Below are 461,373 nucleotides of genomic sequence, written 5' to 3'. Positions count from 1 at the left end.
TTTCTTCTATTAACGCTATGTCAGAAATATGTGAAAAAACAGGTGCAGATATTAATGAAGTCGCACAAGCCATAGGAATGGATTCGAGAATAGGGCCAAAATTTTTAAAAGCTTCTGTTGGATTTGGTGGATCTTGTTTTCAAAAAGATATTCTTAATTTGGTATATATTGCTAAGAGTTATGGTTTAGATGAAGTAGCAGATTATTGGGAACAAGTAATTATTATGAATGAACACCAAAAACAACGATTTTCTGATAATATTGTTCAAACATTATTTAATACTGTATCAGGAAAAAAAATTGCTTTTTTAGGTTGGGCATTTAAAAAAGACACAAATGATACGAGAGAGTCTGCTGCTATTAAAGTGGCCGATAACCTATTAAGTGAACGCGCATTGGTTTCAGTTTATGATCCTAAAGTTAAAAAAGAAAGAATTTATGCCGATTTAGAAAACTTAAAGACTCGTTCAGATGAAGAAAATAAAACATTGTTAAAAGTTCACACCAATGCTTATGAAGCTTGTAAAGATTCACATGCAATTGCAGTGTTAACAGAATGGGATGAATTTGTAAACTACGATTGGGCCAAAATACATAAGGCTATGCAAAAGCCAGCTTTTATATTTGACGGAAGAGGAATTTTGAATAAAGACTTATTAGAAAATATAGGATTTTCATATTACAAAATAGGAAGTGGATATTAAAAATAACAAATGAAAAAAATTCTAATTACTGGAGCCGCAGGTTTTTTAGGCTCTCATTTGAGTGATCGGTTTATAAATGAAGGTTTTAAAGTTATTGGTATGGATAACTTTATAACTGGAGATATAAAAAATATTGCTCATTTATTAGAACATCCAAATTTTCATTTTATTGAACATGATGTTACCGAATTTGTAAAAATTGACGGAGAGTTAGATTATATTTTACATTTTGCATCACCAGCAAGCCCAATAGATTATTTAAAAATTCCAATCCAAACCTTAAAAGTAGGTTCTTTAGGAACGCATAACTTATTAGGTTTAGCCAAAGCTAAACAAGCACGTATTTTAATAGCATCTACATCTGAAGTATATGGCGATCCTTTAGTACACCCACAAACAGAAGACTACTATGGCAATGTAAATACAATAGGCCCAAGAGGGGTTTATGATGAAGCTAAGCGTTTTCAAGAATCAATCACTATGGCTTATCATAGGTTTCACGGATTAGAAACACGTATAGTTAGAATATTTAATACCTATGGCCCACGAATGCGGCTTAATGATGGTCGTGTTATACCAGCATTTATGGGGCAAGCTTTACGAGGTGAAGATTTAACCGTTTTTGGTGATGGATTACAAACACGTTCGTTTTGTTATGTTGACGATCAAGTAGAAGGTATTTTCAGATTACTATTTAGTGATTATTCATACCCTGTTAATATTGGAAATCCTCACGAAATAACAATAAAAGATTTTGCAGAAGAGATTATTAAACTAACAGGGACAAATCAAAAACTAGTATATAAAGACTTGCCTGTTGATGACCCCATGCAACGTCAACCAGATATTAGTTTGGCAAAAAAGTTATTAGACTGGGAACCTAAAACACACAGGGCTGAAGGAATGAAGATTACTTTTAACTATTTTAAGGGGCTATCTAAAGAAGAACTATATAAAAGCGAGCATAAAGACTTTACTAAACACATAAAAATTTAAGGTGAGTTTATTTAAACAAGGAAGATATTCAGGGTATTTAAGACCAATTTCATACTTAATCGATTTAAGTATTATTAATGGTTTGGCTATTTTCTACTTTATAAAAAATATCGACCCTCTTATTTTTATCCCTATTATATCTATCGCTTGGATTATATTATCAATAGCATCAAAATTTTATGAAGTTTACAGATATACAAGAGAGGTTACTATTTTCTCATTAATTTTCAGGCAACTTGTTTTGTTTATCTTAATTATGTTTGCTTTTTCTGGATACCATTATACTTTAAACATTTATCCAGCAACAATTTTTAAGTATGTTTTTTTAGTGTTTTTAGGGATTACTATATTTAAGTTTGCACTATATTATCTGCTTCAAAAATATAGAACGTCTTTCGGAGGTAATTATAGAACAACTGTAGTATTTGGTGCAAACAAAAAAACGCTGGCTTTAGAACATTTTTTTAACAAAAACCCAGAGTATGGATACATACATAAAAAGACTTTTAATTTTAAAGATAAAAATGAAATTGATCTCGATGAGTGTTTTGAGTTTATTTTGAATAATTCTATTGATGAAATATACTGCTCAATTACAGAATTAACTAATAATCAGATAAGCGAAATTGTTGATTTTGCAGATAACAACTTAAAAATTTTAAAATTCTTACCAGACAATAAAGACATTTATTCAAAAAAACTTAAATATGAGTATTATGATTATATACCTATTTTGTCTTTAAGAAACATACCGCTAGAAGACTCTATAAATATGGTTGTTAAGAGAAGCTTTGATATTATGTTTTCTAGTTTAGTTGTCATTTTTATTTTGTCTTGGCTAACCCCTTTAATTGCAATACTTATTAAGTTAGAATCTAAAGGTCCAGTTTTTTTTAAACAATCTAGAAATGGGTTTAACTACAAAGAGTTTGATTGTTATAAGTTTAGGTCTATGACGCCAAATAAAGATGCGAACATTCATCAAGCTACTAGAGACGATCAAAGGGTTACTAGAATTGGGAAATTTATTAGAAAAACAAGTATTGATGAGTTACCTCAGTTTTTTAATGTTCTTTTTGGGGATATGTCTGTAGTTGGACCAAGACCACATATGGTAAGTCATACAAATATGTATGCAAAAAAAATCGATAAATTTATGGTAAGACATTTTGTTAAACCAGGAATAACAGGTTTAGCACAAATAAGTGGTTTTAGAGGAGAAATAGAAACAGATAAAGACATTATTGGACGAGTTAAGTATGATATTTTTTATATCGAAAACTGGTCACTGCTATTAGATTTAAAAATTATAACTAAGACTTTTTTGAATGCAGTAAGAGGAGAGGAAAAAGCCTATTAAAGTTTTTTTTCTAGTCCATCTAATTGATTATCAAAATCAAAATTATTTACAGCAATGCTTTTTATTCTATTCATCAAGTCTAGATTTAATTCATCTTTTTTTATTTTAGAAAAAACAGAGTTTAATTCTTTATAATTTCCTGCTTCTGCAACCCAACCCAATCTATTTTTATTAATAATAGTTTCACCTTCTCCACCACCAAAATAAAGCATTGGAAGCCCTAATTTTGCATATTCAAATATTTTTGATGGAACAGATCCATAAATTCTATTTAACAACGGAATTATAGCTAAATCGTATTTTAATAACGCTTTATGAAGTTCTTCTCTTGATAGTTCGCCATGATATACTATTGGCAAGTTTGGATTATCTATAATAAAGGACTCTGTTTGCTTTTGCTCTGCTCCTGAGCCATAAATATGAAATTCAACATTACTATAATCTAGCTCTTGGCACAACTTATAAATGCCTTGCGCAACTCCCAACAAACCAGCATAAACTAATTTTATTTTATTTGATGAACTTTGTATAGGTTTAAGCTGTGGTGCTTCAAAATTTGGATAATTTCGATACAAAAAGGTTTCTTTTTCAGGAAACAATTTGGTTATATGAGTGAGAATTTCATCACTTTGTCCCAAAACTAAATTTGCTTTTTTATAATTAAAACGTTCAATTTTTTCTAATAGTTTGTAGCTATAATTCTTTTTAAGAGCACCTAATTCTAAACCAGCAATTGGCCACAAGTCACTAACATTTAAAATGAGTTTTCTTTTTTTTGAGCGCAAAAAAAGCATTGAAATAAAGGCAACTAACAAAGGAGGAGATTGCACAATGACAGTTTTTGGAATTCTATTCCAAAGGAAAAACCAAAACAGACTAAAACCGTAAGACATCATAGCAAATAACCTTAAAAGCTTGTTTTTAGAGTTGCTAGCAAAAATCCATAAACGATGAATAGTAATATTATCTTTTAATGTTGAATCCTTAAACTTTCCTTTATAAGCATCAAAAATCTTACCTGTTGGGTAGTTAGGTAAGGGTGTAATCACTTGAACTTTAAACCCTCTTTTTTCTAACCCCTCAGCTAAATGATAAATACGATTTGATGCCGCTCCAATTTCAGGAGGAAAATAACTTGTTATAATAAGTATATCCTTCTTCATTTAAAGCTTTACATTTATTAATGATGAAAACTGTTTCAATTTACCACTTTTTGAGCGTTGTAGCTGGTTTTGGCGTTCAAAAATAATTTGAAGCCCTTTTTCTAGGTAACGCTCCATTTCATTTGAAATAATAAGTTTATTTTCTTCTGATAATTCTTCAGAGCTCACATAAATAATTTTGAATGTGTCTTTTTTATGCTGTTCAATTACAAACTCTTTTACATTGCCATCATCTTCAATAATACTTTTGGTGATGTAGTAAAAAGTTAAACCAGCTGCTCTTTTCCCACTTGGTAAAATTGCAATATCGTTAGTTCTTCCTATTAATGTTTCTAATACAGGTTTTTTAGCTGTACTTTGTTTAGACAGCGTCCCAATATCTCCAATATCATATCTAATAAAAGGATGTGCTTTATTATAGAGAGAAGTGATAACAACTCGACCTTCTTCACCTAAAGGAAGAATATTGTCATTTTTATCTAGTATTTCTACAAACAAAGTTTCGCTATTAATTTGCCATTCGCCTTTTGGATTTTGAAATGCAATTAAATCAAGTTCTGATGCACCATACTCGTTAATTACAGGAACTCCAAATTGTGTTTCCATAAGAGTCTTGTCATCATCAAACAGCATTTCTGATGTAACAACACAAGCTTTTAATGATGGGCAAATTAAGTTTAAAACTATGTTTTTTCGTTCTAAAAATTTTGCAAATTGTACAATGGCACTTGTATAACCATTAATGTAATCGAACGAAGTAGACGAAAATTTCTTCAATAGATTATCAAATGCAGCATCACTTAAATCAAAAACCGAAAATCGAAAACGATTACTTAAAGCATCTTTAACTCTCTCTTTATAATAGCCTTTTTTGTCTAGCGGAATTCCGTAAAAGCGAGCTTGTTTAGATGCGTTAAAATCTAAATTAAACCATCCAAATCTATCTTTAATAATTGCCCAAGTCAATGCGTGACAAAACTTATCTTTTGCAAAAATAAATGGGTCACCAGATGAGCCAGAAGTTTTATTTATGTAAACATTATTAGTGCTAAACCCTTCAGACAAACGTTCGTTTAGAGGTTGCTGTAAATTACGCTTTGTCATAATTGGAACAGTATTCCAATCTTCAAGGTTAATACTTTTGGCAAGTGATTTGTAAAATGGAGTATGCTTTAAGTGGTAAGCTACAATCTCCTGTTTTTTATAAATTATGTAATCCTCAAATGCAACATCATTTTTTTGCTGAATTTCTTCTAAGGCAATTTCAGCTTTTCTTATAGGAAAGCCATTTAAACGTAATGAAAGATCAAATAAATTCAAGCTAAAACATAATTTATGTAAAGTAAATAAAAATTATTCGTGTATTAGTGGCATTAGTTTTATTTTTGCGGCAAACAACACACAACATGACAATTTTAATTCTTGGTTCAGGTGGAAGAGAACATACTTTCGCGTGGAAAATCGCCCAAAGCCCTTTATGTGAAACACTTTATGTTGCTCCAGGAAACTCTGGAACTGCGCAAATTGCAACAAATATTGAGATAAAAGTTACCGATTTTAAAGCCATAAAAGATTTAGTAATATCTAAAAAAATAGATATGGTTGTGGTTGGGCCAGAAGACCCTTTAGTGTTAGGTATTCATGACTACTTTTTGAATGATGATGATTTAAAGCATGTTTCAGTAATTGGGCCACAAAAAGCTGCCGCAGAACTAGAAGGAAGCAAAGAATTCGCTAAAGAGTTTTTGTATCGTCATAATATTCCAACAGCAGCATATAAAAGTTTTAATAAGAATAATGTTGAAGAAGGCTATAAATTTTTAGAAACATTAAACCCTCCATACGTTTTAAAAGCAGATGGATTAGCTGCTGGTAAAGGCGTTTTAATTTTGAATGACTTAAACGAAGCAAAATCAGAACTAAAAAACATGCTGATTAATGCTAAATTTGGCGAAGCTAGCACTAAAGTAGTTATTGAAGAATTTCTTGACGGTATAGAGTTAAGTTGTTTTGTGTTAACTGATGGTAAAAATTACAAAATTCTGCCTACAGCAAAAGACTACAAGCGAATAGGCGAAGGTGATACAGGATTAAACACAGGAGGAATGGGAGCAGTATCTCCAGTCCCTTTTGCAACAGATGAGTTTTTAACTAAAATTGAAGAGCGTATTGTAAAACCAACAATTATTGGTCTTCAAAAAGATAATTTACCGTACAAAGGTTTTGTGTTTATAGGCTTAATTAAAGTTGGCAATGACCCTAAAGTTATTGAGTACAACGTACGAATGGGAGATCCTGAGACGGAAGTTGTTTTACCTAGGCTTAAAAATGATTTAGTTGAAATTTTTCAAGCGATTTCAAACCAAACATTAGATAAGATTAACATAGAAATTGACCAACGAGCTGCTACTACAGTTATGTTAGTGTCTGGTGGATATCCTGAGGCTTATGAAAAAGGAAAAGAAATTAAAGGAATTGATAGTATAAAAGACTCAATACCATTTCATGCAGGAGCAGTACTTAAAGATGGTAAAGTTATAACTTCAGGAGGCCGTGTTATGGCTATAACGTCTTATGGAAATACTTACCAAGAAGCCATAAAAAAATCTTATCAAAATATAGAAAAACTACATTTCGATAAGATGAATTATCGTAAGGATATTGGTTTTGATTTATAAATATGAATGAGAAGAAATACTTTTATCTTCTTCTCCATTATCATTGTATTTTTTAAGTTGTAACATCCAATAAACAAATGCAACCATTCCAATAACAATAAAAAGCCAAGACATAAAATTTGCAGACCACCAGTTTGTTAATTCTAAAGAACGTAGTGCATCAAATGGAGCAAATAAAACATTTACAAATAAATCTTGTATAGCGTAAAAGAAATCTTTCATAGTATAATTATATATTTACACTGCAAAATTACATATTTTTTATTTTAAATATTAAAAAGATTAATAGTAATTTCCTCATGTTTTAGGTAATTCGTTTAAATTGAATATATGATTTCAAGTTTTTTTAGTAAAGCAAAACCTATTCACATTGCAACTATATGTGTGTTATTGCTTTTTGTTTTTATTATTACTAAAACAAATACATTAAGTGAGCCTCTTACTTTTCAATTATTTTTTGAACAAACACTGTACTTTTCATTTGTTTTAGCATCTTTATTTTTATTAGATTTTTTAGTAAGCAGAAATAACCTCACTAAAAAAAATAGCTATAAAATATTGATGTTTGGACTGTTTATTACTGTTTTACCAGAAACACTATGTAACACAAAAATACTATTAGCCAACCTTTTTATTTTATTAGCATTCAGAAGAATTATTAGTTTAAGATCACAAAAAGAAATAAAAAAGAAGCTTTTTGATTCTGCGTTTTGGATAAGCCTTGCTGCTCTTCTTTATTTCTGGGCATCATTATTTTTTATTCTCATTTTTGCCGCAATGATTTTATATTCAATAACAGGTGTTAAAAACTGGATAGTTCCATTTACAGGTGTAATTGCTGTAGCTGTAATTACAATGTCTTTAATGATGATATTTAATATAGATTTTGTTGCATATTTAAACGATTTCTGGGCGTATAGTTTCGATTTTACAGGGCTAAATTCTAAACGAATAATAATAGCAACTACAATTTTAATTTCTTACGGAACTTGGGCATCATTCTTTTTTATAAAGCATATAAAAAATAAGGCTAAAACTTACAGACCTTCTTTTGTGCTGGTTATTATATCGTCATTAATTGGGCTATTAATTATAGCTGTTTCTCCAAACAAAACTGGTAGTGAGTTTTTATTTCTTTTTGCACCATTAGCTATTATAATGACCAATTATTTAGAAGTTATTGAAGAAACTTGGTTTAAAGAAGTTATTGTTTGGGTTTTGGTAATAACTCCAATTATAGCACTAGTGTTGTAACTTATTCCCAAACGCTAAATCTCCAGCATCTCCAAGTCCAGGCACAATATAACCTTTGTCATTTAACTCATCGTCTATTGTTGCTATCCAAAGATGTGTGTTTTCATTAAAATGTTTTTTAACATAATCAACGCCTGGTTTGGCGCCAATTACACTTACTAAATGTACTTCTTTTGGTGTTCCATAAGGCTTTAAAGCTTTGTAGGTAGAAACTAAAGATTGACCTGTTGCTAACATTGGATCGGCTAAGATTAACGTTTTTCCATCAAGATTTGGACACGCTAAATACTCAACAATAATTTCAAAATCTTCAGGATTATCCTTATGATGTCTATATGCTGAAATAAAAGCATTTTCAGAGTTGTCAAAATAATTTAAAAGCCCATTATGCAAAGGCACACCAGCTCTTAAAATAGAACAGATAACAATATCATTTTGAGGTAAATTGACACGACTTTTTCCTAATGGAGTTTTTACATCAGATGGTGTATAATTTAAAACTTTGCTTAACTCATAACCTAAAACCTCACCAACACGCTCAATATTTCGTCTAAAACGCATTCTGTCTTTTTGAACATTAACATCTCTTAATTCAGAAATAAAAGTATTTAGTATTGAATTTTTTTCAGTTAGATTATGAATTTGCATAAGGCAATTGTTGAGGTTTTGAGTGGTAAAGTTAATTAATTTAGGCTTATATTTGTGCTCTAAAATTAATATCATGTTTACGAGTAAAGCCAATAGTATTTTTCAAGACGTTATTAAAACGTATCATATAAAAAACACTGTAGACCAGCCGTTCACAAACATTTACGACAAGAGCACCAATTTGTTAGAGCACTTATTGTATCGTAAATGCTGGATAGATACAGTGCAATGGCATTATGAAGATATTATTCGCGACCCTCAAATAGACCCTGTTGCTGCTTTAAAACTTAAACGCCAAATAGACGCATCTAATCAAGATAGAACAGATATGGTTGAGTATATTGATAGTTATTTTCTTGAAGAATATAAACATGTAACTCCAAAAGAAAATGCAACTATTAATACCGAAAGTCCAGCATGGGGAATTGATAGATTGTCAATTTTAGCTCTTAAAATATATCATATGAATGAAGAAGCAACGCGTAAAGATGCTTCTGAATCACACAGAAATGCTTGCCAGAAAAAATTAGACATTTTATTAGAGCAGCGAGTTGATTTATCGACTGCGATAGATACTTTGCTAAATGATATTAAAAAAGGAGACAAGTATATGAAGGTATACAAGCAAATGAAGATGTATAATGACGATGAACTTAACCCAGTTTTAAGAAGTCAAAAATAATCTTATAATTCTGAAGCTACTTCAGAAACTCTTCAAGCGAAGTTGAGATGCCTAAAACAATAAAACATATATTAGTTATTCGTCTTTCGGCAATGGGAGACGTGGCAATGACTATTCCTGTTTTAAGAGCCTTTACACAGCAATATCCTAACGTAAAAATTACAGTTTTAACAAGAGGTTTTTTTAATCCATTTTTTAGAGATTTACCAAATGTTACTGTGTTTTCTCCAGATTTAAAAGGAAAACACAAAGGCATTTTTGGACTTTTAAAATTATCAAGAGCATTAGCAAAACTTAATATTGATGCAGTAGCCGATTTGCATAATGTATTGCGAACAAATATTTTAAAATTCTTTTTCTTTGGAATTAATGTTGTACAAATAGACAAAGGAAGGGAAGATAAAAAAGCCCTCATTAATGGTAAAAATTTTGTACAACTTATAACAACTCATCAACGATATGTTGAAGTTTTTAAGCAATTAGGTTTCCCTATAAACTTATCAAAACCTAGTTTTCCAAAACGAAAAGAGTTGGCATCAAAAACACTTGCTATTGTAGGAAACGATTCAAAAAAATGGATTGGAATAGCTCCTTTTGCAACGTATGAGTCTAAAATGTATCCTTTACATCTTATGGAAGAAGTAATAAAGGAGTTGTCTAAAAACAACAAAGTGTTACTATTTGGAGGAGGAGAACATGAAATCAAAATTTTAAATGATTTCGAATCTAAATTTAATAATGTTGTAAATGTAGCTGGAATGTTAAGTTTAGATGAAGAACTAGATGTTATTTCTAATCTTGATGTAATGTTGTCTATGGATTCTGGGAATGCTCACATAGCAGCAATGTTAGGAATTAATGTTGTGACACTTTGGGGTGTTACACATCCTTTTGCAGGTTTCTATCCCTTTAATCAGAATCCCGAAAACGCGCTTTTAGCAAATAGAAATATATATCCAGAAATTCCAACCTCTATATATGGCAACAAATTCCCAGAGAGTTACAAAAATGCCATGAAGTCTATTTCGCCAGAGTTAGTTATCAATAAAATTAATAGCTTAATATAAAAAACCCTACTCCGAAGAGTAGGGCCGATTTATCGCTTTGCAATAGATAATCCCTAAATTACGATTAAATCTGCTCTAAAATATTTTGTTTAAAACGATGCGCAATGTTTTTGTAGGAAAATGTTATGCATTTTCGACAAAAGGCTGCTTAAATGCGATAAAAAACAAATTTATTCGACAAGCAACATTAAATATCATCGTAATCTACTTTAATTGTTGAGGTTGTTGGATGAGCCTGACAAGTTAAAATTAAACCTTCTGCAAGTTCACTATCAGTTAAAATATTGTTTTGACGCATTTTAACTTCTCCTTCAGTTAGTCTAGCCAAACAGCTACTACAAATTCCGCCTTGGCAAGAATAAGGTGCGTCAAGGTCTTCATCTAAAGCAGCTTCAAGTATAGATTGTTTTTGAGACATTTCGAAAGTAGATGTTTCTTCATCTAAAATAATAGTAATCTTAGTTTTACCATCAGATACCGAAGTTTGTTCTACATCTGTTGTTTTTGCTGCTTTAAACAGTTCAAAATGAATTCTTTCTTTATCAATATTACTGTCTGTTAACACATCTTTTACAGCATAAATCATTGCTTCTGGTCCACATAGGTAATAAGCGTCAACATCGATATTCTTGTGCTTGTTTTTCATTACATAGTTAACAGTGCTTTTTTCTATTCGTCCAAAAATAGCTTCATCTTCATCTGCCTGGCTAAATACAAATTGAATTGAAAAACGATCTTTATATGCATGTTGAAGTTCTAGTAACTCGTTTAAAAACATAGTATCACTAGTTGTTTTGTTGCCATAAACAAGTATTACTTTACTATAAACTTCTTCTTCTAAAGCACATTTTATAATGCTTAAAACAGGAGTAATTCCACTACCTGCAGCAAAGGCAGCAATGTTTTTTGTTTTATTATCGTTAGGCTCAAAAACAAAACGACCTTTTGGTATAGCAACCTCTAAACTATCGCCAACTTTAAGGGTATTATTTACATAAGACGAAAAGGTTCCGTTTTCAACTTCTTTAACAGCTACTTTTAAATCACCACTTTTAGGAGACGAGCAAATAGAATAATCTCTGCGCACTTCATTTTCTTCGATGGTTGTTTTTAAAGTGATATACTGACCAGCTTTAAACTTAAATTCGGCTTTTTTGTCTTGAGGTACATCAAAACTTAAAACTACAGCTTTGTCTGTTTCTCTATGAATATCTTTTATTGTAAGTTTATAAAAATGTGACATTACTTTTTTTTTTGCAAAAATAAGAAAGTATAATGCCATTTAAGATTTGATTGTAACAAAAAAGAGAATATTATTACTAATGCTATAAACCCAACCAAAATTATGATTAAACATTTTTTAAGATTAGAGTGGAAACAATACTTCCGATCGTCTTATTGGCAAAAGAGTCTTGGATTAAATATACTATTGGTGTTTTTTGCACTTTATTTCATTGCAATGTTTTTATTAGGCGGACTTGCACTTTATCCAATTCTTAAAAAAATGTATCCAGATAATGATCCGTTTGTGATTGTTAATGGTTTTATATTCTATTGGATTATTGCTGATTTACTCATGCGTTTTTTCTTTCAGAAACTGCCAGTAATGAGTGTAAAACCCTTGTTAACACTTCCAATTAAAAGAAGTAGTGTGGTTAATTTTGTTTTAGGCAAATCTGCACTTTCGTTCCTTAACTTTTTACCTCTTTTTGCAGTAATTCCGTTTGGGCTAGTATTAATTTCAGAAGGTTATAACGTATCAACAACAATCGTTTGGATGTTTGTTATGTTATTGATAACACTTATTATCAACTTCTTAAATTTTATTATTGAAAGTCTTACAGCAGAAAGCGACTTATCGTTTTTACCATTAATAGCGACAACATCAGTTTTGTTTGCTCTTAATTACTTTAATATTGTTTCTTTTTCAGAAATTGTGTCAAAAGCAGTTTTAAGTATTGCTGAAAACCCTTTATTGCTTTGTATACCTATTCTTCTATTGGTTGGATTATATCTTTATAATTATAGAATATTACGAGCAAAACTGTTTTTAGATAGTTCATTAAAATCTAAAACTCAGGAAGTGAAGGTTGCAGATATGGCTTGGACAAGACGTTTTGGCAAAGTAGCACCTTTTATGCAACTCGATTTAAAACTAATCTGGAGAAATAAAAGACCCAGATCGAGTGTATTTTTAATAGTTGTTGGATTGCTTTATGGGTTGTTCTTTTATCCAAATCCAGTCTACCAAAATATGCCTTGGTTTTTTGCCTTTGTAGGGATTTTTGTAACAGGTATTTTTCTTATCAATTTTGGGCAGTTTGTTCCTGCTTGGGATAGTGGTTATTACAAAATGCTAATGAGTCAAAACATCACTTATCAAGATTATCTGAAATCTAAATTTACTTTAATGTCACTAAGTGTTATAATCCTTTTTGTATTGAGTATACCTTACGTGTATTTTGGTTGGGATATTTTACTTGCGCATTTTGCTGCAGCTATTTATAATATTGGTGTTAATACACATGTTATTTTGTTTGGAGGATCTTTCAATCGAAAAAAAATAGATTTAAACCAAAGAGCTGCATTTAACTACCAAGGCACAGGTGCAATGCAATGGCTTATTGGGTTTCCTTTAATGTTTTTGCCAATGGGAATTTTTGCATTGTTTTATTACACTATCAATTTTGAAAGTGGTATTGCTGCACTTACTATTTTAGGATTATTAGGAATGGTTTTTCACCAAAAACTAATGAAATTCATCACAGAAAAATATTTAGATTCAAAATATAAAATGATTAACGCTTTTAGTCAAGATAATTAATACACATAACACATGATAACGACTTCAAACCTTTCAAAAAAATATAACGACAACATTGTTTTACATATCGATAATTTAGATATACCAAAAGGACAAAGTTTTGGTTTAGTTGGTAATAATGGAGCAGGTAAAACCACTTTTTTTAGTTTGCTGTTAGATTTAATTCAGCCTACATCAGGACACATTAAAAACAATAATATATTAGTTCACCAAAGTGAAGACTGGAAACCATTTACATCTTCATTTATTGATGAGAGTTTCCTTATAGGCTATTTAACACCAGAAGAATATTTTTATTTTATTGGTGAATTAAGAGGGCAAAATAAAGCAGATGTTGATGCATTAGTTTCACAATTTGAAGACTTTTTTCATGGCGAAATATTAAATCAGAAAAAATACCTTCGTGACTTAAGTAAAGGAAACCAGAAAAAAGTGGGAATAGTATCTGCATTATTAGGCAATCCAGAAGTTATTATTCTAGACGAACCTTTTGCTAATCTCGATCCAACAACACAAATTAGACTTAAAAAAATTATTAAAGATTTAGCCGAAACAAAAGGCGTAACTGTCCTTATATCTAGCCATGATTTAATGCATGTTACAGACGTTTGTGAGCGTATAGTGGTACTCGAAAAAGGGAAAATAGTAAAAGATTTAGCTACAAGTGAAGCTACATTAAAAGAATTAGAAGCACATTTCTCTGGAGAGTAACTCGGCTAAAAGTCATTCATTTTTTCTCAATAATTCAAAAAGATGCTTATTTTTACAGCACTACATAATATTTGTAGACGTTTTTAGTTATCTATTAACCAAATAACAACCACGTTGAATACATCTTTAAAAGCCATACTTATAATATTTTGCACTGCGTTAATGGTAACAAGCTGTTCGCGAAAGAAGGATAAGTTTATCAATCGTAACTTTCATGCTCTAGGTACAAAATATAACATTCTTTATAATGGTAATATTGCTTTAGAAAATGGGAGAGCAACTGTTGATGATGCTTTTACAGATAACTATTGGGAGTTACTTCCAGTAGAGCGCATGCAGTTGTCGGATGAAATTTTATTGCCAGGACAATCTAAAAACGCAGATTTTGAACGTGCAGAAGAGAAAGCTGTTAAAGCAGTTCAAACACACGGAATGAATATTCAGGGGAAAGAAAAAAATCCTCAAATAGATGAGGCGTATTTGCTTCTAGGCAAAGCACGTTATTTTGACCAAAGGTTTGTTCCTTCATTAGAGGCATTTAATTATATACTTTATAAATATCCTGCTAGCGACAAAATAAATGAAGCAAAAGTTTGGAGAGAAAAAGCTAATATTCGTATGGAAAATACCGATTTAGCTATAAAAAATCTAAAGCGTTTATTAGAGCAAGAAGTATTGGACGATCAAGATTTAGCAGACGCTACATCTAGTCTAGCTCAAGCCTACATAAACACAAAATCTAAAGATAGTGCTTTAACCCAATTGGAAATAGCAGCTAGCTACACGAAAAAAAACAACGAAAAAGCACGTTACAATTACATAAGAGGTCAATTATATAATGAGTTTGGTTATAAAGACAGTGCTAATTTAGCATTTGATAAGGTTATAGAACTACATCGCAAAATACCTAGAGCATATTATATTAATGCGCATTTAGCAAAAGCAAATAACTTCGATTACGAAAATGGTAATAAACTTGAGTTTTTGGAGTATTTAACCGATTTAGAAGAAGACAGAGAAAACAGACCATTTTTAGGTAAAATTTATTATCAAATAGCAGAATATCATAGAACCAACAAATCGGACTCGTTGGCAATTGCGTATTATAATAAATCACTCAGATCGCCAACAAGTGATAAGCAATTAAAGGCTTTTGATTACTCTATACTTGGTGATATGAGTTTTGATAATTCTGAATATAAAATTGCAGGAGCCTATTATGATAGCACAATGAATAATATGGTGCTAAATTCAAAACCATATCGTACAATTAAACGAAAAAGAGACAACTTAGAAGATGTAATTTACTACGAAACAATAGCTCAGGTTAATGATAGTATTCTCAATTTAGTAAACCTTTCTGCAGCAGATAAATTAGCATATTTTACAACGTATACAGATGAGTTAAAAGCAAAAGCTCAAGAAATTAAAGACAAAGAAGAAGCAAGAAAACTCCAAAACACAGGGTTAAAGACAATTGATGAAGTTAATAAAGGAATAAACAGAGCTGAAGCATCATCAAATCAAGGAAAGCAACAATTTTACTTTTATAACCCAACTACTGTTGCGTTTGGTAAAAATGAGTTTTTAAAAATTTGGGGAGAGCGCTCATTAAAAGATAATTGGAGACGTTCTGACACTAGAACAATTTCTAGAAACGATGAAGTGATAAACACATTATTTACTGATGCTACAGAAGAAGAACTTTTTAATCCAGAGTTTTATATTGCAAAAATTCCGACCGATCAAAAAGTAATCGATAGTTTATCAAAAGATAGAAACTTTGCCTATTATCAATTAGGTGTTATTTATAAAGAAAAGTTTAAAGAACTTAACCTTGCTAAAAACAAACTTCAGCAATTGTTAAAAAACAATCCTGAAGAGCGTTTAATCCTTCCTGCAAAATATAATTTATATAAAATATACGAAGAGCTTAATTTAAGCGACGAAGCTGAAATAGCTAAAAACGACATAATATCTAATTACCCAGACTCTCGTTATGCAGAACTGCTTAAAAACCCTTCTTCAGGCTTAGCAAAAGATGAAAAAAGCCCAGAAAGCCTTTATGAAAAACTTTACGAGCAATATGAAGGACAAAAGTTTCAAGATGTAATAACTCAATCTGAAAAATATATTTCTGATTTTGAAGGCGATCCTATAGTTCCAAAATTTGAAATATTAAAAGCATCTGCAAAAGGACGCTTATATGGCTTTGAAGCCTATAAAGAAGGCGTAAGTTTCATTTCATTATCATACCCAAATTCGCCAGAAGGAAAACAAGCTCAAGAAATAATGCAAGTGGTTATACCAATACTTGAAAACAAAGCGTTTGTTGATAATAATCAAGGCAAAAACTTCAATGTAATTTATCAATTTGATAAGACATCAGGTGAAGATATTAATGAATTTATAAAAAAGCTAAACGAAGAAATAGAACAGATAAAATATTTTGACCTTTCATCTTCTGTAGATGTTTACAACAACACTACTACTTTTGTTGTTGTTCATGGTCTAAAAAGTATAGAAGGAGCAAAAGGGTTTGGAGAGTTGCTTAAAGAACGCAAGTCTAAAATAGTCAGACCTTATTTTGCAATTTCATCTCCAAATTATGAGATACTACAAAGGCATAAAAACCTAAGTGAGTATCTAGAATCTCAATAAACTTAATAATCCCTATGTTTTCAGGTACTAAAAAAGGAAAAATGGCAACAGAAACTTTAACTCAACAAAACACAATAGCGCATGGCACAAATATTACAGGTGATATTGTTAGTGATGGCGACTTTAGAATAGAAGGAACTGTACAAGGCAACGTAAAAACACCAGGTAAAGTTGTTTTAGGAAAAACAGGCTATATAAAAGGTACATTAACAAGTGCTAATGCCGATATTGAAGGTAAATTTTCTGGAAAATTAAGCCTTTCAGATACATTAACTTTAAAATCGTCAGCTTATGTTGAAGGCGAAGTTGAAGTTGGAAAATTAGCAGTTGAGCCTGGCGCAACATTTAATGCCACATGTGTAATGAAAGGGTCTATAAAAGAGCTTAATAATGGCGGAGGACAAAGACCACAAAAAGAAGAGCAATCAGCTTAATTCTTACGCAAAATATTCAGGCATAGCTATACAAATGATTATAATTATTGGTATTGGTGCTTTTGCAGGTGTAAAACTAGACGAAAAGTTTCCAAACAACCATAATCTATTTACTTTAGTATTATCTTTGACCTCTGTAATAGTGTCTATGCTATTTGTTATTAGGCAGATTATTGCAGCTTCAAAAGACGATAAATAATATGAATCAAGCATTTAAATCAAGACAACTATCATTTTTAGTTCAGAATATAATTTTCACTTTAGTTGTATTCGCAATACACGCGTATTTAGTGTCTTATTTCGCTGATTCTAGTGCTTTTTTCTTTCCTTTATGGCAAATTTATACATTTCATTTTGTGATTACTACACTATTATACACTGTTATTAATTACAAATACTCTAATGGAAAAAAAGATATTTTCAATACGTTTATGGTAAGCACTTTTTTAAAAATGGCATTAGCTATTTTGTTTTTACTACCATTATTAATGTCTGATTTAGAAAAAAAACAAGCAGACGTGTTTAATTTTTTTATTCCTTACTTCTTGTACTTGTTTTTTGAAGTCTATTCCCTTACTCTTTTTCTTCAGAAAAACGCTTAATAAAACACATCTATACCCTTAAAAAATAAGGCTTTTAATAATCATTAAAAAAGTGTTTGACAATTAATATAATGTACGTACATTTGCACGGAATTTAGAGCAAGGAATTTTTAAGCAATTCATAATGACATTAAACACTTTAAGAACCGTATTATTTTTAGTTTTTTCTACAGTAATCACAACAGTTGGGTTTGCTTCAGAAGATAATAAAGACCAAGAAAAGGAAGGGTTCAATGCTAAAGAAATGATTATGCATCACGTTAAGGATGCTCATGAATTTCATGTTTTTGATTGGAATGAAAAACCAGTAACTATTGCTTTACCTATTATTCTTTATACTGATAATGGGTTGACAGTGTTTATGTCTAGCGAATTTCATCATGATGATTCGGGTCACCATATAGTTAAAAAAGATGGTCAAAAATTCGTGAAGTTTCACGAAAAAATATATCAATTAAATGCAGATGCTAATGAAGTTGCTTTTGATGATGAGCATCACCCAACAAATGCATCAATGCCTTTAGATTTCTCAATAACAAGAAACGTCTTTATGATGTGGGTGTCTGTTTTAGTATTACTATCAATTTTTATTTTATCAGCTAGACGCTACAAAAAAACTGAAGATAATGTACCAACAGGAATCGCAGGTTTCATAGAGCCACTTATTGTTTTTGTAAGAGATGATATTGCTAAACCAATGATTGGTGATCATAAGTACAAAAAGTATATGCCATTTTTGTTGACAATCTTTTTCTTTATCTGGGTTAATAATATTTTTGGGTTAATACCTATTTTAAATGGTGCAAACGTTAGTGGTAATATTGCATTTACTCTTACGTTGGCAGTATTTACTTTTATAGTTGTCAATGTTAGCGGAAATAAAAATTACTGGAAACACATTTTCTGGATGCCAGGAGTTCCAATACCAATGAAAATATTTTTAATGCCTATAGAAATTGTAGGAATGTTTGTTAAACCTATCTCTTTAATGATTCGTTTATTTGCCAACATTACTGCTGGACATATAATTATATTAGCGTTAATGTCTTTAATATTTATTTTTGAGACTATTGCAGTAGCGCCAGTATCTGTAGCATTTTCATTATTTATCGGATTAATAGAAATTGTGGTTACCGCAATTCAAGCCTATATATTTACCGTGTTGTCTGCCTTGTATATTGGTATGGCGACCGAAGAAGCACATCATTAATTAATTTAAATTTTATAACTATGACTATTACAGGAATCGCAGCAATCGGAGCTGGTTTAGCAGCAATCGGAGCAGGAATGGGAATTGGAAGAATTGGTGGATCAGCTATGGATGCCATGGCACGTCAACCAGAAATCCAAGGAAAAATCCAAACTTCAGCGCTTATTTTAGCAGCTTTCGTAGAAGCGGTAGCACTATTTGGTGTTGTTGCTGCATTAATCGTTTAATTATGATTATTAAATACAGAGGTAACGGTTGGTTGCCTCTGTATTTTAAACTAAAATTTAAATTATAAATAAATAAAGAAAATGGAGTTAATTACACCAGGTTTTGGACTTGTATTCTGGACAGCAATTACATTTTTGTTTTTGCTTTTGATTTTAAGAAAATTCGCTTGGAAACCAATTTTAGGAGCCGTTGAAGACAGAGAAGAAGGGATTAAAAGCGCTTTAGCTTCTGCTGAAAATGCTCGTAAAGAAATGGAAAATCTTAAAGCTGATAATGAGCGTATTCTTAATGAAGCACGTGCTGAGCGTGAAGCTATGTTAAAAGAGGCGCGCGAAATTAAAGCTAAGATGATTGCTGATGCAAAAGGGGAAGCACAAACTCAAGCGGCAAAAATGATTGAGCAAGCACAAACAGCAATAGAAAGTGAGAAAAAGGCAGCTATGGCTGAACTTAGAAACCAAGTTGCTAGCTTATCAGTTGATATTGCAGAAAAAGTAGTGCGTGAAGAATTATCTAACAAAGACAAACAATTGAAATTAGTTGAGTCTATGTTAAGTGAAGCAACACTAAACTAAATTTAAGAAATGGCACAAACAAGAGCAGCAATACGATACGCAAAAGCAATTTTTGATCTAGCAAAAGATCAAAAATCAGCAGAAATTGTTAATACAGACATGAAAGCTATTGCTAATGCTGTTTCGACGAGCAAAGACTTAAGCGATATGCTACAAAGCCCTATTGTTCGTACTGCAACAAAAAAATCTGCTTTACTAGCAGTATTTAAAGATTTAAACAAGTTAAGCGTTAACCTAATAGATACACTTATTGAAAATAAGCGTATTAATATTTTAGGTGATGTCGCTCAAAAATATAATCAGTTATTTGATCAGTCTCAAGGAACTCAAGTTGCAAAAGTAACAACAGCAGTAGCTTTAACAGACGATTTAAAAACTAAAGTATTAGCTAAAGTTAAAGAACTAACAGGTAAAGACGCTGAGATTGAAAGCATCATTGATGAATCAATTCTTGGAGGCTTTATTTTACGTGTTGGAGACATTCAATACAATGCTAGTATTGCTAATAAATTGAGTAAACTAAAAAGAGAATTTACATTAAACTAAAATGATTCAGATTTTTCAATTCTGAATTTAAAATTAATAAAAATGGCAGAAGTAAAACCAGCTGAAATTTCAGCAATCTTAAAGCAACAACTTTCAGGTTTTGAAGCAAGTGCTTCATTAGACGAAGTAGGAACAGTACTAACTGTTGGAGATGGTATTGCACGTGTTTATGGATTATCAAACGTTCAATATGGAGAATTAGTTGAATTTGCTGATGGTCTTGAAGGCATCGTATTGAATCTTGAAGAAGATAACGTAGGTGTTGTATTATTAGGACCTTCAAAGACAATTAGCGAAGGATCAACAGTAAAACGTACTAATCGTATCGCTTCTTTAAAAGTTGGAGAAGAGATTGTTGGGCGTGTTGTTGATACACTTGGTAACCCAATAGATGGTAAAGGACCAATTGGAGGTAAACTTTATGAAATGCCTTTAGAGCGTAAAGCGCCTGGAGTTATTTTTCGTCAGCCAGTTACTGAGCCATTACAAACAGGTATTAAGTCAATCGATGCGATGATTCCTGTAGGTCGTGGTCAACGTGAGTTGGTTATTGGTGACCGTCAAACTGGTAAAACAGCGGTTTGTATTGATACCATTTTAAATCAAAAAGAATTTTATGATGCAGGTGAGCCTGTATATTGTATATATGTTGCAGTAGGTCAGAAAGCATCTACAGTAGCTTTAATTGCAAAAACATTAGAAGAAAAAGGAGCTTTGGCTTATACTACAATAGTAGCAGCAAACGCATCAGATCCTGCACCTATGCAAGTATATGCGCCTTTCGCTGGTGCTGCAATTGGTGAGTATTTTAGAGATACTGGTCGTCCTGCATTAATTGTTTATGATGATTTATCTAAGCAAGCTGTAGCTTACCGTGAGGTATCTTTATTATTACGTCGCCCACCAGGACGTGAGGCATATCCTGGAGACGTTTTCTACTTACACTCTCGTTTATTAGAGCGTTCTGCAAAAGTTATTGCAAATGATGAGATTGCTAAAAACATGAACGATTTACCAGATTCATTAAAATCTATCGTTAAAGGTGGTGGTTCGTTAACTGCATTACCAATTATCGAAACTCAAGCAGGTGACGTATCAGCATATATTCCAACCAACGTAATTTCTATTACAGACGGTCAAATTTTCTTAGATGGTGATTTATTTAACTCTGGTGTTCGTCCAGCAATTAACGTAGGTATTTCAGTATCTCGTGTAGGAGGAAATGCTCAGATTAAATCAATGAAAAAAGTAGCAGGTACTTTAAAATTAGACCAAGCACAATATCGTGAATTAGAAGCATTCGCTAAGTTTGGTTCTGATCTTGATGCGGTTACTTTAAATGTAATTGAAAAAGGAAAACGTAACGTGGAGATTTTAAAACAAGCACAAAATGATCCATTTACAGTTGAAGATCAAATTGCAATTATTTATGCAGGATCTAAAAACTTATTAAGAGATGTGCCTGTTGAAAAGGTTAAAGAATTTGAAAGAGATTACATTGAGTTCTTAAAAGCTAAGCATGCAGATGTACTTAGCACTTTAAAAGCAGGAAAACTTACTGATGAGGTTACAGATACATTAACTACTGTAGCTAAAGAATTATCAGCTAAGTACAGAAAGTAAGACCTAATCAATAAACCAATACTTCTTTTCTTAAGAAAAGATTTAGGATAGTAAAATGGCAAACTTAAAAGAAATACGTAACAGAATATCATCGGTGTCATCTACGATGCAGATTACTAGTGCCATGAAAATGGTATCTGCTGCAAAGTTAAAAAAGGCACAAGATGCTATTACAGCAATGCGTCCTTATTCTGATAAACTAACTGAGCTTTTACAGAGTTTAAGTGCAACGTTAGATGCAGATTCAGGAAGTAAATTTGCTAATCAAAGAGAAGTTAAAAAAGTTTTGATAGTTCCTATCACTTCTAACAGAGGTTTAGCTGGAGCGTTCAACTCTAACATTATTAAGCAAGTAAATACTTTAGTGGCTACTACCTATGCAAATCAGGAAGTATCATTTTTAGTGTTAGGTAAAAAAGCTAATGACGCTTTTAAAAAATCTAACAAAGTAATTGCAAATAAAAGTGCTATATATGATGATTTAACTTTTGATAATGTTGCAGAAATTGCTGAGTTATTAATGGATAAATTTATATCTGGTGAGTTTGATAAAGTTGAACTTGTTTACAATAAATTTAAAAATGCTGCAACTCAAGAAGTAATGACTGAGCAGTTTTTACCAATTGTTCCTGTGGCAAATGACGCGAATGTTAATTTAGATTATATTTTTGAACCTTCTAAAGTTGAAATAGTTGAACAATTAATTCCTAAGTCTTTAAAAACGCAATTGTTTAAGGCTATAAGAGATTCTTTTGCTAGTGAGCATGGTGCACGTATGACAGCGATGCATAAGGCAACTGATAATGCGACTGAATTAAGAGATCAATTAAAATTAACTTACAATAAGGCGCGTCAAGCTTCTATTACTAATGAAATCTTAGAGATTGTTGGTGGTGCTGAAGCATTGAATAACTAATAAATTTTTTAATTTCGCTGTACTGCGAGATGTAATATAAATTAAGCCTCACTTTTTAAAAAGTGAGGCTTTTTTGTTTGTAATAAATTAATTTTCATATATTTAGAGTCCAAATCTTAACCAATTACCAAATGAAAACAATAAAAAAAGTAACCTACTTACTCTTTTTTACTATTGCTGTTATGAGCACATATCAGTGTTCTAGCACAAAGTATAAATTACAAGAAAAAACAACTTTGCAATTAGATCGTGTTTACTTTCAAGAATGGTATGCAGGAATTAAAGTTGGTGGTACAGGAATTAATATTTACTTCCCTAATCTTAACAGTAACAACAAAGTAGTTGTAGATAGTGTGTTTTTTAGAAACCTAAAAGGCAAGCTTACTAAAGAAAGATCAATGTATTCTGCAATTTTAAAAAACAGATCTCCATACGATTCTACACCAATAACCAAAGCGGTTAAATATCCATTTAAATTATCTGGTAATGAATGTGTGATTAGCTATATTGAAGATGGTGAAACTAAATATTTTAAAATTGTAAATGTTACAGAACGAGAAGGTATTTACTATGAAAATGGTCCTCCATCTAGAGTAGTAACTGTAGACATAGAATAAAAGCACTAAAGTTTTATTAGGGCCTTACTTTTAGTAAGGCTTTTTTTATGGAACACTATTTGATTTATTATCTTTATAGAACAATAAATTGCCATATAATGAAAGCTTTTACAACATTAGTCTTTAGTATAATTATCTTAATTAGTTTTACGAATTGCTCATCAGCCCAGAAGTTACAAAAAGCAGCACCAATAGTGTTTGATGAAGTATATTGTCAAAGTTGGGTTGCGGGAGTACAAGGAGGAGGATCTGGAATAAATTTATTTATTTCAACACCATCAGAGCTACCTAATACTATTCAGTTAGACTCAGTGTATTTTCGTGACAAAGTGGCTAAAATGCAGCGTAAAGGAGGTGAAAAAATTATATATGTAGCATATTTTAGAACTGAATTTAACCAGAAAACAGACATAATAATGAGTGGTAATGCTCAAGAAGAGTATGGTAACGCACTTCCAAAAAAAACCACGAAAATTCCTTTTAAACTTAAAGAGAATGAATGCGTTATCAGTTATAAAAACGGAAACAAAACACAGTACTATAAAATTGAAAATATAGTTGAAATTCAACCAGAACACTACCCAAGTGCTCGCCCAGACAAACAATAAATTATGCATTGCATATAGGTTTATAAAACTGTATATTTAGCATAACAAAAAACAACTCTTGGGTACAATAAAAACCTTCTTTAAGGATACAATTATTTATGGTTTGGCAACTGTATTGCCACGACTAATGAATTTTATTTTAGTACCACTTCACACAGACACATTAGAAACGGCAAGTTATTCAGATAACACCACATTTTATGTGTATGCAGCATTTTTTAATGTGCTTTTAACCTACGGAATGGAAACGGCTTTTTTTAGGTTTTTTAGTAAAAGCGAAGAGAAGGGCAAGGTGTTTTCTACTACGCTAATAAGTTTAACAGTTACAACTATTGTGTTTTTACTAATAGTGGTTTTATTTAATGAACAATTAGCGGCTTTAGTAAATTTAAATCAAACATATTTTAATTTATTAATAGGAGTTTTAGTTTTAGATGCTCTTGTGGTAGCTCCTTTTGCATATTTAAGAGCTACTGGAAGACCAATAAAGTTTACAGCAATTAAATTATCTAATATTTTAGTATACGTTGCTCTAAACTTCTTTTTTCTTTGGGCAATCCCAAGGTTTGCTTTAAACTTTCCCAATTATGATAGTAACGACTTAGTCAAGTATATATTTGTGTCTAATCTTGTAGCGAGCATTATTACACTTTTGCTATTATCTCCATATTTTTTCAAAACAAAACTGCAGTTTAGCATAACTATTTTTAAACAACTATTAAATTATGGTTGGCCTATAATGGTGGCTGGTTTAGCGTATGTTATAAATGAAAATTTTGACAAGTGGTTATTACCTGAGATGCTTGGAAAAGATATTAATGGCGCTTATAGTGGTTGTTATAAGATAGCAGTGTTTATGACTATTTTTATTCAAGCATTTAGGTTAGGAGCAGAACCTTTCTTTTTCAATCATGCCAAAGAGCTAAATGCAAAAGAAACGTATGCCAGAATTATGAAATACTTTGTAATTCTTGGAAGCTTAATGTTTGTTTTTACTGTTGTATACTTAAACCTTTTTAAAGAATTAATAGTTAGAGACGAATCGTACTGGATTGCTATAGACATTGTACCTATTGTATTACTTGCAAATTTATGCTTAGGAATTTATTTCAATTTGGCAATCTGGTATAAACTTACCGATAAGACACGATATGGAATGTATATTTCAATAGTTGGAGCAATAGTAACTATTATTTTTAACTATGTTATGATTCCAAAAATAGGGTTTATGGCTTCAGCTTGGGCAACACTTTTAGCTTATGGAAGCATGATGCTAATCTCTTATCAAATGGGCAAAAAGTATTATCCTGTACCTTATGACATATTTAGAATTTCAGGCTATTTAGTTTTCTCAACAATTATTTCGGCTGTATCGTATTACTTTTTTAATGAAGATTACTTCATAAGTACAGTTTTAGTTTTAGTATTTTTGACTATTATTTTCTTATTAGAAAGAAATGAAATAAAACAGTTATTAAAAAAATAGAATGAATATTAAAATTATCAATAAGTCAAACCATGCATTGCCAAACTATGAAACCATAGCTTCAGCAGGAATGGATTTACGCGCAAGTTTATCAGAATCAAGAATTTTAAAACCTCTTGAAAGAAGTATTGTTGGAACAGGTTTATTTATTGAGCTTCCAATAGGATATGAAGCCCAAGTAAGACCGCGAAGTGGCTTAGCGGCAAAAAAGGGAATAACAGTTTTAAACGCTCCAGGAACTATTGATGCTGATTATAGAGGTGAAATAGGTGTTATTTTAGTTAATCTGTCTAATGAAGACTTTGTAGTTAATAATGGTGAGCGTATTGCGCAGCTTGTTATTGCAAAACATGAACGTGCAGAATGGATTGAAGCAGAACAACTCTCGGAAACCTCTCGTGGAGAAGGTGGTTTTGGAAGTACAGGAACAAAATAAAACTATAAATGGATTTTCTACTTTTGAAGAAACCAAAATATAAATTTCAATGAAAATAATAGTACCAATGGCAGGACGAGGTTCTCGTCTTCGTCCACATACATTAACAACACCAAAACCATTAATTCCTGTTGCAGGCGAGCCTATTGTACATAGACTTGTAAAAGACATTGTAAAGGTTCTTAATCAACCAATTGAAGAAATAGCCTTTATTCTTGGCGATCCAGCATTTTTTGGTGATGATGTAGTTAATAGCTTAACAAAATTAGCAGAAAACCTTGGTGCAAAAGCATCTATATATCGTCAAGACCAACCTCTAGGTACAGGTCATGCCATTATGTGTGCAAAAGAATCTTTATCTGGACCAGCAGTAATAGCATATGCAGACACATTAATTAGAGCAAACTTTAATCTAGATCCAGAAGCTGATGCAGTTATTTGGGTAAAACAAGTTGACCAACCTGAAGCTTATGGAGTGGTTAAGTTAAATGAGAAAAATGAAATTATTGAACTGGTTGAAAAACCTAAAGATTTTGTTAGCGATTTAGCAGTTATTGGCATATACTACTTTAAAGATGTAAACGTTCTTAAAAATGAGCTGCAGCACGTTTTAGATAATAATATAGTTAATGGTGGAGAATATCAAATTAATGATGGTATTAAAGGCATGATGGCAAAAGGAAAAATATTTAAAACAGGTGAAGTTAGTGAGTGGATGGATTGTGGAAACAAAGCAGTAACTGTCGAAACTAACACACGTATGCTAGGGTTTTTAAAAGCTGATGGAGAAGAACAAATGATAGCATCAACAGTAAAATTAAACAACTCAAAAATTATTGAACCTTGCTTTATTGGTGAAAACGTGGTGTTAAACAATTCTACAGTTGGCCCAAATGTATCTATTGGTAATGACTGTACTTTAAGTAATGTAATCGTTAAAAATAGCCTAATACAAAGCCAAAACACAATTAAAAATACTAATTTAGACCAAGCAATGATTGGTAATCATGTACAATACGATGGTAATTTTAAAACTGTAAGTATTGGCGATTATTCAGTATTGGAATAGTTTTTGTCCATTCCCTTAAAAAATGGAATATTTTAAACTTAATTACAGTTGTTTTTATAATTAATCACATTGAAAAGAAAGCTTAACATTGTAATTCTTCTTTTAGGAATACTAATCATTCCTCAGGTGAATTATGCTCAGGTCGATTTTAATAAACGTCCAAACGACGACCTTGGCGATGTTGAAGACATGTTTCAAGAGAATTTTTTTGAAGCTCTAAAACAATCAGGAATTGAAAATCATCAAAGGGCTATCGATGCGCTTTTAAAATGCGAAAAACTCGACAACTCTAAAACAGTTGTGTATTATGAGTTGGGTAAAAATTATATAGCACTCAAAAATTTTGGAGCTGCTGAAGATGCTCTAAAAAAAGCAACTTCTAAAGAGCCTGAAAATGAATGGTATTTAGATCAGTTGTATGAAGTATATAATCTTCAAAATGATACAGATAAAGCAATAAAAACAGTTAAGCAACTTGTTAAATATCACCCAGATTACAGACAAGATTTAGCTTCATTATACATCAAAGCAAAAAAATATAAAGACGCACTCAAAATTTTAGATGATCTAGATGCAGAGTTTGGTGTAAACCAAGATAGAGATTACTTAAGAAATGAGATTTATAACCTTACTGGGAATGATGATGATAGAATAGAAAATCTTGAAGAGCGCGTAAAAGCAAATCCAGGTAATGAAACTAATTATTTAAATCTCATTTACAGATATAGCGAAACAGGAGATACAAAAAAAGCTTTTGAAACAGCAAAAGAGTTATTAAAAATTCATCCAGAATCTAGATTGGTGCATTTAGCGTTGTATAAGTTTTACCTAGATGCTAATGAGCCAAAAAACGCTATACTATCTATGAAAACTGTGCTTCAAAGCCCAGAAATAAACCCAGATGCTAAAGCAAAGGTGTTTAACGACTTTGTTAATTTTGTATCTAAAAATCCTGAATACGAAAAAGATTTAATAGAAATCACAGCGCTTATTGACACAGATAAAAGCACCAAAACACTTACAGAGTTAGGACAGTATTATTTAAAGCTTAACGATAAGCCAAAAGCACTTCAATATTTTGAAGAAGCATTAAAACAAGACACTAAAAACTTTGCTATTATTAAAGATGTTTTATTGCTTCAACTTGATTTAAATATGGATGATAAGGTGGTTGCAAAAAGCAAAGAAACCATTGAGTTGTTTCCTGCGCAACCAATATTATATCTCATTAATGGCGTAGCAAATAACAAGTTAAAACAACCTAAAAAAGCAATAGAAAGTTTGGAAACAGGTTTAGATTATGTTATTGATGATGCTAAAATGGAAGCAGATTTTTACACACAATTAAGCCTTGCTCATAAACTCAACAATAATATTACCAAATCAGAAGCGTTTACTAAAAAGGCCGAAGCATTAATAAAACAACAACAATAAGTGTCTAAAAAACATTTTAATTATATGAATCTTCTAAGATTATGAAGTTATTAAAAACGCTTTTATTATTATTCATAGTTACTTCTTTAGTTGGCTGCAAATCAGCTAAAAGCTTAACATCTTCTGGGTCAATAAAAGAAGGTATAACTGCAAAGCAATTAATTAATGATAATCATAAACAAACAGCAAAGTTTAGAACTCTACAAGCAAGAGTAAAAATAGATTATACAGAAAACAATAAATCTAATGGTGTTTCTGTAAATCTACGAATGGAGAAAGATAAAATCATCTGGTTAAGCGCTCCATTATCTGTTGCAAAAGTAATGATAACTCCAGACAAAGTAAGTTATTACAATAATTGGGAGAATGTATACTTTGATGGCGATTTTTCGTTATTAAGTGAGTTATTAGGAACCGAATTAGATTTTACAAAAGTTCAGAATTTGTTATTAGGTGAAACACTATTCGACTTAAAAGAACAAAAACATGTAGTGTCTAATAATGAAGCTTCATACATCTTATCACCAGAAGATCAAAATACCCTTTTCGAAATCTTTTATTTATTAAATCCTGGGCATTTTAAACTAGATTCACAACAATTAGCTCAGCCTTTAGAGAAACGATTTTTAGAAATAGACTATAAATCATATCAATTGGTAGATAAACAAATTGTGCCAGAAATAATAAATATAATTGCAGTTGAAGACAACGAAGAAATACTAATCGATTTAGAATTTAAATCAGTAAGTCTTAACGAAAAATTACGTTTCCCATTTTCAATTCCTTCAAACTATAAAGAAATTACTTTTAAATGAAACATCAATATCTAATTTTAAACTCAAAACGATATGATAATAAGGATGTTCCATGTGACCATTTAAAAAACAATAAATATTAACACATGAAATTTACCAAACCAACATATTTTAGTTTAATTACACTCCTTCTTTTGTGTATTTTAAACACTAATGCTCAAAGTAAAAAACAACAAGAGCTAGAGGAAAGACGACAAGAAATACTAAAAGAAATCAATCAATATAACCAGCTAATTTCATCTAATAAGAAAAAGGAGAAATCGATTGTAACTGTTGTTGAAGATTTAAATTACAAAGTTAAAGTGCGTCAAAATTTAATAAAAGTCACTAACGATCAGGCTAATTTATTAAGCAGAGAAATTAACACTAACCAAAAAGAAATTTCTCACCTTAGAGATCAATTAAAAGATCTTAAAGAAGATTATGCAGCAATGGTGGTAAAGTCTTATAAAAGTAAATCTGAGCAAAGCAGAGTTATGTTTTTATTGTCATCAGAAAATTTTAAACAAGCCTATAAGCGTTTACAGTATATCAGACAATACACAAAGTACCAAGAGCAACAAGGCGAAGAAATAAAGAATAAAACTCAAAAATTACAAGAACTTAACACATCATTACTTCAACAAAAGAAAGATAAAGACAGACTTATTCAAGAGAATAGACTTGCAAAAGCCAAACTTGAAGAAGACATGAAAGAACACCAAGCCTTAGTTGCTTCTATTAAAAAAGACTTAAGTAAATACACTTCGCAGATTAAAACAAAACAACAAGAAGTCGATAAAATCGATAGAGAGATTGAGCGTTTAATTAGAGAAGCTATTGCAGAGGCTAACAGAAAAGCTTTGGCGGAAGCCAATAAAAACGGAAACACAAATACAAAAGAAACTAAAGCATCGTCATCTGGTTTTGCATTAACTCCAGAAGCTAAAATTTTGGCTGCTAATTTCGAATCTAATAAAGGTAAATTTTCTTGGCCTGTAGAGAAAGGGATAGTAAAAACTCGATTTGGCACACAACCATCACCAATAGACCCATCTTTAACAATAAAGAGTAATGGTGTTCGTATAGCAACCGAAGAAGGCTCTAAAGTGCGAGTGGTATTTGAAGGAACTGTAAGTGCGGTAATTGCAATTAAAAATAGTAATCCAGCAGTTCTAATTGAGCATGGTAATTATTTTACTGTTTATAAAAACTTATCAAAAGTATATGTAAAAAAAGGCGATAAGGTGAGCACAAAACAAGTGATTGGTGAAGTGTTTACATCGTCTAATGGCGAAACTATTTTAAGTTTTAGTATTTATAAAGTAGACTCAAAAAACTCAGAATACCAAGACCCTTCAGGCTGGATTTATAAAATGTAATTACAGTCTTACGATAACGTATCCTTTTCGAGTTTTTTTGTGGTAATTACCATTCCAAAAATAATAACGTTTACCTTTTAAATAAACTACTTTATGATTTTTAGGGGCAACAGTAATTACTTTAACATTAGGATTTGAAACTACTACTCTACTTCTACAAGAAGTAATGTTCATAGTAAATAGTATTCCAAGTAATATTATTAGTACTCTCATAGCTTTGGGATTTACTATAAGACTAAAAAAAAGTTTAAAAGTTTAATTATTAAGAAAACAACGCTTTTAATTCAGTAGCTTCGTTAGGTTTCATTTTACCTGCTAAAACTAAACTTAATTGTTTACGACGTAAAGCAGCAGCATATCGTTGTTGTTCTAATTCGGTTTCTGGATTAATTTCTGGAACAGTTGTTGGGCGACCTGTTTCATCTACAGCAACAAAGGTATAAATGGCCTCATTAGCCTTATCTCTTAAGCCAGATTCTCTATCTTCTATCCAAACATCAATAAACACTTCCATAGAGGTCTTAAAAGCTCTAGAAACTTTAGCCTCAACAGTTACAACACTTCCTAATGGGACAGAACGATTAAAGGCAACATGGTTTACAGAAGCTGTTACCACTATACGACGCGAATGGCGACGTGCTGCAATACTAGCACATCTGTCCATACGAGCTAATAACTCACCACCAAATAAGTTGTTTAACGGGTTAGTTTCGCTTGGTAATACCAAGTCGGTCATTATGGTTTTAGATTGTTCTGGAGTTTTTGCTTGCATCTGTCATTAATTTAATGAAGTGCAAAGGTAAGTTGCTTTTAAAAATTAAAGAAAGAAAACAATTAATTTAATTCTTTAACTAGTAGCCAAGCATCAGGATTATGATTAATACGTATTTGGCGTAATTCTTTTAAAGCTTCTTCAGCAGTATCAAAAGTTGAATAAACAACTTCATGAAGACCATATTTATTCTCACCAATAGTTCTAGCCTTGAAACCTAAATCTTGCAATTGCTTTACTTTTTTATCTGAATTAGCTTCTACTCGATAAGCACCAGCAACAATATGGTAAATACCAACTTGCTTATCTACAGTTAAAGTTGCAGCTGGCAAAGGGTTGCTAATTACAAAAGTAGCTTCTTGCACTTTAGTATCTAATTGCTCGTTTGCTTTTTCTTGTGCTATTTTATTTTGAGATTCAATTTGATTAACATAATAATTAGAAGCTGCAAAACCACCAAGTGTTAAAGCTACTACAGCTATAGCAGCATACTTAAGATAAGGACGAGATTTACGTTTCTCAGGAGTAATTGTTAAAGGAATTACTTTTTCAATAGCCTCTACCTTTTCTTTGTGAGCTTCTCTGCTAACAGAAGGAGAAACAAATTGAGTAAGTCCGAAAGCATCTGTTAAGTAATTGATATGATAAGAAGGCTCAAAAATAATTTTACCTTCATTATTTAGCATCAAATCACCAATATTTTGAAAAGTGATAGTTTCACCTTCAACTAAATATGATTTTATCGACTTAACATGTTTGCTAATTTTCTGAACAGCAACTTCATAAGGAATTTTTTCAACCTCAGCAATATAACTAGATAGTAATCCATCGTTATGCTGTAATTGCTCGTTAAAAGACAATACTTTTTTTGGAGGATAAAAAGAATTTGTAGTTTCGTGTACTTTTGCAGACACACGATTGGTTAAAAAAGCACCAAATTCTGGTATCGCTACACAGTCGTAACGGTATAATAAATCGCTTATGTAAGTTTCTAATTGCATTGAAACAAAGTTAAAAATTTTTGATTTGGAATAAAACTTAAGCACTAGTATTTATTAACATTGCAAAGATTTTATGTTTTACATCTAAAAATCAGTACAATATAATGACAGAACACAATTTACTTTATGTATTAGCACTTCAAAATGTAGCCAGAATTGGAGATATTACTGCCAAAAAGCTAATTAATAATTGTGGTTCTGCTGAAGCAATCTTCAAAGAAAAGAAGAGTAACCTTTTAAAAATAGATGGCATAGGAACTACAACCATTAGTGATGTTTTTAGCACATATCATTTTGAAGAGGCAGAAAAAGAATTAAAATTTATTAAAGACAATGATATAAAGTGCCTGTATTTTATGGATGAAAACTATCCTGAAAAACTAAAGCATTGTATTGATGGACCAATATTATTGTTTCAGTCAGGAGAGATTAATCTTAAAAAGCAACGTATTATTAGTGTTGTAGGAACACGTAAAATTACAACCTATGGTACGGCTTTTTGTGAGCAATTAGTTGAGCAGTTAGCTCCTTTTAATCCAGTAATTGTATCTGGTTTTGCTTACGGAACCGATATTACAGCACAAAAGGCAGCCTTAAAACATAACTTGCAAACAGTAGGTTGTTTGGCACATGGCTTAAACCAAATATATCCTAAAGTACATAAAAAATATGTTGCAGATATAGAGAAACATGGTGGGTTTTTAACAGAATTTTGGAGCACTTCAAATCCTGATAGAGAAAATTTTTTAAAACGAAATCGAATTATCGCTGGACTTAGTGAAGCTACTATTGTAATTGAGTCTGCCGAAAAAGGAGGAAGCTTAGTAACAGCAGATATAGCAAACTCATACAATAGAGATGTGTTTGCGGTTCCTGGTAGAACAACCGATAGTCAAAGTGTTGGTTGTAATAATTTAATAAAATACCAAAAAGCACAAATGCTTACTAATCCAATGGATATTCCATATATATTAAATTGGCAACTAGAAGACGACAAAAAACCTGCAATACAAAAACAGTTATTTGTTGAGTTGGAGGTTGATGAAATAGCAATTTATAATTACTTAAAAGACAACAGCAAACAACAATTAGATACTATTGCTTTAGAATGCGAGATGCCAATTTTTAAAGTTGCAAGCTTGCTTTTAAACATGGAGCTTAAAGGTGTAATCAGACCACTTCCTGGTAAGTTGTTTGAGGTTATTTAAAATTATTGCATAAATTACGTAAGTATATTTATTTTTTTAGTATATTTGAAAAAGAGAATAATACCTACGTGAAATGTTAAAAATAATAACAGCTGACGATCACCCTTTAATTTTAAAAGGTCTTTCAGATTTCTTAATTGAAAAGATTAAAAACGTTGAAATATTTCAAGCTAGAAATGGTGAAGAAGTTTTAAAAATACTTAAGGGAAGAGACATAGACTTAGTCATATTAGATTTAGAAATGCCTATATTAAGTGGGTTAGAAACACTTAAAATAATTACAACAAAGTTTCCCAAAACAAAAGTTATTATTATGACTTTTGATAAAGACATTAATTCGGTTAAAGCCACTTTACTTGAAGGAGCGTTGGGTTATATTTATAAGGAATTTGCTTTAACAGAAATTTTGCAAGCTATTGATGAAGTTAGAAAAGGAAAATTTTATTATCAAAAAGAAATTAGCGACGCTTTAATTAACGAATACAAGAATTCTTTAAAAAATGAATTTGAAAACAAATTTACCAGTAGAGAAGTGGAAGTCTTAAAGTTAATTTCTGAAGGATTAAGTGGTAAAGAAATTTCTGAAATTCTATCGATATCTCCAAGAACAGTTGAAACTCACAAAAGAAGTTTAATGACAAAAACAGGGACTTCAAATACCATATTGCTTGTTAGATATGCAATTGAAAATAAATTGTTGTGATGAATAAAGAAATCTTTGAAATATTAATTGATTCAAAATATGCAGAAATTGCTTTAATTATTACTATTTCAGGAGTTTTAATAAAATTAATTCTTGTTATTTGGAAAATCATCAAAGAGAACAGAATAATTCTTTCTGTTATTAATGACAATAATCTCGAGCAATTAACCATAGATAAAAAAGGCTCAATTTTTATAAAGAAAAAATTAAAGAATCAAAAAACAAGGAAGAGTTAGAATTTATTAATAACCAACTTTATGTCTCACTCTGTTTAAAACCTCATTAGCAACAAGTTTAGCTTTTTCTGCACCAACAGCAAGAGCAACATCAATTTCGTTGAGGTTATTCATATAATAATGATAACGCTCACGCTCGGTTTTAAATTTCTCGACAATCAACTCAAATAAAGCTTGTTTGGCATGTCCATAGCCATAACCACCTTTTTCGTAATTAGATTTCATGGCGGCAACTTCTTCATCAGAAGCAAGTAAACTATAAATAGCAAAGCAGTTACATGTTTTCCAGTCTTTAGGATCCTCTAAAGGAGTACTATCTGTTTCAATAGACATAATTTGCTTGCGTAATTTTTTGTCGTCTAAAAAGATATTAATGATGTTTCCTCTACTTTTACTCATCTTTTCGCCATCAGTACCTGGAATTAGCATTGTGTTTTCTTGTATTTTTCCTTCTGGTAAAACAAAAGTTTCGCCCATTTTAGCATGAAAACGAGAAGCGACATCACGAGTCATTTCAATATGTTGTAGTTGATCTTTTCCAACAGGAATAATTTCTGCATCATACAATAAAATATCTGCAGCCATAAGCATAGGATAGTAAAACAATCCTGAATTTACATCTTCTAATCGGTCAGCTTTATCTTTAAAACTATGTGCTAAAGTTAATCGTTGATAAGGAAAAAAACAGCTTAAATACCATGACAATTCAGTTACCTGCGGAATATCGCTTTGTCTGTAAAACACCGTTTTTTCAACATCTAATCCAAAGGCTAACCATGTTGCAGCAACAGAATATGTGCTATTGCGTAAAGTTTCAGCATCTTTAATTTGTGTTAATGTATGCATGTTTGCAATAAACAGGTATGAATCATTTTCTGGGTTGTTAGCCATTTCTATTGCTGGCATTAGTGCGCCTAAAATGTTTCCTAAATGTGGTGTTCCTGTACTTTGTATGCCCGTAAGTATTCTTGCCATAGTATTTTATTTCAACAGTCACAAAGGTAATTTTTTTAGTATAATAGCTCAATAAAATTAATTAGTTTTGGCGAGCATGATTGTTATTAAATATATTTTCTGGCTTTTATATCGTATTTGGTTCTACATACTTGTTGGGCTGCCAATAGTTATATTGTTTCCTATACTTTTAATTTCTATTTTAAAGGAAGAGTGGTACCCATTCTTTTTTAAGCTTGCTAGATTTTGGGCAAAGTTTATTTTAATTGGTATGGGTTTTAGGTGGATTATAGAAAGAGAACAAACACCAGATCCTTTAAAAAGCTATATGTTTATTGCTAATCATACTTCAATGGCAGACATAATGCTTATGTTGGTTAGCGTTAAAAACCCTTTTGTTTTTGTTGGTAAAAAGGAGTTGGCAAAAATTCCTCTTTTTGGATTTTTCTATAAACGCACTTGTATTCTGGTAGATAGAAGTTCTGAAAAAAGCAGAAAGGCAGTGTTTTTAAGAGCTCAAAAACGCTTAAAGCAAGGGTTGAGTATTTGTATTTTCCCTGAAGGTGGAGTACCAGAAGAGCATATTATTTTAGATGACTTTAAAGATGGTGCTTTTCGGTTAGCCGTCAATCATCAAATTCCAATTGTTCCAATGACTTTTGCAGATAATAAAAAGCGTTTTTCATATACGTTTTTTAGTGGTGGTCCTGGGAAAATGAGAGTTAAAATTCATCATTTTTTAAACACAAAAGATTTAACAACAAAGGATACAAAAACAATAAATGAACAATCTAGAAGTGTTATTTACAACCAACTTCAAAAATATAACACATAAAAAGCTGCTCTTGGCACAGAGCAGCTTTTCGTCATCATTGCGAGTTTGCAATAACTATCTAACCAACTAAAAAAACCTAAAACTTAATACTTAAGCCTGTGTAAACGCCAATAAAATATGGCTGAAAATCACCAGACGTGTCATTAAATGTGTTTATTTGATACTTGAATTTTGGTTCAAGATTTAATTTTATTTTATCTGAAACATTATAATTTATTCCTACACCAAAATTAGCACTATAGCTAACATCGTTAAGGTTATTGGCTTCACCAATAAGAATTCTATTGCCTTCTACTACAGAATAAACTTCATTTTTATCTGTAAAAAAGGTACTAAAACCACCTATAACATTAAGCCCAATTTTTTTATCTACAACTGTATATTCAATTTCTAAAGGCACTTCAATAAAACCAAATTGTTGGTCTAACGAACCTTTTTCTTTAGTATTTAAAATTTCTGGAACATCATTTCTATTAAAACTTTGAGCACTTATAAACGTTGTGTTTTGAGCATTTTGATTAATGTTTACATGACTCAGTTGATTAGAGCTGGATACATTAATTGACCCTAAGGCAGATGTTTCATTAATATCTGTATAAGAAATAACATTATTGGTAGCATATCCTAATTCAACTTTATTAACTCCTGCTCTAATTTTAAATTTCTTATTAATGGCATAACTACCCTCAATACCATAACTCATATTTATGTCACCTTTTTTTGAATTATTTACAAACTGATTATCTATTGGAGACCCTTTACCAATAGTGTTGAAATAAACAGGCGCAACATTTGGTGTTATGTTCCACCTGTTAAGTTTCTCTTCTTTTTCTTTTTCTTCAGTTGTATTAGTTTCAGCAATAGCGTCTTCTATAGTTTTTTCGTTTGTAATGATTTCTTCTTCTTTATTGACAGAATCTTCAGTTTTTTCATCACTACTAGCAACTGCATTTTTAGATGCAGATTTAAGATAGTCTGGAATTATATTGTCTTCAGATTTAGTTTTTGAATTCTTTTCTGAATTAAATGGGTTTGAAGAATTATCTGCAACAACATCCTTTTTATTATTTAAGGTGTTTGATGTATTGTTTTTACTTAACTCTTTTTGTTTATTATTGTTTTTATCAAATATTTTTGATGACAAATCAGGTTTCGTTGAAGCTATTTTGCTTTGGTTGTTTACTGATGAATTTATTAGATTTTTTCCTGATGAAGAGGCGTTATTAAGGGTTTCATCAGAATTTGTTTCTTTATCTGAAACGTTATTATTAGAATCGAAATCAACCTCATTAGACGCATTTTTATCTGTAGAGTTGTTTTTAAATGCATCACTATTAGAATTGTTTTCTGTATCTACAACTGTGTTTATAGAGTCATTATTTTCGTTATTGTTAAACACAGTGTTACCAATAGCAAGCATTAGCAATAAAATTGCTGCTGCACCACCAAGTTTCCACCAGATTGGGATTATTCGGCGTTTTTTGCGTTTCTCATCATGCAAACTACTGTGAATGTTTTCCCAAACTGCATCGCTAGGATTGGCTTCAAAATCTTTTAGCTTCTCTTGAAAGAGTCTGTCTATATGTTTTTTGTCGCTCATTATAATGTTTGCGAGCTTATGCTCGCTTTGTAATGTTCAATTTTTTCTTTTAAAATCATTCTTGCACGCGCAAGATTAGATTTTGAGGTTCCGGTTGTAATATCTAGCATTTCTGCTATTTCTTTATGCGAATAATCATCTAAAGCATATAAATTAAAAACTAACCTATATCTATCTGGCAATTCTTGAATAATGCCTAATAAAAAATCTATACTTACTGCATCTTCATCAATTTCTACAGATACGTCTTCTATTTTATCTTCATTTACAATATCAAAAACACCTATACTTCTATAACGCTGTAAAGCAGTATTAATAGTTATTCGTTTCATCCAACCTTCCAAAGAACCTTTACTTTTATATTGTGATATTTTGGTAAAAATAGTCACAAAAGCATCTTGCAGATTATCTTCAGCTTCTGCATAGTTTTTAGAATACTTTAAGCAAAGCGAAAACAATTTACTCGCATAGAGTTTATATATTTGGCTTTGAGCTTTAGCATCATTTTTTTTACACTGTTCTATGAGTTGTTCTAAACTCAAACATTTAAAGTATTAATTATCCAAATTTTTATATTAATTCACTACAGGAACTTCTACAATATAATATAAATCATTTCCATTATCATCTTGACCTTGCCAAAACCTAAATACATAAGTTCCATTGTTATTTACCATAAAGTTAAAAGAAACTTCTACTAATTCATTTTCAAAAGTTTGACAATTTTGATTTGGGTAAACTGCATTTATTATTGCAACTGTTCTTTGGTTAAGCTCGCTTGCATAATAGAAATCACTAAAAATGTAACACCCAGAAGGCCTATAATAGCCAACAGTAATTTCATAAGTCTCACCTAAAACAAATTCTGTTGGAATATCAACACTCTCAACAGGTAAAATTTCATAATAAAAATCGTTAGAATTATCGTTATCAATACTACACGATACTAACGAAAGCACTATAACACATAAAAAACATAGTTTTTTCATAAAATAAAATATTTTGATATAAATACCTTTATAGGTTGTAGATGCATTAATATTATAAAGGTTGCGTGTAAAAACAAAAAAACTCGAAAATTTCGAGTTTTTTTGTTTTTTAATCATCAGATGACGAGGCTGCTTTTGCAATTACTCTAACCTTAGCCTCGAGCTCATCCATAAGCTCTGGATTGTCTTTTATAAGTGCTTTTACAGCATCTCTTCCTTGCCCTAATTTTGTGTCTTCATAACTAAACCACGAGCCACTTTTTTTTATGATTTCGTTTTCTACTGCTATATCTAGTATTTCACCAACTTTTGACACACCTTCACCATACATAATATCAAATTCTGCTGTTTTAAATGGTGGTGCAACTTTATTTTTTACAACTTTTACTCTGGTTTTATTACCAGAAACACTACCATCTGTGTCTTTAATTTGTGTAGATCGTCTTATATCTAAACGAACAGAAGCATAAAACTTTAATGCATTACCACCAGTTGTTGTTTCAGGATTTCCAAACATAACACCAATTTTTTCACGTAATTGGTTAATAAAGATTACGGTACAATTGGTTTTGCTTATCGATCCTGTTAATTTTCTTAATGCTTGAGACATTAAACGTGCATGAAGTCCCATTTTAGAATCTCCCATTTCACCTTCAATTTCACTTTTTGGAGTTAACGCCGCAACCGAGTCAATAACAACAATATCAATAGCTCCTGAACGAATTAAATTATCAGCAATTTCTAATGCTTGTTCTCCATTATCTGGCTGTGAGATAATTAAGTTGTCAATATCTACACCTAGTTTTTGTGCGTAAGTTCTATCAAAAGCATGCTCAGCATCAATAAACGCAGCAATACCACCAGCTTTTTGTGCTTCAGCAATAGCATGTAATGTTAATGTGGTTTTTCCTGAGGATTCAGGACCATAAATTTCTATTACCCTACCACGAGGATAGCCACCAACTCCTAAAGCAATATCTAAACCTAACGAGCCAGAAGAAATGGCATCGACATCAACCACTGCTTGGTCGCTCATTTTCATTACTGTTCCTTTACCATAGGCTTTGTCTAACTTATCTAAAGTTAGCTTTAATGCTTTTAATTTTGCTTCTTTTTCACTACTCATTTTATTCGATCTTTTTCTTATTTCGGATAGCTAAAATACTACTTCTTTTTGCATCTTACAATTTTATGACGCAACCTTTTTATACTTTTTGCATCTACATAATAAGATTGGGAAATCTTGCTATGAAAAAGGTCATTTTAATGACAATCTATTTTATCTGATGATATTAACTAATAAAAGTTTTACAGATGAAATTTTTTAGAAAAATTATTTTTAATAACGCATTAGGCGTTTCAGTTGCTATTACTGTTAATAGCAATTGTAAAGCCGATGGAGGGTAACTCGTGTAGTATTTTTAAGAATGAAAATTTAAAAAAATATTAATAACGAGTTAGTCCTCAAAAAAGCACTTTAGAGATATCTTTGGTGCTTTTTTTGTTTTTAACAAGCTTGTAATTATTCAAAAATTGTAACTTTGCAAAAAATTAATCTTTAACCTTATAAAATTAGTATAGCATGCAACTGTACAATAACTTAAGTGCTAAAGAAAGAGCAGAACTTATTGAAAAAGCGGGAAAAGACCGTTTAACTATCTCTTTCTATAAATATGCCAAAATTGGCAATACCGAAATCTTTAGAAACCATATGTTTTTAGCTTGGAATGAGCTAGAAGTTTTAGGAAGAATATATGTCGCTCACGAAGGTATTAATGCACAACTATCCATTCCTGCAGATCACTTTCATCAATTTAAAAACCATTTAGATACCATTACATTTTTAGAAAACGTGAGATTAAACATTGCCATAGAGCATGATAATTTTTCATTTCTAAAACTAAAGGTAAAAGTGCGTGACAAAATTGTCGCTGACGGGCTTAACGATAACACCTTTGATGTTACTAATAAAGGAATTCACGTTGATGCAGAAAAATTCAATAAATTAATTGAAGATGAGAATACGGTTTTGGTTGATATGCGTAATCATTATGAAAGCGAAATAGGGCATTTTAAAAATGCAATAACTCCAGATGTTGACACATTTAGAGAATCGTTAGATATTATTGAAGAAGACTTAAAAGACCACAAAGAGGATAAAAAACTGGTGATGTATTGTACTGGTGGAATTCGTTGTGAAAAAGCTAGCGCATATTATAAACATAAAGGGTTTAAAAATGTATATCAGCTCGATGGAGGAATAATCAATTATGTAAGACAGGTCAATGAAAAAGGGTTGGAAAACAAATTTATAGGAAAGAATTTTGTTTTTGACGAGCGTCGATCTGAGCGTATTTCTGATGACGTCATTGCTCAATGTCATCAGTGTGGTAGTCCTGCCGATTTACATACAAATTGCGCAAATGAAGCATGCCATTTACTATTTATTCAATGTGATGATTGTAAAGAAAAAATGAATAATTGTTGTTCTTCTACCTGTATGGAAATACATCAATTACCTTACGAAGAGCAAAAAGCGTTACGAAAAGGACAAGGAAATAGTAATGATATCTTTAAAAAGGGAAGAGCAGATCATTTACCTTATAAAAAGGATTTAAGAAACATTTTTGAAACTCTGAAGAAATAAAAAAAGCTTCCAAATTTGGAAGCTTTTTTGTCAATCTTTTATAAGCTTAATTGTTTTTTTCTGACCTGTATCACTTTCTAAAGTTAAAAAGTAGAGTCCATTAGAAACTGTTTCTAGGTTTACCTCTGTAATATTTTCAGATTGGCTTTCAATTGTTTTTACAGTTTTGCCAAGTATATCTACAACAGTGGCTTTTTTTATAAAACTATTAGAAGAAATTGTTACTGCATCATTGAATGGATTAGGATAAACGGAAGTTGTATTAAAATCTTCATCATCAATTCCTAATGCTCCTGAAACATTAAATGTATGTGTAATTGTTTGTCCATTATAAGTTGCTTCCCATTTCCATTGACCATTCATATTATATACTCCAGAATAGTACCAATACCAATAAGAAGCAGCATAATTTGCTGTGAAGTTATAATTCCAATTATATAAAACAGAATTATCAGGTCTTATAATTTTTAAGTTAATACTTGTTCCGTTAGCCTGATCCCTCATGTAAATTGCAAAGTAAATTGTTGCTGAGGCATCAAAAGTGTTGCTTGTATTAGTTGTTTCACTATTTGGACATGTAGGAAAAACAGGAGGAGCAGAATGTGTTAATACAGCATTAATATTAGGATTTGTATATGGTTTTTGTGTTTGCCACCAAGTGTCAACATTTAAACTATTACATGCTCCTGTGTATGGATCAATTAAATTTGTATAGGTATCATTTTGGTAAACCTCAAAATGCAGATGTGGCCCAGTTGAGTTTCCAGAACTCCCAACTATGCCTAAATATTCTCCTAAATTAACAAAGTCACCAACATTTTTTGTGGTTAATGAACCGTTTTTCATATGTCCATACCAAGCAACACTTCCATCACCATGCCTTACGTATACAGCATTCCATGGATTGTTATTAAAACCACAGCTTCTATCAAATTGCCCATCACCTTTAGCAATTATTTGACCAGGTGCAGCTGCAATTATTTCAACACTATTATCATCAACCATTTTCCAAGTAAAAGGCCATGTAAAAATGTCTATACCTTGATGATTATAACCAGAACTAGTATCGTAAGTTTTGGTACCACAGTTATAGTCTTGTAATTGGTTTGGATAAGCAGAATTATGGTCAACATAGTTAGAAATAGACCACACATCGTTATAAGTTACTCCAGCAGCTTTTTGAACAGGCCAGATAAAAAGAGGATGAGCACCTCTTAACGAAATAGGTGCTAATCTATTTTCTTGTTGTAATTGTCTTACATTGTTTATTAATTCAGCCTTAATAACCTCTCGCTGTGAATCAGTAAGACAAGGAGTCTTGCTTCTATTAAATTGATATTCATCACCAATAGGCGAAAAATTAACCTCTTGAGCAAATACGTCATAATTATTTGTAACAAAAGAAAGAATGTAAATGAGTAAAGTAATTTTTAATTTCATAAAATAGAAGTTTTAAAGTGTTAGACTAATACATCGCTTGTTTATTAGATATAGATACAATTACTTTAGACAATGTATCTGATTAATAGCATAATAAAAATAGCAATTTATTTTATTATATTAATAATCAAGTAATTATAAATTTATTCTTTTTAGAAAAAGCAGATTGTTGTTATCTATTTTTTGCTCGATAAATAATCTTATCTTTACATTTTAAAATTCAGTATTAATCATCATTCGTTATGAGAATAACGAATTTTATATAACATACATAGTATGAGTTGTAACAGTTGCTCAACTGGAAAAGATGGTCAACCAAAAGGATGCAAAAACAATGGAACTTGTGGCACAGATAGCTGTAATAAGTTAACAGTTTTTGATTGGTTGGCCAATATGTCGCTTCCTCAAGGAGAAGAGCCTTTTATTGGAGTTGAAGTTCGTTTTAAAAACGGAAGAAAAGAATATTATAAAAATACCGAAAACTTAACATTAAGTATAGGAGACATTGTAGCTACTCAAGCTCAATCTGGTCATGATATTGGTATGGTAACGCTTACAGGAGAATTAGTTAGAATTCAAATGAAGCGTAAAAAAGTTAATATTGATGACGAAGAGAATGTTCTAAAAATTTATCGTAAAGCATCTCAAAAGGATATAGATATTTGGTCTGAAGCTAGAGATAAAGAAGAGCCTATGAAAGTTAAGGCTCGACAATTTGCAATAGATTTAAAATTGCAAATGAAAATTTCTGATATCGAATATCAAGGTGATGCAAGTAAAGCAACCTTTTATTATACAGCAGAAGAACGCGTAGACTTTAGAGAGCTTATTAAATTGTTTGCTAAAGAATTTCGCACACGTATTGAAATGAAACAAGTTGGCTTTCGTCAAGAGGCTTCTAGACTTGGTGGTATTGGTTCATGTGGACGTGAATTATGTTGCTCAACATGGTTAACAGATTTTAGATCTGTAAGTACATCTGCAGCTAGATATCAGCAATTATCTTTAAACCCATTAAAACTTGCAGGGCAATGTGGTAAGCTAAAGTGCTGTTTAAATTACGAGTTAGATGCTTATTTAGACGCTTTAAAAGAATTCCCAAAAACAGACACAAAACTTTATACTGAAAAAGGAACAGCAGTGTGTCAAAAAACCGATATTTTTAAAGGGTTTATGTGGTTTGCTTATGAAGGAGAGTGGATGAACTGGCACAAATTAACTACTGCTCAAGCCAGAGAAATAATTGAGCTTAATAAGAAAAAACAAAAAATTGCCAGTTTAGAAGAATATGCTTCAGAGCTTGTTGAAGATACTAAAGCAGACTTCGAAAACGTTGTTGGTCAAGACAGTTTAACTCGTTTTGATAGTCCAAAACGTAAAAATAAACGTAGAAATAATAGAAACAAAAAAAAGGGAAATAACCCTCAACAACATAAATCTCAAAAGAATAATGCCAAGTAAAGGTTATTGGATTGTTTTAATTGCAGGTATTGTATTGAGCTCTTGCGACTCTAATCAAGTGTTTGATGAATATAAAACTGTGCCAAATCAATGGAATAAAGATTCAATTATTTCGTTTAATATAACACCACCAGATTCAACTAAAGCATATAATTTGTTTGTCAATATTAGAAATACAAGTGCTTATAAATACAGAAATTTATTTTTAATTGTTGACATGAATTTTCCTAACGGAAAAGTTATTAAAGACACTTTAGAGTATGAAATGGCAAAACCTAATGGAGAATTATTAGGTACTGGTTTTGCAGATGTAAAAGAGAATAAACTATGGTATAAAGAGTCTGTTATTTTTAAAGAAACAGGAGAATATAAAGTAAATATTCAACATGCAATGAGAAAAAACGGAGATGTTGAAGGAATTGACGAACTAGAGGGTGTTACAGATATAGGCTTTAGAATTGAGCCTGCAAAAAATTGATTAGTATTATATTATGGCAACAAAAAAAACTGCAGTAGAAGATTTTTCTAAGTACATACGTTGGTTTTGGAAACTATTTATAGGAGGAATTCTATTTATAGTTTTAATATTTTTATTGGCGTCTTTTGGCTTATTTGGTGAGATGCCAGACCATACGGTTTTAGAAAACCCTAAAACTAATTTAGCAACCGAAATTATTTCTTCTGACGATAAAACTTTAGGAAAGTTTTATTTAAACGACAATAGAACTCCAGTTGATTATAGTGAATTACCTCAAAATTTAGTAGATGCATTAATAGCTACTGAAGATGCTCGTTTTCGTGATCATTCAGGTATTGATGCAAGAGGAACATTAAGAGCTATTTTTAAGCTTGGAAGTGGTGGAGGTGCTAGTACAATATCTCAACAGTTAGCAAAAAACCTGTTTCATGGTGAAGGCTCTAAAAACATAATTGAAAGAGTACTTCAAAAAGCAAAAGAGTGGATTATTGCCATACGTTTAGAACGACAATATACCAAAGATGAAATTATAGCAATGTATTTAAACATTGTCGATTTTAATAATAATGCTGACGGAATACGAAGTGCTGCTAGAATTTATTTTGGAAAAGAGCCAAAAGATTTAGACGTAAAAGAATCTGCAATGATTGTTGGAATGTTAAAAAATCCATCATTGTACAACCCAAGACCTCATCGAAATCCTGTAGGAACAAGAAACAGACGTAATGTTGTCTTGAGTCAAATGGAAAAATATGATTTCATAACTGAAGAAGTTAGAGATTCTATTCAAAAGTTAGAACTAGAACTAAACTATTCTCCAGAATCTCATCGTGAAGGAACAGCAACCTATTTTAGAGCCTATCTTACAGACTTTATGAAAAAGTGGATTGATGAAAACCCAAAGCCAGATGGTTCAAAATACAATTTATATAATGATGGTTTAAAAGTGTATACAACTATAGATTCTCGTATGCAAAAATATGCCGAGGATGCCGTTGAAAAACACATGCCAAGACTTCAAGCTGAATTTTTTAATCAAAATACACCAGAAAGAAATAAAACAGCTCCTTTTTTAGATTTAAAACCAGATGAAATCACATCGATATTAAATAGAGGAATGCGTCAATCAGAAAGATGGAGAATAATGAAAGCTAACGGGAAATCTGAAAGTGAAATTATAGCCTCATTTAATAAACCAACAGCAATGACAGTGTTTTCTTGGAAGGGCGAAATAGATACCATAATGAAGCCAATGGATTCTATGCGTTATTATAAATCATTCCTACATACAGGAATGATGTCAATGGATCCACAAACCGGTCATGTTAAAGCTTGGGTTGGAGGTATAAATATGAAACATTTTCAATATGACCATGTTAAGCAAGGTAAGCGACAAGTAGGTTCAACATTTAAACCATTTGTTTATGCAACAGCTATAGACCAATTACACTTATCGCCTTGTGATACTTTCCCAAATACTAAAGTAACTATCGAAGCTGGTAAATTTGGAAACCCTGAAGCTTGGAGTCCAGAAAATTCAGATTTTAAATATGGTGGATTTAAAACCTTAAAAAACGCATTAGCTAATTCTACAAATACAATAACGGCAAGATTAATGGATCAAGTTGGCCCTCAACCAGTAGTTGATATGGCTAAGAAGCTTGGTGTAGAGTCTGATATACCTGCTGTGCCAGCAATCGCGCTAGGCACACCAGATTTAAGTGTTTACGAAATGGTTGCTGCTTATGCAACGTTTGCAAACAAAGGCGTTTATAATGAGCCTGTTTTAGTAACGCGTATTGAAGATAAAAACGGAACAGTTTTATATCAATTTACACCTAAAACGAAAGATGTTTTGAGTGAGGAGGTTGCTTATGTTACCACAAACCTAATGCAAGGAGTAACCGAAGATGGTTCGGGAGCACGATTAAGAACAAAAGGAGCTGACCAATGGAATGTAGTTTATAAAGAAATAATTACAGGTTATCCTTATGAGTTTACTAATCCAATTGCAGGTAAAACAGGAACAACACAAAATAATAGTGATGGTTGGTTTATGGGTATGGTTCCTAATTTGGTAACTGGAGTTTGGGTTGGAGCCGATGATAGAGCTGCACATTTTAGAAACACAGCATATGGACAAGGAGCATCTATGGCATTACCTATTTGGGGATTATATATGAAAAGCTGTTATGACGATAAAACTTTAGATGTATCAAAAGCCGATTTTGAGAGACCTCAAAACCTTTCAATACGAGTTAATTGTGGTGCACCAATTGAAGGACCAACTTCCGATACTGAAGGAGGAATAATTGATGAATTAGATTTCTAATACTAATTGTATATAAATTGTTTAAAAAGCCAATCTAAAATTTGTTTAACATTTTAGATTGGCTTTTTTATTTTGTATTTTTCAAATTCAAAAAAGGCATAACATGATTAATAAAAAAGTAGCTAATATAAACGAAGCTATGCATGGGGTTACAGATAACATGACACTTATGTTGGGAGGTTTTGGACTCTGTGGTATTCCTGAAAACGCAATAGCTCATTTAGTAAAAACTGGTGTTAAAGGGTTAACATGTATTTCTAATAATGCAGGAGTTGATGATTTTGGATTAGGATTGCTATTACATAAGCATCAAATAAAAAAAATGATTTCGTCGTATGTTGGAGAGAATGATGAGTTTGAACGTCAAATGTTAAGTGGTGAGCTAGATGTAGAACTTGTGCCTCAAGGAACATTAGTAGAACGTTGTAGAGCAGCACAATCAGGTTTTCCAGCATTTTATACACCAGCAGGATTTGGCACAGAAGTCGCTGAAGGAAAAGAAACAAGAGAGTTTAATGGTAAAATGTATGTTTTAGAAAAAGCTTTTGAAGCAGATTTTGCCTTCGTAAAAGCTTGGAAAGGTGATGAAGCTGGTAACCTTATTTTTAAAGGCACAGCAAGAAATTTTAATCCAGCAATGTGTGGAGCAGCAAAAATTACAGTTGCTGAGGTTGAAGAGTTAGTGCCAGCAGGCACGTTAGACCCAAACCAAATACACATTCCAGGAATATTTATACAACGTATTTTTCAAGGAGAAGTATATGAAAAGAGAATCGAACAACGAACTGTTAGAAAAAAGTCTTAATTATGTTAGATAAAACAGGAATAGCAAAACGTATAGCAAAAGAAGTTAAAGATGGTTACTATGTTAACCTAGGTATTGGTATACCTACTTTAGTTGCAAATTATGTTAGAAACGATATAGAAGTTGAATTTCAAAGTGAGAATGGTGTTTTAGGCATGGGACCTTTTCCGTTTGAAGGAGATGAAGATGCAGATATAATTAATGCAGGAAAGCAAACTATTACAACATTGCCAGGAGCAAGCTTTTTTGATTCTTCAATGAGTTTTTCAATGATTCGTGGTAAGCATGTCGATTTAACTATACTTGGAGCAATGGAGGTTTCAGAATCTGGAGATATTGCTAATTGGAAAATACCAGGAAAAATGGTAAAAGGTATGGGAGGCGCAATGGATTTAGTAGCAAGTGCTGAAAATATAATTGTTGCTATGATGCACACTAACAGAGAAGGAGAGTCTAAATTGTTAAAAAAGTGTAGCTTACCTTTAACTGGTGTAGCATGTGTAAAAAAGATTGTTACAAATTTGGCTGTTTTAGAAGTTACAAAAGATGGATTTAAATTAGTAGAACGAGCCCCTGGAATTTCTGTTGAAGATATAATTAAAGCAACCGAAGGTAAATTAATAATTGAAGGAGATATACCAGAAATGAGTATCTAATTTTATAACATATTGAGCATAATGAAGACCACTTTTTAAGTGGTTTTTTTGTTATTATAGTTTTTCTTATTTAATTAAATTTGTAGGAAAATTATCTAAAATGAATGTTAAATGTTAAAATTTAATGTATTTCATCGATTAATAATGTATTTAAACTGATAAATCAAAAATTTGTTCCATATTTACAAAACCAAATCGAAACAACCAAATTTACCATAAACCTAATTTAAGAGAGCCCCAAATCTATCCTAAATTTGACTTATGAAAATTTACCCAAATTAACCATAAACTTGATTTATGATTTGCCCCAAATCTATCGTAAATTTTAACTTATGAACACAGCCCCAAATCTACCAAAACCTACTTTTTTTGAAAATAAGTTTTTAGCTGGTTTTCAAAAAACATTTAAATTGTTAAAAAACATTTTAACCTTAACTAAAAAAATATTCATGCTATAACCCTTTAGGTATAGCATGAATTAATTTTTTAGTGTACTCTTGTACTGGATTGTTGTATATTTTATCAGCATCTGCAATTTCTTCAATTTTCCCTTTGTTCATTACAACTAATTGGTCAGACATATATTTCACTACAGATAAATCGTGTGAAATAAAGATATAAGTAAACTCAAAATTGTCTTTTAAATCATTCAATAAATTTAATACTTGAGCTTGTACTGAAATATCTAAAGCTGAAACCGACTCATCACATATAATAAGTTTTGGCTGCAGAGCAATAGCTCTAGCAATGCCTATTCTTTGGCGTTGACCACCAGAAAACTCATGAGGATATCTACTAAAAAAACTTTCATCTAAACCTACTTTTTGAAGTAAATCTAAAACCATAGTTTTTCGCTCCTCATTAGATTCTCCTATATGATGTACTTTCATAGGCTCCATTATAGCTTTCCCTACAGGAATCCTAGGGTTTAAAGACGCATAAGGATCTTGAAATATTATTTGAATATCTTTTCTTAATTTTCTTACTTCAGAAGATGGAAGCTTATTAATATCTATCCCTCTATATAATATCTGCCCAGAAGTTGCTTTATCTAATTGTAAAATTGCGTTTGCTAATGTAGATTTTCCACAACCAGATTCTCCTACTAGCCCAAGAGTTTCACCTTCATATAACTTAAAGCTAATATTATTGACAGCCATAAACGATTCTGGTTTACCAAACCATCCAGATTTTGAAATGTATTCTTTTTCAAGATTTATTACTTCTAATAGAGGTGTTTTTGCATATAGTTTTGAGTGAGAATTTTCACGTTCCTTTTTGGTTATAATATCAGATTTTGTGATGTTTTCCATAAAATCCTTAATAGTAGGTAAACGTTTTAAACGCACACTTAATGAAGGTTTAGAACTTAATAAGGCCTTAGTATATATATGCTCTGGAGTCTTAAAAATTTTTAAAACTTCACCTTGCTCTACAATATCACCTTTATACATTACCAATACTCTATTAGCAATTTCTGAGACTAATGCTAAATCATGAGAAATAAAAATAATACTCATTTCTTCTTCAGATTGAAGTTGTTTAAGCAATAGAATAATTTCTTTTTGTACAGTTACATCTAATGCTGTTGTAGGCTCATCAGCAATTAAAATTTTTGGTTTACAAGCTATAGCCATAGCAATCATAACACGCTGTTTTTGCCCTCCAGAAATTTCATGCGGATATGCATTGTAAATACGTTGAGGTGAAGGCAATTTCACTTTTTCAAAAAGAGAAAGGGTTTCTGTTTTGGCTTCAGACTTTGATAAATTGGTATGTTGTAATAATATTTCTTCAACTTGCTGGCCACATTTCATTGATGGGTTTAATGAACTCATTGGTTCTTGAAAAATCATTGAAATTTCACTCCCTCTTATGTTTTGAAAATCTTTAGTATTTAACTGTGTTAAGTCTTTTTCATTAAAAAGGATGCTTCCGCTAGTAATTTTAGAAATTTGCTTTGGGAGTAATCCTAAAATTGCCAAAGTAGATACTGATTTTCCTGAACCAGATTCACCTACAATTCCTAATATTTCATTTTTATTAAGTGTATATGAAATATGATGAATAATCTCTTTGTCAATTCCATCAGATTGAAACGAAATTGATAAATTATTTACATCAAGCAGTTTTTTTTGTGTCATAATAATAAGTAAATGTAGTCATTTTCTTCAATAGTGTTACGGTAAAACCGTATTGTTAATAAATAGTTAAAAAAAGCTATTATTTTTAATAATAACACAACAAAATTTTTAAAAATTTTTCTAAATTCGGATAAATTCCCTCAAAAAAATAATAATAATTTAAAAATCAGATTATGACAAAAAAACTATTATGTATTATCATGTTTATGAGTGCTACTCTGGCTTTTTCGCAAAAGGACAACTTTTGGCAAAAGCAATCATTAGCTAGCAGTTCTAAAGTTAAAGCTGACAAAGCTAACTTACCAAAATCTCAAGTGTTTAGCCTTAATATGAATGCTTTTAAACAAGCACTTATTCAAGCGCCAAAGAGAGAGAATGTTTCTAGAGTTTCTAGTGTTATTTTATCGTTTCCAAATTCTGAAGGGAAAATGGAACGTTATAGAATAGTTGAAGCATCTAATATGTCTCCAGAACTTGAGGCTCGATTTCCTGAGATTAAATCTTATGCTGGTCAAGGTATAGATGATCCATCTGCTGTGATTCGTTTTAGTGTTTCTCCTCTTGGGTTTCAAAGTATGAGATTATCAGCTAACCAATCAGCAACTTTCATTGAGGCATATACTAACGATTTATCACAGTATGTTGTTTATAAAAGAGCTGATAAAGTTGCTACACCTGATGATTTTGAGTGTTTAGTTACTGACTCAATGAGTAAAAACATAGATGGTGATGCAAGTACATTAAGAAATGCAGATGACGGAATACTTCGTCGATACAGATTAGCTGTATCAGCAACTGGAGAATATACTGCATATCATGGTGGTACAAAAGCACTTGCTTTAGCGGCAATTAATGCAACTATGACTCGTGTAAATGGTGTTTTTGAAAATGATTTTAATGCTACAATGGTTTTAGTAGGTAATACAGATAGTGTTATTTATACAAGTACTAGTAGTGATCCTTATGGGAATAATACTTCAGGCTATAATAGCCAATTACAATCTACTTTAACAAGTGTAATTGGAGAAGCAAATTATGATATTGGTCATTTATTTGCTAACCTACAAAATAATGGTAACGCTGGCTGTATAGGTTGTGTTTGTACAAACAATCAAAAAGGAAGTGGTTGGACTTCACACACAGTTCCTACTGGAGATAATTTTGATATAGATTATGTTGCTCACGAAATGGGACATCAATTTGGTGGTAATCACACATTCACATTTAGTAATGAAGGTGGTACAGGCGCACAAATGGAACCAGGAAGTGGTTCAACAATTATGGGTTATGCAGGGATTACAGGCTCAACAGATGTGCAAGCGCATAGTGACCCTTATTTTCATGCAAGAACAATAGAACAGATTACTAATTATATAAAATCTAAAAGTTGTCAAACTAATATTAATACAGGTAATGCAGTTCCTACAGCTAATGCAGGTAGTGATTATACAATTCCAAAAGGAACTCCATTTGTACTAAATGGTTCAGGAACTGATGCTAACTCAGGGGACGTACTTACATATTGCTGGGAACAGTATAATACAGGAACGTCATCAACGACAAACCCAAGTGTAACTGCTACTTCTGGCCCAGCGTTTAGATCATTTAGTCCAACAACAGATACGAAGCGTTATTTTCCTAGACTTGAAACTATTAAAGCGGGTTCGACTTCATGGCAATGGGAAGCAGTGCCAAATGTTGCTAGGTCTATGACTTTTAGAATGACTGTTAGAGATAATAAAGCAGGTGGAGCAGCAAACAATAGTGATGATATGGTTGTAACTGTAAATGGAACAGCTGGACCTTTTGTTGTAAACTCACCTAACACAAATGTTACTTGGAATGCAGGAACTTCTCAAACAGTAACTTGGAGTGTAGCAGGAACTACAGGGAATGGTGTTAATGCAGCTAACGTAGATATTTTTCTGTCTACTGATGGAGGTAATACCTATCCAATTACGCTAGCAACAAATACACCTAATGATGGGTCTCATGTAATTACTGTACCAAATAATCAAGGTAATCAAAATAGAATTATGGTTAAAGGGTCTAATCATATTTTCTTTGACATTTCTAATACAAACTTTACAATAGCTGGAACGGTTGTATGTAATGCAACTGTGCCAACAGGTTTAGCTGCTTCAAATGTAGCATCGAGTTCAGCAACATTAAGCTGGAATTCAGTACCTGGAGCAACTTACGATTTACAATACAGAGTAGTAGGATCATCAACTTGGACAACAGTTGCTGTTGCTGGAGTTTCTACAAACTTAACAGGATTGAGCACTTTAACTCAATACCAAGCTCAAGTAAGAAGTAAGTGTAGTGGTGGAAGCAATTCGGCTTATAGTAGTCCAATTACATTTACAACTACAGATGTTCAATTAAACTATTGTACCTCTGCTAGCACAAATGTTAACGACGAATACATTAGCAGAGTTCAATTAAATACTATTAACAATGCTTCTGGAGCACAATTTTACTCGAACTTTACAAACATATCTACGACATTAACTAAAGGAACTCAATATACAATTACTGTAACTCCAACTTGGACTGGAACAGTTTATAATGAAGGGTATTCCGTTTGGATTGATTATAATAGAGATGGTGATTTTGCAGATGCAGGTGAACAAGTATGGACACAAGCAGCTACAAATGCAACACCAGTTAGTGGAAGTTTTACAATACCTGCAAGTGCTGTTGAAAACTCAACTAGAATGCGTGTTTCTATGAAATATAATGGTATACCTACATCTTGTGAATCGTTTACTTATGGTGAAGTTGAAGATTATACAGTTGTTATTCAGGCTTCAGGACCCGATACTACACCTCCATCTGCACCAACAAGTCTTGTTGCTAGTGGAACAACTCAAACGTCAACAAATTTATCTTGGAATGCTTCAACAGACAATGTAGGAGTAACAGGATACGATGTTTATCAAGGAACAACTGTAATTGCAACTGTAACAGGAACAACACGAAGTGTAACAGGATTAACACCAAGTACAGCTTACAGTTTTAGTGTAAGAGCTAAAGATGCTGCAGGTAATGTTTCAAGTGCAAGTAATACGGTTAATGTAACAACTTTAGCACCACCAGACACAACAGCACCTACTGCACCAACAAATTTAGTTGCTAGTGGAACAACTCAAACGTCAACAAATTTATCTTGGAATGCTTCAACAGACAATGTAGGCGTAACAGGATACGATGTTTATCAAGGTGCAACAATAATTGCAACTGTAACAGGAACAACACGTCAAGTTACAGGACTTACACCAAGTACAGCTTATAGCTTTAGTGTAAGAGCAAAAGACGCAGCAGGTAACGTTTCAAGTGCAAGTAATACGGTTAATGTTACAACACTTACACCACCAGATACAACACCACCAGTTATTACTTTAAATGGTGCATCAACAATAAATTTAAATGTTGGAGATACTTATACAGAACAAGGCGCAACAGCAACTGATAATGTTGATGGAAACATAACTGCTAACATCGTTATTACAGGAACAGTAAACACATCTGCAGCAGGAACATATTTAGTTAACTATAATGTAAGTGATGCAGCAGGTAATGCAGCTACACAGGTTACGAGAACAGTTATTGTTACTCAACCTTCAAGTGGATGTTCTGGAGGAATTTCGTCTTTCCCTTATAGTGAAGGATTTGAAAATACTTTAGGAGCTTGGACGCAGTCAACAGCAGATGACATTGATTGGACTGTTGATGCTAATGGAACACCATCTAGTAATACAGGACCATCAAGTGCATCACAAGGTAGTTATTATGTTTATGTTGAAGCATCTAGTCCTAATTATCCGAGTAAGCGCGCAATTTTAAATTCACCTTGCTTTAATTTAAGTGCTTTAAGCAGCCCAACGTTTAATTTTATGTACCATATGTATGGCGCTTCTGATATGGGAACGATTGCATTAGAAGTTAGTACAGATAATGGTGCGACTTGGACAAGCATTTGGAACGAGTCTGGTAATAAAGGTAATGCTTGGCAATCTGCAAGTGTCAATTTATCAGCTTACGCAGGAGGATCTATACAATTACGTTTTAACAGAAATGTTGGAAGTACATGGCAAGCAGATATTGCAATAGATGATGTGAGTTTAGTAGATGGTTCTACACCTCCACCAACTTGTAACACTGGAAACGTATCATTAAGTATTACTTTTGATAACTATCCTGAAGAAACTGCTTGGACACTTAGAAATGCGTCAGGTACAACAATAGATTCAGCTTCATATTCAACTGCAAATCCTGATGGATCAACAGTTACAAGAACATTCTCAGGCTTAGCTCCTGGTGATTATACTTTTACTATCACAGATAGTTATGGAGATGGTATATGTTGTTCATATGGAAGTGGTTCTTATACATTAACAGGTTCATTAGGAACAATAGTTTCAGGCGGCAGTTTTGGTTCATCTCAAGCAACAACTTTCTGTATTCAAAGTTCAGCTAGAGGAGAAGAAACAGAGGTCTCTAATGCTATATCAGATATAAAACTATATCCTAACCCAGTTAGAGGGAATATACTTAATGTAGTTTCTAATTTCAGAGATGTAAATTATGAGATATACAACGGAATTGGTCAAATAGTTGCCAAAGGCAAAGTTATTAACGAAACTATAGATGTTAGCAAACTAGAGTCTGCTGTTTATCAAGTTCGTTTCATTGCTGACGGAGAAACGTTTACCAAGCGCTTTATTAAGCAATAATATAGTTATTTTAAATTTGAAAAGTCCAGATGTAATGTCTGGACTTTTTTGTTTTTATTATTTGGCAAATTTATAGCATTGCTATAAAACAGGCTTTCAGCACTCGCTTTCTGGTTAAAAACCAAAAGAGCTCAAACAAATGCTTTAATCCTTTTTGCAAAAATTATATATGAATAATTTCACTGTCGTGTAGTATCGCATCACCTCGTAATCTTAAAAAGATCTGTGCGACAGCTATTGTATCTTTTTCACAGTAAGTAACAATCCTATCAATATCATTATCTTCATAAAACACTTTACAAACCTCACTACCATCAATATCATCTTTAGGAGAAGGTATTCCTAAAACGTTGGTTAAAAGCTTTAAAGAGGTATAAGTTTTATAGTCGCCAAACTTCCACAGCTCTAAAGTATCTAGATGAGGTACTTCCCATGGTTTTTTGCCAAATAAATTGAGTTTGTAAGGCAATTCAATATTATTAATAATCATACGTCTTGCTATATAAGGGAAGTCAAATTCCTTACCATTATGAGCACACAGCAAATGTTTTGCCTGACTAAAATGAGACAATAATAAGTTTTTAAAATCTTTTAAAATTTTAATTTCTTCACCATGAAAAGAGGTGACTCTAAAGGTTCTTATATCACCTTGAATATTAAAATAACCAACCGAAATACAAACAATTTTACCAAACTCTGCCCAAATTCCTGCACGTTCATAAAACTCTTCGGCAGTTATATCTTCCTTACGTTGGTATTGTGATTTGTGCTCCCAAAGATCTTGTTTGGTTCTATCTAAATCAGAAAAATGTTGTGTTTCTGGAACTGTTTCTATGTCCAAAAACAATATGTCTTCAAGATTGAGTTTGGTTATCATAATTATTTTTCAAGCATTTTATAAGCCTCATCAATATAAGTAGTTATATCATCTGTAAACGTTGCAATAGCGTCACCAGCGCCTTTAGAATGTCCAAGTCTAACAATAATTACATTGTCATTTGGCTCAACAATAACGTATTGTCCAAGATGACCACGCATCATAAAAAATTGTTTATCACCAACATTTTTAAGCCACCAACCATATCCATATTCTGGACTTGCAGCAAAACGAGGCGTAACAGATTTAGCTATAAAAGCAGAATCTAAAACCTGTATGCCATTCCATTTTCCATGATCTTTATAAAGTTTTCCAAAACGCGCAAAATCTTTTGCATTACTTGCAATACAGCAATAAGCTTTTACTAAATCATGTGCTTCGCTATCAACCTGCCATAAAGTAGAGTTTTCAGAACCAAGAGGTTTCCAGAAACTTTCAGTTAAGTAATCGTATAGTTTTTTACCTGTCGCTTTTTCTATTACCATAGCTAGTAATTGAGTATCACCACTAGCATATTTGTAAGCTGTTCCTGGCTCATTAACAACTTTAAGCCCAAGAATTACTTTTTCTAAATCATCATCAAAATAAGCTCTAGTAGTAATTGATAGTGGTGAGTAATAGGCTTCATCCCAATTAGTGCCAGAAGCCATTGACGATAAATCGCCAACAGTCATTTTTGCTGCCAAACCTTCACTAAATTCTGGAAAGAAATCGCCAACAGGTTGATCAAGACTTTTAATATATCCTTGCTCTATTGCTTTTCCCATTAATCCAGAGACATAACTTTTTGCCATGGAAAAAGAGTTGCTTTTTGAGTCTTCACCAAATCCATCATAATAGTTTTCAAACCAAATACTATCGTTTTTGATAATGACGTATGCTATGGTTCCGTTGGCTTTATTAATCTCGTTTAGCTTATCAGTTTCTTTAACTGAGTTATAATTTTTATGATTAGGCCAAGGTTGAGGCGTTCCGTTATTGACAACTTCATTATCAAACTCTTTATAATCTTCTAAATATGCAGTAGTATAACCTTTAAGATAAATGGTTCTAACCGCTTTAAGCAAATAATCTGTATCTGTAATGTATAATGTTGCTACTATTAGACCTACTATAATTATGGTCCATTTCAAGAATTTTTTGAAGAATTTCATTTCATTTATTTTAAGGAATTAAATATAAGAAATTAAAATAAAGATTGTTGCTTATAAGGACTCTCGTGTTCTAATAGCCATTGTTTGCGATGCAATCCTCCAGCATAGCCAGTAAGACTCCCATCACTACCAATGACTCTGTGGCAAGGCACTATAATCCAAAGAGGGTTTTTACCATTAGCATTGGCAACAGCTCTTATAGCTTTAACATCACCAAGTTGTTTTGATAGTTCTAAATAAGACAATGTTTTTCCATAAGGGATGGTTTGAAGTGCATTCCAAACTTGTTTTTGAAATGTAGTCCCTTCAGGATTGAGTTTAAGATCGAAAAGTGTTCGGTCTCCTGCAAAATATTCATTAAGTTGAATGACACAATCTTCTAATTCTACAGGAATAATATCAGTTTCTTTTTCTTCAGAATTTAAAACAACAACAGAAGAAACACCTTCTTCATCACCGACAATTTTAGTGTATCCTAATGGCGATTTGATAATGCATTCTACCATTACTTTTTAGTTTTCGATTTGATGTCATCATCAATCATTCCCAATCGTTTGGCTCTTGCTTCCCAGTTTTGCCTTGCAAGCGATTGTAAATCGGCAACACTATCGCTTTCGTCCATTATCTCTAAACCTAAAAGTGTTTCTATAACATCTTCCATTGTAACAAGACCACTAACAGAACCAAATTCGTCAACTACCAAAGCCATGTGGTTTTTACTATCAACAAGTTTTTCAAACAATTTTGGAATTGCAATACGTCTGCTAACAATAATGATGTCTCTTTTAATATCTGATAATGTTTTTTTACCATTTTTATAGGCCATTTCTTTAAAAACATCATCTTTTAAGACCAATCCTGTTACGTTATCAATATGTTCTGAATATACTGGAATTCTGGATACTCTAAGGTTAGGATGTTCTAAAAAAAACTTTTCAATGGTTTGGGTTTCGTTTTCGGTAATCATCATCGTACGAGGTGTCATGATGTCTTTTGCCAAAACCTCTTTAAAATTTAGTAGGTTTTTTATGACCTTACTTTCTGATTCATGAAAAACACCTTCTTCGTGAGCAATATCTGTCATAGCAATAAAACCTTCACGACTTAAACCGCTTGCATGTCCTTTACCTCCAATTAGTTTAGTGGTAAGCTGTAATAACCAGAGTATTCCTGTGTATTTTAAAGGAAAAATAAGAACATTTAGTGCTGTTGATGAAAAACCGGCTAAACTTTTCCAGTAGGTAGCTCCAATGGTTTTTGGAATGATTTCAGAAAGTACCAATATTAAAAAGGTCATTATTGCAGAGACTATCATTATAGAATTATCTCCAGTACCAAAAACTTTTTCTGCCTGTACACCAACTAAAATGGCACCAACTGTATGAGCAATGGTGTTTAGTGTAAGAATAGCAATTAGTGGTTTGTCAACATCTTTTTTAAGAGCTTCAAGGGTTGAAGCATAGCGCATTCCTTCTTTTTTTTTGAGGTTGATAAATGTTGATGTAACACTTAAAAGTACTGCTTCAAGAATGGAGCAGAGAAAAGAAAAAAATATAGAAATAAAAGCGTAAAATATAAGTAGCGTCATTAGATTGTTTCGTTTGATGCTAATTTACGGAATATATGATATAGTTATATATGTTTTCTAATTCTTCCTGTTTTAGATTAGGAAAAGGCATACATTCTGTTGGCTCAAATATATTTTCTCTATTTCGTTCTTCATTATGAACGAATTTTTGAAAACTTTCAAGTGAATAATTTTTGATGTTATTCTCAAGAATCGGAGGGTCTGAAATTTTATTCAATTTATGACAAGCAGCACAATTTATATTGAATAAATTTTTCCCCTCTGATAATTCTTCAGGGAATGAGTCTTCTGTACCACAAAAAAACTCTGGATTCTTCATATTAGAACTTAACTGTTGATTTTCTTTTAAAACAAAATAAGTCAACGCACTACCCAAAACAATAATCAGACTTGATATGAATAGTACTTTTTTCATTGATTTACGAAATCAATTTCACAACATCTTTAGCAAAATAACTTGCAATAACATCTGCACCAGCACGTTTAATTGCAGTGATTTGCTCCATCATAACAGCATCGTGGTCTAACCAACCTTTTTCGGCTGCAGCTTTAAGCATTGCATATTCTCCAGAAACTTGATATACAGCCACAGGAACATCAACTTCGTTTTTAATTTCGCGAACAATATCTAAGTAGCATAATCCTGGTTTTACCATTACGATATCTGCACCTTCATCAATATCCATTTCGGTTTCTCTGATGGCTTCAAAACGGTTGGCATAATCCATTTGATATGTTTTTTTATCCTTCGGAATGTTTTTCATATTCACAGGAGCAGAATCTAAAGCATCACGAAAAGGGCCATAAAAAGCAGATGCATATTTTGCTGAGTAACTCATAATTCCTGTATCGATAAAACCTTCGTCTTCCAAAGCTTCACGAATGGTTAAAATACGTCCATCCATCATATCGCTTGGTGCTACAAAATTAGCTCCTGCTTTAGCGTGAGAGACACTCATTTCGGCTAAAATGTCTGCTGTTTCATCATTAAGGATAATGCCATTTTCTATAATACCATCGTGTCCATAAGAAGAATAAGGGTCAAGTGCTACATCAGTCATCACAAGCATATCTGGACATACATTTTTCACAGTTTTTATAGCACGTTGCATTAATCCGTTTGGGTTTAAAGCTTCAGTACCTTTATTATCTTTTAAATTACCTGGCACTTTTACAAAAAGTAACACCGATTTTAAACCAAGTTTCCATAGTTCTTTCACTTCTTTTTCTAGCAAGTCTAAACTATACCTGTAGTAATTAGGCATTGAAGCAATTTCTTCTTTTACACCTTTGCCTTCTACTACAAATAATGGTACTAAAAAGTCGTTTGGTGTTATGATTGTTTCCCTTACTAGTGAACGAATTGCTTCATTAGTTCTTAATCGTCTATTTCTTCTTAATGGATACATTATGAAAATGTTTTAGTTTTTATTTATTAATCCAATCTATAGGGTTCTTTAATACATTTAAAAGTTTTTCTTCTTCACTTCCAATTTCTGGTTGATGGTCATAAACCCATTGTACATGTGGAGGTAAACTCATTAAAATACTTTCTATTCGACCATTGGTTTTGAGCCCAAATAAAGTGCCTTTATCATGTACTAAATTAAATTCTACGTAACGACCTCGACGAATTTCTTGCCAATCGCGTTGTGCTTCAGTAAATGGTAAAAGTTTACGTTTTTCAACAATTGGAACATAACCTTCTAAAAAGCTATTGCCAACTTCAGTTACAAAATCATACCAATTTTCCATTGTCATTTCGTTGGTAGCTTTACAATAATCGAAAAATAATCCACCTACACCTCGTGCTTCATTACGATGTGTATTCCAGAAATACTCATCACATTTCTTTTTATATGTGTCATAAAATGTTGGATGATGTTTATCGCAAGATATTTTACAAGTTTTGTGAAAATGAATAACATCTTCTTCAAACAGGTAATAAGGAGTTAAATCTTGTCCGCCTCCAAACCAACTATCTACAATTTCTCCTTGATTATTATACATTTCGAAATAGCGCCAATTTGCATGAACAGTTGGAACCATTGGATTTTTAGGATGCAATACTAAACTTAATCCGCAGGCAAAAAAGTATGCATCTTTAACTCCGAAATACGCTTGCATAGTTTCTGGTAACTTACCATGAACAGCAGAAATGTTTACACCTCCTTTTTCAAAAACATTACCATTTTCAATCACTCTAGTTCTTCCGCCACCACCTTCAGGACGTGTCCAAAGATCTTCTTTAAACGTTGCTAAACCATCAACAGCTTCAAGTTTTGATGTAATTGTACCTTGTAATTGTTGTATATATTGATAAAATTTATCCTTCATTTCTTAATTCATAAAGCTCCATATCTATTGGAGATTCATTAATTGGTGTAAAAACCGATTTCAAAGTTTTTCGCCATGAGAAGCCCGATTTTTCGGCAACTTTTACACTACTATAATTTTTTTTGTGTGCAATTATTTGAAGGTGTGTTAAACCTAAAGTATGAATTGCATATTTAGAGGTTGCTTTTACAGCCTCACTCATCCAGCCTTTACCTTCAAATTTTTCACCTATGCAATAGGCGAACTCGCCTTGTTTTTTATCCCAATCGAGGTTTTTAAGAATAACTAATCCAGCAATATTTCGGGTGTATTTATCTTTAATTGTAAAGACAAATTCTGTGTTAGATTGCATGGCTTCAATTTTACTTATGATGTAAGATTTAGTGCTTTCTAAAGTTCTGTTTGCCGCTAATGTTTTTGGTAAAAATCGCTTTAAACGCTCGGTATTTGATACTAATAGTTTGTTCAGATGAAGTGCATCGTCATATTGTAAGTGCTCAATATAAAATGTATCTGAACTATACGTCATAGGTTTTTAGTTTGTTTTGCTCTTTTAGCAATTCAATAGTTTCAGTTGTTGATGCTGTTACTGATAGTGGCAAGACAAGGATAATCCCAATAACAGGAATTAATAAAAACAAGATAAATACAATACCATTTCCTATTGCCAAACCACGATGTTGTTTAACAAACTTAATGCTATCACTATAATTAAAGTGACGCTCTAATGTATAGTCCATGTTTCCAAAACCAGCATAATAACCTTGAGTTAGAATTAGTAATACGGTTGAAACAAACCCTAAAATTGGTACAAACCCAATAATTAAAATAGGAATAGTTAATAGGATTTCCATTCCTAAATTTCTCATATTAATACGAACACCTCTCATTAATTGTTCGCTAAAACTAGTCACTCTATGTTTATGATTATCTTCACCAAGAATATAAGCCTCTATTTTTTCTGAAACAGGAGCCATAAAAGGAGCAGATAACGCCATAACGACGTGTTTATAAATAGAAATACCAACAAGTAAAATCAAAATACCACTCAATATCTTACTTAAAAAGAAGAAAGTCTCTTTTCCCCAATCCCAAATCCAAAGTTTTGAGAAATAATAGCCAAAATCATCTGCCAATGCATAAGCAGAAATCAGCACAAGTGCTGCAACAACAATACTAATTAAGATAGGAATTCCAAAATACTTCCAAAGACCAAGTTTTGAAATTAATTGAAGAGATCCTGCGTAGGCTTTAATGCCTTTAAAAATGTCTTTAAACATAAAATTTAATATTTAACATCACTCTGTACATTTATTTCTAATACTTTTAATAAGTTCTCAAATCCTTTCCAAACACAACTTCCATCTTTAAAATGATAGGATTGTTTTAAATTTTCGTTTACAAGCTCATAATTATCTAAAGTAGAACAATCATATGAATGATTGCTTCTTAATTCTATTTCAAATTCTCTTATTAATTTAACTTGAGCATTGTTTAAATTATATTCAATTCCATCAAACTTACATATAAAATTATTATCAATTTTAGAAATCAATAATTCTTTCTCTGAACCACTAAAGCAGGCCATTGATTGGAAATAAATCATTAATGATTCATCATTTTTTAACTCATCAATAAGGAGCACATTTTTGTTAGATTCATAATCTAAAAAGTCAAAACATAGCGATACTGTTTTATGCTCATCTTTTGATAAATTAATTTCAATTTCGTTCTTATGATTGTAGATGGTGTTATATTCAATAATGTAAGAACCTACTTTTAAATTAGAAATTGTATTAATATGTTCAAATCCTTCTTTAACATCCATAATCATTAAACCGTCTTTAAATAACTTAAAATTTGGGCTCAATTTTCTAATATCATTATCATACTTACAATATGAAGCGGTAATTATTAATTGTGCATATTCTAATTGAGGGATAACTTTTTCTTTACAACCAATTAATATGAAAAAAACAATTAATAAAGAGTATTTCATAATTAAACATGATATTCTTTTACTGCGTCTATAAATGCTTTTGCGTTATCTAGTGGAATGTTTGGTAAAATTCCATGACCTAAATTTACGATATATTTGTCTTTCCCAAACTCGTTAATCATTTGGTGTACCATTTTTTTGATTTCTGCAGGTGGAGATAATAATCTTGATGGATCAAAATTACCTTGAAGTGTTATATTTCCGCCAGTTAAATAACGAGCATTACGCGCAGAACATGTCCAATCTATTCCTAAAGCAGATGCGTTAGATTTTGCCATATCACCAAGAGCAAACCAACAACCTTTACCAAAAGCAATAACAGGAGTATCGTCTTTTAAAGCTTCAATAATTTGATTAATATATTGCCATGAAAATTCTTGATAATCAGTTGGAGACAACATGCCTCCCCAAGAATCGAAAATTTGTACAGCATTTACACCAGCAACAACTTTTGCTTTTAAATATGCAATTGTCGTATCTGTTATTTTTTGTAATAATTGATGAGCAGCAATTGGGTTTGTAAAACAAAATTCTTTGGCTTTATCAAAATTTTTACTGCCTTGACCTTGTACAACATAACATAAAATTGTCCATGGTGAACCTGCAAAACCAATTAATGGAACTTCATCATTTAGCAATTCTTTAGTTGCTTTAATGGCTTGCATCACATAATCTAATTCAACATGTACATCTGGGACAATAACATTATCTACTCCCTTTTGATCACGTACTGGATTTGGTAAATATGGACCAAAATTTGGTTTCATTTCTACCTCAATATTCATAGCTTGAGGAATTACCAAAATATCACTAAATAATATTGCAGCATCCATACCATAACGACGAATAGGTTGTACTGTAATTTCACTTGCCAACTCTGGAGTGCGACAGCGTGTAAAGAAATCGTATTTTGCTTTTATCTCTTGAAATTCTGGTAAATAACGACCTGCTTGACGCATCATCCAAACGGGTGGACGCTCAACAGTTTCGCCTTTTAATGCTCTTAAATATAAATCGTTCTTAATCATTTTTACTTATAATTTTCATTAACCAACTCAATAACACTTTCTACAGTTGGTATTTTTGCAACTCTTACGTCTTTAAAATATTTTTTAGCTTCTGTTGCTGTAGTGTCGCCAATGCAATACGCAATTTTATCAGCTTTATTATTTTGCATATAACTTTCAACCGTTGATGGACTATAAAACATAACACCTTCTACAGTTGCATCTATTTTTGCAGCATCTAAAATGGTTTTGTATGCTTCAACTTCATTAACTTTTATATTGTTTTCTTCAAGAATAGCTGGTAATTCGTCTAAACGAATATCGCTACAAAAGTAAGTGACTTCAGTACCATCTATAAAGTCAACTAAATAATCTGCCAAAGCTTTAGCATTGTTTTCAGAATGTTTCACTTTTCCGATTTTACTTTCAATCAATTTTTTAGTACGTCTTCCTACACAATAAATGTTTTTGAATTGTAACTCTTCTTTTGGAAATACTCTTGTAATGGCTTCAACTGCATTCTGACTTGTGATAATAACATTATCGATTTTCGATTTCAGAACTGGTTTAGGGATTCGGTTTAAACTAATTTTTAAAAAATCAGAACTATCAACCTTTATGTTTTTGAATAAATGACGCTGTGCTTCAGTAAGAGTTTTGGTAGAATAGATTTGAGTTTGCTTATCAACATTTTTTAAATCATCCATTAAGCGATTACCACCTCTATCTAAAATATAATTGGCAGCAAATTGAGCAATGTTATGGTGGCTTCCTAATTTTTCTTTTCGATTAACTTCTATTTTTTTAGATCCATCTAAACTTAATAACACACCTTGAAATGTCACCTCTTCATTTTTTATAAATGCAAGAGCTCCAATTGGAGCAGAACAGCCACCTTCTAAAAGGTTTAAAAACTGACGCTCAATTGTGGTACAAATTTCGGTTTCTTCATGATTTATTTCGCTACAAATAGCTCTAAAATCTTCATCTTCTTCGCGAGCTGTTATCATAATTGCACCTTGAGCTGGAGCGGGAATCATCCATTCTAAATTTATAGCTTCCTCTGGTGTAAGACCAATTCTTCCAATTCCAGCTGCTGCGAAAATGGCACCATTCCAATCGCTTTCTTCTAATTTTTGAAGCCTTGTGTTTACGTTTCCTCGCAAGCCAACTACAGTATGAGTTGGGTAGCGATTGAGCCATTGTGCTTTTCTGCGCAAACTTCCTGTGGCAATAACCGCATGTTTTTGTGATAAAAACTCTTCGTTATTTTTATAAACCAATGTGTCTCTAACATTACCACGTTTTAGCACAGCAGCTTGTACAATGCCCTTTGGTAATAATGTGGGCACATCTTTGAGGGAATGTACAGCAATGTCAATTTCATTATTAAGCATAGCAACATCAAGAATTTTAGTAAAAACTCCTGTAATACCAAGTTCATAAATAGGTTTGTCGAGTTTTAAATCGCCATCCGATTTTACAGGGACTAATTGAGTTTTGTGACCAAGATGCTCTAACTGGCTTTGTACAGTTTTGGCTTGCCATAATGCTAATTCACTATCGCGCGTACCAATTCTTATTATTTTAGACATGCTTTGTAGTTGTTTCTAATTGAAACACTTTTTTTATGAGTTCAAGACTTTCGTCAGTAGAAATATCGTCATCTTTTAAATGATGAGCAAAGTGATTTGTAATTTTTTGAATGATATTATTACTAATTATTTCTGCCTGTTCTTCGTTAAAATTACTGATTTTTTTGCGTTGAGTATCTAATTCGGCAATTTTAAAATCATTTAACTTTAGCTTTAAAGCTTTAATAGTTGGAGCAAATTTTCTGGTTTCTAACCAATCATTAAATTCGGTGTTTACTTCTTTAATAATTTGCTCTGCAACAGGAATATGTTGTTTACGTTTTTCTAAAGTTTTATCTGTAATTTGAGATAAATCGTCCAAATGAATTAGAGATACATTATCTAATTCGGTAACATTATCATTAACATTTTTTGGTATAGATAAATCTAAAATTAACAACGGTTTTTTAGTTTGTATACAATGTTTGTCAACAGTTGGATTTTGTGCTCCAGTAGCAACAATTAATATATCAGAGTTATTAATTTCTTCTTGAAGATTTGAATAGTCTTTAACCAACAGGTTAAACTTTCCAGCAATAGCCTCAGCTTTATCTTTGGTTCTATTTATAAGAGTAATATGTTCGTTTTTGGTGTGTTTTACCAAATTTTCACAAGTATTTCTGCCTATTTTTCCTGTTCCGAAAAGCAAAATATTTTTGTTGGTAACATCTTCTACAGTATTCAAAATGTATTGAACTGAAGCAAAAGATACAGATGTTGCTCCTGATGATATATTTGTTTCAGTCTTTATTCGCTTGCTAGCTTGTATTACTGAGTTTACTAAGCGTTCGATAAACGGATTTAATAAAGCAAACTTTTTTGAAACTCTTGCACTGTTTTTTAGCTGACTTATAATTTCAAAGTCACCTAAAATTTGGCTATCCAATCCAGAGCCAACTCTAAACATGTGTGCAATTGCCTCTCTGTTTTTATATATATAAGCTACTTCTTGGAATTCTTCAACTGTTCCTTTTGTGTTATCACAAAGCAGTTTTATAAGTTGGTAAGGATGCTCAGCAAAGCCATAAAGTTCTGTTCTGTTACAAGTAGAGGTAACCAATAAACTTTCAATATTGCTTTCTTTGGCTTGTTTTAGTAGTGCTAGCTTAGCATTTTCGTCTAAACTAAAATGACCTCTTATCTCGGCATCAGCCTTTTTATAGCTTAAACCAATGGCATAAAAGTAAGTTCCTTTAGAAATATGATATTGCTCCATTACCTGATTTGGAAATTCGAAAACAAAAATATGTAGGTTAATCGTAAAAAAGTAACGCTAAAAGAACTTTAAGTGTCGCTATTGGTTTTTTATATGTTTATTTTTAAAAACTATGATAAATATCATACTTTTGCAGGTATAGTAATGCTTTTGAGAACATTTGTTTAGAATCAATCTAAATAACAGCAAAAATATTCTTATGAATTCAGATGTAAAAAATGTCGCTAGAGGTACTTTTAGTGAAACAAAAATTGATGATGGGTTTTTTGTATTAACCTATCAAAATGAAAATATTTATACAGAAGTCATTGAAAGAGCGATAGATAGTAGTTTTATTCAGTTTCATTTTTGTTTAAAGGGATCAAGTAAATTTATTTTTAATGAAGGACGTTATGCTTTAGATATTCTTGAAGAAAATTCATTACTACTTTATAATCCTCAACGAGATTTACCAATCCATTTAGAACTAAATCCTAATTCATGGCTAGTTTCTGTATTAATTTCTATTAAAAAATTCCATAGCTTATTTTCACAAGAAGCAGATTATATCACCTTTTTAAGTGACGATAATAAGGATAAGAAGTATTATAAAGACGGAAAAATTTCGCCTTCAATGGCTATAGTACTTACACAACTTATTCACTATAATCTTAATCAGTCAATTAAAAATCTATACTTTAAAGGCAAGGCATACGAACTTTTAAGCTTGTATTTTAATAGAAGTGAAGATGCTAATATTGAGCATTGCCCTTTTTTGGTTGATGAAACTAATGTGATAAAAATCAGGAAGGCTAAAGATATTATTATTGCTCGCATGGCAGAGCCTCCAAGTCTTCAAGAATTGGCTGATGAGATTGGATTAAATTTAAAAAAGCTAAAAGAAGGCTTTAAACAAATTTATGGCGATTCAGTGTTTAGTTTTTTGTTTGACTATAAAATGGAAGTTGCTAGAAAATTATTAGAGTCTGGCGAACATAATGTTAATGAAGTTGGATTAAAAGTTGGCTATAGTACATCAAGTCATTTTATTGCAGCATTTAAAAAGAAATATGGTACAACACCAAAAAAATATTTAATGTCACTGACATCATAATTTATATATATGAGTAAAGGCGTATTATTAGTAAATCTTGGTTCACCAGATAGTCCTGAACCAAAAGATGTAAAAAAATATTTAGGCGAATTTTTAATGGATGAACGTGTCATTGACGTTCCATTGTGGGCAAGAAACCTATTAGTTAAAGGAATTATTTTAAATACTCGACCAAAAGCTTCTGCGGCAGCTTACAAAAAAATATGGTGGGAAGAGGGTTCTCCTTTAATAGTAATTTCAGAACGTTTAAAAAGTAAGGTTCAAGAGCAAGTAGACTTTCCTGTAGCATTAGCTATGCGATATGGAAGTATGACAATTAAAAAAGGTTTACAAGAGCTAGTTGATAAAGGTGTTGACGAGGTGTTTTTAATTCCACTATACCCTCAATTTGCAATGGCAACAACTGAAACTATTTTAGTTCTAGCTGAAGACATAAGAAAAGAGCATTTTCCTGATTTAAAAATTTCAGATTTGCCTGCCTTTTATAATGATGATGATTACATAGAAGTGCTATCAAACTCTATAAAAAAGAATCTTGAAGGTAAAAACTACGACCACTTATTGTTTTCATATCATGGTGTTCCTGAGCGACATATTAGAAAAAGAGATATTACAAAATCACACTGTAAAATTGATGGGAGTTGCTGTGTAATACCTTCACCAGCTCATGAATTTTGTTACAGACATCAATGTTTAGAAGTCACTAGGTTGGTGGCTAAAAAATTAAGTTTAAAAGATGACACTTACTCTTCATCGTTTCAATCTAGATTAGGATTTGATCCTTGGTTGCTTCCATATACAGACAGAACTATTGAGAGATTAGGTAAAGAGGGTTTAAAAAATATGGCAATTGCAACACCTGCATTTGTTAGTGATTGTCTAGAAACATTAGAAGAAATTGCTATGGAAGGTGAAGAAATTTTTCATGAAATGGGAGGAAAAGAATTTACAACTGTTCCTTGTCTAAATGATGATGAAGAATGGGTAGCCTTACTTGCAAAATGGATAAAAAAGTGGAGTAATTAATAGTTGTTTTTAGTTTAGTTAAATTTATCAAAGAGTTAAATCTAAAAGATATTATGACTATTTTTATTGCTCTATAACCAAACCACAATCGATATGAAATTTTCAATCATCGCTTTAGCGTGTTTTCTATTTTCTTTTTCTATATCAGAAACCAATGCGCAAACCTTCAGTGAAAATCAATACAATGCCTTAGAATATAGACTTCTTGGGCCTTTTAGAGGAGGAAGAAGTGCAGCAGTAACAGGAGTACCAAATCAACCTAATTTATTTTATTTTGGATCAACTGGAGGAGGTATTTGGAAGACTAATGATGGAGGTCGATCATGGGAAAACATTTCTGATGGTTTTTTTGGAGGAAGTATAGGTGCGATTACAGTATCTAAAAGCGACCCGAATGTTATATATGTTGGAGGAGGAGAAAAAACCGTTAGAGGGAATGTTTCATCTGGATATGGGATTTGGAAAAGCGTTGACGCAGGAAAAACCTGGACAGAAGCAGGACTTAAAAACTCACGTCATGTACCACGTATAGCTGTAGACCCAACTAATCATGATGTAGTTTACGCAGGTGTTTTAGGTAATATTTATAAACCAACTCAAGATAGAGGTGTATATAAAAGCACTGATGGTGGGAAAACGTGGAGAAAAACTCTTTTTGCAAATGAAAACGCAGGTGTTGTTGATTTATTAATAGACCCAACAAACCCAAGAATTTTATATGCTTCAACTTGGAGAGTACAACGTACGCCTTATAGTTTAAGTTCTGGTGGCGAAGGCTCTGCTCTTTGGAGAAGTACAGATAGAGGTGAAACTTGGACTGAAATTTCAACTAAAAAAGGATTTCCTGAAGGTACTTTAGGAATTATAGGAGTAACAGTTTCTCCAGTAAATAATCAACGTGTTTGGGCAATTGTAGAACACAAAGATAAAGGAGGTTTATATCGTAGTGATGATGGTGGAGATACTTGGAAGCAAGTTAACAGTGAACGCAATTTACGTCAACGCGCTTGGTATTATACTCGTGTTTATGCTGATACTAAAAATGTAGATGTTGTTTACGTACTAAATGTACGTTATCATAAAAGTACTGATGGAGGTAAAACATTTGATACCTATAACGCTCCTCATGGAGACCATCACGATTTATGGATAGCACCAGAAAATCCAGATAGAATGATTATTGGAGACGATGGTGGCGCACAGGTTACCTATGATGGTGGAGAAACATGGAGTACATATCATAATCAACCAACTTCACAGTTTTATCGTGTAACAACAGATAATCATTTCCCGTATCGTATATATGCAGCTCAACAAGATAATTCAACAATAAGGATTTCGCATCGTACTGATGGATGGTCAATTTCAGAAGATGATTGGGAAAGCACAGCTGGAGGAGAATCAGCTCATATTGCTGTCGATCCTAAAGATAATGATATTATTTACGGAGGAAGTTACGACGGTTTTTTAACTCGTGTAAACCATAAAAGAGGAACTGTTAGAGCTATTAATGTTTGGCCAGACAATCCAATGGGTCATGGAGCTGAAGGGATGAAATATCGTTTTCAGTGGAATTTCCCTATTATATTTTCTAAACATAATCCAAACAGGTTGTACACATTTTCACAAAATGTACATGTTACAGAAAATGAAGGTCAATCTTGGACAATCGTAAGTCCAGACTTAACTCGTAATGATCCTGAAAAATTAAAATCTTCAGGAGGACCAATAACACAAGATAACACATCTGTTGAATATTATTGTACCATTTTTGCCGCTCAAGAATCACCTTTAAAAGAAGGCTTACTTTGGGTTGGTAGTGATGACGGATTAATCCACGTTACCCAAAATGGAGGTAAAACTTGGGATAATGTAACACCTAAAGGAATGCCAGAATGGATGATGATAAATAGCGTAGAGCCAAGTGCTTTTGATGCAGGAACATGTTATGTGGCTGGAACAAAATATAAAACAGGAGATTTTGAACCTTACTTGTATAAAACTACAGACTATGGTAAAACTTGGACTAAAATTACAAACGGAATTAACCCAGAGCATTTTACAAGAGTAGTTAGAGAAGACCCAAAACAAAAAGGATTACTATATGCAGGAACAGAAACAGGAATGTATATTTCATTTAACGACGGTAAAAACTGGCAACCTTTTCAGTTGAATTTACCAATTGTTCCAATTACAGATTTAGCTATTAAAGACAATAATTTAATTGTTGCAACACAAGGGCGAAGCCTATGGATTATTGATGATTTAACTGTTTTACACCAACTTTACAAAGCTAACGCTAACGAAACAATGTTATTTAAACCAAAAGACACCTATCGTATGGATGGAGGTGGAAGAGCTGGAAGTAAAACTTCTGGAACAAATCATCCAAGTGGTGTAATTACCTATTTCAATTTAAAAGAGTACGATGAAAAGAAAGATGTTATTTCTTTAACATATTTTGATAGACAAGGAGATACAATAAAAACGTTTAGTACAAAAAACAAAAAGAAAGATAAATTAGAAGTAAAAAAAGGAATGAACCAATTTGTTTGGGATATGACTTATGATGGTGCTGAGGAATTAGATGGAATGATTTTATGGTGGGCAAGTTTAGATGGTCCGCAAGCTATTCCTGGAGTATATAAAGTTAATCTTAAAGTTAATGATGATATAAAATCACAATCATTTACTATAGTCGCAGATCCAAGAGCCGAAAGCACTCAAGCTGATATGGAAAAGCAATTTAAGTTTATTACAGATGTTAATAAAACTATGGATGACGCACACAAATCCATTAAAAAAATCAGAAATATTAGAGAACAATTAACTGCTTTTGAAACCCAATATAAAGACAACGAAAGCGTAAAAGATCTTCTTGAAAAATCTAAAACCCTAAAAGAAGAGTTTACAAAAATTGAAGAGGCTTTATATCAAACACAAAACAGAAGTGGTCAAGATCCTTTAAACTTCCCAATACGTTTAACTAATAAATTAGGACATTTAAATGCATTAGTAGGTATGGGAGATTTCGCGCCAACAGACCAAGATATTGCTGTTAAAGATGAATTGACTACTCAAATAAAAACACAATTAGACGCCTTTAATAAACTAATAAGTGATGAAATTATAGCGTTTAATGCAGCATTCAACTCTAAAAGCCTGAATTATTTATTTATCGAAGATTAATGGAGTATTACAACTATATAAAATCTTTGCATCTCATTTTTGTTATAACATGGTTTGCAGGATTGTTTTATATTCCTAGGTTATTTGTTTATCAAATAGAGGCGTTTCATAAACCGTCTCCTGATAAAGAAATTTTAGGTGCTCAGTTAAAACTCATGGCTAAACGTTTGTGGAATATCATCACATGGCCATCGGCAATTCTTGCCACTGTTTTTGCTGTATGGTTACTTGTTTTGCAACCATTTTGGTTACATCAACCTTGGATGCACGTTAAGTTAACTTTTGTTGTACTCCTAATACTATATCATCTTAAAACACATCAATTTTACAAACAGTTACAAAGAGATGAGGTTACTAAGACCTCAAATTTTATGCGACTTTGGAACGAAGGCGCAACATTTATACTTTTTGCAGTTGTTTTTTTAGTGATATTAAAAAGTGCTATAAATTGGGTGTTTGGTGTTATAGGAATTGTAGTTTTAGGACTATTATTAATGCTTGGTTTTAAAATATATAAAAACATCAGAGCTAAAAATCCAGACGCGTAAATGACTTGGCGTGATTATTGTTATATTTAATCGTTTTTAAATCACTTCATGAAGTTAAACAAACTGTCTTTAAGAGTTCGAATTTTTATAGCAATGATACTATTGGTATTAATTGCATCAATATTAATTGCAGGAGTCACCATCTATCAATACAATGAAGAAGCTCACGATTATCATAAAGAACGTTTAGAACGTAAAGAAGAAAACATTCGTAGAAGTATAGATTTTGTAATAAGAGAAACAACTTGGGAAGTTAAAACTGAAAAAGTCCCTTTAATTTTCAAGGATGAGATATACAAAATCGCAGATATTCACCAACTTCAAATTAACTTATATGATTTAGAAGGTGGATTATTAAAATCCTCTAGAGCAACAATTGAAGCAGATTCAATTACTAAATGTTTAGATGCAGAAATACTTAATGCATTATACAATACTGCCGAACATAGGTATGTAAAGAAAACTCAGGTTAATGAAGAAACGTTTCAATCTTCTTATACTTATATCACAGACACAAAGTTTAAGCCTATTGCTATTTTAAATTTACCTTATCTCGAAGACGATGACTTTTTAAATAAAGAACTTAAAGAGTTTCTAGAGCGTTTAAGTTATGCCTATGTTTTCATGTTGTTCATTGCTATTGCATTAGCATATCTTTTATCAAAATATATTACAAAATCTCTTAAAACAATAAGCGATAAAATTAATGCTACAAGATTAGAAAAGCGCAACCAAAAAATTGATATAGAGTCTTCAAGCGAAGAAATTGCAACTTTGGTTACCTCATATAACAGCATGATAGACGAGCTCGAAGAAAGTGCTGTTAAACTAGCAACAAGTGAGCGTGAACAAGCTTGGCGAGAAATGGCAAAACAAGTTGCACACGAAATAAAAAACCCATTAACACCAATGCGTTTAAGTGTGCAAAATTTTCAACGTAAATTCAATCCCGATGATCCCAATATTCATCAAAAAGTAGATGAATATACCAAAACATTAATTCAGCAAATCGATACGATGAGCTCTATTGCATCAGCGTTTTCAAACTTTGCTAAAATGCCTGCTCAACAAAACGAAACGCTTAATGTGGTTAACATTGTTAAGCTTGCTTTAGATATTTTTAGCGAAGATTATATTTTCTTTTTAGCTGATGAAGAAAAGATAATTGCTAAATTTGATAGAACTCAACTTATTCGTGTAGTCACCAACTTAGTTAAAAATGCCATTCAGGCGATTCCTGATGATAGAGAACCTAAGATTATGGTCAATGTTAAATCAGAAAAAGACAATGTTAGCATTATTGTTGTAGATAATGGTAATGGTATTTCTGAAGAAAACAAAAACAAAGTTTTCGAGCCTAAATTTACCACAAAAACAAGTGGTATGGGACTTGGTCTTGCAATGGTTAAAAATATTGTTGAAACGTATAATGGAAGCATTACTTTTACTTCAGATAAAGATACAGGAACTGTTTTTAAAGTTACTTTCCCAAAAGAAAATTAAACACTTATGAAAAAGCTATTTTTTGTTTTATTGTTTTTTATTTGTGGTAATATGATTGCTCAATCTGGAGTGTATGTAAACGAACCTAAAAATTCCGATGGAACAAAAATAAAATGGACACTTACTTTAGAAGAAGATGGGACTTTTTTATATCATTTTTTAAGAGATCTTTCAGCCATTTCAAAACCAAATAAAGAAGAAAATTTTTATGGAAAAGGAACTTGGATTTTAGAAGGAAAAATTGTCACTTTATTATCTGAAAATGAAGATTTAAACGAACATTACACTGTAAATTTAAACAATTCCAAAGCAAGATATATTACCAAATCACCTAGAGATAAATCAGATAAAATTGTTAAAACAGCATTGCGTTTTTATGAATCTGAAACATCTTATATTAAAGGATTAGAGTTATATAAAGAATAATACAAATTAATTTACAAAATGAGTTACAACAATATTTTAGTTAAAGAAAATAATGGTATTACAACCATAACAATTAATCGTCCAAGTAAGCTTAATGCACTAAATAAAGCAACAATTGAAGAACTGCATGATGCATTTGAAGAAGCTGATAACGATACAAATACTCGAGTTATTATTGTTACAGGAAGTGGCGAAAAAGCTTTTGTTGCAGGAGCAGATATTAGCGAATTTGCTGATTTTGATGTTGAAAACGGAGCTAAATTAGCAGCTAAAGGACAAGAATTATTATTCGACTTTGTTGAAAATTTATCAACTCCTGTTATAGCTGCTGTAAATGGTTTTGCTCTAGGTGGAGGTTTAGAGTTAGCAATGGCTTGCCATTTTAGAGTAGCAAGTGATAACGCTAAAATGGGATTACCAGAAGTATCACTTGGAGTTATACCAGGTTATGGTGGCACACAACGTTTACCTCAATTAGTTGGTAAAGGGATAGCCATGGAAATGGTTATGACGGCTGGTATGATTGATGCCAATACAGCAAAAGAATATGGTTTGGTAAATCATGTAACTACACAAGAAGACTTATTAGAATTCTGCGAAAAAATAGCCAGCAAAATTATGCGTAATTCTCCAGTTGCTATTAAAGGCGCCATAAAAGCAATTAATGCTAATTTTAAAGATGGTGTTGATGGTTACAAAGTTGAAATAAAACAATTTGGGAAGTGTTTTGGAACTGAAGATTTTACCGAAGGCACCACAGCATTTTTAGAAAAACGTAAAGCAGAATTTCCTGGAAAATAATCTTAAGGACCAACAATTAAATGAAAACAAATAATCAATTGAAAAAAACGGTTCTATTTCTTCTAATTATTTTTAGAATATTTAATGTTGTATCTCAAAACGAGAATGTACTCTATATAGTAGATTCTATTCCTATAATTGAAGAGCCAAAAAAAGGGTTTGGAATTTTAACTGAAAATGATATTGATAATGTTGTTGTTATTAAAAATAAAAAGACAATTGATTCAATCGGTTATAAAAATTTAGATGGAATTATTTATGTTTTTACTAAAGATTATATTCAAAGGCCTGATAGTATTAAAGCTATTCCAACAACTAATAAGATGACCAAAATAAATGGTGTTTGGTGTCTTAAAAATGCAACTCCTTATTCGGGAAAATTTATAGATTATTATTTAAATGGAAAAATTCAGGGAGAAGGAGTGCTATTTAATGGAAAACTGAAAGGAAAACGATTAAAATACCATCTTTCGGGAAAGGTTTCAGACGAAATCGAATATGATAACGGAATTTCTAATGGGCTTGAGCAAAGATTTTATGCTGATGGCACTTTAATGCAAAAAGGGGTTCTAAAGAATGGGAAAGAAGTTGGTGATTGGGAGATGTATCATCCTAATGGACAATTGAAACAAAAAGCTCATTTTACAGACGAAGGAAAAATGGATGGAGAAGTAGTTTCATATTATTCAACAGGTAAAATTAAAGGAACAAGTTATTATGAAAATGGAGTTTTTATTAAAGATAAATTAAGTGAAAAGTTATTTGATTATTATAATGAATCACAAGAACTATACAAACAGGTTAATTATAAAGCAGCAATAAAAAAACTAACCAAGGCTATTGAGTTAGATTCGACTTGGGCTGATGGTTATTTTGCAAGGGGAACAATGAAATTAAATGATTTTCAATTTGATGAAGCTTTATCAGATTTTAATAAAGCATTAGAAATTGAACCTTATTTTACTAATGCATATTCTAATAGAGCGTTTACAATAATTAGAAAACATGAATTTAGTGATAGTAGAACTATATCTAAATCAAATGATTTTCAAATATTAGCCACAAAGGAAGTAGAAATTCCAAAATCAGAAATGACTAAAATATGTCAAGATCTAAATAAAGCTGTTTCACTAGGTGATGATAATCATATGGTTTTAGATGCCTTAGAAAAGTATTGTAAAGAATAAATCGCTCACAACAAATTTACTAAAGTAATTCCTACACAATTTGTTTATAACCAGTTTTCAATTTAACAGTATTAAAACTTATAATTAATTAATTTTAAAGAGTAGTTTTTCAAATAACCACCTTTTAATTTTAGTATTATGAACCCAAATCCTGCCATAAAAGGTCGTGGAGCACAACTCAACACTCCTAATCGATTTTTCCAATTAAGTCATGAAATGCGTGACGATTTCCTCGAATTTTGTGCTAAAGAAGGTGAAGAAGCCGATAAAAACAAAACGCTTTATCTGGAAGTGTTTCCTAAAACCATCGTCAATAAAGTTGATAGTCCAGATGTTGGTATGATGTATTCTATGAATATGTATCAAGGCTGCGAGCATGGTTGTATATATTGTTATGCACGCAATAGTCATGAGTTTTGGGGTTATAGTGCAGGCTTGGATTTTGAGCGACGTATTTTGGTTAAAAAAGATGCTCCAAAATTACTCGAAGAATTATTAAAAAAGAAAAGTTGGCAAGCACATCCAATTGTGATGTCTGGTAATACAGATTGTTACCAACCAGCCGAACAACAATTTAAAATAACAAGACAATGTTTAGAGGTGTTTTTAAAATATAAACACCCAGTTGCTATAATTACAAAAAACGCATTAATTCTTCGAGATTTAGATATTTTAAAAGAGCTTGCCAAGGACAATTTAATAAATGTAAATGTGTCTATTACTTCGCTTTCTGAAGATACTCGTCGAGTTTTAGAGCCTCGTACTGCAACCATAAAAAAAAGATTAGAAACCGTAAAAATATTAAGCGAAAACGGAATACCAGTAAATGTAATGTTAGCTCCAATAATTCCATCAATTAATAGCCATGAAATATTACCATTGGCAAAGACCGTTTCTGAAGCTGGAGCCTTGGGTATTGCTCACACTATTGTGAGACTTAATGGTGCAATAGGAGAAATATTTACCGATTGGATTAAGAAAACTATGCCAGATAGAGCAGATAAAGTATTGCACCAAATAGAAAGCTGCCATGGAGGGAATTTAAACGATTCTCGTTACGGAACACGAATGCGTGGTGAAGGTGAAATAGCTAAACAAATTAATGATTTAGTAAAATTGGCCAGACTGAAATATTTTAAAGGTAAGTCAATGCCTAAACTAAATACTACTCTTCACGAGCAATACAAAGTTGGGCAGTTAAAGCTGTTTTAATTGTTTTTCAAATACAATTTTTGTTTGCCCTTTTGTATTGGTGTAGACTTTAGTAATATTAAATCCGTTTTTTAAGTTTAAAATCATCATTGGTTTAAACCTATTCATGGACTTGGTTTTTAATACTGAAAATCCTTTTTGAATAGCATAATTTTCTTGCAAAGTAGCAAGCTGTTTTCCTATTCCAATATTTCTAAATTCAGAGTTTACGCCTCCAATCCAACTATAAAAAGTATTGTTTTCAATAGGATATCCAATTTTAAATCCAATAAGCTGCGTTTTTTTAAAAGCTAAAACAGAACAAATGTTTGCTTGTGTTGTAAAGCGAGTTTTAAAAAATTCTAAATCGGCATCTTCAAAAAGTTGATTATAAAGATGAAGTAATTCTGTGAAAAGATTGTTGCTTAAATCACCTTCAAAAATGTTATATGATATATTAACGTTTCCCATCCCATTCAGCATAAAATTGTTCTAAATACAATTCCATAAACTTATGTCGTTTTTCAGCAATTCGTTTTCCAGTTTTTGTGTTCATTTTATCTTTTAACAATAATAACTTCTCATAAAAATGATTAATTGTAGGAGCAGATGAAGCTTTGTATTCTTCTTTGCTCATATTTAGGTTGGGCTTAATATCTGGATTAAATAGTGTTCTGTTTTTAAATCCACCATAATTAAATGTTCTTGCAATACCAATAGCACCAAGCGCATCTAATCGGTCTGCATCTTGTACAACATCAAGTTCTGGAGACTTAAATTTTTGAATTTCGTTTCCTCCTTTAAAAGAAATGTTTTCAATGATTTTTATAACATGCTCAATAGCTTTACTATCTACATTAATATTGAATAAAAACTCACGAGCTACTTTTGGACCAACAGTTTCGTCTCCATTATGAAATTTACTATCAGCAATATCATGTAATAAAGCACCTAGTTGAACAATAAAAACATCTACATTTTCATTTTTTGAAATGAGTAATGAGTTTTTATACACTCTTTCAATATGAAACCAATCGTGTCCACCTTCGGCATTAGTAAGTTGTTCTTTTACAAAAGCTATGGTTTTATTAATTTGTTCTTTTGAAGTCATAGTTTAAAAATAAAAATTCCTTTCAAATAATCGAAAGGAATTTACTTATAAATATTAAAAGAGTTCTACCTTAAAACAGCAGGCTCAACCCATTTAAACTGGTATGAGTTTTCAGGAATTTTCATTCGTTCTGATAAACGTCTCATACGATCAGGTAATTTCATTAAATAATCGCGTGCTTTTTCTGCTTCATCAGATAGGTTTGTGATGTTACCTATTTCCCATCGTTTAACAAGCTTTTCTAAAATATCAACATAATCCATTGATGTGTAAACACCAATGCGCTGTGCTGTATTAGAAAATTCTTCAAAAGCAGTACTTATTTTATCTCCAGATTCTCTTAAAAAATGTGCTGGCATGGTAATTTTTTGTTTCATCATGTATTGAAAAGCCAACATCATCTGACTAGGATCGACTGTAAAAATACGTTCCACAAACTCTGAATATGCATGATGATGGCGCATCTCGTCTCCAGAAATTATATTACACATTTTAAAGAGTTGTTTGTTGCCTCTCTCTTTAGCCATCTTTGCAACTCTATTATGAGAAATATAAGTTGCCAACTCTTGAAAACTAGTGTAAATAAAGTTTTTATAAGGATCTCTATCTGTGCCTATATCAAAACCATCAGCAATTAAATGCTGCGTAGTTTTTTCAATTTCTCTCATATTAACACGACCAGATAAGTACAAATATTTATTTAGTACATCTCCATGTCTGTTTTCTTCCGCAGTCCAATGCCTAACCCATTTTCCCCAAGAGTTTCCACCTACTTGATCGACACCTTCAACATCCATTAACCAAGATTCGTATGTTGGTAAGGCCTCTTCAGTTATCATATCACCAACTAAAACCACCCAAAAATCATAAGGCAATTCTTTGGCTAATTCTCTAATTTCGGCAACTTCTTCAAAAAAATTATCACCTTCCGAATTAGGCAAAAAATCGGTTGGTTGCCATATTTTATCTACAGGAATAAGATATTTTTCTATTAAGGAATCGACGTCTTTTTCCAGATGCTGCATTACCTCCAATCGTACATTTTTTAAAGACATAATTTATTTTTAGGGATTAATATTTGAAGAAATAGTATGTTCAATAGTACGTATTAATTCTTCTCTATTTGTAAAGGTAGCTAATTTGATAGGCTGATGCACTGTAAACTTCAAATGATTTCCAATTCCCATAGGAAATTTACCATATCTTAACATTTTCCATGAGTTATTAATACTTATTGGAACAATTGTAGCAGACGGAATTTTTTTAAATAAAACCTCTAGCCCTTTAGTTTGAAACGGTTTAGGCTCTCCATTTTTACTACGTGTGCCTTCAGGAAAAATAACAGCAGCTCTTTTTGTTTCTTCAATATATTCTCCAAATTTCATAATAGCTGGTAATGACTGCCTCGGATTTTTTCTATCAATTAAAACAGAACCTCCATGACGTAAATTGTAAGAAACACTAGGAATTCCTTTGCCTAGTTCTTGTTTGCTAATAAATTTTGGATGATGCTTACGCATGTACCACATTATTGGCGAAATGTCGTACATACTTTGATGATTGGCTACAATTATTAAAGGTTGGTCTGTATCTATTTGGTAAGGGTTAGTAAACGTATAACGAGTTCCCAATATATTTGTTGAGCGCATGATAAAAAACTGTAACCAATCGACGCTAGTTTTGTGTGCCTTATAACCTAGCACATTAAAGCAAAACCACTGTATGGGATGAAACACAACAAGTGTTAATCCAAAACAAAGCAAATAGATAACAGTTAAAGGGTAAGCTAAGATTTTATTCATAGCCCAAAAGTAATAAAAACTTAATGCAAAACTATATTAATATATAGGAATACATTGATTGTTTTCGCAACTAAAATCTATTGGAGGAATTGGTGTAGAACAGTCTGAAACTGCGTCACAATTTTCGTTATAGTCTGCTTCAAGAGCATTGTATGAAGCAACAAGATTTTCTAACTCCATTGTGTCTATTGATGTTGTATAAAACAAAAATTCCCATGGTCCACCACATGGTTTACTTCCAAAAGCAATGTAACGACATTCAAAATTTTCGTTACAAATAGAAGTTGCAGCAAGACCTTCAATATTGGCCTTAAGTGAGCTTAAATAAATAAGTTGGCTATCACAAAATGAATCAGAATCGTCTTCAATACAGCTAGATGTAGTTAAAGATAGAATTAGAGTAAGTACTAAAAATAGATTAAATGTTTTCATAGCAAGAGTTTTTACAGTAGATGCGTGTTTGCAAAAAAGGTTGCGTTTAAACACAAAAAAAGCCACATACATTTATGTGGCTTTTAGTTATCAACTTAATACTTTTTAGCAATATTCGTTGTAAGCATCTACAAGGTTTTCTGCAATCATTTCAGCTGGACGACCTTCAATATGATGACGCTCTAGCATGTGTACTAATTCTCCATTTTTAAATAAAGCCATACTTGGTGAGCTTGGAGGAAAAGGAATCATGTGTTGTCTTGCTTGGTCAACAGCTTCTTTATCTACACCTGCAAAAACAGTAACAATATGATCAGGACGTTTTGCATTTTGTAAACTTATTCTAGCTCCTGGACGAGCATTTGCAGCTGCGCAACCACAAACAGAATTTACAACTACTAAAGTAGTGCCTTCTTTTGCTAAAGCAGCATTTACAGCTTCTGCAGTATGTAATTCTTCAAAACCAACTTTGGTTAAATCTTCACGCATTGGTTTTACTAATTCTGCTGGATACATATATTTTAAATTTTATAATTAATATTTAGACTGCAAAGATACCAATTGTGTAACAAAGTACCTATGTAATCTACTAACAAATAGTATATTTACCCATAAATAAAATCAATAGTTTACATGAGTTTTTCAAAATGGATAGGAGCATCGTTAGGTTGGTCGGTTGGTGGACCAATTGGTGCAATTATAGGATTGGCATTAGGTAGTGTTATAGATGCAATGTCTGATGGTAATAGAAGCCCTTTTTTAGGACAAGGCAATACTAAGCAACAAAGACGACAAACAACTTATAGAACAAGACCACAAGAGCGCCCAAAAACTCAGTCTGGCGATTTTGAAGTGAGCCTACTTATATTAGCTTCTATTGTAATTAAAGCAGATGGAAAACAAGATCAACGAGAATTAGATTTTGTACGTCAACAGTTTATTAACATGTACGGAAAAGAGCGTGCAGATCATGCTTTTAAATTGTTTAAAAATATTAATCAGCAACAAATACCAACGCGTCAGGTTTGTATGCAAATACAGCAAATGATGGATCATCCATCGCGTTTACAATTGCTTCATTTTCTTTTCGGAATAGCTAAAGCAGATACTATGGTTACTGAAAACGAAGTAACACAGATTTATACAATTTCTGGTTATTTAGGTATTAGTTCTCGTGATTTTGAAAGTATTAAAGCTATGTTTTATAATAGTAGCGATAATGCCTATAAGATTTTAGAGATTACTAAAGCTGCAACAGTAGATGAAATTAAAGCTGCTTACCGAAAAATGGCAAAAAAATACCATCCTGATAAAGTGATTCACTTAGGTGAAGAACATCAAAAAGGAGCGGAAGAAAAATTCAGACAAGTACAACAAGCTTACGAGCAATTGCAGAAAGAGAGAGGGTTTTAATCTGCAAGCAATGAATCAATTAGTTTTACTTTTAAACCAAAAAACGTTTTATCTTTTTTAATAACCGAATTATAATGTGGGATTGAGTAACTCCATATATGTTTCATTGGAGTAGCATTTTTTATAGAATCAGACTCACTTTTTGTTAATTTAACATACGATTTCCCATATTTAAGTTGTGATTTTTCTTCTCTTACTTTCATATAAACAGAGTTGATTGTGGCATTCATTTCAATAAAGGAACCATAATTTGAGTTTAAATCATATAAACTTAATATAATTTGATTTTCCTCGATAAAACTTTTAACTATTGAGAACAATTCTTCTTTTTCTATTATTTGATTTTTATAATAAAACTGATTTTCAATAAGTAAGATATAGTTGAGTTTTGAATTATCATTTTCAAACCAAGGGGAAAATGGTGGTAGAGGTGGAGTTGAATAGTCAAAAACTAAATCAACATAATCTTTGTTTATTTGAAATGGTGGAAGCTTTTTATTTAATGTTACATACTCATAATGGAAGCCTAATGAATCTGAATAATTTAAATTAATATCAATTACTAATTCAATTTGTAAAAAGTTAATTTTTTGATGTTCGAAAAACAGCTTTTCTATATCATTTAATTTTGCTGACTTATCAATAAAAAGTAATGAAACAGGTAAAGGTAAATGTCCACTACGATGTCCAATGGCAAGGAAACTTGGAATATCATTAAAGTCAGCATAGCTATCATTCAATTGTAGACTAAATTCTCCATTATCTAATCGCTTTCCATAGTTTATATAAATGGTTGCATTGTTATCTTGTTTGGATGGATTTAACAAATGTGAAGTTTTTGGCAAATCGATAGATAATAATATTTTAGCTCCATATAAAGTATCAGCTTTATCTCTTATGAAATAGATAGAATCGTTTAAGGTCAAAGTATCTCTGTCAATTATACTTTTTAATGTTAAGCCATTGAAATTTAAATTATTGTTTTTAATGGATAAAGGATACTTGTGCCAATATTCAAAATAAGGATAACAAATTTTTATAGAATCGTTTTCAATGACAAGGTTTCTCGCCTCATTATAACCACTGTACTTTAACATACTATTTGTCCATCTTCCTTGATACTTCTCTTTATTCTCACAAGAATAAATGATTATAAATAAAATAAATAACGGAAATAGGTTTTTCATAAAGACCAATATTTAAGACAATAGCCATATAAAGATACCAAAGTTACCCTCTAAACAAAAAGAAATCGTCTTTCATGTCTTCAATTTGTGCGTCTTCATTAGTGATAATATAATCGATAGCTTGAGATGTAAATTCATCACCTTTTTCGGTGAGTGAGACAATTTTATTATCAATTACAATCATGTTGTTTTTAAGCGCTAAATCAAGAACTGTTTTACTACGTACTTTTTGCCAATTAATATGTTCGTTAAGGTGATTAACATGACGTTCAGTTTCTTCATTATGATTTTTTAAATGCAATAAAAACGTTAGTAATGACACTTCTATACGTTGCTGTTTTTCTCTGTACATTACTGCAATGAGTCCTTTACTTGGTGCAAACAAATACACTAACAAAAACAACACACCAAGCATGGTAGTAATTGAACCAGCAATAGATGCATCAAGCCAATGCGCAAACCAATAGCCAGAAATAGCACTCAAAACACCAAAAACAATAGCAAGTCCTAGCATTTTCTTTAAATCTGTAGTCAATAAATAGGCACTTGCAGCAGGCGCAATCATTAAAGCGACGACTAAAATAGCACCAACAGCATCAAAAGCACCAACCGTTGTGACAGATGATACTGTCATTAATCCATAATGAATTAAAGCAGGTGAAAAACCAAGTGAAGCCGCAAGTCCAGCATCAAACGTACTTACTTTTAACTCTTTAAAAAAGGCAATTAATAATCCAACAGTAATAACTAAAATAGAACCTATAATCCATAATGATTTTGGACCAACATCAGTTCCAGAAATAAAGAGTCTATCAAAAGGCGCAAAAGCCAATTCACCTAATAAAACCGCATCTACATCTAGATGCACATCATTGGCATTTTTAGCAATCATAATCACACCAATACTAAACAATGCAGGAAACACTAAACCGATAGCTGTGTCTTCCTTTACTAATCCTGTTTTCTGAATTCGTTCAACTAAAACTACTGTTATAACTCCAGTTAAAGCTGCTAATAAAATAAGTAAAGGTGAGTTGAGGTCTTGTGTGATAAAAAACCCAACAACAATTCCTGGTAATATAGAATGACTAATAGCATCACTAATCATTGCCATTTTACGAAGTACTAAAAATGTACCTGGAATAGCACAAGCAATGGCAACTAAACTTGCAATAAGCTGTATTTCTATTTGAGCATTACTCATCTTCTTTTGCTTGTTGGTTATACAAATTTGAAGCTTTGTCAAAGCCTTTTTGAGTTAAACTCCACATAGTTCCATCTAGTACCACATATTCTTTATCTACTAATTTTTGAAGCGTTTTTCGAGTAAACCCTTGAAAATTGTTTAATATTTTAATAGTATGAGGATGCGAAATATTGTCGTGTGTTTCTGCAATGTGATACATAAACGCTAACGTTTTTTGCTGCTCTAAATCACGTCTGTTGGCAATAAATCTGATTTGACGGAATAGTAAGCCTCGACTAGGCGAAAATATAAAGGAGAATATGACAAATACTGAAGCCACCAAAACAATTACAGGACCAGTAGATAAATTATTTTGGCTAGAGCTTATTGCTGTTCCAAATACACCAGAAAATGCTCCAAAAACTGCAGCTAAAAACACCATTTTGCTCAAACTGTTAGTCCATTGTCTTGCAGCAGCAGCAGGAGCTAAAAGCATAGCACTCATAAGCACAACACCTACTGTTTGTAAGCCTAAAACAATAGCCAAAACAATAAAGCTTGTTATTAAAATATCAATGGTTTTGGTATTAAAACCAAGGGTTTTAGCGTAATCTTTATCAAACAATAATATTTTAAATTCTTTCCAAAAGAGTAGTAGTACAAACAAACAAAGCCCTGTAACAATTGCCATTAACCAGACGTCACTTTCAACTAATGTTGCAGCTTGTCCAAATAAATATTTATCTAATCCTGCTTGATTTGCGTTTGGTTGCTTTTGAATAAAAGTGAGTAAAAGCATTCCAAAACCAAAAAACAACGAAAGAATTAATCCTAAAGCAGTATCTGATTTTAAGTGTGTTTTGGTAATAATACCTCTAATCCAAAACGTGCCTAAAAGTCCACTAACTAAAGCGCCTAATAGCAATGTATTACTGTCTTTTGCTCCAGTAATTAAAAATGCAATAGCAATTCCAGGTAATGCAGCATGCGAAATAGCATCACCTAGTAAACTTTGTTTACGAAGCACAGCAAAGCTACCAAGCATACCAGTAACTGCTCCTAAAATAGCAGTTCCTAATGTGATGGTACGAAGCGTGTAATCACTAAATACTAAAGAAAAATACTCTTGTAAATCCATTACTCTTGAATACTCACTTTATAGTTAATTCCGTAGGTTTTGGTTAGATTATCATCATTAAAAATGTCTTTAACAGGACCAGTTGCAATTTTTTTCACGTTTAAAAACGTTACCCAATCAAAATATTCTGGAACGGTTTGCAAATCATGATGAACAACGATAACTGTTTTTCCTGCTTTTCTTAATTCTTTTAAAATATTAATGATGGCAATTTCGGTTGTAGCATCTACACCTTGAAACGGTTCGTCCATAAAGTATATGGATGCATCTTGAACCAAGGCCCTGGCTAAAAAAATGCGCTGTTGTTGTCCGCCAGAAAGCTGACTAATTTGTCTGCTCTTAAAAGGCAACATTCCTACTTTTTCTAAAGCTTCGAGTGCTGCTTTTTTCTCTTTTTGACCAGGACGTTTAATCCAACCCAAACTTCCATAAGTTCCCATCATAACAACATCTAAAGCTGTAGTTGGAAAATCCCAATCTACACTTCCTTTTTGTGGGACGTAAGCAACAAGTGAGCGTTGTTTTTCATAAGGCTTTTCGTAAATACTAACACTGCCAGCAATAGGTTTTAAAATACCTAATATAGCTTTTATAAGGGTAGATTTTCCTGCGCCATTTGGTCCAACAATAGCCATAAGCACGCCTTCTGGAATTTCTAAATCGATATCCCAAAGCACAGGCTTGTAGTTGTAAGCAACCGTTAAATCGTCAACTTTTACTGCTATTTTTTGTTTCATAATTTTCTGTCATTCCGCACTTGATGCGGAATCTATTATTTTAATCGAATTCTGCGTCGTAGCGCAGAATGACAAATGAGTTCTTTATTTAAGTGCGTTTACAATTGTGTTTACATTGTATTCAAACATACCAATATAAGTGCCTTCAATGGTTCCTGCATTTCCTAAAGCATCTGAATATAATGTGCCTCCAATTGTAACTTCATGACCTTTAGATTTTACAGCGGCTTGTAAGGCTTCAATAGTACGTTTTGGAACAGAACTTTCTACAAAAATGGCTTTTACATTTTTTTCAATAATAAATGCTGCCAATTTTTGTACGTCTTGTACTCCAGCCTCAGTTGCTGTTGATAATCCTTGTAATCCAACCACCTCAAAACCATAATTTTTCCCAAAGTAATTAAAAGCATCATGTGCTGTAACTAATATTCTTTTTTCTTGTGGGAGTGTTTCAATAGTCGCTTTTATTTGTTCTTGTAAAGCATCTAATTTAGATAAGAAAATCTTCTCGTTTTCAATATAATTTGCAGCATTTTCAGGATCTTTTTCTGAAAGTACTTTAGTTACTTTATTAGCAAATAGTTTGAAGTATTCGATATTAAACCATACGTGAGGATCGTAATTTGATGCAAAATAGTCTGAACCTATTAAGGTGCTTTTGTCAATTTCTTCAGCTAAAGCAATTGGTGTTTTATTGCTCTTTTCCATTTTTTCAAAGACTTCAACCAATTTACCTTCCAAATGCAATCCGTTATAGAAAATAATGTCTGCGTTTACAAGTTTAGATACGTCTCCTTCACTGGCTTTATATAAATGCGGATCAACACCACTTCCCATTAAACCTTGAACATTTACATAATCACCACCTATGTTTTTTGCCAAATCGGTAATCATAGTTGTAGTGGTAACAATGTTTAGTTTTCCGTTATCTTTCTTGTCATTTTTACAGCCAAAAAAAACTGATATAATTGAGAATATTAGTATGTGTTTTTTCATTGTATTAATTGTTTTTAGTAGGTAATCTGAAACTAACTCCAGCGCTAATTAATATATCTTGTCCCTTGGTAATGCTTGAACCAACTGTAGCATCTAATTGCACATTGTTTGAGACTAAATAAGTAAGACCAGCATCCCAAAGATGATTTGCTTTACTGTTTTCTGGTAAATCACCATAAAGTTCTGCGTAAGCACCTAATTTATCAGTAATACTGTGACCATATGCTATAGTGTAAACATACGATGCTTCTGGTGAATCGTCTCCCCAAGCTGCACCAAGATTATATGATAAGCTAGAGTTTTCACTTAAGGTGTGTGCAAATGAAAATCTAAAGTCTACTCCTGTGGTTTCTGGTTTGTAATCGTTACTTGCAGTAAATGGCAGGTATAAATGACCAAGAAATCCAATTTCTGGGAAGCAACCATTTTCTTGTGCTATACTTGTTTTAAAACCAAATAGCAAAGGATTAAAGCCACTGGTGACATCGTCTAAAGTTGTACCATTTACTTTTGTTTTGCCCTCAACAAAATCCCATCCTAATCGAAGTTCGAGATTATTTAATAAACCGTAACGAACCAAAGTAGTATTGTAAGTATAGTTTTCATTTTTAATGTTATTGTCTTCAAAAGATTCGTAAAATGATCCTGTTTCTACTTGAAGGAAACCTTTTGGCATTGGTGTTGGAGATTCTGTTGCATCTGGTCTGTCTGTTATTAGCGCTTCAAGAGATTCATCTTCTTGAGCAAATGCCGAAGCAGAAATTAGACTTAAAAAAAGCGCAAATATGTTCTTGTTAAATTTCGTTGACATAGATAATGTTTGTAAAATCTTCATTAAGAAGAATAGTGTTATTATTAATTGAGATTTGTGTCATTTTGTTTTTACTGAATTGCTTTGTAATAGTAATAGTGTTTCCATATTTCAATCCATTTTGTGCACAGAAATCGAAAAACTCTTTATCATCACTCATTAATCTAGATATAATGTATGTTTTGCCTTCTTTAGATTGTGACAAAGCAATAGATATATCTTCAGTAGTGATTTCGCCATCAGCATTTGGAATTGGGTCTCCATGAGGATCAAATTTTGGATTTCCTAAATACTCACTTATTTTATTAGCCAAAAAATCTGAAGTTTCATGTTCTAACAGTTCAGCTTCACGATGAATTTCATGTAAGCTCATATCAAACATTTTGAATAGTAAAGCTTCCCAAAGGCGATGTTTACGCACAACATTTAGTGCCATTTTTGTGCCTTTTTCTGTTAACTGAAGTGCTTGATATTTTTCATAATGTAACAAATCTTTTGTCGCTAATTTCTTTGCCATATCTGTTGCTGCAGCATTAGAAATACCCAGCTTTTTGGCAATGTTACCAGGCTTGGTGTCATTATTATCTTGTATGTCGTTTTTGTAAATGGCCTTTACAAAGTTTTCAATTGCTACTGACATTTTTTATTACTTTAATTAATTTTTAAGCTTACTTAAATATTTTTCAAAGATAACTAAAATATTGAATTTTGAAAGTGATTTTATTAATTTTAGATAATAGCCAGTGCTTAATTAATTTAACATTACGTTAACGAATTTATATATACTTTTACCAAGATTTATTCAATGTTGCTTTAAGCATTCTATTGATGTAAAATCTTTAATTTATTTATCAATAGTTACTTCTGCGTTAATGAAAAAAGAAGTGTTTTTTGCTTATTTAAAAGTTATATTTTGCGTCTTATTATTTAGTATAAGCTCTATTAGTTTTGCTAATTCTGAGATAAAGACTCAATCTCAAATTAAAAGCGAAAAACAGGATTTAGTATTCAAAAACGCTAATCATTCTACTTTTTTATTAGTTGAGTCAGAGCTAGATGTTAATACTGTTTTAATTTCTGGATTTAAGAAAACAAGTAGTATTTATTGCCTTAGAGTTAATTCAATTCTTAAGCATAATAATAAAACAAATAAGCTTACCTATAATTTTATTCATTTAGTAACTCCTAGTCTAGAGAGTACTAAAATGATCTTTCCATTCCATTCATTTTATTAAACGTTTTATTTTTTTAGTAAGACTTTGACTAAGTTTTAGTCATTAGGATTTTTAATATAAAATAATTTAAAACATAAAAAAATGAATACACAAGTAGCTATCATAACTGCTATAATTTTTATTAGCATCTTTTTACCAATATTTTTAATGATTAAATCTGGAAACACAGATTTTAATAAAACAATTAAACTTTTTAATAGTGTTGCTATTAAAAATAATTTAAAAATCAATCAGAAAGAGTTTTGGGGAAATACTTTTATTGGGATAGATGAGTCACAACAAATACTTTTATATAAAAAAGGGTTTGATAGTGATGATTTTAATATTGTAAATTTAAGTGGAATTAATCAATGTGAAATTTTAAAAAATGTTTCGCAAAAACGAATTGATAAAGTGGTTGTTAATATTTTAGATACTATAGATTTAAGGTTAACTTCTACAACAAATAAATCTTCTTATCTTTTTAATTTTTATAATATTGATAATGATTATAGAGAGGATTTTGAATACAAAAGAGCCGAGAAATGGGCTCAAATTATTAACAATAACTTGGCTTCAGTAGCCAAGAAAAAAGCAGCTTAAAGGTTATAATGGAACTAATGATCATTTTTTTTGTTGTTGGATATTTATTTATTGCATTAGAGCATGTAGTTAAAATAGATAAAGCAGCAACAGCCTTGTTTACTGGAGTTACGTTGTGGGCTATATTAATTTTTATAGGACATGACGCTATTGAAACAAAGCTACATCTGTCTGAGCATTTTGAAGAAATTGCTGAAATATTATTTTTTCTTTTAGCAGCTATGACCATTGTAGAGCTGATTGATTCTCATAATGGGTTTAGTATTATTAACAAGGTTATTACCACAACAAAAAAGATAAAACTATTATGGTTGTTATCGATTCTCACATTTTTTTTATCAGCTGTACTAGATAATTTAACAACAACCATTGTTATGGTTGCATTAATAAAAAAATTCTTCGACGACAAATCTGACCTTTGGTATTTTGCTGGTTTTATTATAATAGCAGCAAATGCTGGAGGCGCATGGTCGCCAATAGGAGATGTGACTACAATTATGCTGTGGAACGGAGGGCAAGTTTCAACTAACGCTATAATTCTTGGTCTTTTTATACCAAGTTTAATGTGTTTGTTAGTTCCATTAACTGTTGTTTCTTTTTATATAAAAGGAAATATAGATAATAATGCAGAGCAAACTGATAACAATCACTCTCAAATAAGTACAAAAGAGAGTTATTTTATTTTAGCTTTAGGAGTTGGATTGTTATTGTTTGTTCCTGTTTTTAAAACCATTACACATTTACCTCCATTTGTTGGAATGCTGTTTAGCTTAAGTGTTTTGTGGATTGTAACCGAAATATTGCATAGAAAAAAACCAGAAGATGTAAGACATTCGTTTTCTGTAGCAAGAACTATTCAAAAGATAGATACGCCAAGTGTACTTTTCTTTTTAGGGATATTACTAGCTGTTGCCTCGCTTCAGTCTAACGGAACATTAACATTATTAGGAACAACATTAGAAAACTCTTTCAGTAATATATATATTATAAATATTGTTTTAGGATTGCTATCTTCTATTGTTGATAATGTACCTTTAGTAGCAGGAGCAATGGGAATGTATCCTTTAGATATATTTCCTCAAGACCATAATTTCTGGACATTTTTAGCGTATTGCGCTGGTACTGGAGGTAGTGTTCTAATTATTGGCTCAGCTGCTGGAGTTGCTGCAATGGGAATACTTAAAATAGATTTTTTATGGTATTTAAAGAAAATGTCATGGTTAGCTTTGCTAGGATATTTCGCAGGAATTGTTAGCTATTTAATAATGAAATAATGGACAAATCAGGTATCAATAAAGTATCATTAGCGTCATTATTAATGACTTTAGGGATTGTATTTGGTGATATTGGTACCTCGCCATTATACGTATTTACAGCAATATCACAAGGCAAAATTTTTGACCACATACTTATAATGGGAAGTATGTCGTGTATATTTTGGTCGTTAATACTAATAGCTACTCTTAAGTATTTGTTTTTAGCTTTAAATGCAGATAATCATGGAGAAGGAGGAATATTCTCATTATATGCATTGTTAAGAAAAACGAAGTCTAAATGGATAATAATTCCAGCACTCATAGGTTGTGCAACATTATTAAGTGACGGATTTATTACACCTGCAATTTCAATTTCTTCTGCTGTTGAAGGATTAAGTTTAATTTATCCAGAGTTACCAACGCTACCAATAGTTTGTGTTATTGTGATTATGCTGTTTTCAATTCAGCAATTTGGAACCAAAAAAATTGGAGGTTTTTTTGGCCCAGTAATGCTTATTTGGTTTTTAACCTTAGGTGTTTTAGGGCTAAATCTAATAATAAAAAACCCAGATGTATTAGCTGCAGTTAATCCAATGTATGCATTATCATTTCTAAAAACATATCCAGAAGCACTTTGGGTTTTAGGAGCAGTTTTTTTATGTATAACAGGAGCAGAAGCTTTATATTCAGATTTAGGACACTGTGGTAAACGAAATATAAGAATCACTTGGGTGTTTGTATTAAGTATGTTATTACTTAGTTATTTTGGGCAAGCCGCATTTTGCTTATCTCTTCAGCCAAATGTAACAGTAGAATCTGTTTTCTACGAAACTGTTCCAAAATCTATTTTACCTTATATTATTGGCATTGCAACTTTGGCTACCATAATTGCAAGTCAAGCTTTAATTACAGGAATTTTTACACTAGTTAATGAAGCCATAAAACTTAAATTATGGACCAATCTTAAAGTTAAGTATCCATCAACGCATAAAGGACAAATTTATATTCCGTTTATTAATTATTTCCTATTAGCTGGTTGTTTACTAGTTATAGTTATTTTTCAAAAGGCCTCAAATATGGAAGCCGCTTATGGATTAGCAATAACTATTGATATGTTAATGACAAGCTTATTGTTAGGTTATTTAATGTTGATAAGACATAAGAAGGCAAGAGTTTTGATAGTGATTTTATTTGTCATCTTTTTTGTAATTGAATTTACTTTCCTAACATCAAATCTAAACAAAATCGTACATGGTGGTTGGTTTACACTTTTACTAGCAATTATTTTCTTTACGCTTTTGTATTTTCATCATAAAGCAAAATTATTGAGAAATAGTGTAGCCGAATATGAAGACATTGACCACATAAAACCAATGTTAGAAAGTGTTATTGCGAATAAAAAATTACCATATACATCTACCAATTTAGTATATCCAGCAAGATCAAGGCGAATTAATTTTATAGATAAAACAATAGTACATTCATTGTTTTATATGCAGCCCAAAAAAGCCGAAGTATATTGGTTTTTGCATATTGATATCACTGATAAACCTTATGGTATGGATTATAGTGTTTGTACTATAATACCTAAAAATTGCTTTTTTGTAAATTTAAAATTAGGGTTTAAAGAACCTCATTTAATCGATCAGGCAATCAAAAAAATTCATGCTGATTTAAAAGAATCTGGAGATATAGAAGGCGTAAATGTTTTTTATGAAAATTCTAATATTCAAGTACCACCAGATTTTAAATATATACTTATAAACTCTAGAGTAGCATCTGATAATAAACTTTCAGTAATTGATATGTTTACAGTAAGAATTTATAGATTTTTAAAATCTGTAGGTTTAAGTGCAATTGAAGACTTTGGGCTAGATGTTACCAATACCATTGAAGAAAAAATCCCTATTAATGTGTCTAAAATAGAGTAGTATTAATGGCATCCACAATCGCCTTCTTTGCTACCACAACTTTTATCTGCTTTTGTTTTTTTAAAAAAGTACTTTTTTACTAAGAAACCAACAGCTAATACGAGAGCAGAAAAAACAAGTATATTTTGAAGTAGAGTATTCATAGAGTCTTAGTCGAAAATTATGTTAAAACCTGATACGCAATTAAAGCAACAATATATGCAAAAGCACTCATAATAGTTAATTGCAAAATTGGCCATTTCCAGCTATTGGTTTCTCGCTTTACAATTGCTAAAGTACTCATACATTGCATTGCAAAAGCATAAAATAGCAACAATGATATACCTGAGGCAAAGTTAAATAAAGGGCCTCCTAAAATAGGATTTACCTCTCCAGCCATTCTGTTTTTAATAGTATCTTCATCATCATTTCCTACGCTATAAATAGTAGCTAAAGTGCCCACAAATACTTCGCGAGCAGCAAACGAACTTACTATAGCGATTCCTATTTTCCAATCATAACCTAAAGGTCTAATTGCTGGCTCGATAGCTCTACCAGTGATACCAATAAATGAATGTTCTAATTTGTATGATGCAATATGTTGTTGTAGTTCTTCTTCTGATAAATTTTGAGAAGCATATTCTTTAGCTACAATATCTTCAGCTTTATTAAAGTCATCACCAGGACCATAAGAAGCCAAAAACCACAATACAATTGAAATAGCCAAAATGATTTTTCCAGCACCAAAAACAAATGACTTTGTCTTTTCTAGAACTGTTAATGCAACATTTTTAAGCATTGGCCATTTATAATTTGGCATTTCAACCACAAAAAAAGTTTTGCTTTTTATTTTAAGCACTTTATTTAAAATCATAGCCGAAATTAAGGCTGCTCCAAACCCAATTAAATACAAAAGCATCAAAGTCAATGCTTGATAGCCCAAACCGAAAATTCTTCCTTCAGGTATTACTAAAGATATAATTATTAAATATACAGGAAGCCTTGCCGAACAGGTTGTAAAAGGTGTTACCAGAATAGTAATAAGGCGTTCTTTCCAACTTTCTATATTACGAGTTGCCATAATTGCAGGAATAGCGCAAGCAGTACCTGAAATAAGAGGAACAACACTTTTACCACTTAATCCAAAGCGACGCATGCCTCTATCCATTAAAAACACAACACGACTCATATAACCACTTTCTTCAAGAACTGAAATAAAGAGAAATAAAAATGCGATTTGAGGTATAAAAATAACAATACCACCAAGCCCAGGAATAATACCTTCAGCCAATAAATTTGTAAAAGCACCACTTGGAAGCACGTTTTTAGTCCATTCACTTAATGATGCAAATGCACTATCGATAAAATCCATTGGTACACTTGACCAATCATAAATAGCTTGAAAAATTGTAAGTAATATGATTAGAAAAATGGCATAACCCCATACTTTATGTGTTAGAACTCTATCAAATTTAATACGTAAATCTGTAGCTGTATTTAAGTCAATAGTTTGACCTTTTTTAAGTGTATCATTTATAAATTGATATCGCTTAATAGTTTCTTTTTGCTGTAAACGTTTTAAATCGGCTTTAGATTTGGTTTTAAAATTGGCAACTGGATCTATTTCGTTTCTATCAGTTTTTCCGAAGTTAACATCTTGAGTAATTACCAGCCAAAGCTTGTACAATAATTGGTTTGGGAATGCTTTTCTTAAGCCATCAAAATAATCTTTATCAATTTCTGAAGCATGCATACATGGCTCAACAGACAACTCTTTATAGTTGGAAATTAATTCTTTTAGTTCGTCAATACCTTTGCTTTTTCGAGTACTAACTAGAGCAATTTTTGTGTTTAGTTGCTGTTCTAAATAATCAATATCTAAAGAAATTCCTTTTCTAATCATTCTATCTGCCATATTTATAACAAGAATAACAGGAATTTCTAAATCTTTAATTTGGGTAAACAGTAAAAGGTTGCGTTTTAAGTTTTCAACATCACTTACAACAACAGCTACATCAGGAAAATCTTTATCGTTTTTATTTAGTAAAAGTTCAATAACTACATTCTCATCAAGCGATGATGCATTAAGGCTATAAGTTCCTGGTAAATCAATTATGTGAGCTTTAACACCTCTTGGTAATTTGCAAATACCTTCCTTTTTTTCGACAGTAATACCAGGATAATTTCCAACTTTTTGGTTTAATCCTGTTAAAGCATTAAAAACTGAAGTTTTTCCAGTGTTCGGATTTCCAATTAAGGCAACATTAATCTGCTTACTCATTTATAATATCTATTAAAATATGAATAGCAGTCTCTTTTCTTATGGCTAAATGCGTTCCGTTTACATTTAGGTACATTGGGTCAGCAAATGGAGCAACTTGCACAAGCTCTACCTCATTGCCTGGTAAACAGCCCATTTCGAGTAATTTTAAAGGAATATGAATTGACGAAACATCAATGATTATTCCTCGTTCTCCACGTTTAAGATGTGCTAATGTTACTTCCAAGCTTATTTAGATTGATTTTAAAGAAGCAAAAATAATGTAAAAATTTAGGGTAAAAAAATTGTAAGCAGAAAAGTATGATTAGTCTTCTTTTTTAAGAATTTTAATATCATTAAGCAAGCGTTCAATATCTTCAGGTTTAGTGCCATCATAGTAGCCTCTAATTTGACGCTTTTTATCAATTAGCATAAAATTTTCAGTATGAATCATATCATATTCATCACCATTTCCATCAGTTTTTACAGCTAGATAACTTTTACGAGCTAATTCATAAATTTGTTTTTTATCGCCTGTTACCAAATTCCATTTAGTATCATTAACTCCTTTTTCAATCGCATAACGCTTTAGTTGAGCAACGCTATCAATTTTAGGAGTAACAGAGTGTGATAGTAACATTACTTCTTTATCATTTAAAATCTCTTTTTGAATTTTTACCATGTGATCAGTCATTATAGGACATATGGTTTGGCAAGTTGTAAAGAAAAAATCTGCCACATAAATCTTATCTTTATAATCATTTTGAGTTATGGTTTTTCCATTCTGATTAATGAGGCTAAAATTTGCAATTTTATGGTATTTACTTACATGCTGAATGGTACTATCAACCATTTCAAAATTCACTTTTGAAGGTTGATAAACTGGAAGAGGTTTTTCAACATTTAATATTGAATAAAAAACAGAAATTATAATTACAGAAAGAATTAATAAAGCAATTCCGAAAAATTTATACTCTTTAAAAAAAGATAGCATTAGTTTATAATTTAAGGCGTTATGTAAGATTTGAGTGCAAAAATACGACAGAATATACAAAAAATGGGTATTTTTAACCTGCTAAATGGAATGCTATGAAAAGAATTTTACTACTTGTTTTTTGCTTTATTACGACCTTAACTTTTGGTCAGGATTTTAATGAAACACTAAATAGCATAAGAGAAGCTGAAGGTAAATCAGCATTACATCAAATGTTGTTTAGAGCTAACCCAAATACAGGAAATTATAATGTTACCTATCACAAGTTAGAGCTTACAGTTGACCCTTCAGTAGCATTTATTTCTGGAGTTGTAACCACTCATTTTCAAGCTAAAGAAAATATGAGCGAAGTGACTTTTGATTTAGCTGATAATATGACTGTATCACAAGTTATGCAAAATGGAAACAGCTTATCTTTTACTCAAAACGCAAATGATGAATTAATTATAACATTATTTCAAACCTTAAATACTGGACAAACAGGAATTGTAGAAATTACATATAGCGGAAATCCAATAAGCTCTGGTTTTGGTAGTTTTGAGGTTAATACACATAATGGCAAACCTGTATTATGGACACTTTCTGAGCCTTATGGAGCAAAAGGTTGGTGGCCATGCAAACAAGATTTAATAGATAAAATTGAGTCAATTGATGTTTACATTACAACACCTCAGTTTAACTCTACTAGCGACGAGTATGTAGCTGTATCTAATGGGTTGGAAGTTAGCCAAACTATAAATGGCTCTAATAAAACCACGCATTACCATCATAATTATCCAATTCCAGCTTATTTAGTTGCAATAGCTGTAACTAACTATTCAGTATATTCTCATACAGTACCTAATAACGGAAACCCTTTTGATATTGTAAATTATGTGTATCCTGAAGATCTTGGATATGCTCAAACTAATACGCCAGTAACAGTTGATATTATGAACTTATTTACCAATTTGTTTGAGGAATATCCGTTTGCAAGTGAAAAATATGGTCATGCACAATTTGGATGGGGAGGAGGTATGGAGCATACCACTGTTTCCTTTATGGGAAGTTTTGATCGTAATTTGATTGCGCACGAATTGGCACACCAATGGTTTGGTAATAAAATTACATGTGGTAGCTGGAAAGACATTTGGCTAAATGAAGGGTTTGCAACGTATCTGTCAGGTTTAACAATAGAAAATTTAGATGGGAACTCAGCCTTTACAACTTGGAAACAACAACGCAATAACTCAATTACCTCTCAACCTGGTGGCGCTGTATATCTAACAGATACAGACACATTAAGCGTTAATAGAATTTTTAGCGGTAGACTTTCATACAATAAAGGCGCAATGGTTTTGCATATGTTGCGAAAAAAAGTAGGTGATGCTAACTTTTTTCAAGGATTAAAAGATTACTTAAGCGATACAGATCATGCATACGCATACGCAAAAACACAAGACTTTATTCCAATTATGGAAGCTGCGAGTGGTCAAAGTTTAACAGAGTTTTTTAGTGATTGGTTATATAACCAAGGATATCCTAGCTACACAATAGAGTGGAATCAAATTAGTCCAACAGAGGTTAAAACAACCATAACTCAGACTCAAAGTGATGTTTCTGTATCATATTTTGAAGCTCCAGTACCATTGCGTTTTCTCGGGACAATGGGAGAGGTTTTAGATGTTACATTAAATAACACAACCAATACAGAAGAGTTTTTTAACACTGTAAATTTTACAGTTGCTAATGTTGTTTTCGACCCAGAAAGCGATTTAATATCAAAAAACAATAGTGTTCAGCTAGGGCTTTATGAGCCACCAGTAGACTTAGAGTTTCGCATTTACCCAAATCCAACATCGCAAAGTTTTACTATTCAAAAACCAGAAAGCCTTATAGTTAATGAAATAAGAATATTTAATGCATTAGGGCAATTACTTCATCAAACACCTTGGTCGTCAAATATTGATGTGTCTACACTAGCATCAGGCTTGTTGTTTGTTCAGTTTCAAACTAATGAAGGCACAATTAATAAATCGTTGTTAAAAAATTGAGCGAGTATTAATAATTGTTTTCTAAATGGTGTTAAAACATTACTTTTGTGCCTTATAATTTTTTTGATTTAGAGACACATGGAGTTTGTAATAAAAATTGGGCAATTCTTATTGAGTTTATCGTTACTAATCGTATTACACGAATTAGGACATTTTATACCAGCAAAGTTGTTTAAAACACGAGTAGAGAAGTTCTATTTGTTTTTTGATATTAAATATTCACTATTTAAAAAGAAAATTGGCGATACAGTTTATGGTATTGGTTGGCTACCACTTGGAGGTTATGTAAAAATTTCTGGGATGATAGACGAGAGTATGGATAAAGAGCAAATGGCTCAGCCACCACAACCATGGGAGTTTCGTTCAAAGCCAAGCTGGCAACGTCTTATTATTATGCTTGGTGGAGTAACCGTTAATTTTATTCTAGCATACGTTATTTATGTGTTTTTGTCATTTGCTTATGGAGACAAAGACACAAATGTTAACAGCTTAAAAGATGGTTATTGGATAGAGAGCCCAACATTAAACGATATAGGTTTTAAAACAGGAGATAAGATTCTGGCAATAAATGAGAATCCGATAATTAAAGATTCAGATATTGGCAAAAATATTATCAGTGCAAAAACTATCACTATTGAAAGAGACAATGCAGAAAAAACAATTGCCTTACCTGAAGACTTTTTAGGACAATTATCTACAAGACAAAAAAGAGGATTATTTGAATTTAGAATACCTTTTATGATAGGTGAAGTTGCAGATTCATCTGTAAACAAATCGGTAGATTTAAAGAAAGGCGACATTTTGGTTTCTTTTAATGGCGAAGAATTAAAATATTATGATCAATTAGAGTCGAGAAAAAAAGATCTTAAAAATGCGTCTATCGAAGTAGAGATTCTTAGAGGAGAAAACACTTTAAAAAGAACTTTAAAAACTAATGAAAGAGCTGAGTTAGGTATTAGACCAGCTTATGATGAAAGCCGTTTTGCAGAATTAGGATATTTTGATTTAATAACTACTGAATATACGTTTGGAGAGAGTTTTGGTGCTGGTTTTTCAAAATTCACAGGGCAAATTTCTTCATATGGTGAACAGTTAAAAGCTATTTTTACACCAAGTACAGGTGCCTATAAAGGTGTTGGAGGCTTTAAGGCTATTTATGATATTTTTCCAGGAACATGGAGCTGGCAAGCATTTTGGATTTTAACAGCCTTTTTGTCTATTATGTTAGGAGTACTTAATTTATTACCTATTCCAGCTTTAGATGGTGGTCATGTTATGTTTTTACTGTATGAAATTATTTCTGGTCGTAAACCATCAGAGAAGTTTTTAGAACGCGCTCAAATGGTTGGATTTTTCATTTTAATTGCTTTGGTATTATTTGCTAATGGTAACGACATTTTCAGAGCGATATTTAAATAAAAATAATTTTTAAAAATATATTTGTTGAAATTAAAAAATACAATATATTTGCAACCTCAAAAAAGGTAAAACACCTTCCTCCTTAGCTCAGTTGGTTAGAGCATCTGACTGTTAATCAGAGGGTCCTTGGTTCGAGCCCAAGAGGAGGAGCAACTTGAGAAAAGAAGACTTACATGAAAATGTAGGTCTTTTTTAATTTTATGAGTTTAAAACTAGAAACAGGATAAGAAATAAAAAAGGCTTTACGTTGTGTAAAGCCTTTTTTATGTTATTTAAAAAAACTTATTTTTTACTAAGTTGTGTTAGCATCTCTTTAGTCATTAGTTTTAAATCAAAATTATGATTCCAGTTCCAGTCTTTTCTTGCGTAGCTATCGTCTATAGATTTTGGCCAGCTATCAGCAATTTGTTGCCTAAAATCTGGTTTATAGGTAATAGTAAAATCCTTTAGCTCACTTTTAATAGACTCGGCAATTTCTTTTGGAGTAAAACTCATTGCTGCTAAATTGTATGAAGACCTAATGCTTATATTATCTGCTTGAGCATCCATTATTTTAATAGTAGCATCAATAGCATCGTCCATAAACATCATTGGTAATTCGGTGTTTTCAGATAAAAAAGACTCGTAAGTACCATCCTTTAATGCTTTGTGGTATATTTCTACAGCATAATCGGTAGTTCCTCCACCTGGTAATGTTTTCCAGCTTATAATTCCTGGATAACGAATACTACGAACATCAACATCATACTTTTCAAAATAATATTCGCACCAACGTTCACCAACTTGTTTAGTTATTCCATAAACTGTTGAGGGCTCCATAACTGTATGTTGAGGTGTGTTTTCTTTAGGAGTTGTAGGCCCAAAAACAGCAATACTAGATGGCCAGAATATTTTACTTATATATTTTGCTTTGGCAAGGTTTAGTACATGAAACAGTGAGTTCATATTTAAATCCCATGCTTTCATTGGGTACTTTTCACCTGTGGCGCTTAGCATAGCAGCCATTAAATATATGGTATCTATTTTATGTTTTTCAACACAAATAAGTATTGAGGCATAATCTTGAGCATCGACAATTTCAAAAATTCCTGAGTTTACAACATCAAGATTATTATAACTAATATCACTAGCAATTACATTATCGTCTCCATGAATTTCACGCAATTTATAAGTTAATTCCGACCCAATTTGACCACATGCTCCTATAATTAATATTTTAGACGCCATTATATGTTTAAATTTTAACCAAAAATAAAAAGAATAAAAGGTTTATAAAACATAATAAACCCAAATTATACTAAAGCAATAACAATTAAGTTTAATTATATTTACACCATATTACTCTTTGTAAACTATTGAACAGTATTATACCTATGAAGTTTATTTATTTTTCTTTTTTCATTTTTTTAGTTTCTAGCTGTAATCAAGAGCCTAAAGCTGTTGACACTACCATAATTGAAACAACCAAAGAGGAACAGAAAATAACCAAAGAGGATATTGAAAAAATTAAATATGTTGAGTATTTACTTAGTGCAGATTCACAAAATGCTGTAAGTACTTGGCAAAAATATCAAGATCTTTCAACAAATATTGACTTACTTAAAAACGCAAACTTCTCTTTTTTTAAAGACGAAGAAGCAATTTTTAAAACATTTATAAACGATTTTAAAGCTGAAACTCCTGCAACAATAAAATCGCCAGCCATAGATTCTAGAATAACAGTTTTAGAAACTAAACTTTTAAAACTCCATGATTCTGCAAATCTTGATAATATTGACAAGAAGGTAGTGTTAAAAGATATTAAAGACCTTTTGGTTGCTTTTACTAATTTGAATCTTCAAATTAATAAAAAACTAGAGTTTGAATCTCAAGTTATTGAAAAACCTTACTAATCAGTAAGTTCTAATTTTCATTTTTCTTAATGTTTTGTTAAGATGTAACAATTTAGAGGTTTAACCTTCTAATAAATAACTAATTTTATATAAATCAAATATTTAATAACTATGAAATGCTTCGCATTCATGAAATCCATTAAACTATATAAATTATGAATAAAACCAATATTAAAATGATGTTGGCAGTTTCTGGTTTTGCTTTTATTGCTTTAGTTGCATGTAAAGAAGAGCCAAAAAAAGATACTGCAATGACAGAAAAAATTCCAGGAATCATTCTAGAGAATATGGACACTTCGGTAAGTCCAAAAGACGATTTTTACAAGTATGTAAATGGTAATTGGGAGAAACACACTACCATACCAGAAGATGAATCTACTTGGGGAGGTTTTGGCGTTTTACGTAAATCTACAAGACAAGATGTATTAGACATTGTAAAGACTTCAAAAGAGTTGGGAACATATGCTGATGGTACAGATCAAAAGAAAGCATTGTTATTATTTGAATCTGAATTAGATACTGTTGCTAGAAATAAAGCAGGAATTACTCCATTGCAACCTTATCTAGATAGAATTAATGCTGTTAAAAACTTATCAGATTTACAAACAGCAATTGCATCTAGTAATGCTATTTCTGCACCATTTATGGGATTAGCTTCATTTCCAAACTTAAGCAATAGTAAGGTTAACGCAGCTTATATAGTGCCTGGTGGTTTAGGTTTACCTGATAGAGATTATTACTTAGATCAAGATGATAAATCTAAAGAAATACGCCAGCAATATGTTGATCATATTGTTAGAATGTTCAAGTTTATTGGTGTTGATGAAGCTAAAGCTCGTGTTGATGCACAAAAAATATTAGCATTAGAGACTAAGCTTGCTAGCCCAAGATTAGACAAAGTACAAAGCAGAGATGCACGTAATTTTAATAACCCAAGATCTATGAGCGAATTGCAAAGCATGACCTCAAGTATTAATTGGAAAAAATTTATTGCAGATTTAGGTGTTGAAAAACAACTAGATACAGTTATAGTTTTGCAACCAAAATATATGACTGCTCTAGAAACATTTTTAAAGGAAACAAATGTTGAAGACTTAAAAACATTAACACGTTGGTCTACTTTAAATGGAGCAGCTGGCTTATTAAGTACACCAATTGAAAAAGCAAACTGGGATTTTTATAGCAAAACTTTAAATGGAGATAAAGCAATGCGTCCTGCTGAAGAAAGAGCTTTAGGAACTGTTGATAATTCTGTAGGAGAAGCAATTGGGCAATTATATGTTGAAGCTAAGTTTCCGCCAGAAGCTAAAGCTAAAGCTGAAAAAATGATTAAAAACATTATTGCAGCATTCCAAGATAGAATTATGGCTTTAGATTGGATGACTGATGAAACAAAGAAAAAAGCAGTTGAAAAATTAGATAAATTCACTGTTAAAATTGCTTACCCAGATGAATGGGAAGATTATTCTAAACTTCAAATAAAAGAAGGTAATAGCTATACAGAAAATATTTTAGCAGTAACAGATTGGGCAACTAAAAAGAGTTACTCTGAAATAAACGAGCCAGTTGATAAAAAGAAATGGGGAATGGCACCACAAACAGTGAATGCTTATTTTAACCCATTAAATAATGAAATTGTATTTCCAGCAGCAATCTTACAACCACCTTTTTATAATTATACTGCTGATGATGCTGTAAATTATGGAGGAATTGGAGCCGTTATTGGTCATGAAATATCTCACGCATTTGATGATTCTGGAGCACGTTTTGATGCTAATGGAAACTTAAAAAATTGGTGGACTCCAAAAGATTTAGAAGAGTTTACTAAACGTGGTGATGCTTTAGCAGAACAGTATAGCCAAATTGAAGTTTTAGATAGTGTTTACATTAATGGTAAGTTTACACTTGGAGAAAACATTGGAGATTTAGGAGGAGTTCTTGGTGCTTATGATGGACTACAAAGAAGTTTTAAAGAGAATGGAAGACCAGAAAAAATTGATGGTTTTACTGCAGAGCAACGTTTCTTTATGAGCTGGGCAACTGTATGGAGAACTTTAATGAGAGAAGAAGCTCTTAGAACACGTATTAAAACCGATCCACATTCTCCAGGAATGTATAGAGCTACACAACCGTTAAAAAACATTGATGCGTTTTATGAAGCGTTTGATATTAAAGAAGGAGATAAAATGTATTTAGCTCCAGAAAAACGAGTTAGAATTTGGTGATAACCAAAATATAGAGAACAAAAAAAGCAGCCTATTGGCTGCTTTTTTTATATAAAATCTATTATTTATTCTCCTTTTTGTCTTGCTAATAATGCGTTTTTAGTTAATACAGCCATATTAAAATTAGGGTCGATAACTAAAGCATGGTTTAATGTAGCAAGTGCAGTTTCAACATTAGCATCTTTATCTTCATTAAAGATAACAAGCGCTTTTAAATAGATAAAAGCCGCTTTTAATGAAGTTTGATAAGGTTGTTGTGTTTCATAAAAAGTACGTTTCATATCATCTTTAACATTTGCTAAACCATACTCAATTTTAGTTTTAGCAGTAGCAAAATCTCCAGTTTGAGCGCTTAAATCTGCAATTTCATAAGCTAACTGAGGTCCTGGTTTTCTTTCAAATAAAAGATTATAAAATTCTAAAGCACGTGCAGGTTCATTTAACGCATTTAATGCTATAGCTTTAACTTCGAGATTAATGTTAGAATCTGTAGCTTTTTTTTCAATACCTATTGTATTTAAAGCTTCTAAATTTCTTCCTTCAGACACATAAATGTAAGCTAAAGTATCTTTACGAGCCTGACTAGGTTCTAATACATCTAAGTGTGTCATAGCATTTATTACACCTTGTATGTCTCCTTGAGATTTCATTTGTTTATAATAAGCTTCAAAATGCTTTTTAAGCTCTGTTTTGTTTTGTGCTGTTAAGCTAAATGAAGACATAACAACAAGTAAAAGTAAAATCTTTTTCATCTGTTTAAATTTTAATGGGCTAAAACTATAAAAATTAATAGTATTAAATCATAAAAGGATGCAAATATTATAGTTTTATTTTGAAGCTATAATTCAAAAGTTGTACCAGTTTATCTGAGTTTATAATTTTTCCTTTGTTTATCATACTTTCATCAAATTTAGGAACAGGTAAATTTAATGAATTGCAGACTGATGTATAATAATTTTTTCTTGAAGGATGTGGTGTAGTAGATGCATTAAACTTGTTGTTCCAAACATTGTTTTTTATAACCGATTTAATAATGCCTATGCAATCATTCAAGTGGATTAAATTTACTGGAGCTTCAGGATTTTTAAGATTAATTTTTCCTGATAATGATTTTGCTGGATGTCTGTCTCCACCATACAAACCACTAAAACGGATAATAGTTGTTTGAAAATGCGTATTATTTTGAAGCAAATTTTCTATAATTAAAAGCTGCTTTCCAGATTCTGTTTCTGGTTTTGGGATTGATTTTTCAGTAATTATTGGAATTGATTCTTCATCAGAATAAACAGAGGTAGAGCTTATAAAGATTAACTTTTGTATTGATGAATTTTCAATATACGGAATTAGATATTCAATTTGGTTTACAAAATTTGTCTCAGGCTGTTTCCTCAATCCAGGAGGCACATTTAAGATTAAAATATCACTGCCAGAAAGACAATTTTTTATATCACCATTAATACCATCTTTGGTAAACTCTATAATATAAGGTTCAATGTTTACTGCTTTTAACAAGCTTAATTTATTGGTTGTAGTTGTTGAGCCTTTTACTTTAAATGAGTCTTTTATTAATTCTTTAGCTAGAGGCAAACCTAACCAGCCACAACCAATTATACTTATTTGTTTATTCAATAGTAATTTTCTTTTTAATAATTACTGCATCATTTAGTACAAATGGTTTTGGAATCATTGTTTTTGGTCGTTTAGTAACATTAAACATGTCGTTTTCTAACATATCAAATGAAGCTTCATATAACATTATCTCAGTTTTTTGAGAAGCTGGAGTTGTAAACTCTAACTCTAAATGATTATCATCAGCCACATAAAAACCAAACAACCTGTTACTTTTTCGCTTTTTAAATACCGAGTTTTCACCTTTGGCTTTTTGCACGTCTAACCCATTTATATTAAATGATAAAAATTGATTAGTTGAATCTGCAAAAAACTCTAAACGATTTACATATCGTTGAGGTGAAATAAATAATTTTATATGTCTAACATTATCAATAATTGTGTCTTTTTGCTTGTCTATATAAGGTTGATCTAATGGTTTTATGTTAGCTTTTTTACTAAATGTAAAACCTGTATCATATTTACTTCCAAAAGTTGTTTTCTTTATATTATCAGAAGTATCAGGATTATCTGTTAAATATGTTTTTGTCCAATCGTCTAAAATTGTATCGTAAGTTCCCCAAATTGCAGAGTCATTATCAGCATCTAAAATATAAACCAAACTGTTAGGTTTTGGTCTTTCTTCATTAAATCCAGACTGAAAATGTGCAGTTATAAAAAAGCCTAGTGAGGCAAGAAATAGTGCATAAGCCCATCTATTTTTATATCTAGAAAATCCAAAAACAGAAATACATAAAGAAAATATTAATGAAACTAAAAGTGTAGTTGCTATTAGCATTTTTAAGCCTAACCCAACAGGAAACATTTTTATAAATGGCGATAAAATCATTAATGCAGGGAACAGCAGTAATGCCATAAGTATAATGTTAGGATGCTTTTGTCTTACTAAAACAAACAAGCTTATTAATCCAAAGTATACTGGAATAATAAAAAAGCTTGCGCCTTTAAGTTTAAAAGCTATAACACCACATATTACCAACCATAAAAATAAAGGAGGCACAACTAAGCTTGCAGTGTTTTCGGGCTTATAAACCTTGTTATAAAGCCACATACAAACACCAGTTGAAAACAAAGCAAAAGCCCAAATATATAAATGTCCATTATAAGGGAAACCATGTAAAATCTCACCATATTGTGGGTAGATTGCTAATAAAACCTTCCAGCCAAAATAGCCAACTAGTCCATTAATTAAAACCGCAGCAATTCCTGGAAGAAACGCAGCAGCCATATGCTTTGAGTCTAATGTACGTTTATTAATTCCATAAAAAACCAATGCGATAAATATTAATATTGCTAGAATAAGCATAGGTAAAATCCAAGAAAACGGATAACTAATAGTTTTAAACAATGGCACATTAAAGTAAACATCGTCAGCATCACTTTTTAGATTATTTAAATTAGCATTAGAAAAATGGTGAAGTAATGGCATTAAATAAGAACCTTGATGTTCTAGTGTGTTTCTATCTAAACGATCATAATTATCTAGTGCAGTATGATAATCGTAATGGTCATCAATAAAAGCGAAATTAAATCCATCTATATCTCCATCTTCTCTAAAGCGAGTTAAATCTGTATCGTTAGGTAGCATTTTATAAATACTATAGGCTAAAGAATTAGCTACAGGATAATCTGGATTAGCTTTTACAAATTCATTAACAAGATTTTGATTTCCACCATTGGTTTCAATTAGCATATAACTTGGTCCTCCACTTCCACGAGCTTCAAAATTTAAAGCTAGTCCTACATCTTTAGCCCAAGGGTGTTTGTTTACAAAAGTATCTGCGCCATTTAAACCAAGCTCTTCGGCGTCAGTAATAAGAATTATAATATCATTTTTAGGTTGTTTATTTTCACTTAAAAAAGCACGTAAACCTTCTAAAATAGTCACAACTCCAGAGCCAGCATCACTTGCCCCAAAGGATGAATGCGGATTACTATCGTAATGTGTGAGTAATAATAAAGCTTTAGAATTATCACTACCTTTTATTCTCGCTAGTATATTTTTTGGTTTGGTAATTGTTCCCCAATCGGTAAACGAATATTCATCTTGTATTTCTGTTTCTAAGCCTAAATCATTTAGAGATTTTACAATATAGTTTCTAACATTTTCATGCTCAGGAGAACCTATATAATGTGGTTTTTTACTGATGGCTTTAAGATGAACTAAAGCTCTTTCAGTAGAAAATGAATTTTTTGGAGCATCTAAACCAGAAATTTTACTTGGCATTAAAGCTGAATAACTTAAATAGATTGCTAAAATAATTAGAAGGAAAGCAGTTATTTTTTTAAGCATAGTTGGAAGTGTTAGTTGGTTTTATAAAAATACAAAATAATCTCATAGATATTAATGTTAGTTTAATTGCCTTATTTTCAGTAAATTTAAGTTCACTAAAACATGTTTATTATGGGAATTAAAAGTTTTCAAGGCGCAAGAAAGCAACAGCAAAAGGAGTCAGAATCTATTCCTTTTAAGGTGAGAGATTATATGACTACTAACCTCATTACATTTAAGCCAGAGCAGTCTGTTGAAGAAGTTATTGATGGATTAATAAAAAATAAAATTTCTGGAGGACCAGTTGTTAATGAAAATAATGAGCTTGTTGGAATTATATCTGAAGGAGATTGCCTGAAACAAATTAGTGATAGCAGATATTATAATATGCCTATGGCTCAAGATAATGTTGAAAATAGAATGATTAAAAACGTTGAAACTATTGATGGAAACATGAATGTTTTTGATGCTGCAAATAAATTTTTAGAATCTAAAAGACGACGATTTCCAATAGTTGAAAACGGAAAATTAATTGGCCAGATTAGTCAAAAAGATATTTTAATTGCCGCCTTAAAACTTAAAGGTCAGAATTGGAAATAATATTATTCTCGTTTAACCAAAGCAAAATAATCATCTTCTAAAGGTAAATAGCCTTGATCATAAACGAAGTAATAAACAGTTCCTGCTTTAGTAGTATAAATGCTTGTAAAATAATTAAAGTCAAAACCCTTTTCAATTAGTTTTGATCTTGATGTTTTTGTTTTTTTATCAGGATTTAAATCTTCTAATATTCTGTAATTTTTGCGTAATCTATTATTAGTGTTTCTAATTAAGTTTTTACTGTCTTTATTTACTCGATTGTTGTAAGAGTTTCGGCAAGCATCACTACAGAATTTTTTATCAATTCTGCCAACAATTTTTTCACCGCATTCTGGACATTCTTTTTTCATGATTTATCATTTTGTTAAAATAGGAAGAAATTCTACCCAAGGTCCAACTTCATTTTTATATTGTTTTGCCATGACTCTGGCTATTTGTGCAATATGACCTAAATCGTGTGCTACCCAACAAGCCAATAATTCCTTTAAGGTTACTTCGCCTAATTCAGGATGTTTCCCTTTTAGGTTTAATTGCGCTTCTGTTATAGCTAGGGACTTTAAGTATTCTATATTTTTATGTCTTAAATCTGAAAATTCGTTTAGCAATTGTTTTAGATGTTTACCTTTTGAGTTTTCAAATTGAGCAAATCTATCATAGGGTTGAAACGTTTTATTTTCTGAATGACTTAATATAATATTCATTCTAGGAATCCAATCTGTTTTTTCGCCATGAATTAAATGTCCAACAATATCAAAAGCACTCCAAGTATTATCACCTTCAGTACAAAAAATCCATTCATCAGATAAATTAGACAAAAATGAATTTAATGTTTTGGGAGTTTGTTTTAAAATCTCAAGACTTTTCTCAATGCTATATTCCATAGAGGTTTGTTTATGGTGTACCTGTTATAAGGTTTCGTTTATTATTTATAGTATTCAATTTTTCTAATCCATTTATACAATTCAATTCCATCTACTTTTTTAACTATTTCGTTCCAATTTCCCTTCTTATCATAATTGTATTTAAATTCAATTTTATAAGGTCTTAATTCTTTGGAAGACCAATCTTCTTCTGTATATTCTAAAAACTTTAATTCAACATTTTCATAATCATACTTTTCAATTCTTCTTGTATTTGAATCTTTTTCGGTATAGTAATATTTTTTCGTTAATCTATTTTCTTTATCATATTCGTAATTAGTGTAGTAAGGTCTATCGCTTGAGTAGCCTTTTATCTCTTGAATTAAATTATGGTTTTTGTATTTGAAAATCGTGTGTTCGTTTAATTTTATTCCTTTATGGTCACCATCCGAATTTAATCCATAGCGTTTTCTCTCTATGAGTTTATTCGATTCATCATATTTATTTACCAAATCTTTATAAATATTACCTATTGTGTCTTGTATACCCCAAGACCAAGTTCTTTCTCCAACTTTTCTATAGCTATTAGGGTTTTTATAAATTCGGTAAAGTAGTTTACCTCTATCATTGTATTTGAAAATATACTCATCTATTGTTCCGTATTCGTCAATACTTTTTTGCCTAATTAATTTTCCGTTTTCGTCATATCTTTTATATTGATAATTATAAAAATCTAAACCCGAGTTTTGACTTATGATAGTTTCGTGCCTATCGCTTTCATAGTAATGTGTGTCAATGTAAACTAAATCGTAAATGGAATCAATTTTTCTAATTAGTCTATCTTTATTATCATACTCATATCTATAATAGTTTTCAAGCGAGTCTTTTTTGTTGTACCAAATATCTTCAATCAAAAATCCATTTTCATTAAAATGTCTTTCATAATTGATGTAGTAACAAAAATTAGTTGAGTACCATATATCCTTAAATTGAGAAATTGTAGATTCAGGCCCTATAAATCCAGAGTGCCCATAGTCACTGTCAATTTCATTCAATTTAGGATTATCTCTTTCTGTTAGAAATATAACTTTTTCTCTAATAGATTTGACCTTTCCATAAATTGTATCTTTTTGTTGTCCATAGGAAAATGAAAGCAGCAAAAATGAAACAGATAAAATTAGGTTGGCTTTGTTCATTGTTTTTTTGGTTAATCTATTAATTTTTATTTCGGTAAAAAAGTATTAATGAGTATAGTAATTAATTCAATTAGTAATTCAGTTATCTCATTTAGACAAATGCATTTCACTTGTAATATACAAAATATTCGTTTACAAACGACTACAAACATTTACAAACGAGTTTAAATAGTTAATAACCGAATAAAATTTGGTGGCTGTTTCATATTTGCAGTGTTGAATCGATGAAGGTTCAATAGTATTAACTGTTTAACATTAAAATTTATAATTATGAACACGCTAAAAAACAAAGTACAGTTGATTGGAAATCTAGGAAACGATCCAGAAATTATCAATTTAGAATCAGGAAAAATGCTTGCAAAATTTTCTATAGCTACAAATGAAAGCTATAAAAATGCACAAGGAGAAAAGGTAACAGACACTCAATGGCATAATGTAGTTGCCTGGGGAAAGACAGCTAGTTTAGTTGAGAAATATTTACAAAAAGGTAAAGAAATTGCCATAGAAGGGAAATTAACTACGCGTTCTTGGGAAGATAAAGAAGGTATGAAACGATATACAACCGAAGTTGTTTGCAACGAATTGCTTATGTTAAGTAAATAATCATTTTGATTATTTGGTAAAGGCTCACAATTGTGAGCCTTTTTTATTTAATTACAAATCAGAAAATAATCATATACTTCATAATAACATTAATTAGTACTTTTATAAGTAAATAAAATTATATGTCTACTCAACCAAAGCTAGTAAGGTTTCAACAAAATGTATTATCAAGATACCAAATTTATAACAGTATCTTTATGACACTTCCATTCGATACGATTACAAAAACTGGAGTGTTATTGCCATTGTTTCATGAAACTTGTCAAAAAGGGTTTACACAAGGTGACAACCCAACAACAATAGTAGATACGTTTTTCAAGAAATACCAAGCACGACGAAGCAAAGAAAGTCAATTGAGTTTGCTGTTTCGTTTTATTCAATACATAGAAAGACAAGTAGTATTGTTCGATGCTATTGAAGATGCTTCTTTTCCAATCGTAAATAATATGGATGGAATAGGAACCTTAAGAAGTTTAAAAGAGTCTGCTAGTTCCGAACAAAAACTTGAAATTTTGCGACAGTATTTAGAAGAATTTAAGGTTAGAATTGTTTTAACTGCTCATCCAACACAGTTTTATCCAGGAGCTGTTTTAGGAATTATTACAGATTTAACTGAAGCTATTAAGAAGAATGATTTGTTAACCATTAACGATTTGTTAGCACAATTAGGGAAAACACCTTTTTTCAAACATCAAAAACCCACGCCTTATGATGAAGCTGTGAGTCTCATTTGGTATTTAGAAAATGTATTTTATAAATCCTTTGGAACAATTTTCGATTATATTCAACAAAACATTTTTGAAGACAAACCATTATCAAATGATATTATTAATATTGGATTTTGGCCAGGTGGCGACAGAGACGGAAATCCGTTTGTAACACCAGAAATTACCTTAAGGGTTTCACAGCGTTTAAAGCATACTATTTTAAAAAACTATTATAGAGACATTCGACAGCTTAAACGAAAATTAACCTTTAGAGGTGTTGAAGAGCGTTTATCTTATTTAGAAACCAAACTCTATGAAAGTAGTATTAGTCAAACAGCACAACACTACATAGAGTTACATGATTTTGTAGCTGAACTCGAAGCTGTAAAATCGATTATTATAAAAGAACATCAATCATTGTATCTCAATGATATTCAAAGTTTAATAAACAAAACGAAGCTCTTTGGTTACCATTTTGCCATTCTAGATATTAGGCAAGACAGTCGTGCACATGACTCGGTTTTTAATGCAATGGTTAATGTTTTGATAGATTCTGGAAGTCATATATTTCCAAAGAATTATCATAAATTATCAGAAAAAGAGCAGGTTAAATTACTCTCAAATGTAAAGGGTAAAATTGATTTAAACTTAATAAAAGATGACGATGTTTTAAAGGCTCTTAATACAATGAAAGTCATAAAAACCATTCAAGAATCTAATGGCGAACAAGCATGTTGTCGATATATTATAAGTAATAATCAAACTACACTCAATGTAATGCAATTATATGCTATGTTGAAATTAGTTGCCTTTGAAGATGAATTGACAGTAGATATTGGACCTTTATTTGAAACTATAACCGATTTGGAAAATGCACCAGCGGTTATGGAGGAATTATATACAAATCCAACTTACAGTAAACATCTAAAAAAGCGAGGCAATAAACAAACCATTATGTTAGGATTTAGTGATGGTACTAAAGATGGAGGCTATTTAATGGCAAATTGGGGCATTTTTAAGGCTAAAGAACGCCTTACTGAAGTGTCTAGAAAATACGGTGTTACAGTTCTTTTCTTTGATGGTCGTGGTGGTCCACCAGCCAGAGGAGGCGGAAAAACACATCAATTTTATGCATCTTTAGGACCAACTATTGAAGATAAAGAAGTGCAATTAACAATACAAGGTCAAACCATAAGCTCAAATTTTGGGACTTTAGATTCATCTCAATATAATTTAGAACAGTTAATAAGTTCTGGTATTTTAAATCGATTGAATGAAACCAACTTACAAATGTCTAAACAGAATGTAAAGGTTATGGATGATTTAGCTCATAAGAGTTATGAAGCCTATGTAAACTTTAAAAGCCATCCGATGTTTGTGCCGTATTTGGAGCGAATGAGCACATTAAAATATTATGCTAAAACCAATATAGGTAGTCGTCCATCTAAAAGAGGAAAATCTGACGCATTAGTATTTGAAGATTTGCGTGCTATTCCATTTGTTGGCAGTTGGAGTCAATTAAAACAAAACGTCCCTGGATTTTTTGGTGTAGGAACAGCATTAAAACACTATGAAGATAAACATCAGTTTGATAAAGTAAAACAGCTATATCAAGAATCAAGTTTCTTTAGAACTTTAATTGAAAATAGTATGATGTCTTTATCTAAATCCTTTTTTGATTTAACAAAATATATGTCAGAAGATGATGAATTTGGTGAATTTTGGAATATTATTTATTCAGAATATGAAACCACTAAACGCTTGCTTTTAAAATTAACAGGCTACAAAAACTTAATGGAAGAAGAACCAGCAGGTAAAGCTTCGATTGATGTTCGTGAATCTATAGTTTTACCATTACTGACGATTCAGCAATATGCTTTAAAGAAAATTCAAGAGCTTCAGAAAGAAAAAACTCCAGATAAATCACAAATTGAAATTTATGAAAAATTGGTAACACGTTCACTCTTTGGAAACATCAATGCGAGTCGTAATTCGGCGTAATTATTTATGTAACTTCAGCTGAATTCGCTTACGTGGAATATCGACTTCTAAAACTTTAACAATCACTTGCTGATGTAAACTTACATGCTCATTAACATCGCTTACAAATGAGTCAGATAAATTAGATACGTGAATTAGTCCGCTTTCCTTAATTCCAATATCTACAAATGCCCCAAAATTGGTTACATTGTTGACGATTCCTGGTAATAGTTGTCCTTCTTGTAGGTCGTTTATACTTTTTATATTCTGATTAAAAGTAAACACTTTGGCTTGTTCTCGAATGTCCAAACCTGGTTTCTCTAATTCTTTTACAATATCCTGAAGTGTTGGTAATCCAACTGATTCTGTACAGTATTTTTGTAAATCTATTTTCTGTAGTTGCTCTTTACTACCAATTAAATCAGATACGTTTTTACCTATATCTTTAGCAATTTTTTCAACGATGTTATAACTTTCAGGATGAACTGATGAATCATCTAATGGATTTTTGGCAGATTTAATTCTTAAAAACCCTGCGCCTTGCTCAAAAGCTTTTCCTCCCAAACGAGGCACATTTTTTATATCATTTCTTGATGCAAACGCACCATTTTCATCTCTATAGGTCACAATGTTTTCTGCTAATTTTGGCCCAATTCCAGACACATAACTTAACAACGAAGTACTTGCAGTATTAATATTAACACCAACAGCATTCACACAACTTTCAACAACAGTATCTAACTCTTTTTTAAGTTTCGTTTGGTCCACATCATGTTGGTATTGCCCAACGCCAATCGATTTTGCATCTATCTTTACTAATTCTGCTAAAGGATCTTGCAAACGTCTTCCAATAGAGACAGAACCTCTTACTGTGACATCATAATTAGGGAATTCATCACGTGCAATTTTTGAAGCCGAATAAATACTTGCTCCAGCTTCGCTCACAACAAATACCTGAATGTCGTTTTTAAAATGAATACGTCTAATCAACGATTCTGTTTCTCTTGAAGCAGTTCCGTTACCAATAGCGATAGCTTCAATTTGATAAGCTTCGGTTAACGAGCTTATTTTTTTTATGGCTCCAGCACTGTCACTTTTTGGAGGATGCGGATAAATAGTTTCGTTATATAATAATCCTCCTTGAGCATCTAAACATACCACTTTACAACCTGTTCTAAATCCTGGATCGATTGCCAAAACACGTTTTTCTCCTAAAGGCGAACCTAGTAAAAGTTGTTTTAGGTTTTTTGCAAACACAGTAATTGCTGAAGCATCTGCTTTTTCTTTAGCTATTTGTAGAGCTTCGTTAGATAACGCAGGAAGTAACAATCGTTTATAAGCATCTTTAATAGCAATTTCTAATTGTTCTGCACAATCATTACTAGAACGAATGATTCGGTCTTCAATTTTTGCTATTGCTTTTTCGTCGTCAATAGCTATTTTTGTTTTAATATATCCTTCGGTTTCGGCACGTAAAATAGCCAATAATCTATGCGACGGAATTCGGCTTAATGATTCTTCCCAATCAAAATAATCTCTAAATTTTTGAGCATTTTCATCATCAGTTTTCGATTTTACTACTTTGGTTGATATCATTGCAAAGCGTTCTAACTGATGACGAATATTGTTTCTAATATCTGTACGTTCGTTAATCCATTCAGCAATAATATGTCGAGCACCTTCTAAAGCATTAACTACAGAAGTTATTTCGCCTTTTACATATTTAAAAGCAATTGATTCGACATCATTTGCATTTTGTGACATAATAATTTTCGCCAATGGCTCTAATCCGTTTTGTCGTGCAGTATCTGCTTTTGTTTTTCTGCTTTTTTTGAATGGTAAGTATAAATCTTCAAGTGTTGTTATATCTGGTGCAGCTACTATTTTATGCTTTAACTCATCTGTTAAAGCATCTTGTTCTTCAATAGCTTTTAAAATGGCAATTTTTCGCTTTTCTAAAGTTTCAAAAAGCTCTTTATATTTTACGATCTCGCCAATTTGAACTTCGTCCAAATTTCCTGTACGTTCTTTTCGGTAACGAGAAATAAAAGGAATTGTACAATCTTCGTTTAATAAATCAACAGTGTTTTTTATTGACGTTTCAGGAAGTTGTGTATTAGTCTTTATATAGGAAATCAAATGCATTAATTGGGATACTTTTAAATTGAAAGCGTAAAGATAGTTAGTTTAAAATATACGACATTCATCGTATGGTGTGAAATACGTTTGAATAATAATTTTGTTATAAACAACAATAAGATTTTTATGAAAGCTATTCTTACTTTAATCGGACTTTTTATTTCTATGAGTATATATTCCCAAAAAACAGATTGGGTTAATGCTCCTTTAAACCCAATAGCATTTAAATATAAACTTGAACATTTTAACTTAAAAGGGGATGTTTATTCATATGGGAAGCAAATGTTTTCTAAAGATGGGTTAATGATTTTTGAAAATCAATTTAGTACAGATAGGTTTTTATATAAAAACAATCAGCTTTATGCAGATACGTCTGGTAGATTGTTTGAGTTTAATAGCCAAGGCTATATTTCAAAGATGACATATGCTTCATCAGGTGTGCATACACAATCATATACATATAACAATAAAGGATTACTAACTAATGTTACAAATACCAAAGGCTATAATGCGGTTTATGATTATGATACTAATAATAGACTCATTAAAAGTGTGGTAAGCGGAGTAACTAAAGAGTATAGTTATCAGAAAAAAGGAGAAGAGTTGCTTATTACAGAAAAAGATTTATCAAAATCACCAATAACACAATCAATCTTAATTTATAAGAATGGACATTGTATAGGGAAAGATGATTATAGGTTTAATAACGACCATGATAAATTTAACAACTTAATAGCTCCTTTTCAGGGAGAAACTTTGTTTTATAGTGAAGTTGAAAACAAGACAAATGAAATTTCTCTAGTTTATGAAAAGCCAAGCTATGGCTCAATTAATTTTCTTTATGATTGCAAGTTTTACATTAATAATAAACGTGTAGGGATTTTGTTTACAAAAGTGATTAACCGAAAAGATTTAATGATTTATGATCCTTTTAAAGAAAAATACTTAATTATAGAAGATGCATTTAACGATACAAAGTCAGGAAAAAAACAAGTATTCTCAAAAGTTTATATAGATGCACATTCATTTTTGGATTTCTCAGAATCTTTTGAGCAACTATGTTACAAAGGCACATCGCTTGTAAATGCATTATATTTAAGAAAAAGCAGCCTAATAGTTTATAATCAATATAATAACTACATATGTTATGATGAGTTTATTGATAAAACATTGTTTTGTAAATTCAATCCTAATGAAAAATTTAGTTTTTATCCTTTACAAGAGGTTAACTCCAAAGAAAATTTATTTTTCTTAAAAGGTAATGACGGCATTTTTTATGTTGAAAAAGGGAAGATTTTGTCAAGTGCTGAACATACTTTTGCTTACAACAATAATGATATCGTTCTTTTTAAAAACAATGAGCCTAAATATTATTTTCCTAATTATAAAAATGCACTTGATGCAACTGTATATCCAGGAAGAGCTTATAATAATAAAACAGATACTTACACATTAGAGCAATCAAACTCTAATCAAAATAATGTAACAGAAACTAATGTAAAAGCACCAATAACTCCAGATTCTTATTGCGTTTCGGGCAATTGCACTGATGGCTATGGCGAACTAAAATTGTCAAAATCTAATATTGTTGGGTTTTTTAAAAACGGGAAAGCCAATGGTTACGGAAAAGAAGTATTTAATGATGGATCTGGATATTATCAAGGCACATTTAAAGATGGATTTAGAGATGGATATGGTTACTATGAATGGTTAAAATTAAAGCAAAGCTACATTGGTTTTTGGAAATCAGGTTATCAACATGGCTATGGCTATTATATTGAAAAAGGAATAGTGTTTCAAGCTGGATATTACGAAAATGGAAAACAAACAAGAAATATGCTTACTCAAGATTTTAAGGATCAAAAATTAATTGGCAATTGTATTGGTGATTGTGTTAATGGTTTTGGTTCTTATAAATATTCTAATGGTGATATTTACACTGGATTTTTTTCAAACAATAATAGAAACTATGTTGGTGGTTATACTTGGGCTTCAGGAAATATATATACTGGTGAGTATTATAACAATTTAGGAAATGGCCAAGGTGAAGAGTATTACGGTTCTTCTGGCACTATTTATAGAGGTGCGTTTTCAAACGGTAAACGACATGGTTTAGGAGCTTACTTTAATAAATCTGGAGCAATACAAAGTAAAGGTTATTGGGAAATTGGAGAACTAAAAACCACCAATTAAAACTTATTTTTAAGCCTCTTTTGAATTGTATTTTATTTCTTGTATCTCAAAATACAACTTTAACAATAAAAAAGGGATAATAGCAAATACAGCTGCATAATTTTCAAAAACAACAAATTCCTTTTTAATTAAAAAAGAGAGCATTATTCCTAAAATAAGCGATATATGAAGTGTAATAATACCACTTGAAAGTAGGTGATGAGAATTTAAAATTAACTGATTGTTTTTGTACAAATAAATTTCACGTAACAAGAATGTAATTAAGCTAATATTAAAAAGAGTATTCTTAAAAAAGAATACTTCAAAATTGCCTAAAATTAAATCAGTATTGTTCCAGTCTAGTATTAAACCAAAACAGACTATAATAAATACTAAATAAATTAAAAGCATAAAAAATCTGTTTTTAATATTTAAAATATAGTTTGTTGGGTTTTGTATTTGCTCTTTTTTAAATCGATATCGAAAACCATCAAAAATCGTTTTTAAAAACTCATCACACCAAAACAAATAAATAATATAAAATACAGTAATTTGTTTACTATAAATAGCCATAATGGTAATACAAGTCATTACAATTAATGATAAGTATTCACCAAGTATCTTATGCTTTTTGTTTACCACAAGGAAAAGATAAGTTTCTATTTTTAAATAATTACTAACTTATATGTAATCCGTTAGCAACAGATTTGTCATCAGGATTTACAAATACTAATTTGCCTTCAGCATTTTCAGTCATTAAAATCATACCTTGACTTTCAACACCACGTAAAGCTCTTGGAGCTAAATTCACCAAAACAGTTACTTTTTTACCAATAACTTCTTCGGCAGAAAAACTTTCTGCAATACCTGAAACAATAGTTCTTACATCTATTCCTGTATCTACTTTTAAAACCAGCAGTTTATTAGCTTTAGGCATTTTTTCAGCTTCTAAAATAGTACCAACTCTAATATCTAATTTTGAAAAGTCATCGTAAGTTATTGTGTCTTTTTGAGGCTCTACAGTTTTGTTTGCAGCTTCATTAGCTTTTTTACTAGCGATAAGTTTGTCTAGTTGTTGTTGGATAGCTTCATCTTCAATTTTTGAAAAAAGTAACTCAGCTTTTCCAATTTGATGACCCGTTGGGAGTAACACATTTTTAGTGCTAATATCTTCCCAAGACATCTCGATTGCGCTCGATGTGACAGATAGAATATTCTTTAATTTATCTGATGTAAACGGTAAAAAAGGCTCGCTTAAAGTTGCTAAGGCACTTGCAATTTGAAGAGCAACAAACATAATAGTTTTGGTGCGTTCTTCATCTACTTTGATGACTTTCCAAGGTTCTTCATCTGCTAAGTACTTGTTACCAAGTCTAGCTAAATTCATTAATTCTTGGCTTGCTTCTCTAAATCTGTATCTTTCAATAGAGCTTGCAATAACATCTGGATATGCTTTAATAGCAGCCAATACTTCTTCGTCAACTTGAGTGAAATTAGAAGGAGATGGCACAATTCCGTTGTAGTATTTATCAGTTAATACCACAACACGATTAATAAAGTTTCCAAAAATGGCTACAAGTTCATTATTATTTTTTGCCTGAAAATCTGCCCAAGTAAAGTCGTTATCTTTTGTTTCTGGTGCATTTGCAGTTAATGCATAACGTAACACATCTTGCTGATTTGGAAAATCTTCTAAATATTCTGGTAACCAAACAGCCCAATTTTTAGAAGTTGACAATTTGTTGCCTTCTAAATTTAAAAACTCATTCGCAGGCACATTATCTGGTAATATATAACTTCCTTCAGCTTTTAACATTGCTGGGAAAATAATACAGTGAAATACAATATTATCTTTTCCTATAAAGTGAACTAATTTAGTGTTTTCATCTTTCCAATAAGGCTCCCAATCTTTACCTACACGTTCTGCCCATTCTTTGGTTGCAGAAATATACCCAATTGGTGCATCAAACCACACGTAAAGTACTTTTCCTTCAGCACCTTCAACAGGTACAGGAATTCCCCAATCTAAATCTCTGGTTACTGCACGTGGACGTAATCCATCATCAATCCAAGATTTTACTTGTCCGTACACATTAGGTTTCCAATCTTTTTTATGTCCTTTTAAAATCCATTCTTTTAAAAAAGCCTCATGTTTGTCTAAAGGTAAAAACCAGTGTTTAGTTTGTTTAAGAGTAGGTACGTTTCCAGTAATTGCAGACTTTGGGTTTATTAAATCGGTAGCATTTAAACTGCTTCCGCATTTTTCACATTGGTCACCATAAGCTTCTTCATTACTACATTTAGGGCATGTTCCAGTTACAAATCTATCTGCTAAAAACTGATCAGCTTTTTCATCATACAATTGTTCAGTGACTTCTTCAATAAACTCACCTTTGTCGTAAAGCGTTTTAAAGAAATTTTGAGCAGTATCATGATGAATTTTTGCAGATGTACGTGAGTAATTATCAAAAGAAACTCCAAAATCTTCAAACGATTTTTTAATTATAGCATGATATTTATCTACAATATCTTGAGGTGTTACACCTTCTTTTTTTGCTTTAATAGTAATTGGCACTCCATGTTCGTCACTTCCACAAATAAAGGCTACATCATTTCCTGTTAAGCGAAGGTAACGTGCATAAATATCTGCTGGCACATAAACACCTGCTAAATGTCCAATATGTATTGGGCCATTGGTGTAAGGTAATGCAGCTGTAATGGTATATCGTTTTGACATTTTTGTTTCTTTTTTGAAGCCACAAAAGTACACATTTTGAAAGGGATTTAGAAAAAAAATGTACATTTACAATATGTCAAAAAGCAGAATAATAATTGCGTTATGCTGTGTTGTTTTTTTCTTTGGGAAGATGAATATTTCAGCACAAGCTAAATTAGCAACTAAACAAGAGAATAAATTGATACAGCCACCATATTTAAAAGCAGGTGATACAGTCGCTATTGTTGCACCTTCAGGAATTTTAAAAAACAGAACTGATGAAATTGAGCAAGCTAAGGCTTTACTTAAAAGCTGGAATTTAAATGTTGTAGTTGGTAAACATGTGTTTAGTCAAGCCAATCATTTTGCAGGTACAGATGATGAGCGTTGTGAAGATTTTCAGAAGGCTTTAGATGATCCTAAAATTAAAGCTATTTGGTGTGCTAGAGGAGGTTATGGAACGGTTAGAATTCTTGATAAATTAGATTATACTAAATTCAATAAAAAACCAAAATGGATTATAGGTTATAGTGATATTACGGCATTACATAATCAAGTGCATAATGAAGGATTTCAGTCTATACATGCTATGATGTGTGTAAGCTTAACAGATGATAAAGTTGGTTTAGAAGACACTATTTCTACTTTTAAAGATGCCATTTTTGGCAACTCATTATCATATACATTAAAAGGCTCAAAGTATAACAGAGAAGGTAATGCTACTGCACCATTGGTAGGTGGAAACTTAACCGTTTTGCATACCATGTTAGGTTCAAAAACAAGTATAGATGTTTCTGGAAAAATTTTGTTTATTGAAGAAATTGGTGAGTACGAATACCATATAGACAGAATGCTTCAAAGCTTAAAACGCGCTGGCTATTTTGATAATTGTAAAGGTGTAGTAGTTGGTGATATTACTAAAGTGAGAAAGAATACAACTTCATGGGGAAAACCTGTTGAACAACTTATTATTGATGCTCTTGCAGAATATAACTTTCCTATTGCGTTTAATATGCCAGCAGGACATGAGAAAGATAATCGCGCTATGATACTTGGCAGAACGGTTGAATTAAAAGTTGGTAAGGATAATTCAACATTAAATTTTAAACAATAATTTTATTACTCCAATCCGTTTACAGTAACACTTATTTGTCCGTTTATTTTCATAAATGCTAGAATGGCATTATTTGTTAACTGTATTTTTTCAAATTCAAAAGCATCCATTTTTCCGTTAACAAAAACACCAGGCATTGGCGAATAATTATTAAGATAACTTAATATGGTTTGTCTGCCTTCATCAATATTTGGTTGAATAGAATATCTGCAACTTTCCTGAATTCTTTTTAATATTAACCCTTTAGCTAACCAATTTGCTGTACTAATAAGTTTGTTTTTTGTGTCTAAAACATATTCTAATTGTTCAAAATATATTTCTCTTTTTTGTTCGTCGTATTTTGGAATTCCTGAAAGATAAATAGTTCCATTAACCGAGCCTACAACATCTAAAGCAATTACCATACTTGCATTTTTATGCCAAATATTTACTTTTTGTACAACAATTTTTTTAGATCCAGAGCTAAATTCTTGTCCGTTAAAATTTTTGGTCATTATTTTAGATGCATCCTCATAAGTTGATATAGCTATTATGTTTGATGTTACATGATTAGGCATTTTAATAACTGGCTTCAAAACAATTTTGCCTGCATCAAATTTAGATTTTGGTTGCTGTCCAATTATAGTTTCCATTTGGCATTTCATGCCCATTTGTAGCAATACATTATCTTTTTCTAATTTGGCATCTGTAGCATATATTTCTATAGGAACAATTCGTAGCCAGCTCTCATAATCGTCACTCATTTTAAACGGCTCTGTAAGCTTTTCGATTGCTGATAAAACGTTTGGTTTAAAATCCATAGACTCTTCAATCGATGTATCAATACTCTTTTCTATTTTTGACTTAAATATTGTTATTGCTGGATTTATAAGATAGGTTACAGGTACGTTTTTTCCAAAAACTACCATTGAAGGGCTTTCAACCCACTCAAGAGATTTTAAGTCTGTTTTTGATTTTAGCTGCCAATTTGTTAATCCTAAATCGCTAGTTAAGGTAACTACTCCGTTAAGATTAAATTCGTTTGTTTTGTAAAGATTCATGCCCAAAGTTGATGTTCCAACTCTATATTTAATTTTTGCTTTTAGTGGTAATGTTATCTTTATTTTATTTCCTTTAGAATTTTCATCATTTTTAATTGTAATAGGCGCTAATTTCCAGATTTTTATCTCTATGTCATCATCTTCAATTGTATTGTCTTCGTAAATTAACCCTTTTAGCAATGCATTAGTTTGATTTTCAATGTCTTTTAATTTTACAGATATAGGAATATTTATAAAAGACGGACTGTGTTCATAAACTAAAGGACTGGCTTCACTAGGTTCGGGTTTTAGTGTCATTAATTGTTTTTTAGTGCCACAAGAAGAATTTAAAATAAGCATAAAAAGCACTAAAATAAACGCACTATTTTTCATTATACTGTTCAGTAAATTGTTAGCGACAAAAATAGCAAAAGTGTGTTTTAATTATAATGCGTTTTAACATATCGTGTAAATTTTTTTTAGTTGAATAATAGTAATATTTTAGACCATAGGTTTTACAAATTAAATAAGAAAGATTACTAAACATGGCTCAACACAACGAACTTGGTAAGAAAGGCGAACAAATAGCTGTCAATTTTCTATTAGAAAAAGGATATGATATTGTAGCTCAAAATTATAGGTTTGATAAAGCTGAAGTAGATATTATTGCTCAACAAAAAGATACTCTTGCCATAGTTGAGGTTAAAACAAGGTCTTCAACAGATTTTGGAGACCCTCAAGATTTTGTAAAACCAAAGCAAATTCAACGTCTAGTAAAAGCGGTTGATGAATATGTAACTGTAAATAAGTTAGATGTTGAAGTGCGATTTGATATTATTGCAATTGTAAAAACAGGAAAACAGTTTGATATTGAGCATATTGAAAATGCTTTTTATCATTTTTAATTTTACTTATAAAAATTCATCTCATCAACATATTCCCAAACATGTTCAGGAAGCATTGGCCTTACATTTTTACCTTTTTTGATAGATTTTCTTATAAAAGTAGATGATAATTCCATTATTGGAGCATCAATATGATGAATTTTAGGATGCTTATCAAATTGTGTTTCTATTGTTCCTTCAGATAATCGTGGATATACATAAATATTATAACCTTCTAATATCAGCTCATAGTTTTTCCACTTATGAAAACTCTTTAAATTATCTTCCCCCATAATTAAAGCAAACTCATAGTTAGGATGCTTTTCTTGTAAATAGGTAAGTGTGTTTATGGTGTAATTAGGCTGTGGCAAACCAAATTCAATATCGCTAGGTTTTAGCTTTAAGTAATCTTTTGTTGCTCTATACACCATTTCTAATCGTTGATGATTATCTAGCATTGAGCTTTTAACTTTAAAAGGGCTTTGAGGCGTAACTACAAACCATATTTGGTCTAAGTCACTGTATTCTGCCATATGATTTGCAATGGTTAAATGCCCAACATGAATTGGATTAAAAGTACCAAAATACAAGCCGATTTTCATTTGTTTATTTTTTAACTTCTAAAAAATTAGACACTAGTTTATAAGCTTCGTCTAGAGCAATATCTAAATCATCATTTATTACAATTTTATCAAATAAAGGCGCAGTTGCAAGTTCGGCTGACGCTTTTGCAATTCGCATATTAATTTTGTCGCTGCTTTCTGTTTTTCGATTTTTAAGCCTAATTTTTAACTCATCAATACTAGGTGGTTTTACAAAAATGGCTAATGTCTCTTTTGGAAATTTGCGTTTTATACGCAATCCACCAGACACATCAATATCGAAAATTACATGCTTACCTTTTGCCCAAATACGCTCAACTTCGGTTTTAAGCGTGCCATAAAAATTATCCCGATATACCTCTTCCCATTCTAAAAATTCATCGTTTTTAATTTTTTTCTTAAACTCTTCAAACGATAAAAAATAATAATCTTTTCCATCAACCTCTTCTCCACGTCTTTCACGAGAGGTCGCAGAAATAGAGAATTCTAAATCTAATTCCTTTTGTTTTAATAGGTGTCTTACAATGGTAGTTTTACCTGAACCTGAAGGTGCTGAAAAGACAATTAATTTTCCTCCACTCATTATAAAACATTTAAAAGTTGCTCTTTAATTTTTTCAAGCTCATCTTTCATCTGTACAACTAGTTTTTGCATAGGAGCATAATTAGATTTTGAGCCTATGGTGTTAATTTCTCTACCCATTTCTTGTCCTATAAAACCTAATTTTTTTCCATTTGAATCAGCCGATTTTAATGCTTTTAGAAAGTAGTCTAAATGGTTTTTAAGACGCACTTTTTCTTCAGTAATATCAAATTTTTCGATATAAAACACTAACTCTTGCTCAAAACGATTCTCATCAACTTTTTCTTTTAATTCAGCAACACCTTTGTGAAGACGTTCTCTAACACCTTCAATACGTTCTGGATCCATAGCAATAACCTGATCTAATAAATCAGAAATATTCTTTACACGATCAAAAAATTCAGATTCTAAACTTTTACCTTCGTCTAAACGATATTGATGTATTTTCTCTAAACTATTATCAATTTCTTTAGCTATTTGAGACCATTCATTTTCATCAATTTCATCACGTTCTGTAGTTACAGCATCTGGAAGACGAATAGCCATTTTTAGCATTTCTGTTTCGTCACCATCAACTACCTCTTTTAGTTGTTTGATGTATTGCTTAACAACAGTTTTATTAATTTGAGTTGAAGTTTCTTCTCCAGTAATTTCCATGTACAACGAAAAATCTATCTTACCTCTTTCTAATTTTGTAGCAATAAGTTTTCGAATGTCTAATTCCTTTTCTCTATACAAAGAAGGCATTCTAGTATTTAAATCTAAATTTTTACTATTTAAAGATTTTATTTCTATTGATATTTTTTTTGTTGGAAGCTGTATTACAGATTTTCCATAACCTGTCATAGATTGTATCATGGACTTATTTTAAAAGTTGAACAAAGGTAAGCAAAAACATAAAGTTTTAAGCATTGAAAATAGTTTACATCTATTATGCAGACCTTGTTAAAAGTTTTAGATTTGTATCCTTAAAATAAAAATGATGTATAAAAAACAATTTGAAATACGTTGGAGTGATGTTGATGCTAACAGGCATCTAGCTAATTCTGCTTATGTGAATTTTATGAGTCACACTCGTGTGGCATTTTTTGAAGACCATGGTTTTTCGTTGTCAAACCTAGCAAAGTTTTATATAAGCCCTGTTATTTTTTATGAGCATATTTACTATTTTAAAGAAGCCTTTTTAGGCACACCAATAACTGTTAGCCTAGAGGTTTCTGGATTGAGTGAAGATGGAATGTTTTTTAAGATTATTCATAATTTTTATAATCATAAAGGTGAAAATCTTGCACATTGTGAGATTTTAGGCGCATGGATTAATTTAAAATCAAGAGCACTTACACAATTGCCTGAAGATTTTATAAAAGAAATGGACACGTTTCCGAAGTCTGAAGATTTTAAAATTTTAACCAAAGAAGACACCAGAAAATTTGGCAAAAAACCTATTAATTTAGTCTGAGTTTTTAGGTCTTTTAGTTACTAAATATACGCCACAAAAGATAAGGCACATCGCTATTACTTTTACGTAGCCAATATCATCTGCTCCCATTATTAGTGCAAAAAGCCCAGCAATTACTGGTTGAAGATAAATAAATATACCAACTGTAGACGCTTTTAATTTACGTAAAGCTAAAGGGTTTAATAGGTAAGTACCAAATGTTGCTCCTACCACTACAAAAAGAACAGAGAATGTAACATAAGGTGTAAAAGTATGCCATTCAATTTGCTTAAACTCACCATAACCAAAAGGAAGAATTAAGAAGAAACCAAACAAAAACAGCCATTTTATAAATGTAAACGGATGGTATTTTTGTGTTAATTTTTTAATAAGAATAATATAGATGCTATAAGAAATTACATTTATAAAAATAAAGAGATTGCCTAAAGGGAGATTGTCTCCAACTCGTGTTGATTCTCCTAAAATTGTGAGTAAAACGCCGCCACCAAACCCTAAAATAACGCCAAAAACTTTAAGCCCTGTTATTTTTTCATTTAAAAAGAAAGATGATAATATTAAAATAATTATAGGTGTTATAGTAACAATTACAGAGGCGCTAATAGGAGTTGTTAGTTCTAAACCTTTTAAAAATAAAAGCATATTTATTGCAACACCAAAAACGGCTGCAATAAAGAATTTTAAGAAATCTTTTTTATCTATTTTTTCTTTTGGTAAAAAGAAGCTTACCAACCAAAACAGAATTGCTGCACCACCAACACGTAAAATAACAAAAGCAAATGGCTGAACAAAATTTTCGTTGATTACTGTTTTTGCAAAGGTATAGTTAAGTCCGTAAAGTAATTGAACTAAAAAAAGCGCGACAATTGCAAACGTTCTACTATTCATGTATGGCTAATTTTGCTAATTCTATTGTTTTAGCACTATTGCCAATAAAAATTTGATTTTTAAATACAATTACTGGTCTGCTTAAAAAGGTATAATGTTCTAAAATGTAGTGCTTATAATCTTTTTCAGTAAGATTCATGTCCTTTAAGCCCATTTCCTTGTAAAGCTTAGCTCTTTTACTAAACAAAGCCTCATAGCTTCCTGAAAGTTTATAAAGTTCTTCTAATTGCTTTACAGTTATTTCTTCTTCCTTAATATCCTGAAACACAAAATTTGAAGGTAATTGTAATGACTTTATAATTCTAACACAAGTGCTGCAAGTTTTTAAATAGTAAATTTTGTTCATTATAAGGAATTATTGTTCAATTTTTAAATAAGGATTAGCTTCAGCATAAGGAATTGTAAACTCGGTTACACCTTGTACGTACGACGCTATTTCATAAACATTATATAATAAAATAATACCATTTTCATTAAAGCCTATATTCTCTGGGAGTTTAAAACCTTCGCCAAAAAAATAATCTTCAAGATTATCACCATTGTTAATTGGTTCAGCTTCTTTTAAGAAATACTCTTCAGCAATCTTTTTAAAATCTTCTGGGGTTTTAATTAAATCATTTTGTTTTAAGAGCTTACCAGTTTGAGCATCAAAATTTAAAAAAGTAACATGACTATTGCCATGTGCTCCACCAGTATCTAAATAAGTGTTAACACTAAAGCATATTATTTTCGAAGACTCATAAATAACTTCAGCATTAACTGAAGCTTTCCATTGTTGTGTAACATTTTCAAAATCTTTTTTAAATGTTTTAAACTCGTTGTCAAATCCTTTAATAGCCTCATTAAGAGTTACACTTTTAACCACATCCTCACTCATATTAATTTCATTAGCAATAAAATTTTCTAGAGTTGAATTTATAGATTCAGCAACATTTTTTGTGCCTTTTGCTTTTGGGTAATTTATTTCGACTATAGCATTTGCGGTTTGCTCTATATTTTGCTCTTCAAAATCTAATTTTACATCTTTTTTACAAGAAAAAATCATAAAACTAACACATAGTAGAAGACTAATTTTTTTCAAAGTTTACAGGTTTTGTTAAACATTCAATAAAGGTATTACATACTTTTGAAACCAACGAAATAAAAGAATAAATTTGTGTTAAAATAAACTAGATATGAAGTTTAATACAAAAACTATTCACGGAGGACAAGAACATGATAAAGCTTATGGCTCTGTAATGCCTCCTATTTACCAAACATCAACATATGCACAATCAACACCTGGAGGACACAAAGGGTATGAATATTCAAGAACGCACAATCCAACAAGGAATGCTTTAGAAAATGCTTTTGCTAGTATAGAAAATGGTAATTACGGTTTGGCATTTGGTTCAGGTCTTGCTGCTATGGATGCTGTTATTAAGCTTTTAAAGCCTGGTGATGAAGTTGTTTCTACTAATGATTTATATGGAGGGTCTTACAGGTTATTTACAAAAATATATGCGGATTTTGGAATTAAGTTTCACTTTGTTGGAATGCAAAATGCAGCTAACATTGAAAACTATATAAATAAGAACACAAAGCTAATTTGGGTTGAAACGCCAACAAACCCAATGATGAATATTATTGATATTAAAGCGATATCAAAAATTGCAAAAGCACATAATGTTTTATTGGCAGTCGATAATACGTTTGCAACACCTTATTTACAATTACCATTAGACTTAGGAGCTGATATAGTAATGCATTCTGCAACAAAATACCTTGGAGGACATAGTGATGTGGTTATGGGAGCATTAATTGTTAAAGACAAAGATTTAGCAGACAGATTGTACTTTATACAAAATGCTAGTGGAGCTATTTGCGGACCACAGGATAGTTTTTTAGTGTTAAGAGGAATTAAAACTTTACATATTAGAATGCAGCGTCATTGTGAAAATGGTAAAGTAGTTGCAGAGTATTTAGTAAATCATCCAAAAATTGAAAACGTATATTGGCCAGGGTTTAAAAGTCATCCAAACCATAATATTGCCAAAACTCAAATGAAAGATTTTGGAGGAATGATATCATTTACAACAAAAGGGAACAATTATGAAGAGGCTATAAAAATAGTAGAAAGGCTTAAAATTTTTACTTTAGCTGAGTCTCTTGGTGGTGTTGAATCATTATGTGGTCATCCTGCAAGTATGACTCATGCTAGTATACCAAAAAATGAAAGAGAAAAAATAGGTGTTGTAGATTCTTTAATTAGACTTAGTGTTGGTATTGAGGATAAAGATGATTTAATTGCTGACCTAAAGCAAGCTATTGGATAGATGTAACAATAATAAAAGTAAAAAGACCTAACTTTAAAAATTAGGTCTTTTTTTATGTTTTGTAAAATATGTTTAATCTAAATAATAAATATAACCGAAGTTAAGCCAAACTAACCAATCGTTAGATTTATTAGAAGGCAATTGATGATTTAACCCATCAACCCAGTTGTTAAAAAAGTGTTGCCATCTTAAGTCTACCATCAAATCTGATAAAATAGTAAGCTTATATCGTGTACCAACACTACCTACAACAGACCAAGTTGTACCACTTGATGGGTCAACAGAACCTGGATCCCAAAATGAGTAAAAGTTATTAGGATTATTTATGTTTCCGTCACCATAAGTAGTATAAACTTTAGGGTTATATGAAGTAAAATGCGCACCTAAACTCACAAATGGAGCAAATGATTCTTGTTGAGCAGAAAAAGATCTAATACTTAAAGGAAAGTATTCTAATTGCATACCAATATCAAAATTATTGGCTTCGCCAGTATGGGCTCTTAATTGATCTGCCTCTATAGATTGTCTAGATTGGTCAACCCATTTCCCAAAGTGTTCTAATTTGGTTTTATTCCACGAAATTTCACTTCGTAATTTAAAGTGGTCATTAAAGTAAGTATCTGTTGAATAACAATTACAATCTGCTCTATAAGAGAAATTGATATAGTGAATAATACCTATACCTATACCTGTATTGCCTGCATTGGTCTCAAAGTCGTTTCGAACTCCAAAATCAGACTGAAAAGCTACTGGACCAGTAATCACGCCTATTTCATGAGAAAAGCCGAGTTGAGAAAAGCCACTATTTATACTCGCAACGAATACAAAAAGATAGGCTAACTGTTTAAAATTAAGCGTCATATAGGTGCTTTTTTTGAGGCAAAGTTATTAACAAATATATAAAAACTCATTCAACAAACAAATAAAAGAGATATAACGTGTCTATAAACTTAAAATTATACATTTGTTAAATAAAATATCTCAATAGCATTATTTTGAGAATATGAAAAAAAAGATTTTAAATTTTTAAAGATAATGTATCTTTGTTGCGCAAAATTAAGTTTAAAAGATTCTTAATAAACAAAATAAATGAAAAATAAAATTGAAGATTTTTTAGATCTTGTTAAAAAAACAAATGGGCATGAACCAGAGTTTTTACAAGCTGTACATGAGGTTGCTGAAACAGTAATACCATTTATTGAAGAGAACCCAAAGTATAAAGGTAAAATGTTATTGGAAAGAATGGTAGAGCCTGAGCGCACTATTATTTTTAGAGTGCCATGGATTGACGACAAAGGGAATACTCAAGTTAACAGAGGGTTTAGAATCGAATTTAACTCTGCTATTGGTCCATATAAAGGAGGTTTACGTTTTCATCCATCAGTAAACCTTAGTATACTTAAGTTTTTAGGATTCGAACAAACATTTAAAAACTCGTTAACAACTCTTCCTATGGGTGGAGGTAAAGGAGGATCTGATTTTGACCCTAAAGGTAAAAGTGATAATGAAGTGATGCGTTTTTGTCAATCATTTATGAACGAATTATTCCGTCATATTGGTGCAAATACAGATGTTCCTGCAGGAGATATTGGTGTAGGTGGAAGAGAAATAGGTTACATGTTTGGTCAGTACAAAAGATTACGTAATGAGTTTACAGGAGTATTTACTGGAAAAGGAATAACTTATGGAGGTTCATTAATTCGTCCAGAAGCTACTGGTTATGGTTGTGTGTATTTTGCAAAAAATATGCTAGCAACTAAAGGTGATTCTTTTAAAGGAAAAACTGTAGTTATTTCAGGTTCTGGTAACGTTGCTCAATATGCTTGTGAAAAAGCTACTGAATTAGGAGGAAAAGTTGTTACAATGTCTGATTCATCAGGATACATTTATGATAAAGATGGAATTGATGCTAAAAAATTAGCAAAAATCATGGACATTAAAAATGTTAAACGTGGTAGAATAAGCGATTATGTTAAGACATACAAATCGACAACTTACCATGAAGGTGAGCGTCCATGGTCAGTAAATTGTGATATCGCATTACCATGTGCTACTCAAAATGAATTAAATGAAAAAGAGGCTAATGCTTTAATCAAAAATAAAGTAATTGCTGTTGCAGAAGGCGCCAATATGCCTACTACACCTGAAGCTGTTACTGCTTTTCAAAAAGCCAAAGTATTGTTTGCTCCAGGTAAAGCATCAAACGCAGGAGGAGTTGCAACATCTGGTTTAGAGATGAGTCAAAACTCTTTACGTTTAAGTTGGACAAGAGAAGAAGTTGATGAGAAACTTAATAGAATTATGGATGATATTCACCAATCTTGTGTTACCTATGGTAAACAAAAAGATGGTTATATAGATTATGTAAAAGGTGCAAATATTGCTGGTTTTGTAAAAGTTGCTGATGCAATGTTGGCACAAGGCGTAGTATAAAAGTCACTTATTGATTAATAAATAAAAGCTCTCATAAATTTATATGAGAGCTTTTTTATTGAAGTTATATATGATAACATTATTTTTTTCGTTTGTTATAAATATATTTGACACATAATAAAAACGTATGCTAAAGAAGATTACTATATTTTTAATAATGTTAATTTCTTTAACCAGTAAAGCACAAAATTTTTCTGCTTTATGGGAAGGTCATTTTTCGTATTACAATATAAAAGATGTAGTACAAGGAAATGATAAAATTTATGCAGCTTCAGAAAATGTGGTTTTTAGCTATGATTTAATTACGAATGAGTTGCAAACTATAACAACTGTTGATGGTTTGTCTGGAGAATCTATAACAACAATTGAGTATAGCGAAACTTATGAATCGTTATTAATTGGATATGAAAACGGATTAATAGAAATAATTTCTGGTTCAGATAATGAGGTTTTAAGAGTAGTTGATATACGTGATAAAGAAACAATATCACCAGTATTTAAAAGAATTAATCATTTTAATGAGCATAATGGTTTAGTTTATATTTCAACTGATTATGGTATATCAGTATATGATTTAGATAGACTAGAATTTGGAGACTCTTATTTTATTGGAGCAGGAGGTAGTCAAATAGTAGTAAAACAAACAACTATTTTTAATAATAGTATTTACGCTGCATGTGGCAGTAATAATGCTGTTAAGAAAGCGCTATTATCAAATCCAAATTTAATTGATTACCAACAATGGCAAACATTAAACAACGGTAACTTTTTAGCAGTACAAAGTGTTGAAGGTAATTTATACGCTGTTAAGTCTGATAATGGAATTTATCAAATTATTAATGATACATTTATTGGCTTGTTTACTTACCCAAATCAGCCATTAGATGTAAAAGAAGCAAATGGTAGCTTGATTATAACCACTCAAAGTAGTGTTTTTGTTTATGATTCTAGTTTTTTATTACAAGCGACTGCTTCAGGAAATCAGGAATATAATACCCTATTTAGTTCGGCAACTATTTCAGATGAACATATTTATATTGGTACTAGTGATTTTGGAGTTTTAAAAACAGAAATTACAAATCCTTTAGATTATATTGTAATAAGGCCTGATGGACCTTTAAGAAATAATGCGTTTAAAATTGAAGCAGGTGATAATAATTTATGGGTAACTTATGGTGAATATGATCAATTTTATAACCCTTATCCTTTAAGGACTTATGGCTTAAGTCATTTAGTTGATGACGAATGGAATAACATACCTTACGATAGCTTGTTAACAGCAAGAAATCTCACATATATAGCTATCAATCCGCTTAATCCAACACAAACATATATAAGCGCTTTTTTTAATGGGTTATTAGAGATTAATGATGATATAGCTACAAATTTATATGATCAAAATAATAGCGGATTAGAATCAACGCAATTTCCTAATACAACATATACAGATTTAAGACTTGGACCATTAAAATTTGACAGAAATGGATTGCTATGGTCTATGACGTGTTTTGTTGTAAGACCATTAAAATCTTACAATCCGTCTTCAGGACAATGGCAATCTTATAGTTTTGAAGAAATTATTCCAAACCCTTTTGGAGATGAACTTGGCTTTTCTGATTTAGAAATTGATACTAATGGTACTAAATGGACAGGTTCTTTTTTTAATGGAGTTATTGGGTATAATGAAAGCGGTAGCAGAGTCAAAAGATTGTATACCCAAGAACAAAATATGCCGTCTAAAAGTGTTAAAGCTTTAGCAATAGATAATAGGAACCAATTATGGATTGGTACAGAAAAAGGGTTAAGGGTTTTGTATAATACATCCAATTTTTTTGATGAACCTAGTGTTGAAGCTAGTGAAATAGTTATTTTGGATGACGGTATTCCAAAAGAACTATTATCCAATCAATTTATAACCGACATAAAAGTTGATGGCTCTAATAATAAATGGATAGGGACTTTAGATTCTGGAATTTTTTACTTTTCCCCTGATGGACAACAAACAATTTATCATTTCACTAAAGATAATTCGCCTTTACCTTCAAATACGATAAGTGATATTTCTATTGATTCTCAAAATGGTAGAGTGTACATAGCTACTAATAAAGGATTAGTTTCATTTTTATCTGGAGGCTCAAAACCTGAAGACGAACTAAAAGATGCATATGTATATCCAAACCCAGTTAGACCAGAATATAATATACTTGGCGCTAATGATTTAAACAACATTAATAATGGTGTTAAGATTAAAGGGCTAACCAAAAACGTAAACATTAAAATTACTGACATTGAAGGAAATTTAGTAGCCGAAGCCCAATCTAAAGTCAATTCAAGAGCGTCACAAGCGAATTATAATTTTGCTATTGATGGAGGAACTGCTATTTGGAATGGTAAAAATCTAAGAAATAATATTGTGGCTTCAGGAGTGTATTTAATCCTTATCTCTGATTTAGATTCATTTGAAACTAAAGTGTTAAAGCTATTAATAATAAGATAATAAAATTAACAAAGCTAAGATGTTAGTTAAAACAAATGCCATTGTTCTTTCAAAAATTAAATATCGAGATAACGATTTAATTGTAAAATGCTACACTTATAATAGAGGAGTTGTTAGCTATCTACTAAGGGGAGTTTTAAAGTCTAATAGAGGAAACTCAAAAGTCGCTTATTATCAGTTATTATCTCAACTGCAAATAGAAGAACGATATAAAGCTAACCAATCACTTCAATACATCACTGATGTTAAATTAGATGTTGTTTACAAAAGTCTTCATACTAATATTATAAAAAGCTCTATTGTAATGTTTTTAGCTGAGGTATTATCTTCTGTTTTAAAAGAAGAAGAAGAAAACACATTACTCTATAGTTATTTAGAAACAGCATTTAAATGGTTAGACTATGAGCAAGAGTTTTCAAATTTTCATCTAATGTTTTTGCTTAATCTAACTAAGCACCTTGGGTTTTACCCAGACGACACAAATATCGATGCAAATTATTTTCACTTAAGCACAGGACAATTTGAAACAATTAAGAGAGATTATTACTCAATTTCTGGTGAAAATTTAACAATCTTAAAACAACTATTAGGCATAAAATTTGATGCACTAAATACTGTCAAATTAAATTCGAAACAGCGACAATCATTTTTATCAATGCTATTGCTTTATTTTGAATTACATTTGGGGGATTTTAAAAAACCAAAGTCCCTAGTTATATTTAATCAAGTATTTAATTAACCCATTATTTGTTACCCTTTATGAAGTATACTTTTTTATTAGGTATATGGTTGTTTTTTTCAACTTCATTACACGCTCAAAATATTTTAGTTTTAGAGCAAGACACTAACTTACCCTTGGCTGGAGTTTTAATTTATAATACTAAAAAAACTAAAACAGCAACAACAGATATTGATGGACATGCTAACATAGATAAATTTTCATCTGATGAGGATATTCATTTTCAACATATGTTTCATAAAAAAGCACACTTTACAAAGTCTGTTATTTTAAGTAATAAAAATATTGTGTATTTGCTATCAAAGATTGAAGATTTAAATGAAGTGGTAATATCTGCTTCAAAATTTGAGCAAAGTAAAAGAGACATACCACAAAAAATTATAAATATTAGCGCAAAATCCATTCAGTTTTCTAACCCTCAAACAAGTGCAGATTTATTGGAAAGCTCTGGAAACATTTATGTACAAAAAAGTCAACTAGGAGGAGGAAGCCCAATGATTAGAGGATTTTCAACCAATAGGTTGCTTATTACTGTTGATGGCGTTCGTATGAACAACGCTATTTTTAGAGGTGGAAATTTGCAAAATGTCATTTCTATCGATCCTTTTGCAATTCAAAATACAGAGGTTACTTTAGGTGCTGGTTCTGTTGTTTACGGTAGCGATGCTATTGGTGGTGTTATGAGTTTTTATACACAAAAACCACAATTATCGTATTCAGATTCTTTATATTTTAAAGCAAATGCAGTAACTAGGTATGCAACTGCAAATAAGGAAAAAGCAGGTCATATAGATTTAAACTTTGGGCTTAAAAAGTGGGCATTCCTTACAAGTGTTAGTTATACCGATTTTGACGATTTACGCATGGGAAGTCATGGTCCTAATGAGTATTTAAGACCAGAATACGTACAAACAATTAATGGGCAAGATGTAATGATTGCAAATGATAATCCATTAATACAAAACCCAACAGGATATAATCAAGTTAATGCAATACAAAAGGCTCGATATGAAGCGTCAGACAACCTCTTTTTTGATTTTGGATTATACTATAGTACAACTTCAGATTATTCTAGATACGACAGATTAATAAGATATAGAGGAGCCAATTTACGTTCTGCAGAATGGAATTATGGTCCACAACGTTGGTTTATGGGAAATGCTCAAGTGACAAAACTGAGTAGTAACTCTAATTTATACGATAAAATACAAACAACTGTTGCTTTTCAGAATTTTCAGGAAAGCCGAATGGATAGAGACTTTAATAAAACAACAAGAAACATTCGTGAAGAAGCTGTTGATGCCATATCTGTAAATTTAGATTTAGAAAAACAGCTAAGTTCAAAAACTGAACTTTTTTATGGACTAGAATATGTATTTAATAAAGTAAAATCTTCAGGAGATGAAGAAAACATCTCTACAAATGAAATTACTCCAACAGTCTCTAGATATCCTAACGGATCTGATTGGCAATCAATAGCAGCATATACAAGTTTAAAGTATAAGCCAAATACCAAGTTTACGTTTCAAACAGGATTACGTTATAATCATATAATAGCAAATGCCAATTTTGAAGCTAATAACCAATATTTAAATTTGCCTTTTGATACTGCCAAAATTAACTCTGGAGCTTTTACGGGAACAGCAGGAATAAGCTGGATACCTAGTGAGATGATAGAGTGGAAACTAAATGCTTCATCTGCTTTTAGAGCGCCTAATATTGATGATATTGGTAAAGTATTTGACTCAGAGCCTGGCTCTGTTGTTGTTCCTAATAATAATTTAAATCCTGAGTATGCTTATGGAGGCGAACTGGGTTTAAAACTTAATTTCGACAATGCGCTTATTATAGATATGGCAACCTATTATACCTTTTTAGATAATGCATTGGTACGTAGAGATTTTACATTAAATGGACAATCACAAGTTATGTATGATGGCGAGTTAAGTAATGTACAGGCTATACAAAATGCATCTAAGTCGTGGATTTATGGTTTTGAAGTTGGTGTAAGAGTTAATTTTAATAAACAATTAAAACTTACCTCTCAGTATAATATTATTGGAGGAGAAGAAGAAGACGATTTTGGAGCAATAACTCCACCAAGACATGCAGCACCAAATTTTGGGAATACGCATTTAGTATGGCAAAACTCAAAATTTTTAATAGATGCTTTTGCAAATTATAATGATGAATTATCATTTTATCAACTTGCACCATCTGAGCAAGAAAAAGATTATATCTATGCTTTAGATGATAATGGAAATCCATATTCACCATCATGGTACACTTTAAATTTAAGAACTCAATATAAAATTACTGATGATGCTACAATTGTTGCTAGTTTAGAGAACATCACAGACCAACGTTATAAAACATATTCTTCTGGTATTGCATCAGCAGGACGAAATTTAATTGTGTCTTTAAAGTATAGCTTATAAGTAATCTTTAAGCATAAAAAAAGCCTCAACTATTTGTTGAGGCTTTTTTATTATAGAGGTTTAATTAGTTTCTTTTAATAGCGCGTTTGGTAATTACCTGTCCATTAGACAGCTCAACTTTAGCAATATATACTGTATTACTTAAGTTAGAAAGATTGTAAACTTCAGAATTACTTTGACCTTCAAATTGATAAAGCGTTCTACCTAAAAGGTCTAAAATAGCTACAGATTTAATATCAAAATTATTACTAACAGTAAACTTAACATTGTCATCGTTAAGCTCAATAATTGTTAAACTATTAGCATTTAAATCATTTTCCCCAATTGATAAGGTTTCTGGTTGAAATACGATTTCAAAACGACTTTCAAACTCACCAACTTGTGAAGTAAAATTATAAGCAGAAGTTGATAAATTATGTATGGTATTTAATACATTATCTTTAAGATAAACAGGATTGTTAGTCATAAAATCACCTTCAAATTGAGAGATAGATAATGTATAAACCGTAGGTACATTAATAGATGTATTAAATCCTAGCGGAATAACTTCGTCTAAAGTTAAGCTATTTGAAGCTTTACCTTGTATCACAAACTTTTTAGTATTCCCTTCAATTGATGTGTAAATTGAAGAAGGTAAGTTAGCTGATAAATTTCTAGGAGCATCATAAAATGTACCATCAAAATCATTAGTTGCACCATCAATATATGCTATTGCAATTTGATTAAATACACCATTATCTGAAGTTAAATTAACCCAAAGTTTATTATCAGAAGTTGTATTAGAATTCCTGAAAAACTGTGTATTACTAGCAACAACTCTCATAGAGTTATTAAACACTACATTACCTGAAGGCAAAGCAGGAGAATCTGAAACCGACACAAAAAAGGCTTGTCCAGAAGGGATAAATCTAACAGGAGTTAAGCCATCTCCACCAGCGGTTTGAGCAGCTCCATTAATTGTAGCATAATCTGAAGCAGAAAAATTCTGACCTTCATTACCATTTGTTGAGTCGCTAGGCGCTATGTTTTGAGACCATAAATATATGCTTCCATCAAGCTTACCACTTGTAGGGTTTAAAGCATAAGAGTTTACACTAAAAAAAGTATCTGCACTTATAGCAGATGGGTAAGGATTACCTATCAAATTCCAGTTATTATCATTAGTTTCAGTGTCATTTCTAACAACATTTACATTAATTATCCCATTATTAAAAGGACCAGTAAATGTGTAATCAAATTGATATGGAGGAGAACCAGGACCAACAAATCCAGCTTCATCATGTGTAGCAGCATAACCAACACCTGGTTGCATTACTGTAGCTCCATTTACTAGAGTCCAATCATCACCATTATCATCAACATCATCTTGACCTGCAACAAAAGTATTATTGTTAGCTGTTTCTCTTAAAGCGTCTAAATAGTTATTAGCATTAAACCTAAAACGTCTATCTACATCAGATTCTGATAAACCACTTCCGATAGTTTCACCTGAAACAGGCGAACTCCAATATGTGTATTCATACCAAGCATTTAAAGGTGCTGTTGTTTTTGTAACACTAATAGTTCCATTTTCAGTTACTTTAGCAGTATTACTATTTTGTTTAACCGAGCCTCTTGGTCTTACGTTAATTGCACCATCAACAGTTATATCGTTTTGAACTTCAACATAATAATTGTTATTTACAGTAAGGGTTGAGCCAGTATTTACAGTTAGGCTACAAGCACTAAAGCTTGGATTAGCCACATTTGTAAAATAGTTACCATTTATAATCGCATTTGTACCAATGTTTGGTACTCCAGCACTCCATGTCGCACCATTCCAAGTTGTACTTGGCGCACAATAAGCTCTCACATCACCACGTATAATAATACCTTGATTTGCAAGTGTTGCTGTGCTTGTTTGCTGTATTCTAAAGGTTCCATTACCTGTTCCTGAACGATAAGCATATAGCCTGAAAGTTATTGTAGAAGTTAAAGATGTATATGCAGATAAATCTATTGTATGATCTTCTCCATTTACAGAAACAGAATTTGTGCCATCATCATTAAAAATTGTAACATAACCAGAACCTGTATTCATTCTAATTAACATTTTATCTGGACCAGTATTACTTCTGTTATAACGAATGTCCATATTAGTTAAATCAATTTGATAATTTGCATTAGGTGATAAAGTCCATTCTAAATAGTCATTTACATCAAAGGTACTAGCATTATTTGTCCAGTTTCTCGAATTATATTCTAAAGAAGCATTATAAGCAATGCCTGGACCTCTACAAATACCTGCAGCTGATACGTTAGTGTTATTAGCTATAATACCACTACATCCTGTATTATTAACTGAACTATATGATGCTAATTCAACTTGCCCAAACCCAAAAGAAATGGCACATAAAAAAGCTATAAAAAAAGCAGAGGGTTTACTAAGAGTAAATATTTTTTTCATAATGTTAAGTTTAAATTTTTTTAGACTTGGTTATAAAAATCAAACGTTTGTTTTAATAATCTTTTATTTTTGATACATGTTAAATAACAAAAAGACATACACAGTTACAGAAGCTAAAAGCAAGCTAGAGCATTATTGTGCATATCAAGAACGTTGTCATAAAGAAGTGATTCAAAAACTTAAGGATATGCAAATGATACCAGAAGCTATAGATGTTATTGTTGTACACCTTATTGAACACAATTTTCTTAATGAAGAACGTTTTGCCAAAGCATACGTTAGAGGTAAGTTTAAAATGAAGAGTTGGGGGAAACTCCGTCTAACTTCGCAATTAAAGTTAAAAGACATAAGCAAAGTTAATATAAATCAGGCACTTAACACTATAGATTATGATGAGTATATCGATGTTTTTAATGATTTAGCCGAAAAAAAAGCAAAAAATATAACCGAAGCTAATATTTGGAAGAAAAAAAAGAAGCTAGCTGACTATTTATTATATCGTGGTTGGGAAAGCAATTTGGTGTACGATAAAGTAAACCAACTTATAAAATAAGACATTAAAAAAGGCACTTTTTATCGATTTAAAAAGTGCCTTTTTTAATTTTTAAAGATTAAAAGTAGCTCCAAAATTTACAGCAAACTGATTGTGTAATTTTTCGGAAGGTGTAAGTGCATCTGAAGTATATTTTGCAAATGGCACATTAAACTCTGTATACACACCAAAACCATCAGTAAACAAATAACGCATTCCTAAATGTCCACCAAAGTTTTTTAAACTGATATCTAAACCAGGATACACATCAAAATTTTCATCAATTTTAAGTACGTTACCCAAATTTGCATTAAAACGCGCTTTTAAATCAAACCTATCAGTAAAATCTTTACTTATTTTATCATCAATACCTAATGCGTAAGATGTAGAAAAACCTAACGATATGTTTTCGCCAACACCATAATCGTAACTTAAATTAATACCTGTTGCATTGTTTTGAACATTAGCACCTACTTGTAACTTAGTATCTCCTTTGCCTTTAAATGCTTGTGCACTTATTAAAGATGTGCTTAATATAGCTAGTAATAAAAATATTTTTTTCATGATTTGAGTATTATGGTTTATTTTAAAATCTTATTAGTTTTTGTAATAGCTTGTTCGTTTTTCCAGTCAATCCATTTCTGACCTTTAAGACGACGCATTGCATTATCAAAATAACGCATTATAAAGATATTATAAACTGCTTTACCTAAATTTTTTGGATTTCTAGCAATTGCTCGCAAACTCATTGAAAATCCAGGTGTTAAATATTTCATGTAATGCCAATAGCCTTCTGGCATATATAATACTTCACCATGATTCAGCTCTGTAATATACCCTTTTGCTTTTTTAAGAGCAGGCCATTTGTTTAAATCTGGACTAGACATATCTATATCTTCTCTGTTAATTAGCGAATACGGAATTTTATAGAGGTATTTATTTTGTTTCTGGTCAAATAATATACATTGCTTTTTGCCTTCAAAATGAAAATGAAAAATGTTAGCTAAATCAATATCATAATGCATAAAAGTATGCGAATTTGTTCCGCCAAAAAACAACATTGGCAACCCTTTCATGAGTTTTAAACCAAAATCTGGAAACTTAAAATCTTTTTGAAGCTGAGGTACTTCCTTTAAAACATTCCAAAGAAAAATACGATATTTAGTAGGTTCACTTTTAAGCAAATCTACATATTCGCTCATTTTCATTTTAGCATGAGCTTCATTAAAACCATCTTTATAATCTACAGGTCTATCATCATAAAGCGGAACAATTTTGTCGCCAGCCACCTGTTTCATGTAGTCTAAACTCCACTTGTTATAAGCAGGCCAATCTGTTATACATTGTTCAATAACCACAGGTTTTTGTGGCTTAAAATAATGTTTTATAAACTCCTCTTTGGTAATAGTCTTTACACGAGGAATGTCTTGTAGGTCTAATGCCAATGCTATAAAATTTTAACGTGTAAAGTTAACAAAACGTTATATAATCAAACAAATTGTATGTTAAAATTTGGGTGTTCCGCTTATGCTTTGCAGCAAAGCGTCAGGCTTTCAGCTTTATCTTTTTATAGCAAAGTAACTATAAAAAGGATATCGCTTCAATCCTTAACACAAGTACTTACTACTTTAAAGCTTTAGCTTTTTGTTTAGCCTCTTCGTTACGCTCAATTTTGTGTTCTGGACGTGACCATTTTGGTTTTTCGCCTAAAGCTTGAAATTTAGAATCTTTAGCTTCAACCGTTTCTGGTTGCATTTTTTTAATAAAAGGCTTTTGCGGATTAAGCCCTAATAACTCAAACATTTTCATGTCTTCATTAACATCAGGATTAGGAGTTGTTAATAATTTATCTCCTGCAAAAATTGAATTAGCACCAGCAAAAAAGCACATTGCTTGACCTTCTCTACTCATATCTGTTCTACCAGCACTTAATCGTACTTGAGTTTCTGGCATTACAATACGTGTTGTAGCAACCATACGAATCATATCCCAAATCTCTATTGGTTGTTGCTCTTCTAAAGGTGTACCTTCAACTGCAACTAAAGCATTAATTGGCACAGATTCTGGTTGTGGATTTAATGTAGAAAGCGCCACAAGCATTCCTGCTCTGTCTTCAATTTTTTCTCCCATTCCAATAATTCCACCACTACAAACAGTTACATTGGTTTTACGAACATTATCAATTGTTTGCAGTCTGTCTTCAAAACCACGTGTAGAAATAACTTCTTTATAATACTCTTCAGACGAGTCTAAATTATGATTGTAGGCATACAAACCAGCTTCAGCAAGGCGTTGCGCTTGGTTTTCGGTAATCATACCTAAAGTGCAGCATACTTCCATATCAAGTTTGTTAATAGTACGTACCATTTCTAGCACATTATCAAACTCTTGACCATCTTTTACATTACGCCAAGCGGCTCCCATACATACACGTGAGCTACCTGAAGCTTTAGCACGTAAGGCTTGCGCTTTTACTTGTTGCACACTCATTAAATCATTGCCTTCAACATTGGTGTGGTAACGTGCAGCTTGCGGACAATAGCCACAATCTTCTGGACAACCTCCTGTTTTTATAGATAAAAGTGTAGATACTTGTACAGTATTTGGGTCGTGATGCAGCCTATGAATTGTTGCTGCTTCATAAAGCAACTCCATCATTGGTTTATTATATATATCTAAAATTTCTTGTTTTGTCCAATTGTGTCTTGTCTCGCTCATAAAATCATTAGTTTGGGTAAAAATAGAAAATTCCACCTTTGCGGTGGAATTTTATCTTACTTTTTATCGTTAGAATTATCAACAGCTTTTTTATCTGGCTCAGCTTTATTTTCTATCTCTTTACCTTTTAAATAATCTGGTAATTGCATTCCAGCCATATTAAACATTTCTTGTAAAGGCGGAACTGATTGATACATTCCAGAAAGAAAGTTTGCAGTTGAAGATTTTCCGTCTTTTCCACCACCATTTTCCCAAACAGTAACTTTATCTATCTTAATATTTTTAATAGCTTCAGCTTGTGTTTTAACTAATTCAGGTAGCTTATCAGCAATTAATAGTAATACTGCATCCTTAGAATTATTACCAGCAGCTTTAACAATTTGCTCCATACCAGCAGCTTGTTTAGTTAAAATTTCAAACTGACCTTGGGCTTCGGCTTGTGCTTTAAATAATATAGCATCAGCCTCACCTTTAGCACGTCTTCTAATACGTTCAGCTTCAGCTTCAGCATCTATTTCAACTTTACGTTTATCAATTTCAGCAGGAACTATAATATCTGCTACTTGAGAAGATCGCTCGCGTTCAGCTCTTGCAATTTCGGCATCTTTTTCAGCAGCATAAGATTCCTCTAAAGCTTTTGCGCTTTGTACTTTTTCTGAAGCAATTGCTACGCGTTCTGCTTCTGCTTCTCGTTGACGACGTAAAGAATCGGAATTAGCAACTGCAATTTTAGCTGTATTTTCTCCTTCTACAGCTTGGGCATTAGCAGCGGCAACTTGAGTTCTTTCGTCTTGTACAGCATTTGCTTCACCAATAGAACCATCTCTAGTTTTTTCGGCAACAGATTTACGAGCAGCATTTATTGCATGAGCCGCAGCTTCTTTACCAAGTGCTTCAATATATCCAGACTCGTCAACAATATCTGTAATGTTTACGTTAATTAATTTAAGACCAACTTTCTTTAATTCTGACTCAACACTTTCAGAAATATTAGTTAAAAATTTATCACGATCGTTGTTAATTTCTTCAATATCCATTGATGCCACAACTAAACGTAATTGACCAAAAATAATTTCTTGTGCTAATTCTTGAATTTCATTTTGCCCTAAACCTAATAAACGTTCAGCAGCATTTTGCATTACTCCTGGTTCTGTAGAAATACCAATTGTAAAGCGTGAAGGTACATTAACACGAATATTTTGTTTAGAGAGGGCGTTTACCAAGTTTACTTCAATAGAAATTGGTGTTAAATCCAAGAATTCATAATCTTGAAAAACAGGAACTATAAAAGCAGCTCCACCATGAATACATTTGGCAGACTGACCTCCACCGACTTTTCCGTATACAACTAAAATACGGTCTGATGGACAACGTTTATATCGCTTAATAAGGATAATAAAAAAGACAAAGACAAAAAGTATCGCAAAAATAACTGCAATAGGAAAACCTAAATCAAAGGTTTGTTGTGTTAGGAGGTAGTTCATATGTTTCTTGTTTAATTGGTTCTATTGGTTTCTTAGTTTGTTCAACTATTAAAATGCCATTGTTTGTAACATCTATAACTTGAATAATTGTGCCTGATTTCAATTCAAATAATGAATCAGTTATTGCTTCTAACTCTCTTAAAGTACTTTGAACTCTGATGCTTACTTTTCCCATTTTAGAGCGATTTGCACCTATAGTTAAATAGACTTCTCCAGTTGCATTAATTGCGTTTTTATAGTTTAATGTTCCACTATCTGCTAGTTTTTTCATTCCATAAAACATAGCAGCCATAATAAGCATCATAAGAATTCCGCCGACTAAAGCAGCAATAACAGTTACAAGAATTGAAAAGCCAGCATTAATGCAAGCAATTCCTATCCATCCAAAAATGGTAAAAAAACCAACCAAATTTTTGAAAGTGATAAATTGAAATTCTATTCCAGCGTCTGCATTAATACTTGAATCGACATTATCAAAATCATCTCCACCATCAACACTTAAAAATGTTGTTATGATTACAAAAACGAATAGCAATGATCCAATAAGTGCTATAATCCAAAAAAATTGGGAGAACCCATCTAAAGCTGAAAACCATTCCATCATAAGTAGAAATTTAAATTTTATGTTTGAAATATAAGACCTTTAAAAATGTCTCACAATATTATTTTGAAAGAAGAATAGACACAGCATTTCCACCAAACCCAACAGCGTTTATCATAATGTTTTTGATGCGTTTTGGTTTTATTTCTTCAATAAAAGGAACCGAAATAAATTCTTGATACATTAACATTAAAACAGCCATTTCTACACTTAACATTCCAGAAGCACCAAGGCTGTGGCCAATCTTCCATTTATTAGTAGTAAATGAAGGAATCTTGTTACAAAATATTTTTTTTATAGCATTGTATTCAGATAAATCTCCTTTTATTGTTCCAGGAGTATGCGTAATTATAATGTCTATTTCATCAGGATTTAAATTACCTAAAGCCATTACCATAGACTTTTGAAAACAATCAGCATTTGTTGAAAGTGATGCATTATGCTCTAATATTTCGGTTGCATAACCCAATCCTATAATTTTTGCAATCGCATTTTCTTTTTCACCTTGCTCTAAACATGCCACAGAAGCTGCTTCACCTAGAATCATTGTGTTTTTTGTTTTATCAACATCTAATGCAAGACAAGGATATGAAGCTTCATTTTTATTTTCTTTAGCATAAATTTTTAATGCTTGCATTTGAGCAATAGTAAAAGGTGTTAAAGGCGCTTCGCTACCTCCAACTAAAAACTTATCACACATACCAGAATTTATCCAAGCTATACCATTAAGTAATGCATGTAATGCTGTTGAGCATGTAATAGAATGACTTATTTCTGGACCTTGAGTTTGTAAATCGTGAGCTACCCAAGATGATATGTTTCCTAATGTTGTTGTTGGAGAGCTAAGTGTATTGGCTTTATTTGTTTTAAGAAATGCTTCATGGTGTTTTTCAAACAATTGTGTTGCACCTCGAGAAGAACCTATATTAATTCCGAAGTTATCTGAAGGTTTCCAACCTACTTGTTCAACAGCTTTTCTTGAGGTATAAATTGCAAATAACACAGAGTCATCAAGCGATTTATATTTAGAATCTGAAGCTCTTAATGCTTTAATTTCTTTTTTAGCTGAAACAGGTAATTTCGATACTAAAACTTCTGTGTCAAACAATGACGTTTTACTAAAGCAATGATTGCTATTTAAGTAGTTATTCCATATATCGTCTAAAGAATTACCTAAAGGCGAAATTGATGAAATTGATGTTATTGAGATTGGATTTTTCACTAAAAATTAAAGCTTTTGACAAAGGTATGTTTTATTAAAATGTAACAAAAGCTTGAAGTCAATTACTTATATTTATAAAACAATTTATAGAATGGAAGAAGTAAAACAAAAAAGTTGGTTTGGAAGAAACTGGGTTTGGGTAGTGCCACTAGGAGGATGTTTAACAATTATAGCATTTTTTGTTTTAGGTATTGGAGCATTAGTTTTTGGAGTTTCAAAAGCTATTTCAGGCTCAGCGCCTTATGAGTATGCTGTTGAACAAGCGTCTAATAGCCCTAAAGTTATTGCAGCACTCGGAAGTCCTGTAGAAACAGATGGTATTATGCAAGGCAACATATCTCTTGAAAATGGTGATTCTGGTCACGTTGATATTACAATTCCGCTAAAAGGGTCTAAGCGCAAAGGCTATGTTACTATTATAGGAGAAAAAGTAAATGGAGATTGGGTTTATGAAGAGTTATATGTATTAATAAAATCAACAAATGAAGAAATTAACCTACTAGATAAAAGTTTAGAAGGAAATTAAATCATTTAAAAATATTCATGCTTTCATCATAAATAGGGCTTTCTATTGCTAAAAAGTTTAAGACACTATGAAAAACATGATTTTGTGACAAGGTTTCAGTTTTATTATATTTAAGTTGTTTTGAATTATCAGACATCCATACAATAAAAGGTATTTCTAATTGCTCTTTTGGTGCAAAAGCTACTGGAATTCCATGCATATATAAATTGTTTTCTCCCAATGATTCTCCATGATCTGAAACAAACATCATCATACTATTATAATCTTTTAATTCCTTTAAATTTTCTATTAAACTAGATAGTATGTAATCTGTGTAAACAATAGTATTATCATATGCGTTTATAAGCTCTTCTGAAGTGCATTCGCCTAGTTCAACACTATTGCAAACTGGTTTAAAATTTTCAAACCTAGATGGATATTTTGTGTTATAGGATGGTCCGTGACTTGTACTGGTGTGTAGTACAATTAGTATTTTATCTTTTTTACTCGCTAAAATTTGCTCCTGTAACCCTTTTAAGAGAATTTCATCATAATTACACTCTTCTCCTTCGCAATCTTTTCTTAATTCAGTTTTATTATAGAAATTTTTAATGTGTATTGGTGGTTCTCCCCAATTTGTTGTTTTCCATATAACTTCAACATTATTTCTATGTAGATAATTTGGTAGTATTTCGTACAACTTATTTGTGCTTTCATGCTCCAAAATACATTTTACTCCTGCTGTTGTGTAAGTAGCACAAGCTGTTGCTTTATAACTATGAAGATTCTCTATTTTAGATAATAACGGATTTGTAAGTTTTTCATAACCATATAGTGAGAAATTCTGGCTTCTTGCTGATTCTCCAATTACTAAAACTGCAATAGACTTTTCATTGTCTTTTATGGTTGCGTTAGGTAATAAAATTTCCTTTTCATTTTCTTTACTTTTTTTAATATAGTATCTTGAAGTATTTACAATATAAGACCAAGGCATTGCTAATGCACCTAATTTGGTTGAATTTTTATCTATCCATCTCCAATTGCCACCATTTACAAAAACCATGCATATTATAAAAAGTAATGTTAACGAAAAACTGATTAAAAATCTTTTGAGTGATTCCTTTATAATTTTCGCTTTAATAATAAAAAAGGAAGGTATCAATCCAAATAGAATTAAATACATAATTAATCCCCAAGAAAAGAAACTACTGGCCTCTTCATAATCGGTATTAATAACATTACCAATCATGGTTATGTCAATTAAAACATTGTAGGTATTAATAAAATATAGAGCAATTGCGTTAATGATGAAAAATATGACCAATAGCAATTTTCCAACAAATCGAGAAAGAAAAAATATAAGGTATAATACAAAAGCGTTTACAACCAGCATTATTATTACCAAACTTACTATAATGGTAATTCCACTTAAACTTTTGTAATCTAGGGTGTTAAAAACGAATTTAAAAAAATGGAAATGATATAATAAAAAATTAATTAAGCTAGCTATTAATACAAAATGGCTTAATTTAATATTGTTTTTTAACATAAATAATAGAGGTTACATATAGTGTTGCTAACAAGCTTGCTAAAGAAAAATAAAACACTATCAAATTTAAAGTAATTATTTTATTAATTAACACAATGACCCAAATTGAAAACAAAATCATCGAAATGAAATAGTATTTTTTGTTTGCTAACCAAGACAGAAGATTAAATTTTCTACTAAAAAAAATGCCTATTAGAGCAGATATATAGCCAATTATACTACCAATTACAACATCTAAAGGGTAATGTGCACCTATAGCAACTCTAGTAAAAGCAATTATTGCACCTAAACTTAAAATGATAGAGAACCACATTACTTTAAATTTTAATTTTTTTGGCATAAAAGCAAATAGTACTGATGTTAGAATTGTAAAAGTTGCTATTGAATGTCCAGAAGGCAAACTATTATAAGATATAATTGACTTCCCAGTAATAACAAAAATATCATTGTCAAAAATAGCAGCTGGTCTTGGGACTGCAAAAAACCTTTTCAGTACGTTAGTCAAAATACATGATACTATTAATGAAGCTAGTATTGACTCCCATAATTTAGGTGCATAAATCATAAAAATAGCTAAAAAAGGTAAAAATATAATTACGTCACCTAATTGAGTTAAGTTATATTGTAAGTTAGGTTGATGTGATAAGATGGAGTTAATATATAAAAACAAATCTTTTTGAATTAATATATATGCGTCAACTGAAAAGTCATTTTCAATAATTAAAAAAGCAACAATTAGAATCATTAAAAACAAAGGAGGAAAAAATACACTTAACCTTAATTTTTTAAAATTATTAATTACTTGGGTATTTAATGTTTGATTGGTTATTAAGGAATTTTTAATGATAGATAGGTTCATAATAGTAATCATAAAAAAATTACAAATGCTATTATAAATTAAGTTTCAGTTGTTACAGGTTTGAAGGTTAAGTATAACCACAAACTAACAATTAGAATTTTAAAATAAGTAGAGAAAAATGAGGAGTGTATTAATTAAAGCCTTTTGGGTTTTAACACTTCTTCCATTTTTAAAATACGTTATAGGCATTTGTTGATACAAATAACGAGAGATTAAAAACGGATGTTTTATCATATAAGTGCAGAATAATTTATCTGCACCTATTTATTGTTTTTGAGAATAGTCTTATTATATTCAGTAGGCGTTAACCCTTTGAATTTCTTGAAAATAGCATTGAAAGAAGATTTTGAGTTGAATCCTACATCTAAAGCTATTGCTAGTAGAGTAAATTGGTTGTCTTGATTGTTTTTTAATCTATTTATAAACTCTTCAACTCTATATTCATTAACAAAATCCTGAAAGCTAGTATTCATATACTCATTTAAAACTTCAGAAATATACTGACGAGGAATGTTATTTCTTTTTGACAAATCATGAATTGACAATTTCGGGTTAAGATACATTTTATCATTTACCATTGAGTTAATCAAATCTGTTTTGTATTGAGCAATAGCTTCTTGGTTAAGGTTAGAGTTATTATACTTGTCTTTTTTTATTTTAGGTAAAATATCATTCATTTTTTTATTCATTAAAGTCAAGGAAATAAAATAAAAAAGGAAGGCAATAATTAGAAGTAAATAAGTATTAAAATTTTGATCGTTAAATATTTCAAAAGCATCATAACCAAATGCCAATAAAAAATCATTTATAGAAGCAAACCCAAATAAAATAGAGATAGGGATTACAAAATATAATATCCAGTGCTTTCTCTTTGTTGTAATTATAGAATAAAATAAAATACAGAGGTATGCAAAAAAAGTAAACTCAATAAGCACCTCAATAATTTCAACAATAAAATTTTCTGATTGTGAGTTTATTTCAATTAGCTCAATAATAAAATAAATCAAATTTGGAATAAAAAAAAGATAGTCAAGCTTAGCAAAACTCTCTTTGCCATTATTATAGTATCTAAAAAACAGAAAAAGAAATGTGATAAATAATGAGCTATCAAACAAAAATAAATCTACGCCTTCAAAAAACAAGTTATTTTCATCATCACCAATAATATAAAGTATAATCGAAACAAGAGCACCAAAAATTAATCTGAATGTCATTTTTTTGTACTCTTTTCTATTAGCAAACAAAACTACAAGAACAAATAAGCCTTGAAATAAGGCTATAATTTGAAGTGTTTTAATCATTTTTAGTATTTAAGTATCCTCAAAATTACAATTATTTAAGCTTAACAAAAAAATGAATAAAGGATTGAGTAATCATTTAAATTGTAACTAAAACGTCTTCAATGGTTTTATATACTTTTTCTAATTGTTTTTCACTAATTACATAAGGTGCTAAAATATATATTGTATTACCTAAAGGTCGGAGAAAAACACCATTACTCATAAAAAAGCTAAAGAGTTTATCACGTAAATTTCCGTAACGCTCCATTTCTATATTTAAATCGAGAGCAAAAATTATCCCTGTTTGACGTGTCGATTTTACTTTCGGATGATTTTTAATTCTATTATTAAAATCTTTATGAGAATTTATGATACGTTGAATATTATCTTGAATCTCTTTAGATTTAAGTAACTCTATTCCTGCAATTGCAACTGTACATGCTAACGGATTTGCCGAATAAGTATGACCATGGAACAAGCCCTTACTTATATCTTCGCTATAAAATGCATCATACACATCTTGAGTACATGAAGTAATAGCCATAGGCAACAAACCAGCTGTAAGCGCCTTACTTAAGCACATAATATCTGGCTTGGTATGTATATAATCTGACGCAAAGTATTTTCCTGTTTTACCAAAACCCGTCATTACTTCATCAGCAATAGTTATTATTTTGTTTGCCTTGCAAAATTTTAAAATGAGCTCAAGTCCTTCAGCATTGTGCATTTTCATAGCTGCTGCACCTTGTACTAGTGGTTCGTAAACAAATCCAGCAATGGTATTGCTTTTAGCAATTTCTTTAAGTGATTCTAAAATAGCATCGTGATTATTTCCGTTTGGTGTAGGAATACGTTTTACATCTAAAAAAAAATCTTCAAAAGGACCATTATAGACTGATAAACCAGACACACTCATAGCTCCGAAAGTATCACCATGAAATCCGTCTTCAAAAGCAATTAATATATTGCGTTTATCACCTTTATTAAAGTGGTATTGTAACGCCATTTTAATACCAATTTCAACACTTGTCGAGCCATTGTCACTAAAAAAAATCTTGTTTTGATTTTGTGGTAAAATGGTCATCAATTCTTCAGAGAGTAGTATTGCAGGCTCGTGAGTAAAACCACTAAACACAACTTGATCTAAAGTTTTCATTTGTTGGCTAACACGATTTGTTATAAACTCATTACAATGGCCATACATACATGTGTACCATGAGGCAATAGCATCTATATATTCATTTCCGTTTTCATCTGTTAACACACAGCCTTTCGCTTTTGTAATGGCTATAGCTTCAGGATGTAATTTATGCTGTGTTAATGGATGCCAAAGGTGTTTTTTATCACGTTCTTTTAATGTCATAATTTTTTTTTAAACAATTCAGCATATTCTCTAACAACATTTTTATCAAAATAGGGTTCGTCATTAATTCTACCAATAACAGAAGCATTAGTCATCTTGGCAATAATGTCTTCTGTAGTTTTATGCTCATTACCACTATAAATAAGTGAAACATCAAAACCTTTTTCTTTTAAAAAATTTACGGTTAGTAAAGTGTGATTAATACTGCCTAAATAATGTCTAGAAACTACAATAACTTTATAGCTAGGTTTTATAATATCGAAAACCGTTTGCGTATTGTTTAAAGGAACAAGTAAACCTCCAGCACCTTCTATAACTAAATTATTTTTAGTTTTAGGTTCAACTATCTGTTTAATATCAATAGAAATATTATCAATTTCTGCCGCAGCATGAGGACTCATAGGCGTTTTTAGAGCATAGGAGTTAGCATGAAATTTAGATGTTTTGTTAGATACTAATTGTTCTACTTTTTTAGTATCACAAAAACTTAATTCTCCTGCTTGTACAGGTTTCCAATAATCTGCTTCTAATGCTTCAACAAGAATTGCTGATGCTATTGTTTTACCAACATCTGTTGAGATTCCTGTAACGAAATATGTTGTTTTCATTTTAAATCAAATTCAGTTAAGCATAGTTCACATTTATACTTATGCTTCGTGTAAAAAGGAAGAGAGCTAAATAATACTCCAAAAATAAACCAGAACAACGATTTGAAATCTTTAATAGTTGAAAAGAGTTCGATTTGCTCACTCTTACAATTTGGACAATGTATTGAGTTGCCCTCATCATCTAGCGAATATTTTTCAATAGAACTTAAAATTTCTTTTGCTTCTTTAGCTTGATGAGATAACACCTTTAGCTTAACTCCACCAATTGCGTTACTAACTAATGGATCTGTATCAATTGTAAGGTTGTCTGTTAAAAACACTTCGATATTTTCAGATTCTAACCTGCCTTTTATTATTTGAGCTTCAGAAGAATATTGAAATATTGCAACAGTTGTAAACTTTCCTTTTTTCATTTTACAAAAGTAGCTAACAACTGCAAGACTTCCGAGATTTCTTTATGTGAATTATAATTGTGTAAACAAAAGCGAAGTCGTTCATGACCTAGTGGAACTGTTGGAGATAGAATAGGCTTTACATCAAACCCTTTTTTGTTTAACATGTTAGAAACCGATTTCACGTTTTCATTACCTCTAATAATGCAACACTGTATTGCAGAATTGCTTTCTATAAAGCGTGATTTTAATTGATGTATTTTAAGTTGCAATTTAAAAAAATCAATGTTTTCATGAAGTTTTTCAATGTTGTGTGTATGTGCTAATTCTTTATAAACCGATTTTAATGTCATTAAAGAATGTGGTGGTAAAGCAGTGGTATAAATAAACGGACGAGAAAAATTAATTAAGTATTGTTTTAAATCTTCACTGCCTAAAATTGCTGCGCCATGAGATCCAAAAGCTTTACCAAAAGTAATAATACGTGCAAAAATATTGGTTTCTAAACCTAATGCTTGTATCAACCCAACACCTTTATTGCCAAAAACGCCTACTGCGTGAGCTTCGTCAACAATAAAATGATACTTGTTTTGTGAGCAAAATTCAGCGAATGCTTTTAAATCTGGTGAGTCTCCATCCATCGAAAAAACCGATTCTGTAACGATATAAACCTCTTCATTGTTTTGAACACGATTAAGTATTGCTACAATATCTGATAAATCATTATGATTAAATTTATAAGATTTTGCATTACTCATAGTAATACCATCGCGAATAGAAGCATGAATATACTCATCATATAAAATGATATCGCCTCGTTGAGGTACTGATGAAAAAAAACCAAGATTAGCATCGTAACCTGAATTAAAAATAAGCGCTGCTTCAGTATTGTGAAAGCTGCAAATAAAATCTTCTATATCATCATATAACTGATGGTTTCCAGTTAATAAGCGTGAGCCTCTGGAGCCATTTTGTTTAATAAAATTTTCTTCCAAAAAATGATGCGTCAAATCAAAAATATCTCTAGATATAGAAAACCCTAAATAATCATTTGATGAAAAATCTACCAGATTATGTTGAGTGCCTAATTGGCGCAATGTGTTTTGAGTTTTGCGCTGTTCTATTTTATCTTGAAGTTTTTTAGGAATCATAAAACAAAGATACTTAAGTAGTAATATTATCATATTAAAACACCATCAAAAATATTATCTTAGAGGCAAAAATTGGTTTTATGCAAAAGTCTATTATTGGTATTATAACATTGTTTTTTTCGTTTGTTATTAATGCTCAAGTATCTTCAAAATATGTTATCTCTTTTGAAAATGCTATTCATCATGAAGCAACTATTAAAGCTACCTTTTCAGATTTAAAATCTGATGAGGTTGAGTTTACCATGAGTCGATCATCTCCTGGTAGATATGCTTTACACGAGTTTGTAAAAAATGTTTACAATGTTAAAGTTACAGACAGTAAAGGCAATAGTTTAATTGCAACACGGCCTAACCCTTATTCTTGGCTTGTAAAAGGACACGATGGGACTATAAATGTTACTTATACATTATATGGAAATCATGGTGATGGGACTTATGCGCAAATTGATGAGACGCATGCACACCTTAATATTCCTGCTACTTTTATGTATGTTCCAGAATTATCTGAAAATGAGTTTGAACTTATTTTTAATGTAAGAGAAGATTTAAATTGGAAAGTTGCAACACAATTAAAACATGTTTCTGATTTCAAGTATTATGCTAAAAATCTTCAATATTTTATGGATAGCCCTGTAGAGATTAGCAATTACAGAAAGCGCTCATTTAAAGTTAAAAATCAAACCATAAATTTTGTGTTGCATGATGATAAAGCTACAGATGCTAATTTAGACACCTACTTTGATAGTGTTAAAAAAATAGTACTCCAACAAGAGCAAGTATTTGGAGAGCTTCCAACTTATGATTATGGAGAATATACTTTTTTAGCATGTTATATGCCTAATGTAGATGGTGATGGTATGGAGCATCGCAACTCAACAGTAATAACTAGTACACGAAGTTTAGCACAAGGAGGAATAGAACAAAACATAGGCACAGTTGCGCATGAGTTTTTTCATTGCTGGAATGTAGAACGCATTCGACCACAAGATTTAGAGCCTTTTAATTTTGAAGAAGCTAATATGAGTGGTTCACTTTGGTTTGCTGAAGGATTTTCAAACTATTATGATGCTTTATCAATGTGTAGAGCAGGCGTGTGGAGTCATGAAACCTATTTAAACGATATGGCTAGAGGGTTTAATTATGTTTGGACTTCACCTGGACGTCAGTTTTTCAATCCTATTGAGATGAGTTATCAAGCACCTTTTGTTGATGCAGCAAAATCGGTAGATGAACAAAATAGAGGCAACACATTTATCTCATATTATAACTATGGCGAAATACTTGGTTTAGCATTAGATTTATCATTAAGGGAGCAAAACTTAAATCTTGATGACTATATGAAATTAATGTGGACTAATTTTGGAAAGATTAACAAATACTATTCTGTTGAAGAGCTACATCAAACACTTAATAATTATGCTGGGAAAGAATTTGGAGATGCTTTCTTTAATAATTATATCTATAAAAGTGGGATGCCAGATTTTGAAAGACTTTTTAAAAATGTTGGGATAGAATTAAAAACCGAAAATGCTATTACATTCGGAGCTTTTGTTAGAGACCATAAACTATTAAGCAATCCAAAACTTAACTCTTCGGCATATAATGCTGGTCTTCAAGTTGGAGATAAGCTTATAAAAGTTGGCGATTTTACCCTAAATAGCGTTGTAAATATTGATTTAGCTTTAAACAAATATAATATTAATGATGAGGTTGTTTTAATTTACGAACGTTATGATATTATTTACGAAACGACTTTAAAAGTACAAACAGATGTAAGTTATAAATTGTCATATTTAAATTTGGATGATAATTTAAAGCTTAAAAAAGTTAAACAGAATAAAGCACTTTGGTTGAATATTAAAGAATAGCAATTATGAGCATTGTAACTTATCATAGAGCAACCACTGTTGAAGAACTCAATGGGATTTTAAAACTTCAGGAGCAAAACCTTAGAGAAGTTTTATCTGTTGATGATAAAAGTAAAGAAGGCTTTGTTACCTTAAAGCATACTTTTGATATGTTAAAGTTGATGAATGATAAGTGCGCACATTGTATTGCAAAATATGATGATAAGGTTGTAGGCTATGCATTGTCTATGTTACAAGATTTTAAAAAGGATATACCACTTTTAGTACCAATGTTTGAAGAAATTGACAAAGCGCTCTTAGAAAACAATACAAGTTTAAACTACATAGCCATGGGTCAAATATGTGTTGATAAAAGCCAACGAGGCAAGGGCGTTTTTAGAGGCTTATATAATTTTATGAAAGATGAGTTGTCCAAAGAATATGATGCAATAATTACTGAAGTTGATGTTTTGAATACACGATCTTCTCAAGCACACAAAGCCGTTGGATTTGAAATTTTAAAAAACTATTCTTCTAATAATCAAGATTGGGAATTGATTATTTGGAAATGGAAATAAAAATATACGACGTTTGTCGTATGGTGTGACGTTTTATTTTATATCATCTTTGAGATATTCAAAATATTATTGAGATGAAAACCTTACTATTTTTGCTTTGTTTTGTTAGTTATACGTTAGCATTTGCTCAATACAACATCAATTGGGTAGAGGCACCACTCAATGAAATTCCAATTAAATATAAAAAAGAGCATTTTAATTTAAAAGGACCAATTAAAACCTATCAATTTTATCGCACTTATAATTTTGATAAAGAAGGTTATTTAATTTATGGGGTTTTTGGTTCTAATTTTGAATTTACTTATAATCAAAACCATAAGCTTATTTCTACCAGCTCTTGGTTAGGCGATGCTTTTAAGCCACTTTACCCATTAGTGTTGGATGCAAAGGGACGCATAATAGAGAAAAAAGTATTCAATAATTCAGAGATTTATACTTATGATGCTAATGGCAATTGGACAGGCACAGTTGATCAATATGGCAATCGCATAGTTAATTCCTTTATCTATAATTATGATACTAAAAATCGTGTGATAAAAGCAGAATACTATGATTATCAGTTTAAAGTCGCTTGGGAAGAAACCTATACTTATGCAAAAGATGGTGATTTTGTAGTGGTTACCAAAACTAATACAAATTTTAAAGATGCTTCAAAAAATTACAGAGATGTTGTTTATTATAAAAACGGATATTGGTATGGTTGGGTAAAAAATGACAATGTAAAGTATGATAGGTATGGTAATATAATAAATGGTGTAGATAAAGATGGGAAAGTAAATATGATGTCAACTTATAAATACGATTACTATGGTGATGTAGGTGTTACAGACACGTTTGAAAGGGATATAAAACAAAAAACTACAGCTACTAAAGACCCAAACTGTACAGAAGGCAATTGCATAAACGGTTATGGAGTTTATGAATTTGATAATGGTACTTATGTTGGTTTTTTTGTAAACGGAAAGAGAGAAGGCTACGGTAGTTATGTTTGGGATTCAGGCAGTAAGTTTGTTGGTGATTGGAAAAATGGAATTATAGAGGGCTATGGAATTGTTAATTTCTCAAATGGTTCATGGCAAAAAGGGGTTTTTAAAAACGCAAAACTTCAAGGGCTTGGTACAGAATATTTTAAAGATACCAATACAGCGCAATATGGCATATTTGAAAATGGCAAGCTAATTACAAAATATAATTATTTTAAAAATACTCAAAACACAGATAAAGGATGTTTAATAGGTGACTGTACAAATGGATATGGACAATATATTTATGATAATGGCAGCAAGTATATAGGCTTTTATAAAGATGGGTATATGCTTCAAGGTACTTGGTATGCGTCTAACGGTTTTATATATGATGGGCAATTTGGTGAAGGCAATAAATATAATGGTTATGGCTCTTATACAAAAGTTAATGGTGAAGGGTATTTTGGGTGCTTTATAAACGGTCAACGTAATGGTAAAGGTGTATTATTTAATAAAAACACTAATAGCATAAAAAAGGGTGAATGGATTGACGATGTACTTATTAACGAATATTAAAATAAAAAAAGCCAAACGTAACGCTTGGCTTTTTTTATTTTATAAAGTTGTATTGTGTTAATCAGCTAATACAATTACTTTATTATCTTTCATTTCTACTGTTCCAGAATTGATTTTTAAAGTCAAAACTCTTTTATCATCACTATGAGGAATTACTTCAGCATGCAATTCGTCAAAAACCAAATGACTTATTGAATGAGTTTTAATTTTAACAATTCCTTCTTTTAGTAGCGATACAATAGGAGCGTGATTATTTAGCATTTCAAACTCACCGTTAACACCAGGTACAACAACAGAATCAACTTCTGAACTAAATAACGTGGCTTCTGGTGATACAATTTCTAAATACATAATTATTAATTAAGAATTAATTAAGCGTCAGCTAACATTTTTTCTCCTGCTTCAACAGCTTCTTCAATAGTTCCTTTAAGGTTAAAAGCAGCCTCTGGTAAGTGATCTAATTCACCATCCATAATCATATTAAATCCTTTAATTGTTTCTTTAATATCAACTAATACACCTGGAATACCTGTAAATTGTTCAGCAACATGGAAAGGTTGAGATAAGAAACGTTGTACACGTCTTGCACGTCCTACAGCCATTTTATCTTCTTCAGATAACTCTTCCATACCTAGAATGGCAATAATATCTTGTAATTCTTTATAGCGTTGTAATAACTCTTTTACACGTTGCGCACATTCATAATGTTCTTTCCCTAAAATATCAGCAGTTAAGATTCGTGATGTAGAATCTAAAGGATCTACAGCAGGATAAATTCCTAACTCAGCAATTTTTCTTGAAAGTACTGTTGTTGCATCTAAATGGGCAAACGTTGTAGCAGGAGCAGGATCGGTTAAATCATCTGCAGGTACGTAAACCGCTTGTACAGACGTAATAGAGCCTCTTTTAGTTGATGTAATACGCTCTTGCATTGCACCCATCTCTGTTGCTAAAGTTGGTTGGTAACCTACCGCAGAAGGCATACGACCAAGTAAAGCAGATACCTCAGATCCAGCTTGTGTAAAACGGAAAATGTTATCTACGAAGAAAAGTACATCTTTTCCTTGTCCTTCACCTGCACCATCACGGAAATATTCTGCAATAGTTAAACCAGATAATGCTACACGAGCACGAGCTCCAGGAGGCTCATTCATTTGTCCAAATACGAAAGTCGCTTTAGACTCTTTCATTTTATTTTTATCTACTTTAGATAAATCCCATCCACCTTCTTCCATTGAGTGCATAAAATCATCACCATAACGGATAATACCTGACTCTAACATCTCTCTTAAAAGGTCATTTCCTTCACGAGTTCTTTCTCCAACTCCAGCAAATACTGAAAGTCCACCATGTCCTTTTGCAATATTGTTAATCAACTCTTGAATTAATACTGTTTTACCAACACCAGCACCACCAAATAAACCAATTTTTCCACCTTTTGCATAAGGCTCAATTAAATCGATTACTTTAATACCAGTAAATAAAACCTCAGTAGATGTCGATAAATCTTCAAATTTTGGTGCTTGTCTGTGAATTGGTAATCCAGCAGATCCAGCTTTAGGTAAATCACCTAAACCATCAATAGCATCTCCAATTACGTTAAATAAACGTCCGTAAACATCATCACCAATTGGCATTTGAATAGGAGCGCCAGTAGCCGTAACTTCTGTTCCTCTGCTTAAACCATCTGATGAATCCATTGCAATAGTACGAACAGTATCTTCACCAATGTGAGATTGAACTTCTAATACTAATAATGAACCATCTGGTTTTTTTATTTCTAAAGAATCATAGATTTTTGGAAGGCTTGAACCAGCTTCAAACGCTACGTCGATAACTGGACCAACGATTTGTGCAACTTTACCTGTAACTTTTGACATTACTTATGTGTTTAATGTTTACCTAAAATTTTACACGAAAAAACATACTTTTTTCGCGCTGCAAAGATATATTTTTTAATTTAAAATTAAAGGCATTTTTTTTCTTTTTTACATATAAAAAACGCCTTCATTATGAAGGCGTTATAAATATATATTTTAAACCTGTGTTATTGCAACGTTGGAGAAAAATTTGTTGTATAGTTTCCTGCTTTGGCAACATTACCAGAGGCTATAAAATTTGATCCATAAGTAGAATCTATTGCTTCTAAAAATTTGTTAGCCATAAGCGCATAACCTCTAGCAGTTAAATGAATACCATCTAAACTAACTAAACCACCAAATACTAAACTAGTGTTCATTGTATAATCATCAAACATAATTCCAGTAGTTGAAGCTTGAGTTAAAATAGCATTAAGGTTTACTAAAGCTAGGCCATTAGTTGACGCTACATTTGAAATTGTAGCGTTATACGCATCAGTAGCATTTCTAATAGCAGTTTGCTCACTTGGTATTAATACCCATTTGTCTGCAAGCGGATAGCTTACACCATTTAAGTTTATTGGAGCAGGTGCTCCAGAAACTACTGTTCCTATACTAGAAGATAAAGGTAAAACAAATAAATCTGCGTCAGTTGCGTGACGAGCTCTTCCAAAAATAGCACCAAATGCAGCAGCTGTTGGCGCACCTAAGGTAGGTGTTAATGCAGCTGTAATTTCGGCAGATCTATCTACAGCATTTTCGTCATTAATTAATAATGGGTTTGCAGATGTAGTTGATAATAATTGTATTCTATTTGGTTCTCCATAAGCGGTAAATATGCCTCTTAATGGACCATATAATTGTGCATTTAAAGTATTTATATTAGTTGCTCCTCCTAATAAAGCTGGTGATAAAGGATTATGAGGTACAGTTGTAAAATGTGGCAAATCTGTGATGTAAGGAACATTTGTTACAACACCTTTTGCATCATTTGCAGTCAAAGCAGTTACAATGCCATTAAAGGCAGCATTAAATGTTGCTGTATCAGTAATTGGGTTTGTGCCATCTCCACCAGTAGTTGCATATCCAAGGACGTCATTCCCACCAATTTCAGATAAAGTAAAAAATGTTGGATTTTGAGCTGTAGCCATATCTAACATTGAAGCATTAGGAGTGGCTCCTGTCATTCTCACGAAGTATGGATTAGCTAAATTTGGTAACCCCGCAGCATTACCATACCCATTTGCTAATAAGTGATAACTTTTAGCGCCAGGAACTCCCATATTATTGAAAGGTCCAGTTGGGTTATTTAATAATATATCAGTAGATACAGTTACAGGTCCGATTACATTTTCTAAAGGGACAGGTCCAGCACCACCAAAAACCAGTCTTGGTGAGGCAATTCTTGTACCGCCAGCCGCTAATCCACCATAATTATCATTCATAAGAGGTTGTGTGAAAGCTCCTCCACCACCTACAGCAAATTGCTGTGCCAGTATGCTTGGAAATGAGCTTTGTTGAGATGCTTTAAAAAGAGCCCCATCAGTATAACCCGCAGTAAAAGAAGCCCCTAAAGAAACATATTTAGAAAAATCTGCAGAGCCAGTTGTTAGCTCTGGTAATGGTTCTTCAATCATGTCGTTGCTATCATCTTCGTTACATGAAGTAAAACCAATGAGAATAGCAGATAGTAAGATGTATTTTATATTTTTCATTTTAGTTTTTATTATAAGTTATTAATTGTCCATGACACGTAGTACATAGATCCAATATTACCAACTCCAATAGCAGTAAAGTACTCATCTCCTAAAAGATTTGTTGCACCTGCTTTAAATGAAGATTTTAATGATGGAACTTTTAGATTGATTTGTGCATCAACAGTATGATATGATGGAATATCACCATCTCCAAAAGTTGCTTGCCAGAAATAAGTATCACTCCATCTCCAAGCTACATTAAATCCGAAATTCTTAAATAAATCTGTGTTACCAAATGAAGCTTTTGCTTTATGTTCTGGAGTATTAAAGTTTGTTCTAAAATCAGGAAATGCATTTTCATCAAAATCTTGTTTAGTATATGTATAGCTACCTCCTAAATCAAAGTTTCCAAAAATTTTAGTTGATAATCCAATAGAACCTCCATATGAATTAACATCTGCTTTTGAGTTTGTATATGTTTGATAAACTTGATAATCTCCATTTGCAATAGCTGCAATTGATAAAGAGTTGTCTCCAACTGTACCATAAAAAGGAGCAACAACGTTTTCTCCAGAAATAAAGTCTTGATATTTGTTATAATAAACACTCATATCCACAATAACTTTATCTAATTTACCTCTATAACCTACTTCCATTGAAGTAATTTTTTCAGGTTTAACTAAAGCAGAATTTCCAATAACTAAATCTGCTGGATTAGATGATGCAGCAAAAGCAGAAACAGAAGACGCTAAATAAGAATTAGTATAAGCTGCAGCACCAGTTTGAGTAACTGTTGCTGGTTGGCCGAAAGCTACCTGACCTGCAGTACTGATATCATAAGAATCATAATATCTGTCTAAATTATCAGGAGCAGAACCAACTAAAATTGCTCTACCAGCATCTAGACCAATAAATAAATCTTGAGTTGTTGGGTTTCTAAATCCTGTTTGAACAGATGCTCTAATATTGTGATTTTCGTTTACTGATAAACCAGCTGAAATTCTTGGAGAAACAAATCCATCAAAAAACTCTGATTTGTCATAACGAGCAGAACCAGTTAACTTTAAGCTCATTCCGCCATTTAAATCAAATTCTTTTTGTAGTTGTGTATAAACACCATATTCAGAATAATCTATTGGGCCATCATAATCTGTGTAAATAGTACCTGAGGAGTTTAAACTGTATTTTCTATATGATCCACCTACTTGAATGTCAACTGCATCCCATAAGTGACTAAAATTATAATTACCATCAGCATGGTAGTATTTAGAAGCATCTTGAAACCTAGAACCTGTTGCTAAATCAGGATTACTAATACTTGCGTTATATGCAGCAATAAACTCTGGTGAGCCTGGCTCATAACGGCCTGTTTCTGCTGTTTGTCTTGCAATTGCATGTGCCTGAGCATCTGTAGCTCCACCAAGGGTAGCTTGTACATAAGCACCTGTATATTGACCAAACCAAGTATTATCATCTTTCCATGCTCTGTTAATGTTTATCCCAGTAAACACCATATCATAAGAATCACCAGCTTTATCGGCAACCACATAACCTCTTAAAAAGAAGTTGTCATTTTTTACTTCGATCTTGTGTTGTTGTTGTGTAAATCCATCAATATTATACCTGTTAGTTCCTTGATAGATAGTTGAACCTGTACCCACTTTACCAACATATTGTATTTCAAAATCATTAGCCCAAGGTCTAAAATAAAGTCCCCAATCAGCTTTAATACTTTCTGCATTATAATCTGTTAAATCACGCTCTTCATAACCAGTTCTACTAACTGTTACTGATGGTACTAGTGCATTTGCACCTGCAGGCAGTATGCCTAATCCTTCTAAAGTTTGAGCTACACCATTGATGTTTGTTGCAACTTCATCACCATATATATTATAACCATCATAACCTAAGCTAGCTCTTGTATCTCCAGTCCCTGGTTTTCCTTGATAATTATTTGCAGTCCAATCAGTACCTTTAAGCCATCCGAAGTTAACTTTAGCTGCAAAATAGTCGCTAAACTTATATGCAGCTCTAATACCACTATCTCTATATGTGTTGTCTCCTCCAGCATCTTGAGAAGTGATGCCTTGTTTATGGTATCCACTTATGCCTTGGAAGTCAAAAGGATTTTTACTTCTCATAAATAAAATACCATTAAATGCATTTGCACCATACAAAGCTGATGCAGCACCAGGAAGTAACTCTACACTTAACACATCCGTTTCATTCATACCTACTAAATTTCCTATTGGGAAATTTAATGCAGGAGTAGAATTGTCCATCCCGTCAACTAATTGCATAAATCTTGTATTAGCAAATGTTGCGAAACCTCTTGTGTTTACTGATTTAAACGTTAAACTGTTTGTATTAACATCAACACCTTTAAGATTTTCTAGACCATCATAAAAATCTGCAGATGCTGTGTTTTTAATTTCTTTTAAACCAAAACGCTCCACAGTTACTGGAGATTCAAAAATTCGCTCTGGAGTTCTTGATGCTGATATTACAACTTCATCTAGCGAAGTTCCTTCTACCAAAACAATATTAACTGTTTGTGGGTTAGTTGTAATTTGTTCAGTTTTTGACTCAAAACCAACGCTACTTACTTGAATTGTAAATGGTGGGTTTTGATTGTAATTTAAAGTGAAATTTCCATCAAAATCTGTAATTGTGCCTGTAGTTGTACCTACAACAATAATGTTAGCACCTGGTAATGGTTGACCACTGTTATCAGTTACATTACCTTTTACTGTTGTTTGTGCATAAGTTAGGGCACAAGAAAACAGCATAATAATCTTTAAAATTGTTTTCATCTTAGGGAATTAGTTAATTTTAGTCAGCAATATAAATAAATTAATGACATGTTAATTAAATATTTAATAAAATTATGCGCGCATAGTATTTTTTTGTGAAAAAAACACGCAAAAAATTACATAATTCTTTTATTTATTAACTAAATGTACAAAATTATATGCTATTCTACAGTAACTGATTTAGCTAAATTTCGAGGTTGGTCTACATTTCTATTTAGCATTACTGCAATATGATAAGAAAGTAGCTGTAATGGAATTGTTGTTAATAATGGAGATAGAGATTCTAAAGTTTCTGGAACTTCAATTACATGATCGGCTAATGCTTTTACTTCAACATCACCTTCAGTAACTATACCAATAATTTTTCCTTTTCTTGATTTAATTTCTTGTATGTTACTTACCACTTTTTCATAATGACCACGTTTTGTAGCTATAACAACAATTGGCATATTTTCGTCAATTAAAGCTATTGGCCCATGCTTCATTTCAGCAGCAGGATATCCTTCAGCATGTATATAAGATATTTCTTTAAGTTTTAAAGCACCTTCTAAGGCTACAGGGAAATTATAACCTCTTCCTAAATATAAAAAGTGATGTACATCTTTATATATATCGGCTATCATTTTAATATGAGCTTCAGACTCTAAAGTTTTTTTAACTTTTTCAGGAATCATTTCTAACTCTATTAAATGATGGCGGAAATCTGAACTTGATATTGTACCATTTGCTCTCGCTAATCGCAACGCAATTAGTGTTAACAATGTAATTTGAGTTGTAAAAGCTTTTGTTGAAGCTACACCGATTTCTGGGCCAGCATGTGTGTAAGCTCCAGCATTGGTTTCTCTTGCAATGGAAGATCCAACTACATTGCAAACTCCAAAAACAAATGCTCCTTTTGATTTAGCCAATTTTATTGCAGCTAAAGTATCAGCTGTTTCACCTGACTGTGATATAGCAATTACGACATCCTTTTCTGTTATTACAGGGTTTCGATATCTAAACTCAGAAGCATATTCTACTTCAACTGGTATTCTTGCTAAATCTTCAAATATATATTCCGCTACTAGCCCTGCATGCCAAGAAGTACCACAAGCAACGATAATAATTCTATTTGCATTTAAGAATTTTTTCATGTTATCTTCAACACCTGCCATTTTAATAATAGCTTCATCTACTAACATTCTGCCTCTATAAGTGTCTTTAATAGCGCTTGGTTGCTCATAAATTTCTTTAAGCATAAAGTGATCGTAACCACCTTTTTCAATTTGCTCTAAATTAATTTGCAATTCTTGTATATACGGATTAACTAAAGAGTCGTCTTTAATTTTTCTTATTTTAATCTCTTTGTTAAGTCTTATAATTGCCATTTCTTCATCTTCAAGATAAATGGCATTTTTTGTGAACTCAATAAAAGGAGAGGCGTCACTAGCAACAAAAAACTCATCTTCACCAATTCCTATTGCTAAAGGGCTTCCTAATTTTGCAACAACTAATTCGTTTGGTTTATTTTTATCAAATACAACTATAGCATAAGCGCCAACAACCTGGTTTAAGGCAATTTGAACTGCTTTTCCTAGCTTGAGATTTTGGTTAGTCATTACATCTTCAATCAAATTGACAAGAACTTCTGTATCTGTATCTGATTTAAATGTATAACCACGATTAATTAATTCTTTTTTAAGAGATTCGTAATTTTCAATAATACCATTGTGAATAATTACTAAATTTCCTGAATTTGAGTAGTGTGGGTGAGAATTTACATCATTCGGCACTCCATGAGTTGCCCAACGCGTATGACCTATTCCTAGTTTGCCAGTTGTAGGTATTTCTTTTTCTAATCGTTGTTCTAAATCGGCTACTTTACCTTTTGTTTTAGATAGTTTTATTTCATTGCCATCATACAAAGCAATACCAGCACTATCATAACCTCTATACTCTAATCTTTTTAATCCCTTTAAGATTATTGGATAAGCTTCTCTATGACCTATATAACCAACGATTCCACACATATAATTTTAATTATTTGGTTCAGTATAAAAAACTTCTAAATATAACTTTTTTTGCTCATTTGTTGTGTTATTACCATAAAGAACTGTTCCTCTAGGAGAGGTTGTAGAGCTTACAGGAATCTTTTTAATAATGTCGGAATTGTTAGAAGTCAACACATTGTATTGTGTAGCGCCATTTTCAATGTTTACATTCCCACAAACTACAAGCCCTAATTTCACATTAGTAGAGTCTTTTAAAAGAATATTATTTATATGTTCAGTAATTCTGATTTTATAACGAATACCTTCACCATCAGGTTCCCCGCCGACTCTTTGTAATTTTCCAAGGTGATTGGCTTTTGAGTCATTTAATGTTACAGTATTTGTGATGTCAAGATAATAGTCTATCAATGGGGTTTCATTATTTATATCATATAAATATATTCTTTCTGGTTCTTGTCCATTCACCAACGTCTGATCTACATAAAAAACTAAGTTTGCTTCATTAACTAACCTTTTAGCTTTCACAAAATGGCCATCAGAGTCAGTTTCAACATACTGGTTTTTAAAAGTGTTAAATTCTGTTGAATTTCCATCAGCATCACCATTAAATAAATTTATTACAGCCATTGAGCCTTCCCCTCCTTTAAGATAAAGTTTTTCGTCTCCAGTTGTTGTATTCCCGTCTTGAATATTAAAATTAAAATTGTTATCAAAAAAATTAACTCTATTCCCTGTAAATGTCAATACAAAAGTAGATTGAGATGTTTCAGTCACTCCCTCAACAGTAGTTTCATGAGAATAATATATAGTTACATTAGCACTATTAGAACCAAAATTTAAAAGAGCCATATTTCCAGTTCCATTAATATCTTCAACTTTAAAATATAAACCTCTAAAATAATTTAAAAAATTGTTTTGGTTGCTTAAAACAGGACTTCCCTCCATGTCTAATATTTTTTCTTGCCAAAACTGGTTACCTAATTTTATACGCAAAGAAGGAGCTAATCTATCTGTAATTTCATCTCCATCTTTTAGCACTATTTGCTTTTTATTTGGCTTAAAACTATTTAAGTCTGGGTAATAAAAATCTCCAACAGTAGTTAGTAATTGACCTTCTAATAAAGATGGGTTTATTGAGCTAGAACCAGTAGATTTATTAGAAAAGTACTTTTGAGGTGCATCAAATTCAGAATTTGGATCAAAATTTCTTAAGAAATAATTATTTTCAAATATTGAAAGTTTAATAGGATCATCACCATAAACAGAATCTAATTCATAAAGTGTTTCTCCATCTGAAGTAAGCTCAATAGCTTTACTAAAGTAAGGTACTGTAAGTACTACAGAATCTACAGTTGCGTTAGTTCCGAATTCAGGATCAATTGCAGATGAGTTAAGTTGACTTACAAACGATGCGGTAGTTAAACCATATAAAGGGTCTTTGTAAACTCCTAGTAAGTTTATTGGCAACCCATTTGTCTGCACTGGATTAAGTTTTCTATTATAGGCAATTACATCATATTTAATATGATCAGTGTCGAAATTGTTTTGACCAACTATATCAGATCCAATAGTGGCAAAATCTTTATCACAAGCTACAAACGATATTATAAGTAGTGCTAAAACAGCAACGTTTTTAAGGGCAAATTTTATTCTTTTCATTTAATATTTTCTAGTTTAAAACTTTTGTGTTGTAAAACTCTGTATAAGGATCTGCAAATTCTTCAGGAGAAAAATATTCTAACACAGGTTTTTTTGAGTCTTTTAAATAAGTTTGTAATTCTTTAGGTATTTCTTGTGAGCCAATAATTAATGCATCTGAATAATCGATAGCTACTTTCATTATATTATTGTAGCTAGGAGTAATTAGTGCTTTAATAGCATTTTCATCAATGTTATCAAATTTTAATTTATTAATCATCTCCTTATCTAACGTTTCATCGAAGCTTTGATTGTATATAGAAGTAACAATTTTACTATCGCTAAAAAGTGGTTCAGTTTTATAGTATTCTTTTAAGTATAAAGGGAGTAAAGAAGCCAACCATCCATTTACATGAATAATATCTGGAGACCAGTTTAGTTTTTTTACAGTTTCAATAACACCTTTTGCAAAGAAAATCGCACGTTCATCATTATCTGGATAAAGGTTTCCATCTTCATCAGTTAATGTAGCTTTTCGCTTAAAATAGTCTTCATTATCAATAAAGTAAACTTGAATTCTTTCCTTAGGGATTGATGCTACTTTAATAATTAAAGGCATGTCTAAATCATTAATAACCAAGTTTATACCAGATAATCTGATAACTTCATGCAACTGATGTCTACGTTCATTTATGTTTCCGTATCTCGGCATGAATATTCGTATTTGTCCACCTTGTTTATTTACCATTCTAGGCGCTTCAAATGACATTGAAGAAATTTCTGTTTCAGGTAAATATGGTACAACTTCCGAGGACACGTACAATATTCTCTTATCTTTCATAAATCACGTAGTTTTTAAAAAATTAAAAATAAAAAACACGCAAAATTACAAAAATTTATGCAGATTGCTAGTAAAATATTAAGTTTGCACGCTGTTAAATTTTTGTTATAACGTGATTATTTATTATAAAAAAGAAGAAATCAATACTGTTGTTGAGGAATTAAAGTCTCAACAGCTAACTATTGGGTTCGTGCCAACAATGGGAGCTTTGCATGAAGGGCATCTTTCTTTAGTTAAAAAGGGCTTGCAGCAAAATGATATAATTGTGGTAAGTATTTTTGTTAATCCAACTCAATTTGATAACAAAGAAGATCTAGAAAAGTACCCAAGAACCTTAGATAGAGATGTAAACCTCTTAAAGACAGTTTCTGATGATATAATAGTATATGCACCAACTGTAGAAGACGTTTATGGGAAAAATATTACTTCCAGTAAATTTAAGTTTAATGGATTGGAGTTCGAAATGGAGGGTAAATTTAGAGAAGGTCATTTTGATGGGGTTGGAACAATAGTAAAACGATTGTTTGAAATTGTAAAACCCAATAATGCTTATTTTGGTGAAAAAGATTATCAGCAACTACGTATAATACAAACATTAGTTAAAAACAATAACATTTCAGTAAAGGTTATTGGATGTAATATTTTCAGAGCAAATGACGGATTAGCAATGAGCTCAAGAAACGAGAGACTAAAGCCTGAGTACAGAAAAGCAGCACCTTTTATATATAAAACACTAAAAACTGCCAAGCAAAAATTTGGCACAAAAAGTGCTAATAAAGTTACAGAATGGGTTAAAAATCAGTTTGAAAAGCATGATTTATTAAAACTAGAGTATTTCACCATAGCTGATATACAAACCTTAAAAACAGTAACAAGAAAATCTAACAAAAAACAATATAGAGCGTTTATTGCAGTATATGCAGATGATATTAGGCTTATAGACAATATCGCTTTAAATTAATTATCTTTGCCTCATGCAAATTCAAGTAGTAAAATCTAAAATACACAGAGTTAAGTGTACAGGAGCAGACCTAAATTATATAGGTAGTATAACCATTGATGAAGATTTAATGGACGCAGCTAATATTATACAAGGTGAAAAAGTTCAGATTGTTAATAACGACAACGGTGAGCGTCTGGATACATATGTAATTCCAGGACCTCGTAATAGTGGTGAAATCACTTTAAATGGTGCTGCTGCAAGAAAAGTAGCAGTTGGAGACACACTTATACTAATAACTTACGCATTTATGGATTATGAAAAGGCTAAAACCTTTAAACCTTCGTTAGTATTTCCAGACGAAGCGACTAATCTTTTAAAATAAATTTTGAATACTAAAATAAGCAAAACCCTAAAAATAGTACTCCCTTTATTATTAGGAGTGGTTTTGGTTTGGTATTCTTTATCGGAAATTTCTATCTCTCAGCTTCTTCAATATTTTAAAGATGCTAATTACATTTATATTGGATTAGGGTTGTTTTTTGGCTTATTAAGCCACTTATCACGTGCTTATCGTTGGCAGTTTATGATTGAGCCAATGGGTTACAAGTTAAGACTTCCAAACAGCATAATGGCTGTTTTTGCAACCTATTTAGTTAACTATACAATACCAAGAGCTGGAGAAATTACAAGAGCAACTATTATAACTAATTATGAAGGTGTTCCTTTTGAAAAAGGCTTTGGTACAATAGTAGCAGAACGTATTGCTGATATGCTAGTAATGCTAATAATCATTATTATAACTCTTTTTTTAGAGTTTGAATTTATCTATCAAATTTTTGCAGAAAGATTCGATGGTCATAAAATAGTTTATGGTTTAATAGCTGTTTTGATTATTCTAGCTTTAATCATTTTACTTATAAGAAGTAGTTCTTCAAAATTTGCAATAAAAATAAAATCATTTATTAGTGGTTTAATTGAAGGAGTAATGACCATTTTTAAGATGAAGAAAAAATGGGCATTCATTTTTCATACGCTATTTATTTGGACTATGTATGTTCTTATGTTTTATGTTACAACATTCGCGTTAGATGAAACAACTAACATTCCTTTAGCCGCAATATTAATAGGTTTTATTTCCGCTAGTTTTAGTATTGCAGCAACTAATGGTGGCATTGGTTCTTATCCTGTAGCTGTGTATTTGGCATTTTCAATTTTTGGTATCGCAAAAGATCCAAGTATAGCTTTTGGTTGGATTATGTGGTCATCACAAACCTTAATGATTATTGTTTTAGGAGGATTGTCTTTAATTTATCTGCCAATCTATAATAGAAAGGAATAATTTTTTACCTTGCCATAACAAATTCTTAATCTCAATTATAATGACTAAACTTATTACAATAGTATTATTGTTTTTTGTAACAATAGGTGCTAAATCTCAAGCAATTTATGAAACTATTGAGTCTAATAAATTAGGGAACTCTCGTCAATTAAAAATACTATTACCTAGAGGATATGATAGTGATGATAAAAAAAGGTATCCTGTAATTGTAGTTTTAGATGGTGATTACTTATTTGAAGCTGTAGCAGGAAATGTAGATTACTATTCTTATTGGGAAGACATACCTGAATCTATTATTGTTGGCGTTAATCAAGTTGATAGTCGTTATGACGATACTATGTATTCAGAACAGAACTCTTTACCGATAGAAAAAGGAGCAAGTTTTTTTGAGTTTTTAGGCTTGGAATTATTACCATATATTGATAGAACGTATAAAACCGAGAAATTTAAAGTTGCAGTTGGACATGGTGAAACAGCTAATTTTATTAATTATTATTTATTAAAAGATAATCCAATTTTTCAAGCATATATAGCAATTAGCCCAGATCTTGCACCTCAAACTTCAGATTATTTAGCAGAAAGACTTAAAGGAATACAAAGTAAAGTGTTTTACTATTTAGCAACATCTAGTAACGATGTAAAATCAATTAGAGAGAAAGCTGAGACTTTAAACTCAAAATTGAGTGCATTAGACAATAAGAATGTTCTTTATAAGTATAATAACTTTGAAGGCCCAACACATTACACGCTTCCAGCCCATACTATTCCTAAAGCATTAGAAAGCATCTTTTTGGTTTTCCAACCAATAAGCAAGAAAGAGTACGATGAAACAATATTAAAACTTGAAACAAGTCCAGTAGAATATTTAGTTGAAAAATATAAAACGATTAAAGATTTATTTGGCATTGATAAAGAGATCTTAATTAATGACTTTAAAGCTATTGAAGCTGCAATCGAAAAAAATCAAAAATTTGAATACTTTGAAGCCTTAGGAAAATTAGCTAGAGATCAATATCCAAATACATTATTAGGACATTATTACTTGGCTCGTTTTTATGAAGAAACCAATGAACCTAAAAAAGCAATGAAAACGTATCAATCTGCTTACATATTAGATGAAATAGGTGGAATTACTAAAGATTTAATGTTAGAAAAAGCAGCTTCAATTAAAGCAGATTTCGGGTACTAAATGTCAAAAATTAAAACAACTTTTTTTTGCCAAAATTGTGGCTCTCAATATTCAAAATGGCAAGGTCAATGTACTGCTTGTAAAGAGTGGAATACAATTGCTGAAGAAGTTATTCAAAAAGCAGAAAAAAGCGACTGGAAGCAATCATCATCAGAAGTAAAAAGAGTTTCTAAACCATTAAAAATTAATGAGATTGAAACATCTCAAGAAACCAGATTAAACACTTTTGATGAAGAGTTCAATAGAGTTTTAGGAGGAGGAATAGTTCCAGGATCACTAATTTTACTCGGAGGCGAACCAGGAATTGGTAAAAGTACATTGCTACTTCAAATAGCATTAAAATTACCCTACAAAACACTTTATGTATCTGGAGAAGAAAGCCAGAAGCAAATCAAGATGCGTGCAGAACGCATTAATCCAAATAGTGAAAATTGTTATGTGTTAACTGAAATTAAAACTCAGAACATATTTAAACAAATCGAAGTTATTCAACCAGATATAGTAGTGGTCGATTCAATTCAGACATTACATAGCGATTATATTGAGTCTTCATCAGGTAGTATTTCTCAAATTAAAGAATGCACTACAGAATTAATCAAATTCGCAAAAGAAACTTCTATTCCTGTTATACTTATTGGGCATATTACAAAAGATGGAAACATTGCAGGACCTAAAATTTTAGAGCACATGGTAGATACTGTTTTACAATTTGAAGGCGATAGAAATCATGTGTTTAGAATTCTAAGAGCAAATAAAAACCGTTTTGGATCTACCAATGAACTCGGTATTTACGAAATGCAAGGATCGGGATTACGAGAGGTTTCTAATCCATCAGAAATTTTAATATCAAAAAAAGACGAAGAACTCTCAGGTAATGCTGTTGCTGCTACATTAGAAGGCATGAGACCATTAATGATAGAGGTGCAAGCGCTTGTCAGTACAGCTGTTTATGGAACTCCTCAACGAAGTGCCACAGGCTTTAATGCCAAAAGGCTAAATATGTTACTTGCCGTTTTAGAGAAAAGAGCTGGTTTCAGATTAGGGACTAAAGACGTGTTTTTAAATATTACTGGAGGAATTTCTGTCGATGACCCAGCAATAGATTTAGCGGTTGTAGCTTCTATATTATCATCTAATGAAGATGTTGCGCTCCCAAAAGATTATTGTTTTGCAGCTGAAGTTGGGCTGTCTGGTGAAATAAGACCAGTACAACGTGTTGAACAACGTATTCTTGAAGCTGAAAAGCTTGGATTTACCACAATATTTGTCTCTAAATACAATAAAATTTCTCTTAAAAATACCACAATTAAAATTCAATTACTTTCAAAAATTGAAGATCTTATCGTTTTTGTTAATTAGCATTTTGTCGGATAAAATAGTCATTTAATCGATTTTTTATTTATATTTGTTAAATGTGAAAAGCTGTTACTTAATTGATTATAAGTGTTTTTTATGCTTTAATAAGTTAATCTAACTTTTAAACTTTTAAACGATTAAATAATTCAAATAACGAGTATATAAACAGTTTATCGACTAATTTTCATCTAATTTGCTGATTAAGTTAGTTTTACACAGTTAATTAAATAGTCCCAAACTATTAAACCCTACTTATGAAAACAAAATTACTTTGTAGTTTACTACTTACCGTATTTGCTTTTAGCAGTTTATCAGCACAAAGATCTGATGTAAAAATCACTGTTAAATGGCCTTCAAGGTCTTATGAAAATAAGATAGAAGTTTATAACACCACAAACGATTTATTAATTACCATTTGTGATGACAATCAATGTTATTCGTCTAGTCAACAAGGTGTTACTGATGCTTATGGTTCAACTTATGATTTAGGTTGCGCAACTAATGGTAGCAATTATTACATAAAAATGTATGATGTTGCAAACAACGGTTGGACTAGCAGTAGCTATGTTAGTGTTGTAGTTGCTGGTACCGAAGTTCTTAATAATAATGGTAGTACAGCAAATACATCTGGTACAATAGCGTACTTTAATGTTTCTGGTGGTGATGCAACTTGTAATGCTTTATTAGATACTGACCAAGATGGTATTATTGATAATCTAGATTATGATGATGATGGAGACGGCATAACAGATGCAAAAGAAAATTTAGGTCAAGACAGGTTTGAATGTACTTTGCCTTCATTAGATTTTCAGAATGGAGTTTATGATCCTTTAGCAAGTACTGGTTTAATAGGTCAAGTAGGCGCAGTATATAGATACAGTAATGCAATTCAAGGTTATGATATCTTAATGAAAATTACTGAACTCCAAAACACAACAATTGCAAATATAGATAATGATTTAGTTGATAATCCTGATTATCTCCAAACAGAATTAACATTTTCTGGGACTGGAACACCAGGAGCAACATTTCAATTTACAATTGTAAATGCAGGAACAACTGTGCCATCAACCTCTATTTTTAGAGTTAATGGTATTACTTGGGATTGTGATGGTAGTGGAAGTCTGCGTGAATCAGTAATTTATAAGCAACCAGCTGCATACGGGACAGATAACCCTACTTCTTTACTGGTTTCAAATTTAGGAGGTGGAGATATACAAATTAGTGCTTCAGGATTACAAGAAGGTCCTGGTTTCTCAACTTTAAGAGTATTAAGAGCGTATTACCAATTTATAGGTAACACATTTACTATGCGTATGCAAGCTATTAAAACTTCTTCAGGCTCTTCTACAAGACAATTTGGTATGTCCTTTACGCAATGTGAATTCTTAGACTTTAATGCTAATTCATTAATTATTGTTAAAGGTGAAGATTTTGATAATGATGGTAAGTATAATCATTTAGATTTAGATAGTGATAACGATGGAATTCCTGATAATGTAGAAGGGCAAACAACTTTAGGTTATATTACACCTTCAGGAACTGTAGATCCAAAAACTGGAATAGACATAGCGTATGGCAATGGTATTCAGGTAGTTAACACAGATTACGATAAGTATCCAGATATTTTAGATTTAGACTCTGATAATGATGGTTTACTTGATATTGAAGAAAACGGAATGGCAGATGTTATCGTAGCTTTTTCTGATGCTGATAATGACGGACTTGATAATCTATTTGAAGGTTCTAATATTTCTGATCCATTAGATGTAAACGATGAAATTGATAACCCTTCTGCTTCTATTCTTCCAGATTTAGATGGAGATGTTAATAGTGGAGGAGATGTAGATTATAGAGATTTATTTAATACAAATCCGCCTCCTTCAGCAACTCTAGATTTTGATGGTATTGATGATTACTTGTCAACAGATTCTTTTATTGAAGGGTTTAGTAGTGTAAGTATTATGGCTTGGGTAAAAGTAGATTCAGGAAATTCAGGTTATTTAACAATAGCTGGTGAAGATGTATCTTGTAAAATATACCTGCAAAACGGTAACGAGCCGTGCTTTTCAATTAAAACAACAGGAAATACTACAAAAGTTGTTAGTTCGGCACCAATTAATTTTGATGAATGGCATCATATAACAGGAACTTATTCTAATATTTCGGGTGCCTTAAAATTATATATAGATGGTAATCTAGTTAATACATTAAACACGCTTCCAACTGTAACAACAATTGCTAGTACAGCCAATGGTAATGATGCATTTGAAATAGGAAGAGCCTCAAGTAATATTGCAAATAGAGAATACTTTAAGGGAGAAATTGACGAAGTTAGAGTGTTTAATACTGTTTTAACTGATGATCAGTTGCAACGAATGGTATATCAAGAAATTCAAAATAATTCAGGAAATGTAAGAGGGTCAATTATTGAAAAAGATATAGTTGATATATCTAATGGAAATAAAATTCCTTGGTCAAATTTAATCGCTTACTATCCAATGACTGATATTAAAAGTAATGTGACTTTTGATTATTCTGATAACAACCACACTTTAAAACTTAATAATATAACAACAGCTCAAGGACAAACAGCTCCTATGCCTTATAAAACTGGATCTAATGGAAGCTGGACATCACAAGCAACTTGGTTACATGGATCTGTTTGGGACATAAAAAATATAGTAAATAATAAAGATTGGAGTATTGTAAAAATTGAGCACAATGTAACAACTGTAAATTCTCATAAAAATTTAGGTTTAATAATAGACAGCGGGAAATCACTAATTGTAAATGGTGACAACCTAATAAACAATACATGGTATTTAAAGCTTGATGGAACATTAGACTTACAAAATGATTCTCAATTAATTCAAACAGTTAATAGTGATTTAGTGACATCAGCTAATGGTAAGATACTAAGAAGACAAGAAGGAACATCAAACGTATATTGGTATAATTATTGGGCTTCACCAGTTGGATCAACTGGAGTAACAACCATTTCTAACAATAATGCTGCTACCAACAATGCAAATAATTCCAATTTTAGATTAAACTTACTTAAAGAAGGAAATGCAAACAATGTTCAATTTACTTCAGCATATAATCAAGTAGGAAAAGTTAGTACACGTTGGTTATACACATATAAAAATGGAGTGACATATTGGGATTGGGCATCATTGACACCAACAACTAATATTAACCCAGGAGTAGGTTATTCTCAAAAAGGAACAGGAAACTCTGGAACAGAACAGCAGTATATTTTTGAAGGAAAACCAAACAACGGAACAATACTAGTTCCTGTAACTGACGTTGGAGGATCAGGATCAGTACCAACAGTATCTAAAACAGATTATTTATTAGGTAATCCTTATGCTTCAGCATTAGATATTCATAAATTTATTGATGATAATGCTGGTGTTATTGACGGAACTTTACAACTATGGCAACAATGGAGTGGAAGCTCGCATTATTTAGATGAATATGATGGAGGTTATGCTAAAGTTAATAAACTTGGTTCTGTACGTGCATATCAGTTTGTTGGAATTAATGGTGCAAACAATGGGTCTCAAGACGGGACATTAACACCATCAAGATATCTTCCAGTTGGGCAAGCTTTTATGGCAGAAGTTGTAGCAAATGGTAATGTAGTGTTTAATAATAGTCAACGTATTTTTATTAAAGAAGCTGATGCAAATGGCACTTACAATAACGGCTCTGTCTTTTTCAGAAATGGAAATCAGGCTGATGTAAATACTGAAGATGAGAGTAACTCAACCGAAGAAACTAATATTTTTAGTAAAATAAGATTAGAGTTTAATTCAGTAAATGGACCTGAAATGCGTAAAGAATTGTTGCTAGGATTTAGTAATATAACTACAGACGCATTCGACTATGGTTACGATGCTAAAAACATGGATAATGTAAGTAATGATCTTAACTTATTATTAAACGGTCAGAATATGTCAATGCAAGCATATTCGCCAATTACAAACGGAAAAGTTGTACCATTAAATTTTAAAGCATCAGGTGATTTTACGTTTGAAATTAAGATGACAGAGATTGAAAATATCCATGAAAATCAAGAAATATACTTAAAAGATAATCTTACAAGCACATATTTTGATTTAAGAACAACAGAACAACCATATAGTTTTACATCAACAGCAGGAGAGTTTAATAACCGATTTGAAGTTGTATTCCAAAGTGGAGAATCATTAAGTACTGAAGAGTCAGATTATAACTTTAATTTAATTTATTATAATAACAAGCAAGACAAATTATATGTAAAAGGATTAAATACATCTGTTGACAACCTAATGGTAATAAATATGCTAGGACAAACAGTTAATGAGTTTAAAGATGTAGCTGCACAAACACTAGATAACGGATTAAGTATTTCAGGTTTAGCTAGTGGTACTTATGTTGTATATTTTAATACAGAAAACACAACAAAAACAAAAAAGATAATTATCGATTAATAAAGTAATAATAATCTTAAAAAAAGCCCAAACATTTGTTTGGGCTTTTTTTATATTCTAAATTGACCTTTAATGACAAAATTAAACACATGAAAACTAATATTAGTATTATAGCTTTATTCCTTATTGTTTTGTCTTGTGGAACAAAAACTGGTGCCAATCTAGATTTAGCAATAAAAGCCTCTAATGATTTAGCAACAAAAACAGATGCAAATAAAAATTTAACCGAACTTAAAACAGAAGGAGCTTTAACAGATAAAGACGGGTTTAAAGATGTAGGTTCATTTCAGCACTCTGTTTTCTATGATAAAAAAACGAATGAGCTTTTTAAAATACAAAACACAGAAATCACTGACAAAACCATAATAGAGACTTACTATTTTGCAAGTAATAATGTATACCTAATTGTATCTGAATCACAGCAAACACCTACAAAAAGAGTTTATGTTAAAAAGCGGAAAACTATAAGTAGTGAAAATATAAATTCCGAAGAAGAAAATCTTCTTTTGCATAAAGCGCTCTATTTCCAAAAAGAATTCAAAAAAAGCCATTAAGTCAAATGATTAAGTTTTAAGATTTGATAATGGTTTTTTAAGCAATTACACACGCTATTTTCTCAAAATTCATTAATTTCGCACCTCGATTAGAATTAATGATATAATGAGCAGTAAATTCACTGAATATAAAGGTCTTGACTTACCAAAAATAGCCGTAGAAATAGGTAAATACTGGCAAGAAAAAGACATTTTCGATAAAAGTGTTACCACAAGAGAAGGTAATAAACCTTACGTATTTTTTGAAGGGCCTCCTTCAGCAAATGGACTTCCAGGAGTTCATCACGTATTAGCTCGTGCTATTAAAGATATTTTTCCACGATATAAAACCATGAAAGGCTTTCAGGTTAAGCGTAAAGCTGGTTGGGATACACATGGTTTACCAATAGAGCTTGGCGTAGAAAAAGAGCTTGGTATTACTAAAGAAGATATTGGTAAAATTATTTCAGTTGAAGATTACAACGCAGCTTGTCGTAAAGCAGTAATGCGTTACACAGATGTTTGGAATGACCTTACTCAAAAAATGGGTTATTGGGTAGATATGGATAATCCATACATTACTTACGAACCAAAATATATGGAATCTGTTTGGTGGTTATTAAAGCAGATTTACGATAAAAAATTGCTTTATAAAGGCTACACTATTCAGCCTTACTCGCCTAAAGCAGGTACAGGTTTAAGCTCACATGAGTTAAATCAACCAGGCACATATCAAGATGTAACAGATACAACTGTAGTAGCTCAATTTAAAGCTAACGAAAGTTCACTTCCTAGTTTTTTACAAAACGAAGGCACAATCTACTTTTTAGCTTGGACAACTACACCTTGGACGCTTCCAAGTAACACAGCATTAACTGTTGGGCCAAAAATAGATTACGTTTTAGTAGAGACATATAATCAATATACTTTCGAGCCAATTAATGTTATTCTAGCAAAAAATTTAGTTGGAAGTCAGTTCGATGGAAAATTTAATAAAGTTGAAACTAAACCAGAATTGTTAGATTACAAATCTGGCGATAAGAAAATCCCTTTTTACGTAGTAAAAGAATTTAAAGGAAAAGATTTAGTAGGCATTACCTACGAACAATTATTGCCATATACTTTACCAAATGATAATCCTGAAAATGCTTTTAGAGTAATTTCTGGAGATTTCGTAACGACTGAAGATGGTACAGGAATAGTTCATACAGCGCCTACTTTTGGTGCAGACGATGCTATGGTTGCTAAACAAGCAACGCCAGAAGTACCACCAATGTTAGTAAAAGATGAGAATGGTAACTTAGTACCTCTTGTAGATTTGCAAGGAAAATTCAGACCAGAAATGGGAGAATTTGCTGGTAAGTATGTTAAGAATGAATATTATAATGATGGTGAAGCACCTGAGCGCTCAATAGATGTTGAACTTGCCATTAAATTAAAAGAAGAAAATAAAGCCTTTAAGGTTGAAAAATATAAACATAGTTACCCTAATTGCTGGAGAACCGATAAGCCAATTCTATATTATCCTTTAGATTCTTGGTTTATTAAGGTAACAGATGTTAAAGACAAAATGTTTCAACTTAATGAGACCATCAATTGGAAACCAAAATCTACAGGAGAAGGTCGCTTTGGAAATTGGTTAGCAAATGCAAACGATTGGAACTTGTCGCGCTCTCGTTATTGGGGAATTCCGTTACCTATTTGGAGAACTGAAGATGGAAAAGAAGAAATTTGTATTGGTTCGGTTGAAGAATTAAAAGCAGAGATGCAAAAAGCTGTTTCAGCAGGAGTTTTAGCAAAAGACATTTTTGAAGACTTTGAAGTTGGAAATAATTCTGAAGACAACTACGCAAAAATCGATTTGCATAAAAACATTGTTGATGAAATTGTATTGGTTTCACCTTCAAGGCAACCAATGAAACGCGAAGCAGATTTAATTGATGTTTGGTTCGATTCTGGCTCAATGCCTTATGCACAATGGCATTATCCTTTTGAGAATAAAGAGCTGATTGACGAAAACAAATCATTTCCAGCCGATTTTATAGCAGAAGGTGTAGACCAAACAAGAGGATGGTTTTATACACTTCATGCCATTGCAACAATGGTTTTTGATTCTGTAGCATATAAAAATGTAGTGTCTAACGGATTAGTTTTAGATAAAAACGGACAAAAAATGTCTAAACGTCTAGGTAACGCAACCGATCCTTTTGAAACATTAGAAACTTACGGAGCAGATGCAACGCGTTGGTATATGATTGCTAATGCAAATCCTTGGGATAACTTAAAGTTTGATTTAGATGGAATTGAAGAAGTAAAACGCAAGTTTTTCGGTACGCTTTATAACACATATTCATTCTTTACCTTATATACAAATCTAGATGGTTTTAACTATTCTGAAGCAGATTTGCCTTTAGAAAAAAGACCAGAAATAGATCGTTGGATACTTTCTGAATTACACACATTAATTCAAAAAGTAGATGAATATTATGCAGAGTACGAGCCTACAAAAGCGGCTAGAGCTATTTCAGATTTTACACAAGATTACTTAAGTAACTGGTATGTGCGTTTAAGTAGAAGACGTTTCTGGAAAGGCGATTATCAACAAGATAAAGTATCTGCTTACCAAACGCTTTATACATGTATGATTGCGATTGCTAAACTTGGAGCTCCAATTGCACCTTTCTTTATGGACAAATTGTATTTAGATTTAAATTCAGTGACCAAAAAAGAAACTTTTGAAAGTGTGCATTTAGCAGAGTTTCCAAAGTTTGATGCCTCTTTTGTTGATAAGTCATTAGAACGTAAAATGGAAGCAGCACAAACAATATCATCTTTAGTATTATCGTTAAGAGCTAAAGAGAAAATTAAAGTACGCCAACCACTTCAAAAAATAATGATTCCTATTGATAGTGAATCTCAAAAAGAAGAGATATTAGCTGTTGCTGATTTGATTAAATCTGAAGTAAACGTTAAAGAAATTCAGGTTTTAGATGATGCTTCAGATATTTTGGTAAAGCAAATTAAACCTAACTTTAAAGTTCTTGGACCTCGTTTTGGGCAAGACATGAAAGCTGTTGCTAACGTGGTTAATAACTTTACTGCAGATGATATCAAAAAAATCGAGCAAAAAGGTATTTTAGACGTCCAAATTAATGGAAAAAGTATTACCTTGGAACGAGGCGATGTTGAAATAACATCACAAGACATCGAAGGTTGGCTTGTAGCTAGTCAAGGAGCTTTAACAGTAGCTCTTGATGTTACATTAACAGACGAATTAAAAAAAGAAGGTATTGCAAGAGAATTGGTAAACAGAATTCAAAATTTACGTAAGGATTCTGGATATGAGCTTACTGATAGAATTGTAGTACAATTTCAAAAAGACGAACAAATTATTAATGCAATAAACAAGAATTTAGATTACATAAAAACAGAGACCTTAACCGAAGAGTTGGAAATTTTAGAACACTTAACTAATGGTATAGAAGTTGCTTTTGATGATGTAAATACCAAATTGTTTATTAAAAAAGTTTAAAGTTATGGCAGTAGAAGCAAATCAAAGATATTCTGATAAAGATTTAGCAGAATTTAAAGTACTTATTCAAGAAAAAATTGTAAAAGCAGTTCATGATTTAGACCTTATTAAGAGTGCTTACATGAACGACCTTAATAACGGAACAGATGACACTTCACCAACCTTTAAAGCATTTGAAGAAGGTAGTGAAACAATGAGTAAAGAAGCAAATTCACAATTAGCAATTCGTCAAGAAAAGTTTATACGTGATTTAAAAAATGCTTTAATACGAATAGAGAATAAAACTTATGGTATTTGTAGAGTTACAGGAAAGTTAATTGGTAAAGAGCGATTAAAACTTGTACCACATGCAACATTAAGTATTGAAGCTAAAAATATGCAACAATAACATTTCCTTGGAAATAGGAAATCTCGTGAATTAAACGAGTTATAGTAATATTAATTAACGTCTTGCAATTGCAAGACGTTTTCATTTAAATAATAATTCTATTTTTGCCAGCAACAAGCATAGTTTAAATATGTCATTAAAAAAAGCAGTTTTACTTATCGTCATCATATTACTTATCGATCAAATAAGTAAGATTTATATTAAAACACATTTAGTACTTAACGAAAGAGCTTTCGATTATAATTGGTTTCAGATTGTATTTGTTGAAAACGAAGGTATGGCTTGGGGAACTAAAGTAAGCGATTTTATTAGTTTCATTTCAGATAGAACAGCAAAATTATTTTTAACAATTTTTAGAATAATTGCAGTTATAGGTATAAGCTATTGGTTAGTAACTTCCATAAAAAAGAAAGGTTCTAAAATATTAATCGTTGCTATAGCTCTTATTTTTGCGGGAGCACTTGGTAATATTATTGACTCAGTGTTTTATGGTGTTCTTTTTAACGATAGTTATAGCCAAGTGGCTACGTTTTTGCCAGATGAAGGTGGTTATGATACTATTTTTCATGGTAAAGTAGTAGACATGCTCCATTTTCCTATGTGGAAAGGGTTTTTACCAGAATGGATACCTTTTATAGGAGGCGATTATTTTACTTTTTTTGAACCTGTTTTTAATGTAGCAGATATGGCAATAAGTACAGGAATTGGTATGCTGATTGTTTTTAATAAAAGAGCTTTTGGAGAAAAGAAAGAACTAGCAGAAAACGAAAATCAATCAGAAAATATATAAGCAGTTTTTGGAGTAATGCAATAATCTAATTTTATATCTGTTTCAAAAACATCATCAATAATCTCCTCAGCTTCAAAAAATGATAAGCCAATTTTAATAGTTTTTGGTTTACATTCAGATAAAAACTTATCATAAAATCCTTTTCCGTATCCAACTCTGTTGCCTTGTCTATCGAAAGCTAAAAGTGGAACAAAAACCACATCAATTTTATTAGAAGCAATCTCTATACCATCAACAGGTTCAGGAATGTTCCACTCATTTTTTTTAATAACTGTATTATCGGTTAATAAAAAATGAGTCATTTTTAAAGTATTAAAATCACTTTTAGAAATGATAATGTTTTTGTCTTTACCTGATAAAATATTTAAGATATAATCAGTATCGACTTCTTTATGTTCGGTAATACTTAAAAAAATATGATAGAAAGAGTGATTCCAAATATCTAATAGCAATAGTTGATTTGCAATAGCTAAGCTTTGTTCGTCAATACGTTCAGTAGATAACTGCTGTCGACGTTTTTTATAAAGATGTCTTAATTCAGATTTAATCATCTTAAAAGGTTACCTTTTTTATTTAATTACATCAGTTGCTATATGAAAAAGTGCATCACCTTGATAAACCAAAACAGCTTCATTAACATTGATGATGTAGCCATTAGCATTAGATTTTACAGTGTGGTGAATTTTACCATAAGGATCGGTTATTTGTCCTAAAATAGATCCTACTTTTATTTTAGTATTTATTTCGACCGAAGATTTAAACATTCCAGAGCGTTTTGCTCGTAACCATTTACTGCTATCAATATAAATTGATGGTGTTTCGATAGGAGATGCTTCAAAATTTTTATCGAGCATTTGAAAATGTGCCAAAACTCGTTTAACACCTTCAAGACCAACATCAGAAATGTGATTATCTATAAATGATGATTTCCCGCCTTCAAACAATAAAATTGGCTTACCTAATTGAAAACAAGCATTTCTAAATGATTTAGATATGTGGTTAGAGTACAATACAAAAGGAGCTCCAAAAACTGCAGCTAGTTTATCTAATTTAGGCTGATTTTTTACTATTCGTATTTGAGCAGCATTATATCTGCTTGCTCCACCAGTATGAAAATCGACAACTAAATCAACATTTGGTATAACCTCTTTTACTAATCTATATGCTACTCTACTAGCTAAAGAACCATTTGCAGATCCTGGGAAAACCCTATTTAAATCTCTACCATCAGGAAAATCTCTAGAAGCATTTAAAAAGCCAAAAATGTTAATAATTGGCATGCAAATAATAGTGCCTCTTTTAGGTTTGTTTATTTTTCTTGAAATTAATTGCCTTACTATATCAACACCATTAATCTCGTCGCCATGAATACCAGCAGTAAATAGAATTGTTGGACCAGGTTTTTTTGAGCGTTCTATAATAACAGGAACATCAATTTTTGTTGATGTATGTAGTTTGGCAATATTAAAATTAATTTCTTTAGATGTTCCTAGCGGAATTTCATGTCCAAGAATGGTAATAATGTCTTTATAATTTTCGCTCATAAAGGCTTAAACGTTACGTTCTATATATCTAATAATGCTTTTTGCTATATCTTTTTTTGTTGCAGCTTCAATACCTTCTAAACCTGGAGAAGAATTTACTTCTAAAATTAATGGTCCACGTGCAGATTGTAACATATCAACACCACAAACTCCTAAGCCTAAAGCTTTGGCTGCTTTTAGAGCAGCATTTTCTTCTTCATCTGTTAATTGAATAATGTTTGCACTTCCTCCTCTATGTAAGTTAGAACGAAACTCGCCTTCTTTCCCTTGGCGTTTCATGGCTCCTACTACGTTACCATCAACAATAAATGCTCTAATATCAGCTCCTTTTGCTTCTTTTATAAATTCTTGAACTATAACACGTGCTTGTAAACCGTTAAAAGCTTCTAATACAGATTCTGCTGCATTATTTGTTTCGGCTAAAACAACTCCTAAGCCTTGAGTTCCTTCTAATAATTTTATTACTAATGGTGCTCCGCCAACATACTCAATAACTTCAGCAACATCTTTTGTATAATTAGAGAATACAGTTTTAGGCATTCCTAAACCAGCTCTAGATAACACTTGTAAGCTTCTTAATTTGTCTCTAGATCTAACAAGAGCTTGAGACTCCACCACAGAAAACACTTTCATCATTTCAAACTGCCTTACTACTGCTGTGCCATAAAAGGTAACTGAAGCGCCAATACGAGGAATAATGGCATCAATATTTTCTAAAGTTCGTCCTTTGTATAATATAGCAGGATTTCTTTTCTCAATTATTATCTCGCACTTTAAAGGGTCAATAACTTCTACGTTGTGTTTGCGTTGTTTTGCTGCTTCAACAAGGCGTTGAGTTGAATATAGATGAGGGTTTCTAGATAAAATGATAATGTTCATTATAAAATTAAAAGTGTTTAGTTAATGATATTTAAAGTGAAGATTTATTGTTTAGTTGTCACTTTGGGTTAATTTTTCTTTATAAGATACGTTTTTTTGATCAACATCAACAACAAATTTTTTCAATAGAAATTTACGACCAATAAGTACAGGGTATTTCATTTTTTCTCTTGTACTTAATGTAAGGTTTATGTTGTATTTTTTTTCAAAAATAACAATGGTTGTCTTTACTTTATAACGAGTTTGAACAATACCATTACTACTTTTTACTTTGGCTTTAGAAAAGCTCTTAAATTCTACTTCCTTGCCAGTATATAGAGGATGTTTTTTTTCATAAAACATACATTTAAGCACACCATCTTCCACAATTACCTTATGGCAATGAATGGATGATGTGTATGCTCCAGTATCTATTTTTATGTCAATGTCAAATAAATCGAGCGCAGGAAAATCGGCTTTATCTATTCGACCAATAATTTTTTTAGGCATTACATTATAAAATAGTGTTGCAAGGTAATGAAAATCTTATGTTAAATTAAGTAACCAAATAATATTAGGCTCAAATCTTTTTTAGATTAATGCTATCTTTGGTTTTATGAGTAAACCGCCTTTAGAAATCCAATTACAAACACTGCCTCATCAGCCAGGAGTGTACCAGTATTTTGATGCAGATGATAAAATTTTGTATGTAGGTAAAGCTAAAGATTTAAAAAAACGTGTTAGCTCATACTTTACTAAAAACCACGATTATGGTAAGACTAAAGTTCTTGTAAAAAAGATTGTAACCATTAAGCATATTGTTGTTGAAACGGAAACAGATGCTTTGCTACTTGAAAATAATCTCATAAAAAAATATCAGCCTCGTTATAATGTATTGCTAAAGGACGATAAATCATATCCTTGGATTTGTATAAAAAACGAACGATTTCCAAGAGTGTTTTCAACACGTAGGGTTTTTAAAGACGGCTCAGAGTATTTTGGACCCTATACAAGTATGAAAACTGTTCATACACTTTTAGATTTAATAAAAGGCTTGTATCAATTACGAACATGTAATTACGATTTATCTAATGATAAAGTTGAAGCAGGCAAATATAAAGTCTGCTTAGAATATCATCTAGGAAACTGTAAAGGGCCTTGTGAAGATTTGCAAACAGAAACCGACTATCATCAAAATATTATAGCAATAAAAGAAATTTTAAAAGGTAATTTTAAAGAGTCACTTTCTCAATTCAAACAGCAAATGAAAACTCATGCAAAAGCGATGGAGTTTGAAGATGCGCAACGAATAAAAGAAAAAATAGATATTCTTGAAAACTATCAATCTAAATCTACAGTTGTAAACCCAAAAATCAGCAATGTTGATGTGTTTTCTATTGTTTCTGATGAGAGTTATGGTTATGTAAATTTTTTACAGCTTTCTTATGGTTCTATAATACGTTCTCACACTTTAGAAATTAAGAAAAAACTAGATGAAACAGATGAAGCATTATTGCAATTAGCAATTACAGAAATTCGCCAACGATTTCATTCTAAATCTAAAGAAATTTACGTGCCTTTTATAGTTGATTTGGGAGAAGATATTAAAGTAACAATACCAAAATTAGGCGACAAAAAACGAGTTTTAGAACTTTCTGAGCGTAATGCAAAATATTACAGAATGGAACGGTTTAAACAAGTTAAAATAACGGATCCAGATAGACATGTAAATCGCATAATGGCTCAAATGAAAACCGATTTACAACTAAAAACAGAGCCAAGACATATAGAGTGTTTTGATAACAGTAATATACAAGGCACAAACCCTGTTGCTGCTTGTGTTGTGTTTAAAAATGGTAAGCCCAGTAAAAAAGATTATCGACATTTTAATATAAAAACTGTTGAAGGACCTGATGATTTTGCCTCAATGGAAGAAGTAGTTTACAGACGTTACAAACGATTATTAGATGAAAATCAACCCTTGCCTCAACTTATAATTATTGATGGAGGTAAAGGACAATTATCGTCAGCTTTAAAGAGTTTAGATGCTTTAAAATTAAGAGGAAAAATTGCAATTATCGGAATTGCTAAACGTTTAGAAGAATTATTTTACCCAGACGATCCAATTCCCTTATATTTAGATAAAAAAAGTGAAACACTAAAAATTATTCAACAATTACGTAACGAAGCACATCGTTTTGGAATAGAACATCATAGAAACAGAAGAAGCAAAGGTGCATTAACAACAGAGTTAGAGTTAATTTCTGGAATAGGAGAGCAATCTATTGTAGAGCTAATGAAGCACTTTAAAACGATTAAAAAAATAAGCGAAGCAACCCAAAAAGAGTTAGAAACTGTTGTTGGAGCATCTAGAGCAAAAAAAATAGTGAATTATTATAAATCTAAATGAACAAATACGTTTTTACCATATTAATCTTATTACTCACATTTAATTTAAATGCTCAACAAGAACAATCAAGAGATAGCATTAAGGTTGGACTTGTGTTGAGTGGTGGTGGCGCCAAAGGGTTTGCTCATATTGGAGTACTAAAGGTTATTGATAGTTTAGGGATTAAAGTCGATTATATTGCTGGAACAAGTATGGGAGCAATTATAGGCTCTTTATATGCTTCAGGGTATTCAGGTAAACAATTAGATTCTATTTTTAAAAGCCAAAATTTTGATGATATAATTAGCGATAACCTTCCTAGAGCTGCAAAAACATTTTATGAACGTGATAATTCAGAAAAATACGCTGTTACACTCCCTTTCGAAAACTTTAAAGTTAAATTACCTTCAGCACTTTCAAGAGGTCAAAATGTATTTAACTTACTCTCAAAATTAACCCTTCATGTAAGCGAGATTGATGATTTTGAACAATTACCAATTCCATTTTTTTGTATAGCAACTAATATAGAAACTGGAGCAGAAGTAGTTTTAAATAAAGGCAATTTAGCAAGAGCCATAACAGCTAGTGGAGCATTCCCTTCATTATTTCAACCAGTAATAATTGATGACCAAATTCTTATAGATGGAGGTGTTGTAAACAACTATCCAATAGATGAATTAAGAGCAAAAGGGATGGATGTTATTATTGGTGTTGATGTACAAGATGGTTTGTCAACTAGAGAAGAGCTAACAACAGCACCAGACATATTACTTCAAATCAATAATTACAGGACGATTAATGATATGAAGAAGAAAATAACTAAAACAAATATTTATATAAAACCAGATATTAAAGATTTTACAGTGGTCTCATTCAGTGAAGGTCGAAAAATTATTAAAAGTGGCGAGTTTGCTTCAAAAGAAAAAATAAATGAATTAAACGCTTTACCCAAACGTAAAGATTTTAGAGAATTACATACAGATAGTTTTTCTAGAGATAGTATAACAATAAACAGTATAAGTTTTAAAGGAAATACAAGATATACAAGAGCTTATATTTTAGGAAAACTAAAGTTTAAAACTAACACAACGTTAAGTTATGATGATTTTAGTAGAGGAATAAATAATTTAGTAGCAACAAATAATTTTGAAACCTTTCAATATGAGTTACATAAAACTAAAAACGAAGAAGGGTTTGATTTAGAGGCAACACTAAAAGAGAATGATATAAAAACATATTTAAGGCTTGGAGTTCATTATGACGATTTATATAAAAGTGCAGCATTAGTTAATTTAACAAAAAAGAGATTTTTATTTGATAATGATGTTGCTTCTTTAGATATAATCCTTGGAGATAATGTGCGTTATAATTTTGAGTACTTTATTGATAAAGGATTTTATTGGAGTATTGGTTTAAAATCACGTTTCAATCAATTTCATAAAAATGTTAGCGCTCAATTATTTTTAGATAATAATCAACAAACCATTAATGGTGTTAATAAACTAGATGTAGAGCTGCAAGACCAAACAAACCAAATTTATTTTCAAACATTATTTAGAAAAGACTTTGCTTTTAGTATTGGAGGTGAACATAAAAGGCTTAAAATAAAATCAGAAACTGTTATTGATAACGTTGATGATGACGAATTAATTTTTGAAAACACAGATTACTTAAGTGTATTTGGAGCACTTAAATTTGATACTTATAGTAATAAATATTTCCCAAAACGAGGTGTTTATTTTAATGGAGATTTTCATTTATATGCTCATGCATCAAATTTTAATAAAGAGTTTTCTCAATTTTCAATCGCTAAAGCAGATATTGGCTATGCGTTTAGCTTAAACGATAAATTAGCAATAAATATTCAGTCACAAGGTGGTTTTAAAATAGGAGCAGATACAACAAGTTCATTAAACTTTGCTCTTGGAGGTTATGGTAATAATTTCATTAATAATTTTATTTCTTTTTATGGGTATGATTATGTGTCTATAATAGGAAATAGCTTTGTAAAAGGGACAATAAGTGTAGACTATGAGCTATATAAAAAACATCATTTAATAGCTTCAGCAAATTTTGCTAATGTAGATGATGATATTTTTGAAGATAGCGAATGGATTACTGCTCCAGATTATAGCGGCTACGCTATTGGTTACGCATTCGAAACATTTTTAGGACCAATAGAGGCAAAATGGTCATGGTCTCCAGAAGTCAATAAAAGCATATGGTTTTTTAATGTTGGGTTTTGGTTTTAACTACTTTCTGTTACAAATGATTATTAAAATTTTCCGATATTTGTATCATTATGACACCGTTTTGGGAAAACATATTATTACTTCTTAAATTTCTTATCAAAAGAAATCCTGAATAATTACGCATTTTTGTCATTCCTGCGTAGGCAGGAATCTCTTTAATTTTCACTATCTTTATTTAAATTTATTTTACACCTTTTATTAATCTAAAGGGCAAACTATAAAATATAAAAAAATGCCATTTTATCATAAATTAGGGAGTATACCTCCTAAACGACACACACAATTTAAAAAACCAGACGGTAGTTTATATTCCGAGCAATTATTTGGAACCATCGGTTTTGATGGAATGTCAACAAATAGCTATCACGAACAGCGACCAACACAGGTAAAGGAAATAAAAAAACAATATAGTGTAGCTCCAAAAATTGCAAAAGAAAACAGCATACAATCGTATCGTTTTAGAGGGTTTCAGGTAAAGCCAGAAAACGATTATTTGCAAAGCCGTAAAACAATATTAACCAATAGCGATTGTAGCATTATTTTGGCTGCACCAAAACAATCAACCAAAGATTATTTTTATAAAAACACTGATGCCGACGAGCTTATTTTTATTCATAAAGGCACAGGAAAATTGCGTACACATTTAGGTAATCTCGATTTTAAATATGGAGATTATTTATTGGTGCCAAGAGGAATTATCTATAAACTAGATTTTGATACTGAAGACAACAGATTGTTTATAGTTGAGTCTCGACGACCAATTTATACACCAAAGCGATACAGAAATTGGTTTGGGCAATTGTTAGAGCATTCACCTTTTTGTGAGCGTGATATTCGCCAACCACAAGAATTAGAAACCTATAACGAATCTGGCGATTTCCTTATCAAAGTTAAAAAGCAAAACGATATTTTCGAAATGGTTTACGCCTCACATCCTTTCGATGTTGTAGGTTATGATGGTTATAACTATCCTTATGCGTTCTCAATTCATGATTTCGAACCCATAACAGGACGCATTCATCAACCACCTCCAGTACATCAAACATTCGAAACAGATGCTTTTGTAGTCTGTAGTTTTGTGCCACGATTGTACGATTACCATCCACAAAGTATTCCAGCGCCTTACAACCATAGTAATATAGATAGTGATGAGGTGTTATACTATGTCGATGGCGATTTCATGAGCCGTAACGATGTCGATGCAGGACATATTTCACTTCATCCAGCTGGTATTCCTCATGGTCCACATCCAGGAGCTGTAGAGCGAAGTATTGGCAAAGTAAAAACAGACGAGTTAGCTGTTATGGTTGACACGTTTAAACCATTAAAAGTTACAGAAGAAGCATTAAAAATAGCTGACGAAGATTATTTTAAATCTTGGTTAGACCATTAATAATTAGAAGCAATTTCCTGCTTTCGGCTATATCTTTTTGTAAAAAAACAAAAAGGATGTCGCCTCAATCAGGGCTAAAAAACAAACAATATGAGTAAAGACATAAAATCAGTAGAATACGGACTAGAAAAAATATTTGAAGGCGCACAAGATTTCCTTCCACTTTTAGGAACCGATTATGTAGAGTTCTATGTAGGTAATGCAAAGCAAGCTGCACATTTTTATAAAACAGCATTCGGTTTTCAATCGTACGCCTACAAAGGTTTAGAAACAGGCTCACGCGATGAGGTAAGTTATGTGCTAAAACAAGATAAAATACGATTGGTATTAACAACACCATTAAATAGCAAATCGCCTATTAACGACCACATCGTTAAACATGGCGATGGAGTAAAAGTGGTTGCCCTTTGGGTAGATGATGCTCGCAAATCTTATGAAGAAACTACCAAACGAGGTGCAAAATCTTATATGGAACCAAAAGTTGAAACAGATGAATTTGGTGAAATAGTTAGAGCAGGAATTTATACTTATGGTGAAACAGTGCATATGTTTGTAGAGCGTAAAAACTATAAAGGAACATTTATGCCTGGTTTTGTAGAGTGGAAAAGTGATTACAATCCAGAACCAACAGGATTAAAGTTTATTGATCATATGGTTGGTAATGTTGGTTGGGGACAAATGAATACTTGGGTAAAATGGTACGAAGATGTAATGGGCTTTGTTAACTTTTTATCTTTTGATGACAAGCAAATTCATACTGAATATTCAGCTTTAATGAGTAAAGTAATGAGTAATGGTAATGGAAGAATCAAGTTTCCAATTAACGAACCAGCAAAAGCAGCAAAGCGTTCTCAAATAGAAGAATATTTAGATTTTTATGAAGATTCTGGAGTGCAACATATTGCAGTTGCAACAGACGATATTATTACAACAGTAGCAAAACTAAAATCTCGTGGTGTTGAGTTTTTATCAACTCCACCAGAAGAATATTATAGAGCAGTTCCAGGGCGACTAGAAGAACATAGTCATGCTCTGAAAGAAGATATTGAAACACTTAAAGGTTTAGGTATTATGATTGATGCAGATGAAGAAGGCTATCTGCTTCAAATTTTCACAAAACCAGTAGAAGACAGGCCAACATTGTTTTTTGAAATCATTCAACGCATGGGAGCACGAGGCTTTGGAGCAGGCAATTTTAAAGCACTTTTTGAGTCTATAGAAAGAGAACAAGAAAAAAGAGGGACACTATAACAAATAAATTGAAAATTAAACATTTATTTAACATCTGTATCATCTCTTATATATAGCTACATTCAAGAATTTTTATATTTTTGGAACAGTAATTGTAAATCTATTTATTAGATAAAAAATAGAATGAAAATAAGTATTTACAATTACAGTATAAAGATGAAAAAGACACTACTTTTAATATTGGCTATTTTAACAATGCAGGTTTCTCTTGCTCAAAAAGAGCAAGCATATCAATCTGGTGAGTGGTTTAAATTTCGAATGAGTTATAGTGGATGGCTTAAAGCTGGTAATGCCACTATGAGTGTTGAAGAAACAACTTATAAAGGAAAACAAGTTTATCATGTTGTTGGTAAAGGTTGGACAACTGGAGCTATAAAATGGTTTTTTAAAGTAAAAGACAATTACGAAAGTTATATTGATAAATATACAGGCTTGCCTTATAAATCTATAAGACAAATTGATGAAGGAGGTCACACAAAAGATATAGAAACTGAGTTTGATCAGGTTAGTCAAAAAGCATTTGTAAATAATAAAAAGCATAATACCAAAAACACATTTTCAACAGAAAAGAATGTGCAAGATATGGTCTCAGCCTTTTATTATCTTCGTAATAATTATAATACCGACACAATTAAAGAAGGAGATATAGTTTCATTAAATATGTTTTTTGATGAAGAAAACTATAACTTTAGACTTAAATTTCTTGGTAGAGAAACAATTAAAACTGAATTTGGTAAAGTAAAAACCTTAAAATTCAGACCATATGTAATGGCAGGACGAGTATTCAAAGAAGAAGAAAGTTTAACCTTATGGGTAAGTGCAGATAAAAATAAGATTCCTTTAAAAGTTCAGGCAGATTTAGCTGTTGGTTCTTTAAGAGCAGAATTGGAAGCTTTTAAAGGCTTAAAACATTCATTTCAGATACAATTTGACTAAAAACATGTCTAATCAACCAAACTTTGATCCAATATTAGAAGAGCTTCAAAAGAAGTACAATAACATTAATCAAGATACTCACACTCATTTAGAAGGCTTACTCTACAGTAAGCCTATTACATATTGGGACTATATACAAACTGACGCATTACTTAACTTACAAATACAACGTACCACATTACCAGATGAAATGGTTTTTATAGCCTATCATCAAATTAATGAACTTATTTTTAAAATGATACTTTGGGAAATAGAACAGGTATCAACAAAACAGCAATTAGATGTTGTTTTTTTCGAAAGTAAAATTATGCGCATTAGCCGTTATTTTGATATGCTCACAACATCCTTTAATATTATGAGAGAAGGAATGGAAGTTGAGCAATATATGAAGTTTAGAAATACTCTTACTCCAGCTAGTGGTTTTCAAAGCGCACAGTATAGATTAATAGAATTTGCATCAACCGAATTAATCAATTTAATTGATTACCGTTTTAGAGCAAATATTGACAGAAATACACCATATTTGCACGCTTTTGAGCACTTGTATTGGCAAGCTGCTGGAAAAGATTACGAAACAGGTAAAAAATCAACACTTTTACTTAATTTTGAGAATCGTTATAAAGATGAGTTTTTAAGGTTTATGGAAAGCTATAACACTAAAAATCTTTGGACTCGTTTTAAGGAGTTACCTAAAGAAGACCAAAAAGACGAAGATTTGGTTAAGGCAATGAGGCATTACGATTATACAGTTAATGTAACTTGGGTTATGGCACATTATAATGCAGCAAAACATTATATTGAAAGTGGCAGTAAGAAAGTAGAAGCTACAGGAGGTAGCGAATGGAAAAAGTATATGCATCCAAAATATCAAAGACGAATTTTTTTCCCAGAGCTTTGGTCAGATGAAGAATTAAAAAACTGGGGAAACGATATTTAAAACTAAACTAACTAAAAAGCATAAATGCATTCAAAAAAAATATTAATAGCACTTGCAGTTTGCATCAGTCTTTTTTCTTGTAAAAATGATGAAAAAGATATTATAGATGATGATTTACAGAGCTATGTTGAACCTGAAGAAGTAATAGAGTTTGGTTTTAATCTTAATGATTATGTGGTAAAAAGAGATACTATAAAAAATGGAGATAGCTTTGGTACTATTTTAGAAAGAAATAGTATTGGTTATCCACGAATTTTTCATATTGCAGAAAGCGCTAAAGAATCGTTTGATATTCGTAAACTTCAAATAGGAAAACCATACACCTTATTATGCTCTAAAGATTCACTTCAAACACCAGAATGTTTTATTTACCAGCCTAATAGTATTGATTATGTAGTTATAAAATTTGCTGATTCTATAATTACTTACAATGAAAGCAAACCAGTAACAGTAATTGAAAAAGAAGCTTCAGGTGTAATAATGAACTCATTATCTGAAACTATGGAGGCACAAGGATTACCTTATCAGTTAATCAACGATATGTCTGATATTTATGCTTGGACCATTAACTTTTTTAAAGTTCAAAAAGGAGATAAATTCAAAATCATTTATAAAGAGAAATTTATTGAAGGAGATATTTCTGTTGGATTAGAAAGTATTCAAGCAGCTTATTTTCAACATAAGGGAGAAGATTTTTATGCCTTTAGTTTTAAAACAGATAGTCTACAAAAAACACCAACTTATTTTGATGAAAAAGCTAAAAGTTTAAAGCGAGCTTTTTTAAAAGCACCAGTTCAATTTAGTAGAATTTCATCGCGTTATAATCTTAATCGTCGTATTGCTTATTATGGTTATGCTTTACGTCCACACAAAGGGACAGATTTTGCAGCAGCAATTGGCACACCAATTTTAGCAACTGCTAATGGTACTGTTACCGAATCAACACAAAAAGGAGGTAACGGAAAATATGTAAAAATTAAACATAACGATATTTACAGTACTCAGTATCTTCACATGAGTAAACAAGCAGTAAAGAGAGGACAATATGTAAAACAAGGAGATGTTATTGGGTATGTAGGAATGACAGGGAATACTGGAGGTCCGCATGTATGTTATCGTTTTTGGAAAAATGGTCAGCAAGTAGATCCTTTCAAAGAAAAACTTCCAACAGCCGAGAGTATACCAGATAAATTAAAAGAAGAGTATAAAACTTATTTTCAACCTTTAAAAGAGCAGTTAGATAAAATCCCTTTTAAAAAGGGGAAAAAGCATATAACTACTAAAGAAGAAAACCTAGTTAGTCAATCCAATTAATGTCATTAAAATCAATTAATCCAACTACTACTGCATCTTGGGAGCTTTTAAATAAGCATTTCGAGGCTGTTAAAGATGTGCATATGTCTCAATGGTTTGCTCAAAATAATGATAGAGCAAATCAAATGACAATAAAATGGGAAGATTTTTATATTGATTATTCAAAAAACAGAATTACTGAAGATACTCTAGAATTGCTTTTAAAATTAGCTGACGAAACAAAATTAAAAGAAGCTATTGACAAGTATTTTGGCGGAGATATTATTAATAAAACTGAAAACCGAGCAGTTTCTCATACAGCATTAAGGTGTCCAAAAGACAAAAAAGTTTTTATTGATGGAGTTAATGTTATTCCAGAAGTTTTTGAAGTAAAAAAGAAAATTAAAGATTTCTCAAATGATATTATCAGTGGAGACCGTAAAGGATATACTAACAAGCCATTTACAGATATTGTAAATATAGGAATTGGAGGGTCTGATCTTGGTCCAGCAATGGTTGTTGATGCATTACAATATTATAAAAATCAATTAACGACTCATTTTGTTAGTAACGTTGATGGCGATCATGTTAATGAAGTTATTAAAAAATTAAACCCAGAAACAACATTATTTGTTATAGTTTCTAAAACCTTTACAACTCAAGAAACATTATCAAATTCGACAACTATAAAGGATTGGTTTTTACAATCTGCTTCAGAGCAAGATATCAAGAAACATTTTGTTGCTGTTTCTACTAATATTGAAAAAGTTAAAGCATTTGGGGTTGCTGAAGCTAATATTTTTCCAATGTGGGATTGGGTAGGTGGACGTTTTTCATTGTGGAGTGCTGTTGGGTTGTCAATTAGTTTATCTGTAGGTTTTGAAAATTTTGATCAACTTCTTTCTGGAGCTCACAAAATGGATGAGCATTTTAAGAATGAAAAATTTGAATCAAATATCCCTGTTATTTTAGCACTTTTAAGTATATGGTATGCTAATTTTTTTAAATGTGAAAGTGAAGCAGTTATTCCTTACTCTCAATACTTAAATCAGTTTGCTACCTATCTTCAACAAGCCATTATGGAGAGTAACGGTAAAAGTGTAGACAGAAACGGAAAAAAGGTGAATTACCAGACAGGTAATATTGTTTGGGGAGAACCAGGAACAAATTCACAACACGCTTTTTTTCAGTTAATTCATCAAGGAACAAAATTAATTCCTTCAGATTTTATAGGATTTGTAAAATCACTCTATGGCAATAAAGAGCATCAAGATAAATTAATGTCAAATTTTATCGCTCAAACAGAAGCTTTATTAAATGGAAAATCTGAAGAAGAAGTCGTTCTAGAATTAAAACGACAAGATGTTTCAGATGATAATATAAAAATGCTTACTCCTTTTAAAGTTTTTGAAGGTAATAAACCAACGACAACAATTCTTATAAATAAACTTACACCTGAAAGTTTAGGGAAGCTTATAGCATTATACGAACATAAAATCTTTGTTCAAGGTGTTGTATGGAATGTTTTTAGTTATGATCAGTTTGGTGTTGAGCTAGGCAAGCAACTTGCTTCAACAATTTTAAGCGAAATTAACAATGATGTTACAATTGTAAAACATGATGCTTCTACTAAAAACATATTAGAATACTACAAGAAATTAACATAAATTTTGTTAAAAACTTTTTTATAGCTTAAATTTTCTATTGTTTTTTCATTTTTCATTTTTTGTAATTTCAACATGTTAAAAATTCTTAACATTTAGGTAATAAATTATCGTAATAATGATGTATTTTTGCCGCAAATTTAAAATCTAATTTTAAAATCTAAAAATGAAAAAAATTACACAATTCTTAACTATTGCTGTAGTCTTATTATGCACTACAGTCGCTTTTTCACAAAGCACAGTAAAAGGTAAAGTGATGGATTCTGATATGAATGCACCACTTCCAGGAGCAAACGTTGTTGAAAAAGGAACAACGAATGGAACTACTACAGATTTTGATGGTAACTTTACATTAACTACTAAGTCTAACTCAGGAGTGATTGTTATCACTTATGTAGGTTTTGGTTCAAAATCTATTGCTTTTAATGGTAACCAAGATTTAGGTACTATTAAATTATTGTCTGATAATACACTTGATGAAGTTGTTATTATTGGTTCTGGAGTTATCGATTTAGCTGAAGGAAGACAAACTCCTATAGCAGTATCGACAATTAAAGCTAAAGAGATTCAAGAAAAAATTGGAACTAGCGACATTACTGCTACTTTAGTTAACACGCCTTCTGTATATGTTGCAGGACAAGCAGGTGGTTTTGGAGATTCTAGAATAGCTGTTCGTGGTTTTGGCCAAGATAACACAGCTTTCTTATTAAATGGCCAACCAATTAACGGAATGGAAGATGGTTTAATGTACTGGTCTAACTGGTCTGGAATGGCTGATATTGCTAACGCAATCCAAATTCAAAGAGGTTTAGGATCTTCTAAACTTGCAATATCTTCTGTTGGAGGTACTGTTAACTTTGTAACTAAAGCTACTGACAAAAGACAAGGTGGTTTTTTACAAACAGGAATAGCTAATGATGATTACTTTAAAACTACATTAGGATACAGTACTGGTATGTTAGAAAATGGTTGGGGAGTTACTGCAATGTTAACTCACTGGCAAGGTGATGGATATAACGATGGTACTTTTGGTCAAGGACAAAACTATTTTGTTTCTGTTGGATACAAAGCTAATGATAATCATAACTTTAACTTCTTAATTACAGGTGCACCACAATGGCATGATCAAAACTTCACTAAAAGTATTTCGGATTATTTAGCTAATGGTAGAAGATTTAATAATAACTGGGGAACTTTGAATGGTGAGTACATGACTGAAAGAAGAAACTTCTACCACAAGCCAGTTGCTAACTTAAACTGGGACTGGAATATAAATGACAATTCTTCATTATCAACTGTTCTTTATGCATCATGGGGACGTGGTGGAGGAACTGGTAACTACGGTAGAAGTAGTGCCAGAATCAGAACTGCAGATGGGCAAATAGATTATGATGCTATTGCTCAAAATAATAGCAATGTTCCTGGTGGAGATGGAAATTTTGGAAACAGTACAGCTTATTTAATAAGATCTTCAATGAACTTACATAGCTGGTATGGTTTAGTTTCTAACTTTGAAACTAAATTATCTGAAAAAGTAACATTAAATGCTGGAGCAGATTTAAGAACTTACTACGGAACTCACTTTAGACAAGTTGAGAACTTTTTAGGATTAAACAGCTGGACAGAAAGTAGAAGATTAAGAGATAACACTCACCAAACAACAGGTTCTGATGTGTTTAACACGGTAACTGAATCTTTTGCAGCTAACCCTTGGACAGCTACTTTTAATACAATGGCAGAAGATCAACGTATTGATTATGATAATAGTGAGCGTATTTCTTATGGTGGTCTTTTTGCTCAACTTGAGTATGCTACAGATAACCTAACTGCATTTTTCCAAGGAGCTGTATCTTCTCAATCTCACCAAAGATTTGATAGATATGATTACCTACCACAATTTGAAGATTCTGAAAAAGTAAACAACACAGGATATAACGTTAAAGCTGGTGCAGCTTATTTAATCAATGATGATAATAAGTTTTATGTTAATGCTGGTTACTATTCTCGTCAACCATATCATGACAATATTTACTTAAACTTTACAAATGAAATTAACCCTTTAACGCAAAATGAAAAAATCTTAGGATTAGAAGCTGGTTACTCATTTAAAAGTCAATATTTTACTGCTAACTTAAATGCTTACAGAACGTCTTGGAAAGATAGAGTAACAACTAACTCTAGAATTTTATCTTCTGATCAAGTTATTGGTGGTACTACTGTATTAGCTGGAACACAAGTGTTTACTACTAACGAAGGTGTTGAGCAATTACACACTGGACTTGAATTAGACGTTGTTGCTAAACCATTTGAAGGCTTTGATGTTAAAGGTTTTGTGTCAGTTGGTAACTGGGAATACAAAGGAGATGTATTTACTACACAAAGAGATGAGGACAGAAATGTTTTAGAAAGAGTTGGAGAAGATGTTGATGGTGGTAAAGTAGGTGATGCTGCACAATTTACTGCTGGTGCAGGTTTTGTTTACAGAGTTTGTGAAGCTTTTTCGTTTGATGCAGATTGGAGAACATACGATAAATTATATTCTAATGTAAGTGCTCGTAAAGAAAATTTAGAACTGCCAGCTTACGATTTGGTTGATTTTGGTATGTCTTACAAAATGCTTTTAGGTAAAGATAAGTCTAACTCATTAAACTTTAGAGTTAACATTAACAACCTTTTTGATGAAGTATATTTATCTGAATTAAGATCTGCTAATGTTGCAAATCCAGGTGATACTACTTACAATGGTATTAATGTATCTAACCAAGGTTACTTTGGTTTAGGAAGAACTTGGAACTTAAATGTTCGTTACAACTTCTAAGAGTACAATATCATAAATAAATTAAAAGCCCATCAATTTTGATGGGCTTTTTTATTAGTATAGATTAAAAATTATTCTTTCCATTTTAAACTTTCCATAATGTGCTTAATATCATTTTTTAAATAATCAGCAGCAGGAAGTATAGAATCGTAATTTGGTTTAGCATAAAAGTAAAGCGAACCGTTTAAAAAATGCTTTGTGCTATCAGTAACATAAAATTGAGATTGAGAAGCAGCATTTCCTCCAACCTCATAAAACATCCCAAAAACTTTACTTTTAGTATTTATATAAGGTTGTTCAACTATCTCATCAGCCTTTATAGCATGTTTTTGTGTAAGGTTTTGAGCGTCTCTAATGTAATTTAGAAGTAGTTCTTTATCACTTACATTTTTATAGGTTAAATATATAGTCCCTTTTAAAGAAGGGTAATCTATATCAATGCCATAAATATTATTTAATGAGTCTGCTTTTATATATCTAATTTTACTCGAAAGCTTATTTTTTTCAAAAGTAAAAGGAAGTGATACATCAACATTTTTATAATCTGCTTTTGGGTAATCTAACCGAAGATACGCTCTAGGTTTTGGAATAGGGTCATTTCCACATGAAAGCATTAGTCCAGCAGTGAATAATGGAATTAAAAAACGTTTTGGACGTATCATTTAGGTATAGTGAATTTTACTTGTTTAATTCTTTTTTTATCTAACTCTTCAATAGTAAAAATGTATTTTTTAAAATTTATTTTACTATTTTTTTTAGGGAATATACCAGATATTTCTAAAACAAAACCAGCTAATGTCTCGGCTTCACCTTTATAATCTTCAAAATCTGATTCGTCTTCAATATGTATTACTCTATAAAATTCTTTCAATGTTGTTTTTCCGTCGAAACTAAAATTGTAATCATCAATTTTAGTATAAGCCAAATCATCGTCATCAAATTCATCACTTATATCACCAACAATTTCTTCAATAACATCTTCAAGAGATACCAAACCAGAAGTTCCACCATATTCATCAACAACAACTGCTAAATGAACTTTTTTAGTTTGAAATTCGACCATTAAATCATCAAGTTTTTTATTCTCAGGCACAAAAAATGGCTCACGAAGTAGTGTTGTCCAATCAAACTGCTTTCTATCAAGATAAGGTAGCAAATCTTTTACATACAAAATACCAATAACAGTATCTATACTATCTTTATAAACAGGAATACGAGAATATCCATTTTTTATAATTTCTGGAATAATTTCAATATATTTTTGTTCAGACTGTAAAGCAAAAATATCAATACGTGGTCGCATAACTTGTTTGGTATCTGTATTACCAAACGATACTATACCTTGTAATATTTTATGTTCTTCGTGAGTTGTGTCGCTCTCTCGAGTTAGTTCTAAAGCTTGTGAAAGTTGATCGACGCTTATATTAGATTTTTGCTTTCCTAGCTTATTATGAATAAAGATAGTTAAATGGCGCATTGGCACACTCAACGGAGAAAATACCACATCTAATACTTTTATGGGATAAGCCATAAATTTTGAGAACTTTACGCTGTTTCTACTAGCATATATTTTTGGGATAATTTCACCAAAAAGTAAAATTAAAAAAGTGACTAAAACTACTTCAAGCAAAAAGCGAACTACAGGGATTTTAATATTATAAAAAACCATTTCACCAATAAAAGCAAATAGAATTACTATACCTATGTTTATAAAATTATTGGCCACAAGTATTGTAGCTAAGAGTTTTTTAGGTCGTTCTAAAAGTTTTGATATAATTTGAATTTGCTTAGAGCTCTCTTCTAAACCAGAGTTTAAATCTGATCGGGTTAATGAAAACAATGCAACTTCAGCTCCAGAAATAAGTGCAGAGCAAAGGAGTAATATAAAGAGTAGTATAATACTCATTACTAAAGAAACATTATCGACTGATAATGTTATTAATAAACTCGTGGGTTCAGGGTCCAATATATAAATTGTTAGTTAAACATAGTTAAAAAGGTAAGTCATCGTCCTTATCATGCATTATTTCATGATCATTTTGTGGAGGAGTAGATGCTTGCGTTGTTTGCTGACCTTGGCTTTCGTTTTTAGTGGTTAAAAAAGTAAAATCAGTACATTGAATTTCGGTAGAGTATCTATCCATACCTTTATCATCTTGCCATTTTCTGGTTTTTATTCTGCCTTCAACGTAAATTTTATCACCTTTGCTTAAATACTTCTCACAAATTTCGGCAGCTTTATTACGAACAACAATGTTATGCCACTCAGTGTTTGTAACTCGCTCATTAGTTTGCTTGTTTGTATAGGTTTCATTTGTAGCAAGAGGAAAGCGTCCTACACAGTTTCCACCTTCAAAATAATGCATTTTCACTTCATCACCTAAATGCCCAATCAGCATCACTTTATTTAAGGTTCCAGACATATATCTTTAAATTTAATTGCAAAATTAACCTTTTGCATTGACTTTTTTAAAAGTAATAAAAAAATGTGAGTCTTTAAATAGGAAATTTAAATTCATCTATAAAATTACTAATCAAAATATTGGTTGGAAAAGTTGTTAATTCTGAAATGCTAATACCTTCAGATGGGAGTTTGTCAACTTCAATAATCCAAAACTTTGTATATAAATGTTGATGAGATAGTTTATGAACAATATCTTTCTCATTATATAAACTAAACTCAAATGAAATATCATTTAGTAACGATTTAACCTTAGCACTTGCTTTAAAGGCATCAATATTGAGTGGTGTTTTAGTTTCAATAAGCGGGAATTGATATAAATTTTGCCAAATACCTTTATATGTTCTTTTCTCAAATAACGTTTTTTTGTCTGTTGAGATAAACACCAAAAAATTGTAATACTTATTACTAACCTTAGTTTTCTTTAGTTTTACAGGTAGTTTGTCAATACTATTTTTTTGCAATGCAATACAACTATTTTTAAAAGGACATACAGAACAATCAGGATTTTTAGGTTTGCATTGCCTAGCGCCAAACTCCATGATTGCTTGGTTATGTTCAGCAGGATTATTTTTATCAATAAGAGCTGTGGCTAATTTTTTAAACTCTTTTATCCCTTCAGTATAATTTATTGGAGTTTCAATACCATAATATCGAGATAAAATTCTATACACATTACCATCAACAACAGCTGTTGGTTTGTTAAAGCAAATTGAAGCAATTGCACTAGCTGTATAATCACCAATTCCTTTTAGTTTTAATAAATCTGTGTATGTGTCTGGGAAAGTACCATTTAATTCGTTAGCAATATAAGTAGCTGTTTTATGTAAATTTCTCGCTCTAGAATAGTATCCTAGACCTTGCCAAAGCTTTAAAACCTCGCTTTCTTTTGCGTTTGCAAGATCAAAAACTGTAGGAAATTTGTTCACAAAAGCTTCATAATAAGGTAATCCTTGGGTAATTTGTGTTTGCTGTAAAATAATTTCAGACAGCCATATGTAATAAGGTTCTTTAGTGTTTCGCCAAGGGAGGCTTCTTTTATGTATTGAGTACCAATTAGTTATGATTGAGCTGAAATTCATTTTAAAGTTTAAATCTAGACAAAAATAATTCTTTATAAGGTTAAATTTTAATTAATTAGGTTTGAAATATTGAAATTAAAATCCCTATATTTGCATCCCTTATAATTAATAGATAACCCTAAAATTAATAACAATGACAAAAGCTGATATAGTAGCTAAAATTTCTGACAAATTAGGAATTGAAAAAGGAGACGTTCAAGCAACAGTTGAAACATTTATGGAAGAAGTGAAAACTTCATTAGAGAGTGGTGATAATGTATATTTAAGAGGTTTTGGAAGTTTTATCGTTAAAACTAGAGCTGAAAAAACTGGAAGAAATATTTCTAAAAACACAACTATCAAAATTCCAGCGCACAACATTCCTGCATTTAAACCTGCAAAAGTGTTCGTAGAAGGTGTAAAATCAAGTGTTGAAGTTGAGGCTTAAAAAATAAATATTAATTAAAAAACTTTGATTTATGCCAAGTGGTAAAAAAAGAAAAAGACACAAGGTAGCGACGCATAAGCGTAAAAAACGTAGACGCGCTAATCGTCACAAAAAGAAATAAATTGAAAAAGTAGTTTTTTAACTACTTTTTCGGTTTTAAAGTAACGTTCTTTGATATGAAATTTTGTAATTATTTGTTACCTAAATAATTATATAATTTACCGGATTTAACATCCTGTGTCAAAAAATAAAGTATAATCCATCTGTTCTAATGTATTAGAATGGATATAAATTAACATTATGGATAAAGAATTGATTATTAGATCGAGTTCTGATATTGTTGATTTTGCCTTATTAAAAGATGGAAAACTTATTGAATTGCATAAAGATGAAGAGGATAACAACTTTGCGGTTGGCGATGTGTTTATTGCCAAAATACGTAAAGCTGTTCCAGGGCTAAATGCTGCATTTGTTAATGTAGGTTATGAGAAAGATGCATTTTTGCATTATCATGATTTAGGACCTCAATTACCTTCACTTTTAAAATTCGTAAAACGTGTAAGCACAGGGAAACACACAGATTTTTTACTCAAAAACTTTCAGTTTGAGAAAGAGATTGATAAAGACGGAAGCATTGCTGACGCCTTAAAATCTAACCAGTCTATCTTAGTACAAATAGTTAAAGAACCAATTTCTACCAAAGGACCTCGTATTAGTAGCGAGCTGTCTATTGCAGGTAGATATATTGTTTTAGTTCCTTTTTCAGATCGTATTTCTATTTCTCAAAAAATAGAATCTAAAGAAGAAAAAGACCGATTAAAACGATTGGTAAAAAGCATCACTCCTAAAGGATTTGGTGTAATTGTTCGTACTGTAGCAGAAGGCAAAAAAGTTGCCGAACTAGATAGCGATTTACAAAATTTGCTGAGTCGATGGACAGCAATGTGTAAAAAACTTAATAAAGCCAATCATCCAAGTAAAGTATTAGGAGAAATGAATAAAGCCTCTTCAATTTTAAGAGACATATTTAATGACACTTTTTCTAGTATTGTAGTTGATGATGAAGAGCTTTATGTACAAATTAAAGATTACGTGCATCAAATTGCACCTAAAAAGGAATCTATTGTGAAACTACATCAAAATGGCGTACCTGTTTATGAAAAATATGGTATTGAGAGGCAAATAAAAACCTCTTTCGGACGTACAGTATCTATGGCAAAAGGTGCTTACATTGTGATAGAACATACCGAAGCACTGCATGTAATTGATGTAAACAGTGGAAACCGATCTAACAAAGAAAAAAATCAAGAGGACACAGCTTTAGAAGTAAATTTAATTTCAGCTTCAGAAATTGCTCGTCAGTTACGTTTACGTGATATGGGAGGAATTATTGTAGTCGATTTTATTGATATGTCTAATGCCGAAAACCGCAAAACACTGTACAATCATCTTCGTGACGAAATGAAAGATGATAAAGCAAAGCATAAAATATTACCTCCGAGCAAATTTGGATTGGTACAAATTACCAGACAAAGAGTACGCCCAGAAAGGAATATTGAAACCAAAGAGGAAAACCCTAATGGATCTGGAGATGAAATAGAAGCACCAATTAAAGTTGTGCAAAAAATATCTCAAGACATGGAACGACTCTTTAAAAAAGGCTATAAAAAGATGACTTTAAACACACATCCTTTTATAGCAGCCTTTTTAACAAAAGGCTTTCCATCACAACGTTCTAAATGGTTTTTAGAACACAAAAAGTGGGTTAAAATACAACCCAGAGATGCTTACACATATCTTGAATACCATTTTTTTGATAAAAATGGTGAGGAAATCAATTAATATTAAAAACCCCTTTCACTTTTGTGGAAGGGGTTTTTGTTTTTTGAGGGTTCTTTGTAGCATTTTATTTTAATGGAATGTTAGATTGTATGCTGTAAAATACTTCCACTTGTTATTATCTTTTTAAACAAATATAAATGTGCTTCATGACTATTTGTGTAATAAATTATTGCAAAGATTTTATCTAATGACAATAATGGATTGATAATATTAATAATAGGAAGCTTATGATATTTATCTTTGAATTCATCAGAATAGGACTTGATAATTATTTTGGAATCTAATTGATTAATCTTTGTTAAGTTTAAAGACTTATGTAATAGTTGATTTATATAAGCTTCTATAATTTGAGTGTCGTTTTTTATTTTTGAGCTTTTACAAGATATAAAGAATATCCCTAAACAAAAGAAAAAAGTTGATTTCACTTTAATGGACGTAAAACTCATTTATTATTTAATTTAACGGAGAAATTGTATTATAAGACGCTATATAATTCCATTTTTTATTGTAAAACTCAAAGAGGTTCATTAAACAAAAATCTCCTGAAGACGAGAAAATAATAGCAATTTTCTTGTCTTTTGAATATAATGGTTGTGTAACATAAACTTTATAATAATCATAATGTCTCATTTGATTTTTAAGTTCATTAAATTTTCGAATTTTTTTATTCTTAAAATTCACATCTTTGTCAAGTACAAAATTTTTAGAATTCAATTGTGAGATATAACTCTCTAACTGCTCATTATTAAAAGCGCTATTTAATTGAAAGTCTAGTATATCAGGAGAAAACTCTTTTCCAATAATATTCCTATTTGATAAAAATTTAATAAAATATGAATTGTCTTCATATTGAATAAGACCCACTCCATTATCTTTTATTTTTTTGGGAACTGAATATTTAAAATATATTTCTTCACAAAGTGTTTGATATATTTCATTAGTATTTTTTAAATCAGATGATTTACAACTACAAATTAATACTATAACTATAACTAATTTTTTCATATTAATAACATGGTTCAGTATTATTGTTTATTTGATTTGCAATTGGTTCTACAGTATTATATGTTACATTACCGTTTGCATCAATAGTTTCGAAAGATTCCGATGTGTAATTCGTTATTTCAATGAAATTACAAATTAATTCAATTTTTTGAATTTTAAAATACGTAGAACTACGTAATTTTTAACTTTAAGGCGCTGGATTAGGAATATTGTTATGCACCTTTTCTATAGCATCTAAAACATCTTGGATTAGAGTTACATTAATACTATCGATGTTTTCTTTTAGTTGCAACATAGAGGTTGCTCCAATAATATTACTTGTAATAAAAGGACGTGATGTCACAAAAGCTAATGATAATTGTGCAAGCGTAATATTATGTTGTTCAGCAATTTTTAGATATCCTTTTGTAGCTTCGGTTGATTGTTCAGAGCTATATCTTGCAAACCTAGGAAATAATTTTAGCCTTGCATTATCTCCTGCTGTGCCTTTTATGTATTTACCAGATAACACACCAAATGCCATTGGTGAGTAGGCAAGAAGACCTATTTGTTCTCTAATAGCTATTTCTGCCATATCACCTTCAAAAACTCTGTTTAGTAATGAATAAGCATTTTGAATGGTTATCATTCTTGGCAAATTATGATGTTTAGACTCTTCTAAATAACGCATTGTTCCCCAAGCTTTTTCGTTAGATATACCTACTTGTCTTATTTTTCCAGATTTAATAATTTCATCTAGTGTATGAAGAATTTGGTTAAAATTATCTTCCCATTTGTCTTCAACATGTTTATAATCTCTAACGCCAAAAGTATTGGTGTTACGTTCTGGCCAATGCAGTTGATATAAATCTATATAATCGGTTTTTAGTCGTTTTAAACTTTGGTTTACTGCATCTTTAAGTGCTTCTGGACTAAAACCATTGGTTCTAATATGAGCAGTATAATCTCCAGTTCCGGCAATTTTGGAAGCCAAAACAACTTTATCTCTATGACCTGTTTTTTCAAACCAATTACCAATAATACGTTCTGTTTCTGCATAAGTTTCTTTAGTTGCAGGTACAGGATACAACTCAGCAGTATCAAAAAAATTAACACCTTGGTCTAAAGCATAATCCATTTGTTCAAAACCTTCTGCTTGTGTGTTTTGGTTTCCCCAAGTCATAGTGCCTAAACATAATTTACTAACTTTTATATCTGTGTGTGGTAGTTTTGTGTATTTCATCTGTTAATATTTATTTGTTTTTTAAAGGTCAGATGCAATGTCCAGATTATCATTTTGGTTGGATTTTCAAATTGTAGGAATGGACATTTCATGTATTTTTTAACAAGCACCAAAGATAAAAAAACCTTTCAGCGTTTGAGAACTGAAAGGTTTAAAACTATGTTAAGTTTATGCTTAACTAGTCATTTAATAGCTTTGAAATCTCATCTAACTTTGGTGTTAAAATCACTTCAATACGTCTATTTTTTGCTTTGCCTTCTGCAGTATCATTACTAGCAATTGGAGCAAATTCTCCACGTCCTGCTGCAGTTAAATTTTCTGGGTTAATAGATGCATTTTCTCTTAAAATTTCTACGATTGCTGTTGCTCTTTTTGTAGATAAATCCCAGTTACCTGATAATTGACCAGAACCTGTATAAGGAACATTATCTGTATGTCCTTCAATTAAAATTGCAATTTCAGGGTTTTCTGCTAAAACACTTCCTAATTGTTTTACAGCTTCTCTACCATTTGTTCCTACAGCCCAACTACCAGATTGGAATAATAGTTTGTTTTCCATAGACACATAAACTTTTCCATCACGTTGCTCTACAGTTAAACCTTTACCTTCAAAGTTAGTTAATGCTTTTGAAATTGCATTTTTTAACTTGGTCATTGCAGCATCTTTAGACGATATTATGCTTTCCAACTCTGCAATACGTTGCGAACGTAAATCCATATCTTTCTTTAGTTTTTCTAAACGTGCATTTTCGGCAGCAAGAGCTTGTTCTTTTGCTTCTAATTGTGCTAATAACTCTCTGTTCTTTTTTGCGTTTTCCGCAATTGCAGACGAGCTATTTTTTTCTAATGCCTCATAAGATTTTTGCAAATTATCAAGACTGGTTTTTGTTGCTTCATAATCTTGTTGCAGTTTATCGCGTTGTGCAAGAGTAGCATCATAATTTTTCTGAAGCTTTGCAAGTTCATTTTGAGCAGCTGTTAATGCTTTTGAAAGTTCAGTATTTTCATCAGAAATCTTTCTGTTTTCTTTTTTTAAATCGGCATACTTGTTTTCTAAATCGGTATATATCTTTTTAGAAACACAAGAAGTTGATAATACTAATGTTAATGCTATTAATGACAGTTTTTTAATCATGGTTAAATATATTTAAGTTGTTTGGGTTTTTAGTTTTCTATTTCTAGTAAAATTGGGCAATGGTCGCTATGCACTGCTTCCGACAAGATAACGCTGCGTTTAAGCTTTTCTTGCAATGGTTTACTTGCTAATGCATAATCTAATCGCCAGCCTTTATTATTGGCTCTAGAGTTTGCTCTGTAGCTCCACCAAGTGTACTCTTGTTTTTCTGGATGTAAATATCTAAATGAATCAATAAATCCGCTATCAATAAATTTTCCTAACCATTCACGTTCTTCAGGTAAAAAGCCTGAAACACCTTTCATTTTTGGGTTATGAATATCTATTTCTTCATGGCAAATATTATAATCACCACAAATAATCAGATTAGGAATTTCATGTTTTAGGGTATTAATATACTCTTGAAACATATCCATGTAATCAAACTTATGTTGAAGGCGATCGTCATTTGTTCCTGAAGGTAAATACAAGCTCATAACAGAGAAACCATCGAAGTCTACACGAAGATTTCTGCCTTCAAAATCCATAGATGCTATTCCTGTTCCAAACTCAACATGATTTGGTTCTGTTTTGCTTAAAATAGCTACACCACTATATCCTTTTTTTTGAGCACTAAACCAATAATGATACTTGTAACCAGCAGCTTCAAAAATATCTAGCTCTAACTGATCTTTCATCGCTTTAATTTCTTGCAAACAAATCACGTCTGGATTAGCACTTTTTAACCAGCCAATAAAATCTTTATTAAGAGCTGCTCTAATACCATTAACGTTATAGGAGATGATTTTCATGTTATATGTTTAGAATTTCAGCTAAAATAAATAATACTGTACTTTTATACGATATTTTTATAGTCATTTTAACTATAAAATATTTTTAAGCTTTACAAGTTTATATACTACATGAAAATTGCTATTGGTTTTATATGTTTATTAATGTCTTTTTGTGCTGTTGCACAAGAACAAGCATCTAATTATAAAACTAAAAAGGTTGCCGTTAGAGATACAATTTTGGTTGATTCTGTAAGTATAAACTCTAGCAAATTTGTTTTAAAGACAAAAAACAATGTTATTATAGATACTTCATTTTATAACATAGATTTTTCAAAAGCGATATTAACCTTTAAGAAGCCGATAGAAACCGACTCTGTAACCATCGAGTATTTAAAATACCCTGAATTTATTACACGTAAATATTTTCAGTTAGATGATAAAATTATTGTTGAGAATACTGATAATATGCAACGCTTATACAAGTTGTCTCAATCTACATTAACTAAAAATTTTACACCTTTTGATGGACTTACAACTTCTGGAAGTATATCGAGAGGCGTGACGATTGGAAATAATCAAAATTCGGTATTAAACAGTGAACTAGATTTACAAATTTCAGGAAAATTAAGTGATAAAGTGTCATTGCGTGCTTCAATTCAAGATGCCAATATTCCGTTACAAGAAAGTGGTTATTCACAACGATTAGATGAATTTGATCAGGTTTTTATTGAATTGTTTAGTGATTCTTGGAATGTAAGAGCAGGAGATATTGATCTTGAAAACAATACAAGCTATTTCGGTAGATTTAGCAAACGTGTACAAGGATTATTGGTTAATGTTAATCTAGACAAAGAGGAGTCTAAAACTAATTTGTTTGTAGCTGGAGCATTAGTAAGAGGACAGTTTACAACAAGTCAGTTTTTAGCACAAGAAGGTAACCAAGGACCTTATAAATTGCGTGGTCCAAATAATGAGTTGTTTGTACTTATAGTATCTGGTAGTGAAACTGTTTATGTTAATGGTTTACCAATAGTACGTGGAGAGAGTAATGATTATATTATCGATTATAATGCTGGTGAGATTATTTTTAACTCTACATTTCCTATTACTTCAGAAATGCGAATTACTGTCGATTATCAATTTAGTGAACGTAATTTTTCGAGATTTACAGCTTTTGGTGGAGGTAATTATGAAACAGAAAAATTAAAACTTGGTGTTTCTGTTTATTCAGAAGTAGATTCAAAAAATCAACCATTACAGCAAAATTTATCAGCTGAACAAATACAAATTTTATCAAATGCTGGAGATGACCAAGATTTAATGTTTGCTCCTTCAGGAACTCCAGAAACGTATAGTGAGAATAGAATTTTATATAAAAAAGAACTTATAAGTGGAGTTGAAGCATTTGTGTTTTCAAACAATCCTGATGATGAGTTATTTAGTGTAAAATTTAGATTAGTTGGTGATAATCAAGGCGATTATGTATTAATTAATAGTAACTCAATTAGTAAAATTTATGAATATGTAGAGCCAATTTCTGGTGTGCCTCAAGGAAATTATGCAGCAATAGTTCAGCTTATTGCTCCAACAAAATTACAGCTAGCTATTGTAAATGGTACATACAAGCCAACAGACAAAACTGATATTTATTTTGAAGCTGCAGGAAGTAAAAATGATTTGAATTTATTTTCAAATTTAGATGATAGTAATAATGATGGTTTTGCAGGAAAGTTAAGAGTAAAACACAATATTATAAAAACTGATAGTCTTTGGAATCTATCTGCAATTGTTGATGCTGATATGATTCAACAAAACTTTAAAACAGTACAACGTTTGTATTATGCAGAGTTTAATAGAGACTGGAATTTAGATCAACCGCTAGGAAATCAAAATCTACTAACAACAGGTTTTGAGCTTGTTCATCCTAAAAAAGGGTTTGCCTCATACAAATTTGAACATCTTAATTATTCTGAAAACTTTAATGGAAATAAGCATAATGTTTTTGCAAACCTTAACCTTAATAAACTTAATGTGTTTACAAACTCTAGTGTGTTAAATAATAAAGCAAGTAACACTACTTCAACTTTTTTAAGAACATTTAATAGAGTGACTTATAGTTTTAACAAGCAATGGATTGGTACAAAATTGGCTGCAGAAAATAATGAACAACGAAGCACAACCACAGATAGTTTAACGCCTTTAAGTCAAAAATTCAAATCGTATCAAGTGTTTTATGGCGTTGGAGATAGCACTAAAGTATTTGCTGAAGTAGGTTATAAGCATCGAATAAATGATAGTTTAAGATTTAATAAAGTGGTTAAAGTTAATAGCTCTAACACATATTATATTAAATCAAAAATCATTCAAAATACAGAAACAGATTTAGGAGTTTACATAAATTATAGAAACTTAAAATCGGTTGAAGCTAATATTGAAGATGAGCAATCACTAAACTCAAGATTAAATTACAATCAGCAATTATTTAAGCAAATTGTACAATGGAATACCATTTTTGAAACCAATGCTGGGAGTTTGCCACAACAAGATTTTACTTATGTGCGAGTAGAGCCAGGACAAGGCGCTTACACATGGATAGATTACAATAGCAACGGAATACAAGAACTAAATGAATTTGAGGTGGCTCAATTTCAAGATCAAGGAGAGTATATAAGAGTATTGTTGCCAAATCAGGTTTTTGTTAAAACGCATCAAAATAGGTTAAGCCAAACGCTCACATTTAATCCACAACAATGGTCGGCTTCTGATAGTAAATCGAAGCAATTCTGGTCTCATTTTTATAATCAGGCATCATATTTAATTGATAGAAAAATTAAAAGGGAAGGCAATTCTTTCGATTTAAACCCTTTTGCAAGCAGTGATGAAAATCAACTAGCACTAAATAAAAGTGTTAGAAACGTTTTATTTTTTAATAGAGGGAAACAACATTACACAACCTCTTATACTTTTTTAACCAATACAAGCAGAACATTATTGTCAATTGGTTTTCAGGAGAGCAAACTTAAAAGTCATCAACTTAATTTTAACCATAAATTTGCTACAAGTTGGTTGGTGAATTTGAAATCGAGTTTAGAAAAGAATGAGAGTTTGAGTGAAAATTTTGCATCCCGAAATTATATAATTGATGAAGTAAGATTCCAACCAAAGTTATCTTATTTGTTTAATGAAAATGCACGTTTTGATGTGTTTTACCAATATACATCTAAAGATAATACTGTTGGAAATATGGAAACACTGTTGCAGAATAATTATGGTGTTTCGTTTACATATAATAACGCTCAAAAAGTGGCTTTAACTGGCGAAATTAATTTTTTTGATAATACTTTTGATGGTAATGCAAATACACCAGTATCTTACCAAATGTTAGAAGGGTTACAACCAGGAAAAAACTTTACTTGGAGTTTATTAGCCCAAAAGAAACTAACAACTTTTTTAGATTTAAATCTTAATTATTTTGGAAGAAAAACAGAAACTTCCAAAACGATCCATACAGGAACAGTACAACTTAAAGCTTATTTTTAATTTAAGTTTTTTCTTACGCAACCTTTCAGGTATAATTGCATCTACAATTGGTATAATAGTTGTTACTAAAGCCTAATTAATAAAACTTAAACTTATATGAAAAAAATTCTTATCACAGTATTGTTATTTACATCATTTATATCAATAGCACAAGAGTCTGATGATGACCAAACCAAAAAGCATGAGATATCATCAAACCTCTTTGATTTAGTAGTAGCTGGTTCATTAAATGTAAACTATGAGCATTTATTTGCAAAAAACCAATCGCTCTTTTTAGGTGTTACTTTTTTTGATACTTATGGCTATTATGATGCTGGATACTTAAAAAGTAGTAATGCAGTTAGTTTAAAAGCAGCTTACATGATTTATTTTTCAAAGCAGAAAGATCATGAAGGGTTTTACTTTTATCCTCAACTTAAAGCTAGAACAGGAGAGGTAGTGTTAGATGATTATATCTATTTTGATTATGAGAATGATGTTTATATTGAAGAAGAATATAAATATGACGTTTCTGGGTTTTCAGCAGGTTTTGGTTTAGGACATAAATGGCTATTTAATAACAGGTTTACATTGTCGATAAATGGAGAAATAGCAAGAAATCTTGGGAATTTCGATACAGACTATTTAGATAATATTGAAGGCCGTTTTGGAGTAAACTTTGGGTATAGGTTTTAGTAGTTAAAATATTTTAAATAAAAAGCCCAATACTTAAAATTGGGCTTTTTTATTTAAGTATAAGAAATGTTGTAAATGTGTAATATATTCTTAAATTTATATTGATAGACTACAAAGTGTAATCATTAAAGAATATGATTATTATTAAAGCAAAGCCTGTTAATAAAGTATGAGTATTTTTAGCAGAGTTTTCAACAAGGTTAGGCAAGAAGGTTTTATAAAATTACTTCAAGGAGGCGTAACTTACCTTTATGATCTTTATTATGATTACAAATTTGGCTTAGACACTTATTCTTGGGTATCAAAAGACAAACTAGAGGTTGAAGATAGTATTAATGAACATGCAGTTAAATATCAGGCTACAAGAGCATTGTCATTAATACGCTTATTTAAAAAGTTAAAAATTCCCGACGACAAAGTTTTTATTGATATTGGTTCTGGTAAAGGTAGAGTACTTTTAATAGCAGCCGAATTTGGAATTAAAGAGGTTAGAGGTATTGAATTTTCTCCTGTTTTATGTGAAATAGCAAAAAAGAATATTTCTATTTATAAAGAAAAAACAAAGAGTAAGACGGCTTTTAAAATTATTAATTTTGACGCTGGAGAGTATGTATTTTTAGATGATGGTTATGTTTATTTTATGTATAATCCTTTTGATGAGTTTATTCTAAAAAAAGTTCTACAACATATATCTGAATCTTTAGTAAGAAACAAAAGAAAGATACTTATTATTTATGCATATCCTGTTAATAGGAAACTAATAGAAACACTTATGCCAATCCAAAATACTAAAAGTTATAAAATTTGGGGAGGAGAAATGGTTGTTTATGAGATATAAAAAAAACACTCAAGGATTTGTTTCAAGAGTGTTTTAGTATTTATTATTTTAAAAAGAATTACATCTTCATCAACCAAGTTTTTACATCAACTGCTTGCTTAATTATATGTCTTAAATCTTCAATTTTTACTCGTTCTTGCTCCATTGAATCTCTATGACGTATTGTTACTGTATTATCTTCTAAAGTGTCGTGATCTACAGTAATACAAAAAGGCGTTCCGTTTGCATCTTGCCTTCTATAACGTCTTCCTACAGCATCTTTTTCATCATAATCAACATTAAAATCCCATTTCAAATCATCAACAATTTGTTTTGCTATTTCTGGCAAACCATCTTTTTTTACTAAAGGTAAAATAGCGGCTTTTACTGGTGCTAAAACAGCAGGTAATTTTAAAACAGTTCGGGTAGTGTTATTGTCAAGCTCTTCTTCAACTAACGAGTTAGAAAAAACAGCTAAAAACATTCTGTCTAAACCAATTGATGTTTCTAAAACATAAGGTGTATAACTTGCATTGTCTTCATGGTCAAAATACTGAAGTTTTTTCCCTGAAAACTCTTCATGTTGCTTTAAATCGAAATCTGTACGTGAATGAATTCCTTCGAGTTCTTTAAACCCAAATGGAAACTTAAACTCTATATCTGTTGCTGCATCTGCATAATGAGCTAATTTTTCATGGTCATGAAAACGATAATTATCTGTTCCCATTCCTAATGACAAATGCCATTTCATTCTGGTTTCTTTCCAGTGCTCAAACCATTCTTTTTGTGTTCCAGGTTTAATAAAAAATTGCATTTCCATTTGTTCAAACTCACGCATTCTAAAGATGAACTGTCTTGCAACAATCTCATTTCTGAACGCTTTTCCTGTTTGAGCAATTCCGAAAGGAATTTTCATTCGCCCAGTTTTTTGAACGTTTAAGAAATTAACAAAAATACCTTGTGCTGTTTCAGGTCTTAAATATAAGTCCATTGCATTTTCTGCAGAAGCTCCTAGTTTGGTTCCAAACATAAGATTAAACTGCTTTACATCTGTCCAATTTTTACTTCCTGTTAAAGGATCTGCAATTTCTAATTCTTCAATTAGAGCTTTTACATCAGCTAAATCTTCTTTTTCAAGAGATTTTGCCATACGTGAAAGCGTTGTATTTATTTTTTCTTGATACTCAACAACTCTAGTGTTTGTTGCTAAATATTGTGCTTTATCAAACGAATCACCAAAACGTTTTGCAGCTTTATCTACTTCTTTGTCAATTTTTGCTTCAATTTTTGCACAATAATCTTCAATAAGTACATCTGCTCTGTAGCGTTTTTTTGAATCTTTATTATCAATTAATGGATCATTAAAAGCATCAACGTGTCCTGAAGCTTTCCATGTTGTTGGATGCATAAAAATAGCAGCATCTATACCTACTATGTTATCGTGCATTTGCACCATAGCTTTCCACCAGTAATCGCGAATATTTTTCTTTAATTCAGCACCATTTTGTGCGTAATCGTAAACTGCACTCAAGCCATCATATATTTCACTACTCTGAAATACATAACCATACTCTTTGGCATGAGATATTACTTTTTTAAATTGATCGTCTTGATTTGTCATGATGCAAAAATAAAAAACCGCTCCAATTAATAGAACGGTTTATTAAAATATATTTGTTTGAATTAGTCTAGTACAATTTGAGTATTTCCTAATTTTCTGTCTTTATAAAAAACAGATACGTAGTAAATGCCTTTTGTAAGTGGTTTGTCATCAATGTCGGCTTCAATATTTGTACAAATATCAACAACATCGTTATTGTAATATACATTGTTTTTTGAGCTATATATTAATGAAGACGTGCCAAATTCGATAGAGCCTTTATCTGCTACTACATTATTTTTAGGGTTAACTATTTGTATGTATAACTCTTTTTCTCCTTTGAGTGCTAATGCGTTTTCAGCTAAAGTAAAACACACTTGAATTGAAGTGGCTTTCGATGCCTTTTTTGTCTCGTACTGTTTTCCTGAAACGGTTTGATACGCTTTTGCTTTAAAAGAATTTGCTGTAAGTAAGGCTCCTTTTTCTAGGGCTTTATTTAAATCTTTATTTTCTTTTGCTAAGGAAGAGTTTTCTTCTTTTTGCTTTCTTAATTCATTAAAAGCTAGAAGTTTGTCTTTTTCAAGTTTCTTATTTATGTCATCTAACGAACTGATGGTTTCAAAAAGTTCTTTGTTTTTAGATTTTAATGTTATAAGCTGACTTTTGTATTTTGAAATTACCGAGAAATCACTTTTTAATAATCGAAGAGAATCTAAAGCCATTTTTGTTGACAGTTTAGCTTCTTTAAGTTTTAAGGATATATCATCATTAGTTGTAGATACTTCGTCATATCTCACTAACATTTGAGATAATTCACCTTCGACTAATTTTTTTTCTTGTTCTAAAAATAGCTGATGCGATTTAATTGATTCGTAATTTGTAAAACTAAAAACCGCCAAAACTGCAATGGCCACTATTAAAGAACCTATAATTAATCTGTAGTTAAATAGTTGAGGGTTAACTATCATTATTTAATTATTGAGGGAGGTTATGAATTATTTAATTAACTGGAGCGAAAATATATATTATGTTTGTGTTATCTCTTTTTTATCGATAAAATGATAATAAATTTGTTAAACTTGTTTTTTCCAAAGGTTTGCTTAGCATGTGAAGAGCATTTAGGTGATAATGAGCAATATGTTTGTACAGCATGTAGGCATGAATTTCCTATAACAGATTTTCATACTAAACCTGATAATGCTGTAACAAAAAGGTTATACGGACGAGTAAATTTCTGTAATGCCACTTCATTATTGTGGTTTCATAAAAAAGGGAAAGTACAACACATGATTCATAATCTAAAATATAAAGGTTATGATGAGGTTGGCTTGTTTTTAGGGCAATGGTTAGGTGCTGAGCTTAAAAACACTAATCTTTATAATGATATAGATGTAGTTATTCCTGTTCCGTTACATAAATCTCGCTTGCGTAAAAGAGGATACAACCAAGTTGATAAGTTTGGAAAAGAAATAGCAAAAGCGTTAAATACAGTTTATAATGATGATGTTTTAATTAAAACTAAAGCAACTACAACGCAAGTATTTAAAGACAGATTAAAAAGAGTTACAACCCATAACTCCGATTTTTCAATTGTAGAAAAGACCTCTCTAAAAGGCAAGCATATTTTATTAGTTGACGATATTATTACAACAGGAGCAACACTTGAGGCTTGTTCTAATGCTTTACTTGCTATAGACAATATTAAAATAAGCATTGCAACGATGGCAATTACAGAATAGTTTTAACAAAATGATATGAATTTAATAGTAATTTTAGCCTTATCGTTTTCGTTAGTATCCCAAATATGTTGTTAATTTGCTTTAAATTTTAAAACAGCGCATGCAAAAGTTTTTTTATAGATTTTTTACTTTCTTATCAGTTTTGGTCTTAGTAGTATCTTGTGCTAATAGAGGCACACCTTCAGGAGGTGAAAAAGACGAGATGCCACCAAAAATAACAAAGTCTACACCTGAAAATTTTACTACTAATTTTAAAGGCAATGAAATACGAATTTATTTTGATGAGTATATCAAAATAAAAGATATTCAAAAGCAGCTTATTATTTCGCCGCCAATGACTACTGAACCTGATATTACACCTTTAGGAACAGCTAGTAAATACATTAAAATTGTTTTAAAAGACACTTTACAACCAAATACAACATATGCTTTTAATTTTGGTACGAGTATAGTTGATAATAATGAAGAAAATCCATATCCATACTATAAATATGTATTTTCAACAGGCAATTATATAGACTCACTTTCTGTAAAAGGAAATATTTTAGATGCTGAAAGTATGACAGCAGATACGTTTGTGTCTGTTATGCTTTACGAAGTTGATTCTACTTATAACGATTCTGTTGTTTACAAAAAAAAGCCTAAATACATTACTAATACATTAGACAGCGTAACAACATTTAATATCGAAAACATTAAAGCAGGGAAATATAAATTGGTAGCGTTAAAAGATGAAAACAGAAATTTTACATATCAGCAAAAAGAAGATAAAATAGGTTTTTACGACAAGGTAATAACAGTGCCTTCAGATACTGTTTACTCTGTTAAATTATTTAAAGAAGAGTTAGATTTTAAAGCTGTTAAGCCCAAGCAAGCTGCTGGTCAAAAAATAGCTTTTGGTTTTGAAGGCGATTATAAAAATATGCAAATTGAATTGCTGGGTGATAGACCAGAAGGATTAGTAGAACGAATTACTAAAGATGTTAAATCTGATACTTTATATTATTGGTATAATAAAAGCCTGGAAAGAGATTCAACTTTATTTGTAGTAAGTAATAAAGAACATAGAGATACATTAAATTTTAAATTTAGAGATTTCAAAAAAGATTCTCTTACTATTAACGCAATTCAAAAAGGGAGTTTAAATTTTAATCAAAATTTTGAAATTGAAGGCTCAGTTCCTTTTACTTTTATTCGTGAAGATTTAATTAAAATTATTGATAAAGATTCTGTTCCTGTGCCTTTTACAACTCAGTTTGATGAGCTGCATAATAAATATACTTTTCAGTTCGAAAAGAAAGAGTCTCAAGTCTATAAAATTAAAATGCTACCAGAAGCATTAACCAGTTTTTTTGGAGAAGTAAATGATACACTAAATTATAATTTGCAAACCAAAGCGTATTCAGATTATGCTAATATTAGGGTTGTATTAAATAATGCAACATATCCTGTAATTGTTCAATTAACTGATGAAAAAGGAAATTTAAAATATGAACAGTTTGCCGATAAGCCAAAAGTATTCGATTTTAGATATATAAATACTGGAAATTATTATTTAAGAGTTGTTTTTGATGCTAATGGAAACCAAAAATGGGATACTGGTAATTATCTTAAAAAGATTCAACCAGAGCGTATTAGTTATGATTCAAAACTTATTGAAGCTTCAGCAAATTGGGATATAATTCAAGATTTTACTTTAGAGTAAACTCGTCTTTATCATTTAAAAAGTTAAGTTTATTTCTATAGTTTTCCAATTCAGTTTTATCTAGAGTTACAATACTTATAGCTTCTTTATCAAAAGGTGTTGTATCTAATCTATTACCTAATACATCATAAGCTGCTGAATGACCAGAATATTCATGATTATTAGCATCTAACCCAACTCGGTTTACTCCAATACAATAACTCATATTTTCAATTGCTCTTGCTTTTAAAAGTGCATCCCAAGCATTAACACGAGGTTTAGGCCAGTTGGCAACATATATTAAAACCTCATAATTTTCAGTATTTCTAGCCCAAACAGGAAAACGTAAATCATAACAAATTAAAGGGCAAATACTCCAACCTTTAAAGGCTACAATGAGCTTTTTTGTTCCAGCAGTATAGACTTTGTCTTCTCCTGCAAGAGTAAAAGTATGGCGCTTGTCATAACTATTAATCTCACCATTTGGATGCACAAATAACAAACGATTATAATAATTGTCATTCTCTTTTATTATCAAACTCCCAGTAATTGCAGCTTGTTTTTTTGATGCTATACTCTTCATCCATGAAACGGTTTCGCCTTGCATTGTTTCAGCAACACCCTTTGGATTCATGGTGAAGCCAGATGTAAACATTTCGGGAAGAACAATAATATCAACAGGTTGAGTAATACTATCAATTTTGTTTAAAAAATTCAGTCTGTTTTGAGATGGGTTTTCCCATACCAAAACAGACTGAATAAGTGCGATATTTAATTTATCTTGTTTCAGATTAAGATCGGTTTAATTTCTTTTTAGCTTTTTCTAAATCTTCTCTATAACCTTCAAGTTTTTTAAGCCATTTTTCTTCATCATTAGGAGATAATTTACCTCTGTTTTTTAGCTTTTCGTATTTCGCCTGATTTTGTTCTAGCTTTTTCGAAGCTTTTTCATAAGCATCTTGTGCTTTTTGCTTGCGTTTTAGTTCTTTTTCAGCCTTTTTTTGAGCCTTTTCTGCTTTTTTCTGAGCTTTTTCAGCTTTTTTCATTTCCTGTTCAGCTTTCTTTTGCTCTTTCTCTCTTTTTTTGGCTTCCTTTTCAGTCTTAGCTTTTTGGCCAGCAATACTTTTTATTTCTTGTAGCTTTTCAGCAGATAAAGTTGCGGTTACGTCTTTACCATCTTGATAAATAGTTTTTCCTTTTACTTCATATTTCACGCCTTCGTGTTCAACTTGTTGAGCATAAGAGTTTAGCCCAAACATTAAGAACAATAATAAAATCCAAAATTTCATAGTTTATACTTTAAAATGTTATTTAATAACTAAACACAAAACTATAAAAAAAGTCACTCTAAATTCTTTAATTTAGTATCTAGTTTAATAGTATAAATGTAATTGTTTTTCAATTAATTTTTATCAATATTGATATGAATTTAACGTTTAAGAAATGCACTTTGAGTGACTTAGATATGTTGACTAACATATCAAGACAAACGTTTATTGATGCTTTTGAAAAAGAGAATAATCCAGAAGATTTTAAAACATATATTGATATTGCTTTTAGCAAAGAACAAATCAAAACAGAAATTCTAAACTCTAATTCTCAATTTTATTTTGTGTACTCTAAAAGTGATTTAGTATGCTACTTTAAGATAAATGAAAATGAAGCACAAGCTGAACCTTTTGGTAAACATTCTTTAGAGCTTTCGCGTATTTATGTTTTAAAAGCGTTTCAAGGTCAAAATTTTGGAGCACATATAATAAATTGGATTATTGAATTGACTAAAAAAATGGGGAAAACTTGGCTATGGCTTGGTGTTTGGCAGCAGAACGTTAATGCTGTTAAGTTTTATGAACGTCATGGATTTACTAAATTTGACACGCATTCTTTTTATATAGGAAACGACAGACAAACCGATTGGTTAATGCGATTAGATGAGGTTTAATATGTTAGCAGCTTTTACTAATGTTTCATCAGTTTTAGCAAAGCAAAATCTCAAGACCTTGTTATCTATATTATTTTCATTAAAAACCGACATTGGTATCGAAGCAATTTTATTGTCGATGGTTAATCGCTTTGCAAAATCGACATCATGTTCGTTAGTAATTTCTGAATAATCTAAAACTTGAAAGTAAGTTCCTTTTGCTGGAGTAATTTTAAAACGAGAGTCTTTTATTAAACTTAAAAACAAATCTCTTTTCTGCTGATAAAACTCTGATAATCCTAAATAATGTTCTGGATTTTGTAAATAATCTGCTAATGCTTTTTGTGTTGGATGATTTACACAAAACACATTAAACTGATGTACTTTTTTAAATTCATCCATTAACTCTTTTGGCGCACAACAATAACCAACTTTCCAACCTGTATTATGAAATGTTTTTCCAAAAGAAGCAACTACAAAACTTCTCGATTTTAAATCTGGAAAAAAACATGCACTTTGATGCTTCTCATCATCAAAAATAATATGCTCATACACTTCATCACTTATTAAAATAATGTTAGTGCCTTTAAGTATTTCTTGAAGTTGAAGCATATCATTTTTTGTAAACACAGTGCCACTTGGGTTTTGTGGTGTATTGATGATAACCATTTTAGTATTGCTATTTATTTTTTGTTTTACTTCATGCCAATCTACTTTATAATTAGGAGCATTTAATTGAACAGAAATAGTTTTTCCACCATTAAGTTCAATAGCAGGTTCATAGCAATCGTAAGCAGGTCTAAAAATGATGACTTCATCATTTGGTCTTATAAATGCCGAAATGATAGTGTATATAGCTTGTGTAGCTCCTGCTGTAACAGTAATTTCTGTTTCTGGATGATAACTTGTTTGATATAAAAGATTAAATTTATTAGCAATAGCAATGCGTAAATCAATATTTCCAGCCATTGGAGCATACTGATTGTAATCAGAATTCATTGCTTGAGTTACTAAGTCCATTAATTTCTGGTCACTTTTAAAATTTGGGAATCCTTGCGACAAATTAAGTGCGTTGTGCTGATTAGCCAAAGTACTCATGACTGTAAAAATGGTTGTACCTACGTTAGGAAGTTTTGAGTTGTGTTGCATATTTTAAACAATTTGAAATTAAAAAGCTAATTGCTTAATAAAAAAGAAAAGTTTGAATTATTAATATATTCAGTCAAATTGCTTATTTGATTATCAGTTAAGTTATAGAATTTTAAGCTGTTTTTTTCAATTTCAGGACAAATAAATAAAAAGTTCTCTTTAATTGGTTTTTTAAATGATTCATCTTCATATATTAATTTAATTATTAAAAATGCTGAATCAAATTCTCTAATATTATATGGATATACTGATTCTAGATATGGAAAATTATTGTTACTATTAAAGTCACTTCCTAATATATCATTAAAATCAATCATTAAACTATCCGGTTCATATACAAAAGCAAACTTTCCATTCTTATAGAATAGTAGATTACTATTTATTTTAACATTAGTAGCTTTTCTCTTTCCACTATTTCTTAGATAAAATTTTAATTTATATTTATCATTATTTTCAGGTAGATTAATTAATTTTATATCTCCTGAAAATATTTCAATTTTAGCAGCGTCTCTTTCAAATTGAGCAATATCTCTCTTATTTTGCTCATCAACCATTTTTTGAAATATTTCTGTTTGTTTTAATGTGCTATTTAAAGTCTTAATTTGAAGCTTAACATCTTTTTCAATATCTCCCAATTTTTTATTTTGACTATCAATATTTTTCTTAATTTTTATAGTCTTTTCTAAACTTTCATTTAAATTTTCAATAATTGAATCTGCTTTCTTTTTTAAAGTTATTGTATTATTTAATGTTGTATCAATTTTTTTAACTTTAAACTTCTCATCTGAATCTTTTAAAATTTCTGACTTTACAGAAAAAAACAAGCCTGTTAAAATTAAAATTATTGATATTGTAATTAAGAATACTTTATCACTTTTGTTATTTACGAAATCCAAAAAATATGATAAAAGAGCTAATATAGCAGCTATTACTAATGTTATAATTATGTATCTCATACAAATTTGTTATAAATTAAAAATCCCTTTCACTTACCATTTGGTAAAAGAATAGGGAGAAAATAAATATACTAAATTATTTCGCAATAACGATTGCAGCGGCATCCTTTTCTTTTTTCCTTCAAAAAGAAAAGATACAGCGGAAAGCGTGGTGCTTTAGCAATTGCCCAACTTCTCGATACTATTTTGCATCGCTATTGCGCTACAAAATCACTCGAAGTGACAAAAAAAACCTCACATTGCTGCAAGGGTCTTGTATCTAAAAGCGAAGCGGTCTTATGTCTAAAAGCGCTAGCGGTCTTTTTTTAATATCTGTAATATTCTGGTTTAAATGGACCTTCAACAGGCACGCCAATATAATCAGCTTGCTCAGTACGTAGCTCTGTCAATTCCACACCAATTTTTGCTAAGTGTAATTTTGCTACTTTTTCATCTAAATGTTTAGGTAACATGTACACTTCATTTTGGTATGCATCTCTATTTGTCCAAAGTTCTATTTGAGCTAACGTTTGGTTAGTAAATGAATTACTCATTACAAAACTTGGGTGACCTGTTGCACAACCTAAATTAACTAATCGTCCTTCAGCTAAAATGATAATGTCTTTACCATTTACTGTATATTTATCAACTTGAGGTTTAATTTCTACTTTAGTGTTTCCAAAGTTTTTGTTTAACCAAGACATTTCAATTTCGTTATCGAAGTGACCAATGTTACAAACGATAGTTTTGTCTTTCATCATTTCAAAATGACGTCCTTGTACAATGTCTTTATTTCCTGTAGTTGTAATTACTATATCTGCATTAGCAACAACAGTTTCTAATTTTTTTACTTCAAAACCGTCCATTGCAGCTTGTAAAGCACAAATTGGGTCTATTTCAGTAACAGTTACAATACTACCTGCACCTTTAAAAGAAGCAGCAGTACCTTTACCAACATCACCATAACCACAAACAACCACACGTTTTCCAGCAAGCATAACATCTGTTGCACGACGTACAGCATCTACAGCACTTTCTTTACAACCGTATTTATTATCAAATTTACTTTTAGTAACTGAATCGTTCACGTTAATTGCAGGCATTGATAATGTTCCGTTTTTCATACGCTCATATAAACGATGAACTCCTGTTGTAGTTTCTTCAGATAAACCATTAATTCCAGCCATTAATTCTGGGTATTTATCAAAAACCATGTTAGTTAAATCACCACCATCATCAAGAATCATATTTAATGGCTTTCTGTCTTCACCAAAAAATAACGTTTGCTCAATACACCAGTTAAATTCTTCTTCGTTCATTCCTTTCCAAGCATAAACAGGAATTCCAGCATCAGCAATTGCAGCTGCAGCTTGATCTTGTGTAGAGAAAATATTACAAGAACTCCATGTAACTTCTGCACCTAGAGCTTTTAAGGTTTCAATTAATACAGCTGTTTGAATTGTCATGTGTAAACAACCAGCAATACGAGCACCTTTAAGAGGTTGAGAATTTCCGTATTCTTCGCGAAGACTCATAAGTCCTGGCATTTCAGCTTCAGCTAATTCTATTTCTTTTCTTCCCCAAGCCGCAAGAGACATGTCTTTGACTTTGTAAGGTACGTAAGGTATTGTTTTTGTATTCATAATTGTATATTTGTTATCTTATATTCATAAAACGAGTGCAAAGATAATTAATAACTTCGAGACTTCTAAATGCCTTTATATAAAACCTTTACTCCAAACTCACAAACTACTGTTAAAATCTGGAAGATTACAGAGTCTTATGACGATTTAATGCGTCCTATTAGTTTAAGACCTGAAAGTTTAGAGCGTGTTTTAGGAATGAAAAGCGAAATACACCAAAGAGGGTTTTTAAGTGTTCGTCATTTATTAGCAGAATTTGGATATACTGATACAGATTTGTTTTATGACGCTAATGGGAAACCTCATTTAAAGGATGGGAAATATATTTCAATTACACATTCGTTTACATTTTCTGCTATTATAGTAAGTGAACATGAAGTAGGTATTGATATAGAAATGCAACGTGAAAAAATTAAAATTATCGCTCATAAATTTGTTGATTATGAGTTTGATTATTTAAATAAAAGTACTGAAGATTATATAAAAAAACTGACTGTTATTTGGGGAATTAAAGAGTCACTGTATAAGCTTTTTGCTACTCCAGGAATGTTGTTTAGAGAACATTTTTTGGTAGTACCATTTATGTTGGAAGATGGAGAAACTATTGCATGGATAGATTATGAGCATAAAAAATATAGATATAACACATATTTTTTAGAATTTGAAGGTTTTACTTGCGCATACGTAACCACCTAATGGAAAGCATCTATAACAACATATTACATTCAATTTCTAAAGACGAAAGGTTACTTGCAGTTTTAATTGATCCTGACAAAATGAAGCTTAAAGGGTTGTCTGACTTTATGATGAAACTCAATAATTCGAAAGCAACTCATGTTTTTGTAGGAGGAAGTACTGTTGAAGATAAAATAACAGAAGTTTTAGTAATTGAAATAAAAAAGCACACAAAATTACCAGTAATTTTATTTCCTGGTGATGTCACCCAAGTTACAAACGAAGCTGACGCATTATTATTTTTGTCATTACTTTCTGGAAGAAATCCAGACTATTTAATAGATAAACATGTTAAAGCTATATCCAAATTAAGAGGCTCTAAACTTGAAGTAATTCCAACAGGTTATTTATTAATTGAAAACGGTAAAGAAACCTCAGTACAGAGAGTAACACAAACAAAACCAATAGCTAAAAATGATATTCAACTTGTTGTTGATACTGCTAGTGCAGGAGAATTATTAGGGATGAAGTTGATATATCTTGAAGCTGGAAGTGGTGCTTTGCATCCAGTTTCTGAAAACATTATTAAAGCAGTAAAACAAGAAATTAAAATCCCTTTAATAGTTGGTGGTGGAATAAAAAGTATTGAACAATTAGAAAATGCATACAAATCTGGAGCGGATATTGTTGTAATAGGTACAGCTTTTGAAAACGACAAATCTTTTTTTGATAAACTTAAGAAATAGTATAATGAAAATATCTGTTGAATTAACCTTAACACCATTGCATGACAATTTTGAACCTTCTATTATACATTTAATAAAAAAGCTAAGAGCTTCTAACTTAAAAGTATTAGAAAATCCCCTAAGTACACAAGTATATGGAGACTATGATGAAGTTATGGATTTGCTTAAAAACGAAATAAAAGAAGCATTTGAGCTGATGGATAACGGCTTATTATTTATGAAAATTGTAAAATCTGATAGACACAATTATGAGCCACATTTTTGATTTTTTTCTTGAAGCTTATAAAAATACTCCAACGTTTCAAATTGTTTTAGAAGCCATTGCGTTTGTATTTGGAATATTAAGTGTTTGGTATGCTAAAAACGAAAACATTCTGGTTTATCCAACAGGAATTATATGCACAGTTATTACAGTTTACCTACTTTATATCAACCAATATTTTGGTGATATGATGATGAACTTTTATTATTCTGTAATGAGTATTTATGGATGGTGGAACTGGTCACGAAAGAAAGAAAACACTTATATTTTGCCAATTTCTAGGACTAACCAAAAAGAGAAAATTATAGGTCTTGGTTTTTTTGCTTTAACAATCGTAATAACTTTTTTGGTGTATAAAGGGTTTAACTATACAATGCAAATCCCTAATTATATAGACGTAGTAACTTCTGGTGTTTTTTTTACTGCAATGTGGTATATGGCAAATAAAAAATTAGAAAACTGGACGTTGTGGATTATTGGCAATTTAATAACAATACCACTATATGCCTATAGAGGTTTAGGTATGTTATCGCTACAATATATCATTTTTACAATTCTAGCTATACAAGGATATTTACAATGGAGAAAAAGCTTAAACAAAGAAAAAGCAACTGTATAAAAGTAGTAATGTTTGGACCAGAATCGACTGGTAAAACAACACTATCTAAACAACTGGCTAGGTATTACAACTCAGTTTGGGTTCCTGAGTATGCTCGTGAATATTTGCAAAATAAATGGAATAACGAACGTAAAACTTGCGAGCCTAAAGATTTATTACCTATAGCAATAGGGCAAATGAATATAGAAAACCATCTCGCTCAAAAAACCGATACAGTATTAATTTGCGATACAGATTTATTAGAAACTAAGGTATACTCTGAGGCTTATTACTCAGGAACTTGTGATCCATTAATAGAAAAATATGCGTTAGAAAACACTTACGATTTGTATTTTTTGACTTATATTGACACACCATGGGAAGCTGACGATTTGCGTGACAAACCTCATGAAAGAGAACGTATGTTTAAAGCTTTTGAAGAGGCATTAAAAACAAGCAAAAAACCTTATGTATTGTTAAAAGGAAGCTTAAAAGAAAGACTTGATGAAGCAACAAAACATATTGATTTACTATTAAAAAATAAGAAGTGAAATTTTCCGAAAAAGATATAAAACAGATCGAAAAGAAAGGTCTAACTATAAAGCAAGTTAATACTCAATTAGACTTGTTTAAAACGGGATTACCGTTTATAAATTTACATTCTGTTGCGACTGTTGGACATGGTATTAAAAAATGCAGTGATGATGAAAAAGTAGATTATATTAATTTTTTTGATACAAAAAGAGATAATACATCAATTATAAAATTTGTTCCTGCATCTGGTGCTGCCACCAGAATGTTTAAAACGCTTTTCGAATTTATTTCAGAGTTCAATCCAAAGAATGATACAATAAATTCATTTATTAACAGAAAGAAAGAAAGGGATTTATCTGTTTTTTTAGTTGCAATAGAAAAACTTCCATTTTATGATATTGTTTTAAATAAAATTGAAGAATATTATCCAGATTACAAGTTGTATTCAAATGATAAACAGAAATACGTATTTATAAAAACTATGTTAGATGAAGACAAGCTCAATTACGGATTTTATCCTAAAGGGCTACTGCCTTTTCATCAATATAAAGATCATTTAGCTACAGCTTTTGAAGAGCATTTATTTGAAGCAGCTTTATATGCATCAAGTAAAAATGAAGCTTATTTGCATTTTACAATTTCTGAACGATATAAAAATATTTTTGATGACGAGTTCAAGCGTATTGAAGATATTGTTGAGCGTAAAAAAGGCACAAAATTTCATATTTCATTTTCCTATCAAAATGAATCTACTGACACTATTTCTGTTACACCTCAAAATGATCCTTTTAGAGATGAAAATGGCGAGTTGTATTTCAGACCTTCTGGTCATGGAGCACTTTTACAAAATTTAAATGAATTAGATGCAGATATAATTTTTATAAAAAACATTGATAATGTAGTTGTCTTTAAATATGAAAAGGAAGTGGCTGAGTATAAAAAAATGCTCGCTGGCTTATTACTAAAAACTCAGGAGGAAGTATTTAAGATGATTGATATTTTAAATAAAGCAGATGTTTCTCATTCCGATTTAGTTTCAATTGCTGAATTTTTGATAAATAAACTAAATGTTAAGGTGAGTCATGAATTTGAAAAATACTCTAAAAAATACCAAATAGAGTATTTAATTGAAAAATTAGATAGGCCTATTCGCGTTTGTGGAATGGTGAAAAATGAAGGAGAACCTGGAGGAGGACCATTTTGGGTAAAAGAAGAAAGTGGTAATATCTCATTACAAATTGTAGAGTCTGCACAAGTGGACAGAAAAAATAAAAATCAAAAAGAAATACTTAAAAAAGCAACACATTTTAATCCTGTAGATATAGTTTGTGGTATAAAAAACCATAAAGGCGAACCTTTTGATTTGCAAAATTTTGTAGATCATAAAACAGCCTTTATAACTATGAAAACAAAACTTGATAAAGATTTAAAAGCTTTAGAGTTACCAGGGCTTTGGAATGGAAGTATGGCAAGTTGGAATACTATTTTTGTTGAGGTACCATTAATAACATTTAATCCAGTAAAAACAGTAACCGATTTACTAAAACCAACACACCAAATAAGGTAGAATGAACCAAGAAGTGTTACTTAGCGAACTTCAATTTAAAGCTGTAAGAAGCTCTGGTGCTGGCGGACAAAATGTGAACAAAGTAGCTTCAAAAGTCGAGCTTACTTTCAGTTTAGAGGATTCATTAGGATTGTCTGATGAAGAAAAACACCTTTTAAAGCAAACCATAGCTAGTCGCTTAACAAAAGACAACTTTCTACTCCTTCAATGTGATGAAAGCAGAAGTCAACATAAAAACAAAACATTGGTAATAGAACGTTTCTTTAAAGTTATTGAAGAAGGATTGGTTGTTCCAAAAAAAAGAAAGCCTACTAAAGTGCCAAAGCAAGTAAAAATAAAACGGTTAAAAACCAAGCGGATAGCTTCAGAAAAAAAGGCAAATAGAAAACCACCAGAAATTAATTAAATTCTTCATTGATAATTATTAATTGATAGTTATCTTTGCATCGTTCTCAAAAAAGGGGTGCCTATTATCGGCTGAGATCATACCCATTGAACCTAGAACAGGTAATGCTGTTTAGGAAACGAGCGTTAAGAAAATGTCTAGTAGACATTTTTAGTGAGTGCGAATAGTTCATCAATTATTCAACAAACAAAAATGCTTAAATAAAATCAATTATTAACAAAGAATAATGACCTCTTTTTATTCGATTATAATATAATCGTAATGAAAAATTTATTCGCTTTTTTAGCACTTTTTGCACTGTCTGTCAGTGTGTTTTCACAAGAAAAACAACAAGATTCTACAAAAACAGAAATTTTAGATGAAGTTCTAGTTAAGGCAGTTCGTGTAGAAGCCACTTCACCAATTACACACTCTAATGTTACAAAACAACAATTAGCAAAACGTAATTTAGGGCAAGATATTCCTGTTTTGCTAAACTATTTGCCATCTGTAGTGACCACAACAGATGCTGGAGCAGGAGTTGGTTATACTGGTATTAGAGTTCGTGGTATCAATGCACAGTCAACCAATGTAACCATTAATGGAATTCCTTATAACGATGCAGAATCCTTAGGTACGTTTTGGGTTAATTTAGGTGATTTTGCATCTTCTGTTGAGAGTCTTCAATTACAACGAGGTGTTGGTACATCAACTAATGGTTCGGGAGCTTTTGGTGCAAGCATTAATGTGTTAACAGATGCTGTTTCAAGTGAAGCTAATGGAGAAATATCTAATAGTTTTGGTAGCTACAATACAAGAAAACATACAGTAAAATTTAGTACAGGATTACTTAATAATCATTTTGAATTAGCTGGTCGTTTATCTCAAATAGCTTCAGATGGTTATATCGATAGAGCTAGTTCAGATCTTAAATCTTACTTTCTGCAAGCTTCTTACGTAGATAATAATACATTAATTAAAGCTATTACTTTTGGCGGAAAAGAAGTGACCTATCAATCTTGGAATGGGTTGGAAGATTTAGAACTTTTAGAAAATAACAGAACTTTCAACACTGCAGGAATGTACACTGATGATGAAGGTAATACTCGTTTTTATGATAACGAAGTTGATAATTACAACCAAGACCATTATCAATTGCATTGGAATGAGCGTTATAATAATAATTGGTCAACTAATCTTGGTCTAAATTATACCTATGGTCGTGGCTATTTTGAACAATATAAAGAGGATGAAGATTTTGCTGATTACAATCTCGAAGAAATAACTATTGGAGGTGAAATAGTTAACACAACTGATTTAATTCGTCGTCGTTGGTTGGATAACGATTTTTATGTGGTTAACGCAAGTGCAAACTATAAAAAAGATGCACTAAATATGACCTTTGGTTCTTCTTATAGTAATTATGATGGTGATCATTTTGGTGAAATAATTTGGGCGCAATACGCAAGTAACAGCGAGATTGGAGACCGATATTATGAAGGAAATGGAAGAAAAAAAGATTTTAGCACTTTTGTAAAAGCAACCTACAGACTTAACGATAAAGTAAGTTTATATGGCGATTTGCAACTTAGAAATGTTGATTATAAAACATCAGGACTTACATCAGACAGAGTACCTTTTAATGTAGATGAGAACTATAGTTTTTTTAATCCAAAAGCGGGAATTACTTATAAGTTAAACGATGAAAATAATTTCTATTTTTCTTATGCAAGAGCAAACAGAGAGCCAAATAGAGATGATTTTGAAAATAATGAAACTGTAAAGCCAGAGCAACTAAATGATTTTGAATTAGGTTGGAGACATATTACAGAAAAATTCAGAATTAACATTAATGGGTATTACATGCTATATAATGAGCAATTGGTATTAACAGGAAATATTGATAATGTAGGTAATCCAATAAGAACAAATAGTGGAGATAGCTACAGGTTAGGATTAGAAGTTGAAGCAACAGTTAAACTAACTGATAAATTTTTAGTTCAACCAAATTTTACAGTTAGCTCAAACAAAAACAAAGAAACCGTTGCTTCAATTGATGGTGAATTAGTAAATCTAGGTAAAACAAATATTTCATTTTCACCAGAGTTTGTTGCAGCAAACGCAATTGTATTTCAACCAAAAGAGAGTTTTCAAGTATCGTTTTTAAGTAAATATGTTGGCGAGCAATTTATGGGAAATACAGACGCGAAAGCATCAAAATTAGACAGCTATTTCATAAACGATTTTAATATAGTTTATGAAATAAAAATGAATTCAATTTTTAAGTCAGTTGTGATATCAGGTTTAGTAAATAATGTGTTTGGAGTAAAGTATATTTCTAATGGATACTACTATACCTATGATGATACTTGGTCTGTGCCAGGAAGCACAACAACCATTGAAGGTGCTGGTTATTACCCACAAGCTACGACTAATTTTTTAGTAGGAGCTACTTTGAAGTTTTAATTAGTAACTAAATAGCTATTATTACCAATGGCTTCAACTCTGTATTCTTTTAAACCACAAGGTAATTGTGTACCTAAAGATTGACCAGTAAATAAGCTATACTCATTGGCGTCAGCGCAACCACACTCTGCATTGGCGCCATTTATTGTCATTATAGAGCAACTATTAGGTTGATGGTTTGGGTCTGAAGCATCCCAAGCTCTTAGTCCAGAACCAACATTAGTAATAATAACACCACCATTACCTTGATTGCCAACATAAACAGAGTTACTTGTAAATTGTAATTGGCTAAACTGAGGTAAATTTAAATTTACAGTAAGATTAACACCAACATTTAGTAAAAAATTACAATTATTTATAGTGTCATTCTTGCTGCAAGCTGTTAGTAATAAAAAAGATAAACCTAAAATATAATGCTTCATAAGTCAAAAAAAATTGAGTTGCAATTTACAACAAAATAAACGTTGCAATAAATATTTTGTATATTTGCTATATAATCTCGTGTGAGCGGGATTTTTTCTATTTATATAGTTGTGCTTTAGTGCTAAACTATAATTAAAACGATGAAGTTATGAGTAAAGTATCTTATTACACTGCAGAAGGGTTAAAAAAATTAAGAGACGAACTTAATCAGTTAAGAGATGTAGAGCGTCCAAAGGCGTCACAAGCTATTGCTGAAGCCAGAGATAAAGGAGATTTAAGTGAAAATGCTGAATATGATGCAGCAAAAGAAGCACAAGGTATGTTGGAAATGAAAATTTCTAAACTTGAAGAATCTCTTGCAAATGCTAGACTTATTGATGAATCTCAATTAGATGCATCTAAAGCATTAGTATTATCAACAGTTAAAATAAAAAATCAAACTAATGGAATGGTGATGACCTATACATTAGTAGCAGATGGCGAGGCAGATTTAGCTACTGGAAAAATATCTGTAAACTCACCTATTGGTAAAGGTTTGCTTGGTAAATCGGTTGGAGAAGTAGCTGATATACAAGTGCCTAATGGTGTTATGAAGTTTGATATTTTAAAGATTACGAGATAGATAGTATTCAGATAGAATTTTTAAATATTATAATTCCTGTTCAAATAAAACTGAACAGGAATTTTCTTTTTATCTTTACATTAACTCAAAAACTAATAATCTAATGGCATCAATATTCACGAAAATCATAAATGGCGAAATACCATGTTATAAAGTTGCAGAAACTAAAGATTTTATTGCATTTTTAGATGTCAATCCAAATGCGAAAGGACATACGCTATGTGTACCTAAAATAGAAGTTAATAAATTATTCGATTTAGATGAGGTTACTTATGTTGGGCTAATGGAGTTTGCCCGAAGTGTTGCAATAGCCTTAGAAAAAGCAGTGGCATGTAAACGAGTTGGAATGACAGTAATTGGCTTAGAAGTGCCTCATGTGCATGTGCATTTAATACCATTAAACGCTATGGAAGATGCTCGTTTTTTAAATAAAGTAAGTCTTAAAAAAGAAGAGTTTGAAGCTATTGCAAAACAGATTAGTGATCGTCTTTAATTCACAAAAATAAAAACATTCAAAGCAATTATAATTAAAATTGCTAATATCAATAACAGCCAAGATGTTTTTTTAAGCTTAAAAGTAGCCGATTTAGGCACTAATGCCTTTTTTTGGTAACTAATAACGCTATCAATGTCGTCAGTCCATCGAGAAGGCGAAATATCTGTTTTACAAACATTACAAAACATAGAATATGTAGTTTCGTTTGTTATTGCTCTGTAAAACGCATTTTCAACAAATTTTTGTTTAAAGGTAAGCTGTAACCCATCGCGCGAATAGCATTCTGGGCAATGGTTATTCAATTCAAATTCTTTAACTGTAAAAAGCTTTTCATCCATAATAGCATTACTAAGATAGTAATTTTAAGGAAATTTGCATTGTAGTTCCTTTTCCTATCTCAGAATGAAGCACTTTAATCCTTCCTTTATGGTAATCTTCAATGATACGTTTTGCTAAAGATAAGCCTAATCCCCAACCACGTTTTTTGCTAGTAAAACCAGGCTCAAAAATTTTATTGAATAAGTTTTTTGAAATTCCTTTACCAGAATCAGTCACGTTAATTTTTACAAAATTTGCATCTTGAATAATGGTTACTTTAAGTTTACCTTTACCTTTCATAGCATCAATAGCATTTTTCACCAGATTTTCAATAGTCCAACTATACAGCTGTTTGTTTAAGTTAACATATATAGCTGTTTCAGGAGCTGAGATCTCAAAATCAATTAAGTTAGATGAGCGCGCTTTTAGATATTCGTAAGATTCAACGGTTTCTGTAACAATATCAGCTTTTTCGAGAGCAGGTACTGAACCAATTTTACTAAACCTATCTGTAATTGTTTGTAACCTGTTTATGTCTTTTTCTATTTCTAGTAGATATGAAGGATTAACATGTTCACTACGCAATATTTCTGTCCATCCCACTAATGATGATAAAGGCGTACCTATTTGATGAGCAGTTTCTTTAGCCATCCCTGTCCAAAGCTTATTTTGAGTTGCAATTTTTGAACTTCGATAAAAGAAATATACAACAGCACCAAACAGAAATATGATTAACAACAAGGCTAAAGGATAGTATTTTAACTTGTTTAAAAGAGGAGAATTACCGTAATAAATTGTTGAATAAACTCTATCTCCATATTTTACTTCTAGAGGCTGATTCTCATTCTTAAATTGTTTTATTAATTTTTGAATATAAAGTGAATCTTTAGCCTTTTCTTCATCAATGTTGTTATGATTAATACTTCCATCATCATTAACACGAATCATAGGAGTTGTTGTGTTGCTTGAAAGAACTTGTATTGTAAGTTCGCCAAAATCTGTGTCCAAGTCCATGTTTCTATTTAATTCTTTCTGAGCAAAAGACCAGTTCTGCATTTTAGTTCGCTCTTCAGCTTTAAAATTTTGAAAGAAAATATAGGTATTCCAAAGGATTAAAGAAATAATTATAAACGATGTGATAATAATAATCCATCGCAACACATTTCTATTCATACTAAATGTCATTGGTAAGTTTTAATTATTTAAATATACTTTAAATATACAATGTAAATATGTTAATATTATTGTTTGTTTATTGTTATAAATCGCTTTTATAAAATTGCTAATATGGTTACATTTGCATCTAATCAATTATTTAGATGATATCTTTTGATCCAAAAGACCTTTCAACAGGAAAACTTCATGGTTATTTATTAAGCGCAGTTGCGCCTCGACCAATTGCGTTTGCAAGCACTATAGATGCTGATGGAAACCCTAATTTGTCGCCATTTAGTTTTTTTAATGTATTTAGCGCTAATCCGCCAATTCTTATTTTTTCTCCTGCAAGGCGTGTGAGAGATAATAGTGTAAAACACACATTAGAAAACGTTGAGGTAACAAAAGAAGTTGTTATTAATGTGGTTAATTACGATATCGTTCAGCAAATGTCATTAAGCAGTACAGAATATGCAAAAGGAGTTAATGAGTTTGATAAAGCAGGTTTAACAATGCTTAAATCAGACAAAGTAAAACCTTTTAGAGTTGCAGAATCTCCTGTTCAGTTTGAATGTAAAGTAAATGAAATTATAAAACTTGGTGAAGAAGGTGGAGCAGGTAATCTAGTAATTTGTGAAGTTGTTAAATTTCACATTACCGAAGAGGTTTTAGATGATAATAATACCATTATACAAGAAAAGTTAGATTTAGTAGCCAGAGCAGGAGGCGATTATTATAACAGAGCTAAAAAAGGATTTTTCGAAATTCCGAAACCGCTTTTAAGTCTAGGAATTGGTGTTGATGCCATGCCTGACGAAGTTAAAAACAGTATGATTTTAACAGGTAACGATTTAGGGATGTTAGGTAATATTGAAAGATTGCCTACAAAAAAGGAAGTTACTGAGTTTTTAAAAGAGGTTAGCGAACGCTATCCAAACATTAAAGAAATGACACATAGAGAAAAGCATAAAATAGCACGTAATTATTTAAGTTATGGAGACGTTGTTAGTGCATGGAAACTGTTGTTATCATAAATTAAAGAGAATAATAATTAAGAATAAACAAGATTAAAATGGAAGTACAAGGAAAAATTAAAATGATAGGAGAAACTCAAACTTTTGGGAGTAATGGGTTTAGAAAAAGAGAGGTTGTAGTAACTACAGAAGAGCAATATCCTCAGCATATTTTGGTAGAGTTTGTTCAAGACAAAACAGATTTGTTAAATAACTTTCAAGTTGGTCAAAATGTAAAAGTGAGCATAAATTTAAGAGGACGCGATTGGGTTAATCCGCAAGGGGAAACAAAATATTTTAACTCTATTCAGGGTTGGAGAATTGAAAGTGTACAAGCAGGAGCTCAAGGCGATATGCCACCAGTTGCACCAGCTGAAGCTTTTGAGCCAGTAGGAGATTTAAATGAAGATGATCACGACGATTTACCTTTCTAAATTGTTTAAATACTGAACATCTAAGGGTTTAAATATAAAATCTCAATGTATAACTCTACATTGAGATTTTTTTATTTTTATAATAGAAGAAGTCCTAATTATTCATAACCAGGACTTCTTATTGTGGTTTTAGGTTTGACCTTTATAAACAAACTCAAAAAAGCAATGATGAATATAATTCAAAGCATAAAGGTCATATCAAATATGGCGAAAAAAGTTCGATTTTCAAAGTAAAACAACTGTTTTTAATCAATTATATTTACGCAAACGATGTAGTAAACTAATGAATTTTTTATCACAAAAAATAGAGTTTCCTGATGTGTCAAAGACCTCAAAAGAGGGTCTTTTAGCTATTGGTGGCGACTTGTCTGTCAAACGTTTAATACTAGCATATAAAAGCGGCATATTTCCTTGGTTTGATGATGAAGAGCCTATTTTATGGTGGTCGCCAAATCCGCGTTTTGTGCTCTATCCAGATAAGCTTAAGGTTTCTAAAAGTATGCAACAAATATTGAGAAGAAAAGACTTTGTTGTTACAACAAATAAAGCTTTTAAAGAAGTTATAAATGAATGCTCACAAGTAAAACGCATTGGTCAGCCTGGTACTTGGATTACACAATCTATGATAGATGCCTATATAAGTTTGCATAAACTTGGTTATGCTAAATCTGTTGAGGTTTGGCAAAATAATGAGCTTGTTGGTGGCTTATATGGTGTCGATTTAAATAATGGTGTTTTTTGTGGCGAAAGTATGTTTGCCAAAGTAAGCAATGCAAGCAAAGTTGGCTTTATCAATTTTATTAAAAACTCCAATTATAAACTTATCGATTGCCAGGTTTATACACAACATTTAGAAAGTCTAGGAGCTGAAGAGATTTCTAGAGATAAGTTTTTGAAGTATTTATCTTGATTTTCACAGATAAATAGCAGAAAGACACTATAAATTATACCTCATTATACCTAAAACAATTTACTTCGTGGTCGTTTACCATTCCTGTGGCTTGCATATGTGCATATATTACAGTTGAACCAACAAACTTAAACCCTCGTTTTTTTAAATCTTTACTTATAGTATCACTTAACGCTGTAGTTGGTGGTGCTTCTTTATAATTTTTTACCTTGTTTTTTATAGGTTTATCATTAGTAAAAGCCCAAATATAGTTGCTAAAACTTCCAAACTCTTTTTGTATATCAATAAAAGCTTGGGCATTGCTAATGGTGGCTTTTATTTTTAATTTATTTCTAATAATTCCTGCGTCTTCAAGTAGTGAATCAATCTTTTTTTGATTGTAATTAACTATTTTTTTATAATCGAAATTATCAAACGCTTTTCTGAAATTTTCACGCTTTCGAAGAATGGTAATCCAACTCAATCCAGCTTGAAACGTTTCCAAAATTAAAAATTCAAAAAGCGTAGCATCATCTTTTACGGGAACTCCCCATTCAGTATCATGATAAGCTTCATAAATTGGGTCTCCAAGACACCAGCCGCATCTGTGTTTTGTCATATTATTGCAATTAATTACTGTTTACTAACAATTGTAAGTTTTAAGTTTAAAGTAAGACTTACTTATGATAAAAGTCATAAAAAATAAAACAACAAGATACTATTTTTGTGACATCTAATAAATATATATGGAATCAATTATAGCGTTAAATGTAACTAACAGTAAAAGCTATCAAGAATATAGAACTATAGTAACTCAATTAGTAGAACAAAATTCAACTTCAGGGAATGATACTTCTGAAGCAATGGTGAATTATACAATGCTTAACGATAGAAGAATGAAGCGTTGGGATAAAACTATAAAAGTATCTGATGAGGTTATAAAAAGAGTATCAAATTTTAAAGGCGATATTACATGGTTAGTACTTACTGAAAGCTGGTGTGGTGATGCAGCTCACGTTGTACCTGCGATTAATAAAATTGCAGAGTTGAGTGATAACATTGACCTAAAGCTAGTTTTTAGAGATGAAAATGAAGAGCTTATGAATCAGTTTTTAACTAATGGAAGTAAGTCTATTCCAAAATTAATTATGGTAGATAATCTATCAGATGAAGTCATTAATACTTTTGGGCCACGACCTAGCAAAGCAACACAATTAGTGAATGATTTTAAGGCTAAACATGGAACTCTAACACCCGAATTTAAGGAAGAGTTACAACATTGGTATAATACAGATAAAGGACAGAATACAATTAACGATTTGCTAAACCTATTAGGTGTTTAGTTTTTTCCTTGAAAATAATAAGTTATAGATCCTATTTGCTTGTCTTTTGATGTATCAGAATTAAAACGAGCTGTCTTGGCGTATTCTAATGCACTTTCAATTAAGCATTCATTTGTTGATGTAGAGGATGCTTTATTCACGTAAGTGTCAATAACATCACCTCCAGAATTTACAGTAATGTTAATTACAATTTTTCCGCCTGCTTCGCATAAATATACAGGAGGAGGTAAGTGTTTATCTTTTCTGTCTTTAAGTGAATAAGAAACACTACTATTTCTGTTTACAGAAGAGTTTACACCTGTTTTGTTCGTAGAATTGTTACCATTAGATGCAGATGATTCTCTTCTCTCTGGTGAACGCATTGCAATAACATTTTTGATCTTACTATAAGATGATAATTCGTTTTCGTTAATTGAAGGGTCGTAAGATGCACGAGTATTTTTTACATCAGTAACTTCTTCTTCAACCTGATTATCTTCAGTTTCGGTTTGCTTTGTGTTTTTATCAAAATCATTAGAACTTATCGATTTGAAATTTTTCATCATATCTTTAAATTCGCTTTCCTCATTAAAAGCTTTGTTGGTTTCTTGCGATGTTTTATCGTTTGCAGCCAACTCTTCAAGTCTTTTTTCTTCAGGTGTTTTTTCTGGCTCTAGTTCGTAATAGCTTTCAGTAATTAATTCAGCTTTTTGCTTTAAATGAAAGCTAAATAAAGCCAATACCAAAGTAGCTGATATTAATACAGATATGAGTAATGCTTTATGTTTTTCAGTAAAATTCAAAAGTAGGTTTTTATGTTATTTAGGTTACTTAGTTACTAATATATACGTTAAAGTAAGTAAAAAAGATTAAAACAACATAAATTCTAAAAAAATTGAGACGCTAGATAGCTTCTCAGTTTGCCTGTAACCAAAGCGTTTTCTGGAAAAATCGAGACCAATAAGCCATGAGTTTTTATAATTTTCATCATAGATTTGTGCGCCTAAACCAACTTTATATAGCGTACCAGTTTCAAAAGCTTTACCTAAATCGATAAGCCTGCCATAACCACCTCTTATAAAGACTTTATCATCAAAATCGAAAACATTATACTGAAAGTTTAAATACATTGGAAAAAATTGCAAACCACTCTCAGAATGCCAATTATATTCAGCATTTAGGCCAATTGTTGACCTATTGTCAAACTGATACCCAATAGTATTATTTAAAAAAAATGCATTAGGTTTAAAAAATGGACCAGTATCATCTTCAGCTAAAGTGTAGTCTTCATTAATGGTTAATGTTGTTGCTAGCGATATTTTATAAAAAATGCCATTAGTTTTAATATCGTCTTGAGAAAATCCGAAGAAAGAAATGCTTACAAAAAGCAAAGGTAAAAGTTGCTTCATATACAATTTAGTTAGAAACAAATCTGTATCAATAATTATTCCGAAGGAAGTTGTTCAATAAATTTTTCTGGAGAAAGAGCATCAATAACATTAAAATTTCCAATTTTAGTACGACGCAATGCTGATAAATGAGCACCAGAATTAAGTGCTTTTCCAAAATCGTGAGCTAACGATCTTATGTAAGTGCCTTTGCTACAAACAACTCTAAAATCTATATTAAGACCATCAATTTTTGTGATTTCAAACTCAGAAATATTCACTTTACGAGACTTTATTTCTACATCTTCACCTGCTCGTGCAAATTCATACAAACGTTTTCCGTCTTTTTTAATAGCCGAAAACACAGGAGGATATTGATTAATATCACCAATAAACTGTGAGGTTGCATTTTTTATTAATTGCTCAGTAAGATGCTCTGTAGGATAAGTTTGGTCTATTTCGGTTTCTAAATCAAACGAAGGTGTTGTACTGCCTAAAACAAATGTGCCTGTATATTCTTTTATTTGTCCCTGAAATGTATCTATTTGCTTGGTCATTTTACCAGTGCAAATCACCAACAAACCTGTTGCTAAAGGATCTAAAGTACCAGCGTGACCAACTTTTATTTTTTTTATATTGAATGCTCTTCGTATTTCCCACCTTAATTTGTTTACAGCCTGAAAGGAAGTCCAATGCAAAGGCTTGTCAATCAATAATACTTGACCAGAAAGATAATCTTCAGCAGTGTTCATTGGGTTTAGTTTAAAAAAGAATAAGAAATGGCAACAATACCAATTACACTACAATATATTGCAAAATATGAAAGTTTACTTTTCTTTACTAATGAAATCATCCAAGTGCAGGCAAAAAGTCCAGCAACAAAAGCAGCAATAAAACCAGCACTTAAAGGTAAAAAGTTAGCACTATCATAAGTTAAGTCTCCACTTAATATGTCTTTTGCAATTTTACCGAATATTAGCGGAACAACCATTAAGAATGAAAATCTTGCGGCTTTGGTTTTATCATTACCAAGTAAAACAGAAGTTGATATTGTTGCTCCAGAGCGAGATATTCCTGGAAGCATTGCTATGGCTTGAGAAACACCTATAATAAATGCATTAGAAAAACTTACCTTTTTTTGCGTGTCTTTAGCTTTGTCTGCTAAAAACAGTAATAATGCAGTTACCAAAAGCATACAACCAACAAGCATAATATTACCACCAAAAAGTTGCTCTAGTTCTTTTTCAAAGAATACACCTATAATTACTGCTGGAATCATTGAAATTGCAATTTTAGAAGCAAATTGCAAGTCGTCATTCCATTCAAATTTTAAGATACCTTTTAAAATACTCCAAATATCTTTTCTAAAAACAACTATGGTACTTAAAGCTGTTGCAAAATGTAAAACAACTGTAAATAAAAGGCTTTCTTTTGGAACAGATTGGTCTCCTAATATAGCTTTGCCGAGTTCTAAATGACCACTAGAAGATACAGGTAAAAATTCTGTAAGACCTTGAATTATACCGAGAATTATTGAATCTATAAAGTCCATAAAATTAGGAGAGAGTTATTTAATAATTAGGAGCTATTATTTAGATTTTTTTTCTTTGTTTGGATTCAATAAAATAGCATATACTTCAATAGCAAAACCAATTAAAACTAATGTTGGAGCTAATCGTATGCGTCTCCAGCTAAAAATAGATTCATCAAATACATTTGGGTCATCACTTCCGCCTCCTGCCATTAGTATAAAACCAATAGCAATAAAAGCTAAACCTATAAGCATAAACTTATAGTTTTTCTTTCCGAAGATAAACTCATTTTTACTGTCTTCTTTGCGTTTTTTTTCTCCCATGATTACTTAAATTCTGTAAAAATTGTGTCGTTCTCAACCACTAATTGAGCAATATGTTCTGATGTGCCTAAAAACAACTTTGGTAAATGCAAAGTAACGGTTTTATTTAAAACTTTTGTGTTAAGAGTATTTAAATTTAAGCCTCGCTCTAATCCTCGATTTATATAATAAAAGTCTGTTCCGTTATCATGAAATACAATGTCATTGGAAGTACCTTCAGTAATTTTGATGATTTTTACAGTTTGAACGACACAATCTTCAGGTTGAGGATTGTTGATTATGCAAGATGAGAAAAGTAAAAAAATGGAAAGGATGTAAAACGACTTTAGATTTTTCATGGTTGAAATTTATTTATGTAACGAAGATTCATATTTTTTGTTTTGAATCAACACACCAGTTTTGAATGCAAGAATTGTTTGAATCGATACAAGGCAAACTTGTAAAACAACAGGCACATAAAAAAAACGACCAAAAATATTTTCATCTGTAACTACATTATCTGCTGATAAAGGAGGGTAAATAGTTGTAGAATCAAAAACTGCATTAGAAAACACAAACGAAATTAGATAGCTTAAAGCAACTATCATAAATAGGTTTATAGTTAAGGAAATATAATTTACAATTACATTTTTAAATCTGTAAAAGAAAGATCTAATTAGATAAACATCGAAGAACACAAATAGAGTAAGTAAAATTAAAAACTGAAATGAAGGAACAACAAAATAAGTATCATGAACATTAATATCCAAAAATGATTCAGCAAAAATATTTAATGAACCAATATTAAAATAGTAAACCAAAAGAATAAGAATGAGGCAAATAGCAAACCAAATTATTTCTTTTCTTAAAGTTGTATTCATATTAATAATACAATTGATCGGTTTTTAAATTCAAGAAACGCTGTGTTGCAATAAACGTGCTTATCCAAGTTATAAAAATGCCTAGTAAAAACACTCCAATAAATAAACCTCCAAGTAAAACAGGGTTTTTTGCAAGCTCTAACTCTGGGAATGTTTGGTTAAGATAATACAACACCACTGCCATACCAATTAAAGCAACAATGGCTCCAATTATACCTAATTGTACACTTTTTAATATAAAAGGTCTTCTAATAAACGATTTAGTTGCACCAACCATTTGCATAGTTTTAATAATAAATCGTTTTGAGTATACTGCTAAACGTATTGAACTATTAATCAATAAAACAGCGATTAGCGTAAAAATGGCACTAATAATCAACACCCAAAAGGTAATTTTTTTAACGTTATCGTTCATAAGCTCAACCAAATCATTGTCATAACGTATCTCTTCAATAAACTTTTTAGACGCTAGTTCTTCAGTGATACTTTCAAGCGTTTCTGTAGTCACAAAATCGGCTTTTAGGTGAACGTCAATTGAGTTTTGTAATGGATTATAACCCACAAAATCCATAAAATCTTCACCAGTTTCTGCTTTCATCGATTCTGCAGCAGCTTCTTTAGATACATATTCAGTGCTTTTGGTATATTCAGCCATAGCTAAACTTTTCTCTAGTTGATTTACTTCAACTTCTTTGGCAGAATCATTTAAATAAATAGTAACAACAACTTGTTCTTTAAAATGGTCAGCTACTTTTTTAGCATTTAAAACCAACAAGCCAAGACAACCTAATAGAAAAAGAACCAAAGCAATACTAATGACAACAGAAAAATAAGATGAAATTAATTTGCGTTTTTGATACTTGTCAAATGATGAACTCATAAATAAAATGGATTATGCTGTAAAAATATAAAAGAAATCTATTCTGTTAAGGTTTACAACGTTTAAACTTTCAACATTGTTATAATAAGTTTAAATTTGCTCTTTTAAAAGCGGAAAAACACGAAGATGCAATACCATTTTAACGACATTGAAGCCAAGTGGCAAAAATATTGGGCAGAAAACAAAACGTTTAAAGCCTCAAACACTAGCGATAAACCAAAATATTACGTACTAGATATGTTTCCTTACCCAAGTGGAGCAGGCTTACACGTAGGTCATCCATTAGGTTATATTGCTAGCGATATTTATGCACGTTATAAACGTCATAAAGGGTTTAATGTGTTGCATCCTCAAGGTTATGATAGTTTTGGTTTGCCTGCAGAGCAATATGCCATTCAAACAGGGCAACATCCAGCTTTAACGACAGAAGAAAACATAAAAACGTATAGACGACAACTAGACCAAATTGGTTTTTCTTTCGATTGGAGCAGAGAAGTACGTACTTCTGACCCTAATTATTACAAATGGACACAGTGGATTTTTATTCAGTTGTTTGAATCATGGTATAATAACGATACCAATAAAGCGGAATCTATTGAAACGCTTATTTCAAAATTTTCAGCAGAAGGAAATGCCAATGTAAATGCAGTTTGTGATGATAACATTGAACCTTTTACCGCTGAACAATGGAATACTTTTTCATCTGAAAAACAACAAGAAATACTTTTACAATACCGACTAACATATTTAGCTGAAACCGAAGTTAACTGGTGTCCTGCTTTAGGAACTGTGCTGGCAAATGATGAAATTGTAAATGGAGTTTCAGAACGTGGTGGTCATCCTGTAATCCGTAAAAAAATGACACAATGGAGTATGCGTATTTCTGCCTATGCAGAGCGTTTACTTCAAGGATTAGATACTATTGATTGGACAGATTCACTTAAAGAAAGTCAACGCAACTGGATTGGAAAATCGGTTGGAGCGAGTGTGACTTTTAAAGTAAATAATCATGATGAGGTTATAGACGTCTTCACAACACGTCCTGACACCATTTTTGGCGTTAGTTTTATGACGCTTGCTCCAGAACACGAGCTCGTATCTAAAATTACAACTTCAGAACAAAAAGTTGAGGTTGAAGCTTATATTGAAGCCACTGCAAAACGAAGCGAACGCGAACGTATGGCAGACGTAAAAACCATTTCTGGTGCATTTACAGGAGCTTATGCAGAGCATCCTTTTACTAAAGAGCCTATTCCAATCTGGATTGGCGATTATGTGTTGGCTGGTTACGGAACAGGAGCAGTTATGTCTGTACCTTGTGGCGACCAACGTGATTACGATTTTGCAAAGCATTTTAATATTCCTATTCCTAACATTTTTGAAGGCGTAGATATTAGTGAAGAAGCCTTTGCGGATAAAGACAATACTATAATTGCGAATAGCGATTTCCTTAACGGATTAAACTATAAAAAAGCAACCAAGTTAGCCATTTACGAGTTAGAAAAGCTAGGTCAAGGGGAAGGTAAAACCAATTATAGATTACGTGACGCTGTGTTTTCTCGTCAGCGTTATTGGGGAGAACCATTTCCTGTGTATTATGTAAACGGAATGCCGCAAATGATAGATGCACAACATTTACCAATTACGTTGCCTGAAGTTGAAAAATATTTACCAACCGAAAATGGTGAGCCACCTTTAGGTAATGCAACAGTTTGGGCTTGGTGTATTGAAACTAATTCAGTTGTATCAAATGATAAAATAAACAACACTACTATATTTCCTTTAGAGCTAAACACAATGCCTGGTTGGGCAGGAAGCTCACAGTATTTTAATCGTTATATGGATCCTCATAATGAGAATGAAATTTTCTCAAAAGAAGCGATAGATTACTGGCAACAGGTCGATTTATATATTGGTGGAAGCGAACATGCTACAGGACATTTATTATATGCACGCTTCTGGCAAAAATTTATGTTCGATTTAGGGTTAGTACCTGTTGATGAGTTTGCAAAAAAACTAATTAATCAAGGAATGATTCTTGGGACGAGTGCTTTTGTTTTTAAATTGAAATTAATGTGGGTCGATACTCTCTTTCATAAAGGAAGTATAGATTATCTGAAAGAATTGGCATTAAAATTACCAACAATATTATGTTCAACTGAAATTTACCAAAAATATTTTAGTGAAGACTTGTCTTTATTTGATCTGAATGAAAAATATGATTTACCAGAGCTGGATAATTTTTTAAATAATGTAGATACTAATCAAGTTGACATCTATAAATTGTCTTTTGGTGAAACAATGATTCATACAGATGTATCTTTAGTTAATGCATCAAATGAATTGGATGTTGAAGCCTTTAAAAATTGGAGACCAGAGTTTAAAAATGTAAGTTGGATCTTTGAAGATGATAATACTTATACGGTTTTTAGAGACGTCGAAAAAATGTCCAAATCCAAATACAATGTTGTAAATCCTGATGCAATCTGTGAGCAATATGGAGCAGACAGTTTAAGGCTTTACGAAATGTTTTTAGGACCTTTAGAGCAAGCTAAACCTTGGAATACTGCTGGTATTACTGGAGTTCATGGGTTTCTTAAAAAATTCTGGAAGTTGTATGTTGGTGACAATGGTTTAAACGTAAATGATGCTAAGCCAACTGCTGACAATTTAAAAACGCTACATAAAACCATCAAAAAAGTAGAAGAAGATATCGAGAATTTTTCTTTCAATACTTCTGTGTCTACCTTTATGATTGCATGCAATGAGCTAACAGCTCAAAAGTGTACAAGTAAAGAGATTTTAGAGCCTTTGTTAATTCTATTATCACCTTATGCGCCACATATCGCTGAAGAATTATGGAATCAATTAGGTCATAAAGAGTCTATCTCTACTGCAGCTTTTCCTAAATTTGATGCAAGTCATTTAGTAGAGAGCAGTAAAGAATATCCGATTTCCTTTAACGGAAAAATGAAATTCACGATGGAATTGTCTTTAGATTTAAGTAAAGATGACATCGAAAAAGCAGTAATGGCTCACGAAAAAACTATTGCTCAATTACAAGGAAGAGCGCCTAAAAAAGTAATTATTGTTCCTGGTAAAATTGTAAATATTGTTGGTTAATGTCGTTAAGACTAAGGCTTTCATATCGAGCGCAGTCGAGATAAAAGGACGACTTTGTAATCTGATTAATAAATTATTAATTATAAAAATTATGAAAAAAATACTTTTTGTTTGTGTTCTGTTTTTAAGCTTTGCTTGTAGCGAAGAAAAAAAGCAGACTGTTGAAGCATCTTGTGGACAATGCCAATTTGGATTAACATCTCAAGATGGATGCGATTTAGCGGTTCGTTTTGATGGTAAAGCCTATTTTGTGGATGGTGCAGATATTGACGATTTTGGCGACGCACATGATAAAGGTACTGGCTTTTGTGAAGTTGTAAGAAAAGCTGAAGTTACAGGTAAATTAGAAGGAGATAGATTTCAAGTATCTTCTATGAAAATGCTTGATTAATTATTGCTCAATTAATTCATACTTTTCCACACAAGCTTCAATACAAGTATAGTATATTAGTAGTATTGAGTTTTCAATCACAAAAGTCATACTAAAAGGTGGCTCAAAAGTACAAGAGTTTGGTGTTATTGTATTAGTTGTTCCTATGGTAAAGGTTCCAAAACTTCCATCAGTTGTATTTGTACCCATAATACACAAATCTCCATTTGATGCTATAACATCGTCACTGTAAAATGAAACAGTTTTATTGCTACTAACAGTTTCAAAATCTCCACTTCCATCACCAGGATCAGAATACATTTCAATAAGTTTCCACTTGCTTATAAGATCTGCTTCGCTAGGCATGAAAGAATCCTCATCTTTATTAGTGCATGAAATAATAAAAAAAGAGAAGACGATATAAAGGAAAATTCTTTTCATAATATGTTATTTTAGTTAGTGCTTTATATGTAGATGTAAAAAAGGCTAAATGGTTGCGTAAAAAAAAGATACTGACAAAATTTCTTAACTCAAATTTGGCTTATTTTTTGCTATACTTGTATTACATTTACAATTAATAAAAAGTATAAAAAATGATTGGATATTATATATTAATAGGAGCTATAGCTCTAGTAAGTTGGTTAGTAAGTAATCAATTAAAGAAAAAGTTTGCACATTACTCTAAAGTGCAATTACGTAATGGCATGAGTGGTAAAGAAATTGCCGAAAAAATGTTGGCAGATAATGGCATTTATGATGTTGAGGTAATATCTGTTGCAGGGCAATTAACAGATCATTACAACCCTAAGAACAAAACAGTAAACTTAAGTGAGGCTGTTTACAATCAACGAAATGCAGCAGCAGCAGCAGTTGCAGCGCACGAGTGTGGACATGCTGTACAACATGCTCAAGCTTATAGTTGGTTACAAACACGCTCTACTTTAGTGCCAATGGTAAGTGTGACATCAGGTATGTCGCAATGGTTGGTTATTGGAGGCTTGATATTAGCAGGAGCAGCAGGTGTTGGTTTCGGACAATGGATTGCAGTAGCTGGATTAGCATTTATGGCAGTTGCAACTGTATTTAGTTTTATAACATTACCAGTTGAATATGATGCTAGTAATAGAGCATTAGCTTGGCTAAAAGCAAAAAACATGGTTACTCCTGAGGAATATAAAGGTTCAGAAGATGCACTTAAATGGGCAGCTCGTACATATTTAGTTGCAGCAATAGGTGCTTTAGCATCACTATTATATTGGGCACTTCAAGTGTTTGGAGGAAGAGATTAATTCACTAAAAAATATACCATAAACCGAATTCGATATACTGTCGTAATTCGGTTTATTTTTTTTCATATTTTTAACTTCTAATAAAAAACTAACATATTATGGAAAATTCACCTGAAGGACCTTTTCAGAATTTTGAAAGCAAATTACTATTGAGTTCATTATCTGAAGTTGATCGTGTCGCATTTTATAAAAAAACCTATGCACATGTTGCTGGTGGCGTTTTAGTATTTATTTTATTTGAGTATCTACTGCTTCAAAGTGAAACTATTGTCAACTTTGCTTTATCAATGACAGAGGGTTTTAAATGGCTTTTAATGCTAGGAGGGTTTATGTTTATTACTACATATGCTGAAAGAATGGCTCTAAAAACTCCAGATAAAAACAAGCAATATTTAGCCTATGGTTTATATATTTTGGCTGAAGCATTTATTTTTGTGCCTTTAATTTATATTGCAGCTTTTTATATGGATTCTGGTCCTGAAATTTTAAATCAAGCAGCCATAGTAACACTAGCATTATTTACAGGATTGTCAGCAGTTGTGTTTTTTACTAAAAAAGATTTTTCGTTTTTAAAAACAGGATTAACAATAGGTTTTTTTATTGCTATAGGATTAATTATTGCAGGTTCTCTTTTTGGGTTTAATTTAGGACTGTGGTTTTCAGTTGCTATGTGTTTATTAGCAGGAGGTTCAATTTTATACCAAACATCAAATTTGGTAAATAAATATTCTAGTGAAGATTATATACCAGCAGCTTTAGGATTGTTTGCATCTTTAATGTTATTGTTCTGGTATATATTGAGTATTTTTATGTCTAGAGATTAAGCATTATCATAATAAATAAAAAAGCCTCTGAATTTTCAGAGGCTTTTTTTATATTTTAATTTGTCTATCTATTTGCTGTGCTAATGATATAAAGGTTTCGGTTCTTGAAACACCTTCAATTGACTGAATTTCTTTATTTAATAAATGCATTAAATGCTCATTATCTTTACAAAGTATTTTAATAAAAATACTCCAGTTACCTGTAGTATAATGACATTCTAAAACTTCAGGTATTTTTTGTAATTGTTTTACAGCTTCAGGATTACTTACTGCTTTATCTAAATAAATACCAATAAAAGCCATTGTTGTATAACCTAAAATTTTAGGGTTGATAACAAATTTAGAACCCGAAATTAAACCAGATTTTTCAAGTTTGCGTAACCGTTGGTGTATAGCTGCTCCAGAAATACCTACTTGTCGTGCAATTTCTAGAACAGGAGTTCTTGCATCTTGCATTAATGCACGAAGTATCTTTTTATCGATACCATCTATCTGTAAATTTTGATTTACAATTTTCATCAGTATTTGTATTTCTGTTTAAAAGATAAAAGTAATAAAATGATTTAAAATTGTAATTCAGGTTCAGCCAAACTGTAATTATATTCTATGTTTTGTGCTCTTCAAACATTCAAAGCATTATAACCTAAATAAGGTACATCAGACTCTGTAAATTGAATATCATAATCTTCTAACTCTTTTAAAATAGGATCATAAACTTCTTTGGTTATCGGAATTTGAACACCAGGCGTTTTAATTTTTTCATTTAAAATTGCTAAGGTTGCAATTGCAACAGGTAACCCAACAGTTTTAGCCATTGCAGTATAAGTTTGGTCTTCTCCCTTAGTAACCATTGTAGAATCTATTTGATGCATTTTCCCATTTAACTCATAGCCAAATTTGTGATACATCACAATCATATCTTTATCATCTTCTTCTAATGTCCAACTGTCCATTAGTATTTTTTGAAGAATTTCAGCAGGTGTTGCTTTTTTAAGCTCTACCATTTTTTTAGAATTAAAAATATCTAGCTCTAAAAATTTATCCCAAATAATATCGTCTTGCTCAATTTTTAATTGGTATCTAAATTTTAATTCAACAGAATCTGTATGACTATATGGTAAGAATGAATTTACAAAGTCGCGATAACTCATATTTTCACTATCATCAATAGTATAACTATCATCAGTCATCCCTAATTGTACAAACATATTCCAAGCTCTGCTAAAACCAACACGTCGTATAGTACCACGATATAATGTTTTTACATCATCTAATCCGTAAACACTTTGATACTTTAAAGAGTCGCGATTAGCATAAGCTTCAAAACGACCAAAGCCTTCTACTTCTAAAAACTCAGTTCGTCTAAATAATCTATGGTAAGGTATATATTTGTAAGTACCTTCTTGTATAAATTTTGCTGCTCCACCTTGTCCAGCTACAACTACATTTCGTGGGTTCCATGTAAATTTGTAATTCCATAAGTTGGTATCGCTTTCAGGAGCTACTAATCCTCCAGTAAACGATTCAAATAAAATCATTTTACCGCCTTTAGATCTGATGCTGTCAATTACTTTCATAGCACTCATGTGGTCAATACCTGGATCTACACCAATTTCGTTCATAAACACTAACCCTTTTTCTTTAACAGCTTTATCAAGTGCTTGCATTTCGTCACTTACGTAAGATGCAGTTACCATGTTTTTATTATATGTAATACAGTCTTTTGCAACTTCTATATGAAAGCGAGCAGGAAGCATTGATACTACTATATCAGCATTTTGGATTGCGTTTATGCGAGAAGACTTATCAAAAACATCTAGCATTATAGCTTGAGCATTTTCATGCTTTCCTATTAGTTTTTTAGCATTATGTATGTTAATATCTCCAACAATAACATGTAGGTTTTCTGTAGTTGATTTATCTAATAAATATTTTATAAGGTATGAGGTTGATTTTCCAGAACCTATAACTAAAATCTTTCGCATAATGGGATTTGTTGAGTAATTTTGTAATTGCGAATTTACTAAATACTAAAGGTTATAAAAATTTAAACACAAACTTTATATGAACAAAACTATATTAATTACAGCAGCCATTTTAGGGATATTAAGTATTGTTTTAGGAGCTTTTGCAGCTCATGGTTTAAAAGAACTTATTTCGGTAGAATTTCAACAAACATTTGAGACAGGAGTACGATACCAAATGTATCATTCTATTTTTCTTTTGTTTGTGGGAACAACCTCAATAATCTCATTAAAAGCTAAGAAATCTATATTTTATTGTACACTTATTGGGCTTTTGTTTTTTTCTGGTTCTATATATGCGTTAGCTACAAATACACTTACAGGTTTCGATTTTAAAACGATAGGATTTATAACTCCAATTGGAGGATTATTATTAATAGCAGCTTGGCTAATTTTGTTGATAAACTTTTTAAAAATCGATAAGGATAAATCATAAAATTAGGTGTGTACTTTAAAATAATGTTTAATTTTGCATCAACAAACAACACAAAAATATTATGGTAGATCATACCCAAACTACGAAATCGATTTCGTTAGAACAATATGGAATTAAAAATGCCAAAGTTAATTATCAACTCTCACCAGACCAACTTCACGAGATTGCAATAAAAAAAGGACAAGGTGTTGAAGCCTCTACTGGAGCTTTAGCAGTAAATACTGGAGAATTTACAGGACGTTCACCAAAAGACAGGTTTATTGTAAAAGACGCAGTTACTGAAGATAAAGTATGGTGGGGAAATGTTAACATTCCTTTTGAGTCTGATAAGTTTGAAAAATTATACAAAAAAGTAACAGCATACCTTTCAGATAAGGAAGTTTTTGTAAGAGATAGTTATGCTTGTGCAGATGAGAAATACAAATTAAATATTAGAGTTATAACAGAATATGCTTGGAGCAATCAGTTTGCTTATAACATGTTTTTACGTCCAACAGAAAAAGAATTAGAAAATTTTACACCAGAATGGACTATTGTTAATGCTCCAGGATTTATGGCTAACCCTGAAGTAGATGGAACACGTCAGCATAACTTTGCTATTTTAGACTTTACTAGAAAAATTGCACTAATTGGAGGAACAGGTTATACAGGTGAAATTAAAAAAGGAATTTTTTCAGCTTTAAATTTTATTCTACCTGTTTACAAAAATACTTTACCAATGCATTGTAGTGCTAATGTTGGTAAAGATGGAGATACTGCAATTTTCTTTGGATTATCAGGAACTGGTAAAACAACATTGTCAGCAGATCCAAACAGAAGATTAATTGGAGATGATGAACATGGTTGGACAGCAGAAAACACTGTGTTTAATTTTGAAGGTGGTTGCTACGCAAAAGTGATTAATCTAACGGAAGAAAATGAGCCAGATATTTATCATGCAATTAAAAAAGGAGCAATCCTTGAAAATGTTGTTATGAATGATAAAGGAGAAGTTGATTACGAAGATATATCTATTACCCAAAACACCAGAGTAAGTTACCCAATTGATCATATTAAAGATATTCAAGTACCATCAATAGGGAAAAATCCTAAAAATATATTTTTCTTAACAGCAGATGCTTTTGGTGTATTGCCTCCAATATCTAAATTAACTCCTGGTCAGGCAGCTTACCATTTCATTTCTGGATATACCGCTAAGGTTGCTGGAACAGAAGCAGGTATTGATGAGCCAACACCAAATTTCTCAGCATGTTTTGGAGCGCCTTTCATGCCATTGCATCCTACAAAGTATGCAGAGATGTTAAGTGCTAAAATGAAAGAAACAGGTGTTAATGTATGGTTAATTAATACAGGTTGGACTGGTGGAGCTTATGGTGTAGGAAGTCGTATTAAATTAAAATACACACGTGCCATGATTACAGCTGCACTTAATGGAGATTTAGACTTAGTGACTCCAGAAACATACAGAACACATTCAGTATTTGGATTATTACAACCAAGATTTTGTCCTGGTGTACCAACAGAAGTATTAAGTTCTAGACAAACATGGAATAATGATGAAGCTTATTATAAAACAGCTTACAAATTATCTGAATCGTTTAGAGAAAACTTCAAAAAGTTTGAAGAGTTTGCTAATGACGAAATTCTTGCTGGAGCTCCAAACTTAAAAAGTTAATAAGATAAACTAGAATAAAAAAAGCGCGATTTTTAAAATCGCGCTTTTTGTTTTTATATGGATAAAGGTTTATTATTTTCCTTTATTTACTTTTTCAATATATTTCTCTAAAGCCATAGTCATAGATGGTGTTTCTGGAGTTGGAGCAGCAATATCAACACGCAATCCTGCTTCTTCAACAGCTTTAATAGTAGTATTACCAAAAACAGCTATTCTAGTGTCATTTTGTTTAAAGTCAGGAAAATTATGTAATAATGAATCAATTCCTGAAGGACTAAAAAATACTAAAATGTCATAAAACACATTTTCTAAATCAGATAAATCACTAATTACAGTTTTGTAAAAAATGGCTTCTTTCCACTTCACGTTAAGTGAGTTTAAAGTTTTAGGCACTTCATCTTTTAATTTATCTGTAGTTGGAAGTAAAAATGACTCATCCTTATATTTTTTAATTAATGGAGATAAGTCTTCAAATTCGCGTTTACCTACATAGATCTTACGTTTTCTGTACACCACATATTTTTGCAAATAAAAAGCTACTGCTTCCGATTGGCAAAAGTATTTCATAGTATCCGGAACTTTAAAACGCATTTCTTCAGCAACTCTAAAAAAATGATCAACAGAATTTCTACTTGTTAGTATAATAGCAGTGTAGTTATTCAAATCAACTTTTTGTTGTCTGATATCTTTTGCTGGTACACCTTCTACATGTATAAATGGTCTGAAGTCAATTTTTACCTTCTGCTTTTCTTGAAGATCAAAATAAGGCGAATTTTCGATTTTAGGTTCGGGCTGAGAAACTAAAATTGTTTTCACTTTCATAGGCCTAAGTTAGGTTTAGCTTAATATTCTATAATTAGTTTATATAAAATCAGATAAGGTCCAATTTCAAGTGCGCAAAGATACAAAATAAAATAGAATAAGTTATTGATAATTAATTTTTGGTAGTTTTTGAAAGAAGTAAACAATCCAATGAGATTTATTAAAAGCAAAACAGCTAATACTATATATATAATTGTTTTAGAAGGCTCTAATGTAAAAATTAATAACACGTTTATTGGTAGTAGTATAAAGCCACTAAAATTAAGATAGCTGGTTTTTTGAAATAGGTAAGAATCTATAATTCTATCAATTTCAAATAAGCTAGCAATTAAGCGTTCAAAAAGTACTTTCATTAATATTAAAGCAGCAACACCAAAAACAACTTTTAAGAATGTTATGATTTCAAATTTAATTGGGCTAATAACTGTTGAGTAAGCTATATAAGAAAAGGTTGCAGCTCCAAAAACTAAGTTTAAAAACAAAAGCGTATCAAAGCCATCAATAAATTTCTGATCTCTTTCGTAAATTTTAAGATATTTAGAATTACCAATTACTTGCAAAAAATCCTCAAAACGTTTAGCAAATAAAAATTTAGACATGGTAATTAACACCAAGCCAAATACAATGAAAATGGTAAACCATTCGTTAGATACTATTTCTCGTAACATGTTTGCTAAATTATAAAGAATATTTTATCTGTTTAACTTTTATTTATGCTTCTTTCAATAAAATTAATACTTTAAAAAAACTTACTTTTGCTAAAATTAAATTTTAATGAGAGACACTATTGTCATCATTCCAACTTATAATGAAATTGAGAATGTTGAAGCTATAATAAGAGCAGTATTTGCTCAAGAAAAAGCTTTTAATATTCTTATTGTTGATGATAATTCGCCAGATTTAACAGGTCTTAAAGTAAAAAGCTTACAAAAAGAGTTTGGAGACAGACTATTTTTATTAGAAAGAAAACTTAAAACTGGTTTAGGTACTGCATACATTGATGGTTTTAAATGGTGTTTGGATAGAGATTATGAGTATGTTTTTGAAATGGATGCTGATTTTTCTCATAATCCAAACGACCTAATAAAACTTTATAATGCCTGCCATATTGATGGAGCAGATTTAGCAATTGGCTCAAGATATATAGATGGTGTAAATGTTGTAAACTGGCCAATGACCAGAATTTTGTTATCATATTTTGCATCTAAATATGTGAGATTTATAACCAGAATGAAAATACAAGATACTACTGCTGGTTTTGTATGCTATAAACGAAAAGTGCTATCTACTATAGATTTAGATAGTGTTAAGTTTGTTGGATATGCATTTCAAATTGAAATGAAGTATAAAGCGTATTTAAAAAAGTTTAAAATTGTTGAAGTTCCAGTAATTTTTACTGATAGAACAAAAGGAAAATCTAAAATGAGCGGAAGAATTATTAATGAAGCTATTTTTGGAGTACTAAAAATGAAGTTTAAGAGTTTACTTGGTAAAGAATAAAATGAAGGAAAAAACAGTGCTTATTAAGAATGCCAAAATTGTTAATGAAGGCAGTATTTTTGAAGGCGATATACTTATTGAAGGTGAGTTTATAAAAGAAATTTCAGATTCAATAAGCGCGAAATCGTCAGATGTTAAAGTATTGGATGTTGAAGGAAGCTATGTGTTTCCAGGTGTTATAGATGACCAAGTTCATTTTAGAGAGCCTGGATTAACCCATAAAGCAACAATAGAAACCGAATCTAAAGCTGCAATTGCTGGTGGAATTACATCATTTATTGAAATGCCAAACACGGTTCCAAATACAACAACGGTTGAAAAACTTGAAGAAAAGTTTGATATCGCAGCAAAAACATCGCATGCTAACTATTCTTTTATGTTTGGTGGTACAAACGATAACCTTGAAGAAATTTTAAAAGTCGACCCTAAAAACGTTGCTGCATTAAAGTTGTTTTTAGGCTCATCAACTGGAAATATGTTGGTTGATAATCCTGAGGTTTTAGAAAAAATATTCAAGAGTACTAAGTTGTTAATTGCTGTACATTGTGAAGATGAAACCACAATAAGAGAAAATCTAGATATTCATTTAAAAAAGTATGGTAATGATATTCCAATTGAGTGCCATCCAATTATAAGAAGTGAAGAGGCGTGTTATTTGTCATCTTCTAAAGCTATCGAATTAGCAAAGAAAACAGGTGCAAGATTACACGTTTTTCATTTGTCTACAGGAAAGGAAACTAAATTGTTTTCAAACAAAATTCCTTTAAAAGACAAAAAGATAACAGCCGAAGTTTGTATCCATCATTTATGGTTTAGTGATGAAGATTACAAACAAAAAGGCACACTCATTAAATGGAATCCTGCTGTAAAAACTGCTAACGATAGGGAAGAGTTGTGGAAAGCACTGTTAGATGATAGGATTGATGTAATAGCTACAGACCATGCACCTCATACGCTGCAAGAAAAGAAAAATGTATACACAGATGCTCCTTCAGGAGGACCACTTGTTCAACATGCTTTGGTAGCTATGGTGGAAGCTTATCATAAAGGAAAAATATCGCTAGAAAAAATTGTCGAAAAAATGTGTCATAATCCTGCTATTTTGTTTCAAATAGATAGACGAGGTTATGTAAAGCCTGGATATTTTGCCGATTTAGTTGTTGTAGATATAAATAGTCCTTGGACTGTAAAAAAAGAAAATTTATTGTATAAATGTGGGTGGTCTCCATTTGAAGGTGTTAACTTTAAATCTAGAGTAACACATACATTTGTTAATGGAACCTTGGTGTATCAAAATTCTAAGTTTTTTGATGTAAAACCAGCAAAACGATTAACTTTCAATAGATGAGAATTTTAGTTTTCATAATGTATATTATTCTTTTTGTTGGTTGCAATTCTGTTAACCGACCAAAAAAGCCAGATAATTTAATTTCAAAAGATAAAATGTCTGAAATTATTTATGATGTTTACATAATGAATTCTGCAAAAGGAATTAATAAAACATTACTTGAAAACAATGGTATTCTCCCTCAAGAGTTTATATATAAAAAACACAGTATTGATAGCTTACAATTTGCGAATAGTAACGATTATTATGCTTTTGATACTGAGGTTTATGAAGGTATAATTAATAAGGTGAAAGAGAAAATTGAAAGTGAAAAAGTAAAGTATGAAGCTATAAATGAGGAAGAACTTAAAGCTGAAAAAGAACTTAAAGAAGCAACTAGAGCTAAAGAATTAAAAAAATCACCTAAAGTTTTAAAAGAATTTAAAGAGGTTAAGCAATAGGCTTAGCTTTTTCTTTGATCCTTCATAAAATATCCACACACTGTTTCTAATGAGTTGTCTATGGCGCTAAACTCAAACCCTAAAGCATTTTTAATTTTAGAATTATCATAAAAAGTTTTGGTTCTAGCAGTTTTTGCTACTTGTTTTGATAGTCTTCTTCGTTTGCCAAAAAGTTTATGGTTTAGCCAATCTAATCGCCAACCCATTTCTAAAATAAATTTTGAAGCTTCCTTTTTAGCTGGAGCAACACCCAAAATTTTTGCTGTTTTATCTTGAAACTCTTTAAACGACAAATTATCTGATATGAGAATAAAACGTTCGTTTTTTATGTCGCTTTGCATTAGCTTTTGCATAATAGCGACAACGTCCCAAACATCAACATAAGCAGTAACACCATGTGTATAGTGTGAAAATCCTTTATAAACCTGTTTAATTAAACTTCCACTTCCACCACCATTCCAATAACCAGGACCTAAAATAATTCCAGGGTTTACAATTACAGCGTCAACACCTTCTTGAGTACCTCTCCAAACTTCAATTTCGGCACCATATTTTGTAATAGCATAAACGCTATTGTCGTATTCTGGATTCCATTCGGTAGTTTCACTAATAATATCATTAGTTTTATTATGTCCAATAGCTGCAATAGAGCTCACATAACATAATTTCTGTACATTATTTGCAACACATAAATTAACAATATTGGCAGTGCCTTGAATATTAATTTTACGAAGTTGATGGTATTTGTCTGGTTCAAAGCTTACAAAAGCAGCGCAATGATATACATGTGTAACATTGTTAAATGCTTCAGATAATGTAGGCAAATCATTTAAGTCGGTTTCAACCCAATCAATTGAATCAAAAAGTGTCTCAAAATCTTCTGTATAGTATGAAAATACTTTTTTTACAGATTCCAATTTATGAGTTCTTCTGTATATTGCCCTAATGTTTTTTGTGGTAGTTGCTAATTTATAAAGTAAATGCGAACCTACTAAACCTGTGCCTCCTGTAACTAAAATCATATAACTAAGGTAAAGAATTATTCATAATTGACTAGTAATTATGCATTGATTTTTATCTTTGCGACAGTTTATTAAAAATTTCACCAAATGATAAAGAATTTTGTAGAAGAATTAACTTGGAGAGGCATGATACACGATGTAATGCCAGGTGCTGAAGAACATTTAATGGAAAGCATGCGAAGTGCTTATGTTGGTTTTGATCCAACAGCTGATTCTTTACATATTGGTAATTTAGTGCCTATAATGCTGCTTGCACATTATCAAAGATGTGGACATAAGCCTTTTGCTTTGGTTGGAGGTGCAACAGGTATGATTGGTGATCCTTCAGGGAAATCTAGTGAACGTAATTTGTTAGATGAAAAAACTCTGCGTCATAACCAAGAAGCTATTAAAAAGCAATTATCACACTTTTTAGATTTTGAGAGCAAATCTGGTAATGCTGCTGTTTTAGTAAATAATTATGATTGGATGAAAGATTTTTCATTCCTTGAGTTTATTCGTGATGTAGGTAAGCATATTACTGTTAATTACATGATGGCTAAAGACTCTGTTAAAAACAGAATTTCTTCTGAATCTACAGACGGAATGAGTTTTACTGAGTTTACTTACCAATTGGTACAGGGTTATGATTTTCTTCATTTATACAAACATAACGATTGTACTATACAAATGGGAGGAAGTGACCAATGGGGAAATATTACTACAGGTACAGAATTAATTCGTCGTATAGGTAATGGTAAAGGATATGCTATAACCTGTCCTTTAATTACAAAAAGTGATGGGTCTAAATTTGGTAAGAGTGAAGGAGGTAATGTTTGGCTTGATGCAGAACGCACATCGCCTTATAAATTTTACCAATATTGGCTTAACTCAAGTGATGAAGATGCAGAAAAGTATATAAAAATATTTACGTTTTTAACTCAAGAGGAGATTAATACACTTATTAAAGAACATCAAGAAGCACCACATTTAAGACAATTACAAAAGCGTTTAGCCGAAGAAATTACAGCAATGGTTCACTCTACTGATGATTTAGAGAATGCTATAAGAGCTAGTGATATATTGTTTGGAAAATCAACAAGTGATGATTTAAAACGATTGAATGAAAAAACTTTTTTAGATGTGTTTGATGGTGTGCCACAAGCAGAAATTTCTAGAGCTGATATTGATGAAGGTTTAGATATGATTGCTGCACTATCTGCTAAAACAGAATTTTTAAAATCTAATGGCGAAGCACGACGAGCTTTAGGTGAAAATGCTATTTCAGTCAATAAAGAAAAAGTTGCTGAAGATTATATTATTACTAAAGACGATTTAATTAACAACAAATTTGTCTTATTACAACGAGGTAAGAAAAACTACTACGTTATTGTAGTAAACTAAACAAAAGCAAAAGCCTGATTTAATTACTAAATCAGGCTTTTTTAAAATAACTAACAACTATTTTCTTTTTCAATAACTATAGTTGTTTATTATGTCGACTTTCTTATTAATTACTTACAAAACCATTAAATTACAACCTCTAATATCACTGTTATCAAATCGGCCAATAATTTCAAATGTTCCATCATGATGTACTTTACCCAAATCTTGAGTTGCAATAAATGAACAGGAGTTAATATTTGCCAAATCTATCACATTAATACCTCCATTTTGTTGTTGAGGTAAAATGGTAAGTGCATCTTCAGTATCTCTGGTTAGTATTTTCATCCATTTAGGACATTCAAAAACACCATTGCCTTTCGAATATGCTTGACTTAGCAATTCGGTCATTCCGTATTCGCTATGTATAGTATTTACTCCAAAACCTTGTTTTAAAATTGTATGAAGTTCATCTCTAACCAATTCTTTTCTACGTCCTTTCATTCCTCCAGTCTCCATTACAACAGTATTTTTAAGCTGAAACTGATAAGATTCAACTAAATCTAAAAGCGCAAAAGAGACACCAATTAATAATATTTTTTTTCCTTTTTTATCTAAAACTGTAAGTGTTTCATTTAATTCAGACAGGTTGTTCAAATAAAAACCACTTTCAGGATGTTTAGATGTTTTAATGAAATCCTCAACCATATAGATTAATGAAGAGCCTTCGCGTTCTAAATAAGAAGGCAACAAAGCTAAGATTACATAATCTTCAATAGGTCCATAAAAGCACTCAAATCCTTTAGTAAAACTTTCTTTGTAAATATTTAGGTCTGTAACATGATGTTTACTAGTTATACTGCCTGTAGTTCCTGAGCTGGAAAACGTTTTTTCAACAGTGTTTATGTTACTTAAAACGTCATGCGATTTAAAAAACTGAATTGGTAAAAATGGGATTTCGTTAATAGACCTTACATCACTTGGGTGTTTGTAAAGTAAATCACAAAACGAGCGATAAACAGGGTTGTTTTCAAACTGGTGTTTGAATATTTTTAAAGCTAAGTTATTAAACTCATCTTCTGTTGAAATGTTAAAAATTGCATTTGTGTTTATCATCAATGCAAAAGTAGATAAAATAAAAAAGCGTTGCCAACTAAGACAACGCTTTTAAAATATTAAAAAGTAAAAATTATTTAATCACTAATTTTTTAGTTACTGAAGCATTATTTTGAGAAATTTTAATAATGTAAATTCCAGAATTTAATCCTGAAACATTCAAACGGTTATTGTTAACAGTTTGATTAATTATTTGTTTTCCTAAAATATCATAAACTGCAACAGACATAACTTCACTATTATTACTTGTAATAGTCACAAAACCAGTTGATGTTGGGTTAGGATAGATACTAAAGTTGTTAGTTTCAAACTGATCAACAGAAAGGACAAAGTCATTTGCTGAACCAGGAGTACCTAAATCTCCATCTCCAAAAGGAGTCACTGCAGTTCCCCAATTTTCACCTAGGTCGTTATCTGTAGCATTATATTTATTAGTGGCAAGCTCCATACTAGCTCCTGTTGGGTCTGGGAATACAGGACCTCCATCCCAAATAACTTGGTCAATAATAGTTGAAGAACATTCAATTATTAATCCATCTGCTCCATTACCTAAAGAAATATCATTTCCATATGTATAGTTCATTGTCACACCTCCATTAGGAGTAGCAGCATTTCCAATAACTGCATATCCATTTGCAGGAACTATTAGCGATACTATAGTGTGAGTTTCAGCAGGTGTTAAATCATCTTTAATTATCCAACCACTCATGTCAATAGGTGAGCCAGTTGTATTGTATACTTCAAAATATTCTCCAGCTGGATCACTATTAATTGCAGGGTTTTGCATTATCTCTGTAATAATTATATCACCAGGATTAGAACATGTTGCAGATACACAAGAAGGGCTGTTAATATTTCTGTTTATAACACAACTACTGTTAGCAACATCTCCAGTAACATTTACTGAAAAGTCAGTTCCTTCGTTAACTCCAGTTATAATAATTTGACCAGATGCAACAGATGAAGGATTTTGACCACCAACTGTACCATTACCACCTGTATCAATAGTGTAAGTTGAAGTTCCACCACCAGTAAAATCAATAGTAGTCGTGTAAGTATCTATACCAGCTGTTACTGCATCACAAGTTGTAGTAATTGTACCAAGAACTAAATCGCAAGGGTACTCAACAGAGAAGTTAACAGTTGCATTAACATTAGGCACTATAGGTGTATGACTATTATCAACTAATTGCATAAAAACAGTATAAGACTGACCGTCTACAACAGGAATACTTACATCAGCTACATCATATTTCATAGGCTGCGCAGCACCATTAATTGTCCAATGAATATGACCATCAATACCTGCTCCTGGGTTGCCAACAACAAAATTTTGAACGATAATAGATACATCTACACTTGTAGTTCCTCCAGGATAAACAGCATTGTCAGATGGAGAAGAAATAACCAAGTTTGGCTCTGCAGCTCCAGTATAACCAGTCCATACAACATCATCTATTACAACTTGGCCATCACTGTTGTTAACATTTCTAAATTTTATAACAACGTCACCTGGTTGATTAACTGTTATAGCACCTGATGCTTTAACCACGTTTTGTTCACCAGAACTAGTAACAGTACCAACTACTACATCATTAACTAATACATTTAAGTTAACATTAGTAGAGAAAGCTTGCATATAGTTAAAAGAAATGGTTCCAACACCTCCAGAAATGGTTCCAGAAAAAGTTTCTGATTGAGGCGTTCTATTTCTTCCAATCATTAACGCATTTGAATTAATTGCTACATCTCCTCTACATTGTGTGTACGTCCAGTTAGAACCATCTTGTCCAACAAACGTTCCATTAACATATGATGAAGTAGCAGAAACAAAGCCATTAAAGTTTTCATTACCTTGAGAAAAGGTATTAAAACTTAAAAGCGATAAAAGGGAAAATAAAAAGTAAATTTTTTTCATAATTAATTAATTTATAAATCTTGACAAATATAATGATAATTTAGACAAAAATATAGCCTTGATAAGTTCAATAACCTATTTTACAATATAATAACATTTGGAATGCAATTATCTAACAACCAGCTTTCTTGTGGCCGAAATATTGTTTTCCTTAATTTTAAGGATATAAATTCCAGGTGTTAGTTTTGATACATTTAACTCGTTGCCAAATAATGAAGAAGAGTGTATTTTTTTTCCTAAAACATCAAAAATCTCAATGTCTTTAGTTAAGTTTTTTGTAGTAGTTATATAAATTTTACCATTACTTACAGGATTAGGATATATTGACAGTCCTGCAATAGTTGTATCATCAGATTTATATGATTCTGCCACCTGTGAAAAACCACTAAGCGGAACCATTAAAAAAATCGTAAAAACTAAAATGTAAAAGTAATTTTTCATCAAATAAATCAACTTAAATTTAAAATTATAAAATTAACTCAAATTATGTACCAAAAAAATGTTAAACAATAAAAAAACTCGACATAATGTATATACAACATTTACTAAAAGTTATCTTAATGTTATTAATAGTCTTGTTGTTATAATTTTTTGTTATTAATCTTATCTTTACAATGCCATTTTTATAATCTAAAGAAATGAAAAAAAGAGAAATTAAAATTTTATTAGTTGATGACGAGCCAGATATTTTAGAAATAGTTGGTTACAACTTATCATCAGAAGGTTATGACGTTATTACAGCAGAAAATGGTTTGGAAGCCGTTAAAAAGGCAAAAAAAGAAAAACCTCAATTAATAATCTTAGATGTGATGATGCCTGAAATGGATGGCATTGAAGCATGTGAACAGATTAGAAAAATACCAGATTTAAGTAATACTATTATTACATTTTTAACAGCAAGAGGCGAAGATTACTCACAAGTAGCTGGTTTTGATGCTGGTGCTGATGATTATATTACTAAACCAATAAAGCCAAAAGTATTAGTAAGTAAGGTAAAAGCTTTACTTAGACGATTAAAAGAAGATGATACATCTGAAGGTATAATGAAGGTTGGTGGTTTAATTATTAATAGAGAAGAATACAAAATTACTCATAAAGGCAAAGAAATAATTCTGCCAAGAAAAGAGTTTGAATTGTTATCTTTGTTGGCAACAAAACCAGGTAAAGTTTATAATCGCGAAGAAATTTTAGACAAAGTTTGGGGAAATGAAGTTGTAGTTGGAGGTCGTACTATAGATGTGCATATTAGAAAACTTCGTGAAAAGATTGGTGATGATAGCTTTAAAACCGTTAAAGGTGTTGGGTATAAGTTTGTAGATTAATGCAAAATAAACTAAAAAAAACTTACAAGTTTGCGATTAAAACATCGCTATACATAACTATTTTTTTAACGCTCTTTATGAGTGTTTTTTTGTATTTAAGTAATGCCGTTAATTGGGAATACATTATTGCTTTTTTTATTATATGTTACATAACCTGTTTCTTAATTACACAATATAGGGTTGAGCGTTTTATTTATAAACGTGTAAAAAAAATATATGACGATTTAACACTTTTAGAGTCTACATCGCTTATAAATAAGCCAATCACTACAGATATGGCTACACTTACACAAGAAATCGACAAATTTGCTAGAGATAAAAAATTAGAGATTGAAACCTTAAAAGTAAGAGAAGAATACAGAAAAGAGTTTTTAGGAAATGTATCACACGAATTAAAAACACCACTATTTACAGTACAAGGCTATATTTTAACGCTTCTTGATGGCGCTATGAAAGATAAGAAAATAAGAGAAAAATATCTTAACAGAGCAAATAAAGGTGTTGAACGGCTTATTTATATTGTAAAAGATTTAGACATGATTACCAAATTAGAAGTTGGTGATTTAAGTCTGAAAGTAGAAGAATTTGATATTATAGAATTAGTGAAAAGTGTTTTCGATTTGCTTGAAATGAAAGCAGCAAAGAAGAAAATTACACTAACCTTCGATATGGATTACCAAAACCCAATTAATGTAATGGCTGATAAGGAACGAATTCAGCAAGTGCTTACAAATCTTGTGGTTAACTCAATAAAATATGGTAGAGAAAAAGGAACTACCGAAGTAAGTATCGAAAACTTAATTAAAAACAAAGTCATAGTTCGCGTAACAGACAATGGCGAAGGAATTGAAAAAATGCATATCCCACGATTATTTGAACGTTTTTACAGAGTTGATAAAAGCGGATCCAGAAAAGAAGGCGGTTCAGGACTTGGGCTAGCAATTGTTAAGCATATTATTGAAGCTCACGAAGAAAAAATATATATAGAGAGCGAACCAGCAGTAGGTAGTGAGTTTTCATTTACTCTAGAAAAGGCTAAATAATCGTTTAAAATTTACTTCATAATCAAAATTTTCAAGCCCTTTATAATCTTTTATTGTTTCAAGTTTATCAATTGAAAAATCATCTTGTTTACAGTAAGGCACAAAGCCACCATCAAACAATCGTTTAGCTAAATATTCTTGTTCAAACTGTCCAGGCGTTGGAATAAAAAATGCTTTCTTTCCTAATTTGGCTAAATCCATTATAGTTGTATAACCAGATCTAGATACAATAAAACTACTTTCGTTTAATGCCTTTTCTAGCACATCACTAGTCATATAATTACAAATAGTTAAATTATTTTTTTTAATTAATGAGAACTCCTTTTCAACTACTCCTTTCACAAAAAGCACTTTCCCAGAATAAGACTCAAAATCAATCAATAACTTTTCTTCAAGCATTGTGCGCTGAGGTTCTGGTCCAGATAACAAAACCATAACATCATATTTAATATCACAATCAACTTTTTTAAACCTGCTTAAAGGCCCAATGTATTTAGTGTTTAAATGACCATTTTCAGTATGACCTAATTTACCGCTTAAATTAGGTTCATCTCTATTATCAGGAACCCAACATTCATTAAAATTTTGTATAATTTTCTTATGAAGTTTTGTACTCAACCAAGTTGTATTACCACTTAAAACTTGTAATTGATGAGTTATAAAAACACATGGCAAATTTTTATTATAAACCCCTAATCTGTTATCAGAAATAACACCATCAATTTTATAAGTATCAATAATATTTTTAACTGCTCTTTTTTCCGCTTTTATAGCTTTAATTACTTTTGGCGAATCCTTTAAAAGTTTAAATTTAAACAAGTAACCTTTCTTCGCATATTTTATATTATATGCAGGCAATTCTATGCAAGTAATTTTTGGAAATTCCTTTTTTAAAAGTGCTAAAGCAACACCATCACTAGCAATAATAGGTTCAAAATTATGCTGTAAAAGGGCATTAATTAAAGGGATACACCGAGTAGCATGACCCAATCCCCAATTCAATGGTGCGACTAAAATTCTTTTCTTCATCTATTTTTAAGGGCGTGACTTTTGCTTTGCAAAAAGTCGGGTTTCACGCTATATCTTTTTGCTAAGCAAAAAGGATGTCGCTTCAACCCCTCACGCAAATTAGAGTAACATTCAAAGATAAGCATATAATCACTACCATATATTTCCTTAATTTTACCAAAAATTTAAATTAAAGTAGTGGGAAGTAAAAATAAACTTAAGCGTTTTAATGAAAACGAAACCTTTGCTAATGTAGTTCAACCAAAAAGAGACGAGCTGGTAAATGGAGAATTTAATCTAAAAGGACAGTGGAATTCAAGTTTTTTTAAAAACAATAATCCATTAATTTTAGAGTTGGGTTGTGGAAAAGGAGAATACACCATTGGGTTGGCAAAAAAATATCCAAACAAAAATTTTATTGGTATAGATATTAAAGGTGCTCGTTTTTGGAGAGGAGCAAAAACAGCTGTTGAAGAAGGAATTAAAAATGCAGCTTTTTTACGCACACAAATAGAGCTTATTGAATATGCTTTTGCCGAAAAAGAAGTAGATGAAATATGGATTACCTTTCCAGATCCACAAATAAAATACAAACGCACAAAGCACAGAATGACAAATTCTGAGTTTTTAGAACGATATAAAAAAATTCTAAAACCAGATGGTGTTGTAAATTTAAAAACCGACAGCGAGTTTATGCATGGTTATACACTTGGGTTATTACATGGTGCAGGACACGAGGTGCTTTATGCAAACCATAATGTTTATAAACAAGAAGGAAGTCCAGAAGAAGTTACAGCCATTCAAACATTTTATGAAAGCCAATATTTAGAGAAAAACAAAGCAATTACCTATATTAGATTTAAAATTAAATAATCTTGAATATTACAGTTATATTTTTTCTAGGATTAATAATCGCACTTGTAGGTGTGATTCCACCTGGATTATTAAATATGACTGCTGCCAAAATTAGTTTAAAAGAAGGATATGGCAGAGGTATTGTGTTTTCAATAGGAGTTTGTGTAATCGTTTTTTTGCAAACTTATATAGCATCTATGTTTGCAAGATATTTAAACAACCATAGAGATGTTGTCGAAATTTTACAGCGTGTAGCTTTTGTAATTTTTGTTCTTATAACAATTTACTTTCTTCTAATTGCAAAATCTGACCCTAAACCAGATATAGAGCCACATACAAAAAGTAAGCACAGTCGTTTTTTTCAAGGTATGTTTTTGTCTGCAATAAATGTGTTTCCAATTCCATATCAGGCTTATATGACTATTACAGTAGCGTCTTTTGGCTGGATGAGTTTTGAAAAGATTTCGGTTATTGCTTATGTTACAGGTGCAACAATGGGTACTTTTGTTATGTTATATATGTATATTTTCTTCTTTCACAGAATTAGAAGTAAAAAGTTTACATCACAAAAAAACATGAACTACCTAATTGGTACAATTACAGGCATTATTGCAGGAGTTACACTCATTAATATTTTAATGGAATTATAATGCAGCAAGAGACTTTAAATTTTTTCGATAAAGTTTATGAAGTTGCTAAACTTATACCTTATGGTAGAGTAACAAGTTATGGCGCAATTGCAAAACACCTTGGAGCAGCTCGTAGTGCGCGTATGGTTGGTTATGCAATGAATGGTTCTGTAGGTAAAGATGTTCCAGCGCACCGCGTAGTTAATCGAAAAGGTTTGCTTACTGGTAAGCATCATTTTGATGGGACTAACCTTATGCAACAGTTATTAGAAAGCGAAGGCATTAAAGTAAAAGACAATCAAATTCAGAATTTCGATAAAGTATATTGGGACCCTTCAAAAGAGCTATAATTTATGCCAATATTCAAATCAATCATTTCAATAAAAGGGTTTCAAATTCTAAACAATTCGCAGTATATTTGCACTTTAGAATGATTCTTAATAAATATGAAACTTAACAAGCAAGATATATACAAAGCACTCGAAACTATTTCTGCTCCTGGCGAAGGACAAAACATGGTAGAAAGTGGAGCTGTTACCAATATAATTACGTTTGGTGATGAGGTTATTGTAGATATTACAATTAAAAACCCAAGCCTTCAAGCAAAAAAGAAAACAGAGGTTGAAATCTTACAAACAATACATAATTTGGTGTATGAAAAAGCCAAAATTACTGTAAATGTTAAAGTAGATGCTCCAGCAAAACCAGCTGTAAATGTTATAAAAGGGAAAGCAATTCCTGGTATTCAAAACATTGTTGCAGTAGCTTCAGGTAAAGGAGGAGTTGGTAAATCTACAGTAACAGCAAATTTAGCTGTGACTTTAGCTAAAATGGGTTTTAAAGTTGGTGTATTAGATGCCGATATTTATGGGCCATCAATCCCAATAATGTTTGATGTAGAAAATGAAAGACCTTTAGCAGTAAATGTTGATGGAAAATCTAAAATGAAGCCTGTCGAAAATTATGGTGTAAAAGTACTATCTATTGGGTTTTTTACTCAACCAAATCAAGCAGTAGTTTGGAGAGGACCAATGGCTGCAAAAGCGTTAAACCAAATGATTTTTGATGCACATTGGGGAGAATTAGATTTTATGCTTATCGATTTGCCGCCTGGAACTGGAGATATTCATTTAAGTATTATGCAATCACTACCAATTACAGGAGCTGTTGTTGTAAGTACACCTCAAAATGTAGCCTTAGCTGATGCTAAAAAAGGTGTCGCTATGTTTCAGCAAGAAAGCATTAATGTGCCAGTATTAGGTATCATTGAAAATATGGCATACTTTACACCAGAAGAGTTGCCAAACAATAAATATTATATTTTTGGAAAAGAAGGTGCTAAAAACTTAGCAGAAGATTTAAAAGTCCCTTTTATTGGAGAAATTCCACTAGTACAAAGTATAAGAGAGGCAGGCGATGTTGGTCGTCCAGCAGCATTACAAACAGCTACAGTATTAGAAAGTGCTTTTGAGAAATTAACTCAAAATGTAGTGCAAGAAGTAGTAAGACGTAATGATGATTTACCTCCAACCGAAGCAATTAAAATCACAACAATGGCTGGATGTTCAGCAGTTAAAAAATAGTCTATGACCACAGAAGAACTTAGATTAAATATAGAGAAAGCATTAGATGAAATTCGACCATTTTTACAAAGTGATGGAGGAGACATCTCTTTATTATCAATTGAAGATGATAAATTGGTAAAAGTACAGTTGCAAGGTGCTTGTGTTGGATGTAGTGTTAACCAAATGACATTAAAATCTGGTGTAGAGATGACTATTAAAAAATATGCACCTCAAATAGAAAAAGTTATAAATATTGAAGCTTAAAGTGATTAATATCATAAAAATTAAGAATTTGCAATAATAACTTTGTTCTCGAAATTTAAAAATTCATGATTAAAACCGATATACTTATCATTGGAGCTGGTCCAACAGGCTTATTTGCTGTTTTTGAAGCTGGCTTACTAAAGTTAAAATGTCATTTAATAGATGCTTTGCCTCAAGCAGGAGGTCAGTGTTCAGAAATTTATCCTAAAAAACCTATTTATGATATTCCAGGATTTCCAGAAATTCTTGCAGGAGATTTAACAAATAATTTATTAGAGCAGTGCAAACAGTTTGAGCCTGGGTTTACACTAGGTGAACGTGCAGAAACTATTGAAAAGCAAGAAGATGGTAGTTTTGTAGTAACTACAAATAAAGGCACCAAGCACCAAGCTCCTGTTGTAGCAATTGCTGGTGGATTAGGTAGTTTTGAGCCTAGAAAACCACTTATAGATAATATTACATTTTTTGAAGATAAAGGTGTTGAGTATTTTATTAAAGACCCAGAAGTATATAGAAACAAACGTGTGGTAATTTCTGGAGGTGGTGATTCTGCACTCGATTGGAGTATCTTTTTATCTAAAGTAGCATCTGAAGTAACCTTAATTCACAGACGAAATGAATTCCGAGGTGCTTTAGATTCTGTTGAGAAAGTGCAAGAACTAAAAAACAAAGGCAAAATTAAACTTATCACACCTGCTGAGGTTATTAATGTCGTTGGACATGATAAAGTGGAAGCAGTGGTAGTCTCACAAGCGGAACATATTCAAAAAGAATTTGAAATAGAGTGTGATCATTTTATCCCATTATTTGGCTTGTCACCAAAACTAGGCCCAATTGCTAATTGGGGATTAGAGATTGAAAAAAATGCTATAAAAGTCAACAATGCGTTAGATTACCAAACTAATATACCAGGTATTTTTGCAATTGGCGATGTGAATACTTATCCAGGAAAATTAAAATTAATTTTATGCGGATTTCATGAGGCAACACTAATGTGTCAAGCAGCTTATCAAATTATTAATCCTGGTAAGAAATATGTGTTAAAATACACAACAGTTAGTGGTGTTGATGGTTTTGATGGTACTCGAAAAGAAGCGCCTAAGCAAGTTGTAAAATCTATTAATTAGTGGAACAAGATATTAGCATAAAAATAACTGATAGAGAAGGTGTAACACACGAAGTGTTGGCTCCTACAGATATGGCAATGAATCTTATGGAAGTAGTTCGTTCGTATGAACTAGCACCTGAAGGTACAATTGGAATTTGTGGAGGAATGGCGATGTGTGCTTCCTGTCAATGTTATGTATTGAGTGATACAACATTACCAGAAATACAAGATGATGAAGAAGCGATGCTTTCTGAAGCGTTTTATGTTAAAGATAATTCGCGATTAGGTTGCCAAATTCGTATTACTCCAGATTTGGAAGGTTTGGAAGTGGAGTTAGCTCCTGAAAGCTAATCCGTTTTATAATCAATCAATTTTCTAGGACCTTCAAGAAGTACTCTTACAATTTGTAAAATGCCATCTTCATTAGTGTCAATCTGCCATTTTATAAGCGAGATTTCACCATTTTCAATTTCAATACCTGTAATGCTTCTTGGATGCACACAGCTACCATCATTAAAAAAAGCGATATCACCAGGATTTGGAAATCGAGGTCTATGAGTATGACCAACAATGGTAATTAAATTATTATTATCTGCAATCCACTTTTTTGTTCTACGTTCCACTTTTATAAGTTCTTTGTAGTTTTTCGCAGGACTAGTTGGATCAGCAATTCCCATAACGTTTAATGGTTTCCAAAGTATTCTCACCAAAAACCGACTCCATTTCCAAAAGGTGTAATTCCACCAATCGGCTTGATGTCCATGGGTTAAAAACAGCTCTTGTTGCGTTTCAGTATGTTTTATTATAATGCCTTCATGATATTTAATATCACAAAAAAGTTCAACTTCTTCTCCTAGTTTTTCATCAAAATAAGTTGATAAGTGCTTTTCTACATATTTTGGATCACGATACACCATGTCATGATTTCCCCAAATCATGTGCAATCTATTTTGTTCATGAAACAATTTCATCAACATATACACATTTTTATGTGCCTCTAGTATAGGTGTAAACGACAAATTTTCCCAAAGTTCGTCTCCATCACCAACTTCACAATAACTAAATCCTTCAGAATAATAATGTTTTAAAGCGTGGAAGTATATATTTCTATTATTAGCAAAATCATCTGCGAAGCTATTATCACCTCTGTGACAATCACTAAATAGAATAAATTTACTCGAGTTATCAAAATTGATAACTTTTGCATTCTTATAAGCTCTATCTAATCGTTTTTTAGCTGAAAACATTTAGTAAATGTAAACAAAATTGAATAAAAAATGCTTCCCATTTTAGAGAAGCATTATCATAAATTCATATTTAATCTAACTCGTTGGAGTTAGATAATCAAATGTTGTTTAGCGACTTATTTAAAAGCGTTTAATCCTGTAACATCCATTCCTGTAATAAGTAAATGAATATCATGTGTGCCTTCATAAGTAATAACACTTTCAAGGTTCATTGAATGACGCATAATACTATATTCTCCAGTAATTCCCATTCCTCCAAGCATTTGTCTAGCTTCGCGAGCAATATTGATTGCCATATCAACATTGTTTCGTTTAGCCATCGATATTTGTGCTGAAGTGGCTCTGTTTTCATTTCGTAATACACCAAGTCTCCACGTTAATAACTGTGCCTTGGTTATTTCAGTAATCATTTCGGCAAGTTTCTTTTGTTGTAGTTGGAATTGTCCAATTGGTTTGCCAAATTGAATTCTTTCTTTACTATAGCGTAACGCAGTATCATAACAATCCATTGCAGCACCAATTGCTCCCCAAGCAATACCATAACGAGCTGAATCTAAACAGCCTAATGGCGCTCCTAATCCAGACTTATTAGGTAGTAAATTTTCCTTTGGTACTTTCACATTATCAAAAATAAGCTCACCAGTAGCTGAAGCTCGAAGTGACCATTTATTATGGGTTTCAGGAGTAGAAAATCCTTCCATACCACGCTCAACAATTAAACCATGAATTCGTCCTTCTTCATTTTTAGCCCAAACTACAGCTATATCAGCAAAAGGAGCATTTGAAATCCACATTTTTGCTCCATTTAAAAGATAATGGTCTCCCATATCTTTAAAATTAGTAACCATACCACCAGGATTACTCCCATGATCTGGTTCAGTTAAACCAAAGCAACCAATAAATTCACCAGTTGCTAATTTTGGTAAATATTTTTGACGTTGTTCTTCATTACCATACTTCCATATTGGATACATAACTAATGAAGATTGTACAGATGAAGTTGATCTAACACCAGAATCTCCACGTTCAATTTCTTGCATAATTAAACCATAACTAATTTGGTCTAAACCTGCTCCACCATACTCAACAGGAATATAAGGCCCAAAACCACCAATTTCGCCCAAACCTTTAATAATTTGTTTAGGAAATTCAGCACGTTGTGCATATTCTTCGATGATTGGTGATACTTCTTTTTTAACCCATGCACGAGCAGAATCACGAACAAGTTTGTGTTCTTCAGATAATAAATCGTCTAAATTGTAATAGTCAGGTGCTTGAAATAAATCTGGCTTCATATTGTAATTTTAATTGTATAGCAAAAGTAACGAAATCGTTTGCAGTGTACAATTATAAACTACATTTTTAAGTAGAAATCTTTAGTTAGATTTATATAATCTTGGGTGTATTGGTGTCTTGCAGTTTCTATAATAAGCTCATTAGTTTTTATATCACTTTCTTGAAAAGAAAATTCTAAAAGACTACGTTTAATGTCTGATGTAGGAGTGCCTTTTAAATGTAGTTTTTTGTTTACAAATAGACTCATTTGAGATGCTAATGCAATAAAAGAAGTTTCTTCTTTAAATGGAATTATCACAGAAAAAACACCGTCTTCTGCTAATAATTTTGAAACACTTTCAAGTAGATGTTCAAAAGGCATAGCATCAACAAACCTAGCTAAATCACGCTGATTGTTTTCAGATTTGTAATCTTCTGAATAAAAAGGAGGATTAGAAATGATGAGGTCGTATTTATCTTCAATCTCATCAGTAAATTCTTCTAGAGAAGCATGGTAACAAAAAAGTCTATCACTCCAAGGTGATTGTTCAAAATTCTCTACACACTGCTCGTAAGCGTTTTCATCTATTTCAACGGCATCAATAAGTTCAGCAAGACTGCGTTGTGCTAACATTAAGGCTAAAACACCTGTTCCACTACCAATATCTAAAATTGAAAATGGTCTTTTTTCAAGTGATGTCCAAGCGCCAAGAAGCACGCTATCAGTTCCAATTTTCATTGCGCATTGGTCTTGATTAATGGAGAATTCTTTAAATTTAAAAGGGAGATTAGACATTGTCTAAATATAAATCAATCAATCCTTCGGGAGTATCTACAGTGATAATTTTCTTCTTTTTATCAACTTTTTTTATAAATGCATCATTCATTGGGATTAATATTTCAATGCCATCACGATCAATTTCAAATAAAGGTTGTGAAGTAGAATCATTAATAGATTTAACAATGCCGACAGCTCCAAAATTGACATCTTCAACTTTGAATCCTATAATTTCATGAAAATAAAATTTTCCGTCTTCAAGTTTTGGTAAAAATTCGAGAGGTAAATATAAATCACATTTTAAAAGTGAATCTGCATCTTGTTCAGTATCTACATCTTCAAATTTTATGCGTAGCAATTCAGATTTATGTAGTTGAGATGACTCAATAAAAAAGGGCACTAAATTGTTTCTTAAATCAACAAAAACTGATTCAAGGCCATCATACAATTCGGGCTCATCAGTATCTAGTTTTACAAGTAATTCACCTTTAAAACTATACTTTTTTACAATTTTACCGAGATAAAAACAATCTTTTTTGTGCATAGGATTTAAATAAAAAACTCCGATAAGTTGTATCGGAGTTTAAAAGTATAAAAAATTATGTTTTTTATTCTTCTGTTTTTTCAGCATCTTCAGCTGGAGCCTCTTCAGTAGCAACTACATCTTCTGTAGTAGCTTCAACTTCTTCAGTAGCTTCTGTTGCTTCTTCAACTGGAGCATTAGCAGCAGCTTCTGCAGCTTCAGCATCAGCAATTGCTTGTGCAGCATCAGCTTCACGTTTAGCATTTACTTCTTTTTCAGCTTCTAAAGCTTTAGCTTTTGCGTCTGCTTGAGCTTTTGCTAAATTTTCTTTTTTAGCATCAACCAAACCAGCTTTGCTGTCTAACCATTCAGCAAATTTTGCTTCTGCTTGTTCTTCGGTTAAAGCACCTTTTCTAACACCACCAGCAAGATGATTTTTAAGTAAAGCACCTTTGTAAGACAAAATTGCTCTAGCCGTATCAGTAGGTTGAGCACCATTCTGAAGCCATTTTACTGAGCCGTCAACATCTAATTCGATAGTTGCTGGGTTAGTGTTTGGATTGTAAATACCTAATTTTTCTAAGTATTTACCATCTCTTTTTGATCTTGCATCTGCTGCAACAATCCAGAAAAAAGGTTTACCTTTTTTACCGTGTCTTTGTAATCTAATTTTAACTGACATAAAAAATTAATTAGTGAGGTTCTCGACCTCGATTATTAATAAGTGCGCAAAGATAATATATTTTTATGAATTTCAGACTTTTTCTATTAATTTAAGTAATGTGTAAATTTTATTATACTTTTAAGCGCTTAAAAACGTTATTTTTTATTTAATTAGCGTTTCAATTTACTGAAAACAAAAAATTTGAATGCATGAAAAAGATTGCCTTACTTTTCTTAACCATGGTAACATTATTGAGTTGTGGTAATGAGGTTGAATTTAATACACCAGGATTCCAAGGTAATAAAGATTACAACTTATGGAGAGCTACATATTTTAATGCAACCATAGGAACCAATGGAATGGTAACTATTACAGCTGGAAACAATAATGAATCAATGATATTTACAGTAGTATCTTCAAATACTGGAACTTATACGTTAAGTGATGCAACAATTTCTAAAGCTAATTTTGTAGATTTTAATGATACAGTTTACTCAACAAGTAATACTCCTGATCCTAGTGTTACAATATATCCTGAAATTGGCGAAATAGTAATAACTGAATCAACTCCAGGAACACTTACAGGTACATTTAGATTTAATGCTTTTACATCAGATGGTTTAAATTCTGTTGGATTTAATGAAGGTGTTTTTTATAGAGTGCCAATAATAAATTAATAAACAAAAAATAATACAAAAAACGCAGCCATTAAGGTTGCGTTTTTTGTTTACAAGTGTTTATAACTTTTGCTTCTAAAAACTTCAATTTTTATTAATTTTAACGTTCTTATTTTTTCAGGATAAAACACTTTTATGTACTTAATTTTTGATACAGAAACAACAGGATTACCAAAGCGTTGGGACGCTCCAATTAGTGATTTAGATAATTGGCCACGTTGTATTCAAATTGCTTGGCAATTGCATGACGATTTGGGCAATTGTATTGAACATCAAGATTATTTGGTACAACCTGAAGGGTTTAATATTCCCTATGATGCAGAAAAAATACATGGTATTTCTACAGAGTTAGCTCAAGAGCAAGGAGTTCCTTTAGCAGATGTTTTAGAAAAATTTAATGCTGCACTAAACAAAACCAAATTTGTTGTTGGACAAAATGTAGGCTTCGATTTAAATATTATGGGAGCCGAATTTATTCGTGCTGATATTGCTAATAAATTACAGGAGTTACCTGTACTAGATACATGTACAGAGCACACTGCTGAACTTTGCCAATTGCCAGGTGGTCGTTATGGAAAATTTAAGTTACCAACTCTAACTGAGTTACACGAATTTTTATTCAATGTGCCTTTTGCAGAAGCTCATAATGCAACAGCAGATGTTGAAGCAACAACACGTTGCTTTTTTGAGTTAATAAGATTAGAAGAATTCACAAAAGAACAATTAGAAGTTCAGCCTGATTATTTTAAGAATTTCAAAGAAGCAAACCCTTCTGAAATTCAACTAATTGGGCTAAAACACATTAACTTAAAGCAAGAAAGTGCTAAAATAAAGAAGCAAATTCAATCGCTTCAAACAGATGCTGAACCTTCTAAAGTTGAAATAGCTCAAAATATACAAGAACTAAAAGAAGTAGATTTTGTGCATTTGCATAACCATTCGCAGTTTTCGGTACTACAATCTACTATCAGTATAAAAGATTTAGTAGCAAATGCTGCCAAACAAAAAATGCCTGCAGTTGCATTAACCGATCATGCCAATATGATGGGAGCGTTCCATTTTGTTAAGGAGGTTACTAATCATAATAAAGCTATAAAAGCTAAAAATGAAGAGCTAATTGCTAAAGGCGAAACTCCAACTGAAAAAGAAATTAAGCCTATTGTTGGTTGTGAGTTTTTTGTTTGTGAAGATCGATTAGATAAAACCAGAAAAGATAATGGTTATCAGATAGTATTTTTGGCAAAGACGAAAAAAGGATATCATAATTTGGCTAAACTTTCTTCTTCTGCTTATACCGAAGGATTTTATTATGTGCCAAGAGTTGATAAAGCTATTATAGAAAAACATAAGGAAGATCTAATTGTGCTTACAGGTAATCTATATGGCGAAGTACCAAGCAAAGTTCTAAATGTTGGTGAAAGTCAAGCTGAAGAGGCTTTACTTTGGTGGAAAGAACAATTTGGTGACGATTTGTATATCGAACTTATGCGTCACAATCAAGAAGATGAAAATAGAGTAAATTCTGTTTTAGTTGAGTTTTCAAAAAAGCACAATATAAAACTTGTTGCAACCAATAACGCTTATTACGCTGAAAAGCAAGACGCAAATGCACATGACATTTTATTATGTGTTAAAGATGGAGAAAAGCAGGCTACACCAATAGGAAGAGGTCGTGGATATAGGTATGGATTACCAAATCAGGAGTATTATTTTAAGTCTTCTGATGAAATGAAATTGCTTTTTAAAGATATACCTGAAGCCATTTCAAATATTGAAGAAGTAGTTAATAAAATTGAAGATTATCAGTTAGCTAGAGAAGTATTACTTCCAAAATTCGATATCCCTCATGCATTCGAAAACGAAGATGATTATTTACGTCATATTACATATGAGGGCGCAAAAAAGCGATATGAAGTTCTTACAGATGAGATAAAAGAGCGTTTAGATTTTGAGCTCGATGTTATTAAAAAAACAGGTTATCCAGGTTATTTTTTAATTGTTGAAGACTTTATTCGTGAAGCTCGAAAAATGGATGTTTCTGTTGGGCCAGGTCGTGGTTCAGCAGCAGGTTCTGTTGTAGCTTATTGTCTTTGGATTACGAATATAGACCCATTAAAGTACAATTTGCTTTTTGAGCGTTTTTTGAATCCTGATCGTGTAAGTATGCCAGATATCGATATCGATTTTGATGATGAAGGTCGTGGTCGTGTAATGGATTATGTGATTAATAAATATGGTAGTAGTCAAGTTGCTCAAATCATCACTTATGGGACAATGGCTGCAAAATCATCTATTCGAGATACAGCTCGTGTTTTAGATTTACCATTATTTGATGCTGATAGAATTGCAAAGTTGATTCCAACTATGTCCAAACTAGGAAAGATTTTTGGATATGATGAAAAGCAATTAAGTAAAGCATTTAGAGCTGAAGACCTAGAAAAAGTAAACCAACTGCTTAATATTTCTGATGGTGAAGATTTAGAAGCTGAAACTGTTAATCTCGCAAGAACACTAGAAGGTTCAGTTAGAAATACTGGGATACATGCATGTGGTGTAATTATTACACCAAGCGATATAACCGATTTTGTTCCAGTTGCAACTGCCAAGGATTCAGATTTATATGTTACTCAATTTGATAACTCTGTTGTTGAAGATGCAGGATTATTAAAAATGGATTTCTTAGGATTGAAGACTTTAACCTTAATTAAGGATACTGTTAAAATTGTTAAGGCAAAGCATAATGTTTTATTAGATCCAGATAATTTTCCGTTAGATGATGAGAAAACCTATGAGCTTTTCCAAAGAGGAGATACAGTAGGGATTTTTCAGTACGAATCTGCAGGAATGCAAAAGCATTTACGCGATTTAAAACCTACAGTTTTTGATGATTTAATTGCTATGAACGCGCTCTATCGTCCTGGACCAATGGAGTATATTCCTAGTTTTATTCGCAGAAAGCATGGTGAAGAGGAGATTGTCTATGACCTTCCAGATATGGAAGATAACCTTAAGGAAACTTACGGAATTACAGTATACCAAGAGCAAGTGATGCTCTTATCGCAACGATTGGCAAACTTTACAAAAGGTGAAGCCGATGTACTTCGTAAAGCGATGGGTAAAAAGATTTTATCTGTTTTAGATAAAATGAAACCTAAGTTTTTGGAAGGTGGTGAGAAAAATGGTCATCCAAAAGATGTTTTAGAAAAAATCTGGAAAGATTGGGAAGCTTTTGCGAGTTATGCATTTAATAAATCGCACTCTACATGTTATGCATGGATTGCTTATCAAACAGCATACTTAAAAGCTCATTATCCTGCAGAATATATGGCAGCAGTTTTGTCTAATAACATGAACGATATTAAGCAGGTGACTTTCTTTATGGAAGAGTGTAAGCGTATGAAACTTAATGTGCTTGGGCCAGATGTTAATGAATCTTACTATAAATTCTCGGTAAATAAAGACAATGCAGTTCGCTTCGGAATGGGAGCCATAAAAGGAGTTGGTCATGGAGCTGTAGTTACTATTGTAGAAAATCGAAAAAAAGATGGTAATTACAAATCTATTTTTGATTTTGCAAAGCGAATCGATTTACGTGCAGCCAACAAAAAAGCTTTTGAAAATTTAGCACTTGCTGGAGGATTTGATTGTTTTGATAACACACACAGAGCTCAATATTTTTCTGATGAAGGCGACGGAATTACATTTTTAGAAAAAGCAATAAAGTATGGTGCAAAGCACCAAGAGAATGAAAATTCTGCACAAGTAAGTTTGTTTGGCGACGCTAGTGATGTTCAAATTGCAGAACCTTTGGTTCCACCGTGTGAAGAATGGGGAACAATGGAAAAACTTGCTCGAGAAAAAGAAGTAGTTGGAATATATATCTCAGGTCATCCTTTAGATGATTTTAGAGTAGAGATGAATACCTTTTGTAATGCAACATTAGCATTCTTTAAAAATTTAGAGCCTTATGTAAACCGCGAATTATGTTTTGGAGGTGTAGTTACAGATGTGCAACATCGTGTAAGCAAGCAAGGTAAAGGCTGGGCTTTATTTACATTAGAAGATTACACAGATAGTTTTGAGTTTAGAATTTTTGGAGAAGAGTATTTAAGATTTAGGCACTTTTTTGTGAAAAACTCATTTGTTTTTGTGAAAGTAAGAGTTAATGAAGGCTGGACTAATAAAGATACAGGTAAAAAGAGCGATCCTAGAATTCAATTTAATAGCTTCCAGTTATTGCATGATGTTATGGAAACTTATGCAAAGAAACTATCAATTCAGTTAGATATAAAAGACTTACAAGAAAAGAGAATTAACATTTTAAACGATTTGTTTAAAATGCACGAAGGCAATCATGCACTTAATTTTGTGATTTATGATAATGATGAAAAGTTAAAATTAAATATGTCTAGTAGAAAACAGAAAGTAAAAATATCTCAAGAGCTGCTTGATGAGTTAGCAAGTAACGATGTGTTTTATAAGTTGAATTAGTTTTGTCATTCCTATGAAGGTAGCAATCTACGCGCAAAGGATTGAGCAATTGTTGGAGCTCCTTGTAAAGAGCGACTTGCGAAAGCCTGGTTTATGCGCCAAAAAAGTAATGATAACATCAGCCAATTGGGTTATAATCAAAACAAATACTAACCATGTAAGGTTTGGCAGAATTTTTGACTAATTTTGCATATAAATAAAAAGTAAAACTATTAAAAACAAGATATTATGGCATTAGAAATAACAGATGCAACGTTTGAAGAAACAGTATTAAAAAGTGATAAACCAGTAATGGTAGATTTTTGGGCTGCTTGGTGTGGACCATGTCGTATGGTTGGACCAATTATTGATCAAATTAGTGAAGAGTATGCTGGTAAAGCTGTAGTTGGTAAAGTTGATGTAGATGCCAACCAAGAATTTGCTGCAAAATATGGCGTGCGTAACATACCTACTGTTTTAGTATTTAAAAACGGAGAAGTTGTTGGTCGTCAAGTAGGTGTAGCACCTAAAAATGCTTATACTGACGCTATTGATGGTCTTTTGTAAGATATAAACATAAAGAAATGATAAAAGGTTTGCTGTAATGGTAAACCTTTTTTTATTTTAGAAGAAAATTTAGAATAATGAGTAAACAAACTAAAATACAAGATGCTATTGATAGCAAATTGATAGAAGAACGTAAAGTGTTTCTTTGGGGACAGGTTGATGATAAATCTGCAAAGCACGTTATAGACAGATTAATGTATTTAGATGCATTAGAAACAAAAGATATTCACCTATATATTAATAGTCCTGGAGGTTATGTAACATCTGGCTTTGCTATTTACGACTGTATGAAATCTCTTAAAAGCGATGTGTCTACAATTTGTACAGGCTTTGCGGCATCTATGGGATCTATAATTTTATCTGCAGGAGCAAAAGGAAAACGTTTTATACAACCTCATGCTAGAGTAATGATTCATCAGCCAAGTGGAGGAGCACGTGGGCAAGCTAGTGATATAGAAATTACAGCTCAAGAGATTGTGAAAACTAAAGAATTAAGTGCTCAATTATTAGCAGACAATTGTGGTCAGAAAGTTGAAAAAATTATGAAAGATTTTAATCGTGACCATTGGATGGGAGCTGATGAATCTGTAGAATATGGTATCGTTGACAAAGTTTTAAAATAATAATGAACTTACAAGCAGAACTCAATAAAACTGGAGGATTTAAAAATCTCGAATTACTCGCCAAACAAGTGGTAGAGGGTTTTATTGCTGGGATGCATAAAAGTCCGTTCCATGGGTTTTCGGCTGAATTTGCTGAGCATAAAATTTATAATCAAGGTGAAAGCACAAAGCATATAGATTGGAAATTATATGCTAAAACTGACAAGTTGTTTACTAAGCGTTATGATGAAGAAACGAACTTGCGTTGTCATTTAATTATTGATAACAGTAGTTCGATGCATTATCCGAAAATGAAGGAATTTTCGATTAGTAAATTAAATAAAATTGCTTTTTCGGCATTAGCTTCAGCAAGTTTAATGCATATACTCAAAAAACAACGCGACGCAGTAGGAATGAGTATTTATAGTGATGCTTACGACTATTATTCGCCAGAAAAAGGTAGTGAACGACATCATCAAATGCTATTGAGTCAGTTAAGTAAGACAGCAGTTTCAAAGCCTTTAAATAAGCAAACAGAAACGTACACCTATTTACACCAAATTGCTGAAAAAATTCATCGACGTTCATTGATTTTCTTTTTTACCGATATGTTTCAAACTTCAACAGACGAAACAAAACTATTTGAAGCATTACGCCATTTAAAACATAATAAACATGAGGTGGTGCTATTTCATGTGTTTGATAAAGAAAAGGAATTAAAATTCGATTTTGATAATACACCAAAACGTTTTATTGATGTTGAGACTGGAGAACATATAAACTTGTATCCAGACACCATAAAAGAATCTTATGAAACTTCTGTTGAGTCTTATTTTAATGAATTAAGACTTAAATGTGGGCAATATCAAATAAAATATGTTGAAGCAGATATAAATAAAAGTTTTGATAAAATACTGACAACCTACATGGTAGAGCGCAGTAAATTTAAGTAATGTAATATTTTTTAAAAAAACTTTAAAAATGTTTGTGTTATAAAAAACAGAGCGTATATTTGCAACCGCAATAATGCAACGGTCTGGTAGTTCAGTTGGTTAGAATGCCGCCCTGTCACGGCGGAGGTCGCGGGTTCGAGTCCCGTCCAGACCGCAAGATTGCTAGAAAGCTCTAAGAGATTAGGGCTTTTTTTGGCAAATTAAAGAAGTTGTGTTGTTCTCGAAGTAAAATTCGAGAAGTAGTTATACCAAAGTAATTTGGTATTCCAATGAGAAGCTTTCCTTTTTTCTTTTTAAGAAAATCGGGATGCTTTTTTGTTTTTAATGAATCTTAATGGATTTACTACAGAAAGCAAATAAAGTCTTACAGAAACATCCTACATGTTAAAATGTTTTTTGTAAATAACTATGATGCTTTGAATTATAACAAAAAATATTCCTAACTTTAGAAGAGTAATTTTTAATCCCTTGTAATAAATAGATGCTTATTTTATCTATAGGGCTTGCTATTACCCTAACTTAAGTTTTTTAATATTTTTTTATAATGCACATATATCTAGCCATACTTGCTGAGTTTATACTCATTGCTTCAAGTATCTTATTATTATTTAGGTTTAGATCAAAAATAGGGTTAGCTCCTTTGTTTATTTTACTTGGAGCAGTACAATACCTTCAAGCTTTTTCAAGTTCAGTTGTTAGATTTGAAATTTTAGAAAAATATCCTATTTACCCAAGTTCAATAATTATTTTTTCTGCAGTATTGTTTGCAATATTATTAATCTATATTAAAGAGGGTGTTTTAAAGGCAAGAACTCTAATTATAGGTATAGTAATTTCAAATTTTTTGTTATCTGCTTTAACTGAAATTACAAATGTTCAAGAAAGTGTTTTAGGGCTGGTTAATGAAAATTCAACAAACCCTGTATTTAGTATAGACTATGAATATTTTATTATTGGCACTATTATTTTATTCATTGATTTTGTTTTATTAGTCATTCTATATCAATTTCTAATTACTAAAATAAATAAGCGTTATTTCTTTTTAATTCTATTACTATCACTAACGTCTATTTTGTTTTTCGACTCTTTAGCTTTCAATTTTATTATAAAATATAATGACCCTGAATTTACGGCGTCTTTAATTGGTCATGTTATAGGTAAAACTTTTGCGGCTTTTATTTTTTCATTAATACTTTACTGGTATTTAAAGTATCTAGATAATGAGAAGGAGAGGAATGATTTTATTGCAAATCAAAATAGAAATATATTTTCAATACTTAAATACAGGGACAAGTATTTTAAGCTTAAAGAAGAAAAAGAAGAGTCTGAAAAAAAATTAGTTTCAAATATGGAAACTACATTAAATAATATTTCTGATGGTTTTGTTTCTTTAGATACCAATTGGTGTTATACTTTTGTAAATAAAAAAGCTGGCGAGTTTTTAGGAAGAAACCCACAAAGCTTAATTGGTAAACATATATGGACAGAGTTTCCAGATGGTGTTGGATTGCCTTTTTACAATGCTTATTATAAAGCTGTTGAAACAAAAAAAACAATATATTTTCAAGAGTTTTACGAGCCTTTTCAAAAGTGGTTTGAAAACAGGATTTACCCATCAAAAAACGGTTTAACCATTTATTTTACTGATATAACAGAACGTAAAATTTCAGAAGAGAACAATCAAATGTTACTTTCGTTAATAGAAACTAGCGACGATTTTATTGGGTTGGCTACTTTAGAAGGCAATCCTATTTATTTAAACACATTGGGTAGAAAAATGGTAGGTTTAGGTGCCGAAGAGGCCATGCCTAATAATATTAAAGATTTTTTCCCTGAACATTACCATGATACTATTTTAAATGAACACATGCCTAACATTTTTACTAAAAAAAGATGGAATGGAGAAGTTCAACTAAAAAACTTTAAAACAGGAGATCTAATCCCAATTGAAATGTCAGGTTTTTTAATATCAGATAGCATTAAAAATACACCGTTAGCTTTAGGAATTGTAGCAACAAATATTACTGAACGTAAAAAGGCGGAAGATCTTCTTAAAAAGAATGAAAAGTATCTTGATAATATTATCAATAATGTAGGAGATCCAATATTTGTAAAAGATGAACAAAGCAGATTACTTCTGGTAAATGACGCTTTTTGTGATATTTTTAATCTTTCTAAAGAAAACATAATAGGCAAAACACTTGCTGAAGATGTGGCACCTGAAGAAATGGAAATGTTTTTACGAATTGATAAGCAAGTACTCTCAACTGGTGAAGAAAATATTAATGAAGAAAGTTTGACTATAGATGGTTTGGATAAGAAGATTATTTCTACAAAGAAATCTAGATTTATAGATGAAAAAGGTAATAAATTTTTAATAGGAATTATAAGAGATATTTCAGAACGCAAAAAAGTAGAAGTCGAATTAGAAAAACACAGAAATCAATTAGAAGAACTAGTTAAAATTAGAACTGAAGAGGTAAGTTTAAAAAATAACGAATTACAACGAATGAATAAATTATTTGTCGGTAGAGAGTTGAAAATGAAAGAACTAAAAAATATTATTAAAGAATTAAAATCAAAAAATGAAAATTAAACTAACAACCAAAATAATAAACCTGTTTGATTTTATTTTAATATGAAACGCACTTTTAATTCTACTTTTAAAAACCCTATAGTAGGTGGTCTTGCTACTTTTGCAATACTGCTTTTTAGTACTCAATATATTGCTTTTCAGAAATATTTAATAAACGAAAATGAGCAAAAAAAAGAAATAGATACTCAAGTAAGTTTAATTAAAGAAAAGCTACAAGCATTAGTTAAGTTTAGTTATTCTGCTACAAAATCTCTTGCCTACATTGTAGAAAGAAACGGAATTCCGTCAGATTTTGATGACATAGCAATAGAATTATTAGATAGAAGCAAATATTTTGATGTTGTAGAATTGGTTGATGCTAACGGATTTATTACACATGTGTATCCATTAAAAGATAATGAAGTTATAGGTTTTAATATTTTAAATAGTATTGAAGCGAGTAGTGGAGCACTAGCAACTATAAAAAAGAAAGATTTTTTTATAGCAGGCCCAGTTAACTTAAAACAAGGTGGTATAGGCATGATAAGTAGACAGCCTATTTTTATAGATGGCAAATTCGCTGGATTCTCTGCAGTAGTTACTAAAATGTCTACTTTTTTTAATGACTTAAATATAGACCCTTCAAACGATAATAGATTTAATTATCAATTGTCAAGAGTAAATTTAGAAACAGGTAAAGAAGAGTTCTTTTTAAAGAATAATATGGCATCTTTAAAAGAATACGCTGTACCAATAGAAATGGATTATGGCGAATGGAAACTTTATGTTGTGCCAAGAGAGATACCCTTTAATACTGCAATATGGTTTTCAGTATTTGGGTTTGTAATTTCTATTTTAGCCAGTTGGATAGTTTGGTATTTTATTGGACAATCAGAACGATTAAACGAAATAATTAATAGTAAGCTAATAGAGCAGGAATCTCAATTAAAATTAATTCATGAAAGCTCTAAAGAACAAATAAGAAAAAGTGAGTTGTTGTATCGTAATCTTACGTCCAATGCACCTGTAGCAATTTTTAATATTAATGAAGCAGGTGAATGTACTTATGTTAATGAAGAATGGATGAATTATTCTGGAATGAGTTTTAATGAAGCAATGGGACTTGGTTGGGAAAACGCTTTTTATCCAGAAGATAAAGAAAGAGTCTTGTCTGAATTAAAAAAGACAATGTCAACAAACGCCATATTTAATTCAGAATTCAGATTTAAGGATAAAAAAGGAAAAATTACTTGGCTAGCAGGAAGAGTAACAAAACTTATAGATGTAAATAATAATATTTATGGGTTTGTAGGAATAGCATCAGATATTACTGATAGAATAGAAAGCGAAAAAGAGCTATTAATTTATAAAAACAATCTTGAGAAATTAGTCGATTTAAGAACTGAAGAGCTTAATGAAAGTAAAGAAGCACTATTAAATCTCTTAGAAGATTTAAACTTACAATCTTTAGAATTAGAAAAAGAAACTATAAAGGCGCAATCTGCCGATTTAATGAAATCAGCCTTTTTAGCAACCATGTCGCACGAATTAAGAACACCTATGAACTCCATTATAGGGTTTACTGGTATTTTATTAAAAGAGTTTGCTGGTCCATTAAATGATGAACAAAAAAAGCAATTACTCATGGTTAAAAACAGTGGGCAACATTTATTAGGTTTAATTAATGATATTTTAGACATTTCTAAAATAGAAGCAGGTAAATTAAATGTATCTAAGGCACCATTTAATTATCTATCAACATTAGAAAATACTATAGAGTTTTTATCTCCACAAGCCAATAAAAAAGGGCTTCAAATAATTGCCGAGTTTTCAGAAACAAAAATTACGCTAAATAGTGATGAAAGAAGAGTAGAACAAGTAGTTTTGAATTTAATTTCAAATGCCATCAAATTTTCAAATCAAGGAAAAATAATAGTAAAAGTAGATGTAAACAAAAATGTATTAACCACTCAAATAATAGACAATGGTATTGGTATAAGCAAGGAAGATCAAAATAAATTATTTATGCCTTTTATTCAACTAGAAAGTGGGTTAAAAAGAAGTCATGAAGGTACAGGTCTTGGATTAGCCATTTGTAAAAGTTTAGTTGAGAAATTAGGAGGGAAAATTCAAGTAACAAGTGAAATAGGTAAAGGAAGTAATTTTGCATTTACGCTGCCTTTATAACTATTTGATAATAAATAACTTATAGAACATATAAATTTATTATATTTAAAAAAAAACATTGCTTACATATGAAATCTACTGTATTAATAATTGAAGATAATGAGCAAAATATGTACATGTTATCATATTTGCTCCAAAAAAACAATTACAATGTAATTGAAGCTTTTAATGGAAAAGACGGATTGGATTTGGCGCATAAACACCATCCAGAAATTATTTTAATTGATATTCAATTACCAGATATGGATGGTTACGAAATATGTAATAAATTAAGCCATAATGGCTTGCCTAAAAGCACAGTTATTATTGCAGTAACTTCTTATGCCATGGGAGGCGATAAAGAAAAAGCTATTGAGTCTGGAGCAGATGGTTATTTAGAGAAACCAATAAACCCAGACACATTTGTAAATCAAATGAGAAGCATTATTAATGAAAAAGGAAAATGATTAAAAAAACTATTTTAATAGTAGATGATACTTATGAAAACTTATATCTCCTTCGCGTTATTCTTGAAGAAGTAGGTTATCATGTTATTGAGGCAAATGATGGTAGTGAAGGATTAAAAAAGTTATACGAAAACAATAATGTAGATTTAATTATTTCAGATATTTTAATGCCTGTAATGGATGGGTTTATGTTTTGTCAAGCCTGTAAAGAAGAAAAATTATTTAAAAACATACCCTTTGTTTTTTATACATCAACCTATACAGAAAGATTAGATGAAGACTTTGCTCTAAAACTTGGAGCGGCCAAATATTTAAGAAAACCAATTGATCATGATGAAGTAATATCAACGGTTAAGAATATTTTAGGTAAAAATAGCAAACCAACTAAACAAGTTAAAAGGGATAAAATAACGAATGAAGATGTACTAAAACTTTATAGCGAACGACTTATAAACAAGTTAGAACAAAAAAGTTTTGACCTTGAAAGAGAAATTGAAGTACGAAAAAAGGCTGAAAAATTATTAATTCATAAAAATGAAGTTTTAGATTTAATAGCACATAGTACACCTTTAAGTAAGGTTTTTGATCATATACTTTTAAACTACGAATCTAATCATAAAAATTACCAAGCTTCTATAAGCTTAATGAATGAAGACGGAATTCATTTAGAACTTGTTTCGGCACCTTCTATGCCACAAGCCTATAATTTAGCAATAAAACGCGCCAAAATTGGCAAAAAAGCTGGGTCATGTGGCACAGCTGCATTTACTAAAAAGCTTGTTATAGTTTCAGATATTAGTAAAGATAAATTATGGGAAGATTATCGAGATATTGCCTTAAAACATAATTTAAAATCGTGTTGGTCTATACCAATACTTTCAAAAAATAATATTGTTTTAGGAACATTTGCCATTTATGGCAAAGAGGTAAATTCGCCAAGTGATGAAGAGATAGTTGATCTTAATTACGTTGTTAATTTAGCTCTTGTTGCTATTGAAAAAGCAAAAATTGTAGCAGAAATTAAAAAAAGAGATGAGTCTTATAAGTCTTTAGTAAATCAAGCTAGTGATGCTATTGTTACATACTCTTTAGAAGGCGACATATTTGATTTTAATAAAGTTGCATATACAGTTTTAGGATATACAAAAAACGAGTTTTCAAAATTAAAAATACAAAACATAATTCAAGGTGATTTTATTGCTAGCCCAGAAAGGCACGAAAAAATACTTAAAGGAAAACCTGTGCTTTTTGAAAGACAATTAATTTGCAAGGATGGAACATTAATAGACACTGAAATATCGGCAAAACTTCAAACAGATGGAAGAATTCTTGGTATTATACGTAATATTACTGAGCGTAAAAAAGCAGAACTAAAACTACAAGAAAGTGAAAAATCGCTCTTATTAGCTCAAAAACTAGCAAAAATTGGCAGCTATAATTATGATTTTAAAGCACAAATTGTACATGGCTCATCTAGCTATAGAGAGATTGTAGGTGTTGAATCTGATACAGTAATAACATTAGATGTTTGGAAAACCATATCACATCCAGATGATACAGATAGTAATAAAAAAGTATTAGATAGGTGTGTAGAAACAGGAGAAATTTTTGATGTAGAATATAGAATACTTACCAAAAACAAAAAAGAATTAAAATGGATTCATGGCATTGGTGAAGTTGTTTATGTTAATGGAGAGGCAATTAATTTTTTTGGTACAATTCAAGATATTACCGAGCGCAAACAAAGTGAAATTGCTTTAAAGGCAGCTAAAGAGTTTTCAGAAAGCTTAATCAGCAGTATGCAGCATGGACTTTCTGTTATTGATGCAAACACAAAACATATTCATGTAAATCCAGCATTATGTAAAATGACTGGATATTCAGAAAAAGAATTATTAGGAATTTCTCCACCATTTCCATATTGGCCTCCAGAATATTATGATGAAATTAATGATATAGTTGAAAAAACACTAATTGGCATTGACAAAAGCGGAGAAACAGTGTTTAAACGTAAAAACGGTGAGCGTTTTCCTGTTCAGATTTCTATTTCATCTGTAAAAGATGAAAATGATAAAGGTGTTGCATTTATAGCGTCAATTGAAGATGTTTCTGTAAAAGTTAAAGCTAGAGAAGAATTAAGAGCTGCCAAGGAGTTTTCAGATAAACTGATAATGTCTATGCAGGAAGGCTTGTTAATTGTCGATCTCAGTGGTAAAATTATCATGGTTAATAACTCATTAAGTGAAATTCTTGGTTATAAAAAAGAAGAACTTATTGGGCTAGATTTGCCATATCCATTTGCTAAAATGGAAGACTTAGAATTAATGCTGGAGATTAAAGATGAAGTAGCTTCAGGAGAGACGAAGTCTTTTCAGCTTGAGTTTTTTAAAAAAAATGGCGACAAGTTTTTAGCGTCTTTTTTATCAGGAAATATATTAAATGATAAAGGAGAAGTTATTGCTTTATTTGGTACCATAAAAGATGTTACAGAAGAAGATAAAGCTAAAAGAATACTTGAAAACCTTGCAGAAATAGCATTAGATAGAAAAAACACCATTTTAAAATTAGTTGGTTATGTCGGTAGAGATTTTAATTCTACAATAAAAAAGATTGCTAAAGTTTCAGCTAATTCATTAAATGTTGAAAGAGTTACTTTATGGAAGTTTGAGAATGATAAAACCGAATTATTGAGCGAACTTTATTATAATGCTGATGAAAATGTTTATGATCAAAATGGGTTAGTTATAAAAAAGGAAGATTACCCAGCATATTTTAATGTGTTTGAGAATGAAACCTCAATAAATATAGCAGATGTAAGTAATAATCCTATCACAAAACCTTTTGCTAAAGATTTTTACATTCCATCAAATATATCATCAAGATTAGATGTTGTTATTCATGGTAAAAATGATCATTATGGTATTATTAGTTTTGAGAGTTCTAATGATAAAAGAGTTTTTAATAATGAGGAAGAAAATTTTGCAACTTCAATTGCAAATGTGGTGTCTTTAATGGTAGAAAGCACTGAGAGAAATATTGCAGAAGGCAAGCTTGTTAAAACAAATGAAAAACTTTTAGAAGTTAATACTGAATTAAATAAGTTAAAAAAAGAGCTAGAAGAACAAAATGTCTACTTAAGAGAAGAGATAGACTTAGTATTTAACTATGAAGAAATGGTTTATGGTAGCGCAGTTTTTAGCAATGTGCTTACAGATGTTGAGCTTGTTGCTGCTACTAATGCTACTGTGTTACTTTTAGGAGAGTCTGGTACAGGTAAAGAGTTATTAGCAAGAGCAATTCATAATACAAGTCCAAGAAAAAATAAACCACTAATAAAGGTTAATTGTGCTGCTATACCAAAAGAGCTTATTGAGAGCGAGTTGTTTGGTCATAAAAAAGGATCGTTTACAGGAGCAATTAACGATAAAATAGGTAAGTTTAAATTAGCCGATGGTGGTACGTTATTTTTAGATGAGATTGGTGAGTTACCTATAGATATGCAACCTAAACTATTAAGAGCTATTCAAGAATCGGAAATTGAGCAAATAGGTAGTACTGAAACACAAAAAGTTGATATTAGAATAATTGCAGCTACTAATAGAAATCTAAAAGTAGAAGTAGAAGAAAAAAGATTCAGATCAGATTTATTTTTTAGACTTAATGTATTTCCTATAGTAGTTCCACCTTTAAGAGATAGAGTTGAAGATATTCCTATATTAATAGAGCACTTTGTAGATAAGTTTAGTAAAGCTTATAATAAAGATATTAAGTTTATGTCTGAAGAAACAAAGCGAAATATGCAAGAGTATTCATGGCCAGGAAATATAAGAGAGCTTGAAAACTTAATTGAAAGAGCTGTTATTCTATCGCAAGACAAAACACTTGTATTGCCAAATTTTGAAACGGGTTCCGAAGAGAAACTAATATCTTCAACAGTTTTAACTTTAGATGAAGCACAACGACTACACATTATAAAAATACTTAAAAAATGTAATTGGAAAATAGATGGGTCTGATGGCGCAGCCCAACTTCTCGAAATTAAACCAAGCACATTGCGCGATAGAATGAAGAAATTAGGAATAAAAAAGCCTGATTAAGTTTTACGGTATTCCGTGAAATTACATTTCATCGGATTTTAACCCACGGAATACCGTGGGTATTTTTTTCTTATTCAATTTTCATGATTTTATTAAGTAGCTAAAAATCAATTACTTAAAATTTATTTTCTTCAAAAATTGTTTTTTGGCATTGCAATTGACTTTCCGTTTGTAACCGAAAATGTTATGACGAAACAAATACAATTAGATAGAGTAAAATTTTGGAGAGACAATGGCGTTCTTTTTTGTAAAGTACAAAATAGCGATAATGGTCAAGTTATTAAAAAAGATAACATTAACGATTATATAAAAGCTATTACTACTTTATCAAATGGAGAATACTATCCTTTACTTATTGATTTTCGTGATGTAGACAATAAGGACACAATTTCACAAGTCCGTTTATTAGCTAACAATACAGAACTTAAGTCTGTTATACTATCAAAATCATTCGTTGTCAATTCGGCTTTTATGCAGTTTATGCTTGTGGTACTTCATGGTATTTATGATCCAATAATACCTAACAAAGTATTTAAAAACTTTGAAAGCGCATTTCAATATTCTGTAGAGATTAATCAAATATTTAATGCTCATAGTTAAATGACATCAGAAAAAGACATAATACAATTTGATAGGGCAAAATTATGGACAGAAAATGGTATTCTTTTCTGCCAAATTAGAAATACTAACGTCAATTTAAATCTTGAAATAGAAACTCTTGATAATTACATAAATGCAGTAGTTAAGTTGTGTAATGGTAAACCTATGCCATTTTTAATAGATTTAAGAAGTTCGCAAGGAACTATTTTAAATCCAGCAGCTAAGTTGCTTGCAGGAAATAATGACCTAAAAAAATTAAGATTATCAGAAGCATTCATTATTAATTCAATAAAAATGAAACTTTTGATTAACTCATATAAAAGAATATTTGAACCAGTAACACCATTTCAAATTTTTGATAATCTTAAAGACGGACTAGAATATTGTATTAAAATAAAGAATGATTATTATGATGGAGAGCGTTAAACAAGACATATTATACAATCATGAAAATGAATTAACTGATTTGCTTCAAAACAATTCAATTTTATCTATTACAGATAAATATGGTAGAATTATTTATGCAAATGACAGGTTTTGTGAAATAATAGGCTCTAACAGAAATAACATTATTGGCGAAACGCACGAGTTAATTAAATCGCATCTACATACAGATATATTATATAAAAAACTTTGGAAAACTATAAAATCTGGAGAAGTATGGAAAGGAGTTTTGCCAAACAAATTAGTTGATGGCAGATTTTATTGGTTGGAAACTACTATTACTCCAGTAAAAGATGAAAATGGAGACATCTCAAGGTACATAGCTGTTTATAATGACATTACAGATTATTATAACAAAAAAGGGACAATTAAAATGGTTGACCCAAAAGGTAAAACCTTATCACAAAACTTTTTAAATGTTGATTTGTCTATTAATTCATTTGGAAAAATTTTAAAAGCAAAAAACAAGATTTTAAACACCTCTATAGATGATGTTGTTGGTTTATATGTTTATGATTTTATAAACCCAGTTAGTCATAATGTAGTAAAAAAGCAAATAAAGAAAGTTTTTAACGAAAGTGAATCTTCTGAATTTGAAACCATTGAATTCTCACCTAAAGGACAACAAACGTTCTATGTTTCTAAAATAGAGCCTGTATATAATAACCACAATGAAATAATATATGCTACAATAGTAACTAAAAAGCTAAGGAAAGATTTAAAAATAAAAAAAGAGTTAAGACATATTGAGGCAAAATATAGCACAATATTTCAATCAATAAATGTTGGTATTATAGTAGTAACAGATAGTAAAGGTAATATTACAGAATGGAATAAAGGTGCCGAATCTGCTTTTGGCTACACAGAAGATGAAGTGATAGGCAACTCATTAACTATGTTAATTTCTGATCAACATCTTATAACTAGTGTAAAAGAACTTTTAAAGGCAAAAAATCATCTAAACGAAAATAAAAATGGTGAAAACCTTGAAATGATTGGTCTTAAAAAATGTGGACAAGAGTTTCCTGTAGAGTTTTCTATAAGTAATTGGGATAATGGAAAGGAAAAATTTTACTGTGCAATGATGTTAGACATTTCTAACCGTAAAAAATTAGAAAATAAACTAAAACAAAAAACAGAAGATTTAGAATTGTTTTTATATCGATCAGCTCACGACCTTAAAGCACCACTTACATCTGCAGAAGGTCTTCTTAACCTAATAAAAGGAGAGGATATAAATAGCAATGTTAAGCTATTAACAACACTTCTGGATACAACTTTAGAAAGAGGAAAGTTATTGGTAGATAACCTTTCTTATGCATCAGCAATACAGGACAAGAGCAAAGAAACGAATACTATAAATTTCAAGAAAGTTATTGATGATACTTTAAAGACTTTAAGTGGATTAAAGAATTTTGAATCTATAAAATTTGAAATAACCATTAATCAGTTAGGAATTTTTTATTCAAACAAAGAGTTAATCAATTCTATATTTCAAAATTTAATTCATAATGCTATAAAATATAGCAAGCCGATTTCTAATGACCATACTCCAATTATAAAAATTGAAATTAATCAATCAGAGAATAAGGTGAATATTACTGTAAAAGATAATGGAATTGGAATAGATGAAAAGTGTATAGGTAAAATATTCGATTTATACTATAGAGTTGATAATGAACAAGAGCAAGGCTCTGGTCTTGGTTTATATATTGTTAAAAGAATTGTAGACGATTTTAATGGTGAGATTAAAGTAAAAAGCGAACAAAACGAAGGGACGTTTTTTGAATTAACATTACCAAATTTTATTAAAAACTAAACAAAAAAATGATTAATAATATAACACTAATAGATGATAATAAGATAGATCTTTTTGTAAATCAAAAGATTATTGAGAAGTATGATAGTGGTTTAAAAACAAGAATGTTTACTAGTGCAGTTTCAGCTATTAACTATTTAAAGATTTTAGATTTAAACATTAATTCTGACTCTTTAACAAAACCAGATCTTATTTTTTTAGACATAAATATGCCTCAAATGGACGGCTTTCAATTTTTTAATGAATTGAGAAAGTTTGATTTAAAAGACCCAAAGCCAATTCATATTTATATGCTTTCTTCTTCATTATCGCTTGAGGATATTAATAAAGCAAAAAGCGAGTCGCTTTGTTCAGGTTATATTACTAAGCCATTAACTGTCGAAAAACTTAAAACGATTCTAGAAACAGTAAGCATTGAAGACAAAAACTATAATTATAAAAAACCAATTTAAACAGATTACTATAAACCAAATCTAAGCTAATGAAAATAAAATACTTAATCTTAATTGTGTTTCTTTTTTCAAAACTTGATAAAGCAAATTCGCAGATTGTTAATGAAGGCATTTTGCAAATTTCTCCTTCAACAAATGTTTATTTTGAAAATGAATACACTAATAAAACCACAGGGATTCATAACTCTAATGGAAACCTCTATTTAAACAATAACTTTGTTAATAATGGAGTTACTTTAGCACTTTCTGGCACAACCTACTTTAAAAGTGCAACAAATAACGTGGTGACAATTTCTGGAACTACAAATAATATCAATTTGTATAATTTACAAATTGATATTACTACTGTTGGTATAAAAGGCGTTTCGGTTGCTGATAATTTTGAGTTAAATGTTGCTAACTCTATAAACTTTATAAGTGGAGATTTAAGGCTTTTAGGAGAAGCACAACTTATTCAATCTCATACAGGAGTAAATTCTAACTCCATTGTATCTGGAAAGCTTATTTTAGATCAACAAGGTTATAGCTCGGCATATCAATACAACTATTGGTCATCTCCAATAAGCAATTCAGGGAGTTTTTCACTTTTAGGAGGCAAATTTGATGGTACAGATTCGGCTATAAACCCTTTTAATCCAACGCAAATTTTATTTAATTCTGTTTCTCCATATAATGGTTTGCCTTCCATTTTAGATGGAGGTAATAATGTAATTACATCATTAACAATTAACACACAATGGTTATATAAATACTCAAGAGGTAGTGGCTCTTATTCAGATTGGATAAACTTAGATGAAAACAGCTTAATATATCCAGGTGAAGGTTATATTATGAAAGGAACTAATGCCATAACTGCTAATCAAAATTATGTGTTTTATGGCGAACCTAATAATGGAGATTATACATTTCCTATAACTTTAGGAGAACACTCTCTGCTAGGTAATCCATATCCATCAGCTTTAGATGCTATTAAGTTTATTACAGATAACATAACCGTTGTTGATGCGCTTTATTTTTGGGTTGATGGAGGATCAACGTCACATAATTTAACAGATTATTTAGGTGGTTATGCTATTAGAAACCTTACAGGAGGTACACCTCCATCAATAGCTTCACCATTAATTAATGGTATTGGTAATTCAGGCACAGTAACAGCTCCAACTCAGTACGTAGCTATTGGCCAAGGATTTTTTATTGATGCAATTGGTTCTGGAAGTATAACTTTTAATAATTCACAAAGAGTATTTAAAACAGAAGTGTCTGGAGATGCAGTTTTTTATAGAAGTACAAATGATGCAACTGGAGACCAATATTTAAGATTAGGCTATGAAGATCCTGAAGGTTTTCATAGACAATTACTGCTAGGCTTTTTGCCTGAATCATTAGCAGACACTAGATATAATCCAGGTTATGATGCATTAATAGCAGGGAATAGAAATGACGATATGTTCTTTATAATTGAAAGTAATTATGATAAGCGTTATGTAATTCAAGGTGTAAATAGTTTTGTAGATGATATGGAATTTCCAATAGGAGTAACCATTTCTGAAACTGGAAGCCATAAAATTATTTTAGATGAAACTAACAATTTTACAAACATAGTTTACTTAAAAGATAATTACTCAGGCACTTATCATAATTTAAGTGAATCTGCATTTAATGTTAATTTACCAATAGGAGAGTATTTTGACAGATATACAATAGTTTTTCAAACACCAACCTTGGGTGTTTCAACTCCAGCGATAGAGAATGTTAATGTTTTTTATGATGGGTTAAACAACATAGTTATAGCTAATATAAAAAATATTGAGTTGAATAATGTTGAAATATATAATGTTATGGGTCAACAAATTTTAATGATAAAAGATAATTTAAATAACCAAGATAGAATAGAAATTCCCTTTAATGAAAGCGATGGGGTTTACCTCATAGTTTTAAACACAAATAATAGCAAAAAATCTACAAAAATTTTAAAGTACTAATTATGAAAACAACTAAATTAAATCAAATCATCTTTAAATGCATAGCTGCATTATTAATAAGTGCTAGCACTTATGCTCAAGTAGGTGTAGGTACAATTACACCAGACGCCTCTTCTATGATGGACGTAAGTTCTACCAATAAAGGAATGTTGGCACCAAGAATGACTACTGCTCAACGTGTTGCTATTGCAACACCAGCTAACGGACTTTTAGTTTATGATATTACCGAAAACGCATTTTATTTTTACAAGGTAAGTGTTTGGACTAAAATTGATTCTGTAGTAAGAAACAATTATAAGCTTATAAAGTCTGCAGCAGATTTAAGTGCTGAACTTGCAGCAGGTGGAGGCACAAGGTATCTGCTTACTTCAAATACATTATACGAAATAAATGGAACAATAACATTAGCACAACCTATTGAGTTAAATAACGCTTACATTATAGGGTTAGATACTAATGAAGATATTCTTGTTAGAGTTGGAGGAGCTATTTTTACAGGCGCAACAGGTGGAAGTATTAGAAATTTAACCTTAACAGCTCCTGGAGGTACAGTATTTAATTTATCTGGAGCAAATACACAAAATTTAATTTTTAGAGACTCAATAGTTGCAAATTCAGGATCAGTTGGAACTATTAGTGGTTTTGGATTAGTGTTTTTAAGTGTGATTCAATATTCTGGAAATACTAATGGTATTACGTATAATAATATTACAGATTTACTTATGAGTAATTTAGGTTGGCAGGCCAATAATTCTGGAACTTATGAGACATTTACTGGAACGTTTGAATTTATTGAAAAACAAGGTGGTTTTTCTAAAGTTAATGGTGCTAATGTTGGAATTAATGTAAGTAGCAACCCAACAGTTAATATTGGTGTCTTAACAGGTACAAGTTTTAGTGGAACTAGCACACAGTTTATTAATAGATATACAGTAGGCTCATACACAGGATTTAATTTTAGTAAAAACTGGACAGTTAACTGCCCAGGAATCCCTAGAGAGAGTGATGATGTTGCCATTGGATATTATAATATGAATGGAAATGCTACAAATACAACATTTGTTGCTTCAAATATTCCATCAAAAATTGCAGGTACTACTACTTCTACAAACTTATTTAGAATAGAATCTTCAAATAATAGATTAACATACAAAGGATCAAAACCAAGAAACTTCGAAATAATTTGTACAGGTACTATAGATCATAGTAGTGGTGGTAATCGTATTTTTACCTATTATGTATATAAGAATGGAGTACAGCTTCCTTCAATTTCGGCTGAGAGACGTTTCCCAAATAACGATATTGGAAATTTTACAATTATTGGGCCTGTTTATATGGCAGTAGATGATTATGTTGAGGTTTGGGTAGAAAATCAAACCAATTCGGGAAATACACTTATTACAAAATTAAGCGTACTATTAAAATAAAAACCCAAATAATTAATAGCAAATTTTTATTTCATTGAGTTTTATGCATCCTATCTAAATTTAAGGATGGGATGCTTTTTTATTAGATAAAAAGAGATAACAGTTATTCCTGCTTTCTCTTTTAAATGAAAAGATTAAAAAGAAATTTTATAGTTCAAAAAATAAAAGTGATGTTCATGAAGATGGGTATTTAATAATATTAACAATTTAAATATCACTTTATCGATGAAAATTAACACTTTATCGATTTTATTTCTTTTTTTAATTCTTTTTAACATACATTAGCAGTCCTTCTTAAGCCCCTAAAATCACTTAATTAGGTAATTTTTAATCCATTCTATTAGGTTTTTATTAAAGCCTATAAATTTCCCTCGTTTTTTAAATATAGTATTTAGCATTTTTTGTGCTTAAAAAATTAATAATCCATTCTTCCCTCGAACGGCATTTTTTAATGCTCTGTAATTATTAATTAACAAAAAAACTAATATAGACCCCTAAATTTAATAACGATGAAAACTTTAAAAATTACTTTATTACTAGCTTTATTTTTATCAGTATCAAGCCAATCAGATAAAACACCAACAAATGACGAAGCTAATACTTATAAATCAACAAAAACTCATTACGATTTATTAGCTCATTCAAAAAAGGATGTTTTGATTCCAACACAAGGATAATAAACCAGGTATAATAAATTTAAAAGCTCTTATCTTTTTTGATAAGGGCTTTTTGTTTTTTGCATAATGAACTCAATCGAAGAATAATCAAATTCATTAAAAATTTTATTCTAAATTTGATAACACTTAATTAATCACAAAGGCGTGTTCAGACTTTATTTTCTAATATTCATTTTTTTTGTTAATAAGCCCTTTTTAAGTGCACAAAAGGCGTTTAAGTTTCAAGAATATGATAGCATTATTGAATTAAGAAAACTTGGTAATGACAATACTAAGGAATTAGATGTTAGATATAAATATGCAAAACAAGCAGTAAAACTTTCAAAACGTACTAAAATTGATTCAATTATTTTAAAAAGTAATAGAGTTTTGTCTACTGTTTTACTGTATAGTGGAGATTATAAGAAGTTTAGAGAAATGAATTTCGAAAACTTGAAATTAGCTGTTAAGCTAAATGATTCTTCAGAAATTGGATTGTCAAACCAAAATTTAGGATGGTATTATTATCAAAGTAGAGTACAAAATGATAGTGCTTATTTTTATTTATCGAATGCTATTAAAATCTATGATAAGCTCGGAAAAGTGCCAAATCAAATAGATATTTTACAAAATTTATCAGATATACTACAAGTTGAAAAAGATTATTTAGGTAGCGAAGAAAATGCTATACAAGGATTAGCATTACTGGAAAATCAACCAAAAAACGAGTCAAATTTTAAAAAATCATGGAACCTTTTAAATATACTAGCTATAGTTTCTCTAGAATTAAAACGATATGATGAATCTATAGAATACAATCAAAAAGCACAAAATATTGCTGATAAAATGGATGATGGGTTTTATAATAAAAATTTATCTATTCATAATCAGGCTTTTGTATTCAGAAAAAAAGGAAATTACACTAAGGCTTTAGAACTCTATACAAGTTTACTTAAACAAGAAAAGCTATTTGAGATAGACCCAACATTTTATCCATTAATACTTGATAATATTGCTTTCACAAGATTTGAAGCTGGTGAAAAGGATTATGTAAACATGGAGAAAATGCTCAAAAGAGCTTATAAAATAAGCGATAGTCTTGAAGACCCAATTACTAAGCTAGCCGTAACAATTGATTTATCAAAATTTTACAAAGCTCAAAACAAGATTGATAATGCTTTGCAATATTCAGAGGAGTCTTATCAATTGGCTAAGGAAACTTCATCAAACGATATTTTATTGGAGTCAATGGCTTTACTCGCACAATTAAAACCAGGAGAAGAAGGAAAAAAATATTTCGAAGAGCATATAAAATTAAGTGATAGTTTATTAAACCATGAAAGAGGAATAAGAAACAAATTTGCTAGAGTGCAATTTGAAACCGATCAAATAGAACAAGAAAACGAACGCATTGCAAGAGAACGTTTCTGGTTGTTAATGGTGTCAATCGTTTTAATTATAGCTATTTTCTTTTTATATGTAATTGTTACCCAAAGAGCAAAAAACAAAGAATTAAGATTTGAGCAAGATCAGCAAAAAGCAAATGAAGAAATTTATAACTTAATGTTATCTCAGCAAGACAAAGTAGATGAGGCTAGAGCTCAAGAGAAAAAAAGGATTTCAGAAGAGTTGCATGATGGAATTCTAGGGCGTTTATTTGGAACAAGGTTGAGTCTAGATAGTTTTAATTTTAAGGAAGGACCAGAAGGGATTAAATCACGCTCACAGTATATAAATGACTTAAAAAACATTGAGCAAGATATTCGTAAAATATCTCACGATTTAAACACAGATTTTGTTTCTGGTTCAGGATTTGTCGATATTATAGATACACTTATTAGTACACAAACTCAAGCATATCAATTAAAATACGATTTTTATCATAGCGATGATATTAACTGGGAAAATGTTTCTAATAAAACTAAAATTCACATTTACAGAATTTTACAAGAGACTATGCAAAATATTTATAAACATGCCGAAGCCTCTCTTATAAAAATTAGTTTTCAACTAAAAAATGATGTAATTTGCTTATCAATTTCTGACGATGGAAAAGGGTTTGTAATTAATAAAAGTAAAAAAGGAATTGGTCTTAAAAACATCCATTCTAGAGTTGATGAAGTTGGTGGAATAGTAAGTTATGATTCTGTAATTGATAAAGGCACAACAATAACAATAGATATACCATATACAATTAAGTAGCATATGAGTCAAGTCATAAAAATATTAATGGTAGATGATCATCCAATAATTATTGAAGGTTATCAAAATACATTAATGGCAACTAAAAACGAAGATCAAACCCTTATTATTGATACAGCCAATGATTGTGATACGGCAAACTTATTAATGCAAAAGTCTGCCCAAGATGTACCTTATGATGTATTGTTTTTTGATATAAGGCTTCCAGGTTCTAAAGATGGTAAAATTACTTCAGGTGAAGATTTAGGTGTTATAGCCAAAAAAATTCTTCCAAATGCAAAGATTATTATTCTAACAATGTTTAATGAGTCTTATCGTATTCACAACATTATTAAAAACGTAGATCCTGATGGGTTTTTAATTAAAAGTGATTTAACTTCTAGTGAGTTAGCCGAAGCTTTTCAGCATATTCTTGTATCACCTCCATATTATAGTAGTACAGTTAGTATCTTTTTAAACAAACTAGTTACTAGCGATATTCATATTGATGATATAAATAGAAAAATATTGCACTTACTTTCACAAGGTATAAAAACAAAAAGCCTTACTGAATATATCGACTTGTCTATGAGTTCGATAGAAAAAAGGAAGAAACAAATGAAGTTGTTATTCTCTATTGAAGACGGAAAAGATGAAACTTTAATCTTTGAAGCTCGAAAAAAAGGCTTTTTATAAAAAAAATACCGATAAAATGCATTTTTTATGCATTTTAAAATCTTTCAAAACCATTGATATACTTGAAAACTACGGTTTTTCCGTAACATGTTTACGGTTTTCCCACGTATAAAAGTTATTTACGTTATATATATTTGAATTGTCAACAAAGTTTAATTAATCCCTCTAGTTTATTTGTTGAATTAATAGCAAAAAAAGAATAAACCTAACAAATTCACACTATGAAGTTGTTAGGTTTTATTTTTTAAAAAAGTAAGTCTTTATACTCTACAAGTTTTGCTATAAAAAAACCTAAGTATATTATTGTCACAATAAACTTTATAAAGGTTGATGCAATAAAACCTAAAAAAGAACCAAAAGCAGCTTTTACAGCTTTATCAAACTCACTTTTATTTATAAGTTCTCCAATTAAAGCACCAATAAAAGGACCTATAATTATTCCAAATGGTATAGGCGCAATTAGTCCAACAATTAATCCAACAGAAGTGCCTATCATACCAGCTCTGCTGCCACCAAACTTTTTGGTTCCCATTGCAGGAATTATATAATCTAAAAACCATATAAAAATGGCTATAACTAGAGTTATGATTAAGAAAGTCCAATTCATTGGTACAGCATCTGTACAATGAAAAATTAATAATCCTAGCCAACTTGTTAGTGGTCCAGGAAGTATAGGTAAGAAGCTGCCTAAAATTCCTATAATCATGAAAATAGCAGCAACAATAATTAAAAAAATATCCATTTAAGTATTTAAAAATCTAATTATAAGACGTGTTCTTAAGATAATTGTTACATTTTTGAACTAAAAAATTAGTTTAAACTAATTTTTTAGTTATATTAGCAATTCAAAAGAAATTAAAATTAATATCTCATGAAACAATTAACAAAGGCAGAAGAAGAAATTATGCAAGTACTTTGGCAACTAGAAAGAGCCAATGTAAAAGCAATTATTGATGAATTACCAGAGCCTAAACCTGCTTATAATACTGTGTCTACTATTGTTAGAATATTAGAAAGCAAAGGGTTTGTTAATTATGAGAAAGAAGGTAAAGGCCATTTGTATTTTCCTGTATTACAAAAACATGAATATAGTAACCAAAGTATAAACTCTTTGGTAGATAACTATTTTCAAGGGTCTTTTAAAAGTATGGTGTCATTTTTTGTGAAGAAAAATGATATTAATCTTCAAGAATTAGAATCAGTACTTAAAGAGGTTAACAAAAAACAAGAATAAGATGTTATACTATATTCTACAAACCATTGCGTTTCAATTATTCTTTTTGCTCATCTATGATGTGTTTTTAAAAAAAGAAACCTTTTTCAATTGGAACAGAGCCTACTTACTAATTACTGCTTTAGGCTCATTACTATTACCATTTGTAAAAATTGAATTTTTCAAGGGAGTTGTACCCGAACAGTTTATAATTAGATTACCAGAAGTAATTATTGGAGATGTTACTTCAACTACTAAAAATATTTCGCTTACAGAAATACCTTTAAATGAGTCATCATTTGTTTGGCATTGGGAATACTTGGTTTATGTTGGGATGATTCTTGCAGCATTACTATTTGCTTATAAAATGATTAAAATTAGTTTGCTTATTTATAAAAACCCTAAGCGATGGAAAGATAATGTACTACTTGTTAACTTAATTAATAGTACTTCAGCATTTTCATTTTTTCATTACATATGTATTGGTCAACTCATTAAAGAAGAGGATAAATCAGCCATATTAAAGCACGAAATTGTACATGTACAACAAAAGCATAGCCTCGATTTATTGTTTTTTGAGATTTTAAGAATCTTGTTTTGGTTTAATCCTCTTGTGTATATGTACCAAAACAAAATATCAACTTTACACGAATTTATTGCAGATGCTAATGCAATAAAACACAACGACAAAAATCAATATTATGAAAACTTGTTATCTCAAGTATTTGATGTTAAACAGTTTTCATTTATAAATCCATTTTTTAAACAATCATTAATCAAAAAACGAATCGTTATGTTAAACAAATCAAAATCAAAACAAGTTAAATTAGTAAAATACGCATTATTAATACCAATTGTATTTGGAATCTTAATTTACACTTCTAGTGCTCAAGTAGATAAGGCTAAGCTTGACACAAGTGTTTTGAAAGAGATTCCTAGTGAAGGTAGTTTGTTAATAGAAAAAATAAGCGCTGTAAAAAAGCAAATACAGAAGCAAGGTAATGTTACTGATGAAGAACAAGAAAATTTAAACCTATTATATAAAGTAGTATCTGGCGAAAACTTTGATGCAGATTTAGTTAAGAAAGTTCAAAAGTTAATAGATAAAAAAGATAAAAGTGAACTCTCTCAAAAAGTAGCAGATGTAATGGATCAGATACAAAAACAAGGTAATATTTCTGATGATGAAGAACAAAAGCTAAAGCTGTTATTATTGTATACCACAGAAAATGGGTTTAATAACCCGTTTTTTGAAGATGTGATAGATCTTGCTGAAATTCCTTTTGGTGTTATAGATGAAGTTCCAACTTTTGAAGAATGTAAACAATTAGCAACTAATAAAGAGAAAAAGGACTGTACATCAACGGCAATAGCTAGTCATATAAATAAAAATTTTAATACTAAACTTGCTAAAGAGTTAAATTTAAAAGGAAAACAAAGAATAAGTGTAGTTTTTGTAATTGCTAACGACGGAACTATTAAGAGCGCTAAGGCTCGTGCTCCTCATCCAGCACTTGAGGCTGAAGCTATACGTGTTGTTGAGTCGTTACCAAAAATGACTCCAGGCAAGTATAATGGTAAAAATGTGAATGTGCCATATAGTTTACCAATCATTTTTCAAGTACAATGAGAAAAATCCTTATTGCCATTATCTTATTAACAGTGTTTAAAACCGAAGCGCAACCTTCGGTTTTGTCTGTTGCAGATAGTTTATATGCTTATGGTAATTATACCAAAGCAATCCAGATTTATAAAACTCACAATAACCCTTCAGAGGTGTATGATAAGATAGCTAAAGCGTATTTAGCTATTGGTAATGATGGTGAGGCTTTGCTAAATTATGATTTAAGTTTAAAGGCTAATCCAGACAATGCATTAATCAAGTATGACTATGCAAAACTTTTATCAAGACACCAAAAACTTGAAGAAGCTTCTGTTTTATTAAAAGAGTTATTGAATATAGATACTAAAAACCCTAATTATCATTATGAATTAGGACTAGTTTTAGAACTACAAAGCGATACATTAGCAATAAATAGTTTTAAAAATGCTTTTGATTTAGATTCGACTCATCAAAAAGCCATTTACAAAATAGCAGAAGATTATTTAGTAAACAGAAAACACAATTTATCTTTAAAATATATAGATACTGGTTTAAGGGCTTACGAAAACAACATTGAGCTAATAAACCTAAAGGCATTAAATTATTATTGGGACGAAAAGTATGTTGAATCAGCAAAATGGTTTGAAAAAGAAATAGAACTTGGGCAGTCTTCTCAATTTATCCATGAGAAATTAAGCTTTTGTTATGCACAAGACTCTGAATATAAAAAAGCAATTGAGCAAGGCGAAATAGCACTTCAATACGACCCAAAAAACAAAACCAATCTTTACATACAAGGTCAGCTTTATGAGCGAATAGGTGATTTTAAAAATGCTGAAAAATATATTTCTGAAGCTTTAGAATTAATGGACATTCCACTAGATGCAGAATATTCTAAATTGGCTGTGATATACAATAGTCAAAATAAATATAAAGAAGCAATCGATGCCATTCAAATTGCAATCAATGAAAATCCTAAAAATCAGTTTACACAGTTTTTATTAGTCCTCACAAAAGACAAATATTATGCAGATATAGATTCTAAAATAAAAGTGTATGAAGATTTTAAAGAGAAATTCCCAAATAACATTTATGTTAGTTTTGTTGATAAACGCTTAAAAGAGCTAAAAGAAGAAAAATTCATGAAAGGCGAATAAAATCTAAAAAAATTGTACTTTTCCGCTTCATTAGCATAACAATGAAACGATTAATCCTTGTTTTAAGTATTCTTTTTTTTGTGTCTTGCGATTACTTTGATAAAAAGAAAATCGACACTAAAACTATTGTTAATGACGAATTAAAATCCATTAATTGGAATGATGTTGATGAATATCCAACATTTTCTATTTGCGATTCTACTAACAACAAAAAAGAGTGTTTTCAAAATGTACTTCGCGACAGATTAAATGCTAAACTTTCCAACCAAAATATAGTGGTTACAGAAGACGTAAATGATACTATTTTACTACGTATTTATATAGATAGTGAAGGTGTTTTTTCAATAAAATCAATTGAATGTAGCGACATTACCAAGGCTCAAATTCCGCAGTTAGATAGCTTGTTACGCCATAGTTTCGATTCGTTACCAAAAATATTTCCAGCAATAAAACGCAGCCAGCAAGTAGCTACCGAATTTAGTTTGCCTGTAATTGTAAATATAAATTAAGTTAGTTGTCATTCCGCACTTGTTACGGAATCCACAATAAATAATACTTTAAAATCGTATTGCTAATTTCTGCATTAAGCGAAGTACTTCAATATAAAGCCAAACAAGAGTTACTAAAAGTCCCCAAGTTGCTAACCATTCTTTACTTTTTTCTGCAGTATTCTTGTGTTTTTCTATATAATCGAAATCTAAAAGCAATGCAAACGAAGCCACAATAGCAGAAACAGCTGTAAAAATAATAGCTAACCAAGATGTTCCCCATATAAAGGTTTTTATATCAAAAAAGGCTAAAATCCACGATATTAAATACACAACACCAATGGTTATTGATGCAGTTATAATAACGCTTCTTAACTTTTGAGTGACTTTAATAATTCTGGTTTGGTACAAGATGAGCATTACAAAAAAAGTAACTATAGTAACACCAATTGCCTGATAAGGCATATCTGGAAATTTGTCTTTTATAAAAGCAGAAAAAGCACCCAAAAAACAACCTTGAGCTATAGCGTAAAGAGGAACAATTACTGGAGCCCAATGGTTTTTATATGAAATAGCCACGCTTAAAATAATTGAAGCGATTATTCCACCAAGTGAATACCAAGTAACATCATATCCATCAGCATGAAGCCTCCAAATGCAAAAAGTAACAAAAGAAATAATTAGTATAGAGGTAAGAGATTTTATAAAAATTCCTGAAATAGTCATTTTTGAAGATGACTTGTTTTCACCATCCCAAAAATAGGATGTAAATGCAGGATTGGAAGATTTAAAATCTGATAAACCCATTATAAACTTAACTTATACCCTAAAGTAATATCAGTAGAAAAATTACCTTGATTATCTAAAAATGCAGCAAATAATTGATTGTAACCAATAAAAATATAGCTGTTATCTGTTATTTTAAAATCGGCTCCAATACCAAAAATAAAAGGAGCATCAAACGCAGTGTCAGATATGTTTTCAGTTACTAGCATATCATCTTCATCTAGATAACTTATGGTGGCTTTAGAGAAGTTTAAGGTGGCAAACCTAACGTCGCCATAAAACCCAAATTTTGATGTGTTTATAACTCTAAATCTGTAACCTAAAGATAATTCGGTTGTAGAGTATTGAAAATCATCATTATCAAAAGTATGTCTCAATTGCAAAAATCCAGAATGACGAGGCATTGTTTTTCCTTCTAAAATTTCTAATTCAACACCAAATACTGGAGTTTTTATATTATCATCATTACCAACAAAAGGACTGTTGCTAATACCTCCAAAAATTCCTAAACGTAAATCGACACTACTTTTAGTTACTTGAGAGTTGTAATTTAAATCTGTTAAGCCATTATACTTGTCAATAAAATTTCTTAAACTACCTAAAGTAAGATTAACTTTATGAGTTGATAAATCTGTGCCAGAAGTTATATTTTGTAAAGTGCTTTTATACTCTTCAAGATAATCGCCTGAGTCACTTTTAGTATTTTTTAGTTCTAGAATTGTGTTATCACTTGTTCTTACAAAATAACGATACTTACCATCAATAACATTCCAAAGTAAATCTAATTGACCATCAATTTCTGTTTTTAATTGAAGTGTCTCACCATTAACTGTATAGGTGTCTTGTGCAACAGCAGAAGTATAGCCTAATAGAAAACATAAAATTAAGAGTAATTTTTTCATTACGATTTAGGATTATAGTTAGGTAAATCTAACAAAAATAAATGATAAAAACACTATTTGGTATATGGTCTGCCTTTCCATTTGTAGGTTTTAAAAACAGAGATAAATACAATATAAACGCTAAATAATGGATATAAAAAAAAGCTTAATGGATAACTTTTTAGACTTTCTTTTTGATTAAAAAATAATGCAGTTTTAAATAGTAGCAAGGCATCAATTGCAAACTTGATAATTAAAATATAAAAGAACACCTTCCATTTAATAATGCCAATAAGTGTCATTAATCCAAAAACCATTAATCCACCATTCATTAGAAAAATTATAATCCCAACAAACTTTCCAAACCAGTTTTTATAAGCACTTGTTTTTGCTGCCCAACGCATACGTTGATGTTTTAGGATTTTCCACGTTCTTTCTGGTTGAGTAGTTACAATAGCATGCTCACATTTTAAATATCTAACTTTAGATTTGTGTTTTAAAACTGCTTTTTCAAGTAAAAAAATATCGTCACCACTAGCTATATCTGTATTACCATCAAAACCGTTTAGATCATTAAATAACGATTTTTTATAAGCTAAATTTGCGCCATTACACAAAAAAGGACGACTAATACCAAAACCACCAATTGTAGATCCTTGCAAACTTAAAATGTCTAGTAATTGAAAGCGTTCTAAAAAATTATCACTTTTAGAATAGGTTAAAGGCGCAACTATTAATTCGCAATCTTCTTGTTGAATAAATTCATCAAAACTATCAAGCCAAAATTTAGGCAACACACAATCAGCATCTGTAGTGATTATCCACTTATGTTTTGCTTTTAAAATTGCTGCAGTTATGGCATCCTTTTTAGGCGATTTGGTTTTGCGCTCATTTTTAATAATGCTAATAAGGGTTTCTTCAATTCTAACTTTTTTTGAAATTGTCTTGATAACTTCAACTGAATGATCATCAGACTCGTCATCAATAAAAATAATTTCAAATAGAGCTTTAGGGTAATTTAATTCTGAAATGGACTGCAATAACATTGGTAATTTTTCAGCTTCATTTCTAAATGGAATAACGACTGTAAACTTGGTTTTAGCAGGAATATCTTTTAATGCAAACCTTTTAATTTTATCAAAACCAACAATGAGGTATCCAATTAAAATTAAATATGCAATAGTGATAAGTACAGCAATTGTGGTCATTCAGTTTGTTCTTTTGGAAGGTTAAAATTAAGCACATAATAGCTGCCAAATACGCTTGGAAGCACAAAATTGAGCATCCACATTAAAGTAATAATACATAAAACTGTCAATTCATTAATTCCAATAATTGAAAATAAATAAACAGCTACACCACCTTTAATAACCACATCAAAAATAAATATTGAAGGAATAATAGATGATAGTAAATACATTGTTGTGATAACCATCATTGCATTTAAGTAGCTAATATCAACTCCAAAAACAAGAAGTAAATAATACATTTGAAATGAAAAAATTAAGTATCTCAAAATAGAAAACAAGGCTGCTTTTAGAATGATTGTTTTATTGATACTCTTAATAAATTCAATTATTTTTTTTATTGAAAAACCTTTAATTTCAAAGACTTTATGTTGTAAACTAAACACAAAAAATGCTCCAATCATGAGTATAAGTGTGAGCGCATATAATATTTTTTTAAAGTCTATTTCTAAATGGTAATGAGATACAAAGAAGAGTAATCCTATACTTCCAAAAACTACAGTAACACTCATTTGTAAAATATTACTAATCAAATTTAGAAGCATAACTTTTTTTCTTAATCCTGACAGATAGTAAATGGCTTTCGCACCATATTCACCTATTCGGTTTGGAGTAAATAATGAAGCCGTTAAAGCACCTAAACTTTGCTCAAGAGCATTTTTGAATGAAATTTTAGTAATTGAACTCACTAAAGTATGCCATTTTAAGATTTCAAAAAACCAGTTAAAAACGCTTAAAAACAACAATAAAAGAATGTTTTTTAGCGAAAAACCCTCTTTTTTGATTAAATAATCAATAAAAACACGAAAATCTAATGTTTCGTTTTCTATTAATTTTAAATAGATAAAATAAAAAGCGCCAACAACTATGCTTAATTTAATAAGCACAACAAAGAATTGTTTAGTTTTGTAGGACAGGCTATCTAACATCATCACAAATTAAACCAAATATTATCAATATGAAGTCAAAGTTTAAACAATATATAGTCATTATTTTAACGCTCAACTTTGGTTTAGTGTCATTTTCGCAGAGTGAAACTCAAAAGATAAAAGCCCAAATTGCAGTAGGTGTTAATAACCCTTCTTCTGGTGGATTTGTATCACCTTTTGAAGCAAAACCTGTTAATTTTCCAACAGTTAATTTAGGAATTCAATACATGTTTGCTGATCAATTTGGAGCAAAATTAGATTTTGGTTTTAATCGTTTTTCAAATGCAAATAACTCTCCAGAGTTTAAAATTAATTATAGTAGAGTTAATCTACAATTTGTGTATGATGCTAAAAAAACGCTCACCTTTTTACCAGAGCGTTTAGGAGTTGTTGGGCATGCAGGACCAGGTTATACCTTTGTAAAACCACTTGGAGACTATACTGATAACAATTTGTCGTTTTTTAATGTTATGGCAGGAATCGAATTTCATTATTATTTAAATGAACGTTTATCCTTAATTGCTGATACATCATATATATATGGGTTTGCTAAAGATTTTAATCCTGTTTCAGATGGATTAGGGTCTTTTAATGGAAACCTATTTACCCTAACCTTTGGAGTTTCTTTTTCTTTAAGTGGTTGTCAATATTGTTAATTAATGGCTAAAGAAAAAATAATATTAGGTATCGATCCAGGAACAACAATTATGGGTTTTGGGCTCATAAAAGTGGTTGGTAAATCTATGCAGTTTATGCAATTGAATGAGTTAGATTTAAAAAAATATGATGACCATTATCTTAAACTCAAACTTATTTTTGAACGTACTATAGAACTTATCGATACGCATCATCCAGATGAAATAGCTATTGAAGCACCTTTTTTTGGTAAAAATGTTCAGAGTATGCTAAAGCTAGGTCGAGCACAAGGTGTTGCAATGGCAGCAGGTTTAAGTAGAGAAGTCCCAATAACTGAATATTCGCCAAAGAAGATAAAAATGGCAATTACAGGAAATGGTAATGCAAGTAAAGAGCAAGTAGCAAAAATGCTGCAAAGCTTACTTGGACTTAAAACACTACCCAAAAATCTTGATGCTACAGATGGATTAGCAGCTGCTGTGTGTCATTTTTATAATGAAGGTAAAGTAGAGATTGGTAAAAGTTATACTGGTTGGGCTGCTTTTGTAAAGCAGAATGAAGATAGAGTTAAGAAATAATGTCAGGAATTTACATACATATTCCATTTTGCAAACAAGCTTGTCATTACTGTGATTTTCATTTTTCGACGTCATTAAAGAAAAAAGATGATTTACTAAATGCGTTGGTAAAAGAATTGGAGTTACGTAAAGATGAATTCAAAAACCAAATGGTTGAAACCATATATTTTGGTGGAGGTACACCAAGCTTATTAACTAAAGACGAAATTGAATTAATAATCAATTCTGTATATAAGAATTACAAAGTCGTTGAAAACCCAGAAATAACATTAGAAGCTAATCCAGATGATTTAAGTAAAGAACAAATCAGCTCACTGGCAAATACAGAAATTAATCGTTTAAGCATAGGTATCCAATCTTTTTTTGAAGACGATTTAAAACTGATGAATCGTGCACACAATGCAAAAGAAGCGAAACAATGTTTAGATGAAGCAACAAAGCATTTTCAGAACATTTCTGTCGATTTAATTTATGGTATTCCAGGATTGAGTAATGAGCGTTGGATTGAAAATATCGAAACTGTTTTATCATACAATATACCTCATATTTCCAGTTATGCATTAACAGTAGAGCCTAAAACAGCTCTAGAAACCTTTATAAAAAAAGGTGTCATAAAAAATGTTGATGATGATTTAGCACAAGAGCAATTTCATATCTTAATAGAGAAATTGGAAGCTGCTGGGTTTGTACATTATGAACTTTCTAATTTTGGAAAGCCAGAGTATTTTAGTAAAAATAATTCAGCTTATTGGCTCGGAAAACCATATTTAGGGATTGGACCTTCGGCTCATTCTTTTAATGGAAATGAGCGTGGTTGGAATGTGAGAAACAATTCAAAATATATCAAATCTTTAGAACAAAAAATAGTGCCAATTGAAACCGAAACACTCTCAATAACCGATAAGTATAACGAGTATGTAATGACAGGATTACGCACAGTTTGGGGAGTTTCGTTAGAAAAAGTGGAACAAGATTTTGGACAGCAGTACAAAAATTATCTTTTAGAACATTCTCAAAAACATATTAACGAACATTTGTTGTATCTTGATAACAACAAATTATTGGTCACTAAAAAAGGAAAATTTTTAAGCGATGGTATCGCATCAGACCTCTTTAAAATTAATTTATCTTGATTGCAACAATTCAATATAACTCTAAGAAATTACAAATAGATTTATCAAAACCGTTAGACATTTCTATTCCAATGCGAGCGTCTAAAACCAATGTAAATGCATGGTATTTAGAAGAACCAAAAATTGAACCAGTAAAAAGTGGCGATTGGATTGGTAGTGTTGAAAAAGGAGCAGATGTTAATTTCAACAACATTATGTTTAATCCTCATGCACATGGTACACATACTGAATGTGTTGGTCATATTACAAAAGAGGTACATTCTATCAATAAAAATTTAAAACAGTTTTTCTTTTTAGCTGAGGTTATTACAGTCGCGCCAGAAGTTATCAATGACGATTTTGTGATTTCAAAAACTCAAATTCAATTTGCCCTTGGCAATAAAAAAAGAGATGCTGTTGTGTTAAGAACCCTTCCCAATATGAAGGATAAAAAATCTAAACAATACTCAAATACTAATCCAACCTACCTTTTAGAGGAAGCCGCAGAATACTTAAAAAGCAAAAATATAAAGCACTTGTTAATAGATTTGCCGAGTGTAGATAAAGAAAAAGATGAAGGTAAATTACTAGCTCATAATGCGTTTTGGAATACTAAAGGAAAGTTGAGATTGGATGCTACAATTACAGAGTTTATTTATGTGCCTAACAAAGTAAAAGATGGTTGCTATGTATTAAATCTTCAAATTGCGCCTTTTGAAAATGATGCAACACCAAGCAAACCTGTTTTATATAAAATTTTGGAATGATAACAATTTCAACTGATAAAGAAAAGCTCCAAATCTATGTCATTCATCAGTTTTTGACTGAAACCTATTGGGCAAAAGGAAGAACGCTTGAAGAAGTTAAAAAAACGATTGAACATTGTTTGTGTTTTGGAATGTATTTAGATGGAAAACAAATAGGTTTCGCAAGATTGGCAACCGATTATACAGTATTTGCTTATTTGATGGATGTGTTTGTTTTACCAGAATATAGAGGTAAAGGCTATTCAAAGCAGTTGATGAAAGCAATAAATGAAGAGCCTCAATTACAATCGTGTAAGGTTTGGATGTTAAAAACTTCTGATGCTCACAAGTTGTACAAACAATTTGGTTACACAGAGCTTAAACATCCTGAAAAAGTAATGGAACGTTTATTATAATAACAATGAATATAGAACAACTTCGCGAATATTGTTTAAGCAAAAAAGCTGTTACTGAAGATTTTCCTTTTGATGAACACACACTAGTTTTTAAGGTTTTAGGAAAAATGTTTGCCTTGGTTGGTCTAGAAAAATGGGAAGTAGGTGACCGATTTATTAATCTAAAATGCGATCCTGAGTATGCAGAAGAACTTCGCGCACAATATGATAGTATTTATCCTGGTTACCACATGAGCAAAGTTCATTGGAATTCGGTTTCTCTAACGTCTGGAGAAATTTCTACAAAATTCCTTATAGAATTAATTGACCACTCATACGATATGGTTGTAAAAGGGATGCCTAAAAAACTTCGCGACCAAATATCTATGTAGTAAATAAGCTACAAATTATTGAAAATCAATTATTTGAATATTTTTTCGTAAATTTATACTTTACATTTATTTATCTCTCCACAGAAATGTAACAAAGACTTAATCTTATAAGTCCCAATTGAGTTGTTTGTATTGTCCCAAATTAAAGGTAGTAAGCTATTAATCAATTTATACTAACATTAATTTATTCAATTATGAAAACAACCAAAAAACTATTAATTGTAATGGCATTGTTTGCCTTACTATTTACGAATGCTACAGTAGCTCAAGATGCTGAAACACCTCAATACTATACGGTTACAACCATGCATTGGAACATGGAAAATCAAGATACTACTTGGGTAAAAACTGAAAAAGAATACCTTGAAAAGGTCACCAAAAAAAACCAATACATTATGGGAGCTGGCTTTTATTTACATCGTTGGAGCGATGATAATACCGAGTTAAAATATGTACAAGTTTTTAGTAGTTGGGAAAATATTGACAAGGCCTCTACTCGAAACGGTGAATTAGAAAAAGAAGCATGGCCAGATGAAAAAGTGAGAACAGCGTTCCTAAAAAGACAAAACGATTTTTACTCTGTAAACCATTCAGATGAAATTTATGCTGTTTTACCTGGTTCTAAACCCTTAAGTTCTGATTTAACTGAAGACAAAATTTTATATCTACAAAGACAACATTTTGCATTTCCAAAAGAAGGATCAAACAAAGAGTTTAACGAGTTAAATAAAGAATTTGTGGAAAACGTAATCCATAAAAATGAATACATAAAAGGCTACTATCCACATATGCATGCTTGGGGAGCAGATAGAACCGAATTTATGCACGCATATTTTTTAGATTCAATGAGCGATTTAGAAAAAATGGCAGAAAGAAATGGAGAATTAGTTAGAGCACATTGGAAAACTCCAGAGTCTCGCAAAGCTTTTTTTGAAAAATATAATAAGTACACAACAGGTGTTCATGGAGACCAAGTTTATACTGCCATTGCTGAGCTTCGTAAATAGCTAAGCAATAACTAATTAATATTAAAGGATGTCATTTGGCATCCTTTTTAGTTTGCTTCAAGTTTTAATTAAGTGTATCATTGCAAAATCAAAATTATCAACATGAGTGTACTTCAAATGCTTCAAGATAGAAGTAATAATCAATGCGAACTTTGTGCTTCTAAAAATAGCTTGTCACAATATACCATTCCACCATCATTAAATGAAAATGTGGCTAATGATGTATTGGTTTGTAAAACATGTCTGGATCAAATCGAAGGCAATACCGAAATGGATGTCAATCATTGGCGATGCCTAAATGATAGTATGTGGAGTGAGCATGTTGCTGTACAAATTATGGCTTGGCGTATGTTACAAAGATTACGAAATGAAGGTTGGCCAAAAGATTTATTAGATATGATGTATCTTGATGACGAAGCGTTAGCGCTAGCAAGAGCAACTGGCGAACATGAAGATGAATCAGCAAAAATCATCCATCGCGATGTTAATGGTGTTATTTTAGAAAATGGCGATTCTGTTGTCTTGATAAAAGACTTAAAAGTGAAAGGTTCTAGTATGGTTGCAAAACAAGGTACAGCTGTTAGAAACATTCGTTTAGATCATGAAAATGCTGAATATATTGAAGGTAAAGTTGATGGCCAGCAAATTGTTATCATTACTAAATACGTAAAGAAGACTTAAACTTTTTTCTAAATTCAGAAGGGTTTGCTTTCTTAAAAGCTTTAAACTGTCTGTTAAAATTAGATATATTATTGTAGCCAGAAAGTTCAGCAATCTCTGTTATTGAAAGTTCATTTTTTGATGCTAAAAGCTTACTTGCGTTTTCAACTCTCAATTCATTTAAAAACTGAACATAGGTTTTATTGGTACGCTTTTTAAAGTATTTGCAAAAGGCATTTTTGGTCATATTAGCGACTTCAGAAATGACGCTTAATGAAATGTCTTTTTCAAAGTTATTCATAGTATATTCAAATACATTTCGCATTCTGTTCCCTTCATTATCTGAATATTTTTTATCATAAATAAAGGAAGATAAACTTTTGTAATTCGCAACAGATGCGGTTTTAATAAGGTTTAGTAATATGATAAACCGATTAAATTTTGAAGCATTTTCAAGTTGAAAAAAAAACTCTTTCATTAGTTTTTGTTTTGAAAGCACTTTAAAGCCATGTTTAGAACGTTGAAAAAAATTCTCCAATGTTTTCAATTCTTCGAGTTGAAAAAAACTTTCGCCAAAGGAATATTTAGTAAAAAATAAAGTTAGCATATGTGAGTTTTTTGAGGCTTTTACATCACTTTTAAACACATGCGGAATATGGCTTCCGATAACCAAAATATCATTTTTAGAATAATAATTTACAGTATCGCCAACTATAAGTGTGCCTTCACCTTCAACAATAAAACTTAATTGAATTTCTTCATGCTGATGCAATTTATCATAAAATACCTCGTCTTTATCTACTTGAAATACAAAAGCATCCTGTTCAGGTTTTGGTATTTTAAAAGGTAATACTTTCATGTGGTACTAAAGTTTATACAGCTCTCAAAAATAATCAAATACTATTCAAAATAATTAAAATATACTTATTTATTGGATAATATAGTATCAATTAAGGATAACAACTAATAAATAAATACTGTCATCAAAAGCTATTTTTACTGTATCAAAAAATAAAATTTATGAGTATTCAATGGAAAGGCATTATGCCTGCAGTTACAACGAAGTTTACAGATAATGATGAGCTCGATTTAAAAACCTTCGAACTCAATATCAATGCGCAATTAGAAGCTGGAGTTCATGGTATTGTTCTTGGTGGAACATTAGGTGAAGCCAGCACATTACTTGATGAAGAAAAAAGACTTTTAACTACTGCAACAGTAGATATAGTAAAAGGTAAAGTGCCAGTACTTATCAATATTGCAGAACAAACTACAAAAGGAGCCATTTTAGCAGCACAAAAAGCTGAAGAAGATGGCGCCAAAGGATTGATGATGTTGCCACCAATGCGATACAAATCTGGAGATAGAGAAACTGTTGAGTATTTTAAAGCGGTTGCCAACAGTACTTCATTGCCAATTATGGTATATAACAATCCTGTAGATTATAAAGTTGAAGTCACTTTAAATATGTTTGACGAATTATTAAAGTGTAAAAACATTGAAGCAGTAAAAGAATCTACAAGAGATATATCTAACGTTACCAGAATTAAAAATCGTTTTGGTGACCGACTCAAAATTATGACAGGAGTAGATACCATTGCACTGGAGAGTTTACTAATGGGAGCTGATGGATGGATAGCTGGTTTAGTATGTGCTTTTCCAGCCGAAACAGTTGCTATTTACGAGCTTCAAAAAGCAGGACGTATCAAAGAAGCTATCGAAATCTATCGCTGGTTTTTACCGTTGTTAGAGTTAGATATAAACCCTAAATTAGTACAGAATATAAAACTGGCAGAAGTTTATACAGGAATTGGTACTGAAAATGTGAGAGCACCACGTTTGCCTTTGCATGGCGAAGAACGCAAACAAGTGATCAACATCATTGAGGATAGTTTAAAAAATAGACCAACATTGCCAGATTATAAAAATTTGTAATATAATTTGGGTGTTCCTTTACTGTCATCTCGAGCGGAGTCGAGAGACCAGTAAAGTCAGGCTTTTGGCACTCGCTTTTACCTTTTTTGTCATTCTGCACTTCAATGCGGAATCCAAAAAGCTAAAGAGCTCAAACAAAGCCTCAATCCTTAACACAAAAAAAATGTTAGAAATAAGACCAACATGCGAACATTGTAACAAATCATTACCTTTCAATTCACAAGAGGCAATGATTTGCACATTCGAGTGTACATTCTGTAAAGATTGCACTGAAAATGTTTTACAAAATGTGTGTCCAAATTGTGGTGGTGGATTTGAAAAACGTCCAACACGACCAGAAGCATTATTAATAAAATATCCAGTATCAACAAAAGTGATTCATAAACCTGTTGATATAGAGAAACACCTAGAAAGAATAAAAAGAAAATGATAACAGGAAAAAACTACATAGGGAATAATCAATCAGCTAAAGGAAGCAAGACATATAAAACATTTAATCCGCTATTAAATATTGAAAACGAAACTGTTTTTACAGAAGCAACTTCTGATGAAATTAATGAAGCTGTTGTATTAGCTTCAGAAGCTTTTAGAACATTTAGAACTATTTCAGGAAAGAAAAAAGCAGCTTTTTTAAATGCTATTGCTGATGAGATTTTAGCATTAGATGATGCATTAATTCAAACCTATTGTTCCGAAACTGGCTTGCCAGAAGGACGAGCAAAAGGAGAACGAGGAAGAACAATTGGTCAATTAAGAATGTTTGCCGATTTGGTAACCGAAGGGTCATGGGTTGAGGCAACCATTGATACAGCTCAACCAGAACGTCAACCAATGCCAAAATCTGATATACGTAAACTATTAGTACCACTTGGTCCAGTTGTGGTTTTTGGAGCAAGCAATTTCCCTTTGGCATATTCAACAGCTGGAGGCGATACAGCAGCAGCGTTTGCGGCAGGTTGTCCAGTGATTGTAAAGTCACATCCAATGCATGCAGGAACAGGAGAATTAGTAGCTTCAGCCATTGTAAAAGCAGCACAAAAAACAGGTATGCCAAATGGTGTGTTCTCAAATTTAAATTCAAGCGGAATTGAAGTAGGTTCTCAATTAGTAAAACATAAAGGAGTAAAAGCAGTTGGTTTTACAGGAAGTATAAAAGGAGGTCGAGCATTGTACGATTTGGCAGCACAACGAGAAGAACCAATTCCTGTATTCGCCGAAATGGGAAGTATCAACCCTGTTGTAATGCTTCCAAAAGCATTAAAAAACAGAAATGAATCTCTGGCAAAAACTTACGCAAGTTCAATCACTTTAGGAACAGGTCAGTTTTGTACAAATCCTGGTTTGTTATTAGGGATTAAAAGCGAAGACTTATCTGAATTCATTCAAAACTTATCTAATGAAATTCTAAAAATTGAACCATCAGTAATGCTGCATCCAAATATTATTGGAGCTTACGAAAACAACAAGAAAAAAGCAACGTCTCAACCTGAATTAAATGTTGTTGCAAGTTATGATGCTGAAGTAAAAACTAATTATGCTCGACAAACCATAACAACAGTTGAAGGCAAAACCTTTTTAGAAAATCCAACCTTGCATCAAGAGGTTTTTGGACCATATTCTATAGTTGTACAGTGTGAAAATGCTATACAATTAGAGCAAATAATATCAAAATTAGAAGGTCAATTAACAGGAACTTTAATAGCTGAAGAAGATGAAGCTGCACAATATCCAGAAGTAATTTCAGCATTGCAAAACAGAGTAGGACGCATTATTTTTAATGGCGTTCCTACAGGAGTTGAGGTTTGCCCTTCAATGACACATGGTGGACCATATCCAGCATCAACAGATAGTCGTTTTACAGCAGTTGGTATTCATTCAATAAAACGTTGGGTAAGACCATTTAGTTATCAAGATTGGCCAGATGAGTTGCTGCCAAATGAGCTTAAAAATGAAAATCCGTTACGGATTTCACGTCTAGTAAATAATAAACAAACAACAGATAAGATATGAGGTTTTTAAAGATAGTTTCAATTCTTTTATTGGTAGTAATTTTTGGTTGTAAGAATAAAGAAGATTTTAGCAAACCAAAATCACTTCAAAGTATCATTGAAACCTATCAAGACCATGAAGGTTATGACAGAAGTAAATACCCTTTAGGATTGTATACAAAAGAATATTACAAATCTGAAGCCGATTTTGCTCAAAATACTTTGGACGAATTATTAAAAATTGATAAAAGCAAATTAACCGAAACCGATAGAATTTCTGCGGATCTTCTGGCGTTTGTACTTCAAGACCAGATTGATTATTACAAATTCGAGCAGTATTTAAATCCATTATTATCTGATGCAGGATTTCATAATGATTTAACTTATCAAGTAAGACCTTTAGCAGACTATTTTCAGGTTAAAGAGTATTTAAAAATGCTCAATGCTGTTCCAGAATTTGTAAATCAAAATCTTGCCAATTTACGTGAAGGTTTAGAAAAAGGTATTTCACAACCTTTGGTTATTTTTAAAGGATATGAGTCAACTTATAATGATCATATTGTAGACCATTTTGAAGATAGTTTTTATTATTCGCCTTTTAAAAATTTACCATCAGATTTAAGTAATGCTCAAAAGGATTCAGTTTTAACAGCTGCAAAAATTGCCATTGAAACCAAAGTAACTCCAGAGTTTAAACGTATAAAGACTTTTTTTGAAACCGAATACTTTCCAAAAACAAGAACCACTTTAGGTGTTTCTGAAACGCCAAACGGGAATGATTTTTATCAAAATAGAATCAATTTCTACACAACAAGTACTCAATATTCTGCAGACGATATTCATAACATTGGCTTAAAGGAAGTTGCTCGTATAAAAGCTGAAATGGAGCAAATTATCAAAGATTTAAATTTTAAAGGCAGCTTTGCAGATTTCTTCCATTTTTTAAGAACAGACAAACAATTTTATGCAGAAACACCAGAACAATTGTTGATGATTGCTCGTGATATGGCAAAACGTGCTGATGCACAGTTGCCTCGTTTTTTCAAAACGTTACCTCGTAAACCTTATGGTGTGGCTCCAGTACCTGATGCAATTGCTCCCAAATATACAGGAGGACGTTATATTGGTACTTATAAAGAAAGTACAGATCCAGGTTATTATTGGGTAAATACATACGACTTACCAAGTAGAACCTTATATACGTTACCATCTTTAACAGTTCACGAAGCTGTTCCTGGGCATCATTTGCAAGGGAGTTTAAATAATGAACTTGGTGATAGTATTCCGCAGTTTAGAAAAAATCTATATCTATCTGCTTACGGAGAAGGTTGGGGATTATATTCTGAATTTTTAGCTGACGAAATGGGAATGTATACCACGCCATATGAGCAATTTGGCAAGCTAACTTACGAAATGTGGCGTGCTTGCAGATTAGTGGTTGATACAGGCATACATGCAAAGGGATGGACTAGAGAACAGGTAGTTGATTATATGTCTTCAAATACAGCATTGTCATTGCATGAAATTAATACTGAAACTGATCGCTATATTTCTTGGCCAGGACAAGCACTGTCTTATAAAATAGGAGAATTAAAAATTAGAGAATTACGCAAAAAAACTGAAAAGGAACTAGGCTCAAAATTTGATATTCGAGAGTTTCATGAAATTATTTTAGAGCAAGGCACAGTAACTTTAGCAATTTTAGAAATGCGCGTTAATAATTATATTAAAAATACAATTAGCGACTCTAAAAAGTAAATAGCATTCTTGATTGGTAAAATTATAAATAAAAAAAGGTGATAAGAAAACTCTTATCACCTTTTTGTTAGAATGTATTTAAATTAGTTTTTAATAATTTTTTTGTCTAGTATTCCATCTGTTGATGCTATTCTTAAGAAATAGATTCCAGAGTTTAAATCAGAAATGTTGCAATTTACTTCAGAGACAGTATTATAATTAATAGATTTAACTATTCTTCCGTTTAAATCTGTAATTGTAATACTTTCTATATTAGGAATATCACTCTTAATATTTAAAATATCCTTTACAGGATTTGGATACACATTAATTCTAGATTGTGAAAACTCTTCTGTTGATAAAGTTTGTGTTATTTGCACATCGTCTACGGCTAACACATATTGGTCAGCAGCAGAAAAACAATGAAACCCTAAATAATAAACTCCAGTTGTAGAAGGAGTAAATGTTAAGTTAGCTTGAGTCCAAACCTGAACAGTTGTAGAGTTATAAGTCTGCAATGTATTTGTTTGTGCGGCAACGGTTTTGTCTGTGCCCATAGTAACTTTAAAGTTTTCAGGATATGGAGTTCCATCAGCAGTTCTATACTTAAAATCTACATTGTACGAGGTTCCAGCAGTTAGATTTAAAGCCCTAGAAAATAACCAAGCATTAGCAGCGTTAGTTGAATTAAATGGGTAAGCAGCATAAGCTGTACCTTCAGCAGCTGCAGGAATTGCACCAGTTCCTGTTGCAGTATATAATCCCCAATTATTTCCAGTTCCAGCATTTAAAATACTCCAATCACCATTAGCTTCAAATCCATAAGAATAAGGAGGAGTTGCAGGTGCAAAAACAGTTGTAAAATTATATGGTCCATCCCAAATACTTTCATTTGGTGCAGTACAAAACTTTTTAATATAATAACTATAAGCAGTTCCAGAATTTAAACTAGGTATAGTATAAGGGCTTGAAATATTGTTAACAATTGTTCCATTGCCAACAGTAAATCCTTGTGTTCCATATTGAATTGAATAATTGGTTCCTGCTCCTGTCCAAGTTACATCAGCACCTGTTAGTGTTATATTAGATGTAGCAATATTTAAAGGAGATGCGCAAGCTACATTTTTGCCAAGTAATGTATGAGGTCTAAAGTTAGAAGTGCTTGTTAAAGTTGTTGGAATTGCAGTTGTGCTTTGTGCATTTTTTAAACCTGCGGTTAATGTATTACTACATAAAGCCACGTTTGCAGTTGTAGCAATTGGTCCAGCAGCATTTTGATAATCAAAAGCAACATAGATTGCTCCACCAGTATACGTAAATGGTGAGCCGCCAGAAAATGTATGAAACGCTTGTCCAGTTGTTGCAGGGATAGTAAATGTAGAATTACTAACCGTAGTCATTCCTGAAATTGCTGTTGACCAAGTTGTAGATTTTGTATTAGTTGCATCTGCTGTATTTTGCATATATACAATAAAGTTTCCAGTAGTAGCTAAGTTTTGAGCTGTTGAATAAAGAAAACCAATCGAGTTAATAACATCACCATTAACTAACCCTGAAGCAGTTGCTTCTGCACTGGTAATCAAATACACAGTTCTAATATAACGTTGCGTTCCTTGTGGAGCTCTTGATAGTCCGGATGTAGATCCATTGTTAGGTAAAGCAGTATAATACTGTGTTTCTTGAGCTAGAGAAACAAAACCCGCCAAAATAAAAGATAATAGTAATAGTTTTTTCATAAGTAACATAGTTTTAGAATATTAGGCAAATGTATTGAAAAAACTATTCTATAAAACATTCTTATATAAAATCATAATAAATTAATAAATAGCTAATATAAACATGCTTTTAATGAATAATCATTAAGAATAATGTTAATAATAAGTTAAAAACAAATATTAAAATCAATAAATTAACTCATGCTAAATGAAGCAATATTATCTTAAGCATTAGGTTTAGAATTAAAAAGATCTTTAGAAAGAAATATTATTGAATTTTTTTGTAGAAATTAAAATATTTGATGACTATAAATAAATTAAAATGAGTTAAAAAATTATAACTTTACACTTACTATAAAGCAGGTATGTTTATCATAAAATTTTTAAATAAAAAGTAATTATCTCAATGAGTCAAAACACCTTTGTTTGTATCGACGCACATACTTGCGGAAACCCTGTTAGAGTTGTAAAAGATGGTGGTCCTAAGCTAGTCGGAAATACTATGAGTGAGAAGCGTCAACACTTTTTAAATGAATACGATTGGATACGAAAAGGCTTAATGTTTGAACCTCGTGGGCATGATATGATGAGTGGCTCTATTTTATATCCACCTCACAATCCTGAAAATGATTTTGCCATTTTGTTTATTGAAACATCTGGATGTTTACCTATGTGTGGACATGGAACAATTGGAACAATTACAATTGCTATTGAAGAAGGATTAGTAATTCCAAAAATTCCTGGAAAAATAAAAATGGAGGCACCAGCAGGTTTAGTTGAAATTGAATATCAGCAAACAGGCACTAAAGTAGATTGGGTAAAATTAACCAATGTTAAAAGTTTTTTAGCTGCTGAAAATCTAACTGTTGAGTGCCCAGAATTAGGTGAAATTAGTTTTGATGTTGCTTATGGTGGGAACTATTATGCAATTGTAGATCCACAGCAAAACTTCTCAGGAGTACATAATTATTCAGCTTCTAAAATAATTCAGTTTTCACAAATTGTAAGACAGCGCATAAATGATAAATACCCAAATAAATTTATTCATCCAGAAAATGAAACCATAAAAGATGTAACACATATGCTTTGGACAGGTAACCCAATTGACCCATCATCACATGGTAGAAATGCAGTATTTTATGGAGATAAAGCTATAGATAGAAGCCCTTGCGGAACAGGAACTTCAGCAAGATTGGCACAATTACATGCTAAAGGAAAACTTAAGGTTGGTGAAGACTTTATACACGAGAGTTTTATAGGAAGTAAATTTATTGGAAGAGTTGAAAAGGAAACCGTTTTAGGTGGGAAATTAGCTATTATACCTAGTGTAAAAGGTTGGGCAAAAATTTATGGACATAATACCATAACAATAGATACTGATGATGATCCTTATGCTTTCGGATTTCAAGTGATATAATATGAATAAAAAAGTAATTATAATTGGAGGCGGAATCATAGGATTATGTTCTGCTTATTATCTTCAAAAGGAAGGTAATCAAGTAACTATAATTGATCAATCTAATATGGATGGAGGAGCTTCATATGTAAATGCAGGATATTTGTCGCCTAGCCATATCGTACCTTTGTCTGCTCCTGGAGTTATGAAAAAGGGGCTAAAATGGATGCTTAATTCTGCAAGTCCGTTATACATCAAGCCGCGTCTAGATTCTGATTTTTTAAAATGGACATTAGCATTCAATAAATCATGTAATGCCAGTCATGTTAATAAAGCCATTCCAGCAATAAAAGATATTTCCTTAATGAGTCAAGATTTATATGATGATATAAAACGTGATGAAAGTTTCACATTTCACTATGAAAAAAAAGGATTATTAATGCTTTGCCAAACTGAAAAAATGTTGGAAGAAGAGGTTGAGACAGCGCGTTTAGCTAAACGTGAAGGATTAGATGCTGAAGAGATTAGCGTAAAGGAATTAGAAGCTTTAGAGCCTAATATTAATTTGAATGTTAAAGGAGCAACTTTTTATAAATGTGATTCACATACAACACCACAGGAGTTTATGGATGAAATGAAAGCACATTTAAAAGCTGTTGGAGTTACTTTTTACTCAAATGAGAAAGTTGAAGATTTAGAAGTAGTAAATAGGAAAATTGTTTCTATTAAAACTAACAATCAAACTTTTAAGGCAGATGAATTTGTTCTAGCTGCAGGATCATGGAGTCATATATTAAGTAAAAAGCTAGGGTTAAAACTACTTTTACAAGCAGGAAAAGGTTACAGAATTAATACAAATCAGAATACTGGAATTCAAATTCCTTCTATTTTAGCTGAGGCAAAAGTTGCTGTAACTCCTATGAATGGCTTTACACGGTTTGCAGGTACAATGGAAATTGCAGGAATAAACCATAATATAAATAGAGTTAGAGTTGAAGCTATTGCAAATGCAGCGACGCGTTATTACCCTGAAATTAAATTAACTTCTGAAGAAAAAGAAAATGCAGCTTGCGGATTACGACCAGTATCGCCAGACGGATTACCATATATTGGTAAATCTTCAAAATGTAATAACCTAACAATTGCAGCTGGACATGCCATGATGGGCTGGAGTATGGGAACAGGAACTGGTAAATTAGTATCTGAAATAATTTCAGATAAAAAGACGTCTTTAGATATGACAATGTACTTACCTGACAGAAAGTTCTAATCATAATAACCTATAAGTGTGCGTGTTATAGTGCCGTAGAGAACTTTATATATTTTCAACGATACTAGAAGTCATTTCAACGAATATCTTTTGACGGCTCATTTTATAAACAGATATTTACTCTGTAATACTTTGATTAATAGCATAATCCCCTCAAACGTTTAACCAGTTTAAATTATGTTATTATGAATCTTCAAATTACACACTACAACAACCATTTTAAAATAAAGGGTGTTCTAAACAGACAGAATGTGGCTGTTTTTCAAAATGAATTTAAAAATATTTTCGATAAATTTAGTTCGTTAACTTTGAGTATCGAAGATTTAGAAAGTATAGATACTTATGGTGTTAATGCTTTAGCACAACTTCATAATGAGTCAATAACAAAACACAAAAACTTATCGATAATAGGTTTAGGTTGCGATGATTTATATGAACATTTTAAATCTGAAAGCGCAGCTTAATTACAACGCATTTTTCTGATGTTTAAAAAAAGCATCAGCTTGCAATTGCATTAGTTCGCGAGCTTTTTTTCGCTTGTATTGGTATAATTCATCTTCTTCAGCAATATCATTGTAAATTTTATTGTTGATTGACATATCAGTTTTTAAAAGAATATTACGCTCATTAACCTTTTGTTCTACCCAAGTTTTTACTGCAGTTTCAGCATCCTCTAACTTATAATCGTATTCGCCTTTTGGTGATAACAATTTGGCGAAAATAGGTGATGTTTCAATAGCCAGAAATAGTAGAAATATAAAAAATGAAGGCAGCCAAGGTAATTTACTTAAGGCATTAACACGAGCCATTAATCCATCAAAACCGTCAATTATTGGTTGGGTTGAGGCTACTTGTGTATTATAATCGTTTTGTAATTGTACAATTTGACCTTCAATTGCTGTGATTTTTGCTTTATTATCTGTTTTTAGCTGTTGTAATTCTGCTAATGCAGCATCATGTTTTTCTCTTTTTTCAGCATAAACAGGTCCTTTGCCTAATAGTTTTGTACCAGCAGTCCCTTCGGCTTCTGTAATATAAGTGTCATAAAGGGCATTCACTTCTGTTTCTTTAGTAGTAATTTCAGATTGTAAGCTATTAATATCGTTCTGTAATCCTTCAACCGTAGGATTAAATTGTAATGCTATTTGATCTTTATTAGCAAGTGTCAGTTCATTTTTTTGTTCTAAAAGGACTTGATTAATTTCCTTTTCAAAAATTTTTAATTCTAAAGGTTTAGAAATCACAACTGCAATAATAACTGCAAGAATAATACGTGGAGTGGCTTGTATTAATTCATCCATTACACTATTACGTTTTTTAATAGTGGAAACAATGAATCTATCTAAATTAAAAATGAGTAAACCCCAAATTAATCCAAAACCAATTGAAGTATAAAGATTATCAAAAACAGTATAAAGTGCATAGCTAGCAGCAATTGTAGCCATAACAGCTGTAAAAAATACGGTAGCGCCAATACCTGCGTATTTATTTTGTTCTCCTATAGAACAGTTGTCGAGAATATCTGTGTCAGACCCAGAACAGACAATGAAGAATTTTTTTAACATAACGTGATTTGATTTTGATTGACCCTTCGACTACGCTCAGGACAGGTTGTCTATTAGAACGTTAAGTTAGTGAATTTGTTACATGATTTAATGAAAAAGACCTTTCAAATCATCAAATTGAAAGGTCTTTTTATAGGTTTTGATTTTTTTAATTCTTAATTACAATTGGTTTTGTAGTGATATAAACCTTTGGTTGCTTAGAATTTGATTCTTTTGTTGAAATATTAAGTTTATCATTTTTCTTTAGTAAACTTATAGCTTCGTCTGATGAAATTGACTTTCCTTCATAATAAAACGAAGCTCCTTTTTTAGCCATTTCAATGACGTGGTCTAAAGGCGATTTTGGCGCTGGTGGAGGAGGTGGAGGTGGTACTTTATTGTTGTAATCATCCACAGCATTTTGCATTTTCTTTTTTTGAGTAGGTGTTGCATCAGCTGGAATTGGTGGAGGAGGCGGTAACTCTTTTCCTTTAATTACTTTTGGTGCTGGTGGAGGAGGTGGACAATCTGGAAATGGTTCTGAAGATGCTTTTTGGTCTTTAGACATTTTGTTATAAATGTATTCCAAACGTTTTAGATCATCTAACTTAACAACACGCTTCTCTTTTGGTTGTGCATTGTATTTTTTAGCTAACTTGTTGTATTCTGCAACTTCTTCTGGAGTTGCTTTTTGTTGATTTAAAAATTCATCAACTTGACTAGTACAGATAGTTATCTTTTTAATGCCAATAGTTCTTAAATCAGAGAAAATATTATCTTTAATTTCTTTGTTTGCATCTGGATATATCTTTACAGATACTTGCAAATTCTTGTTTTGCTGAAATAAGTTTTTAATCTCTAATAGTGTTACAACTTTATCGTTAAGTAAAAGCTCTCCGTTTTCATTTAAAAATAAATCTAGCGTCTCTATTATTTCTAAACTTGTTAAGATTTCTCCATTTACTACTTCCTTTCTTTCACTAAATCCATAAAGTGTTAGTGCAACTAATGGTAGAAGTAATAAGCTTCTTAACCACATTTTTTGTTTTGATGTTTGTGTTTTCATAATTGTAAATCGTTTTTTGATTGATGAATAATTGATGGCATTAGCCAATTGAGGTTCTGCTGCATTTGATGAGAATGCTAATAATAGTTGTTGATACTGCGAAGGCTGTATCCCGTTAAGCAAAACAGCTTTATCTGCTAAAAATTCGTGATTAAGTTTAATATCTCTTTTTATAAAATAGAGGAGTGGATTAAACCAAAATAGTATTTGTAATAATTCAATAAATAAGATATCTAAACTATGTTTTTGTTCAGCATGAGTTTGTTCATGTATAAAGACTTCTTGAGGAATTTGTTGCGATTCGTATTTATATTTATTTAAAAAGATATAATTAAAAAACGTGTGAGGAGTTACTTCATCATTTAATAACACATTTATATAACGATGAGCTTTTAATTTTGGGTTACAATGGATCTTTTTAAAAATAACATTGAGGTTTAACACAAACTTTAAACTAAAAATTAATACACCAATACCATAGACTGTCCATAATAGCTGAGGTAAATAATCCCATAAACTAGTTTGCTCAATTGCTTCATGTTCAAATACAATTTGTTGTGCATTCGTAAAATTTTGGGTGATTGTTACAGGTTCAACAAATTGAGTGAAGGTTATCAAAGGAAAACCAATAGATAAAACCAAAGCAAATAACAAGTAAAAACGCTTTAATTGATGCATTGTCTCTCTTTCTAAAAACAATTTATAAAATGCCATAAAAATGAATAAACAAGCCGAGAATTTTAGAATGTAGATGAGCATGATTATTTGTTTTTAATTTCGTTATCTATGAGTTTTTTTAGGTCTTCCAATTCTTCTTTTGTTAAATCGGTTTCTTTAGTAAAAAAGGATGCAAATTGTGAGGCACTATCATTAAAAAAGTTTTTTATTAGACCATTAACGTGTTTTGAAAAGTAATCTTTCTTCTTAACCAAAGGGTAGTATTCTCGTGATTTACCATACAATGTATAACCAACAAATTTCTTATCTGTCATTCGCTTTAACAACGTTGCAACTGTTGTTGTTGCAGGTTTTGGCTCTGGATAAGCATCTAATAAATCTTTCATGAAAGCTTTCTCCAGTTTCCATAGATGGTTCATTAAGTCTTCCTCTGTTTTAGTTAATTGCATTGCTCTACGTTTTTAGAATGTACTCTACAAATGTAGAATAAAAAATAATATATACAAATTAATTCAACTTAAATTTTGTTAAAATACACTATATTTGATGCTTATTACAATAAAAACCCAAAATGAACAAACTGATTATTAATTTGTTATGCGCTATATTGTTTTCAACAATATCGTATTCACAGTCTATTAATGAATTAATTAATTTAGTTAATTTAGATACGCTTTCTTTAAAAGTTCAAGAATTTTCTGGAGAAATTCCAACTGTTGTAGATGGCAATACAGTAACTATACTTAATAGAGTAAGTAGTAATAACGATATTGCAGCAGATTATATAAAGCAAGAGTTTGAGCAGTATAATAATTTGACTATCACAGATCAAGTTTATAGTGCAAACGGCAGAAATATTATTGCAACTCAACTAGGAAAAACAAATCCGAATAACATTTATATAATTTGTGCTCATTACGATTCGGTTGCTAATTATTGTGCTGATGATAATGCTAGTGGTACAATTGCTGTTCTAGAAATTGCAAGAATTTTATCTAAACAGTGTTTTGATAATACAATTGTTTATGCCCTTTGGGACCAAGAAGAAAATGGCCTTTTAGGAGCAAATCATTATGCAACTGAGGCTTTTAATAATGGCGATAACATTTTAGGTGTTTTAAATATTGATATGATGGGTTATGATGGTAATGGTGATAATAATTTTGATATCGATGTAAGACCAATTGCAAATTCTATTGCAATGAAAGATGATATTATTGCAGTTTTAAACAATCCTACCTATGGTTTTAACCTTGTAGTAAATGTTGTTAATCCTGGAACACCAAACAGTGATCATTCTCGTTTTTGGAACAGAGGCTATTCAGCGGTTTTAGTTGGTGAATCGTGGGAAACTAATGACCAAACACCTTTTTATCATACATCTGGAGATAGATATAGTACTTTAGATTTGCCATACTATCATCAATTAGCGAAAATAATATTAGGCTATATGGCTACTAAAGGTGGTTTGGTAAGTGTTGATAATACTATTACTGCCAATGCAACTACATTAACAGCAAATGAAGCTTCAGCAACATACCAATGGTATAATTGCGATACTAATATGGCAATTTCTGGAGCCACAAATCAATCTTTTTCACCAACATTTAATGGAACATTTGCGGTAGAAGTAACTTCAGGAACATGTACAGAGCGTAGTGAATGTTTCCTTTTTAACACATTAGGTTTGTCTGCTTTTACTAAAGATGAAATTACAATTCATCCAAATCCAGTAAAAAACGATTTAAAAATTGAATTGAACTTTGATGAAGAAGCTATTGTAAGTTTATATAATATATCAGGAAAATTAATGCTTACTAAAACTATACAGCAACAACAAAATACAATTAGCTTAAAGGATATTTCAAGTGGAGTTTACTTTATAAATATAAAGTCTGCTCAAAAAACAGGAACATATAAAATTGTAAAAGAATAAATTTCATTTTGCTTTAAAATAAAAAATCCGTTCATTTTTAGTGAGCGGATTTTTTTTTATGAATTTTGATAGAAGTTATTTACTTAACTCAGTAAAATACTTATAAAATAAAGGAATAGTTTCAATTCCTTTTAAGTAGTTCCAAACACCAAAATGTTCGTTTGGCGAATGTATAGCGTCGCTATCTAAGCCGAATCCCATTAAAATGGTTTTGCTTTTAAGCTCTTGTTCAAATAACGCTACAATAGGAATACTTCCTCCACTACGCTGCGGAATTGGTTCTTTTCCAAATGAATCTTGGTAAGCTTTACTTGCAGCTTTATAACCAATACTGTCAATTGGTGTTACATAACCTTGTCCACCATGATGAGGTGTTACTTTTACTCTTGCACCTTTAGGAGCAATACTTTCGAAGTGTTTTTTGAATAGTTGAGTTATTTCTTCCCAATCTTGATGAGGTACTAAACGCATCGAAATTTTAGCATACGCCTTACTTGCAATCACTGTTTTAGCACCTTCGCCAGTATATCCTCCCCAAATACCATTAACATCTAATGTTGGTCTGATAGAATTACGTTCATTAGTTGTATAACCTTCTTCACCATAAACAGCCTCAATGTCTAAAGCTTTTTTATAATTTTCTAATGAAAAAGGCGCTTTAGCCATTTGTTCTCTTTCAGCTTTTGATAATTCTTCAACCTTATCATAAAAACCAGGAATAGTGATATGGTTATTTTCATCATGTAGAGATGCTATCATTTTAGATAAAATATTAATCGGATTAGCAACAGCTCCACCATATAACCCTGAATGTAAATCTCTGTTTGGACCAGTAACTTCAACTTCAACATAACTTAAACCACGTAAACCTGTAGTTATTGATGGTGTGTCTTTAGAAATCATTCCTGTATCAGAAATTAAAATAACATCGTTTTTAAGTTTCTCTTGATTTGTTTTAACAAATTTTGAAAGATTAACACTGCCAACTTCCTCTTCACCCTCGATCATAAACTTTACATTACAAGGCAGTTGGTTTGTAGATGTCATAAACTCTAGAGCCTTAACGTGCATATACATTTGTCCTTTATCATCACATGCACCACGCGCAAAAATTGCACCTTCAGGGTGAAGTTCTGTGTTTTTAATTACTGGCTCAAAAGGAGGTGAGTTCCATAAATTTAAAGGATCTGGTGGTTGCACATCGTAGTGACCATAAACCAATATTGTAGGTAGGTTTTTATCAATAATTTTTTCTCCGTAAACAATAGGGTAGCCATCTGTTTTACATATTTCTACATGGTTACAACCTGCTTTTTCAAGGCTTATTTTAATTTCATCGGCTGTTTTTAACACATCGTTTTTATAGGCTGAATCTGCACTTATTGATGGTATTTTTAAAAGCTCAATAAGCTCGTTTAGGAATCTTTCTTTATGTTGATTAACGTAAGATTGAATGTTTTGCATAATTATATTTTCAAATTGATTCAAAAATACAAAATCCGTGATAACTTTTTTCTTAAAAGATACGTTTGTATATTGAAAGTAATTTTTATATTTGCATCCCGATAATAATCGGACCTGATGCAGGCGTGGTGGAATTGGTAGACACGCTAGACTTAGGATTTAACCAAGTATAGGTTCTTAAAATATTGTTAAAATGCGGGCGTGGTGGAATTGGTAGACACGTCAGACTTAGGATCTGATGCCGCAAGGTGTGGGGGTTCGAGTCCCTTCGCCCGCACGAAAAGCCGAGGAGAAATCTTCGGCTTTTTTATTTTAAATAGAGTGGTTTTTGTTGCTAAATTTCTCTTCAGGTACAACATAGGTACAACATTTTACTTTTTTTCTCTTCCCATTTTGATTAATGTTATATGCTTTCAATTGGTAGAAAATATTATTTTACTTATGCTCGAAATAATATTTTTTACTAGTTCTCTTCTTTATATCCGCGATATGAAATGTATTTATTTGTGCAATATCCCCGCAAGTTAAACTCGTAAAATATTTGCATCAAAAGACTACGGCATAAAGCCATCACTTCTGCCTTTACTAATTTATTCCGTTTCCTTTTGAGCCAAGATTTTATCTTCAGTTTGGTTTCTGCTCAAATATTGTTTAATCTAAAATTTGAGTATTATGACAACAAAAGCGAGTACCACAAGAATGCGTAGAAGTAAAACGACTACAGCGAACAAAGAAGTGAATGGAAAGAAAGTACAAACAATTCAAATCCAGAACCTGGACATTGGCAAAATCAAGCCAGACCCAGACCAGCCAAGAAAAACCTTTGATGAAAAATTGCTGAGCCAACTTTCAGAAAGCATCAAAGCGCACGGTGTATTACAGCCCATAACGGTAAGAAAATCTGGAAGGGATTTTATAATCGTAATGGGCGAACGTCGTTACAGAGCATGTATGCTGGCCAAAAAGAAAACTATTCCCTGTATCGTGAGAACCTATGAGAACAATGAGGTTCTCGAAGTTCAAATTATCGAAAACCTACAACGACAGGATGTTGAACCTACAGAAGAAGCTGATGCAATAGCCTATTTAAACGAGAAGTATTCCCCGTCAGAAATCGCGAAGCGTTTGGGAAGAACAGACAATTTTATTCGACAACGCTTAAAGCTTTCCGGATTGATTGATGGCTTCAAACACTTTGTTCGCAGCGGTGAAATGACCATTTCATTAGGTGTTGGCGTTGCGCTCTTTGAGCCAGAAGAGCAGCAGATGATGCTGGAAACGATGGGCGAAGAATTCAACGCACATCAGATAAACCGAATGATAAACAACCAGACCTACGATTTAGAAAAAGCACCTTTTGATGTTGCAGATAAAACCTTGGTTTTAAAATCTGGTACCTGTGTAGAATGTCCGTTCAATGCCGCAAATCAAGGGAATCTTTTTGGCGAAGGTAAAATGGTCTGCACCAAATCGGCTTGTTTTGAAACGAAAAAGTCCAAATCGTTCTTGAACCTCATTGAAAAATCCAAGAAAGAAAGCGTTCTGTTGATTCCTGGAATACGACAGTATTGGGCAGATGAAGAAAACAACCAACTGGTCATTTCCCAACTTGAAAGTAATGGATTGAAAGTCTATTTGCTGGATGATGTCGAAATCATAGAATGTCCTACTGAACCAACAATGGATGCCATAAAGGTTGAATACCAGCATTATGATTATTCCGAGGATGAACTGAAAGCAGAATTGGACGAAGCTATACAGAGCTATAAAGATGACCTGGAAATGTACAATTCAGCCAAGGACAACGGCTTCGTGAATGGTATCGTTTTCAATACTGAAACCTACCAACACAAAAATGCTTTCGTAAAAGTTATTGAGGAGACAGAGAACGATTCCACTGAATATTCTGCACCATTGGCCAACAGGAAAATGGCAGATTGTACACCCCAAGAACAAATCATCAAAATTAATGAGCGAGAAATCCGCAAAAAACAGATTGAGAACAACAAGCAGTTTGAAGAAGTGGTACAGATGATTCGTGAAACCGATTATATCAATACCAAGAAAGCACTGTCTGTGGATGAAATGGTCGCCTTTTCAATCTCACTTTTTGAAAACAATGTGGATTATATGGGTCGTCAGAAGTATTTTTCCAAACTGCTGACGGGTACTTCAAAGATGACAGAAGTGGAAACTGTTGAACATTTCAAGAAAAATTTCAAGAAAGATGTTTTTCATAAGCTAATACGGTACCTGCTTACAAAGCAAGTGCATTTTGGTGAAAGCAATCACGTTAATAACCTGACGAACATTTCATTCTATAATGCCATTCAGGGATACTTCAAATCGAAGATTGCAGTAATTGAAAAGGAATATACCGAAAAACGGGACAAGCGTGAAACACGTTTGAAAGAGCGTATCGCTGTTCTTGAAAAGAAAATTCAAGAATTAAACGATTAGCTTTTGCTCACATGAAAAACCAAAAAAGATTTTCAACTTTTATGATTTAAATGGGGTAGTTTACATTGTTTATTTTATGAAGGGTACACCTTGCGCATAACATTTTAAATTATTTGTTGCTAAATATGTATCTAAAGGAAATCGCGTCAATTGGTTTCAAATTGATAGTTTAAGTAAAGAAATGGGCAAATATTTTAATTTGTTTTTCCAAAAATTTTGTTAAATTACCAATCGAAAAAGTTACAATAATAGCATATGTTCATTATTGTGCTAGTTATAAATGTTTCGTTTTTCTAAATAAAAAACCAAATGAAAAAACTAATAATAATTTTCTTTCTCATTTTCTATGGAATTGGCAATTCTCAAATTAAACGGGACTATAACATTGGTATCCTTTTAGATAATAGAAACAAAAAAATCAATTCACTGCTTGAACGTTTAGAGGATGAAGTCAAAGCTGTTGTCGGTGAGGATGCTAACATTCATTTTTTAGAAAAAAATATTCTAGCTAATGAATTTAATTTCGAGCTGGCAGAATTGAATTATAAAAAAATCCTTGAAAATGAAACAGATATTATTTTAGTATTTGGCATTATCAACAATCAATTTATAAGCCAGATAGAGTCATTCATAAAACCTACAATTGTCTTTGGGGCGGTCAATAGCGATTTGTTAAATGTTGATTTAACAAACAAAACCTCTGGTATTAAAAACCTTGCGTATCTAGTTGAAAAAGAATCATACAGAGATGATTTGAAAATGTTGCATGAGATAAGTGGTTTCAGTAAAGTTGGAATTGCCTTGGACAAAGAGGTCGTTTCAACTCTTCCATTCGAAAAAATCTTCGATGATGCTTTGCGAGAATTAAAGTCTCAATACCAAATTATTCCCTTCACAACAATCGATGATATTACATCTAATTTAGACAATGTAGATGCTTTATACCTTGCTGGTGGGTTTTTTCTTTCCAATGAAGAAGTTGGTACCCTAGCACAGGTTTTAATAGATAAAAAAATACCTTCCTTTACATTGAATGACGTACAACAAGTTGAAGGTGGCTTAATGGCTACTTATCAAAATCAGGATAATTTCGATCAATTTTTTCGGAGAATCTCACTAACTATTGAAACTTATATAAATGGAACACCGTTGGAGGATATGCCAATTTATATTGATTTTACAAATCAGTTAAGTATTAATTTCGATACAGCTGATTTAATTGATGTCCCTATTAAATACAGCTTGATGGCTGATGCGCATTTTGTGGGAGGGTTTAAGAATCTATCATCAAAGGAAAAATACAATTTATTTGAACTTATAGATGAGGTGCTTGAAAACAATCTTTTCTTGCAATCAAATCAAAAGGAAATAGAATTAAGTCAGCAGGAGGTGAAAAAGGCAAAAAGTGATTATCTGCCTAATTTAACGATTGGAGGAATGGGTACTTACGTGGATCCCGACATGGCAGAAAATAGCTTTGGCCAAAACGCAGAGTATTCTACAACTGGAAATATCACTTTGAATCAAACAATTTTTTCTGCAAGAGCAAGTGCAAACATCGCTATTCAAAAAAAATTGCAGAAAGCCCAACAAGAAAACTTTAATGCGGCACAATTAGATGCCATTTTTAGTGCTTCAAGTAATTACTTTACAATTTTGATTTTAAATGCAAATAAGCAAATTCAAGTAAGCAATTTAGAACTCACTAAAAAGAATCTTCAGATAGCAGAACAAAACTATAATGCAGGGGAAGCAGGAAAGTCTGATATGTTGCGTTTTCAAAGTGAGATGGCGCAAAACAGATTAGAGTTGATTAAGGCAATAAATAGTTTAGAGGAAGGATTTGTCAATGTCAACCAGCTTTTAAACAATAATATTGGTGACAAAGTTGGAATTGAAGAAGTGGCCTTGAATGAAGGAGTCTTCCAAAAATACAATTATGAGCATTTTTCCAATTTCTTAGATAGCCCTAATATCAGGGAACATTTTATAGAATTTCTTGTTATAGAAGCAAAAAAAAATGCCCCCGAGCTTAAATCCATTAACTATAATATGGAAGCCATAGATAGAAGTATCAAGCTAAGTGGCTTAGGCCGCTTTTTGCCAACCGTAGGTTTGCAGGGGCAATTCAATAGAATCTTTAGCCGGAGCGGGGCAGGTAGTACACCAATTCAAGGTTTTTCTTTGTTAGACGAGAACTATAATGTAGGCGTAAATATTTCGGTTCCCATTTTTAACCAAAATAAAAATAATATTGATAAGCAAACAGCAACAATTCAAAAAGACCAACTACAAATCAATAGGGAAAATACTGAATTGGAAATTGCCGCCAATGTGAGAAAGGCAGTGTTAAATGTTATAAATGAAATGGCAAACATTAAGTTGTCAAAAGTATCAGAAGAAGCTGCAAAAGAGGCTCTAGAACTTACACAAACCGGATATTCAAGTGGTGCTGTCAATATAGTCCAATTAATCGATGCTCAAAATAATTATTTAAACGCACAATTGGCAAGAACGACTGCTGTATACAGTTTTTTAATTAGCTCTTTGCATTTGGAACGTTTTTTAGGTTATTATTTTATACTTAATTCAGACGATGACAATGAGAAATTTGAGCAGCGCTTTTTAGAATTTTTAAATAATAAGGAATAAAACATCATATTAAGATGAAATACACAATCTATACATTTTGGATTGCATTGTTTGCAATTGGACTCATTTCTTGTTCAGAAAAGAAACAAGAAACACAAAAGCCTGTGCGACCTGTAAAGTATCAGGAAATAGGCTATTCGGGAGGGGAGAAAATAAGGACGTTTAGTGGGACAGCTCAAACGGACAAAGTCATTAATTTAAGTTTTAGGAACAGTGGAATAATAACGTTGTTTGATATCAAGCTTGGGCAAAAAGTAAAAAAAGGACAATTAATTGCAAAGTTGGACAATGTGCAGTCTCGCTTAGCTTATGAGCAAGCATTAACACAATTGAATAGTGCAGAATCACAAATGAATACAGCAAAGTTAAGCCTGAACCGAATACGTTCATTGTATGAAAAAGGAAGTTCTTCTTTAAGTGATTTTGAATCCGCAAAAAATGCCTATAGAACAGCCCAAGAAAGCTATCAATCTGCACAAAGAGGTGTGGACATTCAGCGTGAACAAGTGCGTTTTGGGTTTCTATATGCACCATCAGATGGTGTGATTTCAGCAGTTAATGCCGAAATGGATGAAAATGTTGGCCCAGGTCAGACCATTGCAATCCTTAATGCAGGAGTGGATATGGAAATAGTCTTGGGAATACCTGAAAGTATAATTAACGGTGTAAAACAAGATATGGAAGTTCTTGTGAACTTTTCTTCTTTGCCAAGTAAAGTTTTTAAAGCCAAGGTGACAGAAATATCCCCTTCCGTTGATATAAATACAGCAACATACCCTATCCGTATTCGCTTAGTAAATACTAGTGAAGAAATAAAAAGTGGCATGGCGGCTAATGTAACTTTCGATTTTAAGGAGAGTGGTACATATGACAATATTTTAGTTGTGCCTGCAAATGCGGTTGGAGAAGATAGTAATGGACGATTTGTATTCTTGATTGTAGAACATGAAAATAGAACTATTGTCAAAAAACATCCAATAAAGATTGGCAACTTAAACACTGAGGGTTTTGAGATTGTTTCCGGATTAGAAGCGGGACAAAAAATTGCTACAGCAGGTTTACAAATATTATTAGACGGCCAAGAAGTGAAGTTGAAGTAATTAAAACCCGACCCAAATGAATCTAGCACAATTTTCTATAGACAAAAACAGAATAATCTTCATGGTATTGACAACAATCGTGCTCATGGGTTTAGTAATGTATTCGGGTTTGTCCCGAGATAGCATGCCTCCTTATACTGTACGTTTAGCCACTGTTGTTTCTGAATTTCCTGGGGCAAGCCCTGAACGCGTTGAGCAATTGGTTACAGACAAAATTGAGAAAGCGGCTCAAGAATTACCTGAACTTAAAGAGGTAAGCAGTATCTCAAGAACAGGATTGTCTGTGGTAAGCGTAACCTTAAAGGATGAAGTGCCTCCAACGAAAATGCAATCTGTTTGGGATAGATTGCGTAGGAAATTAAATGTATTGGAAGGTTTACCTGAAGGAGTAGTTCCCTTTTTGAACGATGACGGTATTGGTGATGTTTATGGCATTGTGGTTGGTTTAACATCTGATGGATATTCTTATGCAGAGATGAAAGAATACGCTGATGATATAAAGGATGCACTAATAAGCTTACCGGATGCAGCCAAAGTGGAAATTGGTGGTGAGCAAGAAGAACGGGTTTTTGTAGAGTTTGAAAATTCGCGATTAAAAGAATATGGTTTGTCGGCCTCCAAACTTCAGCAGGCTATTGCTGCTACTAATATTCTGAACTCTGGCGGGCAAGTTAATTTAGGTGATGAGCGTATAATTTTGGAACCAACGGGAAATTTTAATTCTGTAAAGGATATTGATAACATGCTAATTTCCGTAGGGAACGAGAACAGTTCTCAGCTTATTAAACTAGGTGATATAACAACGGTAAAAAAAGGCTATATAGACCCACCTTCTCAAGAAGTACGTATCAATGGTAAAAATGCTATTTCATTACACGTGAACCTAAAAGAAAATGCCAATGTAATAGCGTTGGGTGAAGAAGTTAACAAGGTGGTTGATCATTGGCAAGAAAAGTTGCCTGTTGGATTAGAACTGATAAGAGTGTCGTCATTAGATAATTATATAGATTTTAAGGTAAACGATTTCATTGTAAACCTGATGCAATCTATTGCGATTGTTTTGCTCGTCATGCTTATTTTCTTAGGTATTAGAACAGGTTTTGTTATTGCTAGTTTAATACCAATAGTAACCATTATGACATTAATGGTTATGGGGGTAATTAATATGGGCTTAAACCAGGTGACCCTAGCAGCTTTGATTATGGCGCTAGGGATGCTTGTTGATAATGCTATTGTAGTGGCAGAAACCATTATGGTAAAAATGGAGGAAGGCATAGAAAGAAAAAAAGCTACGGTAGAAGCATTTTCAGAATTATGGATGCCTTTATTGATTTCAACATTAACAACATCGGCAGCATTTTTGGCATTTTACCTATCACCTACAGCTATGGGAGATATTGTAGGTCCAATTTTTGTTGTAATTACCATTGCTCTTTTGTCGTCTTGGATTATTGCACTCACAGTTATAACATTGTTTTGTTACCTATTTTTAAAGGTGTCTCCAAAAACGGAAAAGAAGCCAGGATTCATAGATGTTGTCATTAACAAGTTGAAGATTTATTATAAAGACATGATATTGACTGCGCTACAGAACAAATGGAAAGTGATAATTGGCATTTTTCTTATTTTTTTAGCTTCTCTATATGGATTCACTAAAATACCTTTCGTGTTTTTTCCAGATAGTGACCGTAATATGATCACAGTTGATATCAACTTACCAGAAGGTAACAAAATTGAGCGAACTTCTGAGGTTGTGGAACGAATTGAAAGCTATATAGCAGATTCATTGCAGGTAAATAACAAACGATTGACTGGAATTTTAGATTGGTCTTCTTACATAGGAGAAGGGCCAGAATCATATGATTTAGGATATACACCTGATGAAGCTAATTCAAACTATGCCCACATTCTCATAAATACATCATCTTTCAATGAAAATAATAAGATGATTGCCAAAATTGATGATTTTGCATTCAAAAACTTTCCTAATGCTGATATTAAAGTCGGGGCTTTATCTGCTGGTGGCGGCGGCATACCTATTGAGATTAAAGTTTCTGGCAATAATTTTGATGAATTGTCTCAGATTAGTCAGGCAGTAAAATTAAAATTGTCCAGCATTAGTGGCACAAAAAATGTCAAGGACGATTGGGGCCCTAAAAGCAAGAAATTTATTATTGAAATAGACCAAAACAGAGCTCAATCAGCAGGAATCACAAGCTTGGATATCGCAACTTCATTGCTTACCGTTTTAGATGGTTTTCAGACGGGAGAGTATAGAGAGGATGATAAATCCATACCAATAGTTATGCGTAGTGATGACAATCAGCAACAATCTTTGGCTTCGCTTGAAACACTAAATGTTTATTCGCAGACAACTGGGAGGACTGTGCCATTGTTACAAGTAGCATCTATAGTCCCTATGTGGCAATACTCAAAAATTAAGCGTTTTAATTTGGTAAGAACTGTAATCATATCTAGTGATTTACGCCCTGAAGGTAATTCTTCTGATATAATCAATGAAATTATACCATGGCTGGAAGAGCAAAGAAAGAATTGGCCCTCTGATTATAGTTATGAGTTTGGCGGAGAGGCTAAGCAATCTGAAGAGAATATGGGATCCGTCATTGGGTATTTGCCATTATCAGGATTTATAATTGTGCTGCTATTGATTATTCAATTCAATTCTTTTAGAAAAATGGCCATGGTAGTGATGACTATTCCTTTAGGTATCATTGGTGTGGTGATTGGCTTATTAGTATTTGGTGAAGCCTTTGGATTTATGCCTTTTCTAGGTTTAATATCCCTTGCAGGAATTGTAATTAACAATGCCATTGTTCTTATTGATAGAATGGAAATTGAACAGCGTGATTTGGGAAGAACAGAACAAGATGCCATAATCGCCGCTTGCTTGCAACGATTCAGACCTATACTTTTAGCAACATTTACAACAGTACTCGGTTTATTGCCGCTATATATCTCTGGAGGAGAAATGTGGGAAGGAATGGCTATAGGAATCATGGTGGGTTTATTGTTTGGGACCGTTATAACACTATTGTTTATTCCTACTGTATACAGTGCGCTTTTTAAAGTGGATTATAAGAGCTATGAGTTCAATGAAAAACTTATAGAAGAATAGCAAGTGGTGCTAAAATTGTGAGTACACAATTTATCAAATTGAAAACACCTCTTATTTGATTTGTTGTTTTTTTCTTCACATACTTTAGATGGATAAATACGACCTTGGTTATGTTACAAATGAGATTTTGAATCAGGTTTTTACCGTATGTAGTATTTTGTCTTTTTCTATGGGTTATATAAAAATTGAAGAGAATCTGGAGACTACGGTAACGCATACAGCTTTTTTCACTTAAAGTTTCCAACTCAATCTGTAGTAGTCAGTAACTGGGAGTTTGCCAAATTGTACGGTAGGTCACTTTTTATTATGATACTTTTTCAAGCCGAGTAAGTTCAGTTGAACTTCCTTGCCCCTAAGCAGAATTGAACCAAGGTCAATAGTTTTATAGCTATTGTCCTTATTTAGAGCCTCGAACAATTCTTTTGATATAATAACCTGTTGTTGGTATTCAGAACATTTTGATTGAATACGTGCTGCAGTATTTATGGTGTCGCCGTGATAGGCTATTTCTTTTTTTATTGTTCCTACCTCTACAGTTATTATTTTCCCGCCATGTATACCAGCCTTAAATTCAGGTATTATACCGTAATTCTTTAGGTAATAGGGACTCCTGTTTTTTAATCTGTCCCTAAATGAAAAAAATAATTCTGTACAATTATTATTCTGAATTCCTAAAGTGTAAATCCATGTAATAACTGCTTCATCTCCAACGTATTGATAGATTTCGCCTTTAAAATTCAATAATATTTCATTCAAATCAAAAAAACAGTCTTTAATTAATTTGCTATGTTTAAAATGCCCTAATTTCTCAGCTATGGTTGTTGAAGATTTTAAATCAAGGAACATAAATATGCGCGTTTCTTCTTTTGGAGTTTGATATTTGCCTTGAAGAATTTTCCAAAAAGTATTACCTCCTAAAAATTCAGTGGAAATTCGTATAAATGACAAACCTATGGATATATATAATGCATAAATTAAATAAGCCCAATAAACTTTATTGTCCAATCGCAGATACTCTTTCGTGAAATAATTTGTATTGTTTTCTTTGTTAAAAAAGAAGAAGGCGATAATTAAAACAAAAGCCAAAACGATAAAATACGCAATGGTCTCGAAAATAAAATACAACCACATAGGAATTCTGTAAGCCAAATATTTTTCGAACACATATTCAACAAGCGATAAAAAAAATCCAATTAGCATTCCTGAAAGAAATCCATATTTTAGATTATCTATCAAAGACAATTCGTATTCAAAATTTACATGAATGCCAGGTTCGTCATATACACCGAGGTATCTTATAAATACATGCAGACACATTGCTATTGTCCAAAATAGCAATGATTTTATGAGGATAATTAAGTATTTTTTTAATTCTCTATTCATATGGATTAAACCCAGCTGGTCATTACCTCAGTTTACTTTATTAGTTTTATGCCCTAAATTCAAATATAGATGAATCCTTAGCTGGTTATAAAGCACAATTATATTATTTGTTTCAAAAATTTATTGCATGAGGGATTTCATAAAACTCTCATATTCATGTAATTTAATCATGCCATTAATAGAGATGACACTTTTGTTGTAAAATTCACCCAATTTGACTTTTTCAACTTTCATCTATTTTTTAGTATAAAGCTTTGGTCTAATGAGTTTTAAATACATCTAATTTATACATGATTGCCCACAATTGTGCCTTACCTGACGGTTCATATGCATTGATAGAATGAACAGGGAAGACTAAACGTTTTCGCTCTATAATTTACAAAAAAATAAGAGAAAAATTATCATTTATGTAGAGAGTATACTGAGTGAAAATGGTTCGCATCATTTATAAGTTTGCTCATGGAATTTAATTGTGATTGGACTTGTTTAGATTCAGTTCGATAATCTGAAATTCAATATTTAAACCCAACATGATAAAATAACCTAAAGACTAACTCGGGATGGCTTAATACAGAAATTGAGGAACAGATTTTACAGTTCCAGTAGTAAAATCCTGACAGAAAGAGTATACCTTATTTTTTCAGACGTTCAGCACATTCCCCTACGTTCCGCGGCTTTCCGCAAAAAGACGGATAGCCACTCCACTTCGGGAAAAGCGCTTCACTCAAAAACATCTTGGACACCATCCCCGTTTTTGGCTTTCCATTCCGTTACCCCTGTCCGTCCCGATAGCTATCGGGACTGGACAGGGACACTGCATTCCCGAGCCAAAAAGGGGATGGAGTCCGCTTGCCAACGGAAAGCCACCGCTTCGGTTTTCCCAACGTGATATTCGGCAAGTTCTTCTTGAGCCCTTGCTCGAAAATCCCTAAAAAACGAACCGCTGTCTTACACATTTTAAGGGGTTTATAATGGATAAAGCCTGTATTGCTTTTCGGGGCGTCGAAAAGCAGGCAGTGCATAACCAATTCTAATTTAAACCCTATTTGCCGCACGCGCTTAACTGCCTGTACGCTTCCTTGCAAATGGTTTAAAAGAATTGCTAATGCCCTTATGGAACTTGTCAAGACCAAGGCAGGTTCCGGCAAAAAATAAGGTTTCTACTTCCTTGAAAATGCGAGCATTTTACTACGTCGCAGACACTCCTGATTTTTCACCGAAAGTCTTGACAAAACCCACTTTATCCATTGTGCTGCGCACGAAAGAAATCAAACAAACACCCCTTAAAATTTAAGTTGAATTGAAAAGGGAAATTATTAATCTTTTAAATCTTTTAGTTATGAGTACCATTAAAAATCACGTACAGTTAATCGGAAATGTTGGGCAAGAACCAACCATTACGAACCTTGAAAGCGGAAAGAAAGTAGCCCGCTTTTCATTGGCGTCCAACGAGTATTACAAGGACGGCAAGGGCGAAAAACAAACGGACACCAATTGGCATACGATTGTCGCTTGGGGAAAGACCGCCGAAATTGTTGAAAAGTATGTAGAAAAAGGCAAGGAAGTGGGCATTACGGGGAAATTGAAAACAAGAACCTACACCACCGAAGACGGCAACCAACGCTACGTAACCGAAGTAGTAGCCGATGAAATCCTATTGCTTGGAAACAAAGGCGATAAGTAAAACCAAAAAAAGAAAGAGGGCACTTAAACCAGTTTTCAATTAGTGCGTGCCCTCTTTTCATTATCCACTTTAAAATTTAGAATAATGAAGAGTAAAGTTAACGAAATTCAGATAAGTTACCGGGAAAAGATTTCAACCTTGAAATCAGAACCTATAAATAGTTCCCAAGATGCAGCAAGATTGCTCTACGAGCATTGGGACAAGAACACGATAGGCTTGCACGAGACCTTTAAAATCCTGTTGTTGAACAATTCCAATAAGGTCAAAGGGGTTTTTCCATTGTCCACGGGAGGTCTAACGGGTACGGTGGTCGATGTGAGGATTCTTTTTGCTATTGTGCTAAAGACACTTTCCGTTGGGATTTTGCTTGCACATAACCATCCAAGTTATAAGACCCGACCAAGTGAAGCGGATTTGACCCTGACCAAAAAAATTAAAAAGGCGGCACAGCTTTTTGACGTGAGGTTGCTCGACCATTTGATAATAACACCAAATGGTGACTATTACAGTTTTGCCGATAATGGCGATTTATAAAAACCGACATTATGGAAAGCAAGGAAAAAGAAAGTCGCCATACCGATTTAGAATTCTGGTCGGACGAACAACATGACCAAGGGGATTACCCCCTTGGTTTTGACCCCGATTTGTACGACCTATAAACATCTTGAACAATGATTTACCTCAATTATAACAATCTCGATGACGAGACACAGAGCCGACTGCTTGCCATGTCAAGAAAGGATGTGGAAAAGCGGTTCGGGGAACAGATAAAGGATATACTCAGAAACATTACATGAATTACGATACCCTTTTGGAAGAGGAAGCGATACGGAATTTATACTCCTATACCTTTGTATTCAATATTTAGGAACACTAAAACGAACCAAAACAGCCCTTATTAAATGAGGGCTTTTTCTATGCTCAAAAGATTGAAAACCGTATCTTTACTTCGCTGAAATCCAGCATCAAATTTTTAAAAGGGATTATCCAATTTTTGACTTTCGCCGATAATCCTTTACATCGGAAAATAACATATCGGAAAATTATTTTCCCTGAAATGGCAATCTGGATGGGAAGCAGATTGTATGGAATTTTGTCCCGCGAGCGGGACGAAATGGAATAGCAAGAGGGTAACACGCGGAGCGATGTTACGTATTCCGTTTTTAGTGCAATTAATTGGTTTTTAGGTAGTTGAAAATTATTGAATTGTATTGGGTTTCAACGATTTGCGACAAACGGCCTCCAAACGCCCATTTTCAGGGAAGATTTTGCGACAAATCGGCGAAATATGGACTCATTCATCGGTATCAGGTTCAAAAAGGAAACCGCAAAGCGTTTCCAGGCATTCTCACGCACCCATTTCAAAACTCACACCGAGGCAATGGAAACCATTCTCGATTTTTTCCACTACAACGAGATTTCCCCAAAGGAAAATTTTGGGCCAACGGGACGTACCATTGAGGCCAAATTGTTAAAGCGAATCAATGCCGTTATCGCCATAATGCGTGATGTGGAAAAGACCCAGACCAAGCCCACGGTCGCCATGCTGCAATCCCTGTTTGAGGTTGATGAGCCTAAAAAGAAACCGCTCATTCTAGAAAAGAAATATGCCGAAGAAAAGCAAGAGGTCAAATTCAGGGAGAAGAAAAACACCACCAACGAACTTTAAAATTTTAAACAATGTACATCACCATCACAGCACAGAATTTGGGGAAGAACTACTCGCAAAGCTCGGCGGATTTCGTGAAGTATCTGGAAAAGGAAAACCAAGGTTTGGAACAAGAGGATATGGAGCATTTTTTCAACCAGTATGGCGATGAGATTTCCGCAGCCGAAGTGGTACGCGAAATCGATGGCAATACCGCCAAGCTCAAACGGGACGAACCCAAGTTCTATTCCATCACGGTCAGCCCGTCCAAATCCGAGCTACGGAGACTTCAGGACAACAGCGAGGATTTGAAACGGTACACCCGTGAGCTGATGAAGGACTATGTGGCAAGTTTCAACAGGGAAATAGACGGTCGCCCAGTTTCGGTCGATGACATCAAATATTTTGCAAAAATCGAGCACCAACGCAGCTTTAAGGGAACGGACAGGGAGATTCGAGAAAACCAACCTTATGCCACAAAGATTCTTCAGCTTAAAACCGAAATCCGGAACATTCAAAGAGGAACGATGGAAGGCAAAATCAAAAAACGACAAAAGGAAATAGCCAAACTCAAAAAGGAAGCACCGCACCAACAGAACGGCAAGCGCATCGTCCAAGGAATGAAAAAAGCTGGCAACCAAAGTCATATTCATATCATCATCAGCCGAAAGGATGCCTCCAATTCGTTCAGCCTTTCCCCTGGAAGCAAGCACAAGGCATCCAAAGTGGAGATGCACGGCAAGACCGTAAATCGGGGGTTTGACCGAGACCAATTCTTTGAACGAGCCGAAAAGACCTTTGACAAAACTTTCGGTTATCAGCGCAACTTTGCAGAGACCTACAAGGCCAAAAAGGAATTTGTAAAGAATCCGAAAGGCTACTTTGCCGCCTTGATGAAACTGCCAGCCAACGAAAAGGCATTGGCCTTTAAAATCATCGGAAAATCGGGCGTTCCGATGCTGCCCAACATTCCCACCAACAAAGCACAATTGGCACTTCGTGCCTTTAAACGGTTGCAGCGTGGTGCGGAAATCGCCATCAAATCAAGTTCAATCGGAATCTAATATGCAAACGGACAACCTTATATCGATTCTAATAATAGTTGGCAGTCTGAGTATTGTTTTTTACGGCTGTTTTCGGGTGGTCAAATATGCCTTTGCCCTGAATATCTTGCTAATCGGTTTACTGGTTTTTTATGTTTCAAAGGAATTGGGATGGCCATTGGCTTCCTTGTATTATGGCTGTCCGTTATTGCTTATCAATACAGTGTTCTATGTATTTCTGCATAGTCCGAATGAACTCAACAATGGAAATGAAAGTTTTAGTGTAAGTTTTGCTACGACCAAAGGCCAATTCAAACTCCACAACATTAAACGAGGGGCTTCGGTCATCGGTTCTGCGGGAAGCGGAAAGACGGAAAGTGTGGTCTATGGGTTTCTGAAACACTTCCAAAAACATCGGTTCTGTGGCATCATCCACGATTACAAGGATTTTGAACTTACCGAAATGGCCTATCCGCTTTTTAAGGATGGCGACATTCCCTTTAAGGTCATTTCCTTTGACCGTATCATCCACAGGGTAAACCCGATTGCACCTCGTTATCTGGAGAACGAGGAAAGTGTAAACGAGGTTTCTAGGGTGTTGATTGAAAACCTTTTGGAGCAACGGGAAAGTGGTTCGACTGGAACGACAAAATTCTTTAACGATGCCGCCGAGGGCTTGGTCGGTGGACTGATATGGAAGCTGAAAACCGATTACCCTAGATATTGCACCCTGCCCCATTTGATTGCCATTTATCAATTGTTGGACACTGACAGCCTCATCCAATTTTTGGAAACCAATACCACGTCTCGGGCTATGGCGGATGCGTTCATTAGTGGCAAAGATTCCGAACGGCAAACGGCAGGTGTAAAAAGTACCTTGGCCAATGCGCTAAAACGCATCAGCACCCAACGCATATTTATGGCATTGTCCGCAGATGAAGTACCGTTAAATATCAATAGCGAAGAAAATCCAGGGGTTATTTCGGTGGTGAACAATCCCAAATACGAGACATCTTATGCACCGGTTATTGCCACCATCGTCCACACCATCACCAAACAGATGAGCGTTCGCAATTCCCGACCGTCTTTTTTGTTGATGGAGGAAGCACCCACCATTCGTTTATTAAATATGCACCGGATTCCGGCAACATTGAGAAGCTATGATATCGCCACAATCTATGTGATGCAAGACAAAATCCAAAACGATATGATGTACGGTGATAAGGCAAGCCGGGCGATTTTGAGCAATCTGTCCTATCAATTCTTTGGAAAGGTAAACGACCCGGACACGGCAAAATATTACGAACGCTTTTTTGAAATCATCAAAGACCCGACTAAAAGCATCAGTCGTGGCCATAACCTCGATTTTGATACCCGGATTACTACGGGCGAAAAGGAAATTCCGAAGATTCGGGCAGATGTGTTCTTCCGATTAAAACAGGGCGAGTTTATTACCTACGCCGATGGGAAGGATAAGAAAGTACATTTCAAACTGGCTAAAATCCAAAAGAAACTTCCTAATCCGAAAAAGCAATATTCAAGTTCGGATTTGGAAGCCAATTTTGAGCGGATTTATGATGAGGCTAGGTCGATATTTGGTTGAAAGCACGTCTGTATCATTTTAAAAAGTTGCTTATTTACAACATAAAATGTATTTTTGTCGTTAAAGAGCAACATTATGAATTCTAAGAAAACCATATTGCTTCCCAAATACCAGAAGATTTTTGACCAGATCGGTGAAAACATCAAACTGGCACGAAAGCGAAGAAAGCTCACGACAGAGCAAGTTTCCGAACGTGCGGGCATTCACAGGGCTACCCTTTATCGCATAGAAAAGGGAGACCCGGCCGTGGCCATTGGCCTGTATTTTAATGTGCTCAGGGTACTGAATCTTCAAGATGATTTCTTGAAGCTTGCCAATGACGATGCCTTTGGCAGAAAACTACAAGATCTGGATTTATTATAATAAAGATGGCAGAAGGAAAATTTGACATATACGTTTTTGCTGACTGGGGGGGCTTGGAAGGTCCGACCCTCATAGGTACGTTATCCGCACATTTTGCCAAAGGAAAGAAAGCCTTCAGTTTTGAATATGACAAAGATTGGTTAAAAACAGATGCACAACGTTTGCTTGACCCTGATATTAAGTTTTATTCCGGGCCACAGTTTCCTGCCAACAAAGAGAATTTTGGAATCTTCCTTGATAGTATGCCGGACACTTGGGGCAAGACCTTGATGAAGCGAAAAGCAGCACAAGACGCAAGGGCAAACAATGAAAAACCAAAAAATCTTTATGAACTGGATTATTTGCTTGGTGTGTTCGATGAAAGCCGAATGGGGGCCTTACGCTTTAAAACAGATTTGGACGGTCCTTTTTTGGATAACGATGCCCAAGCCCCAACACCGCCTTGGTCATCGTTAGGCGATTTACAGGAAGCCGCTAAACAACTGGAAAGTGATGACCAAAGTGAGGCCATCAGAAAATGGATTGCGGTTTTAATAGCACCTGGTTCATCCTTGGGTGGAGCCAGACCCAAAGCCAATATTTTCGACGCACAAAAAAATCTGTGGATTGCCAAGTTTCCATCAAAAGCCGATACCATTGACAAAGCCCTTTGGGAGTTTTTGGCTTATCGATTGGCCATAGCTGCCGGCATCGATATGGCAGCATCCAAAGTTGAAAAAATTAGCGGACAATACCATACCTTCTTGACCAAACGATTCGATAGAAAAGTTGAAAAACGGATACACTTTGCCTCGGCAATGACGATGACCGGCAATACCGAAGATTCAATAAAGAATGCCTCACCAAGCTATCTTGAGATTGTCGAGTTTATTGAAAATTATGGTGTTGATGTTGAAGCGAACTTGCACCAACTTTGGCGGCGCATCGTGTTCAATATTGCGATTTCCAACACAGACGACCACTTGCGAAATCACGGGTTTATTTTGACGGATAAGGGCTGGGTATTGTCACCAGCTTATGATTTAAACCCATCCATAGAAAAGGACGGCTTGTCACTAAATATCGATATGGACGATAATGCTCTGGACTTTGATTTGGTGAAAAGCGTGGGCGAATATTTTCGCCTGAGCGAAGAAGAGATGAATACTATTCTGGATGAAGTGCTTTCAGTGGTCAAAGATTGGAAAATAGTAGCCAAAGAATTGGGAATAAAAAATGCGGAAATGGAATTGATGGAAGTAGCTTTTAAATGGTAAAAAAAATAAGATTCCAAATATCGAATGGACTTCATTTAAAATGAAAATATAAAACGGATGCGAACTAAAATTATGAACCTATCGAAGTACAATTCCAAAAAGACAAAGTGAACGACAATTTTCAAAAATATGGCGACCTATTCCAAGTGGACCTTGAACATTTCGATGAATTCTACGGATTGTTAAAGGAAAGAACGCTCAAAAAGTCGGAGTTCTTCCTAAAACAGGGAAAAAAATGCAAACACCTCGGATTTGTGAAAAGTGGAACATTGCGAAGTTTCTACATCAATGAAAGTGGTGAGGATCAAAGTTTCAACATCCACTCAAAAAACCAATTTTTCACGGATTACGAAAGCATACTGAACAATAAAACTTCCAAACTCAATATTCAGGCATTGCGCAAAACAGAAATGCTTTTATTGCACAAAAACGATTTACAAAAACTTTATCTTAAAGAAGCCTATTGGCAGGAATTTGGGCGCAAAATGGCGGAACGGATTTATCTGGATGCCATAAAAAGAATCGAGAACCTACTTTATTTTTCGGCCGAAAAAAGGTATATCAACCTTCTGGAAGAAAGCCCCGAAATCTTCCGGAACGTGCCTCAAAAGCACATTGCAAGCTATTTGGGCATCACCCCACAGTCTTTGAGCAGGATTAGAAGGCGACTGCAAAAAACTTAACTTAAGGTAACGAAATTCTGTCCAGTATATCCTACCTTAATGTCTTAACTAAAAACATTTATACTATGGCAACAAAAAACATAACAATCGTATTGGTACACGGTGCCTGGGGTGACGGTTCACATTGGAAAGGCGTAATCCCAAAACTCGCAAAGGCGGGTTACAAAGTTCGTGCGGTACAAAACCCTCTGACCTCGTTGGCGGACGATGTGCAAAAAACGACCGACCTGGTAAATGCTCAGGACGGCAAAGTGCTGTTGGTCGGTCATTCCTACGGGGGTGCCGTGATAACCGGTGCTGGAAACAACGACAAGGTAACCGGATTGGTCTATATAGCTGCATTTGCGCCCGACAAAGGCGAAAGTTTGGGCGGACTTTTGGCAAAGCGCCCAACCTCTGGTGGTGGAAGCATTGCCCCTGACGACAAAGGCTTTTTATGGATAAAATATGATGAGTTCCAAAGAGAATTCTGTCCCGATGTAAACGATGAAGATGCTCTGGTAATGTCATTATCGCAAAAGGCGATTAGCGGACAATGTTTTGGGGACGAAATGGAAAATCCTGCGTGGAATAAAAAGCCCGTTTGGTACCAAGTTTCCACCCGGGACAAAATGATACATCCCGACACGCAACGTGAAATGAGCGCAAGGATGAACCCGAAAAAAACGATTGAACTGGATGCAAGCCACGCTTCATTGGCTTCAAAGGCAGACGAAATATCGAAATTGATTCTTGAAGCAGCAGAGTCGTTGTCATAACAAATAACAATCTGAAAATGAAAGTTAACATTGGCATTTCCGCAGAAAACAGACAAGAGGTCTCGGACATATTGGGCAAAATCTTGGCGGACGAATTTGCACTTTTCCTAAAGACAAAAAAGGCGCATTGGAACGTTCAAGGAAGCGATTTTAAACCGATGCACGAATTTTTTGAGGAACAGTTCGACCAAATTGACGGATTTGTGGACGATTTGGCAGAACGAATTCGCTCGTTGGGGCATTTCCCACCTTCATCCTTAAAGGAAATGTTGGAATTGACCCAGTTGACCGAAAAGTACGAAGAGGGCACGACATCAAAAGACTTTATCAAAACATTGCTATCAGACCACGAAAGTATCATCGTTGAAATCCGTAAAAACATAGGGCAATGTAGCGACAAGTATAAGGACGAGGGCTCTGCCGGAATGTTGGGAGGACTATTGGAAGAACACGAAAAAATGGCGTGGATGCTGCGTTCCCATCTATAAACGGAAAATGAAAAATGGCGATTTGAGCTTTTAAAACCGAGTCGCCATTTCTATTGAGAAAGTTTAAAAAGGCGTTTTTTCCCTAACACCTTGCTGTGTAACTTTCCATTGCCCATCTTGTTTGACCAGCTTGAAGGTTTCAGGTTTTGAATCGTAAGAAGTAGAGAATTTTACCAGGCAATTTCACCATCGGTTTTCTCATTCAATATCTTAAAATCTGAATCGTTTGAATTTCCATCCGGCACAAAATTCTGGATGCTCACCATACCGTCATAGCCTTCTTTTGTCGTATGGTTTTTTAGGGTTGTGTTGTCTTTAGTGTAAAAACTTTCAGCAACAATTTGAGCCGTTTCGACAGGGGAAAGTTCCTTTTGTTCTGCACAGGCAAAAAGCAGCAGAACCAACGCATAAATGACCAATCTTTTCATAATATTCTAATTTGGGTTATTGATAAAATTATGGGACACCTTCAATTTCAGGTTGCGTTCGCCATTGTTTTCGTTCAGTTCCAGAATCACCCTGCGGTCATCGCTCAACGAAAATTTAGGCATCACATAAACCAATCTGGAGGTTTCGCCTTCAGCTATTTTGCTAGGTCGGTCGTGGACAAAGAGCGGTTCTTGATGCAGGCTTTGCAAGGATTTTTTCCTTCCCTTTTGTCGGGTCTCGACCGAAAAGTTCAAAAAATTCAAATCGTAATCCAATGTGGATTTGTTCTCAATGCGAATCACGAAGTACAGTTCCTCTCTGTCAAAAACAATATTTTCGATGCTCAGAACAATGCCCTCGCTTCGTTTTTTTATCCTTCCGATGCGATGTTTTCGGGTCAGCAGATAGGAACAGAATTTTTGATAATAATAAGTCCGATTTCCAATTTCCCTTACAGGGTTTAGCTGCCCCTCGTTTTCAATAAATACAGGCCTTTCATTGCCTATACTGCTATCCATCGGGATAAAATAATTCAGCTTTTCAAGCTGCTCTCTGTAACATACAATATACGAAAAAATGGCGCCATTTCGGTTGATTACTAGCAGATTACTTTCCTTTCCGGGCTTGGCCTGCAACAAGCCAAAATATTGTTCCTTTTCCCGGTTATAGGTAAAGACAAAATTCTCTGAACCTGTGATGCCCTGACGAATTGGTTCTGGAAAGAACAGGGCAACGTTCTTTTGGTCATTGGCATATATGGTGTCCAGGGTTTGTTGTGCCGTTATAAAGATTGGGCAAATCAATAGCAGTGATAGGATGTAAGTTTTCATTGTGATAGGAATTAAATTATTGCCGATTGTCGGATTTTAAAATGAGTTTGTAATTATTGAGCACTGTCACCTTTACGTTTCGGTTTCTTCGGCGAAGCACTTTACTGACACCGCCGACTTGGGGAACACCAGGCACGTTGATGTCCTGAATAATATCGTCCAGCACTTCGCCCGTGGCCTCTGCCCTGAAACTATTCTGTACATAGATGCCCTCGCTGCCATCCTGAAAATCAATTGCCTTTAGGCTTGTGGGATGATGGTCGATATTTTCTATTTCGATAAGGGCACGATTAGGCTGAAAGCTTATAAAACCAAAGACATCGGTATTTTTCGGAATGCGCTTGCCGTTAATGGTCGCATCCTGCATCAAACGCATCCGTAAACGGGAATTGACCATAACGGTCTGGTCGCCATTGACCACGACATAAATAACATCATCCGTTGCACCAAGCACAGAAATTTCATTTCGCTTTGGATCCGAGGCAAAGAACAATTGATGTTCTAGACCGAGTTCCTTGGCCTTGATTTTTTGTTCGGCAATGATTTCGGAAGAATCAATTTTCTGTTCGGTTTTTTGGACAACCCTTTTTGTTCCGATATTCCGATACGTCCTTTCGGAATAGTTAATCCTGTTGGATTTATAGATACTGTCCACGATGCGCTGTTTTTCCAATTCGGGTAGGTCGGGATTGTAAAGTCCGGTAGAATCCAACAGCTTTTCATCATAAATGCTTGGTGCATTGGTTTCCCGTACTTCTTTTAAATCATTGATGGCATCCAGTTTGGAATCATATTCCTTTTGTTCTTCTTCCAGCTCGGGCACCAAGGTCTGTTCCAGATTTTCATTGTCGCTTTCGTCATCGCCCATAACCATAACCGAATAGGAAATAAGGAAAATGAGCAGCGTGGCCAGGACAATGGCAAATACTATTTTGTTCTTTTCAACTTTAACTTTCATAATAGTAGTTTTTAATTGCCGATTACCTGCCCGACGGCAGGCTGGTCGGCTCAATTTTTCTTAATGAGTTCTCGAAATATTCGGTGATGAGCAGCCCGTGCGGATTGTTGGGAAAGTTCCTATCAACGGTAATCAGGTTTCCAATAGAGACCAATTCGTAGGTGTCAATGGTAGAACCACGGTTGATTTCAAAAATGGTTACCGTTCTGAATGCATAGGTGTCATCCCGTTTCTCGATTTGGGAATCGATACTCAACACTTTTTGAACCAGGGAATATTGCAGCAATCGGTTATAGACCCCGTCCGCTTTTTTCTGACGATAGAGGTTATCTACAGAACTGTTGCCCAACCAAAGTGCCTTTTCCAGATTTTTTTCATAATTGCTCGCATCGATGTTATAGAAATAGGTGTGGAACAGTTGCAAGTGCGACAAGGCCTCGACCTTAAAATTTTCTTGTTGCACGACCAACGTTAATGGAATCACCGAACCATCGGTGTTGACGGCAAAGGCACTGTTTAATGCCCTTTTGTTAATGGTATGAGCCATCCAAACCGAAAAGAAGCTCGACAATGCCGCAGAGATAACCACGGCAAGCACGATGAACCGATTTGTTTTTAGGACGGCATAAATGTTTTTGTACGGTGTTTTCATTTTGATAGGTTTAGTTGCTGAACAATCTGAGGGTAAATGAGGTGGCACGCCTATATAACTTAAACTTTAGGAACACAATGAACACAACGGAGCCTAATTGCACCACAGGGGCAAAAAAGCCTTGGCCAACATCCGTACCGAATAGATTGGTCCAGAAATTGGTATTGATTTCGTTGTAGATGGCATTGATAAAGACGTTGACCAAAAAGAAAGCCGGCACGAGCATATAAACGGCTGCATACAGTTTGAAGAAGTTGTACGCAAGCGACCGGAATTTTTCAAAGACCGCCAAGCTGATGACCAAAGGAAAGAATGCCTGCATTATGCCTAACAAGAAAAAGCGTTCAGCAAGGAAAAGTGGATAAATGAACAAATCCAAAATCCACAGAATAATACTGACGATGAATGCAAATATCTTGAAACCGTACAACGGTGTTACCAATGCTTCGTACAACAATGCCATTGCCGCTTGTGCGGCCTGTACAAACCCGATTTCCTCTTCAATGGGAATATCCTGCATTTGCAATGGTAACAAGGCAGGTGCCGTTCCCCTGTATTGACCTTCTATGGCCACCAAAATATCGTCAAAAAAACCTAAAATTTGCGTAGAGAAAATGACCAAAAGAACAATGGCAAAATTCTTGGCCAGCTCGCCCGGACTCAATCCCCAGGAATAGCCATCCCTATCAGCCACGCCTTCGTTATATTTTTTAAGGATGTTGACCAAAAAGAACAGCACGGCAAGCGTTTTCATCCCGGCAATGGTGTATTGCGAGAATGCGCTGTTCTGTATGGTCTGAAAAATGGTATCGACGTATTCGAGACCAATCCCTAAAATGATGGTGGTGGTCATCGTTAATAATTAGTTTCGCGGTTATTGACCTTATCCTGCATTTTCCTGAAGGAAATAATATCCCGATACCTTCGGGTTTTGGTGTTAACAGCTGACACCATTTCCTTAGATTCTATTTCTTTGGCCTTTAAAATGGCCGCACGTTCAGCATCGCTCATTTTGAGGTAGTCACTGGATAGTACTTCATCAATAAAATCCACCGTGTCCAAGGAGTTTTGAACAATGGCCTCAAAGGATTCCACCACACGACTGACCTCTTCCGGCTTGATATAGGGTGAATTGAGAATGTCCTGCATATCGTCCTGCATTATTTGGATAAGGCGTTGGTTGTTGCTGGCAATTTCCTGAACAGCTCTAAGTTGTTGTACCACGTTTGATACCTTCTCGATGCTTTCTTTGGCATCTTTTAAAAACTTCACGGATTTGATGAGCTGTGCGGTCTGCTTTCCTGATTCCAAAAGCTGTTTTACCAAGCTGATGAAATTGGTGTTGTCATAAACGGGCATCCCCTGGGCGGTGGCACGACCGGGCATTAAAAGGGAAATTGCAAGGAATATCCCGATTGAATAAATTTTGATTTTTGTCTTCATAATTATTGTGATTTAGATGTGAATTCTTTTATGGCCTGTTCCATATTGTTTGTTCTGTTATAAATGGCCATTATGACCTCGTTTTCTGTTCCGTCCGTTAGGTAAGCCGCATAGACTTCCTTGGGGACTTCCAATCGGAAAATGTTGCTTTCCTTGCCAATTTTGATGAACATTTCGGTGTACTTTCTCGGCCCTGAAAGGTTGTTCTTGATGGATTTTAACTGGTTCAGGTCGTGACTGGATAGGTTCAACCGTTTGACCAGTTCCTCATAGCCCTTTTCATTGTTCAGGCTATAGATGACCTGGGTGTTTTCGAGGATGCTTGCCGATGTGGAATTGTTCGGCAATTGGTTGATGGACTGTAAAATAATTCCTATGGCACCGTTCTGCTTTCGAATGGCCTGATAGTAGAACTCCACACTTTCCAACACGTTTTCAAACTTCAACTGTTTGGCAAACTCATCGAATAGGATGATGCCTTTTTCGGCACGGTTCCGCCAAATGGTGCGTTGGATGGAGGATTTGATGAGCTTGAGCATCACGGACAGGATTTCCTTGTTGTCCTTCACTTCATCAAGCTCAAAAACAATCAACCGTTTGTCCTCTATTTTATAGGTCTGGTCTTCGCTGACCTCGAACAAAAAACTATATAGACCATCGCCGACGTACTCTGACATTACGTGCAAAAAGCTCGTTACATTAAAGTAGTCGGGATGGATTTTTAGGTCGTTCAGAATATCCTTATGGTGCCTTTCTATAAAATGGTAGAACCCGTCAAGGGAATGGTTTTCCGAAACGCTATCGTAATAATGGCTCAGAATCTTCTTGACAGAAACGGATTGTGCCTTGGTTACCTTTAAATCCGAAGCGAAGAGTTCAAAAAGGAACACGGACAAATCCTCCAGACGTTCCGGTGTCAGGTCGTTTTGGTCGCTGATGTAAAATGGATTGATACCCAGATTTTTTCCGCTTTCATAACGTAGCACGGTGTATTTTTCGGGATAGAGCTTGGCGAATTTCGTATACGAACCGCCCAAATCGATAATGACCAGACGGACACCGTTTTCAAAATATTGGCGCAGGATGTTATTGGCCAAAAAGGATTTGCCCTCGCCCGTTGGGGCGAATATGGCGAAGTTCCGTGCCTTGATGCGCTTTTTGCGTTCGTCCCAAACATCTTTTAAAACAGGAATGTTATGCTCTCGGTCATTGAAGATGATTCCGGTTGCATCCGATTTGTAGTTGGTATTGTTGATGAACAGGCAAAGGGCGTGCTTTAAATCGGTGACATACAAGTCGTTGTTTGAAAAGTTGGATGAGAAACAGCAGAAGCTATTTAGAATGTAATTTTTTCGTTCTTCGCCTCTTGGGTAGTATGGGATGATATCGAGTTCCTTAAACTCGGTCTTGATTTTTGAGGTAATCGAATCAAGACCCTTTTTGTCTTTTGCCCAATACACTACATTGAGATGACCACGAATAATCCGAGCATTGTCGTCGGCATTGATTTGGTCAAGGATGTGCTGGATTTTACCAAGCACCACTTTGTTCTGAGAACCGAAATTGGAGCTTTTGTTCAGTTCCTCCACTTTTTTGTCGAGCAGTTTGCGCCACTTTTGCTTGTCGTCAAGATATAGGATTTGGTTGACGATATGGTTTTCGTAGAGCGTAAGCCCTAAGCCATCGATAAACCCCTGATGAAATACAAAATCGTCCGAAGTGAATTTCTCATTGGTCTTGCTGCTCTGTACACTTTCGCCAAAGCACAGTTCGCTGTTAATGGCCAGGGCATCAAAATGGTTGTCGCCAATGGCGACGTTTTTCTTTTCCAATAAGATGTCGGTGTCAAATCCCTCACTGAACCCATTGAAATAATTTCGGGTAAACTCCATTATTTCCGTCTCTTTTAATGGTCTCAGGGACACCCTGCGACTGTTGCTGATATAGGAAACCGAATCATTGACCGCATTGGCGAAGCCCTTTACGTTATCGTCCATTTCCTGAACGATACTTTTGGACACCTTTCGGAAGGGGTTGACGTATTTTGGATTGTTGAGTGCCTTGTTCTTGGTAAGGATAAAGAACAGATAGCATTGATGTTCGATATATTCTCGACCTTTAAAATGGTCGTGCGTGGCCTTTTCTAAAAAGGTGCTGTTCGGCAGTTGTTCCGAGGAATAGGTTTTCTTTAAATAAATATCCTGTTTATGGACTACAGTACCCACGGGTAGAGACTTTAAAGCCTGGAACCAAGCCCCGTGCATATCCTCAAAGTCCTTTTCGGAAAGCGAATAGATTTCAGGTAGATTGCCCTTAAAGCACAATACCACATTGCCATTGTTGGCAAAGACGATATTATCTTGAATATCCGCAATAGGTCGATATGCCGAAAGGTTAATCTTGTTCATAATCAAATCCTGAGTTACGCTTGTTACTGATGATTTTCGGGAAGGGGTTTCCCATTTGAAAGAGTTGTGGGTTGTTGGCCATCCGTATCAGGGCGATATAGAGAACGGCATTGAACAGCAATAGTCCTATGATGATACCAAAACCAAAAGAAAAGATGATGATGAGCAAGGATCCCAAAATGGAAACCATCATCAAGGCGAACAAAGAAATGGGCAGGCCAAAAATGACCGCCCCTTTCCGCATATTTCTATAGACCTCGTACTTCTTCATTTTAAACTACGATGCCAATTAAATAAGTAAAGATGCCCACAACCGCCCCGGCGATAAGCACAAAGACCAGTACACGGGTAATGCCTTTTTTGAGGTCGGCGTTTTCACCAAAAAAGTGTCCGGCATTGAAGAGGAAGCCAATAAGGAAGATGACCCCAAGGATGATGGGGAAAATGGTTCGGATGGTATCGGAAACGTCATTGACCGAATCCTCGATGCCACCGATTTGGGCAAAAAGGGATGTGGTCAATAACGAAAGAACGCCTGCCAAATAATGTGATTTTTTCATAACGAATAAGTTTAAAAATTTGTATTGTTTTCGTTATGGGAAATTTACATATATTTGAGGGTAAAATATTGTAAATCAATTAATTGTGAATAAAATATTATTTGATATTGTTTGGTTTCCGTTGCTATTATTTGGCATCAAATTCTATGCGATTTTGAAACCCGACTGTTGATAACCCGAAAAATGAAAATGAAAAATCTGCTCAAAAACGTCAGTTTTGCCATTTTGCTCTTCAAAAGTTGCTTGCTTTCGGGGCAGGATTTGGATGCAAAAAAAGTAGTTGTGATCGACCCCGGACACGGTGGAAAAGATTCGGGTGCAATCGGTGAAAATAGCGTACAGGAAAAAGAGGTTGTTTTGAATATTGCCAAGGCCATTTTAGAGCTTAACGAAAAGTCAAAATCGCCAATGGAAATCTATTTGACACGATATAACGATACATTAATTTATTTGTCCGATAGAACCAAGCTGGCCAAAACCTTAAAAGTTGATTTGTTCGTGTCGTTGCATTGCAACCATTCCGATAATCCCTATGCAAGGGGTATTGAAGTTTACGTGGGAAGTCAACAAACCCAGTATTCCGATAATGCTACTTGGCTTGCCTTTAATTTACAAGCGAACCTTAATAAGAAGATGGGTTTTGAGAGTAGGGGCGTAAAGTTTGCCAATTTTCAGGTGCTAAGGGAAACGATAGGTTATTTGCCCTCTGTATTGGTGGAATTGGGTTTTTTGAGTAATGGGGATGAGGAAAATTATTATTCGGATTCAAAGAATCTACGGCTTGTGGCCAACCTCATTTTAACAACATTAAAATCAATGCTATGAAGGAATTATTTTTGGAGCTGGTAAAGAGTTTGAAAGCGATTATAATTGAATTTGTTTCAGAAATTATCTTACTGTACAAATCGTTCAAAAGCTGAATCACTTCCTCTTATCCCCAGCCCCTTTATCAAAAGCAATCAAATTAAAGAGTTCCCGCATCCGGCTGCGGACACGGTTGCCATAGCGTTCTTCTAGTTCCTCAGCGTTAAGGTTAGTGGTAGCGTGGGTCTTTATTTTTCGCTTAGTGGTAAGGTAAAGCTCATAGCGTGATAGTAACACTTCGCCCATCACGTTCAAGTCCTTGCCATAAAATCGGCCAGATGGTTCAATGCCCAAATCGTCAAAACAATAAAATTTGGTATTGCCATATTCCTCGACCGTTTTAAAGCCCAAATGGTTAAAACCAAAAGTTATGTTTCTGCAAGGAATCACTTCATACGGTCGTTGTAATGGCACAATATGCCGCAACAATTTCATCAGGCTTGTTTTACCGCATCCCACTGGGCCGGAAAGTAGAATGCCCTTGTCAATATCAATGCCGTTGGCATCGCAATAAGCTTTATCCTTGATAAAATAGGAACAGAGTTTCAATAGGATTTCCCTGTCCTCATCATAAATCCTGAACTTTTTGCCGAACAACAGCTTGCCCTTGGCATTCAGATACACCAAGATTTTCGAGAAATCGTAAACCACGCTTTTTCCGTCGAACGTTCCGAGCGAATATTCCACGCTGCCTTCAATGATTTTAGAGGGGTTGTCCATAGTCTTTTGTTTTAGTAGTCCGCAGGTTGTCCTTGATTTGGGACGGTTGTTTTTTGTTTGGTTTGTTTTCGGTGTCAAACAATTCAGTACGGTCCATCCAGTTGATAGCCACGGCACGCCAGTCTCGAATCGGTTCGCCATCGCCTGTTTGCCAATTTCGGTCGGCATAATGCAGGTAAAATTTTTCGGCTTCATCAGCTTCAAAATTCTTTTCCTCAAAAAAATCAATGACCGCCTGACAGTCCTTTGGCTGTTTTATAAAGTTTTCCTGTTTGGTATTGTTTGTATTAGATACCAATGCTTGTCCACTGGTGGGACGGTGCGGGTTCACTGCCTGACCATTTTTGGGAAGGTGGTGTCCCCCAAGTGGTACACCTCTGGGATAGTACTGTTCCGCAAGCTGTTCTAATATGGGATTGTACTGTCCCACATCCGGTTCATCACCTGTTCCGATAATGGCCATCTTGACTTTGCTACCCTTGTATGGATTGTTTGATGGGAAATAGGATAGGTATTGCCAACCGTTCAAATCAACAATACATCTATGGTAGGTAGATTTTGAACCAATTTTTGCCGCACGCATCAGTTCCCTACGGTTTACATAAAATTCATCGGCAAAACGGTTGCTGTTCCATTCCTGGAACAAGGCCATATACAGGCTGATATGGGTCGGGTTTAGGCGGTCATCAAAATAGAACTTTTCAAAAGCCGCATTGAGTAGCTTTATGTAGTTCATCGTCTAGGGATTTAGACCGTGGTGCACACGGTTGGCATCCATAACTTTTTGGATTTCCTCGGCATCGTAGTAGATGATACCGCCCACTTTGGTATAGGGCAACGTGCCATTGATGCGAAGATTTTGAAGTGTGCCCGGACTCACTTGAAGCAAATCCATAACCTCTGATGATTTGAGGTATTTTTTGAACCTGCCCTTGGATTGTTTGGCAAGCAGGTTTTTGATGTCATCGAGCAATTCCATTTTGAATTCCCGAAGGTCGTCAGTGGTGATGATACTTGTTGGCATAATAGAACGGTTTAATAGAAAGGGACTGCCGCATTGCTTTCAACTAATTTGACAGCCCCTGACCAGATTTGACTTTCGTTCTACAAAATTGATGGGGTTTAATGGATTTTGTTCCATAGTGTGACCGTACTACGGTGAAAATTTAACATCTTGAATTTTGGGTGAGTTCGATACTGTTTGATGAACAATAGGAAGAAATTTTATATCAAATCCAGTCAATAAAAACGGAAATTATGGCTAAAATGAAAACACCGTAGGTAAACCGTACTAAGGTGATTTTAAATTGGAAAATGAATCTTGGTTATTCATCGCTTTTGTTCATTTCATCTAGTAAAGAGGCGGTAAGTCCATCAAGAAAAGATGTTCTGCTTTTCTTACGGTTTTTGACTTCTTGATAGGTTTTATAGATGTCCTTTGGTGTAAAGTCTAAAACTTGCTGAAGTTTTTCTGAAACCTTGACAATGCCCAGGTTATCTTTACTGCCAAGTCCTTTTGAACATAGAGCATATAGCAGTTCAACATAATCAGTATTGCTGAATGGCCAATGCAGTTTTTCAAAGTTTGTAACGGAGCGAGCAACCCCATTCATTTCGTTTTTCACATTGCGTTTTTTAAATGTTAGATGTTTTGTCAATGATTTGTAAGCATTGTACTTGCCCAAAAGCATATCCCTCGCAGTGCAAAACTCTGGGTCTTGAAAGTAAAATCGAGAAAGGGTGATAGGGGTGCCGTTAAGATGTGCCCTAGTATAGTATTCTTTATCAAAATGGGTCTGTCCAAGCTCTATGTATCTGCCAAAGTCTAGGTTATACAGAAAGAAACGATTTATTTTATCACTTTTCTTCTTTATAGCTTTAAGTTGGCTTTTGAAGTCGATTTTTGGGAATTGGATTTCAAAGGAATGGACTTCAGAAAAGTAAATGAGATTTTCCAATGGGATTTGTTTGGTTTCCTTAAAGAATTGTATTTCTTCTTCAACAGTAGAAAAGCCTTTATTCAATACTTCCTTTTTTAGCTCGCTCAAAACATCCCTACAAACCAAAATGGATTGGTAGGCTCTGTCAATGATATTTTTATTTTCAGATTTTATATCATTTAGGAGTTGGGGGAGGTTTTTTATGAGAGCGTTTTGGTTCATTTGGGATAATTTTTAATTGCGGTGTCATAACTATTGTTTTAAATGTTTTGGTTGGGTTTATCTAGGCTTGGTATTGAATTTCATAAGAATTGGCGGCTTTTATGTTTATTTATAGCCATTAATAAATATACATTGAGGAACTCTATTTATTAGAAAATTAAACCGTAGAATAATACGGGCTAACACGTATTTATCTACGGAAAGAAGATTTACCCAAGAATTAAGGAAATTACTGACTATTTGCTGGGTTTCTTTTTAAACCGAGAAATGAACTGACGCTTGTTTTTTACTCCTGTTTTTTTGAAAATGTTTGAAGCATGTTTTGAGACTGTGCTTTCTGCTATGAATAATTCTTGGGCAATTTTCTTGTAGCTTACGTTATTTAAAATGCACAATGCAATTTCTATTTCCCTGCGCGTCAAATCTTCATAAACAATTTTTGATTCTGAAGTTACAATATGCTTTTTTTTAGTTAGAGCAAAGACCTCATACATTCTGGAGTGGTGGGCGAGTATGTATAGGTAACGGTCTATTTCAATCACAGTGATTGCGTAAAAAGCCAAGTTCATCACAGAGAAAGTTAACCATTGATAATCACCAATTGCCGTTAAAATGGGCAAGAGTGCTATACTTCCAGCACTTATCAATGACAATTTATTTCTTCTTAAAATTATAGGAGATGTGTTTTTTGGGTTGGAAATCCTGCGGCAAAAAACAACCAGAAAAGTGAAGGTCAATAATGAAATAGGAATATTGAATAAATACTTTGATGCTATTAATGATTTGGTAAAATAGTAAGGGATTAAATACAAGGCAACATAGCTGATTGCCGAAATTATTATAATGTTCTTTATAGAGGAGTTGAACTTCAGAACAATGATGTCATATTCCTCATAAAGATAGTAAACAATATAGATGCAAAGTGCAATTGCAATGCCGTAAGTGATAATGTATTGTAGGATTATTGGTCCTGGAAATTTATCCGTTGGCAAAAAGCCTCCCGTGAAGTTGTAAGTAATAAATAACAGCCCAAGATTGATGAACCGTTTTAAATCGTTTCGTGTTTTCTTTTTTGAAATATAGATAGCGATTAGCACAATAACTGAATCAGCCAAAAGGTAGAAAAAAGTAGTCCAATGTATAGAGGTGCCAAACATCATCCATTCTTATTTATTTATGGATTCAAAACGGTTGTTTTCCGTATCCTTCCGCACGTTGTCCCAATTGTAAATATTTCCATTCATGGCGATATACACACCAGATTCAAGAAATTGCAACGCTGAAATGGCAAAACCTAAATTAAAGGACGCATCAGATTCTGGATTTGTACCCAAAATGAAAGCACCAGTCAATACCACAGTCTTATTTAAGTTTTGCTGACCTAAAAATTTTGCGGTCTGCACCATTGTTATTGTTCCGTGTGTAACGAGGATTTTTGATGATTGGACATTTTGAATTTTTGAAGCCATCAAAGCCCTATCGTCATCGGTTACAAACTGACTATCTTTATCCAAAATCTTCTCAATGGAATAGTCCGATTTAGTTAATATTGACTTAATGATTTCCTGAATGGATTTGGTGTTTTCTTGTTTGGAACTAGGCCGGTCGTAATCATAGCCTTCGATGGTACCGCCAGTAGTAAAAATTTTAATCATTCTAAGTAGGTTTTAAAGAGGGAATTGGTTCAAAATTGGATTTTCAAAAGACGATGTCATAAACAAAAAAGTCTACCATACTGGTGAATCCTAGTGTTCAAGTAATTTTTTGTTCGTTTTTATGAAAGTATCATTGCCGTGCTCTTATTTATTAATTTTTTAAAACGTCTTGTATTTCTGTATGTTTTTTGAACATAGCATTTGCAAAAGGACAAAGGGGCATAATGTTCAAGCTGTTTTCTCGTGCATATTCTACAGATTGCATTACTAATTTTTTTCCAAAGCTTTTGCCTTCAAATCCTTTTTCTATTCCTGTATGGTCAATTATAAATTTTGATTTTCCCGCCCATACGTAAGTCATTTCTCCAGCAAACACATCATTTTCATAAATGGCAAATCGTCCTCTTTTCCCATCATCTTCTTGTTCTATTCTAATTATGTTCTGAGTTTCTTTTATGCGCAAAGCTGCTGATGGGCATTGCGAGACTTGATTTACTAACGCTTCGGATGATGCATTTTCAGGTTTTATCCAATGCCTTTCTTTGGGGTTATAAACTTTTGGTAATGTTCTTACACATATACCTGCATGAGTGCATTTTGTAGGATTCCATATAATGGTGACTTCTCCGTTTGTATATTCTTTAGTTTTCATACTGAACTATTTTAATTACTTGAATCATAATCTAAATTGATTACCGCTAAACATGCCCCATTTATAACATTTGGATTCTTCATTGGTATAAAAGAGTACCAACTCCGTACCAGTTGATGCCGTAAACGACACCTCTTCATTTTGAATGATAGCGCTTTCTTCTATATGCTGCATAACAAAACTAGGAGGGTTGTATATAGCATCGAATTGTGCATGCTCTGTACAGATATTTTTCCAAGGTACTTCCATTTCATCACCGATTAATTGGTTAATTGTAGTATTTTTGTCTTGCCCTATTTCGTTGTGATTTACCGCCTTGTAAACAAAATTGTCAGTACCAATTTTTATAAAAGCATTAGGAGTGTAATGGGCAATCTCCATTGCTTTTGCAACATTTTTTCCTTTACTTGCTATGCGCGAATACCCACTCCGTATAAGGTCGCCAATTGCAAGTGCATCTGTTTTAAGAAATTTTCTTCTGTTAACTTTTACATTAGAGTACATTGGACGAGAGGTTTTAAGCTTTATATTATCAAGATAAAGAATTTCTTCTAACTGAATATATATTCAGTTTAAGATTTTTTTAAGAGAAAAGGCAATTTATAATCATTCTGAATAGTTGTTTATATTTAGTTAAATTTGTTTTGAATACATGCTCTGGAAATAATCCCGTAATAACTTTATTAACACTAAAAACTTGCTTTTTAAAGAAATAAATACTGACCGACTAGAAGCTTTTAGAGATGCGGTTCGCAATTATTGCCGCAATTAGTGTATTGGAGTTTAAAGTGCCTGAAGGTTGAGAATGTTATGATTTAAAACCTTTGATTCCAAAATTTTCTATTTACATCCTGAGTTTTTTGTACTTAGAATATATATGAACAACCACCACCAATTAATGCATGTATATGAAAAGTAAATGGTAAAGTGTTATAGGGAGTAATCTTCACTTATTATTTTGGCTTTTCATTTTTTCCTTGCAACGGCCTACATGGGAGAAACCATTTTATCGTGATACCTGCCACATTATACGGTCTTGTTTTACTAATGGCAGTTATATCTTGGTTCGTTTTGGAGTAAACGTTAAAGAGGTATTTCAAGAATCCGATTTTTTGGAAGCACGGTTTATATAATGGTTGGATTTATTTGGTTTGCTCTTGGCAAGTTATTTTGCTAAAAATTTACCTTTTGACCTCACCCGTAGCATTTGAGGTAAAAGGCTTACCTTCTCAACGTTAAACTCTACATCTTCATTTAAACTTCCTTCCCGTTCGTTTTGGCAGACGAGAAGATTGGGTTTAATTCCCTGATGCTCTGCGACTAAATAAACAAAAAATTAATTCAACTCAATACCTTGTCGTATCTTACGTCGAGGTAATTCATTGACTACAAATATAATTGTTGATTTAACTGAAAGTGTAAAGAAGAATGCGGTTTGAAACGGTTTTCCTTGTGACCATCACTATACATGCTACTGAAGGTCAAAAAGCCTTTCATCGCAATTTCGTAGATTTGTTTTTAGCGGAAATAAAAAGCTTCACGATGGTTTTTTAATCTGAATTGATTTGTGAAAAAGCAACAATGAACCCATTTAAATCAACTAGAACCAGTAGGTAAAGCTATAAGATTGTTCTGTAAACTTATCTTAATTAGATTGGTTATGTCGTCGTTTAGCTGTTCTTTTTTTTTGCTAAGATTAGAAATTTATGACATTCTTTAGGGCTTCATCTACATCTTTGTATATAAAGTTAGCCTGATAATTAATGGTTGTTTTTAAATCTGTATGCCTATACAATTTTTGAAGCATTTGAGGGTGAATGCTGTCTGCTGCAATATTGCCAAAAGAATGACGGGCAATGTGCATGGTTATCTTCTTTTTAATACCTGCTTTTTTTGCAAGTTTGTTCAAATGGGTATTAAATTTCTTATTGGCAACTTTTTTCTTTCTGTAAATATCCATAGCATCAGATAAATCAGCTTTCTTCATTTCTGGAAACACAAAATCGTTGTCACTATCTTTGGTCGATATGTAATACGCTAAAATGGTCTTGACTTTCTCGGGAATCATAAGGGATAATAATTTGGAATTTTTGCTCATACGGTAATGCAATCTACCATCATAAATTTGAGACCACCTTGTTAACAAAACATCCGATATTCTCATTCCAGCAAAATAGAAACTAAACAACCATACATTGAGTGAGTGTCTTTCGGTTTCTGAAAGGTTGGTCAAATTTTCAAGGGCCTTTATCTCTATTTCAGATAATCCTATTTTGACGGTTTCTGGAAACTTGATTTTGAATTTACCATTACCAAAAGGATATATTTCCTTACTTACAGCTTTGTCCCGAATGGCTCTATTAAACAGCAATCTTATTAATACCATTACATTCATTGTAGTAGTTTCACTTAATGAGCAAGAACCTTTTAAGTATATTTTGAATTTTTTGAGAAAGCACTCGTCGATTTCTTGAAAAGTAAGATGTCGACCAGAGCAATATTTTTCTATATAACTAAGCCAAGCAGAATCTGTTGAGTAGCGATTAATTTTGTTTTCAGCCTGCAAGCCTTCTAAATGCTCATTAGCAAAATCAAAAAATGTTAGGCTAGATTTTGGTTTGTAAATTTCTCTTTTAATTTGCTGAGCAGATGCATCCCTGTTGTTGGTTTGTAAAAAAATCAGTCCTTTCCTAGTTTCTGAAAGTTTAGATGCTATAAGGTTGTTTAAGCTGTCTGCGTTAGGGTGAGATTTTTTTACTTTTAAGTCTTTTGAATCCCAATCTTCCAATTCAATATAATGGCCTAATTGTTTATAAGTTGAACGACGGTTTTTGGTTATCCTAATAGCAAGAGGATATAGTCCTTTAGAATTAGGTTTTTTGCGAAGAATTATTTTTGCACTTGTTGACATTTTTAACCTGTTTAGATACGAAAGCCAAATCAGGTACAACATTTTGTCAAAAATTCACTCTAAAGATACGTCTTTATTAGGAATTTTGGGTACAACATAGGTACAACAAATGTTGATATTAACTGATATTAATTGACCTTAAATAAAATGATTAAAAACATAAATCATTGAAAATGAGTTAATTTATGTTTTATTGGTGCAATATATACCAGACTTAGGATCTAGTGCCGCGAGGTGTGGGAGTTCGAGTCTCCCCGCCTGTACAAAAAGAAAAAAGCTTCTCAAGTAATTGAGAAGCTTTTTTAATTATAAATGCTATTAATCTTAGGCTAAATTTTAATCAATTTAGAAGTTAATACTTGTCCTTCGTTATTTTTTATCTTAACTAGATAAATACTATCATTTAATTCTGATATATCAAACGATTTATTTTGAGTAAATTCCCCTTTAAATGTTTTTACAAGTTTTCCTGTTAAATCATAAATTCTTAATTCATTAGCATTTTTATTAATGTTAAACGAATTGTTTACAGGATTTGGATAAATTTTAAATGATAAACTCAACTCTTCGTTTTCAACAGATAATGTTGGAGCTTTATTACCATACATTTTAAATTGTCCTGCAGCAACTGTTATTGGATTAGTAACACTTGTAACATTAATAAAAGTACTTCCTGTAGCATCCATTAAATCATACCAATCTCCTGTATATGGAAAATTTGGCGTAATGTTTTGAGAGTTAACATCAAAGTTTGCTAAAATAACCACATCTTTAAGTTGTGTTGATGGCAATGCATCATCTTTAATTAAGATGGTTGGAGTTAAATTGCCTGAGTTAATTGTATAATCACCTTCAAAAACAGCTTCATTTATTTTTAAATAATTAATTCTAGACCAATCATTGTAAATTTTATTTCTATTAGAATTAGCAAGCCAATTTTCAGACCACTGAGGTTGTGGTTTTGTGTCTAATTTACAATCACCATCTGTCCCGCCAGGTTCATTAACAGTACCATTATTACATGTAAAAATAGAATTTTGCATACCTAAGTCACCAAAATGCCAAATCATTTTAGGTCCTGGAACTGTTAGACTAACTGCACCAAGTGCAGACATTCTTGATAAAGCTATATTTAGATTTTTAACATCATGAGATGAATTTGTTGAGTTACCAAACTGTAAATTTTTATACATTAACCGTTCCTCATCATGACTTTCAGGGTAGCCAATAATACGAGCTCCTAAAAACGAAGGACGTGATTTATGACCAATCCCATTAATGTTATTATTAGAATCAAAGCCCATTGTAAGTTGATTATAGGGGTCTGTCATTTTCCCCCACATCATTACACCTTTTCCTTCACTATATCTATAATTAGCCCATTCTTTTTCTTCGTTTTCACTACCTAAATGTTCAAAAATCACATAATGATCTGGATCTAATAACCAAGAATAATCTGCATACTCTTTTAAAATAGCAACTCTGTCAGCTTGATAAGAATTTGTACAACCTTGATCATTAGCTGTACAATTTTGAGTAAAACCTTTAGTTAAATCCCAACGAAATCCGTCTATTTTAAATTCTTCAATCCAATGCTTAATGACGCGTTTAACATAGTCTTTAGTTCTAGGGTTAGAGTGATTATAATCACTTCCAACACTATAACTATGTCTTGCTACTGTATTAAAGTATGGGTTTTCTGTACTTGGATCTCCCCATCCATCACTATCAGGATCGTTCATCCACATTCTAACCATAGGACTTCTACCAAAAGCGTGATTTAATGCAACGTCAAAAATTACTGCTATACCATTTTGATGGCAAACATCAATTAATTCTTTTAGCTTATTTTCAGTACCATAAAATTTATCTAAAGCCATATGAAAAGCTGTGTTATAACCCCAACTTTCATTGCCTTCAAACTCCATTACAGGCATTAATTCAATAGCATTAATATTTAAATTTTTGAAATAGTCAATTCTATCAATTAAATCTTGATAGTTTCTATCTACATCAAAATCTCTTACCAAAACCTCATAAACGATTAAGTCTTCTTTTTTAGGTTTATTAAAATTTGTGACTTGCCAGTTATATGGTGTTTGCCCTGTTTGTAATACTGTAACTTCTCTTTCTTGTCCAACAGGATATGTTGGCATATTTGGATAAGAGGCAGCAGGAATGTATGGATCATCAAATGGAGACAAAACCAAAGTAGAATAAGGATCAGCTGTTTTTACCAAAGCAGGTGAGTTAGCTAATGGAGTCTTGTCAGCAACCCAATACTGATAAGTTTCAATTTGTCCAGGTGTTAAACCAGTTAATGTTATCCAAAATTTATTGTTCCTGGTTGGATCTTTTTTCATTGCATATGCCGAAGTAGGTTGCCAGTTATTAAAACTACCTGCTAAATAAACAAAATCTTTTCCAGTAGCATATAAGACTAATACAGCTTCTGTATTGCTTAAATATGTTATGCCATCTTGATAGGTTGTTGGCATTATGCCAATATTAGAGCCAGGATCTATTAACACCGAAAATTCTTTAGTAATAGTATCTCCATTAAGTGTGACTTCTAATTTATAATTTTGATTTTCGGTAATATTATTATGAGCATATGAGTATGAAGCAATATTAGATTGTGAGTTTATTATTGATCCGTTGGATTTAAGAACATAATTTGCATTGCCACCAATATTACTAGCGCTTATGGATAGATTACTGCCTGAAGTTAATATTGTAGTAGAATTTTGAGCAGGATTACCCATTGTTACTCTAAAAGAACCAACATCGACTAAAACATCTTGAGATTTTTTGTCTCCTGTACCATCTTTTGCTTTAACTAAAAAGCCTATTCTTCCAATATTTGTTCTACTATAAAATGCAGTAGGAGTAAAAGTTAGAGTATAGGTGTCGTTTCCGCTATTATAAGTTAAACGATTGGCTTCGTTCGAATTTGTCCAAGTGCCATTTGTAGGACAATCTTGTTGATTTGATAGGTTTAAATCATAAGACCATGACCATAAATATAGCGCATTACCAGTAACTCCCCATGTTGCTTCATTTATGCTATTGCCATTAATAGTTAATGTAATAGCATCTGTTTCTTCAAAAACTGTTGGAGTAATTGAATATGTTATTGTTTGTTGTTGAGAATAAACAACCGTAGAAAATAGAAAGAATATTAAAAATATTTTTTTAATCATAGCAAATATTTTTTAATTGAAAAAGGGCTGATGTGTACTATCAGCCCTTTAATTTTTTATAATATTATTATTGAACTTTATTTAATTTATAAGTTCCATTGGCTAAATCTAGTTTAACTCTATATAAACCAGCAGTAACAGCAATATTGTCTCCACCATCATCTAAAGTGCCATCTGCACCAGTATCACCATAATTAGTTCCCCAATCATTATTGACTCTAAATTTAATTTCACCTGCGACAAAAGTTGCTATATCACCAACCCAAACATCAGGTTCAGTTTCTGTCAAGGCAAAATCTGGAGTTGCTCCCCAATTATTATAACCAGACCCAACAACTCCCCATACATCATCAGTATCTATTGAGTATGTACCAGCATTAAAGTCTAAAGAAATAGTATAATGTCCTGCTGTCACAGCAATATTGTCTCCACCAGCATCTAATGTACCATCTGCACCAGTATCACCAAAATCTGTTACCCAAGTATTGTTCATTCTAAACTTAATATCACCAGTTAGAAGCTTTACACCAACTTTAAAAGTATCTGTTGTATAATCGTAATAAAATTTAGCATCTGGACCAGCATTTCCCCAATCATTATAACCAGAGCCAACTACTCCCCACGAAAATGCTTCCATAGTATAAGTGTTGTTGCTTAAGTTTAAAGTAATTTTATAATTACCAGCAGTAACAGCTATATTATCTCCTCCAGCGTCTAAAGTCCCATCAGCACCAGTATCTCCAAAATTATTTCCCCAATCATTATTTTCTCTAAATTTAATTTCGCCTGTTACTAAAGTTACATAAGCTACAAATACATCTGCAGTACTAGTTGTATAGAATACACCATCTGCAAAAGCTCCCCAATTATTATAACCAGAACCAACAACTCCCCAAGTTGAAGGTGTTATTCCGCTTCCACCACCTGTATTTTCTAATAACTCAACTGAAATGGTTTTTACATCAGAAAATACTTCTGTTGAACCTCCATTACCAACATAAGCTCTTAACCTTACAGAAAATGCTCCTGTATTTGGTTCAGCTGTATTTGGATTTGCATCCAAACCAGCTTCTGTAGCAATACTCATCATTTGACCTATAGTAACAGCAAGTTCGTTTCCGTTTGTAGAACCTAAGACTACTAAATCACTAAAATCACCCATAATGGAGCGTTGTAGCTCATAAGTAATATTTGTTGGAACTTCAAAATCAGCATTATTCCAAGTAAATCTTTCTGCTAAATTACTGGCAGTTCCAGTAGTTAATATATAGTTAGCTTGAGTAGAGTTCGTGAAAACAAAACCTTCAGTTTCTTGTGCTATAAAAACAACATCATCTTGAGTTTCGCAAGAATTAAAACCTAATAAGGCTATAATTAATAATCCTAAAATTTTTAAATTTTTCATTTGTTTATTTTTTTTAATATCCTTCATTTTGTTGCAAGTTGGTATTTATACCTAAATCTGTAGCAGGAATTGGCATAACATCTCTAAAACTTTCAGTTGTTACTCCTTGTGCTACGTTTCCTTTCCAAGGCCAAATACCTTGACTAGAAAATTGTCCAAATCTTATTAAGTCAGTTCTTCTATGAGCTTCCCAGAATAATTCTCTAGAACGTTCTGATAAAATGAAATTTAAAGTTAAATCTGACTGTGTAATATTTCCTGTTGAATTGCCATAAGCTCTAACTCGTAGTTGATTAATATAAGTAACAGCATTTGCAGCAGAGCCTCCACCACCTCTTATATATGCCTCAGCATACATTAAATATGCATCTGCTAATCTAAACATTGGAAAATCTGTATCAGCAAAATCACCAGTAGAGTCAGAACCCTGTACACCATTTACATCTACGTTTCTAAATTTTTCAATTGCAAAACCATTTGTAAAAGGTGAAACATTTGCAATTGCTTTTGTTTGACCATCTGTATAAAATAATGCTCTACCATCTGCTGAATTTTCTTCTCCTGGAAATTGCTCAACAAAAGTTGCAGTAGTTCTAACTCCAGCCCAACCACCATTAATCCCGTAGTTAGAAGGTGTCATACTCCCTCCAACAGGTGCGTGTACTAAAAATGTCATACCACCAAATGATTGAGTATTTAAACCATCAAAAGCAATTGGAAAAATAACCTCAGTTTGAGTGCCATTTGTATTATTATCTGCTAAGAATAAATGGTAATATGGATTTGTTGAAATAGAATAACCAGCTCCAATTACTTTATTTGTATACGTAATTACATCTGAGTAGCGAGGTGTAGTTGTATATACTTCAGCATTTAAATAGAGTTTTGATAAAAGCATCCAAACAACACCTTGGTCAGCACGACCATATTCGTTTTGTCTTGCTGGTACTATTTCATTTTCTATAGCTAACAGTTCAGATTCTACATAATCAAATAAATCTGCTCTTTGTATTTGTGGTGGTAAAAATGCTCCAATAGGGTCATTTTCTGTTACAAATGGGACATTAGCAAATAAATCCATTGCATGCCAGTAAGTTAAAGCTCTCATAAAGCGAGCTTCAGCTCTGTAATCTTGAATTTCTGCTCTTAATGCAGCATCAACACCTCTTGCATCTAATTTAGCATCTGTTGTTTGACGTAAAAACTCATTTGTTAATGCTACTTGATAAAATAATCTACTGTACATAGTACGAATAAACTCATTACCTGATGTCCAGGTTTGTGCATGTAAATCTTTTATAGTTCCATCATTCCAACCAATTATTGCTTCATCAGTTGTAAGTTCTTGCATTTTCCAATACAATCTTAAGTAGTTGGAAAATCCTTCATCTAAACCAGATAAATCTGCGTCACCAGCTGGACCTTGTTGCCCACTTAAAGAAATTCCTGCATATATTTTAGCTAAAAATGCTTTGTATGCTGCTGGGTCTTCAAAAACAGCATCAGCAGTAAGACGATTGTCTTCTGGTTGCAAATCTAGATTGCTTTCACATGATTGAATAAACCCAATCATTATAAAGGCAAAAAAGACTGTTTTAATTATTCTTAACATAGCTTTGTGTTTAATATTATTAATTTTCATATTAAAATGTGAAATTTAATCCTAGCACATACATTTGTGGTCTTGGATAAAAATTGTTATCTATTCCGTTTGATATTTCTGGATCTAATCCATCATATTTAGTTATTGTAAGTACATTAGTAGCTGTAAGTGAAGCTCTAAATGTTATTTTCTCTCCAGGAACTAAATAGCCTATAGAAATGTTATCTAGTTTAACAAAGTCTGCACGCTGTAAATATAAATCTGAGAATAGATTTTGATTATTGAAGTTTGTAGACAGAACACTAACATGGGCATTTGGATAGTAATTACCAGGAGCATTATTAACTGTAGTAATATTACCTCTGTCTGAAGCAACATTATTATACATATAGTTACCAAAACTACCTCTGAAGGTAAAACTAAAGTCTAAATTTTTATATGTTAATGTGTTTGTTAATCCTGCAAAAACATCAGGCGAAGCCTTTTTATAAGCTTGCTTATCGGCTTCAGTAATTTGATTATCACCATTTACATCTACATAAGCACCTTCAATTGGGTTACCAGCATTATCATAAACTTGTCTAAACACATAAAATGTAGATGGATCTAAACCTTCTCTCCATAGTTGAATGTTATTACCAACACCACCAGAGATGCCTCCTTGAGCAATTAAAAAGTTTGGATCATTACCTAAAGATAATTTTGTGATTTTGTTTTCTTGTAATGTAACATTAACTCCTAAATCCCAATTGAAATTTTCAGATTTTGCTAATTCGCCATTTAAGCTTAATTCAATACCCTTACTTAATACAGAACCTACATTTGTAGTCAATAAATCTGAAAGGTTTGAACCCGCAGGAGTTGGTACAGTTGCTAATAAATCCTCAGTTTCTCTGTAATAAGCATCAACAGTACCTGTTAATCTGTCATTGAAAAATCCGAAATCTAATGCTAAGTTATATTGTGAAGTTTCTTCCCATTTTAAGTTTTCATCAAACTCTTCTGGGCGTAAGGTATTAACAAATATATCGCCAATTTGAACACTTGCATCATTTCTACCAGGAGTGTAAACTCCTAAATATCCATAATTTGCTCCAATTTCTTGTTGACCAGTTTTTCCCCAACCAGCTCTTAATTTTAAACTAGAGAAGAAAGAATCTTTTAAAAAATCTTCGTTTGTTAATTTCCAACCTACAGATACACCTGGAAAACTACTCCATCTATTTTTAGGTCCAAATCTAGATGACCCATCGCGTCTGTAACTAGCAGAAATAAGATATTTATCTGCTATATCAAAACTAACACGTGCAAAATAAGATTCTAAAGCATTTCTATTAATTACAGGGGTTCTAACTACTAATGTCGTAGCTGTTTCTGTTTCTGTTTGTTTGGATTTAATAAAGAATTCTTGATAAGAATGTCCAGCAGTTAAATCAATTTTAGCATTTATTAACTCTAGATTATTTTTGTAGTTAAAGTAAAAATCTAGTAAAGTATTACGATTGAACCCTGAATAGAAGTTTTTATAAGGAAAACTAGCTGAATTAGTTGGTCTAGCTGCATTAAACTGCTTTCCATTTAATTCAGAATAATCTATTCCAGCATTTAGATTAAAGGTTAATTCTTTTAAAAACCAAAACTTATAGTCTAAATTAAAATTTGTAATGTTTCGTTTATTTCTAGCTCTATTATTATTGTTTTCTAAAGTGAAAACAGGATTAATAGGAGCTAAATTTTCTCCTGTATACTGAAAATAAGTGCCATCGGCATTGTAAACTGATTGAGTTGGATCGAATGCTACCGCAGCTCCAATGGCTCCATTGTCAGCATATTTGTTATCATCTAAAATGCCTTTTGTTGTTAATGTTAACTTAAGGTCATTATTTAATAAACGTTGCACAAACGAAAGGTTTAATGCATTACGCTCATATAAATCACCAGTTAAAACACCTTGTTGCGAAGTATGATTATAATTAATACGATAATTAAAATTCTCATACCCTTTAGATACAGTTAAATTATGAATTGCTCCAATAGCTGTTTGGTAAATTTCTTTTTGCCAGTTAGTATTTGAATTTCCAAGTAAACTTGCATTATAGTTTGTATCTGTTTCAGCAATTGCTCTAAACTGAGTCGCATCTAAAACATCTACATAATCATTAACCTGTGAAGAAGAAGCCTTTAAATCATACTCAAATTTAATTGGAGTATTTGCGCTTCCCTTTTTAGTAGTAATTAATATAACACCATTAGATGCTCTAGAACCATAAATAGCTGTTGCAGATGCATCTTTTAAAACCACAAAATCTTCAATGTCATTTGGGTTAATTGCGTTTAATTGATTTCTCACACCCTGAACACCTCTTTGATCTAAAGGTAATCCATCAACAACAATCAATGGAGAGTTGTTAGCAGATAAAGATGCACCACCTCTAATTCTAATTTCTGATCCACCACCTGGAGCACCATTATTAGAAGTTACACGAACACCTGCAGATTTACCAGCCAACAGTTGTTCTGGCGAAACAATAGCTCCTTTATTAAATTCTTCTGTTGAAATTTTTTCAACTGCCCCAGTTGCATCTTGCTTTGTTGTTGAACCATATCCAATTAATACAATCTCATCTAGTTGAGCTGCATCTTCGGTTAAGGTTACATTTAATTTTGATTGTCCGTTATAAGTTATTTCTTGAGTCTTAAAGCCTACGTAAGAAAAAACTATAACGTCACCCGATTTAGCAGATATAGTATAATTTCCGTCAAAGTCTGAAGTTGTTCCAACAGAAGTGCCTTTGACTAAAATATTTACACCTGGTAAAGGTAATGCGTTAGCTTTATCGGTTACAGTACCAGAAACTGTTGATTGAGCCAACAGTATTGAGGGTATAAAAAAGAGTAGTACCAATAAGCTATTTAAAAATGTTTTCATACAATATTTTTAAAGTTAGTTGCTTTTAATTATTTCGTTATATTTTCACTTCTAGCTATAAACTTATGTAAATTTTATGTTAATTTTTGGCTAGCTCAATTTTATGTTTTTACGAAAACGTTTTCGTGTTGACAACTTTTTTAAATTGCTAGTTTTTGACGAAAATATTACCGAATTATTAATAAAATAATACCTTTATTGTCGTGTTTGGAATTAAAATGGTTGAAATGCAATAATTTAATAATCAATTTCAGGCAAGATTTACTCCTTTTATATATCATTTTAATGAAGAAAAAAATAACATTAAAGCAAATAGCAAGAGAACTAGATGTTTCAATATCAACAGTTTCAAAAGCGTTACGGAATAGTATTGAAATAAGTGAAGATACTAGAGAAAAAGTTCAGGCTTTTGCCAAGCTATATAATTATAGACCTAATAATATTGCGTTAAGTCTTAAAAACAGAAAAACAAAAACGATTGGAGTTATAATTCCAGAAATAGTACACCATTTTTTCTCAAAGGTAATTCGAGGTATTGAGCAAGTTGCAAACAAACGTGGATATAATGTAATTGTTGGTTTATCTAACGAATCGTTTGATAAAGAAGTGATTAATATGCAAATGCTAGCAAATGGTAGTATTGATGGCTTTATTTTGTCAATCTCTAAAGAGACATTATTGCAACAAGATTATCACCATTTTAAAGAAACAATTAGCCAAGGGATGCCAATTGTTATGTTTGATAGAGTAGTTAATGAAATAGAATGCGATAAAGTTATCATTGACGATTTAAAAGGCTCTAAAAATGCAGTAAGCAAACTATTATCTAATGGGTGTAAACATGTTGCTATTATTACCACTAAAGACTATGTTAGTGTCGGGAAGTTAAGAACTCAAGGCTATTTAGAAGCATTAGAAGATTATAAAATGAGTCCAAACTCTAACTTAATATTAAAAGTAGACGACGAATTAGTTTCAGAAGATCATTTAATATCTCTAGAATCTGAAATAGAACAATTATTTTTAAATAATAAAAAAATAGATGGTGTTTTTGCTGTAAACGAACTCTATGCTATTATAGGAATGAAAGTAGCTAGAAAACGTGGACTGAGGATACCAGATGATATTCAGTTTATTGGTTTTACCGATGGTGTATTGTCTAAACACGCTACACCAAGCCTTACAACAGTTAGTCAGCATGGTCAAGAAATGGGCGAAAAAGCTGCAGAATTACTAATAGAAAAATTAGAGCACGAAGACCAAGAGGAACAGTATCAAACAGTAGTTATAGAGACAGAATTAATAGAAAGAAATTCAACCAAATAGAAAATTAATATTGCAAATTTAAAAACTTTACTATCTTTATCCCATAATCAAAACTTATATTTTCACTTCTACTAATAAGTTTTGATAAGTAATATCGCTTATCAATAGTATTAATTTAAACATACTATAGATGAAAAAGCGCACACTAGGATTTTGGGAAATCTGGAACATGAGTTTCGGTTTTTTAGGAATCCAATTTGGTTTTGCCTTACAAGGAGGCTTCATGTCTCGAATATTTCAAACATTAGGAGCTGAAAAAGACGCCATTCCTTTATTATGGATTGCTGCGCCTTTAACAGGCTTGCTTGTTCAGCCCATAATTGGGTATCTAAGCGATAGAACTTGGAGTGTTAAGTGGGGAAGACGCAGGCCATATTTTCTCATAGGAGCTATTTTAAGCTCTCTAGCTTTATTTTTTGTACCATACTCTCCTGCGCTTTGGATTGCAGCAGGATTTTTATGGGTTTTAGATGCATCCATTAACATATCAATGGAACCGTTTAGAGCGTTAGTAGCCGATAAACTACCAAACTCTCAGCGTTCATATGGGTTTGTTGTACAAACATTAATTATTGGAATAGGAACTTGGATTGCTAGTAATTTACCTTGGTTAGTTTCTAAACTCGGCGTTAGTGATTCTGCACCTTTGGGAGTAGTGCCTATGTCAGTGAAAATTGCATTTGCGATTGGTGCTTTTGTGTTTTTGATTAGTATATTATATACTGTCTTTACAACTACAGAGTATCCTCCAGAAGATATGGAAGAGTTTGAACGTGAAAAGGCTAAAAAAAATAATTTTATTCCTGATATTTTAAATAATATTGGAAGTATGCCTCTTACAATGAAAAAGCTAGGTGTTATTCAGTTCTTTTCATGGTTTGCCTTTTTTACTATGTGGAGTTTAGCAAATCCTGCTTTAACAGAGCACGTTTATAAAACACCAGCACCAATTGAGGCAGCATATGATATGAATTTGCCTGCTCAAGCTCAAGCTTTTGATATAGCAAATACTGCATTTCAAAAATCTTCAAATTTAGTTGGTTCTGCGATGGGTATTTATGGTTTGTCTTCAATGGCATTTGCCTTATTACTAGTTTTATATACATCAAAAAGGAACATAAATCGTAAGCTAGTTCATATGTTTTCTTTGATATTTGGTGGACTAGGATTTATTTTAATGAATTATGCATCACCTGAAAATTTAATGTACTGCTTTATACTTATTGGTTTTGCTTGGGGAAGTATCTTATCAATGCCTTATGCAATGTTATCAAGTTCTGTAGACCCTAAAAAAATGGGTGTTATTATGGGAATCTTCAATATGTTTATTGTAATACCACAAATTATTGCAGCTCTTGGAGGTATTAATTTTATTTCTGGGCTTTTAGGTGAAGAAGCAATAAATGCAATGACAGTAGCAGGTATAAGTTTAATTATTGCTGGTTTATGTAATTTGTTAATCACTAATAAAAATGCAATTTCATATCAAGCAGAAGAACTATAAAAATGAGTAAAAAAGCATTTATATTCGATTTAGATGGAGTAATAGTTGATACTGCGAAGTATCATTTTTTGGCATGGAAAAAATTAGCAAATAGCATAGGTGTCGATTTTTCTGAAGTTCAAAACGAACAGCTAAAAGGAGTTAGTAGAGTTAAATCGCTCGAAAAGATTTTGGCTTGGGGCAATAAAAGTATTAGTGAAGATGAGTTTATGGAACTTATGGCTTTAAAAAATGACGATTATTTAAGCTATATCAATAAAATGGACGAAAATGAAATTCTTCCAGATGTAACTAAAATATTAGATTTTTTAATACAAAACAATCAACCTATTGCGCTAGGTTCCGCAAGTAAAAATGCAAGAGAGATTTTAAAAAAAGTAAACTTATTTAAAAAGTTTGATACAATCGTTGATGGTAATGATGTTACAAAAGCAAAACCCAATCCTGAAGTATTTTTAAAAGCAGCAAAGCAATTAAATTGTCTGCCAAAAGATTGTATTGTTTTTGAAGATTCTCTCGCAGGTGTTAAGGCAGCTAATATTGCAAGTATGATATCAGTAGGTATAGGAGAAAAAAGTGTACTTAAAGAAGCAGATTATGTGTTTAATGATTTTACTGAGGTAAGTACAGAATTTTTAAAAGAATTAATTAATAAATGAATTTGTTATTCCTAATGAAAGTGAGAATCTCAATTTGAGAGACTCTCTAATCATTAAGAATTACAAGACGAAATAAATCAAATGAATCAAGATTATATACAACCAAATAATTGGTCAATTATTGAGGAAGGCTTTAATACTGAAAACGTAAAGTCATCTGAAAGCTTATTTAGTATTGGTAATGGTGCCATGGGACAACGTGCTAATTTTGAAGAGCAATATTCAGGACCAACATTTCAAGGAAGTTATATTGCAGGAGTTTATTATCCAGATAAAACAAGAGTAGGTTGGTGGAAAAATGGCTATCCTGAGTATTTTGCTAAAGTGCTTAATGCGCCAAGTTGGATTGGGATAAACGTTTTTGTAAATGGAGAAGCCCTAGACTTATTTACTTGCAAAAAAGTTGAAAACTTTCGTAGAGAGCTTAACATGAAAGAAGGTTGGTTATCTCGTAGTTTTTTAGCAACACTACAAAACAATATAGAAATAGAAGTTAAAGCAAAACGTTTTTTAAGCTTAGATATTGATGAAGTTGGAGCAATACAATATCAAATCACACCTAAAAATAGTAATGCAGAAATTACATTTCAACCGTATTTAGATTCTGGTATTACAAATGAAGACAGCAACTGGGATGATAAGTTTTGGGATACTAAAAATGTAAGTCATGAGAAAAATCAAGCTTTTATAGAAGCTAAAACAATGAAAACAAATTTTCACACTTGTACTTTTATGGAGTCTAGTGTGTTTATTAATGGAGAAGCAGTTTCAAATCAGCCAACAACTAATTCTCAAGTTAATTATGTGTCTTTTAGTTATAAGCAAGCTGTTAGTAAAGGAGAAACTTATGCAATTCATAAATTTGGAGGTTATACTGTAGACAGAAATCATGATAAAGCAAAACTTGTTTCAGCTGCAAAAGCAATATTAGAAAAGACAAGTAAATTAGGTTTTAATGGTTTGTTAGAAATGCAAAAGCATGCATGGGCAAACATTTGGAACATGTCAGACATAACTATTAATGGTGATGTAAAAGCACAGCAAGGTATTCGTTTCAATATTTTTCAACTTAATCAAACGTATTTAGGAAAAGATTCAACTTTAAATATTGGTCCAAAGGGATTTACAGGAGAAAAATATGGAGGCTCAACCTATTGGGATACTGAAGCATATTGTATTCCATTTTACATGGCAACTAAAGATCAAAATGTAGCAAGAAGTTTGCTGGAGTACAGATATAATCATTTGCAAAAAGCCATTGAAAATGCTGAAAAATTAGGATTTAAAAACGGAGCTGCTTTGTATCCAATGGTTACTATGAACGGAGAAGAATGCCATAACGAATGGGAAATTACTTTCGAAGAAATACATCGTAATGGAGCCATTGCTTTTGCCATTTTTAACTATTATAGATACACAGGAGACTATAGTTACATTCCAGAAAAAGGACTAGAAGTTCTTATAGGAATAGCTCGATTTTGGCATCAACGCGCTACATTTTCAACCGATAAAAACAAATATGTAATTCTTGGTGTTACTGGCCCAAATGAATATGAAAACAATGTAAATAATAATTTTTATACCAACTATATTGCTAAATGGTGTATAAACTATACGTTAGAAAACATTGATAGAATAGAGTCTGATTATGCTTCAGATTATACACGAATTATGAATAAAGCAAAACTTTCTAAAACTGAATTGCAGCAATGGAAGAAAGTTGCTGATAATATGTATTTCCCGTATTCCGAAAAGCATAACGTATACTTGCAGCAAGATGGGTTTTTAGACAAAGAACTTATTACTGTTGCCGATTTAGATAAATCGCAACGACCAATTAACCAAAAATGGTCATGGGATAGAATATTACGTTCGCCATATATAAAACAAGCAGATACTTTACAAGGTTTTTACTTTTTTGAAGACCAATTCACAACTGAAGAATTAGAGCGTCATTTCGATTTTTATGAACCATTTACAGTTCATGAGAGTTCATTATCTCCTTGTGTACATAGTATTCAGGCTGCTAAATTAGATAGAATGGAGCAAGCTTATACTTTTTATTTGCGTACCTCTCGATTAGATTTAGACGATTATAATCATGAAGTAGAAGAAGGTTTACACATTACCTCAATGGCTGGAACCTGGATGAGTATTGTTGAAGGTTTTGGAGGAATGCGTGTAAAGAATAACTCCTTAAGTTTTGAGCCTAAAATTCCAAAACAGTGGGAAGGTTATTCATTTAAAGTAAACTTCAGAAATCAAATTTTAAAAGTGAATGTATGTCAAAAGGACACAAAATTTGAATTAGAAGGCGATGCAGATTTAGACATTTTTGTTAAAGACAAAAAAGTGAGAATCTCTCCTAATAATTTAGTAACCATATAATATTATGAAACTTCCATAACTATAATTTTACAACTAATCGAAAGATTAAAAGGAAGTAACATATGACCAATAAAAAAAACAAACATCAACACATGAAATCAATTATTAAAGTAGTCATTTTGTTGTTTAGTATTTCTATTTTTTCTCAAGTAGAAAAAATAGAACCACCTTTTTGGTGGAGTAATATGAAAAATCCTGAATTACAACTAGTAGTTTATGGTAATAACATTGCTAAATATGACGTGTCAATTTCCGATAACATTAAAATAATTAATGTCAGAAAAACAGAAAATCCTAACTATCAATTTATAACTGTTAGTACAGAAAACATTAATCCAGGAAACATAAATATTACGTTTTCAGAAAAAGGTAAAAAAATACAAACATTAGCTTACGAGTTTAAACAAAGAAGAGAAAACTCATCAATTCGTGATGGATTCGATTCAAGTGATGCCATGTATTTAATAATGCCAGATCGATTTGCAAACGGAAACCCAAATAATGATAGTACAGCAGATACAGTTGAAAAAGCTGATAGAACTAATCCAGGTGGAAGACATGGAGGAGATATTCAAGGAGTAATTGATCATTTAGATTATATAAACGACCTTGGTTTTACATCACTTTGGAGTACGCCATTGTTAGAAGATAATGAGCCAGTATATTCATATCATACTTATGCACAAAGCGATTTGTATAAAATTGATTCTCGTTTTGGGACTAATGAAGATTATAAACGTTTAGCTAGCGAAATGCACAAACGTGACATGAAGCTTATCATGGATTATGTAACCAATCATTGGGGAAGTAAGCACTGGATGATTCAAGATTTACCAACTAAAGATTGGATTCATTATTGGGAAAATGGTGAAAAAGGATTTCAGCGAAGCAGTTACAGAATGTCTACACAATTTGACAGTAACGCTTCACAACACGATTCACATGCATGTATGGATGGATGGTTTGATACTACAATGCCAGATATGAATCAAAGCAATCCTTTGTTATTAAAATATATTACTCAGAATGCAATTTGGTGGATTGAATATGCAGATTTAGATGGTTTTAGAGTAGATACCTATTCCTATAATGATAAAGAAGCTATTGCAAAATGGACAAAAGCGATTATGGATGAATATCCAAATTTTAATATCGTTGGCGAAGTCTGGATGCATAACCAATCTCAAATGGCATATTGGCAAAAAGACAGTAAAGTTGGAGCTATAGATAGTTTTAATTCTAATTTACCAAGTGTTATGGATTTTACACTTCATGATGCTGTTACAGTAATGTTCAATGAAGAAGAAAAATGGTCTTGGGATAAAGGAATGATTCGTGCTTACGATAATTTTACTAATGACTTTTTGTATCCTGATATCAATAATATTTTAGTTTTTGCTGGTAATCATGATACCAATAGAATTAACGAAATCTATAAAAGTGATATAAATAAATACAAATTAGTAATGTCGTTAATTGCTACAGTTAGAGGAATTCCGCAGTTTTATTATGGAGATGAAATAGGAATGCTTGGAGACAAAAATGCAAAAGGAGATGGAGATATTAGACGTGATTTTCCTGGTGGATGGCAAGGTGATGCAAGTAATGCGTTTACAGCACAAGGAAGAACTGATTCACAAAACAGCTATTATAATTTCACAAAAAAATTATTCAATTGGAGGAAATCTAAAGATGTAATACACAATGGTAAAACAATGCAGTATGTACCACAAAATAATGTGTATGTATATTTTAGATATAATGATTCTGAACGTGTAATGGTTGTTTTAAATAATAGTACTGATGCGCAATCATTAGAGTTAAGTCGTTTTGCTGAAATGATAAAAGAATCAAAATATGGGCAAGAGATTCTTTCAGGAAATGAAATTGAATTTAATGGCACTTTAAAAGTTGAAGCCAAATCATCAATGATTATAGAATTGAAATAATGATTAAATATATCTTGATATCGGTTTGTTTTATTGTATTTGTTTCTTGCAAAGAGACTAAAACTGTTTCGGTAAAAAATGAATTTAATGATATAAAATCATCTGAAGTTTTAGATATAAATATTAGTTCTGGTAAGATATTTAGAGTAGAAAAATTCCCTTCAAATTACATTACACCAAGAAATATAGACGTATGGTTGCCTCACAACTATACGAGTAATAAAAAATATTCAGTCTTATATATGCATGATGGTCAAATGTTGTTTGACTCATTAAAAACATGGAATAAACAAGAGTGGATGGTAGATGAGGTCTCATCAAAGTTAATGGATGATAACTTAACAAACGATTTTATTGTTGTTGCTATATGGAATATTTCTGAGATAAGATGGCAAGATTATTTTCCACAAAAAGCTTTAGATTATATTCCAGAACAAGTTAAAGACTCTATTATACAAAAAGCTAAATCGGACAATTTTAATTTAAATCTAAATGCAGATAATTATTTAAAGTTTATCACTTCAGAATTAATGCCTTATGTTAATTCTAACTATTCAGTTTTTGCTACAAAAGAGAAAACGTTTATTGCAGGTTCTAGCATGGGAGGATTAATTTCTATGTATGCTTTATGTGAATATCCTGAGTATTTTTCAGGTGCTGCTTGTATTTCAACACATTGGCCAGGTGTAGTTCCATCACAAACCAACGTATTTGCAAATGCGATTTTTAAGTATATGAAAGATAAACTTCCTGACTCAAAAACGCATAAATTATATTTCGATTTTGGCACAGAAACATTAGATCAGTATTACCCTCAATATGAAGAAACTGTTAATGCAATTTTTCATAAAAAAGGGTACAATGATACCAATTTTAGAAATTTGAAGTTTAAAGGTGAAAACCATTCTGAAGCTGCATGGCAAAAACGATTAGATATTCCACTAACTTTTTTATTAGGTAAATAGATGTATAAATATTTAAATATTATTTCGCTTTTCACTATTGTTCAGTTCTCATTTGGGCAGAATGTTAATCGAAACATCTCTAATGTTGAAAAAACCAATAATGGAGTAGAAGTAGTAGTAAACGACGGTGTTTATAAAATTCAGTTTTATACTTCTAAAATTGTAGAAACCACTTTCATTCCTAATGGTGAAGACTTTAATTCAAATTCGCATGCAGTTGTTTTACAACCCGAAAAAGTAGTTCTTGAGTTGAAAGATTTAAACGATAGAATAGTACTTCATTCAAATGGAATAACTGTTAATATTCAAAAGAAGCCATTTCAAATTTCGTACTGGTTTAATGGCAAGCCTATTATTTCAGAAAAAGAAGGTTATACAAAAATTGAATCTGGCGAGTCCATTCAATTTAACCTCACTAAAGATGAAGTTTTATATGGAGGAGGAGCAAGAGCTTTAGGTATGAATAGAAGAGGCAACAGGCTTCAGCTTTATAACAGAGCACATTATGGCTATGAAACGCATAGTGAGTTGATGAACTATACAATGCCATTAGTAATGTCATCTAACATATATGCTGTACATTTTGATAATGCACCTATTGGGTATTTAGATTTAGATAGTAAACAAGATAACACGTTAACTTATGAAACCATATCTGGTCGTAAAACATATCAAGTTATTGTTGGCGATTCTTGGTTAGATTTAATAGATAATTATACAGATTTAACAGGAAAACAACCATTACCACCACGTTGGGTATTTGGTAATTTTTCAAGTAGATTTGGTTACCATTCACAAAAAGAAGTTGAAGAAACTGTACAAAAATTTAAAGATGAAAAAATCCCTTTAGATGCTGTTATTATAGACATTTATTGGTTCGGAAAAGATATTCAAGGTCACATGGGAAATTTAGAGTTTTTAAAAGATTCGTTCCCAAATCCTAAACAGATGATAAAAAACCTTGATGACAAAGGAGTAAAAACAGTGTTAGTAACAGAACCTTTTATTTTAACAACATCAAAACGCTGGCAAGAGACTGTTGATAAAGATGTTTTAGCAAAAGATTCAGTTGGGAATCCTTATAAATTCGATTTTTATTTTGGAAACACTGGGTTAATAGATATATATAACCCAAAAGGAAAAGCTTGGTTATGGAACATTTACAAAGAACTAGCTGATATTGGAGTAAAAGGTGTTTGGGGAGATTTAGGTGAGCCCGAAGTACATCCTTCAAAACTATTGCATGCAACAGGTACAGCAGATGAGGTGCATAATATTTATGGTCACGATTGGGCTCGTTTAGTGTTTGAAGGTTATCAAAAAGATTTTCCTAATCAAAGGCCATTTATTTTAATGCGATCAGGCTCATCAGGTTCACAACGTTTTGGGTTAATCCCCTGGTCTGGAGATGTTAACAGAACTTGGGGAGGATTGCAGAGCCAAACCGAAATTGCAATACAAATGGCAATGCAAGGGCTTGCATATATGCATAGTGACTTAGGTGGTTTTGCAGGTGCAAATTTAGATGATGAATTATATACGCGATGGCTTCAATATGGTGTTTTTCAGCCTATTTACAGACCTCATGCTCAAGAAGAAGTACCAGCCGAACCAGTGTTTAGAGAAGAAAAAACGAAACAATTAGCAAAGCAATCAATCGAATTACGTTATAAACTACTGCCATATAATTACACGTTAGCATTTGAGAATAACCAATCAGGAGCACCTTTAATGCGACCAGTATTTTTTGATGAGCCAAATAGTAAAACTCAGCAATTAAGTGCAACAACCTACCTTTGGGGAAAAGATTTTTTAGTCACGCCAATTGTAAACTCAAATGTAAAGGAGCAAGAAGTATACTTCCCAAAAAACAATGTTTGGTTTGATTTTTATACTGATGAAAAATTTGAAGGCGGACAAACTAAAGCAATTCAAACTAAAGAAAATTATATTCCAACTTACGTTAGAGCTGGAGCATTTATTCCAATGGCTAAATTGGTGCAAAGCACTGACACCTATAATGCTTCAAGTTTAGATGTGCACTATTATTATGACGAATCTGTAATTACTAGTACAAGTCAACTTTATAATGATGATGGATTAACTCCTAACGCATTTGAAAAAGGTAATTATGAGTTATTGCAATTTGAATCAGAATTAGAAAAAGGAAATCTAGAGATAGAATTTGAATCTATAATTGGTTCACAATACACATCAAATGATAAACAAATAAACTTAACAATTCACAATATAAATAAATCACCAAAACGAATAAATGTAAACAATAAAAAAGCTGATTTTAATTGGAATGAATTAAGTAAAACATTAATAATACCAATAAACTGGAAAGTAAAAACCGATATTGAAATAGACATAAAACTAAACAAATAAACTATGAAAAAACTAACACTTATAGTATTAACATTAGTACTCTTTATTGCCTGTAAAAAAGAAAAGAAAGAAGTAGCACAAAATGCAGAAACTGAATCACAAGATATTGCTCCTGTAACACCAGAAATGATGGAAACTGCTGTTATTTATGAGGCAAATATTCGTCAATATTCACCTGAAGGTACTTTTGAAGAATTCACAAAAGATATTCCACAATTAAAACAACTTGGAGTTAAAGTTATTTGGTTGATGCCTGTATTTCCTATTTCAGAAACAAAACGTAAAGCAACTGGAGGACCAGACAGTAAGTTTGCTACAGATTTTCCAGAGGAAGAACAAAAAAAATACTTAGGAAGTTATTATGCAGTAACTGATTTTACAAAAATAAATCCTGAGTATGGAACAATTGAAGACTTTAGAAAATTAGTAAAAACAGCTCATGAAAATGATATTTATGTGATTTTAGATTGGGTGCCTAACCACACAGGTTGGGATCATATTTGGATTAAAAACAAACCAGATTACTATACAAAAGATAAAGATGGAAATATTACACATCCTGAAGGAACAGACTGGACAGATGTTGCTGACTTAAATTACGATAACAAAGCAATGCGTAAAGAAATGATTGAAGACATGATGTATTGGATAACTGATGAAGGCGTTGACGGGTTTAGATGTGATGTTGCAGGTTCAGTTCCATTAGATTTTTGGAAAGAATGTGTTTCAGAATTAAGAGCTAAAAAACCTTTATTTATGCTGGCAGAAGCTTGGGAACCTGAATTATTAAAAGGCAACTTATTTGATATGGCTTACGCTTGGGAAGGACATCATATTTTAAATAAAATTGCACAAGGTGAGCAAGGAGTAAAAGAGTGGGATACCTATATTGAAAAAATGGGAAAAGAATATGAGAAGGACGATATCCTTATGAATTTTATTACTAATCATGACGAAAATTCATGGAATGGCACTATAAATGAACGAATGGGAAATGCTGCAGAAACTATGTTGGCACTAAGCTATGTTGCACCAGGAATGCCTTTAATTTATTCTGGGCAAGAGTATGATTTAAATCACAGGCTTAAGTTTTTTGAAAAAGATAGTATTCCAAAAACAAAAGGAAAAATGTGGCCTTTATTAGAAAAGCTTGGAAAACTTAAAACTGATAACGTTGCATTAAATGGAGGGAAATCTGCTGCAGATTATAAGAGGCTATCTTCAGAAAATAAAGACGTTTTAGTTTTTGAAAGAAATAAAAAAGGCACAAAAGTGACCTTTATTGCTAACCTAACAGATAAAGAGCAAAAAACCACAGTTACAATACTTGGCAATTTTACCGACTATATGAATAATACAAAGGTAGAGTTTAAAGAAGGTGAAACAATTACTCTTAAGCCATGGGAATACAAAATCTTAATTAATTAACTATAACTAACTATTTAATTAATGCAAAAAGCTTCAACATAATGTTGAAGCTTTTTAAGTTTATAAGATAAATATTATTCTTTAGTAGACAGTTTATTATAAACAACACTTACAATAGCTCCCATAATTACAAAATGAACAAGATATATTACAGTGTTTAAAAATGTACCAGTAATATTAAGTAAATTGGAAGTGCCAAAATCTATTAGCCCTTCACCAAGACCAATTAAAATGGCCATCCAAATACCAAATTGTACTCCTTGAGAAACTGAATGAGCTCCTCTTGCCCACTTAGAGTAAATAGTAGAAAAAGCAAAAGCAAGAATTAAACAACCCAGTAATAGGTGTACATGGTCTACAGCAACTTTCATAACTCCAGTTGCAGATCCAGAATAATCAGCCATTAAGGAATCTCCTATAATTCCCCAAAGTAAATAGCCACCAAAATAGCCCCAAATAGTTGCGGCTAAAGTTGAAATTAAATTTGTTTTTGAAAACATAATTATTGTATTAGTTAGTTATTAGTTTAATAAATATATTGAAAATTATCATATTCGTAATTATTTAGCTTAAAAATTGTAAACAATGCAATTTGTTATTTGGTTAATATCTTCACGACTAATCCATTATTTTGTAGTTTTGTATTAATATAATAACATGAAAGATTTAAACGATAACATAGAATCTCCTTTTACAATTAAAGTTAGCTTTAATAAGCTTCTAGATTATTATGAAAATCTGGAAAAAAGTGATGACGAATTTATTTCGGCTAAAGCAAGAAGGGTTTTAATAAAACAAAGGCCTCATCCAATATTAAGATCTGGATTTAGTGATGTATCGTTTTTTTCAAAATACGAGAAAGAGATTAAATTAATTCTTCAGGATTCTTTCAGTGAAATTTTAACAAAAAATGAAATAAAAACTGCCTCTGTACCATTTCATGATCTTATTTTTAACTCTTCCGAAAGGTTTAAAAATATTATAAAAACAGCAGGAAAAGATTTTAATCTTCAAATTAAAAACATGATAGAAGATGATACTTATATCATGGCTTGTACAATTATTCTTAACTTTTGTTATGGATATGATTTAAATTTTAAACGACCATTTTTTTATGAAATACCAGATGCAAATGGTATAATGAGGTATTATAAAATTTTATATAATGCAGATTTTTGTGAATTAATTCCGAATAAGAATGCTCCAAAAATAACCAAAGAAGATTATGAATTGTTGTTAGATAATTTTGATAATCTGAAACTTTGGAAAGAGAAATTTCCACCAAACAGTTACACATTTAAAGGCTTTGTTATTTCAAATATGTTTGATGTAACTGACGATCAATCTATTTCTAATATAAAATCGACTTTAATTTCTGAAGGAAAACGAAAAGACAAAAACTTCATGGATAATTTTCATGAAATATTTCGTTCGCTTTTAAATATTAAAGAGTTAAAAGTTGGTTTTTCAATTTATAATAAGGAAGACAATACTTTTGAACGAGTTTATGGTGAAGGGATAACGAGTTTTTTATTAAATGACAATGAGCATTTTGATTGTGAAAAAGCGTTATGTCATAGCTCGTATAAACGACTTCTTACATATCATAAATCATATTCTATATCTGATGTAGATAAGATGTATAAGAAATCCGAAGGTAAAGCGCCTCAAATCAAAACGTTTAAAGAGCAAGGAATTAAGAGTGTTATTTTGGCTCCAATAGCAGACAATAATGAGCTGATGGGAGTTTTAGAGCTAGTTTCAGACAAGCCAAAACTACTCAATAGTATAAATGCTAATAAGCTAGTAGATGTAATGCCATATATTGTTGCGTCTGTAAAGCGATCTAAAAATGAAGAAGAAAACCTTATTGAAGCCATAATACAACAAGAGTGTACATCAATTCACTCAAGCGTAGCATGGAAATTTAGAAAAGCAGCCAAAAAATTTCTTATAGACAAACAACATCTAGGTTCTAATGCATCTTTTAGTAGAATAAGCTTTAAAAAAGTATATCCATTATTTGGACAAATTGATGTTAAAGGTTCATCAGAAGCCAGAAATCATGCTACTCAAAAAGATTTAGCCATGCAGTTATCACTTGCCGAAAAGATTTTTGACAAGCTTCCTAAAAAAGATCAACTACCAATTTATGAACAGATAAAATACCAAATTGAGTCATATTCTAAAGAAATAAAAGTCGATTTTAAGGTAGATAGCGAACATCAAATATCAGGTTTTTTTAAGGGTGAAATTGAACCATTATTTAGATTTCTGCAAAAGAAAAACAAATCTGTTAATGAAGATATTGAAGATTATTTTAGCAAAATAGATGATGATTTAGGAGTTATATATTATTACAGAAAAAACTATGACGATACAATTGCGCTGATAAATAAAAGAATGTCTGGGCTATTAGACAAAAAGCAAATTGAAGCACAACAAATGTATCCTCATTTTTTTGAGCGTTTTAAAACTGATGGTGTAGAGCATAATATGTATATAGGTGAATCTATTACTAAAGAAGAGAGCTTTAATATCATTTATCTTTATAATCTAAGGCTCTGGCAATTGCAAGTCATGTGCGAAATGGAAAGAGAGTTTTATAACAAACAAAACGAATACCCATTATCTTTAGATGTTGCATCAATGATTTTAGTGTTTAACCAGCCTTTATCAATTAGATTTAGAATGGATGAAAAACAGTTTGATGTTGATGGAACTTATAATGCCAGATATGAAGTGGTTAAAAAACGAGTAGATAAAGCTGTTATAAAAGGTACAGATGAGCGCATTACTCAAAAAGGAAAAATAACTATCATCTATTCACAAAAAGAAGACGAAACAGAATACTTACGATATGTCAGTTTTCTACAATCTAAATTAATGCTTGATGATGATATTGAGCTATTAGAACTTCAAGATTTGCAAGGTGTAACAGGTCTTAAAGCAATTCGTGTGAGCTTGTTATATAATAAAGATGCTAACGATAAAAAATTCTACACTTATAACGATTTAATTAAAGAAATTAAGTCTTAAACAAAGTAGTTGTCCTCCAAAGGTATAACCCAACCAGAAGGACTATCTGTAGGTAATACATCTTCTATTTTAGCAGTTGGATGCATTTTAAAAGATACTGCAAAAGAAATTACAGATACTATCATTCCTATCATAAATATAGTGTAAGTAACTCTCAAAATTCTGTACTTTCTGTCTAATACCTTTCCTAAAAAATAGAGGTCTTTAGTAAGCGAGCTATAAACATAATTTTTGTCTTTTAACAACTCATCAATTGCCCATTGAAATTCATGTAATTCCATTTTATGAAAATTCCCAAAAAAGGTAAGGTTTACTTTACGTTGTTTAACATCTTCTTTTGTGAATTGGCCACTTGTTATATTTGGTCGTGTAGCAATAATAGATAACACCATAGAGATAACACTCGATAAGGTGAAAATTACAGTAGGAATTATTAAATACTCATTTGATGGATTGTCTAATTTTGAAATTAGAGTAGATAGCACAAGCGAAATAATAATGGCATTTACAGAAAGTAAAATGTTGGCTTTTGTATCTGCAATATCACTTAATTTTATATGATTTCTTAAAGCTGTTCTATAAAACGTTTGTATGCCACGCTCAGGGCTTTCATCTTTATATTGCGCCTTGTATTTGGCTTTTATTTCTTCGGTTTTTAATTTTAGTTTCTGCTTCTTTTTGGTTTTTATGAGTTTAGATAGGTTTTTCTCTTTTCTAGGTTGCCAGTTTTTTAACGCATAATCGGTATAAAATTCATGCTTTTTAGAAAGCACATTAATGTTTTCGTCTAACCATTCTCTTGGTGAATAGTTTTTAATGCCTTGTATTTCTAATTCCTTTCTTAAAAATTCACTCGCTTCATTAAAGTATTTTTTTCCAAAATGAGACGAGTCAGCATCTCTTATTATTTTACCTAAATCAGTATCTGGCGAATCTTTAAACTTTGTAGCCATAATACATTTGCTTACAGCTTCAATTGTTTTATCATCCACGTCATTATCTTTCATATAAGCTGTAGCAATTTTTACACTTTCCTCTTCATGACCTTCTCTCGTTTTTGTATAACCAGTATCATGAAACAAGGCAGCAAGTTCTAAAACTTCAGCATCAGACTTACTAACTTTAGTGTTATCAATAATTTCTCTCAAGCTACGTAATACACGTTCGGTATGTGTAAAGTTGTGATATAAAAATGTCTGATCAAGATGGTCTTTAAATAAATCAAAGACAAATTTCTCAGCTTTTTCAATTAATTTAGGCATATAAAAATATTGAGTTTATAGAATTACAAATTACTAAAAAAATATCAGAATATATCTGATAAGCTAAATAGTCGCCATTGTAATGAAATACTTAACATTACGACTATTTTAAACCGTAATATTAAGCATCAAAAAATATTAATTAATAACGAAAGGACATTATATGCTTACATGGAAAGATATTATTGCTTATGCAGTAAATGGAAATCCTCAACCAGATAAACGAGTTGAAAAAACAGAAAGCGAGTGGAAACAACTTCTAACCTCTGAACAATATAGGATAACGCGCAAAAAAGGAACTGAAGCACCAGGAACAGGTGCATTATGCAGTGTGTACGATACAGGCAAATACAATTGTGTATGTTGCAATACACCTTTGTTCGATTCTACAATTAAATACGAATCAAAATCAGGATGGCCAAGTTTTACACAGCCTATTAAAACAAATGCTATCAAATATGAAAAAGATTCAAGTTTTGGAATGGTTAGAGTAGAGGTAATGTGCAATACGTGCGATGCTCATTTAGGTCATGTATTTCCTGATGGACCAGAACCAAGTGGATTGCGTTATTGTATTAATTCAGAGTCAATGGTTATTAATAAAACTGAGGAAACCAAATAATGGGAAATAAAAAGATAGAACTTATGACTGTTGGAGGTGGCTGTTTTTGGTGTACAGAAGCAGTTTTTCAAGCTGTAAAAGGCGTAGAAAAAGTTGTGTCTGGCTATTCAGGAGGGAAAGCACCAGGAAAACCAACTTATAGAGAAATATGCTCTGGCTTAACTGGTCATGCAGAAGTTGTTCAGGTTACTTTTGATGCTAATAGTATTTCATACAAAGATTTGCTTACTGTTTTTATGACAAGCCACGACCCAACAACACTTAATCGTCAAGGTGGAGATGTTGGTACACAATATCGTTCTGTAATTTATTATCATAATGATACACAAAAAGAAATGGCAGAAACAGTTATTGAAAACCTTTCAAAATACTTTGATAATTCAATAGTAACAGAGATTAGCCCATTAAAAATATTTTATGAAGCTGAAGATTATCACCAAGACTATTATGAGAATAATAAGTCGCAAGGATATTGCAGTTTTGTCATTACACCAAAGTTGACTAAATTGAGACAAATGCATGCAGATAAGCTAAAATAATGAAACTTCAGATTAAAGACATATTTAATAAAGAATTGCCAGCAGATCCAGTTTTGGAAAATACCAGAAGGCAAGTTAAAAGCGCATGCTTTTCTTATGTAACACCTAAAAAAACGTCAAAACCTAAGTTGTTGCATGTATCACCAGATATGTTGAAAAATTTAGGTTTAACTGAAGAAGATTCAAAGTCTGAGGTATTTTTAAATGTTTTTACTGGCAATAAGGTTTTACCAAATACAAAACCTTATGCTATGTGTTATGCAGGACATCAATTTGGTAATTGGGCAGGACAATTAGGTGATGGCAGAGCAATAAATTTAGCCGAAGTTGAACATAATAATAAAAGCTGGGTATTACAGTTAAAAGGAGCTGGAGAAACTCCATATTCTCGAACTGCAGATGGTTTAGCAGTATTACGCTCTTCAATAAGAGAGTATTTGTGTAGCGAAGCTATGCATCATTTAGGTGTACCAACAACAAGAGCTTTATCATTATCTATAACAGGAGATGAGGTGCTTCGCGATGTTATGTATAATGGTAATCCAGATTATGAAAAAGGAGCAATTGTGTGTAGAGTTTCACCATCTTTTTTACGATTTGGAAACTACGAAATATTTGCTGCAAGACAAGACCATGAGACTTTAAAAACACTTGTAGATTTTACAATAAAACACCATTTTGCTCATTTAGGTAACCCTTCAAAAGAAACATATTTAGCATTTTTTAATGAAGTTACGCAACGCACTCTAAATATGATAATTGAATGGCAACGCGTTGGTTTTGTGCATGGAGTAATGAACACTGATAATATGTCTATTTTAGGACTAACTATAGATTATGGACCTTATGGATGGTTAGAAGGATTCGATTTTGGATGGACACCAAATACCACAGATAGTGAGCATAAACGATACAGATATGGAAACCAACCAAATATTGGACTTTGGAATTTATATCAGCTAGCTAATGCGTTGTATCCTTTGGTTGAAGAAGTTGAACCATTTGAAACAATTTTGAATCAGTATAAAACAGATTTTGATATAAAATCTTTAAATATGATGCGTTCTAAGCTTGGTTTAGAAAAAGAACATGAGGCTGATAAATTAATGATTCAAGATCTTGAAGATAATTTGCTTTTCACTGAGGCAGATATGACTATTTTTTTTAGAACTCTGAGTGACTTTGATAAAGATAATTCTCTAGAAGGATTAAGTATTGTAAGCGATGCTTTTTATGTGCCAACCGAAATTTCTGATAGTATCAGACAAAAATGGAATGAATGGTTTGGCAGATACGCTACAAGATTACAAGAAGAATCTCTTTCTAATTCCGAAAGAAAAGAAAAAATGAATGCAGTAAATCCTAAATATGTATTGCGAAATTATATGGCTCAGTTAGCAATTGATGAAGCAGATAAAGGAAATTACGAGTTAATTGACGAATTGTTTAACCTGCTTAAAAACCCTTATGCAGAACAACCAGAACAGCAAAAATGGTTTGCAAAACGTCCAGAATGGGCAAGACATAAAGTTGGTTGCTCTATGTTGTCTTGTAGTTCTTAACAATACTTATCTTTATAAAAACTAAAATTCCAAAATGAAGTTTCAATATAAATTAATTATACTTTTTTTAATTGCTTTAATATTTAATGCATGTGCGACTTATGACGCTCAGTATGTTAATGATGAGGTAAAACAAAATCAATTTCCAAATAAAGAAATAGATAAAACTTTTTATTTAGTTGGTGATGCAGGATTATCTCCTCAAAATGGACTTTCAGATGGTTTAAAAGCATTTCAAGATTATATTTCAGATAAAAAAACTAATGGAGACTATACCATTTTTCTTGGAGATAATATTTATCCAGCAGGATTGCCAGATAAAGATGAGAAAGGAAGAGAAAGTGCTGAAAATGGTTTGAATGCCCAAATAAAATCGGTTAAAGAGTTTAAAGGGAAAACGATATTTATTCCTGGAAATCACGATTGGTATTCAAACGGACTAAAAGGCTTAAAACGTGAAGAAAAATATATTGAAGATGCGTTAGGAAAAAACACTTTTTTACCAGAAAATGGTTGTCCACTTGAAAGTATAGATGTAAGTGAAACAATTCAGCTTATAATAATTGATACACAATGGTATTTAGAAAACTGGAATCATAACCCAACAATAAATGATGATTGTGAAATAAAAACAAGAGAACGCTTATTTGAAGAAATAGAAGGCGAACTTAAAAAAGCGCAAAATAAAACAGTAGTATTTGCAATGCATCATCCAATGTTCACCAATGGAGTTCATGGAGGTTATTTTGCTGCCGAAAAACATTTGTTCCCAACACAGAGTAAAATTCCTGTGCCAATTTTTGCGTCATTGCTAACTCAAGTTAGAACACAAGGAGGAGTGTCTATACAAGACAGGTATAATGAACGTTATCATAAATTAATGAGTCGATTGGAGACTATCACTTTAGATGCAGACAATGTTGTATTTGTTTCTGGTCATGAACACACATTACAATACATAGAAAACGAATCTATAAAACAAATAGTTTCTGGTTCAGGTTCAAAAGAATCTGCAGTTTCGTTGGGTGAAAATGGACAATTCTCTTATGGCAAACAAGGATTTGCTGAATTGACAATTTTTAAAGATGGAAGTAGTTGGGTTAAAATTCATGGTGTCGAAAATGGAAAAGCAAAAGTGTTATTTCAAAAAGAAATTTTTCAACCAAGAACCATTTTTGATGCTTCAAAATTCCCTAAAAGCTTTCCGCAAGAAATCGAAGTGTCTATTTACACAAAAGAAGAAACAGATAAAACAGGTTTTTTCGAATCGGTTTGGGGAGATCATTACAGAGATGTTTATAGTACAAAAATTAAAACTAAAGTAACAACTTTAGATACGCTTTATGGTGGATTGGAAGTTGTTAGAAAAGGTGGAGGACATCAAACACGCTCGTTACGTTTAAAAACTAAAGATGGTAGAGAATTAAATATGAGAGCACTTCGTAAAAGTGCCACACAATATTTACAGGCAGTACTTTTTAAAGACACTTACATACAAGATGAGTTTGAAAAAACTGCAATTGAAAGTCTTATTTTAGATTTTTATACAGCAGCGCATCCTTATGCTTTTTCAGTAGTTCCAGACTTGTCAAATGCAGCAGAGATTTATCATACAAACCCAAAACTGTTTTTTATTCCAAAGCATGAAAGTTTAGGAGAGTATAATGAAGAGTATGGTGATGAATTATATATGATTGAAGAACGACCAGAAGATAATTATACTGATGAGCGAAACTTTGGTTATGCAGATGATATTGAAAGTACTCACGATATTATTGAAAAAGTGCGAGAAGATGAAAAGTATAAAATTGACGAAAATGCTTTTGTTAGAGCACGTCTTTTTGATATGCTAATTGGCGATTGGGACAGACATCAAGACCAATGGCGTTGGGCACAATTTAATATGGAAAATGGCGACAAATACTATAGACCAATTCCTAGAGATAGAGATCAGGTGTTTTCAAATTTCGATGGCGCTTTGTTAGATGTAATGAAAATTATTTCGGGTTCTACAAAACAACTCCAAGTATATGACGAAGAACTAAAGGATATTGAGTGGATGAATAGCGCGGGAATTAAGCTCGACAGAGTCTTAATTCAAAAAGCAGATAAAGAAAAATGGATAGAGCAAGCTAAGTTTTTGCAAGAACATATTACAGATGAAGTTATTGATTTGGCATTTTCAAAAGTTCCTGTAGAAGTTCAAGATGAAACATTAGAAGACATCAAAAAGAAACTTAAAGGAAGAAGAGGTAATCTACAAGACATTGCTACACGCTATTATAATTATTTAAATGAGTTAGTAATTCTCACAGGAACAGATAAAGATGATTATATTGAAGTGACACGAGTTGGGGACAAAGAAACACATATTAAAATTTCAAGAATTATTGGAGGTGAAAAAGGTGAAATTTTAGTTGACAAAACATTTAATAGAGATATCACCAAAGAGATTTGGATTTACGGTCTTGACGATAAAGATGTTTTTGAAGTGAGCGGAAAAGCAAATAATTTAATATTTACAAGACTTATTGGAGGTCAGGAGAATGACACTTATATTATTAAAAACGGAAGGAGAATTAAAGTCTATGATCACAAGTCAAAAAAGAATACAATTCAAGAAAATAAAGGTGCTCAAATTAAATTTACCGATGTGTACAATTTAAACCTTTTCGATTTCAATAAAAACATTGTAAAAACATCAACTATTACACCAAGTATAGGATATAATCCTGACGATGGTTTTCAATTAGGTGTGTCGTTTATGAAAACAGTTAAAGGGTTTCAACGCAATCCATTTTCGCAGCAACATCGTTTTAAAGGTGGTTATTTTTTTGCAACAAATGGGTTTGCACTTAATTATGATGGTGAGTTTGCTAATATTTTTCAGGATTGGAATTTACATGTTGCTGGTACATTTACTTCAGAAAATTTTACGAACAACTTTTTTGGCTATGGTAACGAAACTGTAAATAATGATGAGGAGTTAGATTTAGATTATAACAGAGTTAAAACAGGAATTTATGCAGTCAAAATTGGGATAATAAAAAAAGGAAGTTTTGGTAGCGATTATGGATTTAGAACCATTTTTGAAGGTATTGAAATTGAAGAAACCGAAGATAGATTTATATCAGAATTTGCTCCAGAAATAAATACCGATTTTTACAAACGACGCTTTTTTGGAGGTTTAGAAGCTGAGTATAATTATAAAAGTTTTGATAATGCTATCAATCCTTCAAGAGGTATGACTTTTATGCTAAACGTTGGAGGGAAAACAGAATTTAAAGACACAAAAAATACGTATGGCTTTATAAATTCGGATCTAGGTTTTTATAATGCATTGTCTAAAGACAGAAAGTTGGTACTCAAAACCGATTTAAGAACTCAAATACGAATTGGTGATGAGCTTGTATTTTACCAAGCATCAAATATTGGAGGAAATAATGGATTGAGAGGTTTTAGAACCGAACGCTTTACTGGTAAAAACTCATTGGTAGGAAGTGCCGATGTGAGATATAGTTTTCCATCCTTTAAAACCAACATTTTGCCATTGCAAATTGGAATTTTTGGAGGAGCAGATGTTGGTAGAGTATGGTTAAAAAATGAAGATTCAGAAAAATGGCATAACGATTATGGTGGCGGATTTTGGGTTACTGCAGCAGAGAGTTTATCAGGAACATTTAATTTTTTTAATAGTACAGAAGGCTTAAGATTTTCGTTTGGCTTTGGATTGAATTTTTAGGATTTATTCTTATGATTACTTACGTATATTTAAAATAAAAAAATGAAATTAAAATACTTTCTATTATTTTCAATAGCATTTATGTTGTCAACTCAGTTGAGTTATAGTCAAGAAAAAAATAACTGTACTGTTGTTGATGATTCAACAGGTGGACTATATGTTGGAACATGTAAAAAAGGACTGGCACATGGAGAAGGTGTTTTTACATACCTTAATGGGAAGTACATGTTTGTTGGAGAATTTAAAAAAGGAAAGAAACATGGAAAAGGCCAATTATTTGAAGTTGTAAATGGAGAAAAAAAACTTTTAAAAGAAGGTATTTGGAAAAACAATGATTACAAAGGAGAAGCTAGCATACAATTGCCTAATGCTTATAAAGTTCAAAAGAAAGTAAATGTAGAAAGGTTTACTGTTAGAAGGAATGGAGAAGGAAACAAGATAAAATTTTGGTTTTACCAAAATGGAGGAAAAAACACTATAACAGATTTAAACGTTTTTGGTGATAGCGGATTAAAGTTTTCAGATTCCTTTTCTCAAGGTAATAGCGAAGGTTATGAAGATGTACAATATCCTTTTAAATGTCAAGTAACATACAAAACTCCAAATAAGTTTAAAACAATGACTTATGAGGTTAGATTTGAAATTATTATATACGAGCCTGGATCGTGGGAAATTACGCTTTATAATTAATTCAGTTTAAAACTATAAATATTACTTCCTAACTTACTATCACTTTCGTCAGTGATTAAAACAGTAGAGTTATCCTTAAAACAAATGCCTTCTTTTTGAGAATCGTGATCAAATTTCAATTCTTCTATGGTGCCTTTAAAAAAATTATCACCTTTAAAATTAGTTATTTTCCAAAGTTTATCGTGGTTTAATAGCACTATAGTTTTTCCATCATCACTCACATCAGCAGAGGTTATTTTGTGATGCTTTCCTGCTAGATTAAAGTCAGTAACCAATTCTGCTGTATGCTTACCAATTTGGTTAGGGACTTTAATAAGTTTACTAGTCTTATTCTCTTTGCTAAAAACATAGAAATAACCTTTAAAAAGGAAAAAAGCTTCAAAATCTTCTGATTTCATATCTTTTGGAAGCAAAAAGTTGATTTTTTCAGCAATTACAATAGCTTTATCTGTATCAGGATTCGCAATTTTGTAAATAGTAAAATCATCTCTGTTTTTGCTGTTGTTACCAAAATCACCAATATATAAATTGCCTAAATTATCTGAAGTTAAATCTTCCCAATCTATATTACTTGCATTGCTAACATCAATATCTTTTATAATTTTCCCTTGAGTATTTAAACCATAAATATTGTTTTTGTTTCCTGCATCTTCAATAACCCAAATCAAATCAGAATTGGGTATTGTCTCAGTCGCTGAAACTTCTTTTAGGGTTGATGGTAAATCTGCAATTACAGTCAATTTGCCTGTATCGCAAGAAGATAAAAATAGAGTGATAAAAATTAATTGTTGAATTTGAAACATCATAAATTTTAGGTTAAAAACCAATATAACGACTTTAATACTGAATTTGAAATTAAAAATCTTAAACTATTTATAAAATAAGTAGAAAGCAACCAATGATTTTAATAGTTTTGAAATTATAAAAGAGAAAAACATGACGACGGTTAACGACTTATTAGATCTTCTAACGTTAGAGAAGATAAGTGAGAACGAATTTAATGGAATAAGCAAAACTGTTGGTAGCCCAAATGTATTTGGTGGTCAGGTGTTAGCACAAGCTATTAATGCAGCAAGCAGGACAATTACCAACAATCGTGTTTTACATTCGATGCATTCCTATTTTCTAGAAGCAGGAAATTTAGAGATTCCTATTACTTATAATGTGAGTATTGTAAGAGATGGAGGGAGTTTTTCGGTTCGTCGTGTAACTGCACATCAAGGAGAAACAACAATTTTTATTTTGTCTGCATCTTTTCATAAAAAAGAAGAAGGTTATAACCATCAAATTGAAATGCCAAAAAGCATAAAACAACCTGAAGAATTGTTAAGTTGGACAGATATGTTGCATCAATTTGGAGAAGCTATTCCTCCAAGAACTAAAGGTTTTATGGAGATTGAGCGTCCTGTAGAATTTAAACCTGTTGAGGTTGTAAATCCATTTAATAAAGAAGATTTGCCGCCTTTTACAAACGTATGGTTTAAGTTAAAAGGTGATGTTTCAAATTTAGATTTGGCTTCAAAACAGCAAATACTCACTTATATTTCCGATTATAATATTTTAGCTGCAGCCATGAATCGTCATGCTAGCAAAGCACATTGGGGAAATACCCAAACAGCAAGTTTAGACCACTCTATGTGGTATTTTAGGGACTTCGATTTTGATGATTGGTTGCTGTATTCTATAGAATCTCCAAACACGTCTAACGCAAGAGGGTTTGCTAAAGGAAATATATTTTCAAGAGATGGAAAACTTATTGCTTCTGTAGCTCAAGAAGGCTTAATGCGACCAAAAGGATGAAGCACTCATGTTTAAAAATAGGACATCGAGGTGCAAAAGGATACATTGCCGAAAACACTATTGAATCTATTCAAAAAGCATTAGATTTTGGAGTTGATGGCATTGAGCTTGATGTACATTTATGCGCTTCTGGTGAATTGGTTGTTTTTCATGATTTTACGTTAGATAGAATGACTAACGGAACTGGAGAAGTTAGTAAATTATCATTATCTGAACTGAAACAACTCAAAATAAATAATCAATTTACTATTCCTACTTTAGAAGAAATCTTGGATGTTATTGACAAAAAATGCCTTTTAAATATCGAATTAAAAGGGAAAAATACAACTTCAAAAACATGCGAAATAGTTCAGAAATATATAAAAACAAAAGGATGGAACTATCAAGATTTTATAGTGTCTAGCTTTCAGCATCATGAGCTTGAAGACGTTTTTGAAATTGATAAACAAATTCCACTTGGAGTGTTATCTAAAGCAAGTGTAGATGATGCTATTGAATTTGCTCAAACCATAAATGCAGTTGCAATTCATCCCAATTATGCCTTGTTAACTTCCGAAAATGTAAACAGAGCACAAACAAAAGGCTATAAAGTATATACTTGGACAGTTAATGATGATGATACTATTAAAAGAATGAAAAACTATAAAGTTGACGGAATAATTTCTGATGTACCAGATAGATTATGATAAAAAAAGACGTCATCATTGTTGGAGGTGGAGCAGCAGGTTTTTTTGCAGCAATTAATATTGCTGGACAAAACCCAAAGTTAAAAGTCGTTATTCTTGAACGTGGAAAAGAAGGCTTACAAAAAGTTAGAATTTCTGGAGGAGGTCGATGTAATGTAACTCATGCGGAGTTTGTACCTTCGGAATTAGTACTTAATTATCCAAGAGGTGAAAAAGAATTATTAGGACCTTTTCATCAGTTTATGACTGGAGATACTATTGATTGGTTTCAAAAACGAGGTGTCGAACTCAAAATTGAAGACGATGGACGTATGTTTCCAATCACAGATTCATCAAAAACGATTATCGATTGTTTTTTAAATGAAGCCAAAAAACACAAAGTTGAGGTGTTATATAATCAAAGTGTTACAAGTTTGTCACCTCGAACACAGTCGAGAGGTTTTGAAATTTCAACCAAAGACTGCATTTACTCATGTGAAAAACTACTCATAGCTACAGGAAGCAACCCAAAAATATGGAGTCTTCTTGAAGATTTAGGTCATACCATTTCGCAACCTGTTCCATCACTGTTTACGTTTGATATAAAAGACGATCGCATTAAAGATATTCCTGGAGTTGTAGCACAAAATGTTGAGGTTAAAGTGTTAGGAACTGACTTGGTTTCTGAAGGTCCTTTGTTAATTACACACGTTGGAATGAGTGCGCCTTCAATTTTAAAACTCTCTGCTTTTGGCGCTATTGAATTGGCAAAATGCCATTATAAATTTCAGATTGAAGTTAATTTCATCAGACAATCGTTTGAAGATTGTTTAGATATATTAAAAGAATTAAAGCACGAGTTAGCAAAGAAAACAGTTTATAAATCTACACAATTTGAGTTGCCAAAACGCTTGTGGCATAAACTTGTTTTAGCGTCTAATATGGATCAAGACACACGTTGGGCAGATTTGAACAAAAGCCAATTAGAAGATTTAGCTTCACAACTTACTCAAGCTGTTTTTAAAGTAGACGGAAAAAGCACCTTTAAAGAAGAATTTGTGACTGCTGGAGGTATCGATTTAAAAGAAATCAATTTTAAAACCTTTGAAAGTAAGTTACATAACAATTTGTATTTTGCAGGAGAAGTTATTAATGTAGATGCAGTTACAGGAGGCTTTAATTTTCAGAATGCTTGGACAGGAGCTTATATTGCAGCTAAATCTATTTCAGAATGAAAACATACATAGCACTTTTAAAAGGTATTAATGTAGGTGGACACAAAAAAGTGCCAATGGCTGAGTTACGTGAATTGTTATCTAAATCTGGATTTGAAAATGTACAAACATACATTCAGAGTGGTAATGTTATTTTGCAATCCAACAAAAGCGATATTTCTAAAATAGAAAGTGATATCGAAAAAAGTATTATGAATTATTTCGGATTTGAAGTGTCAGTATTAGTAAAAACAAGGCAAGATTTACAACGCATTTTTGATGATTCTCCTTTCACCAAAGATAAAAAGAAAGCGAGTCATTTTATGATGCTTCACAATTGCCCAAGTGATGATTTAGTAAAAGAAGCTTTAGAAAAAGTGTATGAAGGAGAAGAATATAAAATTATCAACAACTGTATTTACTATTACTATGAAAAAGGCTTGGGAAAGGCAAAATTTAATGTCAATTTCTTTGAACGAAAGTTTAAAACATTTGCAACAGCAAGAAATTACAACACAATGGTAAAACTCTTATCTTTGTCATCAGAATAATTGCTATGACAGAACAAGATTTTATTCCTGAAACATATTCGAAAACTTTAGAAAAAGGAAAAGTAACTTGGGAATCGCCAAGTAATATTGCATTAGTAAAATATTGGGGAAAAAAGAAACATCAAATTCCTGAAAATCCATCAATAAGCTTTACGCTTAATGAATGCAAAACCATAACTACACTAACTTTTACAAAGAAAGAAAGCAATAAAGACTTTTCTTTTGAAGTATATTTAGATGGAAATAAAGAAGATGATTTTAAACCAAAAATTCAAACGTTTTTTGAGCGAATTGAATCTTATTTACCTTTTTTAAGAGACTATCATTTTAAAATTGAAACCAAAAACACCTTTCCGCATAGTTCTGGTATAGCGTCGTCAGCTAGCGGAATGAGCGCTTTGGCATTATGTTTAATGAGTATTGAGAAAGAATTGTCTGTCAGGTTAAGCGCAGTCGAGACCTCTTTTAATGAAAACCTTTTCAATCAAAAAGCATCATTTTTAGCACGATTAGGTTCAGGTTCAGCATGCAGAAGTATTGAAGGCGACTTAATTGTTTGGGGAAAAACTGATTCAATTGAAGGAAGCACAGATTTGTTTGGTGTAAAATACCCATATAAAGTTCACCAGAATTTTAAGAACTATCAAGACACTATTTTATTAGTTGATAAAGGTGAAAAACAAGTAAGTAGCACAGTTGGGCATAATTTAATGCATAATCATCCTTATGCTCAAAATAGATTTCAACAAGCACATAATAACCTTGAAAAACTAAAGCCTATATTAGAATCTGGAGATTTAAATGCTTTTGTTAAACTAGTAGAGAGTGAGGCATTAACACTTCATGCCATGATGATGACAAGTATGCCTTATTTTATTTTAATGAAGCCAAATACGCTTGAAATAATTAATAAAATTTGGCGTTTTAGACAAGATTCAGGTTTGCATATTAGTTTTACTTTAGATGCAGGAGCTAACGTTCATGTTTTATATCCAAAAAATGAAGCAACTCAAATTTTGGAATTTATTAAAAGTGAGTTAGTTGCATATTGTCAAAACGGACATTATATTTGCGATCAAATTGGTTTTGGTGCAAACCAAATAAAAGAATAATACGTATATTTGTTAAGGAAATTGCTCTAATACATGAAAGGACCTCTTTTTTACTCAAAAATATTACTCTTTGGAGAATATGGAATCATTAAAGATTCTAAAGGCTTATCAATTCCTTATAACTTTTATAATGGTGCATTAAAGATGAATGATAACTCATCTGAAATTGCTATAAAATCTAATGAAAGTTTAAAACGATTTGTAACATATCTTCGAGGTATTGATAATAAGTTGGTGGCTTTCGATTTTGAAAAATTACAGCAAGATGTTGATGCAGGAATGTATTTTGATTCTTCAATTCCGCAAGGATATGGTGTTGGAAGTAGTGGTGCATTGGTTGCTGCTATTTATGATAAATATGCGTTTAATAAAATTACTGTTCTAGAAAACTTAACCAGAGAAAAATTATTGAAATTAAAATCAATTTTTTCTGAAATGGAATCTTTCTTTCATGGGAAATCGTCTGGTTTAGATCCTTTAAACAGTTATTTAAGCATCCCAATTCTTATCAATTCTAAAGACAATATTGAGGCTACTGGTATTCCTTCACAAAAAAGCGATGGAAAAGGTGCTGTCTTTTTATTAGATAGTGGCATTATAGGAGAAACAGCTCCTATGGTTAGCATTTTTATGGAAAATATGAAACAAGAAGGGTTCAGAAAAATGCTTAAAAACCAATTTATCAAACACACCGATGCATGTGTTGACGATTTTTTAAAAGGAGATATTAAATCACTGTTTAGTAATACCAAAAAATTATCTAAGGTGGTATTGAATCACTTTAAACCAATGATTCCGCAAGAGTTTCATGAGCTTTGGAAAAAAGGTATTGATACTAATGATTATTACTTAAAACTTTGTGGTTCTGGTGGAGGAGGCTATATTTTAGGCTTTACTGAAGATATTGATAAAGCCAAGTTATCACTTGCAAATTATAAATTAGAAGTGGTTTACAACTTCTAAAATTCAACTTATGTTTACGAGAAAACAAAAACACCTCTTGCTAAAGTTTTTTAGCATGTTTTCTGTTGTTAGAGGTTACAATATTCTCGTTATAGTTATAGCCCAATATTTAGCTTCAATCTATATTTTAGCTCACGATAAACCATTGCGTGAAGTCGTATTAGATATCAATTTATTTATGTTAGTTTTAGCTTCTGCATCAACAATTGCAGCTGGTTACATCATAAATAATTTTTACGATTCAGAAAAAGATTTAATTAATCGTCCAGAAAAATCAAAACTAGATAAACTAGTTAGCCAGAATACCAAGCTATCTTTCTATTTTGTGCTTAACTTTTTTGCTGTTGTTTTAGCAAGCTATGTGTCGTTTAGAGCAGTAATTTTCTTTTCTATATATATATTCGGTATTTGGTTTTATTCACATAAGCTTAAAAAGCTTCCTTTTATTGGTAATTTAACTTCAGCAATATTAACTATTACACCGTTTTTTGCCATTTTTATCTATTACAAAAATTTTGAAACAGTAATTTTTGTACATGCTATGTTTTTGTTTTTAATTATTTCTATGCGTGAGTTGACCAAAGATTTAGAAAATATAAAAGGCGACTTGGCTCAAGATTATCATACAATTCCAATTGTTTATGGTGAGAAGGTTTCAAAAGTAATGTTGACCACACTTATTTTACTCACTTTAATTCCAACCTATCTACTTCTGTATTTTTTTGATGTCGGTAGGATGAATTATTTTTTCTACTTAAGCACTTTATTACTAGCTGTGTTTGTTGTTTTACTTTGGAAATCTAAAACAAAAACACATTATCTTATTTTGCATAATATTTTAAAGCTAATCATAGTTGCTGGTGTTTTTAGTATTGCTTTAATAGATATTAGTGTTGTTCTTAATCGAATTTAATTATTAAGGAAAGAATAAATAATAAAGTATCTTTGCATCAAAATAAATACAATGACTAGACATCAAGGTGATAATAAAAAAGGAAAAGCTTCAGGACGAGGAGGAAACAATACTCGTTCTAAAAGTTATGCAAGAGGTAATTCGCCATTAAAAAAGCAACAAGCTCCAACAACAAAAACATCTGCTCCAAAAGCACCTGCTAAAAAATCGAATCCAGATGAGATACGATTAAACAAGTATATTGCTAATTCAGGAATGTGTTCTCGTCGCGATGCGGATATGCATATAGCAACAGGTAGTGTAACTGTTAACGGAAAAGTGATAACCGAAATGGGTTATAAAGTGAAGCTTGAAGACGAAGTTCGTTTTGATGGAGCACGAATAAAACCAGAAAAGAATGCTTACGTATTGCTTAATAAACCTAAAGGATTTGCTACAACTACAAGCGAAGGTAAAGGAAGAACAGTAATGGATTTAGTAGCTAACGCTACATCTGCACGTATTAAGCCAATTGGTCGATTAGGTAGAAATTCATTAGGATTAATTTTATTTACAAACGATGAAGTTTTAGTAAAAAAATTCACGAATTCTAAAAATGGTGTTCCGCGTTTGTTTCAGGTTGAACTTGATAAAAACTTAAAACTAGAAGATATTAAATTAATACAAGCTGGACTTAAAATAGAAGGTAAATTAATTACTGTAGAAGAGATTAGCTATATCGAAGGAGAATCTAAAAATCAAATAGGATTAAAAATCAAGAACACAGGTAATACAATTATTCGTTCAATTTTTGATCATTTAAAGTATGAGATAGTTAAATTAGACTGTGTAGCAATAGCTGGATTAACTAAAAAAGACATTCCTAGAGGTCATTGGAAGCATCTTACAGAGCAAGAAGTGAATACCTTAAAAATGTTATCATAAAATTTCTAAAAAAAAGTTTTAAACATCTTTGTTTTTAATTTTTTTATATTTCTTTTGTACCTCATTTAATTAAACAATTGACAAAAGTTTTTATGTTTAGGCTTTTAAAAGTTTTGAAGTCAAATTTGAAAGCCACTTATAAGATAAGTAACAAAGTTTTAAAGCTAACTTCTAAATTAGATTTATCTGAAAGCGAGCACTTAATAATAGTGTCTATTCCTGCTTATCAACAAATCAGAGTATGATTTTTTCATTATTTATTCCGTTAATTAATTTTTTTTTCAGAATTTTAAACCTTAATACTAAATAATGAATACAAAATACATTGATCTCATCAATCAAAGCTTTTACTTTCCACAAGACGAATTTAAACTCGAAGACAAAAACTTGCAATTTCATGATATTGATTTAATGAAATTGGTTGAAGATTATGGGACACCTTTAAAGTTTACGTATTTACCACAAATATCAAATAATATAAACAGAGCCAAAGGCTGGTTTGCCAAGGCAATAAAAAAGCACAAATACAAAGGCAAGTACAGTTACTGCTATTGTACAAAAAGTTCTCACTTTAAACACGTATTAAATGAAGCTTTAAAAAATGATATTCATATTGAAACATCTTCTGCTTTTGATATTGATATTGTTGAAAAAATGAAAGCTGAAGGAAAAATTACAGATAAAACATATGTAATTAGTAATGGCTTTAAAAGAGAACAATATGTTACCAATATTGCTCGATTAATCAATAATGGACATAAAAACTGTATTCCTATAATTGATAATTATGAAGAGATAGATTTACTATCGCAAGAAATTAACGGTAAATTTAATATAGGAATAAGAATAGCTTCTGAGGAAGAGCCGAAGTTTGAGTTTTATACTTCTAGATTAGGAATTGGCTATAAAAACATTTTACCTTTTTACAGAAATCAAGTTAAAGACAATAAAAAAGTAAAGCTAAAAATGCTTCACTTTTTCATCAATACAGGTATTAGAGATAATGCTTACTATTGGAATGAGCTATCTAAATGTTTAAAAGTTTACACAAGCTTAAAACAAATTTGTCCATCATTAGATAGTTTAAATATTGGAGGAGGATTTCCTATAAAAAACTCATTAGCATTTGAGTATGATTATGAGTATATGGTAGATGAAATTGTAAACCAGATTAAATTATTCTGTGAGCAAGAAGAAGTACCAGTTCCAAACATATTTACAGAATTTGGTAGCTTTACAGTAGGAGAAAGTGGAGGTGCAATTTATGAAGTGCTATACCAAAAGCAACAAAACGACAGAGAAAAGTGGAATATGATAAACTCATCATTTATTACTACATTGCCAGACACATGGGCAATTAATAAACGATTTATCATGTTGCCAATAAATAGATGGAACGATTCATATGAAAGAGTTTTACTTGGAGGTTTAACATGCGATAGTGATGACTATTATAACAGTGAGCAGCATATGAATGCTATTTACCTTCCAAAGTATAATAAAGAAAAACCTTTGTATCTTGGCTTTTTTAATACAGGAGCATATCAAGAAACAATTGGCGGATTTGGTGGATTACAGCATTGTTTAATACCTTCGCCAAAACATATTTTAATTGACAAAGACGAAAACGGTAAATTAACGACCGAATTATTTAGTGAACAACAAAAAAGTGAAGACTTACTTAAAATTTTAGGTTACAATGAGTAATAAAACGTATGCAGGAATAGAAGAAGAATATTCCAAATTAGAAACCGCTAAAATTGTATTAATACCTGTGCCTTATGATGGTACAAGTACTTGGCAAAAAGGCGCAGACAAAGGACCAGATGCATTTTTAAATGCTTCTGAAAACATGGAACTTTACGATATCGAAACTGAAACTGAGGTTTACAAACAAGGCGTTTATCTTGCTGATGCAGTAACAGAAAATTCATCACCAGAAAAAATGGTCGATGAAGTTCATCAAACTGTAAAAAAGTACATTAAAAGAAACAAGTTTGTAACTGCTTTTGGTGGTGAACATTCAATTTCTATAGGTACAATTAGAGCGTTTAATGAGTGTTTTGACAACCTTACAGTACTTCAATTAGATGCTCACGCCGATTTGCGTAAAGAGTATCAAGGAAGTAAATGTAATCATGCATGTGCTTTATATGAAGCAAGTCAAACGACAAATCTAATACAAGTAGGTATTCGTAGTATGGACGTTATGGAAACTACTGTAATGGACAAAGAAAAAACATACTTTGCCCACGAAATGGTAACTGATGAGTTTTGGATGGATAGTGCAATTGATCAAATGACAGATAATGTATTTATTACTATAGATTTAGATGCATTCGACCCTTCAATAATGCCATCAACAGGAACACCAGAACCAGGTGGTTTGTTATGGTACGAAACGCTAGATTTTTTAAGAAAAGTTTTTGAAGAAAAAAATGTAGTAGGTTTTGATATTGTTGAGTTGTGCCCAGACTCAAAAGAGAGATCATCAGATTTTCTTGCGGCAAAATTATACTATAAAATGTTAAGCTATAAATTTTTAGATGATAATGTAGAAGATGGTTATGAAAGTAACTTTAAAGAATCAGGCTCATCTATAAACAAATTTTCTAAATTCGAGGATGATGACGAAAACTAAAGGACACATATCAAACTTTATTGAAAAATACTATTTGCATTTCAATGCTGCTGCACTAGTTGATGCAGCAAAAGGCTATGAAGCGCAATTAGCAAAAGGCTCAAAAATGTTGGTGTCTTTAGCAGGTGCAATGAGTACTGCCGAAATTGGTAAAATTTTTGGTGAAATTATCCGCCAAGACAAAGTTCAAATTATCTCTTGTACAGGAGCAAATCTTGAAGAAGATATAATGAATTTAGTTGCACATTCACATTACAAACGTGTACCTAACTATCGCGATTTAACACCACAAGATGAGTGGGATTTGTTAGAGAAGGGATTAAACAGAGTTACAGATACTTGTATACCAGAAGAAGAAGCGTTTAGACGTTTACAAAAACATATTTTTAAGATATGGAAAGATGCTGAAGATAAAGGTGAGCGTTATTTTCCACACGAATTTATGTACAAAATGTTGTTAAGCGGTGTTCTTGAAGAGCACTACGAAATTGACATTAAAAATTCTTGGATGTATGCAGCAGCAGAGAAAAATTTACCTATTATTGTACCTGGATGGGAAGATAGTACAATGGGTAATATCTTTGCAAGCTACGTTCTTAAAGGAGAGTTAAAGGCTAGTACAATGAAATCTGGTATAGAATACATGACATTCTTAGCAGATTGGTACACAGATAATTCTAAAAACGGAATAGGTTTCTTTCAAATTGGAGGAGGTATTGCAGGAGATTTTCCAATCTGCGTAGTACCAATGTTATATCAAGATATGGAGAGAGAAGATACACCATTTTGGAGTTATTTCTGCCAAATTAGCGATTCAACAACAAGTTATGGTTCGTATTCAGGAGCAGTTCCTAATGAGAAAATAACTTGGGGAAAATTAGATATAGACACACCAAAATTTATAATAGAAAGTGATGCTACTATTGTTGCACCACTTATATTTGCCTACCTATTAGACATGTAATTATGAGTAACAAAAGAGATAATCTTAAACGCGTTATCGTTGATTTTAAAAAATTAACGCCAGAAATTTTAGCTTTATTAGTGGAAAAGTATCCTGACGGTTATGATGATGAAAATATCATCACCTTTAAAAATGCTAATAACGAAATAGTTGAAGCTGTTGAAGTAACAACAGACGATACAAAGTATTTAGTGAAAGTGAGTACTAAACTACAAGTTACTATGGAAAACTATGACGAAGATGACTATGAAGATTATGATAGTGACGATCCAGAAGCAGTTCAAGATCCAGAAATATCAGACGAAGATGCAGATGTAGAAATTGATGAAGATATTGACTAAAATCAATTAATAACAATTATAAAAAGCCAACTTATTTAAGTTGGCTTTTTTAGTTTAATAGGCTTTAAACCAAAATATAATCTTTAAAAAAAAGTTGAATAAAATATAACAATGAGAAAAAAAAAGTTTTAACTTTAGGTAAATTAAAAACTTATGGCTACTCAATTTCATTTAGCATTACCTTGTGTTAATATTAATAAGACAAGAGCTTTTTATTCCGAAGTATTAGGTGCTCAAATTGGACGTTCTTCTGTAAAATGGGCAGATGTTAATTTGTATAACAACCAAATAACATTTACAGAGTGTGGTCCTTTTAAATTTGAGTGCAAAAGTTATTCTTTTAATGGAGATATTTTGCCTTCTTTTCACTTCGGAATTATTTTAGATAAACCTGATTGGGATAAGGTTTTAAACCTTTTAAAATCTAAAAAAATTGAAATTACTTCTCAAGTTAAATTTTTAGAAAACAAAGTGGGAGAGCATCAATCTTTTTTTATTAAAGACCCAAACGATTTTACAGTAGAGTTTAAATGTTTTACAAATCAAAAAGAAGTTTTTAAATCATAAGATTAAAGAACAGGAGTAATAATTATTTATAAAAGCTATCGATTTTCGGTAGCTTTTTTTGATTTATTAACCCTCTGATAAACAGTAGTATAATATTATTAAATCTGCTTAATACTTATTTTTTTATTCATTATATTAATAATAATTTAAAAAATAATGTGACTTTTTAAATTATTCTGTGTTTAATAAGTATAAACCAACTTTAAAAATTGAAAACAATAGCAGATATCAAGATTCTTAGCGACATAGAAATTGTTGATATCATACTTACTTCAAAAAACTCAACAGCTTTTGGAGAACTATATGACAGATATATAACTAATGTATATAATAAGTGTCTAGGCTTTTCAAAATCATCACAAGAGGCTGAAGACTTAACACAAGATGTTTTTATACATGCCTATACAAAATTAAATACGTTTACAAAAAAGGTAAGTTTTAGGCAATGGTTATATGTACTGACTTATAATTTTTGTGTAAACTATGTAAATAGAGATAAGAATAAAAAGATAGAAAAAGCATCAGTAGAGTTAAATGATTCTAATGAATTATTGATTGATGTAGATGATTATAGTTTATTTCAGATGCAAGTAGATAAGTTACAAAAATCATTAGAACTTATTAACCCTGAGGACAAAGTGATTTTATTATTAAAATATCAAGATGATTTATCAATTAAAGATTTAAGTGTATTGTTAACACTTAGTGAAAGTGCAGTAAAAATGAGATTAAAAAGAGCTAAATCTAGGCTTATAGAATCTTATAATAATATAAAAACAGATGAGTAAAGAAAATCCATTTAAAAAAATAGGAAATCCACCAGTTGAAGCTCCAATACATCTCAAGAAAAAAGTAATGGATGGTGTTGAAAGTATTAAATTAATTCAAGAAGTATCTTCTTTATTTACGTTTAATTATGCATCGGTATTTTCTGGGATTTTAAAAAAAAATAAAAAAAACAATTCAAATAATAAAGACTAAATATTATGGAAACAGTAAATCAGTGGAAAGATATTATTTATAATACATTCAGAGATATGGGTACTAAAATGGCTGAAGTATTACCAAATTTAATAGGAGCAATACTTGTATTGCTTTTAGGTTGGATTATCACTAAAATTACAATTTACATCTTAAAAAGAGTATTTAAATTAGCAAAAGTTGATAATCTAACAGACAAGCTAAAAGAGTCTGAAGTTTTTGGAAAAGTACAAGTTAACTTTAAAATTTCCAACGTTATATTGGGCTTTATTAAGTTTATAATGTTTCTAGTCTTTTTAACTGTTTCTTTTGAAATATTAAACTGGAAAATTGTATCAGAAGAGATAGGGAATTTATTACGTTATATTCCAAAACTATTTAGTGCAATTGCATTATTTATGGTTGGTCTTTATATAGCAAATTTTATAAAAAAAGCTATTGCAGGATTTTTCTCTTCATTTGATCTTGTTGGTGCTAAAGCCATAAGTCACCTAATATATTATTTAATAGCAATTATTATTACAATAACAGCATTAAATCAAGCTGGTATAGATACAACAATAATAACAAACAATCTTACTCTAGTTCTAGGATCTTTTTTATTAGCCTTTGCTATTGCTTTCGGATTTGGATCTAAAGATGTTATTCAAAGTCTATTATTCTCATTTTATTCTAAAAGAAATTTCGAAATAGGCCAGCATATTAAAGTTGATGATATTAAAGGGCAAATTGAATCTATAGACAACATTTGTGTCACATTAAAAACTGTTAAAGGTAAAGTGGTAATACCTATTAAAGAACTAGTTGATAAAAAAGTAGAAATAGAAGATTAATAGCAAATCAGTAGAAATAATAGTCAGCTTTTTATAAGTTTTATAACATGTCAAAGTTGGTTGATTTATGTTGACGAAAGTTTCTACTGAAATTAAAGAGCGGTTATCTTAATTCTGTACCTCCATAATTGGTAGCCGCTTCTTTTTAATTCAAATAACACAAAATATATAAATTATGAAATCAATATTTATAGCAATAACAGTCTTATTTTCTTTAAACCTTGTAGCTCAAAAAAAGCTTAAAGTAAAAGGGAATAAAGATGTTGTAGAAGTTTTTGAGAATCTTCAAGGTTTTAATCAAATTGAAATAGGTGATGGTTTAGAGGTGTCTTTAATGCAAACAACTGCAGATGGATACCGATTAAAAACAGACTCTAACCTTGTAGAAATTTTAAAAGTAGAAGTGGTAGATAGTGTTTTAAAAATACATACTACACATAAAATTACTTCTAGTAAAAAATTAGAAATATCTGTTACATTTCAAAACTTAGATAAAATAACACTTCGAAATGATGCCAAAATTGAAGGTTTAAACAAGTTCAATTTAAACAATTTTATTTTAGATGGTTACGATGGAAGTGATTTTGATTTAGATGTAAATTCTAAACAATTAACTATGAATCTTAACGGAAATACTAAAGGAAAATTACAAATGAGAAGTGACGAGGCTACAATGGTCTTAAACGATAATGCATATTTAAAAGGTAAATTATCGGTTGATAATTTAGCGCTTACAGTAAACAAACGAGCTGATATGAAAATTGAAGGAAATGCAGAATATTTAAGCCTTATAACAACTGGGTCGACAGATATTAAAGCAAAAGATTTAAAAGTTACCAATGCCAACTTAAACGCCTCTAATACATCAGATATTTATGTTTATGTAAGTAAAGAACTTAATATTTATGCTAAAGGTAAAAGCTTTATTTACGTATATGGCACACCTCATATTAAAGTAGAAGGATTAAACGATAAATCACAAATAATAAAGAAATAACAAATCAAAATAATATAACTACAATGGAAAAATCAAATTTAGAATTAAAAGAAGAATTTTTAAGAAAAATAGAAGATATTAAAAATTCATGTGAGAGCTTAGTTGAAAAAGTAGGACATCTTCAAGTAGATTTATTTAATCATCCAGATAAAGATTTAGAAAAAGCCTTAGACAAATTAAATAACGACTTTTCTAACGATCATGAGTTTATTACTGAAGTATGGCACGCTTACGAAGATAAAGTAAACGCTCTAAAATAATAAAACTTAAATATGGCAAAGATTTCATCTGTTGAGTTAATTAATGTGCCTGAAACTATAATTGTAGGTGATAATATTAATGATATTACTGTAAAAACAACTGTAGAGTTTCATGATATTGATTTAAAGCTTCAGATGGAATATATGCTGTATCTATACGTATATGAAGTTCATGGCAAAATTGATATTCCTGTATTAGTATCGAATTGGGATGAAAGTGCAATATATTCATTAACAGAAGACAGAAAAGATGATTTTTTAGGCGAACTAAAAGTTAAAGTTAATGCATCTTCAAAATCAGAAGAGATAATTAGTGATATAAAGCTAAAACTTGGTTTGCTTTATACAGGCAGTTCGCATTACACAAAAAAACTTGAAACATTCGCAGTACTTGTACCAGCTGTAACGACAATAGGAAAATGGTCTAAACCATATAGTGCCAACCTCGAATTTTAAAAATTATGAACACAAAATCTATTATTGCCATAATACTAATATTATTAGTTGTCATTTTTACAATTCAGAACACAGAAGTTGTAACTATAAAATTTCTAACTTATAAGTTATCTATGTCTAGAGTGTTAGTTATTCTAGGCTGTTTTTTAATAGGATTAGCCTCAGGAATGTTATTAGCCTTTAGGCACAAAAGAAAGCAATAATCTAAAGCTCATAAAAATGAAAGCAGAACCAACTAAAACAGTAAAAAAGTTTGGTACAATGGCTGGGGTTTTTACGCCAACATTTTTAACCATTTTAGGTGTAATTATGTATATAAGACACCCTTGGGTTGTTGGTAATGCAGGTATTTTAGGCGCTCTCGCAATTATTATCATAGCTGTTGCTATTACACTATCAACAGCACTTTCTTTATCAAGTATTACTACTAATATTCGTATTGGATCTGGTGGAGCTTTTAGTTTAATATCCCAATCATTAGGGTTAGAAATTGGTGGAGCTATAGGAATTCCTTTTTTCTTTTCTCAAGCAATTGCTGTAGCAATGTATGTATTTGGTTTTAGAGAAGGATTACAATCATTACTACCAGAATACGCTCCTCTTGTTTTAGACTTAATGGTATTTGCATTGGTTATGTTAATAGCATTTATCAGTACTAGTTTTGCGTTTAAGATACAATACGTAATTATGGCTATCATAATTTTGTCAATTGCTTCAATTGTAGGTGGATTGTTTGTTAATGAGCTTAATTACGATTTTGTTTGGTTTGGGGATTATAAAGGATCTGTAGAAAATAATTTTAGCGGAACATCTTTTTGGGTCGTCTTTGCAGTATTTTTTCCAGCAGTTACTGGTGTCATGGCTGGAGCTAACATGTCTGGAGATTTAAAAAATCCTCGAAAAAATATTCCAGTTGGTACTATTAGTGCAGTTATTATAACAACATTAGTATATATGGCTTTAGTATTTGTTGCTGCATTATTAGCTACGCCAACAGAATTATTAGAAAATTATAACGTATTTATTGATAAAGCATATTATGCGCCAATTGTTCTAGCTGGATTATTAGGAGCAACATTATCTTCTGCATTAGGATCATTTGTTGGTGCTCCAAGAATATTATTGGCTCTAGGAGAAAAAAGAATACTACCAAAAAGCCCTTTTTTAGCTAAAACTAATAAAAAAGGTGAGCCAATTAATGCAATGATTATTACTTCATTTATTGTTTTGCTAGGTTTATCGCTAAGAGATTTAAATACCATTGCTCCATTAATTACAATGTTTTTCATGATTACTTATGCAATGGTAAATGTAGTAGCATTAATAGAACAATCATTGGCATTACCAAGTTTTAGACCAACTTTAAAAATACCTATAATAATACCAATAATAGGCGCTTTTGGTTCGTTAACGGTTATGTTTATTATTAATGCAATTGTAGCAATGGCATCAATTGTATTAATAATTGTGTTTTATTACTATCTAGTAAAAAAGAAATTAAAATCTGATGCTGGAGATTCACGTAGTGGTTTGTTTACAGCTTTAGCTGAATGGTCTACTAAAAAAACTAACGAATTAAGCCCAAATAGAGAAGTTCGCTCATGGAGACCAGATTTATTAATTCCTGTTACAGCTCCAAAAGATATAAGAAGCGCATTTAAACTAATTGAAAGTACTGTAGCGCCTAAAGGTTCGGTTAAATTTTTAGCTGTAAAAAGCTTTGACAAAGATGTAGATGATAAATTAAACGTCTTTTTACCAGAAGTAAGCGCTAGACTAAAAAGTAAAAATATTGCAACAAGCTATACATACATTAGCGGAAATGATTTAGCAGAAAGTTTAAAAATTAGTATGCAATCACTTAATGCTGCCTTTTTTAAACCAAACACTTTGTTTTTAACGGTTAATGGTAATGAAGAGTTGCATGAGTCATACCAAAAATTAATTGATGTCGCTAAACTTAATAAATATAGTGTTTTGTTATATGTACCATTTGAAAATGTTGGACTTTCATTAGAAAGAGATATTACGCTTTGGCTTAAAGAATTTCCATCGGGTTGGAAAACCAATTTTGATATTGGAAATAATGATATTTCTATTCTTACAGCTTTAATGCTTCAAAAAAACTGGAAAGGAAATATTAATGTAAAAGTAGCATTAGACTCATTAGGTATGCAGAATGAAGAAGATATTAGTTTATTGAATGATTTAGTGCGTTTCCCTGTAAATTCAATAATTGAATCGTATGACATTCAATCTGAAGCATCACTTTTAAAGTCTAATAATTCAGACATAAATATTATTCCTATTTTAAAAGAAAATAATATAAAAGAAATGATTGAAATTGTTAATTTTACTCGAACTTCGGCTATCTTCTGTTTAGATAGTTTAAATGAAAATGCCTTGGTATAAGTATGAATATAAGTAGCACTAAAACTGAAATTAAACCAACTTTTAACAAAGTGACTTTTAATGAATTTGAAAGTCAACTAGCTGTTTACAAGGATAAATTAAACGACATTGATACTATTGAAAGTTTAAAAAAATTAATAGTTTCTAATTTTACAGATCTAGTAAGCTTATATATTAATATGGGAAATTATGTTGAAGATGCTTCGCATAATAACGAAACTGAAGTCGATGTTATTGAAACCTATATTGTAAACTACAGTGTTCCAGAAGATTTTAAAACCACAATCATATTACACAGAGATGTTTTTTTAGAACTTAATAAAGTAAAAGTTCTAGAAAAAGAACAAAAAGAAATTAAAACATTATCTAATAAACATTTTGAGAAGAGTAAAGCTATTTTAGAATCGCAACTTGATGATGTTCTAAATAAGATATTTGCAAAAAAGAATGCTTTATCCAAAAATTTAAAAGCATCAAATAAATTATCAAAAAAGCTTTCATTACATCAAAACCCTTGGAGTGTATATAATAACCAGTTTACTGCTTTATTAAGTCAGTTTAAAGATATTGAACAAGCAAAAGATATATCTGAAGATGTTTTAAAAACTTTTAATGATTTAAAAAAAGCATGCACTTCTATTTCTGATAAGCATACTGTTTTAATCAAACAACTAGAAGCTAGTATTAGTCATATTGAAAAAAACATTAATAATAAAGATGCTCAAAAAGAGCTGAAATTTTTTATTGATGAACAGTTAGTGCACGATTTAACTTTAGGTAATAATTTATCGACTTTAACAGAAGATCTAAATTCACAAATAGATAAGTTGAAAAAGGTAAAAATTCCTATTTCATCTGAGCAAGGAATGTTAATTAATAGAGAAATTGATTTAAATAAAGCTGTTCAAAAATGGTTTGATTATCAGATTTTACCAGATGTAATGGATTTAATTACTATTGAAAATAGTTTAAAAAGTATTAATAGCATTAATTTAACAAACCTTAAAAACAATATACAACTTGCCAAAAGCTCTGATGAAGAAAACACAAATAGGAATACACCTAACTTAAATAATTTAAAGGATAATTTATCCGATTTAAAAAGCAAAGGAGAAGTTATTACTGCAAGAGTTAATAAAAAAGTAGAGGCTCAATTACAAATAGCAAATCTTATAAAAGGTAAGGTGTTTTTAGAAGTTCCGTTTAACTCATCACTTAATTTAAATAGTAATACCTTTTTAAACAGTATAAAATCACCAATACAAAAAGGGCTTTCCTTTTTTGATACACAAATAAAGAAAACTACACATTACAATGCACATTCTAGTATAGAATCAGCAACACATTGTTTAAACCATCGAATGTTTAAGCAAGATGATGAGCATTATGACTCGTTGTTTTTAAATAAAAAATTTATAGGTGATTTGTTTTTAATTCCAAGAAAAACTCAAGAAGAGACTTTAAGTAAAACCTTAAATCAATGGCATTCTGGCTTTAATAAATCAGCCTTAGTATTTGGAGAACGATTAAGTGGTCGTTCAACATTTTTAGATTATACTTCAAAAAAATATTTTGGGAATAACATAGTTGTTCTTCAACCTAATAGTGTTGCAACTATTGATGGACGAAAATTTACAACCACTAATAATTTAAAAGAAGCGCTACAGTATATTAAAAACAATAACAATGGCAGCACAAAGCCAGTAATTTTAATTGATGATTTAGAGCTTTGGAGAGATAAAGATTATAGTTTGTTATCTAATATTAGAGCGCTTATTAATTTTATTGAAACAGAGTCTGACGTGGCATTTGTAATGGTATCTACAACTAAAGCAATGGTAAATCATTTAGACGCAAGATTAAATTTTTCTAACGTATTTAGTACATCAATAAATGTTAGTAAAACAGACAGAGACGAAATTATTGAAGCCTTAATGATTCGTCATGGTGCTGCTCATAGAGATTTAGTTTCTGAAAATTTAGAACCTATGAGCGCAAAAATGATTCAAAAAGCAATTACAAAGTTGAGTCATAAGTATAACAACAATCTAGGTGATGTGTTTCAAGCTTGGACATACTATACTTTTGTTCAAGAGAACGAAAAAGTTTTATTTAAAGAGGTAGATTACGATTTTCCTGATTTTTTTACTCAACAAGAATTAATCATTTTAAAGCAATCGTCTATTTTTAAGAAAGTAACAGAATTAGAATTAAAACGCATATTGGTGTCAAGGTTTGAATCAGATTTCAAATCAGCTTTAAAAAGACTTATTAATACAAAAGTATTATTAAGAAACAATTTAGGGCATTTATATATTAATCCTGTTGTTTTAAGTGATGTTAACCAATTTATAAACCAACGTAACTAATTTATAAACTATGGAATTACAAATCACATGGCTCGACTTTTTTAAATTGGTTTTAGGATTAATACTTCTATTTTTTGGATTAAAAATCTTATCAAAAATAGCATTCAAACTTTTTAGAAGAAATAGTTATAAACGCAAGTTTAAAAAGTGGATAGAAATTATTTTCGAGTTATATAAGCCATTAGCCTTGTTAACAATTGTTGCAGCTTTTGTTATTATAAATTATAAAGTTCATGGTGTTTTAATATTAGCTGCAGGCATAATTTTATTTCAGCATATTAAAAACTACTGCAGCGGAATTTTATTTAAAATTAACCCATTAATTGATCCTGGAGTTAATTTGGTAACAGGAGAATATCAAGGCGAAATAGAAAAGCTACTGCCTTTTGGACTTATAATTAAAGTAGAACAAGGAGAGCGTTTTATTAATTACTCAACAATTGATAAACAAGGGTTTTGTGTTAATCAAAAAGTTGATGGTTCTATGCGCAAAACTTTGTATTTATTAGAACCCGAAAAAACTGATGAGGTAATGGATTTACTTTTTGAGAGTCCATTAATCGATTTCAACCAAAATCCTTCTGTTTGGAATATTCCAGGAGAGAAGGTTCAGCAAATACAATTAACACTCGAAAATGGTGCAAAAATAGAATCTGTAATAGATTATTTAAATCAATTTAATATCAAGTCAAGTCTTACTAAACAATAAAACAAATGGAAATTTTCTCATCTTATAATGTCATTATAGGCGTTTCGCTAATCATCATTTTATCTTTCTTGTTTAATGGTGTATCTAAAAAAACAAATATTCCAGCGGTTTTAATGTTAATAATATTAGGCGTTGTATTACAATATGGTTTAGGGTATTTTACAGAGGATCTTCCTAATTTTTTACCAATGTTAGAAATTATTGGTATTGTAGGACTTATTATGATTGTGCTTGAGGCTGCATTAGAGTTAGAACTCAAAAGAGAAAAGCTAATGCCTATACTAAAATCAATGCTTATTGCAATAGTTGGGTTAGTAGGATCAGCTTGGGCAGCAGCATTAATATTGTATCAATTTATTCCAGAAATGACTATGCATTCTGCTTGGTTATATGCAACACCATTATCTATTTTATCAAGTGCTATTATAATACCAAGTGTTACTGGTTTAAGAGAAGATAAAAAGGAATTTCATATTTATGAAAGTACCTTTTCTGATATTATTGGAATTATGATGTTTTACTTTTTAGTTGGCAAATTAAATCCAGCAGAAGACACTGGAGCGGTTGGTTTTGCAGGCAATTTAATAGTTACAATTTTAATATCACTTGTAGCTAGTTATGCTATAATAATGATATTTCAGAAAATAAAAAGTCAAGCAAAATTATTCTTACTCATAGCTGTATTACTGCTTTTATATGCTTTAGGTAAAAAAATGCACCTTTCTTCATTGATTATTATTTTAATTTTTGGGTTAGTTATTGCTAATATGAAATTGTTCTTTTCAGGTAAACTATCAAAATTTTTAGATTATCAAAAAGCACATCAAATTTATCACGAACTACATATTATTACATTAGAAACAGCTTTTGTTGTTCGTACACTTTTCTTCGTTATTTTCGGATTAACTATAGTCGTTGCTTCTTTATTTAATTTTGATGTAGCTATGATTAGTTTGATGATTATTGCATCAATTTATGCTATTCGTTTTGTGCTATTACGAATCTTTATTGGTACTGATATATTACCACAGTTGTTTATTGCGCCAAGAGGATTAATTACAGTATTATTATTTTATGCTATTCCTGTTGAAGCACAAATTGCTACGTTTGAGCCAGGTATATTATTATTTGTAATTATTGGAACTAGTTTAATTATGACTGGAGCTATGATTTATGATAAGAAACGAGCTGGCTCAGCAATTAAAACTGCAAATCAAGTAAAAGTTGGTACAACAAAATGGAAAGCTCCTACAATTGATGATGTAACCGAAAACTAGGCTATTTTTTGCTTTCTAGGCACTATAAACACTTCGTAAATAAATACCGAAAAGACAACAGCATATTCTATGGTGATAAGCCAGAGGTTTTCATTATAATTATTAGCATAGGCAAAATAACTTATGACTAACATTAGCGACCAAACTATTGGAAATTTATAATTGGTAAATACTGATAGAAATACAAGTATTGTTATATACCAAGGATGAATTGTTGTTGATGTAAAATAATAAACTGTAGTCACAAAAAGCATAGAAATTATAAGCTTCTGAACACCGTTATTTTTTCTTAAAAAAGTAAATCCTAAAACAGAAATAATCGTAATTAGCGGAATAAATTTTCCAATGATTGCTATTTCATTATAACCAGTAATTGCATAACCAATACTTCTTGCAATGTAATATATACTAGCATTAAACTCAAAATCACTAAACCAAAGCGCTACAGTTTTAGTATAATTATTAATAAATTCTGATGAGAAAAAGGGTGTAAACAAAAGCAGTGTTGTTAAAACTACAATTGCGTAAAACCCAGTTAAATTTATAATGTCATTGCGAAGGGGTTTTGATGTTGCAACATCACTCTTTGTAAAACGATGTTGTATAAAATACTTAAAAAACAAAGGCAAAAATAAAAGCGGAATCAATTTTACTGAAATAGATAAAGCAAAAACAATAGCTGCCCATTTCCATTTACCTGAATGCAATAAATATAAACTCCACACTAAAAAGAATATCATAATGCCTTCAAAATGTAGGTTTCCTGAAAGTTCAATAATAATTAATGGATTAAGCAAATACCAAAATATATTATGAGTAGGAAGATTAAGTCTTTCTAAAAGTTTTTTTCCAAAATATAATGTGCCAATATCTGCTGCTAGTATAAAAATCCTAAAGACTATTGCAGACCCAATAATGCTTTTTCCTGATAGTAATGCGGCAATCATAAACACAAGTTGCTTTATTGGAGGATAGTTGGTAAAATGACTTCCGTTTAGTTCTCCCATACCATTATATAACTCTTGGGCTTGTGCTATAGGGAAAATATTAATATTGATAAAAGATTCTGGTGTGTATAGATAAGGATTAAAACCTTGTATAATCATCCGTCCATCCCAAATAAAGCGGTAAAAATCTTGAGATAGGTTTGGTATTGCAAATAAAAAAACAACTCTAAAAATAATGGCTAATACTACTAGAAACTTAAAATTGTCTTTATTTACTTGAATGAGTTTGTAAAACAAAAAGAACAATGCGATATATAGTGTAAATAGCTTTGTGTAGTCTGTTCTTACTAAATCGTAGGCAAATGATGCATAAAACAAGACACTAGTAAGTGCCATTAAAAGAGGTGTTTTATTTAGTTTTAAAAATGTTGAATTAAACATTTGCAGATTTAGTATTTCGGCTTCAAGTTAAGAAGATTTTTAATTTGTTTTTTGTCGTTATTATAAAACGAAATTTACATTATATAAGCAAAATATGCGTTAGCGGTTGCAATGGCATCCTAATAAAAAAGCTGCAAAAAATTGCAGCTTTTTTTATTAGATATAATGTAAAACGCGACTCACAACCTAGTTGTGAGAAACGCTATAAAAATTAAACTTTAGAGGTTAATGATTTAACAAACACAAAACCAAAACCTAAAAATAACATTAAGTGAAAAGGGAACAATCCGAAATCTCCACCTTGGTCTCCTACAATAAATGCGCTATACATACCAAAAGCAAAGTATAATACTAACAAGCCTTCAATAATAACGTTAAAAGAGATTTTCTTATTAATATATTTATTGCCTTTCCAAGAGTCTTTTAAAGTGCTTATATTAAATTTTGGAGTACGAACAAACTCACTGCGTTTACCAATATGTCCTTCTATAACTGCTATTGAATTATGTAATGAAAAGCCCATAGCTATTGTAAAGAATGTAAAAAACATACCTATATATCCAAAAAAGCGTTTAAAGCCATCGCCATAAATGTTTTTGTACATAAACCAATAACACACAAAAAAGATAACAGAACTAATCACGAAAAAGCTCATAAAATAGAAGTAATATCTTAAGTGAGCATACTCATTTTTAATATATAGCATAGGTACACTTAATACTGCTACTAAAAATACATTAAGGAACATTGTGCTATTTAGTAAATGTAAAACACCATGAACTTTAGTTTTAAAAGAGATGTTTTTAGATTTTAAAACTCTCCACATCATTTTTCTAAAATTCTCTGCGCCACCTTTATTCCAACGGAATTGTTGTGAGCGAGCTGCGCTAATAACTACTGGTAATTCAGCTGGAGTTTCAACATTTTCAAGAAATTTAAACTTCCAGTTTTTTAGTTGAGCTCTATAGCTTAAATCTAGATCTTCTGTTAGAGTATCACCTTCCCAGTTTCCTGCATCGATAATACATGTTTTACGCCATATACCTGCAGTTCCATTAAAGTTTATAAAATGACCTTTACTGTTTCTGCCAACTTGCTCTAAAGTAAAATGTGCATCTAATGCAAATGCTTGAATTTTTGTAAGTATTGAGTAATTTCTGTTTAAATGTCCCCAACGTGTTTGTACAACACCAATTTTTTTATCCTTAAAATAAGGGATTGTGCGTTTTAACCAGTTTGGATTAGGTAAAAAATCAGCATCAAAAATGGCAATAAATTCGCCTTTAGCAATTTCTAAACCTTCTTTTAAAGCACCAGCTTTAAAACCACTTCTATCAGTACGAGTAATGTGTACGATATCTAATCCTGTAGCTTTTATTTTTTGAACATGTTCATATGTGCTTTTTACAGTCTCATCAGTAGAATCATCTAGAACTTGTATTTCTAGTTTATCTTTTGGATAATCGATTAATGCTATGTTATCTAACAATCGTTCCATAACATACATTTCATTAAACACAGGAAGTTGAATAGTTACAAACGGAATTTCATCTGGATTTGTGAGATCAAATTTATCGTCTGTATCTTCAATTTTTTGTGCAGCTATATAACTAAACAATAAGTTTAATTGTGCTAAAGCATACATGAAAATAAGCACAAGTGCTGTTGAGTAAATAGCAATAATTATGTATTCTAAAATCATTTTTTAAAACTGTATTTAAATATCCAACCTAGGATTTTTATGCCTGCAAAGATAGTACCTTTTATCGTACCTGAAACTTTTGAGACACCAATTCTTTTTTTATAGTTAACAGGCACTTCAATATACGTTAATTTTTGCTTTATAGACTTTAACTGCATCTCTATGGTCCAGCCATAAGTTTTATCTTGCATATTTAAGTCTAATAGTTTTTGGTATTTAATAGCTCTAAAAGGGCCTAAATCTGTGAATTTTGCTCCAAAAAATACCTTCATTAAAGTTGTCGCCAGCCAATTTCCAAAAACTTGCTGTGGTGTCATCGAATTTTTTTCTCGAAGTTCTTTAACTCTAGATCCAACAACAAAATCGATATTATTATCAATAATTGGAGCAACAATTTTTGTTAGTTCTTCAGGATAATCACTAAAATCGCCATCTAAAAAAACAATAATATCTGGCTTTGTAGATTGATTAGCAACATACTCCATGCCTTTTAAACATGCATAACCGTAACCTTTTCTGGTTTCAGATAATACAGTCGCTCCAGCAATTTTTGCGTTTATTGGTGTAGCGTCGGTTGAGTTATTGTCAATAACAATAATTTCGCTAACTATATTCGGAATATCCTTAATAACGAGCGCAATTGAATCTTCCTCGTTATAGGCAGGAATAATTACTTTAATGTTGGTCATTTAGTGATTTAAAGAAAGTGCAAAAATACAATTGTTTTAGATATTATTTCTGATTCACTAGATCCATTAAATCAACATCATTACCTAATAAAATTTCATTTGGATTAATACGACCTTTCATACTATCATTTTCTAATTTTAAAACACCTCTTGGACATACAGCACTACAAATTCCGCAGCCAACACAACTGCTACGTACAATGTTCTCACCTTTTTGAGCATAGGCTCTAACGTCGATTCCCATTTCGCAATAGGTTGAGCAATTACCACATGAAATACACTGACCTCCATTAGTTGTAATTCTAAATTTAGAAAAAAGGCGTTGTTGCATTCCTAAAACTGCTGCCATTGGGCAGCCAAAACGACACCAAACTCTATTCCCGAAAATTGGATAAAAACCAGTACCTATAACACCAGAAAAGATTGAGCCAATATATAAGCCATAGGCTGAACGTAAGTTTGAAGATTTTATTAAGAAAATTTCATCAGTTGTTCCAGTAAAATGCATTGCAAATAAAGCAGTAATAACAACAAAAAAGCCAATGGCTCCATAACGTGCGTCTTTGCCTAATTCATTTCTTTTAAAAATCATTATTAAAGCAAAAACCAATGTTAAAAACACTCCTATACTAATTAAAAAAACTGGTCTAGTTAACCAATACTTGTTAGGGTCGCTTCCTAAATACGAATAAATAATTGCGATAGTCATTATAACCGAGAATACTAAAACAGTATGTATTAGCCAACGTTCTAACTTCCATGCAGATAATTTTTTACTACTTAATTGTCTGAATGAGTCTCCTGCTGTTTCGGCTAATGCTCCACAACCACAAACCCAAGAGCAATACCAACGTTTCCCATATTTGTAAGTTAATATTGGTGAAATAACAAAAATGGAAATCACACCAAATAGCAACATTAACAAACCTAAATTTCCAGAAGATAAAAATCCGTTAATTGACCAACTATCAAATAAATAATAATTTAAAGGCCACATACTTTTTAAATCGTAGTAAGGTAAATTGTATTGTGGACTTTCGTTTAAACGAGCCATAAACTCTGGAATCAAAAAGGCAAAACCCAATTGAAAAAACATAACTGAAGCTGTACGTAATTGCTCATATCGATTGTGACGATATTTAAGCATAAATTTATATCCAAAAGCTAAAATGGCAACAGTGTATAAAGTTCCATAAACAAACCATTGACTAGCTGGTCGACCGCTTAACAATTGACTTAACGGATCAAACAAACTAATAACTCCTGTATTTGCTTCACCATTTGAACCTTGACCTAATAATTCAGCATAAAAATAAAGAACGATATAAAAACCTGTTAATATAATTCCTGTTGCCCAAGCCAAAATGCCTTTTGATGAAATGGATTTAAACCAAACGCCATCATTTTTGATGCCTTCAGTTTTTTTGAGATATGCATCTCGTGAAAAAATAACTGTACCAATAATAATTAATCCTAGCGATAAGGTCAAGAAGATTGCTTTGTTTGGAAAATCAACGTTTAGCAATGCTAAAATCATAATGAATAAACCAGCTATACCAAGAAATACAGCTATTTTTTGAATCATGGATAAGTTTTGAGCATCTGGCTTTGCAAGAGACATACTATAATTTAATTTATTACTCATGGCTTATACTGTTTGCAATTGGCTTTTATATGTTGATAGTATTTCTTTTTCAAAATGTTTATAAAATTCTGGGTCGAAATTAGCTTCTACTAAATGTTGCATAACATAATCAACTGTTCGTTTTTCAGTTAACCATTTATCGAAGACTTCGTGACGCATTCTAATACCAAATGTATTAATGCCTAAAAACACATTGGTTTCAGAATCAAACTCAATGGTTATGCATTTAGTATCGTCATTATGTTTCCAGTGAAAATGTTGGTGACCTTCTTTTGGTTTGGAAAAAACCCAACCATAAGTTTGATACTCAATATCAAAAAACTTTGCTGAGTTAAACCAATGTCCTGGTTTGTATTCTAATTTGTTTCCACAAATGGTTTGTGCTAAAGTTTCTCCCATCATTCGTCCTGTATACCAAACCGCTTCAATAAGTCGTCTATTACCAATGGCTTCACGTTGTTCTGCACAATCACCAATAGCAAATACATCTTTTATATTGGTTTCTAAATAGCGATTAACCAGAACACCACGATTGGTTTCAATGTCTGAATTTTTTAAGAAATCAATATTAGGACTCACTCCAGCCGTTAAACCAACAAAATCACAAGGAATTTCTTCTCCTGTTTCTTCTATAATTACAGATTTAACTTTGCCATTTTCATCAGAAATTATCTCTTTTAAGTTAGTTGATAGTCGCAAATCGATATGATGATTTTTAATATGACGATTTATCATTTCGCTTTCGCCTTTTGGCAAAACACCATTCCAAAAACTAGACTCCCTTACTAAAAAAGTTACAGGAATATTTCGAGTGTTTAGCATTTCAGCAAGTTCAATACCTATCAATCCACCACCTGCAATTACTGCTCGTTTGCACACTTTGTTATTAGGAGCATATACCTCAAGATTATCTAAATCTTGTTTATGATACAAACCCTGTACACCTTTTAAATCTTGTCCAGGCCAGCCAAATTTATTCGATTTACTTCCTGTAGCTATAACTAATTTATCATATTGAATAGAGTCATTATTTTCAAAATAAATAGTTTTACTTTTAGTTTCAATAGAAGATACAAAACCGAATTTTAAATCAATTCTATTCTTTTTCCAAAACCAATCTTCATAAGGCTTGGTGTGTTCAAACTTCATGTGTCCCATATACACATACATTAATGCAGTACGCGAAAAAAAGTGTTCAGTTTCGGCAGAAATAATCGTTATTTTTTTATCAGAAAGTTTTCTGATATGTCTGGCTGTTGTTACGCCAGAAATTCCGTTGCCAATAATGACGATGTGCTCCATGTGTTTTGGTTGTCGTTGAAAAGTTTGTCGAAGGTTTTGTTAAAACCTTAACCTTGTCTTTTCATTTTGTTTAAATTTAAACATTAAATATAAGTTATGAGAACAATTTTTTTAATGTTAAGTGTTATTGTACTAATGTCATCTTGTTCTATGACTGTTCCAAAACCAGAAAAAATTAATGGTGTTAGTTTTGTAGCTTCTGGTGATTCAATTTCAGATAAACATGTAAATCCTGTTGTTAAGCTTAATGCTAATTATGCATCCTTAATGCCATTTGGGTTTATTAGAGATTTAGCTCATCCAGAGATAATATATAGTGGAAAAAGACAATGGTTTGGTGAAACTGAAGATGGAGTAAAGCAATATGCAAGTGCTTTAAATAAAAAAGGCATAAAGATTATGCTAAAACCTCAAATTTGGGTTTCAAGAGGAGAGTTTACAGGTTTTATTAAAATGGGTTCTGAAGAAGATTGGCAGACTTTAGAACAAACGTATTCTAAATTTATATTAGAGTTTGCAAGAATTGCTCAAGAAATGAATGCAGATATTTTTTGTATCGGAACAGAGTTAGAAGGGTTTGTAGATGAGCGTCCTGAATATTGGCATCAATTAATTAAAGAAATAAAGACTATTTATAAAGGCAAATTAACTTATGCAGCAAATTGGAATGAGTTTAACAGAACCCCTTTTTGGAACGAGTTAGATTATATAGGTGTTGACGGTTATTTTCCTTTAAGTCAAGAACAAACACCAACATTAGCAGAAAGCAGGAAAGGGTGGCAAAAGCATAAAACACTATTAAAAAGTTTTTATGACACCTATAGAAAACCAATTTTGTTTACCGAATTTGGCTATAGAAGTATTGATTATGCAGGAGTAAAACCTTGGTTAGTTGATAGAGAAGATGGGAAAGTAAATCTTGAAGCACAATCTGTTTTAACACAGTCTTTGTTTGATGAATTATGGGACGAAGAATGGTTTGCTGGTGGTTTTGTTTGGAAATGGTTTATCGATTACGAATCTGTTGGAGGAATAGAAAATAATCGATTTACTCCTCAAAACAAACCTGCTGAAGAAACCATAAGAAAACAGTATTCTAAATATTAAGCGATGTGTTTTTTGTAGTATTTGAAGATGTCTTCAGCAGAAGCACCAAACCATTTTTTAAAATAAATTGCTAAAAAATGATACTGAAGTTTCCAAACGCCATGTTTTTCATAAAGTCTTGCAGACGAATATATTTTCTCTTGAATGACGACAAATTGTTTTCTAGCAAACAACTCGTTAATAAGTATATTGTCTTCGTAAACAATATAGTTTTCATCAAAGCCACCAATATCATTAAATAAATCTTTAGTTATAAATTGACTTTGATCTCCACCACGACAAGCTCTCCAACAAAACTTCGTTAACCAGCTTGCTAGTCGCAACCACAAATGATTACTGTCAAACTCCATTCTGAAACAACCAGCCAGATGCCCTTTATTAACTTCATTAATAATTAATTCGTCAAAATTTTTAGGAGGAAAAGAATCGGCATGAAGAAAATAAAGAATAGTTCCTGTGGCATGTTTTGCGCCAAAATTCATTTGTTTTGCTCGACCTTTTGGTGAATTTAACAGAACTATGTCTGGTCGAGCGCAGTCGAGACCTTTTTTTTGAGACTTTTCGACTGCGCTCGAGGTGACAGAGATTACTTTTTTAATTATTTGCTGCGAACCATCTGTACTGCCACCATCAACAACTAGTATTTCAGAAATGTTTTTAGATGATGAGTTATCAAACAAATGCTCAAGCAATTTGCCAATGTTATTTTCTTCGTTAAAAACAGGAATAACAATACTTATCATGTAAATTTATACGTAAAAACGGGGTTTTTAGTTTTGCTCGTTCAAACTCCAATCATAATTGATATAATTGATTTTTGCATTAGGAAATATGTTTATATCAGAATATTGATTGATATAGTCAATCACAGAGCTATTTTGAGTAAAGTCGCTTTTATACCATTTAAAAATTTCTGAAATTTTCACTTCATCTCTTTCTAACTTGTTTTTTGAATCATTATTGATAAACTCACGAGTGGCACGTTCCATCAATTCTTGTACATTGTTTGTAGTGTATGCAGTATTCAACAATTTTGGACAAGAAAACGAAGCGCAATTAATTGCAAAATGAATTCTCGGTTCGTTCATTTTACGTAAAATACCATTCTCAATATCAGCTAAAGAATAGTCTTCTTTACCGATTTTTATTCGGTTCTTCAGCCAAGGATTGTTAATGTCCTTAATGCTTTTTGTTGGATAATTATCTGCAATTAGTTTGATAGTATTAGCATTATAAACATTAATAAAGTAAGCTAATTGCTCATTTAATGTCCAGCTTTCTGAAGGGATTTGAGTTGCTAAATAATTAACATAATCATTAAGCGATTGAATATCTTTTTTAAAGCCTTTATAACTAACATCGCCATTATCTGCAACGTATTTTTTTAGTAAATCATCCCAAGCAGAATGATCAACTTTAGGCTCGTCAATTTGTTTGTCTATTTGAATATCTTCAGCAGTAACATCAACTGTTACATTGTCCATACTAGTGTTATGTTCATCAGCAGCGCTATCTTCTTTTTCAACGCTTTCTTTTGAATCTTCTGGTGTTTCTTTAATTGGTAGTCCTTTAGCAGAAAAACAACTTGTTAGTGATACAAATGCAATAATAATTAAGGCTTTAAACTTCATTTTTTAGTTTTATTGGATACAATTCCTGTTCTATAAAATCTTTAGGAAACTGTTCATCTCCTTTAAAGCCAAGTTCAATATCTCTTCCATCGTGAGGAATATGATTGGTCTTAAAAATGTAATCCCAAAGACTTAAAGTTAGTCCGTAATTAACGCCATACCTTACGTGTTTTGGTAATTCTTTAGCATGATGCCAAATGTGCATCTTCGGATTGTTGAATACATATTTTAAAAAACCATAATCCCAACCCAAATTAGCATGGTTTAAATGCCCTACAATAATGGCAAAGAAATAAACAATAGCAACATCTTGAGCATCAAAACCTCCAATAATTGCTATTGGAATATATAATAGTGATTTATATACGATTGGTTCCATCCAATGGTAGCGTAAGTGTGCAGCAAAGCCCATTTCTTTTACACTATGATGCACTTTATGAAAATTCCACAACCAAGGCACACGATGTAATAATCGATGTGTGTTCCATTGCACAAAATCACTAATGATAAAAAAGATAAATAAACCTAAAGCTTTAGGCATATTATCTACATCAAACAATTGAAGGTTTGAAATATTTAAACCTGCTATTGAGAGGATATCATTAAAAAATTCGGCAGCAGTATTTGATAAGGCAATAAGGATGATTAAGTTCAGTAAAAAGAAATTGAAAAACATATAAAAGGTGTCTAACCAAAAATCTTTTCTAAAAATTGATTGGTTTTTACGCCATGGAAAAGCAATTTCTAACAACCAAACTAATATTGAAATAATGATTAATCCATAAAAATAATTATCCCAATGATTAATTGAAATGAGCTCATGTTTGAGGTAATTCCAATAACCTGAATAAGAATTTTTTATGATGTCTATATATTTCTCCAATTGATTAAAAATTTAATACAACAATTATTGTCTAGCAACATCCTCCACCATCATAGTGATAAGTAGATTCACTTATAAAAATATCGTTCCTATTTAAATTTGCCAATGCATTTGCTGTTTTATCACAAATTGCTATTGGTTGATTTTTTAATAAAACATGACCAGCTTTATCATCAAAATAATCTTCTGTTCCATAATAAATAGCAGCTTTTCCTGTAAAGATACAAGGTCCATCACTTGGCATTGGATCTTTTATAGCAGCTACTTCAATAGATTCTATATAGATTAGTTCATCAGTAGGATAATGCACTGGGTCTAAAATTCGATATGGTTTGCGAGCTCTAATTTCTATGGTTCCAAAGCCAGCATCTGCAAGCATTTTTACATATTCTGCAATTGGTAAACTTCCGCTTAAACATAAAGCACGAAGTCTGTCGTCATTACGAAGAGCTTCATTCATAGGTTGCTCGCAAGTTGGATCGCTCATAACCAATCTTCCGTGTGGTTTAAGCACACGATACATTTCGGCAATAGCTTGTTTTAAATCGTCTGCTTTAAAAATATTAAACAAACAGTTTTGAGCTGCAACATCAATACTATTATCTTCAACAGGAAGATTCATAGCATCACCTTTTTTAAGGTCTACAAAATCACTTTTAAACCAAGGGTTTTGCACTTCGGCTTCAATGAAATTTTTACGAGAAGCCTCTAACATTTCATCTACAACGTCAACACCAATAACACCACCTTTTTGACGATTAAAATATGAGAATTGCAATAATTCCATTCCGCCACCAACACCAACATATAGCATTTTAGGATTGTTGGTTAAATCTCGAGCATGAACTGTGCTTCCGCAACCATAATTCATTTCTTGCATTATACGAGGAATTTTTAATCCTGGTAATTCCCAAATTGGGTTGGTAGTGCAGCATAATCCAACATCTGGAGTTAAGGCTGCTTCTTTGTATACGTCGTGTGTGGTTTCTAAATAACTCATAGTTATAATGTCTTTATCAATTCCTTAAATAATGTAATCATATTCGGCTCAGCTTTTCCTGCCATTGCTATAATTTCAGCGATGTCAACAGGCTTCAGATTACTTGGGTCGCACTCATCAGTAATAACTGACACAGCTGCTGCTTTTAATTTTAAATGATTAGCAACTATAATTTCTGGAACAGTACTCATTCCAACAGCATCAGCACCAATAATTTTAAGCATTCTGTATTCAGCTCTAGTTTCTAATTGTGGACCAACAACACTTGCATATACACCTTCATGAAGTGTAATATCTTTGTTTTTAGCTATAGCTTTAAATTTTGAATTGATTTCTGCATTATAAGGTGCGCTCATATCTGTAAAGCGTTCGCCTAAATGCTCAACACCTTTAAATGCTAAAGGAGAACTACCTTGAAGATTTATGTGATCATCGATAAGCATTAATTCACCTTTTTTAAAATTAAGATTAACTGCTCCTGCAGCATTAGAAACTAATAAGGTATGAATGCCTAGTTTTTCCATTACACGAACAGGATACGTAACATCTTGTAATGTATAGCCTTCGTAAATATGAAAACGACCTTGCATAACAATAACTTTTTTCCCTTCTATAAGGCCATAAATTAATTTGCCTTTATGAAACTCAACAGTTGCAGTTGGGAAGTTTGGAATATGGTTATAGCTAACTTCGTGTAAAATTTCAATCTCGTGTGTAAGTTGCCCAAGTCCAGTGCCAAGAATAATGCCTATTTCTGGTGAATCGAAACCTTTACTTTGTAAATATTCTGTGGTTTCTACGATTGATTTAATCATATATTTTTATAAAATTTCTTTAGTTGTTCGTAATGTTTCATATCCTCAAAGGTATCAATATCATTTAATTCTTTAAGCATAGAAATTGTGCTATCTTTTAAATCTGATAATGTATTTTCTAAAACAGTTGAGGTTCCCCATTCTTTGTTTTTAAAGACTTTTGAATGCATGTTTTTCATGCCTAACAAATAATAACCTCCATCTTTGGCTGGACCAATAACTGTGTCATTTTCATTCAAAAAATCAAATGCTTCATTTACATCATCTGATGATAAGTCTAATAAATCGCTGCCAATAATAATTACTTTTTCATAACCCAACTCGAATAATTCAGTAAACGCATTTTCCATACGTTCGCCTAAATCATTGCCTTGTTGCAGTTTTTTGTTAAATATAGTAGCGTCCCAAATATCCTCGCGTTTAATGCTTTCGGAATAAAATACGTATTTATCAGCCTTAACTTTTTCTGATAATTTTGCTGTATGCTGTAGCAAATACTTGTAGATTTCTAAAGCTGATTCGTCTCCAATACTGGCTGCTAAACGTGTTTTACATTTGCCCAATTCTGGGTTGCGAGTAAAAATAATAAGCGCTTTTTTAGACGTTGGGAAATGGAAGTCTTTTGCCATTTCGTTGTCGCTATTAGTATTGTTTGTGGAAAGTATGCCCATTTAATACACTTTATTTCCTTTTAAAAGCCATTTACTCCATTCTTTGGAAAAAGCATGAATGTTATCGGTCTCTTTTCTTTCGGAATTATAAACCTTAAAATTATTATTTTTCCATACAAATATGCCTCCATAGAGGTTAAAAACATTATTGTAACCTGCTTTTTTGAGTTTGTTGGCAATGCTTTCTGAACGAATTCCTAACGAGCAGTACACTACTATAGTTTCATTTTTATTTGGTAGTTTATTTTTAACTAAATCAATCTGAAAACTATTGTAACCAACAAAAATGGCTTCTTTTATATGACTTACATTATATTCTTCAAGTTCGCGAGCATCAAGAATAATGGCTTTTGTTTTTGGCATTGCCAGTTCTTGAACTGTGATGTAAGGAATGCCTTTAGTGTTATGAATAGTTAATAATTCAGAAAGGGTTTCTTGAGAGAACCCAACAAATGATAGGATTGCAAAAATGCAAAAAAGAACTTGTTTCATAATTATGCAACTGATCCTTGACAACTACTTCCTGCTCCAGCAGTACAACCATAACAATGTTGTGAAATAACAATGTTTCTACCTTCTAAAAGTTCTTCATTATATTCAGATATGTGTTTAGCCTTACTGTTTACAGGTAAGTTAAGCATCTGATTAAAATCGCAATCATATAAATATCCATCCCAACTTACCGAAAGTGTATTGGTACACATCACATTTGCAACAGCAGCTGGGTTGTATGCTTCAACCAGCGAATACATGTAGTCTTCATAATTTTCCGAAGCAATTAAATAATCTAAAAATCGGCTAATTGGCAAATTGGTAATGGCAAACAGATTATGAAACTGAATTCCAAAATCATCGATTAAGGCTTTTTTGAATTCTTTTTCTAAACTTGCTTGATTTCCTGGTAAAAATGCACCTGAAGGATTATACACTAAATCTAAACGTAAATCACTATTTGGCATACCATAACCAATGGCATTTAAGTCTTGAAGCGCTTTTATAGATTTATCAAAAACTCCATCACCACGTTGCTTATCTGTTTTACCTTTAGTCCAATGAGGCATAGAGCTTACCACATGTACATTATGACTTTTGAAAAATTCTGGTAAATCGTGATATTTTTTATTAGCTCGTATAATGGTTAGGTTTGAGCGAACAATAAAATCTTTAATACCTGCTTTTGAAGCTTCATCAACAAACCAACGAAAATCTGGATTCATTTCTGGGGCTCCACCAGTTAAATCTAGCGTGTGAGCTCCAGTATTTTTAATGACTTCGAGACATTGTTTCATGGTTTCTCTGGTCATAATTTCTTTTCTGTCTGGACCAGCATCTACATGGCAATGCTCACAAACCTGATTACACATATAGCCAACATTAATCTGAAGTATTTCTAATTTCTTTGCTTTTAAAGGAAATTGGTTAGTTTCAGAAATCTTGTCTTTAAATTTTGGCAAGTCGCCACTTTGAAAAATACCATTGGATAAAATTTCAACTTGCCTTTTGCTGTTTGCTAATTCGCTTTCGCGTTTATGTAGGGACTTAATCATTTATAGTTTAAGAGTTATCGTTTGTAGAAGCTATATTTTTATTGCTTCGAACTTAATTACATTTCTAATTTGTTGACCTTATTCATCATTTGTACTCCATGCACTAATGATGCACCTCCTCTAATCGCTGCTCCTACATGTAGAGCCTCCATCATTTCTTCTTTTGTAATGCCTCTTTGTAAACCATCTCCTGTATAAGCATCAATACAGTATGGGCATTGAATGGTATGCGCAACAGCAAGAGCAATTAAAGATTTTTCTCTTTCAGATAAAGCACCTTCTTTAAAAACAGAATTATAATATTCGAAAAATTTTGTTCCTAATTCTTCATTCCAATCTGATATTTTGCCAAATTTTCTAAGGTCTGCTGGGTCGTAATAGGTTTTTTGCATTGTATAATGATTTGTTAGTATTCTTACGAAAAAATTGAAGATACAGTTTTCTGTCGGAGTAAAAACAAAATGATTACAGAAAAAAATCAAATATATATAAAACCAAAAAACCCGAACAAATTGTTCGGGTTTTTAGTGGTGGTGCCTCCAGTACTACTTTTAGCATTAATCTATTTTATCTTATTTGAGTTTATTTTATTTAATCCCTTTTGTTTATTGATTTTATAGGTAGTTTGATGTAATTTTTATAATATTGCTATAACAATGAATAAATATTATGTTGTCCCTAATGTTGTCCCTTTAAATAATTAATAGAACATTATATGTTATGAATAATACAATTCAATCTACTTCTGGAACGGTTAAATATAGAATAAAAGATGTTCAAGCAAAAGGAGAAACGTCAATAATTTTAGATTATAGTTTTGGAAGAAATAATCGTATAAAATTTGCTACTGGTTATAAAGTTCACCCAAAAAATTGGGATAAGATTAATCAAAGAATTAGAGCTGTTTCAACAATTAGTAATAGGGAAAAAGTAAATAGTGATTTATTGAAATTTTCTTACGAATTTATTGACGCTGTTAGTAGTTTAGATGAGTTTGAAAAGCAAAATAAGGATATTTTAAAACTTCTACTTGCAAAGATTATTAGAAATGATTATGAAATAGTTAAACCTATTTCATCTTTTTTTGACTTTGCTGATGATTTTATAAAAACGAAAGAAAATCAAGCTAAAAATATTGACTCAGTAAAACTTGCATCGGTAACTGTACGTTCATATAAACAAACTGTAAATCGCCTTAAAGATTTTAATAAAAAAATCAAGTATAATTTAGATTTCGATAGTATAGATTTGAAATTTTACTATTCATTCATACAATACTTAGAGAGCAATAATTATTCTATTAATACAATTGGTAAACATATCAAGAATTTGATTACAATAATGAACAGAGCAACCGAAGAAGGCATAAATACAAATCTTAAATATAAGCATAGAGAATTTAAATCAATTTCAGAAGAAACGGTTTCAATTTATTTAACAGAGTCAGAGATAGATGCATTGTATAATGTGGATTTGTCTAAAACTCCTGATTGGGAATTGGCACGAGATATATTTTTAATTGGTTATTATACTGGACAAAGAGTTTCTGATTATAACGGTATTGTTGAAGAGCAAATAAAAAAATTTGATGGACGTGAAGTATTTCAGTTTAAACAGAAAAAGACTAGTAAACATGTTTATGTTCCTATTCACCATCGTGTAAGAGCTATAATGGACAAAAGGTATAATGGAAAACCACCTCGAAAGTTAAATGACCCTGATATAAATGAATATATTAAAGAAGCTGGTCGAATAGCTGAAATTACAGAGCTTATAACAATTCAAAAAACTATAGGTGGAAAAAATGAAACTAAATCAGTGCCAAAAAACACTCTTATTGTTTCACATACTGCTAGAAGATCATTTTGTACTAATGCTTATTTGTCCAAAATGCCTGTAATTGATATAATGGCTATCAGCGGACATTCTACAGAGCGAGAATTTTACAAATACATTAAAGTTACACCACAAGAACGAGCAGTAAAAATAGCCGAAAGTTCATTTTTTAAAAATTAGATTATTAAAATTAAAGCAATATATGAATTACAAAGATGCATTTGCAATAGAGGAAAAATCATGTTTAAATCAAAACGAGAATGATTATAAGTTCAATCTTAAAAATTACAACCACTTTGAACCAAGATTGATTGATGATTTTTATTTTAAGTATTTCATTAGAACTTTACTCTTTGAGACAAAAACTATAGAACTTCGTGCTTTTTTACAGCATCATTACGATTTCTGTAATAATCCAGAGCTTTATTACTCGGTTCTTGAGTTCGAGGTAATACCCAAAATAGAAGAAATAATTGATAATGCATGTTTTAGCTTGGAAGAAAGAGGTTATTATAATGAGGAGCTTTTAGAAGATGGCTTCTCAATTAGTGAAGGTGTAATCCAGAATTATGATTTTGACTTCTCTTTGATGTTTCATCAAACACTTTTATTTAGAAAACAGAATGAGTTTAAATTAAAAATTAAAATCATAAATGAGTTTATTTTAGATTATAAAGGAAAAAATGAAAAAAGACCGTTAAAATGGGTGGCAGGACCATCTCAACTCGCTATAATCATTCAGGAATTAATTTTACAAGGATATTTGGATGCTGATACTCGAAATGGAGAGGTGAACTATCGTAAATTAGCTAGGGAACTTTATGAAGTTTTTGATATTAAAGAGTGTGAATCTCCAAGTTCAATTGAAATATATCTTAGCCCTGGAAATAAACGATATAAAGGGGCAAAAGATAAATTTGATAATGTTAATTTTTTTATACCTCCTGCAAATTTAACTTAATTTTTGCTGCTGTTTATAAACTGATGTAAACACTGAAATTCTATAATTTTCTGGGTAACAAAGTAATTTTGTGAATATAAATCTAAAATATCATAAAATGAAATCAAGCCCATTACACTTCTATCAGATTACTCCTGAAGAACTTGCCGACAACATCCTAAATGGTGTTAATAGCAAGTTACAGGAGTTTTTTGATAAGTACAAACCTTCAAAAGCAGAAGAAGTTGACCTCTTAACTTTAGAAGAAGCCCTAATTATTTTAAAATGCTCTAATCAAACTCTTTGGAATTGGAGAAAAGAAGGGATTATACCCAGCTATCGTCTAGGTAATCGAGTTTACATTAAGAGAAGTGATATTAATGAAAAACTTATAAAACAAGAATTTCATGGTTAAAACTGGATTTATAATGCTTTATCGAGATTTTGTTGATTGGGAATGGTATACTGATGTTAATACCTGCAAAGTATTTTTACATTGCCTTATAAAAGTAAATTATAGCCAAAAAAAGTGGCAAGGTGTATTTATAGATAAGGGTCAGTTTGTTACTTCTTATGAAAAACTTGCTATTGAAACAGGTTTGACAATCAGTAAAGTTAGAACAGCATTATCAAAGTTAGAGTCTACTAATGATATTTATATAGAAACAACCACGTCATTTACTAAAATTGGTTTGTTAAAAATCGAAGATTTTATTTCACAGTCGATTGATAAAGAAAATGACAAGCTAAATAGCATGCTTACTGACAAACAAAATAACAGACAATTCTCAAGCAATTCTCAAACTAATGACAATCAAATAGCAACTACTAATACTAATAATAACATACTAAATAAAAAAAATAGATTTAGAGAAGAAGTTTTTTTACACTCTCAATTTAATATTAAAATTTTAGAAAATTTTTTTGAATACTGGAGTGAGCTAAACGTAGTTAAAACAAAAATGCGATTTGAAGAAGAAAAATTTTTTGAAATTAAAAAAAGGTTAGAGAAATGGAAAGCTAACGAAAGAACTACCAAAAAAAATAATAAAATCGAACCTGAATTTCATACCAATAGATAACCAAATAATTTATGAGACTTAACCAATCACAGCCAATAAGTAAACTCGTTAAAAATTTTCATATTCAAAAGTTAAATAACGATTTGCCAATACAAGAAAAACAACACCAACCTATTTTCAATAAGCAAGAGCTTTGGATTTTGTTTCTCAAAGAATTTAAGTTTATGTATGGGGTTAACTTTATTAAGTCCGATGAAAATATAAATAATATTAAAATCTTATTTTGTTATTTTTTAAGAGATAATGAATTTTTTAATTGTAATAATTTAATATCAAGTTTAAGTAACCCAACGTTTAAAAAAGGCTTATTGGTACTAGGTGGATACGGTATAGGTAAAACAGCTTATTTTAAGGTGTTTGAGAAAATATTTAATGACTCTAGGTGCTTAAGATTTAAAAGATATGGAGCTAAAGAATTAGTTAGTAAGTATGAAGCATGTATTACTCCATTTGATAAAAGTTATATGATGGATAAAATAGCTAGACCAAGATTATTTATTGACGATATAAATTCAGAACGCATTGCAAGTAACTATGGTAGTTGTGATGTTATCGAAGAAATACTATTTAATCAAAATGAAAATAACCACATAACTTATGTGACATGCAATCATACAAATTCTGAAAGTAGTGTTGATAAAACTTTATGTGATTTAGGTATTAGATATGGTGGAAGGTTACATGATCGTTTCTTTGAAATGTTTAACATAGTTGAATTTAAAGGAAAGAGTTTAAGAAGATAAAAGGTTAAATTAAACTTTATTTAACGTATTAAAACCCAAAACAATATGAATAATACCAAATACTGCAAAAATTGTAACGAAACGTTTACTCCTAGACGAAGGAACCACATGTATTGTAATAATAGTTGTAAAACTATGGCTAGTTATAAAAGAAACAACTATAAATATATTACTGGTCATTATCAAAAAACAGAAAATAATAATCAGTTAAGTTTACCTGCACCTACAAAACATCAATTAAATGAGTCTATTACATCGTTAGAAGAAAGAGTGCAAAAAATGAATAAAGTTAACGTTACTTCAGTAACTAATTCAGCTCTTGGGGCTATAGCAGCAACCACAGCAGTTAATGGTGCTAAATTATTATTTGCTCCTAACAGTTTGCCAGCAACTAAAGGTGATGTTGCAGCTTTAAAAAATGAATTGAATGAACTAAAAATGATGTTGAAAAATTATAAAATTAACAAGTTTCCTTTTTAAACAATTAATAAATGCATACAGTAAAATTACCAATAGAATTGTTATTTTTATCCAATCACAGTATTGGTAACAAAAACTATGGCATTATTCCAAACATCAGTATTAAAAACATATTTAGCACAACAAGATAGTAACATAGTAGAACGTGCCTATAAAAAATACATAAAGTATTTCCACAACCTCACAATTCAAGAAAATATTAAAAACTCTAATGAGGAACAATACCAAGCCAAGTTTTTGGACGAGTTGTTTGTAAACATCTTGGATTATACACTTAACCCAAAGCCTAACTTTAATATAACTACAGAGTTTAAAAACCAAAAAGGAGCAGGTAAAGCAGATGGCGCTATTTTAAGCAAAGGAAACGCCATAGGAGTTATAGAGTTAAAAGGGACTAACACCAAAGATTTAGAGAGTATTCGTAAACAAGCATTCGATTATAAAGCTAATCAAAAAGGCTGTGTATATGTCATTACATCCAATTTTGAAAAATTGCGATTTTATATCAACGATGCTACCGAGTTTTTAGAGTTTAATTTGTTTCAATTAGCACCAGAAGAATTTGCCTTAATGTACCTATGTCTCCAAAAAGACAATATTCTTAACAATCTGCCACTTACTATTAAAGAAGCCTCCTTAGTAGAAGAAGATAAAATTACCAAGCAGTTTTATAACGATTATTCAGTATTTAAACGCGAACTCTTTAGAGACTTGGTAAAACGTAACGCCAAACGCCTAAAACAAAATACAGTTACTTCGAGTTCAGTTGATATGTCTCAAGAAAAAGACGACCAAAAAGCACTCGAAAAAAACGTCAAACTGTCTCTGTTCAAAAAATCGCAAAAACTTATAGACCGTTTCTTGTTTATCTTCTTTGCAGAAGATAGAGACCTATTACCACCAAACTCAACTATACAAATTTTAGACAAGTGGAAAGCAGACATCGACTTTGGTGACGAACGCCCACTATACAACCTCTTTAAACAATACTTTCATTTTTTAGACGAAGGTAGAAAAGGCACAACCTCAAGGGCAGAAATTTATGCCTACAATGGTGGTTTGTTTAAGCCAGATACTATTCTCGATAGTTTAGAAATAGATGATGAGTTGCTTTATAAACACACTTACAAACTCGCTAAATACGATTTTAGCAGTCAAGTAGATGTTAATATTTTAGGTCATATTTTTGAAAACTCACTTAACGAAATAGAAAGCGTAAATGCAGAAATTGAAGGTGGTGAGTTCGATAAACAAAAAAGCAAACGAAAAAAAGATGGTGTATTCTACACCCCAAAATACATTACTAAATACATAGTAGAAAATACTGTTGGTAAACTCTGCCAAGAGAAAAAAGAAGCACTTGGCTTTAAAGAAGAAGCCTATTTTGAGCTTAAAAAAGGTACACACCAAAACACTAAAAAACAATTGTTAGAGGTGTTAGATAGCTATAGAACTTGGCTCCTACAAATAACTATTTGTGACCCAGCTTGTGGCTCTGGAGCATTCTTAAACCAAGCCTTAGATTTTTTAATAAAAGAACACCGTTATATCGATGAATTAAAAGCTAAAGTATTGGGTGGTGGCTTAATTTTAAGCGATATTGAAAATACCATTTTAGAAAACAATATTTATGGTGTAGACCTTAATGAAGAGTCTGTTGAAATTGCCAAACTATCCCTTTGGTTGCGTACCGCACAACCACGACGCAAACTTAACGATTTAAGCAACAATATTAAATGTGGTAATAGTTTAATTGATAGTAAAACCGTAGCAGGCGATAAAGCCTTTAATTGGCAAACCGAGTTCTCGCAAATATTCTCAAAAGGAGGTTTTGATGTAGTAATTGGTAATCCGCCTTATGGAGCAAGTTTTGATAAAAAAGAAAAAGAATATATAGAGAATAATTATAATAGTTATCAATACAAATTTGAAAGCTATCTATACTTTTATGAAAAGGGGATTGAAATTCTAAAACAAAATGGTATTCTCTCTTATATAACACCAGAGTTGTTTTTAAGATTAGATAAGTCATTTAACATCAGAAATTTTATAAATATTAATTCAACTCCTGTTGAGTTTAAATTTTGTGGAGAAGATGTGTTTCAAGACGTTAAAGTTAATAGTGTAGTAGCGACTATTTCCAAGTCTTTTAAAGAAAAAGGAAACATAAAAATAATTCAAGAGGTTGGTTTAGATTGGGGTTATAATCTTGATAGATGGAGAAAGGATGTAAACTTAATATTTGATTACGAAATAAATCCAATTTCCGAATTAATAATTAATAAAATAAAGAAATCTTCCATTTTATTAGGTGATATAGGTTCAGCTATTCAGGGACTTACACCATATGATAGTTATAAAGGGCAGTCAAAAGAAATAATAAAATCTCGGGCTTATCACCATTCCAAAAAGGTAGATGAAACTTGTGGAATTTGGCTTGATGGAAAGAATATTTCCAGATATTATTTTGTTGAAGGAGAAGAATGGTTACAATATGGAGATTGGTTAGCATCTCCTCGTGAACTGAAATATTTTGTAGGACCAAGATTATTATTTAGAGAAGTGCCTGGTCAGAACAAAAGAATACAATGTGCCTTTGTTGAAGAAAAATATTATTATGGACATAGTGTTACCCCCTTTTTGCTTTCTTCAGAGTATGAGAAATCTGTGATTTTTAGAATACTAGCTTTAGTTAATTCAACTTTGATAAGTTGGTACGCATCATTAAAAGTTTCAAATTTTGGTAAAAAGACATTTCCGAAACTTAATCCAAAGGATATAAAGAGTTTACCAATTGTAAAAAATGTTTTAGAAAAAGAAGGTATTAAAATTGAGGAAAACTCTATTAAATTAATTAAGTCTTACGATTTATTAAATTCAATAATCCAATCTTTCCTGAAATTCATTTCAGCTAAAACGACAGAGAGCAAATTTAACCGCAAACTTGAAAACTGGCATGAATTAGATTTTGCAGACTTTATAAGAGAACTTAACAAGGCAATTAAAAAAGCAGACGGTAAACCACTCTCCAAAAAAGACGAGTTTGAGTGGTTAGAATTATTTGAAGACAGCAAGAAAAAAGCCCAAGAGTTACAAACTCAAATCACCCAAATAGAAAGGGAGATTGATAACATGGTTTATAATTTATATGGCTTAACAGAGGAAGAAAGGGATATTGTAAAAAAACAGTTAAATGAGTGAGAAAGTCTACATATTTGGCGATGAGTTTGGTACTTCAACATTAAATCAAAATGATGTAAAAAACATTACTCATTTTGTTTATGCTGCGATAGTGGTAAAAGAATCGAATTTAGATAAGGCAAGAGAAGTACGAGATAATATAAGTCAGAACTTTTTTTATGGTAAACCTATTAAATCAAATTCAAGAGTTTTAAAGGATGAAACGAAAAGAATTGAAATATTAGAGTATTTGATTAAAAATCTAAACTTCATTATTTATCTACTTGTTGTTGATAAGGAAAAATTATCAAAGGATACAGGAGGTTTAAGATTTAAAGATGTCTTCTACAAATATTTTAGAGGGATTTTTGTTTCTCAAATCAACAATAACTTTTCCGAGTTTGAGATTTTTATGGATAATTTGATTAGTGATAAATATAGTAGTGAACTAAAAAATTATATCAAACAAAATTATCAAAACAATTTTTTTGAGCAATATCATATTTCAGATGATAAAGAGGAACCACTTATCCAATTAGCAGATTTTGTAGCGGGTTCTTATGGTAGAGTTTTTAATGCTTCATTTATGTCTAACAATAGTGAGGATATATTCTATACTTTAAAACCAGTAACACCAAATATTATTTTCTTTCCTGATAAATTTGACAATAAAACCTTTGTTGTTAATCCAGAAAAGCAAATCGATTCAGAAGTTTATGAAATTGTTCGTAATGATGCAATTAAAATTTATGATGAAATTGCTGATGATATTTTTAAGGCTGTACTTGATTATTTGCTTTGGCATCAAAAAGTTCTTCCGTTTAAGTATGCTCAAACATATGAGATTACTAATGCCTTAAAATACAATAGTGGTAAAGAACTTTCTATAGAAAATTTACGTATAATCGTTAAAGAATTAAGGTTTAAGGGAATAATTATAGTTTCATCATCGAGTACTAGTGGGTATAAGTTAGCTGTAAACAAATCAGATGTTCATACCTATTTTACCCATTACCTTAATTATATACTGCCGATGTTAAAAAAGATTGAAATAGCAAATGGTGTTTTTGCAAATAAAACAGTAGGAGATTTTATCCCATTATCAGACATGGAAGAACTTAAAAATTTAGTTGAAACTTTGAGTATTAAATAGATGTCAAGAATAAATGCATTTTCAAATTTTAGAAAAGATAATAATATCTTTTTTTTGGACTTGGAGTTACAAACTTTTCGGAATTATGCAAAGTTTGTTGAAGACCATTTCGATAATTCCTTAACCTATCATGAAAAGGAGTATACTGAAATAATGTCAAAAATTGAAGCTGAACCTAAAAAGTATGCTGATGATTATTTAAACCATTTACAGGATGCCTTGGTTGAAAAAGTAATCGAGATTGATAAAGATTTTGTACAAAGTTTCAGGGCTTCAATGATTACACAATTGTTTTCTTTTGTAGAGCGCACCATTCAAGATGTGTGTAATTCTTATTGTTTAATGCACAAAAAAGAGTTTGGTTTAAATGATTTACGTGGTAATAGTGAGTTTGAAAAAGCAAAGTTATTTTTAATAAAAGCAGCTAAAGTTGATATTAAAGAATTAGAGCCTCATTGGTCATACATAAATAATTTACGTAGAGTTAGGAATTGCATTGTACACAATAACTGTATAGTTTTTAGTGATGAAATTAGGAAATATAGTACTCTAAAATCCTTTTCCAAAGGAAAATATAAATTATTGAAGAAGGATAGGAATATAGTTTATTATCATTTGGTATTCGATGACAAAAAATTTATGGATGAAATCATTGAAAACATTTTAGGTCTATTTGAAAAACTTGAAAAGTATGATGTCTACTTATGAGATGAATTGAACACTAGGTAAGAACCTCATTATCTATGCAAAAGCCGTCTACATCTTTAAGTCCAAAAGATAGTAAGACCAAAAAATAGTTATTGATTTTAATTTTTTGGTCTTAACAATAAGAAGACAAATTAGATAAAGTTGATGAGCATGCTTATTAAAAAAAGAGCGCTTTTTTTGGTACTTAATTTTGCACAACCATTGCATTAAATAATTTATATCTTTGTACTTGTTATGAAGTTAATCACATCTATATCAATGTCAATACTATTTATGTTTCAGGCAGCTATGCCTAACATAGACTTGGGATGTGAATTTCAAAAAATTGCAGCAGTCTATTCACATTATCAAGAGCATAAAACATTTGATGGTGATACGTTGTTGGATTTTGTAATAAAGGAATATATAAATAATGATGGAAATGCAGAGAAGCATCATGAAAACTCAAACCATCATGATGTACCTGTGCAAAACTCACATCAATGTAGCCATGTTACATTCTTTTTTGTGCAACAATCTCAATTTGTTATAGAGCCTGTTAATTTTAAAAATATTATAAAATTTGATTATTATAAAGTATCCCATACTTCAACTTATTTAGATACTTTATTTCAGCCACCTAGAATTTAAAAATGATTGTTCCTACAATTTTAGGAGCATGTGTATTTGTAGTCTACATACTTTAAAAAGACTAAATTTTTACGAACATTTTTAAATCAATTTATATGCTTAATAATATTATTAGGTATTCTATAACACACAAATTAGTTATAGGATTACTTACTTTAGCCTTGATTGTTGCAGGAGTTTATTCGCTAAAACAACTACCTGTTGATGCAGTTCCAGACATCACCAACAATCAAGTACAAGTTATTACCAACTCACCAACACTTGCAGCACAAGAGGTTGAACGTTTAATAACCTTTCCAGTTGAAATTACTATGGCAACTATTCCACAAATAGATGAAATTCGTTCCTTTTCGCGTTTCGGTTTATCTGTTGTTACTATAGTTTTTGAAGAAGATGTTGATGTTTATTGGGCAAGACAACAAGTAAACGAACGTCTTGCAGATGCCCAATCTCGAATACCAGAGGGTATAGGAAAACCAGGTATAGCACCTTTAACTACTGGTCTTGGTGAAATTTACCAATATGTGGTCACAACAAAACCAGGTTATGAAGATAAATACGATGCTGTTCAATTACGAACTATTCAAGATTGGGTTGTTAAAAGACAGCTTTTAGGAACCAAGGGCGTTGCCGATGTTAGTAGTTTTGGAGGCTATTTAAAACAGTTTGAAATAGCTATTAGCCCCGAACGTTTAAATGCAATGCAAGTTTCAATTTCTGAAATTTTTGATGCTTTAGAGAATAATAATCAAAATACTGGAGGTGCATACATCGAAAAAAATGATAAAGCCCTTTTTATTAGAAGTGAAGGATTAGTAGGCTCAATTAGAGATATTGAAAACATTTTAGTTAAACAATCCGAAAATGGAACTCCAGTTTTAATTAGCGATGTAGCCAATGTGCAAATAGGCTCAGCAATTCGTTATGGTGCAACAACACGAAATGGTGAAGGTGAAGTTGTTAGTGCTATTGTAATGATGTTGAAAGGTGCAAATTCTGCACAAGTAATTGCAGATGTTAAAAATAAAATTGCAACCATTAGCAAAACATTGCCAGAAGGTGTAGTGATTGAGCCTTTTTTAGATAGAACTAAATTGGTTAACAACGCAATTGGCACTGTAACCACAAACCTTATTGAAGGTGCGCTTATAGTTATTTTTATTTTATTGTTACTATTAGGTAATTGGAGAGCAGGGTTAATTACAGCTTCTGTAATACCATTAGCATTATTATTTGCTTTTAGTATGATGCATCTCTTTGGTGTTTCAGCAAATTTAATGAGTCTTGGAGCTATTGATTTTGGGCTAATAGTTGATGGAGCAGTTATTATTGTTGAAGCTACCTTATTCCATTTAGGTAGTATGAAGCTAAAACGAAAACTCACACAACCAGAAATGGACGAGGAGGTATTTCAATCTGCTAGTAAAATTAGAAATTCTGCCGCATTTGGAGAAATAATAATTCTTATTGTGTACTTGCCTATCTTGGCTTTAGTTGGTACTGAGGGTAAAATGTTTGGACCAATGGCACAAACGGTAAGTTTTGCCATATTAGGAGCTTTTATTTTGTCTTTAACTTATATACCTATGATGTCAGCGTTGGTGTTAAGCAAGAACACAAACCACAAAAAGAATATCTCTGATAAAATCATGGATTTCTTTTACCGAATCTACCAACCTATTCTTAAAAGGGCAATGCATACACGAACTATAGTTGTTGGAATAACTGTAGTGTTGTTTGTTATTGCTTTTATGGTGTTTAGAAGTTTAGGAGGCGAGTTTATTCCAACATTAGAAGAAGGAGATTTTGCTGTCGAAACAAGAGTAATGACAGGAAGTTCATTAAGCAATACGATAAAAGCAACAACAAAGGCTGAAAAAATATTATTAGATAATTTCCCAGAAGTATTACAAGTAGTTTCAAAAATAGGTTCTGGTGAAATTCCAACAGATCCAATGCCAATTGAAGCCGCAGATTTAATGATTATTCTTAAGGATAAATCAGAATGGACTTCAGCTTTCAGCAGAGAGGAGTTGGCTAATAAGATGGCTAAAGCTTTAGAGGTAATTCCAGGAGTTACTTTCGGATTTCAGCAACCAATACAAATGCGTTTTAATGAGTTAATGACTGGTGTACGTCAAGATGTTGCTGTTAAAATCTATGGTGAAGATTTAGACCAATTATCAAAGTATGCTAACCAAATAGGTAAAATAGCAGGAACGGTTAATGGTGCAGTAGATATTTACATTGAGGAGGTTACTGGTGTGCCACAAATTGTAATTGATTATAATAGAGCACAATTGGCAAAATATGGTTTAGATATAAAATCTGTAAATAATACCATTCAAGCAGCGTTTGCAGGTGCATCATCTGGATTGGTTTATGAAGGAGAAAAACAATTTGATTTGGTTGTACGTTTGGAAGGCGACCATAGAACAAATCTTTCCGATGTCCAAAACTTATACATTAATGGGGCTAAAGGACAACAGATACCGTTACAGCAAGTAGCAAATGTTTCAATTATTGATGGTCCATATCAAATACAACGCGATGATACTCGAAGAAGAATTATTACAGCGTTTAATGTACGAAATCGTGATGTAGAAAGTGTTGTAGATGAAATCAGTAAAAAAATAGAAAGTCAAGTCAATTTAGCACCTGGCTATAGTATTAGTTATGGTGGTCAATTTGAGAACTTGGTTGAAGCAAGACAACGTTTGTCAATTGCTGTGCCAATGGCTTTGCTACTTATTTTTATTCTGTTGTATTTCACTTTTGGTTCTATTAAGCAAGGTGTTTTAATTTTTACTGCCATTCCATTATCTGCTATTGGTGGTGTTTTTGCACTTTGGTTGCGAGATTTACCTTTTAGTATTTCGGCAGGAGTTGGATTTATTGCCTTGTTTGGTGTTGCAGTTTTAAATGGCATTGTATTGATAGCTGAATTTAATCGTCTTAAAAAAGATGGTGTTTCAGATGTTTTTGAACGTATTTATCAAGGTACTAAAACACGTTTACGTCCAGTAATAATGACAGCTACTGTAGCATCTTTAGGGTTTTTACCAATGGCAATTTCTCAAACTTCTGGTGCAGAGGTACAGCGTCCTTTAGCGACTGTTGTTATTGGTGGTTTAATTACCGCCACTTTTTTAACTTTAGTTGTGTTGCCAATTCTCTACTATTATTCAGAAAATAAAATAAAAATGAAAACAAATAAAACAGTAATGATGTTGCTTTTTGTCTTTTTTGCAAGTGTGGTTTCTGTTAATGCACAGACAACACAAAATGTAAAAGCGTTTGATAAACTTGAAACTGTTATTGAAATAGCATTAAAGAATAATCCAAACATTAAAATATCAAAACTACAAACAGAACAAGAGCAAGCTCTAAAGGGAGCAAGTTTCGATGTTCCAAAAACAGAGTTTGGTGTGGAATATGGTCAAACCAATAGTATTGCAGATAATGACACACGTTTTAGTGTAAGTCAAACCTTTGCTTTTCCTACACTTTACAGCAATCAAAATAAATTATCAAAAGCAAAAATAGCATCAAGTGAGTTTAATCAAGAGGTCGTTATAAATGAGTTAGTAGCTCAAATAAAGTCTGCCTATTATCAGCTTTGGTACTTAAAAAGCAAACAAAATTTGTTGAGGCAACAGGATAGCATATTTGAAAAATTCCAATATGCAGCAAATTTACGTTTTAAAACTGGTGAAAGTAATGCTTTAGAACAAGCAACTGCCAATGCTGAATTAGCAGGTATTAAAATAGGGTTGAAGGAAAATAGTTCTGAAATGAAAACATATCAGCTACTATTACAAAACTTAATACAATCGGACAGTTTGGTAGATATTAATGTTGGGAAATTAGAAATCATTTCTACATTATTCTCAGATGATTTGAATGATAATATATCTGTATCTAATAATCCTATGGTTTCATATTATAAATCAAAAGTAGAAGTCGCTGATAAAGAAAGTTTAGTTCAGTCAGCAAAAATGCTTCCTGATATTACTTTGGGTTATTTTAATCAATCGTTTATTGGTAATGGTGAAACTGCCAATGGCATGCCGACTGTATTCGATTCAGGGAATCGTTTTACTGGTGTGCAACTAGGGTTAAGTATTCCTGTTTTTTTTAATGGACACACATCAAAAATTAAAGCAGCTAAAATTCATAAAATGGAGGTAGAATCTCAACTAGAGGCTGTAACCAGTTACACCAAATCAGAATTACAAAGTGCTTTTGAAAGATTAAAGGTGTGCCATGAGAACATGAATTTTTATCGTATTAACGCATTACCACAAGTTGAATTGTTATTAAAAAGTTCACAACGAGGTTTTCAAGAAGGTGAAATTGAATACATTGAGTATGTTCAAGGTCTTAATAGGGCTTTAACTATACAAACAAAATATCTGGATTATATAAATCAATATAATCAAACACTAATAGTCATTGAAAAATTGACAGCAAATAATTAAAGACATGAAAAATATAGTTTATAAAATAATCCTATTTATCGCACTTATCTTAGGAGTGGGTTGTAAAGAAAAAACAACAGTTATTGAAAATACTCATGAAAGTAAAAATGAGAATATTATTGAACTTACAGATGCGCAATTGAAACAAACTGAAATTGTTATTGGTAAAGTTGTTAAACGAAAAATTGGACACGAAATTTCTGTAAATGGAATGATTGACGTGCCACCCCAAGGCAATATTTCGGTAACTGTTCCTTATGGAGGTTTTCTAAAATATACGGCTATGTTACCTGGAACTAGACTAAAAAAAGGGCAAATTATTGCTACAGTAGAAAACCCTGAATTTATTGAGTTTCAAAGAGATTATTTAGAAGCATTAGCAAATAATGAATATTTAAAGGCAGATTTTGAACGTCAACAAACTTTAAATAATGAAGAAGTAACATCTACAAAGGTATTTCAAAAAGCAAAAAGCAGTTATTTAACTAATAAGGCTAACATTCAAGCTTTAGAAAGTAAGTTGCGATTAATTGGTATAAATCCTTCAAGTGTTAAAAATGGTAAGATTTCTTCTGTGGTGAATGTTTATTCTCCAATCAATGGTATTGTGAGGGATGTATATATTAATACTGGAAAATATTTTAATCCTCAAGATGTTTTGATGGATATAACCGATGCATCTGATTTACATGTGGAGCTAAAAGTATATGAAGATGACATACCACTTATTAGAATGGGTCAGCGTATTCGCTTTAGATTAGCAAATGCTCCAAATAAATGGATGGAAGCAGAGGTATTCCTAATAGGAAACAACGTTCGAGAAGATAGGTCAATTACAATTCATGGTCACTTGAAAGAAAAAAATGAAGACTTACTGCCTGGTATGTTTGTAAATGCTAATATTGAAGTAGAAGCACTAGAACAATATACTGTTCCCGAAGAAGCTATTGTAAGGTTTGATAGCAAACACTATATTTTCAAGTCATTAGGGAAAAGAAAAGAAAACGAACAAACAATGAATGATTTTGAAATGATTGAAATTTCTAAAGGCAACGAAGAAGAAGGTTTTGTGGCAATATTTTTAGAAAACAAAGACCAAGATATTGCTAAAGTTGAAGTTGTGTTAAAAGATGCTTTCACCCTTTTAGCGAAAGCAAAAAACAGTGAAGAAGAAGGAGGACATGGACATTAATAATTAGATATGAACGAGATAGAAAAATTTTTTGCTTTAAAAGATGTTCGTGTTACTGCCATGCGTTTATTGATTTATAAGTTTCTTGCTGATAAACAAGTAGCAGTTACTTTAAGTGATATAGAAAATGCATTTGAAAAAGCTGATAGAACCACTTTATATAGGACTATAAAAACCTTTGAAGACAAAGCAATTGTGCATCAAATAGACGATGGTACTGGGATTACAAAATATGCTTTATGTGAAAAGGGATGTAATTGTGAGATTGAAGCCGATTTACATTTACATTTTCATTGTAATAATTGTAACGAAACAATATGTCTAACTGAACATAAAATTCCACAAATTAAAGTGCCAAATGGTTTCGTTTCTGAGGACATAAACTTGGTTGTAAAAGGTATTTGTGATAAGTGTAGTGGATTATAAATGCACTTCCATTGCATCACTTTAAATGATAATTTCACATTTTAAAATATTAAAAGATGAAATTGAATTTAATAATCCCAAAACAGCTTAAAACAGCCTATTACAAAGAGATTGATTTATATTTAATAGCTTTAGAAAACAACAATTTTACAGTTGCTTGGTATCATTTGGAGAGAAGTCATATCATTGGACAATCTTATCCAATTGAGCATACATATTCGCATTGGTTAATGCTTAAATTTGGTTTAAACCAAAAAGATACTAGTGAAGTATTTGGTCAGCTTTTAAGGCTAGTAGTTGGAGGTTGGAAATCTTTTATTAATCATGTGCCACATGGAAATACTGGAGGTGCAAATGTGCCTCCATTAAGAAAAATGCCTATCCCTAATGATATTAAAATAATATTCAATACAAAATGAAGAAGAAAGTCAATTTGAGAGATTTAAAACAAAATTCGGAAGAGCAGCATAGTCATGATGATGGACACGACCATAGTAGTCAACCCAACAATTACAAAGCCTATATTCCAGCAATTATAAGTTTTTCAATGCTTATGATGGGCATTGTTTTAGACTATAATGGTGTTGCTTTTTTCAAGGATTGGTTACGCATCATTTGGTACGGTATTGCTTATTTGCCAGTGGGACTTCCTGTTGTAAAAGAAGGTATAGAAAGTATTAAAAAAGGCGATGTTTTTACAGAGTTTTTCTTAATGTCAATAGCTACTTTGGGTGCTTTTTCTATTGGTGAATATCCAGAAGGTGTTGCTGTTATGTTATTCTACGCTATTGGAGAGTTATTTCAAAATGCAGCAGTCAATAGAGCTAAGAGTAATATTAAAGCATTATTGGATGTCAGACCTAAAGAGGCTAATGTTTTTAGAAACGGAAATATTGTAAGTATTAGCCCTGAACTTGTTGGGATTGGAGAAAAAGTACAAGTAAGAGTTGGAGAAAAAGTGCCTTTAGATGGTATTTTGCTTTCCGAAAAAGGGTCGTTTAACACAGCAGCTTTGACTGGTGAAAGTAAACCCGATACGATTGCAAAAGACGAAAAAGTATTTGCTGGAAGCATAAATTTGGACGGTGTAATTGAAATAGAAACCACTAAAGAATTTAAAGATAGTTCCATAGCACGTATTCTTGATATGGTGCAGAATGCCACAGCTCGCAAATCTAAAACAGAATTATTCATTAGAAAATTTGCACGTATATATACGCCAATTGTAGTTTTTCTAGCTATTGGTGTTGCATTTCTACCATACTTTATTGTAGAGGGTTACGTCTTTAGAGACTGGTTGTACAGAGCTTTAATTTTCTTAGTGATTTCATGCCCTTGTGCGCTTGTAATTTCTATCCCACTGGGTTATTTCGGAGGATTGGGAGCGGCATCAAAAAATGGAATATTATTTAAAGGAGCTTCCTTTTTAGATGCAATGACTAAGATAAATACTTTGGTAATGGATAAGACAGGAACGGTTACTAAAGGAGTTTTTAAAATCAAACAAATTAAAGCTATTGGTTTGGATGATAAAGAGTTTATGAAATACCTGTTGGCAATGGAAGAACAATCCACACATCCAATAGCAAAAGCGATACTAGAATATAGAGATGAAGGATTAGATTATGAGGCTGTGGACGTATCTGAAATTGCGGGAAAAGGT

Annotated in this window: 422 protein-coding genes, 3 tRNA genes and 1 pseudogene (2 of these 426 only partly in view); 244 read left to right on the top strand and 182 right to left on the bottom strand. The window is 31.7% G+C overall.

The annotated features are described in order from the left end of the window. The 3 genes in view from IEW41_RS06665 to IEW41_RS06655 are tightly spaced (at most 9 nt apart) and all read left to right on the top strand, a layout consistent with a single transcriptional unit that may run on beyond the window. On the top strand, nucleotides 1-704 hold the 3' portion of the coding sequence (locus IEW41_RS06665) for a nucleotide sugar dehydrogenase (RefSeq protein WP_188605515.1). 694 nt of this gene lie to the left of the window's left edge; 704 of the gene's 1,398 nt are visible here — the last part of the coding sequence; the start codon falls outside the window, past its left edge; its stop codon occupies nucleotides 702-704. Between the two features lie 9 nt (nucleotides 705-713). Beyond that, nucleotides 714-1,700 carry a UDP-glucuronic acid decarboxylase family protein gene (locus tag IEW41_RS06660; RefSeq protein ID WP_188605514.1) on the top strand — a complete coding sequence of 329 codons (987 nt, stop codon included), beginning with the start codon at nucleotides 714-716 and terminating at the stop codon, nucleotides 1,698-1,700. Between the two features lies 1 nt (nucleotide 1,701). Beyond that, a complete protein-coding gene (locus IEW41_RS06655) occupies nucleotides 1,702-3,060 on the top strand; it encodes an undecaprenyl-phosphate glucose phosphotransferase (protein WP_188605513.1) in 1,359 nt (452 codons plus the stop codon). On the opposite strand, the gene IEW41_RS06650 is transcribed toward IEW41_RS06655, so the two are convergent. Then, nucleotides 3,057-4,223 carry a glycosyltransferase family 4 protein gene (locus tag IEW41_RS06650; RefSeq protein WP_188605512.1) on the bottom strand — a complete coding sequence of 389 codons (1,167 nt, stop codon included), beginning with the start codon at nucleotides 4,221-4,223 and terminating at the stop codon, nucleotides 3,057-3,059. The genes IEW41_RS06655 and IEW41_RS06650 overlap by 4 nt on opposite strands. Beyond that, entirely contained in the window at nucleotides 4,224-5,543 is a 1,320-nt protein-coding gene (locus IEW41_RS06645; RefSeq protein WP_188605511.1) for a phenylacetate--CoA ligase family protein, read from the bottom strand. A gap of 86 nt (nucleotides 5,544-5,629) precedes the next feature. Between IEW41_RS06645 and purD the strand changes: the two genes are divergently transcribed. Then, on the top strand, nucleotides 5,630-6,901 hold the full coding sequence (purD, locus tag IEW41_RS06640; protein WP_188605510.1) for a phosphoribosylamine--glycine ligase: 1,272 nt from the start codon (nucleotides 5,630-5,632) through the stop codon (nucleotides 6,899-6,901). Here the strand turns inward: purD and IEW41_RS06635 are convergent. Beyond that, nucleotides 6,896-7,123, bottom strand: coding sequence for a DUF6341 family protein (locus tag IEW41_RS06635; RefSeq protein ID WP_188605509.1), 228 nt, complete (start codon nucleotides 7,121-7,123; stop codon nucleotides 6,896-6,898). The two genes, purD and IEW41_RS06635, sit on opposite strands and share 6 nt — an antisense overlap. A 108-nt stretch (nucleotides 7,124-7,231) precedes the next feature. Between IEW41_RS06635 and IEW41_RS06630 the strand changes: the two genes are divergently transcribed. Next, a complete protein-coding gene (locus tag IEW41_RS06630; protein WP_188605508.1) occupies nucleotides 7,232-8,155 on the top strand; it encodes a DUF6427 family protein in 924 nt (307 codons plus the stop codon). Here the strand turns inward: IEW41_RS06630 and upp are convergent. Further along, nucleotides 8,144-8,803 carry a uracil phosphoribosyltransferase gene (gene upp, locus IEW41_RS06625; protein WP_188605507.1) on the bottom strand — a complete coding sequence of 220 codons (660 nt, stop codon included), beginning with the start codon at nucleotides 8,801-8,803 and terminating at the stop codon, nucleotides 8,144-8,146. The genes IEW41_RS06630 and upp overlap by 12 nt on opposite strands. 73 nt (nucleotides 8,804-8,876) lie before the next feature. On the opposite strand from upp, the gene IEW41_RS06620 reads away from it, so the two are divergent. Together IEW41_RS06620 and IEW41_RS06615 are read left to right on the top strand one after the other, a co-directional pair. Continuing rightward, nucleotides 8,877-9,485 (top strand): DUF4254 domain-containing protein, encoded by a 609-nt coding sequence (locus IEW41_RS06620; RefSeq protein WP_188605506.1) that lies wholly within the window; start codon nucleotides 8,877-8,879, stop codon nucleotides 9,483-9,485. 47 nt (nucleotides 9,486-9,532) lie between these two features. Further along, nucleotides 9,533-10,552: a glycosyltransferase family 9 protein gene (locus IEW41_RS06615; RefSeq protein WP_229660183.1), complete on the top strand. Its 1,020-nt coding sequence runs from the start codon at nucleotides 9,533-9,535 to the stop codon at nucleotides 10,550-10,552. Between the two features lie 187 nt (nucleotides 10,553-10,739). Here the strand turns inward: IEW41_RS06615 and IEW41_RS06610 are convergent, their stop codons facing one another. Continuing rightward, nucleotides 10,740-11,795, bottom strand: a complete 1,056-nt coding sequence (locus IEW41_RS06610; protein ID WP_188605505.1) for a ferredoxin--NADP reductase — start codon at nucleotides 11,793-11,795, stop codon at nucleotides 10,740-10,742. A 102-nt stretch (nucleotides 11,796-11,897) separates the two neighbouring features. On the opposite strand from IEW41_RS06610, the gene IEW41_RS06605 reads away from it, so the two are divergent. The 20 genes from IEW41_RS06605 to IEW41_RS06510 all read left to right on the top strand — a co-directional run bounded on the left by IEW41_RS06605 (nucleotide 11,898) and on the right by IEW41_RS06510 (nucleotide 30,708). After that, nucleotides 11,898-13,376, top strand: a complete 1,479-nt coding sequence (locus tag IEW41_RS06605) for a DUF5687 family protein (protein WP_188605504.1) — start codon at nucleotides 11,898-11,900, stop codon at nucleotides 13,374-13,376. A 12-nt stretch (nucleotides 13,377-13,388) separates the two neighbouring features. Then, nucleotides 13,389-14,087 (top strand): ABC transporter ATP-binding protein, encoded by a 699-nt coding sequence (locus tag IEW41_RS06600; RefSeq protein WP_188605503.1) that lies wholly within the window; start codon nucleotides 13,389-13,391, stop codon nucleotides 14,085-14,087. Between the two features lie 162 nt (nucleotides 14,088-14,249). Next, nucleotides 14,250-16,748: a type IX secretion system periplasmic lipoprotein PorW/SprE gene (gene porW / locus IEW41_RS06595; RefSeq protein WP_188605502.1), complete on the top strand. Its 2,499-nt coding sequence runs from the start codon at nucleotides 14,250-14,252 to the stop codon at nucleotides 16,746-16,748. A gap of 14 nt (nucleotides 16,749-16,762) precedes the next feature. Further along, nucleotides 16,763-17,182 (top strand): bactofilin family protein, encoded by a 420-nt coding sequence (locus IEW41_RS06590; protein ID WP_188605501.1) that lies wholly within the window; start codon nucleotides 16,763-16,765, stop codon nucleotides 17,180-17,182. Beyond that, nucleotides 17,139-17,381: an AtpZ/AtpI family protein gene (locus IEW41_RS06585; protein WP_262891374.1), complete on the top strand. Its 243-nt coding sequence runs from the start codon at nucleotides 17,139-17,141 to the stop codon at nucleotides 17,379-17,381. Before IEW41_RS06590 ends, IEW41_RS06585 begins: the two co-directional genes overlap by 44 nt. 1 nt (nucleotide 17,382) lies before the next feature. Further along, entirely contained in the window at nucleotides 17,383-17,784 is a 402-nt protein-coding gene (locus IEW41_RS06580) for a hypothetical protein (protein ID WP_188605499.1), read from the top strand. 124 nt (nucleotides 17,785-17,908) lie between these two features. After that, nucleotides 17,909-18,994: a F0F1 ATP synthase subunit A gene (gene atpB, locus IEW41_RS06575; RefSeq protein WP_188605498.1), complete on the top strand. Its 1,086-nt coding sequence runs from the start codon at nucleotides 17,909-17,911 to the stop codon at nucleotides 18,992-18,994. A gap of 20 nt (nucleotides 18,995-19,014) precedes the next feature. After that, the gene (gene atpE, locus IEW41_RS06570) at nucleotides 19,015-19,221 is read left to right on the top strand and encodes an ATP synthase F0 subunit C (RefSeq protein WP_007647348.1); all 207 of its coding nucleotides are present in this window, start codon (nucleotides 19,015-19,017) and stop codon (nucleotides 19,219-19,221) included. Between the two features lie 81 nt (nucleotides 19,222-19,302). Further along, nucleotides 19,303-19,797: a F0F1 ATP synthase subunit B gene (locus tag IEW41_RS06565; RefSeq protein WP_188605497.1), complete on the top strand. Its 495-nt coding sequence runs from the start codon at nucleotides 19,303-19,305 to the stop codon at nucleotides 19,795-19,797. 9 nt (nucleotides 19,798-19,806) lie between these two features. After that, a complete protein-coding gene (atpH, locus tag IEW41_RS06560) occupies nucleotides 19,807-20,343 on the top strand; it encodes an ATP synthase F1 subunit delta (protein WP_188605496.1) in 537 nt (178 codons plus the stop codon). 42 nt (nucleotides 20,344-20,385) lie between these two features. Further along, on the top strand, nucleotides 20,386-21,966 hold the full coding sequence (gene atpA / locus IEW41_RS06555) for a F0F1 ATP synthase subunit alpha (RefSeq protein WP_188605495.1): 1,581 nt from the start codon (nucleotides 20,386-20,388) through the stop codon (nucleotides 21,964-21,966). Nucleotides 21,967-22,021: 55 nt separating this feature from the next. Further along, complete coding sequence (gene atpG / locus IEW41_RS06550; protein ID WP_188605494.1) at nucleotides 22,022-22,882, top strand: ATP synthase F1 subunit gamma; 861 nt, start codon at nucleotides 22,022-22,024, stop codon at nucleotides 22,880-22,882. Nucleotides 22,883-23,013: 131 nt separating this feature from the next. Then, nucleotides 23,014-23,499, top strand: a complete 486-nt coding sequence (locus tag IEW41_RS06545) for a hypothetical protein (protein ID WP_188605493.1) — start codon at nucleotides 23,014-23,016, stop codon at nucleotides 23,497-23,499. A gap of 98 nt (nucleotides 23,500-23,597) precedes the next feature. Beyond that, nucleotides 23,598-24,107 carry a hypothetical protein gene (locus IEW41_RS06540; protein ID WP_188605492.1) on the top strand — a complete coding sequence of 170 codons (510 nt, stop codon included), beginning with the start codon at nucleotides 23,598-23,600 and terminating at the stop codon, nucleotides 24,105-24,107. A gap of 58 nt (nucleotides 24,108-24,165) precedes the next feature. Then, the gene (locus IEW41_RS06535) at nucleotides 24,166-25,593 is read left to right on the top strand and encodes an oligosaccharide flippase family protein (protein ID WP_188605491.1); all 1,428 of its coding nucleotides are present in this window, start codon (nucleotides 24,166-24,168) and stop codon (nucleotides 25,591-25,593) included. Between the two features lies 1 nt (nucleotide 25,594). After that, the gene (gene dut, locus IEW41_RS06530) at nucleotides 25,595-26,029 is read left to right on the top strand and encodes a dUTP diphosphatase (RefSeq protein ID WP_188605490.1); all 435 of its coding nucleotides are present in this window, start codon (nucleotides 25,595-25,597) and stop codon (nucleotides 26,027-26,029) included. A gap of 49 nt (nucleotides 26,030-26,078) precedes the next feature. Next, entirely contained in the window at nucleotides 26,079-27,098 is a 1,020-nt protein-coding gene (locus IEW41_RS06525; protein ID WP_188605489.1) for a sugar phosphate nucleotidyltransferase, read from the top strand. 69 nt (nucleotides 27,099-27,167) lie between these two features. Beyond that, nucleotides 27,168-28,532: a tetratricopeptide repeat protein gene (locus IEW41_RS06520; protein ID WP_188605488.1), complete on the top strand. Its 1,365-nt coding sequence runs from the start codon at nucleotides 27,168-27,170 to the stop codon at nucleotides 28,530-28,532. Between the two features lie 41 nt (nucleotides 28,533-28,573). Further along, nucleotides 28,574-29,347: a lipoprotein insertase outer membrane protein LolB1 gene (lolB1, locus tag IEW41_RS06515; RefSeq protein ID WP_188605487.1), complete on the top strand. Its 774-nt coding sequence runs from the start codon at nucleotides 28,574-28,576 to the stop codon at nucleotides 29,345-29,347. 86 nt (nucleotides 29,348-29,433) lie between these two features. After that, on the top strand, nucleotides 29,434-30,708 hold the full coding sequence (locus IEW41_RS06510) for a murein hydrolase activator EnvC family protein (RefSeq protein ID WP_188605486.1): 1,275 nt from the start codon (nucleotides 29,434-29,436) through the stop codon (nucleotides 30,706-30,708). Here the strand turns inward: IEW41_RS06510 and IEW41_RS06505 are convergent, their stop codons facing one another. From IEW41_RS06505 to IEW41_RS06495, 3 genes are all read right to left on the bottom strand, one after another. Beyond that, the gene (locus IEW41_RS06505) at nucleotides 30,709-30,921 is read right to left on the bottom strand and encodes a DUF6515 family protein (RefSeq protein WP_188605485.1); all 213 of its coding nucleotides are present in this window, start codon (nucleotides 30,919-30,921) and stop codon (nucleotides 30,709-30,711) included. A gap of 49 nt (nucleotides 30,922-30,970) precedes the next feature. Continuing rightward, nucleotides 30,971-31,480 (bottom strand): acyl-CoA thioesterase, encoded by a 510-nt coding sequence (locus IEW41_RS06500; RefSeq protein WP_188605484.1) that lies wholly within the window; start codon nucleotides 31,478-31,480, stop codon nucleotides 30,971-30,973. Nucleotides 31,481-31,542: 62 nt separating this feature from the next. Next, a complete protein-coding gene (locus IEW41_RS06495) occupies nucleotides 31,543-32,481 on the bottom strand; it encodes an HU domain-containing protein (RefSeq protein ID WP_188605483.1) in 939 nt (312 codons plus the stop codon). 104 nt (nucleotides 32,482-32,585) lie between these two features. On the opposite strand from IEW41_RS06495, the gene dprA reads away from it, so the two are divergent. From dprA to IEW41_RS06480, 3 genes are all read left to right on the top strand, one after another. Further along, on the top strand, nucleotides 32,586-33,689 hold the full coding sequence (gene dprA, locus IEW41_RS06490) for a DNA-processing protein DprA (RefSeq protein ID WP_188605482.1): 1,104 nt from the start codon (nucleotides 32,586-32,588) through the stop codon (nucleotides 33,687-33,689). Between the two features lie 73 nt (nucleotides 33,690-33,762). Then, the gene (locus tag IEW41_RS06485; protein ID WP_188605481.1) at nucleotides 33,763-34,392 is read left to right on the top strand and encodes a response regulator transcription factor; all 630 of its coding nucleotides are present in this window, start codon (nucleotides 33,763-33,765) and stop codon (nucleotides 34,390-34,392) included. Next, the gene (locus IEW41_RS06480) at nucleotides 34,392-34,628 is read left to right on the top strand and encodes a hypothetical protein (RefSeq protein ID WP_188605480.1); all 237 of its coding nucleotides are present in this window, start codon (nucleotides 34,392-34,394) and stop codon (nucleotides 34,626-34,628) included. Before IEW41_RS06485 ends, IEW41_RS06480 begins: the two co-directional genes overlap by 1 nt. A 6-nt stretch (nucleotides 34,629-34,634) precedes the next feature. Here the strand turns inward: IEW41_RS06480 and trpS are convergent, their stop codons facing one another. Continuing rightward, nucleotides 34,635-35,603 carry a tryptophan--tRNA ligase gene (trpS, locus tag IEW41_RS06475; RefSeq protein WP_188605479.1) on the bottom strand — a complete coding sequence of 323 codons (969 nt, stop codon included), beginning with the start codon at nucleotides 35,601-35,603 and terminating at the stop codon, nucleotides 34,635-34,637. Between the two features lie 76 nt (nucleotides 35,604-35,679). Between trpS and IEW41_RS06470 the strand changes: the two genes are divergently transcribed. Beyond that, on the top strand, nucleotides 35,680-36,417 hold the full coding sequence (locus IEW41_RS06470) for a lysophospholipid acyltransferase family protein (RefSeq protein WP_188605478.1): 738 nt from the start codon (nucleotides 35,680-35,682) through the stop codon (nucleotides 36,415-36,417). Nucleotides 36,418-36,493: 76 nt separating this feature from the next. Here IEW41_RS06470 and IEW41_RS06465 read toward each other — a convergent pair whose 3' ends face one another. The 4 genes from IEW41_RS06465 to recA form a co-directional block, all read right to left on the bottom strand. Continuing rightward, nucleotides 36,494-38,017, bottom strand: coding sequence for a hypothetical protein (locus IEW41_RS06465; RefSeq protein ID WP_188605477.1), 1,524 nt, complete (start codon nucleotides 38,015-38,017; stop codon nucleotides 36,494-36,496). Next, a complete protein-coding gene (locus tag IEW41_RS06460; protein ID WP_188605476.1) occupies nucleotides 38,017-38,559 on the bottom strand; it encodes an RNA polymerase sigma factor in 543 nt (180 codons plus the stop codon). Before IEW41_RS06460 ends, IEW41_RS06465 begins: the two co-directional genes overlap by 1 nt. Nucleotides 38,560-38,592: 33 nt before the next feature. Further along, nucleotides 38,593-39,006, bottom strand: a complete 414-nt coding sequence (locus tag IEW41_RS06455) for a hypothetical protein (RefSeq protein WP_188605475.1) — start codon at nucleotides 39,004-39,006, stop codon at nucleotides 38,593-38,595. A 109-nt stretch (nucleotides 39,007-39,115) separates the two neighbouring features. Next, the gene (gene recA / locus IEW41_RS06450) at nucleotides 39,116-40,132 is read right to left on the bottom strand and encodes a recombinase RecA (RefSeq protein WP_188605474.1); all 1,017 of its coding nucleotides are present in this window, start codon (nucleotides 40,130-40,132) and stop codon (nucleotides 39,116-39,118) included. 456 nt (nucleotides 40,133-40,588) lie between these two features. Between recA and trhO the strand changes: the two genes are divergently transcribed. Beyond that, the gene (gene trhO, locus IEW41_RS06445; protein WP_188605473.1) at nucleotides 40,589-41,653 is read left to right on the top strand and encodes an oxygen-dependent tRNA uridine(34) hydroxylase TrhO; all 1,065 of its coding nucleotides are present in this window, start codon (nucleotides 40,589-40,591) and stop codon (nucleotides 41,651-41,653) included. A 30-nt stretch (nucleotides 41,654-41,683) separates the two neighbouring features. On the opposite strand, the gene IEW41_RS14630 is transcribed toward trhO, so the two are convergent. Further along, a complete protein-coding gene (locus IEW41_RS14630) occupies nucleotides 41,684-43,093 on the bottom strand; it encodes a peptidoglycan DD-metalloendopeptidase family protein (RefSeq protein ID WP_188605472.1) in 1,410 nt (469 codons plus the stop codon). A gap of 276 nt (nucleotides 43,094-43,369) precedes the next feature. Between IEW41_RS14630 and IEW41_RS06435 the strand changes: the two genes are divergently transcribed. The 5 genes from IEW41_RS06435 (at nucleotide 43,370) to IEW41_RS06415 (ending at nucleotide 48,825) form a co-directional block, all read left to right on the top strand. Beyond that, nucleotides 43,370-44,554 carry a PSP1 domain-containing protein gene (locus IEW41_RS06435; protein WP_188605471.1) on the top strand — a complete coding sequence of 395 codons (1,185 nt, stop codon included), beginning with the start codon at nucleotides 43,370-43,372 and terminating at the stop codon, nucleotides 44,552-44,554. Then, complete coding sequence (locus IEW41_RS06430; RefSeq protein WP_188605470.1) at nucleotides 44,544-45,032, top strand: gliding motility lipoprotein GldH; 489 nt, start codon at nucleotides 44,544-44,546, stop codon at nucleotides 45,030-45,032. The genes IEW41_RS06435 and IEW41_RS06430 overlap by 11 nt, the downstream gene beginning before the upstream one ends. Before the next feature lie 13 nt (nucleotides 45,033-45,045). Next, nucleotides 45,046-47,364: a transglycosylase domain-containing protein gene (locus IEW41_RS06425; RefSeq protein ID WP_188605469.1), complete on the top strand. Its 2,319-nt coding sequence runs from the start codon at nucleotides 45,046-45,048 to the stop codon at nucleotides 47,362-47,364. A 103-nt stretch (nucleotides 47,365-47,467) separates the two neighbouring features. Next, nucleotides 47,468-48,169: a CoA transferase subunit A gene (locus tag IEW41_RS06420; protein WP_188605468.1), complete on the top strand. Its 702-nt coding sequence runs from the start codon at nucleotides 47,468-47,470 to the stop codon at nucleotides 48,167-48,169. 2 nt (nucleotides 48,170-48,171) lie between these two features. Further along, complete coding sequence (locus tag IEW41_RS06415; RefSeq protein ID WP_188605467.1) at nucleotides 48,172-48,825, top strand: 3-oxoacid CoA-transferase subunit B; 654 nt, start codon at nucleotides 48,172-48,174, stop codon at nucleotides 48,823-48,825. Nucleotides 48,826-49,277: 452 nt separating this feature from the next. On the opposite strand, the gene IEW41_RS06410 is transcribed toward IEW41_RS06415, so the two are convergent. Beyond that, on the bottom strand, nucleotides 49,278-50,969 hold the full coding sequence (locus IEW41_RS06410; protein ID WP_188605466.1) for an ABC transporter ATP-binding protein: 1,692 nt from the start codon (nucleotides 50,967-50,969) through the stop codon (nucleotides 49,278-49,280). A gap of 173 nt (nucleotides 50,970-51,142) precedes the next feature. Between IEW41_RS06410 and IEW41_RS06405 the strand changes: the two genes are divergently transcribed. Next, nucleotides 51,143-55,708 carry a reprolysin-like metallopeptidase gene (locus tag IEW41_RS06405; protein WP_229660182.1) on the top strand — a complete coding sequence of 1,522 codons (4,566 nt, stop codon included), beginning with the start codon at nucleotides 51,143-51,145 and terminating at the stop codon, nucleotides 55,706-55,708. A gap of 163 nt (nucleotides 55,709-55,871) precedes the next feature. Here the strand turns inward: IEW41_RS06405 and IEW41_RS06400 are convergent, their stop codons facing one another. From IEW41_RS06400 to hemA, 13 genes are read right to left on the bottom strand one after another with little or no spacing between them, the layout of a single operon-like run. After that, a complete protein-coding gene (locus IEW41_RS06400) occupies nucleotides 55,872-56,585 on the bottom strand; it encodes a 3'-5' exonuclease (RefSeq protein WP_188605465.1) in 714 nt (237 codons plus the stop codon). A gap of 2 nt (nucleotides 56,586-56,587) precedes the next feature. Beyond that, nucleotides 56,588-57,739, bottom strand: coding sequence for a serine hydrolase domain-containing protein (locus tag IEW41_RS06395; RefSeq protein ID WP_188605464.1), 1,152 nt, complete (start codon nucleotides 57,737-57,739; stop codon nucleotides 56,588-56,590). A gap of 32 nt (nucleotides 57,740-57,771) precedes the next feature. Continuing rightward, on the bottom strand, nucleotides 57,772-58,245 hold the full coding sequence (locus IEW41_RS06390) for a methylated-DNA--[protein]-cysteine S-methyltransferase (RefSeq protein WP_188605463.1): 474 nt from the start codon (nucleotides 58,243-58,245) through the stop codon (nucleotides 57,772-57,774). Further along, nucleotides 58,245-59,327, bottom strand: a complete 1,083-nt coding sequence (locus IEW41_RS06385; RefSeq protein ID WP_188605462.1) for a CNNM domain-containing protein — start codon at nucleotides 59,325-59,327, stop codon at nucleotides 58,245-58,247. Before IEW41_RS06385 ends, IEW41_RS06390 begins: the two co-directional genes overlap by 1 nt. Nucleotides 59,328-59,346: 19 nt before the next feature. Next, the gene (locus tag IEW41_RS06380) at nucleotides 59,347-59,742 is read right to left on the bottom strand and encodes a c-type cytochrome (RefSeq protein ID WP_188605461.1); all 396 of its coding nucleotides are present in this window, start codon (nucleotides 59,740-59,742) and stop codon (nucleotides 59,347-59,349) included. Between the two features lie 4 nt (nucleotides 59,743-59,746). Further along, the gene (gene hemB / locus IEW41_RS06375; RefSeq protein WP_188605460.1) at nucleotides 59,747-60,736 is read right to left on the bottom strand and encodes a porphobilinogen synthase; all 990 of its coding nucleotides are present in this window, start codon (nucleotides 60,734-60,736) and stop codon (nucleotides 59,747-59,749) included. Nucleotides 60,737-60,755: 19 nt separating this feature from the next. Then, nucleotides 60,756-61,664, bottom strand: a complete 909-nt coding sequence (gene hemF, locus IEW41_RS06370) for an oxygen-dependent coproporphyrinogen oxidase (RefSeq protein ID WP_188605459.1) — start codon at nucleotides 61,662-61,664, stop codon at nucleotides 60,756-60,758. Then, nucleotides 61,654-62,193 (bottom strand): GNAT family N-acetyltransferase, encoded by a 540-nt coding sequence (locus tag IEW41_RS06365; protein WP_188605458.1) that lies wholly within the window; start codon nucleotides 62,191-62,193, stop codon nucleotides 61,654-61,656. Before IEW41_RS06365 ends, hemF begins: the two co-directional genes overlap by 11 nt. Next, nucleotides 62,183-62,944 carry an EI24 domain-containing protein gene (locus IEW41_RS06360; protein WP_188605457.1) on the bottom strand — a complete coding sequence of 254 codons (762 nt, stop codon included), beginning with the start codon at nucleotides 62,942-62,944 and terminating at the stop codon, nucleotides 62,183-62,185. Before IEW41_RS06360 ends, IEW41_RS06365 begins: the two co-directional genes overlap by 11 nt. A gap of 5 nt (nucleotides 62,945-62,949) precedes the next feature. After that, nucleotides 62,950-63,663 (bottom strand): hypothetical protein, encoded by a 714-nt coding sequence (locus IEW41_RS06355; protein WP_188605456.1) that lies wholly within the window; start codon nucleotides 63,661-63,663, stop codon nucleotides 62,950-62,952. Between the two features lie 2 nt (nucleotides 63,664-63,665). After that, a complete protein-coding gene (gene hemE / locus IEW41_RS06350; RefSeq protein WP_188605455.1) occupies nucleotides 63,666-64,691 on the bottom strand; it encodes a uroporphyrinogen decarboxylase in 1,026 nt (341 codons plus the stop codon). A gap of 2 nt (nucleotides 64,692-64,693) precedes the next feature. Beyond that, a complete protein-coding gene (hemC, locus tag IEW41_RS06345; protein WP_188605454.1) occupies nucleotides 64,694-66,265 on the bottom strand; it encodes a hydroxymethylbilane synthase in 1,572 nt (523 codons plus the stop codon). After that, nucleotides 66,258-67,520, bottom strand: a complete 1,263-nt coding sequence (gene hemA / locus IEW41_RS06340; protein ID WP_188605453.1) for a glutamyl-tRNA reductase — start codon at nucleotides 67,518-67,520, stop codon at nucleotides 66,258-66,260. Before hemA ends, hemC begins: the two co-directional genes overlap by 8 nt. Before the next feature lie 199 nt (nucleotides 67,521-67,719). Here hemA and IEW41_RS06335 point away from each other — a divergent pair, with 199 nt between their 5' ends. The 9 genes from IEW41_RS06335 to IEW41_RS06295 all read left to right on the top strand — a co-directional run bounded on the left by IEW41_RS06335 (nucleotide 67,720) and on the right by IEW41_RS06295 (nucleotide 78,505). Further along, on the top strand, nucleotides 67,720-68,613 hold the full coding sequence (locus IEW41_RS06335; RefSeq protein ID WP_188605452.1) for a helix-turn-helix transcriptional regulator: 894 nt from the start codon (nucleotides 67,720-67,722) through the stop codon (nucleotides 68,611-68,613). Between the two features lie 9 nt (nucleotides 68,614-68,622). Further along, entirely contained in the window at nucleotides 68,623-69,639 is a 1,017-nt protein-coding gene (hemH, locus tag IEW41_RS06330) for a ferrochelatase (RefSeq protein WP_188605451.1), read from the top strand. A gap of 93 nt (nucleotides 69,640-69,732) precedes the next feature. Beyond that, nucleotides 69,733-72,828 carry a WD40/YVTN/BNR-like repeat-containing protein gene (locus IEW41_RS06325; protein WP_188605450.1) on the top strand — a complete coding sequence of 1,032 codons (3,096 nt, stop codon included), beginning with the start codon at nucleotides 69,733-69,735 and terminating at the stop codon, nucleotides 72,826-72,828. Beyond that, nucleotides 72,828-73,376, top strand: coding sequence for a CopD family protein (locus IEW41_RS06320; RefSeq protein ID WP_188605449.1), 549 nt, complete (start codon nucleotides 72,828-72,830; stop codon nucleotides 73,374-73,376). Before IEW41_RS06325 ends, IEW41_RS06320 begins: the two co-directional genes overlap by 1 nt. 48 nt (nucleotides 73,377-73,424) lie before the next feature. After that, nucleotides 73,425-74,879: a sensor histidine kinase gene (locus IEW41_RS06315; protein ID WP_188605448.1), complete on the top strand. Its 1,455-nt coding sequence runs from the start codon at nucleotides 73,425-73,427 to the stop codon at nucleotides 74,877-74,879. Between the two features lie 6 nt (nucleotides 74,880-74,885). Next, nucleotides 74,886-75,305 carry a copper resistance protein NlpE N-terminal domain-containing protein gene (locus tag IEW41_RS06310; protein ID WP_188605447.1) on the top strand — a complete coding sequence of 140 codons (420 nt, stop codon included), beginning with the start codon at nucleotides 74,886-74,888 and terminating at the stop codon, nucleotides 75,303-75,305. 18 nt (nucleotides 75,306-75,323) lie between these two features. Next, nucleotides 75,324-76,106, top strand: coding sequence for an enoyl-CoA hydratase/isomerase family protein (locus tag IEW41_RS06305; RefSeq protein WP_188605446.1), 783 nt, complete (start codon nucleotides 75,324-75,326; stop codon nucleotides 76,104-76,106). Between the two features lie 20 nt (nucleotides 76,107-76,126). Next, complete coding sequence (locus IEW41_RS06300; protein ID WP_188605445.1) at nucleotides 76,127-77,293, top strand: toxin-antitoxin system YwqK family antitoxin; 1,167 nt, start codon at nucleotides 76,127-76,129, stop codon at nucleotides 77,291-77,293. Nucleotides 77,294-77,431: 138 nt separating this feature from the next. After that, nucleotides 77,432-78,505: a PA0069 family radical SAM protein gene (locus IEW41_RS06295; RefSeq protein WP_188605444.1), complete on the top strand. Its 1,074-nt coding sequence runs from the start codon at nucleotides 77,432-77,434 to the stop codon at nucleotides 78,503-78,505. Here IEW41_RS06295 and IEW41_RS06290 read toward each other — a convergent pair. The 6 genes from IEW41_RS06290 to IEW41_RS06265 all read right to left on the bottom strand — a co-directional run bounded on the left by IEW41_RS06290 (nucleotide 78,491) and on the right by IEW41_RS06265 (nucleotide 82,345). Beyond that, complete coding sequence (locus IEW41_RS06290; RefSeq protein ID WP_188605443.1) at nucleotides 78,491-78,955, bottom strand: GNAT family N-acetyltransferase; 465 nt, start codon at nucleotides 78,953-78,955, stop codon at nucleotides 78,491-78,493. The genes IEW41_RS06295 and IEW41_RS06290 overlap by 15 nt on opposite strands. Then, a complete protein-coding gene (locus tag IEW41_RS06285; RefSeq protein ID WP_188605442.1) occupies nucleotides 78,942-79,595 on the bottom strand; it encodes an HD domain-containing protein in 654 nt (217 codons plus the stop codon). The genes IEW41_RS06290 and IEW41_RS06285 overlap by 14 nt, the downstream gene beginning before the upstream one ends. Nucleotides 79,596-79,660: 65 nt before the next feature. Further along, nucleotides 79,661-80,650 carry an acyl-ACP desaturase gene (locus IEW41_RS06280; RefSeq protein ID WP_188605441.1) on the bottom strand — a complete coding sequence of 330 codons (990 nt, stop codon included), beginning with the start codon at nucleotides 80,648-80,650 and terminating at the stop codon, nucleotides 79,661-79,663. Between the two features lie 9 nt (nucleotides 80,651-80,659). After that, a complete protein-coding gene (locus IEW41_RS06275; RefSeq protein WP_188605440.1) occupies nucleotides 80,660-81,397 on the bottom strand; it encodes a lysophospholipid acyltransferase family protein in 738 nt (245 codons plus the stop codon). Between the two features lie 36 nt (nucleotides 81,398-81,433). Then, nucleotides 81,434-81,829: a hypothetical protein gene (locus IEW41_RS06270; RefSeq protein WP_188605439.1), complete on the bottom strand. Its 396-nt coding sequence runs from the start codon at nucleotides 81,827-81,829 to the stop codon at nucleotides 81,434-81,436. Between the two features lie 105 nt (nucleotides 81,830-81,934). Continuing rightward, complete coding sequence (locus IEW41_RS06265; protein ID WP_188605438.1) at nucleotides 81,935-82,345, bottom strand: BrxA/BrxB family bacilliredoxin; 411 nt, start codon at nucleotides 82,343-82,345, stop codon at nucleotides 81,935-81,937. Nucleotides 82,346-82,462: 117 nt separating this feature from the next. Between IEW41_RS06265 and IEW41_RS06260 the strand changes: the two genes are divergently transcribed. Continuing rightward, nucleotides 82,463-83,242: a TerB family tellurite resistance protein gene (locus IEW41_RS06260; RefSeq protein ID WP_188605437.1), complete on the top strand. Its 780-nt coding sequence runs from the start codon at nucleotides 82,463-82,465 to the stop codon at nucleotides 83,240-83,242. On the opposite strand, the gene IEW41_RS06255 is transcribed toward IEW41_RS06260, so the two are convergent. From IEW41_RS06255 to IEW41_RS06225, 7 genes are all read right to left on the bottom strand, one after another. Further along, entirely contained in the window at nucleotides 83,239-84,429 is a 1,191-nt protein-coding gene (locus IEW41_RS06255; protein WP_188605436.1) for a hypothetical protein, read from the bottom strand. The two genes, IEW41_RS06260 and IEW41_RS06255, sit on opposite strands and share 4 nt — an antisense overlap. Before the next feature lie 43 nt (nucleotides 84,430-84,472). Beyond that, on the bottom strand, nucleotides 84,473-85,633 hold the full coding sequence (locus tag IEW41_RS06250) for a metal ABC transporter permease (protein ID WP_188605435.1): 1,161 nt from the start codon (nucleotides 85,631-85,633) through the stop codon (nucleotides 84,473-84,475). After that, nucleotides 85,626-86,753 carry a metal ABC transporter permease gene (locus IEW41_RS06245; protein WP_188605434.1) on the bottom strand — a complete coding sequence of 376 codons (1,128 nt, stop codon included), beginning with the start codon at nucleotides 86,751-86,753 and terminating at the stop codon, nucleotides 85,626-85,628. Before IEW41_RS06245 ends, IEW41_RS06250 begins: the two co-directional genes overlap by 8 nt. Continuing rightward, entirely contained in the window at nucleotides 86,753-87,490 is a 738-nt protein-coding gene (locus IEW41_RS06240) for a metal ABC transporter ATP-binding protein (protein WP_188605433.1), read from the bottom strand. The genes IEW41_RS06245 and IEW41_RS06240 overlap by 1 nt, the downstream gene beginning before the upstream one ends. Before the next feature lie 84 nt (nucleotides 87,491-87,574). After that, on the bottom strand, nucleotides 87,575-88,486 hold the full coding sequence (locus IEW41_RS06235) for a metal ABC transporter solute-binding protein, Zn/Mn family (RefSeq protein ID WP_188605432.1): 912 nt from the start codon (nucleotides 88,484-88,486) through the stop codon (nucleotides 87,575-87,577). A gap of 4 nt (nucleotides 88,487-88,490) precedes the next feature. Continuing rightward, nucleotides 88,491-89,297 (bottom strand): transporter, encoded by an 807-nt coding sequence (locus IEW41_RS06230; protein ID WP_188605431.1) that lies wholly within the window; start codon nucleotides 89,295-89,297, stop codon nucleotides 88,491-88,493. Next, nucleotides 89,281-89,937, bottom strand: coding sequence for a metal-dependent transcriptional regulator (locus tag IEW41_RS06225; RefSeq protein WP_188605430.1), 657 nt, complete (start codon nucleotides 89,935-89,937; stop codon nucleotides 89,281-89,283). Before IEW41_RS06225 ends, IEW41_RS06230 begins: the two co-directional genes overlap by 17 nt. Nucleotides 89,938-90,169: 232 nt before the next feature. Here IEW41_RS06225 and IEW41_RS06220 point away from each other — a divergent pair, with 232 nt between their 5' ends. The 4 genes from IEW41_RS06220 to IEW41_RS06205 all read left to right on the top strand — a co-directional run bounded on the left by IEW41_RS06220 (nucleotide 90,170) and on the right by IEW41_RS06205 (nucleotide 94,301). Next, entirely contained in the window at nucleotides 90,170-90,532 is a 363-nt protein-coding gene (locus tag IEW41_RS06220; RefSeq protein WP_188605429.1) for a hypothetical protein, read from the top strand. A gap of 81 nt (nucleotides 90,533-90,613) precedes the next feature. Continuing rightward, entirely contained in the window at nucleotides 90,614-91,114 is a 501-nt protein-coding gene (locus tag IEW41_RS06215) for a hypothetical protein (RefSeq protein WP_188605428.1), read from the top strand. Nucleotides 91,115-91,122: 8 nt separating this feature from the next. After that, nucleotides 91,123-92,388, top strand: a complete 1,266-nt coding sequence (gene nhaD / locus IEW41_RS06210) for a sodium:proton antiporter NhaD (protein ID WP_229660181.1) — start codon at nucleotides 91,123-91,125, stop codon at nucleotides 92,386-92,388. Next, the gene (locus IEW41_RS06205) at nucleotides 92,388-94,301 is read left to right on the top strand and encodes a KUP/HAK/KT family potassium transporter (protein ID WP_188605427.1); all 1,914 of its coding nucleotides are present in this window, start codon (nucleotides 92,388-92,390) and stop codon (nucleotides 94,299-94,301) included. The genes nhaD and IEW41_RS06205 overlap by 1 nt, the downstream gene beginning before the upstream one ends. 2 nt (nucleotides 94,302-94,303) lie before the next feature. Here the strand turns inward: IEW41_RS06205 and IEW41_RS14700 are convergent, their stop codons facing one another. The 4 genes from IEW41_RS14700 to IEW41_RS06185 all read right to left on the bottom strand — a co-directional run bounded on the left by IEW41_RS14700 (nucleotide 94,304) and on the right by IEW41_RS06185 (nucleotide 97,534). Further along, complete coding sequence (locus IEW41_RS14700; protein ID WP_188605426.1) at nucleotides 94,304-94,444, bottom strand: FeoB-associated Cys-rich membrane protein; 141 nt, start codon at nucleotides 94,442-94,444, stop codon at nucleotides 94,304-94,306. A gap of 17 nt (nucleotides 94,445-94,461) precedes the next feature. Continuing rightward, nucleotides 94,462-96,561 (bottom strand): ferrous iron transport protein B, encoded by a 2,100-nt coding sequence (gene feoB, locus IEW41_RS06195; protein WP_188605425.1) that lies wholly within the window; start codon nucleotides 96,559-96,561, stop codon nucleotides 94,462-94,464. After that, a complete protein-coding gene (locus IEW41_RS06190) occupies nucleotides 96,554-96,787 on the bottom strand; it encodes a FeoA family protein (RefSeq protein WP_188605424.1) in 234 nt (77 codons plus the stop codon). Before IEW41_RS06190 ends, feoB begins: the two co-directional genes overlap by 8 nt. Before the next feature lie 78 nt (nucleotides 96,788-96,865). Further along, nucleotides 96,866-97,534, bottom strand: a complete 669-nt coding sequence (locus tag IEW41_RS06185; RefSeq protein WP_188605423.1) for an SCO family protein — start codon at nucleotides 97,532-97,534, stop codon at nucleotides 96,866-96,868. A gap of 95 nt (nucleotides 97,535-97,629) precedes the next feature. Here IEW41_RS06185 and IEW41_RS06180 point away from each other — a divergent pair, with 95 nt between their 5' ends. The 3 genes from IEW41_RS06180 (at nucleotide 97,630) to IEW41_RS06170 (ending at nucleotide 101,136) form a co-directional block, all read left to right on the top strand. After that, nucleotides 97,630-99,567 (top strand): M1 family metallopeptidase, encoded by a 1,938-nt coding sequence (locus tag IEW41_RS06180; RefSeq protein ID WP_188605422.1) that lies wholly within the window; start codon nucleotides 97,630-97,632, stop codon nucleotides 99,565-99,567. 78 nt (nucleotides 99,568-99,645) lie between these two features. Next, nucleotides 99,646-100,986 (top strand): RIP metalloprotease RseP, encoded by a 1,341-nt coding sequence (gene rseP, locus IEW41_RS06175; RefSeq protein WP_188605421.1) that lies wholly within the window; start codon nucleotides 99,646-99,648, stop codon nucleotides 100,984-100,986. A 76-nt stretch (nucleotides 100,987-101,062) separates the two neighbouring features. Further along, nucleotides 101,063-101,136: transfer RNA gene (locus tag IEW41_RS06170), tRNA-Asn, on the top strand. A 132-nt stretch (nucleotides 101,137-101,268) separates the two neighbouring features. Here the strand turns inward: IEW41_RS06170 and IEW41_RS06165 are convergent. Then, nucleotides 101,269-102,213, bottom strand: a complete 945-nt coding sequence (locus IEW41_RS06165) for an NAD-dependent epimerase/dehydratase family protein (RefSeq protein WP_188605420.1) — start codon at nucleotides 102,211-102,213, stop codon at nucleotides 101,269-101,271. Between the two features lie 146 nt (nucleotides 102,214-102,359). Between IEW41_RS06165 and IEW41_RS06160 the strand changes: the two genes are divergently transcribed. Both IEW41_RS06160 and IEW41_RS06155 read left to right on the top strand, forming a co-directional pair. Further along, complete coding sequence (locus IEW41_RS06160) at nucleotides 102,360-102,878, top strand: hypothetical protein (RefSeq protein WP_188605419.1); 519 nt, start codon at nucleotides 102,360-102,362, stop codon at nucleotides 102,876-102,878. Nucleotides 102,879-103,033: 155 nt separating this feature from the next. Continuing rightward, nucleotides 103,034-105,103 carry a M13 family metallopeptidase gene (locus IEW41_RS06155; protein ID WP_188605418.1) on the top strand — a complete coding sequence of 690 codons (2,070 nt, stop codon included), beginning with the start codon at nucleotides 103,034-103,036 and terminating at the stop codon, nucleotides 105,101-105,103. A 65-nt stretch (nucleotides 105,104-105,168) separates the two neighbouring features. Here the strand turns inward: IEW41_RS06155 and IEW41_RS06150 are convergent, their stop codons facing one another. The 3 genes from IEW41_RS06150 to IEW41_RS06140 all read right to left on the bottom strand — a co-directional run bounded on the left by IEW41_RS06150 (nucleotide 105,169) and on the right by IEW41_RS06140 (nucleotide 109,025). Then, on the bottom strand, nucleotides 105,169-105,855 hold the full coding sequence (locus IEW41_RS06150; RefSeq protein ID WP_188605417.1) for a tetratricopeptide repeat protein: 687 nt from the start codon (nucleotides 105,853-105,855) through the stop codon (nucleotides 105,169-105,171). A gap of 67 nt (nucleotides 105,856-105,922) precedes the next feature. Beyond that, on the bottom strand, nucleotides 105,923-106,732 hold the full coding sequence (locus tag IEW41_RS06145; protein ID WP_188605416.1) for a Rossmann-fold NAD(P)-binding domain-containing protein: 810 nt from the start codon (nucleotides 106,730-106,732) through the stop codon (nucleotides 105,923-105,925). Further along, nucleotides 106,725-109,025 carry a M28 family peptidase gene (locus IEW41_RS06140; RefSeq protein WP_188605415.1) on the bottom strand — a complete coding sequence of 767 codons (2,301 nt, stop codon included), beginning with the start codon at nucleotides 109,023-109,025 and terminating at the stop codon, nucleotides 106,725-106,727. Before IEW41_RS06140 ends, IEW41_RS06145 begins: the two co-directional genes overlap by 8 nt. Nucleotides 109,026-109,136: 111 nt before the next feature. Here IEW41_RS06140 and IEW41_RS06135 point away from each other — a divergent pair, with 111 nt between their 5' ends. Beyond that, nucleotides 109,137-109,604: a CBS domain-containing protein gene (locus IEW41_RS06135; RefSeq protein WP_188605414.1), complete on the top strand. Its 468-nt coding sequence runs from the start codon at nucleotides 109,137-109,139 to the stop codon at nucleotides 109,602-109,604. A gap of 2 nt (nucleotides 109,605-109,606) precedes the next feature. Here IEW41_RS06135 and IEW41_RS06130 read toward each other — a convergent pair whose 3' ends face one another. The 3 genes from IEW41_RS06130 to IEW41_RS06120 are packed head-to-tail and all read right to left on the bottom strand — an operon-like array spanning nucleotide 109,607 to nucleotide 111,660. Continuing rightward, complete coding sequence (locus tag IEW41_RS06130; RefSeq protein ID WP_188605413.1) at nucleotides 109,607-109,954, bottom strand: hypothetical protein; 348 nt, start codon at nucleotides 109,952-109,954, stop codon at nucleotides 109,607-109,609. 6 nt (nucleotides 109,955-109,960) lie between these two features. Continuing rightward, nucleotides 109,961-110,485: a DinB family protein gene (locus tag IEW41_RS06125; protein WP_188605412.1), complete on the bottom strand. Its 525-nt coding sequence runs from the start codon at nucleotides 110,483-110,485 to the stop codon at nucleotides 109,961-109,963. A gap of 41 nt (nucleotides 110,486-110,526) precedes the next feature. Beyond that, the gene (locus tag IEW41_RS06120; RefSeq protein WP_188605411.1) at nucleotides 110,527-111,660 is read right to left on the bottom strand and encodes a hypothetical protein; all 1,134 of its coding nucleotides are present in this window, start codon (nucleotides 111,658-111,660) and stop codon (nucleotides 110,527-110,529) included. A gap of 270 nt (nucleotides 111,661-111,930) precedes the next feature. On the opposite strand from IEW41_RS06120, the gene IEW41_RS06115 reads away from it, so the two are divergent. Beyond that, nucleotides 111,931-112,263: a single-stranded DNA-binding protein gene (locus IEW41_RS06115; RefSeq protein WP_188605410.1), complete on the top strand. Its 333-nt coding sequence runs from the start codon at nucleotides 111,931-111,933 to the stop codon at nucleotides 112,261-112,263. Between the two features lie 122 nt (nucleotides 112,264-112,385). Continuing rightward, the gene (locus tag IEW41_RS06110) at nucleotides 112,386-114,971 is read left to right on the top strand and encodes a phosphoenolpyruvate carboxylase (protein ID WP_188605409.1); all 2,586 of its coding nucleotides are present in this window, start codon (nucleotides 112,386-112,388) and stop codon (nucleotides 114,969-114,971) included. Here the strand turns inward: IEW41_RS06110 and IEW41_RS06105 are convergent, their stop codons facing one another. Continuing rightward, nucleotides 114,972-117,095: a Tex family protein gene (locus IEW41_RS06105; RefSeq protein ID WP_188605408.1), complete on the bottom strand. Its 2,124-nt coding sequence runs from the start codon at nucleotides 117,093-117,095 to the stop codon at nucleotides 114,972-114,974. 120 nt (nucleotides 117,096-117,215) lie between these two features. Between IEW41_RS06105 and IEW41_RS06100 the strand changes: the two genes are divergently transcribed. Further along, nucleotides 117,216-119,282 (top strand): MORN repeat-containing protein, encoded by a 2,067-nt coding sequence (locus IEW41_RS06100; RefSeq protein WP_188605407.1) that lies wholly within the window; start codon nucleotides 117,216-117,218, stop codon nucleotides 119,280-119,282. Between the two features lie 9 nt (nucleotides 119,283-119,291). Here IEW41_RS06100 and IEW41_RS06095 read toward each other — a convergent pair whose 3' ends face one another. Together IEW41_RS06095 and metG are read right to left on the bottom strand one after the other, a co-directional pair. After that, the gene (locus IEW41_RS06095; protein WP_188605406.1) at nucleotides 119,292-119,903 is read right to left on the bottom strand and encodes a hypothetical protein; all 612 of its coding nucleotides are present in this window, start codon (nucleotides 119,901-119,903) and stop codon (nucleotides 119,292-119,294) included. Nucleotides 119,904-119,937: 34 nt separating this feature from the next. After that, nucleotides 119,938-121,998 (bottom strand): methionine--tRNA ligase, encoded by a 2,061-nt coding sequence (metG, locus tag IEW41_RS06090; RefSeq protein ID WP_229660180.1) that lies wholly within the window; start codon nucleotides 121,996-121,998, stop codon nucleotides 119,938-119,940. A 73-nt stretch (nucleotides 121,999-122,071) separates the two neighbouring features. On the opposite strand from metG, the gene IEW41_RS06085 reads away from it, so the two are divergent. Then, nucleotides 122,072-123,091, top strand: coding sequence for a S66 peptidase family protein (locus tag IEW41_RS06085; RefSeq protein WP_188605404.1), 1,020 nt, complete (start codon nucleotides 122,072-122,074; stop codon nucleotides 123,089-123,091). Nucleotides 123,092-123,096: 5 nt separating this feature from the next. On the opposite strand, the gene IEW41_RS06080 is transcribed toward IEW41_RS06085, so the two are convergent. Further along, complete coding sequence (locus IEW41_RS06080) at nucleotides 123,097-124,503, bottom strand: DUF4403 family protein (RefSeq protein ID WP_188605403.1); 1,407 nt, start codon at nucleotides 124,501-124,503, stop codon at nucleotides 123,097-123,099. Between the two features lie 152 nt (nucleotides 124,504-124,655). On the opposite strand from IEW41_RS06080, the gene IEW41_RS06075 reads away from it, so the two are divergent. Then, entirely contained in the window at nucleotides 124,656-125,015 is a 360-nt protein-coding gene (locus IEW41_RS06075; RefSeq protein WP_188605402.1) for a YraN family protein, read from the top strand. 2 nt (nucleotides 125,016-125,017) lie between these two features. On the opposite strand, the gene nadD is transcribed toward IEW41_RS06075, so the two are convergent. The 3 genes from nadD to IEW41_RS06060 are packed head-to-tail and all read right to left on the bottom strand — an operon-like array spanning nucleotide 125,018 to nucleotide 127,036. After that, nucleotides 125,018-125,596 carry a nicotinate (nicotinamide) nucleotide adenylyltransferase gene (gene nadD, locus IEW41_RS06070; RefSeq protein ID WP_188605401.1) on the bottom strand — a complete coding sequence of 193 codons (579 nt, stop codon included), beginning with the start codon at nucleotides 125,594-125,596 and terminating at the stop codon, nucleotides 125,018-125,020. Between the two features lie 4 nt (nucleotides 125,597-125,600). Beyond that, nucleotides 125,601-126,179 (bottom strand): guanylate kinase, encoded by a 579-nt coding sequence (gene gmk / locus IEW41_RS06065; RefSeq protein ID WP_188605400.1) that lies wholly within the window; start codon nucleotides 126,177-126,179, stop codon nucleotides 125,601-125,603. Further along, nucleotides 126,179-127,036: a YicC/YloC family endoribonuclease gene (locus IEW41_RS06060; protein WP_188605399.1), complete on the bottom strand. Its 858-nt coding sequence runs from the start codon at nucleotides 127,034-127,036 to the stop codon at nucleotides 126,179-126,181. Before IEW41_RS06060 ends, gmk begins: the two co-directional genes overlap by 1 nt. A gap of 124 nt (nucleotides 127,037-127,160) precedes the next feature. Here IEW41_RS06060 and IEW41_RS06055 point away from each other — a divergent pair, with 124 nt between their 5' ends. Then, complete coding sequence (locus IEW41_RS06055) at nucleotides 127,161-127,637, top strand: acyl-CoA thioesterase (protein WP_188605607.1); 477 nt, start codon at nucleotides 127,161-127,163, stop codon at nucleotides 127,635-127,637. On the opposite strand, the gene IEW41_RS06050 is transcribed toward IEW41_RS06055, so the two are convergent. Genes IEW41_RS06050 through IEW41_RS06040 form a run of 3 tightly spaced genes read right to left on the bottom strand, consistent with a single transcriptional unit; the run spans nucleotide 127,629 to nucleotide 129,603 of the window. Further along, the gene (locus IEW41_RS06050; protein WP_188605398.1) at nucleotides 127,629-128,522 is read right to left on the bottom strand and encodes a DMT family transporter; all 894 of its coding nucleotides are present in this window, start codon (nucleotides 128,520-128,522) and stop codon (nucleotides 127,629-127,631) included. The two genes, IEW41_RS06055 and IEW41_RS06050, sit on opposite strands and share 9 nt — an antisense overlap. Beyond that, a complete protein-coding gene (locus IEW41_RS06045) occupies nucleotides 128,515-128,868 on the bottom strand; it encodes an arsenate reductase family protein (protein ID WP_188605397.1) in 354 nt (117 codons plus the stop codon). Before IEW41_RS06045 ends, IEW41_RS06050 begins: the two co-directional genes overlap by 8 nt. 9 nt (nucleotides 128,869-128,877) lie before the next feature. After that, nucleotides 128,878-129,603 (bottom strand): DUF3298 and DUF4163 domain-containing protein, encoded by a 726-nt coding sequence (locus tag IEW41_RS06040; RefSeq protein ID WP_188605396.1) that lies wholly within the window; start codon nucleotides 129,601-129,603, stop codon nucleotides 128,878-128,880. Between the two features lie 94 nt (nucleotides 129,604-129,697). Between IEW41_RS06040 and IEW41_RS06035 the strand changes: the two genes are divergently transcribed. After that, nucleotides 129,698-130,837, top strand: coding sequence for a cystathionine gamma-synthase (locus IEW41_RS06035; protein ID WP_188605395.1), 1,140 nt, complete (start codon nucleotides 129,698-129,700; stop codon nucleotides 130,835-130,837). A gap of 72 nt (nucleotides 130,838-130,909) precedes the next feature. Here the strand turns inward: IEW41_RS06035 and IEW41_RS06030 are convergent, their stop codons facing one another. Then, nucleotides 130,910-131,698, bottom strand: coding sequence for a THC0290_0291 family protein (locus IEW41_RS06030; RefSeq protein WP_188605394.1), 789 nt, complete (start codon nucleotides 131,696-131,698; stop codon nucleotides 130,910-130,912). A 228-nt stretch (nucleotides 131,699-131,926) separates the two neighbouring features. Here IEW41_RS06030 and gdhA point away from each other — a divergent pair, with 228 nt between their 5' ends. From gdhA to IEW41_RS06010, 4 genes are all read left to right on the top strand, one after another. Beyond that, on the top strand, nucleotides 131,927-133,270 hold the full coding sequence (gdhA, locus tag IEW41_RS06025; protein ID WP_188605393.1) for an NADP-specific glutamate dehydrogenase: 1,344 nt from the start codon (nucleotides 131,927-131,929) through the stop codon (nucleotides 133,268-133,270). Nucleotides 133,271-133,397: 127 nt separating this feature from the next. Further along, a complete protein-coding gene (gene porZ, locus IEW41_RS06020; RefSeq protein WP_188605392.1) occupies nucleotides 133,398-135,767 on the top strand; it encodes a type IX secretion system anionic LPS delivery protein PorZ in 2,370 nt (789 codons plus the stop codon). Between the two features lie 19 nt (nucleotides 135,768-135,786). Next, entirely contained in the window at nucleotides 135,787-136,506 is a 720-nt protein-coding gene (gene recO, locus IEW41_RS06015) for a DNA repair protein RecO (protein ID WP_188605391.1), read from the top strand. A gap of 20 nt (nucleotides 136,507-136,526) precedes the next feature. Further along, nucleotides 136,527-138,944, top strand: coding sequence for a TonB-dependent receptor plug domain-containing protein (locus IEW41_RS06010; protein ID WP_188605390.1), 2,418 nt, complete (start codon nucleotides 136,527-136,529; stop codon nucleotides 138,942-138,944). Nucleotides 138,945-139,008: 64 nt separating this feature from the next. Here IEW41_RS06010 and IEW41_RS06005 read toward each other — a convergent pair whose 3' ends face one another. Beyond that, nucleotides 139,009-141,390 (bottom strand): RemA C-terminal-like gliding motility protein, encoded by a 2,382-nt coding sequence (locus IEW41_RS06005; protein ID WP_188605389.1) that lies wholly within the window; start codon nucleotides 141,388-141,390, stop codon nucleotides 139,009-139,011. A gap of 76 nt (nucleotides 141,391-141,466) precedes the next feature. On the opposite strand from IEW41_RS06005, the gene IEW41_RS06000 reads away from it, so the two are divergent. Beyond that, nucleotides 141,467-141,943: a regulatory protein RecX gene (locus IEW41_RS06000; RefSeq protein WP_188605388.1), complete on the top strand. Its 477-nt coding sequence runs from the start codon at nucleotides 141,467-141,469 to the stop codon at nucleotides 141,941-141,943. A 51-nt stretch (nucleotides 141,944-141,994) separates the two neighbouring features. Here IEW41_RS06000 and IEW41_RS05995 read toward each other — a convergent pair whose 3' ends face one another. The 6 genes from IEW41_RS05995 to IEW41_RS05970 all read right to left on the bottom strand — a co-directional run bounded on the left by IEW41_RS05995 (nucleotide 141,995) and on the right by IEW41_RS05970 (nucleotide 147,947). Continuing rightward, a complete protein-coding gene (locus tag IEW41_RS05995; RefSeq protein WP_188605387.1) occupies nucleotides 141,995-142,486 on the bottom strand; it encodes a DUF6646 family protein in 492 nt (163 codons plus the stop codon). Between the two features lie 17 nt (nucleotides 142,487-142,503). Next, on the bottom strand, nucleotides 142,504-143,367 hold the full coding sequence (locus tag IEW41_RS05990) for a cupin-like domain-containing protein (RefSeq protein ID WP_188605386.1): 864 nt from the start codon (nucleotides 143,365-143,367) through the stop codon (nucleotides 142,504-142,506). Nucleotides 143,368-143,545: 178 nt separating this feature from the next. Further along, complete coding sequence (gene bioB / locus IEW41_RS05985; RefSeq protein WP_188605385.1) at nucleotides 143,546-144,640, bottom strand: biotin synthase BioB; 1,095 nt, start codon at nucleotides 144,638-144,640, stop codon at nucleotides 143,546-143,548. Nucleotides 144,641-144,696: 56 nt separating this feature from the next. Further along, complete coding sequence (locus tag IEW41_RS05980; RefSeq protein WP_188605384.1) at nucleotides 144,697-146,124, bottom strand: flotillin family protein; 1,428 nt, start codon at nucleotides 146,122-146,124, stop codon at nucleotides 144,697-144,699. Continuing rightward, nucleotides 146,093-146,728 (bottom strand): hypothetical protein, encoded by a 636-nt coding sequence (locus IEW41_RS05975; RefSeq protein WP_188605383.1) that lies wholly within the window; start codon nucleotides 146,726-146,728, stop codon nucleotides 146,093-146,095. Before IEW41_RS05975 ends, IEW41_RS05980 begins: the two co-directional genes overlap by 32 nt. Before the next feature lie 58 nt (nucleotides 146,729-146,786). Further along, the gene (locus IEW41_RS05970; protein WP_188605382.1) at nucleotides 146,787-147,947 is read right to left on the bottom strand and encodes a beta-ketoacyl synthase N-terminal-like domain-containing protein; all 1,161 of its coding nucleotides are present in this window, start codon (nucleotides 147,945-147,947) and stop codon (nucleotides 146,787-146,789) included. A gap of 91 nt (nucleotides 147,948-148,038) precedes the next feature. Between IEW41_RS05970 and IEW41_RS05965 the strand changes: the two genes are divergently transcribed. Next, nucleotides 148,039-148,473 carry a cytochrome c oxidase assembly factor Coa1 family protein gene (locus tag IEW41_RS05965; protein ID WP_188605381.1) on the top strand — a complete coding sequence of 145 codons (435 nt, stop codon included), beginning with the start codon at nucleotides 148,039-148,041 and terminating at the stop codon, nucleotides 148,471-148,473. 1 nt (nucleotide 148,474) lies between these two features. On the opposite strand, the gene eptA is transcribed toward IEW41_RS05965, so the two are convergent. The 7 genes from eptA to IEW41_RS05930 form a co-directional block, all read right to left on the bottom strand. Beyond that, a complete protein-coding gene (eptA, locus tag IEW41_RS05960; protein ID WP_188605380.1) occupies nucleotides 148,475-150,001 on the bottom strand; it encodes a phosphoethanolamine--lipid A transferase EptA in 1,527 nt (508 codons plus the stop codon). Then, the gene (locus IEW41_RS05955; RefSeq protein ID WP_229660178.1) at nucleotides 149,982-150,860 is read right to left on the bottom strand and encodes a phosphatase PAP2 family protein; all 879 of its coding nucleotides are present in this window, start codon (nucleotides 150,858-150,860) and stop codon (nucleotides 149,982-149,984) included. The genes eptA and IEW41_RS05955 overlap by 20 nt, the downstream gene beginning before the upstream one ends. A 260-nt stretch (nucleotides 150,861-151,120) precedes the next feature. Beyond that, a complete protein-coding gene (locus IEW41_RS05950) occupies nucleotides 151,121-152,161 on the bottom strand; it encodes a helix-turn-helix domain-containing protein (protein WP_188605379.1) in 1,041 nt (346 codons plus the stop codon). 76 nt (nucleotides 152,162-152,237) lie between these two features. Next, the gene (bioA, locus tag IEW41_RS05945; RefSeq protein WP_188605378.1) at nucleotides 152,238-153,503 is read right to left on the bottom strand and encodes an adenosylmethionine--8-amino-7-oxononanoate transaminase; all 1,266 of its coding nucleotides are present in this window, start codon (nucleotides 153,501-153,503) and stop codon (nucleotides 152,238-152,240) included. Beyond that, complete coding sequence (gene bioD / locus IEW41_RS05940; RefSeq protein WP_188605377.1) at nucleotides 153,500-154,111, bottom strand: dethiobiotin synthase; 612 nt, start codon at nucleotides 154,109-154,111, stop codon at nucleotides 153,500-153,502. The genes bioA and bioD overlap by 4 nt, the downstream gene beginning before the upstream one ends. Then, nucleotides 154,108-154,524: a putative signal transducing protein gene (locus IEW41_RS05935; RefSeq protein WP_188605376.1), complete on the bottom strand. Its 417-nt coding sequence runs from the start codon at nucleotides 154,522-154,524 to the stop codon at nucleotides 154,108-154,110. The genes bioD and IEW41_RS05935 overlap by 4 nt, the downstream gene beginning before the upstream one ends. Continuing rightward, nucleotides 154,521-155,654, bottom strand: a complete 1,134-nt coding sequence (locus IEW41_RS05930) for an aminotransferase class I/II-fold pyridoxal phosphate-dependent enzyme (RefSeq protein ID WP_188605375.1) — start codon at nucleotides 155,652-155,654, stop codon at nucleotides 154,521-154,523. The genes IEW41_RS05935 and IEW41_RS05930 overlap by 4 nt, the downstream gene beginning before the upstream one ends. Before the next feature lie 80 nt (nucleotides 155,655-155,734). Here IEW41_RS05930 and IEW41_RS05925 point away from each other — a divergent pair, with 80 nt between their 5' ends. The 3 genes from IEW41_RS05925 (at nucleotide 155,735) to IEW41_RS05915 (ending at nucleotide 159,620) form a co-directional block, all read left to right on the top strand. Next, nucleotides 155,735-157,522, top strand: a complete 1,788-nt coding sequence (locus IEW41_RS05925) for a M61 family metallopeptidase (RefSeq protein WP_188605374.1) — start codon at nucleotides 155,735-155,737, stop codon at nucleotides 157,520-157,522. A gap of 5 nt (nucleotides 157,523-157,527) precedes the next feature. Continuing rightward, on the top strand, nucleotides 157,528-158,079 hold the full coding sequence (locus IEW41_RS05920; RefSeq protein WP_229660177.1) for a GNAT family N-acetyltransferase: 552 nt from the start codon (nucleotides 157,528-157,530) through the stop codon (nucleotides 158,077-158,079). Nucleotides 158,080-158,153: 74 nt separating this feature from the next. Beyond that, nucleotides 158,154-159,620 carry an MORN repeat-containing protein gene (locus IEW41_RS05915; RefSeq protein WP_188605373.1) on the top strand — a complete coding sequence of 489 codons (1,467 nt, stop codon included), beginning with the start codon at nucleotides 158,154-158,156 and terminating at the stop codon, nucleotides 159,618-159,620. A gap of 57 nt (nucleotides 159,621-159,677) precedes the next feature. Here the strand turns inward: IEW41_RS05915 and IEW41_RS05910 are convergent, their stop codons facing one another. The 7 genes from IEW41_RS05910 to IEW41_RS05880 all read right to left on the bottom strand — a co-directional run bounded on the left by IEW41_RS05910 (nucleotide 159,678) and on the right by IEW41_RS05880 (nucleotide 170,459). Further along, entirely contained in the window at nucleotides 159,678-159,971 is a 294-nt protein-coding gene (locus tag IEW41_RS05910) for a F0F1 ATP synthase subunit delta/epsilon (RefSeq protein WP_188605372.1), read from the bottom strand. 20 nt (nucleotides 159,972-159,991) lie between these two features. Continuing rightward, complete coding sequence (gene atpD / locus IEW41_RS05905; RefSeq protein WP_188605371.1) at nucleotides 159,992-161,500, bottom strand: F0F1 ATP synthase subunit beta; 1,509 nt, start codon at nucleotides 161,498-161,500, stop codon at nucleotides 159,992-159,994. A gap of 167 nt (nucleotides 161,501-161,667) precedes the next feature. Further along, nucleotides 161,668-163,194, bottom strand: coding sequence for an SGNH/GDSL hydrolase family protein (locus IEW41_RS05900; RefSeq protein ID WP_188605370.1), 1,527 nt, complete (start codon nucleotides 163,192-163,194; stop codon nucleotides 161,668-161,670). A gap of 11 nt (nucleotides 163,195-163,205) precedes the next feature. Continuing rightward, on the bottom strand, nucleotides 163,206-165,989 hold the full coding sequence (locus IEW41_RS05895) for a TonB-dependent receptor (RefSeq protein WP_188605369.1): 2,784 nt from the start codon (nucleotides 165,987-165,989) through the stop codon (nucleotides 163,206-163,208). Between the two features lie 161 nt (nucleotides 165,990-166,150). Continuing rightward, on the bottom strand, nucleotides 166,151-167,998 hold the full coding sequence (gene glmS / locus IEW41_RS05890; RefSeq protein WP_188605368.1) for a glutamine--fructose-6-phosphate transaminase (isomerizing): 1,848 nt from the start codon (nucleotides 167,996-167,998) through the stop codon (nucleotides 166,151-166,153). Nucleotides 167,999-168,004: 6 nt separating this feature from the next. Next, on the bottom strand, nucleotides 168,005-169,639 hold the full coding sequence (bamH, locus tag IEW41_RS05885) for a BamH family beta-barrel-assembly machinery protein (RefSeq protein WP_188605367.1): 1,635 nt from the start codon (nucleotides 169,637-169,639) through the stop codon (nucleotides 168,005-168,007). Nucleotides 169,640-169,649: 10 nt separating this feature from the next. After that, nucleotides 169,650-170,459 carry a glycogen/starch synthase gene (locus IEW41_RS05880; protein ID WP_188605366.1) on the bottom strand — a complete coding sequence of 270 codons (810 nt, stop codon included), beginning with the start codon at nucleotides 170,457-170,459 and terminating at the stop codon, nucleotides 169,650-169,652. A 112-nt stretch (nucleotides 170,460-170,571) separates the two neighbouring features. Here IEW41_RS05880 and panC point away from each other — a divergent pair, with 112 nt between their 5' ends. From panC to IEW41_RS05830, 10 genes are all read left to right on the top strand, one after another. Next, the gene (gene panC / locus IEW41_RS05875) at nucleotides 170,572-171,420 is read left to right on the top strand and encodes a pantoate--beta-alanine ligase (RefSeq protein ID WP_188605365.1); all 849 of its coding nucleotides are present in this window, start codon (nucleotides 170,572-170,574) and stop codon (nucleotides 171,418-171,420) included. A gap of 13 nt (nucleotides 171,421-171,433) precedes the next feature. Next, nucleotides 171,434-171,784 (top strand): aspartate 1-decarboxylase, encoded by a 351-nt coding sequence (panD, locus tag IEW41_RS05870; protein WP_188605364.1) that lies wholly within the window; start codon nucleotides 171,434-171,436, stop codon nucleotides 171,782-171,784. Nucleotides 171,785-171,787: 3 nt separating this feature from the next. Beyond that, nucleotides 171,788-172,741: a lysylphosphatidylglycerol synthase transmembrane domain-containing protein gene (locus IEW41_RS05865; protein WP_188605363.1), complete on the top strand. Its 954-nt coding sequence runs from the start codon at nucleotides 171,788-171,790 to the stop codon at nucleotides 172,739-172,741. Nucleotides 172,742-172,781: 40 nt separating this feature from the next. After that, a complete protein-coding gene (locus tag IEW41_RS05860) occupies nucleotides 172,782-173,930 on the top strand; it encodes an alpha/beta hydrolase (protein WP_188605362.1) in 1,149 nt (382 codons plus the stop codon). After that, nucleotides 173,931-175,289, top strand: a complete 1,359-nt coding sequence (radA, locus tag IEW41_RS05855; RefSeq protein ID WP_188605361.1) for a DNA repair protein RadA — start codon at nucleotides 173,931-173,933, stop codon at nucleotides 175,287-175,289. It abuts the gene before it with no gap. Nucleotides 175,290-175,540: 251 nt separating this feature from the next. Further along, on the top strand, nucleotides 175,541-179,767 hold the full coding sequence (locus IEW41_RS05850; protein WP_188605360.1) for a DUF8693 domain-containing protein: 4,227 nt from the start codon (nucleotides 175,541-175,543) through the stop codon (nucleotides 179,765-179,767). 89 nt (nucleotides 179,768-179,856) lie between these two features. Further along, nucleotides 179,857-180,321, top strand: coding sequence for a hypothetical protein (locus tag IEW41_RS05845; protein ID WP_188605359.1), 465 nt, complete (start codon nucleotides 179,857-179,859; stop codon nucleotides 180,319-180,321). A 106-nt stretch (nucleotides 180,322-180,427) separates the two neighbouring features. Beyond that, nucleotides 180,428-183,832 carry an isoleucine--tRNA ligase gene (gene ileS, locus IEW41_RS05840; RefSeq protein WP_188605358.1) on the top strand — a complete coding sequence of 1,135 codons (3,405 nt, stop codon included), beginning with the start codon at nucleotides 180,428-180,430 and terminating at the stop codon, nucleotides 183,830-183,832. Between the two features lie 4 nt (nucleotides 183,833-183,836). Then, nucleotides 183,837-184,220 carry a TraR/DksA family transcriptional regulator gene (locus IEW41_RS05835; RefSeq protein ID WP_188605357.1) on the top strand — a complete coding sequence of 128 codons (384 nt, stop codon included), beginning with the start codon at nucleotides 183,837-183,839 and terminating at the stop codon, nucleotides 184,218-184,220. 130 nt (nucleotides 184,221-184,350) lie between these two features. Beyond that, nucleotides 184,351-185,010 (top strand): lipoprotein signal peptidase, encoded by a 660-nt coding sequence (locus tag IEW41_RS05830; RefSeq protein WP_188605356.1) that lies wholly within the window; start codon nucleotides 184,351-184,353, stop codon nucleotides 185,008-185,010. Here IEW41_RS05830 and IEW41_RS05825 read toward each other — a convergent pair. The 4 genes from IEW41_RS05825 to IEW41_RS05810 are packed head-to-tail and all read right to left on the bottom strand — an operon-like array spanning nucleotide 184,992 to nucleotide 187,922. Further along, nucleotides 184,992-185,561, bottom strand: coding sequence for a 5-formyltetrahydrofolate cyclo-ligase (locus tag IEW41_RS05825; RefSeq protein ID WP_188605355.1), 570 nt, complete (start codon nucleotides 185,559-185,561; stop codon nucleotides 184,992-184,994). The two genes, IEW41_RS05830 and IEW41_RS05825, sit on opposite strands and share 19 nt — an antisense overlap. Nucleotides 185,562-185,579: 18 nt before the next feature. Continuing rightward, a complete protein-coding gene (locus IEW41_RS05820) occupies nucleotides 185,580-186,554 on the bottom strand; it encodes a succinylglutamate desuccinylase/aspartoacylase family protein (protein WP_188605354.1) in 975 nt (324 codons plus the stop codon). A gap of 6 nt (nucleotides 186,555-186,560) precedes the next feature. Then, on the bottom strand, nucleotides 186,561-187,433 hold the full coding sequence (gene rimK / locus IEW41_RS05815; protein ID WP_188605353.1) for a 30S ribosomal protein S6--L-glutamate ligase: 873 nt from the start codon (nucleotides 187,431-187,433) through the stop codon (nucleotides 186,561-186,563). A 51-nt stretch (nucleotides 187,434-187,484) separates the two neighbouring features. Next, a complete protein-coding gene (locus tag IEW41_RS05810) occupies nucleotides 187,485-187,922 on the bottom strand; it encodes an ATP-dependent zinc protease family protein (RefSeq protein ID WP_188605352.1) in 438 nt (145 codons plus the stop codon). A gap of 106 nt (nucleotides 187,923-188,028) precedes the next feature. On the opposite strand from IEW41_RS05810, the gene uvrC reads away from it, so the two are divergent. The 9 genes from uvrC (at nucleotide 188,029) to IEW41_RS05765 (ending at nucleotide 202,345) form a co-directional block, all read left to right on the top strand. After that, nucleotides 188,029-189,822, top strand: coding sequence for an excinuclease ABC subunit UvrC (gene uvrC / locus IEW41_RS05805; RefSeq protein ID WP_188605351.1), 1,794 nt, complete (start codon nucleotides 188,029-188,031; stop codon nucleotides 189,820-189,822). After that, complete coding sequence (locus IEW41_RS05800) at nucleotides 189,819-192,053, top strand: patatin-like phospholipase family protein (protein ID WP_188605350.1); 2,235 nt, start codon at nucleotides 189,819-189,821, stop codon at nucleotides 192,051-192,053. The genes uvrC and IEW41_RS05800 overlap by 4 nt, the downstream gene beginning before the upstream one ends. Before the next feature lie 232 nt (nucleotides 192,054-192,285). Further along, the gene (locus tag IEW41_RS05795) at nucleotides 192,286-193,446 is read left to right on the top strand and encodes a homogentisate 1,2-dioxygenase (RefSeq protein WP_188605349.1); all 1,161 of its coding nucleotides are present in this window, start codon (nucleotides 192,286-192,288) and stop codon (nucleotides 193,444-193,446) included. A 90-nt stretch (nucleotides 193,447-193,536) separates the two neighbouring features. After that, on the top strand, nucleotides 193,537-194,697 hold the full coding sequence (hppD, locus tag IEW41_RS05790) for a 4-hydroxyphenylpyruvate dioxygenase (protein ID WP_188605348.1): 1,161 nt from the start codon (nucleotides 193,537-193,539) through the stop codon (nucleotides 194,695-194,697). A gap of 156 nt (nucleotides 194,698-194,853) precedes the next feature. Then, a complete protein-coding gene (locus IEW41_RS05785) occupies nucleotides 194,854-195,633 on the top strand; it encodes a DUF3108 domain-containing protein (protein ID WP_188605347.1) in 780 nt (259 codons plus the stop codon). A gap of 4 nt (nucleotides 195,634-195,637) precedes the next feature. Further along, nucleotides 195,638-196,570: a tryptophan 2,3-dioxygenase family protein gene (locus IEW41_RS05780; RefSeq protein WP_188605346.1), complete on the top strand. Its 933-nt coding sequence runs from the start codon at nucleotides 195,638-195,640 to the stop codon at nucleotides 196,568-196,570. 24 nt (nucleotides 196,571-196,594) lie between these two features. Then, a complete protein-coding gene (locus IEW41_RS05775; RefSeq protein WP_188605345.1) occupies nucleotides 196,595-197,884 on the top strand; it encodes a M23 family metallopeptidase in 1,290 nt (429 codons plus the stop codon). Next, a complete protein-coding gene (gene pgi, locus IEW41_RS05770; protein ID WP_188605344.1) occupies nucleotides 197,884-199,530 on the top strand; it encodes a glucose-6-phosphate isomerase in 1,647 nt (548 codons plus the stop codon). The genes IEW41_RS05775 and pgi overlap by 1 nt, the downstream gene beginning before the upstream one ends. 163 nt (nucleotides 199,531-199,693) lie before the next feature. Beyond that, nucleotides 199,694-202,345, top strand: coding sequence for a TonB-dependent receptor (locus IEW41_RS05765; protein ID WP_188605343.1), 2,652 nt, complete (start codon nucleotides 199,694-199,696; stop codon nucleotides 202,343-202,345). Between the two features lie 71 nt (nucleotides 202,346-202,416). On the opposite strand, the gene gldD is transcribed toward IEW41_RS05765, so the two are convergent. The 4 genes from gldD to mutY all read right to left on the bottom strand — a co-directional run bounded on the left by gldD (nucleotide 202,417) and on the right by mutY (nucleotide 205,888). Continuing rightward, complete coding sequence (gene gldD, locus IEW41_RS05760; protein WP_188605342.1) at nucleotides 202,417-203,007, bottom strand: gliding motility lipoprotein GldD; 591 nt, start codon at nucleotides 203,005-203,007, stop codon at nucleotides 202,417-202,419. Beyond that, the gene (locus tag IEW41_RS05755) at nucleotides 203,004-204,311 is read right to left on the bottom strand and encodes a gliding motility-associated protein GldE (protein ID WP_188605341.1); all 1,308 of its coding nucleotides are present in this window, start codon (nucleotides 204,309-204,311) and stop codon (nucleotides 203,004-203,006) included. Before IEW41_RS05755 ends, gldD begins: the two co-directional genes overlap by 4 nt. 25 nt (nucleotides 204,312-204,336) lie before the next feature. After that, a complete protein-coding gene (locus IEW41_RS05750) occupies nucleotides 204,337-204,768 on the bottom strand; it encodes a single-stranded DNA-binding protein (RefSeq protein ID WP_188605340.1) in 432 nt (143 codons plus the stop codon). A gap of 73 nt (nucleotides 204,769-204,841) precedes the next feature. Next, on the bottom strand, nucleotides 204,842-205,888 hold the full coding sequence (gene mutY, locus IEW41_RS05745; protein WP_188605339.1) for an A/G-specific adenine glycosylase: 1,047 nt from the start codon (nucleotides 205,886-205,888) through the stop codon (nucleotides 204,842-204,844). A 133-nt stretch (nucleotides 205,889-206,021) separates the two neighbouring features. On the opposite strand from mutY, the gene IEW41_RS05740 reads away from it, so the two are divergent. Together IEW41_RS05740 and IEW41_RS05735 are read left to right on the top strand one after the other, a co-directional pair. Then, on the top strand, nucleotides 206,022-206,315 hold the full coding sequence (locus IEW41_RS05740) for an HU family DNA-binding protein (protein WP_188605338.1): 294 nt from the start codon (nucleotides 206,022-206,024) through the stop codon (nucleotides 206,313-206,315). 300 nt (nucleotides 206,316-206,615) lie between these two features. Continuing rightward, nucleotides 206,616-208,157, top strand: coding sequence for an Rne/Rng family ribonuclease (locus IEW41_RS05735; protein ID WP_188605337.1), 1,542 nt, complete (start codon nucleotides 206,616-206,618; stop codon nucleotides 208,155-208,157). An 80-nt stretch (nucleotides 208,158-208,237) separates the two neighbouring features. Here the strand turns inward: IEW41_RS05735 and IEW41_RS05730 are convergent, their stop codons facing one another. The 5 genes from IEW41_RS05730 to IEW41_RS05710 form a co-directional block, all read right to left on the bottom strand. After that, nucleotides 208,238-208,603: a hypothetical protein gene (locus IEW41_RS05730; RefSeq protein WP_188605336.1), complete on the bottom strand. Its 366-nt coding sequence runs from the start codon at nucleotides 208,601-208,603 to the stop codon at nucleotides 208,238-208,240. Between the two features lie 7 nt (nucleotides 208,604-208,610). Beyond that, a complete protein-coding gene (locus tag IEW41_RS05725) occupies nucleotides 208,611-209,162 on the bottom strand; it encodes a hypothetical protein (RefSeq protein ID WP_188605335.1) in 552 nt (183 codons plus the stop codon). Between the two features lie 187 nt (nucleotides 209,163-209,349). Further along, nucleotides 209,350-210,384 (bottom strand): aldo/keto reductase, encoded by a 1,035-nt coding sequence (locus tag IEW41_RS05720; protein ID WP_188605334.1) that lies wholly within the window; start codon nucleotides 210,382-210,384, stop codon nucleotides 209,350-209,352. Between the two features lie 178 nt (nucleotides 210,385-210,562). Continuing rightward, entirely contained in the window at nucleotides 210,563-211,519 is a 957-nt protein-coding gene (locus tag IEW41_RS05715) for an OmpA family protein (RefSeq protein WP_188605333.1), read from the bottom strand. A 29-nt stretch (nucleotides 211,520-211,548) separates the two neighbouring features. Beyond that, nucleotides 211,549-212,310: an exodeoxyribonuclease III gene (locus IEW41_RS05710; RefSeq protein WP_188605332.1), complete on the bottom strand. Its 762-nt coding sequence runs from the start codon at nucleotides 212,308-212,310 to the stop codon at nucleotides 211,549-211,551. A 111-nt stretch (nucleotides 212,311-212,421) separates the two neighbouring features. On the opposite strand from IEW41_RS05710, the gene IEW41_RS05705 reads away from it, so the two are divergent. The 3 genes from IEW41_RS05705 (at nucleotide 212,422) to IEW41_RS05695 (ending at nucleotide 217,345) form a co-directional block, all read left to right on the top strand. Further along, entirely contained in the window at nucleotides 212,422-215,832 is a 3,411-nt protein-coding gene (locus IEW41_RS05705; RefSeq protein WP_188605331.1) for a DUF8818 domain-containing protein, read from the top strand. Nucleotides 215,833-215,928: 96 nt separating this feature from the next. After that, complete coding sequence (locus IEW41_RS05700) at nucleotides 215,929-216,507, top strand: hypothetical protein (RefSeq protein WP_188605330.1); 579 nt, start codon at nucleotides 215,929-215,931, stop codon at nucleotides 216,505-216,507. Nucleotides 216,508-216,676: 169 nt separating this feature from the next. Then, the gene (locus IEW41_RS05695) at nucleotides 216,677-217,345 is read left to right on the top strand and encodes a class I SAM-dependent methyltransferase (RefSeq protein WP_188605329.1); all 669 of its coding nucleotides are present in this window, start codon (nucleotides 216,677-216,679) and stop codon (nucleotides 217,343-217,345) included. A 58-nt stretch (nucleotides 217,346-217,403) separates the two neighbouring features. Here the strand turns inward: IEW41_RS05695 and IEW41_RS05690 are convergent, their stop codons facing one another. Both IEW41_RS05690 and IEW41_RS05685 read right to left on the bottom strand, forming a co-directional pair. Further along, complete coding sequence (locus IEW41_RS05690) at nucleotides 217,404-218,945, bottom strand: glycine--tRNA ligase (protein WP_188605328.1); 1,542 nt, start codon at nucleotides 218,943-218,945, stop codon at nucleotides 217,404-217,406. Between the two features lie 62 nt (nucleotides 218,946-219,007). Next, on the bottom strand, nucleotides 219,008-219,892 hold the full coding sequence (locus IEW41_RS05685) for a DUF8428 domain-containing protein (protein ID WP_188605327.1): 885 nt from the start codon (nucleotides 219,890-219,892) through the stop codon (nucleotides 219,008-219,010). Between the two features lie 111 nt (nucleotides 219,893-220,003). Here IEW41_RS05685 and IEW41_RS05680 point away from each other — a divergent pair, with 111 nt between their 5' ends. Continuing rightward, complete coding sequence (locus IEW41_RS05680) at nucleotides 220,004-220,663, top strand: ComF family protein (protein ID WP_308419843.1); 660 nt, start codon at nucleotides 220,004-220,006, stop codon at nucleotides 220,661-220,663. A 100-nt stretch (nucleotides 220,664-220,763) separates the two neighbouring features. Beyond that, nucleotides 220,764-222,368: an Ig-like domain-containing domain gene (locus IEW41_RS05675; protein WP_188605325.1), complete on the top strand. Its 1,605-nt coding sequence runs from the start codon at nucleotides 220,764-220,766 to the stop codon at nucleotides 222,366-222,368. Here IEW41_RS05675 and IEW41_RS05670 read toward each other — a convergent pair. Both IEW41_RS05670 and IEW41_RS05665 read right to left on the bottom strand, forming a co-directional pair. Next, nucleotides 222,355-223,137, bottom strand: coding sequence for an amidohydrolase (locus IEW41_RS05670; protein ID WP_188605604.1), 783 nt, complete (start codon nucleotides 223,135-223,137; stop codon nucleotides 222,355-222,357). The two genes, IEW41_RS05675 and IEW41_RS05670, sit on opposite strands and share 14 nt — an antisense overlap. Before the next feature lies 1 nt (nucleotide 223,138). Continuing rightward, nucleotides 223,139-223,636 (bottom strand): hypothetical protein, encoded by a 498-nt coding sequence (locus tag IEW41_RS05665; RefSeq protein WP_188605324.1) that lies wholly within the window; start codon nucleotides 223,634-223,636, stop codon nucleotides 223,139-223,141. Between the two features lie 176 nt (nucleotides 223,637-223,812). Between IEW41_RS05665 and IEW41_RS05660 the strand changes: the two genes are divergently transcribed. Next, nucleotides 223,813-224,289 carry a GNAT family N-acetyltransferase gene (locus IEW41_RS05660; RefSeq protein ID WP_229660175.1) on the top strand — a complete coding sequence of 159 codons (477 nt, stop codon included), beginning with the start codon at nucleotides 223,813-223,815 and terminating at the stop codon, nucleotides 224,287-224,289. Here the strand turns inward: IEW41_RS05660 and IEW41_RS05655 are convergent. From IEW41_RS05655 to ahcY, 3 genes are all read right to left on the bottom strand, one after another. Beyond that, nucleotides 224,275-225,417, bottom strand: a complete 1,143-nt coding sequence (locus IEW41_RS05655) for a methionine aminotransferase (RefSeq protein ID WP_188605322.1) — start codon at nucleotides 225,415-225,417, stop codon at nucleotides 224,275-224,277. The two genes, IEW41_RS05660 and IEW41_RS05655, sit on opposite strands and share 15 nt — an antisense overlap. A gap of 26 nt (nucleotides 225,418-225,443) precedes the next feature. Continuing rightward, complete coding sequence (locus tag IEW41_RS05650; protein ID WP_188605321.1) at nucleotides 225,444-226,241, bottom strand: hypothetical protein; 798 nt, start codon at nucleotides 226,239-226,241, stop codon at nucleotides 225,444-225,446. Nucleotides 226,242-226,678: 437 nt separating this feature from the next. Further along, a complete protein-coding gene (gene ahcY, locus IEW41_RS05645; protein ID WP_188605320.1) occupies nucleotides 226,679-227,995 on the bottom strand; it encodes an adenosylhomocysteinase in 1,317 nt (438 codons plus the stop codon). 69 nt (nucleotides 227,996-228,064) lie between these two features. Here ahcY and IEW41_RS05640 point away from each other — a divergent pair, with 69 nt between their 5' ends. The 8 genes from IEW41_RS05640 (at nucleotide 228,065) to IEW41_RS05605 (ending at nucleotide 235,228) form a co-directional block, all read left to right on the top strand. Then, the gene (locus tag IEW41_RS05640; protein ID WP_188605319.1) at nucleotides 228,065-228,691 is read left to right on the top strand and encodes a 4'-phosphopantetheinyl transferase family protein; all 627 of its coding nucleotides are present in this window, start codon (nucleotides 228,065-228,067) and stop codon (nucleotides 228,689-228,691) included. Continuing rightward, the gene (locus IEW41_RS05635) at nucleotides 228,691-229,416 is read left to right on the top strand and encodes a phosphoglycerol geranylgeranyltransferase (protein WP_188605318.1); all 726 of its coding nucleotides are present in this window, start codon (nucleotides 228,691-228,693) and stop codon (nucleotides 229,414-229,416) included. Before IEW41_RS05640 ends, IEW41_RS05635 begins: the two co-directional genes overlap by 1 nt. Before the next feature lie 4 nt (nucleotides 229,417-229,420). Beyond that, nucleotides 229,421-229,681, top strand: a complete 261-nt coding sequence (locus IEW41_RS05630; RefSeq protein ID WP_188605317.1) for a thiamine-binding protein — start codon at nucleotides 229,421-229,423, stop codon at nucleotides 229,679-229,681. Further along, nucleotides 229,665-230,297: a nicotinamide riboside transporter PnuC gene (pnuC, locus tag IEW41_RS05625; protein ID WP_188605316.1), complete on the top strand. Its 633-nt coding sequence runs from the start codon at nucleotides 229,665-229,667 to the stop codon at nucleotides 230,295-230,297. Before IEW41_RS05630 ends, pnuC begins: the two co-directional genes overlap by 17 nt. After that, the gene (locus tag IEW41_RS05620) at nucleotides 230,258-230,827 is read left to right on the top strand and encodes an AAA family ATPase (protein WP_188605315.1); all 570 of its coding nucleotides are present in this window, start codon (nucleotides 230,258-230,260) and stop codon (nucleotides 230,825-230,827) included. Before pnuC ends, IEW41_RS05620 begins: the two co-directional genes overlap by 40 nt. Continuing rightward, nucleotides 230,824-232,377 carry a DUF4301 family protein gene (locus IEW41_RS05615; RefSeq protein ID WP_188605314.1) on the top strand — a complete coding sequence of 518 codons (1,554 nt, stop codon included), beginning with the start codon at nucleotides 230,824-230,826 and terminating at the stop codon, nucleotides 232,375-232,377. The genes IEW41_RS05620 and IEW41_RS05615 overlap by 4 nt, the downstream gene beginning before the upstream one ends. Before the next feature lies 1 nt (nucleotide 232,378). Then, nucleotides 232,379-232,783, top strand: coding sequence for an alternative ribosome rescue aminoacyl-tRNA hydrolase ArfB (arfB, locus tag IEW41_RS05610; RefSeq protein WP_188605313.1), 405 nt, complete (start codon nucleotides 232,379-232,381; stop codon nucleotides 232,781-232,783). A gap of 261 nt (nucleotides 232,784-233,044) precedes the next feature. Further along, on the top strand, nucleotides 233,045-235,228 hold the full coding sequence (locus IEW41_RS05605; protein ID WP_188605312.1) for a TonB-dependent receptor: 2,184 nt from the start codon (nucleotides 233,045-233,047) through the stop codon (nucleotides 235,226-235,228). Here the strand turns inward: IEW41_RS05605 and IEW41_RS05600 are convergent. Further along, nucleotides 235,225-235,650 (bottom strand): Rieske (2Fe-2S) protein, encoded by a 426-nt coding sequence (locus tag IEW41_RS05600; RefSeq protein ID WP_188605311.1) that lies wholly within the window; start codon nucleotides 235,648-235,650, stop codon nucleotides 235,225-235,227. The two genes, IEW41_RS05605 and IEW41_RS05600, sit on opposite strands and share 4 nt — an antisense overlap. A gap of 149 nt (nucleotides 235,651-235,799) precedes the next feature. Between IEW41_RS05600 and greA the strand changes: the two genes are divergently transcribed. Together greA and IEW41_RS05590 are read left to right on the top strand one after the other, a co-directional pair. Then, entirely contained in the window at nucleotides 235,800-236,273 is a 474-nt protein-coding gene (greA, locus tag IEW41_RS05595) for a transcription elongation factor GreA (protein WP_188605310.1), read from the top strand. 103 nt (nucleotides 236,274-236,376) lie between these two features. Beyond that, nucleotides 236,377-236,766 carry an HIT family protein gene (locus IEW41_RS05590; RefSeq protein WP_188605309.1) on the top strand — a complete coding sequence of 130 codons (390 nt, stop codon included), beginning with the start codon at nucleotides 236,377-236,379 and terminating at the stop codon, nucleotides 236,764-236,766. On the opposite strand, the gene IEW41_RS05585 is transcribed toward IEW41_RS05590, so the two are convergent. Together IEW41_RS05585 and IEW41_RS05580 are read right to left on the bottom strand one after the other, a co-directional pair. Next, on the bottom strand, nucleotides 236,763-237,107 hold the full coding sequence (locus IEW41_RS05585) for a hypothetical protein (protein ID WP_188605308.1): 345 nt from the start codon (nucleotides 237,105-237,107) through the stop codon (nucleotides 236,763-236,765). The two genes, IEW41_RS05590 and IEW41_RS05585, sit on opposite strands and share 4 nt — an antisense overlap. Nucleotides 237,108-237,117: 10 nt before the next feature. Continuing rightward, nucleotides 237,118-238,272, bottom strand: a complete 1,155-nt coding sequence (locus tag IEW41_RS05580) for a sensor histidine kinase (RefSeq protein ID WP_188605307.1) — start codon at nucleotides 238,270-238,272, stop codon at nucleotides 237,118-237,120. A gap of 134 nt (nucleotides 238,273-238,406) precedes the next feature. Between IEW41_RS05580 and IEW41_RS05575 the strand changes: the two genes are divergently transcribed. The 3 genes from IEW41_RS05575 to aat all read left to right on the top strand — a co-directional run bounded on the left by IEW41_RS05575 (nucleotide 238,407) and on the right by aat (nucleotide 240,599). Next, nucleotides 238,407-239,276, top strand: coding sequence for a flavin reductase family protein (locus IEW41_RS05575; protein WP_188605306.1), 870 nt, complete (start codon nucleotides 238,407-238,409; stop codon nucleotides 239,274-239,276). Between the two features lie 38 nt (nucleotides 239,277-239,314). Continuing rightward, nucleotides 239,315-239,689, top strand: a complete 375-nt coding sequence (locus tag IEW41_RS05570) for a DUF3127 domain-containing protein (protein ID WP_188605305.1) — start codon at nucleotides 239,315-239,317, stop codon at nucleotides 239,687-239,689. A gap of 283 nt (nucleotides 239,690-239,972) precedes the next feature. Continuing rightward, nucleotides 239,973-240,599 (top strand): leucyl/phenylalanyl-tRNA--protein transferase, encoded by a 627-nt coding sequence (gene aat, locus IEW41_RS05565; RefSeq protein ID WP_188605304.1) that lies wholly within the window; start codon nucleotides 239,973-239,975, stop codon nucleotides 240,597-240,599. Nucleotides 240,600-240,633: 34 nt separating this feature from the next. Here aat and IEW41_RS05560 read toward each other — a convergent pair whose 3' ends face one another. Continuing rightward, entirely contained in the window at nucleotides 240,634-241,197 is a 564-nt protein-coding gene (locus tag IEW41_RS05560; RefSeq protein ID WP_188605303.1) for a DNA-3-methyladenine glycosylase I, read from the bottom strand. Nucleotides 241,198-241,324: 127 nt separating this feature from the next. Between IEW41_RS05560 and IEW41_RS05555 the strand changes: the two genes are divergently transcribed. After that, nucleotides 241,325-241,921 carry a thioredoxin family protein gene (locus IEW41_RS05555; RefSeq protein ID WP_188605302.1) on the top strand — a complete coding sequence of 199 codons (597 nt, stop codon included), beginning with the start codon at nucleotides 241,325-241,327 and terminating at the stop codon, nucleotides 241,919-241,921. Here IEW41_RS05555 and IEW41_RS05550 read toward each other — a convergent pair. The 8 genes from IEW41_RS05550 to IEW41_RS05515 all read right to left on the bottom strand — a co-directional run bounded on the left by IEW41_RS05550 (nucleotide 241,918) and on the right by IEW41_RS05515 (nucleotide 246,883). Beyond that, nucleotides 241,918-242,703 (bottom strand): hypothetical protein, encoded by a 786-nt coding sequence (locus IEW41_RS05550; RefSeq protein WP_229660174.1) that lies wholly within the window; start codon nucleotides 242,701-242,703, stop codon nucleotides 241,918-241,920. The genes IEW41_RS05555 and IEW41_RS05550 overlap by 4 nt on opposite strands. Nucleotides 242,704-242,769: 66 nt before the next feature. Further along, nucleotides 242,770-243,309 carry a hypothetical protein gene (locus IEW41_RS05545; protein ID WP_188605301.1) on the bottom strand — a complete coding sequence of 180 codons (540 nt, stop codon included), beginning with the start codon at nucleotides 243,307-243,309 and terminating at the stop codon, nucleotides 242,770-242,772. Nucleotides 243,310-243,344: 35 nt separating this feature from the next. Continuing rightward, on the bottom strand, nucleotides 243,345-244,040 hold the full coding sequence (gene truB / locus IEW41_RS05540) for a tRNA pseudouridine(55) synthase TruB (RefSeq protein WP_188605300.1): 696 nt from the start codon (nucleotides 244,038-244,040) through the stop codon (nucleotides 243,345-243,347). 5 nt (nucleotides 244,041-244,045) lie between these two features. Then, entirely contained in the window at nucleotides 244,046-244,840 is a 795-nt protein-coding gene (locus IEW41_RS05535; RefSeq protein WP_188605299.1) for an undecaprenyl-diphosphate phosphatase, read from the bottom strand. Nucleotides 244,841-244,876: 36 nt separating this feature from the next. Beyond that, on the bottom strand, nucleotides 244,877-245,143 hold the full coding sequence (locus IEW41_RS05530; RefSeq protein ID WP_188605298.1) for a DUF3098 domain-containing protein: 267 nt from the start codon (nucleotides 245,141-245,143) through the stop codon (nucleotides 244,877-244,879). A 2-nt stretch (nucleotides 245,144-245,145) separates the two neighbouring features. Continuing rightward, the gene (locus IEW41_RS05525) at nucleotides 245,146-245,481 is read right to left on the bottom strand and encodes a hypothetical protein (protein ID WP_188605297.1); all 336 of its coding nucleotides are present in this window, start codon (nucleotides 245,479-245,481) and stop codon (nucleotides 245,146-245,148) included. A 9-nt stretch (nucleotides 245,482-245,490) separates the two neighbouring features. Continuing rightward, nucleotides 245,491-246,003: a hypothetical protein gene (locus IEW41_RS05520; RefSeq protein ID WP_188605296.1), complete on the bottom strand. Its 513-nt coding sequence runs from the start codon at nucleotides 246,001-246,003 to the stop codon at nucleotides 245,491-245,493. Nucleotide 246,004: 1 nt separating this feature from the next. Next, nucleotides 246,005-246,883, bottom strand: a complete 879-nt coding sequence (locus IEW41_RS05515) for a cell division protein FtsX (RefSeq protein ID WP_188605295.1) — start codon at nucleotides 246,881-246,883, stop codon at nucleotides 246,005-246,007. 126 nt (nucleotides 246,884-247,009) lie between these two features. On the opposite strand from IEW41_RS05515, the gene IEW41_RS05510 reads away from it, so the two are divergent. Continuing rightward, nucleotides 247,010-250,006, top strand: a complete 2,997-nt coding sequence (locus IEW41_RS05510) for a leucine--tRNA ligase (protein ID WP_188605294.1) — start codon at nucleotides 247,010-247,012, stop codon at nucleotides 250,004-250,006. A 91-nt stretch (nucleotides 250,007-250,097) separates the two neighbouring features. Next, nucleotides 250,098-250,397, top strand: a complete 300-nt coding sequence (locus tag IEW41_RS05505) for a DUF6370 family protein (RefSeq protein ID WP_188605293.1) — start codon at nucleotides 250,098-250,100, stop codon at nucleotides 250,395-250,397. On the opposite strand, the gene IEW41_RS05500 is transcribed toward IEW41_RS05505, so the two are convergent. Next, nucleotides 250,398-250,817, bottom strand: a complete 420-nt coding sequence (locus IEW41_RS05500; RefSeq protein ID WP_188605292.1) for a hypothetical protein — start codon at nucleotides 250,815-250,817, stop codon at nucleotides 250,398-250,400. Nucleotides 250,818-250,969: 152 nt separating this feature from the next. On the opposite strand from IEW41_RS05500, the gene IEW41_RS05495 reads away from it, so the two are divergent. After that, nucleotides 250,970-251,665, top strand: a complete 696-nt coding sequence (locus IEW41_RS05495) for a zinc metallopeptidase (RefSeq protein WP_188605291.1) — start codon at nucleotides 250,970-250,972, stop codon at nucleotides 251,663-251,665. Nucleotides 251,666-251,763: 98 nt separating this feature from the next. Beyond that, nucleotides 251,764-252,489, top strand: a complete 726-nt coding sequence (locus IEW41_RS05490; protein ID WP_188605290.1) for a Bax inhibitor-1/YccA family protein — start codon at nucleotides 251,764-251,766, stop codon at nucleotides 252,487-252,489. Nucleotides 252,490-252,537: 48 nt separating this feature from the next. Here the strand turns inward: IEW41_RS05490 and IEW41_RS05485 are convergent, their stop codons facing one another. Then, nucleotides 252,538-253,008 (bottom strand): Lrp/AsnC ligand binding domain-containing protein, encoded by a 471-nt coding sequence (locus IEW41_RS05485; protein WP_188605289.1) that lies wholly within the window; start codon nucleotides 253,006-253,008, stop codon nucleotides 252,538-252,540. Nucleotides 253,009-253,109: 101 nt separating this feature from the next. Continuing rightward, the gene (locus IEW41_RS05480; RefSeq protein WP_188605288.1) at nucleotides 253,110-254,474 is read right to left on the bottom strand and encodes a saccharopine dehydrogenase family protein; all 1,365 of its coding nucleotides are present in this window, start codon (nucleotides 254,472-254,474) and stop codon (nucleotides 253,110-253,112) included. Between the two features lie 79 nt (nucleotides 254,475-254,553). Between IEW41_RS05480 and IEW41_RS05475 the strand changes: the two genes are divergently transcribed. Both IEW41_RS05475 and pckA read left to right on the top strand, forming a co-directional pair. Further along, on the top strand, nucleotides 254,554-254,949 hold the full coding sequence (locus IEW41_RS05475) for a DUF423 domain-containing protein (RefSeq protein ID WP_188605287.1): 396 nt from the start codon (nucleotides 254,554-254,556) through the stop codon (nucleotides 254,947-254,949). A 61-nt stretch (nucleotides 254,950-255,010) separates the two neighbouring features. Then, on the top strand, nucleotides 255,011-256,624 hold the full coding sequence (gene pckA / locus IEW41_RS05470) for a phosphoenolpyruvate carboxykinase (ATP) (protein WP_188605286.1): 1,614 nt from the start codon (nucleotides 255,011-255,013) through the stop codon (nucleotides 256,622-256,624). 72 nt (nucleotides 256,625-256,696) lie between these two features. Here pckA and IEW41_RS05465 read toward each other — a convergent pair whose 3' ends face one another. Next, nucleotides 256,697-257,446: a uroporphyrinogen-III synthase gene (locus IEW41_RS05465; RefSeq protein ID WP_188605285.1), complete on the bottom strand. Its 750-nt coding sequence runs from the start codon at nucleotides 257,444-257,446 to the stop codon at nucleotides 256,697-256,699. Between the two features lie 20 nt (nucleotides 257,447-257,466). Then, nucleotides 257,467-258,114: a DUF4271 domain-containing protein gene (locus IEW41_RS05460; protein WP_188605284.1), complete on the bottom strand. Its 648-nt coding sequence runs from the start codon at nucleotides 258,112-258,114 to the stop codon at nucleotides 257,467-257,469. A 106-nt stretch (nucleotides 258,115-258,220) separates the two neighbouring features. Here IEW41_RS05460 and IEW41_RS05455 point away from each other — a divergent pair, with 106 nt between their 5' ends. The 3 genes from IEW41_RS05455 to IEW41_RS05445 are packed head-to-tail and all read left to right on the top strand — an operon-like array spanning nucleotide 258,221 to nucleotide 260,734. Beyond that, nucleotides 258,221-258,946, top strand: a complete 726-nt coding sequence (locus tag IEW41_RS05455) for a polyprenol monophosphomannose synthase (RefSeq protein ID WP_188605283.1) — start codon at nucleotides 258,221-258,223, stop codon at nucleotides 258,944-258,946. Between the two features lies 1 nt (nucleotide 258,947). After that, nucleotides 258,948-260,294, top strand: coding sequence for a dihydroorotase (locus IEW41_RS05450; RefSeq protein WP_188605282.1), 1,347 nt, complete (start codon nucleotides 258,948-258,950; stop codon nucleotides 260,292-260,294). Then, complete coding sequence (locus tag IEW41_RS05445) at nucleotides 260,291-260,734, top strand: DUF4296 domain-containing protein (RefSeq protein ID WP_188605281.1); 444 nt, start codon at nucleotides 260,291-260,293, stop codon at nucleotides 260,732-260,734. The genes IEW41_RS05450 and IEW41_RS05445 overlap by 4 nt, the downstream gene beginning before the upstream one ends. Before the next feature lie 2 nt (nucleotides 260,735-260,736). Here the strand turns inward: IEW41_RS05445 and IEW41_RS05440 are convergent, their stop codons facing one another. Then, entirely contained in the window at nucleotides 260,737-261,756 is a 1,020-nt protein-coding gene (locus IEW41_RS05440; RefSeq protein WP_188605280.1) for an NAD-dependent epimerase/dehydratase family protein, read from the bottom strand. A gap of 87 nt (nucleotides 261,757-261,843) precedes the next feature. On the opposite strand from IEW41_RS05440, the gene tyrS reads away from it, so the two are divergent. Next, entirely contained in the window at nucleotides 261,844-263,139 is a 1,296-nt protein-coding gene (gene tyrS / locus IEW41_RS05435) for a tyrosine--tRNA ligase (RefSeq protein WP_188605279.1), read from the top strand. 114 nt (nucleotides 263,140-263,253) lie between these two features. On the opposite strand, the gene IEW41_RS05430 is transcribed toward tyrS, so the two are convergent. From IEW41_RS05430 to IEW41_RS05420, 3 genes are all read right to left on the bottom strand, one after another. Further along, nucleotides 263,254-264,234 (bottom strand): LuxE/PaaK family acyltransferase, encoded by a 981-nt coding sequence (locus tag IEW41_RS05430; protein WP_188605278.1) that lies wholly within the window; start codon nucleotides 264,232-264,234, stop codon nucleotides 263,254-263,256. Nucleotides 264,235-264,307: 73 nt separating this feature from the next. Next, the gene (locus IEW41_RS05425; protein ID WP_188605277.1) at nucleotides 264,308-266,152 is read right to left on the bottom strand and encodes a T9SS type A sorting domain-containing protein; all 1,845 of its coding nucleotides are present in this window, start codon (nucleotides 266,150-266,152) and stop codon (nucleotides 264,308-264,310) included. A 108-nt stretch (nucleotides 266,153-266,260) separates the two neighbouring features. Further along, nucleotides 266,261-266,551, bottom strand: coding sequence for a T9SS type A sorting domain-containing protein (locus IEW41_RS05420; protein WP_229660173.1), 291 nt, complete (start codon nucleotides 266,549-266,551; stop codon nucleotides 266,261-266,263). A gap of 239 nt (nucleotides 266,552-266,790) precedes the next feature. On the opposite strand from IEW41_RS05420, the gene IEW41_RS05415 reads away from it, so the two are divergent. Both IEW41_RS05415 and IEW41_RS05410 read left to right on the top strand, forming a co-directional pair. Further along, nucleotides 266,791-267,474, top strand: a complete 684-nt coding sequence (locus IEW41_RS05415; protein ID WP_188605275.1) for a response regulator — start codon at nucleotides 266,791-266,793, stop codon at nucleotides 267,472-267,474. Then, a complete protein-coding gene (locus tag IEW41_RS05410) occupies nucleotides 267,474-268,517 on the top strand; it encodes a sensor histidine kinase (RefSeq protein ID WP_188605274.1) in 1,044 nt (347 codons plus the stop codon). The genes IEW41_RS05415 and IEW41_RS05410 overlap by 1 nt, the downstream gene beginning before the upstream one ends. On the opposite strand, the gene IEW41_RS05405 is transcribed toward IEW41_RS05410, so the two are convergent. Next, a complete protein-coding gene (locus tag IEW41_RS05405; protein ID WP_188605273.1) occupies nucleotides 268,500-269,546 on the bottom strand; it encodes a glycosyltransferase in 1,047 nt (348 codons plus the stop codon). The genes IEW41_RS05410 and IEW41_RS05405 overlap by 18 nt on opposite strands. A gap of 177 nt (nucleotides 269,547-269,723) precedes the next feature. Here IEW41_RS05405 and trmB point away from each other — a divergent pair, with 177 nt between their 5' ends. From trmB to IEW41_RS05370, 7 genes are all read left to right on the top strand, one after another. Next, nucleotides 269,724-270,398 (top strand): tRNA (guanosine(46)-N7)-methyltransferase TrmB, encoded by a 675-nt coding sequence (gene trmB, locus IEW41_RS05400; protein WP_188605272.1) that lies wholly within the window; start codon nucleotides 269,724-269,726, stop codon nucleotides 270,396-270,398. A gap of 2 nt (nucleotides 270,399-270,400) precedes the next feature. Further along, nucleotides 270,401-271,030: a LysE family transporter gene (locus IEW41_RS05395; protein WP_188605271.1), complete on the top strand. Its 630-nt coding sequence runs from the start codon at nucleotides 270,401-270,403 to the stop codon at nucleotides 271,028-271,030. After that, complete coding sequence (locus IEW41_RS05390; protein WP_188605270.1) at nucleotides 271,030-271,359, top strand: MGMT family protein; 330 nt, start codon at nucleotides 271,030-271,032, stop codon at nucleotides 271,357-271,359. The genes IEW41_RS05395 and IEW41_RS05390 overlap by 1 nt, the downstream gene beginning before the upstream one ends. Before the next feature lie 96 nt (nucleotides 271,360-271,455). Beyond that, on the top strand, nucleotides 271,456-272,592 hold the full coding sequence (locus IEW41_RS05385) for an Mrp/NBP35 family ATP-binding protein (RefSeq protein WP_188605269.1): 1,137 nt from the start codon (nucleotides 271,456-271,458) through the stop codon (nucleotides 272,590-272,592). 3 nt (nucleotides 272,593-272,595) lie between these two features. Next, the gene (locus tag IEW41_RS05380) at nucleotides 272,596-272,838 is read left to right on the top strand and encodes a NifU family protein (protein ID WP_188605268.1); all 243 of its coding nucleotides are present in this window, start codon (nucleotides 272,596-272,598) and stop codon (nucleotides 272,836-272,838) included. A 65-nt stretch (nucleotides 272,839-272,903) separates the two neighbouring features. Then, on the top strand, nucleotides 272,904-273,965 hold the full coding sequence (locus IEW41_RS05375; protein ID WP_188605267.1) for an NAD(P)/FAD-dependent oxidoreductase: 1,062 nt from the start codon (nucleotides 272,904-272,906) through the stop codon (nucleotides 273,963-273,965). Beyond that, nucleotides 273,965-274,297, top strand: coding sequence for a 2Fe-2S iron-sulfur cluster-binding protein (locus tag IEW41_RS05370; RefSeq protein WP_188605266.1), 333 nt, complete (start codon nucleotides 273,965-273,967; stop codon nucleotides 274,295-274,297). The genes IEW41_RS05375 and IEW41_RS05370 overlap by 1 nt, the downstream gene beginning before the upstream one ends. Here IEW41_RS05370 and IEW41_RS05365 read toward each other — a convergent pair. The 5 genes from IEW41_RS05365 to IEW41_RS05345 form a co-directional block, all read right to left on the bottom strand. After that, nucleotides 274,294-275,193, bottom strand: a complete 900-nt coding sequence (locus IEW41_RS05365) for a metallophosphoesterase family protein (RefSeq protein ID WP_188605265.1) — start codon at nucleotides 275,191-275,193, stop codon at nucleotides 274,294-274,296. The two genes, IEW41_RS05370 and IEW41_RS05365, sit on opposite strands and share 4 nt — an antisense overlap. Nucleotides 275,194-275,309: 116 nt before the next feature. Next, entirely contained in the window at nucleotides 275,310-276,488 is a 1,179-nt protein-coding gene (locus tag IEW41_RS05360) for an acyl-CoA dehydrogenase family protein (RefSeq protein WP_188605264.1), read from the bottom strand. A gap of 59 nt (nucleotides 276,489-276,547) precedes the next feature. Then, a complete protein-coding gene (locus IEW41_RS05355) occupies nucleotides 276,548-277,264 on the bottom strand; it encodes a tRNA1(Val) (adenine(37)-N6)-methyltransferase (protein ID WP_188605263.1) in 717 nt (238 codons plus the stop codon). Beyond that, entirely contained in the window at nucleotides 277,257-277,790 is a 534-nt protein-coding gene (gene rimM / locus IEW41_RS05350; RefSeq protein ID WP_188605262.1) for a ribosome maturation factor RimM, read from the bottom strand. Before rimM ends, IEW41_RS05355 begins: the two co-directional genes overlap by 8 nt. Nucleotides 277,791-277,854: 64 nt before the next feature. Then, entirely contained in the window at nucleotides 277,855-278,451 is a 597-nt protein-coding gene (locus IEW41_RS05345) for a 30S ribosomal protein S16 (protein ID WP_188605261.1), read from the bottom strand. A 191-nt stretch (nucleotides 278,452-278,642) separates the two neighbouring features. On the opposite strand from IEW41_RS05345, the gene IEW41_RS05340 reads away from it, so the two are divergent. The 19 genes from IEW41_RS05340 to IEW41_RS05240 all read left to right on the top strand — a co-directional run bounded on the left by IEW41_RS05340 (nucleotide 278,643) and on the right by IEW41_RS05240 (nucleotide 305,264). Then, nucleotides 278,643-279,110: a DUF6252 domain-containing protein gene (locus tag IEW41_RS05340; protein ID WP_188605260.1), complete on the top strand. Its 468-nt coding sequence runs from the start codon at nucleotides 278,643-278,645 to the stop codon at nucleotides 279,108-279,110. A gap of 135 nt (nucleotides 279,111-279,245) precedes the next feature. Beyond that, nucleotides 279,246-283,601 (top strand): DNA polymerase III subunit alpha, encoded by a 4,356-nt coding sequence (dnaE, locus tag IEW41_RS05335; protein ID WP_188605259.1) that lies wholly within the window; start codon nucleotides 279,246-279,248, stop codon nucleotides 283,599-283,601. Nucleotides 283,602-283,829: 228 nt separating this feature from the next. Further along, complete coding sequence (gene trxA / locus IEW41_RS05330) at nucleotides 283,830-284,147, top strand: thioredoxin (protein ID WP_188605258.1); 318 nt, start codon at nucleotides 283,830-283,832, stop codon at nucleotides 284,145-284,147. Between the two features lie 77 nt (nucleotides 284,148-284,224). Continuing rightward, entirely contained in the window at nucleotides 284,225-284,770 is a 546-nt protein-coding gene (locus IEW41_RS05325; RefSeq protein ID WP_188605257.1) for a ClpP family protease, read from the top strand. Nucleotides 284,771-284,772: 2 nt separating this feature from the next. Next, nucleotides 284,773-285,702 (top strand): DUF58 domain-containing protein, encoded by a 930-nt coding sequence (locus IEW41_RS05320; RefSeq protein ID WP_188605256.1) that lies wholly within the window; start codon nucleotides 284,773-284,775, stop codon nucleotides 285,700-285,702. Between the two features lie 80 nt (nucleotides 285,703-285,782). Then, a tRNA-Asp gene (locus tag IEW41_RS05315) sits at nucleotides 285,783-285,856 on the top strand. Nucleotides 285,857-286,246: 390 nt separating this feature from the next. Next, nucleotides 286,247-288,298: a PAS domain S-box protein gene (locus tag IEW41_RS05310; protein WP_188605255.1), complete on the top strand. Its 2,052-nt coding sequence runs from the start codon at nucleotides 286,247-286,249 to the stop codon at nucleotides 288,296-288,298. A gap of 42 nt (nucleotides 288,299-288,340) precedes the next feature. Further along, nucleotides 288,341-290,464: an ATP-binding protein gene (locus IEW41_RS05305; RefSeq protein ID WP_188605254.1), complete on the top strand. Its 2,124-nt coding sequence runs from the start codon at nucleotides 288,341-288,343 to the stop codon at nucleotides 290,462-290,464. Nucleotides 290,465-290,532: 68 nt separating this feature from the next. After that, complete coding sequence (locus IEW41_RS05300; RefSeq protein WP_188605253.1) at nucleotides 290,533-290,910, top strand: response regulator; 378 nt, start codon at nucleotides 290,533-290,535, stop codon at nucleotides 290,908-290,910. Then, nucleotides 290,907-295,007 carry a sigma 54-interacting transcriptional regulator gene (locus IEW41_RS14545; protein ID WP_229660172.1) on the top strand — a complete coding sequence of 1,367 codons (4,101 nt, stop codon included), beginning with the start codon at nucleotides 290,907-290,909 and terminating at the stop codon, nucleotides 295,005-295,007. The genes IEW41_RS05300 and IEW41_RS14545 overlap by 4 nt, the downstream gene beginning before the upstream one ends. A gap of 186 nt (nucleotides 295,008-295,193) precedes the next feature. Next, nucleotides 295,194-295,607, top strand: coding sequence for a DUF7793 family protein (locus IEW41_RS05280; protein WP_188605252.1), 414 nt, complete (start codon nucleotides 295,194-295,196; stop codon nucleotides 295,605-295,607). Next, nucleotides 295,608-296,033 carry a DUF7793 family protein gene (locus IEW41_RS05275; protein ID WP_188605251.1) on the top strand — a complete coding sequence of 142 codons (426 nt, stop codon included), beginning with the start codon at nucleotides 295,608-295,610 and terminating at the stop codon, nucleotides 296,031-296,033. Then, entirely contained in the window at nucleotides 296,017-297,870 is a 1,854-nt protein-coding gene (locus tag IEW41_RS05270; protein ID WP_229660171.1) for a PAS domain S-box protein, read from the top strand. Before IEW41_RS05275 ends, IEW41_RS05270 begins: the two co-directional genes overlap by 17 nt. 8 nt (nucleotides 297,871-297,878) lie before the next feature. Beyond that, on the top strand, nucleotides 297,879-298,322 hold the full coding sequence (locus tag IEW41_RS05265; RefSeq protein WP_188605250.1) for a response regulator: 444 nt from the start codon (nucleotides 297,879-297,881) through the stop codon (nucleotides 298,320-298,322). Between the two features lie 29 nt (nucleotides 298,323-298,351). Then, a complete protein-coding gene (locus IEW41_RS05260) occupies nucleotides 298,352-300,304 on the top strand; it encodes a T9SS type A sorting domain-containing protein (protein ID WP_188605249.1) in 1,953 nt (650 codons plus the stop codon). 2 nt (nucleotides 300,305-300,306) lie between these two features. After that, entirely contained in the window at nucleotides 300,307-301,731 is a 1,425-nt protein-coding gene (locus IEW41_RS05255) for a phage tail-like protein (RefSeq protein ID WP_188605248.1), read from the top strand. Between the two features lie 509 nt (nucleotides 301,732-302,240). After that, the gene (locus tag IEW41_RS05250; RefSeq protein WP_188605247.1) at nucleotides 302,241-302,408 is read left to right on the top strand and encodes a hypothetical protein; all 168 of its coding nucleotides are present in this window, start codon (nucleotides 302,241-302,243) and stop codon (nucleotides 302,406-302,408) included. Between the two features lie 144 nt (nucleotides 302,409-302,552). Then, complete coding sequence (locus tag IEW41_RS05245) at nucleotides 302,553-304,589, top strand: tetratricopeptide repeat-containing sensor histidine kinase (protein WP_188605246.1); 2,037 nt, start codon at nucleotides 302,553-302,555, stop codon at nucleotides 304,587-304,589. A 3-nt stretch (nucleotides 304,590-304,592) separates the two neighbouring features. Continuing rightward, entirely contained in the window at nucleotides 304,593-305,264 is a 672-nt protein-coding gene (locus IEW41_RS05240) for a response regulator (RefSeq protein WP_188605245.1), read from the top strand. Between the two features lie 244 nt (nucleotides 305,265-305,508). Here IEW41_RS05240 and IEW41_RS05235 read toward each other — a convergent pair whose 3' ends face one another. Next, on the bottom strand, nucleotides 305,509-306,006 hold the full coding sequence (locus IEW41_RS05235) for a DUF456 domain-containing protein (RefSeq protein WP_188605244.1): 498 nt from the start codon (nucleotides 306,004-306,006) through the stop codon (nucleotides 305,509-305,511). Between the two features lie 129 nt (nucleotides 306,007-306,135). On the opposite strand from IEW41_RS05235, the gene IEW41_RS05230 reads away from it, so the two are divergent. From IEW41_RS05230 to IEW41_RS05215, 4 genes are read left to right on the top strand one after another with little or no spacing between them, the layout of a single operon-like run. Further along, nucleotides 306,136-306,498 carry a BlaI/MecI/CopY family transcriptional regulator gene (locus tag IEW41_RS05230; RefSeq protein WP_188605243.1) on the top strand — a complete coding sequence of 121 codons (363 nt, stop codon included), beginning with the start codon at nucleotides 306,136-306,138 and terminating at the stop codon, nucleotides 306,496-306,498. A gap of 1 nt (nucleotide 306,499) precedes the next feature. Then, nucleotides 306,500-308,107 (top strand): M56 family metallopeptidase, encoded by a 1,608-nt coding sequence (locus tag IEW41_RS05225; RefSeq protein WP_188605242.1) that lies wholly within the window; start codon nucleotides 306,500-306,502, stop codon nucleotides 308,105-308,107. Further along, nucleotides 308,104-309,237, top strand: coding sequence for a tetratricopeptide repeat protein (locus IEW41_RS05220; RefSeq protein ID WP_188605241.1), 1,134 nt, complete (start codon nucleotides 308,104-308,106; stop codon nucleotides 309,235-309,237). The genes IEW41_RS05225 and IEW41_RS05220 overlap by 4 nt, the downstream gene beginning before the upstream one ends. Nucleotides 309,238-309,278: 41 nt before the next feature. After that, nucleotides 309,279-309,746 carry a hypothetical protein gene (locus tag IEW41_RS05215; RefSeq protein ID WP_188605240.1) on the top strand — a complete coding sequence of 156 codons (468 nt, stop codon included), beginning with the start codon at nucleotides 309,279-309,281 and terminating at the stop codon, nucleotides 309,744-309,746. Between the two features lie 48 nt (nucleotides 309,747-309,794). Here IEW41_RS05215 and IEW41_RS05210 read toward each other — a convergent pair whose 3' ends face one another. From IEW41_RS05210 to IEW41_RS05195, 4 genes are read right to left on the bottom strand one after another with little or no spacing between them, the layout of a single operon-like run. After that, entirely contained in the window at nucleotides 309,795-310,532 is a 738-nt protein-coding gene (locus IEW41_RS05210) for a Bax inhibitor-1/YccA family protein (protein ID WP_188605239.1), read from the bottom strand. After that, the gene (locus tag IEW41_RS05205; protein WP_188605238.1) at nucleotides 310,532-311,413 is read right to left on the bottom strand and encodes an outer membrane beta-barrel protein; all 882 of its coding nucleotides are present in this window, start codon (nucleotides 311,411-311,413) and stop codon (nucleotides 310,532-310,534) included. The genes IEW41_RS05210 and IEW41_RS05205 overlap by 1 nt, the downstream gene beginning before the upstream one ends. A 53-nt stretch (nucleotides 311,414-311,466) precedes the next feature. Beyond that, nucleotides 311,467-312,600 carry a glycosyltransferase gene (locus IEW41_RS05200; RefSeq protein WP_188605237.1) on the bottom strand — a complete coding sequence of 378 codons (1,134 nt, stop codon included), beginning with the start codon at nucleotides 312,598-312,600 and terminating at the stop codon, nucleotides 311,467-311,469. Then, the gene (locus tag IEW41_RS05195) at nucleotides 312,597-313,568 is read right to left on the bottom strand and encodes a lysylphosphatidylglycerol synthase domain-containing protein (protein WP_188605600.1); all 972 of its coding nucleotides are present in this window, start codon (nucleotides 313,566-313,568) and stop codon (nucleotides 312,597-312,599) included. Before IEW41_RS05195 ends, IEW41_RS05200 begins: the two co-directional genes overlap by 4 nt. 29 nt (nucleotides 313,569-313,597) lie before the next feature. Between IEW41_RS05195 and IEW41_RS05190 the strand changes: the two genes are divergently transcribed. From IEW41_RS05190 to IEW41_RS05155, 8 genes are all read left to right on the top strand, one after another. After that, the gene (locus IEW41_RS05190; protein WP_188605236.1) at nucleotides 313,598-314,224 is read left to right on the top strand and encodes an outer membrane beta-barrel protein; all 627 of its coding nucleotides are present in this window, start codon (nucleotides 313,598-313,600) and stop codon (nucleotides 314,222-314,224) included. A 3-nt stretch (nucleotides 314,225-314,227) separates the two neighbouring features. Further along, the gene (ruvC, locus tag IEW41_RS05185) at nucleotides 314,228-314,782 is read left to right on the top strand and encodes a crossover junction endodeoxyribonuclease RuvC (protein WP_188605235.1); all 555 of its coding nucleotides are present in this window, start codon (nucleotides 314,228-314,230) and stop codon (nucleotides 314,780-314,782) included. Further along, nucleotides 314,782-315,915, top strand: a complete 1,134-nt coding sequence (hemW, locus tag IEW41_RS05180; protein ID WP_188605234.1) for a radical SAM family heme chaperone HemW — start codon at nucleotides 314,782-314,784, stop codon at nucleotides 315,913-315,915. The genes ruvC and hemW overlap by 1 nt, the downstream gene beginning before the upstream one ends. Further along, a complete protein-coding gene (locus IEW41_RS05175; RefSeq protein WP_188605233.1) occupies nucleotides 315,912-316,661 on the top strand; it encodes a cyclase family protein in 750 nt (249 codons plus the stop codon). Before hemW ends, IEW41_RS05175 begins: the two co-directional genes overlap by 4 nt. After that, nucleotides 316,658-317,056, top strand: coding sequence for a GNAT family N-acetyltransferase (locus IEW41_RS05170; protein WP_188605232.1), 399 nt, complete (start codon nucleotides 316,658-316,660; stop codon nucleotides 317,054-317,056). Before IEW41_RS05175 ends, IEW41_RS05170 begins: the two co-directional genes overlap by 4 nt. A gap of 5 nt (nucleotides 317,057-317,061) precedes the next feature. Continuing rightward, a complete protein-coding gene (locus IEW41_RS05165; protein ID WP_188605231.1) occupies nucleotides 317,062-317,427 on the top strand; it encodes an MmcQ/YjbR family DNA-binding protein in 366 nt (121 codons plus the stop codon). Nucleotides 317,428-317,621: 194 nt separating this feature from the next. Beyond that, a complete protein-coding gene (locus tag IEW41_RS05160; RefSeq protein ID WP_188605230.1) occupies nucleotides 317,622-318,434 on the top strand; it encodes a hypothetical protein in 813 nt (270 codons plus the stop codon). A gap of 102 nt (nucleotides 318,435-318,536) precedes the next feature. After that, complete coding sequence (locus IEW41_RS05155) at nucleotides 318,537-319,115, top strand: PhnA domain-containing protein (RefSeq protein ID WP_188605229.1); 579 nt, start codon at nucleotides 318,537-318,539, stop codon at nucleotides 319,113-319,115. On the opposite strand, the gene IEW41_RS05150 is transcribed toward IEW41_RS05155, so the two are convergent. Continuing rightward, nucleotides 319,093-319,953, bottom strand: a complete 861-nt coding sequence (locus tag IEW41_RS05150; protein WP_188605228.1) for an AraC family transcriptional regulator — start codon at nucleotides 319,951-319,953, stop codon at nucleotides 319,093-319,095. The two genes, IEW41_RS05155 and IEW41_RS05150, sit on opposite strands and share 23 nt — an antisense overlap. Nucleotides 319,954-320,114: 161 nt before the next feature. Between IEW41_RS05150 and IEW41_RS05145 the strand changes: the two genes are divergently transcribed. The 4 genes from IEW41_RS05145 (at nucleotide 320,115) to IEW41_RS05130 (ending at nucleotide 324,775) form a co-directional block, all read left to right on the top strand. Continuing rightward, nucleotides 320,115-321,029, top strand: coding sequence for a dihydrodipicolinate synthase family protein (locus IEW41_RS05145; protein WP_188605227.1), 915 nt, complete (start codon nucleotides 320,115-320,117; stop codon nucleotides 321,027-321,029). A gap of 163 nt (nucleotides 321,030-321,192) precedes the next feature. Further along, the gene (locus IEW41_RS05140) at nucleotides 321,193-321,459 is read left to right on the top strand and encodes a DUF1272 domain-containing protein (RefSeq protein WP_188605226.1); all 267 of its coding nucleotides are present in this window, start codon (nucleotides 321,193-321,195) and stop codon (nucleotides 321,457-321,459) included. Continuing rightward, nucleotides 321,456-323,039 (top strand): aldehyde dehydrogenase (NADP(+)), encoded by a 1,584-nt coding sequence (locus IEW41_RS05135; protein WP_188605225.1) that lies wholly within the window; start codon nucleotides 321,456-321,458, stop codon nucleotides 323,037-323,039. Before IEW41_RS05140 ends, IEW41_RS05135 begins: the two co-directional genes overlap by 4 nt. Continuing rightward, on the top strand, nucleotides 323,036-324,775 hold the full coding sequence (locus tag IEW41_RS05130; RefSeq protein WP_188605224.1) for a DUF885 domain-containing protein: 1,740 nt from the start codon (nucleotides 323,036-323,038) through the stop codon (nucleotides 324,773-324,775). The genes IEW41_RS05135 and IEW41_RS05130 overlap by 4 nt, the downstream gene beginning before the upstream one ends. Before the next feature lie 83 nt (nucleotides 324,776-324,858). On the opposite strand, the gene IEW41_RS05125 is transcribed toward IEW41_RS05130, so the two are convergent. Continuing rightward, nucleotides 324,859-326,490 (bottom strand): T9SS-dependent choice-of-anchor J family protein, encoded by a 1,632-nt coding sequence (locus IEW41_RS05125; RefSeq protein WP_188605223.1) that lies wholly within the window; start codon nucleotides 326,488-326,490, stop codon nucleotides 324,859-324,861. 385 nt (nucleotides 326,491-326,875) lie between these two features. Here IEW41_RS05125 and IEW41_RS05120 point away from each other — a divergent pair, with 385 nt between their 5' ends. The 3 genes from IEW41_RS05120 to IEW41_RS05110 all read left to right on the top strand — a co-directional run bounded on the left by IEW41_RS05120 (nucleotide 326,876) and on the right by IEW41_RS05110 (nucleotide 329,599). Further along, complete coding sequence (locus tag IEW41_RS05120) at nucleotides 326,876-327,886, top strand: 4-hydroxyproline epimerase (RefSeq protein WP_188605222.1); 1,011 nt, start codon at nucleotides 326,876-326,878, stop codon at nucleotides 327,884-327,886. A gap of 1 nt (nucleotide 327,887) precedes the next feature. Then, entirely contained in the window at nucleotides 327,888-329,135 is a 1,248-nt protein-coding gene (locus IEW41_RS05115; protein ID WP_188605221.1) for an NAD(P)/FAD-dependent oxidoreductase, read from the top strand. Between the two features lie 185 nt (nucleotides 329,136-329,320). Further along, nucleotides 329,321-329,599 carry a hypothetical protein gene (locus tag IEW41_RS05110; protein WP_188605220.1) on the top strand — a complete coding sequence of 93 codons (279 nt, stop codon included), beginning with the start codon at nucleotides 329,321-329,323 and terminating at the stop codon, nucleotides 329,597-329,599. Here the strand turns inward: IEW41_RS05110 and IEW41_RS05105 are convergent, their stop codons facing one another. From IEW41_RS05105 to IEW41_RS05095, 3 genes are all read right to left on the bottom strand, one after another. Next, nucleotides 329,600-330,700, bottom strand: a complete 1,101-nt coding sequence (locus tag IEW41_RS05105; RefSeq protein ID WP_188605219.1) for a DUF4407 domain-containing protein — start codon at nucleotides 330,698-330,700, stop codon at nucleotides 329,600-329,602. A 148-nt stretch (nucleotides 330,701-330,848) separates the two neighbouring features. Beyond that, nucleotides 330,849-332,504, bottom strand: coding sequence for a M56 family metallopeptidase (locus IEW41_RS05100; RefSeq protein WP_188605218.1), 1,656 nt, complete (start codon nucleotides 332,502-332,504; stop codon nucleotides 330,849-330,851). A 2-nt stretch (nucleotides 332,505-332,506) separates the two neighbouring features. Beyond that, nucleotides 332,507-332,872: a BlaI/MecI/CopY family transcriptional regulator gene (locus IEW41_RS05095; protein WP_188605217.1), complete on the bottom strand. Its 366-nt coding sequence runs from the start codon at nucleotides 332,870-332,872 to the stop codon at nucleotides 332,507-332,509. Between the two features lie 122 nt (nucleotides 332,873-332,994). Here IEW41_RS05095 and IEW41_RS05090 point away from each other — a divergent pair, with 122 nt between their 5' ends. After that, nucleotides 332,995-334,359: a M28 family peptidase gene (locus IEW41_RS05090; protein ID WP_188605216.1), complete on the top strand. Its 1,365-nt coding sequence runs from the start codon at nucleotides 332,995-332,997 to the stop codon at nucleotides 334,357-334,359. Between the two features lie 75 nt (nucleotides 334,360-334,434). On the opposite strand, the gene IEW41_RS05085 is transcribed toward IEW41_RS05090, so the two are convergent. Continuing rightward, nucleotides 334,435-335,823: a dipeptidase gene (locus tag IEW41_RS05085; protein WP_188605215.1), complete on the bottom strand. Its 1,389-nt coding sequence runs from the start codon at nucleotides 335,821-335,823 to the stop codon at nucleotides 334,435-334,437. Nucleotides 335,824-336,018: 195 nt separating this feature from the next. Between IEW41_RS05085 and IEW41_RS05080 the strand changes: the two genes are divergently transcribed. The 5 genes from IEW41_RS05080 (at nucleotide 336,019) to IEW41_RS05060 (ending at nucleotide 345,171) form a co-directional block, all read left to right on the top strand. Next, a tRNA-Leu gene (locus IEW41_RS05080) sits at nucleotides 336,019-336,100 on the top strand. 395 nt (nucleotides 336,101-336,495) lie between these two features. Beyond that, complete coding sequence (locus tag IEW41_RS05075) at nucleotides 336,496-338,283, top strand: ParB/RepB/Spo0J family partition protein (RefSeq protein ID WP_136564580.1); 1,788 nt, start codon at nucleotides 336,496-336,498, stop codon at nucleotides 338,281-338,283. Between the two features lie 309 nt (nucleotides 338,284-338,592). Beyond that, the gene (locus IEW41_RS05070; protein WP_136564579.1) at nucleotides 338,593-340,935 is read left to right on the top strand and encodes a TolC family protein; all 2,343 of its coding nucleotides are present in this window, start codon (nucleotides 338,593-338,595) and stop codon (nucleotides 340,933-340,935) included. 14 nt (nucleotides 340,936-340,949) lie between these two features. Beyond that, nucleotides 340,950-342,035 (top strand): efflux RND transporter periplasmic adaptor subunit, encoded by a 1,086-nt coding sequence (locus IEW41_RS05065; RefSeq protein ID WP_136564578.1) that lies wholly within the window; start codon nucleotides 340,950-340,952, stop codon nucleotides 342,033-342,035. A gap of 16 nt (nucleotides 342,036-342,051) precedes the next feature. Further along, nucleotides 342,052-345,171 carry an efflux RND transporter permease subunit gene (locus IEW41_RS05060; protein ID WP_136564577.1) on the top strand — a complete coding sequence of 1,040 codons (3,120 nt, stop codon included), beginning with the start codon at nucleotides 342,052-342,054 and terminating at the stop codon, nucleotides 345,169-345,171. 294 nt (nucleotides 345,172-345,465) lie between these two features. On the opposite strand, the gene IEW41_RS05055 is transcribed toward IEW41_RS05060, so the two are convergent. Next, on the bottom strand, nucleotides 345,466-346,554 hold the full coding sequence (locus IEW41_RS05055; RefSeq protein ID WP_136564576.1) for an adenylate/guanylate cyclase domain-containing protein: 1,089 nt from the start codon (nucleotides 346,552-346,554) through the stop codon (nucleotides 345,466-345,468). 1,339 nt (nucleotides 346,555-347,893) lie between these two features. Between IEW41_RS05055 and IEW41_RS05050 the strand changes: the two genes are divergently transcribed. The 11 genes and pseudogenes from IEW41_RS05050 (at nucleotide 347,894) to IEW41_RS05005 (ending at nucleotide 356,080) form a co-directional block, all read left to right on the top strand. Further along, nucleotides 347,894-348,238, top strand: coding sequence for a single-stranded DNA-binding protein (locus IEW41_RS05050; RefSeq protein ID WP_136564574.1), 345 nt, complete (start codon nucleotides 347,894-347,896; stop codon nucleotides 348,236-348,238). 84 nt (nucleotides 348,239-348,322) lie between these two features. After that, nucleotides 348,323-348,772 carry a JAB domain-containing protein gene (locus IEW41_RS05045; RefSeq protein WP_136564573.1) on the top strand — a complete coding sequence of 150 codons (450 nt, stop codon included), beginning with the start codon at nucleotides 348,323-348,325 and terminating at the stop codon, nucleotides 348,770-348,772. Between the two features lie 137 nt (nucleotides 348,773-348,909). After that, a pseudogene (locus tag IEW41_RS14540) lies at nucleotides 348,910-349,106 on the top strand (hypothetical protein). Nucleotides 349,107-349,526: 420 nt separating this feature from the next. Next, nucleotides 349,527-349,907 carry a BfmA/BtgA family mobilization protein gene (locus IEW41_RS05040; protein ID WP_136564572.1) on the top strand — a complete coding sequence of 127 codons (381 nt, stop codon included), beginning with the start codon at nucleotides 349,527-349,529 and terminating at the stop codon, nucleotides 349,905-349,907. An 11-nt stretch (nucleotides 349,908-349,918) separates the two neighbouring features. Next, on the top strand, nucleotides 349,919-350,950 hold the full coding sequence (gene mobB / locus IEW41_RS05035) for a MobB family relaxase (RefSeq protein WP_136564571.1): 1,032 nt from the start codon (nucleotides 349,919-349,921) through the stop codon (nucleotides 350,948-350,950). Between the two features lies 1 nt (nucleotide 350,951). After that, nucleotides 350,952-352,532: a type IV secretory system conjugative DNA transfer family protein gene (locus IEW41_RS05030; RefSeq protein WP_136564570.1), complete on the top strand. Its 1,581-nt coding sequence runs from the start codon at nucleotides 350,952-350,954 to the stop codon at nucleotides 352,530-352,532. A gap of 75 nt (nucleotides 352,533-352,607) precedes the next feature. Further along, nucleotides 352,608-352,895 (top strand): helix-turn-helix domain-containing protein, encoded by a 288-nt coding sequence (locus tag IEW41_RS05025; protein WP_136564569.1) that lies wholly within the window; start codon nucleotides 352,608-352,610, stop codon nucleotides 352,893-352,895. A 5-nt stretch (nucleotides 352,896-352,900) separates the two neighbouring features. Continuing rightward, nucleotides 352,901-354,151, top strand: a complete 1,251-nt coding sequence (locus IEW41_RS05020; protein ID WP_136564568.1) for a type II toxin-antitoxin system HipA family toxin — start codon at nucleotides 352,901-352,903, stop codon at nucleotides 354,149-354,151. 107 nt (nucleotides 354,152-354,258) lie between these two features. Next, nucleotides 354,259-354,834, top strand: a complete 576-nt coding sequence (locus IEW41_RS05015) for a Crp/Fnr family transcriptional regulator (RefSeq protein WP_229660169.1) — start codon at nucleotides 354,259-354,261, stop codon at nucleotides 354,832-354,834. A 65-nt stretch (nucleotides 354,835-354,899) separates the two neighbouring features. Next, nucleotides 354,900-355,592, top strand: a complete 693-nt coding sequence (locus IEW41_RS05010) for an alpha/beta hydrolase (RefSeq protein ID WP_136564566.1) — start codon at nucleotides 354,900-354,902, stop codon at nucleotides 355,590-355,592. A 17-nt stretch (nucleotides 355,593-355,609) separates the two neighbouring features. Further along, nucleotides 355,610-356,080, top strand: a complete 471-nt coding sequence (locus tag IEW41_RS05005; protein ID WP_136564565.1) for a Dps family protein — start codon at nucleotides 355,610-355,612, stop codon at nucleotides 356,078-356,080. A 170-nt stretch (nucleotides 356,081-356,250) separates the two neighbouring features. On the opposite strand, the gene IEW41_RS05000 is transcribed toward IEW41_RS05005, so the two are convergent. The 9 genes from IEW41_RS05000 to IEW41_RS04960 are packed head-to-tail and all read right to left on the bottom strand — an operon-like array spanning nucleotide 356,251 to nucleotide 363,360. Next, entirely contained in the window at nucleotides 356,251-356,508 is a 258-nt protein-coding gene (locus IEW41_RS05000; RefSeq protein WP_229660168.1) for a hypothetical protein, read from the bottom strand. A gap of 6 nt (nucleotides 356,509-356,514) precedes the next feature. Then, nucleotides 356,515-357,339, bottom strand: a complete 825-nt coding sequence (locus IEW41_RS04995; protein WP_136564564.1) for a DUF4138 domain-containing protein — start codon at nucleotides 357,337-357,339, stop codon at nucleotides 356,515-356,517. A 16-nt stretch (nucleotides 357,340-357,355) separates the two neighbouring features. Further along, nucleotides 357,356-358,297, bottom strand: coding sequence for a conjugative transposon protein TraM (gene traM, locus IEW41_RS04990; protein WP_136564563.1), 942 nt, complete (start codon nucleotides 358,295-358,297; stop codon nucleotides 357,356-357,358). 22 nt (nucleotides 358,298-358,319) lie between these two features. Further along, complete coding sequence (locus IEW41_RS04985) at nucleotides 358,320-358,949, bottom strand: conjugal transfer protein TraK (RefSeq protein WP_136564562.1); 630 nt, start codon at nucleotides 358,947-358,949, stop codon at nucleotides 358,320-358,322. A gap of 10 nt (nucleotides 358,950-358,959) precedes the next feature. Next, nucleotides 358,960-359,802, bottom strand: coding sequence for a hypothetical protein (locus tag IEW41_RS04980; protein WP_136564561.1), 843 nt, complete (start codon nucleotides 359,800-359,802; stop codon nucleotides 358,960-358,962). Between the two features lie 2 nt (nucleotides 359,803-359,804). Next, entirely contained in the window at nucleotides 359,805-360,392 is a 588-nt protein-coding gene (locus IEW41_RS04975; protein ID WP_136564560.1) for a conjugal transfer protein, read from the bottom strand. 2 nt (nucleotides 360,393-360,394) lie between these two features. After that, nucleotides 360,395-362,800, bottom strand: coding sequence for a TraG family conjugative transposon ATPase (locus tag IEW41_RS04970; protein ID WP_136564559.1), 2,406 nt, complete (start codon nucleotides 362,798-362,800; stop codon nucleotides 360,395-360,397). Then, nucleotides 362,787-363,071 (bottom strand): hypothetical protein, encoded by a 285-nt coding sequence (locus IEW41_RS04965; protein ID WP_136564558.1) that lies wholly within the window; start codon nucleotides 363,069-363,071, stop codon nucleotides 362,787-362,789. The genes IEW41_RS04970 and IEW41_RS04965 overlap by 14 nt, the downstream gene beginning before the upstream one ends. 1 nt (nucleotide 363,072) lies before the next feature. Beyond that, on the bottom strand, nucleotides 363,073-363,360 hold the full coding sequence (locus IEW41_RS04960; protein ID WP_136564557.1) for a hypothetical protein: 288 nt from the start codon (nucleotides 363,358-363,360) through the stop codon (nucleotides 363,073-363,075). Between the two features lie 183 nt (nucleotides 363,361-363,543). On the opposite strand from IEW41_RS04960, the gene IEW41_RS04955 reads away from it, so the two are divergent. Next, complete coding sequence (locus IEW41_RS04955) at nucleotides 363,544-364,185, top strand: N-acetylmuramoyl-L-alanine amidase family protein (RefSeq protein ID WP_308419840.1); 642 nt, start codon at nucleotides 363,544-363,546, stop codon at nucleotides 364,183-364,185. A gap of 96 nt (nucleotides 364,186-364,281) precedes the next feature. Here the strand turns inward: IEW41_RS04955 and IEW41_RS04950 are convergent, their stop codons facing one another. The 13 genes from IEW41_RS04950 to IEW41_RS04885 all read right to left on the bottom strand — a co-directional run bounded on the left by IEW41_RS04950 (nucleotide 364,282) and on the right by IEW41_RS04885 (nucleotide 381,464). Continuing rightward, on the bottom strand, nucleotides 364,282-364,944 hold the full coding sequence (locus tag IEW41_RS04950; protein WP_188605214.1) for a P-loop NTPase family protein: 663 nt from the start codon (nucleotides 364,942-364,944) through the stop codon (nucleotides 364,282-364,284). Then, the gene (locus IEW41_RS04945; RefSeq protein WP_188605213.1) at nucleotides 364,928-365,680 is read right to left on the bottom strand and encodes a hypothetical protein; all 753 of its coding nucleotides are present in this window, start codon (nucleotides 365,678-365,680) and stop codon (nucleotides 364,928-364,930) included. The genes IEW41_RS04950 and IEW41_RS04945 overlap by 17 nt, the downstream gene beginning before the upstream one ends. 3 nt (nucleotides 365,681-365,683) lie before the next feature. Continuing rightward, entirely contained in the window at nucleotides 365,684-365,968 is a 285-nt protein-coding gene (locus tag IEW41_RS04940) for a helix-turn-helix domain-containing protein (protein ID WP_188605212.1), read from the bottom strand. Nucleotides 365,969-366,269: 301 nt separating this feature from the next. Then, on the bottom strand, nucleotides 366,270-367,106 hold the full coding sequence (locus tag IEW41_RS04935; RefSeq protein WP_188605211.1) for an RteC domain-containing protein: 837 nt from the start codon (nucleotides 367,104-367,106) through the stop codon (nucleotides 366,270-366,272). Nucleotides 367,107-367,342: 236 nt separating this feature from the next. Further along, the gene (locus IEW41_RS04930; protein WP_229660167.1) at nucleotides 367,343-368,266 is read right to left on the bottom strand and encodes a helix-turn-helix transcriptional regulator; all 924 of its coding nucleotides are present in this window, start codon (nucleotides 368,264-368,266) and stop codon (nucleotides 367,343-367,345) included. Between the two features lie 6 nt (nucleotides 368,267-368,272). Further along, nucleotides 368,273-368,761: an asparaginase domain-containing protein gene (locus IEW41_RS04925; protein WP_188605210.1), complete on the bottom strand. Its 489-nt coding sequence runs from the start codon at nucleotides 368,759-368,761 to the stop codon at nucleotides 368,273-368,275. 151 nt (nucleotides 368,762-368,912) lie between these two features. Then, on the bottom strand, nucleotides 368,913-369,413 hold the full coding sequence (locus IEW41_RS14625) for an N-acetyltransferase (RefSeq protein WP_308419839.1): 501 nt from the start codon (nucleotides 369,411-369,413) through the stop codon (nucleotides 368,913-368,915). A 24-nt stretch (nucleotides 369,414-369,437) separates the two neighbouring features. Next, nucleotides 369,438-369,917 (bottom strand): hypothetical protein, encoded by a 480-nt coding sequence (locus IEW41_RS04910; RefSeq protein WP_188605209.1) that lies wholly within the window; start codon nucleotides 369,915-369,917, stop codon nucleotides 369,438-369,440. Between the two features lie 1,192 nt (nucleotides 369,918-371,109). After that, nucleotides 371,110-372,324: a site-specific integrase gene (locus IEW41_RS04905; RefSeq protein WP_188605208.1), complete on the bottom strand. Its 1,215-nt coding sequence runs from the start codon at nucleotides 372,322-372,324 to the stop codon at nucleotides 371,110-371,112. 329 nt (nucleotides 372,325-372,653) lie between these two features. Further along, on the bottom strand, nucleotides 372,654-375,527 hold the full coding sequence (locus IEW41_RS04900; protein ID WP_188605207.1) for an alpha-amylase family glycosyl hydrolase: 2,874 nt from the start codon (nucleotides 375,525-375,527) through the stop codon (nucleotides 372,654-372,656). Nucleotides 375,528-375,594: 67 nt separating this feature from the next. Next, nucleotides 375,595-376,932 carry a SusF/SusE family carbohydrate-binding protein gene (locus tag IEW41_RS04895; RefSeq protein WP_188605206.1) on the bottom strand — a complete coding sequence of 446 codons (1,338 nt, stop codon included), beginning with the start codon at nucleotides 376,930-376,932 and terminating at the stop codon, nucleotides 375,595-375,597. 13 nt (nucleotides 376,933-376,945) lie between these two features. Next, the gene (locus IEW41_RS04890; protein WP_188605205.1) at nucleotides 376,946-378,544 is read right to left on the bottom strand and encodes a RagB/SusD family nutrient uptake outer membrane protein; all 1,599 of its coding nucleotides are present in this window, start codon (nucleotides 378,542-378,544) and stop codon (nucleotides 376,946-376,948) included. Between the two features lie 31 nt (nucleotides 378,545-378,575). After that, a complete protein-coding gene (locus IEW41_RS04885) occupies nucleotides 378,576-381,464 on the bottom strand; it encodes a SusC/RagA family TonB-linked outer membrane protein (RefSeq protein WP_188605204.1) in 2,889 nt (962 codons plus the stop codon). A gap of 285 nt (nucleotides 381,465-381,749) precedes the next feature. Here IEW41_RS04885 and IEW41_RS04880 point away from each other — a divergent pair, with 285 nt between their 5' ends. The 8 genes from IEW41_RS04880 (at nucleotide 381,750) to IEW41_RS04845 (ending at nucleotide 394,074) form a co-directional block, all read left to right on the top strand. Then, nucleotides 381,750-382,790: a LacI family DNA-binding transcriptional regulator gene (locus IEW41_RS04880; protein WP_188605203.1), complete on the top strand. Its 1,041-nt coding sequence runs from the start codon at nucleotides 381,750-381,752 to the stop codon at nucleotides 382,788-382,790. A gap of 130 nt (nucleotides 382,791-382,920) precedes the next feature. Next, nucleotides 382,921-384,294, top strand: coding sequence for an MFS transporter (locus IEW41_RS04875; protein ID WP_188605202.1), 1,374 nt, complete (start codon nucleotides 382,921-382,923; stop codon nucleotides 384,292-384,294). Nucleotides 384,295-384,296: 2 nt separating this feature from the next. Next, nucleotides 384,297-384,953 carry a beta-phosphoglucomutase gene (pgmB, locus tag IEW41_RS04870; RefSeq protein WP_188605201.1) on the top strand — a complete coding sequence of 219 codons (657 nt, stop codon included), beginning with the start codon at nucleotides 384,297-384,299 and terminating at the stop codon, nucleotides 384,951-384,953. Between the two features lie 81 nt (nucleotides 384,954-385,034). Next, entirely contained in the window at nucleotides 385,035-387,341 is a 2,307-nt protein-coding gene (mdxK, locus tag IEW41_RS04865) for a maltose phosphorylase MdxK (RefSeq protein ID WP_188605200.1), read from the top strand. A gap of 92 nt (nucleotides 387,342-387,433) precedes the next feature. Then, on the top strand, nucleotides 387,434-389,290 hold the full coding sequence (locus tag IEW41_RS04860) for a glycoside hydrolase family 13 protein (protein ID WP_188605199.1): 1,857 nt from the start codon (nucleotides 387,434-387,436) through the stop codon (nucleotides 389,288-389,290). After that, nucleotides 389,290-390,255: an alpha/beta hydrolase gene (locus IEW41_RS04855; protein ID WP_229660166.1), complete on the top strand. Its 966-nt coding sequence runs from the start codon at nucleotides 389,290-389,292 to the stop codon at nucleotides 390,253-390,255. The genes IEW41_RS04860 and IEW41_RS04855 overlap by 1 nt, the downstream gene beginning before the upstream one ends. Continuing rightward, nucleotides 390,256-392,646, top strand: coding sequence for a glycoside hydrolase family 31 protein (locus IEW41_RS04850; protein ID WP_188605198.1), 2,391 nt, complete (start codon nucleotides 390,256-390,258; stop codon nucleotides 392,644-392,646). Nucleotides 392,647-392,649: 3 nt separating this feature from the next. After that, entirely contained in the window at nucleotides 392,650-394,074 is a 1,425-nt protein-coding gene (locus tag IEW41_RS04845; RefSeq protein ID WP_188605197.1) for an alpha-amylase family glycosyl hydrolase, read from the top strand. 74 nt (nucleotides 394,075-394,148) lie between these two features. On the opposite strand, the gene IEW41_RS04840 is transcribed toward IEW41_RS04845, so the two are convergent. Next, nucleotides 394,149-394,574: a hypothetical protein gene (locus IEW41_RS04840; protein WP_188605196.1), complete on the bottom strand. Its 426-nt coding sequence runs from the start codon at nucleotides 394,572-394,574 to the stop codon at nucleotides 394,149-394,151. 157 nt (nucleotides 394,575-394,731) lie between these two features. On the opposite strand from IEW41_RS04840, the gene IEW41_RS04835 reads away from it, so the two are divergent. Then, nucleotides 394,732-397,113, top strand: coding sequence for a GAF domain-containing protein (locus IEW41_RS04835; protein WP_188605195.1), 2,382 nt, complete (start codon nucleotides 394,732-394,734; stop codon nucleotides 397,111-397,113). Here the strand turns inward: IEW41_RS04835 and IEW41_RS04830 are convergent. Next, nucleotides 397,110-398,375 (bottom strand): Pycsar system effector family protein, encoded by a 1,266-nt coding sequence (locus tag IEW41_RS04830; protein ID WP_188605194.1) that lies wholly within the window; start codon nucleotides 398,373-398,375, stop codon nucleotides 397,110-397,112. The two genes, IEW41_RS04835 and IEW41_RS04830, sit on opposite strands and share 4 nt — an antisense overlap. A gap of 163 nt (nucleotides 398,376-398,538) precedes the next feature. Here IEW41_RS04830 and msrB point away from each other — a divergent pair, with 163 nt between their 5' ends. From msrB to IEW41_RS04805, 5 genes are read left to right on the top strand one after another with little or no spacing between them, the layout of a single operon-like run. Next, nucleotides 398,539-398,997 carry a peptide-methionine (R)-S-oxide reductase MsrB gene (gene msrB, locus IEW41_RS04825; protein WP_188605193.1) on the top strand — a complete coding sequence of 153 codons (459 nt, stop codon included), beginning with the start codon at nucleotides 398,539-398,541 and terminating at the stop codon, nucleotides 398,995-398,997. Continuing rightward, on the top strand, nucleotides 398,997-399,536 hold the full coding sequence (msrA, locus tag IEW41_RS04820) for a peptide-methionine (S)-S-oxide reductase MsrA (RefSeq protein WP_188605192.1): 540 nt from the start codon (nucleotides 398,997-398,999) through the stop codon (nucleotides 399,534-399,536). The genes msrB and msrA overlap by 1 nt, the downstream gene beginning before the upstream one ends. Continuing rightward, nucleotides 399,536-401,098 (top strand): protein adenylyltransferase SelO, encoded by a 1,563-nt coding sequence (locus IEW41_RS04815; protein WP_188605191.1) that lies wholly within the window; start codon nucleotides 399,536-399,538, stop codon nucleotides 401,096-401,098. Before msrA ends, IEW41_RS04815 begins: the two co-directional genes overlap by 1 nt. Before the next feature lie 34 nt (nucleotides 401,099-401,132). Beyond that, complete coding sequence (locus tag IEW41_RS04810) at nucleotides 401,133-404,840, top strand: metallophosphoesterase (RefSeq protein WP_188605190.1); 3,708 nt, start codon at nucleotides 401,133-401,135, stop codon at nucleotides 404,838-404,840. Between the two features lie 42 nt (nucleotides 404,841-404,882). Then, the gene (locus IEW41_RS04805; protein ID WP_188605189.1) at nucleotides 404,883-405,530 is read left to right on the top strand and encodes a hypothetical protein; all 648 of its coding nucleotides are present in this window, start codon (nucleotides 404,883-404,885) and stop codon (nucleotides 405,528-405,530) included. On the opposite strand, the gene IEW41_RS04800 is transcribed toward IEW41_RS04805, so the two are convergent. After that, complete coding sequence (locus IEW41_RS04800; protein WP_308419837.1) at nucleotides 405,527-406,336, bottom strand: hypothetical protein; 810 nt, start codon at nucleotides 406,334-406,336, stop codon at nucleotides 405,527-405,529. The two genes, IEW41_RS04805 and IEW41_RS04800, sit on opposite strands and share 4 nt — an antisense overlap. Before the next feature lie 130 nt (nucleotides 406,337-406,466). On the opposite strand from IEW41_RS04800, the gene IEW41_RS04795 reads away from it, so the two are divergent. The 24 genes from IEW41_RS04795 to IEW41_RS04680 all read left to right on the top strand — a co-directional run bounded on the left by IEW41_RS04795 (nucleotide 406,467) and on the right by IEW41_RS04680 (nucleotide 428,479). Then, nucleotides 406,467-407,330 (top strand): acyl-CoA thioesterase, encoded by an 864-nt coding sequence (locus IEW41_RS04795; RefSeq protein ID WP_188605188.1) that lies wholly within the window; start codon nucleotides 406,467-406,469, stop codon nucleotides 407,328-407,330. Next, nucleotides 407,327-408,016, top strand: a complete 690-nt coding sequence (locus IEW41_RS04790) for a glycerophosphodiester phosphodiesterase (protein WP_188605187.1) — start codon at nucleotides 407,327-407,329, stop codon at nucleotides 408,014-408,016. The genes IEW41_RS04795 and IEW41_RS04790 overlap by 4 nt, the downstream gene beginning before the upstream one ends. After that, nucleotides 408,013-409,230, top strand: a complete 1,218-nt coding sequence (locus tag IEW41_RS04785; protein ID WP_188605186.1) for a BaiN/RdsA family NAD(P)/FAD-dependent oxidoreductase — start codon at nucleotides 408,013-408,015, stop codon at nucleotides 409,228-409,230. The genes IEW41_RS04790 and IEW41_RS04785 overlap by 4 nt, the downstream gene beginning before the upstream one ends. Further along, nucleotides 409,227-409,760 carry a DUF1697 domain-containing protein gene (locus IEW41_RS04780; RefSeq protein WP_188605185.1) on the top strand — a complete coding sequence of 178 codons (534 nt, stop codon included), beginning with the start codon at nucleotides 409,227-409,229 and terminating at the stop codon, nucleotides 409,758-409,760. Before IEW41_RS04785 ends, IEW41_RS04780 begins: the two co-directional genes overlap by 4 nt. 5 nt (nucleotides 409,761-409,765) lie before the next feature. Further along, nucleotides 409,766-410,872, top strand: a complete 1,107-nt coding sequence (gene mvaD, locus IEW41_RS04775) for a diphosphomevalonate decarboxylase (RefSeq protein WP_188605184.1) — start codon at nucleotides 409,766-409,768, stop codon at nucleotides 410,870-410,872. Between the two features lie 33 nt (nucleotides 410,873-410,905). After that, complete coding sequence (locus IEW41_RS04770; protein WP_188605183.1) at nucleotides 410,906-411,835, top strand: mevalonate kinase family protein; 930 nt, start codon at nucleotides 410,906-410,908, stop codon at nucleotides 411,833-411,835. Between the two features lie 10 nt (nucleotides 411,836-411,845). Next, the gene (locus IEW41_RS04765; RefSeq protein ID WP_188605182.1) at nucleotides 411,846-412,748 is read left to right on the top strand and encodes a geranylgeranylglycerol-phosphate geranylgeranyltransferase; all 903 of its coding nucleotides are present in this window, start codon (nucleotides 411,846-411,848) and stop codon (nucleotides 412,746-412,748) included. 51 nt (nucleotides 412,749-412,799) lie between these two features. Further along, nucleotides 412,800-413,672 carry a pseudouridine synthase gene (locus IEW41_RS04760; protein WP_188605181.1) on the top strand — a complete coding sequence of 291 codons (873 nt, stop codon included), beginning with the start codon at nucleotides 412,800-412,802 and terminating at the stop codon, nucleotides 413,670-413,672. A 309-nt stretch (nucleotides 413,673-413,981) separates the two neighbouring features. Then, nucleotides 413,982-415,379 carry an arginine decarboxylase gene (locus IEW41_RS04755; RefSeq protein WP_188605180.1) on the top strand — a complete coding sequence of 466 codons (1,398 nt, stop codon included), beginning with the start codon at nucleotides 413,982-413,984 and terminating at the stop codon, nucleotides 415,377-415,379. Further along, nucleotides 415,372-416,313 carry an agmatinase gene (gene speB, locus IEW41_RS04750; protein ID WP_188605179.1) on the top strand — a complete coding sequence of 314 codons (942 nt, stop codon included), beginning with the start codon at nucleotides 415,372-415,374 and terminating at the stop codon, nucleotides 416,311-416,313. The genes IEW41_RS04755 and speB overlap by 8 nt, the downstream gene beginning before the upstream one ends. Next, a complete protein-coding gene (locus IEW41_RS04745) occupies nucleotides 416,300-417,277 on the top strand; it encodes a deoxyhypusine synthase family protein (RefSeq protein ID WP_188605595.1) in 978 nt (325 codons plus the stop codon). The genes speB and IEW41_RS04745 overlap by 14 nt, the downstream gene beginning before the upstream one ends. Before the next feature lie 2 nt (nucleotides 417,278-417,279). After that, nucleotides 417,280-417,618: a hypothetical protein gene (locus tag IEW41_RS04740; RefSeq protein ID WP_188605178.1), complete on the top strand. Its 339-nt coding sequence runs from the start codon at nucleotides 417,280-417,282 to the stop codon at nucleotides 417,616-417,618. A 153-nt stretch (nucleotides 417,619-417,771) separates the two neighbouring features. Continuing rightward, entirely contained in the window at nucleotides 417,772-418,185 is a 414-nt protein-coding gene (locus tag IEW41_RS04735) for a VOC family protein (protein ID WP_188605177.1), read from the top strand. 209 nt (nucleotides 418,186-418,394) lie between these two features. After that, entirely contained in the window at nucleotides 418,395-418,973 is a 579-nt protein-coding gene (locus tag IEW41_RS04730; RefSeq protein ID WP_188605176.1) for an RNA polymerase sigma factor, read from the top strand. Further along, a complete protein-coding gene (locus IEW41_RS04725; RefSeq protein WP_188605175.1) occupies nucleotides 418,966-419,166 on the top strand; it encodes a hypothetical protein in 201 nt (66 codons plus the stop codon). The genes IEW41_RS04730 and IEW41_RS04725 overlap by 8 nt, the downstream gene beginning before the upstream one ends. A gap of 5 nt (nucleotides 419,167-419,171) precedes the next feature. Next, on the top strand, nucleotides 419,172-419,999 hold the full coding sequence (locus IEW41_RS04720) for a mechanosensitive ion channel family protein (protein ID WP_188605174.1): 828 nt from the start codon (nucleotides 419,172-419,174) through the stop codon (nucleotides 419,997-419,999). A gap of 175 nt (nucleotides 420,000-420,174) precedes the next feature. Further along, the gene (locus tag IEW41_RS04715) at nucleotides 420,175-420,996 is read left to right on the top strand and encodes a head GIN domain-containing protein (RefSeq protein WP_188605173.1); all 822 of its coding nucleotides are present in this window, start codon (nucleotides 420,175-420,177) and stop codon (nucleotides 420,994-420,996) included. A gap of 23 nt (nucleotides 420,997-421,019) precedes the next feature. Further along, nucleotides 421,020-421,256: a hypothetical protein gene (locus IEW41_RS04710; RefSeq protein ID WP_188605172.1), complete on the top strand. Its 237-nt coding sequence runs from the start codon at nucleotides 421,020-421,022 to the stop codon at nucleotides 421,254-421,256. A 12-nt stretch (nucleotides 421,257-421,268) separates the two neighbouring features. After that, a complete protein-coding gene (locus IEW41_RS04705) occupies nucleotides 421,269-421,712 on the top strand; it encodes a hypothetical protein (RefSeq protein ID WP_188605171.1) in 444 nt (147 codons plus the stop codon). A gap of 5 nt (nucleotides 421,713-421,717) precedes the next feature. Then, entirely contained in the window at nucleotides 421,718-421,915 is a 198-nt protein-coding gene (locus tag IEW41_RS04700; RefSeq protein WP_188605170.1) for a lipopolysaccharide assembly protein LapA domain-containing protein, read from the top strand. A gap of 16 nt (nucleotides 421,916-421,931) precedes the next feature. Continuing rightward, on the top strand, nucleotides 421,932-424,124 hold the full coding sequence (locus IEW41_RS04695) for an amino acid permease (protein WP_188605169.1): 2,193 nt from the start codon (nucleotides 421,932-421,934) through the stop codon (nucleotides 424,122-424,124). A 2-nt stretch (nucleotides 424,125-424,126) separates the two neighbouring features. Further along, nucleotides 424,127-426,493, top strand: coding sequence for a hypothetical protein (locus IEW41_RS04690; RefSeq protein ID WP_188605168.1), 2,367 nt, complete (start codon nucleotides 424,127-424,129; stop codon nucleotides 426,491-426,493). Between the two features lie 10 nt (nucleotides 426,494-426,503). Next, the gene (locus tag IEW41_RS04685) at nucleotides 426,504-427,202 is read left to right on the top strand and encodes a hypothetical protein (RefSeq protein ID WP_188605167.1); all 699 of its coding nucleotides are present in this window, start codon (nucleotides 426,504-426,506) and stop codon (nucleotides 427,200-427,202) included. Nucleotides 427,203-427,207: 5 nt separating this feature from the next. Further along, a complete protein-coding gene (locus IEW41_RS04680; protein WP_188605166.1) occupies nucleotides 427,208-428,479 on the top strand; it encodes a cation:proton antiporter domain-containing protein in 1,272 nt (423 codons plus the stop codon). Here the strand turns inward: IEW41_RS04680 and IEW41_RS04675 are convergent. From IEW41_RS04675 to IEW41_RS04655, 5 genes are all read right to left on the bottom strand, one after another. Then, entirely contained in the window at nucleotides 428,476-429,822 is a 1,347-nt protein-coding gene (locus IEW41_RS04675; RefSeq protein ID WP_229660165.1) for an MptA/MptB family glycosyltransferase, read from the bottom strand. The two genes, IEW41_RS04680 and IEW41_RS04675, sit on opposite strands and share 4 nt — an antisense overlap. 256 nt (nucleotides 429,823-430,078) lie before the next feature. After that, the gene (locus tag IEW41_RS04670) at nucleotides 430,079-431,569 is read right to left on the bottom strand and encodes a cellulose synthase family protein (RefSeq protein WP_188605164.1); all 1,491 of its coding nucleotides are present in this window, start codon (nucleotides 431,567-431,569) and stop codon (nucleotides 430,079-430,081) included. Next, nucleotides 431,566-432,258 carry a glycosyltransferase family 2 protein gene (locus IEW41_RS04665; RefSeq protein ID WP_188605163.1) on the bottom strand — a complete coding sequence of 231 codons (693 nt, stop codon included), beginning with the start codon at nucleotides 432,256-432,258 and terminating at the stop codon, nucleotides 431,566-431,568. Before IEW41_RS04665 ends, IEW41_RS04670 begins: the two co-directional genes overlap by 4 nt. 43 nt (nucleotides 432,259-432,301) lie before the next feature. Then, nucleotides 432,302-433,903, bottom strand: a complete 1,602-nt coding sequence (locus IEW41_RS04660; protein WP_188605162.1) for a 4Fe-4S binding protein — start codon at nucleotides 433,901-433,903, stop codon at nucleotides 432,302-432,304. 3 nt (nucleotides 433,904-433,906) lie between these two features. Continuing rightward, nucleotides 433,907-435,205: an NAD(P)/FAD-dependent oxidoreductase gene (locus IEW41_RS04655; RefSeq protein ID WP_188605161.1), complete on the bottom strand. Its 1,299-nt coding sequence runs from the start codon at nucleotides 435,203-435,205 to the stop codon at nucleotides 433,907-433,909. Nucleotides 435,206-435,301: 96 nt separating this feature from the next. On the opposite strand from IEW41_RS04655, the gene IEW41_RS04650 reads away from it, so the two are divergent. After that, nucleotides 435,302-436,312 (top strand): glycoside hydrolase family 113, encoded by a 1,011-nt coding sequence (locus IEW41_RS04650; protein WP_188605160.1) that lies wholly within the window; start codon nucleotides 435,302-435,304, stop codon nucleotides 436,310-436,312. On the opposite strand, the gene IEW41_RS04645 is transcribed toward IEW41_RS04650, so the two are convergent. Genes IEW41_RS04645 through IEW41_RS04605 form a run of 9 tightly spaced genes read right to left on the bottom strand, consistent with a single transcriptional unit; the run spans nucleotide 436,309 to nucleotide 443,251 of the window. Continuing rightward, nucleotides 436,309-437,055, bottom strand: coding sequence for a TIGR04283 family arsenosugar biosynthesis glycosyltransferase (locus IEW41_RS04645; RefSeq protein ID WP_188605159.1), 747 nt, complete (start codon nucleotides 437,053-437,055; stop codon nucleotides 436,309-436,311). The two genes, IEW41_RS04650 and IEW41_RS04645, sit on opposite strands and share 4 nt — an antisense overlap. A 27-nt stretch (nucleotides 437,056-437,082) precedes the next feature. Further along, complete coding sequence (locus IEW41_RS04640) at nucleotides 437,083-437,943, bottom strand: DUF547 domain-containing protein (RefSeq protein ID WP_229660164.1); 861 nt, start codon at nucleotides 437,941-437,943, stop codon at nucleotides 437,083-437,085. Then, entirely contained in the window at nucleotides 437,933-438,826 is an 894-nt protein-coding gene (locus IEW41_RS04635) for a sterol desaturase family protein (protein WP_188605158.1), read from the bottom strand. The genes IEW41_RS04640 and IEW41_RS04635 overlap by 11 nt, the downstream gene beginning before the upstream one ends. 31 nt (nucleotides 438,827-438,857) lie before the next feature. Then, nucleotides 438,858-439,826 (bottom strand): arsenosugar biosynthesis arsenite methyltransferase ArsM, encoded by a 969-nt coding sequence (arsM, locus tag IEW41_RS04630; RefSeq protein ID WP_188605157.1) that lies wholly within the window; start codon nucleotides 439,824-439,826, stop codon nucleotides 438,858-438,860. A gap of 2 nt (nucleotides 439,827-439,828) precedes the next feature. Then, a complete protein-coding gene (locus IEW41_RS04625) occupies nucleotides 439,829-440,641 on the bottom strand; it encodes a purine-nucleoside phosphorylase (protein WP_188605156.1) in 813 nt (270 codons plus the stop codon). Then, nucleotides 440,638-441,312: a TIGR04282 family arsenosugar biosynthesis glycosyltransferase gene (locus tag IEW41_RS04620; protein WP_188605155.1), complete on the bottom strand. Its 675-nt coding sequence runs from the start codon at nucleotides 441,310-441,312 to the stop codon at nucleotides 440,638-440,640. Before IEW41_RS04620 ends, IEW41_RS04625 begins: the two co-directional genes overlap by 4 nt. Beyond that, on the bottom strand, nucleotides 441,313-441,804 hold the full coding sequence (locus IEW41_RS04615) for a rhodanese-like domain-containing protein (RefSeq protein WP_188605154.1): 492 nt from the start codon (nucleotides 441,802-441,804) through the stop codon (nucleotides 441,313-441,315). Between the two features lie 2 nt (nucleotides 441,805-441,806). Next, nucleotides 441,807-442,859, bottom strand: a complete 1,053-nt coding sequence (gene arsS, locus IEW41_RS04610; RefSeq protein ID WP_188605153.1) for an arsenosugar biosynthesis radical SAM (seleno)protein ArsS — start codon at nucleotides 442,857-442,859, stop codon at nucleotides 441,807-441,809. 56 nt (nucleotides 442,860-442,915) lie between these two features. Then, nucleotides 442,916-443,251: an arsenosugar biosynthesis-associated peroxidase-like protein gene (locus tag IEW41_RS04605; RefSeq protein WP_188605152.1), complete on the bottom strand. Its 336-nt coding sequence runs from the start codon at nucleotides 443,249-443,251 to the stop codon at nucleotides 442,916-442,918. Between the two features lie 328 nt (nucleotides 443,252-443,579). On the opposite strand from IEW41_RS04605, the gene IEW41_RS04600 reads away from it, so the two are divergent. From IEW41_RS04600 to IEW41_RS04530, 15 genes are all read left to right on the top strand, one after another. After that, complete coding sequence (locus IEW41_RS04600; protein WP_188605151.1) at nucleotides 443,580-444,875, top strand: site-specific integrase; 1,296 nt, start codon at nucleotides 443,580-443,582, stop codon at nucleotides 444,873-444,875. A 22-nt stretch (nucleotides 444,876-444,897) separates the two neighbouring features. After that, nucleotides 444,898-445,656, top strand: coding sequence for a hypothetical protein (locus IEW41_RS04595; RefSeq protein WP_188605150.1), 759 nt, complete (start codon nucleotides 444,898-444,900; stop codon nucleotides 445,654-445,656). A 97-nt stretch (nucleotides 445,657-445,753) separates the two neighbouring features. Next, complete coding sequence (locus IEW41_RS04590; protein WP_188605149.1) at nucleotides 445,754-446,050, top strand: helix-turn-helix domain-containing protein; 297 nt, start codon at nucleotides 445,754-445,756, stop codon at nucleotides 446,048-446,050. Beyond that, the gene (locus IEW41_RS04585; RefSeq protein WP_188605148.1) at nucleotides 446,043-446,717 is read left to right on the top strand and encodes a hypothetical protein; all 675 of its coding nucleotides are present in this window, start codon (nucleotides 446,043-446,045) and stop codon (nucleotides 446,715-446,717) included. The genes IEW41_RS04590 and IEW41_RS04585 overlap by 8 nt, the downstream gene beginning before the upstream one ends. An 11-nt stretch (nucleotides 446,718-446,728) precedes the next feature. Then, nucleotides 446,729-447,460, top strand: coding sequence for a hypothetical protein (locus IEW41_RS04580; RefSeq protein ID WP_188605147.1), 732 nt, complete (start codon nucleotides 446,729-446,731; stop codon nucleotides 447,458-447,460). A gap of 135 nt (nucleotides 447,461-447,595) precedes the next feature. Next, nucleotides 447,596-447,940, top strand: coding sequence for a hypothetical protein (locus IEW41_RS04575; protein WP_188605146.1), 345 nt, complete (start codon nucleotides 447,596-447,598; stop codon nucleotides 447,938-447,940). Between the two features lie 78 nt (nucleotides 447,941-448,018). Further along, complete coding sequence (locus IEW41_RS04570; RefSeq protein ID WP_188605145.1) at nucleotides 448,019-451,141, top strand: Eco57I restriction-modification methylase domain-containing protein; 3,123 nt, start codon at nucleotides 448,019-448,021, stop codon at nucleotides 451,139-451,141. Further along, entirely contained in the window at nucleotides 451,134-452,273 is a 1,140-nt protein-coding gene (locus IEW41_RS04565; protein ID WP_188605144.1) for a DUF3800 domain-containing protein, read from the top strand. Before IEW41_RS04570 ends, IEW41_RS04565 begins: the two co-directional genes overlap by 8 nt. Continuing rightward, the gene (locus tag IEW41_RS04560; RefSeq protein WP_188605143.1) at nucleotides 452,274-452,981 is read left to right on the top strand and encodes a hypothetical protein; all 708 of its coding nucleotides are present in this window, start codon (nucleotides 452,274-452,276) and stop codon (nucleotides 452,979-452,981) included. A 258-nt stretch (nucleotides 452,982-453,239) separates the two neighbouring features. Further along, a complete protein-coding gene (locus IEW41_RS04555; protein WP_188605142.1) occupies nucleotides 453,240-453,611 on the top strand; it encodes a hypothetical protein in 372 nt (123 codons plus the stop codon). A 95-nt stretch (nucleotides 453,612-453,706) separates the two neighbouring features. Continuing rightward, nucleotides 453,707-458,092 carry a CusA/CzcA family heavy metal efflux RND transporter gene (locus IEW41_RS04550; protein ID WP_188605141.1) on the top strand — a complete coding sequence of 1,462 codons (4,386 nt, stop codon included), beginning with the start codon at nucleotides 453,707-453,709 and terminating at the stop codon, nucleotides 458,090-458,092. A gap of 4 nt (nucleotides 458,093-458,096) precedes the next feature. Next, nucleotides 458,097-459,284, top strand: a complete 1,188-nt coding sequence (locus IEW41_RS04545; RefSeq protein ID WP_188605140.1) for an efflux RND transporter periplasmic adaptor subunit — start codon at nucleotides 458,097-458,099, stop codon at nucleotides 459,282-459,284. 9 nt (nucleotides 459,285-459,293) lie between these two features. Continuing rightward, a complete protein-coding gene (locus tag IEW41_RS04540; protein WP_188605139.1) occupies nucleotides 459,294-459,710 on the top strand; it encodes a Fur family transcriptional regulator in 417 nt (138 codons plus the stop codon). A gap of 56 nt (nucleotides 459,711-459,766) precedes the next feature. Further along, on the top strand, nucleotides 459,767-460,129 hold the full coding sequence (locus IEW41_RS04535; protein WP_188605138.1) for a DUF3703 domain-containing protein: 363 nt from the start codon (nucleotides 459,767-459,769) through the stop codon (nucleotides 460,127-460,129). After that, nucleotides 460,126-461,373: the 5' portion of a heavy metal translocating P-type ATPase gene (locus IEW41_RS04530; protein WP_188605137.1), read on the top strand. 702 nt of this gene lie beyond the right edge of the window; 1,248 of the gene's 1,950 nt are visible here — the first part of the coding sequence; it begins with the start codon at nucleotides 460,126-460,128; the stop codon falls past the right edge of the window. The genes IEW41_RS04535 and IEW41_RS04530 overlap by 4 nt, the downstream gene beginning before the upstream one ends.

The sequence above is a fragment of the Aquaticitalea lipolytica genome (genome assembly GCF_014641635.1).
GTDB lineage: Bacteria > Bacteroidota > Bacteroidia > Flavobacteriales > Flavobacteriaceae > Aquaticitalea > Aquaticitalea lipolytica.
Note: the sequence above shows the minus strand (reverse complement) of the source record. Positions and strands in the feature narration are given on the sequence as shown.

Coding starts and splice junctions, on each gene's coding strand:
- IEW41_RS06660 (WP_188605514.1), top strand. CDS start 714: ATGAAAAAAATTCTAATTACTGGAGCCGCAGGTTTTTTAGGCTCTCAT.
- IEW41_RS06650 (WP_188605512.1), bottom strand. CDS start 4,223: ATGAAGAAGGATATACTTATTATAACAAGTTATTTTCCTCCTGAAATT.
- purD (WP_188605510.1), top strand. CDS start 5,630: ATGACAATTTTAATTCTTGGTTCAGGTGGAAGAGAACATACTTTCGCG.
- IEW41_RS06635 (WP_188605509.1), bottom strand. CDS start 7,123: ATGAAAGATTTCTTTTACGCTATACAAGATTTATTTGTAAATGTTTTA.
- IEW41_RS06630 (WP_188605508.1), top strand. CDS start 7,232: ATGATTTCAAGTTTTTTTAGTAAAGCAAAACCTATTCACATTGCAACT.
- upp (WP_188605507.1), bottom strand. CDS start 8,803: ATGCAAATTCATAATCTAACTGAAAAAAATTCAATACTAAATACTTTT.
- IEW41_RS06620 (WP_188605506.1), top strand. CDS start 8,877: ATGTTTACGAGTAAAGCCAATAGTATTTTTCAAGACGTTATTAAAACG.
- IEW41_RS06615 (WP_229660183.1), top strand. CDS start 9,533: ATGCCTAAAACAATAAAACATATATTAGTTATTCGTCTTTCGGCAATG.
- IEW41_RS06610 (WP_188605505.1), bottom strand. CDS start 11,795: ATGTCACATTTTTATAAACTTACAATAAAAGATATTCATAGAGAAACA.
- IEW41_RS06605 (WP_188605504.1), top strand. CDS start 11,898: ATGATTAAACATTTTTTAAGATTAGAGTGGAAACAATACTTCCGATCG.
- IEW41_RS06600 (WP_188605503.1), top strand. CDS start 13,389: ATGATAACGACTTCAAACCTTTCAAAAAAATATAACGACAACATTGTT.
- porW (WP_188605502.1), top strand. CDS start 14,250: ATGGTAACAAGCTGTTCGCGAAAGAAGGATAAGTTTATCAATCGTAAC.
- IEW41_RS06590 (WP_188605501.1), top strand. CDS start 16,763: ATGTTTTCAGGTACTAAAAAAGGAAAAATGGCAACAGAAACTTTAACT.
- IEW41_RS06585 (WP_262891374.1), top strand. CDS start 17,139: ATGGCGGAGGACAAAGACCACAAAAAGAAGAGCAATCAGCTTAATTCT.
- IEW41_RS06580 (WP_188605499.1), top strand. CDS start 17,383: ATGAATCAAGCATTTAAATCAAGACAACTATCATTTTTAGTTCAGAAT.
- atpB (WP_188605498.1), top strand. CDS start 17,909: ATGACATTAAACACTTTAAGAACCGTATTATTTTTAGTTTTTTCTACA.
- atpE (WP_007647348.1), top strand. CDS start 19,015: ATGACTATTACAGGAATCGCAGCAATCGGAGCTGGTTTAGCAGCAATC.
- IEW41_RS06565 (WP_188605497.1), top strand. CDS start 19,303: ATGGAGTTAATTACACCAGGTTTTGGACTTGTATTCTGGACAGCAATT.
- atpH (WP_188605496.1), top strand. CDS start 19,807: ATGGCACAAACAAGAGCAGCAATACGATACGCAAAAGCAATTTTTGAT.
- atpA (WP_188605495.1), top strand. CDS start 20,386: ATGGCAGAAGTAAAACCAGCTGAAATTTCAGCAATCTTAAAGCAACAA.
- atpG (WP_188605494.1), top strand. CDS start 22,022: ATGGCAAACTTAAAAGAAATACGTAACAGAATATCATCGGTGTCATCT.
- IEW41_RS06545 (WP_188605493.1), top strand. CDS start 23,014: ATGAAAACAATAAAAAAAGTAACCTACTTACTCTTTTTTACTATTGCT.
- IEW41_RS06540 (WP_188605492.1), top strand. CDS start 23,598: ATGAAAGCTTTTACAACATTAGTCTTTAGTATAATTATCTTAATTAGT.
- dut (WP_188605490.1), top strand. CDS start 25,595: ATGAATATTAAAATTATCAATAAGTCAAACCATGCATTGCCAAACTAT.
- IEW41_RS06525 (WP_188605489.1), top strand. CDS start 26,079: ATGAAAATAATAGTACCAATGGCAGGACGAGGTTCTCGTCTTCGTCCA.
- lolB1 (WP_188605487.1), top strand. CDS start 28,574: ATGAAGTTATTAAAAACGCTTTTATTATTATTCATAGTTACTTCTTTA.
- IEW41_RS06510 (WP_188605486.1), top strand. CDS start 29,434: ATGAAATTTACCAAACCAACATATTTTAGTTTAATTACACTCCTTCTT.
- IEW41_RS06505 (WP_188605485.1), bottom strand. CDS start 30,921: ATGAGAGTACTAATAATATTACTTGGAATACTATTTACTATGAACATT.
- IEW41_RS06500 (WP_188605484.1), bottom strand. CDS start 31,480: ATGCAAGCAAAAACTCCAGAACAATCTAAAACCATAATGACCGACTTG.
- IEW41_RS06495 (WP_188605483.1), bottom strand. CDS start 32,481: ATGCAATTAGAAACTTACATAAGCGATTTATTATACCGTTACGACTGT.
- dprA (WP_188605482.1), top strand. CDS start 32,586: ATGACAGAACACAATTTACTTTATGTATTAGCACTTCAAAATGTAGCC.
- IEW41_RS06485 (WP_188605481.1), top strand. CDS start 33,763: ATGTTAAAAATAATAACAGCTGACGATCACCCTTTAATTTTAAAAGGT.
- IEW41_RS06480 (WP_188605480.1), top strand. CDS start 34,392: ATGAATAAAGAAATCTTTGAAATATTAATTGATTCAAAATATGCAGAA.
- trpS (WP_188605479.1), bottom strand. CDS start 35,603: ATGGCAAGAATACTTACGGGCATACAAAGTACAGGAACACCACATTTA.
- IEW41_RS06470 (WP_188605478.1), top strand. CDS start 35,680: ATGATTGTTATTAAATATATTTTCTGGCTTTTATATCGTATTTGGTTC.
- IEW41_RS06465 (WP_188605477.1), bottom strand. CDS start 38,017: ATGAGCGACAAAAAACATATAGACAGACTCTTTCAAGAGAAGCTAAAA.
- IEW41_RS06455 (WP_188605475.1), bottom strand. CDS start 39,006: ATGAAAAAACTATGTTTTTTATGTGTTATAGTGCTTTCGTTAGTATCG.
- recA (WP_188605474.1), bottom strand. CDS start 40,132: ATGAGTAGTGAAAAAGAAGCAAAATTAAAAGCATTAAAGCTAACTTTA.
- trhO (WP_188605473.1), top strand. CDS start 40,589: ATGCAACTGTACAATAACTTAAGTGCTAAAGAAAGAGCAGAACTTATT.
- IEW41_RS14630 (WP_188605472.1), bottom strand. CDS start 43,093: ATGAAATTAAAAATTACTTTACTCATTTACATTCTTTCTTTTGTTACA.
- IEW41_RS06435 (WP_188605471.1), top strand. CDS start 43,370: ATGAGTTGTAACAGTTGCTCAACTGGAAAAGATGGTCAACCAAAAGGA.
- IEW41_RS06430 (WP_188605470.1), top strand. CDS start 44,544: ATGCCAAGTAAAGGTTATTGGATTGTTTTAATTGCAGGTATTGTATTG.
- IEW41_RS06425 (WP_188605469.1), top strand. CDS start 45,046: ATGGCAACAAAAAAAACTGCAGTAGAAGATTTTTCTAAGTACATACGT.
- IEW41_RS06420 (WP_188605468.1), top strand. CDS start 47,468: ATGATTAATAAAAAAGTAGCTAATATAAACGAAGCTATGCATGGGGTT.
- IEW41_RS06415 (WP_188605467.1), top strand. CDS start 48,172: ATGTTAGATAAAACAGGAATAGCAAAACGTATAGCAAAAGAAGTTAAA.
- IEW41_RS06410 (WP_188605466.1), bottom strand. CDS start 50,969: ATGACACAAAAAAAACTGCTTGATGTAAATAATTTATCAATTTCGTTT.
- IEW41_RS06405 (WP_229660182.1), top strand. CDS start 51,143: ATGACAAAAAAACTATTATGTATTATCATGTTTATGAGTGCTACTCTG.
- IEW41_RS06400 (WP_188605465.1), bottom strand. CDS start 56,585: ATGATAACCAAACTCAATCTTGAAGACATATTGTTTTTGGACATAGAA.
- IEW41_RS06395 (WP_188605464.1), bottom strand. CDS start 57,739: ATGAAATTCTTCAAAAAATTCTTGAAATGGACCATAATTATAGTAGGT.
- IEW41_RS06390 (WP_188605463.1), bottom strand. CDS start 58,245: ATGGTAGAATGCATTATCAAATCGCCATTAGGATACACTAAAATTGTC.
- IEW41_RS06385 (WP_188605462.1), bottom strand. CDS start 59,327: ATGACGCTACTTATATTTTACGCTTTTATTTCTATATTTTTTTCTTTT.
- IEW41_RS06380 (WP_188605461.1), bottom strand. CDS start 59,742: ATGAAAAAAGTACTATTCATATCAAGTCTGATTATTGTTTTGGGTAGT.
- hemB (WP_188605460.1), bottom strand. CDS start 60,736: ATGTATCCATTAAGAAGAAATAGACGATTAAGAACTAATGAAGCAATT.
- hemF (WP_188605459.1), bottom strand. CDS start 61,664: ATGAAGGATAAATTTTATCAATATATACAACAATTACAAGGTACAATT.
- IEW41_RS06365 (WP_188605458.1), bottom strand. CDS start 62,193: ATGACGTATAGTTCAGATACATTTTATATTGAGCACTTACAATATGAC.
- IEW41_RS06360 (WP_188605457.1), bottom strand. CDS start 62,944: ATGTTTAAAGACATTTTTAAAGGCATTAAAGCCTACGCAGGATCTCTT.
- IEW41_RS06355 (WP_188605456.1), bottom strand. CDS start 63,663: ATGAAATACTCTTTATTAATTGTTTTTTTCATATTAATTGGTTGTAAA.
- hemE (WP_188605455.1), bottom strand. CDS start 64,691: ATGATTAAGAACGATTTATATTTAAGAGCATTAAAAGGCGAAACTGTT.
- hemC (WP_188605454.1), bottom strand. CDS start 66,265: ATGTCTAAAATAATAAGAATTGGTACGCGCGATAGTGAATTAGCATTA.
- hemA (WP_188605453.1), bottom strand. CDS start 67,520: ATGGAGCAATATCATATTTCTAAAGGAACTTACTTTTATGCCATTGGT.
- IEW41_RS06335 (WP_188605452.1), top strand. CDS start 67,720: ATGAATTCAGATGTAAAAAATGTCGCTAGAGGTACTTTTAGTGAAACA.
- hemH (WP_188605451.1), top strand. CDS start 68,623: ATGAGTAAAGGCGTATTATTAGTAAATCTTGGTTCACCAGATAGTCCT.
- IEW41_RS06325 (WP_188605450.1), top strand. CDS start 69,733: ATGAAATTTTCAATCATCGCTTTAGCGTGTTTTCTATTTTCTTTTTCT.
- IEW41_RS06320 (WP_188605449.1), top strand. CDS start 72,828: ATGGAGTATTACAACTATATAAAATCTTTGCATCTCATTTTTGTTATA.
- IEW41_RS06315 (WP_188605448.1), top strand. CDS start 73,425: ATGAAGTTAAACAAACTGTCTTTAAGAGTTCGAATTTTTATAGCAATG.
- IEW41_RS06310 (WP_188605447.1), top strand. CDS start 74,886: ATGAAAAAGCTATTTTTTGTTTTATTGTTTTTTATTTGTGGTAATATG.
- IEW41_RS06305 (WP_188605446.1), top strand. CDS start 75,324: ATGAGTTACAACAATATTTTAGTTAAAGAAAATAATGGTATTACAACC.
- IEW41_RS06300 (WP_188605445.1), top strand. CDS start 76,127: ATGAAAACAAATAATCAATTGAAAAAAACGGTTCTATTTCTTCTAATT.
- IEW41_RS06295 (WP_188605444.1), top strand. CDS start 77,432: ATGAACCCAAATCCTGCCATAAAAGGTCGTGGAGCACAACTCAACACT.
- IEW41_RS06290 (WP_188605443.1), bottom strand. CDS start 78,955: ATGGGAAACGTTAATATATCATATAACATTTTTGAAGGTGATTTAAGC.
- IEW41_RS06285 (WP_188605442.1), bottom strand. CDS start 79,595: ATGACTTCAAAAGAACAAATTAATAAAACCATAGCTTTTGTAAAAGAA.
- IEW41_RS06280 (WP_188605441.1), bottom strand. CDS start 80,650: ATGTCTTTAAAAAATGTACGATTGGAGGTAATGCAGCATCTGGAAAAA.
- IEW41_RS06275 (WP_188605440.1), bottom strand. CDS start 81,397: ATGAATAAAATCTTAGCTTACCCTTTAACTGTTATCTATTTGCTTTGT.
- IEW41_RS06270 (WP_188605439.1), bottom strand. CDS start 81,829: ATGAAAACATTTAATCTATTTTTAGTACTTACTCTAATTCTATCTTTA.
- IEW41_RS06265 (WP_188605438.1), bottom strand. CDS start 82,345: ATGTATCCAGCAGAATTAGTAAAACCAATGCGTGAAGATTTAACCAAA.
- IEW41_RS06260 (WP_188605437.1), top strand. CDS start 82,463: ATGAGTTTTTCAAAATGGATAGGAGCATCGTTAGGTTGGTCGGTTGGT.
- IEW41_RS06255 (WP_188605436.1), bottom strand. CDS start 84,429: ATGAAAAACCTATTTCCGTTATTTATTTTATTTATAATCATTTATTCT.
- IEW41_RS06250 (WP_188605435.1), bottom strand. CDS start 85,633: ATGAGTAATGCTCAAATAGAAATACAGCTTATTGCAAGTTTAGTTGCC.
- IEW41_RS06245 (WP_188605434.1), bottom strand. CDS start 86,753: ATGGATTTACAAGAGTATTTTTCTTTAGTATTTAGTGATTACACGCTT.
- IEW41_RS06240 (WP_188605433.1), bottom strand. CDS start 87,490: ATGAAACAAAAAATAGCAGTAAAAGTTGACGATTTAACGGTTGCTTAC.
- IEW41_RS06235 (WP_188605432.1), bottom strand. CDS start 88,486: ATGAAAAAACACATACTAATATTCTCAATTATATCAGTTTTTTTTGGC.
- IEW41_RS06230 (WP_188605431.1), bottom strand. CDS start 89,297: ATGTCAACGAAATTTAACAAGAACATATTTGCGCTTTTTTTAAGTCTA.
- IEW41_RS06225 (WP_188605430.1), bottom strand. CDS start 89,937: ATGTCAGTAGCAATTGAAAACTTTGTAAAGGCCATTTACAAAAACGAC.
- IEW41_RS06220 (WP_188605429.1), top strand. CDS start 90,170: ATGAAAAAAGAAGTGTTTTTTGCTTATTTAAAAGTTATATTTTGCGTC.
- IEW41_RS06215 (WP_188605428.1), top strand. CDS start 90,614: ATGAATACACAAGTAGCTATCATAACTGCTATAATTTTTATTAGCATC.
- nhaD (WP_229660181.1), top strand. CDS start 91,123: ATGGAACTAATGATCATTTTTTTTGTTGTTGGATATTTATTTATTGCA.
- IEW41_RS06205 (WP_188605427.1), top strand. CDS start 92,388: ATGGACAAATCAGGTATCAATAAAGTATCATTAGCGTCATTATTAATG.
- IEW41_RS14700 (WP_188605426.1), bottom strand. CDS start 94,444: ATGAATACTCTACTTCAAAATATACTTGTTTTTTCTGCTCTCGTATTA.
- feoB (WP_188605425.1), bottom strand. CDS start 96,561: ATGAGTAAGCAGATTAATGTTGCCTTAATTGGAAATCCGAACACTGGA.
- IEW41_RS06185 (WP_188605423.1), bottom strand. CDS start 97,534: ATGCTATCTTTTTTTAAAGAGTATAAATTTTTCGGAATTGCTTTATTA.
- IEW41_RS06180 (WP_188605422.1), top strand. CDS start 97,630: ATGAAAAGAATTTTACTACTTGTTTTTTGCTTTATTACGACCTTAACT.
- rseP (WP_188605421.1), top strand. CDS start 99,646: ATGGAGTTTGTAATAAAAATTGGGCAATTCTTATTGAGTTTATCGTTA.
- IEW41_RS06165 (WP_188605420.1), bottom strand. CDS start 102,213: ATGGCGTCTAAAATATTAATTATAGGAGCATGTGGTCAAATTGGGTCG.
- IEW41_RS06160 (WP_188605419.1), top strand. CDS start 102,360: ATGAAGTTTATTTATTTTTCTTTTTTCATTTTTTTAGTTTCTAGCTGT.
- IEW41_RS06155 (WP_188605418.1), top strand. CDS start 103,034: ATGAATAAAACCAATATTAAAATGATGTTGGCAGTTTCTGGTTTTGCT.
- IEW41_RS06150 (WP_188605417.1), bottom strand. CDS start 105,855: ATGAAAAAGATTTTACTTTTACTTGTTGTTATGTCTTCATTTAGCTTA.
- IEW41_RS06140 (WP_188605415.1), bottom strand. CDS start 109,025: ATGCTTAAAAAAATAACTGCTTTCCTTCTAATTATTTTAGCAATCTAT.
- IEW41_RS06135 (WP_188605414.1), top strand. CDS start 109,137: ATGGGAATTAAAAGTTTTCAAGGCGCAAGAAAGCAACAGCAAAAGGAG.
- IEW41_RS06130 (WP_188605413.1), bottom strand. CDS start 109,954: ATGAAAAAAGAATGTCCAGAATGCGGTGAAAAAATTGTTGGCAGAATT.
- IEW41_RS06125 (WP_188605412.1), bottom strand. CDS start 110,485: ATGGAATATAGCATTGAGAAAAGTCTTGAGATTTTAAAACAAACTCCC.
- IEW41_RS06120 (WP_188605411.1), bottom strand. CDS start 111,660: ATGAACAAAGCCAACCTAATTTTATCTGTTTCATTTTTGCTGCTTTCA.
- IEW41_RS06115 (WP_188605410.1), top strand. CDS start 111,931: ATGAACACGCTAAAAAACAAAGTACAGTTGATTGGAAATCTAGGAAAC.
- IEW41_RS06110 (WP_188605409.1), top strand. CDS start 112,386: ATGTCTACTCAACCAAAGCTAGTAAGGTTTCAACAAAATGTATTATCA.
- IEW41_RS06105 (WP_188605408.1), bottom strand. CDS start 117,095: ATGCATTTGATTTCCTATATAAAGACTAATACACAACTTCCTGAAACG.
- IEW41_RS06100 (WP_188605407.1), top strand. CDS start 117,216: ATGAAAGCTATTCTTACTTTAATCGGACTTTTTATTTCTATGAGTATA.
- metG (WP_229660180.1), bottom strand. CDS start 121,998: ATGTCAAAACGATATACCATTACAGCTGCATTACCTTACACCAATGGC.
- IEW41_RS06085 (WP_188605404.1), top strand. CDS start 122,072: ATGTCAAAAAGCAGAATAATAATTGCGTTATGCTGTGTTGTTTTTTTC.
- IEW41_RS06080 (WP_188605403.1), bottom strand. CDS start 124,503: ATGAAAAATAGTGCGTTTATTTTAGTGCTTTTTATGCTTATTTTAAAT.
- IEW41_RS06075 (WP_188605402.1), top strand. CDS start 124,656: ATGGCTCAACACAACGAACTTGGTAAGAAAGGCGAACAAATAGCTGTC.
- nadD (WP_188605401.1), bottom strand. CDS start 125,596: ATGAAAATCGGCTTGTATTTTGGTACTTTTAATCCAATTCATGTTGGG.
- gmk (WP_188605400.1), bottom strand. CDS start 126,179: ATGAGTGGAGGAAAATTAATTGTCTTTTCAGCACCTTCAGGTTCAGGT.
- IEW41_RS06060 (WP_188605399.1), bottom strand. CDS start 127,036: ATGATACAATCTATGACAGGTTATGGAAAATCTGTAATACAGCTTCCA.
- IEW41_RS06055 (WP_188605607.1), top strand. CDS start 127,161: ATGTATAAAAAACAATTTGAAATACGTTGGAGTGATGTTGATGCTAAC.
- IEW41_RS06050 (WP_188605398.1), bottom strand. CDS start 128,522: ATGAATAGTAGAACGTTTGCAATTGTCGCGCTTTTTTTAGTTCAATTA.
- IEW41_RS06045 (WP_188605397.1), bottom strand. CDS start 128,868: ATGAACAAAATTTACTATTTAAAAACTTGCAGCACTTGTGTTAGAATT.
- IEW41_RS06035 (WP_188605395.1), top strand. CDS start 129,698: ATGAAGTTTAATACAAAAACTATTCACGGAGGACAAGAACATGATAAA.
- IEW41_RS06030 (WP_188605394.1), bottom strand. CDS start 131,698: ATGACGCTTAATTTTAAACAGTTAGCCTATCTTTTTGTATTCGTTGCG.
- gdhA (WP_188605393.1), top strand. CDS start 131,927: ATGAAAAATAAAATTGAAGATTTTTTAGATCTTGTTAAAAAAACAAAT.
- porZ (WP_188605392.1), top strand. CDS start 133,398: ATGCTAAAGAAGATTACTATATTTTTAATAATGTTAATTTCTTTAACC.
- recO (WP_188605391.1), top strand. CDS start 135,787: ATGTTAGTTAAAACAAATGCCATTGTTCTTTCAAAAATTAAATATCGA.
- IEW41_RS06010 (WP_188605390.1), top strand. CDS start 136,527: ATGAAGTATACTTTTTTATTAGGTATATGGTTGTTTTTTTCAACTTCA.
- IEW41_RS06005 (WP_188605389.1), bottom strand. CDS start 141,390: ATGAAAAAAATATTTACTCTTAGTAAACCCTCTGCTTTTTTTATAGCT.
- IEW41_RS06000 (WP_188605388.1), top strand. CDS start 141,467: ATGTTAAATAACAAAAAGACATACACAGTTACAGAAGCTAAAAGCAAG.
- IEW41_RS05995 (WP_188605387.1), bottom strand. CDS start 142,486: ATGAAAAAAATATTTTTATTACTAGCTATATTAAGCACATCTTTAATA.
- bioB (WP_188605385.1), bottom strand. CDS start 144,640: ATGAGCGAGACAAGACACAATTGGACAAAACAAGAAATTTTAGATATA.
- IEW41_RS05980 (WP_188605384.1), bottom strand. CDS start 146,124: ATGAACTACCTCCTAACACAACAAACCTTTGATTTAGGTTTTCCTATT.
- IEW41_RS05975 (WP_188605383.1), bottom strand. CDS start 146,728: ATGATGGAATGGTTTTCAGCTTTAGATGGGTTCTCCCAATTTTTTTGG.
- IEW41_RS05965 (WP_188605381.1), top strand. CDS start 148,039: ATGGAAGAAGTAAAACAAAAAAGTTGGTTTGGAAGAAACTGGGTTTGG.
- eptA (WP_188605380.1), bottom strand. CDS start 150,001: ATGTTAAAAAACAATATTAAATTAAGCCATTTTGTATTAATAGCTAGC.
- IEW41_RS05955 (WP_229660178.1), bottom strand. CDS start 150,860: ATGAACCTATCTATCATTAAAAATTCCTTAATAACCAATCAAACATTA.
- IEW41_RS05950 (WP_188605379.1), bottom strand. CDS start 152,161: ATGATTAAAACACTTCAAATTATAGCCTTATTTCAAGGCTTATTTGTT.
- bioA (WP_188605378.1), bottom strand. CDS start 153,503: ATGACATTAAAAGAACGTGATAAAAAACACCTTTGGCATCCATTAACA.
- bioD (WP_188605377.1), bottom strand. CDS start 154,111: ATGAAAACAACATATTTCGTTACAGGAATCTCAACAGATGTTGGTAAA.
- IEW41_RS05935 (WP_188605376.1), bottom strand. CDS start 154,524: ATGAAAAAAGGAAAGTTTACAACTGTTGCAATATTTCAATATTCTTCT.
- IEW41_RS05930 (WP_188605375.1), bottom strand. CDS start 155,654: ATGATTCCTAAAAAACTTCAAGATAAAATAGAACAGCGCAAAACTCAA.
- IEW41_RS05925 (WP_188605374.1), top strand. CDS start 155,735: ATGCAAAAGTCTATTATTGGTATTATAACATTGTTTTTTTCGTTTGTT.
- IEW41_RS05920 (WP_229660177.1), top strand. CDS start 157,528: ATGAGCATTGTAACTTATCATAGAGCAACCACTGTTGAAGAACTCAAT.
- IEW41_RS05915 (WP_188605373.1), top strand. CDS start 158,154: ATGAAAACCTTACTATTTTTGCTTTGTTTTGTTAGTTATACGTTAGCA.
- IEW41_RS05910 (WP_188605372.1), bottom strand. CDS start 159,971: ATGTATTTAGAAATTGTATCACCAGAAGCCACGTTATTTAGTTCAGAA.
- atpD (WP_188605371.1), bottom strand. CDS start 161,500: ATGTCAAAAGTTACAGGTAAAGTTGCACAAATCGTTGGTCCAGTTATC.
- IEW41_RS05900 (WP_188605370.1), bottom strand. CDS start 163,194: ATGAAAAATATAAAATACATCTTACTATCTGCTATTCTCATTGGTTTT.
- IEW41_RS05895 (WP_188605369.1), bottom strand. CDS start 165,989: ATGAAAACAATTTTAAAGATTATTATGCTGTTTTCTTGTGCCCTAACT.
- glmS (WP_188605368.1), bottom strand. CDS start 167,998: ATGTGTGGAATCGTTGGTTATATAGGTCATAGAGAAGCTTATCCAATA.
- bamH (WP_188605367.1), bottom strand. CDS start 169,639: ATGAAAAGAATAAAATTTGCCCTTAAAAACGTTGCTGTTTTAGCACTA.
- IEW41_RS05880 (WP_188605366.1), bottom strand. CDS start 170,459: ATGAAAGATAAGAGAATATTGTACGTGTCCTCGGAAGTTGTACCATAT.
- panD (WP_188605364.1), top strand. CDS start 171,434: ATGCAAATTCAAGTAGTAAAATCTAAAATACACAGAGTTAAGTGTACA.
- IEW41_RS05860 (WP_188605362.1), top strand. CDS start 172,782: ATGACTAAACTTATTACAATAGTATTATTGTTTTTTGTAACAATAGGT.
- radA (WP_188605361.1), top strand. CDS start 173,931: ATGTCAAAAATTAAAACAACTTTTTTTTGCCAAAATTGTGGCTCTCAA.
- IEW41_RS05850 (WP_188605360.1), top strand. CDS start 175,541: ATGAAAACAAAATTACTTTGTAGTTTACTACTTACCGTATTTGCTTTT.
- IEW41_RS05845 (WP_188605359.1), top strand. CDS start 179,857: ATGAAAACTAATATTAGTATTATAGCTTTATTCCTTATTGTTTTGTCT.
- ileS (WP_188605358.1), top strand. CDS start 180,428: ATGAGCAGTAAATTCACTGAATATAAAGGTCTTGACTTACCAAAAATA.
- IEW41_RS05835 (WP_188605357.1), top strand. CDS start 183,837: ATGGCAGTAGAAGCAAATCAAAGATATTCTGATAAAGATTTAGCAGAA.
- IEW41_RS05830 (WP_188605356.1), top strand. CDS start 184,351: ATGTCATTAAAAAAAGCAGTTTTACTTATCGTCATCATATTACTTATC.
- IEW41_RS05825 (WP_188605355.1), bottom strand. CDS start 185,561: ATGATTAAATCTGAATTAAGACATCTTTATAAAAAACGTCGACAGCAG.
- IEW41_RS05820 (WP_188605354.1), bottom strand. CDS start 186,554: ATGAGCGAAAATTATAAAGACATTATTACCATTCTTGGACATGAAATT.
- rimK (WP_188605353.1), bottom strand. CDS start 187,433: ATGAACATTATCATTTTATCTAGAAACCCTCATCTATATTCAACTCAA.
- IEW41_RS05810 (WP_188605352.1), bottom strand. CDS start 187,922: ATGCCTAAAAAAATTATTGGTCGAATAGATAAAGCCGATTTTCCTGCG.
- uvrC (WP_188605351.1), top strand. CDS start 188,029: ATGAGTAAACCGCCTTTAGAAATCCAATTACAAACACTGCCTCATCAG.
- IEW41_RS05800 (WP_188605350.1), top strand. CDS start 189,819: ATGAACAAATACGTTTTTACCATATTAATCTTATTACTCACATTTAAT.
- IEW41_RS05795 (WP_188605349.1), top strand. CDS start 192,286: ATGCCATTTTATCATAAATTAGGGAGTATACCTCCTAAACGACACACA.
- hppD (WP_188605348.1), top strand. CDS start 193,537: ATGAGTAAAGACATAAAATCAGTAGAATACGGACTAGAAAAAATATTT.
- IEW41_RS05785 (WP_188605347.1), top strand. CDS start 194,854: ATGAAAAAGACACTACTTTTAATATTGGCTATTTTAACAATGCAGGTT.
- IEW41_RS05780 (WP_188605346.1), top strand. CDS start 195,638: ATGTCTAATCAACCAAACTTTGATCCAATATTAGAAGAGCTTCAAAAG.
- IEW41_RS05775 (WP_188605345.1), top strand. CDS start 196,595: ATGCATTCAAAAAAAATATTAATAGCACTTGCAGTTTGCATCAGTCTT.
- pgi (WP_188605344.1), top strand. CDS start 197,884: ATGTCATTAAAATCAATTAATCCAACTACTACTGCATCTTGGGAGCTT.
- IEW41_RS05765 (WP_188605343.1), top strand. CDS start 199,694: ATGAAAAAAATTACACAATTCTTAACTATTGCTGTAGTCTTATTATGC.
- gldD (WP_188605342.1), bottom strand. CDS start 203,007: ATGATACGTCCAAAACGTTTTTTAATTCCATTATTCACTGCTGGACTA.
- IEW41_RS05750 (WP_188605340.1), bottom strand. CDS start 204,768: ATGTCTGGAACCTTAAATAAAGTGATGCTGATTGGGCATTTAGGTGAT.
- mutY (WP_188605339.1), bottom strand. CDS start 205,888: ATGAATTTCAGCTCAATCATAACTAATTGGTACTCAATACATAAAAGA.
- IEW41_RS05740 (WP_188605338.1), top strand. CDS start 206,022: ATGACAAAAGCTGATATAGTAGCTAAAATTTCTGACAAATTAGGAATT.
- IEW41_RS05735 (WP_188605337.1), top strand. CDS start 206,616: ATGGATAAAGAATTGATTATTAGATCGAGTTCTGATATTGTTGATTTT.
- IEW41_RS05730 (WP_188605336.1), bottom strand. CDS start 208,603: ATGAGTTTTACGTCCATTAAAGTGAAATCAACTTTTTTCTTTTGTTTA.
- IEW41_RS05725 (WP_188605335.1), bottom strand. CDS start 209,162: ATGAAAAAATTAGTTATAGTTATAGTATTAATTTGTAGTTGTAAATCA.
- IEW41_RS05720 (WP_188605334.1), bottom strand. CDS start 210,384: ATGAAATACACAAAACTACCACACACAGATATAAAAGTTAGTAAATTA.
- IEW41_RS05715 (WP_188605333.1), bottom strand. CDS start 211,519: ATGATTAAAAAACTGTCATTAATAGCATTAACATTAGTATTATCAACT.
- IEW41_RS05710 (WP_188605332.1), bottom strand. CDS start 212,310: ATGAAAATCATCTCCTATAACGTTAATGGTATTAGAGCAGCTCTTAAT.
- IEW41_RS05705 (WP_188605331.1), top strand. CDS start 212,422: ATGAAAATTGCTATTGGTTTTATATGTTTATTAATGTCTTTTTGTGCT.
- IEW41_RS05700 (WP_188605330.1), top strand. CDS start 215,929: ATGAAAAAAATTCTTATCACAGTATTGTTATTTACATCATTTATATCA.
- IEW41_RS05695 (WP_188605329.1), top strand. CDS start 216,677: ATGAGTATTTTTAGCAGAGTTTTCAACAAGGTTAGGCAAGAAGGTTTT.
- IEW41_RS05690 (WP_188605328.1), bottom strand. CDS start 218,945: ATGACAAATCAAGACGATCAATTTAAAAAAGTAATATCTCATGCCAAA.
- IEW41_RS05685 (WP_188605327.1), bottom strand. CDS start 219,892: ATGATAGTTAACCCTCAACTATTTAACTACAGATTAATTATAGGTTCT.
- IEW41_RS05675 (WP_188605325.1), top strand. CDS start 220,764: ATGCAAAAGTTTTTTTATAGATTTTTTACTTTCTTATCAGTTTTGGTC.
- IEW41_RS05665 (WP_188605324.1), bottom strand. CDS start 223,636: ATGAAATTTTGGATTTTATTATTGTTCTTAATGTTTGGGCTAAACTCT.
- IEW41_RS05660 (WP_229660175.1), top strand. CDS start 223,813: ATGTTGACTAACATATCAAGACAAACGTTTATTGATGCTTTTGAAAAA.
- IEW41_RS05655 (WP_188605322.1), bottom strand. CDS start 225,417: ATGCAACACAACTCAAAACTTCCTAACGTAGGTACAACCATTTTTACA.
- ahcY (WP_188605320.1), bottom strand. CDS start 227,995: ATGAATACAAAAACAATACCTTACGTACCTTACAAAGTCAAAGACATG.
- IEW41_RS05640 (WP_188605319.1), top strand. CDS start 228,065: ATGCCTTTATATAAAACCTTTACTCCAAACTCACAAACTACTGTTAAA.
- IEW41_RS05635 (WP_188605318.1), top strand. CDS start 228,691: ATGGAAAGCATCTATAACAACATATTACATTCAATTTCTAAAGACGAA.
- IEW41_RS05630 (WP_188605317.1), top strand. CDS start 229,421: ATGAAAATATCTGTTGAATTAACCTTAACACCATTGCATGACAATTTT.
- pnuC (WP_188605316.1), top strand. CDS start 229,665: ATGAGCCACATTTTTGATTTTTTTCTTGAAGCTTATAAAAATACTCCA.
- IEW41_RS05620 (WP_188605315.1), top strand. CDS start 230,258: ATGGAGAAAAAGCTTAAACAAAGAAAAAGCAACTGTATAAAAGTAGTA.
- arfB (WP_188605313.1), top strand. CDS start 232,379: ATGAACCAAGAAGTGTTACTTAGCGAACTTCAATTTAAAGCTGTAAGA.
- IEW41_RS05605 (WP_188605312.1), top strand. CDS start 233,045: ATGAAAAATTTATTCGCTTTTTTAGCACTTTTTGCACTGTCTGTCAGT.
- IEW41_RS05600 (WP_188605311.1), bottom strand. CDS start 235,650: ATGAAGCATTATATTTTAGGTTTATCTTTTTTATTACTAACAGCTTGC.
- greA (WP_188605310.1), top strand. CDS start 235,800: ATGAGTAAAGTATCTTATTACACTGCAGAAGGGTTAAAAAAATTAAGA.
- IEW41_RS05590 (WP_188605309.1), top strand. CDS start 236,377: ATGGCATCAATATTCACGAAAATCATAAATGGCGAAATACCATGTTAT.
- IEW41_RS05585 (WP_188605308.1), bottom strand. CDS start 237,107: ATGGATGAAAAGCTTTTTACAGTTAAAGAATTTGAATTGAATAACCAT.
- IEW41_RS05580 (WP_188605307.1), bottom strand. CDS start 238,272: ATGACATTTAGTATGAATAGAAATGTGTTGCGATGGATTATTATTATC.
- IEW41_RS05575 (WP_188605306.1), top strand. CDS start 238,407: ATGATATCTTTTGATCCAAAAGACCTTTCAACAGGAAAACTTCATGGT.
- IEW41_RS05570 (WP_188605305.1), top strand. CDS start 239,315: ATGGAAGTACAAGGAAAAATTAAAATGATAGGAGAAACTCAAACTTTT.
- aat (WP_188605304.1), top strand. CDS start 239,973: ATGAATTTTTTATCACAAAAAATAGAGTTTCCTGATGTGTCAAAGACC.
- IEW41_RS05560 (WP_188605303.1), bottom strand. CDS start 241,197: ATGACAAAACACAGATGCGGCTGGTGTCTTGGAGACCCAATTTATGAA.
- IEW41_RS05555 (WP_188605302.1), top strand. CDS start 241,325: ATGGAATCAATTATAGCGTTAAATGTAACTAACAGTAAAAGCTATCAA.
- IEW41_RS05545 (WP_188605301.1), bottom strand. CDS start 243,309: ATGAAGCAACTTTTACCTTTGCTTTTTGTAAGCATTTCTTTCTTCGGA.
- truB (WP_188605300.1), bottom strand. CDS start 244,040: ATGAACACTGCTGAAGATTATCTTTCTGGTCAAGTATTATTGATTGAC.
- IEW41_RS05535 (WP_188605299.1), bottom strand. CDS start 244,840: ATGGACTTTATAGATTCAATAATTCTCGGTATAATTCAAGGTCTTACA.
- IEW41_RS05530 (WP_188605298.1), bottom strand. CDS start 245,143: ATGGGAGAAAAAAAACGCAAAGAAGACAGTAAAAATGAGTTTATCTTC.
- IEW41_RS05525 (WP_188605297.1), bottom strand. CDS start 245,481: ATGAAAAATCTAAAGTCGTTTTACATCCTTTCCATTTTTTTACTTTTC.
- IEW41_RS05520 (WP_188605296.1), bottom strand. CDS start 246,003: ATGAATACAACTTTAAGAAAAGAAATAATTTGGTTTGCTATTTGCCTC.
- IEW41_RS05515 (WP_188605295.1), bottom strand. CDS start 246,883: ATGAGTTCATCATTTGACAAGTATCAAAAACGCAAATTAATTTCATCT.
- IEW41_RS05510 (WP_188605294.1), top strand. CDS start 247,010: ATGCAATACCATTTTAACGACATTGAAGCCAAGTGGCAAAAATATTGG.
- IEW41_RS05505 (WP_188605293.1), top strand. CDS start 250,098: ATGAAAAAAATACTTTTTGTTTGTGTTCTGTTTTTAAGCTTTGCTTGT.
- IEW41_RS05500 (WP_188605292.1), bottom strand. CDS start 250,817: ATGAAAAGAATTTTCCTTTATATCGTCTTCTCTTTTTTTATTATTTCA.
- IEW41_RS05495 (WP_188605291.1), top strand. CDS start 250,970: ATGATTGGATATTATATATTAATAGGAGCTATAGCTCTAGTAAGTTGG.
- IEW41_RS05490 (WP_188605290.1), top strand. CDS start 251,764: ATGGAAAATTCACCTGAAGGACCTTTTCAGAATTTTGAAAGCAAATTA.
- IEW41_RS05485 (WP_188605289.1), bottom strand. CDS start 253,008: ATGAAAATTGTAAATCAAAATTTACAGATAGATGGTATCGATAAAAAG.
- IEW41_RS05480 (WP_188605288.1), bottom strand. CDS start 254,474: ATGCGAAAGATTTTAGTTATAGGTTCTGGAAAATCAACCTCATACCTT.
- IEW41_RS05475 (WP_188605287.1), top strand. CDS start 254,554: ATGAACAAAACTATATTAATTACAGCAGCCATTTTAGGGATATTAAGT.
- pckA (WP_188605286.1), top strand. CDS start 255,011: ATGGTAGATCATACCCAAACTACGAAATCGATTTCGTTAGAACAATAT.
- IEW41_RS05465 (WP_188605285.1), bottom strand. CDS start 257,446: ATGAAAGTGAAAACAATTTTAGTTTCTCAGCCCGAACCTAAAATCGAA.
- IEW41_RS05460 (WP_188605284.1), bottom strand. CDS start 258,114: ATGTTACGAGAAATAGTATCTAACGAATGGTTTACCATTTTCATTGTA.
- IEW41_RS05455 (WP_188605283.1), top strand. CDS start 258,221: ATGAGAGACACTATTGTCATCATTCCAACTTATAATGAAATTGAGAAT.
- IEW41_RS05450 (WP_188605282.1), top strand. CDS start 258,948: ATGAAGGAAAAAACAGTGCTTATTAAGAATGCCAAAATTGTTAATGAA.
- IEW41_RS05445 (WP_188605281.1), top strand. CDS start 260,291: ATGAGAATTTTAGTTTTCATAATGTATATTATTCTTTTTGTTGGTTGC.
- IEW41_RS05440 (WP_188605280.1), bottom strand. CDS start 261,756: ATGATTTTAGTTACAGGAGGCACAGGTTTAGTAGGTTCGCATTTACTT.
- tyrS (WP_188605279.1), top strand. CDS start 261,844: ATGATAAAGAATTTTGTAGAAGAATTAACTTGGAGAGGCATGATACAC.
- IEW41_RS05430 (WP_188605278.1), bottom strand. CDS start 264,234: ATGATAAACACAAATGCAATTTTTAACATTTCAACAGAAGATGAGTTT.
- IEW41_RS05425 (WP_188605277.1), bottom strand. CDS start 266,152: ATGAAAAAAATTTACTTTTTATTTTCCCTTTTATCGCTTTTAAGTTTT.
- IEW41_RS05420 (WP_229660173.1), bottom strand. CDS start 266,551: ATGGTTCCGCTTAGTGGTTTTTCACAGGTGGCAGAATCATATAAATCT.
- IEW41_RS05415 (WP_188605275.1), top strand. CDS start 266,791: ATGAAAAAAAGAGAAATTAAAATTTTATTAGTTGATGACGAGCCAGAT.
- IEW41_RS05410 (WP_188605274.1), top strand. CDS start 267,474: ATGCAAAATAAACTAAAAAAAACTTACAAGTTTGCGATTAAAACATCG.
- IEW41_RS05405 (WP_188605273.1), bottom strand. CDS start 269,546: ATGAAGAAAAGAATTTTAGTCGCACCATTGAATTGGGGATTGGGTCAT.
- IEW41_RS05390 (WP_188605270.1), top strand. CDS start 271,030: ATGCAGCAAGAGACTTTAAATTTTTTCGATAAAGTTTATGAAGTTGCT.
- IEW41_RS05385 (WP_188605269.1), top strand. CDS start 271,456: ATGAAACTTAACAAGCAAGATATATACAAAGCACTCGAAACTATTTCT.
- IEW41_RS05380 (WP_188605268.1), top strand. CDS start 272,596: ATGACCACAGAAGAACTTAGATTAAATATAGAGAAAGCATTAGATGAA.
- IEW41_RS05375 (WP_188605267.1), top strand. CDS start 272,904: ATGATTAAAACCGATATACTTATCATTGGAGCTGGTCCAACAGGCTTA.
- IEW41_RS05365 (WP_188605265.1), bottom strand. CDS start 275,193: ATGTTTTCAGCTAAAAAACGATTAGATAGAGCTTATAAGAATGCAAAA.
- IEW41_RS05360 (WP_188605264.1), bottom strand. CDS start 276,488: ATGAAGCCAGATTTATTTCAAGCACCTGACTATTACAATTTAGACGAT.
- IEW41_RS05355 (WP_188605263.1), bottom strand. CDS start 277,264: ATGTCTAATCTCCCTTTTAAATTTAAAGAATTCTCCATTAATCAAGAC.
- rimM (WP_188605262.1), bottom strand. CDS start 277,790: ATGCACAAAAAAGATTGTTTTTATCTCGGTAAAATTGTAAAAAAGTAT.
- IEW41_RS05345 (WP_188605261.1), bottom strand. CDS start 278,451: ATGTCAGTTAAAATTAGATTACAAAGACACGGTAAAAAAGGTAAACCT.
- IEW41_RS05340 (WP_188605260.1), top strand. CDS start 278,643: ATGAAAAAGATTGCCTTACTTTTCTTAACCATGGTAACATTATTGAGT.
- dnaE (WP_188605259.1), top strand. CDS start 279,246: ATGTACTTAATTTTTGATACAGAAACAACAGGATTACCAAAGCGTTGG.
- trxA (WP_188605258.1), top strand. CDS start 283,830: ATGGCATTAGAAATAACAGATGCAACGTTTGAAGAAACAGTATTAAAA.
- IEW41_RS05325 (WP_188605257.1), top strand. CDS start 284,225: ATGAGTAAACAAACTAAAATACAAGATGCTATTGATAGCAAATTGATA.
- IEW41_RS05320 (WP_188605256.1), top strand. CDS start 284,773: ATGAACTTACAAGCAGAACTCAATAAAACTGGAGGATTTAAAAATCTC.
- IEW41_RS05310 (WP_188605255.1), top strand. CDS start 286,247: ATGCACATATATCTAGCCATACTTGCTGAGTTTATACTCATTGCTTCA.
- IEW41_RS05305 (WP_188605254.1), top strand. CDS start 288,341: ATGAAACGCACTTTTAATTCTACTTTTAAAAACCCTATAGTAGGTGGT.
- IEW41_RS05300 (WP_188605253.1), top strand. CDS start 290,533: ATGAAATCTACTGTATTAATAATTGAAGATAATGAGCAAAATATGTAC.
- IEW41_RS14545 (WP_229660172.1), top strand. CDS start 290,907: ATGATTAAAAAAACTATTTTAATAGTAGATGATACTTATGAAAACTTA.
- IEW41_RS05280 (WP_188605252.1), top strand. CDS start 295,194: ATGACGAAACAAATACAATTAGATAGAGTAAAATTTTGGAGAGACAAT.
- IEW41_RS05275 (WP_188605251.1), top strand. CDS start 295,608: ATGACATCAGAAAAAGACATAATACAATTTGATAGGGCAAAATTATGG.
- IEW41_RS05270 (WP_229660171.1), top strand. CDS start 296,017: ATGATGGAGAGCGTTAAACAAGACATATTATACAATCATGAAAATGAA.
- IEW41_RS05265 (WP_188605250.1), top strand. CDS start 297,879: ATGATTAATAATATAACACTAATAGATGATAATAAGATAGATCTTTTT.
- IEW41_RS05260 (WP_188605249.1), top strand. CDS start 298,352: ATGAAAATAAAATACTTAATCTTAATTGTGTTTCTTTTTTCAAAACTT.
- IEW41_RS05255 (WP_188605248.1), top strand. CDS start 300,307: ATGAAAACAACTAAATTAAATCAAATCATCTTTAAATGCATAGCTGCA.
- IEW41_RS05250 (WP_188605247.1), top strand. CDS start 302,241: ATGAAAACTTTAAAAATTACTTTATTACTAGCTTTATTTTTATCAGTA.
- IEW41_RS05240 (WP_188605245.1), top strand. CDS start 304,593: ATGAGTCAAGTCATAAAAATATTAATGGTAGATGATCATCCAATAATT.
- IEW41_RS05235 (WP_188605244.1), bottom strand. CDS start 306,006: ATGGATATTTTTTTAATTATTGTTGCTGCTATTTTCATGATTATAGGA.
- IEW41_RS05230 (WP_188605243.1), top strand. CDS start 306,136: ATGAAACAATTAACAAAGGCAGAAGAAGAAATTATGCAAGTACTTTGG.
- IEW41_RS05225 (WP_188605242.1), top strand. CDS start 306,500: ATGTTATACTATATTCTACAAACCATTGCGTTTCAATTATTCTTTTTG.
- IEW41_RS05220 (WP_188605241.1), top strand. CDS start 308,104: ATGAGAAAAATCCTTATTGCCATTATCTTATTAACAGTGTTTAAAACC.
- IEW41_RS05215 (WP_188605240.1), top strand. CDS start 309,279: ATGAAACGATTAATCCTTGTTTTAAGTATTCTTTTTTTTGTGTCTTGC.
- IEW41_RS05210 (WP_188605239.1), bottom strand. CDS start 310,532: ATGGGTTTATCAGATTTTAAATCTTCCAATCCTGCATTTACATCCTAT.
- IEW41_RS05205 (WP_188605238.1), bottom strand. CDS start 311,413: ATGAAAAAATTACTCTTAATTTTATGTTTTCTATTAGGCTATACTTCT.
- IEW41_RS05200 (WP_188605237.1), bottom strand. CDS start 312,600: ATGACCACAATTGCTGTACTTATCACTATTGCATATTTAATTTTAATT.
- IEW41_RS05195 (WP_188605600.1), bottom strand. CDS start 313,568: ATGTTAGATAGCCTGTCCTACAAAACTAAACAATTCTTTGTTGTGCTT.
- IEW41_RS05190 (WP_188605236.1), top strand. CDS start 313,598: ATGAAGTCAAAGTTTAAACAATATATAGTCATTATTTTAACGCTCAAC.
- ruvC (WP_188605235.1), top strand. CDS start 314,228: ATGGCTAAAGAAAAAATAATATTAGGTATCGATCCAGGAACAACAATT.
- hemW (WP_188605234.1), top strand. CDS start 314,782: ATGTCAGGAATTTACATACATATTCCATTTTGCAAACAAGCTTGTCAT.
- IEW41_RS05170 (WP_188605232.1), top strand. CDS start 316,658: ATGATAACAATTTCAACTGATAAAGAAAAGCTCCAAATCTATGTCATT.
- IEW41_RS05165 (WP_188605231.1), top strand. CDS start 317,062: ATGAATATAGAACAACTTCGCGAATATTGTTTAAGCAAAAAAGCTGTT.
- IEW41_RS05160 (WP_188605230.1), top strand. CDS start 317,622: ATGAAAACAACCAAAAAACTATTAATTGTAATGGCATTGTTTGCCTTA.
- IEW41_RS05155 (WP_188605229.1), top strand. CDS start 318,537: ATGAGTGTACTTCAAATGCTTCAAGATAGAAGTAATAATCAATGCGAA.
- IEW41_RS05150 (WP_188605228.1), bottom strand. CDS start 319,953: ATGAAAGTATTACCTTTTAAAATACCAAAACCTGAACAGGATGCTTTT.
- IEW41_RS05145 (WP_188605227.1), top strand. CDS start 320,115: ATGAGTATTCAATGGAAAGGCATTATGCCTGCAGTTACAACGAAGTTT.
- IEW41_RS05140 (WP_188605226.1), top strand. CDS start 321,193: ATGTTAGAAATAAGACCAACATGCGAACATTGTAACAAATCATTACCT.
- IEW41_RS05135 (WP_188605225.1), top strand. CDS start 321,456: ATGATAACAGGAAAAAACTACATAGGGAATAATCAATCAGCTAAAGGA.
- IEW41_RS05130 (WP_188605224.1), top strand. CDS start 323,036: ATGAGGTTTTTAAAGATAGTTTCAATTCTTTTATTGGTAGTAATTTTT.
- IEW41_RS05125 (WP_188605223.1), bottom strand. CDS start 326,490: ATGAAAAAACTATTACTATTATCTTTTATTTTGGCGGGTTTTGTTTCT.
- IEW41_RS05120 (WP_188605222.1), top strand. CDS start 326,876: ATGAGTCAAAACACCTTTGTTTGTATCGACGCACATACTTGCGGAAAC.
- IEW41_RS05115 (WP_188605221.1), top strand. CDS start 327,888: ATGAATAAAAAAGTAATTATAATTGGAGGCGGAATCATAGGATTATGT.
- IEW41_RS05110 (WP_188605220.1), top strand. CDS start 329,321: ATGAATCTTCAAATTACACACTACAACAACCATTTTAAAATAAAGGGT.
- IEW41_RS05105 (WP_188605219.1), bottom strand. CDS start 330,700: ATGTTAAAAAAATTCTTCATTGTCTGTTCTGGGTCTGACACAGATATT.
- IEW41_RS05100 (WP_188605218.1), bottom strand. CDS start 332,504: ATGCTCATCTACATTCTAAAATTCTCGGCTTGTTTATTCATTTTTATG.
- IEW41_RS05095 (WP_188605217.1), bottom strand. CDS start 332,872: ATGCAATTAACTAAAACAGAGGAAGACTTAATGAACCATCTATGGAAA.
- IEW41_RS05090 (WP_188605216.1), top strand. CDS start 332,995: ATGAACAAACTGATTATTAATTTGTTATGCGCTATATTGTTTTCAACA.
- IEW41_RS05085 (WP_188605215.1), bottom strand. CDS start 335,823: ATGCAAAACATTCAATCTTACGTTAATCAACATAAAGAAAGATTCCTA.
- IEW41_RS05075 (WP_136564580.1), top strand. CDS start 336,496: ATGACAACAAAAGCGAGTACCACAAGAATGCGTAGAAGTAAAACGACT.
- IEW41_RS05070 (WP_136564579.1), top strand. CDS start 338,593: ATGAAAAAACTAATAATAATTTTCTTTCTCATTTTCTATGGAATTGGC.
- IEW41_RS05065 (WP_136564578.1), top strand. CDS start 340,950: ATGAAATACACAATCTATACATTTTGGATTGCATTGTTTGCAATTGGA.
- IEW41_RS05060 (WP_136564577.1), top strand. CDS start 342,052: ATGAATCTAGCACAATTTTCTATAGACAAAAACAGAATAATCTTCATG.
- IEW41_RS05055 (WP_136564576.1), bottom strand. CDS start 346,554: ATGAATAGAGAATTAAAAAAATACTTAATTATCCTCATAAAATCATTG.
- IEW41_RS05050 (WP_136564574.1), top strand. CDS start 347,894: ATGAGTACCATTAAAAATCACGTACAGTTAATCGGAAATGTTGGGCAA.
- IEW41_RS05045 (WP_136564573.1), top strand. CDS start 348,323: ATGAAGAGTAAAGTTAACGAAATTCAGATAAGTTACCGGGAAAAGATT.
- IEW41_RS05040 (WP_136564572.1), top strand. CDS start 349,527: ATGGACTCATTCATCGGTATCAGGTTCAAAAAGGAAACCGCAAAGCGT.
- mobB (WP_136564571.1), top strand. CDS start 349,919: ATGTACATCACCATCACAGCACAGAATTTGGGGAAGAACTACTCGCAA.
- IEW41_RS05030 (WP_136564570.1), top strand. CDS start 350,952: ATGCAAACGGACAACCTTATATCGATTCTAATAATAGTTGGCAGTCTG.
- IEW41_RS05025 (WP_136564569.1), top strand. CDS start 352,608: ATGAATTCTAAGAAAACCATATTGCTTCCCAAATACCAGAAGATTTTT.
- IEW41_RS05020 (WP_136564568.1), top strand. CDS start 352,901: ATGGCAGAAGGAAAATTTGACATATACGTTTTTGCTGACTGGGGGGGC.
- IEW41_RS05010 (WP_136564566.1), top strand. CDS start 354,900: ATGGCAACAAAAAACATAACAATCGTATTGGTACACGGTGCCTGGGGT.
- IEW41_RS05005 (WP_136564565.1), top strand. CDS start 355,610: ATGAAAGTTAACATTGGCATTTCCGCAGAAAACAGACAAGAGGTCTCG.
- IEW41_RS05000 (WP_229660168.1), bottom strand. CDS start 356,508: ATGAAAAGATTGGTCATTTATGCGTTGGTTCTGCTGCTTTTTGCCTGT.
- IEW41_RS04995 (WP_136564564.1), bottom strand. CDS start 357,339: ATGAAAACTTACATCCTATCACTGCTATTGATTTGCCCAATCTTTATA.
- traM (WP_136564563.1), bottom strand. CDS start 358,297: ATGAAAGTTAAAGTTGAAAAGAACAAAATAGTATTTGCCATTGTCCTG.
- IEW41_RS04985 (WP_136564562.1), bottom strand. CDS start 358,949: ATGAAAACACCGTACAAAAACATTTATGCCGTCCTAAAAACAAATCGG.
- IEW41_RS04980 (WP_136564561.1), bottom strand. CDS start 359,802: ATGACCACCACCATCATTTTAGGGATTGGTCTCGAATACGTCGATACC.
- IEW41_RS04975 (WP_136564560.1), bottom strand. CDS start 360,392: ATGAAGACAAAAATCAAAATTTATTCAATCGGGATATTCCTTGCAATT.
- IEW41_RS04970 (WP_136564559.1), bottom strand. CDS start 362,800: ATGAACAAGATTAACCTTTCGGCATATCGACCTATTGCGGATATTCAA.
- IEW41_RS04965 (WP_136564558.1), bottom strand. CDS start 363,071: ATGAAGAAGTACGAGGTCTATAGAAATATGCGGAAAGGGGCGGTCATT.
- IEW41_RS04960 (WP_136564557.1), bottom strand. CDS start 363,360: ATGAAAAAATCACATTATTTGGCAGGCGTTCTTTCGTTATTGACCACA.
- IEW41_RS04955 (WP_308419840.1), top strand. CDS start 363,544: ATGAAAATGAAAAATCTGCTCAAAAACGTCAGTTTTGCCATTTTGCTC.
- IEW41_RS04950 (WP_188605214.1), bottom strand. CDS start 364,944: ATGGACAACCCCTCTAAAATCATTGAAGGCAGCGTGGAATATTCGCTC.
- IEW41_RS04945 (WP_188605213.1), bottom strand. CDS start 365,680: ATGAACTACATAAAGCTACTCAATGCGGCTTTTGAAAAGTTCTATTTT.
- IEW41_RS04940 (WP_188605212.1), bottom strand. CDS start 365,968: ATGCCAACAAGTATCATCACCACTGACGACCTTCGGGAATTCAAAATG.
- IEW41_RS04935 (WP_188605211.1), bottom strand. CDS start 367,106: ATGAACCAAAACGCTCTCATAAAAAACCTCCCCCAACTCCTAAATGAT.
- IEW41_RS04930 (WP_229660167.1), bottom strand. CDS start 368,266: ATGATGTTTGGCACCTCTATACATTGGACTACTTTTTTCTACCTTTTG.
- IEW41_RS04925 (WP_188605210.1), bottom strand. CDS start 368,761: ATGATTAAAATTTTTACTACTGGCGGTACCATCGAAGGCTATGATTAC.
- IEW41_RS14625 (WP_308419839.1), bottom strand. CDS start 369,413: ATGAAAACTAAAGAATATACAAACGGAGAAGTCACCATTATATGGAAT.
- IEW41_RS04910 (WP_188605209.1), bottom strand. CDS start 369,917: ATGTACTCTAATGTAAAAGTTAACAGAAGAAAATTTCTTAAAACAGAT.
- IEW41_RS04905 (WP_188605208.1), bottom strand. CDS start 372,324: ATGTCAACAAGTGCAAAAATAATTCTTCGCAAAAAACCTAATTCTAAA.
- IEW41_RS04900 (WP_188605207.1), bottom strand. CDS start 375,527: ATGATTAAAAAAATATTTTTAATATTCTTTCTATTTTCTACGGTTGTT.
- IEW41_RS04895 (WP_188605206.1), bottom strand. CDS start 376,932: ATGAAAAATTTAAAAATTTTAGGATTATTAATTATAGCCTTATTAGGT.
- IEW41_RS04890 (WP_188605205.1), bottom strand. CDS start 378,544: ATGTTAAGAATAATTAAAACAGTCTTTTTTGCCTTTATAATGATTGGG.
- IEW41_RS04885 (WP_188605204.1), bottom strand. CDS start 381,464: ATGAAAACATTTTTAAATAGCTTATTGGTACTACTCTTTTTTATACCC.
- IEW41_RS04880 (WP_188605203.1), top strand. CDS start 381,750: ATGAAGAAAAAAATAACATTAAAGCAAATAGCAAGAGAACTAGATGTT.
- IEW41_RS04875 (WP_188605202.1), top strand. CDS start 382,921: ATGAAAAAGCGCACACTAGGATTTTGGGAAATCTGGAACATGAGTTTC.
- pgmB (WP_188605201.1), top strand. CDS start 384,297: ATGAGTAAAAAAGCATTTATATTCGATTTAGATGGAGTAATAGTTGAT.
- mdxK (WP_188605200.1), top strand. CDS start 385,035: ATGAATCAAGATTATATACAACCAAATAATTGGTCAATTATTGAGGAA.
- IEW41_RS04860 (WP_188605199.1), top strand. CDS start 387,434: ATGAAATCAATTATTAAAGTAGTCATTTTGTTGTTTAGTATTTCTATT.
- IEW41_RS04855 (WP_229660166.1), top strand. CDS start 389,290: ATGATTAAATATATCTTGATATCGGTTTGTTTTATTGTATTTGTTTCT.
- IEW41_RS04850 (WP_188605198.1), top strand. CDS start 390,256: ATGTATAAATATTTAAATATTATTTCGCTTTTCACTATTGTTCAGTTC.
- IEW41_RS04845 (WP_188605197.1), top strand. CDS start 392,650: ATGAAAAAACTAACACTTATAGTATTAACATTAGTACTCTTTATTGCC.
- IEW41_RS04840 (WP_188605196.1), bottom strand. CDS start 394,574: ATGTTTTCAAAAACAAATTTAATTTCAACTTTAGCCGCAACTATTTGG.
- IEW41_RS04835 (WP_188605195.1), top strand. CDS start 394,732: ATGAAAGATTTAAACGATAACATAGAATCTCCTTTTACAATTAAAGTT.
- IEW41_RS04830 (WP_188605194.1), bottom strand. CDS start 398,375: ATGCCTAAATTAATTGAAAAAGCTGAGAAATTTGTCTTTGATTTATTT.
- msrB (WP_188605193.1), top strand. CDS start 398,539: ATGCTTACATGGAAAGATATTATTGCTTATGCAGTAAATGGAAATCCT.
- msrA (WP_188605192.1), top strand. CDS start 398,997: ATGGGAAATAAAAAGATAGAACTTATGACTGTTGGAGGTGGCTGTTTT.
- IEW41_RS04815 (WP_188605191.1), top strand. CDS start 399,536: ATGAAACTTCAGATTAAAGACATATTTAATAAAGAATTGCCAGCAGAT.
- IEW41_RS04810 (WP_188605190.1), top strand. CDS start 401,133: ATGAAGTTTCAATATAAATTAATTATACTTTTTTTAATTGCTTTAATA.
- IEW41_RS04805 (WP_188605189.1), top strand. CDS start 404,883: ATGAAATTAAAATACTTTCTATTATTTTCAATAGCATTTATGTTGTCA.
- IEW41_RS04800 (WP_308419837.1), bottom strand. CDS start 406,336: ATGATGTTTCAAATTCAACAATTAATTTTTATCACTCTATTTTTATCT.
- IEW41_RS04795 (WP_188605188.1), top strand. CDS start 406,467: ATGACGACGGTTAACGACTTATTAGATCTTCTAACGTTAGAGAAGATA.
- IEW41_RS04790 (WP_188605187.1), top strand. CDS start 407,327: ATGAAGCACTCATGTTTAAAAATAGGACATCGAGGTGCAAAAGGATAC.
- IEW41_RS04785 (WP_188605186.1), top strand. CDS start 408,013: ATGATAAAAAAAGACGTCATCATTGTTGGAGGTGGAGCAGCAGGTTTT.
- IEW41_RS04780 (WP_188605185.1), top strand. CDS start 409,227: ATGAAAACATACATAGCACTTTTAAAAGGTATTAATGTAGGTGGACAC.
- mvaD (WP_188605184.1), top strand. CDS start 409,766: ATGACAGAACAAGATTTTATTCCTGAAACATATTCGAAAACTTTAGAA.
- IEW41_RS04770 (WP_188605183.1), top strand. CDS start 410,906: ATGAAAGGACCTCTTTTTTACTCAAAAATATTACTCTTTGGAGAATAT.
- IEW41_RS04765 (WP_188605182.1), top strand. CDS start 411,846: ATGTTTACGAGAAAACAAAAACACCTCTTGCTAAAGTTTTTTAGCATG.
- IEW41_RS04760 (WP_188605181.1), top strand. CDS start 412,800: ATGACTAGACATCAAGGTGATAATAAAAAAGGAAAAGCTTCAGGACGA.
- IEW41_RS04755 (WP_188605180.1), top strand. CDS start 413,982: ATGAATACAAAATACATTGATCTCATCAATCAAAGCTTTTACTTTCCA.
- speB (WP_188605179.1), top strand. CDS start 415,372: ATGAGTAATAAAACGTATGCAGGAATAGAAGAAGAATATTCCAAATTA.
- IEW41_RS04745 (WP_188605595.1), top strand. CDS start 416,300: ATGACGAAAACTAAAGGACACATATCAAACTTTATTGAAAAATACTAT.
- IEW41_RS04740 (WP_188605178.1), top strand. CDS start 417,280: ATGAGTAACAAAAGAGATAATCTTAAACGCGTTATCGTTGATTTTAAA.
- IEW41_RS04735 (WP_188605177.1), top strand. CDS start 417,772: ATGGCTACTCAATTTCATTTAGCATTACCTTGTGTTAATATTAATAAG.
- IEW41_RS04725 (WP_188605175.1), top strand. CDS start 418,966: ATGAGTAAAGAAAATCCATTTAAAAAAATAGGAAATCCACCAGTTGAA.
- IEW41_RS04720 (WP_188605174.1), top strand. CDS start 419,172: ATGGAAACAGTAAATCAGTGGAAAGATATTATTTATAATACATTCAGA.
- IEW41_RS04715 (WP_188605173.1), top strand. CDS start 420,175: ATGAAATCAATATTTATAGCAATAACAGTCTTATTTTCTTTAAACCTT.
- IEW41_RS04710 (WP_188605172.1), top strand. CDS start 421,020: ATGGAAAAATCAAATTTAGAATTAAAAGAAGAATTTTTAAGAAAAATA.
- IEW41_RS04705 (WP_188605171.1), top strand. CDS start 421,269: ATGGCAAAGATTTCATCTGTTGAGTTAATTAATGTGCCTGAAACTATA.
- IEW41_RS04700 (WP_188605170.1), top strand. CDS start 421,718: ATGAACACAAAATCTATTATTGCCATAATACTAATATTATTAGTTGTC.
- IEW41_RS04695 (WP_188605169.1), top strand. CDS start 421,932: ATGAAAGCAGAACCAACTAAAACAGTAAAAAAGTTTGGTACAATGGCT.
- IEW41_RS04690 (WP_188605168.1), top strand. CDS start 424,127: ATGAATATAAGTAGCACTAAAACTGAAATTAAACCAACTTTTAACAAA.
- IEW41_RS04685 (WP_188605167.1), top strand. CDS start 426,504: ATGGAATTACAAATCACATGGCTCGACTTTTTTAAATTGGTTTTAGGA.
- IEW41_RS04680 (WP_188605166.1), top strand. CDS start 427,208: ATGGAAATTTTCTCATCTTATAATGTCATTATAGGCGTTTCGCTAATC.
- IEW41_RS04675 (WP_229660165.1), bottom strand. CDS start 429,822: ATGGCACTTACTAGTGTCTTGTTTTATGCATCATTTGCCTACGATTTA.
- IEW41_RS04670 (WP_188605164.1), bottom strand. CDS start 431,569: ATGATTTTAGAATACATAATTATTGCTATTTACTCAACAGCACTTGTG.
- IEW41_RS04665 (WP_188605163.1), bottom strand. CDS start 432,258: ATGACCAACATTAAAGTAATTATTCCTGCCTATAACGAGGAAGATTCA.
- IEW41_RS04660 (WP_188605162.1), bottom strand. CDS start 433,903: ATGAGTAATAAATTAAATTATAGTATGTCTCTTGCAAAGCCAGATGCT.
- IEW41_RS04655 (WP_188605161.1), bottom strand. CDS start 435,205: ATGGAGCACATCGTCATTATTGGCAACGGAATTTCTGGCGTAACAACA.
- IEW41_RS04650 (WP_188605160.1), top strand. CDS start 435,302: ATGAGAACAATTTTTTTAATGTTAAGTGTTATTGTACTAATGTCATCT.
- IEW41_RS04645 (WP_188605159.1), bottom strand. CDS start 437,055: ATGATAAGTATTGTTATTCCTGTTTTTAACGAAGAAAATAACATTGGC.
- IEW41_RS04640 (WP_229660164.1), bottom strand. CDS start 437,943: ATGAAGTTTAAAGCCTTAATTATTATTGCATTTGTATCACTAACAAGT.
- arsM (WP_188605157.1), bottom strand. CDS start 439,826: ATGAGTTATTTAGAAACCACACACGACGTATACAAAGAAGCAGCCTTA.
- IEW41_RS04625 (WP_188605156.1), bottom strand. CDS start 440,641: ATGATTAAATCAATCGTAGAAACCACAGAATATTTACAAAGTAAAGGT.
- IEW41_RS04620 (WP_188605155.1), bottom strand. CDS start 441,312: ATGGGCATACTTTCCACAAACAATACTAATAGCGACAACGAAATGGCA.
- IEW41_RS04615 (WP_188605154.1), bottom strand. CDS start 441,804: ATGAAACAAGTTCTTTTTTGCATTTTTGCAATCCTATCATTTGTTGGG.
- arsS (WP_188605153.1), bottom strand. CDS start 442,859: ATGATTAAGTCCCTACATAAACGCGAAAGCGAATTAGCAAACAGCAAA.
- IEW41_RS04605 (WP_188605152.1), bottom strand. CDS start 443,251: ATGCAAAAAACCTATTACGACCCAGCAGACCTTAGAAAATTTGGCAAA.
- IEW41_RS04600 (WP_188605151.1), top strand. CDS start 443,580: ATGAATAATACAATTCAATCTACTTCTGGAACGGTTAAATATAGAATA.
- IEW41_RS04595 (WP_188605150.1), top strand. CDS start 444,898: ATGAATTACAAAGATGCATTTGCAATAGAGGAAAAATCATGTTTAAAT.
- IEW41_RS04590 (WP_188605149.1), top strand. CDS start 445,754: ATGAAATCAAGCCCATTACACTTCTATCAGATTACTCCTGAAGAACTT.
- IEW41_RS04585 (WP_188605148.1), top strand. CDS start 446,043: ATGGTTAAAACTGGATTTATAATGCTTTATCGAGATTTTGTTGATTGG.
- IEW41_RS04580 (WP_188605147.1), top strand. CDS start 446,729: ATGAGACTTAACCAATCACAGCCAATAAGTAAACTCGTTAAAAATTTT.
- IEW41_RS04575 (WP_188605146.1), top strand. CDS start 447,596: ATGGCTAGTTATAAAAGAAACAACTATAAATATATTACTGGTCATTAT.
- IEW41_RS04570 (WP_188605145.1), top strand. CDS start 448,019: ATGGCATTATTCCAAACATCAGTATTAAAAACATATTTAGCACAACAA.
- IEW41_RS04565 (WP_188605144.1), top strand. CDS start 451,134: ATGAGTGAGAAAGTCTACATATTTGGCGATGAGTTTGGTACTTCAACA.
- IEW41_RS04560 (WP_188605143.1), top strand. CDS start 452,274: ATGTCAAGAATAAATGCATTTTCAAATTTTAGAAAAGATAATAATATC.
- IEW41_RS04555 (WP_188605142.1), top strand. CDS start 453,240: ATGTCAATACTATTTATGTTTCAGGCAGCTATGCCTAACATAGACTTG.
- IEW41_RS04550 (WP_188605141.1), top strand. CDS start 453,707: ATGCTTAATAATATTATTAGGTATTCTATAACACACAAATTAGTTATA.
- IEW41_RS04545 (WP_188605140.1), top strand. CDS start 458,097: ATGAAAAATATAGTTTATAAAATAATCCTATTTATCGCACTTATCTTA.
- IEW41_RS04540 (WP_188605139.1), top strand. CDS start 459,294: ATGAACGAGATAGAAAAATTTTTTGCTTTAAAAGATGTTCGTGTTACT.
- IEW41_RS04535 (WP_188605138.1), top strand. CDS start 459,767: ATGAAATTGAATTTAATAATCCCAAAACAGCTTAAAACAGCCTATTAC.